The organism is Dyella dinghuensis, from assembly GCF_003977615.1.
GTDB lineage: Bacteria > Pseudomonadota > Gammaproteobacteria > Xanthomonadales > Rhodanobacteraceae > Dyella_B > Dyella_B dinghuensis.
Genome location: NZ_RYZR01000006.1, coordinates 1 through 461,373, shown reverse-complemented (window position 1 = coordinate 461,373; position 461,373 = coordinate 1). Strand labels below are relative to the sequence as shown.

At 59.0% G+C, this 461,373-nt stretch carries 396 protein-coding genes, 1 tRNA gene and 1 pseudogene (1 of these 398 only partly in view); 222 read left to right on the top strand and 176 right to left on the bottom strand.

Features of this window, described 5'->3' with window-relative positions; all coding sequences use genetic code 11:
- From gyrB to EKH79_RS13030, 6 genes are all read left to right on the top strand, one after another.
- Positions 1-1,448 carry the 3' portion of a DNA topoisomerase (ATP-hydrolyzing) subunit B gene (gene gyrB, locus EKH79_RS13055; RefSeq protein ID WP_126674250.1) on the top strand. It extends 967 nt beyond the left edge of the window, so the window shows 1,448 of its 2,415 coding nt (coding positions 968-2,415); the start codon falls outside the window, past its left edge; the stop codon is at positions 1,446-1,448.
- A gap of 296 nt (positions 1,449-1,744) precedes the next feature.
- Positions 1,745-3,034: a tetratricopeptide repeat protein gene (locus EKH79_RS13050; protein WP_233590302.1), complete on the top strand. Its 1,290-nt coding sequence runs from the start codon at positions 1,745-1,747 to the stop codon at positions 3,032-3,034.
- A gap of 212 nt (positions 3,035-3,246) precedes the next feature.
- Positions 3,247-3,906 carry an energy transducer TonB gene (locus tag EKH79_RS13045; protein WP_126674249.1) on the top strand — a complete coding sequence of 220 codons (660 nt, stop codon included), beginning with the start codon at positions 3,247-3,249 and terminating at the stop codon, positions 3,904-3,906.
- A 47-nt stretch (positions 3,907-3,953) separates the two neighbouring features.
- Positions 3,954-4,739, top strand: a complete 786-nt coding sequence (locus tag EKH79_RS13040; RefSeq protein ID WP_199754306.1) for a MotA/TolQ/ExbB proton channel family protein — start codon at positions 3,954-3,956, stop codon at positions 4,737-4,739.
- A gap of 11 nt (positions 4,740-4,750) precedes the next feature.
- Complete coding sequence (locus EKH79_RS13035) at positions 4,751-5,173, top strand: ExbD/TolR family protein (RefSeq protein WP_126674248.1); 423 nt, start codon at positions 4,751-4,753, stop codon at positions 5,171-5,173.
- A gap of 6 nt (positions 5,174-5,179) precedes the next feature.
- Positions 5,180-5,599, top strand: a complete 420-nt coding sequence (locus tag EKH79_RS13030) for an ExbD/TolR family protein (RefSeq protein ID WP_126674247.1) — start codon at positions 5,180-5,182, stop codon at positions 5,597-5,599.
- A gap of 137 nt (positions 5,600-5,736) precedes the next feature.
- On the opposite strand, the gene EKH79_RS13025 is transcribed toward EKH79_RS13030, so the two are convergent.
- From EKH79_RS13025 to EKH79_RS13010, 4 genes are all read right to left on the bottom strand, one after another.
- The gene (locus EKH79_RS13025) at positions 5,737-6,480 is read right to left on the bottom strand and encodes a pyridoxine 5'-phosphate synthase (protein ID WP_126674246.1); all 744 of its coding nucleotides are present in this window, start codon (positions 6,478-6,480) and stop codon (positions 5,737-5,739) included.
- Between the two features lie 42 nt (positions 6,481-6,522).
- Positions 6,523-7,167 carry a 4'-phosphopantetheinyl transferase family protein gene (locus EKH79_RS13020; RefSeq protein WP_126674245.1) on the bottom strand — a complete coding sequence of 215 codons (645 nt, stop codon included), beginning with the start codon at positions 7,165-7,167 and terminating at the stop codon, positions 6,523-6,525.
- 65 nt (positions 7,168-7,232) lie between these two features.
- Positions 7,233-9,173 (bottom strand): acetate--CoA ligase, encoded by a 1,941-nt coding sequence (acs, locus tag EKH79_RS13015; RefSeq protein ID WP_126674244.1) that lies wholly within the window; start codon positions 9,171-9,173, stop codon positions 7,233-7,235.
- A 128-nt stretch (positions 9,174-9,301) separates the two neighbouring features.
- Positions 9,302-9,526, bottom strand: coding sequence for a hypothetical protein (locus EKH79_RS13010; protein WP_126674243.1), 225 nt, complete (start codon positions 9,524-9,526; stop codon positions 9,302-9,304).
- A 139-nt stretch (positions 9,527-9,665) separates the two neighbouring features.
- Between EKH79_RS13010 and EKH79_RS13005 the strand changes: the two genes are divergently transcribed.
- Positions 9,666-11,870, top strand: a complete 2,205-nt coding sequence (locus tag EKH79_RS13005; protein ID WP_126674242.1) for a patatin-like phospholipase domain-containing protein — start codon at positions 9,666-9,668, stop codon at positions 11,868-11,870.
- A 41-nt stretch (positions 11,871-11,911) separates the two neighbouring features.
- Positions 11,912-12,994 (top strand): PA0069 family radical SAM protein, encoded by a 1,083-nt coding sequence (locus EKH79_RS13000; RefSeq protein WP_126674241.1) that lies wholly within the window; start codon positions 11,912-11,914, stop codon positions 12,992-12,994.
- A gap of 45 nt (positions 12,995-13,039) precedes the next feature.
- Here the strand turns inward: EKH79_RS13000 and EKH79_RS12995 are convergent, their stop codons facing one another.
- From EKH79_RS12995 to EKH79_RS12980, 4 genes are all read right to left on the bottom strand, one after another.
- The gene (locus EKH79_RS12995; protein WP_126674240.1) at positions 13,040-15,091 is read right to left on the bottom strand and encodes an alpha/beta hydrolase family protein; all 2,052 of its coding nucleotides are present in this window, start codon (positions 15,089-15,091) and stop codon (positions 13,040-13,042) included.
- A 96-nt stretch (positions 15,092-15,187) separates the two neighbouring features.
- Positions 15,188-16,651 (bottom strand): hypothetical protein, encoded by a 1,464-nt coding sequence (locus EKH79_RS12990; RefSeq protein ID WP_126674239.1) that lies wholly within the window; start codon positions 16,649-16,651, stop codon positions 15,188-15,190.
- A complete protein-coding gene (locus EKH79_RS12985) occupies positions 16,648-17,556 on the bottom strand; it encodes an ABC transporter ATP-binding protein (protein WP_126674238.1) in 909 nt (302 codons plus the stop codon). The genes EKH79_RS12990 and EKH79_RS12985 overlap by 4 nt, the downstream gene beginning before the upstream one ends.
- Positions 17,557-17,940 (bottom strand): GntR family transcriptional regulator, encoded by a 384-nt coding sequence (locus tag EKH79_RS12980; RefSeq protein WP_126674237.1) that lies wholly within the window; start codon positions 17,938-17,940, stop codon positions 17,557-17,559.
- Between the two features lie 92 nt (positions 17,941-18,032).
- On the opposite strand from EKH79_RS12980, the gene xth reads away from it, so the two are divergent.
- From xth to EKH79_RS12935, 9 genes are all read left to right on the top strand, one after another.
- On the top strand, positions 18,033-18,812 hold the full coding sequence (gene xth / locus EKH79_RS12975; RefSeq protein WP_126674236.1) for an exodeoxyribonuclease III: 780 nt from the start codon (positions 18,033-18,035) through the stop codon (positions 18,810-18,812).
- Positions 18,812-19,489, top strand: a complete 678-nt coding sequence (locus EKH79_RS12970) for a YecA/YgfB family protein (RefSeq protein WP_126674235.1) — start codon at positions 18,812-18,814, stop codon at positions 19,487-19,489. Before xth ends, EKH79_RS12970 begins: the two co-directional genes overlap by 1 nt.
- 117 nt (positions 19,490-19,606) lie before the next feature.
- Positions 19,607-20,440 carry a pirin family protein gene (locus EKH79_RS12965; RefSeq protein ID WP_126674234.1) on the top strand — a complete coding sequence of 278 codons (834 nt, stop codon included), beginning with the start codon at positions 19,607-19,609 and terminating at the stop codon, positions 20,438-20,440.
- A 256-nt stretch (positions 20,441-20,696) separates the two neighbouring features.
- Positions 20,697-21,155, top strand: coding sequence for an SPFH domain-containing protein (locus EKH79_RS12960; RefSeq protein WP_126674233.1), 459 nt, complete (start codon positions 20,697-20,699; stop codon positions 21,153-21,155).
- A gap of 155 nt (positions 21,156-21,310) precedes the next feature.
- On the top strand, positions 21,311-21,949 hold the full coding sequence (gene rsmG / locus EKH79_RS12955) for a 16S rRNA (guanine(527)-N(7))-methyltransferase RsmG (RefSeq protein ID WP_126674232.1): 639 nt from the start codon (positions 21,311-21,313) through the stop codon (positions 21,947-21,949).
- Between the two features lie 40 nt (positions 21,950-21,989).
- The gene (locus tag EKH79_RS12950; protein WP_126674231.1) at positions 21,990-22,841 is read left to right on the top strand and encodes a ParA family protein; all 852 of its coding nucleotides are present in this window, start codon (positions 21,990-21,992) and stop codon (positions 22,839-22,841) included.
- A 2-nt stretch (positions 22,842-22,843) separates the two neighbouring features.
- Complete coding sequence (locus tag EKH79_RS12945) at positions 22,844-23,713, top strand: ParB/RepB/Spo0J family partition protein (protein WP_199754304.1); 870 nt, start codon at positions 22,844-22,846, stop codon at positions 23,711-23,713.
- A gap of 168 nt (positions 23,714-23,881) precedes the next feature.
- Positions 23,882-24,604: a glycosyltransferase gene (locus EKH79_RS12940; protein WP_199754327.1), complete on the top strand. Its 723-nt coding sequence runs from the start codon at positions 23,882-23,884 to the stop codon at positions 24,602-24,604.
- Between the two features lie 90 nt (positions 24,605-24,694).
- Positions 24,695-25,063, top strand: a complete 369-nt coding sequence (locus EKH79_RS12935; RefSeq protein WP_126674229.1) for a DUF488 domain-containing protein — start codon at positions 24,695-24,697, stop codon at positions 25,061-25,063.
- Here the strand turns inward: EKH79_RS12935 and EKH79_RS12930 are convergent.
- Both EKH79_RS12930 and EKH79_RS12925 read right to left on the bottom strand, forming a co-directional pair.
- Positions 25,060-26,004: a patatin-like phospholipase family protein gene (locus EKH79_RS12930; RefSeq protein WP_126674228.1), complete on the bottom strand. Its 945-nt coding sequence runs from the start codon at positions 26,002-26,004 to the stop codon at positions 25,060-25,062. The genes EKH79_RS12935 and EKH79_RS12930 overlap by 4 nt on opposite strands.
- Before the next feature lie 37 nt (positions 26,005-26,041).
- Positions 26,042-27,013 carry a helix-turn-helix transcriptional regulator gene (locus tag EKH79_RS12925; protein ID WP_126674434.1) on the bottom strand — a complete coding sequence of 324 codons (972 nt, stop codon included), beginning with the start codon at positions 27,011-27,013 and terminating at the stop codon, positions 26,042-26,044.
- Positions 27,014-27,169: 156 nt separating this feature from the next.
- On the opposite strand from EKH79_RS12925, the gene EKH79_RS12920 reads away from it, so the two are divergent.
- On the top strand, positions 27,170-27,997 hold the full coding sequence (locus EKH79_RS12920) for a hypothetical protein (RefSeq protein ID WP_126674227.1): 828 nt from the start codon (positions 27,170-27,172) through the stop codon (positions 27,995-27,997).
- Between the two features lie 108 nt (positions 27,998-28,105).
- Entirely contained in the window at positions 28,106-28,918 is an 813-nt protein-coding gene (locus tag EKH79_RS12915) for a DUF481 domain-containing protein (RefSeq protein WP_126674226.1), read from the top strand.
- 69 nt (positions 28,919-28,987) lie between these two features.
- Here EKH79_RS12915 and hemC read toward each other — a convergent pair whose 3' ends face one another.
- Genes hemC through EKH79_RS12895 form a run of 4 tightly spaced genes read right to left on the bottom strand, consistent with a single transcriptional unit; the run spans position 28,988 to position 32,392 of the window.
- On the bottom strand, positions 28,988-29,905 hold the full coding sequence (hemC, locus tag EKH79_RS12910) for a hydroxymethylbilane synthase (protein ID WP_126674225.1): 918 nt from the start codon (positions 29,903-29,905) through the stop codon (positions 28,988-28,990).
- A gap of 43 nt (positions 29,906-29,948) precedes the next feature.
- Entirely contained in the window at positions 29,949-30,653 is a 705-nt protein-coding gene (locus tag EKH79_RS12905) for a LytR/AlgR family response regulator transcription factor (RefSeq protein ID WP_126674224.1), read from the bottom strand.
- A complete protein-coding gene (locus EKH79_RS12900; protein WP_126674223.1) occupies positions 30,634-31,695 on the bottom strand; it encodes a sensor histidine kinase in 1,062 nt (353 codons plus the stop codon). Before EKH79_RS12900 ends, EKH79_RS12905 begins: the two co-directional genes overlap by 20 nt.
- Before the next feature lie 31 nt (positions 31,696-31,726).
- Positions 31,727-32,392, bottom strand: a complete 666-nt coding sequence (locus tag EKH79_RS12895; protein WP_126674222.1) for an alpha/beta hydrolase — start codon at positions 32,390-32,392, stop codon at positions 31,727-31,729.
- Positions 32,393-32,580: 188 nt separating this feature from the next.
- Between EKH79_RS12895 and EKH79_RS12890 the strand changes: the two genes are divergently transcribed.
- On the top strand, positions 32,581-35,013 hold the full coding sequence (locus EKH79_RS12890) for a S9 family peptidase (RefSeq protein ID WP_126674221.1): 2,433 nt from the start codon (positions 32,581-32,583) through the stop codon (positions 35,011-35,013).
- A 126-nt stretch (positions 35,014-35,139) separates the two neighbouring features.
- The gene (locus tag EKH79_RS12885; RefSeq protein WP_126674220.1) at positions 35,140-35,673 is read left to right on the top strand and encodes a lipocalin family protein; all 534 of its coding nucleotides are present in this window, start codon (positions 35,140-35,142) and stop codon (positions 35,671-35,673) included.
- A gap of 15 nt (positions 35,674-35,688) precedes the next feature.
- Here EKH79_RS12885 and EKH79_RS12880 read toward each other — a convergent pair whose 3' ends face one another.
- The 5 genes from EKH79_RS12880 to EKH79_RS12860 all read right to left on the bottom strand — a co-directional run bounded on the left by EKH79_RS12880 (position 35,689) and on the right by EKH79_RS12860 (position 39,158).
- A complete protein-coding gene (locus tag EKH79_RS12880; protein ID WP_126674219.1) occupies positions 35,689-36,489 on the bottom strand; it encodes a siderophore-interacting protein in 801 nt (266 codons plus the stop codon).
- 52 nt (positions 36,490-36,541) lie between these two features.
- Entirely contained in the window at positions 36,542-37,048 is a 507-nt protein-coding gene (locus tag EKH79_RS12875; RefSeq protein ID WP_126674218.1) for a transcriptional repressor, read from the bottom strand.
- A complete protein-coding gene (locus EKH79_RS12870) occupies positions 37,038-37,706 on the bottom strand; it encodes a PadR family transcriptional regulator (RefSeq protein WP_233590301.1) in 669 nt (222 codons plus the stop codon). Before EKH79_RS12870 ends, EKH79_RS12875 begins: the two co-directional genes overlap by 11 nt.
- A 117-nt stretch (positions 37,707-37,823) precedes the next feature.
- Positions 37,824-38,234 (bottom strand): FosX/FosE/FosI family fosfomycin resistance hydrolase, encoded by a 411-nt coding sequence (fosX, locus tag EKH79_RS12865; protein ID WP_126674217.1) that lies wholly within the window; start codon positions 38,232-38,234, stop codon positions 37,824-37,826.
- Between the two features lie 24 nt (positions 38,235-38,258).
- Positions 38,259-39,158 (bottom strand): LysR family transcriptional regulator, encoded by a 900-nt coding sequence (locus EKH79_RS12860; protein ID WP_126674216.1) that lies wholly within the window; start codon positions 39,156-39,158, stop codon positions 38,259-38,261.
- A 117-nt stretch (positions 39,159-39,275) separates the two neighbouring features.
- Here EKH79_RS12860 and EKH79_RS12855 point away from each other — a divergent pair, with 117 nt between their 5' ends.
- Complete coding sequence (locus tag EKH79_RS12855; RefSeq protein ID WP_126674215.1) at positions 39,276-40,154, top strand: NmrA/HSCARG family protein; 879 nt, start codon at positions 39,276-39,278, stop codon at positions 40,152-40,154.
- Between the two features lie 594 nt (positions 40,155-40,748).
- Here EKH79_RS12855 and EKH79_RS12850 read toward each other — a convergent pair.
- Positions 40,749-41,369: a TetR/AcrR family transcriptional regulator gene (locus EKH79_RS12850; protein ID WP_126674214.1), complete on the bottom strand. Its 621-nt coding sequence runs from the start codon at positions 41,367-41,369 to the stop codon at positions 40,749-40,751.
- Between the two features lie 99 nt (positions 41,370-41,468).
- Here EKH79_RS12850 and EKH79_RS12845 point away from each other — a divergent pair, with 99 nt between their 5' ends.
- Positions 41,469-42,554 (top strand): MBL fold metallo-hydrolase, encoded by a 1,086-nt coding sequence (locus EKH79_RS12845; protein ID WP_126674213.1) that lies wholly within the window; start codon positions 41,469-41,471, stop codon positions 42,552-42,554.
- Between the two features lie 2 nt (positions 42,555-42,556).
- On the opposite strand, the gene EKH79_RS12840 is transcribed toward EKH79_RS12845, so the two are convergent.
- Positions 42,557-42,838 carry a hypothetical protein gene (locus tag EKH79_RS12840; protein ID WP_126674212.1) on the bottom strand — a complete coding sequence of 94 codons (282 nt, stop codon included), beginning with the start codon at positions 42,836-42,838 and terminating at the stop codon, positions 42,557-42,559.
- A gap of 503 nt (positions 42,839-43,341) precedes the next feature.
- Between EKH79_RS12840 and katG the strand changes: the two genes are divergently transcribed.
- The 3 genes from katG to EKH79_RS12825 all read left to right on the top strand — a co-directional run bounded on the left by katG (position 43,342) and on the right by EKH79_RS12825 (position 47,163).
- Positions 43,342-45,615, top strand: a complete 2,274-nt coding sequence (gene katG / locus EKH79_RS12835) for a catalase/peroxidase HPI (RefSeq protein ID WP_126674211.1) — start codon at positions 43,342-43,344, stop codon at positions 45,613-45,615.
- Between the two features lie 358 nt (positions 45,616-45,973).
- Positions 45,974-46,498, top strand: a complete 525-nt coding sequence (locus tag EKH79_RS12830; protein ID WP_126674210.1) for an RNA polymerase sigma factor — start codon at positions 45,974-45,976, stop codon at positions 46,496-46,498.
- Positions 46,495-47,163, top strand: a complete 669-nt coding sequence (locus EKH79_RS12825) for a hypothetical protein (protein ID WP_233590300.1) — start codon at positions 46,495-46,497, stop codon at positions 47,161-47,163. Before EKH79_RS12830 ends, EKH79_RS12825 begins: the two co-directional genes overlap by 4 nt.
- Positions 47,164-47,247: 84 nt before the next feature.
- On the opposite strand, the gene EKH79_RS12820 is transcribed toward EKH79_RS12825, so the two are convergent.
- Complete coding sequence (locus EKH79_RS12820) at positions 47,248-49,194, bottom strand: M61 family metallopeptidase (RefSeq protein ID WP_126674209.1); 1,947 nt, start codon at positions 49,192-49,194, stop codon at positions 47,248-47,250.
- A 239-nt stretch (positions 49,195-49,433) separates the two neighbouring features.
- Between EKH79_RS12820 and EKH79_RS12815 the strand changes: the two genes are divergently transcribed.
- The gene (locus tag EKH79_RS12815; RefSeq protein ID WP_126674208.1) at positions 49,434-50,465 is read left to right on the top strand and encodes an alpha/beta hydrolase family protein; all 1,032 of its coding nucleotides are present in this window, start codon (positions 49,434-49,436) and stop codon (positions 50,463-50,465) included.
- Between the two features lie 29 nt (positions 50,466-50,494).
- Here the strand turns inward: EKH79_RS12815 and EKH79_RS12810 are convergent, their stop codons facing one another.
- The 13 genes from EKH79_RS12810 to phnG all read right to left on the bottom strand — a co-directional run bounded on the left by EKH79_RS12810 (position 50,495) and on the right by phnG (position 64,008).
- Entirely contained in the window at positions 50,495-50,905 is a 411-nt protein-coding gene (locus EKH79_RS12810; protein WP_126674207.1) for a VOC family protein, read from the bottom strand.
- Between the two features lie 37 nt (positions 50,906-50,942).
- Positions 50,943-51,392 carry a helix-turn-helix transcriptional regulator gene (locus tag EKH79_RS12805; RefSeq protein WP_126674206.1) on the bottom strand — a complete coding sequence of 150 codons (450 nt, stop codon included), beginning with the start codon at positions 51,390-51,392 and terminating at the stop codon, positions 50,943-50,945.
- 79 nt (positions 51,393-51,471) lie between these two features.
- Positions 51,472-51,882 (bottom strand): DUF1801 domain-containing protein, encoded by a 411-nt coding sequence (locus tag EKH79_RS12800; RefSeq protein WP_126674205.1) that lies wholly within the window; start codon positions 51,880-51,882, stop codon positions 51,472-51,474.
- A 146-nt stretch (positions 51,883-52,028) separates the two neighbouring features.
- Positions 52,029-52,736, bottom strand: coding sequence for a hypothetical protein (locus EKH79_RS12795; RefSeq protein ID WP_233590299.1), 708 nt, complete (start codon positions 52,734-52,736; stop codon positions 52,029-52,031).
- A gap of 167 nt (positions 52,737-52,903) precedes the next feature.
- Entirely contained in the window at positions 52,904-54,937 is a 2,034-nt protein-coding gene (locus EKH79_RS12790; RefSeq protein ID WP_126674204.1) for a tetratricopeptide repeat-containing sulfotransferase family protein, read from the bottom strand.
- Between the two features lie 79 nt (positions 54,938-55,016).
- Complete coding sequence (locus EKH79_RS12785; RefSeq protein ID WP_126674203.1) at positions 55,017-57,680, bottom strand: TonB-dependent receptor; 2,664 nt, start codon at positions 57,678-57,680, stop codon at positions 55,017-55,019.
- 461 nt (positions 57,681-58,141) lie between these two features.
- Positions 58,142-59,284, bottom strand: coding sequence for an alpha-D-ribose 1-methylphosphonate 5-triphosphate diphosphatase (locus EKH79_RS12780; RefSeq protein WP_126674202.1), 1,143 nt, complete (start codon positions 59,282-59,284; stop codon positions 58,142-58,144).
- A 7-nt stretch (positions 59,285-59,291) separates the two neighbouring features.
- Positions 59,292-59,996, bottom strand: a complete 705-nt coding sequence (gene phnL, locus EKH79_RS12775) for a phosphonate C-P lyase system protein PhnL (RefSeq protein WP_126674201.1) — start codon at positions 59,994-59,996, stop codon at positions 59,292-59,294.
- Complete coding sequence (gene phnK, locus EKH79_RS12770) at positions 59,993-60,763, bottom strand: phosphonate C-P lyase system protein PhnK (protein ID WP_126674200.1); 771 nt, start codon at positions 60,761-60,763, stop codon at positions 59,993-59,995. The genes phnL and phnK overlap by 4 nt, the downstream gene beginning before the upstream one ends.
- Complete coding sequence (locus EKH79_RS12765; protein ID WP_126674199.1) at positions 60,760-61,593, bottom strand: alpha-D-ribose 1-methylphosphonate 5-phosphate C-P-lyase PhnJ; 834 nt, start codon at positions 61,591-61,593, stop codon at positions 60,760-60,762. Before EKH79_RS12765 ends, phnK begins: the two co-directional genes overlap by 4 nt.
- Before the next feature lie 199 nt (positions 61,594-61,792).
- The gene (locus EKH79_RS12760; protein WP_126674198.1) at positions 61,793-62,893 is read right to left on the bottom strand and encodes a carbon-phosphorus lyase complex subunit; all 1,101 of its coding nucleotides are present in this window, start codon (positions 62,891-62,893) and stop codon (positions 61,793-61,795) included.
- Positions 62,894-63,562 carry a phosphonate C-P lyase system protein PhnH gene (gene phnH, locus EKH79_RS12755; RefSeq protein WP_126674197.1) on the bottom strand — a complete coding sequence of 223 codons (669 nt, stop codon included), beginning with the start codon at positions 63,560-63,562 and terminating at the stop codon, positions 62,894-62,896.
- On the bottom strand, positions 63,562-64,008 hold the full coding sequence (gene phnG / locus EKH79_RS12750; RefSeq protein WP_126674196.1) for a phosphonate C-P lyase system protein PhnG: 447 nt from the start codon (positions 64,006-64,008) through the stop codon (positions 63,562-63,564). Before phnG ends, phnH begins: the two co-directional genes overlap by 1 nt.
- Positions 64,009-64,143: 135 nt before the next feature.
- Here phnG and phnF point away from each other — a divergent pair, with 135 nt between their 5' ends.
- The 4 genes from phnF to EKH79_RS12730 all read left to right on the top strand — a co-directional run bounded on the left by phnF (position 64,144) and on the right by EKH79_RS12730 (position 67,116).
- Complete coding sequence (gene phnF, locus EKH79_RS12745) at positions 64,144-64,875, top strand: phosphonate metabolism transcriptional regulator PhnF (RefSeq protein WP_126674195.1); 732 nt, start codon at positions 64,144-64,146, stop codon at positions 64,873-64,875.
- On the top strand, positions 64,875-65,531 hold the full coding sequence (locus tag EKH79_RS12740; protein WP_126674194.1) for a DUF1045 domain-containing protein: 657 nt from the start codon (positions 64,875-64,877) through the stop codon (positions 65,529-65,531). Before phnF ends, EKH79_RS12740 begins: the two co-directional genes overlap by 1 nt.
- Positions 65,528-66,073, top strand: a complete 546-nt coding sequence (gene phnN, locus EKH79_RS12735; protein WP_126674193.1) for a phosphonate metabolism protein/1,5-bisphosphokinase (PRPP-forming) PhnN — start codon at positions 65,528-65,530, stop codon at positions 66,071-66,073. Before EKH79_RS12740 ends, phnN begins: the two co-directional genes overlap by 4 nt.
- 332 nt (positions 66,074-66,405) lie before the next feature.
- Positions 66,406-67,116 carry a DUF899 family protein gene (locus EKH79_RS12730; RefSeq protein WP_126674192.1) on the top strand — a complete coding sequence of 237 codons (711 nt, stop codon included), beginning with the start codon at positions 66,406-66,408 and terminating at the stop codon, positions 67,114-67,116.
- A 19-nt stretch (positions 67,117-67,135) separates the two neighbouring features.
- Here the strand turns inward: EKH79_RS12730 and EKH79_RS12725 are convergent, their stop codons facing one another.
- Together EKH79_RS12725 and EKH79_RS12720 are read right to left on the bottom strand one after the other, a co-directional pair.
- Positions 67,136-68,428: a DUF5690 family protein gene (locus EKH79_RS12725; protein ID WP_233590298.1), complete on the bottom strand. Its 1,293-nt coding sequence runs from the start codon at positions 68,426-68,428 to the stop codon at positions 67,136-67,138.
- Positions 68,429-68,525: 97 nt separating this feature from the next.
- A complete protein-coding gene (locus tag EKH79_RS12720) occupies positions 68,526-69,164 on the bottom strand; it encodes a TetR/AcrR family transcriptional regulator C-terminal domain-containing protein (protein WP_267900447.1) in 639 nt (212 codons plus the stop codon).
- An 89-nt stretch (positions 69,165-69,253) separates the two neighbouring features.
- Here EKH79_RS12720 and EKH79_RS12715 point away from each other — a divergent pair, with 89 nt between their 5' ends.
- Positions 69,254-70,834 (top strand): FAD-dependent oxidoreductase, encoded by a 1,581-nt coding sequence (locus EKH79_RS12715; RefSeq protein WP_126674191.1) that lies wholly within the window; start codon positions 69,254-69,256, stop codon positions 70,832-70,834.
- Here EKH79_RS12715 and EKH79_RS12710 read toward each other — a convergent pair.
- The 3 genes from EKH79_RS12710 to EKH79_RS12700 form a co-directional block, all read right to left on the bottom strand.
- Positions 70,770-72,176, bottom strand: a complete 1,407-nt coding sequence (locus EKH79_RS12710; RefSeq protein WP_126674190.1) for an MFS transporter — start codon at positions 72,174-72,176, stop codon at positions 70,770-70,772. The two genes, EKH79_RS12715 and EKH79_RS12710, sit on opposite strands and share 65 nt — an antisense overlap.
- A gap of 148 nt (positions 72,177-72,324) precedes the next feature.
- The gene (locus tag EKH79_RS12705; protein ID WP_126674189.1) at positions 72,325-74,631 is read right to left on the bottom strand and encodes a S53 family peptidase; all 2,307 of its coding nucleotides are present in this window, start codon (positions 74,629-74,631) and stop codon (positions 72,325-72,327) included.
- 518 nt (positions 74,632-75,149) lie between these two features.
- Positions 75,150-75,830, bottom strand: a complete 681-nt coding sequence (locus EKH79_RS12700; RefSeq protein ID WP_126674188.1) for an aspartyl/asparaginyl beta-hydroxylase domain-containing protein — start codon at positions 75,828-75,830, stop codon at positions 75,150-75,152.
- A gap of 282 nt (positions 75,831-76,112) precedes the next feature.
- On the opposite strand from EKH79_RS12700, the gene EKH79_RS12695 reads away from it, so the two are divergent.
- Together EKH79_RS12695 and EKH79_RS19165 are read left to right on the top strand one after the other, a co-directional pair.
- A complete protein-coding gene (locus tag EKH79_RS12695; RefSeq protein WP_126674187.1) occupies positions 76,113-76,538 on the top strand; it encodes a hypothetical protein in 426 nt (141 codons plus the stop codon).
- A gap of 204 nt (positions 76,539-76,742) precedes the next feature.
- Positions 76,743-77,789, top strand: coding sequence for a sensor domain-containing diguanylate cyclase (locus tag EKH79_RS19165; RefSeq protein WP_126674186.1), 1,047 nt, complete (start codon positions 76,743-76,745; stop codon positions 77,787-77,789).
- Between the two features lie 27 nt (positions 77,790-77,816).
- On the opposite strand, the gene EKH79_RS12685 is transcribed toward EKH79_RS19165, so the two are convergent.
- Complete coding sequence (locus EKH79_RS12685) at positions 77,817-78,983, bottom strand: GGDEF domain-containing protein (protein ID WP_158621249.1); 1,167 nt, start codon at positions 78,981-78,983, stop codon at positions 77,817-77,819.
- Between the two features lie 605 nt (positions 78,984-79,588).
- On the opposite strand from EKH79_RS12685, the gene EKH79_RS12680 reads away from it, so the two are divergent.
- From EKH79_RS12680 to efeB, 3 genes are read left to right on the top strand one after another with little or no spacing between them, the layout of a single operon-like run.
- A complete protein-coding gene (locus EKH79_RS12680; protein WP_199754300.1) occupies positions 79,589-81,115 on the top strand; it encodes a carbohydrate porin in 1,527 nt (508 codons plus the stop codon).
- 26 nt (positions 81,116-81,141) lie between these two features.
- The gene (locus tag EKH79_RS12675; RefSeq protein WP_126674184.1) at positions 81,142-82,311 is read left to right on the top strand and encodes a YncE family protein; all 1,170 of its coding nucleotides are present in this window, start codon (positions 81,142-81,144) and stop codon (positions 82,309-82,311) included.
- On the top strand, positions 82,308-83,600 hold the full coding sequence (gene efeB, locus EKH79_RS12670; RefSeq protein ID WP_126674183.1) for an iron uptake transporter deferrochelatase/peroxidase subunit: 1,293 nt from the start codon (positions 82,308-82,310) through the stop codon (positions 83,598-83,600). Before EKH79_RS12675 ends, efeB begins: the two co-directional genes overlap by 4 nt.
- Before the next feature lie 30 nt (positions 83,601-83,630).
- Here efeB and EKH79_RS12665 read toward each other — a convergent pair whose 3' ends face one another.
- On the bottom strand, positions 83,631-85,508 hold the full coding sequence (locus tag EKH79_RS12665) for a potassium transporter Kup (RefSeq protein ID WP_126674182.1): 1,878 nt from the start codon (positions 85,506-85,508) through the stop codon (positions 83,631-83,633).
- A 145-nt stretch (positions 85,509-85,653) separates the two neighbouring features.
- Positions 85,654-86,466: a DoxX family membrane protein gene (locus EKH79_RS12660; RefSeq protein WP_126674181.1), complete on the bottom strand. Its 813-nt coding sequence runs from the start codon at positions 86,464-86,466 to the stop codon at positions 85,654-85,656.
- A gap of 243 nt (positions 86,467-86,709) precedes the next feature.
- Between EKH79_RS12660 and EKH79_RS12655 the strand changes: the two genes are divergently transcribed.
- The 8 genes from EKH79_RS12655 to EKH79_RS12625 all read left to right on the top strand — a co-directional run bounded on the left by EKH79_RS12655 (position 86,710) and on the right by EKH79_RS12625 (position 94,096).
- Positions 86,710-87,294: a hypothetical protein gene (locus tag EKH79_RS12655; protein ID WP_199754298.1), complete on the top strand. Its 585-nt coding sequence runs from the start codon at positions 86,710-86,712 to the stop codon at positions 87,292-87,294.
- Between the two features lie 130 nt (positions 87,295-87,424).
- The gene (locus EKH79_RS12650; RefSeq protein ID WP_126674180.1) at positions 87,425-88,459 is read left to right on the top strand and encodes an alpha/beta hydrolase; all 1,035 of its coding nucleotides are present in this window, start codon (positions 87,425-87,427) and stop codon (positions 88,457-88,459) included.
- A gap of 214 nt (positions 88,460-88,673) precedes the next feature.
- Positions 88,674-90,854, top strand: coding sequence for a sensor domain-containing diguanylate cyclase (locus EKH79_RS12645; protein ID WP_126674179.1), 2,181 nt, complete (start codon positions 88,674-88,676; stop codon positions 90,852-90,854).
- Positions 90,841-91,578 (top strand): EAL domain-containing protein, encoded by a 738-nt coding sequence (locus EKH79_RS12640; protein WP_126674178.1) that lies wholly within the window; start codon positions 90,841-90,843, stop codon positions 91,576-91,578. The genes EKH79_RS12645 and EKH79_RS12640 overlap by 14 nt, the downstream gene beginning before the upstream one ends.
- Before the next feature lie 109 nt (positions 91,579-91,687).
- Positions 91,688-91,837: a hypothetical protein gene (locus EKH79_RS18880; protein WP_158621248.1), complete on the top strand. Its 150-nt coding sequence runs from the start codon at positions 91,688-91,690 to the stop codon at positions 91,835-91,837.
- 125 nt (positions 91,838-91,962) lie between these two features.
- Positions 91,963-93,009: a sulfotransferase gene (locus tag EKH79_RS12635; RefSeq protein ID WP_126674177.1), complete on the top strand. Its 1,047-nt coding sequence runs from the start codon at positions 91,963-91,965 to the stop codon at positions 93,007-93,009.
- A gap of 231 nt (positions 93,010-93,240) precedes the next feature.
- Positions 93,241-93,462, top strand: a complete 222-nt coding sequence (locus tag EKH79_RS12630; protein WP_126674176.1) for a hypothetical protein — start codon at positions 93,241-93,243, stop codon at positions 93,460-93,462.
- Positions 93,463-93,568: 106 nt separating this feature from the next.
- Complete coding sequence (locus tag EKH79_RS12625; protein WP_126674175.1) at positions 93,569-94,096, top strand: SLOG cluster 4 domain-containing protein; 528 nt, start codon at positions 93,569-93,571, stop codon at positions 94,094-94,096.
- 117 nt (positions 94,097-94,213) lie between these two features.
- Here EKH79_RS12625 and EKH79_RS12620 read toward each other — a convergent pair whose 3' ends face one another.
- Positions 94,214-95,041 (bottom strand): alpha/beta fold hydrolase, encoded by an 828-nt coding sequence (locus tag EKH79_RS12620; protein ID WP_233590297.1) that lies wholly within the window; start codon positions 95,039-95,041, stop codon positions 94,214-94,216.
- A gap of 525 nt (positions 95,042-95,566) precedes the next feature.
- Here EKH79_RS12620 and EKH79_RS12615 point away from each other — a divergent pair.
- A complete protein-coding gene (locus EKH79_RS12615; protein ID WP_233590296.1) occupies positions 95,567-96,013 on the top strand; it encodes a hypothetical protein in 447 nt (148 codons plus the stop codon).
- Here the strand turns inward: EKH79_RS12615 and EKH79_RS12610 are convergent, their stop codons facing one another.
- A complete protein-coding gene (locus tag EKH79_RS12610) occupies positions 96,014-97,663 on the bottom strand; it encodes an MASE1 domain-containing protein (protein WP_126674173.1) in 1,650 nt (549 codons plus the stop codon).
- Positions 97,664-98,099: 436 nt separating this feature from the next.
- Here EKH79_RS12610 and EKH79_RS12605 point away from each other — a divergent pair, with 436 nt between their 5' ends.
- Positions 98,100-98,513, top strand: a complete 414-nt coding sequence (locus EKH79_RS12605) for a TIGR03067 domain-containing protein (RefSeq protein WP_126674172.1) — start codon at positions 98,100-98,102, stop codon at positions 98,511-98,513.
- 99 nt (positions 98,514-98,612) lie between these two features.
- Positions 98,613-99,179 (top strand): hypothetical protein, encoded by a 567-nt coding sequence (locus tag EKH79_RS12600; protein ID WP_126674171.1) that lies wholly within the window; start codon positions 98,613-98,615, stop codon positions 99,177-99,179.
- A gap of 126 nt (positions 99,180-99,305) precedes the next feature.
- On the opposite strand, the gene EKH79_RS12595 is transcribed toward EKH79_RS12600, so the two are convergent.
- The 5 genes from EKH79_RS12595 to EKH79_RS12575 form a co-directional block, all read right to left on the bottom strand.
- On the bottom strand, positions 99,306-99,689 hold the full coding sequence (locus EKH79_RS12595) for a nuclear transport factor 2 family protein (protein ID WP_126674170.1): 384 nt from the start codon (positions 99,687-99,689) through the stop codon (positions 99,306-99,308).
- Positions 99,690-100,708: 1,019 nt separating this feature from the next.
- Positions 100,709-102,109 carry an alkaline phosphatase family protein gene (locus EKH79_RS12590; protein ID WP_199754296.1) on the bottom strand — a complete coding sequence of 467 codons (1,401 nt, stop codon included), beginning with the start codon at positions 102,107-102,109 and terminating at the stop codon, positions 100,709-100,711.
- 50 nt (positions 102,110-102,159) lie between these two features.
- On the bottom strand, positions 102,160-103,683 hold the full coding sequence (locus EKH79_RS12585; protein ID WP_199754294.1) for an FAD-dependent monooxygenase: 1,524 nt from the start codon (positions 103,681-103,683) through the stop codon (positions 102,160-102,162).
- A gap of 5 nt (positions 103,684-103,688) precedes the next feature.
- Positions 103,689-105,200, bottom strand: a complete 1,512-nt coding sequence (locus EKH79_RS12580; protein WP_126674168.1) for a peptide MFS transporter — start codon at positions 105,198-105,200, stop codon at positions 103,689-103,691.
- Positions 105,201-105,203: 3 nt separating this feature from the next.
- Positions 105,204-106,199, bottom strand: a complete 996-nt coding sequence (locus tag EKH79_RS12575; RefSeq protein WP_126674167.1) for a helix-turn-helix transcriptional regulator — start codon at positions 106,197-106,199, stop codon at positions 105,204-105,206.
- Between the two features lie 84 nt (positions 106,200-106,283).
- Between EKH79_RS12575 and EKH79_RS12570 the strand changes: the two genes are divergently transcribed.
- Positions 106,284-106,877 carry a hypothetical protein gene (locus EKH79_RS12570; protein WP_199754292.1) on the top strand — a complete coding sequence of 198 codons (594 nt, stop codon included), beginning with the start codon at positions 106,284-106,286 and terminating at the stop codon, positions 106,875-106,877.
- A 76-nt stretch (positions 106,878-106,953) separates the two neighbouring features.
- Here the strand turns inward: EKH79_RS12570 and EKH79_RS12565 are convergent, their stop codons facing one another.
- Both EKH79_RS12565 and EKH79_RS18945 read right to left on the bottom strand, forming a co-directional pair.
- Positions 106,954-109,419 (bottom strand): GH92 family glycosyl hydrolase, encoded by a 2,466-nt coding sequence (locus EKH79_RS12565; protein WP_126674166.1) that lies wholly within the window; start codon positions 109,417-109,419, stop codon positions 106,954-106,956.
- Positions 109,420-110,483: 1,064 nt separating this feature from the next.
- Positions 110,484-110,999, bottom strand: coding sequence for a hypothetical protein (locus tag EKH79_RS18945; protein WP_199754290.1), 516 nt, complete (start codon positions 110,997-110,999; stop codon positions 110,484-110,486).
- A gap of 406 nt (positions 111,000-111,405) precedes the next feature.
- On the opposite strand from EKH79_RS18945, the gene EKH79_RS12555 reads away from it, so the two are divergent.
- Positions 111,406-119,115 (top strand): IPT/TIG domain-containing protein, encoded by a 7,710-nt coding sequence (locus EKH79_RS12555; protein ID WP_158621247.1) that lies wholly within the window; start codon positions 111,406-111,408, stop codon positions 119,113-119,115.
- 55 nt (positions 119,116-119,170) lie between these two features.
- Here EKH79_RS12555 and EKH79_RS12550 read toward each other — a convergent pair whose 3' ends face one another.
- Positions 119,171-120,244, bottom strand: coding sequence for a cytochrome-c peroxidase (locus tag EKH79_RS12550; protein ID WP_126674164.1), 1,074 nt, complete (start codon positions 120,242-120,244; stop codon positions 119,171-119,173).
- A gap of 794 nt (positions 120,245-121,038) precedes the next feature.
- Between EKH79_RS12550 and EKH79_RS12545 the strand changes: the two genes are divergently transcribed.
- Positions 121,039-126,453: an RHS repeat-associated core domain-containing protein gene (locus tag EKH79_RS12545; RefSeq protein WP_158621246.1), complete on the top strand. Its 5,415-nt coding sequence runs from the start codon at positions 121,039-121,041 to the stop codon at positions 126,451-126,453.
- Between the two features lie 1,187 nt (positions 126,454-127,640).
- Here EKH79_RS12545 and EKH79_RS12540 read toward each other — a convergent pair.
- From EKH79_RS12540 to EKH79_RS12525, 4 genes are all read right to left on the bottom strand, one after another.
- Complete coding sequence (locus tag EKH79_RS12540; protein WP_126674162.1) at positions 127,641-129,080, bottom strand: glycoside hydrolase family 125 protein; 1,440 nt, start codon at positions 129,078-129,080, stop codon at positions 127,641-127,643.
- 30 nt (positions 129,081-129,110) lie between these two features.
- Complete coding sequence (locus EKH79_RS12535) at positions 129,111-131,789, bottom strand: beta-mannosidase (protein WP_126674161.1); 2,679 nt, start codon at positions 131,787-131,789, stop codon at positions 129,111-129,113.
- Positions 131,790-132,074: 285 nt separating this feature from the next.
- Positions 132,075-134,168: a phosphocholine-specific phospholipase C gene (locus EKH79_RS12530; RefSeq protein ID WP_126674160.1), complete on the bottom strand. Its 2,094-nt coding sequence runs from the start codon at positions 134,166-134,168 to the stop codon at positions 132,075-132,077.
- A gap of 263 nt (positions 134,169-134,431) precedes the next feature.
- Positions 134,432-134,818, bottom strand: coding sequence for a hypothetical protein (locus tag EKH79_RS12525; protein WP_126674159.1), 387 nt, complete (start codon positions 134,816-134,818; stop codon positions 134,432-134,434).
- A 253-nt stretch (positions 134,819-135,071) separates the two neighbouring features.
- Between EKH79_RS12525 and EKH79_RS12520 the strand changes: the two genes are divergently transcribed.
- The 3 genes from EKH79_RS12520 (at position 135,072) to EKH79_RS12510 (ending at position 137,544) form a co-directional block, all read left to right on the top strand.
- Positions 135,072-135,824: a dienelactone hydrolase family protein gene (locus EKH79_RS12520; RefSeq protein WP_126674158.1), complete on the top strand. Its 753-nt coding sequence runs from the start codon at positions 135,072-135,074 to the stop codon at positions 135,822-135,824.
- Positions 135,825-135,920: 96 nt separating this feature from the next.
- Positions 135,921-136,697 (top strand): sulfite exporter TauE/SafE family protein, encoded by a 777-nt coding sequence (locus EKH79_RS12515; RefSeq protein WP_126674157.1) that lies wholly within the window; start codon positions 135,921-135,923, stop codon positions 136,695-136,697.
- Positions 136,698-136,869: 172 nt separating this feature from the next.
- Positions 136,870-137,544, top strand: coding sequence for a DUF4142 domain-containing protein (locus EKH79_RS12510; protein ID WP_158621245.1), 675 nt, complete (start codon positions 136,870-136,872; stop codon positions 137,542-137,544).
- A 60-nt stretch (positions 137,545-137,604) separates the two neighbouring features.
- On the opposite strand, the gene EKH79_RS12505 is transcribed toward EKH79_RS12510, so the two are convergent.
- Together EKH79_RS12505 and EKH79_RS12500 are read right to left on the bottom strand one after the other, a co-directional pair.
- Positions 137,605-138,906 (bottom strand): amino acid permease, encoded by a 1,302-nt coding sequence (locus EKH79_RS12505; RefSeq protein ID WP_126674155.1) that lies wholly within the window; start codon positions 138,904-138,906, stop codon positions 137,605-137,607.
- Positions 138,903-139,991: an aromatic ring-hydroxylating oxygenase subunit alpha gene (locus EKH79_RS12500; RefSeq protein WP_126674154.1), complete on the bottom strand. Its 1,089-nt coding sequence runs from the start codon at positions 139,989-139,991 to the stop codon at positions 138,903-138,905. Before EKH79_RS12500 ends, EKH79_RS12505 begins: the two co-directional genes overlap by 4 nt.
- Positions 139,992-140,222: 231 nt before the next feature.
- Here EKH79_RS12500 and EKH79_RS12495 point away from each other — a divergent pair, with 231 nt between their 5' ends.
- Positions 140,223-140,597 (top strand): DUF427 domain-containing protein, encoded by a 375-nt coding sequence (locus EKH79_RS12495; protein ID WP_126674153.1) that lies wholly within the window; start codon positions 140,223-140,225, stop codon positions 140,595-140,597.
- 257 nt (positions 140,598-140,854) lie between these two features.
- Here EKH79_RS12495 and EKH79_RS12490 read toward each other — a convergent pair whose 3' ends face one another.
- The 3 genes from EKH79_RS12490 to EKH79_RS12480 all read right to left on the bottom strand — a co-directional run bounded on the left by EKH79_RS12490 (position 140,855) and on the right by EKH79_RS12480 (position 144,909).
- Positions 140,855-142,585 (bottom strand): glycosyltransferase family 39 protein, encoded by a 1,731-nt coding sequence (locus tag EKH79_RS12490; RefSeq protein WP_126674152.1) that lies wholly within the window; start codon positions 142,583-142,585, stop codon positions 140,855-140,857.
- Positions 142,586-142,775: 190 nt separating this feature from the next.
- Complete coding sequence (locus EKH79_RS12485) at positions 142,776-144,227, bottom strand: heavy metal sensor histidine kinase (protein WP_158621244.1); 1,452 nt, start codon at positions 144,225-144,227, stop codon at positions 142,776-142,778.
- Position 144,228: 1 nt separating this feature from the next.
- On the bottom strand, positions 144,229-144,909 hold the full coding sequence (locus EKH79_RS12480; RefSeq protein WP_126674150.1) for a response regulator: 681 nt from the start codon (positions 144,907-144,909) through the stop codon (positions 144,229-144,231).
- Positions 144,910-145,180: 271 nt separating this feature from the next.
- On the opposite strand from EKH79_RS12480, the gene EKH79_RS12475 reads away from it, so the two are divergent.
- The 5 genes from EKH79_RS12475 to EKH79_RS12455 all read left to right on the top strand — a co-directional run bounded on the left by EKH79_RS12475 (position 145,181) and on the right by EKH79_RS12455 (position 152,724).
- Positions 145,181-145,858: a response regulator transcription factor gene (locus tag EKH79_RS12475; RefSeq protein ID WP_126674149.1), complete on the top strand. Its 678-nt coding sequence runs from the start codon at positions 145,181-145,183 to the stop codon at positions 145,856-145,858.
- Positions 145,845-147,194, top strand: coding sequence for a sensor histidine kinase (locus EKH79_RS12470; RefSeq protein ID WP_126674148.1), 1,350 nt, complete (start codon positions 145,845-145,847; stop codon positions 147,192-147,194). The genes EKH79_RS12475 and EKH79_RS12470 overlap by 14 nt, the downstream gene beginning before the upstream one ends.
- A gap of 166 nt (positions 147,195-147,360) precedes the next feature.
- On the top strand, positions 147,361-150,255 hold the full coding sequence (locus tag EKH79_RS12465) for a TonB-dependent receptor (RefSeq protein ID WP_126674147.1): 2,895 nt from the start codon (positions 147,361-147,363) through the stop codon (positions 150,253-150,255).
- Between the two features lie 122 nt (positions 150,256-150,377).
- Positions 150,378-151,373 carry a YncE family protein gene (locus tag EKH79_RS12460; RefSeq protein WP_126674146.1) on the top strand — a complete coding sequence of 332 codons (996 nt, stop codon included), beginning with the start codon at positions 150,378-150,380 and terminating at the stop codon, positions 151,371-151,373.
- A gap of 28 nt (positions 151,374-151,401) precedes the next feature.
- Entirely contained in the window at positions 151,402-152,724 is a 1,323-nt protein-coding gene (locus tag EKH79_RS12455) for a histidine-type phosphatase (protein WP_158621243.1), read from the top strand.
- Positions 152,725-152,802: 78 nt separating this feature from the next.
- Here the strand turns inward: EKH79_RS12455 and EKH79_RS12450 are convergent, their stop codons facing one another.
- From EKH79_RS12450 to EKH79_RS12435, 4 genes are all read right to left on the bottom strand, one after another.
- Complete coding sequence (locus EKH79_RS12450; protein ID WP_126674144.1) at positions 152,803-153,354, bottom strand: TlpA family protein disulfide reductase; 552 nt, start codon at positions 153,352-153,354, stop codon at positions 152,803-152,805.
- Positions 153,355-153,433: 79 nt separating this feature from the next.
- Entirely contained in the window at positions 153,434-154,462 is a 1,029-nt protein-coding gene (locus EKH79_RS12445; RefSeq protein WP_126674143.1) for a transporter, read from the bottom strand.
- Between the two features lie 299 nt (positions 154,463-154,761).
- Positions 154,762-155,148 (bottom strand): DUF2946 domain-containing protein, encoded by a 387-nt coding sequence (locus tag EKH79_RS12440; protein ID WP_126674142.1) that lies wholly within the window; start codon positions 155,146-155,148, stop codon positions 154,762-154,764.
- Between the two features lie 104 nt (positions 155,149-155,252).
- Positions 155,253-156,362 carry a hypothetical protein gene (locus tag EKH79_RS12435; RefSeq protein WP_126674141.1) on the bottom strand — a complete coding sequence of 370 codons (1,110 nt, stop codon included), beginning with the start codon at positions 156,360-156,362 and terminating at the stop codon, positions 155,253-155,255.
- Between the two features lie 455 nt (positions 156,363-156,817).
- Between EKH79_RS12435 and EKH79_RS12430 the strand changes: the two genes are divergently transcribed.
- The 5 genes from EKH79_RS12430 to EKH79_RS12410 all read left to right on the top strand — a co-directional run bounded on the left by EKH79_RS12430 (position 156,818) and on the right by EKH79_RS12410 (position 161,541).
- On the top strand, positions 156,818-158,128 hold the full coding sequence (locus tag EKH79_RS12430; protein WP_126674140.1) for a hypothetical protein: 1,311 nt from the start codon (positions 156,818-156,820) through the stop codon (positions 158,126-158,128).
- A 143-nt stretch (positions 158,129-158,271) separates the two neighbouring features.
- On the top strand, positions 158,272-159,348 hold the full coding sequence (locus EKH79_RS12425; RefSeq protein WP_199754288.1) for an NAD(P)H-dependent flavin oxidoreductase: 1,077 nt from the start codon (positions 158,272-158,274) through the stop codon (positions 159,346-159,348).
- A gap of 137 nt (positions 159,349-159,485) precedes the next feature.
- Entirely contained in the window at positions 159,486-160,409 is a 924-nt protein-coding gene (locus EKH79_RS12420; protein WP_126674139.1) for a LysR family transcriptional regulator, read from the top strand.
- A gap of 155 nt (positions 160,410-160,564) precedes the next feature.
- The gene (locus tag EKH79_RS12415) at positions 160,565-161,275 is read left to right on the top strand and encodes an SDR family NAD(P)-dependent oxidoreductase (RefSeq protein ID WP_126674138.1); all 711 of its coding nucleotides are present in this window, start codon (positions 160,565-160,567) and stop codon (positions 161,273-161,275) included.
- A gap of 29 nt (positions 161,276-161,304) precedes the next feature.
- Complete coding sequence (locus EKH79_RS12410) at positions 161,305-161,541, top strand: tautomerase family protein (RefSeq protein WP_126674421.1); 237 nt, start codon at positions 161,305-161,307, stop codon at positions 161,539-161,541.
- A gap of 167 nt (positions 161,542-161,708) precedes the next feature.
- On the opposite strand, the gene EKH79_RS12405 is transcribed toward EKH79_RS12410, so the two are convergent.
- Complete coding sequence (locus EKH79_RS12405; RefSeq protein ID WP_126674137.1) at positions 161,709-163,088, bottom strand: M28 family metallopeptidase; 1,380 nt, start codon at positions 163,086-163,088, stop codon at positions 161,709-161,711.
- A gap of 631 nt (positions 163,089-163,719) precedes the next feature.
- Here EKH79_RS12405 and EKH79_RS12400 point away from each other — a divergent pair.
- Positions 163,720-165,735 carry an SPFH domain-containing protein gene (locus EKH79_RS12400; RefSeq protein WP_126674136.1) on the top strand — a complete coding sequence of 672 codons (2,016 nt, stop codon included), beginning with the start codon at positions 163,720-163,722 and terminating at the stop codon, positions 165,733-165,735.
- Positions 165,736-165,841: 106 nt separating this feature from the next.
- Here EKH79_RS12400 and EKH79_RS12395 read toward each other — a convergent pair whose 3' ends face one another.
- Both EKH79_RS12395 and EKH79_RS12390 read right to left on the bottom strand, forming a co-directional pair.
- Positions 165,842-166,768 (bottom strand): alpha/beta hydrolase, encoded by a 927-nt coding sequence (locus EKH79_RS12395; RefSeq protein ID WP_126674135.1) that lies wholly within the window; start codon positions 166,766-166,768, stop codon positions 165,842-165,844.
- 69 nt (positions 166,769-166,837) lie between these two features.
- A complete protein-coding gene (locus tag EKH79_RS12390; RefSeq protein WP_126674134.1) occupies positions 166,838-167,404 on the bottom strand; it encodes a hypothetical protein in 567 nt (188 codons plus the stop codon).
- A 214-nt stretch (positions 167,405-167,618) separates the two neighbouring features.
- Between EKH79_RS12390 and ompR the strand changes: the two genes are divergently transcribed.
- Complete coding sequence (ompR, locus tag EKH79_RS12385) at positions 167,619-168,335, top strand: osmolarity response regulator transcription factor OmpR (RefSeq protein ID WP_126674133.1); 717 nt, start codon at positions 167,619-167,621, stop codon at positions 168,333-168,335.
- Positions 168,332-169,615 (top strand): ATP-binding protein, encoded by a 1,284-nt coding sequence (locus EKH79_RS12380; protein ID WP_126674132.1) that lies wholly within the window; start codon positions 168,332-168,334, stop codon positions 169,613-169,615. The genes ompR and EKH79_RS12380 overlap by 4 nt, the downstream gene beginning before the upstream one ends.
- Positions 169,616-169,624: 9 nt before the next feature.
- On the opposite strand, the gene EKH79_RS12375 is transcribed toward EKH79_RS12380, so the two are convergent.
- The 5 genes from EKH79_RS12375 to EKH79_RS12355 form a co-directional block, all read right to left on the bottom strand.
- A complete protein-coding gene (locus tag EKH79_RS12375; RefSeq protein ID WP_126674131.1) occupies positions 169,625-169,951 on the bottom strand; it encodes a carboxymuconolactone decarboxylase family protein in 327 nt (108 codons plus the stop codon).
- 17 nt (positions 169,952-169,968) lie between these two features.
- Positions 169,969-170,955 carry an aldo/keto reductase gene (locus tag EKH79_RS12370; RefSeq protein WP_126674130.1) on the bottom strand — a complete coding sequence of 329 codons (987 nt, stop codon included), beginning with the start codon at positions 170,953-170,955 and terminating at the stop codon, positions 169,969-169,971.
- A gap of 177 nt (positions 170,956-171,132) precedes the next feature.
- Positions 171,133-172,023: a LysR family transcriptional regulator gene (locus EKH79_RS12365; RefSeq protein WP_126674129.1), complete on the bottom strand. Its 891-nt coding sequence runs from the start codon at positions 172,021-172,023 to the stop codon at positions 171,133-171,135.
- A 40-nt stretch (positions 172,024-172,063) separates the two neighbouring features.
- Positions 172,064-172,816 carry a hypothetical protein gene (locus EKH79_RS12360; RefSeq protein ID WP_126674128.1) on the bottom strand — a complete coding sequence of 251 codons (753 nt, stop codon included), beginning with the start codon at positions 172,814-172,816 and terminating at the stop codon, positions 172,064-172,066.
- A 143-nt stretch (positions 172,817-172,959) separates the two neighbouring features.
- Complete coding sequence (locus EKH79_RS12355; protein WP_126674127.1) at positions 172,960-173,595, bottom strand: CGNR zinc finger domain-containing protein; 636 nt, start codon at positions 173,593-173,595, stop codon at positions 172,960-172,962.
- 155 nt (positions 173,596-173,750) lie between these two features.
- Here EKH79_RS12355 and EKH79_RS12350 point away from each other — a divergent pair, with 155 nt between their 5' ends.
- The 4 genes from EKH79_RS12350 (at position 173,751) to EKH79_RS12335 (ending at position 178,282) form a co-directional block, all read left to right on the top strand.
- The gene (locus EKH79_RS12350) at positions 173,751-174,443 is read left to right on the top strand and encodes an alpha/beta fold hydrolase (RefSeq protein WP_126674126.1); all 693 of its coding nucleotides are present in this window, start codon (positions 173,751-173,753) and stop codon (positions 174,441-174,443) included.
- A gap of 63 nt (positions 174,444-174,506) precedes the next feature.
- On the top strand, positions 174,507-175,361 hold the full coding sequence (locus EKH79_RS12345) for an alpha/beta fold hydrolase (protein ID WP_126674125.1): 855 nt from the start codon (positions 174,507-174,509) through the stop codon (positions 175,359-175,361).
- 33 nt (positions 175,362-175,394) lie between these two features.
- Entirely contained in the window at positions 175,395-176,165 is a 771-nt protein-coding gene (locus EKH79_RS12340; protein WP_126674124.1) for an SDR family oxidoreductase, read from the top strand.
- A gap of 308 nt (positions 176,166-176,473) precedes the next feature.
- Positions 176,474-178,282, top strand: a complete 1,809-nt coding sequence (locus EKH79_RS12335) for a hybrid sensor histidine kinase/response regulator (RefSeq protein WP_158621242.1) — start codon at positions 176,474-176,476, stop codon at positions 178,280-178,282.
- Here the strand turns inward: EKH79_RS12335 and EKH79_RS12330 are convergent.
- Positions 178,276-178,971, bottom strand: a complete 696-nt coding sequence (locus tag EKH79_RS12330; protein ID WP_233590295.1) for a response regulator transcription factor — start codon at positions 178,969-178,971, stop codon at positions 178,276-178,278. The genes EKH79_RS12335 and EKH79_RS12330 overlap by 7 nt on opposite strands.
- 170 nt (positions 178,972-179,141) lie before the next feature.
- Positions 179,142-182,435, bottom strand: a complete 3,294-nt coding sequence (locus EKH79_RS12325) for a protease pro-enzyme activation domain-containing protein (protein ID WP_126674122.1) — start codon at positions 182,433-182,435, stop codon at positions 179,142-179,144.
- Between the two features lie 477 nt (positions 182,436-182,912).
- Here EKH79_RS12325 and dbpA point away from each other — a divergent pair, with 477 nt between their 5' ends.
- Positions 182,913-184,292 carry an ATP-dependent RNA helicase DbpA gene (dbpA, locus tag EKH79_RS12320; RefSeq protein WP_126674121.1) on the top strand — a complete coding sequence of 460 codons (1,380 nt, stop codon included), beginning with the start codon at positions 182,913-182,915 and terminating at the stop codon, positions 184,290-184,292.
- 555 nt (positions 184,293-184,847) lie between these two features.
- Here the strand turns inward: dbpA and EKH79_RS12310 are convergent.
- The 7 genes and pseudogenes from EKH79_RS12310 to EKH79_RS12275 form a co-directional block, all read right to left on the bottom strand.
- Positions 184,848-187,514 (bottom strand): protease pro-enzyme activation domain-containing protein, encoded by a 2,667-nt coding sequence (locus EKH79_RS12310; protein ID WP_158621241.1) that lies wholly within the window; start codon positions 187,512-187,514, stop codon positions 184,848-184,850.
- A gap of 268 nt (positions 187,515-187,782) precedes the next feature.
- Positions 187,783-187,942, bottom strand: a pseudogene (locus EKH79_RS19065) (IS30 family transposase); the annotation flags it as partial.
- Positions 187,936-188,100, bottom strand: a complete 165-nt coding sequence (locus EKH79_RS18940; protein ID WP_199754286.1) for a hypothetical protein — start codon at positions 188,098-188,100, stop codon at positions 187,936-187,938. The gene EKH79_RS18940 and the pseudogene EKH79_RS19065, both read right to left, overlap by 7 nt.
- Before the next feature lie 157 nt (positions 188,101-188,257).
- Positions 188,258-189,310: an alpha/beta fold hydrolase gene (locus EKH79_RS12290; protein ID WP_199754284.1), complete on the bottom strand. Its 1,053-nt coding sequence runs from the start codon at positions 189,308-189,310 to the stop codon at positions 188,258-188,260.
- Positions 189,311-189,675: 365 nt separating this feature from the next.
- Positions 189,676-190,065, bottom strand: coding sequence for a nuclear transport factor 2 family protein (locus tag EKH79_RS12285; protein ID WP_126674118.1), 390 nt, complete (start codon positions 190,063-190,065; stop codon positions 189,676-189,678).
- 98 nt (positions 190,066-190,163) lie between these two features.
- A complete protein-coding gene (locus EKH79_RS12280; RefSeq protein WP_126674117.1) occupies positions 190,164-190,799 on the bottom strand; it encodes a hypothetical protein in 636 nt (211 codons plus the stop codon).
- A 119-nt stretch (positions 190,800-190,918) separates the two neighbouring features.
- On the bottom strand, positions 190,919-191,836 hold the full coding sequence (locus EKH79_RS12275; protein WP_126674116.1) for a LysR family transcriptional regulator: 918 nt from the start codon (positions 191,834-191,836) through the stop codon (positions 190,919-190,921).
- Positions 191,837-192,013: 177 nt separating this feature from the next.
- Between EKH79_RS12275 and EKH79_RS12270 the strand changes: the two genes are divergently transcribed.
- From EKH79_RS12270 to EKH79_RS12235, 8 genes are all read left to right on the top strand, one after another.
- Entirely contained in the window at positions 192,014-192,712 is a 699-nt protein-coding gene (locus EKH79_RS12270) for a pirin family protein (RefSeq protein WP_126674115.1), read from the top strand.
- Between the two features lie 60 nt (positions 192,713-192,772).
- Positions 192,773-193,195, top strand: coding sequence for a DoxX family protein (locus EKH79_RS12265; RefSeq protein ID WP_126674114.1), 423 nt, complete (start codon positions 192,773-192,775; stop codon positions 193,193-193,195).
- A 156-nt stretch (positions 193,196-193,351) separates the two neighbouring features.
- On the top strand, positions 193,352-193,573 hold the full coding sequence (locus EKH79_RS12260; protein ID WP_126674113.1) for a TonB-dependent receptor: 222 nt from the start codon (positions 193,352-193,354) through the stop codon (positions 193,571-193,573).
- 396 nt (positions 193,574-193,969) lie between these two features.
- Positions 193,970-195,724, top strand: coding sequence for an aspartyl protease family protein (locus tag EKH79_RS12255; protein WP_126674112.1), 1,755 nt, complete (start codon positions 193,970-193,972; stop codon positions 195,722-195,724).
- Between the two features lie 136 nt (positions 195,725-195,860).
- Positions 195,861-196,484: an EF-Tu C-terminal domain-related protein gene (locus EKH79_RS12250; protein ID WP_126674111.1), complete on the top strand. Its 624-nt coding sequence runs from the start codon at positions 195,861-195,863 to the stop codon at positions 196,482-196,484.
- Between the two features lie 58 nt (positions 196,485-196,542).
- Positions 196,543-197,529 carry a phytanoyl-CoA dioxygenase family protein gene (locus EKH79_RS12245; protein WP_126674110.1) on the top strand — a complete coding sequence of 329 codons (987 nt, stop codon included), beginning with the start codon at positions 196,543-196,545 and terminating at the stop codon, positions 197,527-197,529.
- A gap of 163 nt (positions 197,530-197,692) precedes the next feature.
- Positions 197,693-198,433 (top strand): DUF4124 domain-containing protein, encoded by a 741-nt coding sequence (locus tag EKH79_RS12240; protein ID WP_126674109.1) that lies wholly within the window; start codon positions 197,693-197,695, stop codon positions 198,431-198,433.
- A gap of 215 nt (positions 198,434-198,648) precedes the next feature.
- Complete coding sequence (locus EKH79_RS12235) at positions 198,649-199,056, top strand: YciI family protein (protein ID WP_325050613.1); 408 nt, start codon at positions 198,649-198,651, stop codon at positions 199,054-199,056.
- A 36-nt stretch (positions 199,057-199,092) separates the two neighbouring features.
- Here EKH79_RS12235 and EKH79_RS12230 read toward each other — a convergent pair whose 3' ends face one another.
- Positions 199,093-199,734: an NADPH-dependent F420 reductase gene (locus EKH79_RS12230; RefSeq protein ID WP_126674107.1), complete on the bottom strand. Its 642-nt coding sequence runs from the start codon at positions 199,732-199,734 to the stop codon at positions 199,093-199,095.
- Between the two features lie 111 nt (positions 199,735-199,845).
- On the opposite strand from EKH79_RS12230, the gene EKH79_RS12225 reads away from it, so the two are divergent.
- Entirely contained in the window at positions 199,846-200,775 is a 930-nt protein-coding gene (locus EKH79_RS12225) for a LysR family transcriptional regulator (protein WP_126674106.1), read from the top strand.
- Between the two features lie 50 nt (positions 200,776-200,825).
- On the opposite strand, the gene EKH79_RS12220 is transcribed toward EKH79_RS12225, so the two are convergent.
- Entirely contained in the window at positions 200,826-203,750 is a 2,925-nt protein-coding gene (locus EKH79_RS12220; protein ID WP_158621240.1) for a ligand-binding sensor domain-containing diguanylate cyclase, read from the bottom strand.
- Positions 203,751-204,108: 358 nt separating this feature from the next.
- On the opposite strand from EKH79_RS12220, the gene EKH79_RS12215 reads away from it, so the two are divergent.
- Together EKH79_RS12215 and EKH79_RS12210 are read left to right on the top strand one after the other, a co-directional pair.
- Positions 204,109-204,372 (top strand): hypothetical protein, encoded by a 264-nt coding sequence (locus EKH79_RS12215; protein WP_126674104.1) that lies wholly within the window; start codon positions 204,109-204,111, stop codon positions 204,370-204,372.
- A gap of 306 nt (positions 204,373-204,678) precedes the next feature.
- Positions 204,679-205,269 (top strand): DUF998 domain-containing protein, encoded by a 591-nt coding sequence (locus EKH79_RS12210; protein WP_158621239.1) that lies wholly within the window; start codon positions 204,679-204,681, stop codon positions 205,267-205,269.
- Positions 205,270-205,408: 139 nt separating this feature from the next.
- Here the strand turns inward: EKH79_RS12210 and EKH79_RS12205 are convergent, their stop codons facing one another.
- Entirely contained in the window at positions 205,409-206,182 is a 774-nt protein-coding gene (locus EKH79_RS12205) for an alpha/beta fold hydrolase (RefSeq protein ID WP_199754278.1), read from the bottom strand.
- 269 nt (positions 206,183-206,451) lie between these two features.
- Here EKH79_RS12205 and EKH79_RS12200 point away from each other — a divergent pair, with 269 nt between their 5' ends.
- Positions 206,452-207,942, top strand: coding sequence for an HD domain-containing phosphohydrolase (locus tag EKH79_RS12200; RefSeq protein WP_126674102.1), 1,491 nt, complete (start codon positions 206,452-206,454; stop codon positions 207,940-207,942).
- Between the two features lie 145 nt (positions 207,943-208,087).
- Here the strand turns inward: EKH79_RS12200 and EKH79_RS12195 are convergent, their stop codons facing one another.
- Together EKH79_RS12195 and EKH79_RS12190 are read right to left on the bottom strand one after the other, a co-directional pair.
- Positions 208,088-208,846, bottom strand: a complete 759-nt coding sequence (locus EKH79_RS12195) for an SDR family oxidoreductase (protein ID WP_126674101.1) — start codon at positions 208,844-208,846, stop codon at positions 208,088-208,090.
- Positions 208,847-208,867: 21 nt separating this feature from the next.
- Positions 208,868-209,269 carry a nuclear transport factor 2 family protein gene (locus EKH79_RS12190; RefSeq protein WP_126674100.1) on the bottom strand — a complete coding sequence of 134 codons (402 nt, stop codon included), beginning with the start codon at positions 209,267-209,269 and terminating at the stop codon, positions 208,868-208,870.
- Between the two features lie 230 nt (positions 209,270-209,499).
- Here EKH79_RS12190 and EKH79_RS12185 point away from each other — a divergent pair, with 230 nt between their 5' ends.
- The gene (locus EKH79_RS12185) at positions 209,500-210,096 is read left to right on the top strand and encodes a TetR/AcrR family transcriptional regulator (RefSeq protein ID WP_126674099.1); all 597 of its coding nucleotides are present in this window, start codon (positions 209,500-209,502) and stop codon (positions 210,094-210,096) included.
- 113 nt (positions 210,097-210,209) lie between these two features.
- Positions 210,210-210,851, top strand: coding sequence for a DUF6348 family protein (locus EKH79_RS12180; RefSeq protein ID WP_126674098.1), 642 nt, complete (start codon positions 210,210-210,212; stop codon positions 210,849-210,851).
- A gap of 43 nt (positions 210,852-210,894) precedes the next feature.
- Here EKH79_RS12180 and EKH79_RS12175 read toward each other — a convergent pair whose 3' ends face one another.
- The 4 genes from EKH79_RS12175 to EKH79_RS12160 all read right to left on the bottom strand — a co-directional run bounded on the left by EKH79_RS12175 (position 210,895) and on the right by EKH79_RS12160 (position 215,431).
- Positions 210,895-212,118, bottom strand: a complete 1,224-nt coding sequence (locus tag EKH79_RS12175) for an ABC transporter permease (protein ID WP_199754276.1) — start codon at positions 212,116-212,118, stop codon at positions 210,895-210,897.
- Positions 212,119-212,128: 10 nt separating this feature from the next.
- Positions 212,129-213,448, bottom strand: a complete 1,320-nt coding sequence (locus EKH79_RS12170) for an ABC transporter permease (RefSeq protein ID WP_126674096.1) — start codon at positions 213,446-213,448, stop codon at positions 212,129-212,131.
- 148 nt (positions 213,449-213,596) lie between these two features.
- Positions 213,597-214,349: a LytR/AlgR family response regulator transcription factor gene (locus EKH79_RS12165; protein ID WP_126674095.1), complete on the bottom strand. Its 753-nt coding sequence runs from the start codon at positions 214,347-214,349 to the stop codon at positions 213,597-213,599.
- Positions 214,346-215,431: a sensor histidine kinase gene (locus tag EKH79_RS12160; protein ID WP_126674094.1), complete on the bottom strand. Its 1,086-nt coding sequence runs from the start codon at positions 215,429-215,431 to the stop codon at positions 214,346-214,348. Before EKH79_RS12160 ends, EKH79_RS12165 begins: the two co-directional genes overlap by 4 nt.
- A gap of 280 nt (positions 215,432-215,711) precedes the next feature.
- Here EKH79_RS12160 and EKH79_RS12155 point away from each other — a divergent pair, with 280 nt between their 5' ends.
- The 3 genes from EKH79_RS12155 to EKH79_RS12145 all read left to right on the top strand — a co-directional run bounded on the left by EKH79_RS12155 (position 215,712) and on the right by EKH79_RS12145 (position 219,190).
- Complete coding sequence (locus EKH79_RS12155) at positions 215,712-216,233, top strand: nuclear transport factor 2 family protein (protein ID WP_233590294.1); 522 nt, start codon at positions 215,712-215,714, stop codon at positions 216,231-216,233.
- A gap of 224 nt (positions 216,234-216,457) precedes the next feature.
- Positions 216,458-218,662: a penicillin acylase family protein gene (locus EKH79_RS12150; RefSeq protein ID WP_126674093.1), complete on the top strand. Its 2,205-nt coding sequence runs from the start codon at positions 216,458-216,460 to the stop codon at positions 218,660-218,662.
- Positions 218,663-218,779: 117 nt separating this feature from the next.
- Entirely contained in the window at positions 218,780-219,190 is a 411-nt protein-coding gene (locus EKH79_RS12145; RefSeq protein ID WP_126674092.1) for a tetratricopeptide repeat protein, read from the top strand.
- Between the two features lie 225 nt (positions 219,191-219,415).
- Here the strand turns inward: EKH79_RS12145 and EKH79_RS12140 are convergent, their stop codons facing one another.
- The 4 genes from EKH79_RS12140 to EKH79_RS12125 all read right to left on the bottom strand — a co-directional run bounded on the left by EKH79_RS12140 (position 219,416) and on the right by EKH79_RS12125 (position 223,313).
- A complete protein-coding gene (locus EKH79_RS12140) occupies positions 219,416-221,011 on the bottom strand; it encodes a tetratricopeptide repeat-containing diguanylate cyclase (RefSeq protein ID WP_233590293.1) in 1,596 nt (531 codons plus the stop codon).
- Between the two features lie 210 nt (positions 221,012-221,221).
- Positions 221,222-221,521, bottom strand: a complete 300-nt coding sequence (locus EKH79_RS12135) for a hypothetical protein (protein WP_126674090.1) — start codon at positions 221,519-221,521, stop codon at positions 221,222-221,224.
- Between the two features lie 82 nt (positions 221,522-221,603).
- Positions 221,604-222,431, bottom strand: coding sequence for an SAM-dependent methyltransferase (locus EKH79_RS12130; RefSeq protein WP_126674089.1), 828 nt, complete (start codon positions 222,429-222,431; stop codon positions 221,604-221,606).
- A 267-nt stretch (positions 222,432-222,698) separates the two neighbouring features.
- Positions 222,699-223,313, bottom strand: coding sequence for a TetR/AcrR family transcriptional regulator (locus tag EKH79_RS12125; RefSeq protein ID WP_126674088.1), 615 nt, complete (start codon positions 223,311-223,313; stop codon positions 222,699-222,701).
- Positions 223,314-223,411: 98 nt separating this feature from the next.
- On the opposite strand from EKH79_RS12125, the gene EKH79_RS12120 reads away from it, so the two are divergent.
- Both EKH79_RS12120 and EKH79_RS12115 read left to right on the top strand, forming a co-directional pair.
- Complete coding sequence (locus tag EKH79_RS12120; protein WP_126674087.1) at positions 223,412-224,416, top strand: saccharopine dehydrogenase family protein; 1,005 nt, start codon at positions 223,412-223,414, stop codon at positions 224,414-224,416.
- A 37-nt stretch (positions 224,417-224,453) separates the two neighbouring features.
- Complete coding sequence (locus EKH79_RS12115; RefSeq protein ID WP_126674086.1) at positions 224,454-225,227, top strand: isocitrate lyase/PEP mutase family protein; 774 nt, start codon at positions 224,454-224,456, stop codon at positions 225,225-225,227.
- A 174-nt stretch (positions 225,228-225,401) separates the two neighbouring features.
- On the opposite strand, the gene EKH79_RS12110 is transcribed toward EKH79_RS12115, so the two are convergent.
- The 5 genes from EKH79_RS12110 to EKH79_RS12090 form a co-directional block, all read right to left on the bottom strand.
- Positions 225,402-225,956 (bottom strand): hypothetical protein, encoded by a 555-nt coding sequence (locus EKH79_RS12110; protein WP_158621238.1) that lies wholly within the window; start codon positions 225,954-225,956, stop codon positions 225,402-225,404.
- A gap of 20 nt (positions 225,957-225,976) precedes the next feature.
- On the bottom strand, positions 225,977-227,230 hold the full coding sequence (locus EKH79_RS12105; RefSeq protein ID WP_126674084.1) for a peptidoglycan-binding domain-containing protein: 1,254 nt from the start codon (positions 227,228-227,230) through the stop codon (positions 225,977-225,979).
- A gap of 32 nt (positions 227,231-227,262) precedes the next feature.
- Positions 227,263-227,775, bottom strand: a complete 513-nt coding sequence (locus tag EKH79_RS12100) for a hypothetical protein (protein ID WP_126674083.1) — start codon at positions 227,773-227,775, stop codon at positions 227,263-227,265.
- Positions 227,776-228,003: 228 nt separating this feature from the next.
- Positions 228,004-228,432, bottom strand: a complete 429-nt coding sequence (locus EKH79_RS12095; RefSeq protein WP_126674082.1) for a lysozyme inhibitor LprI family protein — start codon at positions 228,430-228,432, stop codon at positions 228,004-228,006.
- A 301-nt stretch (positions 228,433-228,733) separates the two neighbouring features.
- On the bottom strand, positions 228,734-229,027 hold the full coding sequence (locus EKH79_RS12090) for a GCG_CRPN prefix-to-repeats domain-containing protein (protein WP_199754274.1): 294 nt from the start codon (positions 229,025-229,027) through the stop codon (positions 228,734-228,736).
- 701 nt (positions 229,028-229,728) lie between these two features.
- On the opposite strand from EKH79_RS12090, the gene EKH79_RS12085 reads away from it, so the two are divergent.
- Positions 229,729-229,998: an XAC0095 family protein gene (locus tag EKH79_RS12085; protein WP_126674081.1), complete on the top strand. Its 270-nt coding sequence runs from the start codon at positions 229,729-229,731 to the stop codon at positions 229,996-229,998.
- 84 nt (positions 229,999-230,082) lie between these two features.
- Here the strand turns inward: EKH79_RS12085 and EKH79_RS12080 are convergent, their stop codons facing one another.
- Positions 230,083-230,895 (bottom strand): restriction endonuclease, encoded by an 813-nt coding sequence (locus EKH79_RS12080; protein WP_158621237.1) that lies wholly within the window; start codon positions 230,893-230,895, stop codon positions 230,083-230,085.
- Between the two features lie 292 nt (positions 230,896-231,187).
- Between EKH79_RS12080 and EKH79_RS12075 the strand changes: the two genes are divergently transcribed.
- From EKH79_RS12075 to EKH79_RS12050, 6 genes are read left to right on the top strand one after another with little or no spacing between them, the layout of a single operon-like run.
- On the top strand, positions 231,188-231,769 hold the full coding sequence (locus EKH79_RS12075) for a restriction endonuclease subunit S (RefSeq protein WP_425478499.1): 582 nt from the start codon (positions 231,188-231,190) through the stop codon (positions 231,767-231,769).
- On the top strand, positions 231,766-233,274 hold the full coding sequence (locus EKH79_RS12070; protein ID WP_126674078.1) for a type I restriction-modification system subunit M: 1,509 nt from the start codon (positions 231,766-231,768) through the stop codon (positions 233,272-233,274). The genes EKH79_RS12075 and EKH79_RS12070 overlap by 4 nt, the downstream gene beginning before the upstream one ends.
- On the top strand, positions 233,267-234,382 hold the full coding sequence (locus EKH79_RS12065) for a virulence RhuM family protein (RefSeq protein WP_126674077.1): 1,116 nt from the start codon (positions 233,267-233,269) through the stop codon (positions 234,380-234,382). The genes EKH79_RS12070 and EKH79_RS12065 overlap by 8 nt, the downstream gene beginning before the upstream one ends.
- Positions 234,372-235,556: a restriction endonuclease subunit S gene (locus EKH79_RS12060; RefSeq protein WP_158621236.1), complete on the top strand. Its 1,185-nt coding sequence runs from the start codon at positions 234,372-234,374 to the stop codon at positions 235,554-235,556. Before EKH79_RS12065 ends, EKH79_RS12060 begins: the two co-directional genes overlap by 11 nt.
- 2 nt (positions 235,557-235,558) lie before the next feature.
- On the top strand, positions 235,559-238,870 hold the full coding sequence (locus tag EKH79_RS12055) for a type I restriction endonuclease subunit R (RefSeq protein WP_126674075.1): 3,312 nt from the start codon (positions 235,559-235,561) through the stop codon (positions 238,868-238,870).
- A complete protein-coding gene (locus tag EKH79_RS12050) occupies positions 238,867-239,616 on the top strand; it encodes a M48 family metallopeptidase (protein WP_233590292.1) in 750 nt (249 codons plus the stop codon). The genes EKH79_RS12055 and EKH79_RS12050 overlap by 4 nt, the downstream gene beginning before the upstream one ends.
- Before the next feature lie 45 nt (positions 239,617-239,661).
- Here the strand turns inward: EKH79_RS12050 and EKH79_RS12045 are convergent, their stop codons facing one another.
- Positions 239,662-240,231: a TetR/AcrR family transcriptional regulator gene (locus EKH79_RS12045; protein WP_126674074.1), complete on the bottom strand. Its 570-nt coding sequence runs from the start codon at positions 240,229-240,231 to the stop codon at positions 239,662-239,664.
- A gap of 129 nt (positions 240,232-240,360) precedes the next feature.
- Here EKH79_RS12045 and EKH79_RS12040 point away from each other — a divergent pair, with 129 nt between their 5' ends.
- Entirely contained in the window at positions 240,361-240,900 is a 540-nt protein-coding gene (locus tag EKH79_RS12040) for a DUF308 domain-containing protein (RefSeq protein WP_126674073.1), read from the top strand.
- 45 nt (positions 240,901-240,945) lie between these two features.
- Here the strand turns inward: EKH79_RS12040 and EKH79_RS12035 are convergent, their stop codons facing one another.
- From EKH79_RS12035 to EKH79_RS12020, 4 genes are all read right to left on the bottom strand, one after another.
- A complete protein-coding gene (locus EKH79_RS12035) occupies positions 240,946-241,740 on the bottom strand; it encodes an alpha/beta fold hydrolase (protein ID WP_126674072.1) in 795 nt (264 codons plus the stop codon).
- Between the two features lie 158 nt (positions 241,741-241,898).
- Positions 241,899-242,264, bottom strand: a complete 366-nt coding sequence (locus tag EKH79_RS12030) for a DUF4260 domain-containing protein (protein WP_199754272.1) — start codon at positions 242,262-242,264, stop codon at positions 241,899-241,901.
- Positions 242,265-242,273: 9 nt separating this feature from the next.
- Positions 242,274-242,855, bottom strand: a complete 582-nt coding sequence (locus EKH79_RS12025) for a permease (protein WP_126674071.1) — start codon at positions 242,853-242,855, stop codon at positions 242,274-242,276.
- Positions 242,856-243,011: 156 nt separating this feature from the next.
- A complete protein-coding gene (locus EKH79_RS12020; RefSeq protein ID WP_126674070.1) occupies positions 243,012-243,581 on the bottom strand; it encodes a TetR/AcrR family transcriptional regulator in 570 nt (189 codons plus the stop codon).
- 739 nt (positions 243,582-244,320) lie between these two features.
- Between EKH79_RS12020 and EKH79_RS12015 the strand changes: the two genes are divergently transcribed.
- Positions 244,321-244,692, top strand: a complete 372-nt coding sequence (locus tag EKH79_RS12015; RefSeq protein WP_126674069.1) for a nuclear transport factor 2 family protein — start codon at positions 244,321-244,323, stop codon at positions 244,690-244,692.
- Between the two features lie 229 nt (positions 244,693-244,921).
- Here EKH79_RS12015 and rpoD read toward each other — a convergent pair whose 3' ends face one another.
- Complete coding sequence (gene rpoD, locus EKH79_RS12010; protein ID WP_126674068.1) at positions 244,922-246,778, bottom strand: RNA polymerase sigma factor RpoD; 1,857 nt, start codon at positions 246,776-246,778, stop codon at positions 244,922-244,924.
- A 165-nt stretch (positions 246,779-246,943) separates the two neighbouring features.
- Positions 246,944-247,384, bottom strand: coding sequence for a D-aminoacyl-tRNA deacylase (gene dtd / locus EKH79_RS12005; RefSeq protein ID WP_126674067.1), 441 nt, complete (start codon positions 247,382-247,384; stop codon positions 246,944-246,946).
- Between the two features lie 208 nt (positions 247,385-247,592).
- Here dtd and EKH79_RS12000 point away from each other — a divergent pair, with 208 nt between their 5' ends.
- Positions 247,593-248,471 carry an LpxL/LpxP family acyltransferase gene (locus tag EKH79_RS12000; protein ID WP_126674066.1) on the top strand — a complete coding sequence of 293 codons (879 nt, stop codon included), beginning with the start codon at positions 247,593-247,595 and terminating at the stop codon, positions 248,469-248,471.
- A 262-nt stretch (positions 248,472-248,733) separates the two neighbouring features.
- Here EKH79_RS12000 and EKH79_RS11995 read toward each other — a convergent pair whose 3' ends face one another.
- From EKH79_RS11995 to EKH79_RS11980, 4 genes are all read right to left on the bottom strand, one after another.
- On the bottom strand, positions 248,734-249,063 hold the full coding sequence (locus tag EKH79_RS11995) for a hypothetical protein (protein ID WP_126674065.1): 330 nt from the start codon (positions 249,061-249,063) through the stop codon (positions 248,734-248,736).
- A complete protein-coding gene (locus EKH79_RS11990; protein ID WP_126674064.1) occupies positions 249,060-250,790 on the bottom strand; it encodes an ArnT family glycosyltransferase in 1,731 nt (576 codons plus the stop codon). The genes EKH79_RS11995 and EKH79_RS11990 overlap by 4 nt, the downstream gene beginning before the upstream one ends.
- A gap of 65 nt (positions 250,791-250,855) precedes the next feature.
- Entirely contained in the window at positions 250,856-251,896 is a 1,041-nt protein-coding gene (locus EKH79_RS11985; RefSeq protein ID WP_126674063.1) for a CDP-glycerol glycerophosphotransferase family protein, read from the bottom strand.
- Positions 251,896-252,714: a glycosyltransferase family 2 protein gene (locus EKH79_RS11980; protein WP_126674062.1), complete on the bottom strand. Its 819-nt coding sequence runs from the start codon at positions 252,712-252,714 to the stop codon at positions 251,896-251,898. Before EKH79_RS11980 ends, EKH79_RS11985 begins: the two co-directional genes overlap by 1 nt.
- Before the next feature lie 255 nt (positions 252,715-252,969).
- Between EKH79_RS11980 and EKH79_RS11975 the strand changes: the two genes are divergently transcribed.
- Together EKH79_RS11975 and EKH79_RS11970 are read left to right on the top strand one after the other, a co-directional pair.
- On the top strand, positions 252,970-254,247 hold the full coding sequence (locus tag EKH79_RS11975) for an O-antigen ligase family protein (protein ID WP_126674061.1): 1,278 nt from the start codon (positions 252,970-252,972) through the stop codon (positions 254,245-254,247).
- Complete coding sequence (locus EKH79_RS11970) at positions 254,244-255,098, top strand: glycosyltransferase family 2 protein (RefSeq protein ID WP_126674060.1); 855 nt, start codon at positions 254,244-254,246, stop codon at positions 255,096-255,098. Before EKH79_RS11975 ends, EKH79_RS11970 begins: the two co-directional genes overlap by 4 nt.
- Positions 255,099-255,329: 231 nt before the next feature.
- Here the strand turns inward: EKH79_RS11970 and EKH79_RS11965 are convergent, their stop codons facing one another.
- The 6 genes from EKH79_RS11965 to def form a co-directional block, all read right to left on the bottom strand.
- Positions 255,330-256,367, bottom strand: a complete 1,038-nt coding sequence (locus EKH79_RS11965) for a glycosyltransferase family protein (RefSeq protein WP_126674059.1) — start codon at positions 256,365-256,367, stop codon at positions 255,330-255,332.
- Positions 256,364-257,386 (bottom strand): glycosyltransferase, encoded by a 1,023-nt coding sequence (locus EKH79_RS11960; RefSeq protein ID WP_158621235.1) that lies wholly within the window; start codon positions 257,384-257,386, stop codon positions 256,364-256,366. The genes EKH79_RS11965 and EKH79_RS11960 overlap by 4 nt, the downstream gene beginning before the upstream one ends.
- Before the next feature lie 28 nt (positions 257,387-257,414).
- Entirely contained in the window at positions 257,415-259,166 is a 1,752-nt protein-coding gene (locus EKH79_RS11955; RefSeq protein WP_126674057.1) for an ArnT family glycosyltransferase, read from the bottom strand.
- A 113-nt stretch (positions 259,167-259,279) separates the two neighbouring features.
- Positions 259,280-260,575 (bottom strand): 16S rRNA (cytosine(967)-C(5))-methyltransferase RsmB, encoded by a 1,296-nt coding sequence (rsmB, locus tag EKH79_RS11950; RefSeq protein ID WP_126674056.1) that lies wholly within the window; start codon positions 260,573-260,575, stop codon positions 259,280-259,282.
- The gene (fmt, locus tag EKH79_RS11945; protein ID WP_126674055.1) at positions 260,572-261,513 is read right to left on the bottom strand and encodes a methionyl-tRNA formyltransferase; all 942 of its coding nucleotides are present in this window, start codon (positions 261,511-261,513) and stop codon (positions 260,572-260,574) included. The genes rsmB and fmt overlap by 4 nt, the downstream gene beginning before the upstream one ends.
- A 32-nt stretch (positions 261,514-261,545) precedes the next feature.
- A complete protein-coding gene (gene def, locus EKH79_RS11940; protein WP_126674054.1) occupies positions 261,546-262,055 on the bottom strand; it encodes a peptide deformylase in 510 nt (169 codons plus the stop codon).
- Between the two features lie 189 nt (positions 262,056-262,244).
- On the opposite strand from def, the gene EKH79_RS11935 reads away from it, so the two are divergent.
- The 6 genes from EKH79_RS11935 to purD all read left to right on the top strand — a co-directional run bounded on the left by EKH79_RS11935 (position 262,245) and on the right by purD (position 270,741).
- Positions 262,245-263,393 (top strand): LysM peptidoglycan-binding domain-containing protein, encoded by a 1,149-nt coding sequence (locus EKH79_RS11935; protein WP_126674053.1) that lies wholly within the window; start codon positions 262,245-262,247, stop codon positions 263,391-263,393.
- Between the two features lie 79 nt (positions 263,394-263,472).
- Positions 263,473-264,618 (top strand): DNA-processing protein DprA, encoded by a 1,146-nt coding sequence (dprA, locus tag EKH79_RS11930; protein WP_126674052.1) that lies wholly within the window; start codon positions 263,473-263,475, stop codon positions 264,616-264,618.
- Positions 264,619-264,753: 135 nt separating this feature from the next.
- The gene (locus EKH79_RS11925) at positions 264,754-267,252 is read left to right on the top strand and encodes a DNA topoisomerase I (protein WP_126674051.1); all 2,499 of its coding nucleotides are present in this window, start codon (positions 264,754-264,756) and stop codon (positions 267,250-267,252) included.
- A complete protein-coding gene (tsaC, locus tag EKH79_RS11920; RefSeq protein WP_126674050.1) occupies positions 267,253-267,825 on the top strand; it encodes an L-threonylcarbamoyladenylate synthase type 1 TsaC in 573 nt (190 codons plus the stop codon).
- Between the two features lie 156 nt (positions 267,826-267,981).
- On the top strand, positions 267,982-269,364 hold the full coding sequence (locus EKH79_RS11915; RefSeq protein ID WP_126674049.1) for an AMP-binding protein: 1,383 nt from the start codon (positions 267,982-267,984) through the stop codon (positions 269,362-269,364).
- Positions 269,365-269,457: 93 nt separating this feature from the next.
- Positions 269,458-270,741, top strand: a complete 1,284-nt coding sequence (gene purD / locus EKH79_RS11910) for a phosphoribosylamine--glycine ligase (protein ID WP_126674048.1) — start codon at positions 269,458-269,460, stop codon at positions 270,739-270,741.
- 209 nt (positions 270,742-270,950) lie between these two features.
- Here purD and EKH79_RS11905 read toward each other — a convergent pair whose 3' ends face one another.
- The 9 genes from EKH79_RS11905 to EKH79_RS11865 all read right to left on the bottom strand — a co-directional run bounded on the left by EKH79_RS11905 (position 270,951) and on the right by EKH79_RS11865 (position 275,266).
- Complete coding sequence (locus tag EKH79_RS11905) at positions 270,951-271,394, bottom strand: GFA family protein (protein ID WP_126674047.1); 444 nt, start codon at positions 271,392-271,394, stop codon at positions 270,951-270,953.
- Positions 271,395-271,424: 30 nt separating this feature from the next.
- Positions 271,425-271,787 (bottom strand): DUF2784 domain-containing protein, encoded by a 363-nt coding sequence (locus tag EKH79_RS11900; RefSeq protein ID WP_126674046.1) that lies wholly within the window; start codon positions 271,785-271,787, stop codon positions 271,425-271,427.
- Positions 271,788-271,854: 67 nt separating this feature from the next.
- Entirely contained in the window at positions 271,855-272,280 is a 426-nt protein-coding gene (locus tag EKH79_RS11895) for a VOC family protein (RefSeq protein WP_325050606.1), read from the bottom strand.
- Positions 272,281-272,341: 61 nt separating this feature from the next.
- Positions 272,342-272,860, bottom strand: a complete 519-nt coding sequence (locus tag EKH79_RS11890) for a GNAT family N-acetyltransferase (RefSeq protein WP_126674045.1) — start codon at positions 272,858-272,860, stop codon at positions 272,342-272,344.
- A gap of 68 nt (positions 272,861-272,928) precedes the next feature.
- Positions 272,929-273,297, bottom strand: coding sequence for a VOC family protein (locus tag EKH79_RS11885; RefSeq protein ID WP_126674044.1), 369 nt, complete (start codon positions 273,295-273,297; stop codon positions 272,929-272,931).
- A gap of 130 nt (positions 273,298-273,427) precedes the next feature.
- On the bottom strand, positions 273,428-273,871 hold the full coding sequence (locus EKH79_RS11880) for a hypothetical protein (RefSeq protein ID WP_126674043.1): 444 nt from the start codon (positions 273,869-273,871) through the stop codon (positions 273,428-273,430).
- 88 nt (positions 273,872-273,959) lie between these two features.
- A complete protein-coding gene (locus EKH79_RS11875) occupies positions 273,960-274,367 on the bottom strand; it encodes a GFA family protein (RefSeq protein WP_126674042.1) in 408 nt (135 codons plus the stop codon).
- Positions 274,368-274,416: 49 nt separating this feature from the next.
- Positions 274,417-274,929, bottom strand: coding sequence for an OsmC family protein (locus tag EKH79_RS11870; RefSeq protein ID WP_126674041.1), 513 nt, complete (start codon positions 274,927-274,929; stop codon positions 274,417-274,419).
- A gap of 73 nt (positions 274,930-275,002) precedes the next feature.
- A complete protein-coding gene (locus EKH79_RS11865; protein ID WP_126674040.1) occupies positions 275,003-275,266 on the bottom strand; it encodes a hypothetical protein in 264 nt (87 codons plus the stop codon).
- Positions 275,267-275,730: 464 nt separating this feature from the next.
- On the opposite strand from EKH79_RS11865, the gene EKH79_RS11860 reads away from it, so the two are divergent.
- Together EKH79_RS11860 and EKH79_RS11855 are read left to right on the top strand one after the other, a co-directional pair.
- A complete protein-coding gene (locus EKH79_RS11860) occupies positions 275,731-276,726 on the top strand; it encodes an integron integrase (protein ID WP_126674039.1) in 996 nt (331 codons plus the stop codon).
- Between the two features lie 76 nt (positions 276,727-276,802).
- A complete protein-coding gene (locus tag EKH79_RS11855) occupies positions 276,803-278,677 on the top strand; it encodes an MFS transporter (RefSeq protein ID WP_126674038.1) in 1,875 nt (624 codons plus the stop codon).
- A 13-nt stretch (positions 278,678-278,690) separates the two neighbouring features.
- On the opposite strand, the gene EKH79_RS11850 is transcribed toward EKH79_RS11855, so the two are convergent.
- The 8 genes from EKH79_RS11850 to EKH79_RS11815 all read right to left on the bottom strand — a co-directional run bounded on the left by EKH79_RS11850 (position 278,691) and on the right by EKH79_RS11815 (position 283,786).
- On the bottom strand, positions 278,691-279,560 hold the full coding sequence (locus EKH79_RS11850; RefSeq protein ID WP_126674037.1) for a regulatory signaling modulator protein AmpE: 870 nt from the start codon (positions 279,558-279,560) through the stop codon (positions 278,691-278,693).
- A gap of 70 nt (positions 279,561-279,630) precedes the next feature.
- The gene (nudC, locus tag EKH79_RS11845; protein ID WP_126674036.1) at positions 279,631-280,596 is read right to left on the bottom strand and encodes an NAD(+) diphosphatase; all 966 of its coding nucleotides are present in this window, start codon (positions 280,594-280,596) and stop codon (positions 279,631-279,633) included.
- Positions 280,597-280,612: 16 nt separating this feature from the next.
- Positions 280,613-280,981: an iron-sulfur cluster insertion protein ErpA gene (erpA, locus tag EKH79_RS11840; protein ID WP_126674035.1), complete on the bottom strand. Its 369-nt coding sequence runs from the start codon at positions 280,979-280,981 to the stop codon at positions 280,613-280,615.
- A 104-nt stretch (positions 280,982-281,085) separates the two neighbouring features.
- Positions 281,086-281,511, bottom strand: coding sequence for a bactofilin family protein (locus tag EKH79_RS11835; protein WP_126674034.1), 426 nt, complete (start codon positions 281,509-281,511; stop codon positions 281,086-281,088).
- A complete protein-coding gene (locus tag EKH79_RS11830) occupies positions 281,498-282,262 on the bottom strand; it encodes a DUF6776 family protein (RefSeq protein WP_126674033.1) in 765 nt (254 codons plus the stop codon). The genes EKH79_RS11835 and EKH79_RS11830 overlap by 14 nt, the downstream gene beginning before the upstream one ends.
- A 120-nt stretch (positions 282,263-282,382) precedes the next feature.
- Complete coding sequence (bfr, locus tag EKH79_RS11825) at positions 282,383-282,853, bottom strand: bacterioferritin (protein ID WP_126674032.1); 471 nt, start codon at positions 282,851-282,853, stop codon at positions 282,383-282,385.
- Between the two features lie 123 nt (positions 282,854-282,976).
- Positions 282,977-283,177 (bottom strand): (2Fe-2S)-binding protein, encoded by a 201-nt coding sequence (locus EKH79_RS11820; RefSeq protein ID WP_199754268.1) that lies wholly within the window; start codon positions 283,175-283,177, stop codon positions 282,977-282,979.
- Positions 283,178-283,243: 66 nt separating this feature from the next.
- Complete coding sequence (locus EKH79_RS11815) at positions 283,244-283,786, bottom strand: RNA pyrophosphohydrolase (protein WP_126674030.1); 543 nt, start codon at positions 283,784-283,786, stop codon at positions 283,244-283,246.
- A 187-nt stretch (positions 283,787-283,973) separates the two neighbouring features.
- Between EKH79_RS11815 and EKH79_RS11810 the strand changes: the two genes are divergently transcribed.
- The 35 genes from EKH79_RS11810 to glmU all read left to right on the top strand — a co-directional run bounded on the left by EKH79_RS11810 (position 283,974) and on the right by glmU (position 333,110).
- Positions 283,974-284,050 (top strand) — tRNA-Met (locus EKH79_RS11810).
- A gap of 610 nt (positions 284,051-284,660) precedes the next feature.
- Positions 284,661-286,544 carry an AI-2E family transporter gene (locus EKH79_RS11805; protein WP_126674029.1) on the top strand — a complete coding sequence of 628 codons (1,884 nt, stop codon included), beginning with the start codon at positions 284,661-284,663 and terminating at the stop codon, positions 286,542-286,544.
- Between the two features lie 235 nt (positions 286,545-286,779).
- Positions 286,780-287,439: an STN domain-containing protein gene (locus tag EKH79_RS11800; protein ID WP_148109002.1), complete on the top strand. Its 660-nt coding sequence runs from the start codon at positions 286,780-286,782 to the stop codon at positions 287,437-287,439.
- A gap of 12 nt (positions 287,440-287,451) precedes the next feature.
- Positions 287,452-287,997 (top strand): RNA polymerase sigma factor, encoded by a 546-nt coding sequence (locus tag EKH79_RS11795; RefSeq protein ID WP_126674027.1) that lies wholly within the window; start codon positions 287,452-287,454, stop codon positions 287,995-287,997.
- Positions 287,998-288,001: 4 nt separating this feature from the next.
- Positions 288,002-289,009 carry a FecR family protein gene (locus EKH79_RS11790; protein ID WP_126674026.1) on the top strand — a complete coding sequence of 336 codons (1,008 nt, stop codon included), beginning with the start codon at positions 288,002-288,004 and terminating at the stop codon, positions 289,007-289,009.
- A 482-nt stretch (positions 289,010-289,491) separates the two neighbouring features.
- Positions 289,492-291,108 (top strand): ShlB/FhaC/HecB family hemolysin secretion/activation protein, encoded by a 1,617-nt coding sequence (locus EKH79_RS11785; protein WP_126674025.1) that lies wholly within the window; start codon positions 289,492-289,494, stop codon positions 291,106-291,108.
- Positions 291,109-291,119: 11 nt separating this feature from the next.
- A complete protein-coding gene (locus tag EKH79_RS11780) occupies positions 291,120-292,991 on the top strand; it encodes a DUF2341 domain-containing protein (RefSeq protein WP_126674024.1) in 1,872 nt (623 codons plus the stop codon).
- The gene (locus EKH79_RS11775; RefSeq protein WP_126674023.1) at positions 292,978-293,382 is read left to right on the top strand and encodes an ExbD/TolR family protein; all 405 of its coding nucleotides are present in this window, start codon (positions 292,978-292,980) and stop codon (positions 293,380-293,382) included. Before EKH79_RS11780 ends, EKH79_RS11775 begins: the two co-directional genes overlap by 14 nt.
- Before the next feature lie 17 nt (positions 293,383-293,399).
- Positions 293,400-294,074: an energy transducer TonB family protein gene (locus tag EKH79_RS11770; protein WP_126674022.1), complete on the top strand. Its 675-nt coding sequence runs from the start codon at positions 293,400-293,402 to the stop codon at positions 294,072-294,074.
- A gap of 54 nt (positions 294,075-294,128) precedes the next feature.
- Positions 294,129-295,886 (top strand): putative porin, encoded by a 1,758-nt coding sequence (locus EKH79_RS11765; RefSeq protein ID WP_126674021.1) that lies wholly within the window; start codon positions 294,129-294,131, stop codon positions 295,884-295,886.
- Between the two features lie 10 nt (positions 295,887-295,896).
- The gene (locus EKH79_RS11760) at positions 295,897-296,523 is read left to right on the top strand and encodes a hypothetical protein (RefSeq protein WP_126674020.1); all 627 of its coding nucleotides are present in this window, start codon (positions 295,897-295,899) and stop codon (positions 296,521-296,523) included.
- An 84-nt stretch (positions 296,524-296,607) separates the two neighbouring features.
- Positions 296,608-297,219 (top strand): OmpH/Skp family outer membrane protein, encoded by a 612-nt coding sequence (locus EKH79_RS11755; RefSeq protein ID WP_126674019.1) that lies wholly within the window; start codon positions 296,608-296,610, stop codon positions 297,217-297,219.
- Between the two features lie 32 nt (positions 297,220-297,251).
- Positions 297,252-297,626, top strand: a complete 375-nt coding sequence (locus EKH79_RS11750; protein WP_126674018.1) for a hypothetical protein — start codon at positions 297,252-297,254, stop codon at positions 297,624-297,626.
- Between the two features lie 182 nt (positions 297,627-297,808).
- Positions 297,809-310,396: a filamentous haemagglutinin family protein gene (locus EKH79_RS11745; RefSeq protein WP_126674017.1), complete on the top strand. Its 12,588-nt coding sequence runs from the start codon at positions 297,809-297,811 to the stop codon at positions 310,394-310,396.
- Positions 310,397-310,455: 59 nt separating this feature from the next.
- Complete coding sequence (locus tag EKH79_RS11740) at positions 310,456-310,878, top strand: hypothetical protein (protein WP_126674016.1); 423 nt, start codon at positions 310,456-310,458, stop codon at positions 310,876-310,878.
- Between the two features lie 579 nt (positions 310,879-311,457).
- Entirely contained in the window at positions 311,458-312,885 is a 1,428-nt protein-coding gene (locus EKH79_RS11735; RefSeq protein ID WP_126674015.1) for a substrate-binding domain-containing protein, read from the top strand.
- A 1,003-nt stretch (positions 312,886-313,888) separates the two neighbouring features.
- Positions 313,889-314,896: a beta-propeller fold lactonase family protein gene (locus tag EKH79_RS11730; RefSeq protein WP_158621234.1), complete on the top strand. Its 1,008-nt coding sequence runs from the start codon at positions 313,889-313,891 to the stop codon at positions 314,894-314,896.
- A gap of 882 nt (positions 314,897-315,778) precedes the next feature.
- Positions 315,779-316,372 carry an HAD family hydrolase gene (locus EKH79_RS11725; protein WP_126674013.1) on the top strand — a complete coding sequence of 198 codons (594 nt, stop codon included), beginning with the start codon at positions 315,779-315,781 and terminating at the stop codon, positions 316,370-316,372.
- A gap of 209 nt (positions 316,373-316,581) precedes the next feature.
- On the top strand, positions 316,582-317,655 hold the full coding sequence (gene tal / locus EKH79_RS11720) for a transaldolase (protein WP_126674012.1): 1,074 nt from the start codon (positions 316,582-316,584) through the stop codon (positions 317,653-317,655).
- Positions 317,652-319,967 carry a glucose-6-phosphate isomerase gene (gene pgi, locus EKH79_RS11715; protein WP_126674011.1) on the top strand — a complete coding sequence of 772 codons (2,316 nt, stop codon included), beginning with the start codon at positions 317,652-317,654 and terminating at the stop codon, positions 319,965-319,967. The genes tal and pgi overlap by 4 nt, the downstream gene beginning before the upstream one ends.
- A complete protein-coding gene (gene gnd, locus EKH79_RS11710; RefSeq protein ID WP_126674010.1) occupies positions 319,964-321,019 on the top strand; it encodes a phosphogluconate dehydrogenase (NAD(+)-dependent, decarboxylating) in 1,056 nt (351 codons plus the stop codon). The genes pgi and gnd overlap by 4 nt, the downstream gene beginning before the upstream one ends.
- Positions 321,020-321,022: 3 nt before the next feature.
- A complete protein-coding gene (zwf, locus tag EKH79_RS11705) occupies positions 321,023-322,459 on the top strand; it encodes a glucose-6-phosphate dehydrogenase (RefSeq protein ID WP_126674009.1) in 1,437 nt (478 codons plus the stop codon).
- Positions 322,460-322,518: 59 nt separating this feature from the next.
- Positions 322,519-322,881, top strand: coding sequence for a 6-carboxytetrahydropterin synthase QueD (gene queD / locus EKH79_RS11700; RefSeq protein ID WP_126674413.1), 363 nt, complete (start codon positions 322,519-322,521; stop codon positions 322,879-322,881).
- 154 nt (positions 322,882-323,035) lie between these two features.
- On the top strand, positions 323,036-323,428 hold the full coding sequence (locus EKH79_RS11695; protein WP_126674008.1) for a phasin family protein: 393 nt from the start codon (positions 323,036-323,038) through the stop codon (positions 323,426-323,428).
- 211 nt (positions 323,429-323,639) lie between these two features.
- Positions 323,640-324,005, top strand: a complete 366-nt coding sequence (locus tag EKH79_RS11690; protein WP_126674007.1) for an ATP synthase subunit I — start codon at positions 323,640-323,642, stop codon at positions 324,003-324,005.
- A 3-nt stretch (positions 324,006-324,008) separates the two neighbouring features.
- Positions 324,009-324,818 carry a F0F1 ATP synthase subunit A gene (atpB, locus tag EKH79_RS11685; protein ID WP_126674006.1) on the top strand — a complete coding sequence of 270 codons (810 nt, stop codon included), beginning with the start codon at positions 324,009-324,011 and terminating at the stop codon, positions 324,816-324,818.
- Between the two features lie 51 nt (positions 324,819-324,869).
- Complete coding sequence (gene atpE / locus EKH79_RS11680; RefSeq protein ID WP_126674005.1) at positions 324,870-325,157, top strand: F0F1 ATP synthase subunit C; 288 nt, start codon at positions 324,870-324,872, stop codon at positions 325,155-325,157.
- An 84-nt stretch (positions 325,158-325,241) separates the two neighbouring features.
- Positions 325,242-325,712, top strand: a complete 471-nt coding sequence (locus EKH79_RS11675) for a F0F1 ATP synthase subunit B (protein WP_126674004.1) — start codon at positions 325,242-325,244, stop codon at positions 325,710-325,712.
- A 3-nt stretch (positions 325,713-325,715) separates the two neighbouring features.
- Positions 325,716-326,252: a F0F1 ATP synthase subunit delta gene (locus EKH79_RS11670; protein WP_126674003.1), complete on the top strand. Its 537-nt coding sequence runs from the start codon at positions 325,716-325,718 to the stop codon at positions 326,250-326,252.
- A 58-nt stretch (positions 326,253-326,310) separates the two neighbouring features.
- On the top strand, positions 326,311-327,861 hold the full coding sequence (atpA, locus tag EKH79_RS11665) for a F0F1 ATP synthase subunit alpha (protein WP_126674002.1): 1,551 nt from the start codon (positions 326,311-326,313) through the stop codon (positions 327,859-327,861).
- A 94-nt stretch (positions 327,862-327,955) separates the two neighbouring features.
- On the top strand, positions 327,956-328,855 hold the full coding sequence (gene atpG, locus EKH79_RS11660) for a F0F1 ATP synthase subunit gamma (RefSeq protein ID WP_126674001.1): 900 nt from the start codon (positions 327,956-327,958) through the stop codon (positions 328,853-328,855).
- Between the two features lie 131 nt (positions 328,856-328,986).
- The gene (gene atpD, locus EKH79_RS11655) at positions 328,987-330,420 is read left to right on the top strand and encodes a F0F1 ATP synthase subunit beta (RefSeq protein WP_126674000.1); all 1,434 of its coding nucleotides are present in this window, start codon (positions 328,987-328,989) and stop codon (positions 330,418-330,420) included.
- 94 nt (positions 330,421-330,514) lie between these two features.
- Positions 330,515-330,937: a F0F1 ATP synthase subunit epsilon gene (locus tag EKH79_RS11650; protein ID WP_126673999.1), complete on the top strand. Its 423-nt coding sequence runs from the start codon at positions 330,515-330,517 to the stop codon at positions 330,935-330,937.
- Between the two features lie 91 nt (positions 330,938-331,028).
- The gene (locus tag EKH79_RS11645; RefSeq protein ID WP_126673998.1) at positions 331,029-331,562 is read left to right on the top strand and encodes a hypothetical protein; all 534 of its coding nucleotides are present in this window, start codon (positions 331,029-331,031) and stop codon (positions 331,560-331,562) included.
- A 177-nt stretch (positions 331,563-331,739) separates the two neighbouring features.
- Positions 331,740-333,110 (top strand): bifunctional UDP-N-acetylglucosamine diphosphorylase/glucosamine-1-phosphate N-acetyltransferase GlmU, encoded by a 1,371-nt coding sequence (glmU, locus tag EKH79_RS11640; RefSeq protein ID WP_126673997.1) that lies wholly within the window; start codon positions 331,740-331,742, stop codon positions 333,108-333,110.
- 18 nt (positions 333,111-333,128) lie between these two features.
- On the opposite strand, the gene EKH79_RS11635 is transcribed toward glmU, so the two are convergent.
- Positions 333,129-334,124, bottom strand: coding sequence for a chorismate transformation FkbO/Hyg5 family protein (locus EKH79_RS11635; protein ID WP_126673996.1), 996 nt, complete (start codon positions 334,122-334,124; stop codon positions 333,129-333,131).
- 358 nt (positions 334,125-334,482) lie between these two features.
- Here EKH79_RS11635 and EKH79_RS11630 point away from each other — a divergent pair, with 358 nt between their 5' ends.
- The 4 genes from EKH79_RS11630 to EKH79_RS11615 all read left to right on the top strand — a co-directional run bounded on the left by EKH79_RS11630 (position 334,483) and on the right by EKH79_RS11615 (position 336,519).
- Entirely contained in the window at positions 334,483-334,752 is a 270-nt protein-coding gene (locus tag EKH79_RS11630) for a phosphopantetheine-binding protein (protein WP_126673995.1), read from the top strand.
- A 68-nt stretch (positions 334,753-334,820) separates the two neighbouring features.
- Positions 334,821-335,135: an ApeI family dehydratase gene (locus EKH79_RS11625; protein WP_126673994.1), complete on the top strand. Its 315-nt coding sequence runs from the start codon at positions 334,821-334,823 to the stop codon at positions 335,133-335,135.
- The gene (locus EKH79_RS11620; protein ID WP_126673993.1) at positions 335,132-336,082 is read left to right on the top strand and encodes a lysophospholipid acyltransferase family protein; all 951 of its coding nucleotides are present in this window, start codon (positions 335,132-335,134) and stop codon (positions 336,080-336,082) included. The genes EKH79_RS11625 and EKH79_RS11620 overlap by 4 nt, the downstream gene beginning before the upstream one ends.
- Before the next feature lie 2 nt (positions 336,083-336,084).
- Positions 336,085-336,519, top strand: coding sequence for a hotdog family protein (locus tag EKH79_RS11615; protein WP_126673992.1), 435 nt, complete (start codon positions 336,085-336,087; stop codon positions 336,517-336,519).
- A 13-nt stretch (positions 336,520-336,532) separates the two neighbouring features.
- Here the strand turns inward: EKH79_RS11615 and EKH79_RS11610 are convergent, their stop codons facing one another.
- From EKH79_RS11610 to EKH79_RS11600, 3 genes are read right to left on the bottom strand one after another with little or no spacing between them, the layout of a single operon-like run.
- Positions 336,533-337,288: a glycosyltransferase family 2 protein gene (locus tag EKH79_RS11610; RefSeq protein ID WP_126674412.1), complete on the bottom strand. Its 756-nt coding sequence runs from the start codon at positions 337,286-337,288 to the stop codon at positions 336,533-336,535.
- A 5-nt stretch (positions 337,289-337,293) separates the two neighbouring features.
- Entirely contained in the window at positions 337,294-338,085 is a 792-nt protein-coding gene (locus EKH79_RS11605; RefSeq protein ID WP_126673991.1) for a beta-ketoacyl synthase chain length factor, read from the bottom strand.
- The gene (locus EKH79_RS11600; RefSeq protein ID WP_126673990.1) at positions 338,082-339,296 is read right to left on the bottom strand and encodes a beta-ketoacyl-[acyl-carrier-protein] synthase family protein; all 1,215 of its coding nucleotides are present in this window, start codon (positions 339,294-339,296) and stop codon (positions 338,082-338,084) included. Before EKH79_RS11600 ends, EKH79_RS11605 begins: the two co-directional genes overlap by 4 nt.
- A 164-nt stretch (positions 339,297-339,460) precedes the next feature.
- Between EKH79_RS11600 and hemF the strand changes: the two genes are divergently transcribed.
- Positions 339,461-340,369: an oxygen-dependent coproporphyrinogen oxidase gene (gene hemF, locus EKH79_RS11595; RefSeq protein WP_126673989.1), complete on the top strand. Its 909-nt coding sequence runs from the start codon at positions 339,461-339,463 to the stop codon at positions 340,367-340,369.
- A 9-nt stretch (positions 340,370-340,378) separates the two neighbouring features.
- Here the strand turns inward: hemF and EKH79_RS11590 are convergent, their stop codons facing one another.
- Positions 340,379-341,020 (bottom strand): DUF4097 family beta strand repeat-containing protein, encoded by a 642-nt coding sequence (locus tag EKH79_RS11590; protein ID WP_126673988.1) that lies wholly within the window; start codon positions 341,018-341,020, stop codon positions 340,379-340,381.
- Between the two features lie 148 nt (positions 341,021-341,168).
- On the opposite strand from EKH79_RS11590, the gene gpmA reads away from it, so the two are divergent.
- Positions 341,169-341,912 (top strand): 2,3-diphosphoglycerate-dependent phosphoglycerate mutase, encoded by a 744-nt coding sequence (gene gpmA, locus EKH79_RS11585; protein ID WP_126673987.1) that lies wholly within the window; start codon positions 341,169-341,171, stop codon positions 341,910-341,912.
- An 89-nt stretch (positions 341,913-342,001) separates the two neighbouring features.
- Positions 342,002-342,550, top strand: coding sequence for a CcdC protein domain-containing protein (locus EKH79_RS11580; protein ID WP_126673986.1), 549 nt, complete (start codon positions 342,002-342,004; stop codon positions 342,548-342,550).
- On the opposite strand, the gene glnK is transcribed toward EKH79_RS11580, so the two are convergent.
- Positions 342,547-342,885 (bottom strand): P-II family nitrogen regulator, encoded by a 339-nt coding sequence (glnK, locus tag EKH79_RS11575; RefSeq protein ID WP_126673985.1) that lies wholly within the window; start codon positions 342,883-342,885, stop codon positions 342,547-342,549. The genes EKH79_RS11580 and glnK overlap by 4 nt on opposite strands.
- A gap of 175 nt (positions 342,886-343,060) precedes the next feature.
- On the opposite strand from glnK, the gene EKH79_RS11570 reads away from it, so the two are divergent.
- From EKH79_RS11570 to EKH79_RS11560, 3 genes are all read left to right on the top strand, one after another.
- Positions 343,061-343,318, top strand: a complete 258-nt coding sequence (locus EKH79_RS11570) for an accessory factor UbiK family protein (protein ID WP_126673984.1) — start codon at positions 343,061-343,063, stop codon at positions 343,316-343,318.
- A gap of 142 nt (positions 343,319-343,460) precedes the next feature.
- Positions 343,461-344,975 carry a YifB family Mg chelatase-like AAA ATPase gene (locus EKH79_RS11565; RefSeq protein ID WP_126673983.1) on the top strand — a complete coding sequence of 505 codons (1,515 nt, stop codon included), beginning with the start codon at positions 343,461-343,463 and terminating at the stop codon, positions 344,973-344,975.
- A gap of 60 nt (positions 344,976-345,035) precedes the next feature.
- Positions 345,036-346,832, top strand: a complete 1,797-nt coding sequence (locus EKH79_RS11560) for a cation:proton antiporter (protein WP_126673982.1) — start codon at positions 345,036-345,038, stop codon at positions 346,830-346,832.
- A gap of 164 nt (positions 346,833-346,996) precedes the next feature.
- On the opposite strand, the gene aceA is transcribed toward EKH79_RS11560, so the two are convergent.
- Together aceA and aceB are read right to left on the bottom strand one after the other, a co-directional pair.
- Complete coding sequence (gene aceA / locus EKH79_RS11555; RefSeq protein WP_126673981.1) at positions 346,997-348,292, bottom strand: isocitrate lyase; 1,296 nt, start codon at positions 348,290-348,292, stop codon at positions 346,997-346,999.
- 37 nt (positions 348,293-348,329) lie between these two features.
- On the bottom strand, positions 348,330-349,925 hold the full coding sequence (aceB, locus tag EKH79_RS11550) for a malate synthase A (RefSeq protein WP_126673980.1): 1,596 nt from the start codon (positions 349,923-349,925) through the stop codon (positions 348,330-348,332).
- Between the two features lie 123 nt (positions 349,926-350,048).
- Here aceB and EKH79_RS11545 point away from each other — a divergent pair, with 123 nt between their 5' ends.
- A complete protein-coding gene (locus EKH79_RS11545; protein WP_126673979.1) occupies positions 350,049-351,092 on the top strand; it encodes a LysR family transcriptional regulator in 1,044 nt (347 codons plus the stop codon).
- Positions 351,093-351,098: 6 nt separating this feature from the next.
- Here the strand turns inward: EKH79_RS11545 and EKH79_RS11540 are convergent, their stop codons facing one another.
- From EKH79_RS11540 to EKH79_RS11505, 8 genes are all read right to left on the bottom strand, one after another.
- Positions 351,099-351,692 carry a 1-acyl-sn-glycerol-3-phosphate acyltransferase gene (locus tag EKH79_RS11540; RefSeq protein WP_126673978.1) on the bottom strand — a complete coding sequence of 198 codons (594 nt, stop codon included), beginning with the start codon at positions 351,690-351,692 and terminating at the stop codon, positions 351,099-351,101.
- Positions 351,689-352,111 (bottom strand): alternative ribosome rescue aminoacyl-tRNA hydrolase ArfB, encoded by a 423-nt coding sequence (arfB, locus tag EKH79_RS11535; RefSeq protein WP_126673977.1) that lies wholly within the window; start codon positions 352,109-352,111, stop codon positions 351,689-351,691. Before arfB ends, EKH79_RS11540 begins: the two co-directional genes overlap by 4 nt.
- Before the next feature lie 10 nt (positions 352,112-352,121).
- Positions 352,122-352,844 carry a pseudouridine synthase gene (locus EKH79_RS11530; protein WP_126673976.1) on the bottom strand — a complete coding sequence of 241 codons (723 nt, stop codon included), beginning with the start codon at positions 352,842-352,844 and terminating at the stop codon, positions 352,122-352,124.
- 135 nt (positions 352,845-352,979) lie between these two features.
- On the bottom strand, positions 352,980-354,617 hold the full coding sequence (ubiB, locus tag EKH79_RS11525; protein ID WP_233590316.1) for a ubiquinone biosynthesis regulatory protein kinase UbiB: 1,638 nt from the start codon (positions 354,615-354,617) through the stop codon (positions 352,980-352,982).
- A 5-nt stretch (positions 354,618-354,622) separates the two neighbouring features.
- A complete protein-coding gene (locus EKH79_RS11520) occupies positions 354,623-355,273 on the bottom strand; it encodes a ubiquinone biosynthesis accessory factor UbiJ (RefSeq protein ID WP_126673974.1) in 651 nt (216 codons plus the stop codon).
- Positions 355,274-355,321: 48 nt separating this feature from the next.
- Positions 355,322-355,792 (bottom strand): tRNA (cytidine(34)-2'-O)-methyltransferase, encoded by a 471-nt coding sequence (locus tag EKH79_RS11515; RefSeq protein ID WP_126673973.1) that lies wholly within the window; start codon positions 355,790-355,792, stop codon positions 355,322-355,324.
- Positions 355,793-355,832: 40 nt separating this feature from the next.
- Entirely contained in the window at positions 355,833-356,063 is a 231-nt protein-coding gene (locus EKH79_RS11510; protein WP_126673972.1) for a hypothetical protein, read from the bottom strand.
- 31 nt (positions 356,064-356,094) lie between these two features.
- Positions 356,095-356,274 (bottom strand): hypothetical protein, encoded by a 180-nt coding sequence (locus tag EKH79_RS11505; protein WP_126673971.1) that lies wholly within the window; start codon positions 356,272-356,274, stop codon positions 356,095-356,097.
- A 295-nt stretch (positions 356,275-356,569) separates the two neighbouring features.
- Here EKH79_RS11505 and EKH79_RS11500 point away from each other — a divergent pair, with 295 nt between their 5' ends.
- Complete coding sequence (locus EKH79_RS11500) at positions 356,570-357,001, top strand: DUF4156 domain-containing protein (protein ID WP_126673970.1); 432 nt, start codon at positions 356,570-356,572, stop codon at positions 356,999-357,001.
- 15 nt (positions 357,002-357,016) lie between these two features.
- Here EKH79_RS11500 and EKH79_RS11495 read toward each other — a convergent pair whose 3' ends face one another.
- On the bottom strand, positions 357,017-357,631 hold the full coding sequence (locus EKH79_RS11495) for a TetR/AcrR family transcriptional regulator (RefSeq protein ID WP_126673969.1): 615 nt from the start codon (positions 357,629-357,631) through the stop codon (positions 357,017-357,019).
- Between the two features lie 569 nt (positions 357,632-358,200).
- Here EKH79_RS11495 and EKH79_RS11490 point away from each other — a divergent pair.
- From EKH79_RS11490 to EKH79_RS11465, 6 genes are all read left to right on the top strand, one after another.
- Positions 358,201-359,256, top strand: coding sequence for a LacI family DNA-binding transcriptional regulator (locus EKH79_RS11490; RefSeq protein ID WP_126673968.1), 1,056 nt, complete (start codon positions 358,201-358,203; stop codon positions 359,254-359,256).
- A gap of 36 nt (positions 359,257-359,292) precedes the next feature.
- Positions 359,293-362,316: a TonB-dependent receptor gene (locus EKH79_RS11485; protein WP_126673967.1), complete on the top strand. Its 3,024-nt coding sequence runs from the start codon at positions 359,293-359,295 to the stop codon at positions 362,314-362,316.
- Positions 362,317-362,550: 234 nt separating this feature from the next.
- Positions 362,551-364,026 carry a glucoamylase family protein gene (locus EKH79_RS11480; RefSeq protein ID WP_126673966.1) on the top strand — a complete coding sequence of 492 codons (1,476 nt, stop codon included), beginning with the start codon at positions 362,551-362,553 and terminating at the stop codon, positions 364,024-364,026.
- Between the two features lie 59 nt (positions 364,027-364,085).
- The gene (locus EKH79_RS11475) at positions 364,086-365,345 is read left to right on the top strand and encodes a sugar ABC transporter substrate-binding protein (RefSeq protein WP_425478504.1); all 1,260 of its coding nucleotides are present in this window, start codon (positions 364,086-364,088) and stop codon (positions 365,343-365,345) included.
- Between the two features lie 38 nt (positions 365,346-365,383).
- Complete coding sequence (locus EKH79_RS11470) at positions 365,384-366,220, top strand: carbohydrate ABC transporter permease (protein ID WP_126674410.1); 837 nt, start codon at positions 365,384-365,386, stop codon at positions 366,218-366,220.
- Positions 366,220-367,038 (top strand): carbohydrate ABC transporter permease, encoded by an 819-nt coding sequence (locus tag EKH79_RS11465; RefSeq protein WP_199754320.1) that lies wholly within the window; start codon positions 366,220-366,222, stop codon positions 367,036-367,038. Before EKH79_RS11470 ends, EKH79_RS11465 begins: the two co-directional genes overlap by 1 nt.
- A gap of 54 nt (positions 367,039-367,092) precedes the next feature.
- On the opposite strand, the gene EKH79_RS11460 is transcribed toward EKH79_RS11465, so the two are convergent.
- Positions 367,093-368,181, bottom strand: coding sequence for an ABC transporter ATP-binding protein (locus EKH79_RS11460; RefSeq protein ID WP_126673964.1), 1,089 nt, complete (start codon positions 368,179-368,181; stop codon positions 367,093-367,095).
- Between the two features lie 143 nt (positions 368,182-368,324).
- Here EKH79_RS11460 and EKH79_RS11455 point away from each other — a divergent pair, with 143 nt between their 5' ends.
- Positions 368,325-369,677 (top strand): GH1 family beta-glucosidase, encoded by a 1,353-nt coding sequence (locus tag EKH79_RS11455; protein WP_126673963.1) that lies wholly within the window; start codon positions 368,325-368,327, stop codon positions 369,675-369,677.
- Here EKH79_RS11455 and thrC read toward each other — a convergent pair whose 3' ends face one another.
- The 4 genes from thrC to EKH79_RS11435 all read right to left on the bottom strand — a co-directional run bounded on the left by thrC (position 369,678) and on the right by EKH79_RS11435 (position 375,663).
- Complete coding sequence (gene thrC / locus EKH79_RS11450) at positions 369,678-371,012, bottom strand: threonine synthase (RefSeq protein WP_126673962.1); 1,335 nt, start codon at positions 371,010-371,012, stop codon at positions 369,678-369,680.
- The gene (locus EKH79_RS11445; RefSeq protein ID WP_126673961.1) at positions 371,009-371,998 is read right to left on the bottom strand and encodes a homoserine kinase; all 990 of its coding nucleotides are present in this window, start codon (positions 371,996-371,998) and stop codon (positions 371,009-371,011) included. The genes thrC and EKH79_RS11445 overlap by 4 nt, the downstream gene beginning before the upstream one ends.
- A complete protein-coding gene (locus EKH79_RS11440) occupies positions 371,995-373,140 on the bottom strand; it encodes a homoserine dehydrogenase family protein (RefSeq protein WP_126673960.1) in 1,146 nt (381 codons plus the stop codon). Before EKH79_RS11440 ends, EKH79_RS11445 begins: the two co-directional genes overlap by 4 nt.
- 489 nt (positions 373,141-373,629) lie before the next feature.
- Complete coding sequence (locus EKH79_RS11435) at positions 373,630-375,663, bottom strand: bifunctional 2',3'-cyclic-nucleotide 2'-phosphodiesterase/3'-nucleotidase (RefSeq protein ID WP_126673959.1); 2,034 nt, start codon at positions 375,661-375,663, stop codon at positions 373,630-373,632.
- Between the two features lie 172 nt (positions 375,664-375,835).
- Between EKH79_RS11435 and EKH79_RS11430 the strand changes: the two genes are divergently transcribed.
- Positions 375,836-377,548 carry an LTA synthase family protein gene (locus EKH79_RS11430; protein ID WP_126673958.1) on the top strand — a complete coding sequence of 571 codons (1,713 nt, stop codon included), beginning with the start codon at positions 375,836-375,838 and terminating at the stop codon, positions 377,546-377,548.
- A 59-nt stretch (positions 377,549-377,607) separates the two neighbouring features.
- Here the strand turns inward: EKH79_RS11430 and nagA are convergent, their stop codons facing one another.
- The 4 genes from nagA to EKH79_RS11410 form a co-directional block, all read right to left on the bottom strand.
- Positions 377,608-378,768 carry an N-acetylglucosamine-6-phosphate deacetylase gene (gene nagA, locus EKH79_RS11425; protein WP_126673957.1) on the bottom strand — a complete coding sequence of 387 codons (1,161 nt, stop codon included), beginning with the start codon at positions 378,766-378,768 and terminating at the stop codon, positions 377,608-377,610.
- Positions 378,768-379,802, bottom strand: coding sequence for an SIS domain-containing protein (locus EKH79_RS11420; RefSeq protein WP_126673956.1), 1,035 nt, complete (start codon positions 379,800-379,802; stop codon positions 378,768-378,770). The genes nagA and EKH79_RS11420 overlap by 1 nt, the downstream gene beginning before the upstream one ends.
- 133 nt (positions 379,803-379,935) lie before the next feature.
- Positions 379,936-380,964, bottom strand: coding sequence for a LacI family DNA-binding transcriptional regulator (locus EKH79_RS11415; RefSeq protein WP_126673955.1), 1,029 nt, complete (start codon positions 380,962-380,964; stop codon positions 379,936-379,938).
- A gap of 104 nt (positions 380,965-381,068) precedes the next feature.
- Complete coding sequence (locus EKH79_RS11410; protein ID WP_126673954.1) at positions 381,069-382,355, bottom strand: sugar MFS transporter; 1,287 nt, start codon at positions 382,353-382,355, stop codon at positions 381,069-381,071.
- A 418-nt stretch (positions 382,356-382,773) separates the two neighbouring features.
- On the opposite strand from EKH79_RS11410, the gene glk reads away from it, so the two are divergent.
- The 8 genes from glk (at position 382,774) to EKH79_RS11365 (ending at position 397,433) form a co-directional block, all read left to right on the top strand.
- Positions 382,774-383,805 carry a glucokinase gene (gene glk / locus EKH79_RS11405; RefSeq protein WP_126673953.1) on the top strand — a complete coding sequence of 344 codons (1,032 nt, stop codon included), beginning with the start codon at positions 382,774-382,776 and terminating at the stop codon, positions 383,803-383,805.
- 130 nt (positions 383,806-383,935) lie between these two features.
- On the top strand, positions 383,936-386,740 hold the full coding sequence (locus EKH79_RS11400; protein WP_126673952.1) for a TonB-dependent receptor: 2,805 nt from the start codon (positions 383,936-383,938) through the stop codon (positions 386,738-386,740).
- A gap of 151 nt (positions 386,741-386,891) precedes the next feature.
- On the top strand, positions 386,892-388,727 hold the full coding sequence (locus tag EKH79_RS11395) for a glycoside hydrolase family 9 protein (RefSeq protein WP_126673951.1): 1,836 nt from the start codon (positions 386,892-386,894) through the stop codon (positions 388,725-388,727).
- A 23-nt stretch (positions 388,728-388,750) separates the two neighbouring features.
- Positions 388,751-391,060, top strand: a complete 2,310-nt coding sequence (locus EKH79_RS11390; protein ID WP_126673950.1) for a beta-N-acetylhexosaminidase — start codon at positions 388,751-388,753, stop codon at positions 391,058-391,060.
- 162 nt (positions 391,061-391,222) lie between these two features.
- Positions 391,223-392,470, top strand: a complete 1,248-nt coding sequence (locus tag EKH79_RS11380) for a sterol desaturase family protein (protein WP_325050604.1) — start codon at positions 391,223-391,225, stop codon at positions 392,468-392,470.
- 120 nt (positions 392,471-392,590) lie between these two features.
- Positions 392,591-394,132, top strand: a complete 1,542-nt coding sequence (locus EKH79_RS11375) for an amino acid permease (RefSeq protein WP_126673948.1) — start codon at positions 392,591-392,593, stop codon at positions 394,130-394,132.
- A 167-nt stretch (positions 394,133-394,299) separates the two neighbouring features.
- Entirely contained in the window at positions 394,300-396,216 is a 1,917-nt protein-coding gene (locus EKH79_RS11370) for a M61 family metallopeptidase (protein ID WP_126673947.1), read from the top strand.
- A gap of 179 nt (positions 396,217-396,395) precedes the next feature.
- Entirely contained in the window at positions 396,396-397,433 is a 1,038-nt protein-coding gene (locus EKH79_RS11365; RefSeq protein WP_126673946.1) for an HDOD domain-containing protein, read from the top strand.
- 800 nt (positions 397,434-398,233) lie between these two features.
- Here EKH79_RS11365 and EKH79_RS11360 read toward each other — a convergent pair.
- The 5 genes from EKH79_RS11360 to EKH79_RS11340 all read right to left on the bottom strand — a co-directional run bounded on the left by EKH79_RS11360 (position 398,234) and on the right by EKH79_RS11340 (position 402,466).
- Entirely contained in the window at positions 398,234-399,517 is a 1,284-nt protein-coding gene (locus EKH79_RS11360) for an EAL and HDOD domain-containing protein (RefSeq protein WP_233590289.1), read from the bottom strand.
- Positions 399,518-399,595: 78 nt separating this feature from the next.
- Complete coding sequence (locus EKH79_RS11355; RefSeq protein ID WP_126673945.1) at positions 399,596-400,042, bottom strand: flagella synthesis protein FlgN; 447 nt, start codon at positions 400,040-400,042, stop codon at positions 399,596-399,598.
- Positions 400,043-400,046: 4 nt separating this feature from the next.
- Positions 400,047-400,355, bottom strand: a complete 309-nt coding sequence (gene flgM, locus EKH79_RS11350) for a flagellar biosynthesis anti-sigma factor FlgM (protein ID WP_126673944.1) — start codon at positions 400,353-400,355, stop codon at positions 400,047-400,049.
- A 105-nt stretch (positions 400,356-400,460) separates the two neighbouring features.
- The gene (gene flgA / locus EKH79_RS11345; protein WP_126673943.1) at positions 400,461-401,159 is read right to left on the bottom strand and encodes a flagellar basal body P-ring formation chaperone FlgA; all 699 of its coding nucleotides are present in this window, start codon (positions 401,157-401,159) and stop codon (positions 400,461-400,463) included.
- Positions 401,156-402,466, bottom strand: coding sequence for a methyl-accepting chemotaxis protein (locus EKH79_RS11340; RefSeq protein ID WP_126673942.1), 1,311 nt, complete (start codon positions 402,464-402,466; stop codon positions 401,156-401,158). The genes flgA and EKH79_RS11340 overlap by 4 nt, the downstream gene beginning before the upstream one ends.
- Positions 402,467-402,755: 289 nt before the next feature.
- Here EKH79_RS11340 and EKH79_RS11335 point away from each other — a divergent pair, with 289 nt between their 5' ends.
- The 14 genes from EKH79_RS11335 (at position 402,756) to EKH79_RS11270 (ending at position 415,874) form a co-directional block, all read left to right on the top strand.
- Positions 402,756-403,682, top strand: a complete 927-nt coding sequence (locus EKH79_RS11335) for a chemotaxis protein (protein ID WP_126673941.1) — start codon at positions 402,756-402,758, stop codon at positions 403,680-403,682.
- A 182-nt stretch (positions 403,683-403,864) separates the two neighbouring features.
- The gene (gene flgB, locus EKH79_RS11330; RefSeq protein ID WP_126673940.1) at positions 403,865-404,287 is read left to right on the top strand and encodes a flagellar basal body rod protein FlgB; all 423 of its coding nucleotides are present in this window, start codon (positions 403,865-403,867) and stop codon (positions 404,285-404,287) included.
- On the top strand, positions 404,287-404,718 hold the full coding sequence (gene flgC, locus EKH79_RS11325) for a flagellar basal body rod protein FlgC (protein ID WP_126673939.1): 432 nt from the start codon (positions 404,287-404,289) through the stop codon (positions 404,716-404,718). The genes flgB and flgC overlap by 1 nt, the downstream gene beginning before the upstream one ends.
- 14 nt (positions 404,719-404,732) lie before the next feature.
- On the top strand, positions 404,733-405,422 hold the full coding sequence (locus tag EKH79_RS11320; RefSeq protein WP_126673938.1) for a flagellar hook assembly protein FlgD: 690 nt from the start codon (positions 404,733-404,735) through the stop codon (positions 405,420-405,422).
- A 43-nt stretch (positions 405,423-405,465) separates the two neighbouring features.
- The gene (locus tag EKH79_RS11315; RefSeq protein WP_126673937.1) at positions 405,466-406,689 is read left to right on the top strand and encodes a flagellar hook protein FlgE; all 1,224 of its coding nucleotides are present in this window, start codon (positions 405,466-405,468) and stop codon (positions 406,687-406,689) included.
- Between the two features lie 6 nt (positions 406,690-406,695).
- The gene (gene flgF, locus EKH79_RS11310; protein ID WP_126673936.1) at positions 406,696-407,439 is read left to right on the top strand and encodes a flagellar basal-body rod protein FlgF; all 744 of its coding nucleotides are present in this window, start codon (positions 406,696-406,698) and stop codon (positions 407,437-407,439) included.
- Positions 407,440-407,463: 24 nt separating this feature from the next.
- On the top strand, positions 407,464-408,249 hold the full coding sequence (flgG, locus tag EKH79_RS11305; protein ID WP_126673935.1) for a flagellar basal-body rod protein FlgG: 786 nt from the start codon (positions 407,464-407,466) through the stop codon (positions 408,247-408,249).
- 11 nt (positions 408,250-408,260) lie between these two features.
- Positions 408,261-408,959, top strand: coding sequence for a flagellar basal body L-ring protein FlgH (flgH, locus tag EKH79_RS11300; RefSeq protein ID WP_126673934.1), 699 nt, complete (start codon positions 408,261-408,263; stop codon positions 408,957-408,959).
- Between the two features lie 166 nt (positions 408,960-409,125).
- A complete protein-coding gene (locus tag EKH79_RS11295) occupies positions 409,126-410,238 on the top strand; it encodes a flagellar basal body P-ring protein FlgI (RefSeq protein WP_425478497.1) in 1,113 nt (370 codons plus the stop codon).
- Position 410,239: 1 nt separating this feature from the next.
- Complete coding sequence (gene flgJ / locus EKH79_RS11290) at positions 410,240-411,199, top strand: flagellar assembly peptidoglycan hydrolase FlgJ (protein ID WP_126673932.1); 960 nt, start codon at positions 410,240-410,242, stop codon at positions 411,197-411,199.
- A gap of 51 nt (positions 411,200-411,250) precedes the next feature.
- Entirely contained in the window at positions 411,251-413,146 is a 1,896-nt protein-coding gene (gene flgK, locus EKH79_RS11285; protein WP_126673931.1) for a flagellar hook-associated protein FlgK, read from the top strand.
- 5 nt (positions 413,147-413,151) lie between these two features.
- Positions 413,152-414,396 (top strand): flagellar hook-associated protein FlgL, encoded by a 1,245-nt coding sequence (gene flgL / locus EKH79_RS11280; RefSeq protein ID WP_233590288.1) that lies wholly within the window; start codon positions 413,152-413,154, stop codon positions 414,394-414,396.
- Positions 414,397-414,435: 39 nt separating this feature from the next.
- Positions 414,436-415,161: a class I SAM-dependent methyltransferase gene (locus EKH79_RS11275; RefSeq protein WP_199754266.1), complete on the top strand. Its 726-nt coding sequence runs from the start codon at positions 414,436-414,438 to the stop codon at positions 415,159-415,161.
- 152 nt (positions 415,162-415,313) lie between these two features.
- Positions 415,314-415,874 (top strand): HD domain-containing protein, encoded by a 561-nt coding sequence (locus tag EKH79_RS11270; protein ID WP_126673930.1) that lies wholly within the window; start codon positions 415,314-415,316, stop codon positions 415,872-415,874.
- A gap of 40 nt (positions 415,875-415,914) precedes the next feature.
- Here EKH79_RS11270 and EKH79_RS11265 read toward each other — a convergent pair whose 3' ends face one another.
- The 5 genes from EKH79_RS11265 to EKH79_RS11245 form a co-directional block, all read right to left on the bottom strand.
- Entirely contained in the window at positions 415,915-416,832 is a 918-nt protein-coding gene (locus EKH79_RS11265; RefSeq protein ID WP_126673929.1) for a DUF5996 family protein, read from the bottom strand.
- Positions 416,833-416,936: 104 nt separating this feature from the next.
- Complete coding sequence (locus EKH79_RS11260) at positions 416,937-417,182, bottom strand: hypothetical protein (protein ID WP_126673928.1); 246 nt, start codon at positions 417,180-417,182, stop codon at positions 416,937-416,939.
- Between the two features lie 296 nt (positions 417,183-417,478).
- The gene (locus EKH79_RS11255) at positions 417,479-418,117 is read right to left on the bottom strand and encodes a hypothetical protein (protein WP_126673927.1); all 639 of its coding nucleotides are present in this window, start codon (positions 418,115-418,117) and stop codon (positions 417,479-417,481) included.
- Positions 418,118-418,131: 14 nt separating this feature from the next.
- On the bottom strand, positions 418,132-418,554 hold the full coding sequence (locus EKH79_RS11250; protein WP_126673926.1) for a hypothetical protein: 423 nt from the start codon (positions 418,552-418,554) through the stop codon (positions 418,132-418,134).
- A 464-nt stretch (positions 418,555-419,018) separates the two neighbouring features.
- On the bottom strand, positions 419,019-420,830 hold the full coding sequence (locus EKH79_RS11245; RefSeq protein WP_126673925.1) for a tetratricopeptide repeat protein: 1,812 nt from the start codon (positions 420,828-420,830) through the stop codon (positions 419,019-419,021).
- Between the two features lie 332 nt (positions 420,831-421,162).
- Between EKH79_RS11245 and EKH79_RS11240 the strand changes: the two genes are divergently transcribed.
- Positions 421,163-423,001: a tetratricopeptide repeat protein gene (locus EKH79_RS11240; RefSeq protein WP_126673924.1), complete on the top strand. Its 1,839-nt coding sequence runs from the start codon at positions 421,163-421,165 to the stop codon at positions 422,999-423,001.
- Positions 423,002-423,056: 55 nt separating this feature from the next.
- On the opposite strand, the gene EKH79_RS11235 is transcribed toward EKH79_RS11240, so the two are convergent.
- A complete protein-coding gene (locus EKH79_RS11235; protein ID WP_126673923.1) occupies positions 423,057-423,251 on the bottom strand; it encodes a hypothetical protein in 195 nt (64 codons plus the stop codon).
- A complete protein-coding gene (locus EKH79_RS11230) occupies positions 423,236-428,236 on the bottom strand; it encodes a glycosyltransferase family 92 protein (protein ID WP_126673922.1) in 5,001 nt (1,666 codons plus the stop codon). The genes EKH79_RS11235 and EKH79_RS11230 overlap by 16 nt, the downstream gene beginning before the upstream one ends.
- Before the next feature lie 699 nt (positions 428,237-428,935).
- Here EKH79_RS11230 and EKH79_RS11225 point away from each other — a divergent pair.
- The 32 genes from EKH79_RS11225 (at position 428,936) to EKH79_RS11070 (ending at position 459,443) form a co-directional block, all read left to right on the top strand.
- A complete protein-coding gene (locus tag EKH79_RS11225) occupies positions 428,936-430,180 on the top strand; it encodes a flagellin N-terminal helical domain-containing protein (protein ID WP_126673921.1) in 1,245 nt (414 codons plus the stop codon).
- Positions 430,181-430,372: 192 nt separating this feature from the next.
- Complete coding sequence (gene fliD / locus EKH79_RS11220; protein WP_233590287.1) at positions 430,373-431,860, top strand: flagellar filament capping protein FliD; 1,488 nt, start codon at positions 430,373-430,375, stop codon at positions 431,858-431,860.
- Between the two features lie 28 nt (positions 431,861-431,888).
- Positions 431,889-432,320, top strand: coding sequence for a flagellar export chaperone FliS (gene fliS / locus EKH79_RS11215; protein ID WP_126673919.1), 432 nt, complete (start codon positions 431,889-431,891; stop codon positions 432,318-432,320).
- Positions 432,317-432,628 (top strand): flagellar protein FliT, encoded by a 312-nt coding sequence (fliT, locus tag EKH79_RS11210; RefSeq protein ID WP_126673918.1) that lies wholly within the window; start codon positions 432,317-432,319, stop codon positions 432,626-432,628. The genes fliS and fliT overlap by 4 nt, the downstream gene beginning before the upstream one ends.
- Before the next feature lie 111 nt (positions 432,629-432,739).
- The gene (locus EKH79_RS11205) at positions 432,740-433,327 is read left to right on the top strand and encodes a PilZ domain-containing protein (protein WP_158621233.1); all 588 of its coding nucleotides are present in this window, start codon (positions 432,740-432,742) and stop codon (positions 433,325-433,327) included.
- Between the two features lie 366 nt (positions 433,328-433,693).
- A complete protein-coding gene (locus EKH79_RS11200) occupies positions 433,694-435,154 on the top strand; it encodes a sigma-54 dependent transcriptional regulator (protein WP_126673916.1) in 1,461 nt (486 codons plus the stop codon).
- 37 nt (positions 435,155-435,191) lie between these two features.
- The gene (gene fliE, locus EKH79_RS11195; RefSeq protein WP_126673915.1) at positions 435,192-435,545 is read left to right on the top strand and encodes a flagellar hook-basal body complex protein FliE; all 354 of its coding nucleotides are present in this window, start codon (positions 435,192-435,194) and stop codon (positions 435,543-435,545) included.
- 61 nt (positions 435,546-435,606) lie between these two features.
- Positions 435,607-437,310, top strand: a complete 1,704-nt coding sequence (gene fliF, locus EKH79_RS11190) for a flagellar basal-body MS-ring/collar protein FliF (RefSeq protein WP_126673914.1) — start codon at positions 435,607-435,609, stop codon at positions 437,308-437,310.
- A complete protein-coding gene (gene fliG, locus EKH79_RS11185) occupies positions 437,300-438,307 on the top strand; it encodes a flagellar motor switch protein FliG (RefSeq protein WP_126673913.1) in 1,008 nt (335 codons plus the stop codon). Before fliF ends, fliG begins: the two co-directional genes overlap by 11 nt.
- Positions 438,307-438,942, top strand: a complete 636-nt coding sequence (locus EKH79_RS11180) for a FliH/SctL family protein (protein ID WP_126673912.1) — start codon at positions 438,307-438,309, stop codon at positions 438,940-438,942. Before fliG ends, EKH79_RS11180 begins: the two co-directional genes overlap by 1 nt.
- A complete protein-coding gene (gene fliI / locus EKH79_RS11175; RefSeq protein ID WP_126673911.1) occupies positions 438,939-440,306 on the top strand; it encodes a flagellar protein export ATPase FliI in 1,368 nt (455 codons plus the stop codon). The genes EKH79_RS11180 and fliI overlap by 4 nt, the downstream gene beginning before the upstream one ends.
- On the top strand, positions 440,303-440,737 hold the full coding sequence (gene fliJ, locus EKH79_RS11170) for a flagellar export protein FliJ (RefSeq protein ID WP_126673910.1): 435 nt from the start codon (positions 440,303-440,305) through the stop codon (positions 440,735-440,737). Before fliI ends, fliJ begins: the two co-directional genes overlap by 4 nt.
- 79 nt (positions 440,738-440,816) lie before the next feature.
- On the top strand, positions 440,817-442,136 hold the full coding sequence (locus tag EKH79_RS11165) for a flagellar hook-length control protein FliK (protein WP_158621232.1): 1,320 nt from the start codon (positions 440,817-440,819) through the stop codon (positions 442,134-442,136).
- A gap of 393 nt (positions 442,137-442,529) precedes the next feature.
- The gene (locus EKH79_RS11160; protein ID WP_126673908.1) at positions 442,530-443,033 is read left to right on the top strand and encodes a flagellar basal body-associated FliL family protein; all 504 of its coding nucleotides are present in this window, start codon (positions 442,530-442,532) and stop codon (positions 443,031-443,033) included.
- Between the two features lie 13 nt (positions 443,034-443,046).
- A complete protein-coding gene (fliM, locus tag EKH79_RS11155) occupies positions 443,047-444,060 on the top strand; it encodes a flagellar motor switch protein FliM (protein ID WP_126673907.1) in 1,014 nt (337 codons plus the stop codon).
- Positions 444,057-444,413: a flagellar motor switch protein FliN gene (fliN, locus tag EKH79_RS11150; protein ID WP_126673906.1), complete on the top strand. Its 357-nt coding sequence runs from the start codon at positions 444,057-444,059 to the stop codon at positions 444,411-444,413. The genes fliM and fliN overlap by 4 nt, the downstream gene beginning before the upstream one ends.
- Positions 444,410-444,796 (top strand): flagellar biosynthetic protein FliO, encoded by a 387-nt coding sequence (fliO, locus tag EKH79_RS11145; RefSeq protein WP_126673905.1) that lies wholly within the window; start codon positions 444,410-444,412, stop codon positions 444,794-444,796. Before fliN ends, fliO begins: the two co-directional genes overlap by 4 nt.
- Positions 444,793-445,611 (top strand): flagellar type III secretion system pore protein FliP, encoded by an 819-nt coding sequence (gene fliP, locus EKH79_RS11140; RefSeq protein ID WP_233590286.1) that lies wholly within the window; start codon positions 444,793-444,795, stop codon positions 445,609-445,611. The genes fliO and fliP overlap by 4 nt, the downstream gene beginning before the upstream one ends.
- Before the next feature lie 148 nt (positions 445,612-445,759).
- On the top strand, positions 445,760-446,029 hold the full coding sequence (gene fliQ, locus EKH79_RS11135; RefSeq protein ID WP_126673904.1) for a flagellar biosynthesis protein FliQ: 270 nt from the start codon (positions 445,760-445,762) through the stop codon (positions 446,027-446,029).
- Positions 446,026-446,793, top strand: coding sequence for a flagellar biosynthetic protein FliR (gene fliR, locus EKH79_RS11130; RefSeq protein ID WP_233590285.1), 768 nt, complete (start codon positions 446,026-446,028; stop codon positions 446,791-446,793). Before fliQ ends, fliR begins: the two co-directional genes overlap by 4 nt.
- A 198-nt stretch (positions 446,794-446,991) precedes the next feature.
- Complete coding sequence (flhB, locus tag EKH79_RS11125; protein WP_126673903.1) at positions 446,992-448,134, top strand: flagellar biosynthesis protein FlhB; 1,143 nt, start codon at positions 446,992-446,994, stop codon at positions 448,132-448,134.
- An 18-nt stretch (positions 448,135-448,152) separates the two neighbouring features.
- Complete coding sequence (flhA, locus tag EKH79_RS11120; protein ID WP_126673902.1) at positions 448,153-450,243, top strand: flagellar biosynthesis protein FlhA; 2,091 nt, start codon at positions 448,153-448,155, stop codon at positions 450,241-450,243.
- A 238-nt stretch (positions 450,244-450,481) separates the two neighbouring features.
- Positions 450,482-451,858 carry a flagellar biosynthesis GTPase FlhF gene (flhF, locus tag EKH79_RS11115; RefSeq protein WP_126673901.1) on the top strand — a complete coding sequence of 459 codons (1,377 nt, stop codon included), beginning with the start codon at positions 450,482-450,484 and terminating at the stop codon, positions 451,856-451,858.
- Between the two features lie 8 nt (positions 451,859-451,866).
- Positions 451,867-452,799: a MinD/ParA family ATP-binding protein gene (locus tag EKH79_RS11110; protein ID WP_325050603.1), complete on the top strand. Its 933-nt coding sequence runs from the start codon at positions 451,867-451,869 to the stop codon at positions 452,797-452,799.
- A 1-nt stretch (position 452,800) separates the two neighbouring features.
- The gene (locus tag EKH79_RS11105; RefSeq protein WP_126673899.1) at positions 452,801-453,538 is read left to right on the top strand and encodes an RNA polymerase sigma factor FliA; all 738 of its coding nucleotides are present in this window, start codon (positions 452,801-452,803) and stop codon (positions 453,536-453,538) included.
- 225 nt (positions 453,539-453,763) lie between these two features.
- Positions 453,764-454,171 (top strand): chemotaxis response regulator CheY, encoded by a 408-nt coding sequence (gene cheY / locus EKH79_RS11100; RefSeq protein ID WP_126674404.1) that lies wholly within the window; start codon positions 453,764-453,766, stop codon positions 454,169-454,171.
- Entirely contained in the window at positions 454,168-454,812 is a 645-nt protein-coding gene (locus tag EKH79_RS11095) for a protein phosphatase CheZ (RefSeq protein WP_126673898.1), read from the top strand. The genes cheY and EKH79_RS11095 overlap by 4 nt, the downstream gene beginning before the upstream one ends.
- Positions 454,813-454,825: 13 nt before the next feature.
- A complete protein-coding gene (locus EKH79_RS11090; protein WP_126673897.1) occupies positions 454,826-456,730 on the top strand; it encodes a chemotaxis protein CheA in 1,905 nt (634 codons plus the stop codon).
- A 1-nt stretch (position 456,731) separates the two neighbouring features.
- Positions 456,732-457,472: a flagellar motor protein gene (locus tag EKH79_RS11085; protein ID WP_126673896.1), complete on the top strand. Its 741-nt coding sequence runs from the start codon at positions 456,732-456,734 to the stop codon at positions 457,470-457,472.
- Complete coding sequence (gene motD, locus EKH79_RS11080) at positions 457,469-458,566, top strand: flagellar motor protein MotD (protein WP_126673895.1); 1,098 nt, start codon at positions 457,469-457,471, stop codon at positions 458,564-458,566. Before EKH79_RS11085 ends, motD begins: the two co-directional genes overlap by 4 nt.
- 9 nt (positions 458,567-458,575) lie before the next feature.
- Entirely contained in the window at positions 458,576-459,052 is a 477-nt protein-coding gene (locus EKH79_RS11075) for a chemotaxis protein CheW (RefSeq protein ID WP_126673894.1), read from the top strand.
- Positions 459,042-459,443, top strand: coding sequence for a DUF2802 domain-containing protein (locus EKH79_RS11070; protein WP_158621231.1), 402 nt, complete (start codon positions 459,042-459,044; stop codon positions 459,441-459,443). The genes EKH79_RS11075 and EKH79_RS11070 overlap by 11 nt, the downstream gene beginning before the upstream one ends.
- 7 nt (positions 459,444-459,450) lie before the next feature.
- Here EKH79_RS11070 and EKH79_RS11065 read toward each other — a convergent pair whose 3' ends face one another.
- Together EKH79_RS11065 and fliK are read right to left on the bottom strand one after the other, a co-directional pair.
- Entirely contained in the window at positions 459,451-459,717 is a 267-nt protein-coding gene (locus EKH79_RS11065) for a flagellar biosynthesis protein (protein ID WP_126673892.1), read from the bottom strand.
- A complete protein-coding gene (gene fliK, locus EKH79_RS11060) occupies positions 459,714-460,850 on the bottom strand; it encodes a flagellar hook-length control protein FliK (protein ID WP_126673891.1) in 1,137 nt (378 codons plus the stop codon). The genes EKH79_RS11065 and fliK overlap by 4 nt, the downstream gene beginning before the upstream one ends.
- Between the last annotated feature and the right edge of the window lie 523 nt (positions 460,851-461,373).

Genomic DNA, 461,373 nt, shown 5'->3' with positions numbered 1-461,373 from the left:
TCTCGGTGAAGGTGCCCGATCCGAAGTTCTCCTCGCAGACCAAAGACAAGCTCGTCTCGTCCGAAGTGAAAACGGTAGTCGAGCAGGTCGTCTACGAAAAGCTCGGCGAGTTCCTGCTGGAACATCCGATTGAAGCCCGCGCGATCGCGTCGAAGGTTGTCGACGCCGCGCGCGCCCGCGAAGCGGCCCGCAAAGCCCGTGAAATGACACGCCGCAAGGGCGCGCTCGACATCGCCGGTTTGCCGGGCAAACTGGCCGATTGCCAGGAAAAAGATCCGTCGCTGTGCGAACTGTTCCTGGTCGAGGGTGACTCCGCAGGTGGTTCGGCCAAGCAGGGCCGCAACCGCAAGACGCAGGCGGTGCTGCCGTTGAAGGGCAAGATTCTCAACGTGGAGAAGGCACGCTTCGACAAGATGCTTTCGTCGGCGGAAGTCGGCACGCTCATCACCGCCTTGGGCACCGGTATCGGCAAAGAGGATTACAACCCGGACAAGCTGCGCTATCACCGCATCATCATCATGACCGACGCGGACGTGGATGGCTCGCACATCCGCACGCTGCTACTCACGTTCTTCTACCGTCAGATGCCGGAGCTGATCGAGCGCGGCCATGTGTACATCGGCTTGCCGCCGCTCTACAAACTCAAGCAGGGCAAGCAAGAGCTTTATCTCAAGGACGATGCAGCGCTCAACGCATATCTGATTTCCAGCGCCGTCGACAACGCAGAACTGACATACACACCGGCCGCGCCGGCCATCAGCGGTGAAGCGCTGGAAAAACTGCTGCGCGATTACCAGACGGCGATGGATCAGATCGAACGCCTGGGTCACCGCTTCGATGCGAATGTGCTGACCGCGATGCTCGAACATCCGCCGATCGAAGCGCGCCATTGGCAAGACGCAGGCGCCATGCAGACCTGGCTCGACGGCCTCGCGCTGAACCTTGCAAGCAGCGGTCTTGGCAAGCCGCGTTATCGACTTGCCTTGCGTCCGGCGCATGGCGAGCAGCCGGCGGCCGTTGAAGTGATCCGCGACCAGCACGGTTTGAATCACACCTGGTTGTTACCGCAGCCGTTCTTCAGCAGCTCCGAATTCCGCCCGATTCTCAACATCAGCCAACAGTTGGCGGGGATGATTCAGAGCGATGCCGTCGTACGTCGCGGCAACGCATCGCGCGGTGTCGTGCGATTCGCCGATGTGCGCACCTGGTTGCTCGATGAAGCCAAGAAGGGCCGCACCATTCAGCGCTTCAAGGGCTTGGGTGAAATGAATCCGGAACAGTTGTGGGAAACCACCGTGAATCCGGATACTCGTCGCATGCTGCAGGTCGGTGTCGAAGACGCGATCGCTGCCGATCAGATGTTCTCGATGCTGATGGGTGAGGCGGTCGAACCGCGTCGCGACTTCATCGAAGCCAACGCTCTTAAAGTCGCCAACCTGGACATCTGAATTAAAGCACTGCGTGGAACGTGTTTTCCGCGCAGTGCGCAACCGCTTGCATTAATGCATTAGCACACACATACACGACCGTTTTCCCGAAAGCGGTACATAAAGAAACGCATTACGTACCGAGTCTGCGAAAAAAATGCGGACGAGTATGGTGAAAATGTCATAAGCCTTTGATTTGGCTATGCCTTTTATGTCGCAGTGCGACTTGTTATCGAAGCACTCACCAGCTACTCTCAGTGATCCCCCGCACTACTTTGTGCGTTTACACCGACTCCTTTTTCACTTTGAGGAACGCCATGAAACACGCTTCCCTGAAGATGCTTGCCGGCGCAGCATTTGCGTTGATTGTGGCGAGCACTCCTGCGCTAGCGAGCAGCGACTCGTCAAAAGACCAGCAAGCGGCGCCGCTCTATCCCAATGCGACGCGCACTTCACCGAAGCCTGATCTGACTGACTCGAAAGACCAGAAGGCGCTGAAAGACGGCCTCGATGCGGCTAACGCCGGTGACGTGGCCAAGGCGACACAACTTCTTCAACCCGTCGTTGATACGAGCAAGAGCAAGTACGCGCAAGCCAAGGCACTTGAAGGTCTTGCCGTAGTGCATGCGAAGAACAAAGATTTGAAGCCGGCCATTGAGATGCTGCAGCGTGCTGTCGCTTTGAACTCGTTGCCGAATGACGACTACTTCTTGCTGCAGTTGCAGCTCGCCAACTACTACTTAGTTGATCAGCAATTCCAGCCCGCGATCGACACGCTGGAAAAATGGCGCACCGATGGCCGCGCCGATACGGCAGAATCCCACGGCTGGGAAGGCGAAGCGTATCTGGAATTGAAGCAATATCCGCAGGCGATCACGCAGCTCAAGCAAGCGCAGTCGATGACGGATAAGCCCGACCCGAACTGGAACGAAGCGTTGCTGCAGGCCTACAACGATTCCGGCCAAAAAGATCTCGCTGCGCAAGTTGCGCAGAAGCAGATGGCAGCCAACGCCAGCGATCCGGTCGCCTTCGAGAACAGCGTGAACCTGCTCGTGCAGACGCAGAAATACGACGAAGCACAGCAGCTGCTCGAGAAGGGTCGTTCGCAGGGCTTGCTCAAAGATCAGCAAGAGTACGTCATGCTGGCCAAGCTCTACATGATCCATGGTCAGAGCGCGGACGATCCGAAGGCCGATTCCGATAAAGCGACCGCCGTGCTGCAGGAAGGCATGAGCAAAGGCGTCGTGCCATCGAACTCGGAGAACAACGAGTTGCTGGGCGATGCGGCATTCAACGGCGGCGATTTCGCCGCTGCAGAAGCCGCATACAAGAAAGCGCTGCCCGATGCGAAGACTGGCGACGTCTATGTGAAGGCCGGTCTTGCGATGCTCGAACAGAACGACTTTGCCGGCGCCAAGACGACTATCCAGCAAGGCATCGACAAAGGTGTGCAGCACAAGGGCAGGGCTTACATGGACCTCGCCAATGCGAACATCGGCCTCAAGAACAAGGTGGCTGCTGTCGATGCTGTGATGGACGCTCAGAAGGATCCGGAAACGGCAGCGCAGGCGAAAGCGTGGCTGCAGAAAGCCGGTGTTGGTAATTAATTGAAGGACGCGTGACGTTCGTGTGTTCACTTGGCCTTATGGACGTCCATAAGACCGCCATGGAAACGCTATACAAACGCCATGTGCTGTTGTACCGTTGGACTTTTCCCGCATTGTCCAGTGGCAAATGTCACCCTTTTGGGAACGGCTTTGCCGCTGGTTGCTGCGACCACGTCTATTCCGATTGACTAGCTCCTGATTGAAAGCGACAGATGGCCTCAAGTAACGAAGATACCGGCGTCAAGCCGTTCAGTTGGGGGCGCACATGGGCGCTGGCTGTTGCCATCGCGCTGCATGCGTTTGCTTTCCTGATACTGATCGCGCCTATGGCGCCACCTAAATCGGTGGAAGTTCAGAAAGACAAGATCGTGCAGGTGAACTTCCAAGAACCGCCACCACCACCACCACCACCACCGCCGCCGCCACCGGAACCGCCGAAGCAGCCGCCGCCGAAGATCGTCCAACAGGTGATCCCGCCGCCGACTCCGCCTCCGCCGGCTCCGCCACCGGCAGTGGAAGAGCAATCGACCAATGCTGTGGCATCGCCACCGCCTGCGCCGCCGGCACCGCCGGCGCCGCCGGCTGATATCGCAGCGGGTCAGGACATCAGCTACAACAGCCGCATGCAGCCGAAGTATCCGCCACAGGCTATCCGCCAGCGGCACGAAGGCACGGTAACGCTGTTGATCCTGGTGGCTGTCGATGGCACGCCAAAGGACATCAAGGTCGATCAGTCCAGTGGTTTCCGCGAGCTTGATCGCGCGGCAATTGAAGCGGCACAAAAGTGGCGTTTCAATCCGGAAATGAAAAAAGGTCAAAAGGTTGAAGGTTACGTACGCGTACCCGTCAACTTCAATCTCAATCAGCTGTAATACCTATTACAGTTACAGTTCACGCCTGACTTCCAAGGGTAGCGTTTATGTTCCAACAGACTCCTGCTCCGTCCGATGCCGCTCCCTCGCTGGGTGGCAACGCCAACGCGATGGCCATGCAACAAATGGGTTTCCACGACCTGCTCAAGAATTTCGATCCCCTGGGCTGGATTGTTTTCGTGGTTCTCGTTGTTATGTCCTTTGCTTCCTGGTACTTCATCATTGCCAACGCCATTCGTAACTCGATGGTGCGTGGTCGCGCCGATGGCGTGATCAACGGCTTCTGGTCCAACAACTCCACGCAGGATGCCATCCGCGAGCTGGAAGCCCAGCCCAAGGGTGAACCATTCTCGAAGATTGCTCTGGATGCAGCGTCCGCCGTTGCTCACCATCAGCAAGCTGCTGCTGCCGCTGCTGGCGGTGGTCGCCTTGCCGAATCGCTGAGCCGCTCGGAATTCATCGACCGCGCTCTGCGTCAGGCCGTCGCTCGCGAAAGCCTGCGTCTGGAAGGCGGCATGACCCTGCTTGCAACGGTCGGTTCGTCCGCACCGTTCATCGGTCTGCTTGGTACGGTGTGGGGCATCTATCACGCCCTGATCCGCATCGCCGCATCCGGTAACGCTTCGATGGAAGCGGTGGCCGGTCCGGTGGGTGAAGCTCTGATCATGACCGCCTTCGGTCTGTTCACCGCTATCCCGGCCGTGCTTGCCTACAACTTCTTTACCCGCTCGAACCGCCTCACGTACGCCCGCTTCGACGAATTCGCGCACGACCTGCACGACTTCTTCGCTACCGGCGCGCGCGTTGAAGGCACCGCTCCGACGCAGAAGTGAGGGATTGACCCATGGCGATGAGCTCCGGAAACGAATCCGGCTCGCCGATGTCGGAAATCAACGTCACACCGCTGGTTGACGTGATGCTGGTGCTGTTGATCATCTTCATGATCACAGCACCACTGATGTCGCACCGGATTACGGTGAAGCTGCCGACGGCTAATCCGAAAACAACGGATCAGCCCACGCCGGTTCCGCCGATCGATCTGGCCATCAAGGACGATGGCAGCATGTTCCTCAACGATGACCAGAACGCCATCTCCGATGTCGAACTGAAGTCGAAGTTCGCGGTGTACGCGGCGATGTCGCCGCAACCCGAGCTACAGATCCGTGCCGCTAAGGACACGGAGTTCAAGACTGTTCGTAAGGTCCTCGGTGATGCGAAGGATTCGGGAATGGTCCATGTCGGTTTCATGACGACCGGCAAGGAGTGACGAGCCATGGCATTTAGTACCGGAAGTGGCAAAGGCCCGATGGCGGACATCAACGTCACGCCACTGGTCGACGTGATGTTGGTGCTGTTGATCATCTTCATGATCACGGCACCGATCATGACCCACAAAATCAAGATCGATCTGCCTCAGCCCAATCCGAATGTGATTCCGCCGACCAATCCGCCGGATCCCATTCACCTGAAGATCGATCAGTCTGGCGCTTACTACTGGAATGACACTCCGGTGGATGAGTCCGCGTTGAAGGAGCAGATCCACGTGATTTCGCTCAAGTCGGATGCAGAGCAAAACGAACTGCAGATTGACGCGGCGGACGCAGTGCCTTATCAGGACGTGGCGCGAGTTCTGGCTGATGCCAAGAGCTACGGCCTGACAAAGATCAGCTTTATGGATAGTAGTAGTCAGTAATTCCTGCGATTGAACCTGAGCAATTCAATTGCAGCTAGCGCTACCCGCAAAAACCCCCGCGAAAGCGGGGGTTTTTGTTTGTACGTTTTGATGTCCGATTTCGCCGCTTGAGCGAATAGCCGTCTATACGGCCAGTCTTATCGAAGTATCTGAAGATATTTGCGCACGGTTGTACTGAGCCCTTCGTAAAGCGCCTCACCGATCAGCGCATGACCGATCGACACTTCGGCAAGACCGGGAATGGCAACGCGGAACGTTCCAAGATTCGCCTGACTCAAATCGTGCCCAGCATTAACGGCCAGACCGGCCTGTTGCGCGCGGCGCGCCGTGTCGACGCACAATGCCAGCTGTTCACCAGCGTCGCCTTCCTCAAAGGCCTGAGCATAAGGACCGGTATAAATTTCAACGCGTTCTACGCCAATCGCGATAGCGTGTTCAAAACCTTGCGCGCCCGGATCAACAAAAAGGCTCACACGGCAGCCCAGATCACGTAGTTCCGCAACCAGTGGCCGCAACTGGTCGGTATCGTTCGCCAGGTCAAAGCCGTGGTCGGACGTTATTTGCCCATCGCTGTCCGGCACCAGAGTGACCTGCGTGGGCCGCACTTCGCGAGCTAGCGCAATCAAACCCGGATACGCACCGCGTGCCGGGGCAAACGGATTGCCCTCTATGTTGTATTCCACGCGGCCGCGCAACAATGCCGCCAAGGTACGCACATCGTCGGGACGTACATGACGCATGTCCGGACGCGGATGAACGGTGATGCCGCCGCAACCCGCTTCGATGCACGTGATAGCGGCGCGAGACATATCGGGTTCGTCGCCACCGCGGGAGTTGCGCAGCACGGCGATCTTGTTGAGATTGACGCTGAGCAGGGTCATGGATGAAAGAAAAACTATCGTGGACCGCACACAGTGCGCCGATCAGCGCGCCTCGGCAAGTGTCCACACGGCGATGGTGCGTGAAGGACCGCGCCAGGCCAGACTGGCCACATGCTGTGCATCGGTGTCCAGCGCGTGCAATTGCCACTGCGCTGCGTCCTCCCCGTCCAGCCATAGCACTTGCGCCGGCGCTGGCGGAACGGAAATACAAAATCGCTGCAAGCCGAAGGCGATACCCCGACCCAGTGCCTTGACGACGGCTTCTTTACCCGTCCATAACTGCACAAACGCACGCTCGCGCTGCGAATCATCCAATGCCGTCAACGCGGCGGTTTCCCTGGGATGAAAAAAACGTTCCGCAATGTCCAGAGCACGCGGCCGCGCATGAAAACGTTCTATATCGATACCGGGCATGATGCCGCGCGCGATAGCAATGAGAGCTTTGCCTCCACTGTGCGACCAGTTGAATTGCAACAGCGAATTCCATGGCGTGGCGAGTTCGGGCCGTCCGTGCTCGTCGTCGTGCAGGATCACGTCCTCTGCCGGCAAACCGAGATAAACACCCAGCAGCGCCTTTAATGGTTCGCGTCGCAGTTCTCTCCGATAGTCGAGCAGCCAAACGTGGATGACGTCGTTGTCCAAACAAGCGGCAATGCCGGCGACATCCTGGCCAAGAGTTGTTCGCATGAATGCATGCTGCCGGATCGCCGCTGCCCAATACAAGCGCAGCGACGGTGCTCGTGTATCGATGATCAGCGAATCAGCCGTTCATCCACCAGGTTCTTCACGACGCCAGGATCGGCAAGCGTGGAAATATCGCCGAGTTGATCGGGCTGGTTCTCGCCGATCTTGCGCAAGATGCGGCGCATGATCTTGCCCGATCGCGTCTTCGGCAAGCCTGGCGCCCACTGAATGTAGTCCGGCGTGGCGATCGGACCGATTTCCTTGCGCACCCAAGCCACCAACTCTTTGCGCAACTCCTCGCTGCCCTGCTCGCCCGCCACCAGGGTGACATAGGCATAAATGCCTTGACCCTTGATCTCGTGCGGACAGCCAACGACCGCGGCTTCGGCCACTTTCGGATGCGATACCAGCGCGCTTTCAACCTCCGCCGTACCGATGCGGTGACCCGACACATTGATCACGTCATCGACGCGACCGGTGATCCAGTAGTAGCCGTCTTCGTCACGGCGCACACCGTCACCGGTGAAATAGTTGCCGGGATACGCTTTGAAATACGTATCGATAAAGCGTTCGTGATCGCCATACACGGTACGCATCTGGCCAGGCCAGGAATCGGTAATCAGCAGATTGCCTTCGCAGGCGCCTTCGAGCACCGCGCCGCCGGCATCGACTACCGCGGGTTTCACGCCAAAGAACGGTAACGTTGCGGAGCCGGGTTTGGTAGCAATCGCGCCGGCGAGCGGCGTGATCAGAATGCCGCCGGTTTCCGTCTGCCACCACGTATCGACGATCGGGCAGCGGTTGTCGCCCACCACGCGGTAGTACCACTCCCACGCTTCCGGATTGATCGGCTCACCCACCGAACCCAGCAATCGCAAACTGGCGCGCGAGCATTTCTTGACCGGGCCCTCGCCTTCACGCATCAGCGCGCGGATGGCGGTCGGCGCGGTGTAGAACAACGACACCTTGTGCTTGTCTACGACCTGCCAAAAGCGGCTGAAATCCGGGTAATTCGGCACCCCATCGAACATCACCGTGGTTGCGCCGTTGGCGAGCGGACCATAGACGACATAACTGTGTCCGGTGACCCAGCCCACGTCGGCGGTGCACCAATAAACGTCGTCCTCGCGCAGATCGAACACAAGCTCGTGCGTAAGGCTCGCGTACACCAGATAACCGCCAGACGTATGCAAAACACCCTTCGGTTTGCCCGTAGAGCCGGAGGTGTAAAGGATGAACAGGGGATGTTCCGCCTCCAGTGGCTCGGCGGGACAATCTGCGGATTGGCCTTCCATCAACACGTGGTAGTAGCGATCCCGCGGCGACTGCATCGGCACTGCCGCGCCCGTGCGGCGCACGACAACGACCGTTTCGACACTGTTCGTACCAGGCCGCTCAAGCGCGGCATCGACGTTCGCCTTCAGCGGAATCTTCTTGCCGCCACGTACGCCTTCATCGGCAGTCACAACAAGTTTCGCTGTGGAGTCGGCAATGCGGCCGGCCAGCGAGTCCGGTGAGAAGCCGCCAAAGACGACCGAATGAATCGCACCGATGCGCGCGCACGCGAGCATGGCGATCGCGGCCTCGGGAATCATCGGCATGTAGATCGCAACGCGATCGCCCTTCACGACACCAAGGTGCTTCAGAGTGTTCGCGAACTTGCACACCTCGGCATGCAACTCCTTATACGTAATACGGCGCGAATCGGCAGGATCGTCACCTTCGAAAATGATCGCCGTCTTGTCGCCGCGTGTCGCCAGATGCCGATCGAGGCAGTTGGCTGAAACATTGAGCTTGCCGTCGTCGTACCAGCGAATGTGCAGGTTCTTCGGATCGAAGGAGACGTCGCGAATCTTCGTGGGCTTGGTAGCCCATTCCAGCCTCTCGGCCATGCGGCCCCAGAAACCCTCGGGATCTTTTACCGACTCCGCATAAAGACGCTCATAGTCCTCTTTGCGCACACGCGCCTTCGCTGCAAATGCAGGATCGACCGGATAGACCTTTGACATGCTTGCCTCCTGCTCACCGGTCCACCGGGAGCGCAATCAGTTGGACACTCCATGACACCTACGCGCCAGTGTCACCCGTTCGAGTGTAGCGTTTAGGTGGCTAAACCGCCAAAAGTTGCATTGCAGCATTATTGTTGTTCTGACGACTTCGACCGAGCCACTTGTTCACGGATCAGATCGGGGTGTAGCTCGGGTTGCGCGTTAGCGTCGATGCGCGCTTGCGCAAATGCCAACGCCGTTGCCATGGCGCCGACAACGCCAAAGAACAACCAGAGTGCCATCGCGCCGGGTCCATGTCGAGTAAAGCAGAGCAACCATGAAAACAGCGTCGCGAGCAGTAATAACCAGCGCATAACAGTCCCCACCGCATGGCATCGTCAAGGACGCCATCATAGCGCTGCAAGGCGTCGCGAATTGGGACACCGTCCCAGCGCCCGAGACGGTGTACGCCTAAGATGGGCCATCGATCAGGGACGTTGGAGAGGCGGGACGATGGTTGACCACAACGCGCCCAAACCGCTGGCTACCGGACTGCGTATGGCCTGGCTCAATGCCACCGACTGGGTGGCCATTGCGCTGGATCACTGCAAGCCCATCCGCGTCTCATTGCTGATTCTGGCCTTCTCCACCATCGTCATTACGAATGTGGATCAGGCTGCAGAATTATTTCTGATCGCGATGTGGGCGGACCCCAGCGAAATCCGCTATGTGTCCTTGCTGATCACCAGCGCGCTGGCCGGCCTTGCCGTCTGGTACGCGGCATACAACGCGTATCGATTGACCTATCCACGGTGGCCCGCGCTGCAGGACCCGCGCGCGGCGCCATTGCGCCGTTGGTTGCCGCGCGTATTGGGCATCATCGTTCCACTGCTGGTGTTGTTCGGCTATGTGGCTGCGTTGCGCGGCACGCCACACGCGACGTGCACAACGGCCGCACAGTGTCATCGCCGCGATTGGCGAACCGCAGGGTTGTTGATCGAAGCGGCCGCGCTGATCGTGTTTTTCATCGGTCCGCAGCAATTGAAGGCGCGGCTGTTCGGTCCGCGCAAAGCTGCCGCACAAAGCCATGTCGCCGAGCAGCGCGTTCAATCCATCACGGTGCTTGGAACCTTGCCGTTGAGCATCTTTCTCGCGGTGTTGATCTTGAACGTGCTGATCACGGCGCTGGTCGTTGTGCAACCACGCCAATTCGATGGAATGGGTTCGCTTGCCGTGCTGCTTATTGCGGGTAGCTTCTTCTGCATGAGCGGTGGTTTTTTGTGCATGCTTGCCGACCGGCGCGGCATTCCATTGCTCACGCTGCTGGCGCTTATATCGATCAGCTTGCATGCGCTGCATCTCAACGACAATCACCGTGTCCGTCAGTATCCCGCGATGAGCACGCATCAACGTCCCGACGTGCCGCCCGCTGAAAACAGGCCCGATTTCGATGCCTACGCGCAAGCATGGCTACGCAGCCGATGCACGCCGCAACGTGCCTGTCCGGTCATTGTCGTTTCGACCGAAGGTGGCGGTCTTCGCAGCGCCGCATGGACGGCGATGGTGCTGAGTCGCTTCACAGCGCTCGTCGATCAAATCGCTCCGCCCAACAGTGGCGAACCGCTGTTCGAGCGCTATTTCTTCGCAGCAAGTGGTGTTTCGGGCGGAAGCCTGGGGCTGGCAACGTACGTCGCTGCGTTGCAGACACCGCCTCACACCGGACTGTCTGCGGAAAACCTCAGCGACCAGACCTTAAATCACGACTTCCTTGCGCCGATGATGGCGAACGCGTGGTTCGTCGACTTCACGCAGCGATGGCTACCCGGCGCACTGTTCGATGATCGCGGCCGGGCGCTCACGCGAGGCTTGGAACAGGCAGCCGAAGAACAGGGTATGTCGGCGTTCGCACAACCCTTCTCAGCGTTGTACGAACAAGTAGACGGCAGCGTGAAAACCGATGTGCCAGCGCTGTTCTTCAACAGCACGACGGTCGGCGAGGGGTGGCGATTTGTGCAGGATCCATTTCGGCCTTACACGACAAGTCCCTGGACAACTGCCTTCGATGGTTCGCAATGGCTCGATCCGCGCATTCCTTTGAGCGAAGTGGTTCTTAACAGCGCGCGTTTTACGTATCTGAGTCCAGCGGGAACGCTACAAACCGCGAAACAGCCGCCGCCCGCGCCAGCATCATTGCAACTCGTAGATGGCGGCTATTTCGAAAATTCGGGCACTACTACATTGCTTGAAGTGATACAGCTGCTCAGGAAAACTGCAGCGAAACAAGGACAGCCGCTTCAGATTATCGTGCTGCACATCAGCAACGATCCCACGCTTCACGACTTTGTCGATGCACATAATTCCAGCAACCCGCTGCCGCTTTATTCGGCAACGTGTCCACGCGTGCAAAGCCCCACGGAACGCAAAAGCTACGGTGAAATCACCGCACCCGCCGTGGCGTTGCTCGACACACGCGACGCGCGTGGCGAATATGCACGTGCACGATTGCTCGCCTCGTTACACATCAACGCGGACAACCCGGGAAGCGGCGACGTGCTGTGGCATATGCGATTGTGCCCCGGAAATTATCCGCTGCCCTTGGGCTGGACAATCTCCCCGCCGGTTTTCGACGAGATGCATCGCCAGCTGGAGCAAAACTATCCGCTTGCATCGATGGCGAAGTGGCTCGCCCAACAATTGAGTGACGCCGATCAACCGTGAGTGTCGCGGTGGTTGAGACACATTGAGCGCATGCTTTATCGATGACGGATGTTCCCCATGCCATCAAAGGCCGCGGCGCCGCTTCCAATCCGGAGGGGCGTTTCGAAACGATTCGGCATCATGCTGAAGACGATGGCTGGCAGCATGCGCTGCTGGATGAAGAACGGCCGCGTCCGAAAACGGAAGTTACCGAAGAGCGCGCACGCAGTGTCATCACGCATAACGATTCGCCGGACATCCATTTCGCCCAGGCGATGAATCCGTATCGGGGTTGTGAGCACGGGTGCATATATTGCTTCGCGCGACCTACGCACAGTTATCTCAATCTTTCGCCGGGCTTGGATTTCGAAACCAAACTGCGTGCGAAAACGAATCTCGCAGAAGTGTTGCGCGCGGATCTCGCGAAGCCGAGTTACGTTGTCAGTCCGATTAACATAGGTAGCAGCACCGACCCCTATCAGCCGATCGAAAAGCGCTGGCGACTGACGCGCGCGGCGCTGGAAGTGCTCGCCGAATGTCATCACCCTTGCACGATTGTGACGAAGAACGCGTTGGTCGAACGTGACCTGGATATTCTCGCGCCGATGGCGCGCGAACATCTCGTGCAAGTGCTCGTGTCGGTGAATTCGCTCGACAATCGTCTTGCGGCAAAACTCGAACCGAGAGCGACTGCGCCGCATCGGCGTCTACAAACGATCAAGACATTGGCTGACGCCGGTGTGCCCGTGGGTGTGCTGGTCGCACCGATCATTCCGTCGCTCAATGATCGCGATATGGAAGCGGTGCTTGAACAAGCGGCCGACGCGGGCGCTCGTTGCGCAGGTTATACCGTGTTGCGGTTACCGTACGAGCTGAAAGCGTTGTTTCGCGAATGGCTCGCTCTTCACGCACCACAGCGCGCCGCACATGTCATGAGCCTTGTGCAGCAAATGAACGATGGTCGCGATTACGACAGCGATTTCAGCACGCGCATGCGAGGACAGGGCGTCTTTGCCGACCTTTTGCGACGCCGTTTCGAAGTTGCATGTCGTCGTCACGGTTTTGCACGGGCGCGTGAATTGAAGCTCAACGTTTCGCGATTTGTGCCGCCGCGAAAGCCTTCGCCGCAGGGGCAACTGTTTTAATGTGCCCCTGTCTGCTGCGCAGCGGACAGAGGCACACCTTCGCGTTTATGCCGACGGCGGCAGGTATTTCTCAAACCAGTTCAACGCACGCTGCAACACATCGCGTTGGTTCACCGGGTTGTAGAAGTGGTGGCCTTCATTCGGATACACCACCAACGACGTCGGTACGCCCAGCGCACGTAACGCGTGCCAGTATTCGAACGATTGCGGCGCCGGGCATTCCGCATCGCGCTCACCCACGACAATCAGCGTGGGCGTCTTCACGTTCTTGATGAAGTTGATCGCGGAACTCTTCGCGTAAACCGCTGGATCGTCGTACACGGATGCGCCGAAGAACGGAATCATCCACTGATCGATCAGGTTCTGGCCGTAATAGCTCTGCCAGTTCGCAATGCCTGCACCTGCCACGACCGCGCGGAAACGTTGCGTCTGCGTCGGTGCGAACATGCTCATGAAGCCGCCGTAGCTCCAGCCCGTCAGGCCAAGGCGGTGATCGTCTACGGGCACCATCTTTTCCACCGCATCCACACCGGCGAGCGTGTCACGCAGATCGCCATAGCCGAAATCCTTGCGGTTAGCCTGCACAAAGGCTTCGCCTTCGCCGTAGCTGCCGCGCGGATTGGTCTGGAATACGAAATAACCGAGCGTGGAGAATGGAACGGCGGTGTAACCCACCTGCGGCCAATAAGGCACCTGCGCTGCAGAGGGGCCGCCGTGGATGCTGACGATCATCGGATAGTGTTTGTGCGGATCGTAGTTGGCGGGATAAATCAGCCAGCCTTGCACGTGATGACCGTCATTCGTCCATTCGACGGATTCGGCTTTGCCCCAGCTGGGTTTCAGCGATGCGTTGATGGAGGTCACCGCCGGCGGCGCGTCGGTGCCAACCGGACCCGCATGCACTTCCGGCGCAGCTTCATAGGACGACTCATCAAACGCGACGTAGCGGTAATCAGAGGAAAACGACAGTGCGAGCAACGCGGAGCCATCACCGGTAAAACCTGCAACGGTGTAGAGCACACGCTGTTGCTGCGCTTGATCACCCTGCACGGAATACTCAGCGAGTTGAATCTTGCCACTGCTGACCTGATCGACCAGCATGGATTGCGGCGAGCTCCATGTGAACCACGCTGGCGTCACCTTGATGCCGCTGGTCATATTCACGGGCGCGCCACCTTGAGCGGAAACACTGTAGATGTCGCCGCCGGTAGAACCCTGATCGCTCATCAGGCCGCCGATAAACGCAATGCGCGAACCATCCGGCGACCAGCGCGGCAATGCGATCTGCAATCCGTGCAGCGGACCGCTTACCGTATTCGGATCGACCACCGTGGTGCGCGAGGCGCCAGCCTGTGCAGGCTGCACGTAAAGTTGAGCGATCCACCAATTGTTGTCGCCCGGTGCCGGTGCGGCCACGTAAGCAATGCGCTGACTGTCGGGCGCCCAGCTGAATTCATAGACGTAACTGTCTGCCGGTGTAACCTGCTGCGCGTTGCCGCCGGCGGCCGCGAGTGTCGCAACGCGCTGCACTTCAATACCTTCCACGCCGATTTCGCCCGTCAGCGGCTTCGCAGCGGCCAATGCACTAGCCCGGCGCGTTGCGCCTTCCACATACAGAAACGCCAGCGTCTTGCCGTCGGGCGACCAGCGCAATGCATTCACGTAACCGCTCAGATGTGACAGACGCGCGGGCTTGTCCGAGCCCTGTGTGTCGAGCACATAGATATCGGCCTGTTTGCCGCCGACGCCATTGAGCGTGCTATCGCAATTGGAAAGAAATGCCAGGTGGCGCGAATCGGGCGCCCATGTGGGAGTGGTTTCACTGCACGCGCCAGGCTTGGTAGCGAGGCCGATGCTGCGTGCATTCTTGCCATCTGCATCGGCAAGCATCATGGCAGGCTTGCCATTCGTATCCACCACCCACACCAAATGCTTTCCATCCGGAGAAAGCGCGACGCTATCGATTTGTCGCACCTTGCCAAGATCCGTCAGCACGGCGTTGATGCGCGGATCGGTCGTGGTGTGGGTATCGGCGATGGCGACCGAGCCGACGCTTAAGGTCAACAACGGCAGAAGAACTCGAACGGTTTTAAGCATGGCGGCGTATTCCGCAAACACGGGGGATAAGCCAATACGCTAGCAGTTCGGGCCGCTCATGCCCATGTGCACAACAGCATCCGCCGATAGCGTGGCTCAGTTGGCCAGGAAAGGGTGCGGACGTGCTTGCAGACCGCGCCAGCCGCGCAGGCCCAGCCCGATCAAAAAGGCCAGCAAGGCAAACCAGATCGCGATGATCGATACCGCCATGATCGCGCCGTAAGTTCTGGAAATATCGAGAATGGATGACGCAGCGGTGCCACAGCCAACCAAGGCAAAGCTGACACCGGCAACAAGACCAGTAACCCACTGTGCTGGCGGCCGGCCGCCAAAAATAGCGAAGGCAAACGCTGGCGTAAAAGCGACCGCAACGATCTCGGCCAGCGCGGCAATCGCAAGATCCAGAGCGCTTGCTTGTTTGACGAATAACGTCGCCACAAGAAGCGCGATAAGCAGCGCTTGCCAGAAAAGTGTCGGCAGCAGACTGGCGCGCAGCAAATACTTTTTCACCTCCCGGCGATCACTCAGCCTTGGCAGCAGTGCGAGGAAGGGTAACTCGGCATTGGTTCGGCTCCATCGTTGCTGCAGCAGCACGATGGTCGTCAAACTGAGCACCATGCTGCCAAACCCGGCGATCCAGACGACAGCACTGAACGCAATGGCATGAAAAAGTGCAGGCGTGATTCCCGGTGCGCGTAGATACACCAGCCCCATCATCAGGATGATGGGAGCAAGCACAAGCATCCATTGACGCGATGCGCTTTGCCATGTTTTCGGCAGCATCCACCCACCAAGCCCAACGCGTAGACTGCGAACCGGATTTTGAGGGCCGGTATCGCGCAAGTTCGCAATCGCCAGCATCCATTGCGGCTGCGATCGGATTTGACGACTGTTTCCGGACATCGTCGTCCAGTCATTCCAATTCATGAAACCCGTGCGGTTACCCGTGCGCGATCGCAGCACGAGCGGTTTGTTGAAGCCTTCGCCATACGGATCGATCGAGCGAACCTGACGCCGCCAGCACAACGCAGAAATAAGCGCTAATACCGATGCGACCAGCCACAACAGAAGAACGGTGGGTTTTCCCGGGTAGTGCAGTTGGATATGCACGAGGCCCAGAAAGCTCGGCGAGAAGCCCGCGACGATGAGAAACACACGCGGCAACAAACCGAACGTCAATCCAAAAAGCAGACCAACGGTCTGGATGGTCAACACCGTCACGAAGTCGGCGCCTGCCAGCGCCAGTGCGATCGACGGCACCGCAATCCACAAGGCGCTGTAAAGCATCATTCCGAGAACGATGGTCGACTGACTGCGTGGTATGCGTAATTGGCGTGTGTCGATCGCCATCAATAGAAACGGTGCTACGAAAAGCAGCCCGACGAAAAATTCGCCATAGCCAGCGATGACGGCCCCAATTAGTGCAGTCTTCGGCAAGGTTTGAGTCAATTGCAGCGCTACAGAAATAACCAGCATCAGGCTTAAAACAAGCATCGTGATCCAGCGTGTGCTGCTTACCGTCGCGCGTAAAGGCACCATCACGAGCGTTGCCGCGTTCATTCGGCGATCTCCACAAAAAGATCTTCCAGACCGAGTGCGTCGATGCGCGCACCTGGCAACGTGGATGCTTCAGGCCACTGCCCGTTTGCGTCGCGCGCGACAATCAGGCTCAAACTTCCGTCTTCATTGCGGCGGCGACTCAAGCTTTGCGAGGGTGCCGCGGCCGATATCTTTGCGGGAAGCCACAGTCGCGCATAACGTTCCTTCGTGTCGTCGACGCCACAGCGCAGCAATATCTTGCCCTCGTGCAGGAACGCCACTTCCGATGCAACACGCTCCAGATCCGACACGATGTGCGTGGAGAACAATACGGTCGTGCCTGCTTCGCCCGCACGTAACGCCAACTCGCGCAACAATTCGCGGCGTGCCACCGGATCGAGCGCTGCGGCCGGTTCGTCCAACACCAGCAGTTCGGGTTGCGAGGCGAGCGCGCGAATCAGATCCACGCGTTGGCGTTCGCCCGGCGACAACTTGGCGAGCAATCGATTCGGTTGAATCTTCCAGCGCTCCAACGTCGACTTGGCGAATGCGCTGTCCCAGCGCGGATAGAAACGGCCGACGAAATCGAGCATCTGCTGCGCAGTGAGCCATGCGAGTGCGTCGGGTTGTTGCGGCACATAGGCGATGCGCGATTTCGTGTCATCGCTGAGCTTCAACGCCGGTTCGCCGAACACGAATGCGGTGCCGGATATCGGCTGCAACAGACCGAGCATCGCGCGGATCAAGGTGGATTTGCCGGCGCCATTGCGCCCGATCAATCCGAGTACGCTGCCGGGCGCGATGGTGAGATCTACGCCGTTCAAGGCGTTGCTGCCTTCGTAGCAGTGCGCCAATCCCTGCGCGACAAGCGGGGACACCGGTTCGTGCGTGGTTTCCATGTGTACGGCGTTGAATACGGCGTTCATTCAATCCCCCAGCAGTTTGGCCAGCCGGCGCAGCACCGCGTCGGCGGGCAGTTCCAGTTCGTTGGCGTGACGCGCCAATGCCTGCAGTTGCGGCTCCAGCAGTGCCATGCGCTGGCTTTCGCTCTGCACCGCCTTGCGCGTGGCGGCAACCGCCATACCCTTGCCGCGCAGGCGTTCGAGAAGACCTTCGGCCTCCGCCATGCCGTAGGCGCGGGAGACCGTCATCGGGTTGATCGCGTGAAAACCGGCGACATCGCGCACGGACGGCAGCACTTCGCCGGCCAGCAGCTGGCCGCTGGCGATCAGGCGGCGGAGCTGGTCCACGATCTGCCGGTAGATCGGTTCCGGCGCGTTAGGCTGAATCGTGAGGAGTGAGGCATCCATGTGTATTAATACAACAATACACTTGGCGTGAAGTCAAGCATGACCGCTGGCCTGGTTCCGGGACGGTCATGTCGATCCCTTACAATAGGCCCATGAAAATCGCCTCATGGAACGTGAACTCGCTGAAGGTGCGCATCCCGCATCTGACGCAGTGGCTGAGCGACGCCCAGCCCGATGTGGTGGCGTTGCAGGAAACCAAGCTGGAAGATCCGAAGTTTCCGGTCGACGAGATCGCCGCCGCCGGGTATCACGCGGTCTATGCCGGACAGAAAACCTACAACGGCGTGGCGATACTCGCGCGCAACGACAAGCAGCTGACGTTCGAGGATGTCGTCACCGACATTCCCGGCCTGGACGATCCGCAGCGGCGCATTCTCGCGGCAACCGTCGGCGGCGTGCGCATCGTCGATCTCTACGTCGTCAACGGCAAAGCCGTCGGCGATGAAAAATACACGTACAAGTTGCATTGGCTCGAGCGCGTGCACGATTTTCTCGCGCAGGAAATCAAGCGCCATCCCAAACTCGTCGTGCTGGGCGATTTCAACATCGCGCCGGACGATCGCGACGTTTACGACCCCGTCGCATGGGGCGAAGACGTGCTCTGCTCGCCGCCTGAACGCGCCGCGCTGAAAGCCATCACAGATCTGGGCCTGCACGACAGCTTCCGGCTTTTTGAAGCGGACGCAGGCCACTACAGTTGGTGGGACTACCGGCAGGGGGCATTCCGGCGCAACATGGGGTTGCGTATCGACTTGATCCTGCTGAGCGATGCCCTGAAATCTTCGGCCAAGGCCGTTGCCATCGACCGCGAACCGCGCCGCTGGGAACGACCTTCCGACCACACCCCGGTCACGGTGGACCTGGATATCTGATGACGACAAGCAAGACCGATTGGCCCAGCTCGCTGGACGACAAAGAGCTCGACGAGCTCGACACCTACCTCAGGGCTCATGCCCAGGACAGCCACCTGCTGCTCGACGGCGTGCATGGGCTGCTCTCGGCGCTGGCGGTCGGGCCTATACGGGTACTGCCCGAAGAATGGCTGCCTGAAGTGCTGCACGAACCCTTCGATGACGAAGACGAAGGCAACCGCGTGCTGGCCCTGCTTGCCAAGCTCAACGATTCGATCAGCGCCGAGCTTGATGTCGATGCCTACGAGCCGATTCTCGGCGAAGTCGAAACCGAGGCCGGTCCGGTGCTGTCGGCCGCGGGCTGGTGCGAAGGTTTCAGCCGCGGCATCGACCTGCGCGCTGGCCTGTGGGAAAAGCGCCTGGCCGACGATCCGCCGCTGATGGAAATACTCGGCCCGGTGATGGCGCTCGCCGTCGACGAAGGCATCCTCAGCGCCGAAGCCGAATTCGAAAAGCTCAGCGACGACGAATACGACGATTGCCTCGCGCAATTGCCGGCCGTCCTCGCTGCCGTGGGTCAGTACTGGTATCAGCATCCGGCCACGCAAGCGGAGCTTGATGCGTTGAACCACGCTACGGAAAACGAAGCCAACCACGTGCCGCCGCCGCGTCATCGCAGCGGACACTGGGTGCATTGAACGACAAGGCTGCCCTCGCGGCAGCCTTTCCGGAAACAGTCTGTTCGTAAGGAAACGCTTGGGTGCGCACGCTTGCGCGCCCATCATGGGCGACAGTTCTCTCTACCGGAGCAAGCCATGACTGAGCGCAGCATTCTTCGCCGGATTCGCGGCACCGACACCTCCGACGGTGCGGGCGTCAAACTCAAGCGCATCATCGGCCAGCCAGGTCTGGACATGCTCGACCCGTTCCTGCTGCTGGACGAATTCCGTTCCGACCAGGCGGGCGATTACATCGCCGGCTTCCCGGAGCATCCGCATCGCGGCTTCGAGACGGTCACCTACATGCTCGCCGGCCACATGCAGCACGGCGACAACCAGGGCAACCGCGGCGACCTCGTTTCCGGCAGCGTCCAATGGATGACCGCCGGCCGCGGCATCGTGCACTCGGAAATGCCGCAGCAGGAAAACGGCCTGATGTGGGGTTTCCAGCTGTGGGTGAATCTGCCCGCCAAGGACAAGATGACCGACCCGCGCTACCAGGACATCGATCCGGCACGCATTCCGGTGGTGCATCCGGCCGAAGGGGTGACGGTGAAGGTCATCGCCGGGGCACTGGGTGACGCTGAGGGTCCGGTTTCCGGCGTCGCGACCGCGCCGGTGTACCTCGACATCGCGGTCGAACCGGGTGCAGGCGTGGACATTCCATTGCCCGAAGGTCATCACGCCTTTGCCTACGTCTTCGACGGAACCGACGCGCAAGTCGCTGGCGAAAAACTCTCGCGCAGCGAACTGGCCGTGCTTTCGAAGGGCGACAGCGTGCGCATCGCCGGACGCGAAACCCCAGCCCGTGTGCTTTTGGTGGCCGGCAAACCCCTACAGGAGCCGGTTGCCCGCTACGGCCCGTTCGTCATGAACACACCCGAGCAGATCCACGAAGCGATCGCCGACTTCCGCGCCGGCAAGTTCTAAGCGACCCGCCCACCACCCGCTTCGGCTAACTCCTCGCCCTGCCGATAGAAATACCGGTGGGGCGATCTGTTTTGGACGCCGCGTATGGCACGGCTGATGCTTCCGATTTGTCAGCCACTCGTTAACGAACAGTGGTTGAAAAGCGCCATGTTTCGTCGTTAAATTAAGATTAATCCAAACAGGTTCATGGGGCTGTACAATAAAGCCTCGTAAAAATTTCAGAAAACGTTCATAACTAATTGTTTCTAAACAAACCATGACCATTCTCGCCACCACTCTTCTCTTCGCAGTCCTCGCCTTGATGGCGGCTGCCGTGAAGCGTGTGCCGGCCGGTCAAGTTCACAGTCTGTATCGTCGCGGCAAGCCGGTGCGCCTTCTTCAACCGGGCACCCATGTCGTCATGCCGCTGGTCGATCGCGTTGGACATCGTATTGATCTGGGCGGCCGCACGCTGAGTTTCGATGCCTCCATGGCTGAAACGAAGCCGATGCACGGCACCGTTTACTGGCAGGTGCTCGAACCCGAGCGCGCCGACGCGGTGATCGAACACGCCGACCAGCTCATCCGCAGCTCCGTCGTCGACGCGCTGCACGCCGAGCCGGAAACCACCCAGGACGAACGCCGCGAAGTTGCCGCCCGTCTGAAGTCCAATCTCAACAAACACCTGCGCGCGCGCGGTGTGATGGTGACCCGCGTCGAGCTGGAAGCCGCCTGATTACAAGAAGAACTGGCCAGGTGCCTTAGTAGAAGCACCGGTCCAGGGGAAACCTGAAAGTATCGACCCGCTCCGGCGGGTCTTCTTTTGTCCGGCGCTGGCGCAGCATGCAGCCGATCCGGATACTGATCGACCACGCACGCCACGGACACCCGATGACCACGCGCAACGCCCTGCAAACCAAGCTCGAACAGGGCATCCACGCGCTGGGCCTGACGCTGCCGGCGAACGCGGTGCCGCGCCTGCTCGATTACCTGGCGCTGCTCGAGCGCTGGAACGCCACGTACAACCTCACCGCCATTCGCGATCCTGAGGACATGGTCACGCGCCATTTGCTCGATGCGCTCGCCATCCTGCCCTACGTGCAGGGCGAGACCCTCGCGGATCTGGGCACTGGCCCCGGCCTGCCGGGCATTCCGCTCGCCATCGCCGCGCCGGGGCGGCAGGTGTTGCTGGTCGATTCCAACGGCAAAAAGGTGCGTTTCCTGCGCGAAGCGATCCGTTCGCTGAAGCTTGAAGGCGTTCGCGCCGAGCAATCGCGTGTGGAAGAGGTCGAAGGCCAGTTCGATTGCATCACCGCGCGCGCTTTCGCCAGCCTGGCCGACATGCTCGGCTGGGGCGGCCATCTGCTGGCACCGCAGGGCATCTGGCTGGCGATGAAGGGAAAGTCGCCCGATGACGAACTTCCAGGCGTGCCCGCGGCATTCCAGGTCCGCGCGATTCACGCGCTCGCCGTCCCGGGACTGGAAGCGGCCGAGCGACATCTCGTCGTGCTGGGACGGGCGGGCTGCTAATCTAGCCGTCCTTTCGAACACTCACGGTACCGGACGAGACATGGCCCGTATCATCGCTGTCGCCAACCAGAAAGGTGGCGTCGGCAAAACCACAACCGCTGTCAATCTTGCTGCGGCGCTCGCTGCAGCGAAGCGCAAAGTGCTGCTGGTCGATCTCGACCCGCAGGGCAACGCGACCATGGCATCGGGCGTGAACAAACACGAAGCGACACCGAGTGGCTGTGAAGTGCTGCTGGGCGAAGCGCCGATCGAAGAAGCCATCGTCGCTACCGAAGCGCATTACGACTTGCTGCCCGGCAACGGCGACCTCACCGCTGCAGAACTCAAACTGATGGACGCGCTCGCGCGCGAAAATCGTTTGAAGGAACAACTGCAGAAAGTGGCGGGCAAGTACGACACCATTCTGGTCGACTGTCCGCCGACCTTGCATCTGCTCACCGTCAATGCACTCACCGCGGCGACGAGCTTGCTGATTCCGGTGCAGTGCGAATACTTCGCGCTGGAAGGTCTTTCCAGTTTGCTCGATACGGTGAAAGCGGTGCGCCAGCATCTGAATCCGCAACTGGAAATCGAAGGCTTGCTGCGCACCATGTACGACGTGCGCAACAACCTCGGCAACGAAGTGTCGGCGCAGCTCACGCAGCATTTCGGCGACAAGGTGCTGCGCTCGATCATTCCGCGCAATGTGCGTCTGGCCGAAGCACCGAGCCACGGTCAACCGATTCACCTTTACGACCGCAGCTCGCGCGGCGCCATCGCCTACATCGGTCTTGCCGGTGAAATCATTCGCCGCGAACGCGGTTCGCAAGCCGCGGTCGCCGCGCTGCATTCCATGCACGGCGATGCACCCGAGGAAACGCTGGAAGCCTCGGCTCATTTGGATCAGGAATAAACATGTCGGCTCCTAAAAAGCGTGGATTGGGACGCGGGCTCGATGCCCTGCTCGGCGGCGGCGATGCCGGCACTCCGTCGGTGATCGAACAGGAAGGCGAGCTGCGCAACCTGCCCATCCAGCACATTCAGCCCGGCAAATATCAGCCGCGCCGTCACTGGAACGACGAAGCGCTGGACGAACTGGCCGCGTCGATTCGCGCACAGGGTTTGATTCAACCGGTCGTCGTTCGCGCGATCGGCAAGAACAGCTACGAGCTGATTGCCGGTGAACGCCGCTGGCGCGCAGCTCAGCGCGCGCAGCTCAGCGAGATTCCCGCGCTCGTCAAAGATGTTCCGGAAGTCGCCGTCCCGGCGATGGCGTTGATCGAAAACATCCAGCGCCAGGATCTCACACCGCTGGAAGAAGCGGACGCCATCAAGCGCCTGATCGACGATTTCGATCTCACGCATCAACAGGCCGCCGATGCGGTGGGCCGCTCGCGTGCGGCAGTGTCCAACATGCTGCGCCTGATCGATCTGCCCGCTTCGATCAAGCGCCTGCTCGACGACGGCAAGCTGGAAATGGGCCATGCCCGCTGCCTGCTCACGCTGCCCGAACGCGATGCCGAAGCGCTCGCGCTGGAAGCGGCGCGCAACAACTGGAGCGTGCGCGAGCTGGAAGACGCTGCCCGCAAAGCGCAGACGGCGCCAAAGGGCAAAGCCAAGAGCGCTCCGGCACGCGACCCGAATGTGGACGCGCTGGAACGCGAGCTGGGCGAACGTTTCGCGACCAAGGTCGAAGTGGCCCATGGCCGCGGCGGCCGCGGCAAGCTGGTGATCCATTACCACAGCAATGATGAGCTGGAAGGGATTCTCGGCAAGATGCGTTAAGCACTGACTCCCTCTCCCGGTGGGAGAGGGGCTGGGGTGAGGGTGCGCTCGGAGCGCGGCATGAAGTCTTATCCAAAACCTGGATAACGCGCGCTGCCCGAACCCTCACCCCAACCCCTCTCCCACAGGGAGAGGGGCTTTAACATTCCGATTTGGCGTTACAAGGTTCTGTCCATGCCGCAACTTTCCGTCGTTGTGCCCGTCTTCAATGAACGCGACAATATCCCCCCGCTGCTCGCCGAAATCGCTTCGGCTTTACGCGGCAAGGTGGATTTCGAAATCGTCTACGTCGACGACGATTCCAGCGACGACAGCCGTGCGGTGCTGAACGCGCAGAAGGCCAGCTATCCCGAATTGCGCGTGCTGCATCACGTCACCCGCAGCGGCCAGAGCACGGCCGTGTGGAACGGCGTGCGCGCCGCGCGTTCGCCGTGGATCGCCACGCTGGACGGCGACGGTCAGAACGATCCGGCCGATATTCCCAAGCTGCTTGCCGCACGCGATGGGGCCGATGCGGAAACCAAACTCTTCGCGGGCTGGCGTACCACGCGCCGCGACAGCTTCAACAAACGCATTTCCTCGAAGATCGCCAACGCGGTGCGCTCACGCATGCTTCAGGACAACACGCCCGACACCGGCTGCGGCCTGAAGCTGTTCGAGCGCGACATTTTCCTGCGCCTGCCATACTTCGATCACATGCATCGTTACCTGCCGGCGCTGGTCAAGCGCGCGGGTTATCGCAGCCAGAGTGTGCCGGTCGGCCATCGCCCGCGCACGGCGGGCACCTCCAAGTACGGCATGCTCGATCGCCTTTGGGTCGGCGTGGCCGATCTGCGCGGCGTGTCGTGGCTGATGCGCCGGGCCAAAGTCACGCGCGTCGAAGAACTCTGAACAGCATCAGGCCGTCAACATCACGCCGCCTTCGTTTTCGCGGCGTATGCTTTGAGGTCAGTTCGTCAGTTTTCGTGAGGAGGGATGCTCGTGAGCATCGCCGTCAAGCGCGTTTACGAACCGGCCACCAAAACGGATGGCTATCGCGTACTGGTCGATCGCCTGTGGCCGCGTGGCATAAAGAAAGAAGACGCCGCACTCGATGTGTGGGCCAAGGATCTCGCTCCTTCCACCGCGCTGCGCGAGTGGTTTGGCCACGATCCGGCACGCTGGGAAGGCTTTCGTCACCGCTACGCCAGCGAACTCGATTCACGCGCGAGCTTCTGGAAACCGCTCGCCGTGCAGGCCGAACGTCATCGCGTCACACTGGTCTACGGTGCGCGCGATGAAGAGCACAACCAGGCCGTTGCGCTGAAGATGTATCTCGATTCGCATATCAAGGCCAAAGCGCTGCGCTAACGCGGTGTACGTTGCCACGCTTCCACGGCCGCGCGCGTTCGTTCGCGGCCGAGTTCGATCAATTCGCGCGCGCGATAAAACTCGTAGACGCTCGATACGTTGCGCGCCATCTGCACCAGCAAATCCGGTTGATACGCGGCCAGACGCAAGCGCGAGAGATTGGCCTGCATCAGATCCATCGATTGATTGAGCAACGCGATGGCGCCCGGTTCGTTAGGTTTCTCCGGATCGTTTTTCGAATCGCCGTTGCCCGGCCGCAGTTTTTCCAGCAGGCGGCCGATGCCGCGCGACCGCGGTTTTTCCGGCGCACGAATTTCTATCGGTGATGCATTTTCAGCGGGACCGTCGATGCTGACCGCCACCAGATAATCCGCATGATCGCGAATCAGCGGCGTGACAGGCACCGGGTTGAGAAGCGCGCCATCCACCAGCACGCGTCCGTCGATCGTGTGCGGGCGAAAAAGCGTAGGAATGGCGATGGATGCGCGAACCGCTTCGAATAGCGAGCCGCGCGACAGCCACACTTCGCGTTCGCGCTCGATATCGGTCGCCACCGCGGTGAACGGTATCGGCAATTCTTCGATGGTGATGTCGCCGATGAGATCGAGCAGCGTGCCGAAAATCTTCTCGCCCTTGATCAGGCCGCCGCCTGAAAACGAGAACGACCAATCCACCAGTTTCAGCACATCGAACTTATCGAGCGAACACACCCACTCGCGATAAACCTCCAGCTTGCCCATCGCGTGAATGCCACCGATCAGTGCGCCCATCGAACAGCCGGCGATGGCGACGATCTGGAAACCTTGCGCTTCCAACTCTTCAATCGCACCAATGTGAGCAAGACCTTTTGCACCGCCTGCACCGAGCGCCAGCGCAATGGTCGGTCTGCGCGTGGTTCCTTCGGGAATGGCGATGTCGGCAACAGATTCGGTAGGTGGCATCGCTGGCATCGTAACGCACAATCGCAGATCGCTTTATTTATTGATAACCGCCAAGCGCCAGCTGCAGCATGATCTTCATCTCTTCACGCAACGGCAACGGCGCAACAATCTCGGCGTCCGGGCCGTACTTGAGCACATCCATCAATAATTCGCGTGAATTGGAATAGGGCACCTGCAATTCATAACGCCCGTCCGGCATCCAGCTGCCTTTTTGCTGAGAATGCCAATGTTCGTCGGCAACCCAGCGCGCAGCATGCGCAGAGAAACGAATGGTGGCCCATGCCTTGGGTTTGCCGGCGAAAATGCCGTAACTGGAAGCGAGTGCGTCGTTGAGATCCTGCTCGGGTACATCAGTCGAGGCGGCTTCGAGTGTTTGCGGATCGACAATGCGATCCACCGCGAAACTGCGCAACGCCTCGCGATCGTGATCCCACGCGTCGAGATACCAGTTGTCGCGATAGTGCGTGAGCCGTTGCGGCGACACCGTGCGGCGGCTTTCGTTGTTCGTGGTGCGTGCGCGATAAAGAAAACGCAGTTGCTTGCGATCGAGCACCGCACCGGCGGTGATGCGAAACGCCTGCTGATCGAGTTTGCGTTCGCCCCACGGAATCACGCGAATGCGTTCCACCGGCAACGCTTTGCCGCTGGCACGATCGGACAGCAGGTTTTCAATGCGTGCCTTGAACGGTGCGAGTGCGCCGGCCAGGACACCGGGCCCGCTGCGTCCGATCAATTCGTTCAACGCGAGTAATGCGGCGAGTTCATCCGACGTCAGCCACAGCCCCGGCAATTCGAAGCGTTGACCTTCAGCCGCTTCGTAGCGGAATGCAGCGTGTTCGCCGCCGGCGCTTTCGATCGGCGCGCCCAACGCGTCGCGCAGAAATGCGATATCGCGATACAGCGTCGCCCGCGAGCACTCAAGCTCGTCCATCAGTCTGGGCAGCGGCACCGGGTAATGGGCCGACTTCAACAGACGGTGCAGGGTAAGAATGCGCTCGTAGCGGTCCATGTCGACGTTCAGCAACCCGTTCTGTGTAGCATGGGTATGGTACGTGACGCCCGCAAGCATGCGTACGGACTTTCCCCGGTCCTTATGGATATATCCCCAAAAATATCGCAATCGGTGAGTGGCGACCTGGAACTCCCGCCCGTCGGGTTGGCGCCCATGCTTCTGGAGGTCCTGGCCCTTTGTGGCTACGGGCTATGGATGTTGCTCGGCCTGGCGCTGGCACTGGGCATCTACAGCACCGGCCGCGGCGAAGCCTTGGTACCGCTCACTTTAGGCTGTCTTTTCGTAAGCGCTGGTCTGCTATTGGCCTGCTTGCGGCTGCGCGTGATGCCCGAGTGGCACGGGTGGCAGGTCGGTCACTCGCTGCGCCCCACCCGCGAGGCCTTGCTGGCGCTGGCCACTTATCTCCCCATGCTGGGTCTGGCCGGCATGGTGCGCGGGAATGAAGGCTTCTGGGCCACCCGGCTGATCAGTGTGGCGCTCGTGCTCTGCAGTATGGCTTGCCTGATCAGCAGCGCCTACGGCTATCGCGCACGCCGCATGGCGCAGGCCGGGGTGACCATGCAGATTCCGCTTAGCCGCGTGCTGTCCGCCTGCTATGGCGGCGGCTTGTGGTTGTGGGTGTGCGTCATCTTCCAGGCCAACCTCACCGGGGCCGACGTCGAGCCGCTGCCCTGGGCGATTGGCCTGCTCATGCTGGCTCTGCTGCTGGGGCTGGCGGATGGACTGGGTTGGCAGCAGTCGCTGCGCAAACCCACGCCGGGCGAGCGCTTGCGGCATACGGAAGACCTGCAGGGGCGCCGGTTCCTCGCGGCCGCATTGATCTGTGCGGTGCCCTGCCTGAGCTTGCTGGCCGTGCCCTTGCTGCCGTGGGGCCGCTGGCTGGCGCTTCTGGCCGCCATGGCGTACGTAGCCGGCAAAACCATCGAGCTGAAGCTCTATGACGTCGCCATCACGCGCTTGATCGACCCCGATGCCCGCTAAGGCGCTCCATTGGCCCTGAACGGCGCCCGTTCATATTCACCGCATATTCAAGCCCTGCCGCTAAAGTGGCGCGCTCAACAGCTTTTTAACAATAGGACTCCCCCAGCGATGAAAAAGATTCTGATGACCGGTCTGGCGCTTGCCACCCTGGCCACGTTCGCTGCCCAGGCCCAGGACACCAGCTCCGGCACCCAGACAAGCACGGGCAACTGGACTGGTTCGGGCGAAATTGGTTTTGCCTCCACCACCGGCAACTCGCGCTCCCAGAACCTGAACGTCAAGCTGAACCTGAACCAGGAAACGGATCAGTGGAAGAACAACTTCTTCTTTGATGCGTTGCGTTCGAAGGGTCAGGTGAACGTCGTCGACGAACAGGGCGCGACGGTGAAGGAATTCGAGACCACCGCGAACCGTTACGACGCAGGTACCTCGTTCGGCTACAAGCTCGATCCGCGCAGCTACATCGTGACCGCAGCGCGCTACGACCATGACGACTTCGGCGCCAACTACTGGCAAGGCACCGTGTCCGTTGGCTACGGCTACATCGCGCTGAAGAACGACCGCACGCAGCTCTCGTTCGAAATCGGTCCGGGTTACACCGAATACCAGCCGGCGACCGGTACCGTGACAGTCAACGGCGTCGCCGTGCCGTACACCGAAGGACGCCAGAGCGAAGTCGTGGCGCGCGGACTGGTGAACTACAAGTTCCGCATCACCGACAACACCGCGTTCGAAGACACGTTCCTCACGGAAGCGGGCAGCAAGAACACCTATCTGCAGAACGACGCAGGCCTCGCCGTCAGCATGACCAAGAAGCTGGCGATCAAGGTCGGTTTCCAGGTGCGTCACAACACCGAAGCGCTGCCGGGCATTCGCAAGACCGACACGCTGGCGACCACCAATCTTTCTTACAGCCTCTGATCCGACGACGTTCGTTTTGTCGGAACACAAACCCCTTCGTGCAAACGGAGGGGTTTTTTTATAGGCGCATCAGGATGTCAGAAACGCCGCCGCACCCTGTGCAAACAGCGATTGCGCGACGTCGTTGCCCAACTTCACCGCGTCATCGGTGTTGCCCGCTGCTTGCGCAATCACCAGCCGGCCGCTTGATACATCGCCAACCAGGCCGAGCAAGTGCAAACCGTGTTCGGTGAGGGTGCACCACGCGCCGACGGGTACGGTGCAACTGCCCCCTAGTGCCTGATTCATCGCACGCTCGGCCGTCACGGCAATGCGCGTATCGGCATCGTCGAGCACGGCCAAGGCTTCCAGCACATCGGGTTGATCGATACGTGCTTCGATGGCGATGGCAGCCTGCCCTGGTGCGGGCAACCACGCGGGCGCAGCGAGGCGACTGCGAATGCGATCGTGCAGTCCAAGCCGTTCCAGTCCCGCGCAGGCAAGCACGATCGCGTGGTAATGGCCGGCATCGAGTTTCTGCAAACGCGTACCGACGTTGCCGCGCAGGTCGAGCAATTCGAGATCCGGCCGCACCGCACGCAATTGCGCCTGACGACGCAGCGATGACGTGCCCACACGCGCACCTTGTGGCAACGCGGCGAGATCCGCGTAATCGTTGCTGACGAATGCGTCGGCCGCATCGGCGCGTGGCAGGATCGCAGGTAACGCAAATCCGTGTTCGAGTTCGGACGGCACGTCTTTCAGCGAGTGAACGGCCAGGTCGGCGCGGCCTTCCAGCATCGCCACTTCCAGTTCCTTCAGGAACAGACCCTTGCCGCCGATCGTGGCCAGCGGCTGATCGAGAATCTCGTCGCCACGCGTGGTCAGTGGCACTAGTTCAACATGCAGGCCGGGATGCGCCGCACGCAGCAACCCTGCGACATGTTCGGCTTGCCACAGCGCCAGCGCGCTCTTGCGGGTGGCGATGCGCAGGGTGGTGGGGGTCATGACAGTTCCGGGGGCAGCGATAGCCGCTATTGTCGCGCACCCGTCAACCCATGCGTAGCAGCTTGCGCAGCGTGGGCAAATTGCGGCGGCTCACTTCGGGGCTGAATTCGGTGCCTGCCAGTCGCGCCAGCACGCGGCCATCGTCCATCGTCTTCAAACCCACCAGCCGATGTGCGGGCACCAAACAATTGCGATGCAGGCGAATAAGTTGCTCGGGATAGGTTTCTTCCAGCTGGCGCAGGGAATCGTCCAGCAACAGCTGATCGGTCCGGCGATGCGCCACCACGTATTTCTCTTCCGCGATCAGGCAGATCACGTCGTCCAATGCCATACGCACGGGCTCACCGTGGACACGCGCATGCAACCAGCCCGTCGGTTCGCGTTGATGCGAGTCCAGACGTTGTTGCGCGCGCTTGAGCGCATCGCGAAGACGTTCGACACGTACGGGCTTCAACAAATAGTCCACGGCGCCGAGATCGAATGCATGCAAGGCATGCGCTTCATACGCCGTGCAGAACACGATCACCGGACGCGAACGATTGGCCAGACGCGCGGCGAGCGCCTTGCCATCCAGGCCCGGCATGTTGATATCGAGCAACAGCAAATCCGGATGCACCTCGGCCAACACGGCAAGCGCTGCTTCGCCATCGCCGACGCTGCCGACTACATCCACATCGCCACATTCCTGCAGTAGCGATGCAAGTCGCGCGCGGGCCAGCGGTTCGTCGTCAACGATCAGCACGCGCATGACGCACCTCCACGGGCAGGCGCAGACTGACGATGAAACGGCCGTCTTGTGGACCGGCCGTCACATCCGCGCGCGGGCCATAGTGATACGCGACACGCTGGCGCACATTGTTCAAACCGTGGCCGCTGCCGCCGGTGGTGGGCTTATCGGCGAGTGGATTGTTGATCTCGATCAGCATCATGTCGCCATCGCGCTTGCCGCGCAGAATCACTTCGCCACCTTCCACCAACGGTTGAATGCCGTGGCGCACGGCGTTTTCGACCAGCGGTTGCAGCAGCAGTACGGGGCACGATGTTTCGAGCGGCAGATCGTCCCATTCGCGTCGAATGCGCAAACGCTCGCCCAGGCGAAGTTGCTCGATGGCGAGATAGCGATCGACCAGCTGCAACTCTTCACCCAGCGTATCGCTGTGCGTGTCCTGTTGACCGAGCGCGGCGCGAAACAGTTCGGAAAGATTTTCCACCGTGCGTTCTGCTGCCACCGGATCGACACGCACCAGCGCCGCCACGGTATTCATGCTGTTGAACAGGAAATGCGGACGAATGCGAGCCTGCAGGGCTTCCACGCGCGCGTGCGCGACCGCGGCCAATCGCGCCTGCCATTCGGCCAGCACGTAGAAGTAACGCAACATCGCTGCGCCAAGCAACGCGGCGATCACCGCGTTATCGCGCACGAACGCCATCGATGCGGGGACGATCAACTCCCAATTCAGCATGCGATCCATCCACAGCGCGAGCAGGCTGGCGAGCGTCACGATCGCCACCATCGCCAGCCACACGCCGGCATACGGCAACAAACCAGGCAGGCGAAGCAACCATGGGCGCAGCTTGCACAACGCCACGCCCACAACCATCGCAATCCATTCCACGAACACCATGCCGACGCTGTATCCGCGCCAGCCGCGCGTGCTTTCCGGTGCGAGCCACGCCAGCGTTACGCACAGCGCGCCGACCACCAGTAACGCCGATATCACCGGCAGGCTACAGAAGTCCGGCAACGGACTGTGCGACGACGCGGACGGCTTGGCAGTGGAGGGCGGCATGAGCGCAGTATGCCCGCTGCCGATTAAGGTTTCAGCGCAGCCGCTCGCCGATCCACTGCTTCAGATCGGCAATCTCCTGCGGACTCACCGAGTGCGGCATTACATACGTATGCCACGCCACTCGATAACCCAGCGCTTCCAGTGCGGCACGCGAATCGGCACCGCGTTGCAGAATCACCACCGGATCGACCGTGCCATGACCCCAGAAAATGGGAATGTCGGCATTCGCCGCACTGCGTTCGGCCGCCAGCGATGGCGCGAGCGGCAGGTACGTGGAAAGCGCGATGATGCCGGCCAGCTTCTGCGGATAACGCAGACCACCGGCCAGCGCAATCGCACCACCTTGCGAAAAACCGGCCAGCAAAATGCGTTCGGACGGAATGCCACGCGCATGCTCGCGCGCAATCAAAGCATCCAGATGCCCGATCGATGCGCGGATACCTTTTTCGTCCTGCTGCGCCATCAAATCGAAACCGTAGACGTCGTACCAGGCACGCATCGCCATGCCGTTGTTGATCGTCACCGGTTGCACAGGCGCGTGTGGAAACACGAAACGCACGGCCGGCCATTGCGGTGACACCAATTCCGGCACGATCGGGGCGAAGTCGTTGCCGTCGGCGCCCAGGCCATGCAGCCAGATGATGCTCCATGCAGGATGGGCACCCGTTTCTTTCTCGACAGTGGGAAGTACGCTCATTGGGCATCAACACAAGGAACCGAAACGGCATCGTAGCAGCCGTTCGCCGATGACTTCGCCGCCACGGTGCAAGAAAGGCATTGGCAGGACCGCCGTATCAGCCGGCGCCTTGCAGCCACCACGACTGATGGCGCTTGCGAGCCCGGCGCGCTTGGCTATGCTGCGTGATTTCGACTCTGGAGCACCCCATGCGCCGACTGCTGCTCGCCGGCCTCGCAGCCCTTACCGTCCTGCCCGCCGCGGCTGTCACGCCGCCCGCCTCGGGGTCGCTCGATCTGGAAACCATCATGGCCAATCCCGACTGGGTGGGCCATGCAGTGGAAGATCCGTACTGGAGCGCGGACGGCCGCAGCATCTACTACAGCCTCAAGCGCGATGGCAGCCCGGTGCACGGTCTGTATCGCGTGGACCCGGCGAGTGGGCAGAGCACCAAGCTCGATGCCGCCGCGATGGCCTCGGCGGAAGGTCCGTCGGTCTACGACCGCGCGCATCAGCACGCCGCGTTCATTCTGCATGGCGATGTGTTTCTCGTGGATCTCGCCACCGGCCGCCGTATGCAGGTGACGCGTAGTCCGCAACCGGAATCGTCGCCGCAGTTTTCGGCCGACGGACGTGCGCTGCAATATCGCGAAGGCAATAACTGGTTCGTCTATGACATGGCCAGTGGCGTGACATCGCCTGCCGCCGTGCTGAAGTTCGCGGACGATCCGGATGCGAAGAAGCCCGATGAACTGGGCCAGCAGCAGCTCGATCTTTTCAAGGCGTTGCGCGAGAACAAGTCCGACAAGGATGCCGTGAATGCCAACAAGGCAGCGCTCGATGCGGCCGATGCGTCGCGTGCGCCGCGTCCGTTCTGGCTAGGCGACAAGAACCAAGCGCTCGACACGGAACTCTCTCCCGACGGCCGCTGGTTGTTGATCGTCACGCAAGCGGCGCATCACGACGATGGCAAGGCGCCGGAAGTCGTCCACTACGTCACCGAATCCGGTTACACGGAAAACGAAGACGCACGCACCTATGTCGGCCGAAACGATCCTGCACCGCAGTCGTTGCTGTTGCTCGATCTTGTTGCGCACAAGCAATCCACCGTTGCCACCGACAACCTTCCCGGAATCAAAGACGACCCGTTGAAAGCCATTCGCGCAGAGACGGTCGCTGCGCTGGAAAAAGCAGGCAAGGATGACGACGCCAAAGCGCTCAAAGCACCGGACGTGCGTCCGGTAACAATGTACCTGGACGATGGTACCGGCGGCGGCATCGTGTGGAGCGAAGACGGCCGCAATGTGGCGGTAGAACTTCGCTCCATCGACAACAAGGATCGCTGGATCGCCAGCATCGATTTCAACCGCCATGCGTTCGTACCGCAAAACCGTCTGCATGACGACGGCTGGATCAACTGGAACTTCAATGATTTCGGTTGGTTCAAGGACGGCCGCACGCTGTGGTATCTGAGTGAACAGACGGGTTATTCGCAGCTGTACGTGAAACCGGTGGATGGTTCGGCCAAGGCACTCACCACCGGCAAGTTCGAAGTGAGCCATCCACAGCTTTCCACCGACGGCAAATCGTTCTACGTGCGCACCAATCAGACGGCGCCGTACAGCTATGACGTCTATCGCGTGCCGTCGAATGGCGGTGCACTGACGCGCGTTACGCAATACGGCGGCATGGAACAATTCGTGTTGTCGCCCGACGACAGCCAGCTCGCCGTACTGCATTCGTCTGCCTACGTGTTGCCGCAGCTGTCGGTGCAAAGCGCACAAGGCAGTGCGCCGCATGAACTGACCAACACCATGAAGCCGGAGTTCACCGCACACGCGTGGATTGCACCGAAGATCGTTGAAGTACCGTCATCGCACGGTGCCGGTGTCATCTACGGCAAGTACTACGGGCCGGCGAACGAGACCGATGCTTCGTCTTCGCGCCCCGCAGTGATCTTCGTGCACGGCGCCGGCTATCTGCAGGATGTGAGCGAAGCGACCACGTACTACCAGCACGAACAGCTGTTCAACAACCTGCTCGTGCAACAAGGGTATGTCGTCATCGATGTCGACTACCGCGCGTCGGAAGGTTATGGCCGCGATTGGCGCACCGCGATCTATCGCAAGATGGGTCATCCAGAACTGGAAGACTTGCTCGATGCCAAGGCATGGCTGGTGAAGAACCACGGCGTGGATCCCAAGCGCGTGGGCATCTATGGCGGCAGCTACGGTGGCTTCATGACCGAGATGGCGTTGTTGCGCGCGCCCGGTGAATTCGCTGCTGGCGCTGCGCAACGTCCACCAGCCGACTGGGTGACGTATAACCACGGCTACACCGCGGATATTCTCAACGATCCGCAGCTCGATCCCGACGCGTACAAAACCAGCTCGCCGATCGAATACGCCGACAACTTGCGCGATCCGCTTTTGATCAATCACGGTTTGATCGACGACAACGTGATGGCGAGCGATTCCATCCGTCTGTATCAGCGCTTCGTCGAACTGCACAAGAAGAACTTCTGGATCTCGCTGTATCCGCTTGAGCGGCACGAATTCGAGCACGCCGATTCGTGGTACGACGAATATCGCCGCATCGACGAATTGTTCCAGACATGGGTTAAACCCAACCCCGCACCTTAACCGCGACAGACGCCCTCCCCACCACAAAGGGGAGGGCATTCACTCTTCACTTCAAAGTGACATGCAACGCACGTCACCGCGACACCCGCACCGCGACGCTACGTGAAAGACATTGGAGGCACGCTTATGTTGCCCATGATGTTTCTCACCAAGCTGGTCGCTGTCGTACCCGAAGCCAGCATCTCGCTTCCCAATCGCCCCGTTCCCGCACTCGATCTCAATCGCTATGTGGGCAAGTGGCATGAGATCGCGCACTTGCCGATGTTCTTTCAGCGTCAGTGCGTGGACACGATTTCAGCGACGTATTCAAAGAATCCCGATGGCACGATTTACGTGCACAACGCCTGCCGCACGGACAGTGGTGCGATGGACGATTCGGAAGGTGTCGCACGCTGCGTCGACGGTGAACCGGGTGCGCTGAAGGTGCGCTTCGTACCGGACTGGCTGGCGTGGATGCCGTGGGTGTGGGCGGATTATTGGGTGATCGATCTGGATGCCGATTACCAATGGGCCGTCATCGGCGGCCCAAGCCGCCGGTATCTGTGGATACTTTCACGTACCGCCACCATGAGCCGTGCGCGCTTCAACGAATTAGTGGAACGCGCGCGCCAGCGTGGTTATCGGGTCGACAAGCTGATCATGGCGGCGCCATTGCTGTGATGTGCGGATGACGACTCAATCTTCGTCGCCATCGTCATCGCCATCCGCTTGCCAGTAGCCGGTTGCGCGAATCCAATCCTTCGGCACGCCACGTTTGTCGGCCAGATACTGGCGCATGCTGCGTGCACGGCGTGATTCGGCAGCGATCCAGTAAAACGTATCGCCAGGAGGAAGCGACAGTTCTTCCAGCGCCTGTTCCAGCAAACGGCTTTCCGTTGCGGCAACGCCATTGCGCTCCAGCCAGGTCACATGAAAATCGGCCTGCGATCCCAGCGGCTGGCGATCGGCTTTCTCCGGAATTTCCACCAGCACCGTCAAGTGCGTGCCCGTGTGCGCTTCGTCCAACCGGCGACCGATCGCAGGCAATGCGGTTTCATCGCCGATCAGCACGTAGTGATCGAAATCATTCGCGGTGACGAAGGACCCGCGCGGACCACCGATAGCGATGTGCTCGCCGGGTTTCGCACGTTCCGCCCATGTCGATGCAGGGCCGTCGCCGTGAACGACGAAATCGATGGTCAGTTCGTTGGATTGGGCATCGTAATCGCGCGGCGTGTAATCGCGTGCCGGTGAGGGTGGTACACCGACCGGAAACTCCGGCCCATTCGGGCCCAGTTTCGGCAGCACCATTTCACCCTGCGTATTGGGGAGAAACAGCTTGATGTGATCGTCTGGCGCAGCGCTAAGGAAACCGTGCAGTTCCGCGCCGCCGAAGACGATGCGTTGCATGTGCGGGGTGATGCGCGTCGTGCGCAGCACTTCGATCATGCGAAGCATCACCGCATGACGAATCTTGTGGTGTTCGTGCCTGGTCATGGTTGAACCTTAAGACATGGAAGTGGCGACATAGGAGAGTCGACATGGGGATTTAGGCCAGACGACGCCGGCGTGGCAGCAAGCGATAGCCCAGGTGTCCGGCCATTTCCTGCAATACGGCCAGCGTGCGATGGGGATCGTTGGCGAAATGTTCTGACGCGGTGTGTGCGGTGTTGTTGTCTTCGGCCAGACCAAGTTGTTCAAGCGTTTTCAGGAATGCCCGTACCTGCGCCAGCATGCTACGAAGATCGTTGGCGCTGGGTGTTGCGTCGGCCAGCGCCATGTCGCGCAAATGCCAGCGCGTGCGTCCATGCGGTTGTACATGTGCGTCCACCAGCCCGCGCTGTTCCAGTTCGCGTAAAAATCGATACACCGTACCGATGCTGGTTTGCGGGTGATGCGCTTGCGCCGCTTGCAATAAAGGCACGGCATCGCGTGCCTCGTGTTGTTCGAGCAAGGCAATCAAAATAGCGTTGCGCGACGACGTCAGAACGAGTCCTTGCGCCTTGCAGCGTTGCTGCAAGGCGATCAAGGCGTCATCGGTCGTTTCAGTTTTCATCCGTGCGGCCCGTCGCGATATCCGCGGCGGCGCGTTCAAGAATGGCGGCAATACGCTGCGCTTCGGCCTTGTTCCAGTCGGCACCCCGCATGAGCACAGCGTGCTTGAGCGAGTGCATCGCCTTGCGCACCGACATGGGCAGCGACAGCTTTGCAATCAGGCGTGCGCTGTGGCGATTGCGCTCGGTCATCGCGTCCACTGCGCCACGGTTTTCTTGAAGATATGCGCGGCCTTCGTCGGTGATCGCATACAGCTTGCGATTGCCCTGCTCGTTCTCCACCGCCGCGTAGCCCATTTCTTCCAGCATGGTCAGCGTGGGATAGATGGCGCCGGGGCTGGGCGAGTAGTGACCGTGGAACATCTCTTCGATCGTACGGATCAATTCGTAACCGTGGCGCGGCTGCTGTTCGATCAGTGCGAGCAGCAACAATTTCAGATCGCCGTGGCCCAGCATGCGTCCGCCACCGCGGCGTCCGCCGCCTTGCAAACCGTCCCAGTCGCCGAACCCATCGCCACCTTCGTGATGATGGCCATGGCGTCCGCGCCGCCCATGGAATTCGTAAGCCTCGCGGCCGTAGCCGCCTTCATCGTCCCAGCCCATGCCGCGGCCGCCGTGGTGGCGGTGCATAAACCGGTGAAACAGGAAATGCCTGTGCATTGATATAACTCCGATATATCGAAACGTTGGACAAAACGATATATCGAAATTGTATCGATAGCAACAGGGGTGGCCGGTAAGCCGATTTCGAGAAGCCGTAGTAGGCCTCACAAGTCTTTAATATTCAGTGCCATAGCGCGCAAGACGCTCGTCAAGCGTACCCGTATGCAATTCGTAGAGATGGTTATCGAAATCGTAGAAATAAAGCGAAGTGCCTTCCCCTGGCACTCTCGGCCTCGGCGGCTGGATGTCCACACCGAGGCTGCGAAGTCTCTGCTCGAACACGGGCAAATCGGTCTCCGCCACCTTGAACGCCAGATGCCGATACGTTCGTTCGGCCGGAGGCGTGCCTTCCATGGCGGCTATCCACACGCCGCCCAGCACAAAGAATTTTTCCCGCGACAGCGAAAAGTTTTTGGGCTTGCTGTCGTAGACCTCTCTCGCACCCAGGCCTTCGCACAAAAACATCGCCATCCGTTCCAGATCGCGAACGAGGAACGTGATGTGACTGATACCTTCGATGCCCATGAATGCTTTCTCGATGTGTTGATATCACTTCGTCGGCGTGAACGTTCGTCCGGGAAAAGCTTGCTCGATCACATCGAGGAACGCTCTGACTTTTGCACCGACCAGTCGGCGCGAATTGCGCAGCGCCCAAATTTCCACCGGTGGATGCGTATCGGTTCCCCAATGCGCCAAACGCCCTTGTTTGATGTCTTCTTCGACCAATAGTTTCGGTAGCAAAGCTGCGCCTGCACCAGCGAGCACCGCATCGCGAATCATCATCAACGATGAAAGCCGCAATACAGGCTCCGGTTTGATGCGTCTTTCATCACCGGTATTTGTATGGAATTGCCATACAAGATCAGGTGAAGTTTTTGGTGTAAGTACGGCTTTGACCGAAGGTGTCTCTTCGTCGTCTCCGGATGGCGGCGGCATGGCAACATCCCGGTGCGCAACAAGCAGGCGTTGATCGTCGAGGATGCGCCGACCGACAAGTCGTTCGTCGCGCGACGGATCGACACGTATCACCAGATCGAAGCCATCCTCCACGGGATCCACCATTCGATCGTCGGCGATAACTTCGAGTTGCACGTCGGGATACGCCAACGCAAAACGTGCACTCACGCGGCCCAGTGCGACATGCGCAAGCACGAGCGGCGCACTCACGCGAAGCCGTCCGCGCGGCGTCGATGCACCCAGCGTCACCGCTTCCTCCGCTTCGGCAATGTCCGACAGAGGTCCATGCGTTCGTTCGTGCAGGGCTCGTCCCTCGTCCGTCAGGCGAAGGCTTTGCGAGCCGCGTTCAATCAATCGCACGCCCAGGCTTTGTTCCAGCTCCGACACCCGCCGCGACAGCGTGGCTTTGGATCGTCCGGAGATGCGGCTGGCACGCCCAAAGCCGCCGTGGGTGGCCACCAGCGCGAAATCGGTAAGCGCCTGCAGGTCCATAAAGGTGTTCCGAATATGAGACGAGGTGTCCAATTATTGGCATCTTCTCGCCAAAAGTGAAACTACCTACTGTGTGTCCACGCCGTCCTTCAACGTCACACAACGAGGAATTTCACTATGAGCATCTTGGTCACCGGTAGCACGGGAACAATTGGTTCCCAGGTCCTGAATCAGCTGAGCGGTTCGGGCGTCGATATTCGCGGCCTCACCCGTTCGCCGAACAAGGCACAGTTTCCGGCCGGCGTCACCGCCGTCGCTGGCGATCTCGCCGACGTCGATTCCTTTCGCGCTGCGCTGGAGGGCGTCAGCACGCTTTTCCTGCTCGTGCCGAATGTCGCGGATGAGTTGACCCAGGCCATGCAGGCGCTGACGGTCGCTCGCGAGGCCGGCGTCAAAGGCATCGTCTATCTTTCCGTCTACAACGGTGACACCTACGCCGACGTGCCGCACTTCGCGAGCAAGAACACCGTGGAACGCATGATCGAAGCACTCGACCTGCCCGCCACGGTGCTGCGCCCGGCTTACTTCATCCAGAACGATTTGCGCCAGAAAGATCCGCTGTTGAACGCCGGCATGTACGGCATGCCCGTTGGCGACAAGGGCATCTCCATGGTCGACATTCGCGACATCGGCGAAGCCGCGGCATTGGAACTGCTGCGCCGTGAGCGCGCACCGGCATCGCTTCCGCGCGAAACGTACGCGCTGGTTGGACCGGATGTGTTGTCAGGCACCGATGTCGCCAACATCTGGAGCGATGCACTCGCGCGAAAGATTCACTACGCGGGCAATGACACGGCGGTTCTCGAGAAACGCATGAAGACCATGATGCCGGCATGGCACGCACTCGATCTTCGTTTGATGCTTGATCGCTATCAAACCGAAGGCGCGGCTGCGACATCCGAAGACATCGCACGACTCACACATCTGCTTGGTCACGCGCCGCGCTCGTATCGCAACTTCGCGGACGATGCCGCCGCACAATGGTTGAGTCGTTGATCGTTCGACGTGCACTTGCCATGTGCGATGTTTGCAAAGCTCAAGAAGTGCGGATCGGAGTGTCTTTCCGCAAGACACTCCGACCAGTTTCTGGCAAAGAGACGTTCAAAATGTCAGCTTTGGGTCGAAGGCGGATATCGTCACTTCTAGATTGACGCTATCCATGATTCACAGATGTGTTAGCGAGAATCAGCCGCCCACTTTTGCAAACCACAATGCAAACATTTCCGGGTGCTTGTATTGAAACCATGTCCCTTGAGCACAAAAAAATACTTTTCACACCTTGGGCATCGGAAATATATGATCACTAAGCGCGTGTACCCAAATGCTATGAACCAACCCCACACGAAATAAATACTAGCCGCTTCAAGACGAAGGCGTGAGACTACGAACGCGCCGACGGGACCGAGAACAAAAAATACGCCCCACGATGCATACGTCCATGCACGTAATTCCCGCCAATATTTTGTGTACATGGACCCCTAGAATCACCACGCCTCGACCGGCAGTAATAATACCGATTATGTCCGCTTTGGGTCGAAAGCAGACGCCGTCCTGCCGAGACGAAATATCCCCGCGGGTTGAGCAGACAGCTTAGACAGCGTAGTAAGCCAAAAACATATCCACCGCCGACTCAGCCACATGCTTTTGTGCAGCAATGTCCAACGGTGGCTGCGCCAGCGTGATCTGCGGCCAGAATGCAAAACTTTTAATCAGCCCCTGTAATTGATGTGAGGCAAAGACCGGATCGTTGGTCTTCAAGCGACCAGCCGCGGCCGCGCCGCGTATCCACACAGTCAAACCTTCTTCGCGCTCGCTCATGCGCGCAACCATGTCGAGCGCGCGTTCGGGCGAATGGATGCCGGCGGCAATAGCAACACGCGCCAACGATACGAACGCTTCGTCATTGAGCAGACGAAACTTTTGCGCGATCAGTTCCAGCAATTGATCGCGCAAGGGACGGTCGGCGCGATAGGCAAGTTCCTCGCCGCCGGCGATCGCTTCCCACAAGTGATGCAGGATCTCGGCGAACAAGACTTCCTTGCTGGGAAAGTGGTTGTAGACGGTGCGCTTGGACACCCCGGCACGCGCGGCGATGCGATCCATGCTGGTGGTTTCGTAGCCAGCAGTGCGGAATTCGTCGATGGCGGCGTTGATGATCGCCTGGCGTTTGCGGTCGGTCAGGCGCTGGGAAGAGGTAGGCAGGCTAGGCATGGCCTCATTTTACACCGATTAGTTTACTTTTTCTGGATCATAAACTACACTGTGCAGTGTAGGTACTCGGCGCCCCCGGCCTGATTACAGGAATCCACCATGTTTACGCGCAACGCCAAACCCGCTCGTCCCCAGATCGACAAGTACGAGGCATCCCCGCAACGCCGCGACAGCCGTTTCCACAATCCGGCGCAGCGGCCGTCGCAGCCGGCGGGCAAAACGCTGCGCATCATCTGGAATGCGCTGTTCAATAAACCCGCCGGTACGCAACCGAACAGTCCGCTGCCGGTGCAGGCGCTCACTCGCGCGCAGCTCGACGCGGCGCCGGACCGCAGCCTTTACCGGCTCGGCCATTCCACCATGCTGATCAAACTGCGCGGTGCGTATTGGCTCACCGACCCGGTCTTTGCCGAACGCGCGTCGCCGTTCCAGTGGATGGGCCCCAAGCGCTTTCATCAACCGCCGATCGCTTTGCACGACTTGCCGCCGATTCGTGGCGTCATCCTCTCGCACGATCACTACGATCATCTCGATCGGCAAAGCATTCAGCACCTGGCTGCGACGACCGGTGTTTTTCTGACGCCGCTGGGCGTCGGTGATCGCCTGATCGAGTGGGGCGTGGATGCGGCGAAAGTGCATCAGCTCGATTGGTGGGAAAGCATCGAGATCGACGGTCTGCGCATGACGGCCGCACCAGCCCAGCATTTCTCCGGACGTACGCCGTTCGACGGCAACACCACGCTATGGGCGTCGTGGGCGATCTTCGATAACGAGCTGCGCGTGTTCTTCAGCGGCGACACCGGCTACTTCGAAGGTTTCAAAACCATCGGCGAACGCCTTGGGCCTTTCGATATCACACTGATGGAAACCGGTGCGTACGATGCGCAATGGCCTTACGTGCATATGCAGCCGGAACAGACCGTGCAGGCGCATGTGGATCTGCGCGGCCGCTGGTTGATGCCGGTGCACAACGGCACCTTCGATCTGGCCATGCATCGCTGGCAGGAACCGTTCGAACGCGTCGTTGCGTTGGCTGTCGAGCGCAATATTCCTCTCGCTACCCCGCGCATGGGCGAGCGTCTGGACCTGTCGGCACCGCATACGGGCGAACGCTGGTGGCGTAACGTCGATGAGCGCGTTGGCGACAAGGTCGATCGGCGTGTCGAACGTTTGCTGCCTCGCTAAGGTCAGTTGCTGTTAGAAGCGCTTTCTTCGTCTCCACGACGATCCAGCATGTTTTGCTTATAAGCGTTTGCGCGTGTCAAAAGCGCGATGGCTTCCTGGAAGATCATCGGAACGGGATGAGGCAAATCGCCCTGTGATTGCGACGCTTCAAAATCGCCCTTCGCGCCAGCAAGAAGCGCATCGATGAGACCGGGCTCCTGCTGATCCATGCGTTGCAGCAGGCTAAGCAGGATGTAAGAGCACGCCTGAGCTTTGGCATCCGTTCGATCGAAGTCGCGTTGCATGAGCTACTCCTTCATGGAAACAGGTGAGTCCTAAAAAATTTTAGGTCTTCTTTTGATGTCGATGGTGGACATCGTTCTGCAACAATCCCGCCTGAGGCGCTTGTTGCATCTTTCTTGCGCGTAACTTCGCACCTGACGCTCATTGCGTTTTTAAGGACGTCACCAAGACGTTCGCGGGCGATACAAGCCGTTTGGGTTACGCAAAGCATCTGGCAATCCAGCATTCGCGCCTTTATTGCATCGCGCAATAAGAAACGAATACAGATTCGTTCGATAGCTATCGACGCTAACTATCAACTCCATTGAAAAAATAGATTTGAACTCTCCTCGCGCGAAGCAGAGTCTCTCAATGCTACGCATCATGAATGCGCATCGGTGTCTTCGAACGCCGGTGCATCGTGGATTGATCACATCTTTTTCACGGAGTCCTAAAGCACGCTGTTTGGACATCCTGAGCCATTTACCAGCCTGCAGGCTGCAGCCAATGAAGGGAGAGAAGACGCATGTCCACCGAAGCCCTACCGAAAAGTGAAGCCAAATGTCCGTTCAAACACACCGCCGGTGGCGGTACGACGAACCGCCATTGGTGGCCGAAACAGCTGCGGCTGGATCTGCTCAGTCAACACTCCCACAAGTCCAATCCGCTGGATAAAAGCTTCAACTACGCCGAAGCGTTCAAGAGCCTGGACTACACGGCGCTGAAGAAAGACATCTCCGCGCTGATGACCGATTCGCAGGAATGGTGGCCGGCCGATTTCGGCCATTACGGCCCGCTTTTCATTCGCATGGCCTGGCATGCCGCTGGCACCTATCGCATCGGCGACGGCCGCGGTGGTGCAGGTCGCGGACAGCAGCGCTTTGCACCGCTCAACAGCTGGCCGGATAACGTCAGCCTGGACAAGGCGCGCCGCCTGTTGTGGCCGATCAAGCAGAAATACGGGCAGAAGATTTCCTGGGCAGATCTGCTGGTGCTTACCGGCAACGTCGCGCTGGAAACCATGGGCTTCAAGACCTTCGGTTTCGGTGGCGGCCGCGAAGATACCTGGGAACCGGATCTGGATGTCTATTGGGGTAACGAGAAAACCTGGCTGGGTGGTGACGTTCGCTACGGTAAAGGCGCGCAAGGCGACGAAGAAGGCGTGATCGTGGCCGATGAAGAACTGCACGGCCATGAGAAAGATCGCACCGAAGGCGGCCGCAATCTGGAAAATCCGCTCGGCGCCGTGCAGATGGGTTTGATCTATGTGAATCCGGAAGGTCCCGACGGCAATCCCGATCCGCTCGCCGCCGCGCACGATATCCGCGAAACCTTCGCACGCATGGCGATGAATGACGAAGAGACTGTCGCGCTTATCGCCGGTGGCCACAGCTTCGGCAAGACACACGGTGCAGGCCCTGCCGACAATGTCGGCCGCGAACCGGAAGGCGCCGATCTGGCCGAACAAGGCTTTGGTTGGGCCAACAAGTTCCGCTCCGGTAAAGGCGCCGACACCATCACCAGTGGTCTGGAAGTGACCTGGACTGCGACGCCGACCAAATGGGGCAACGGTTTCTTCGAGAATCTGTTCGGTCACGAGTGGGAACTCACCAAGAGTCCCGCAGGCGCCAACCAATGGGTCGCCAAAGACTCCAAGGAAACCATTCCGCTCGCGCACGATTCGTCGAAAAAGCAGCGGCCCACGATGCTCACCACTGACTTGTCGCTGCGTTTCGATCCGGCGTACGAAAAGATATCCCGCCGTTTCCTGGAACATCCCGACCAATTGGCCGACGCGTTTGCGCGCGCATGGTTCAAGCTCACGCATCGCGACATGGGTCCGCGTGTGCGCTATCTCGGTCCGGAAGTACCCGCGGAAGAACTGATCTGGCAAGACCCGCTTCCCGCCGTCACGCATCCCGTGATTGACGAGAACGACATCGCGGCGCTCAAGAGCAAGATTCTGTCTTCCGGACTTTCCGTGTCGCAGCTTGTATCCACGGCGTGGGCGTCGGCATCTACGTTCCGCGGTTCGGATAAACGCGGCGGCGCCAACGGCGCGCGTATTCGCCTCGCGCCGCAAAAAGATTGGGAAGCCAATCAACCGGCGCAGCTGGCGAAAGTGCTGTCCACGCTCGAAGGTATTCAAAAAGACTTCAACGGCAAGCAAAGCGACAAGAAGAGTGTGTCGCTCGCTGACCTGATCGTGCTCGGCGGTTGCGCGGCGGTCGAACAAGCTGCGAAGAACGGCGGCCATGCGGTGAAAGTGCCGTTTACGCCGGGACGTGCCGATGCATCGCAGGATCAAACCGATGTGGAATCGTTCGCACCGCTGGAGCCGGTCGCCGACGGCTTCCGCAACTTCCAGAAGAAAGAGTACGCCGTACCGTCCGAAGCGCTGCTGATCGACAAAGCACAATTGCTGACGCTGACAGCACCGGAAATGACCGCACTGATCGGCGGCCTGCGCGTGCTGAACACCAACGTGGGTCAGACCAACCACGGCGTGTTCACCAAACATCCCGAAGCACTCACGAACGATTTCTTCGCCAACCTGCTCGATATGGGCACGGAGTGGAAGGAATCGTCGAAGTCCAGGGGCTTGTTTGAAGGGCACGATCGCAAGACGGGTGCGCACAAGTGGACGGGCACACGCGTCGATCTCGTGTTCGGCTCGAACTCGGTGCTGCGCTCGTTGGCCGAAGTGTATGCAAGCACCGACGCGAAGGAAAAATTCATCCACGACTTTGTCGTGGCATGGAGCAAGGTGATGAACCTGGATCGCTTCGATTTGAAGTGAGTTTGTAGAACGCCTTAGGAAGGTATTTGGAGTGACATGTAGGCCGTCGCATGAATCGGATGTTTTGTTTCATGCGATGGCACGGTGACAGTCAATCGCCTTCGGCCGTAAATCAGCGATGGTTATCCCAACGGGTAACCATCGTTTTTTTTGCCCATAGCGCCATTGCTGGCGTAGCCCCCGGCAGGCCCGAACTTTGCCAATGCGCCGATCAAAGCTGGGGCGCTACCTAACATATGCCCCACAAATCACGCCGTGAGACCCCTGGCTCCCCTAGGGGCAGGACGGGGCGTGGGGACTGTGATTTTTTCCCGCGTTCTGCGAATCATGGAGGGAGCCGAAGACCACGCGAGCGAACATGCGCCACCGCCCGGACCAAGGACGCTTCCAAACTCTGCTACGCGAGCACGAGGGCATCGTGTTCAAGGTGGCCGGTTTGTATACGCAGCATGCCGAGGACCGGCGCGACCTGGCGCAGGAAATAGGTCTGCAGGCGTGGCGTTCGTTCGCCCTTTTCGACCCTGCGAAGGCGAAGTTTTCCACCTGGCTTTACCGGGTGGCATTGAATGTGGCGATCTCGCAGTTGCGCAGGGGAAAGGGTGACCTGACCGGAAAAGTGGAGCCGCTCGAACAGCATCACCTGGACCATATCGGCACCGAACCCGCGCCGGAACAGGACGAGCGATTGACCGTCCTCTACACCTTCATCGGTCAGCTCGGTGCACTCGATCGTGCGCTGATCCTGCTGTACCTCGAAGACAAATCCTATGCAGAGATTGCCCAGATTCTGGGCATTACGGAAACCAACGTGGCCACCAAGATCGGCCGCATCAAGCAGACGTTGCGTGGACAAATGGTCGGCGCAGCGACGGCGGGAGCATGACGATGGAACTGGATGAGATGAAGCAGGCCTGGCAGGAACTTAGCGTGCGACTGGATCGCCAGCACGCGATGAACTTGCAGATTTTCCGCGGCGGCCAGTCGGACCGTTTGCGTCGCGGACTGCGGCCGCTGGTATGGGGGCAGGCGGCACAGATGGCGCTCGGCATCGCCATCATGCTGTGGGGTATCCGTTTTTGGTCGACGCATGCGCATGTGTGGCAAGCGATGGCGTGCGGCATTGCGGTCCAGGCTTTCGGCACGTTGGAGATCATTTTCCCCGCGCGTGTGCTATCCCTCGTTCAAGCCATCGACTACACCGCTCCCGTGCTGGAGATCCAGCGCCGTGTCGCGCGACTGCGCGCGTGGCGAGTGAAGGTAGAGGCACCGGTATTCGCTGTGCTGGGCAGCATCATCTGGATACCGGTGATGCTCATGTTCATTCAATACGGCATGGATCGTGCCGGTGTCGATCTGTGGAGCAGGCTGACGGGCACGCTGCCCTGGCTGCTGCTGTGCGCTGCTGCGTCGCTGGCAGTGGTTGCTATCGCCTATGCGGTGGTGCGCTGGCTGGGGTATCGCCGCTGGCTGGAAGACAGCTTCGCAAGTAGCGCGGTGAAACGCGCCGAGATCATGCTCGAAGAGATTGTGCGTTTCGAACGCGAATGAAGCGGGAAAATATCTTTGCTTCACGTCCAGGCGATGTCCGCTTTGCGTCGAAAGCGGACATGCCGTTACTAACGTTGATGCCGCTTACTTCCGCGCTGCGCCGATTTCGCTCAAGTAGTCGGGCGTTCCCTCGATGCGCACCAGGTGCGGATATTGCAAGCCGTCGTGATAATCCACGGGCACCGTGCGAAAACCGCCCTGATACTTCAGCAGCAGCTGGATCGGTGCGCTGCTGCCCTTGGCGGCCGCAATCGCACTCTTCAGCACATCGCTCGAATAATCCTGGCCGTTTACCGCAACCACCGTCGCGCCGGTGCTGACGCCCGCCTTGAACGCCGGTCCGTTCCAGCGTACGTCGTTGACTTCACCCTTGTCCGTCATCGTCAGGCCGATCGACCAGGCGAAGTTGTACAAGTGGCGCGACGATTGCGGGCGATCGTTGTATTGCTTCTCGTACTCGCTTTCCTTATCGGTATAAACGAGTTTCCAGCCGGTTGCCTCGAAATCGCTCGCGAACGGCGGATTGAGTTCATCGACGTGTGCATGAAGGAAAGTCGCCCAGTCGTAGGGTGCGACGCCGTTCAATGCGGAAACCACATCATCGAATGTGTACGTCTTGGTGACATAGCTGCCGTTGTCCACACCGAAGAACGCATGCGCGAAATCGTCCAGCGATTTGTGGTCGTGTGTGAGCGAGCGAATTTTCGCGTCGACCGCGAACCACATCATCTGGCCGCCGCTGTAGTAATCCTCGCTCATCTGCCAGCTGCGGTACGGCAAGCTTGAACGGCGCGCGGCCGTTGCGTCATTGGTGGTGTCTTCGAGCGTACGCCACTGGAAGCCGACGCGATTGCGCTCATAGTTGGCCACGTCCATGGCGACGGCGTCGCGGAATTGCTCCGCGTTCCACATGCCGGAGCGCGCGGTCAGCACGAAGCCCCAGTATTGCGTCTGTCCTTCGTACACCCACAGTAACGAATCGCCCATCGGAACATTGAAGTTGGGCGTCCACAAATCGGCGGGACGACGGAACTTGCCGTTCCACGAATGAGTGTATTCGTGCGCCAGCAAATCGCGATCCGGTGCGGCGTCGCTCCATGCGGTGAAGTAGTCGGCGCCCAGACCGTTCTCGCTGGACTGGTGGTGCTCCGTACCGTTTCCACCCAATTGATCGGAGAGCGAGAAGAGGAAATCGTAATGATCGTAGTGATGCGAGCCGAACAACTTCACGGCCTGCGTCACGAGCGCGCGATGCACCTTCAGCTGCTCCGGCGTCATCTCCAGATACTTCGGCGCGTCTGCGACGATATCCAGATGCACCGGCGCGTCACCGCCCGGATTCAGATCGACACGCTTGAAGTACCGGCCCGCGTAGATCGGCGAATCGACCAGGTTATTGAGCGTCACCGGTTTGAACGTGACAACGTCGCCCGATTGCGAAGCCGTCTCCAGCGCTGTGCCGAGCTGCCAGCCGTGCGCCAACGTCACGCTCGGTGCAAACGTAATGTCGCGCGAAAAATAACCGGCCGGATAGAGCACCATCTTGCTCCACTCCAGATCCATCATGCGGTCGGTGATTTCGAATCCTTCGTTATCGGTGCGGCCAGACAGGTACTGGAACGACACATCGATGCTCGACACGCCATCCGGCACGTCGAGATGAAACGCGTACACGTTGTATTCGTCGCGCTTCCACGCAATGCGTTTACCATTCGCGGTAATTTGCAGCCCGGCAAGCATGCTGATTGGACCGGTCGGCGAGTGATCGCCGGGAATCCACTGCGGATACAGCAGCGTGAGCGCGCCGGCTTTCACCGGAATGGTTTCATGGGCGCGAAAAATGCCCTGCACGGTGTCGCTGGCATCGACTTGCAGCGATACGGTGCCGAGGTAGGGCGTGTCCTGCGGCGGCGGCACGCTGTCCGAGCGCGTTTGCTGCGCCGTGGCGCCGGCGGCCGCGAGGGCCATCGCGATGGTCAAGGCGAGGCGCGAAAAATTGCGACGCGTGGCAACGGCAGGGACACGAGACATGATGAAGAACTCCGGCGAGCGAAAGAATGATTCTGCAACTTAGCACCGCGCCTACCTGCTGGGGATAGCGACTGATGGCATCTTGCCGTGGCGGCGCGTGACTTGCTCACGATGGTATCCGTTTTGCTTCGATAGCAAACGTCCAATTCCAGCGCCTTCCCATAGAACCAATCCGTTATCCAGCAGACCCGTTGTAGTGGCATAGTCATCCTTCATCCCGCAGAGAAGCGACCGCATCCATGCCCAGGAATCGATACCTGCTTCGGCTAGCCCTGATTTTCGCGGTGTTGCTGTTGGTGCATACGGGTGCCCAGGCGCATCAAGGCGCAAGCAACGTGGGATTTCAGAAGCTGGAAATCCCGAACGGGAACGAGCCGCCTCTGGATCTTGGCGTCTGGTATCCCACCGATGCGCCCGTCGTTAGCGGCGGGACGGAGCCGTTCGAGCAAGGTATCGCGGCGTCAGGCGCGCCGGTGAAGGGACGCAATCTTCCGCTTGTCGTCATCTCTCACGGTGGCGGCGGATCGTTCGTCAGCCACTACGACACGGCCGTTGCGCTTGCGCGCGCGGGTTTTGTCGTGGCTGCGATCAGTCATCGCGGCGACAGCGGCGCCGATCAGAGCCAGGTGCTCAAACTTTGGCGCCGTCCTGCGCAGCTGCAGCGCGCCATCACCTACATGCTTCAAGCATGGCCCGACCATGCGCGGCTGAATCCGCAAAAGATCGGCGCATTCGGTTTTTCCAACGGTGGATTCACAGTGCTGGTTGCAGCCGGTGGCGTGCCGGATCTTGGCAAAACTGGCGATTATTGCCACGCCAATCCAACCCATGATCTATGCCAGGCGATAAAGAACGGCGGCGCTTCTGCGGCGACGATATTCAACGATGTGCCACCGCATGCATGGATCGCCGATCCTCGAATAAAAGCCATTGTGGTGGCCGCCCCGGCTTTCGGTTATGCGTTCGACAAAGCGGGTCTTGAGAACGTACGTGTTCCGGTACAGCTATGGGGCGCCGCGAATGATCAACATCAGCCAAGGCCCTGGTTCGAAGACGTCGTGCGCAACGCGTTACCGACACCGCCCGAATATCACCTGGTGCCCGGCGCCGGGCACTATGATTTTCTGCCGCCGTGCAGTGCGCATCTTGCTTCGATCGTTCCGTCGATCTGCGTCGATCCCGCGGGGTTCGATCGCGCCGCATTCCATAGGATGTTCAATGCGGAAGTGGTCACGTTTTTCCAGGAAACCTTAAACGCTGCACATCGTTAGTTGGGCCATGGCACAGACAAGGCATTGACTCAGCGCAGCTGCTGAATGCGGATCATGTTGCCGGCCGGATCGCGAACAGCGCAGTCGCGAACGCCGTAAGGCTGGTCGGTCGGTTCCTGGACGATATCGGCGCCGCGAGCCTGCAACCGCTCGAACGCGCCCGCAAGGTCTCTGGTCGCCAGCAGAACGATGCCGAAGGTGCCCTTGGCCATCATCTCGGCAATCGTGCGGCGTTCGTCGTCGGTGATACCGGGGCTGGCTTCCGGCGGATACAGCACGATCGACGTGCCCGGCTGACCTGCCGGGCCGACCGTGATCCAGCGCTTTCCGCCGTATCCGACATCGTTGCGGACTTCAAAGCCCAGCGTGTCGCGATAGAAACTCAGTGCAGCATCGGGATCGTTCTGTGCGAGGAAACTCGAATGAATAGTGATATCCATGGCGGCCTTTCTCAGTGGTTGGTGATGTCCATGGCGATCAGTTTAATTCTGGCTCCGAAGCGATTGCTTCTTGATTCCTGATCGGTCGCATCACCTGCTTGGCCATGCACGAGGGAATACCCACTACCGCGTCCGCCTGCTGCCGCCGATAAGCGCTGGGCGACACACCGACCAGCTCGGTAAACCGGGTACTGAAGGTGCCCAGCGATGAACAACCGACAGCGAAGCAAACGTCGGTAACGCTCAGGTCGCCACGACGCAGAAGCGCCATCGCACGCTCGATGCGCCGCGTCATCAAATAGCTATACGGGGACTCGCCGTAGGCAAGCCGGAACTGTCGGCTGAGGTGCCCGGCCGACATGTGCGCACCGTGGGCCAGTGCTTCGACATCCAGCGGCTGCGCGTAGTCACGATCGATCTGATCGCGAACGCGACGCAACCGTGCGAGATCGCGCAGATGCTGCGCCGTGGTGCGTTTGCTGCTCATGCGGATGATCCTGTCACGTCGCACCGCCGCGCTCAAGCTCGACAATGTGACGTATCTGAAGCAGCACTTCACACCAGATTTATTTCTTTTTACTTTTCGCCGGAGTGCCCGCAGGCGCCTTCTTTTTCGATTTGCTCTGGTTGTATTCAATAGCGGCACGAATGAGGTTTTTCAGGGCGCGCTTATTGACCTTGTCGCCTTCTAAAAAATCGATCGCCCGCCACACACCGCCTTCCAGGCCGGCATTGAAAAGTTTGTCGGGGTCTGGAAGTTTCGCGCCATGGGAAAAAGTGATCTTCACTTTTTCCTTGTGGGCGTTGGCGACAGCGATCATGCCATCGCGATACCACACCGGACTTCCGCGGTATTTCCACTCCTCGATGATCGCCGGATCGGCATCGAGAATGGTTTTGCGCAGGTCTGCAAACGTCTTGCCGCGCCAGTCGGTGAGTTGCTCAATCAGCTGGTCGATGCGTTCCGATGGTTCCATGGCGGGCCTCGAATTCGGATGCCGTTTCGTGCGGCGGCTGGAGGACCTTATGTAAACCCAGCGCGCACCGAATGTCACGCCGCTTATTCCAGGCGGCGTCTTCACGTTTTCCGACATCTGTAGCGATCAGCAACGGCCGCGAGCCATCACATGCTCTGCGCGGCGGAGCCGTCCGACCATTTGGCGACAGGAATCATCAACACATTGACGGGCTCGGGCTGGCCATGGAACTGCGGATTCAACATGACGGGCGATCCATCCTGATCGGCGCCCCAATTCACGTTCGTGGCCGTGTAAAACATCAAATGCGGCATCCAGTGGCCGAACTGGTCGTCGAGATAAGCTTGCTTGGACATCATGTACGACATGGCACCCGGTTGCAGTGCCGGCATTTGTTTGGCCGCAAACGCCGTCATGTCCTTTTTGATTTCGTCTTTGGATTGCCCGGCGAGCACCAGCGCTGTTCTTTTGTACGTGATGGGCAGGATGGATTTGACGGCCTCCGCATTGAAGCAAATCGGCCCGCGCAGTTTTGGATTCCAGAATTGCGGCGCGTCGAAGGGAGACATCCAGCCGCGCTCGACCGCACACACGAATCCATTCGTGCCTTTGACCGCAGTGACATAGCCATGCGCCTGGAGGACAAGCACCGTTGCATGATCGGAAATCGAGGGTGGCGCCGCGCTTTTCGCCAGCGCGATTTCCGCGGCTTGATCGGCCATCAGATATTGGGCTAGCGGCGCCATGCTTGGGTAACTATGCGGTTGTTGAGCCGACGCGGTCGTCGCGACAGTCATGACGCCGAGCGCGCCTGACGCAACCAGACAGCTGAAAAAACTGGCGTTCATTTTCATCGGTTTGCTCCCTTGTTTCGCTCCCGGACGAGACGTTCGAGGCGTGCATGATTGGCTGGGCGGCGCCCAACGACAGGCTATCCCTGTGAGCGACGAACGGGAGAGCGACAAATCGACAGACGCTTTGGGACGGTCGCCCCATTCAAGGGGTAGCGAGTCCGGTCGGTTCAGGGGCGTGCCGCTGGGGTATCCATTCGATAACGCACCAGCGCGTCACCAAGCATGTCCTTGAGCGGGTCGAGGTAAGACTCGAACTTCGCCCATTGATCCAGGCCGTCGCGGAAAATCGGACGACGTACCTGTTCGGAACTTGCCGTGCGCACGCTGCGCTCGGTCTTGTGGAATTCCAGACACGCCGGTTCGAACGCCAGGTCGCAGAAATCCAGAATGCGCCGCACGTTGCTTTCCAGGTCTTCGACGACATCTTCGTGGTAAACGCGCAACACACGCCCGGGCAGCACCTCGTCCCAATGCTGCATCACATCGAGATACGTGCGGTAGTAACGCGCAATATCCTCAATGCTGTACGTGAACTCCTGCCCGGTAGCAAAGAGCTGCTTGAGATTGCTGAAGCAGCATGCCATCGGTTCGCGGCGCGCATCGATGATCTTTGCATTGGGCAGCATCAAATGAATCAGACCGATATGCCGGAAATTGTTCGGCATCTTGTCGATGAAGTAAGGTTTTCCGCTGCGGTAGATGCGCGTATCGCGAAGATATTTTTCACCGAGCCGACGAAAGTCTTCCGGCTTCATGTCCGCGAGCACAGCTGGATAGCGCGGATCGTCGAGGTCCGGATCGCGCCCCTGCAGATCGACCACGATACGCGGAATGTCGGCCAGTTCCTGCGTTCCCTCGACTAGCGAATGCGAAGCGAGAATTTGCTCCAGCAGCGTGGAACCCGCGCGCGGCAGTCCCACGATGAAGATCGGATCCGGGCTTGGATCGCCGACATTCGCTCGGTTCACGAAGAATTCGCGCGTGCAGACCTCGATCTGTTTGCGCGTATTGGTCTCCAAGATCTCCGGGCGGTAGCGGCTTTCGGAGCGCTTGAGCGAATTGCCTTGTTCGTAATAGCGCCATGACTCGGCGTAGTCGCTGCGATCCTCGAACGCTTTGCCCAAGGCGAAACACAAGTGATAGCGATCGACTAGCGGTGTCGCCGGCGATGCTTCCTCCGCGCGCATGGAGGCGATTTCTTCATCTGTGAAGCGATATGTCTTGAGGTTCGCGAGACTCCAGTAGGCATCGCCGAAGTTGGGTCGCGCAGCAATGGCAGCGCGATACGCGTCAACCGCATCCGCCTGCCGTCCCTGCGTTTTTAGCGAATGGGCCAGCGACAAATGCAGATCGGCCGCTTGCGGCGCTTCCCGCAGGAGTTCCTGATAGAGCGCGATCGCGCGATCGTGTTCGCCAAGGCCCACGCTCGTACTCGCATACAGCACACGGTAATCGGGATGACGAGGATCGGCGGCAAGCAGCTTTTCCACCTCCTCGCGCGCACGTTGGTACTGATGCCGTTCGAACAGTACGCTCGCATAATCGAAGCGCGCAGGATGGTAATTGGGTGCGATCTTCAACACCGCTTCAAGCAGAATCTCTGCATCGTCGAGTACATCGCGCGCCAGACCGATGCGTGCAAGCAGTCGCATACCTTCCACATCATTGCCGACCCTCAGAAGATAAGGGCGAATGGTGCTTTCGGCTCTATCAAGTTCACCATCGGCGAACGAGCTGGTCGCGCTCACAACTTCCGGTGCAAGACGCTTGAGCGTCGCAACGTGCGAAGCCGCCGTCGCCGCATTGGCATTGTCGCCGGTCATGCGATATAGGCCTTCGAGAAGATTCCAGCTCGAAGGAAGCGCGGGATTGATGTTGACGGCACGCAGCAAGGCGTCGATGGCGCGCGGTGCGTCGCGCATGACGACGTAGCAGTGGCCACGTTCCTCATGCAGCCGACTGAAATTCGGATGACTATGTTCGAGATGTGCAAGCGTTTTCAGCGCATCGTCGATTTTTCCAAGATAGCGCTGGCTTCTTGCTGCCAGATAAAGCGCGTCGCGATTGTCCGGCACGTCGCTGGCTAACGCATGTGCAGCCTGCAAGGCCTGCGCGTGCTGGCCGTCGTTTTGCAGCTGGCGTATACGCTGAAGGTCCTGCTCCACCGATGCGGGAACGGAATCGACTGCCGAGGCATTCATGGATGATCAACAACCTTAAAAAAAGAGGGTGGGCTTGCGCCCACCCGAATTCTACTGGCTTGTCTGCGGAGACAGCAGGTTAGAACTTGAAGCCGAGTTTCAGGCCGATAACGCGCGGGTGAATCGGCACTTCCGACTCGATGAACTGGGCCGAGGACGTAAACACGCTGGCGTGGCTGTTGCCCAAATTGGTGCCGTACAGCGAGAAGTTCCAGCTGTCCTTGGCCACGCCGATCGACGCGTCGTAGGTGGTGTACGCGCCCTGGAGGTAACGCAGTTCCACCGTGGTGATGTCCGTGACGCCTTCGCCGTTCGGATAGGTTGCCGGCTGGTTGTACATCGAACCGGTGTAGCTGGCACCGATCTGCCAGAAGGCGTTGTAGTTGCCCAGCAGCGTCCAGTCGTAACGAAGACGCAGATTGGCCTGCGAACGCGGCGAGAACGCCGGCACGCTGCCCACTTCACCGAACGGATTGGCGAACGACGTCACCGCACCGGCAGCACCGGTTTCGACGATACATTCGTTAAAGCCAGCCGATCCTGGAATGTTGTTGACCAGGCAGGGCGAGTTCGTCTGTCGGGAATGATTGAGCGAACCGGAGCTGATGACCGACAGGTTATCGGTAATCTTCGCCTGGAATTGCAGCTCCAGACCCTGCACCTTGTAGTTCGGACCATTGACCGCGAAGGTGGTGTTACCCAGCACCAACGGGTTGAAGAACTGCATTTGCACGTTGTCCCACCGCATGTCATACAGTGAGCCGTTGAGCAGCACGCGGTCGTCGAAGAACGTGGTCTTGAAGCCGAGTTCGTTGTTGGTCAGCGTGTCGGGCGCGTAGCTGATCGGCTTCTTGTACTGCGCTTCGCCATCGAGCTTCGCCACGTCCGACGACGTACGGTTGAAGCCGCCCGGACGGAAGCCTTGCGAGAAGGTGTAATACACCATCGTGTTCGGCGAGATGTGCCACAACAGATTCGCGCGGCTCTTAAAGCCGTGATAGGTCTGGTGGTAGTTCATCACCGTGTCGTTGCCGACATAGGTGCCGTTGGGAACGTTCACCTGCGCGCTGGTGGTGTAGAACTCCGTACCGGTCTGCCATTCGGAGTAGTGGTAATAACGCGTGCCGGCGGTTGCGGTCAGCACGTCCGGGATGATGTCGTAGGACATCGAACCAAACGCTGCTTCCTGCTTGTAACCGCGCTGTTCGACTTCACCGAAGGCCGTGTTGTCTGGCATCACCACGCCCGGTGACGACTCGGCATTGGCGACACATGGATAACCACCGGCAAGCGCACTGGCGAGGTTCCCCGGCGTACAAGACGGAATGGTCTTGTAGTTGAAGTCCATGTGATCGTCGATGTTGAAATCTTCGTAGTACAAGCCGCCGATAACGCGGAAGCGATAATCTTCCGGCGTGCTCAGGCGCAGCTCATGGCTCTGATGCGTGCTGTTTACGTGGTCGTTCCAATAGCCAGTCGGCGAATAACAGATCGGCTTGCCGGTGCTGGCAAGACCTGCCGACGTGCCGGTGCACTGGTAATACATGCCACCGGCGCTACGCGAATAGTTGGTGTAATCCTGCTGCTCGCTGATGTGGCGATTGGTGTAACCGCCGGTGTACACCAGCGAGAGGTCGCCGATCTGGCCGTTCAACGTCCAGGCGGTGTTGGTGAAATGGTCGTCGTTCCACGCCGGCACGAAGGCGGTGATCTGATCGGTGCCGAGCTTCTGGCCATCCGTTCCGATCGGATACGTCGAGGACTGACCGTTCGCATCGAGGTTCTGGTAGCTCTCGGCGATCAGGAAGTTCCAGTCGTCGTTGATCTTCCACAGTGCGGACAGACGCGCACCCTGATAATCGACCGGATTCCAGTCGTTCTTCGCGACGGAATAATTGTTGCTCACCGAGGTGCCACCGGCAGCGACGTAAGGTGCCATGGCGCCGCCACCATCGGTGGGCTCACGCGTGAACGTGCTCGGCACGTTGTCGATGTAGCCGCCCTGGTGATCGTTGTAGATCACACCACGCACGGCGAGCGTGCCGGGGATGATCGGGAAGTTCAGCACCGCGTTGGTCGAATTGTTCGGGCCACCGCCATCGGTGGCGCTGACACCGGCTTCGACACTGCCGCTGACCTTGTCCAGATTGGGCTTGTTGGTGATGTAGCGAACGGCACCCGCTTCGGCACCGCCGCCGAACAGCGTACCCTGCGGACCTTCGAGCACTTCGAGGCGCTCCATGTCGACCATGTAGATGTCGAGGTTGCGCGCCGGGAACTGCATCGACTGATCGTCGAGATACACAGCGACGTTCGGGAACGGAGCAATCGATGCGCTCGACTGGTTGCCGAGGAAGCCGGTACTCAGGCCACGCATGTAGATGTTGCCCTGGCCGGGACCGTTCTCGGCAAGCGTCACGTTCGGCAGATACTTGATGAGATCGTTGGCCGTCTGGATGTTCAACTGCTGCAACGTCGTACCGGTGAATGCCTGGATCGTGATCGGCACGTCCTGAATGTCTTCGAGCGTGTGCTGCGCCGTCACCGTAATCGCACCGAGCGTAGAAGCGCCCGCTGATGACGGCTGACCGTTCGAATCCGGCTGCGCCGACGGACCCGTTTGATTTGTTTGAGTCGTTTGAGGTGCTGGTACAGAGGCCGGTTGCGTCGTGCCATCGGCGTACGACACGCGAGTGACCGCAAGCGCGGCCAGCACCGCGCAAGTGATTGGATTGATCTTCAAGTCTATCTCCCCAAGGGTGTGTTACCGGACGCGGCCGGCATGGATGCCTGATACGGCTATGACACACAGGCTAGGGAGCTGCGATGAAACGCAGATGACGTTGATTAGTCAACTTTCTTAAATGTCTACGTCCATGCGAAAGAAGTTTTAATCATATAGACGTCTAAAAAAGACGACTCAGCAGGACCACATGACAACGTGATGTAAGGGAAAGTGAAATGTCATGACGTTTAGCGCACATGTTTGTGTACTTGTGTAAAGCACCGAGTCTGCGCGCAACATTGGGATAAAACGTCGGAAGAAAGATGCTTCCAACCATCGCGGAAGAATGGTTCGGCATGGGTAGTAAACAGCATGAGTAGTAAACAGAAGGTCGCCTCAAAAAGAGGTGAATGCGTGGCGCAAAAGAAAAAACCCGCTCGCAAATCATTGCGATGCGGGCTTCTCAACGTGCCATGCAATCAGAACGAGCGTTGCCCATTCACCCATACATTGCGCACGATCGGCAAACCGCCAACGTCACGCATGCGCACGACGTCCGCACGCAAACCGGCCTTCAGCGTCCCGCGGTCTTCGAACCCGAGCGCCCTGGCAGGATTGCGGCTCACCGTTGCCATCGCCCGCGGCATCGACCAACCCGCCAGCGTGTGCAACATGAAGGCGCCATGCAGCAGGCTCGCCGGTACGTAGTCGGACGACAACATGTCCAGACGATCTGTGCGCGCAAGATCCAACGCGGCCACGTTGCCCGAATGCGAACCGCCGCGGACGACATTCGGCGCACCCATCACGGTAGTGAGGCCGTGTGCATGGGCGGCATCGGCTGCCTCTTGCGTGGTAGGGAATTCGGAAATCGTCACACCCAGGCGCCGCGCATGACCGACCTGCTGCACATCGGTATCATCGTGGCTGGCGAGAATGATATTGCGGCCCCGCGCCATCGATAGCACGATGCTCTCGTGCTTGCTGCTATATGCCGCTTGCTGTTCGGTTCGGCGCTTCAGGACATCGGCAAATTCGTCTTCCGTCCAGCTGATATGGCTCTTGCTGTAGTACTTGCGGTATTGCGCGAGATCGCGGAACTGGCGTTGACCAGGGGTGTGATCCATCAGCGAAATCAGGCGCACGCTGGGGTGATGCATCAGCGGTTCCAGCGCCTCGATCAATCGCGGGTAGGCCAGTTCGCAGCGAAGGTGAATCCAGTGATCGGCGCGCAACGCTCCGGTTTCCTGACCCTGGAGGATGGCGTCATACGTGCTCTTGAGCGTTTCGACGCGCACACTGTCTTCTTCGAGATCACCGACCGACAAAGCATCGAACACGGTGGTAATGCCTGCGGCCACGACCTGCGCATCGTGCGTCAACACCGCAGGAATCGACGGCCAGAGCACGCCTGCGCGCGGCATCAGATGCTTTTCAAGATTGTCGGTATGCAGTTCGACCAGCCCGGGCACAACGTAATCGCCTTCACAGTCGATGGCGCCGGGTGCCTGGGTCGAACCTTCCTCGACCAGCCGGATGATGCCGTTACGGGCAATCAAAGTGCCGTGCAAAATGCAGTCGTCGAGCACGATGCGCGCATTGGTCAGAGCTAAATCATTCATAGGGGTCTCAGGCGGCTTCCAGGGCTTGCATCGGGAACAGACGCGTCGCCACGCGATCGCGCATGTCCTCATCGTGAAAGATACCGAGCACGGCTGAACCGGCAGCGCGCGCCTCGGAGAGAAGTTCGGCGACGACGGCACGATTGTCTGCATCGAGCGACGCCGTCGGTTCGTCCAGCAGAAGAATAGGGCGCGGCATGATCAGCCCGCGTGCAATGTTCACGCGCTGCTGTTCGCCGCCGGAAAACGTACCCGGTGGCAGATGCCACAGACGCTCCGGAACATTCAGCCGGCGCAGCAAGTTGCCGGCGCGTTCGCGCGCCTGCTCCAGGCTGACGCCACCCATTTGTAGCAATGGCTCAGCCACGATATCCAGCGTCGGGACGCGTGGAATCACACGCAGAAACTGGCTGACATAGCCCAATGTGCGGCGACGAACATCCAGTACTTCATGCGGCGTCGCCTTGGCCAGATCGAGCCAGCGCTCGGCATGCCGTACGTGCACCGCGCCAAAGCTCGGGCGATAGTTGGCGTAGACCACGCGCAGCAACGTGCTCTTGCCGGCGCCGGAAGGACCCGATAGCACGACGCATTCGCCCGCGTGCAAACGCAGATTCATGCCGCTCAATACATTCAGGCGCGCACCATGCTGATGGTGCAGTTCAAACGACTTGCCAAGGTCGCGCAATTCGAGCATCAAAGTGGCTGTCATGTCGTCAACACCGAAGAAACGAGCAACTGCGTGTACGGATGTTGGGGGTCATCGAGAATCTGATCCGTCAGGCCGGTTTCCACCACGCGGCCACCTTGCATCACCATCGTGCGCGCTGCGAGCAACCGCGCGACCGCGAGATCGTGCGTGACCATCACGGCGGCAAGTCCCAGCTCGTTGACCAGCCGGCGCAACAAATCGAGGATGCGTGCCTGTACTGAGACATCCAGGCCCGCCGTGGGTTCATCCATGAATACCAATCGCGGTTGCGTGACCAGCGTGCGCGCAATCTGCAGACGTTGTTGCATGCCGCCGGAAAAGGCGGTGGGAGGATCGTCGATGCGTGACGGATCGATCTCCACGCGTTCCAGCCAGTTCCGCGCGATACCGCGCAGCTGGCTGTAATTGCGCATGCCCAGCGCCATGAGCCGCTCGGCGACATTCGCGCCTGCGCTGACATTCAAGCGAAGGCCATCGCGCGGATTCTGCGTGACGAAGCCCCATTCTTCGCGAGCGAGACGACGACGGTCTGCTTCATTAAGCATGCCGATATCGAGCCAGCTTCCGTTCTTCTGGCAGTAGCGAACGCTGCCCGATGTGGGGGCGAGTTGAGCGGCGACGGTATTGAGCAAGGTCGACTTGCCCGACCCGGATTCACCCACGATGCACAACAACTCACCGGGATGCAGATCGAAACTGACGTCCTCGCAGCCGATGCGGTGACCATAATGACGGCTCAAGCCGCGAACTTGCAGCAGGGCGCTCATGCTTGAGCCTCCGCACGACGGCCGCTGCAGAAATCGGTGTCGGAACACACGAACATGCGCGAACCGCGATCGTCGACGACCACTTCATCGAGATAGCTCTCGCGCGATCCGCACAGTTCGCAGTGATGTTCCCAGCGCTGAATCTCGAACGGGTGATCCTCGAACGCCAAACTCTCCACGCTTGTGTAAGGCGGAATCGCGTACAGGCGCTTTTCGCGGCCCGCGCCGAACAACATTAATGCGGGCGATTGATCCATCTTCGGGTTATCGAATTTCGGAATGGGCGAGGGCGAGGTGAGATACCTGCCGTCGACCAGAACCGGATAGTCATAACTGGTGGCAATGTGCCCGTATTGGGCAATGTCTTCGTACAGCTTCACGTGCATCAATCCGTAATCGGCCAGAGCGTGCAGCGTGCGCGTCTCGGCTTCGCGTGGTTCCAGTGTGCGTAGCGGTTCCGGCTCGGGAACCTGAAACACAAGAATCTGATCTTCGCGCAACGATGTTTCAGGAATGCGGTGCCGCGTTTGAATCAGGGTGGCATCGACGGTGTGTTCGGTCGTCGCGACACCGGCAACCCGCGCAAAAAAGCGGCGGATATTCACGGCATTCGTGGTGTCGTCGGCACCTTGGTCAATCACTTTCAGTACATCGTCAGGACCGAGCAAGGCGGCTGTGACCTGGATGCCGCCCGTGCCCCAGCCGTAAGGCAAGGGCATTTCGCGGCTGCCGAAGGGCACCTGATAACCGGGAATGGCGACTGCTTTGAGCAACGCACGCCGCAGCATCCGCTTGGTGTCTTCATCGAGGAAAGCGAAGTTGTAGGTCATGGCGAAGACATCACTCCCTCTCCCCTCCGGGGAGAGGGTTGGGGTGAGGGGCCGGTGTGCCGAAGAGCCGCGCTTTTGCATGTGGCCGGAACAGAAAGTTTTTTATTGAAGTGGAGCGTTTGGCCAGCGCGGCCCCTCACCCCAGCCCTCTCCCCGGAGGGGAGAGGGGGCAGAGCTGCGTGCAGTGTGGACGTTGCGGTCATGCCTGACCTCCGGCCGCGCTCAAGGGCTGCTCGTCGTCACGCGCGGCATGTTGCGCAGCCAAGATGCGCAGCAACGACAATTCCGCCTGAAAGTCTACGTAGTGCGGCAACTTCAAATGCTGCACGAAACCGGACGCTTCCACGCTGTCCGAATGCGACAACACGAATTCCTGATTTTGGGCCGGTGCGTAGTTCGCCTCGGCCAGTTCGTCGCAACGCAGCGCGCGATCGACCAGCGCCATCGACATCGCCTTGCGTTCGCCTTCGCCCATCGCCAGACCATAGCCGCGCGTGAATTGCGGCGGCACGCCGTTGCCGCCGTGGAACTGATTGATCATCTGACACTCGGTAAGCGTGATCGACCCGATTTCGATGGCGAAGCCCAATTCTTCGGGGCACACCACCACGTCCACCTCGCCCATGCGGATTTCGCCCGCAAAAGGATGGCTTTCGGCGTACCCGCGCTGCGTGGAATACGCCATACCCAGCAGAAACCCTTCATCGCCGCGGGAAAGGTTCTGCAAACGCGTTGCGCGATCGGCGGGAAACATCAATGGTTCGCGCGTGAGATCGGTCGGCTCCGGATCGCTGCCCGGCTCGATGCGCTCGATCAACGCCTCCGCATCCAGCAGGTCGAGTACGCGCGGCATATTCGCGGGAAGCGGTGCTTCCGCAGGTTCGACGGTCGTCGCTTGCGTCGTATCGAAATCGAGCAATCGCTGCGTGTAATCATAGGTCGGGCCGAGGACCTGACCGCCGGGAACATCCTTGAACGTGCCCGATACACGGCGACGCACGCGCATCGCCGATGTGTTCAGCGGTTGTGTGTAGCCAAAACGTGGCAACGTCGTGCGATAAGCGCGCAGGAGGAAGATCGCTTCGAGCATGTCGCCTGCGGCCTGCCGTATCGCCAGCGCCGCAAGCTCCTCGTCGTACAACGAACCTTCCTGCATCACGCGCGCCACGCCCAGCCGCAGCTGTTCGCGAATCTGCGTCAGCCCCAGCTCCGGAACGGTGGTGTTGCCACGGCGCGCCTCGGCCAACAATTCCAGCGAACGAGCGATTGCCTGCTCGCCGCCTTTCACGGCAACGTACATTCAGCTCTCCAGCAAACGGGTCGTGCGCGGCAACGCAACGACGTGTTGTGCAGCGACGAAATACAGGTCGATTCCGAGCGGCAGCTGTGCGGCCAATGCGGCGCGTTGTTGCCAGAAATCGTGGGGCAAACCATCGATAGCAACGGTTTCGGTGTCGCGGATTCCCGGCCCCGCGAACCGGCTCCCTCCCCTGCTTGCAGGGGAGGGTTGGGGTGGGGTTGCACGCGCTTGCGTCGAGGCCAGCGTGAGCGACCCCCTCCCAGCCTCCCCCTGCGCGCAGGGGGAGGCGCCAAGCGCGGTGACTTGAACGATCAGGCTGGCGGAGCGATCCGGATAACGCATATCGCCACGCGCAAACGCATCCAGCGGTGGCATCGAAAGCGGATCGGTAATAAGTGCGAAGTCGGCATCCAGCGGTTGTTCTGCGAGTTTTACGCCAGCATGAAAACGGACGTGGCGAACCACGTTGTCGTCGGGTTGCTGCAGCCATACGGAAGTCGTCGCATCGCAAAGCGTCAACAGGATGGCCATCGCAGCGGGCGCAATCGGCGCGGGCGACGGCGGCAACACCGGCAGTAAACGCGGTACTGCCGGGCGCGCCATCGCCTGCAGCAACTCGCGGAAGGTGCGCTGGCTGTCAAAGACGGGATTGGCAAAGGCAGCCAGCATCACTCGCCCCGCACCACGGTGAAGAATTCCACCTTGCTGGCCGCCGCCTTGCGGCTTTCGGTATCGCGTCGCTCGTCCAGCGCCCGCCGCAAAGGTTCGATTACGTGCGAGCGCACTTGCGAAGCCAGCGCCGGGTTTTGCATCAGCGCATCGGCAACGGCCGCCAATTCGGCGTGCCGCGTCTGCGTACCACGCACCCAGGCGTGGCCGATGTGATCGCCGACCTGCACGCTGCAGCGGGTCACGGTGATTTCGCCGAAATTGAACTGCGGCCCCGTCCCGCCGACCCGGCCGCGCAACATATAGAGGCCGGTCTGTGCCGGACGCAGCCACGCGGCGTCCGCGGGCGGCGCGAAGGCATCCATCGCCGCGGCCAGTTCGGCCGGATCGGCCTGCGCCAGCAGCGACATCCACTGCGCGCGCGCCAAGTTGGGGGAGGTGTCCATGGTGTGTTCCTAGGCTTGTCACAAATGTCTAGTTATCTAGACAGACCCGGCCGAGTGGAAAGGCCGGGTGGAAAGCATTTCAGCAGGCCAGCGTGCCGCTGCCATGACGGTGAATAGACAGGCTGAGGAAGTGGTATGAACGAGATCGAACGCGGACGGGGCGTGGCGCTGTGGAACCAGATCAGCGGCATCCTCGCGGCCGACATCCTCAAGGGCCAGCTGCGCCAGGGCGAACAACTGCCTTCGGCGCAGGAGCTGGCTGCGCGTTTCAATGTGAACCGCCATACGGTACGCCGGGCCATCGCCGCGCTGGAACAGCGCAACCTGGTGCGCACGGAGCAAGGCCGCGGCACCTTCGTGCAGGAGCACACGCTGGATTACCCCATCAGCCGCCGCACGCGCTTCACGCAGAACATGCGCAATCTCAACGTCGAGGCGGATATTGAAGTCATCGAGGACGTACGCGAGGTCCCGCCACCGCAGGTAGCCCAATCCCTGGGCCTGGATCGCCACGAATACACCTATCGCATCGAAACCCTGAGCCGCGCCGACGGACACATCGTGGATTACAGCACCGCTTACTTTCCGGCGGCGCGCTTTTCCGGCTTGCCCGCCGTGTATCGGCGCGTGCTGTCGGTCACGCGCACACTCAGCGAATTTGGCGTGACCGACTACGAACGCAAACACACGCGCGTATCGGCGCGCCTGCCCGATGCCAATACGTCGCGATTGATGAAGCAACCGGCGAATCGTCCGGTGCTGTACGTACAATCGATCAACGCCGATACGCGCGGCATACCGGTGCAATATGGCATCACGCGCTTCTCCGGCGATTGGGTGCAACTCGTTCTGATGGCGGACAACTGATGCGCTATGCGGTGTATTTCTGCCCGGCTGCGGAGAGCGCCCTGGGCATGTTTGGGCGCGAGTGGTTCGCCACAACATCGATACCGGACATAACGGAGCAACGATTTCAGGCGTTGATGGCGGATGTGCGGCGTTACGGCTGGCACGCGACGCTCGGCGCGCCGTTTGAGCTCGCCGGGCACGCAGATGAAAAAACCTTGCATGAAAAAGTTGTCGAGGTAGCGCAATCTTCCGCACCATTCGATTTGCTTTTGCGCATGGATGTGCTGAGTGGTTTTCTCGCACTGCGTCCCGACGCAGATGAAACACGTGTCAATGTCTTGGCCGAACGCTGCGTACGCGATCTCAACCCCTTGCGCGCACCGATTTCGAAAGCAGCATGGGATCGTCGTGCGGATGGCCTTGATGACGTCGAACGCTCGTTATTCAAGGAATTCGGCTACCCCTACGTGCTGGAGCGTTTCCGGTTCCACATGACCTTATCGGCGCCAGCGACCGAGGACGAAGAACAAACGTTGCGCGATTACCTGCTGCCAAGAATGGCCGAACACCTCATCGCCCACATCGATGCGTTGACGATCTGCCGTGAAAAAGAACCCGGCGCCAATTTCGAACCGATTGCGCGGATTGCACTTGGTCCAGGGCGTATCGCATGAGTGACGGGCGTCTGTTTTACGTGATGGGGCCATCCGGCGCAGGCAAAGACAGCGTGCTGACCTGGGTGCGCGAACACGGCGTCGCTTTCGGCGTGCTATGCGCGCATCGATACATCACCAGGCCCGCACATGCTGGCGGTGAAAATCATGTTGCATTGAGCGAGGCGGAATTTCAGTCGCGCGAACAACGCGGCCTGTTTGCGTTGACATGGCAGGCACACGGTCTGCACTACGGTATCGGCAATGAAGTGGCGCATTGGCTGGCGCGTGGCGCGAATGTTTTGGTGAACGGTTCGCGTGATGCGTTCCGTCGAGCGTGCGAACGGTTTCCGACGCTGCAGCCGGTGTTGATCACGGCGAGTCCGGAATGCATCGCGCAACGTCTGATGGCGCGTGGACGCGAATCGCCAGCCGACATCGAGGCGCGCGTTGCGCGTATTGCGGCGTATCCGGTGCCGTCCGGCAGCATGGTGATTTGCAACGACGGTTGCCTGGCGGATGCCGGCGCTACGTTGCTGCAGGCAATTCGGTCGGGACATTGAGACGCAACGGCATGACGCGGGCGATCTAAAGGCTCTTTCGAAGCGTTTCCTCATGACTGAGAAGTCTCAACGGTGCATGGATTTGCTCCCTGCCCTGCTTGCAGGGAAGGGCCGGGGCGGGGTTGCTCAGGCGTGCCGCAAGCGTGACGGCTTCACCCCACCCCAACCCTCCCCTACTGCACGTAGGGGAGGGAGCAGGCGCCGAATCGTTGAGACGGGTCGTTCTTCGGGAAACCTTTAAATAAGCGATTAGAAAACCCTCTCCCACGGTGTCGATTCCCCGTTGCGGCGTTCGTCGTTGAGGTAACCAGCCTCTTCATCGGAGATCGACCATGGCCCATGCCGACAAACTCATCCCCGCCGCCGAACTGGTGAAACGCAACGACGTACGCCTCCCCAACGAAAGCGCCGACTATCGTCGTGCGCGCGACGAACTTCTCCGTGAAGAAATAGAGCTGCGCCGCCACATCGAACGTGTCGCCGAGCAACGCCGAGCGTTGCCGCCGGGCGGCGAGGTCATCGGTGACTATCGCTTCGAAGGCGAAAAGGGATTGGCCGATTTCGCGGCTTTATTCGGCGACAAGCAGACGCTCGTCCTGTACTGCTACATGTTCGGCGCAAAGCGCGAACGTCCATGCCCCATGTGCACGGCGATGCTCAGTTCGTGGGAGGGGGAAGCACGCGACATGCAACAACGCGTCGCGATGGCCGTCGTTGCCGGTGCGCCCATCGATCGCCTCGTCGCTTTCAAGAAGGAACGCCACTGGCGCTACCTGCCTTTGTATTCCGACCGCAATGGCAACTTCCTCCGCGATTACGGCGGTATCGACAAAGACGGCAACGACATACCGGCGTTCCATGTATTCACGCGCCGCGACGGGACGATCCGTCACTTCTGGAGTATGGAGATGGGCGAAGCCACGGCAGATCCCGGTCAGGATCCGCGTGGTGCACCCGATCCGATGCCGATGTGGAGCGTGTTTGACATGACGCCGGAAGGACGCGGCACGAACTGGTATCCGAAACTCGACTATCCCGATTGATCGTTGCCGCACCAACGCATCAGGCGGCAGCGGGAACGGCAGACGGCGCTTTCGCGCGCCGCGCCTTGTCGTGGAAATACAGCGCGGAAACCAGGGTGATCAGCATGCCGATGCCGGACAACGTCATCACCGTTTCGGCGTAAAACGACGCCCACGACAAATGCATGCCGCCGAATTCCTTCACCAGGATCACCACCACACTGCCCATGTAACCGCTGCTGTCGGCGATGTACATGATGAAGCCGACGTTGCCCGTCACGCGAAACGTGGCGAGCATACGTTCGAAGAAAGTGGCGTTGTAAGGCACGTACGCGAGATACAAACCGAAACCGCTCAGACCGATCCAGCCCACCGGATCGAGCAATCCGCGGCCATGCATCCATGTCGACAACACCGCGATGGCGAAGCCGCCAAAAATCAGCACGTGATTGAGCATCAGCGCTTTGAGGTTGTCACGCACGAACATCGTCAGCGCGGTCAGAATCAACACGGCGATAGCAATCGGCACTTCCGTTTCGGTGAATACGGACGCATCGCCACCGCGGCCAAGATCGCTCCAGATCTCCGCGGCAAAGTTGTCGCGAAAATCGCGTGTGACAGTGAGCGCAACGTACGCCATCACGATCATCGCAATGCCCGGTAGAAAGCGCGCGAGAAATGCACGGCGTGTGGCAGCATCCATCGGCACACGTGTATTGCGTGCAGCGATGTCTGCAGCATCCGGTGCAGGCAGATGTTCCAGAATCCATGTAGCTAGACACAACGGCGCAATGAACAGCATGCCGGTGGCGAACGGCATCCAGAACTCGCTGACATGCCAACGCACCATCAACCATGTGCCCACGGTTTTCACCACGCCGGAGCCGACGATAAAGCTGGCGCACATCAAGGCGCCCATCATCTCCGTACCGCGGCGTCCTTCCAGATAACCGAAGATCACGCCCCAGACCATGCCCAGGGGTAATCCGTTGAGAAACAGAAACGGGATATTCCACGGTGCAGGGATCAGCGCAAAACCAAGCAACGCCAGCCACGAAAAACCAATCAGGCCTGCGAGTGTGCGTGCGCGACGTTGACGCTGTATCTCCGCAATCCAGGTGATGCCGCGCACCTTGCTCAGCATGTAACCGATCACCTGCGCAATCACCAGCCACACTTTGTAATCAATGCCCGCGACGTGCATGCCTTCGAAGGACGCCGCGGTGAACGGTTTGCGAAAGGCGTACATCGACGCATAGGCCAGAAATGCTGCAGAACCAGCCAGAAGATTGATCGCCATGGGATGGCGGCGAAGATCCGATAGAAACGACACGAAACACACCCGCAGCAGCCGATTCGGCAGTGCGGGCAGGTTGATGCGTGCAAGTTACAGCGCTGTGGCGATCGCTAGTCGCGCCGATACAACTGGTCTAGACCGCGAATTCATCCTCGAATCCCGCGGTGATGACGCGAACGGCACGTTCGAAGCGTTCGTCATAGTTATCGAACACATCTGGGCCGATGCTGCGCGACAGCGGATAGCGCTCGGCATCGACCATTTCCTCGCGCGCCGAGAGCGCATAGCGCGGATCGCGCTCGCCCTTGGGCGACAACACCGCTTGCTGTTCGATGGTGAAGCCGATGACGTAGCTATACACCGTCCCCAGGCACATCACGGCATCGGAAGGCGCAATTCCGTTGCTTTGAAACATTTCCAGCGCGTGTTCCATTGAGGCGTAGACACGGGTATCTGTCAGGCGGGAGCCGGAAACCATCCGCGCGCCGTCGCGGTAGCGCAGCAGGGTGTTGCGCAGGCCATGGGCGTAGGCCAGCACCCATCCCTGCCACGTCGCGGGTTGCGGATGAGTCTCCAGCGTCCGGGTCGATTCGACCAATACGTAGCTGGCCATTTCGTCCACCAGGTCCTGCTTGTTCTTGAAGCGCCAGTACAGCGTGGGCGCCCGGACACCCATTTCGGCGGCAATCGCCCGCAGCGTCAGGCCTTCCAGGCCGCTTTCGTCCAGCAATTTCAGGCCCGCACGTACCACTGGCTCCCGACCTACCCGCATCCCGGTGTCTCCGCTCGTTCTCTAACGTTGTAAGAGGTCTCTAATCGTGTTATAGAATACTCCCTAACAACGTTAGAGAGGTGATTCCCATGACCCACCCCACATCCATAGACGTCCTGATCATCGGCGCCGGCCCCACCGGCCTGGTCCTGGCCTGCGAACTGGCGCGCCGAAACGTGGCCTTTCGACTGATCGATGCATTGCCGCAGCCATCCGCCGCCTCGCGCGGCAAGGGTCTGCAACCCCGATCGCTGGAGGTGCTGGACGATCTGGGCGTGGTGGATCGCATCGTCGCCGCTGGCCGTTTTCACATGCCGATGCGCTTTCACGACGCCGACGGCAGCGTCAAAGATCATGACCTTTACGAAGGACATCAGCCCACACCCGATGCGCCTTATGGCTCACCGCTGATGATTCCGCAGTGGCGTATCGAGAACATCCTGCGCGAGCGGCTGACCGAATGGGGCGCACGCGTGGAATTCGCGACGTCGCTGGAAAATCTCGTGCAGGATGAAACCGGCGTTACAGCGACGTTGATGCGCAACGGTGTGGCAGAAACCGTGCGAGCAAACTGGCTGGTTGCGTGCGATGGCGGCCGAAGTAAAACGCGCGGTCTATTGGGCGTCGCCTTTATCGGCGAAACGCTCGAGACGCATCGCATGTTCGTAGGCGACGTCAAGGCGACCGGCATCGATCGCGATTTCTGGCATGCGTGGCGCAGTGAGGAAGGTGTCGTTGCGTTGGCGCCGCTGCCGGGCACGGACATGTTTCAGTTTCAGGCATCGCTGAGCCCGGACGCGCCGACTGAACCATCGCTGCAGATCTTCCAGGACATACTCGACACGCGAACGAAAGCGACCGACATCCGCTTGCACGACGCCACGTGGATGTCGTTCTGGCGCGCGAACGTCCGCATAGTCGACCGTTACCGTGTCGGCCGTGCCTTCCTCGCTGGCGACGCAGCGCACGTGCATTCGCCCGCAGGCGGGCAGGGTATGAACACCGGCATCCAGGACGCGTACAACCTCGGATGGAAACTGGCCGCGGTCATTGCGGGCGCGGATGTGTCGCTGCTAGATACCTACGAAGAAGAGCGCTTGCCCGTCGCTGCGTGGGTGCTGGGTATATCCAACGACTTGCTGGCGAAGGCAGTGCAGTCCAGGCATATCGCCGGACCGCGCGGTACGGAAACGTTACAGCTGGGAATCCACTATCGTCCGCATCGGCTTGCACAGGAGCAGCGCGCGAATCCCGGCAAGATCCAGGCCGGCGACCGTGCGCCGGACGCACCGGATTTGCGGACGAACAATCAAACGTGCCGCCTGTTTGACCTGATTCGAGGTACGCATCTCACCGTGCTCGCATTTGGAGACGGTTGGGATCGCGTGATCGCGGACATCGAGGCTCATCATGGAGAAACGGTAAAAAGTTTCGTCATCGGTGAATCCGAGGAAGGCGACGTGCGATCCGTATGGCATGACCAGGCACAGCACGCCATGCGCCACTACGACATTCACAACGACACGTTGATGATCATTCGTCCGGACGGATATATCGGCATGGTGACCGAAGAGAAAACGCCACAGGCCGCGCTTGCCTATCTCGCTACAACGACCGCTGCCGATCGGATGAGTGCGACGCGGTCTTATGCGAGGGCGATATATAAATAAACGCAAGCATTGCAGCGACGAGCAGCAGCACAACGGAAATCAGGGCGGAGCGATGCAGGCCGCCCACAACGAGATCATTGCGATCGCCTGCCAGCGCACCAAACAACGCGACACCCACGGCACCGGCAGCTTGACGAGCTGCATTGAGCACGCCGGATGCCGTGCCGGCCGCATGCTTCTCCACCGCCGACAACACCGTGGTCGTCATTGCCGGAACACCGAGTCCCATACCGGCGGGAAGCAGCGCGAACGCCGGCAACATCAACAAATACGGACTCGTTGCACCCAGCAGCAGAAAGAGTGCAAATCCGGCGCCATCGATCAGCGCACCAAGGACCATGGGCAAGCGCGCACCTGTGCGGCCCACTAGCCAACCGCTGAAAATATTCACGCCGAAAAACGTGGCGGTGAGCGGAAGGTACGCGAGTCCGGTGCGCAACGCGCTGTAGCCGTGCACGCGCTGAAGATACAGGCTCAGCAGGAACACGATGCCGTAATACGTCATGTTGACGACGACACCGTAGATCACGGCGATGCTGAAACCGGGCGCCTTGAAAAAGCGCAGCGGCAACATCGGCGCCGTGCTGCGCGATTCGGCCAGCAGGAACAACGGCGTCGCGATCAGCACGGTAGCGATACAGGCGAGCACCAAAGGATGCGTCCAACCGAGCGGATGAAGTTCGATCACCGCCGTCGTCAGACCCGTTAACGCGAGAATCGCGAGCAATTGTCCGCGCAGATCGAAACGTCCCTGTCGGGGTTTAAGTTCCGCTTCGGGCACACGCAACGCAAGCCATATGCCGACTGCACAAACGGGCACGTTAACGAAGAAAATACTGCGCCACGTCGTCATGCTCATCAGCAAGCCGCCGACAATCGGGCCCGCCGCAATCGAAATGCTTCCGGCGGCGGTCCACCAGCCGACGGCGCGTGCGCGCAAAGCGTGCTCGTGTGCCGTGGCATGACTCAACAACGCCAGCGAGCATGGCAGCATCGCTGCCGCACCAAGACCCTGCAGCGCACGTCCGGCAATCAGCATCACTGCGTTCGCCGCGCAACCGCAAAGCACGGAGGAAAGCGCAAATAGCAGCATACCGCCGATAAAGACCTTGCGTGCGCCGACCCGGTCGCCAAGATAACCAAGGCTGAGCAAGAACACTGCAAACGCCAGCGCGTAAGCGTCGACCACCCATTGCAAGCCTGCGACGCCGGTGTGCAAATCGCTAGCAATGCGCGGCAGCGCAACGTTGACGATGGTGACGTCCAGTTGCACTAAGGCAAAGCCGAAGCTGCTTGCCGTCGTGACGCGCGCGATGCCGCGCGCTAAAGATCGCTGGTCCATGCAGGCTTGTCGATGAGGGGAGGTGAAAGCTTATGACATGCCAGGCATGGATATTTCGTTGATGGACGTAATATCCGATCGTTGCGACCGGTATGAAAGTCCCCTGGCAGGGTCAGCTGCCAGGGGATAGAACGCAAAACTCCGGCGATTACGGCAGGCCCATGAACTTCTTCCAGGCCGAGTAAAGATTGTTGGCATTTACCGAACCCAAGCCATTGGCAAAACTCCAGCCGGGCGTGGAGGAAAATGCTGCCGTATTGCTGTTGTATTTCGTTGCACTGGTCGAGGTCAGTCCCACCAGCGTCGGACCGTAGGCTTCAAGATAGTTCTGTATGGTTCCATAGAAGTAGCAATCCGGCGTGACTTGCGCGAACGCTGCCACCTGGATGCACTGTGTGGAATTGCCACCAGACGTAATGTTGTAAAACACGCACTTGCTGGTTCCCTTGGTGCCGTTGTCGGAATCGCACTGCGCGAGCGTCGAAGGTGTTGATCCCGTTGCGCCGCCGTACTCATTGCGTGCAAGCTCGTACAGCGTCGGCGCGGCGTTGCCCTGATTGGGCGACCATGCTCCAGCGGCGTACAGACCTTGGTCGAGCACGGCCTGGACACCCGCAAACATCGGTGAAGACAGCGATGTGCCGGCGACCAATTCAACTGGCGACGCAAAGTTAGGTGTGCACGGATACAGACCCGTGCAGAGAATCACCCACGAATACCCGCCATACGAACCACCGAACAGCGAAACGTCCGGCAAGTCACGCGACAAGTCCTTCGGTGCACCATGCACGACGCGTTGCCAAGCGGGTTTTGCATCAATGGCTGATGGGCCGCCACTACCGCTTTCAGAGGTCACGTAATAACCGTTCGGATCGTAGATCAACGCGGTCTTGCAGAACTGCAACGCCGAGAGACCCACCAGCTTCTGTGCCGCTACCGTATTGCCGCACGAGGTATTCCAGGTGATCTCCGGCACATACGATTTCGCCGTACCGTACACCGCATTCGGCGTGCTGTTGAAGTACTTGCTCGTGGTGCCGTCGAGAATATCGGCGGTATCCGACCCACCCACGCCCGTATCGTTTGGCGATGTGGCCAACGAGTTGGCATCGATGCCGGCATCGTTGATGACGAAGCCGTTGAAGCTCGGATTTGAACCCGAGTCACCCGTCGATACGAATACCGAAATACCTTCGGCATCGGCCTGCGCCCACATCAGGTCGATAGCAGTTTTGCTTGGGGTATCGGTAAAGCCTTCGCCATAGCCGTAACTGGCGCTGATCACATTCGGCCTGCCCGCGGCATTCGTGTTGTTGATCAAATTATCCGCGGCGGTGAAAACGCCGCCAAAGAAGTTCGACGAGTCCGAGTCGGCGCACGTCGCAACCCAGATCGCAGCACCTGGTGCCATGGCTGTGGAGTATTCGGCATCCAAAATCGTCTCGATGCTTTCACCATCGGGGTTGGCGCCACCCGGATCGGTACAGTTGCCCGTACTCGGCGTCAACTGCGGCTGGAATTGATTGAACGTGCCGCCGTAACTGCCAAGACCAAACTGGCTGACGAAGTTAGGCCAGTCCGAAGGATCCATATCCTGATCCTCGACCACCGCAATGGTAATGCCCGCGCCGGTGAAGCCGCTCGTATACAGCGAGCTTGTGTTGTAAATCGTTTGCATATCGTACGGGACGAATCCGCGTACCCCGCCACTGAAGTTCACCGCCGGATTGCCCGGCGTACCTGCCTTGCTGCTTGCCGGCTGCTGGATCTTGAAGTTATTCGACGATTTGTTGAATTGCGCCACCTGAGGCGGTACATGCAACGGTTGCGGCCGGAAGTCGTTAAGGCCGGCGACGCCGACAATCACACTGCGCAGCGCCGCAGGGACGCTGATATCGCCAGCATTGGCGATGTGACTGACATGATTGACGATGTAGTGATTTTCCTGCGTGCGGAACGCCTGCTTGACCTGTCCAGCTGTACCGCTGAAATCGATCTGCATCTTGTTCGGATACACACCGTTTACAGTGAATCCTTGCGATTGCAGCCACGTCTTCACCGCGTTGATGTCTGCATCGGCCACGCCGAAGGTTGTGCCGAATTCTTCGGGTGTTATCCATTGATGAAACTTGGACGAGGACGGATCGTGCAGTGCGTCAGTGAGTGATGCCAATGCCGCTGTGCGCAGCGCACTACGTTGAAGAATCAATTGCATATGATTCATCGGAGTGGAATCCGCGACTGCGCCGCTGATCACCGATGAGCCGATAAGCGATAAATGGGTATTGCCTAGCGTGGATACCACGCGGTTGTCGACGGTTTGCGTTACTCGGGGCGCTTCGGTGGTATTGACACCCGTCAGCGCGGAACTTGCACTTGAAGCCAGGGCAATCGACGGTAGCGCGGCAAGTGCTGCGGCGATCGATAAACCTCTCATCACATGCTCGGTTTTCACGTTTCTCTCCCTATGGATGAAAAAAGCGAGTCCCCCTGTGATGGATTGATTGGCCAACTGAACTTCGTATCGTCGTGCTGCTACCTCCCTACATGTAAGTACTTGAAAATCACCGAACTGCCGCACAGGCTCGACGCAGCCACTCGCGGCACGATTTCGTTGATTCGATTGGGCTCCCACTTCTCCCCGTTTGTGTCCCGGGGACGTCGATGTTGCGCCCGGTTTGGCCGGCTAGTCCAGTGCTTTTCGCAAAAAAATACTGTTACATCCTGCTTACACATCATGAAGATGACCGCGACAATTGGCCGTCTAAATGAAAGAGTCTTCACAAGGCTTGCACGCATTCAGCAAAAAGCGTGCGCGACATCGCACATTTGTGCGTCATCATTGAAGAAAGCGGTGCATGGCACGAAAGCCGAATGATTAACGGCTAGCGCTTTTTTAATAGAAACGGAGCATCCGGATACAGCACACTCAGGAATTGGCAGCCTGATGCGGAACGGTCGCCGCTGCGACGATCAGGCGACACCACGAACGCGCGCCACCATACCCACCGATGCAATCAGTGCGCGCGAAAGCACGCGTAAGTCGAATGGCATATGAGGGCGGCGCACATCGAGCAACAGCACGAGCCGCATCTGATCGCTGTTGTTCCACACCTCGTGCGGATAGGTGTCATCCCACAGTAGCTGCTGACCATTGCCGACGCGATGTTCCACATCGTTGAGTGCAAGTACGGCTGCTGGCCGTCCTTGCGCGTCGAAAGGAACCGAGAGGCCGAGCTGATAACGCAATACACCGCGGAACGGACCACGATGTCGTGGAATGTGTTTTCCAGGCGCCAGAAACGACAGTGAAGCGGAAAGCACGTCAGGTGTCGAAGACACCAACTCGGCAAGCTTCGGGCATGCCGCCATGTTCTTCTCCACTTCGGCACCGTAGACCTTCAGGATGAAGAGTCGCCAATCCTTGCCGTCGTTCGCCGAAATCTCCGCCTGCGCCGGCATGATTTCGTGGAAACGCGGTATTGACTGCACACGTTCGGGAAGCGACAGCGCCTCGTCGCGAATCTCGGACCATGCCGAAACAAACCGCGCTGCACCTGGAAAGTAAGCGGTGGTCTCCAATACCGGGGGCGTATCGATGCGCGCATCGTAGAGGCGGCGTACCGCGTTGGCTAACAGGTCGTACAGGCTCATGCGTGGTGATGCTCGCTCGCTGTTTGTACAAGAAGCCGTTACCCCGGCATTTTCAGTGTAGCGCCCGGCGCCGGAGCGCGTCATATCTCTCGCCGCAGGGGAGCAGACCGTTCAAAGGTTCCATCAAAGAGACAAAACGATCGCCCAGTAGTGCCGTTGACCGGCAGAAAGCCAGCCAGTCAGGCGTCCGCAAAAGATTGCGTTTATGATGATCGGACATGGGGCGTGGTTGCGCTGCATAACGCGTCACGCAGTGAACATGGAATGCATCGGGAGAATGGCATGGGAAGCAAAACCGCAGTCTTCGCCGTATTGCTGGTCGGCCTTGCATCAACCGCACAGGCTTGTGCTCAGAACGCAAGCGTCCCGTCAGCAAAGGCGGGCGATTCACAAAGCACATCGCCATCGTCAGTTCGTCAACCACTGAATCTGAAGCTCGCCCCGCAGGCGGCCAGTAGCGATGCTGGCTCATGGAAGGATGAACGGGCGTTTGCAACGCAACCCAGTCCGTTTGCAGGCATGTTCCAGAAACAGGCTCAGAACGGCGACCCGCGTCGCGTGCCGATGTATCTGCTGATGCCCTTCGCGAAAGTGACGCCTTCAGCGTCCAACCCCACTTTTGCGCCGCAAGCGACGAATCCGAACGACCAACCCAACGTGGTGAAAGATGTCGGTGCGCTGGTGAGGACACTCCAGGCCGGTGGATGACGCCGTTCCAGCGTTCGCCGCCTGGGTAACGACATCGCGACGCCGCGCCGGGCCGTCGCTGACCGGCATTCAGGGACGAGCGACGTCTCTTCACTTCGTCAGCACGCAGCGCGTTTAATATCTCCGCCGGCGGCCAGCGCGGCCCGTTTGTTGCATGCAACAAACGCACTTAAACACATTCAGAAACGGCCGATACGGATCGCTATGAGGCAAACAACCCAAACCCTATCTCTCGACCTGATGGGTGCTATCGCCGCGACGGTGACGCGCGCCAAGACCCTGGAAGAATTGGTGCGGCCGTTGCTCGAACTGCTGCAAGCGGTGACCGGCCTTGAATCGACCTACCTTACAACGATCGACGAAAGCGCCGGTGTTCAACACGTCCTGTTCGCGCGCAATACGCAGCGCATGCAAATTCCCGAAGGCCTGGACGTGCCGTGGGAAGGAACGCTATGCAAACGCGCGCTCGATGACGGCAAGTTTTACTCCGATGACGTTGCCAATTGCTGGGGCGACTGCGAGGCCGCACGCGCCTTGGGCATCGTCACCTATGCCAGCACACCTGTGCATAGTGAAGGCGGTGCACTCTATGGAACGCTGTGCGCGGCCAGCGGCCAAAGCAGGCCGCTCACGGAAAGCACCGAAGGTGTCTTGCGCCTTTTTGCGCAACTCATTGGCCAGCAGGTCGAACGCGAACATCTCGTCGATGCATTGAGCAAGGCAAACAGTTCGCTCGCCGTCAGTGCCCTCACCGATGCGACGACGCGCTTGCCGAATCGCCGCGCACTGATGGAGGACATGCATAATCGCCTGATGACTTACCACGACGAAGACTATGCATTGGTCGTCGCCTTCATCGATCTGGACAAATTCAAATCGATCAACGATCGCTACGGACACGATGTGGGCGACCGCTTTTTGGAGGCCGTTGGTGGGCGTTTGCAGGGCGTCTTGCGCGGAAGCGATCTCGCCGCACGCCTGGGCGGCGACGAATTTGTCGTCGTGGCGACGGCAAAGCGTGCAACGGCCGACGCTACAGCCACGGCCCTGAATGCACGATTGGTGCAGGCAACCCAAGGCCATTACGTATTGGGCGAAGAGGTCATCGATTACGCGGGCCCCAGCATCGGTGTCGTTGTCGCCAAACAAGGCTGCACGGATGCACAAGCGCTTCTGGCCGAAGCCGATGCGGCTATGTATGGCGTCAAGCGGGCACGCAAAGAGAAGGAACGGCTGGCGAGCGCGCATTGAAACGCGTGACGCTCACCTTGTCGGCGACTACTGCGCCGCAATCATCACGCAATTGCGGCCAGCGCGTTTAGCGTCGTAAAGCGCTACGTCGGCTCGTCGCCGCGCCGCCATCATGTCCGGTTCGTGCGCTTCGGCAATGGCGGCGCCGATGGAAACGGTAAGCGCATACGCCTGTCCCGCAATGTGGAACGAGGTTCGTTCGATCGCCGAACGAATGCGTTCGGCAAGCGCCAACAGATCGGGCGCCTTGACGGAAGGAGACAGTACGAGAAATTCCTCGCCACCCACACGCCCAACCATGTCTCCCCCGCGCAGCATGCAACGGATGTTCGCGACGAGTTCGAGCAGCACCCGATCGCCGTCGTCATGACCGAAGCGATCGTTGATGCTCTTGAAGTGATCGGCATCGATAAGCAGCACGCCAATCGACTCCTGCTTGGCGCGCGCCTGTTCGAGCAACACTTGCGAGGCTTCCAACAACCCGAGCCGATTGATGACGCCCGTGAGCGGGTCGATGCGCGCCAGCTCGTAAAGCTCGCGCTGAAGGATCTCGTTGTAAAGCAGCAGAAAGCCGACGCTTGCCAGCAATGGCTGGATGCCAAGCATCAGCACATAGATCACATTCACCGGCGATGGCGTACTGATGCCTTGCGGCGGCGTCGAGAGAATCAGCAGTGAACCGTTGCGCCAAATCAACAACGCGATAGAAAGGAAGTACGTCCAAAGCAACAGGCACTGCGCGCGCGTTTCGCGCTTACGGCACCCACCCCAGAGTGCCTGGATGTTCAGTCCCGTATTGCAGGCGATGATGATCGAGCCGAACATCACACGCAGTAGATAGTTGGGATGCGCCGTGCTCAACCACGTCACGCCCAGCCATCCCGCGACACCCAGCAGCAGCGCCGTGCGCCAGCGCAACGGCCGCTTCAACAGCATGCGCAGTGCGACGACCGTCAGCGCCTGACCGGCGAGATTGCAGGTATTGCCCACCAACAGCAGTACGTGCGGAGGAACCCATTGGGACCCTGCAAGAAGAAACGCTGCGACCGCTTCCAGCAGCAACGCCGCGGCACGAAGGCGCAGCCCATTCAATGCATGTGGGCTGCCATCGTGAGTGCCGTACCAAAGCATCAGCGCAAGCACGAGGGCCTGGCCGCCATTGATAAACGACAGTGTCTCGACGTTTAGCTGCATCGTGAGGTCCTGGTGATGGGTAGCGCCGCCGATACGTGCGCGTAGACACCGACGTTGATGCCGGTACCGATGCATGCACGCACAGGCGTCGTCATGCGCCCATTACCACGTGGATTTAATGCACATCGCGTGGCGTGGCCGTCAACATGGTTTTCTTACTCTCCTCGTTTGCCAGTACGTTGCGGACGATTTGGCAGATCGTTCGATGCGGCTGTTCATGTCTGCCAAGTTGAACGGAAATGAGGCAAAGAGCGTGCCATCGATTTTTCAGCTGCAGATGCGCTTTCAGCGCGACGACGCGCGCGCAGCAAGTTCTCACGATGTGTGAAGGGCAATAAGCGACACGTTTTGCCATCGCTGTCGAAACACGCAGAAATCGCGCGCTAAACGCGTGCTGCGAGCCTTGTCCGGACGCAGCACTGTGCATTCTCTGAACGCGTAACTGTCTTCAAGCTGGCGTCAAAGAAAAACCCTTTCGGCCGCAGCGAATGGTGCAATCCGTGACCCTGAATAACGTTGTTAATGAGAATGATTCGTACTAAGCTTATCTTGGTCGGCGCGCCCCGCAAGGCGCCCGGCAAACATCCAGGGCTGCAACAAGGTGCATGATGCCGAACCGATTTATCCGGCTGCAGGAGCGCGGAAAAAGCCCTGCCGGGCCATATAACGCCGTCCGTTACCGTAGAAAAATCGTAGGCGTTGCCGCGTTGCTGGCTTGCGCTTCGGCATTTGCGGCGCCCCCGCCGATCTCGGTTCCGATCAGCTCCGAGGAAGGCGCCAACGGTCAGCCGGCGGATTTCGCCAGCTTTCTGTCCAACCTCAAGCGCAGCAACTTCATGCTCGGCGACATGTTTGGCTTGCGCAGCAAGCTCAGCAAATACGGCATTTCGCTGGCTATTCAGGAAACCAGCGAGGTGCTGGGCAACGTCACGGGTGGTACGCGCAAGGGCGCACAATATGACGGTCTGACGCAGATGGTCATGCAGTTGGACACCAACCGTGGCTTCGGCTGGTACGGCGGCCTGTTCAATATCAGCGCCCTGCAGATTCACGGGCAGAACCTCAGCGCCGACAATCTCGGCACGTTGCAAACGGCTAGCGGCATCGAAGCCGATCGCGCAACGCGTCTGTGGGAAATGTGGTACGACCAGAAATTTCTCGAGGAAGACCGGCTCGACATCAAGGTCGGACAACAAAGCGTCGACCAGGAATTCATCGTCAGTCAGAACGCGTCGTACTTCGTCAATACGATGTTCGGCTGGCCGGCGTTGCCGTCATACAACATGCCTGGCGGCGGACCGGCGTATCCGCTGTCTGCGCTCGGTGTGCGCTTTCGTTATCGCCCCATCGATTCGATCAACTTGCTGCTGGGCGTGTACAACGGCAGTCCGGTGAGCAATAACACCGGCGATCCGCAGCAACAGAACGCATCGGGCACCAGTTTTCCACTGGGTGGCGGGCGTTTGATCATGGCGGAAATGCAGTACCTCTATCCGGCGCTGGGCAGCATGGTGTATCCCGGTGAATCGACGCCGTTGGCGCGCACCTATCGCATCGGTGCGTGGTACGACACGGAGAGCTTCAACGACGTGCGCTACGACGCGAACGGTTTGCCACTAGCCAGTCCGCAGAGCAACGGTGTTCCCGGTCAGCATCGCGGCAATTTCTCGTTGTATGCGGTGGCCGATCAGATGCTGTGGCGCAATGCGCACGATCCGAACAACACGCTCAATGCATTCGCTCGCGTGATGGGTACACCGCAAAACAATCGCAATCTCATCCGCGACAGCATGAATGCGGGTCTCGTGTATCACGAACCGTTCCGTAATCGTCCGGACGACACGTTCGGCGTGGGCATCGGTTACGTGCACGTCACTACCGGCATTCAAGGTTACGACCGCGACGTCGCGACGTACGCAGAACTGACCGATCCGTACAGCTACAACCCGATTCAGGGCTCGGAAACCTACGTCGAAGCGACGTACCAGTATCAGGTGCGCCCATGGTGGCAGTTGCAACCGGATCTGCAGTACGTCTTCAATCCCGGCGCGGGCGTTGCCGATCCCAGCGAGCCGACACATCGCATTCGCAACGAGCTCGTGCTCGGCTTGCGTACCAACATTTTGTTTTGAGGTATGTCGTGATGGATGTTTGCACAATGACAAAACCAAAGCCTGCCAAGACGCAGCGACGCGCGCGCCACGGTGCACTTTGGCTGGGTCTGTGGCTGACCGGCATGGTGGGCATCGCACAGGCGGATGCACCCAAAGGCATGCTCGAATCCATTCATCGCCATGTCACGCTAACGTCTTCGGTCACCGATAACGGCGATCTGAATCCGTACGCCGTTGTCGTTGCGCCCGTATCGGCAGGTACCATCCAGAAAGACGATGTGCTGGTCGACAACTTCAACAATCTGTCGAATCTCCAAGGAACCGGCACCACCATCATCGATTACCGTCCGTCGACCAAGCAGACGATGCTATTCGCCAAGCTGCCGGCGAAGTTGCCCGAATGTCCCGGCGGCGTGGGTCTGACCACTGCGATGACCATGCTGAAAACCGGCTGGATCATCGTGGGCAGCACGCCAAGCACCGACGGCACCACGGCGACCAAAGGCGATGGCTGCCTGATCGTGCTCGATCCCACCGGCAAGATGGTCGCTGCATGGTCCGGCCCGACGATCAACGATCCGTGGGGCGATATGGGTGTCGTCGACAACGGCAACACGGCAACGCTGTTCGTCAGCATGGCCGGCTTCGGCTTGCCGGGTCCGGATGTCATCGACAAGGCGACCGGATTCCCGGTAATCGTCCACAAGGCGACGGTGCTGCGGCTCAACATACAAATTCCCGATGGCAAACCGCCCGTGTTGTTGAATCAAACCGTCATTGGCGAAGGTTTTTCAGCACGCGCGGATCGCGACAACTTCCTGTTGGGCCCTACAGGTCTCGCATTGGGACCGGACAACACGCTGTATGTGACGGATGGTTTGGACAACATCATCACCGCGATTCCGAATGCCGCGTCGCGCACCGACAGTGCAGGTACCGGCAAAGTCGTCACGCAAGGCGGATTGCTGAGCTGGCCGCTGGCGATGGTCTACACGCCGGCCGGTCACTTGCTCGTGTGCAACGGCAAGGACGGTCAGCTGGTGGAAGTCGATCCAGCAGCCGGCAAACAGGTTTACAGCCAGTGGATCGATTCCGATCAGGCGCAGTCGCCGCCGGGCAACGGCGATCTGTTCGGTATTGCGCTGACGCCGGATGGTCAGGGTTTCTATTACGTCGAAGACGACATGAACACGCTGGTGCGAGGTGGAAAATGAGCCACGCCGACGATCCGGATCTACTAAGCCGACGACGTTTTCTCGCTTCAGCTGCTACGGCGGCCACTGTCGCCGCCACGTCAGCCGTGGCGGCGCCTCGCGTTTTGGCGAAGTCCTCCAGCACGACGACGAATGCCGATGCCGACACCGTTCCATTCTGGGGCGAACATCAGGCGGGCATTACCACACCGCAACAAGGTCACGTCTATTTCGCCGCGTTCGATCTGACGACAGACAAGCGCGACGACGTGATCGCATTGCTGCGTCGTTGGACGGACGCATCCGCACATCTCACGCAGGGACAAACCGCCGTGCCGTTGACCGACGACATGGCTAATCCGCCCACCGATTCCGGTGAGGCGATCGGCCTCACGCCGAGTCGCCTCACCATCACGTTCGGATTTGGTCCCGGCATGTTCGTGACCAAGGATGGCGTGGATCGTTACGGCATTCAGAAGCATCGCCCCGAAGCACTGGCGGATCTTCCACGCTTCAACGGTGATCAGCTCGTTCCAGAACGCACCGGTGGCGATCTGTGCATTCAGGCGTGCGCGAATGATCCGCAGGTTGCGTTTCACGCAGTGCGGCAACTTTCGCGCCTCGCGTACGATTCCGCGAAATTGCGCTGGGCGCAACCGGGATTCATGGCGGCGCAAAAAGACAAGGGAACGCCGCGCAATCTGATGGGTTTCAAAGACGGCAGCATGAACCCGCCGATCAACAGCGCCACGATGATGGATCAATACATCTGGGCGGGTAACGATGCCGGATGGATGAATCGCGGCAGCTATCTCGTTGCCCGCCCGATTCGCATTGCGCTGGAACATTGGGATCGCATGAAGCTTGGCTTCCAGGAACAGGTGATGGGCCGGCACAAGGACACCGGTGCACCACTTGGCAGCAAGCACGAAATGGATGGACTCAATCTCGACGCCAACGATGCCGACGGCAATCCCGTCATTCCCGAAAACTCACATGTGCGTTTGGGCGCGCCCGCTGTCAACGATGGCGCGCAGGTGTTGCGCCGTTCCTATTCCTACGACAACGGTTTGAGTTTTACGGCGGAACGCTGGCCACCGTGGCGTCAGGCGATGGAGTTCGATGCCGGTCTGCTGTTCCTGTGCTACCAGCGCGATCCGCGCACGGGTTTCATCAAGATCTTCGAGAACATGTCCAAGTTCGACATGCTCAATCAGTTCGTCACGCACGTGGGCGGCGGAGTGTTCGCATGCCCGCCCGGTGCGAAAGAAGGCGGCTACGTCGGCCAGTCGCTATTCGAGCTGGCCTGATACCTCTCCTGCGAACCGGAGAGGTATCGATCAGATGGAAACCTGACGTCCGATATCCACCACCTGGTTGGCAGGAATGCGCAGGTAGTCGGTCACGCGCGCACTGTTGCGCAAGAACATGGTGAAGGGCACGCGGATCCATCGCGGCAAGCCGTGATGGTCGTCGCGCGGCACGATCTTTTCCATACCGATGAAATACGAGAGCCTGGTTGGATCGATCGGACAACCGTGCGTTTGAATCTGTGCCATCAGCGCAGGCATATCGGGCCGTTCCATAAATCCAAACGTTGCGGTGATCGACCAGAAGTTGGGTGCGACTTCCGCCAGTGCCACGCGATTTTTCGCAGCGACCCACGGCGTCGATGCAATATCCAGCGTCACCGCCAGCACGTTTTGCTGCAGTGCTTTGCTGTGCTTCACATACCACTGCATCACAGGTGGCGTAACAGCCTTGGCGCGCGTCAGAAAGACAGCGGTGCCCGGCACGCGTGCGATGCCGGCATGCGGCAAGTCTTCAAGAAAGGCATCGACAGGAATCGGATCTTCGCCAAGCCGCTTCGCGACGGCCATGGCGCCACGGTGCCAGATGTACATAACCGAGTACACGCAGGCCGCAAGCAGCAACGGCACGTAGCCGCCATCCAGAAGCTTCATCATGTTCGATGCAAAGAACGATGCATCGACGATGAAGAACGCGCCTGCGACGAGGCCGCTGGCAAGAAGACTCCACTTCCAGATTTCGCGCATGGCGATGAACAACAACGCGGTAGTCATCAACATCGTCGCCGATACGGCGATGCCATAAGCCGCCGCCAGGTTGTCGGACTTGCGGAATCCAAGCGCCAATCCGATCGTCACCAGCATCAGCAGCCAATTGACTGCGCCGACATAAATCTGCCCGTACCCTTCTTCCGAAGTTTGCGACACCTTCAGGCGCGGCATCCAGCCGAGTTGGATCGCCTGGCGTGTCATCGAAAAAGCGCCGGTGATGATCGACTGGCTCGCGATGATCGTCGCAATCGTCGACAGGATGATCAACGGCAGCGCAAGCGGTGCAGGGCAAAGCCGATAGAAAATGTTGCCCTCCGTTGGCGCGCCTGCAAGCACGATCGCACCCTGGCCGGCGTAATTCAGCACAAGACTTGGGAAAACCAGCGTCGACCACGCCAGTTTGATCGGACCCGCGCCGAAATGGCCCATATCCGCATAAAGCGCCTCGGCACCCGTCACGCAAAGAAACACGCCGCCGAGCACCAGGAAGCCAGCCGCGCCGCTGTGCAGCAGATAGTGGAATGCGTAATACGGGTTAAGCGCCCACAAGATGGCCGGGTGTTTGAAAACGCCCCACAGGCCAAGCACCGCCATCGTCAAAAACCATAACGCCATGATGGGGCCAAACGCGCGGCCGATTCGGGCAGTACCAGCCGGCTGAAGCGTAAACAGCGCAAACAGAATGACAACCGCCAACGGCAACACGTAGTGATGCAGCGATGGCGCAACGATATTCAAACCTTCCAGCGCAGAAAGCACCGAGATCGCCGGCGTAATCGCACCGTCTCCATAAATCAGCGCCGCGCCAAACAGACCCGCAGCAACGATCAGCGGACGCTTGTGCCGCTTCACGCCGAGCAACGCCATCAATGCAAGAATGCCGCCTTCGCCGTCGTTGTCGATGCGCATGGCGAAGTTGGCGTACTTGATCGTCGTGACGATGATCAACGTCCAGATCAGCAGCGAGATAACGCCATAGATGGTCGGCGCGTTGTCGCCGCCCGTCATATCCAGAACCGTCTTGAACGTATATAGCGGGCTCGTGCCGATATCGCCGAATACGACGCCCAGCGCGCCTACGCTGGCTGCAAACAAAGCGGGTTTCTTCCAGGGTTCGGAAGGATTTACCGTGGTCATGGTGCAAACGGCCCGTCGGGTAGGTGACGGGTTGCCAGTCTACATACCTTAGATGACATGGATGTCGCTTATTTGTATTCAATGCCATCCACATCGCGTATAAGGAAAGGGCCGCATTCGCGGCCCTTTCGTGTGCCTTGCGGCATCAGGTTGCCCATTCGGGAAGCCGGTTGCGCGAACGGCTGAAGGAAAACCAGGGTGCCTTCCGGTACGAATCGGCGACGATCCATGCGCCTGTGGTAATCACCGTCGACATCAACAATGCCGTCCATACAAATCGTTGCGACGGTGTGTTTATCGCCATGGGAATCCACACGAAGGCGGTGAAGACGCCCATCATCAGAGTTTCGAGTGCAGCAGCCAGTCGCGGCAAAATGTTGAAGAAGATCGCGATGCCCGCAGCGATGTGGGCAGCTCCGGTGAAGTACGCCCAGCCATAGTGAAACGGCAACCACGATGGCACCAGACCGGCCGTGTCTTTCGCGTAGACAAAATGTTCGATGCCGATAAAGGGCACAGCTACCGCGAATAACATCTGCGCGACGCGAACAGCCTTTGCGCGGCACAAAGCAGGAAAATAGGGCCTGTCGGCTGGTGTCGCCAACGACGCATACAGAATCCACGCGCCAGCAAACAGCACGACGATCTCACCGCACGCTCCCCAATTTCCTTCCTGTGTCGGCGACGCTATCAAGTGAGGTACGTGCAACACCATTACCCACAGGAATGTGTAAATCGTCAATGCGAATGCCGCAGGCACGGCCGTCCGTTTGATCAACACACCCACACCCATCACACACATGAGTGCCCCACACAGACAGGCGATTATCGTGCGGCCCGGAATGTCTGGCGGAACGGGCTGCCAGACCAGCGCAAAGTCACCAGCGAAAAGTCCAAGCAAACCCAGTGCGATCATTGTCAAGGCAAACGCCAGATGACCCATACCCATGATGCGCATACCCAACGCTCCTGTTGCAATCGTTGAAAGGGACAAACTTCGTGGATGTACAGCGTGTGGTGATGCTGCTTATCGTCTCGCCGCCTGCCAGCCATTCAGGCGACAAAGCCTGGGATCTGCAAGAGCCAATTAAACGCCCGAAACCGATACCAAACGCTAATCGGCCGTCCATGAAAATACATGACACGCTTTGACATGTTTTGTGCGCCATGCTCGTTTCAACACCAACGACGGAGCATCGCCATGAAAACCCTGCATGCCGTATTGATCGCCGCAGCGCTTGTGTCTTGCATATCTGCCGTGCCGGTTCGCGCTTCCCAGGACGCACCGAAGCCGGTGCAATCGGCACCCAACCTCACGCATCTACACGATTTTGATTTTCTCGTGGGCGATTGGCACGTCCAGCACCGCCAATTGAAGGCGCGCCTGGCCGGCAGCCACGAGTGGGTGGAATTCGACGGCACGTGCAGCATGCACAAATTGATGAACGGCTACTCTAACGTCGACGACAACGTCATCAACAAGCCCAGCGGAAGCTATAAGGGTGTCGGGTTGCGTTCCTACGATCCGGTATCCGGCCAGTGGGCCATCTGGTGGCTGGATAGCCGCGAACCGTTCGCCGATCTCGATCCGCCCGTCAAAGGCAACTTCGTCAACGGTGTGGGAACGTTCTACGCGAACGACACCCTCAACGGCAAACCCATCCGCGTGCGTTTCACGTGGTCGCATATCACCGCCGACTCCGCACAATGGGAACAGGCTTACTCGCCCGATGGCGGACAGACCTGGGAAACGAACTGGGTGATGCACTTCACGCGTGTGCGATGACTTAAACGTCTTGGCATCAGGCGGCTGTCTAACTAGTTAAGATATAAAAGGAGTCGAGGATACGTTGCTGAGGGCAATGCCATCCCGGCTCCTGAACCAAGACTAGTGACATGCCACTAACGAGGTGCCCATGACGGTCGTTGGCTCAGCGCGATACCGCTTATTGCGAGTGCTGGCTGTCTTGCTGATCACGATAGTCATCGCTGCCGCCGCGCTATTCGTTGCCTTCAAGTGCAGTCCATGGCCCTCGGTATTGCTGATTCGCCGTGAATTTTCGCGCAGCGGCATCGAAAGCGATGCGGCACTAAGCCATCGCGTACCGCCGGGCATCCGCACGCAGGCCGCTATCCAATACGATCCCAGCGATCCCAGCGCGCTGCTTGATATCTATCGCCCTGCTGCGCTCGACGGTCGTGCGTTGCCGGTCGTTTTCTGGATACATGGAGGCGGCTACATCGCGGGCAGCCGCACGGAAATGGCGAATTACGCGCGCATTCTCGCTGCGGGCGGTTATGCGGTGGTTGCGGTGGATTATCCGCTGGCGCCGGAGCATCCGTATCCGGTGCCGGTCGTTGCACTCAATCGTGCATTGACGTTTCTTTCCGATAACGCGACACGACTGAAGCTGGATCGCAATCAATTCGTTCTTGCGGGCGATTCGGCGGGTGCGCAACTTGCGGCGCAGGTCGCATTGCTTGTTTCATCGCCGGACTATGCAAAGGCGACAGGCATGCATCCTGGCATCGCACGCTCGCAACTCTTGGGAACGGTGTTGTTCTGTGGTCCCTATGATGGGCGCGCGATCGTGTCGGAGGCATCATCGTCATGGCTCGCTCGCGCCTTTGTATGGTCTTACCTCGGTTCGCCAAATCCGCCAGTGTCTACATTGGATGTTTTTTCCGTCGCATCACATGTCACACCTGAATTCCCTGCAAGCTTTATCAGTGTCGGCAACGTCGATGCATTGGCAGCACAGTCTTATGCACTGGCCGATGCGCTGCGGCATCAGGGCGTGCATGTGGAAACGCTGTTTTATCCAGCGTCGTACAAGCCGCCGCTGGATCACGAATATCAATTCGATTTGACCCTGCCGGAGTCGAACGACGCGTTGAAGCAAACGCAAGCCTTTCTTCTAGAGCTGACCACGCACAAGAACAGCCCATAGAAAGGACTGCTGTGATTGACCCAGCCATCCGGCACGAATACATCACACAGCAGCCCAGCCCCGAAAGCTGAACCGGGTTTGTTAAGCGAGCCCTTCCGCAACCTGTCCGAGCACGGCACCGCCCCTCCATCCCGGCCCATGGCAGAAGTCTTGCTTAGCTAACAAGACTGCACGGCAGCCACGACTGCCAAAAAAGGGAATCCGGGATTCAACAATGCGATTGAAGCGCGCGCCAGCAATGGTTTGGCAGCTAGTGGGCCTGTTCGCCTTGAGCGGGGTCCTTTCGCTGTATTCCATTATGTTGGCCCGCTACACACACACGCCAGCGTGCTTGTGGCTCACCAACGGCGCCATGATCGGGGTGCTGATTCAAAGGCCGCTGCGGGAAACCTGGCCTTTGCTGATAGCCGGTTTTCTGGGCTACTTCGCCGCCAGGGAGTTTGTGGGAGACCTCCCGTTCATGCCGTCCCTGGCACTGGCTTTGTGCAATCTCCTAGAGACGCTAATGGTCACTTTGGCCATCAGGCGTCACTTTCCCGTCATTACCCAGGAAACACGTTTTACCGATCTGGCACGCGTTGCCCTGATCAGTGCCGCGGGCGCCTGCCTTCTATCGGCCTTCACGGTCGCCGCGATCACGCATGTCTGGCCGAATCTGGCGTTCTGGATCAGCTTCAATACGATTTTCCGGGCGCACCTGTTGGGCATGATCATCGCGGCGACCACATCCATCGTGGTCGTGACGCGAGGAAGGCGGCTGGTCAATTCATCCAGCACGCCCTTGTCGCTCGTCTTGCATCTGTTGTTGCTGACGGCGATATCGGTTGTGGCATTTGCCGTGTCGCGATACCCCTTGCTGTTCATGATCTACCCGCCCTTGCTGTTGCTGATCTTCCGCCATCGCTTTGCAGGCTTGGTAATCGGCATTGCGATTGTCGCGTTGATTACCAGCACCGTGACCGCGCTCGACATCGGGCCGTTCAACCTCGTGCACGACGCAACACCTGCATTGAAGGTGGTGATGGCGCAGGTCTTTATCGGTGTCACATGCCTCATCGCGTTGCCGGTGTCGCTGGCGTTGGTGGAGCAGGATCGGTTGCAGCTACGTGTTCGCGACAGTGAAATTCGTTATCGCATGCTCGCCGACAACAGCGGCGATCTGGTCATGCGCATCCGTCCCAATGGCGATCGTCGCTATGTATCGCCATCCGTGAAGGAGCTGCTGGGCTGGGACGTCGAGGAATTCATGGCGCCGCGCCCCGATCTGATTCACCCCGACGATCGCCAGCGCATTGCCGATGTGGTCGCCACCTTGCGCCGGCTGGGCGGTGCAACGACCGCAACCTATCGCTTGCAACATCGTGCCGGCCACTATCTTTGGATCGAAGCGTTCGCACGACTCGTCGAAAGCCCGGAAGGCGACGGTTCGACAGAAATCATCTACACCGGTAGAGACGTCACGCAACGCGTACAGATACAGCAGGCGCTGACAGAGAGCCAGGCGCAGCTTCGCACTATTACCGACAACGTGCCGGCCGTTATTGCTCGTATCGATATGTCCGAGCGTTACACGTACATCAATCGTTTCGTCGAGCAGGTGTCCGGTGAAGCACCCACGGAAATGATCGGAAAAACGGTCAAGGAAATCCGTGGCGCCGTGCTTTACGATCAGCTCAAGGAATATCTGGACCGCGCATACGCAGGCGAATCCGTCTGGTTCGAATATGAAGCCACCTATCGGAACAGGTTGCTGCACTTTCAGACGCATTATGTGCCCGATAAGGATTCCAAAGGGCATGTGCGCGGCGTGTACGCGCTGACGACCGAAATCACGCACATCAAAAATGTGGAACGCGAGCTGCTTCGGCTCGCCCATCAAGATGCACTGACCGGCCTGGCCAATCGCCGCTACTTCAACGAGCAATCGGCCTCGCTGTTAAGGCAGACATGCCAGCGCCGGGCGCCCACGCTGCTGGCCGTGCTCGACGTCGACAATTTCAAAGCCATCAACGATACCTATGGCCACGCCGCCGGGGATCTCGTATTGGCTGAAGTAGGCCGTTGTCTGCAAGGCTTCATGCACGAAGGCGCAGTCGTGGCGCGCATCGGTGGCGACGAGTTTGTCGTCCTGTGCGATCACGTCGGGACAGAGGTTGCCGCCGAAACGTTTGTGCGCACATTGTGGGAAAAGTTACACGTCGCCGTACGCACCGGCGGCCACTGCATCGACGTGCACATCAGTATGGGTGCTGTCTTCTTCAAAGGATCGGCAACCCAGGACGCATTGATGAAACTCGCGGACGAAGCACTCTATCTGGCCAAGGAGGCCGGCAGAAACACCTATCGATTTGTGACCGGCGGCCTGTTTATGGGTGAGAAAAATGGGAACATGTGAGCGCTGCCGCGACGGAAGTGTTTTCCAGCGGGCCATTACCATGGCGTTTCAGCCGATCATTAACGTCATCGACAAGACGACGTTTGCGCACGAGGCACTTGTGCGCGGTCAGGACGGCGCATCGGCCAGCGACATTCTTTCCACGGTCGACGACGTAAACCGCTTTGCATTCGACCAGCTGTGCCGCATTACGGCGCTCGAATGGGCGGGCCGGTTGAAACCGCCGGCGCTGCTGTCCATCAACTTCATGCCCAATGCGGTGTACGACGCCTATCACTGCCTGCTGGGCACGGTGGCGGCAGCAAAACGTGTCGATTGGCCGCTCTCGCGCATCATTTTCGAAGTCAACGAACAGGAAGCCGTCGCCGATCTCGATCGCTTGCTCGTGGTTTTGAAAGCGTATCGCGCACAAGGCATTCTCACCGCCATCGATGATTTCGGCGCGGCGTACTCAGGGTTGAATCTGTTGGCGGATTTCCAACCGGATCTGCTGAAGCTCGATCTCGCGCTGATCAAAGGTATTTCGCTCGACAAGAACCGGCGCGCCATCATCCGTCATACAGTAAGCATGTGCGACGAGCTTGGGATAAAAATTATCGCCGAAGGCGTAGAAACCGCGGACGACTCCCTTGCGCTGCACGATCTCGGCATTCCACTGCAGCAAGGTTATCTTTTCGCCCGACCGCAGGTGGAAGCGTTACCGCTGCCACATTTCAACGCGTAATCCACGGTTCTTGGCGTTGGAAATAGGAGTAAGCTTCCGCTTCGCAATCGGCTGCCGATAGCGCGACTATCTGCAAAGGCCGATAGGCTAGCCAGGAGCAGGGGACGCCATGAAAGTGACGCTCATGAAGGTATTGAGCACCGTCGGCAAGGCGCTCATGTTTGTCTTGGTCGCCATCTGCGTAATTCTTATTTTCGCCGAACGCATGCACGAAACATTTTTCGATCCGGTTCTCAACTTCATACGGTCATTGATCTAGGCACCCTTGAATAGCGTTCGCTGGCGGCGTTCGAAAAACAAAACGAGAAAACCGTACGGTCATGACGACCCATCGCAGCGGATGACGAACACTTCACGGGGATTCGCGACAATGGGCGCATTGTCATGACAACACAGTCCCAGGCGCCTCTCTTCATCGTCAGCACGGGCCGCTCCGGTTCGACGATGCTTTCTGATCTGCTCTCGCAGCATCCGGATGTGCTGAGTCTCTCGGAGTTGTTCAACGCGCTTCATCCGTTGGGCTTCCAGAACGATCCCGTCGACGGCCCGGCGTTCTGGTCGATGTTGAGCGAACCGCGTCCTCGCCATACGGCATGGCTTCGCCTGATGGAGCGCGGTCTTGCCATCGACGAGTTTCGGTATCCACTCGCGTCCGCGTTGCGCTTCCGCGAGACGGGCATTCCGCCGTTGTTGGCGATGACACTGCCGCCGCTGACGGAAGATCCCGACGGACTCCACGACGAATTGGGCGTCTTCGTGCAATCGTTGCCGGAAGATCATATCCACCGGCAGTACCTCAACGTCTTCCAGTGGTTGTGCGCACGTCTGGGACGTCGCGTCTGGTGCGAGCGTTCAGGCGCCTCGCTCGGTCTGGTTCACCCGTTGTCCCACTTCTTTCCGGCGGCCAAATTCATCCACGTCTTTCGCGACGGCCGAGAGTTTGCCGTCTCGGCGAGCCGGTTTGCGCCGATGCGGATGGGAATGATCGGCGCGATGTTCAAGCAACGGTTCGGCTCGGCACCGTATCTCTCGCCGACGTATCAGGCGCCCGCGGATCTCCCGCAGGCCTGGCGAGGGCTGGTACCCGAGAGCTTCGACGTTGATGTGTTCCAGCGCTTCGAATTACCGATCGCACCGATCGGCATGGCGTGGTCCGAGATGATCACCGTGGGCCTGAAACTGCTGGAAAACGTTCCCGCCGAACGGGTTCTCCACGTGCGTTACGAATCGATGCTCGATGCGCCTTACACCGAGCTTCGGCGCGTCGTTCGTTTCATGGATCCCGGTTTGGACGATCCTGCGTGGCTTGCGCAGGCCGCTTCGCGCGTGCGGAAGAATCCGCCGAAATGGGTGAATTTGCCTGCCGATGAGCGTGCGCGCCTCGAATCGGCTTGCGCGCCTGGGATGGCATTGCTTCATCATCTCGTGTGAATCATTCGAGTGAATGCAACGCGCCTCGAACAGATCGCTGATCGCAATAACTAGCGATGCACTCATTGAACGCAAGCCAACGCGAAGGGATGCCGGTTCACCCGCCCTTTGAGCACACTACGAAACAATGGTGTGTACAACCGTTGTCGGAGCCTCCCAGCATCAAGGGATCCGAGTTGTCGCCGATATGGCCAGTGACAGAGATGTCGCTGATGAATACGCATCACGCTGATGACGATGAGCAACGAAACGCTATCTATCTGGATCGTCCTTCAATATCCGCCGGAGCATCCCGACTGCTTCGTCGCGCAGCGTTTCCAGGTCGAAAAGCCCACGGGTGAAAAGCTGATCGCGCACTCCCTGGAAGAACTGCGCAAAAGGATGCCGCCTGGGCTTACCGTTTGTCCGCGCATGCCCAGTGACGATCATCGCCTTGTCGAAACCTGGTTTTGATTCAAAGCGGACATCGCGTAAAGGCTTCTGCCTTCAATAGGGCGCGATCCATCGAGCGAAAAAACTTATCATCAAGGACGTGAGCTGCGCTGCCATAAGGACAGACATGATCAGTACCATTCGCCGACCTCAAGTGTGCGTGTTGGGAAGTGCAGAACCAGGATCGAAGGCCTACGATCTCGCGGGACAGGCCGGGGAGCTACTCGCTCGTTTAGGAATTACCGTCATCAGCGGATGCGGAAGCCCAGCGACCCGTATCGCGGCGCAACGTGCTCAGGCTGCTGGTGGAATAGTCGTCAGTGTCATCACGGACGCGGATATGCCGGGACCAGACTGGCCCGCAACCGTTGTCATACCGTGCGGAATGGGCGATGCAAGAAATCTGATCATGGCACTCGCCGGTGATGCGTGCATTGTCATCGGAGGCCGCGCCGGCACCATCTCGGAAGTCTGTCTTGCGTGGTTGCATCGCCGGCCGTTGTTACCGCTCGTGGGCTGCGGCGGCTGGTCTGATGGATTGGTCCAGAATCCGCCAGACGAACGGCAAAATTCACCTATCCTGCCGTGGGGCTCGATGGAAGCTCTTGAGAGCCAACTCGACACGCTAGGTTTGCTCAGGTCCGAGCGTCGATAATTTCATCTGTCTCATGTCGACGGTCTGCGACATGCGCACAACGTCCTTATGCATTCGCATAACGAAGTTGGCCATGAGACGTTCGACGCCTTCCCTGGCGTCTCCGTTTGGCCGTCGCTATGCCTTGATGAATGCAAGAATGTCGGCGTTCAAAACGTCGGGGTGCGTTGTAAGCATCCCATGCGGATAACCCGGATAAATTTTGAGCGTCGCATTCTTTAGCAACTTTGCCGACAACACGCCCGCATCTTTATAGGGAACGATTTGATCATCGTCACCGTGCAGGACGAGCGCCGGTTGTGAGATCTGTTTGAGGTCATCCGTGAAATCGGTCTCGGAGAAGGCTTTGATGCAGTCGTAGTGAGCCTTTGCACCACCCATCATGCCTTGCCGCCACCAATTCTGGATGATGCCCTGGGAGACCTTCGCGTTAGCGCGGTTAAAGCCGTAGAACGGTCCGGTTGGGACATCGAGAAAGAACTGCGCCCGGTTATCGAGCGACGCCTTTCTCAATCCATCGAATACCTCGATAGGCAACCCATCCGGGTTGTTTGCGGTCTTCAACATAATGGGTGGAACTGCACTCACGAGCACCAGCTTCGCCGTCCGCTTCTGGCCGTGACGTGCGACGTAGCGCGCCACTTCGCCACCGCCGGTGGAATGGCCAATATGTACGGCATCATGCAGATCCAGCGCCTCCGTCAACGCGGCAAGATCAGCGGCATAGTGATCCATATCATGGCCATCGGCTGTTTGACTCGAGCGGCCGTGACCACGGCGATCGTGCGCAATGACACGAAAGCCGTGTTGCAAGAAGAACATCATCTGCGCATCCCAGTCATCCGCCGAAAGAGGCCACCCGTGGCTGAAGACGATCGGCTGACCCGAGCCCCAATCCTTATAAAAGATTTCGACGCCATCCTTCGTTGTAATGGTGTTCTTCATAGGTGAGTCTCCAATACCAGGTTTAAGTGAATTGGCCGGTGCGGCAGTGGAGGCGTCGGCCGTTGAGAGAAATGGCATGGCCAGTGGCACGGCCATCGCGGCGCTGCCTCCGATATGGATCTACGACATCGAACATCGATGCCATCATGCGCTTTGCTCGTTACAACGGACTGCAGAATCTAAAGGATGTGTTTCTCAAGGCGCATCGCGACGCTCATTGCAAACAGCCTTTGAAAAATTCGTGAAAATGATCTGGCCATCGGGCGCAGATGACGAAAATGGGGGCGGTTGTTATCGCCGGATAGGGGCCCGCTATCGGCCTGAGCCCCCATGGCTCGTATATCCGTTAACCCCTTCCTTGACGTGGCGTCAAGGATTTGTGAGGGCGATCGTCTATTTCCGGCATGGAATAGCCAGAGGGTGAATAGGGCGTGATTTTGCGCCCGTTGGCACAGGCACATGCGTGTTTTGCTGCTAAATTTATCTAGGCAATAGTGCCAACGAATTTTGAGAGAAGGGGGCAGTATGCGATTGAAAATGACCCTGCGCGGAGGGCTCTGCTGTGCCCTGATAGCGTTTACCGGTTCTGCGTTTGCACAGACCGCCGCACCGGCACAAGCCTCTGCCTTGGGGCAGGCATGGCCGAATGTGGCAGACCAAAGCCAGAGTCCGAACTGGCATGCGTATGTGTTTTTTCTCAACGGTGTTGAGTACGTGCAAATCAACGACACCAACGGTACCGTTCATGCCGCCATCGGCACGACGGGTGGCGCCACCATCGTTTTGCCAGTAGGTGTGGACTCTCAGAACGTCAATACGTCTTCGTCGAGCACCTCAACGAGCACGACGACGACGGTTTACAGTGATAGCCAGATTCAAATCACTGCCACACCGCAATCGAACGGCACGACGCAGTTCATGGCAGCAGGTTGCTCGGCGTCCGCGCAATGCTCGGGCGGACGGGGCGGTTAATTAACCTGCCCACAGACGCAAGGGAGAGGGAGCCTTGTGCTCCCTTTCTTTTTCCGCATCCACCAAGAGGGCAGTGATGCGAATTTGTTGATTCATCGGCTTGACGTGCAACTCGCCATTGAACAGGCGCACACTGTCCCGCATGGCATGCAGATCTAAACCGGTGGCACCCAACTTTGAAGCCAATTGCTTTTGCTGGCCTTCCAAATTGAAAGCGCTGACCGTTGCGCCATCTTCGACAAAGCCTTCCACGCGCAGAACGATGATGCGCTGCCCATCAATCTCTGCACCTCTCAATAGCAATTGGATGCGAGAGCAACGCAGATTACCGCCGATATAAACAACCGATTCGCATGCCAGGCGATAAATCGTGGTGTGCAGACTAGCTCCCACGCCACTCAACCCACGGCCTTTGATGCGAGAGCTGTAGGCGATGCCGAGTTCATCGAGAGCACGGCCGATGTTTTCTCTTAAAGCGGCCGGCAGACCACTCCTGCGCCACGCAATCGGGTGCATGGCATCGGCCAGTTGATAGACCTTCTCCTGGGCACTCACCGCCTGCTTGGTGTACAACTGACTTTCATTGACAGGAAGCATCATGCGGAAGCGATTCAGAAGGCGGTTCTGACTGAGTTGCATCTCCCCGCACACTTGCTCCAGCGTTTCCGAGGCTTGGCGCAAACGCAATTCACTGACTGCCACACTTTGCTTGGCCAAACGCATAGCTTGCCGCGCATTGGCCTTTTCTTGTGCGTCGGCTTCATTCATCGCCGAGATGCGCGCACCCATGGCAATGAGGCAGGTAATGGCAAAAGCGATGATGGCTTGAACCTGGACCACTTCGCTATCAGGCGTATTCCCCGTCCAGGTGAACAACAAACTGATACTTGCCACCGTCAACGTTCCACCCAGCACGCTGGCGCGCCAACCGTGCTTCAACGTCAGCCAGGCGACCGGGGCAAACATAAAGAGTGCCCATATGGGTTTGTTTTCACCCGTCGTGTGCGCGGTCAACCAGGACAAGATGAGCAGCGAAGGGATGAGGACCAAACCTGCATCAAATGCCAAAGAGCTCTTCAGGAAACCACGCAGAGAGCTGGAGAGAAGGCCTTGGCGGTAGCTGAGCTTGACCATGATCACCCAGGGGACGATGGTCAGGACCGCTACGTAAGTGCCAACGAAAAATGAGCTCAGCAGAAGCGGCGTGAGGTCATACCCACGATTGGGAATAACGACCAGGGTTCCGAAGTTGTAAAGCGACCAAACCGCCGCGCAAGAAAATGCGCACAGGATGAGGGTCTGGAAATTGACCAGACGCTTCGTGGGGAAAAGCGAAAGTTTTTCTTTGCAGGCCCAGACCACGGGCATAGCAAATCCTGTCAGCGGCGGCAGGATCGTAAGCGACCAGGCGAGCCCGAATTGGGGGCCGCAACGCAGAACCAAAGGAACCATCGTCGCGGTATCGGCGACTGCCAAGGCCAGCCAGTACCGATAAGGAAGCAAAAGCAGGAAAGAAAGACGCAAGCCGGCGCCGAGCGCCCAGTGAGCGTCGGAAAGGGGGCGAATCATTGCGTAGAGGGCAACGTATACGGCGACAACGGCCAATTGCTCAGCCCATCGCGGTAATACCCAGCCTTGAATCTTCCCCATTCCCACTCCCCCGTGGAATGAAATCCATCGCACGGCCTGTTATCGGCCAAGCATTCAATACTCTTAAACCCTAGTCCTGCTTAGCATTTCCGCTCGCGATTTTAACGGTGCCGGGCACCCTTTGCGTGAAGGGCGTCTACACAAACTGCGTCACAAAATAAGCGCGAATCGGCGGGTCATGGGGTCGAAAGTGGACTCCATGACCAGTCGCCGGCCGCAATGCCTGCGACCCCGTGCATTCTCGCTAATTCCACCACTCTTTTGCATAGGCCATCGGCGCTTTCGATAGAAGATTCGTACTTATCGCGCCTTTTATTCTTCAGCGTCATAGGGAGCATAGAAACGACATACTTGAACCCTATGACGTTAACTCTTTCCTTTGCCTTCGATCCAAAGCAGACATGCACGGTTGCCGCCACGTGAGTAAGGACAAAAGATGCACCTGCCATTCAACGACACGCCATTGGACGAGTCAGAGAACGATTTAGCCGCATTGCAAGGCATCTGGGAACAAGTTGCCCATGAGGCCGATGGCGAGATCAATCCACCCGATGAGCATGGGGCTCCCGGCGCACTGACCACCTTTAGCGGTCGTCGTTTTGCGGTTCGGACGGTTCAGGGCGAGTTGCTTCTGGAAGGCACGTTTACGTTGAATGCGTCCATTCGGCCCAAAGCAATCGATTGGGTCGATTCGATGGGGGCCGACAAGGGCAAGTTATTGCCGGCCAGCTACCAGTTGGAAGGAGATCGGTTTGTCTTTATCGCAGGCGATGAAGGGTGCGCCCGGCCCACGACCTTCCGGACCACATTGGGTCAGACCATGCGAACGTTCGAGCGAAGGCGGCGTTAGGCGAGGTGCCGGTTTTTCACCCCTAACCGCCCACGTCGTGCAGGAGGGGATTGGCGAGGTAATATAGCAACGCTCACTGTCCAGACCGGGCTGCCTGTTATGACTATTTCAAGCATTAGCAGTACGCAGTCCCAGCCCGTCAGTGGTGTCGTCGCACCCCGTTATAACCATCACAAAAAAGAGCTTAACGCGCCGACAACGGCGGCTCTCGTCGTCCAGCCGGGTACGTCGCCCACAGATGCGAGTTCGTTAGCGTCGGCTATTGCAGGTGCGATGGCGCAACTCGGACTAACCCCCGCACGCGGCACGACTGCCTCCAGTAGCGAAAATGCAACGAGCGCCAAGCAGTTCGCACCGCTGTCGCAGCCGCCGCAGGCGTCGCAGCAGGTACAGCAGTACAAGAACGTTGCGTCGACATACTCCAATCTGGCTCAGTCACTGAGTTCCAGTTCGGGCAGCGCGTCGGCCGCGGCAAGCGGTACGGGTAGTTTGACGACGGTCTTCGAAAATCTTTGGTCGTCACTCGGTTCGTCATCCGAAACATCGGCCGACGCCACAGGCAGCACTATCCCAAGCTTGCCGCTGTTTCTGCAAACGCTGGCACGTAACTTTAGCGAAAGCGGTGTCTCTGGCTTGCGCGGTGTATTTGTCGACACCGTGGCTTGATCGCGCCGGGCACTCGTTCTCTTCAAATTAAAAAGAATGTCGGCATGCCGATGTCGCAAATTTCCAATGAACGATGCATCTCGCACACGGCGCATGCGAGTGGTTCGATCTCGGTTCGCGTCTTGATTACGCCTCTAGTTCGACCCATTGAGAACGCCAAGCGGGTGCAGCGAATGGATCGGCAAAATATTGGACTTCGTGCGCGACCTTTCCGTCCCTGAATTCCATGATGCTCACGGTGTACGCGGGCTTACCTTGATAGGTGATCACATACTCGCTAACCCAAAGATTGCCCTCGCCTACGATACGTCGAATCTTAAATCCCGAGGGCTTACCTGGATGATGGCTGCGCAGCGCCTGCAGGTTGTACCGACCATGGATGATTTCGCCTGACTGCGGATACTCGCATATGGCATCGTCGTGATAGATCTCATGTTCGGTAACCTGATCACCCGCAGCGGATGCAGCCCAATGCCGATCGATAGCCATCCGAATGTTTTGCACGTCCATCACTGGCCTCCATTGTGAGTGCGCGTGCTTACCGCACTAACGCCTGGCACACGCGTAACGCCCGATTGAAGCGTCATGCGACACGCGCATCTGCTCGGGCGGATAGTTAGGTTGCGCTTAGCCAAGCGGGCATACAAGTATCCGCAACAATGCAACTTCCTCGTGAAGCATCGCATCGGTTTCTTGTTAGAGGGAAACATCGACGTTAGCGGCACCGGCACAGTACCGTTGGCCTCCACCGGGGATACCTTCAAACAATGCGCAAACAGTCGCCCACAAGGGCACGTTGACCAAATAAGACATGCGCATCGGCCCGGACAAGCGCCTGGTTTCCCGCTGACAAAGTGCCGTCCTAAGCAGGCTTTTCATGCGGCGCGGCGCCGTAGATCGCCTCAAGCATCCCAATCCCCGATTTCTTCCCGGATTCCCGGCAACTACAGCCAACCGGAAGCTCATTGGCACGACTTATGTATGAAAAGGATAAAGAAGACGCGGTAGCGCAGTACAAAGCAGGGGGTACGTCATGGGGAAAAAAGCTTCATCACACGCGTGTCTGCACCACTGGTTCAAGGGGCATGAAATAGCAAAGCAACTCGGTGATGCGCAGGTTCGAACCTTTCGTCTGATTTATGGGACGGGCTTTGCGCCGGCATTCTGTGCTTCGCAAATTTTGTGCGAGATGTTGGCAATGCTCGATAAATCGTCGCTGGATAAACTTTTGATGGATAGCAAAAGCGGTCAACTGGAAAACAAGATCGCTCATGCGCTGGCGCAGCAAGGTTTGTGCGATAACGAATCGTCGACGGGATCGGATATTCCGCAGCCGATCTAATCATCACCATCCGCAACGAAAGTCATCCGATGAATCACCGCTTCATCTGCACTTGCAAGTAAGCATCGTTATCGGTCAATCAGCAGGCAACTTCGGAAAGCGAGCCGCTGGTCGGAATCTTTAACCAAACCGTCTGTACGTTCGAAGACCCGGCGATTTTCGCCGGGTCTCTTTTTCAGAAAGCTGACTACTGCAGCATTTGCAAAAGCGGTGCTTGCTTTGCCGCAGGTAACGATACGCCGAGCAGTTTGGCAATGGTCGGTGCGACCGAGAGATTCGTTATAGGGCCAAGATCCGTGCCGGGTCGAATATGTGCTCCGTATGCGATGAAGAGCGCTTGCATGTCAGGGTCGCTATTGAGATAGCCGTGACTGCCACGCGCCGGTGTAATGTCTTCGACCAAAGGTTCATCCGTGCCGCCCATGAAAGCGTAGTCGGGCTTGGCGACGACATAGAGGTCAGGTCCTTGGCGTGTCGTCTGGCGTGAAGCGATACCAAATGCCTGCGCTTCCTCATTGGTGTAAGCACCGGCGACACCGGGAACCGTTGCGAAGTACTTTTTAAGTTTTGGTACCAGCGTCGGGCGCAGGGATGGGTTGTTGATATACAGCGATGTTTCGCCACCCTCGGGCAGGAACCAGACATCACCCGCATAACTGCCGTTTTTCTTATGCAACAACCCCATCTGAACAAGCGCCACATTCGGGTGGATGATATGCGTGTAGTTCGCAAAGCCATGGTCCGACGCGATGATGAACGTGATGCGGTTGAGCAGGCCCGCTGCGCGTGCGGCGTCGATAAGCCTTGCAAGGCACGTGTCGGCGTACGCATAAGCAGCATATGCAGCAGGCGTCAGAGTGCCGTATTTGTGCTGCAAGGTATCGGTTTGCAGCAGATGGAATAGCAGCAAATTGGGCGTGTGTTTCGTGAGGATGTCGATGGCCGCGTCGGTCCATATTTCGTCGGTCCATGCCGGACTGCTTTTATGGAAATTCGCCAGCTCATCATGCGTGACCAAACCTTGATCGATCAGGTCCTTCGCAATCGGGCCATCGGCATCGGGTACTTCGGCGAATGCCCAGCGCACATTCTTTGCATCCGAGATGGCCACCCAATCCACTTGGCCCGTGGACATGCCTTGTTCCACCGCCGCGTCGTAGAGCGTGCGCGCATGCACGAGTTCGTTCTTGGGCACCCATGGGTCGACCTCCAGCGTTGCTCCGTTCGACGGCGTGATGTAGCCGTTGGCCATCACATGATGCTCGCTCGCATTCACACCCGTGATAAGCGTCGTGTGATTCGGCCACGTAATCGTAGGATTGATGGGTTTCATGCCATCAGCATGTGCGCCATTGGTTTCCAGCATGCGCAACGTTGGCATGGGTAGACGCGGATCATCCAGCGCGCGTGCCGGAAAGCCATCGATAGTGATAAGCACCACAATTGGTCCGTGCGTGGCGGCCGTGCCATCGTTCACCGCGTTGTTCGCTACCGTCGGCGCAACTGCCGTGTTCACGTGCTGTGTGCCGACGTTCGCGCAACCCGCCAACATGACCCATGCAAACGCCAAACCACATACCTTACGCATGACATCCCCTGAGAGCTTTGTGTAGGAAGAAAGAAAAAGACCGCTTGATTTCACCGGCTGGATATTCTCAAGCCACGAGATCGGAAGTATTGATCCAGCGACTCCGGCGTGCCGGATGTGTCGGCGAACGCGATGTATGTATCGGGTCTAAGCAAATACAGCGCGTTCTTCGCGAGCCCGGAGGATTCGAAATCCGGCTGCCACGCGAAGACGTGCAGCGGCAGATCGTGCTCCGTACACCACGTGGTTAACGCGGGGCTCGCCTCGCCGTAAACATGAACCTGCCAGCGCATCTGCGACAAGCTTGCAAAATTGTTCGTATCGCTGCCGACCCAGGGCAGGCGATCTCCGCCGTGAACCTGGCCGGCAGTTCCGACACTCAGCGGACAGCCCCGATAATTGAGCATGATCTGCGACACGGTGCGAAAGATAAAATCACGCGATGCATCAAAGCGCGCAAGCACAGGAACGACGAGCGGTGCGATGCGCGTACGCACGACATTGGCGATGGGACCATCGGCGGTTGCGAACGTGAACACACGATCGGTCGTCGCCACCAGGCGACGCGCAAAACCAATCCGCTCGGCTTCGTAGCTGTCGAGTAACGCTTCAGGCGCCTGCTCCGTCAGTACGGCCGCAAGCTTCCATGCCAGATTGATCGCATCGCCAATACCGGTATTCATGCCCTGACCACCCGCCGGGCTATGAATGTGTGCCGCGTCACCGAGCAGAAACGCACGGCCGTGTCGGAAATGTTCGCTAACGCGATGATGCACGCGGTACGTAGAAAACCAGTGCACGGTCTTGACGTTCACTTTTAGGTGTTGAATGGCACGGTCGCTCACATCCTCGAACTTCAGCGACTCCGGATGTTCCGCCCGCTCGTCGCGCACCGTACCAATCAGCCGTGCGCGGCCTTCACCGGCCATCGGAAAAATGCCGAGGAAATCGGCTTCGTCAAGATCGATATGCAACTCGCCATTGAAAGCTGGTCCCGTCGCTTCCACGTCGGCGACGTAAAAGACCTGCCGATAAGTACCGCCTGGAAAACCGGTGCCGAGTGTTTCGCGTACCAGCGAACGCGCACCGTCGCAGCCAGCGATATACGCAGCTTCCCAATCGGTTTCCGTACCATCCGGTCCGCGCAAGCGCGCAGTGACGCGGCCACCCTCATCCGTAAAACGCGTTAGCTCCGTGCTTCGTGCGACGGTCACGCCGAGTCTTTCCAGCCGGTCGATCAACAGTCGCTCGTGCTTGTCCTGCGGAAAAATATTCAAAAACGGATACGGTGTGAGATCGGAGCCAACCGTCTCAAAGCCGACGCGCGCGGCTTTTTCACCCTTCACCCACAAATTGACCGCCGGCACCTTGTGTCCACCATCGAGCAACGCATCGGTGAGGTCGAGCTGTTGGTAAAGTTCGAGCGTTCGCGCTTGAACGGCCACCGCGCGCGACGTCGTTCCCGGTTCCGACGTCTTGTCGACGATATGAATCTTCACGCCAAGCTTGGTGAGCCATAGAGCCAGAACAAGACCGGTCGGGCCTGCACCAATAATCAAAACGTCGGTACGCATGATGATTACCTCGTCGCCTGATCAGGCAGATGGCTTTCAGAATGATGCTGTGCGGCGTCATGTGCGATAGACAAACGCTTCAGCAAAGGTAGCAACGCCGATCCTGCGAGGGCTCCCGCCAGTGCAAGAAAGCCCAGATGATTGAAAAGTTTGGTGTACAGGGCGAGACCCGCGCCGATATCCACGTCACTCTGCGGAGCACTGGCGAAGTTGGCGATGACGCCACCAAGATATTGAGCGATACCCGCCGCAACGAAGAACGCGCCCATCATGAAGCCCGCCATGCGCGCAGGGACGTAGCGCGAGATCATGGCGAGCCCCAACGCCGCGACCAGCAGTTCGCCCAGGGAATAAAACCCGTATCCGCAGATCATGAACCAGGACGAGACCTTGCCGTTCACTGCGGCATGGTTGCTCCATCCAAAAATAAAGAAGCCTGTCGCAACGGCCAGAAAACCAAGCACAAATTTCGCAGCAACGGGTAGATCACCTCGATGCTTGGCGAGTTGCCGATAGATCCACGCAAGGGGCGGCGAAAGCACGATGATCCACAACGCGCCGACTGCCTGATATTGCGCCGGCGACCACGTAAAGACATGCCTGCCGAACAGTGTCTGGTTCCAGTCGACGTGGCGCAGTGCAAACAAAGTGAGCGAGGTCCCTATTTGCTGATAGAAGATGAAAAACAGCAGTGCCTCGGCAACGAGCACTAATGCAGCGATCAGTCCAGCACGTTCCGAGCGCGACCCGTTCGCAATCATGTAGCCGAATATACCCAGCGTGACGATGCCGCCCATCCGCACACACGCAAGCGCCACAGTGTTGTTTTGCAGGACGAACGCGATGGCCCATGCACTCAGCAGACTTCCAACAAGTACGGCCAGGAACCGATGCCATCGCAGCGCATGCGTATCCGGCATCGAGCCCATACCTGTCAGTGACCGTTTCATAACGGCATAACTGAGCAGACCGACAATCACACTGGCAAAGCACACCGCAAACGCGACATTCCAACCCCACCGATCCTTGATCCACGGTGTCAATAACACGGCAAAGGCAGCCGCGATATTGTTCGTCATGTAATAGAGCGTGAAGACGCTGTCGATTTTCGCGTCGGCACCTGCATAGACGCAGCGCACGATATTGGAGGCATTCGGTTTGAACAGGCCGCTGCCGACAATGATCAAGCCGAGTGCCAGATACATGTTCCGAAAGGTAGCACCGGACAGCGTGAGCAAAAGGTAACCGAGTGCAAGCACGCCCGCGCCCAATGTGACGCAGCGCCTCGCGCCGAGTACGCGATCGCCGATCCAGCCGCCAACCGCGGGGGCAGCGAACAGCAAGGCGCCAAATGTTCCCCAAGAAACGTTGGCATCGGCATCGTGCATGCCAAACCGCTGGATCATGAATAGAACCATCAGCGATGCGGTGCCGTAATAGCCGACGCGTTCCCAAAACTCGAATAGCAAGATCGTGAGGAAAGGGCGCGTCCGCGTGGAGTGCGATGTGGGGTTCATGCGTCAACGCCCACGCTTGGAGGCTTGGCCCACATGAAGTTTTGCAATACGTTCGGCAGTCTGCGCGAGCTCCGAACGCAAGTGCGGCGGTCCTAGTACGACGACTTGATCGCCGAGCCGAAGCAATTCACGTACACCGAAATCGATCGATTCAATCGGCAATCGACAGCGCACCCAGCCATTTCGATCCGGCTTGCTGGCGGTCTTTGCTGCTTCGCTGGTTACGTAAGGGCCTAGCAAACTCAGTCGTTTCAAGCCTACGGGCGAGAGCCACACATCGGCGTAATCGTGATAGACGTTCGCTTCGTATTCGCGCACGCTATTTTCCCAGTGCGCGACCAGATCGAATTGCTTTGGCCGTACGAATGTTTCGTCGCAAATTTCGGCGTCGTAAATGTTAGCCGCGCGATACGTGGTGCAGACCGAGCGACTATTCTGCGCGAGGAGATACCAGATACCACTCTTCAGCACGAGCCCCAGCGGTGCCACCTTGCGCACGCGCGTATCGACTTCCCCCGAGGGGTGATAACGCATCTTCAGCATGCGTTCGCCCCAAACAGCGTGCGCAATGACCGGCAGCGCGGGCAATTGATCGACACTGTGAAACCATGCGCCCGTATCGAGATGAAAGCGGGCGGCGATGCGTTCGGCGCTCGGCTGTATGTTGGACGGAAGCGCCGCCAACAACTTCAATCGCGCCGTGGAAAGCACATCGGCCAAACCCATTTGCGCGGCGGGACCAGGAAGACCAGCAAGAAACAACGTTTCCGCTTCGGACTGATTGAGGCCTGTGAGCATCGTGCGATAGCCGTCCTGCAACTGGAATCCGCCGTTGCGGCCGCGATCGGCATACACGGGAATGCCCGCAGCGCTCAGCTGATCGATATCGCGATGAATGGTACGAACCGTCACTTCCAGTTCTTCCGCCAACTGGCTCGCGCTCATGCGGCCGCGCGTCTGCAGCAGCATCAGGATCGACAGAAGACGGCTGGCCAGCATTTCTGACCCCGCAAAAATACATGACACCAGGTGACATATTTAGCGCGACATGATGGGAAGCACAACCGGACGGAGGACCTATTCATGAAATGCTTCCGCAACATGCTCACCGCGGCCAGTATCGCTTTTGCCATTGGAGCTGCAGCCCCCGCTTTCGCTTCGCAGGACTATCCCAAGGCACCGGCGCCCACACCGAACCTTTCCGGACTGCACGCTTTCGACTTCTACTTCGGTAACTGGCGCGCACATCACCGCAAGCTGGCGGAGCGTCTGATGGGCAGCCACGACTGGATTGAATTCGATGGCACCATCAACGTACGCCCACTGATGAACGGCTGGGCCAATGTCGACGAGAGCATTTTCGTCATACCGAATGGCGGTTCGTATCATGGTGTGACCTTGCGTTCCTACGATGGCGTAACCGGCTTGTGGAATATCTGGTGGCTGGATGGACGTGAACCGTCGGCACCGCTCGATCCGGCGGTAAAGGGCCGCTTCGTCAACGGCATCGGTTTGTTCTATGCCGATGACACGCTACGCGGCAAACCCGTCAAAGTGCGTTTCACCTGGTCGCACATCACTGCAACGACGGCGCGTTGGGAACAGGCGTTCTCCGGCGACGGCGGGAAAACCTGGGAGACGAACTGGGTGACCGATTTCACCAAGATCGGCTCATAACATCGCCACATACAAGAAAGCCCGATGCGACCGCGAATCGCATCGGGCTTCGCCATATCACCCGTGAGGGGAGTGATTAAGTCGCATCGAGCGAAATGACTTCGCTGGCCGGCGCATCAAATGAAGGCGGCCGATCGTTCGGCGATGCGCCGAATTGCATATTGGGCTTGTCGGACATCTGAAACTCCAGCGTACCGCCCGCCGCAAGTTCGGCATGGCTGATCCAGCTGCGCGTCCACGGTTTGCCGTTCCACGTCACGGATTGGATATAGGGACGCGCCGGCCCGTTGTCGATCGTGCGAATGATCAACTTGCGGTCGTTCGCAAGCGACACTTCCGCATGATCGAGGAGCGGGCTGCCGAACACATAATTCGTGCTGACTGGATCGACGGAATACAAACCCAGCGCGCTCATCACGTACCACGCGCTCATCTGGCCGCAATCTTCATTACCCGCCAGGCCATCGGGATCCGGCGGATACATCGTTTCCGTCAACATGCGCACGCGTGCCTGCGTTTTGTAATGCGCACCGGTGTACGCATACAGGTAAGCGACGTGATGGCTCGGTTCGTTGCCGTGTGCATATTGGCCGACCATGCCGGCGATATCCGGCGGTGCATCCGGCGGGAGTTTCGAGCTGGTGGTGAACAGCTCATCCAGTTTGCGTTCGAAAACGTCCTGCCCACCGAACATACTCATGTAAGCATACAAATCATGCTGATTGAGAAAGGTGGCTTCCCATGAATTGGATTCGGTGAAATCGCGCCACTGGCTGGAATGACCCATGCCATGCGGATCGAACGGCTCCAGCCATTGACCGTCCGAGCCACGCGGCCGCATGAAATTCATCTTCTTATCGAACACGTTGCGATAATTGCGTGAGCGACGGCGCAAGGCTTCGGCGTCATCTTTCGCGCCGGCCGCTGCTGCCATGTGCGAGACGGCCCAATCGTCATACGCATATTCAAGCGTCTTGCTGACGGCTTCGCCTTCCTTGTCGCTGGGGATGTAACCCATCTTGCGGTAGTAGGGCAGGCCGCGATAATCGTCGTCCATCGCGCGCTTGCGATAGATCGGCCACGCTTTGGCGTAATCGATGCCGGTGAAGCCTTTGGCTTGCGCTTCGGCGATCAGCACGGCGGAGTGGTAGCCGATCATGCAACCGGTTTCCACACCTTGCAGCGGCCACACCGGCGGACCATCCGGACTTTCTTCCGCCATGCGCACCAGGCAGTTGACGAAATCGGGCACGCGATCAGCCTGATACAACGTGAGCAGCGGCGCCTGTGCGCGGTAGATATCCCACAGCGAATACGTGCTGTAGTTGTTTTGACCCTGCGGCAGCTGGTGGATCTTCAAATCCATCCCGCGATAGCGGCCATCCGCATCGCTGAAAAGCGTCGGCGCCAACATCGTGTGATAGAGCGAAGTGTAAAACACGCGCAGATCGCGTTTGGACGATGTTTGCACGCGAATGCGGCTGAGTTCGCGCTCCCACGTATCGGCGGCCGTTTGTTGGAGTCCGTCGAAATCCCAGCCGGGAATATCGGCGTCGAGATTGCGCATGGCGCCGTCGATATCTACGCCGGAAATGCCTACCTTCACCATTACCGGTGATTTTGCGACATCGTCGATATGCAGCGCCGCTTTCAGATGCGTGCCCTTTACCTCGCCGGTACCACTAGGTGCTGCCACATCTTCCGAATAGAGCGTGGCTTGCGAGAACGGTCGCGACACCTTCATCGCGAAATAGATGTAACGCCCATCCGCCCACTGATGCACGCGCCGAGTACCGACCAGGGTGTCGTTGCCGACCACGCGCAACTCGGCATCGGTGACTTTGCACGGGACTTTGTAGTCGTCATGGAAACCGTGCGCGAAATCGACCAGCAGATGTCCGTTACCTTCACCGTGGAAGGTATAACGATGCAGACCCGCGCGCAGACCAGCGGTGAGTTCCGCGCGAATGTTGTGATCGGTCAGATGCACGCTGTAATAACCAGGCCGCGCATGTTCAGACGCGCGGTCGTAACGAGAGCGATAGCCCTTGCCCGGATGCGCGTGATTGTTCACCGTCAATTGCGGCCCAGAGCCTGCTGCGCCATCGAACTGCGAGTGATAGTTCGCATCCGGCAAACCGCGCTCGCCCGGTTGCAACAGCACAGGTCCCTGCGCGGGCATCACCAGCACATCGAGCATGTCCGCCGCACCCGTGCCGCTGAGATGCGTGTGCGAGAAACCCATGATCGAACCATCGGCCTGGTGATAACCCGACGACGCATCCCAACCGGCATCATTCGTATCGGGACTCAACTGCACCATGCCGAACGGCATCGACGCACCCGGATACGTGTGGCCATGTCCGCCGGTACCAATAAAGACGTCGACGTATTGCGATACGCCATGCGATTGCATCGCCGCAGCAAGAGCGCGCTTCTTCGTTCCGACGGTCTCGCCCAATTCGGCAGCGACGCCGGGCAACGCGGTACTCAACAATGCAACTGCACCCATGCCTTGCAGAAACTGACGGCGTGACACCATGCGGGCTCTCCCGAATTACAAATTTGTCGTTGGACGAAGCAGAAGCGCTAACGACAAATCACCGGGACAGGCGTTCCACCCCGATCACCCGCAAAGCGCACTCAACCGCTGTGACGAATCGGGCGTTCCCCCATCCGCCAGCCATACGACTGTAAACGAAAAATTTGTCTCGATCCAAATTTTTCTGCGTCAGCCGTAACTAACTAATAGACATGCATTTTTATGAAAATGCGCTGCGCCGCAGCAAGTGCGCAATTTTGTGCGAAATTGTCCGTGTTGCGTAACTGTGTCGCTTTTTCCGTAATCGTGTCGTAACTACTTAACCCTGCCGCCAAACGGAAGGGTCGCGTCTCCTCTGTCCTGCAAGGAATTACGAACCGGCAGCAATTGTCGATGAACTGATAGCCAAGCAAGCAGGAACGGTGACCGGACGTCGCTCACTTGAGTGATTTAACCCATTCCATTGCGTCGTCTGCGGCTCTACGCAAAAGGTGAGCCAGCGGGCAAATGTCTTCTGGATCCCGATCGCCGAGAAGTCTTTCAGCGATCTTTTGATGTACTGAGTCGAGCTTGCGCGCTTGTTCGGATATCTGCGCAGCACGCACTTGTCGCGTTCGCTGCCGGTACGAATGACCAGCCCTAATGTTTTTCTAGCTTTGCCACCTGCCGGATATGCATCTTTACTAGATCAATTGCTCCACGGTCGCGGTCATCCAGTGCTTTACCATAGAGAGCTAGATCACATCTTAAGGGAAGCGTGAACTCTTGGTCGTCGGAGGAAGACGTGCGGATATAGACCCTTTCGGGTCACTCGATTGATGGAAGGTAGTCGGCTAACGCAGTGGCACCTTCTGCGATGTCAGATCAGGACCGGCATTCACGGGCGCGCGCAGGATGATTCATCTGAATGATGTCTAGCATGTACTCATCAGGAGCAATCTCAGAGCGGCGGGTGCTGAGTACACGCCGCATACAAGTCGCAAGACGCTATTTACGCTATAGCCTTTCAAAGAAAGACTAAGGTGAAGAACGAGCACAATTATTGGCCAGATTTTTAATGCTCGTTACATTGTCGCCACACGTACGGTGGCGCCCGTTGGCTTTAAGGCACTTTTCACGCCGTCTGTTTGCGATGGCTCGGTCACAACTAGCACGACGATGCCTTTAAGTGCATCGGCTTTCGCAGTTTTGGAAAGTTCAGTGATGAAGGCAGTGGTTTGTTGCACATCAGGACCACCAAGTATGAGCATGCCGCCAGGCATCAGGATTGGGCCGATACTATGATCGATGGAATCCAATTCATTTTTTCGGCGATCTGTTGCACCTACGCCGTCACCCCTAGGGATGACGTAAATGTAAGGATGTTGACTGACTCCATCAGCGTGCCGCTTGCCTTGCTCAGCCAGATAGTTACCCCAAGTACTTTCATCGGCAGCAGCGGTTGGTCGTGCGGGGGCTGCCGTTGTGGAGGGCGAGGATGGTACATCAGACTTGCCGGAACTACCGGGCGCCTGGTGGCCACATCCGCTTAAAACTAGGCCAAGCAAGCACGCGCCTATCCACGCTCCTGTGCGACTCATGCGTATCCCTCTCCTGTATGTGTGCGCAACCAGACACTTTTTAGCCTTCGGAAGAAGGCGCAGGGCACTCCCTACCAGAGGCACGATAATGTAATCCCTTGGGGGGGTCTTCCGTCTAGGGGAATTTGGGTAACATGCTGGCGATCTGTGATTTCGTCAACAAATGACGGATAGCAGTGTTCTATAGTGCAGAAGCTTGGGGAAGACCCTGCTGTGGGGTAAGTCGCGTATAAACGAGCTGGTCAATTCCGATGAATTGATTCAAAGGGACGTGCGTATGGAATCGCAGGATAAGCGCGTAGTTGTCGCGGACAGGGCTGATTCGAGCGTTCTCGGGCTCGAAAAAAAATCCCGCTATCTTCGGGAATATTCGTGTTGTGGGACACGCTGGCTGCAATGGGCGGCAATGTTGCTCTTTTTCCTGAGCATCGCTCACGCGAGCACACCATCGGCGCCCGACAACACCTATGTTTATGACGGTAACGGCCGTCTTGTGGCTGTCACTCGTGCGGATGGCACTAGCGCACAGTACGTGTATGACGCGATGGGCAACCTGGTGCAAGTCACCACGGTGCCAGCAAGCCAGCTCACAATATTCGGCTTCGACCCGGTGCACGGGGCAGTAGGCGCCAGCGTAACGATTTATGGGCAGGGATTCAGTGCGACGGCAGTCAACGATGCCGTGACGTTCAATGGCACCGCGGCAACAGTCACATCGGCCACCGCCAATCAATTGGTTGTCTCGGTGCCCACCGGCGCGACGACTGGATTGATCAGCGTCACGACGGGTGGCAATACCACTAACAGTTCGTCATCGTTTGTGGTCGATGGCACAGGCATTCCGCCGACCATCATCCAGGCGACACCGGCGGTTGTTTCGACGGGCGGCACGGTCACTGTTACCGGAGCGCAGTTGGATCCGGTGGCGGGTCAAACATCGGTGCAGATGGGTGGCCGCGATATTTCTCCGTCGTCCGTCACCGCCAGCCAAATCCAGTTCACTGTACCGTCGACTGCCAACAGCGGGTTCGTGACGGCAGAGACGGCTTACGGCCAAGCCGTGAGCCCTGTGCCAATCTTCGTATTGCCCAGCAGTATCAGTGCGGCCAATTTGGTCAGCAGTGGCGTGGGTCAGCTCAACGGGGCTCCGGTCAATCTCAATATTGGATCCGCCGGGCAAGATGGCGCCGTCGTATTCAGCGTCACCTCGAACAATTGGATAAGTTTGCAGCTCAGCAGCATTACCACTACGGCCAGCTCCATCAGCTACACGATTTACGGACCGAGTAATGCGGTGATTCAGCAGGGGTCCGTTTCGACGACGTCGCCCAGCATTCACTTGCCGTATTTGGCGATTGGCACATACATGGCGATATTCCAGCCCAATACAGCCGGGGCGGAGCTATCGGTAGGTGTTGAAGCTAACGCGACGGTGTCAGCTGCCGCACCGCTTAGCGTCGCGGCAGCGTTCCCATGGGAAAGCAAGCGCTTGGTGTTCCAGGCGACGCAGGGCCAGAATCTGGAATTGACGTTGAATAACGTCAACGTGCCGGGAGCGACGTACAACCAGTTTTACGTCACTGTCTACAACGCTGCCGGAAGTTCGCTTGCTGGTTTCTATTGCTATCAAAGCAATCCTGGTAGCAGTTGCATGCAGCATCTGTGGTACCTGCCAGCAGGTACTTACAACTTGGTCGTATCGCCGACGTACGGTGGCACGTTGCAATTCAACACTCTGATACAGCCGGATATTGCAGGGCCGCTGATTGCTAAGAACGGCAGTGCGAATCTCGTTCTTACTGCCGGTGAGGTCGAGCGCTTTACGTTCAACGCGAATCAGGGCGATACAGTAGCGCTCCAGGCTTCGAGTGTGACGACCACGCCGACTGGTCAGAGCGTGTATTTCTACGTATACCGCCCGGATGCTGGTGCGATTACGTCGAGCACGCCGGTTTATACGAGCTTCAGTTCGAGTGGAGCGCAGCTCGTCAATTTGTCCAATCTGCCGGTGACGGGAACCTATACCGTCATTGCTGTACCCAATTACGGATTGCCGGCCAGTGCACAACTCAGCTACGTCGCTGGCGTAACCGGGTCCCTCACGGCGAATGGCGCATCGCAAAGCTATAGCGGCAATGCGGGTGGCGAGGCGGTGTACCTGTCGTTCAACGCAACGCAGGGCCAAAATCTTGAGTTGACGTTGAACAACATCAGCATCACAGGTACCGGTACGTACGTGTACGTAAATGTTTACAACGCCAGCAATTCCAATATCGCCAGTTACTACTGTTACCAGTCCAATCCAGGTGCAAGTTGCTCCAAGTCGCTGTGGAACTTGCCAGCGGGTGCGTATCAAGTAGTGGTTTCGCCGGCGGTCGCCACCGATGTCATGCACTTCAGCACATTGCTGGAATCGGATACAGCCGGCGGAGCGCTTACTGCCGGCACGCCGGCGGCGATCAATCTGGCTGCCGGTCAAGCGGAACGCTTCACCTTCAGTGGCACTCTCGGTACGACAGTGGCGCTGCAACTGTCGGGTGTTTCGACGACACCTGCAGGCCAGTATGTGTACATCAACGTGTATCGTCCGGACGCCGGACAGATCTCTACCAGCAATTACTACACGTATACATACTCCGGCAGCGGTCCGGCCACGCTGAATTTGTCAAACTTGCCAGCGAGTGGCACGTATACAGTGGTGGCTTACACCAGTTACGGTTTGCCCGCGACGGCGGCATTGACACTAGCCAATGGCGATACCGGTACGTTGACGGCCAACGGTGCATCGCAGAGCTACACAGCGAGCGTATCTGGCCAGAATGTGTATATGTCGTTCACCGCCACACAAGGCCAAAACCTTGAGCTGACGATGAACAACATCAGCATCACGGGCGGTGGTTCGTATTACAACGTCAATGTCTACAACGCCACTGGCGGCAATGTCGGCAGTAGCAATTGCTACGCCTCCTATCCGGGCGCGAGCTGTACCTTGTCGCTATGGAATCTAGCGGCCGGCGCGTATTCGATCGTCGCTTCGCCCGTGAACAGCACCGATACCATTCATTTCAACACACTGCTCGAAACCGATGTGGTCGGCGGCGCGCTGACAGCGAATACGGCCGCCACCGTCAATCTGGCGGCAGGGCAGGCGGAGCGCTTCACGTTCAGCGGTAGCGTGGGCGGTACCGTAGGGTTGGAGCTCACGGGTGTGACGACCACACCAGCAGGGCAGTATGTGTACATCAAGGTGTATCGACCCGACGCAGGTCAGATCACCACGAGCGACTACTACACGTACACGTCGACTACCGGTGGTCCGACGACGTTGAATCTATCGAACCTGCCTGTAAGTGGTACGTATACGGTAGTCGCGTACACCGGCTACGGGTTGCCCGCGACGGCAAGCTTGACGCTCGCCAGCGGCGACACCGGAACATTGACGGCTAATGGCGCATCGCAAAGTTACTCCGCCAATGAAGCCGGCGAGAATGCGTATCTGTCGTTCACCGCCACACAAGGCCAAAACCTTGAGCTGACGATGAACAACATCAGCATCACGGGAACGGGCACGTATTACAGCGTCAATGTCTACAACGCGACTGGTGGCAATGTCACCTACCAGACCTGTTACATAAGCAATCCAGGGACGAGCTGTACGCTGTCGTTGTGGAATTTGCCCGCGGGTACATATTCGGTCGTTGCGACGCCCGAAAATCCCGGCGATGAGATCCATTTCAGCGCCTTGCTCGAATCGGATGTCGCCGGAGGGGCGCTTACCGTTGGCACCGCGGCATCTGTCAATTTGGCGGCGGGCCAGGCAGAACGCTTCACCTTTAGCGGCACACTGGGTGGCACGGTTGCACTGCAATTGAATGGTGTAACCACGACACCGACCGGGCAATACGTGTACATCAAGGTGTATCGACCCGACGTGGGTCAGATCACCACGAGCGATTACTACACGTACACCTACACGGGCAGCGGTCCGGCGACATTGAATCTGTCGAACCTACCCGCCAGCGGCACCTACACGGTGGTGGCGTATACGGCGTATGGATTGCCTGCGACCGGAACACTGACATTGTTCAACGGTGACACGGGCACCTTGCCGACGACCGGCACATCGCAGGCATTCGTGGCCAATACGGCTGGCGAAAATGCCTATATGTCGTTCACCGCCACGCAAGGTCAGAACCTTGAGTTGACGATGAACAACATCGTCATCGCGGGTACGGGTACGTATTACTCCGTGAACGTTTCCAACGGCACAGGCAATAGCGTCGGCAGCCAAACGTGCTACACATCCAACCCCGGCACGAGTTGCACGCTTTCGCTCTGGAATCTACCGGCGGGTACATATTCGGTCGTGGTCAGTCCGGAATATGGCGGCGACAAACTGAGCTTCAGTGCGATTCTTGAGCCTGACCTCGTCGGCCCGGCATTGACGACGGGCACGCCGGCGAATATCACCCTGGGTGCGGGCCAGACGGAGCGCGTGACATTCACGGGCACCGTGGGCGGATCGGTGTCGTTGCAACTTTCCGGAGTGACGACCACCCCTGCCGGCCAGTACGTATACGTCAAGGTGTATCGACCGGACGTGGGTCAGATCACCACGGGTAACTATTACACCTACACGTACAGCACGGGCAGCACAGCGACACTTAATCTGACCAACCTGCCTGCAGCCGGTACATATACGGCGGTGATCTACAACAACTACGGATTGCCGGCCACGGCGAGCGTGACAGAGCTTTCGAGCGTTGCCGGTGCGCCGCCGACGTACGGAACGGCGACCTTGCCCGTCAATGGCGCCTCGCAAAGCGAACAATCTGCGGCCGCGGGCCAGAATGTCACCATGACGTTCAACGCAACCCAAGGTCAAAACCTCGAACTCACGTTGAATAACGTGACAGTAACGGGAGGCACGTATTTCAGTGTCGCGGTCACCAACGCCAGTGGTACCGCTGTCGGCAGTTTCACGTGCTACCCGACTAATCCGGGGGCAAGCTGTACCAGCTCGCTATGGAATCTGATTGCAGGCACCTACACCGTGGTTGCGACGGCGAACAGCGGCGTAACGCTGAAATTCAATGCGCTGCTTGAATCGGATATTTCGGGTGGAGCACTGACTGCCGGTACACCCGCGAATATCAATTTGGCCGCGGGCCAGGTAGAGCGCTTTACGTTCAATGGCACGCTGGGCGGCACAGTGGCGTTGCAGCTTAATAGTGTGACCACTACACCGACCGGTCAGTACATGTACGTCACGGTATATCGACCAGACGCGGGTTCGATCACCGGCAGCAATTACTATACGTACACCTACACCGGTAGCGGGCCGGCGACGTTGAATTTGCCGAACCTGCCGGTAAGCGGCACGTACACCGTCATTGCGTATGATCTTTACGGCTTACCCGCCACTGGAACGCTCACGCTCGCAAATGGCAGCACAGGCACGCAGCCGACCAACGGCACGTCGGAAAGTTATGCGGCGAACGAAACCGGCCAGAACGTCTATATGTCGTTCACTGCCACGCAAGGGCAAAACCTGGAGCTGACGCTGAACAACGCCAGTGTGACCGGCGGCACTTACAACCAGTTCTATGTCGAGGTTTACAGCGCGTCCGGCAACAACGTCGTCAACTTCTACTGCAACGCATCGAACCCAGGGACAAGCTGTACACAATCACTCTGGAATTTGGCCGCAGGCACTTACACGGTGACAGCGGTCCCCAACTACGGTGGCGTCATCAAGTTCAGCGCGCTGCTTGAGCCGGATGTATCGGGCGGTGCGCTCACAGCCGGTACGGCGGCGAACATCAATCTCGCAGCGGGTCAGGCGGAACGCTTCACTTTCAGTGGCTCCGTCGGCGGCACGGTGGCTTTGCAATTGAACGCGGTGACGACCACGCCGACCGGCCAGTCCGTATACGTCAACGTGTATCGACCTGATGGCGGGCTGATTACAACCAGCGACTACTACACATACACCTCTACCGGCAGTGGGCCGGCGACGTTGAATCTGTCGAACTTGCCTGCAAGCGGCACGTACACCGTCGTTGCATACACCAGTTACGGCATACCGGCGACGGGGACGTTGACGCTAGCCACTGGCGCCACCGGTACGCAAGCGGTCAACGGCACATCGCAGAGCTTCGCCGCGACGGAGGCCGATCAGAACGTGTATCTGTCGTTCAGCGCCACGCAAGGCCAGAACGTGGAGCTGACGTTGAACAACGCCAGCGTAACCGGCGGCACCTACAACCAGTTTTATGTGGAGGTCTATGCTGCCTCCGGCGGCAACGTCGTCAATTTCTACTGCAATGCGTCCAACCCGGGTGCAGACTGTACGCAGTCGCTGTGGAATTTGGCCGCAGGTAAATACACCGTCATTGCGGTACCGATCTACGGCGGCGTAATCAAGTTCAATGCGTTGGTCGAATCGGATGTGTCGGGCGGCGCGTTGACGGCAGGTACTGCGGCAAATATCAATCTTGCGGCAGGCCAGGCGGAACGCTTCACCTTCAGCGGCACGGCCGGCGGCACGCTGGCGTTGCAGCTGACGGGCGTCACTACGACGCCTGCGGGGCAGAACGTGTACATCAATGTTTATCGCCCCGATGTCGGGCTGATGAACAGCAGCAACTACTACACGTATACCTATACCGGTACGGGCCCGGCGACGTTGAACCTGACGAATCTTCCGGTAAGCGGCACGTATACGGTGGTCGCTTATACCTCGTACGGATTACCGGCGACGGGAACGTTGACACTGGCGACTGGCAATATCGGCACGTTGACCGTCAATGGCACGGCGCAAAGTTACACCGCGACCGAAGCCGGTCAAAACATCTACATGTCGTTTACCGCCACGCAGGGTCAGAACCTTGAGCTGACGTTGAACAACACCAACGTGACGGGTGCGACGTATAACCAGTTCTACGTCCAGATCTACAACGCCGCAGGTGGCAACGTCGCCAATTTCTGGTGTTATGCCTCCAACCCGAACGGAACCTGCAATCAATCGCTATGGAATTTGGCGGCGGGCAAATACACGGTCATCGCTGAACCGAACTATGGTGGCGTTATCCAACTCACTGCACTACTGGACGCGGATGCATCCGGTGGTGCACTGACTGCGGGGACGCCGGTGAACGTCGATCTCGCGATAGGTCAGCCGAAACGCTTCACCTTCAGCGGTACCGTTGGCGGGACCGTAGCGTTGCAGCTAAATGGTGTGACGACCACACCGACGGGTCAGTATGTATATGTCGATGTCTATCGACCTGACGCAGGTTTAATCACCACCAGCAACTACTACACGTATGCATACTCAGGCAGTGGCCCGGCAACATTGAATCTGTCGAACTTGCCAGTGAGCGGCACTTATACTGTGGTGGTATATGCCAGCTACGATTTCCCGGCCACGGCAACGCTGACGTTGGCGAGCGGCGATACAGGCACGTTGGCAGCCAACGGTACATCTCAAAGCTATACCGCCAACGAGACTGGCGAGGACGTATACATGTCGTTCACGGCAACACAAGGCCAGAACCTCGAGCTGGCGATGAACAACATCGTCATCGCGGGTACGGGTTCGTATTTCAGTGTGAATGTCTACAACGCTGCGGGAGGCAGCGTCGGAAATACATACTGCTATACATCCAACGGTCCGAGCTGCGCACTGTCGCTATGGAATCTTCCCGCCGGAAATTATTCGATAGTGATCAGCCCGGAATTGGCGGGCGACAAGCTGAGCTTCAATGCCATGCTCAATCCGGATATCGTCGGCGGCGCGTTAGTGGAAGGGACCCCCACGTCGTTCACGCTGGCAGCGGGCCAGGTGGAACGCCTGACCTTTAACGGTACGCTAGGCGCAAACGCGACATTGCAGCTGACGGGTGCGACGACCCCGAGCGGCACGAACGTGTATGTGAACATCTATCGACCGGATACCGGCTTGATCACCACCAGCGGGTATTACAGCTACACCTATTCCTCGGGCAGTCCGGCTGCGTTTACGTTGTATAACTTGCCGGCGACCGGCACGTACACGGCCGTGGTGTACAACAGCTATGGACTGCCCATGACTGGCCAGATCACTTGGCAATGATCAACGGTTGAGGTGCGCAAGGATCGGTCCATGCGCACCTCAATGCTTTATCGCACTACTGCTTGGAAGCGCTATTGTTCGGCGCAGACGATTCGCTCAATGACAAGGCTTTTAGGAACGCGATGATCTGCAAACGCTCACGTACAGTCAGCGACAGCTGTTGCCCACTCGACAAGCCGCGCCAGTAAATTTCCTGATCGACGGCATCTTCCAGCGTGGCCACGCTTCCATCATGCATATAGGGCCCTGTATCGGCCACGTAACGCAGCGAGGGGGTACGGAACAAGCCGATGTCGGTGGGCTGATGTGTCACGACAAAACGGCCTAACGATGCAACATTGGCGTGCGTGCCAATCTCGCGGCCCACATCAGCGACATCGATATGCTCGATTGACAGGCGGCGCAAAAGATCGGGCAATTGCGCAGCGACGTTCTGCAGGCCCGTACCTGTCGAATGGAAGCCGTTATCGCTGAAACGTGCGGGTGTTCCTTTAAGTTTGTGGCACTGTACGCATCCGGCTTTGCCGGTAAACAGATCCATGCCTTGCAGTGCATCTTGCGAAAGCAAATGCGTGTCGTGAGTGGCCTGATAACGATCGAACGGCGTCTGTGGTTTGGGTAACGAGCGTACGTAGATAGCCAGTGCAGTGCCCAGCTGCTGACGTGTCGGGCTGTCCGAATCCGAAGTACCGAAGGCAGCCGCAAAGGCTTTGCGATAGCTTGGCGTTTGTAGACGTTCCGTCAGTGCGTGGTCGTCCGGCAGCGCCAGTTCCACCGGATGTAAAAAGGGGTCCAGCACGGCGTCCTCCAGGCGTTCTCGTCGGCCCTCCCAGAACAGCGGCTCGCCGTCGCTCAACGCCAGCAGGCTTGGAGTGTTGCGCGTGCCCGTCAGCCCGAAGGCGCCCTTCGATACCGTGCGTCCGTCGCTATAAGCGTGGTCGGGCTGATGACAGCTTGAACAAGACGTTTTTCCATCCGCGCTTAGGGATGGGTCGAAAAACAGCTGCCGCCCGAGTGCCAGCTGAGCGGACGCGCTTGGCGTGGCATGCCGGAATACGAGGGCGCCGCCGGCGACCGCCACGCCCAGTATGCCGACCGCGCAGGCCCAGGCGAGTGTCCGGTCAGTCATCGGAAAGCCCTCGTCCGCACCCGCATAAACGGCCGTTCTGCAATACAAATCGCATTTTGTCCTACCCCCTCAATCCATACTCGACAAACACTTGCAGGTATACCGGTTTACCGAAAGAATAGCCTCTGTGGCGGTACTGTTAGCACGGAGGCGCTACACATTCGTGCATTGCTTCACGCTATAGGGACGAGTCATGAGGAAGCGCGTTTGTCGGTACAGGTCGTGCGGGAGCACGGCAGGCACGCATAGCCATTTTTTGCATCGGCGCACATCGCGCGCCGTGCTGACGCAATGTCCCTTTTTTTCCTGTTTGCTTCTGTATCCAAGTACAGGGGATAGCTGCACATTGCGCAAGACATAACACCGGAAATTCGTCGCTTCGACACGGCAAGCGATGTAAGTGAGTGTGGGTCCAGATGTAAGTCGCAGGGGTTGGATTTCAGATAGCAGTCGGGTTAGACCGCGCGTTGCACTGTCGCGATCGTTGCGAAAGCGCGCTACGACTCAATACGTCAAGGGGAAGACCGATGTTAGGGATCAAGGACCGTATCCGTGGCTTTTCGGTGGGATTTGCTGTCGTGGCGTCCGTAGGGCTTATGGCCGGCATGCTCACCCGAGCGCAAACGTCGCCACAAGTGGTCGCGACAGGATCGCTATCCAACGGCACACTTGACGCGCTGCGACAACGAAGTGCCTACGGTGTTCAACTTCCGGATGGGCGTTGGCTGCAACTTGAAAACCAACAAGTTGTTCTAGTCGATTCCAGCAACAAAGGGGTCGTACGAAGCTTTCCCATGCCGGCCATCCGCATTGGCGCTAGCGCTGTGGTGTTGCCCGATGGCAAGGTGTTGATCTGGGGCGGTGCCGATACATTCGGTCAATTGCTGACAGATGGCGAATGGTTCGATCCGACGACCGGACAATTTACGGGTGCTACACCGAAAGGGTTGACACCGATCGCCGGTCAAACGATGACTGTGCTGACGGACGGCGATATTTTGGTGGCTGGTGGCATTCACGTTGGCAATAGCAGCACCGAATCGCTGGCTCTATGGCATCCGGCAAGTGGAAGTACCGCAACCGTTGCGACGGCGTTGCCTGCGCGCATTGCACAGGTGGCAACGCTATTGGCTGACGGTACGGTCGCCTTGACGGGTGGCACCGACATTAATGGCACCCCAGTCGATGGCACGCAATTGTTCGATCCCGCAGCCGATACGCTGACGCAAGTCACCACGGCGGCGTCCGATTCAGCACATTTGACGATCAACGAGTCGACACCTGGCGCAAATAGCAGCAACAACGCCGCATCCACGCCTGTAAGCCTGCGATTCAGCACGCCAGTCGATCCACGCAGTGTGTCGGCAGCCACCGTATCGCTGGTCGGTCCGGCCGGCCCGGTGGGCGCCACCGTTACCGGCGTACAAAACGGTCGCCTCGCATTTCTTATCCCGTCCAGCGAACTGTTGACTGGTTCGTCTTACACCATCGTGATCTCGGGTGTGCGGAGCACAACGGGCCAGATATTGCCGTTCACCTCGATTGGGTTTCGCACGGCATCGCTGACCGCAACCGGCACCGCATCCGCAACATCTGCAACTAGTAACGTGGCACCCCTTTCGAAAGGGGCAACGGCCAACGCGTCGCAAAGTACAGCGAACGCCATAGCAAGCGCCACCACAAACGTCAAGGCCACGCAGAATACGGTGATCTTCCGCAGCACCGGTATCGATACGCAGGGAAGGCCCTTGGCAGTGGTGTCGTGCAACAACGGCAAGACGGTTATTCACATGTGCCGCACCGTGAGTTACATCAAAGACGGCGCGTGGTACCCGGGTCAGGACAATGCTGGCACGCCGGGTAATGGTCACTGGCGACTCAATGTGCGCGATATCACCGGCGTTGAAGTCGCCCAACAGGTGCTTGCGCGCCACGCCATCGTCAAGCGCGGGGGCGTCATGGTTGCGCGTGCTGGCGCAACATCGGCAGTCACCGGTGTCGTGAAGCTCATCGATGGTCAAGCGGCGGCGCATGTGCAGGTCACGCTCGCCTCGGTCAGCACGTTCACCGATGGGCAAGGGCATTTCACACTCAGTGGCGTACCCACCGGTCGCCAGACCTTGTTCGTCGATGGCACGACGGCCAATCGCGCGGGTTACGAATTCGGCCAGTTCCAGGTTGGTGTCGATGTATTGCGCGGAGGGGTTACGGAACTGCCGTATCGCATGTATCTGCCGCGCATTCTCGATCGCGACAAGATCGAATTGTCCTCGCCCACGACGCAGGACATGGTGATTACGCATCCGGATATTCCCGGTCTGGAAGTTCATATTCCTGCCGGTACGGTGATTCGTGATCACAAGGGCAAGATCGTTACCGAATTGGCCATCGTGCCGACGCCTGTCGATCGCGCAACGTTTCCGGTACCGGAAAATTTCCCCGTGTTCTTCAACATCGAACCGGCTGGAGCGACAGTGCAGAACCTTGATCCGCACAAGCCGCAAGGGATCAAGCTTACCTATCCCAACTATGGTCATGTTGCGGCAGGTACGGGCGCAAACTTTATCGCTTACGATGTTACCGATGGCTGGAAAACGTACGGCAAGGGTGCCATTACCGCCGATGCGACGCAGCTTGCGCCGGAAGATGCAGTACATCTTGATGTCATCGCACCGGCCAGTTGGACCGTGGGCAACGGGCACCCGGGCGATCCGCAGGCAGCAAAACCCGATGGCCAGTGCTGCGGCGATCCGGTCGACTTGAATTCCGGCACGCTGGTGGAAACGCAAACCGATGCCGTCATCAACGACGTCATTCCGATCGCTCTGACGCGCAGCTGGCACGGTCTCAACTCGTTCGAGGTCACCAACTCGAGCTATTCGCAGGATACGCGTTCGTTTGGCGGCTGGCGTTCGAACTATGACATGTACATCTACGCGCCCACCGGCAGCTGGACCGATCCCAACATGGGCATCCGCATGTCGGATGGTTATGTCATTTCACCATTCTCGGCTGTTACACCACAGAGCGGCATGCAGCAGACCTGGCAATACTCCGGCACGTCGCCGATGTTTGCGGGTGCAATTCTGCAGGCACCGCTCGGTACGTCGCTCTGCAACAATCCGGACGGCTCGGAGTGTTATTACCTGCAAACACGCGACGGTACGCAGTATTGGTTCGACGATTACTCGGGCCTGTATCAGATCCGTGATCGCTTCGGCAACAGCGTGATGATCTATCGGAGCGGTGGCCTGGTGCAGCAGGTAACATCGCCGAATGGCCGCTTTCTGACCTTCCAGTACGACACCAACAACAACGTCAAGAGCGTTACCGACAACTCAGGACGCACCTGGACGTATACCTATCATAGCGACACCGTGCCATTAGGTGGTTGGACGCTTAATGCCTCCACGCCACCGTCGAGCAATCCGCCGGCCAATACGGCGATGTATTTTCTGGACAAGGTGACATATCCGGATACGACCTATACCAGCTTTACCTATAACGAAAATTTCTCGGCGCCGGCTACGGGCTCGGGTGGCAGCGGTCAGATCACCAGCACATCCTGTCCGTACTATCCCGTGCCCGGTACACTCCTGACGATGATTGATCGCAACGGCAACACTGCGATGAGCAACACCTACTGCAGTGCTTATGTCACGAAACAAACGCTGGCCGATGGCGCCGCTTACCAGTTCGGCTACCAGCTCGACAGCAACAATAATACGTTACAAACCAATGTAACCGATCCACTCGGAAACATTAGAGACGTCGCGTGGGACTCCAACTCCGGTTATCCCTCGTCGGACACTGCAGCTTATGGCACATCCATTGCGCAAACGACTACCTACACGCGTAATACATCCGGTCAAGTTCAGTCGATGACAGATGCGCTCGGGCGCACGACCGCCTTTCAGTACGATGCCGACGGAAACGTGAAGGAAGTGACTTATCTATCGGGAACATCGAGTGCTGTAACCGATTACTTCACTTGGACGTCTGATTACAGCCAGTTGGCGAGCTATACCGACGCATTAAACGCAACCACAAACTTCACGTATACCTCAGGCTGTCTCACCGCAATAACTGATCCGTTAGGGCATACCACTACGATCAGCTGCAACAGCGAGGGTCTGCCAGCTCAGGTCACCGATGCACTCGGTCATGTATCAACCTTGAACTACAATGGTACAGATCTTCGAACTGTCACCGATGCTCTCAACCGCACGGTAACATTCGCTGTCGATCCGTTGGGTCGTATGACATCGGTAACCGACCCGATCGGAAATATCAACGTAAAGCAGTACGACACGAATGATCGGATCACGCAGGTTACTGACGCGCAAAACCAGACGACTAAGATTGCGTACGACAACAATGGCAACCCGACAAATGTTACGTTGCCTAATACGGGTGTTATCAGGGCGACTTACGACAAACGCAACCGCCGCATTACGCGCTCTGACGCTTTGAATCAAAATGAGTCGTGGAAATATGACGGCATGGGCGATGTAACCAGCTATACCGACCGCAAAGGCCAAGTCACGGCCTATGCCGAGCCCGATGCGGTGGGACGCTTTACCAAAGCCACTTTCGCCGATGGAAGCACCGTTGCCGCCACAACCTATGACGCAGGCAACCGCCTGTTGCAAATTACGGATTCGATCAGTGGAACGACCACGCGGTCCTACGATGGGTTGGATCGCCTTACTGGTGAGATCACCTCTCAAGGCAGCGTCGTTTATCAGTACTACGCCAATGGACTGCGGCAAAGCATGACAGCCGGTAGTCAGGCACCAGTGAACTACTTCTATGACAGCGCCAACCGGTTGACGAGTCTGACACAAGGCACCGAAGCGGTAAGCTTCACTTACGATAACGCGAATCGTCGCGCTACCCTCACGCTTCCAAATGGCATCGTCGCGACGTACGGTTACGACGCAGGAAACCAGTTCACCGGAATTACCTACACTACGTCGGGGAACGGGGTAGTGGGTAATTTAGGTTATAGCTACGACAATGCGGGTCGTCGTGTGAGTGCAACCGGGTCCCTGGCCTCAAATCTGATGCCAGAGCCCACAACCGCGAATAGCACATTCGATCTCAACAACCGTCAGCTCACGTTCAATACGCATAATTTGACATACGACGCGGATGGAAACCTGACAGGGGACGGCATCAACACATACGTGTGGAATGCGCGTAACCAGCTCACCCAGATACAGCAGAGTGGTACCACCACTGCGAGTTTCAGCTACGACTCCATGGGGCGGCGTACCACCAAAACGATCGGTGGTGTGACAACCAGTCTTTTATACGATGGGCTGAATCCCGTGCAGGAGACACAAGCTGGCGTCGTCAATCCGATATTGACGGGACTTAGAATCGATGAGCGTTTTGCTCGCAACGAGGGCAGCACGCGCACCTATTTCTTGACAGATGCTTTAGGTAGCACTGTGGCTTTGACGAACACAAGTGCTTCGATTATTCAACAGTATCAATACGACCCCTACGGCAACGCGTCGGCAACCGCTTCCACGACAAATCCATACCTCTTCACTGGACGAGAATCCGATACTACGGGCTTGTACTACTACCGAGCGCGCTATTACAGCTCGACGATGGCGGGCTTCATTAGCGAAGACCCACTTAGATTTGGTGGCGGACAAACGAATTTCTATGCTTATGCGAATCGGGATCCAATATCAAATCGTGATCCAACGGGACAATTAGTTCCGGAGGCAATAGTCGGGGGTCTTGTGGGCGCCGCATGGGGGGCACTGGATGGATGGATGCACAACGAATCTGCTGCTCAAATTGAGCAGGACGCATTGCTCGGCGCCGCGACGGGCATTTTCGCTGGCCTTACCGACGGTGCAAGTTTGTTCGAAGGAAAACTCGTTGGGGAGGGTGCGCTTTCTGCTCTCAGGAAAGTCGGGGGTATGTTGACTCGGGGGGCAATTAACGCAGCTGGCGAAGCAGGGCGCCAATGTATAGTCACTCACAAGAGGGATTGGGGCGACGTGGGTCGGGCTGGAGCTGGTAGTGTCGCCGGAGACTTTGCGGAAGACTTTGCTTCCGCCATGAGTGGTCTAGGTGAAGCAGCGAATGACTTTGATAAAGCTGCCAGTTCCGCATTAGGTGGAATCTTTGGTGGAGGAGTCGCTACGGCAGGTGGTGGGCCGCCGAAAGAGGGTGGTAATGAATAATCCGATGACGTATTTCGGGTGCACAGTTCTTTTACAAGTGATGGCAATCGCGGGAGGGCTTTTCTTCCGAAGGCGCGTGCGCGCCACGCGATATCGCTTTCCGGCACTATTCGCGTTCGTAACCTCGTTGCTCCCCGTGTTGCTGACATTTATTAGTTACTTTGTATTGAGGGATGAAGAGTCCGTAAGCGCGCAGGATTTGCTTACCACCGTAGTCTGTTTGTCATTTGTCGCTTGCGCTGTTTATTACCTAACTTATCGGTTAGATGTGGTAGACGATTGTATTTACATACGCACAATAGTTGGGAAAAGGCGCTTGCCGCTTCAGTCGATAGCACGTGCATCAATACAAGTGAGAACCAATGCGGCGAGCTGGCTGGAACTCAAATTTTCTGATGGTAAGAAAGTTCAGATCAGTGGGTTAATGGAAGCTTTCAGTCTACTTTGCGTAACAGTAGCCACTAGCTTAGAGGCACAGGGAAGTGAGTTGCTGACCCTCGATGGAAGAGGAAAAGTTCTACCCTTTCCTTATTCAAGGTAGAGTCAATAAGAGCGTTGCGAAAGCCACGCTTCCTTTCGCACGATCACCAACAATCTCCATCTGCTTACAGATGTGGCCGGCATTCATGACAACGTTATGCTGTCAGGCTCGCCCACCCCCTCTGACGAATCCAGCACGCCTGACATGACCGACGTAGCGCGAGTTATTTAGGTTGCCGCCCGACCGATCTATCGGTCGCAACCAATTTAGAACGTTGATCACGGTTACGCTCGATCATCCGGTACGCACACAAAGGCGCGCCCCCAACGAAATCGTATTTAATATTGCTTTACCGCTGCAAATATCGTGCGCTGTAGGACCGCTCTGGTTTGTGTGGTGGCTTCCTTTGTCCGCGGTAAGCACTGGAAGTGCAGGCGAGATGTTGGGGGGGTGTTTATGCTTACCGCTGGCGGACCATGAGGTCGTTGAGCCAGGTTGGAGAGGATTTTCGCCCAGGAAATATTTTAAACACCCCTTTTGATATTTAACGCTATCGTTGTAATAAAAATTTTAGCTAATCATGTCGTTGGCCAGCAGACTTAGCGCTCAGACGAAGACATCCTTTAAATGAAGTGATGTGGTTATGAGGCGCGACAAGAATAAGTAACGTTGACAACGTAAGAAATTATCGAAAGCCGATATCGACCTACGCCCTCAGCAACTCGGGATGCTCGCGATGAATGTCGATAATCAATTCGCCGAATAACGTGTTCGCCCATGCAAACCAGCTGCGGGTGAAATGGGTGGGGTCGTCCTGGTCGAAGGATTCATGCATGAAGCCGGTGCCTGCGTCGGTATTGCGCAGCCATGTCAGGCATTGGTGAATCTGTTTGGGATCGCGGGTGGTCTGTGCGTACATCATGATCGACATCGGCCAGATCATGCGTGGACCTTCATGCGGGCCGCCGATGCCTTCGGCGGCGCGTCCTTGGTAGAAGTAAGGATTCAACGAGCTCCATACCAGTTCACGCGTGTGTTGATAGGTTGGGTCGTCGAGAGTGCAGCAGCCAAGGTAAGGTAACCCGAGCAGGCTGGGCACGTTCGCATCGTCCATGAAAAGCTTGTTGCCGAAGCCGTCGATCTCGTAAGCCCAATAGTCGCGACCTTGTGCATCGCGCATGCGTCCATCGCGCTGCACGGCTTGCTCCACTTCGTTTGCAAGCGCTTCGCATTCGGCCGCAAACGATGCATCGTGATGAATGCTGCGGCTCATCTGCGCCAATTGCCGCAAGCTAAGCACGGCAAACAGGTTGGCGGGAACGAATAGCGGATACACACAGGCATCGTCGGAGGGGCGGAACATCGAATGGATCATGCCATTCGGTTTCGTCGGATTGCCGTAGCCGGCCTGAAACTGCGTTTCCGTCGGATTATCCGACAGGCGCTGATAGTGATACGGGCCGTGATCGTGTTTGCGTTGCTGTTCGCGGAACGTCTTCAGGACCAGGTGCATGGCTTCGCGCCAGTCATCGTCGAAAGGCACGGTATCCGCGGTGGCCTGCCAGTAGCCGTGCGCAAGGCGAATGGGATAGCACAGCGAATCGATCTCCCATTTGCGTTCGCCGACACCGGGTTTCATGTCCGTGCTGTCCTGACGCGCCCAGATAAGCGGCGGCGCATGCGGATCGGCCATGAAGGCGTTCGCATAAGGATCGATGCGAATGCAGCGTGCCTGGCGTTGAATCAGGCCGCGAAAAAGACGCTGCAATCCGGCATCGCCTTTCGCCAGTGGAATATAGGGGACGACCTGCGCGGACGAATCGCGCAACCACATCGCGTCGATATCGCCCGTGATGACAAACGTGTCGGGCTTGCCGTTGAAGGTGCCGAGTTCAACGGTTGTGTCCAGGGTATTCGGATAGCAGTTCTCGAACATCCATGCGAGTTTCGGGTCGCCAATCGCTGCCTTGACGGTGGACAGCTGGCGCTCCACGGCGTCACTCACGAATTTACGCTTGGCGACGGGCGGTCTTTTGCTGACGTACGCCTGGGGCGCGGCTTTCAACGTGGTGGAAAGCACGCCGCTCATGACGCCGGTAGCGGCTGCAGAGCCCATCCATTTCAAGAATTCCCGGCGCGTGGACATCTGAACAAAACTCCTGGATTGCGCTGCTGATCAATGAGCGGTGACGGCCATGACATCGGCCAGATCCTGTACGTGCAACGCATGTTGCAAGGCGTCGAGGGAAAGCTTGCTGTGCACCGTCAAGGTGACGCTCTGACCGGGCAGCAGATCGAATGCATTGTCCGAAAGCGCAACATCCTCCTCGCCAAAGGACACCCATACGTCGCGGGCAAGCTTGCCGGCGGTCAGTGTAAGCGTGTAGCCGTCCGGTGCAGGTGCGAACGTGCTCTGTATATTGGGCGGGGGCAGTTGAAGATTCTTGGCTTCATCGAAGAACACCAGATTCTGCGAGATGACAGTGTCGCCGTCCATCAGATCGAACACGGCAAACGTCGTGTGTGGGTCGGCACCTTTCAGAAGCTCGGCGTCCGTATATGTGGCGACCTTGCTGCTCGATAGCGAGGGCAACGTCATGGCGGCTTCGTGTTGGTCGAGTACCCTGCCGGAGAAATCCATGACGCGAACACGCCAATGCTGGTTGACCGGTGTGGTGCGATCCGAAACGATGGATACCGTCGTTGCAGCGTTGTTGCGTAGCGCCGCAATCATCAACGGCGCGTAGAAACGACGCGCGTGAAACTGCAAGGCTTTCCAGCGGCCGAAATAATCGACGCTCGCCCACGACGCACCAGGCCATACATCGTTGAGCTGCCAGTACATCGAACCCATCGCTTGGGGACGCGAAGCACGCAAGTGTTCCGCCGCAAGCTGGATACCTTGAGCCTGCATCACCTGGCTCAGATACACAAATGAAGCGAAATCCTTCGGGTCGCCGTAGCTACGCGTGATGTAAAGCATCAGACGCTTGTTGCCATTGCCGCTGTCGAACTTCTGGTGTGCACGCATCACCGGCGACTCCGGTTGCATGTCACCCGATTCGGCGAATGCCCGGATGGTACGCAGTTCCGGAAACGACTGCAGCCCGTATTCGGACTGGAAGCGCGGCGTGACATTCAGGTATTCGGTGAGAGGTTTTGCCTCACCGGACCAGACGTTCCAGTAGTGATAGTCGCCATTGTCGAGCACATTGGCGGCACCGTCGTAATCCGTACTTGGCGAACTGGCCCAATAAGGCACCGCGTCGTCGTATTGCGTGACAACATTGCGCAGCACGTTGCTGAAGAGATTCACCATCCCGGTGACGAGGCTTTCGCGCTCGTCGGGGGAGATCGATGTCTTGAATTTCTCGCGATCGCCCCACGATTCCCAGCCGGTCTGCACTTCGTTGTTGCCACACCACAGAACGATGCTGGGGTGATCGCGCAGGCGCGTGACCTGTTCGATCGCCTCCTGCCGCACATTATCGAAGTAGGCATCGGTACGTGGAGGAATCGCCCCACCGAACATGAAGTCCTGCCAGACCATGATGCCCAGGTGATCGGCCATCTCGTAGAACTGATCGGGCAGGTAATAGCCACCGCCCCACACGCGCACCATGTTCATGTTCGCATCGCGCGCGGACTGCAGGACGCGCAGCATTTGTGCATCCGTGGTTCGCGTGGGAATGCTGTCGAATGGAATCATGTCCGCACCCTTCGCGAACACGGGAATGCCGTTGATCACGAATGCAAAGCTCTTGCCCCATGCATCTTTGTCGCGCCGTAACTCAATGCTGCGCAACCCCGTCGCGTGCTGCGCGTTGTAGATCTCGCCATCCGCATCCACGACGCGCACCTTGAACGTATACATGTCCTGCGCGCCATAACCTGCGGGATACCAGCGCTTGGGGTGCGAAATGTAGACGGGCAGGCTCACGTGATTGTCGCCGGCGTCGGCATTGAAGTCGGTTTCGACGTGTGCTGCCGTTTGTCCACTCGGGTCCAGAGCATCGATAACGACGTGAACTTGCTTGCTAGTATCGCTCTGAATCTCGACATCCGCGCTGACATGCGCCGCTTCGCCAGTGACGTACTTCTGGTCGACATGAAAATCGGTCACACGCATGGCGTTCCAGCTATCCAGATGCACGGGCTGCCAGATACCCTCGGTGACAATGCGCGGACCCCAGTCCCAGCCGTACTGATAGTTTGCCTTGCGAACGTAATTGGCCGTCTGCTTGCCTTTGGGTTCGTCGCCAAATGCCGAATCGAATTCTCCTGGCAACGCATAAGGCTGTTTGAGCAGCCAAGGCAGTAGACGCTTGATTGGCGAATAAAGCCGCACTTCGAGCGTGTTCTTGCCTTCGTGCAACGCTTGTTTCACGGGTAGCCGCCAGCGGCGGAACATGTTGTCTGTCGACGTCAGCTTGGTGCCGTTGAGGTAGACATCCGCAAACGTATCAAGTCCATCGAACACTAGGTCGATGTGATCGCGCTGGAGCGTTGCGCGATCGACCGTGAAAGTCGTCTCGTATTGCCAATCGGAAAGTCCGACCCACTGCACCTTCGCTTCGTTATCGCGATAGCCCGGATCGGGCAACAACTTCGCCGAAAGCAGGTCGGACTGCACCATGCCGGGTACCGTTGCCGTATGCCAATGCGCTGCGTCGCGATGCGCCTTCGCGTTGCCATCATTTTGCGCCAGACGAAAACGCCAGCCGCTATCGAGCGATTGCGACGTTGTCTGCGCGTCGGTGGCATGGGCAAGCGGCAAGGAGATAACCGCGCCGATGACGAGGATAACGAGGCGCTGTGTCGCGCCCGAACGGTTCAGGCTGATTCGTTCGATCATGTTGTTTGGTCGCACCGGACTTGCTGGGTCAATCTCGTACGTACCGCGATATTGGGACGATCGCGGCCGTATCCCCACTGCACAGGCATCGATCGCAGGCGACGGAATGCGTAAAAACCGCCTATTTAGATCGATCCATAAGGCGACAGTAGCAGTTGTAGCGGGATAGGCGCATGCCGCAGCGCAATAGGCTACGGACGGTCGCGCTCATGGGGGACCTGCTTGAGCGAGCAGGTCTCAGCCCCCGGGCCGTTCGTGGCCCCAAGGGTCGTCCTAAGCGGGCTCTCAATACGCCTGGAATTTGCGCCAGCGAGCTTGTCCGATGGCGGGATCGCTCACGCTGGGTTGTCCGGTTTCCACATGACCAGCCAACCGCTGCTCGAAACCTGTTTCTGCATTGCTGCGTACGACCAAGTCGTACCAACCGTAGCTATCGCTCAGATGCCACAGTTTTTCAACGTGCTGTCCGGCGGAAAGCATGTACGAGATGGACTCGCCGTTGTAGAGATTCTCGACCGAGATGTTGCAGATGGCGTGGCCTTCGTTCGCCAGCACCAGCATGATGCCGCCGCTATCGATGTCGTAGCGGCTGGTGATATTCAACGACGTTTGCGCAGACACGACACTACCCTTGAAATGCCGCATGAAGCCGTTGGGACCGTACACGCTGAAGTCGTACGCGCCTTGCGTCGGCCATGAAGCAGAAAGCGATTTGCCAGCTTCGACCGTGTAGTACCACGGGCCATTTGTCGCGGTCGCGGAGCGGACATGAAAGCACGCACCCTTATGCCCCGCGTTGTAAAAGTCGATCAGCACATTGCCGTTCTCGGCCGAGCGGCCGATTGCGTGCAAGGTATAAGGCACGGCACGCGCGGGCCTTAAGCCGGCCTCTTGTTGCGGCAGACTTTGTGTGGCGGGAGGCGTGGGAACGTAATCGGGATGACGTTGATCATCCGGCGGAACATACGCGCTGGTGCTCGGCAACGACGGTTGCGCACCGTCCGGCTTCGAGAAGTCAAATGCGGATGTGAGATCGCCCGCAACGGCATGACGCCACGCGGTGATATTGGATTCCTGCAGATTCGGATAGCTCGACGAGAACCTGCGCTCGATAAAACGAATCAGCGACGTGTGATCGAACACCTCCGAGCAAACCCAGCCGCCCTTGCTCCACGGCGACACTACGATCATCGGCACGCGCGGACCCATACCGTACGGGCCGCTCTGATATTCCGAGCTGCCCGGAAAGATTTCATTCTCGATCGATACCGTCGACTGGCCTTGCGCGCTCGATGGCGGAACGCACGGCGGCACCATGTGATCGAAGAAGCCGTCGTTCTCATCGAAGGTGATGAACAGCGCCGTCTTGCTGAAGACTTCAGGATTGCTGGTCAACGCATCCAGTACCTGCGAGACATACCAGGCGCCGTAATTGGCGGGCCAATTGGGATGTTCCGTGAACGCTTCCGGTGAGACGATCCACGACACCTGCGGAAGCGTATTGCCTTGCACGTCGCTGCGCAGCATGTCGAATAACGTGCCGCTTGCCGAAATATTCGTGCCGGTACGTGCTCCTTGATACAACGGACTGCCGGGCAGCGCATTGCGATATTGATAGAAGTACAGCAACGAGTTGTCGCCGTAATTACCGATGTAGGCGTCGTCCGTCCAGCCCCAGTAACCGGAGGCATTGAGGCCGGTGCCGATATCCTGATAAATCTTCCACGACACGCCCGCACTCTGCAGCACTTCCGGATACGTGGACCATGAATAGCCTGCTTCCGCGTTGTCGATCACCGGACCACCGCCGGCACCGTCATTGCCCACCCAACCCGTCCACATGTAATAGCGATTGGGATCCGTCGGTCCCAGCACCGAGCAGTGATACGCATCGCAGATCGTGAACGCATCGGCCAGCGCGTAATGGAACGGAATGTCCTCGCGCGTGAGATAGGCCATTGTGGTGGCGCCTTTGTTCGGCACCCACTGATCGTAATTGCCCTGATTCCAGGCGCCGTGCGTACTGGTCCAGTCGTGTGCCAGATCTTCCAGGAACTGCAGGCCCATATCGGGCGCCGTCGGATGGAACGGCAGCACGTATGCATTCGAACCATCCGGCTGATACCACACCGAATTACCCGTCGAGAGATTCACCGGGCGCGGATCGCCGAATCCGCGGACACCGCGCAGCGATCCGAAGTAGTGATCGAAGGAGCGGTTCTCCTGCATAAGGATCACGATATGTTCGACATCTTCGATGGTACCCGTGCGCCGGTTGGCGGGAATTTCCAGGGCACGCGTGATGCTCGCAGGCAGCATGCTCGCAGCGGCGGTGCTACCAAGAAGCTGCAGAAATCTCCGGCGATCCATCGATGTCATGACGATCCCTATACACGGTGAAAGTGACTGACGAATCTAGATTCGTCACGTTTCAAGCGTGAGTCATTTGGACGTCCGTTTGGTGTTGTGCGCGGCGCATCACAATTAAACAAATGAAATTTTTGTCAACGAACTTCGTGCGCTGCCCGGTGTATCACCAATGACACATGGATGCGTTGCATGCCCGTGCGTAACCGTATCGAAAGAAAAGGGACTTGTGCCATTGCACAAGTCCCTTGTTTCAACCACGCAAAGCGATTGCTTTAGTGCACGACGTTACCGCGACCATCGCGCATCTCATTGCCATGGAATCCGCCTTGCGGATGCGGCGCGGGGTGATCGCCGTGATTCGGGAACGGGCCGTGGTAACCGGCGCGTGCGTCGAAACGATTATCGACGTGACCCTGGAAGTGTGCGGGGCCGTGATACCAGGGTCCGGCACCCACGAACACGCCGCCTACGAACCATTCCGGTCCGTAATAGCCGTATGGCGCGCACGAGTAAGGTGCATAGTCATAGTAACCATACGGGCATGCGGGCGCCGCTCCAATGTTTACGCCAATGGCAACCTGCGCATCGGCGCGTGGCGACATTGCGGCAAACGACAAAGCAGCTGCAGCGGTCAATGCAAGACTCGTCACAATCTTCATACGTAGTCCCTCATGGTCGGGAACATCATCCTCAGGCCGCGAACCTGAAATGAGCGTGACGGGGCGTGTGGCGGTTCATGTGTGGTTAGGGACAGGAAACGCGGCATTAGCAAACGACGCGGCGTATCGCCATACATCTTCTGCTAATAAAAGATGGCAACTGCATGCAACGAAAGAACTTTTCGTTGTATGAGGATACCCTCATGTATCTATAATGGGCGTCTAACCGATCCAACCCCTGGAGGCTCGTTTCATGTCCCGCGTCGATATCACCATTAAAACCCGCGATGGAAGCTGTCCCGCTTCGCTATTTACGCCGAACGGCAAGACCGGTTCGTGGCCAGGCGTCATCTTTTTCATGGATGGCCTGGGCATTCGTCCCACGCTGGATGAGATGGCACAGAAGCTGGCCGATCATGGTTATGCCGTCCTGTTACCGGACCTCTATTACCGCTCCGGTAAGTATGAGCCGATGGTTCCGGCGGAAGTTTTCGCCGATCCAGCCAAGAAAGACACGTTGATGAAGTTCATCGGCAGTCTCGATCGTGACAAGAAGATTTCCGATACAGAAGCGTTCGTCCAATTCATGGGCTCGCGCGACGAGGTGAAGGGAAGCCAACTCGGTTGCACGGGTTATTGCATGGGCGGCAATGTCGCGTTGATGGCGGCTGGTGCGTATCCCGAGCGCTTCGCTGCCATCGCGTCCTTTCACGGTGGCGGTTTGGCTTCAGACCAACCGGATAGCCCGCATCGCTTCATGAAAGGCGTGAAGGGACGCGTGTACGTCGCCGGCGCCATTGAGGATGCCCACTTCACGGATGAGCAGAAAGCGCTGCTCGACAAGACGCTCACCGAGGATGGCGTGCGCCACGAAGTTGTCACCTACGCCGGTGCGCATCACGGCTTTGCCGTGCCGGACCATCCCGCCTTCAATGCAGGTGCGGCCGAGCATCACTGGCACGCTCTGACGAAACTTCTTGATGAGACGTTGACGCGCGCCGCCTAAGCAGCGAGCCGCTTTCGGGCGGACACCACAGGCGGAGACCAGCGATGGCCTCCGCCGCGGTAACACAACCGCCAACAAGTGCGGCAGACTGTACAGATGCCGCACTTCAGCGTTCTACAACTCGCGTTGCTGGCTGTCGTCGGTGTCGTCGTCGGCGCGTTGAACGCCATCGCGGGTGCGGGGTCGCTGATTACCTTTCCGGTGCTGATTGCATTCGGCTTGAATCCCTTCGTTGCCAACGTCAGCAATTGCATCGGCGTCACCGCTGGCAACATCTCCGCGACAATCGCCTTTCGCCGCGAGTTGGAAGGTCAATGGCCCAAGATTCGCCGCATGTTGCTGCCCGCGGCAGCAGGCTCGGTCGTCGGAGCCGTCATTCTTCTCGCGCTGCCAAGTAGCGTATTCAACTTTATTGCACCGTTGCTAGTCGCCATCGGCTCCGTTCTCACGCTGCTGCAGCCATGGCTGGTCAAGCGGATCACCGCCAAGCGCGCGCAGTCGTCCCAACGCGGACAAGGTTTCGCGTTTCAAGTCTTCATCTTTCTGATTGCGCTTTACGGCGGTTACTTCGGCAGCGGCATTGGTTTGCTGTTCTTCGCCGTACTCAGCCTGTGGTTTATCGATAGCTCGACGCATCAGCTTGATGGCGTCAAATCCGTTTTGCAGGCTTTGTCGAACGGTTGTGCGGGACTGCTGTTCTGTTTCATCGCGCCTGTCTCATGGCCGGCGACAATTGTGTTGCTGATAAGCGGACTGATAGGCGGCCCCATCGGCGTCGTACTGGCGCGCCGCATTCCTGCCAAGCCGCTACGCATGGGCATCGGCATTTGCGGTTTGATCGCCGCAGTGTTGATTGCCGTTCGTACCTTTTGAAGCGCGTCGCACGATCAGCGAGATGGCGCGAGCGGCAAACCGTTCATCTACCGTGAGTAAACTTCCGGGACGATCTGCACCGATGCCTCAGACCACGCCCTGCACGCGGCGCGGTCGTAACGATCACGCAGACATCACATTGGCTTCACGACATGCGTACGGAGGTTTGATCATGTCCAAGCGACACGGTTACAAGACACTTGCCGCGGCACTGCTTTTCGCAGCAAGTGGTTTCGCACTGGCCTATGCCGATACCTCTACCAGCAACGGCAAACTCAGCGATAGCGATAGCACCTTTCTGCAGCAGGCTGCTCAGAATGGCGTCGCAGTCACGCAACTCGGCCAGATGGCGTTGAACAAGTCGTCCGATCCGAAGGTTAAACAACTCGCGCAGCAGCTTGTCGACGACCAGAACAAGACAAACGATCAGCTGAAATCGCTCGCACAGGCAAAGCAGGTAACGCTTCCCACCGATGCCACGTCGGACGCGCAAAAACAAAACAAGAAGCTGCAGGGGGAATCCGGCAGCGCGTTTGATGAAGCATGGTCGAAAGCCGTCGTGAGCGATCACCAGAAAGCCGTGAAGACATTCACGCAGGAAGGAAAGGACGCGAAGGATGCGGACGTGAAGAAATTCGCGCAGGGCGCATTGCCCGGCATGAACGAGCATCTGAAGTCTGCGCAAGCCATCGCCGCCATACCGGCAGCGCGCGACGACGCCATGTCCACGGCGATGAAGGCATCGACTTCCAGTCCCATGGAGGCCATGCCCGCAGCCATGCCTACTGCATCAGGCGCAAACGACACACCAGCCGAAGCGGGTGCTGCAGCGGACATCAAGCATTGATGCTTAGCGCAGCGGAGGAATGCAATGCACGCACTCCTCCGCTGCCAATGCAACGCGCGACTATGGTGCGCGCGGCAGTTGCCGCAGCATGGCGCGGCGTTGCCAGACGTAGATCGGTAGTCCCGCAAGCAGCAAGACGGCGCCCCACATCAACGGTTGCGCGCCTGTCCCGATCAACGCCCATACGCTGAAAATCAGCGCGCCAACGGCCACCGCACGACGCCACCAGCGCGCCTTCGTATCGATGCGCCACCACGCGAGCACCGTAATCAGATACGGAAGCAAGGTCGTGGCTGTCGATAACAGGATGGAAAACGTAAACAACGCCACGAGCGAACGCGTGTAGTTGGCAGCAATCAGCGTGCTGGCAAGCACGCTGCTGACGAGCAAGCCGATCCATGGCGTCCCGCGCGAATCCAGGCGCGCAAACACCTTGGGAAACAAGCCATCTTGTGCCGCTGCCAGACTGGTCTGCGCCTGCAGCAGCACCCAACCGTTCAACGCGCCGAAGCACGAGATCGTGGCGACCACGCCGATGGCTGTGCCTGCTGCGTCACCCCACACATGTCGTGCTGCTTTCGCCATCGGCGCCGCAGAAGCTTGCAGGACATCCGCCGGAAGCATGCCGATAACCACGGTGCAGGCGAGCATGGTGGCAACGCCCGCAATGATCATGCCGATCACTGTCGCGCGTGGCACGGTCCGTTGCGGGTTCTCCACCACATCCGTCGGCACCGTTGCCGTTTCCAATCCGAGGAAGGCCCACAACGTCAGTGCTGCTACCGAAGTCGTGGCGCTGATGATCGGTGCGTGTGTCGGATTGAAAGGTTCATAAGCACTCACGTGCACCCATGCCAGACCGAGAATGCCGAACACGACGAGCGGCACCAGCTTGAGTAACGTTGTGACGATGGCGGTGCGACCGGCCTCGCGCACGCCCGACAGGCTGATCGCCGAGCATATCCACAATGCGCCCAATGCACAGAGCGCACCACGCAACGGCGTCGCTGTCGCGGCAGGCCACACAGCACCAAGGCTACCGGCGAAAGCCACCGCAATCGCCGCGTTCGCGGACCACACGCAAACCCAATAACTCCACCCGACGAGAAAACCCACGCCGTCGCCGAACGCGTGGCGTGCATAAGCATAAGCGCCGCCATGATTGCGAATGATCTGCGCCAGCCACGCGTAAATCAGCGCGAGCATCAACGCGCCTCCAAGGCTCAATCCCCAACCCAGCAAGCTGGCCGCGCCGTAAGGCGCCAGCGCGGCGGGCAACACAAACACGCCCGACCCGATGATGTTGCCGATGACCAGCGCAATCAGCATCCATTGCCCGAGCCCCCGTTGGTTGCCGCTCATACGTCGGCCAGCGATTCACGATAGGCGCGACGAACGATCTCATGGAAGTGATGCACCGCATTCTCGCGCAACGGATTCAAACGGCCGGCCTCATACGAACCGGAAGCGAGACCACGCTGCACGTCCTCGCATATCGTCACGTCTTCATCCTGCACTTCATCGCTGAATTCGTAATCTTTCGCGCGGCGTGCGTGGGCCTCGTCGCTATCGTCGGGTGCATAGTAAAAATCGAATTCCACGCGGCAACGATCGACACCCAAAGGCAGCACGCGATTGGTTTGCAGGCGGCCGGGAAGAATATTGAGCATCGCATTCGGATACAGGAAGTAGTACAGCGCCTCGCCGCTGCCGTACAGATCCGCGCCGCTTTCCAACGGGCTGTACTGATAGGAATACCACTCCGCGGTTTCCGTGATGTAGCTGCGATAGTCGAGCAGACTGTTCAAACCAGGATGAATATGGGGGACGTGATAGCCTTCCAGATAGTTATCGACGTAAACCTTCCAGTTGCACGCGACCTCGTAGCTGGCACGATGATGAAACTGATAATCGTGCAACGAGCGATGCGGACCCAAGCGCGCGTCGATGCCCGCCACAAAATGTTCGAACGCGAGTGCATCGCCGATGGCGACGAACACCAGACCCTGCCAAACGTGTACACGCACTTCCGGCAACCGGATGTCGGAGGGATTGAAATCAGGCGTGCGGCCCATTTCCGGCGCGCCGCGCAGCACGCCATCCAATCCGTAGGTCCAGCCGTGATAGCGGCAACGCAACGACGTCGCGCCACGTCCGTCGCAACTGGCAATCGGCCCCGCGCGATGCCTGCATACGTTGTGGAATGCGCGAATGGTCGACGCATCGCTTCGCACAACCAGCAATGGCAAGCCCGCAATCTCCGTAACGACGTGATCGCCCACGCCGGAAAGCTGCGATTGATGACAAACCAGCTGCCAGCTGCGCGAAAAAATGACCTTGGCGTCCAACGCAGGCATACGTGCATCAGTGTAAAACCGTGCGGGCAACGTCAATGCGTAGTCGAGCTCTTGCGGCGCCAGCGCAGCGGTGGAAAGTAATTCAGTCATATCGTCGATCAACCCAGGCAATAAGCTGGAGTATTCATCGAACGATGGTGGCTGAACAGGGGGTGGTTTTATTCAAGCATTCCACGGCTTGTGCACCGCAGCCATTGCAGTGCGTCATATCGATTCGGATGCATTGAAAACGGCTTCTTTGACGCCATTCACAACGCAAGGACGTGCGTACTCAGGTATTTCGACGCAGGAACGACACCACGCGAGGTAACCACGATCAACATGAGCAGCAGAGAACGCCGGATTCCCGGACCCGATCATCCGATCACGATCGAGCGCAATGCAAAGCGAATCGTCATTCGTGCCGGAGGTGTCGTCATCGCCGATAGCAGCAACGCACTGACCTTGCGCGAGGCGAACTATCCGCCGGTGCAATACATTCCACGCAGTGACGTGCAGATGTCGCAGCTGGAGCGTACCGATCACGCCACTTACTGTCCGTATAAGGGCGAGTGTTCGTATTACAGCATTCCTGCGGCAGGCGAACGCGGGGTCAACGCGGTGTGGACGTACGAGCAGCCCTATGACGCCGTCGCCGAGATCGCGGGACACCTCGCGTTTTATCCAAACCGTGTCGATTCGATATCCGAGTCTTGAGATTCAAACGCGACGCCTAAGAATCTGTTCAAAACCCTTCCAGAATAGCCTCGAATCTCAACTGCGCAGTGATTTGCTCCCTCCCCTGCAAGCAGGGGAGGGCCGGGGTGGGGTAGCTTGAGCTTGCCGCAGGCGTGACGACTTCACCCCACCCCAACCCTCCCCTACTTCACGTAGGGGAGGGAGCGGGTATCGAGTCGCTGAGATTCGAGGTTACTCACCCAATATTTTGATCGAGCTCCGCCGACAGCTTTGCGTCAATCCACTTGCACGGAGTGCTCATCACGATTGCGAGCGTTGACGGGCAACTTTCTGCCAATGGCAACAAGCGACGACGTTTTCCCAAGCACGTAATAGGGGACGCCACGTTCATTCAACGCGGGCATGTCCTCGACAGGGACCAGCGCTACGGCGTCGTCGCTGTTTTTCCAGAGTTTCTCAAATTGCGCGGTGTCAGCGACATAACCCGACGGATTTGACGACAAAGCCGGCGATATGTCGTCGTCGGCGTGGGCGACCACGATAACGAAGTGATTCAGATAGAACGGTAGGCCGCGCAGGTTACGCTGGTAAGTGAAAATTTTCGTGTTCGCGTCGACGGAAGGTCGCAGCAAATCGGCTGCCTGTTTGGCCGAATTGTAGTCGGCGTCGGCCGTATACGACTGCAGCGCCCATTGCCAGCCGGCGAGACTTGCCAGTGCAATGACCCAAACAATCAAGTGACGGCGCCCCGTATGCGCCAATGCGACGCTCGCAACAGTGGCGATAAGAATAGGCAGCAATGCCGCGGCCAGTGTATGCAAGCCATGGCTGATGAGTTCGCTCTTCGCGCTCGGGTTTATAAATGGTGCGGCGAATTGCGCGAAGGCATAGAGGCACAGCAGCAAGGTCGCCAGCAGCCACATTCGGACAATAAGCTCGCGCGTCGTCATGCGGACGAAAAAGATCGCGATCAGCAACGCCAGCGCGGGGAACAACGGAAGAATGTAAAACGGAAGTTTCGAGTGTGAAATCGTGAAGAACGTAAAAACAACGCCGATCCACGACAGAAGAAATACTTGAGCAGGTTCGCGGTTGATGATTGATGCGAAAGCTGTTCTTTTTAACGGTGTGAAAAAGCACCAGGGAATCAGGCCGATCAGGACGACGGGAAGGTAAAACCAGATCGGCTTGTTGCGGTTGTCCTCGTTGGTGAGAAATCGCGTGACATGCTGCCTGACAAAAAAGTAATCGAAGAATTCAGGATGCTGGCGGCACATCCACACAAACCACGGCGCAGAAACGAGCAACAGAACGACGGCGCCCGTCAGGGGCGATACGCGACGAAGGATGGCGAAATCGCGTTGCCAGCATGCATAAACGACGATCGCGGCACCGGGCAATACAACGCCAATCAACCCCTTCGACAACACGGCGAGCCCGAGCGCCACCCACATGCCCAAGGTCAAAGCGAAGCGATAGCGAATGGCAGACGCATCGAACTGCGCGACGAGAAACAAGGCGATGGCTACGGTCAGGAAAGCCGCAACGCCTATATCGAGCGTGTTGATGTGAGATCCCAGCGTAAAAAGAAGGGAACTTCCCAGAATGAGCGCGGCGCTCGTTCCGACTTCACGATTGAACAGGCGAGAGCCGGCCCAGTGAACGGCGGCCATGCTCATCAGGCCGGTCAATGCACACCAAAGGCGCGCGCCTAGCGGGGTCGCACCAAAAAACGAATACGCTAGGGCAGTTGCCCAGTAATGCAGCGGCGGTTTGTCGAAGAAATTGAAACCGTCCAGGCGTGGTGTCAGCCAGTCGCCGCTAACCCACATTTCCCGAGCCACTTCGGCATAGCGGCCTTCGTCCGGCTCACTGAGTGAGCGAGAGGAAAGGGCAAAAAACCACGCGACGATCCACAACGCATAACCGGCTACGGAACCAATGCGTCTCTCGACGCTGGCGATGGAAAACCAGCCCCACCAACCGCGAATCTTCTCTACATTCATTTTGCACGCGTGGATTAAATATCGCGTCGTACGCTAGAGAAACATCCATGACGAAATTCGCTCGGTTGGATTACATTTTTGTCATGAAGCGTCACGCGCGCTTTTATTGCTGCACGTTGCTTGATGGAGTGCACAGGCGAACTGCCGCGACAGGCTCACTAACGTAAGAAGTCGACGCAGATGCCGATCGTTACCTGGTGTGGTAATGAACATCCATCGCAGGAAACGTCAGCGTAACGACAGTTCCCTTTCCTGGAGTGCTTGAAATATCTGCGACACCGCCGTGTAACGTCATCACCGTTTTGACGATGGAAAGACCAAGGCCCGTTCCTTGCCCGGACTCGCGGCTCCGCGACGCATCGGCCTGATAGAAGCGGTCGAAAATATAGGGAAGATGTTCGGGCTCGATACCATCTCCCTGATCTTGCACGACAATGCTTGCAGCACCGTCAGGCAGTTGAGAAAGAACGATCGAGACCACTGAGCCAGGCTTCGAATGCCGTATCGCATTGGCCAGAAGGTTGGTGACGGCCTGCCGAAAGAGCGCTGGATCGGCGTAAAGCTGAGCATCGCCGCGCTGAATAAGACCTACGTCGCGATCGAGGCAGGTTGGTTCCAATTGCGCAATGATCCAGCCGCACAACTCGGCCGCATCGAGCGCCTCTCTGCGCAACGCCAGCTCGGCGCTTTCCGCGCGTGCGACAAAAAGAAGATTCTCCACCAGTCCATTCAGCCGGCGGCATTCATCCAGATTGGAAAGCAATGCTCGCCGGTATTCATCGTCGCTGCGCTCGCGCAGCAGGCAAACCTCAAGTTCACCCGTCATGTTATTGAGCGGTGTCCTGAGTTCGTGCGCCAGATCGGATGAGAAACGGGAAAGGCGGTTGAACGCTTCTTCTAGCCGCGTCAGCATGGCGTTGAACACAGTAACGACTTCGCGAAGCTCGGGCGGCCAGGATGTTGTGGATGGAATACGTTCCGACAGCCGCGTGGGCGTAATGGTTTGCGCCGCACGAACGATCTGCCGCAACGGCCGCAAACCAAGCGCCGTAATCCATCGACCGGCAAACAGGAGTAAGGATGCCAGCAGCAGGAAGGAAAACCACAGCGCCTGGCGAAAATGCATCAGAAGCTTGTCATCGCCGGTAATACCGACGGCGAGTTGCATGTAAAGCGGTTGTGCGGAAGAGCCGGACTCCATACGCATCGTCGCGAGTGCGAAGACATCGCGGTCATTGTCGTCAGGATCGAATACGACTTGTCGCCGTACGTCGTTAAGGGTGAGTGAACCTGTAACGGGTGCAGGAAAAAGCGTTGCGGCGAGCTTGCTCTGCATGTCCGGCGTTTCAGCCAGCACATGCCCACTGGCGTCATACAGACGCGCAAGGTATTGGCGGGGTCTGCTCTCGGCCGTTTCCTCGAAGATTTCCTTGGCCAATATCCGGGGGTCGCCCTGGGCTTCCCGCAGATCGGTCTGCTGTTCGGCGAATTTCGCCTGCAGGAAGCGCAGATGATTTTCCTGCAAACGTTCCGATATCTGCCAATAGGCAAACGATGCAAACAGGGCGATGGCGATGAGTACGACTGCGGTGTACAGCAGTGTCAGTCGCGCACCGAGCGAGAGCGAATATCGCCCGGGCACGTTATTCGTCCGGCGCGTCGAGCATGTAGCCGACACCGCGCACGGTATGGAGCATGGGCTTTGAAAATCCCGTGTCCAGTTTGATGCGCAGTCGGCCGACCAGCACGTCGACGACATTGGTTTGCGTATCGAAACAGGCGCCCCACACGCTTTCCGCAATCAACGTGCGGCTCAGCACGCGGCCGGGCTGGCGAGCCAGCAACAGGAGCAGCGAATATTCCTTCGGCGTCAGCGACAGTACGCGTCCGTCGCGCTCGACGTGATGCCTGAGGAGGTCGAAATTCAGGCCGCCCACCTGCAACATTTTCGTCTCGCTTGCATGCGGACCGCGCCGAGCGAGATTCTTGATGCGGGCGACCAATTCGGCGAATGCAAAAGGCTTGACGAGATAATCGTCGCCACCCAGTTCAAACCCGCGCACGCGATCCTCGACGTGATCGCGTGCGGTCAGGAAGATGACCTGCGTAAGAATGGATTCCTTGCGCAATGTCTGCAGCACCGACCAGCCATCACGGCCCGGCAGCATCACGTCCAGAACGCACACGTCGAAAACGTGTTCGCGCAATAAAGCCAGGGCCGCGTTGCCGTCTTTGGCGACATCCACGGTGAAGCCCTGCTCATGGAGACCCTGAAACAGGTAGCGGCGCGTTTTGACCTCATCCTCGGCAACGAGAATACGCATACGTTCAGAACGCCATACACAGAGTCTGGAGTATCCGAATCGTAACTTTCGGTTGGCTTAGCGCCACAAATTCGCAGAAATTTCCGAACGCGGCCTCATGATCCTTTAACAATCGCCTCATCCGGCGCTGTTGCCGGCGTTTATGACGGCATTTGTAAAGTCCGTTGTCATCAGTTTGCAGTCTTGGCGGCGTGACACTTCTCCGCTACGGCCGCGCGCGCGGCCAGCCAAATGCATGGCCCGTGGCGGCATGGGCCATGGCGGGGGATCTATGAAAATCCTGGTGGTAGAAGACGACCACGAGACGGCGAGCTACCTGAAAGCCAGTCTTTCGGGTGCCGAACACTTTGTCGACTGCGCGCCCGACGGGTCATCCGGCTGGCGCATGGCGAGCAGCGGGGAGTACGACCTGCTCGTCGTCGATCGCATGCTGCCGCACACGGATGGCATTTCGCTCATTCGGAACCTGCGAGCGGAAGGCAAACGCATGCCGGTGCTGATGCTCTCGGCGCTGGGTGAAGCCGATTACCGGGTGGAGGGTCTGGATGCCGGTGCGGATGATTATCTCGGTAAGCCGTTCGCGGTGAACGAGCTGAAGGCGCGTGTCGGGGCGCTCGCACGCAGGCCGCCGTTGGCCGAGGCGCGGACGCGCTGGAGCGTTGCCGATTTACATATGGATCTGATCAGCCGCGAGGTGATGCGCGGTCCGCACGTCATCGAATTGCAACCGCGCGAATTTCGTCTGCTCGAATACCTGATGATGCAAGCGGGCAAAGTGGTGACGCGTTCCATGCTGCTGGAACACGTATGGGAGTTTCATTTCGATCCGCAGACGAGCATCGTCGAGACGCACATCAGCCGATTGCGCGGAAAGATCGATCGAGGCTACGACGTGCCGTTGCTTCACACCATTCGCGGCTCGGGATATTGCCTGCGTGCGCCCGGCTAATTTCATACAGACGGCAACATTTCGCGTCGCCGTGTTGCAGGCGCTGCTGTTTGCAGTAGTGGTGGCAGCGCTGTTCGGGCTGGTCTGGAAAGAGATTCACACTTACGTCGCCGATCAACTTCGCGTAGCGGTCGAAGTGGAAACGGCCAGCCTGCGCGAAGCGGCACAGGCCGGCATGCTTGAGCCGCAAATTCGCCAGCGCCTGGCGGTGATTCCGGTAGGACCGGACTACTACCTGCTTTCCGACGCGAATGGGCAGCGTGTGGTTGGCAATCTTGTCTTCAAGCCGCAAGTGCCCGGCTGGCAGCGTGTGCCCTTCCATGGCGCGCACGGACGGCACAAGGGCCATGCCAATCAGGTCGATCTCTACGTCACGCCGCTCAGTGACGGGAGATGGCTGACGGTGGGGCGCGACAATCGCGATATCGGCGAGCTCGACGAAAACCTCACGCGCTACTTCTTCTTCAGCGTGGGCGTGGCGATGTTGTTTGCGCTGCTCTCGGGCGGCATCGCCGGGCACTTCTTCATGAAAACGGTGGATCGCCTCACCGCGCGTGCCGAACGCATTGTTACGGGCGAGGAGCCCGGCCCGCTGCAGCTCGACCGGGGCGGTGTCGAGTTTGTGCGGCTCGCAGGGCGGCTCGACCGCATTCTCGAGCGCGTTCACACCCTGATGGAAAACATGCGTCAGGTTTCCAGCGATATTGCACACGATCTGCGAACACCGCTGACGCGATTGAGACAGCGACTGGAATCCGCATCGGCGCCCGGAAGAGACGCGGACTTTCAGCGCCTATCGATCGAACGTTCCATCGTGGACGTGGACGACGTGCTGGCGACATTCAGCGCATTGCTGCGCATCTCGCGGATTCAGGCGCGCGAGCGGCAGGCAGGCTTCGCGCCGGTCGATCTTTCCGAACTGTTTGCCTCGATGGCGGAAGTTTACGGGCCGGTTGCCGAAGACACGGGCCATATTGTCACGGCCGATGTGCAAGCGGGCGTGGGCTTCAAGGGCGATCGCACGTTATTGACGCAAATGCTTTCGAACCTGATCGAAAACGCGATTCATCACACGCCGGCCGGTACGCACATCAATCTATCGCTCAATGCATTGCCGGACGGCGTCGTCGGATGCGTCGAAGACACAGGCCCCGGCATTCCTGCCGACGAGCACAAACGCGTATTTCATCGCTTCGTGCGCTTGGACAGCAGCAGAACGTCGCCGGGCAGCGGTTTAGGGCTTTCCCTCGTCGCAGCCATTGCTGAGTTGCACCGCATTCCTGTGACCCTGAGAGATCGCGAACCGGGCCTTTCCGTGATGATGCGTTTTGCGTAAAGGGTGATGCGGTTCGCCGATCGAGCGCACTAAACCATAAGCTTACCGATCCGTATGGCCGCTGCATTCTCGCTGTCATGCCATATGCCTAGTTTTCCTCGAACGCGCGCGGGCCATTAACGCATCGCGCCACCGAATAACTTCACTTGATTCGAGGGTTCCGGAAATGTCACTCGCAAGAGCCTGCAGGTTGGGACTGGGTCTGGTTGTGCTTTCCGTACCGCTGCTCGCGGCCGCGGCCGATCCGGTGGCACTGACTGGACATGTCGAGGTTGCCACGGGGCATCAGCCGATCGCAGGTGCGCGCGTGGAGATTCGCGAAACGAAGAGCGCCACGGTGACAGACAAAAACGGCGATTACACGCTGCCGGATGTCGCGCCGGGCGTTTACACCGTCGTGCTGACGATAAAAGGTCAGCGCCCTTTGCAACGTAAAGTGATCGTCGAGGCCGATACGCCCACTGTTCAAAACTTTGCGCTGGGCACCGACGTGAAATCGCTCGATCAGGTCAACGTGACGGCGGCCGTGACCGCAGATGCCGAGGCACGCGCCATCCAGCAACAAGCACCGAACATGGTCTTCGTGCAGCCCGCCGCAGCGATCGAGCGCCTGCCCGACGTGAATGCGGGCGAAGCTGTACGCCGTTTGCCGGGTATCTCACTGGAAACCGATACGGGTGAAGGCCGCTTCGTCAACATTCGCGGCCTGGATGCCGATCTCAACAGCACCACATTCGACGGCGTGCGCATGATGCCGAGCAACGTTTCCACGCCCACGGGCGGTGGTCGTGCCGTGGCGTTCGATTCGATTCCCGCCGGACTCGTGGGTGCGATTACTGTCACCAACACCAACCTTCCCGAGCAGGATGCCGAAGCGCTGGGCGGCACCATTGAAATCAGCTCCAAGCAGATGCCGAAGGATCGCGATCAATTCATCGATTTGCAGCTTGGAACGGGCCTGGAAAATCTGCGCGACACACCGGTCAAAGACTATGAAATGACCGGCGGCTTCCGCTTCGGTCCGAGTGCCAATTACAAGCCTTTCAGCTTTATCGGAACTGCAGAGTATTACCAGGACCGCCGCGGTATCGACGACCTGGAAGTGGGCTACGTCGATCAGCAAGGCCAGGGCATCCCCGATAAGGCCCTGGGCGATCTCAATCAGCGCTATTACAACTATCAGCGTACGCGCCACGGTTACGGTTTCGAGCTGGATTTCCAACCGAACGAAAATAACAAGTGGTACGCGCGTTATTACGACGCCGGATATACCGAATCGAAGAACGTGCAAAAGCTCTATCTGGAGTTTGCCGGTGCGCCGGTCGTGAATCCGAACAACCCGAACGGGCTCATCGACGAAGCGACGTATCAGAAGGCGACCACTCTCGAGAAAGAGATGATCGACTCGCGCGTCGCGGCGGTGGGTGGACAGAACAACTTCGGAAGTTGGAAGACGGACTATCACCTTGCGCTGTCGATCGGCTCCTATAACAAGCCCTTCGACTACGGCACCACGTTCCAGAACAACACACCCAATCCGAACAATCCGGATGGATCGGGTCAGGCGATCGTTGCTTACGACAACATCAGCAATCCCAACTATCCGACGTACTCCGTCGTGCAGGGTTCGAACCCTGCCAGCCCAGCCGGTTACGCGTTGACCGATTTCAGCAACGGTACCGAACACGACCACGACATGGAGTACAGCGCGGTCGACAACGTCACCATCCCGACAAACTGGTTTACGCAGAACGACGATGAGTACGTGAAGTTTGGCATCAGCGCGCGCCTGCGTGTGCGCAACAACAGCCAGATGAACTACGACTACAATCCGCCGGCGATTCCGATGTCGCAAGTGAGTGCCGGTCAACCAGTCACGTATTACGACGGCTCCTATAACAACGGTCCCAACATCAACACGCAGTCCGTCGTCAATCAGTTCAACAGCAACCCTGCATTGTTCCCGGAAAACACAGCGAGCGACTTCCTCGCCGACCTGCAATCGTACGGTCATGACAGCGAGGACATCTACGCCGGCTACTTCGAGTATGAATTTCAGCCGATCGAGAAGTTGAGCCTGCTTGGCGGCGCGCGTTACGAGGAAACGAATGCGCAGTACGAAGGCCTCAGCATCATTACCAACAACGGCAATCTTGTCAGCTACTCGCCAAACATCTTCAACAGGAATTACGGCAACTTCTTCCCGACCTTGCAGGCGCGTTACGAAATCGATCCAGACTTCCTGCTTCGCGCGGTCTATTCGAAAACGATCGCTCGTCCTGGATTCCAGCAGGTAACGCCGTCGACACAGATCGACGATGTGAATGACACGGTCACCCAGGGCAATCCGGCGCTCCGGCCTACCTATAGCAACAACTTCGATCTCTCCATGGAGTATTACCTGCCGGAAGGCGGTCTGGCCTACGCAGGATTGTTCGACAAGCAGCTGACCAATTACATCGTGCAGACCGGAAACATCGAGACGATCACCAATCCGACTGGTGCATTGGATGTGTTTGCGCCGGGTACGCAGGTGACCTTTAGCGGTTTTGAAAACATTTCATCTGCGTTTGCGCGTGGGTTGCAGCTCGTCTACGTCGATCGTTTCCGCTGGCTGCCTGGGTTGCTGAGTGGATTAGGCGTCAACACCAACTACACATATGTCGATTCGCGCATCCAGATCCATCCGGGCCTTTATTCATTGCTGCCTTCGACCTCGCGTGACACAGCGAACCTGACGTTGACCTATGACTACATGGGTCTGCGCCTCGACGTCGGCGCCTACTACGAAAGCAAGAATCTCTTCACCGTCGGCGGTCCGCTTTACACCAATGCCGATGGCACGCCGTCGAACATTTTTGCGGACCAGTGGTCCTCGGCCCGCACGTCGCTGGACTTCGGTTCCAGCTACGCGATCAACGAATCGATGTCGGTCTACTTTGCGGTGAAAAACCTGACGAACACCAAGTTGCGATTCACTGAAACCGAAGCAAACAACCGTCCCATCCAGCGCGAATTTTACGATCAGACCTTCACCGCAGGTGTTCGCCTCCATTTCTGATCTGCCTTGTATCACGGTGCTCTGAACGATGACGTGTTGCGTTTGCAACGACTCGGTCAGAGCGCCTCCGGGCACGCGTACGCTCGCTATCACATGAAAATAATCGAAAAGGAAGACGCACCATGAAGCGAATTCTCGTCACCGTCATGACGCTTGCCGTCGCCGCAGCATGCACAGCCGCTGCATCGTCAACGAACTATGCTGTTCTGGATCGCCACGTACTTGGCGGCGCGGGCAAGTGGGACTATCTGACGCTCGATGGCGCCGCACAGCGCCTTTATATTGCGCGTGGCAATCGCGTGATGGTGATGGATACCCAGACAGGCAAACTCGTCGGCGAAGTAGCAGGCGTAAACGGCGCACATCGTGTCGTTGTGCTGCCCGATCAGCATCAGGGCTACGTCACCAGCGGCCACGACAACAGCGTGCTGCCCTTCGATCTGATGACGCTCAAGCCGCTTCCCGCCATTGCCCTCAGCGGCAAGGGTCCGGATGGGATGCTCTTCGATCAGGCTACCGCGAAGCTTTGGACTTTCAACGGTCACAGCAACAGTGCGAGTCTGATTGATCCGGTCTCCAAGAAGGAAACCGGCACTGTCGCGCTGCCAGGCAAACCGGAATTTGCGGTGACGGACGACAACGGTCGCATCTACGTCAATCTCGAAGACAAGTCGCAGATCGCCGAAATCGACGCAAAAGCAGGCAAGGTACTGGCAACGTGGCCGCTGGCGCCGTGCGATGGTCCGACCGGCTTGGCTATCGATGTGACACACAAGCGGCTCTTCTCGGTATGCGCCAATCAGAAAATGGTGGTGCTGGATGCGACGGACGGTCATCAGGTATCGGTACAAACCATCGGTAGCGATCCGGATGCGGCGGGTTACGATGCGGGAACGTCGAACGTCTTCAGTTCCAATGCGGATGGCACGTTGACGATCGTGCATCAGGATGATGCTGATCATTATTCGGTCGTCGCCAACCTCGCCACGGCTGCGAATGCACGAACGCTGGCGGTGGACTCCGGCACGCATCGCGTCTATCTGGCGGCGCCGGATGTCACGGCAGGCGCCAAGGCACCGCAGGGTACGTTTGGCGTGCTGGTCGTCGGTACGCATTGAAGCAGGCGAGTTGCGGAGGTCCATGCTCATGATGATGTTTCGGCAGTGGGGTGCTCGCGCGCTTTACGTCGTGGTGATCGCGGCGTTTGGCGTATTTGGGAACGCAGCTGTAGGCGCTCCGGCAGATGGCGATCTTCAGATGGTGATCGTGCTCAGTCGTCACGGCGTGCGGTCTCCCACCGCCAAGCCGGGCGCGCAGGATGTCTATTCATCCAAGCCGTGGCCGAAGTGGTCCGTAGAGCCGGGTTATCTCACGCCGCATGGCAAGCAATTGATGACGATGATGGGTGGCTGGTATCGCGCCTACTACGCGGACGCTGGGTTGTTGCCCGCGAATGGATGTCTCAATCCGGCGTCGATCTATGTGACGGCTGACGACGAAGAACGCACGCTGGAATCGGCGCACGGTCTTGTGGACGGGTTCGATGCCCATTGCGCACTGGATGTTCATGCCGCCCCGAAGCGCGGCTCTGATGCGCTTTTCTCGCACGATTTTTCAAACGCGAGCGACGCGGATCGAGAGCTGGCCGTTGCCGCAGTTCTCGGTCGCACCGGCAACGATCCTGCGCATTTGGCAGCAGCCAACGCAGGATTGCTGGCCGACATGCAAAGCGTGTTGCTCGGTTGTGCACCGGGTAGTTGCACGGCGGCACAAACGAACGGCAAAAAAGTGTTGATGGATCAGGATTCGTCCATCGCAGCTGCAAGCGGCGACGGCTTGATCAGCATCAAGTCGCCGTTGCACAACGCGTCGACGTTCGCGGAGAATTTCTTCCTCGAATACGTCGAAGGTATGCCTATGTCTGACGTGGCGTGGGGAAACATCACGCCTATCAAGCTTGGGCAACTGCTCGCTCTACATTCCAGCTACAGCGATGTCAGCGAGCGCACACCGGCGGTGGCAAAAGCTTATGCTGGAAATCTGGCGACGCGCATTGCGGCAACGCTTCAACAAAGTACGCAGTCAAAGCCCGTAACAGGCGCGATCGGCAAACCGGGCGCGAAGTTCATGTTCCTGGTTGGACACGATACGAATATCGAAACCCTGGCTGGCTTGCTCGATCTGCACTGGATGCTGCCGGAGCAGCCGGTCGATCCAACTTTCACAGGCGGTGCGCTGGTGTTCGAGCTGCGTCGTGTTGCCAAGACACGCCAATATACGGTGCGCGCGTATTACGTCAGCCAAAGTCTGGAGCAGATGCGTCAAAGCACGCCGTTGGATCTGCAACATTCGCCGGAACAAGCGCCCGTTTTTATTCCGGGCTGCAGTCGATCAACGCCGGGATACGATTGTCCGCTTGATCGTTTTGTCGATCTGGTAAGCCGCATAACATCCAAGAGCAGCAACTGATCGGCACCGACTTTGCAAGGCGGCTCGTACCCGCAGGCGGGGTTGCTCGCTGGCACGAGCCGCACCTCAACCCAACTCTCAAGGCGAATAGTTGGTCGCCGTTTCGTGCTGTTGGCTCAGCAACGGTGTGATCACTTTATCGAGCTGTTCCTGCGTCCACTCCGGCTCTTTGTCTTTCCAGCCGTTATCGACCAGTCGGCCTTCGCGATCGATCGTGAAACTCACGGGAAGATGCCAGATGCGGCCATAACCGGGCACGTGCGGATCGCCCAGCAATCCCACTGGAAAGCTCAGGTTGTTCGCAACGCTGCGCACCTGATCGAGTTGATCCGGCGTATCGAGACTGAAGCCGAGTACGACAAGACCGTCTTTCGCGTGCTGCTGTGCGTATTGCGAAAGCAGCGGCAATTCTTCGCGGCACGGATCGCACCATGTCGCCCAGAACGTGACGATGACGACTTTGCCGCGCAGATCCTTCAGGTCGATGTGCTTGCCATCCAGCGTAGTCATCGTGATCGGCGGGGCGGGCTGCCCGACAGCGAGATCGTTGGCGTACAGCGACGTGCTGGCAAGTGTTATCGCCAGAGCCGCAAGCAAGTATCGCAATGTGTGGCTGGTCTTTCTGGACATCGTGAAAAGCTCTATGAGTTTTTGAACGACGCTGCCGCATGTGCGGCAGCGCCCATTGTAACGCGTCGATCCTGGCGGGTCAGAGTTTCATGCTCACGCCCACTGTTCCGGTCCAGCCCGGAAACAGCTGATATCCCTGCAAATGGCTGTAGATCGGCACCTGGACGAAGGCATAAACCTGTAAATTTTTGCTTACGCTGCCGCTGATGCCGGGGCTGAGATACGCCACGGTACCCTCGGTATCGGGCCTGTCGGCCAGAAAGCCCTGGTCTGCCATTTTGTGCAGCCAGTTGATCTGAAGCTGCGGCACCCAGTTGGCGTGCGCTTCGTAACGCACGCCAAAACTGACGGTGGCGAGATTGCCCGGACGATAATCGGCACCTGGCGTATCCAGATTCTCTTTCACAGCAGCCTGGAATTGCCCGTTCACGAACGCGTCGAAATTCTGGCTGACGGGCTGGAAGTAGTAGCCGCCAACGATGAGATCGGTGCTGCCCGTGCCAGCCTGCAGGCTGGTGTCCAGCGATTGGCCGAGATTGGGCCCGGTGTTGAATGTCACCGGATGGCCAACCAGATTTCCGTCCTCCGCCTGACCGCCGTAGTTACCCGTCGGAAGCTTCACGCCGAATTGCACGCCCAGATTGTGCGTTGGCAAAAACCCCTGATAACTGGCGATGATTTTCGCATCGCCAATACCTGAAACATGCGCGCCGCTGATCTGATCGGATGCCGTTTCGACGGGCGTGTAGGGCGCAAGCTGTGTGCCGTATGTTTCGTGGTCGCGCGTGACATAGGGCACTAGAAGCGTCACACCCCAATCCGGGTTGAAACGATACGTCGCCGATACGTTGATGTAACGATTGATGGTGCCCTTCTCGATTTCACCACCACCGAGCGAGGCATCGGAGGGCTGATTGACCACCTGTTGCGGTGTCGCCCTGCTGCTGCCGCTACGCAACTGATTCTGATTGATGAAGGTGTAATCGATATTGATGCGCCAGCCGGATGCCGAGGAATAACCGGTTGCGGCATCCGTGCTCAACGTACAACCGCACGTTGCGCATGCCTGCGCAGCTTGCGGAAGCAGCCCAATGGCAGACAAACCCATGACGGCTGCGATGGTGCGGATGGAGCGAGACGAATCTTTACAGCATCGGGACGACGAACATCCCGCAGAGCACTTGCATCGTGTAACGAACGGGTCCAACGAATTCATGGCGCGCATGAACACAAACTCCAGAATTGGCGGCGCTCCATTGATAGGGATCGCACGCCAAGCGCATAGGGCGGCTTATCACGGAGCACGCGCGCCGTGGCTCAATGACCATGCGCGGCGAGAACTCGCACCGATAGATACCGAGATAAAAACGACGAACAGTCGCGACGAATGCGTCGCGAGTCTATGCGTCAGGCTGTCAGCGTGACGGCCGGTGGTCCGCGCGGATCTGCGCTTAGCTGCGGCGTATCAGACCTGTCGACAGGAAGTGCAACTACCGGCGCGGCAACATTCGGCGCTGCTGGTACGACATGGATGATGACGCTTGCGGTAAGAAGCGGCGTGTGGCTCAGCAGAACGCAATAACCGCAACGTTCCATCGGATCGGCGGGTGCGCTGGGCGAATCCGGATGCTGCGCCGACGCGTGATGATCGTGCTGAGGGCAGGGCGCATCCATGCCGGGCATCGCGACCGTCATCGGCATTACCCGCGAAATCGCGGGCATCACGACAATAAGCGCCATGGCCAGCATCGCCAGCCACGCAACATACACGCGTGAAGTCTTCAGACGAACCACAACCTTTCCCGACCATGCGGGGACACCCGCAACGGGGATCTTACCAGCTCGTCAGATGGTGAGCGTGGTCAATGTGGCAATAAGTCCGCTGGAAAACGGCCGTCTCACTCGGATATGGCGAGCACGCAGGCATCGCCGCCGTAACTGCAGCAGCCGAGTGGGAAGGTCGAGAGACTGCCTGAGGCGAGAAGAGGCCCAAGCAGTCCTTCCAGATAGCCGATGAAGAATTGGCAGCTGGAACGACCGCCTTCCTTGCACAACGGGCTGTTGCGGATGCGCAGCTGTCCGCCCACGTATTCGACGTCTGCCAGCGCGCGTAGAGCAGGGATGCCGATGCGCTCCATCGCGTCTTCGAGGCTGAGTTTCGCGCTGGGTTTGTAATCGCGTTCAAACACCCACGTACCCGTGCGCTGACCCGCCAACAGCAGCGACGATTCGCGCGCACCCGGCGCCACCGAGCTTTCCAGCGAATGCAGACAATGGAAAATCTGCGGATAGCCGTTCAACAGCTTCGGCACGACCTTTTCCACGGCATCTTCGTCCGGACCGAGCGGAACCACTTCGACATACGGATCGGCAACCACCGCCGCCGCTGCCGGCGCCGCCGCGCGCGGTGTGTAGAAGACGAATTCCGGTTCGGGTTCTTCCTCTTGCGGTGCGGGTGCCCCCACGACGACGGGGGCCACTTCCGGCTTCACCCTTTCAGGCACAGAAGGAAGAACAGGCGTGTCGGCAAAAAGTTTTGCCACCGGGGCCACACGTGGTGCGGGAGACGCCACGGATGCAACCACGGCCTGCGCCATTTCTGGCGCAATCACCGCGACAGCCGCAGCCGCGCCAACGGCCGCAACGGCAGCCTGTTTGGGCACTGCAGCCGCTGCCGCCACGGCAACTGTTTCGACGACAGGTACCGGCGCCGGCGCAACCGGCGGTCGCGCAAAGGTGCGCGCTGCTGCGTAGTGCGGCTTCGCTGTGCCGTCCTCGAACGGATACGTGTGGAAGCTGAGCAGACGCTCATTCGCATCCAGCGCCGCTTCGAGTGCACGCTGTTTGCGCTCCGGTCCGCGCACGACCATGGTCAGCAACACGCCATTGACGTCCTGCGTCAGACGTTGACGTTGCAAGGTAAATCCACTCGCGACGACGGACCTGCCGACGTCGATAAGAAGGCCCTCTCGTGTTTCCGAGAGACCCTGAATTTCCAGCTCGATCATCAGGCCCCCCTGTCTTCGATGCTGGTGAGATAAGTTGTCTTCACTACGATGAACATTCTAGAGGAGAAAAACTGTGATGGGCTTCTTACCTTAGGAAACTCGTGCGCAATCTTTAGGATTTAGGGCATGATTCGTGCTTAAAAAAAGTGCGCGATGCGTCACTCATGACGCGGATGTGAGAGCACGATCACCATGCATCCCGACACGCGCGGCCTCTGCGACGACAACTCGACCGCCATCCGCTTATAAGCCGCCGAGTGCTACTTGTCCTCAAACTGACGATCGGTGTCTGTGATCGCGGCCACCGTTCCATTCGCGTCATGGATAACGTCACCGCGAATGTGAGGATGGAGTGATGCGCGTTGCTAGTCGTCATGACGACTTGCGAATCTTTTAGGCAACGGTATTCCCGTTGAAGTGTTCTCGAAGAGAAGGATTGGCGCTGGTTCCAGCCGATGTCGACGCCATCGCCGAATGCGCGGTCGCTCATTCCTAAGTCTTTGAACATCAAGGGCCAGGCGTCGGATGCGAGCTGTATTCACCTACAGGACATCCAGCGCAAGGGACACTTCGCGGTCTTGGAAGAAGGATTGGCTGTGCCGCACCGTTACGCCCACGAACCCTTCCGCTGGCGCACTGGCTGGCGCGTATCCCTCGGTTATGCGGCCATGCTGCTGATGGCATGCATGAATCCTGCACAAGCCATGCGTGCGAGCAGCAACGTGCTGCAAGGACAGGCCTCCGGCGAATTGTCCATCCAGGTCAACGATGATCGCCTGACGCTACAGGTAACGAAGGTGCCGCAGGTTTACATCTACGGCACCATCGATGCGAATGCGCCCGGTCGTCTCGAAGCCATGGTGAAGTCGGGCAAGATTCCGAATGGCTCGGATATCTATTTGAATTCCACCGGCGGCGACATCAACGCAGGCATCGCGCTTGGCAGATTGTTCCGATCCGGTTCGATGGTGACGCATCTCGGTACGCCAAGACCGAAACTTCGCTCTGCATCATCCACCGTCAAAACGGCGATCTGCTCGGATGCATGCGCATACGCCTATCTGGGCGGCGTTTACCGCTGGGCACCGGCGGGTAGCGATCGCATCGGATTTCCCATGCATTACATCGCCGATCCCAAATCCGGCGACGCCAGTCAGACAGCGCAGGCACCAGACCCGGTAGCGACCTATTTGCAGGACATGGGCATCAATTCCAAGATGCTGGCGCAATCGTCATCGACGACCGGTAACGGCGAAGTCTGGTTGAGCGCCGATCAGATGTTGGCAACGGGACTGGCCAACAACGGCCGTCTTTTTCTTAGCGCGACGTATCGGCTCGAATCGGGCGCACCTTTCCTGGAACTCAAACAGACCGATCGCAACGGCGAGCATCGCATCACCATGCTCTGCAAGCGAGGGAACATCGATCTTGCTGCCTACAGCACTATCGGTGCCGTGCAGGCAAGACAAGTCGTTTCACACGGTGTCCGTTCTTACTTCGAGCTCAATCAGAAGGAACTGATGCCGGCACAGACCACGACGTTAACGCTCGACAACGACACCGTTGTTCTCAACCGCACGTATCCGGCCAACCAGCTGACGAGCATCGTCCGCGCACAAGCGCTCGGTGCCTGGGTGGCGGATCGCAACAGTGCCTTCCGCTACGGTTTTGCGTACGAAGTCACCGGCGTGAAGGAATCGCTGCAACGGTTCTACGACAATTGCTGGATCTACGCGCCGTGGGCGGATAACAAAGAAACGCCGTAAAGATGCGCAGCGTGCGTCTTTTACGCGTCATCGACATTGTTTCGCGAATCGGAAGACTGAATCCCGTACGATAGGTCTTCGCTCGTGCGAGCTGCACGCCTAAAGTGACTCCAGCTCGCACAAGGCAGCAGGAGATAAAGCGTATGACGATGAACCACTCCCGTCGTTTGCTCGATCAGCTTGGCATCACGGTTCCCATCATCCAGGCGCCGATGGCAGGCCTATCCTCGCCCGCCATGGCGGCAGCCGTCAGTGAAAGCGGCGGCCTGGGTTCGCTTGGTGTCGGCGCGATGAATGCCGCCAAAGCACGCGAAGCGATTCATCAGTTTCGCAAAGAAAGCAACGGGCCGCTCAACGTCAACGTATTCGTTCACCAGCCTGCACGCGCAAATGCACAGAAAGAGGCGGCCTGGATCGAACGTTTGCGTCCACAGTTCGAGCGCGCCGGTGCCGCACCACCCAGTGCGTTGCACGAGATTTACACCTCGTTCCTCAGCGATAGCGACATGCTCGCCATGCTCGTTGAGGAAAAGCCCAAGGCAGTGAGCTTTCACTTTGGCTTGCCGCCTCGGCCACAGATTGAAGCGCTGCATCGCGCAGGTATTGTGTTACTCGCCACCGCGACCAATCTGGACGAAGCGAAGGCCATCAAGGCCGCAGATATCGATGCCATCGTCGCGCAGGGTTATGAAGCAGGCGGTCATCGCGGCATGTTCGATCCTGACGTGGAAGACAGCCGGTTCGGAACGCTCGCGTTGACGCGCGTGCTGGTACAGCAAGTCGATCTTCCCGTGATTGCGGCGGGTGGCATCATGGATGGTGCTGGTATCGCTGCAGCGTTGTCACTCGGCGCAAGCGCTGTGCAAATGGGCACCGCATTCATCGCGACCGATGAATCGCTCGCCGATGCAGGTTATCGAGAGCGGCTTTTCAGCGACGCGGCGTATCACACGATCATGACGCGCGCGATTTCCGGGCGCCCCGCACGTAGCCTCGCCAACGACTTCACGCGACTGGGCACCACGGTGTCTGACGAAAGCATCCCCGACTATCCCACCGCATATGATGCAGGCAAAGCGCTCAACGCCGCAGGCAAAGCGGCGGGACAGACAGGCTACGGTGCCCAATGGGCAGGCCAGGGCGCGCCGCTCGCACGCGCCATGCCAACGCGCGCACTGATGCAGGTGCTGAAAAGCGAGCTGGAGCAGGCGCTCTCATAAGCCGGCGACCGGAACTCACCGCGCAAGACAGGACAGGCCGGGACACTTGGATCCCGGCCTTTATTTTGCAATGGCGAATCGAAGGATCAGAATAAGCCGGTTCACATCGACGTCTGATTGCTGATGGAGCACGCGTAATGGATCGCCTTGACGCCATGAAAGTCTTTGTCGCTGCGCTCGACGAAGGCAGCCTTGCTGGCGCCAGCCGCAAAACCGGTCGCTCGGCGGCCGCCGTGAGCCGCGCCATCGCATTCCTCGAAGCGCATGTCGGCGTACCGCTGCTCCATCGAACCACGCGATCCATCAAGCTGAGCGAAGCAGGCGAACGTTACGCGCTGGCGTGTCGCAAGGTGTTGCAGGACCTGGAGGAAGCCGATAGGCAGGCAGCCGGCGAACGATCCGTGCCGCGCGGCACGTTGACCATTACGGCGCCGGTCGTCGCAGGCGTTGAATTTCTGCGCGCGATTGTCGACGACTTCATGGAAGAGTACCCGACGGTCACGATCCGTCTGTACTTGCTCGACAGACCCGTCAACCTGATCGATGAAGGCATCGATCTCGCACTGCGCATCTCGCACCTCGCCGATTCGACACTCGTCGCACATCAGATCGGCGATGTTCGGCGCGTTGTTGTAGCGTCGCCACGCTATCTGTCGAAGCATCCGCGCATCAACGAGCCAGCGGATCTGGGCAAGCACCAGATCATCGCCATGACGCACTTCGGATTGGACTCGTGGAGTTTTCCTCCGGTGGTGGGTTCGTCCGTACCACGCGCCGTTTCGTTTACGCCGCGCCTGGTCGTCAACAGCGTTCGCGCTGCGGCGTCGTCGGCAGTGGATGCTCATGGCGTCACGCGTCTGTTTTCGTATCACATCGCGACGGAAATCAAGGAAGGATTGCTGCGCGTGATCCTTGCCGATGCGGAGCACGCTCCCATCCCCGTGCATCTTGTCTCGCCGTATGGCCGCCTAGCGGTGCCGAAAGTGCGCGCTTTTGTCGACTTCGCCCTCCCGCGTCTGCGCGCGCAATTTGCGTGTTTCACGAAAGACGCATCGAAATAGTTTCTGAGGGGATTCTGCCGCCACGCGGAAGAATGTCTGCCGAACAATAGGGATTCGCTTCGGCGCTTCACAAGCCTAGATTACGGGCTGTCGACGCCGCAGCCATATGCGGCATCGCTAAGAAAATCCCCTTCCCTATTCGAGTGAGAAACATCATGAACAGCCCACGTAAAGTTGTCGTTGTCACCGGCGCTTCGCAAGGTATCGGTGCGGGTCTCGTCAAGGCCTTCCGCGATCGCGACTACCGCGTCATTGCCAACTCGCGTTCCATCAAGCCGTCGAGCGATCCCGATGTCGTGACGGTTGCCGGTGATATCGGCGACCGTGGCGTCGCCGAGCGTATCGTGAAGGAAGCGATGGACCGTTTTGGCCGTATCGATACGCTGGTCAACAATGCGGGCAGCTTTATGGCCAAGCCGTTTACCGCGTTCACGGTGGACGACTATGTCAAGACATTGGCCACCAACCTCGATGGTTTCTTCCACATCACACAAGCTGCCATCGCCGAGATGGAAAAGCATGGCAGTGGCCACGTCGTGAACATCACCACTACGCTTACCGAACAGGCGAATTCCAACGTTCCGTCCGTGCTGGCGTCGCTGACCAAGGGCGGCCTCAACTCCGCGACAAAATCACTGGCCATCGAATATGCCAAGCGTGGCATTCGCGTCAACGCGGTGTCGCCCGGCATCATCAAGACGCCGATGCACGCGGTGGAAACGCATGCGACGCTTGCGGGTCTGCATCCGGTCAATCGCATGGGTGAAATCAGCGACATCGTGCAGGCCGTGCTTTATCTCGAATCGGCCGGCTTTGTGACGGGAGAAATCCTGCATGTCGATGGCGGCCAAAGCGCCGGTCACTGATCAGGTCACCTGCAGCAAGGAGAACGATGATGCCTGTCGTCACCATTCAGATTACGCGTGAAGGTTCCGGCCCCGGTCGCGATGCCGCGACCAAGGAAGAGAAAGCAGCACTGATCAAAGGAGCCAGCCAGTTGCTGTTGGACGTGCTCAACAAACCGGTCAATTCCACCTTTGTCGTTATCGAGGAAGTCGACACCGACAACTGGGGCTGGGAAGGGATGAGCATCACCGAATATCGAAAGCTCCAACGCGACGGAAAGAAGTAAGCAGATCGGTTGCGCGGGTTACCGCGCAACCGTCCTTTATCAAGGCATCGCCGACCAGATCGTCATGTGGTAGATCGGCATAGCACGCAGCGCTGTCGAACTTGTCGTCGTGCGTATGCTGGTTGAGCCCGCGTGACATTGGCCGCAAAGATAACGCTTAGTCGACTTTAGTGACCGGCGGTTGCAGGTAAACGTGCAAAGCTTCCGGTGACTCCTGGAAATACGACCGGACTTTCATAACCATCGCTGGAAATGGATGACACACCGAAGAACCAGTCATCGATGACGACATCCTTGATGAGGGATTGCGTCGTATCGCCAACATCCCGGCTGTATTGCCATTGCGCAGCCGTCGTATCGCGCCAATGGATACGATAGCCCGCGGCGCCTGAAACCTTCTTCCAATGAACCGTCGTATCAGTAGCAACCGCGCCTTCAATAGACACCTCCGTGGGCGGAGCGGGCGCACAGCTTAACTGCGCCATCGTCAGAATATTGAGCGCCGTGACGCGAGCGAGATAACGGAAGTCGATGTTGTCCAGCGTGTCGCCGTAGTGCACGCCGTTTTCGACGCGAACGTCCTGATGCTGATGGGTGTAGTCCTCGTGACTTTCCGTAATGCGCACGGCGGGGAAGCCCGCCTCCAGCATGGGTACCTGATCGCCACCACGGCCGAAACGATCGGTACGGTAAACCATGCGAACATGAAAGTCGGGTAAGTAAGTATCTGCAATCGTTGCCATCGTGCGCGCGAGATTTCGCGAAGGCGAATCGACTTCGCCGCCGTGATAACTGCGCAGCTTCGCCTGCGCCGCCGTCTCCGTGCTGCGCGTTCCTTCGGAAAACACGCGCACCGCCGTGCTGTCGGTCACGCCATTCATGCCGCGGCTGTTTCCGATAATGTCGTTGTTGAGCTGCGCTTCGACCTGCCAGTTGTGTGCCACGGCGTAGTCGGCAAGCAATTTGCCGCCGTAGAGTCCTTGTTCTTCGCCGGAAAGCACGGCAAAAACCAGCGTGGCGTGATTGGGTTGCTTCGATAGCAGTCTTGCCGCTTCGATGACGGCCGCGACACCCGAGCCATCATCGTCGGCACCGGGCGCATCGCTGTGACTGTTCATCACGTCGGTCACACGCGAATCGAGATGGCCGCTGATGATAATCACACGATCCGGGTCGGTGTCGCCGCGTTTGATCGCAAGCACATCCATGATTTCGACGGGTGTCTTGATGCGCTCGCCCGTCACCATCTGGGTGGGCGTTTCCACATCGAGACAGCCGTTGCAATCGTGGGAGATGGCATCGAAACGCGACTTGACCCAGCGACGCGCGGCTCCGATGCCGCGTGTATCCGAAGTCGTATCAGACATCGTGTGTCGCGTGCCGAAGCCGACAAGCTTCGTGATGGTGGCGCGCAACTCCGCTTGATCGGGTGCCGATGCCAACGCAAGCAACGCCGGTTGATCGTGCGCAGCAACGATCGTTTCATCAGCGTGTATGCCGGAGGTAAAGCTGGCGAGTGCCAACAGCGGTAACAGCGTCCGGCGCATAAGTTGTCTCACCTGAAGGACCAACCGCAAGCTTATACAGTGACTTAGACGCGTGGTACAGATATGGAAACAGGAATGAATCGCATAACGCTTTGCCATCGCAAGCTTATTCGATAGGGCACGAATAGCGACTGTTATAACGTCACCCACACTCCCAAAAAGCGGGAGTAAAATACGCGCACCCAAGGTCAAACGACCCGCAAACATGATTCGCATCTTTCAGTGTCCTGCTCGTTACGGCGCGCCGCGAAAGACAGCCACGAACAAGCGTCCCGTCTAGCAGGGACAAACTCCCAACATTCTTCCCACGTTTGAGTCCATGAGGGCTTTGCGAGCGTCCGCGCTCGGGGTCATTGTCATGCGCATCTTCAACGAAGTGTTGTTTACATCATGCGGCGAAGCGCGGTCGTCGGGATTCTGCGCACGTCTGGATAGCAACGCGCCAGGCAGCTAGCGCCGCACACCGACAGAACGAACCGAATACGTATCGGCCGCGATCGCCGGTTGAGGGTGGTCTGCGTCCAAAAAACCGTGAACCCGTAAGTGTCGTTTTTATGACTTAACTCACTTCGACGTTTTATCTCGGCCCTGACTTTCGGTCAGGCACTCTTTCCATCAGGGACAGAAAGACATGATCATTCTCATTGCAGTAGGCGCAAGTATCGTTGCGTTGTTGTTGCTGACCTATATTTCCAACGCCATCGTTTATATCCCTAACGATCGTGTCGGCATTGTGGAAAGGCTGTGGGGTGCGCCGTCATTGACCCATGGCCTGATCGCGGTGAATGGCGAAGTAGGCTTCCAGCCGCAGGTCGTTCGCGGCGGCATTCACTACTTCTTCCCGTTCCAATACCGCGTGCACAAAGTCGATCTCGTGACGATTCCGCAGGGAGAGATCGGTTACATCTTCGCGCGTGACGGTCGTGAGCTTGTGGATGGCCAGGCACTCGGCGCTTCTGTCGATGCGGGCATCGAAGACGTTTCGGCGTTCCTCAAGGCCGGTGGCCAGAAGGGTCCGCAACGCGCGATCGTTCGCGAAGGTACGCATGCGATCAACGTTGCGCAGTTCGTCATCATCACGGCTGCACGCGTGCATGGCTTGTTGTTATCGGATGAGGAAAAAGACACGATCGATCATATGGGTCAGGTTTTGCGCGACCGGAATGGCTTCACCCCTGTGGTGATTGGCGGTGTCGCATCGCGAGTGCTTCAGGCCGACAAGACCGATCAAGTGGACGACAACGCCAGCGATGTCCTTGGCGTGGTGACGATTCACGACGGCCCGGTACTCGCACCGGATGAAATCGTCGCGCCACGCGTCGGTGAAAATCCGGTCGACAAGGCCACGTTCCACAACAACTTCCAGAACATCAACGCATTCCTGCGTGCCGGTGGCCGTCGCGGCCGTCAGCATCAGGTACTGGTGGAAGGTACGTACTACATCAACCGTTTGTTTGCGACGGTGGAGTTCATTCGCAAAACAGTCGTGCCGGTAGGCAGTGTCGGCGTCGTGGTTTCGTATTTCGGCAGCGTGGGCGCCGACCGCTCGGGTGATGGCTATTCGCATGGCGAACTCGTCGACAACGGTTGTCGTGGTGTGTGGAAAGAGCCGCTGTTACCCGGCAAGTACGCGTTCAATACCTACGCGGGCAAGATCATGCTGGTCCCGACGACTAACTTCATACTGAAATGGTCGAAGGAGGTTACCAATTCGCACAAGTATGACGAGAACCTCTCCGAGGTCGCCTTGATCACCAAGGATGCGTTCGAGCCGCTGATGCCGTTATCGGTGGTGGTGCATATCGACTACCGCAAGGCGCCGCTGGTCGTGCAGCGTTTTGGCGACATCAAGCGCCTGGTCGATCAGACGCTCGATCCGATGGTGTCGGCGTACTTCAAGAACACGGGACAGACCAAGACGTTGATCGAACTGCTGCAGGAACGCTCGACGATCCAGGAAAAAGCGAGCGTGGACATGCAGGGACGCTTTGCCGCCTACAACCTTGAGCTGCAGGAGGTGTTGATTGGTACGCCGCATGGCAATACGGGTGATGCATCGGGTCAGCGCATCGACACGATCCTCAACCAGCTGCGCGATCGCCAGGTCGCCAAGGAGCAGATGGAAACCTACGACCAGCAGCAACAGGCGGCCGTGAAAGAACGGACATTGCGTGAAGCGCAGGCGACGACACAAATCCAGACCGAACTGACCAAGTCCGAAATCAACGTCAAGATCAAGACGAACGAAGGTGATGCAGCCATCGCGGCGGCGTCGAAAGATGCGCAGGTGATCAACATCAACGCCGAAGCCGAACGCAAACGCCAGATCGCGGTCGGCGAAGGTAAGGCTGCGGCAACCGAATCCGTGGGTAAGGCTGAAGCCAATGCGATCCGGGCAAAGGCCGAGGCGCTGACGGGCGAGGGTGCTCGCATGCAGATTATCAACGATCTCGGCAAGCAGTTCGCCGATGCCTTGCGTGAAGGTCAGATTGCCATCGTTCCGAAGATTGCATTGGGTGCGGACGGCGGCAACGCGCTTTCCACGCTGGCGCAACTGGCCAACGCCTTTATGGCCGAGAAGCTTGATTCGGGTGCACCTGTACTCGCTGCTCCAGCGGCCACAAGTGGTGACACGAATCGTGTGTAACGAGGATTAGGGAGGAGGTATTCGCAGGGACGTGGTTCGCAAGGGCGTGACTCACAGGGAGGTGAGTCACAAGGAAGTGACGCCGCGCCCTTCGGGGCGCGGTTTTCTATTTCTGCGAAAGTGCACTGGCGACGGCGGGACTCAAGCCGCGCATGAATGCTTCGACATTGTCCGTGTAATCGGATGCGGTACCGAGTTGTTCATTGATCTGTTCGTGAGTCAGGTCTTCCGGCAGCACCTTTGCCTGCGAACCGAATGCTCCGGACTTCGCCACGAAGTTTTGAGCTTGCGGACAGGAGTCCTGGCGGCGCGTCGAGCACACCGCCAGGAACGGCACGATGCGCCCATGCAACTGCTGTAACGGCGAGACGGCGACCCAGCCCGACGGATCGCTGCCGAACGCGCGGCTGTAAAGCGGCAGATGACGACCCTGCATGGTCTGCACGACATCCAGTGCTGCACTATCCAGCGAGACCGTGCCAAGCCATGGCGCCGCGCCATTCTGTTGCGCAATAGCGGTGTCGGCGGTGATCAGCGAGACCAGATGCGCGCCCGCCGAATGACCCATCACAATGAATTGCGACGGATCGCCTCCCCACTCCCTGGCGTGCTGTTGCGCGTAAGCCAGTGCGCGCGCCACATCGTTTGCCTGCGTCAGCGGCGAGGCGTCCGGCAGCATGCGGTAGTCGACGGAGATGAAGATAAATCCGCGTGGCACCCAGCGTGCAGCCTTATTCTCTACGACACCGCGCGCCGATTTGTCGCCAAACGCCCACGCGCCGCCATGCACCATGAAGATCACCGGCGCGTGAGCAGCTTCAGCCGGTGCATAAACATCGAAGCGCTGGCGCGGATCGGAGCCATAGCTGACGTTGTCGATGACACGCGTTCCGGACGGTATCGCCGGTTGAAGCGATACCAGGCGGCGTGCAAACAACGTCGGCTGTTGCGGTGCCGTTTGCGCACTGACGCCTAGCGAACCAAGCACAGCCAGCATGCTGCAAGCAAAGACGGTAAGGCCAACGCGTTTCATCAGAGTCTCCCGAGCGCCCGTTTCACCGCGCCGCGAAAGCCGGCGGCAGCGCGCAAATCCATCATCGCATCATTGGCCGCAAGACACCGATTGACCGCTGGCATTGGTGCACGAACCGGAGTGCGTGAAGCCCTGGCCTTTGGTGTAAGTGGTTTGACCATCATAGGTAACACCCGTGGCGGCATTGGTGGCTGTCGTATCGTGCGTAGTCACGCCATTGGCTGTTGTGGTGCTGGCGTCGTACGTACCGCGAGGGCCGCCGGCGTTGGTTTGCGAGCTGCCGGAGACAGCGCCGCTGGAACTGCGCGAATAGGCACCGCTGCTGCTGTAGCTGCCGCCGGCCGCCGTCGTTCCGCTGAAATGGTGGCTGCTGGATGCCGCGCCGTCCGGGTTGCTCGTAAAGCTGTTGTGGCCGTTGTAGCTGGCGCCGTTGGTGCCCTGGTAATAGTGGGCGCCTTGATGCGTGATAGTTCCGTTGTTGTTGCGGGTATATCCGCCGCCTGCGTATCTGCCCCACGCACCGGAACCGGCGGTGCCGTGGAAATGTGTCTGGGCGCTGGCCGGATTTACGGCGGCGACAGCGGTCAGGCAGATCAGGGCAAGCGACGCACTGCGCAAAGTCGATGACATGAACATGAGGCGCTCCTACTGAGTGGAAGAGGGGTCCAAAGACGGACCGCAACGTTGGCCGTTGCGTCAAACGCATCTTCCACGCCGGTTCGCGCCAAGGTGTTTCCATATCCGCTCAAATGTGAGCCTTTGTTGCCGGAACGGGATCCGGAAACATTTGCTTACACATGCGAAAAAACAGTGCTTGTCCGGCACCGGCCGGCCGGGAGATAGTCAGGCCATGGAAACGACCCATATCCTTGTCGTCGACGACGACCTGCGCCTGCGCGACCTGATCGAGCGCTACCTCACCCAGCAGGGTTTTCACGTCTATGGCGCGCCTCACGCGGCCGCCATGCGGCGTGAGCTGGCCGCGCATCACGTCGATCTCATCGTGCTCGATCTGATGCTGCCCGATGCCGACGGATTGCAGCTGTGCCGCGAGCTTCGCGCCGAAGGCGTGGATACGCCGATCATCATGCTCACCGCGAAAGGCGACGATGTCGATCGCATCGTCGGCCTGGAAATCGGCGCGGACGATTACCTGGGCAAGCCATGCAATCCGCGCGAACTGGTCGCGCGCATCCGCGCTGTGCTGCGCCGCCGGCCACGCGCGCCGGTCGGTGCGCCGCAACTCGAACAGGCGCCGGTCACGTTCGGTCGCTTCACCTTCGATTTCGCCACGCGTCAGCTGCTCGATGACAACACGCCGATCAAACTCACCAGCGGAGAATTCGCCGTACTCGCCGCGTTGATCACGCATCCGTTCGAAACGTTGAGCCGCGAGCGCTTGATCGCTATCGCGCGCGGCCGCGATCACGAAGCCTTCGATCGCAGTATCGATGTGATGGTGTCACGGCTGCGGCGCTACATCGAAGACGATCCGCGCCAACCGCGCTGGCTGCAAACAGTGTGGGGCGAAGGTTATGTGTTCGTGCTGCATGGGGGTACGGCATGAAGCGCGCACCGTCGACCTTCTCGCTGATCCTTGGCTTGCTCGTGCTGGCGCTTCTGCTTGCGTTGACGCTCGCCTCCATTCTGTCGACGCGTGTCTCGCTGCGGGCCGGCAGCGATACGTATGGGCATCTCGTCGTTGCCGCAGCACTGACGGCCGACGAGCTATCCGTGCACAAAGATGCCGAATCGATGCAGACGCTGGACCAATTGAGCGGCGCCGGTCTGCGCTTCTCTACCACGCCGCCACCCAAGCCGACCATTCGCCTCTCGCCGTTGCTGATGGATATCGGTTACACCGCGGGCAATATTCTTGGCGATCCCTCGCGCGTTGTCGTCACGCAGGACCCCAATCCGCAGATCTGGATACGCAGCGCGCACGATCCGCAGACGTGGATCGTCATGCGCGCATTGAGCTATCGCCGTCAGGTTATCGCTTCCAGCATCCTGGTGATGCTGCTTGCCGGTTTGATTGCGCTGGCGATTGCCTCCTACGCAGCGCGGCTGCTGACACGTCCGCTTGAACGCCTTGCCTCGCACGCGCAAGCGCTTCTTGCGGGAGAGCCGGTCTTGCAGACGCAGTTGACCGGCAGTCCGCTGGAAGTGCGCGAACTTGCGGTAGCGATTGGTCAGGCCGGCGAGCGCTTGCGTCACGCATCGCGCGAGCGCGAACTGATGCTTGCAGGCATCTCGCACGATTTGCGCACGCCGCTGGCGCGTCTGCGCTTGGCACTGGAATTGGGCGATGCGAACGATCCGCAGCGGCGCGAAGCCATGGTTGCGGATCTCGAAGAGCTCGACAACGCACTCGAACAGTGTCTTGCCTTCGTGCGCGATGGCCGCGACGAACCGCGCCGTGATATCGACATCGTTACCTTGATCGGACAGCTGCTCGCATTGCGCACGAATCCGGACGACTGGCAATGGCGCGGACCGCCGGTATTGACCGCGACCGTGCGGCCAAGCCTTCTCCGCCGCGCCATCGGCAACCTGATGGACAACGCGGAACGTTACGGTGCTGCACCGTTCGAAGTCGTCGTGAGCACGGATCACGCATCGTGGTCGATGAGTGTGATCGACCATGGTCCCGGCGTATCGGCGGAACTGCAGCAAAGACTGGGACGTCCGTTTGAACGCGGCGATCAGGCACGCGGCGGCGTCGGTTCGGGGCTCGGCTTGAGCATCGTCGCGCGCGCGGCGGAACTGCATGGCGGTGCATTGACCTGGCAAAACGGAACGCCGGACGGTTTCGTCGCGACCATCCGGATTCCTGTATCGCCCTAGAGTCGCCCTTTAGACGCCGGTCTCCTCAAAAACACGACGCGCGATGGTCAACGCCGTACTCGCCGTAGGCCAGCCCGAGTAAAAGGCGAGGTGGGTGATCACCTCGATCAATTCATCCCGCGTGATGCCGTTCTCGAGTGCCTTCTTCAGATGGAACGGCAGCTCGTTGACGCGATAGAGCGAGATCAGGCTGGCAACGGTAATCAGACTGCGATCGCGCGGTGATAGCCCCGGCCTTTGCCATACATCACCGAACAGAACGTTGTCGGTGATGTCGGCCAGGGCGGGCGCTACATCGCCAAATGCCTTGTGCGCCGTAGAGGGTTTGTCGGTCATGACGTCGGCTCCGTGGCTTAGCGGTCGACCAGCTGCTGCATGCGTTCCGTATAGCGTTCGCCTTGCACCGTCACGGCGGAGAGCACATCGTTGATATCGTGCAGATCGCTTGCCGTCAGTTCGATATTCGCTGCGCCGAGGTTTTCCTCCAGTCGCGACAGCTTCGTGGTTCCCGGAATCGGCACGATCCACGGCTTCTGTGCAAGCAGCCACGCCAGCGCGATTTGTGCGCGCGTCACATGCTTCTGCTCGGCGATGCGGCCGATGACGTCGACCAGCGATTGATTGGCCTTCATCGCATCCGCAGCGAAACGCGGCGCGTTGTGGCGGAAGTCGTCATGCCCGAATTTCGTATCGGCGTTGATAGCGCCCGTGAGGAAGCCGCGGCCCAGCGGGCTGAAGGGAACGAAGCCAATGCCGAGTTCTTCGAGCGTCGGCAGTATTTCTTCCTCGGGCTCGCGCCACCACAGCGAATATTCGCTCTGCAGCGCCGTGACCGGTTGAACCGCATGCGCGCGCCGAATCGTGCGCACGCCGGCTTCGGACAAGCCGAAATATTTGACCTTGCCTTCCTTGATCAGATCCTTGACGGCACCGGCCACGTCTTCAATCGGTACGTTCGGATCGACGCGGTGTTGATACAACAGGTCGATGTGATCCGTCTTCAGGCGCTTGAGTGCTGCGTCCGTCACTTCACGAATGTGCGCCGGGCTGCTGTCCAGCCCCGCTTGTTTGCCGGCTTCGAGTTTGAAGCCGAACTTCGTGGCGATCACCAGATCTTTGCGGAACGGTGCGAGTGCTTCGCCAAGAAGCTCTTCGTTCGTGTATGGGCCATAGACCTCGGCGGTGTCGAAGAACGTGACGCCGCTGTCTATCGCGGCATGAAGCAGCGAGATCGCTTCCTTCTTCTCCGTGGCGGGGCCGTACGCAAAGCTCAAGCCCATGCAGCCCAAACCGATGGCCGATACTTCCAGTCCGCTCTTTCCAAGTTTGCGCATCTTCATGAGGTTCGCCTTCACAATGATTTGAACAGGGATACGGTGGCTGCCTTCGCGAGGCACCCGATGTCCCACGGGGAATGCACACCTTAGCGCTATGGAAGCTGTGAATTAAGTAGGATAAAGCGCATGAACCTATGACTAGGATTCATGAATGCAGGTCGGGATGGACCGAGAAAACCTTCAGCCGCGATATTTCAGTGCTTCGACCAGCACATTCAGCGCAGGCGAATTCTGCCGGCGATTCGGATAGTAGAGATGATAGCCAGGGAAGCTGGGACACCAGGCTTCGAGCACTCTCTTGAGGCGCCCTTTCGCGACATGCGTCTGCACGACGTCTTCCGGTATCCACGCCAGCCCCATGCCGGCCAACACGGCCTTTTCAATTTGCGAGTTGTTGCCTAGAACCAGTTGCCCATCCACGCGCACTTTCAGCTCGCGTCCCTGTCGCTCGAATTCCCAGGCATGAAGACCGCCATGGGTCGGTAAACGCAGATTGATGCAATTGTGCACCATCAAATCCTGCGGCTTTTTCGGAACTGGATGCTTGGCGAAATAAGCAGGCGATCCGACGACGGCCATGCGCGCATCCGGCCCGATGCGCACCGCAATCATGTCCTTCGCCACCTGTTCGCCCAGACGAATACCGGCGTCATAGCGTTGCGCAACGATATCGATCAAGCCGTAATCGATGACGACTTCCACCTTGATGTCCGGATACGCAGGAAGAAGTTTCTCCAGTGCGGGCCGCAGAATGGTGTCGGCCGCATGTTCGGCAGTCGTAATGCGAATCGTGCCGGCCGGCTTTTCGCGCAATTCACCCAGGGCAGTCAGTTCGGCTTCGATCTCCTCTAGACGCGGGCCGACACTGCGCAGCAGACGTTCACCCGCCTCGGTAGGCGAAACGCTTCGCGTCGTGCGCGTCAGCAATCGCACGCCAAGGCGGCTTTCAAGTTTTCGAATCGTATGACTTAGCGCCGACTGAGATATGCCGAGTTTCGCTGACGCACGCGTAAAGCTGCGCTCGCGCGCCACCGACAGAAACGCGATCAGGTCATAGAGATCTTTGCGCATGGTGCGTGATTGGCGTCATGAGGCGATCATTATGTGGTGATCAATCACTATCCGTGTTCGCATCCATATGCATATGCATATCCATCCCCGCCCACACCTCGCTGGGATTTTTCGAGTTGGGATAGACATGCGTCATCCAGCCGAACACGACAGGAAGCCACAGGCCACCCGCTGCTTTGCAGGCCTCTTCGGTATGTATGCTGCCTTGTGGGCCGAATTTAGCTTGGGGACCATATTGTTCCGAGATAGGCAGGCTGCGTGGACCGCCGCAGAAATCCACATGCCGGTGCCAGGTTGCGATGCTTAGTGGCGCTACGGCGTTCAACTGTTCGGGTGTGGCGTTCTGCGGTGCTGTGTACATCACGCCAACCGCTTGCATGCCTTCGGGTGTGCGTTTGTAAAGAATCGATCCGGGCTGATCGTAGTTGACGTGTTCCCGTTCCTGCCGGCCGTAGCGGTAGTTGCTGTAATGCACTTCCTCGCCCATCTTTCCGCTTGGGTGAAACGGTTTGTATCCATCTTTGAGAGCAGTATCGACGTCGGCGTAGCGCACGAGTACGCGCTTGGCGGCCGCAACAATGTCACCGGCGCGCTGTTCATCGCCTGCTTGAGCCGTACCCTTCAACGACATCTGCATGTGATTGCCCATCTTCATCGATGGCACCTGCGTGTCGTCGGTCTTGGCGCCGTAGTTGTGGAGCAGCGATTCCCAAATCGGGAACTGTTGCGCCATCGCCGGGGTGAGGGAAACGAGCAAAAGGAAGCCGAGCGTGGCGGCGATACGTTTCGTCATGAAATCACCCGGTGTGCTGAATTCAAAACAGGGGACATCATCCAACGAGAGAGCTGTTGTTGCGGGCATGCTCTCATGACCGCTGATTTATTTCAGCGGATGTCCGGTACAAATCGGCAAGAACGCCAGATCACGCAACACGCTTAAGCGTTGCTCGGCAACTCCGCCTTCGCACGCAGCCTATGCGCCGCTTGCTTCGCGCGATTGCCGCACATGGACATGCTGCACCACCGGCGCGCATGCCCGCGTGTGTGATCGGCGAACAACAAGGTGCAGACTGGCCCTTCGCAAGCTTTCACGTATGAAAAATCTTCCCGGCAAACCAGATCGGCCAACGATTCGGCGATCGGAATCAGCAAGGTTTCGGGCGACGCCCAGCGGCGCGATTTCAGCAAGCGAAAACCCGAAGTCTCTTCATTCTCCTGAGCGACAATTTCGTTGAACGCTCCATCGCGCCGGAGCAGTTCGTTGAGTGGCTCCAGCTCGGCTAGATCGGGCGCTTTCAGCGAATGCCCTTTGTGGGACCGCACGAAGGTCCGAAACCACTCGCGCAAGCTGCGCGCCTGAGCCGCCAGGCGATCGATTTCCCCCGGAATCGCCCGTGCCCGGATCGAATCCAGAACGTCGTCCGGCACCAGCTTGGCCTGGCGCAGCCAGCCCAGCAGCCCCTCGCCGTCCTCAAGCCAGTCGACAGGGGTATCCACCGGCGTCGCTATGGAATTCAAGAAATCCAGGCCAACGGAGTCGGCAATGAAAAGGGCGGGCATCGGCTGCGGCATGGGGTTTCTCCTTGGGCTGAAGGTAACCGCCTCAAATGGTCTTGACAAGTTATTTTTGATGAGAGTAACCTCCAAATCGAAGTTGAGGCGGTTACTGCGGTTTCAAGTCCCGATCGCCTCGGACCGCTGGCTTTTCATCCAATGGGAGAGGCGATATGGGCAAAAAATCCGCTACCGTCGTGTTGGCTCACGGGGCATGGGCCGACACATCGAGCTGGGGCAAGGTCGTAGTTCTGCTCCAGTCAGATGGCATCAATGCAGTTACATTCCGGCTGCCGCTAACGTCGCTGGCCGACGATGTGACGGCCCTGGACAAGGTGCTCGCGCTGGTCGACGGTCCGGTCGTGCTGGTGGGTCACGCTTACGCTGGCGCGGTGATTGCCGCCACGCACAGCGCCAAGGTTCGGGCGCTGGTCTATATCGCGGGCTTGGCGCCGGATCAGGGCGAGACCGTGGCCGACGTGTTCAACCGCTACGAACACGACGAGAAGGCACCCAAGCTCGCGCCCGGCGATGACGGCCTGATGTGGCTCGCACCGGAAGCGTTCGGCATCGCATTTGCGCAGCACGCGTCGCCGGAAGAGCAGAAAGCACTCGCGGCGAAACAGCTGCCCATTTCACCCGCGGCGATCACCGTTCCGGTGGAGCGTCCGCTCTGGAAAGACGTGCCTGCCTGGTACCTGCTGGCGCAGCACGATCACATGATTCCGGAGAAGACGCAGCGCTTCATGGCTGAGCGCATGAACGCGCATATCAGCGCCTATCCGGTCGATCACCTTCCCAGCGTCACCGCGCCCGAACTTGTCGCGACCGTGATCGTCGACGCAGTGCGGTTCGTCGACGGCTGACCGGAATCACCTCATCTGACTATTCCACATTACGTAAACGCATCATTTCCTGGAGAAATCATCATGTCCGCTATTCATTACCGCACTGCCAACGTCGACGGCCTGAACGTCTACTATCGTGAAGCAGGTTCGGCCGGCAAACCGAAATTGCTGCTGCTGCATGGCTATCCCAGCTCGGGTCACATGTTCCGCGATCTCATTCCGCTGCTGAGCGATCGCTTCCACATCATCGCGCCCGATCTGCCGGGATTCGGTCAATCGGACATGCCGTCGCGCGATAAATTCAGCTACACGTTCGACAACATTGCCAATGTCATCGATCGCTTCACGGAAGTGGTGGGGTTCGATCGCTTCGCGGTCTACGTTTTCGATTACGGCGCACCGACTGGGTTCCGCCTTGCAGTAAAACATCCGGAACGCATCACCGCGATCATTTCCCAAAACGGAAATGCGTACGAAGAAGGATTGAGTGAAGGATGGAATCCCATTCAGACGTATTGGAAAAATCCGACGGCAGAAAACCGCGCGGCATTGCGCGATTTCCTCGCGCCAGAAGCGACGCGTTGGCAGTACACGCACAGCGTGCCTGACGAATCGCTGATTTCGCCGGACGGCATCGCACTGGACAACTACTACCTTGCCCGCAAAGGCGCCGACGAAATTCAATTGGATCTGCTGCTGGACTATAAGAGCAACGTCGCGCTGTACCCGACTTTCCAGGCGTATTTCCGCAAGCACCATCCGCGTTTCCTCGCGGTGTGGGGAAAGAACGATCCGTTCTTCCTGCCGCCAGGTGCCGAAGCGTTCAAGCGCGATATTCCGGATGCGCAAATTCGCTTCTTTGACACCGGTCACTTCGCATTGGAAACACACGCGAAAGAAATCGCCGAAACCATCCGCGCGTTTCTTGCTGCCTAAGATCGTTGTCACAACACGCATCGGGAGAGTGTCATGTCACAGTCAACGGCCATCGTTACGGGCGCAAGTCAGGGCATCGGCCGCGCCACCGCGATTCGTCTATCGAAGGATTTCAAAGCGGTTGTGCTCGTTGCGAGGAATCGGGAGCACTTGCTGGAGACGGCTGCCGCGGTCGAAGCCAACGGAGCGAAAGCGCTGATTCTCGATCTGGATCTGGCGGACAAAGCGGCAGCGAAGATGGTCGTCGAAAAAACCCTGGTAGCGTTTGGTCGTATCGATGCGTTGTTGAATATTGCGGGTGCCGTCCCGCAGATCGATCTGTTCGACATGACCGACGAACAATGGGACGGTGGTATGGCGCTAAAGCTGCACGGCGCCAGACGCCTGACCATTGAAGCATGGCCGGCGCTGAAGGAGGCGAAAGGGTCGGTTGTCATGATGTCCGGCAATTCCGCCATCTTCCCGAAAGCGCCGTATGCGGCAGTCGGAACGATCAATGCCGCGATCGCAGCGCTGGCAAAAGCCTTTTCCGATCGCGGCATCACCGACGGCGTGCAGGTGAATAGCGTGTTGCCGGGGCCGGTCATGACAGGGCGCCGTCGTTCATATCTTCAACACTGGGCGCCCCTGCACAACATGACGCCTGAAGAAGCAATGGAACACTTCCCACAAGAAGCAGGTATTGCGCGCTACGGCGAACCGGAAGAAATCGCGGAACTCATGGCGTTTCTCGTATCGCCCGGCGCGCGTTGGATGACGGGCGCCATGCTTCGCATGGATGGCGGCGAAGTCAAATCGGTTTGATCGCCGTCGGCCGGGCAATCTTAAGAGCGTCATTGCTCGGCGCGTGTCTTTCATGAGTCGTCAAAAGGCAATCCGCCGTCGGCACGCCTTCCGTGATTCCCACTTGACCTTGGATAGTCACAATTCTCCTAAGATTTGAACGCCAGGCCGGCAGTGACACGCAGCCCTCATCCGCGGACGCTGATGTAGTATGCAAATGAGCCGGGGTGTGGGCGTGTGTACTGCGTGGCCATGGTTCGTACCGGCACCGGAACAGGATGGTAAGGGGGCCTCGCACAAGTGAGGCAGTGAGCGGGGGAACGGTTTTGGTGAAGCGCGCTTTGGCGTGGTTCGCGAAAGTACCGGTCGGGGATCCGGTCGATCGCAGCAACGCATTTTTCATGCAGTTCTTTTTTGCGTTCTACGGTTGCATGCAGCCGTTGAATAAGCTCTACATTCTCGCGCACGCAAATTTGCATCTGCTGATGTACTCCCACAGTCACGAGCTGCGTGGGACAAGCATCCCATTCTTCGTCGACCTTGCGACGGACGCGGCCATGTCCGCGTCGGCGTGGATTGGTTTCTATCTCATTCGCCGCGGGCTGTTCAAACAAGCTGTCAAGCAATTCCTGACCGTCGTCATCGTTTCGGCGGTGCTGTACTTCGGGGTGACGGGCGTTGTCGACACGAGAAACGACTCGATTTTCTTCGTGGCGATGATCATCGCCGGGCTAATGCTAGGGCGGCGCGCACTGTGGTACGTATACGGCGGCACACTGCTCGCCTATTTCACGGGCATGACGGTGGAGACGCTCTTTCCGCCACCGTTGCCGCAGTTTCTGGTTGGCCTGTATGCGGGGCTTCCGGGAACCATGTTTACCTATGCCGCAGTCGCCTTTGTGCTGGATCGCAGCGTGCAATCGCTGCGCAAGAGCTACGATCAGGTCAACAGCCAACACAAGCAGCTGCAACGCGAGATCGCCGAGCGCGAGCTGGTCCAGGAGCAGCTGTTGCATGCGCAGAAGATGGACGCGGTGGGTAGGCTCGCTAGCGGCATCGCGCACGATATTCACAATGTATTGGGTGTGATTCTCGGTTTCGCGCGTACGCGTCAACGGCTGGAAGAGCCCAACGATGATATCGAGCCCGTCGCGCAAGAGCTGGCCGATGCGCTCGAAGGCACCGAGCTTGCCGCTCGCCGGGGCGCCGCCGTGTGCCGGAAGCTGCTCAACTTCAGCCGGCGTAGCGTAACCATGACGGAGACGTTCGACGTTGCCGAAACGCTGCGCGAATTGCTGCCGCTACTACGGCAGTTGCTGCCGCCGAATGTTCACCTGGACGTCAACGCATCGGATCTCTTGTTACCTATCCATTTCGATCGGAACCAGTTCGAGCTTGCGCTTCTCAATCTGGTGACCAATGCACGCGATGCCATGCCAGACGGTGGTTTCTGTGTCGTTAGCGCTGCGAAATATGGCGAAAACCAGGTGGAAATAACGATACGGGACAGCGGTATCGGTATGTCCGATGAAACAGTCCGACGCGTTTTCGAACCGTTCTTCACGACCAAACCAATCGGCGTCGGTACAGGACTCGGATTGAGCGTGGTGTATGACCTGATCAGTCGCGCCGGTGGCACCATTGCGATCGAGAGCACGCCCGGTTTGGGTACCTGCGTGCGGATACATTTGCCCAAGTCCGAGGCGGTCGCGGAAGACGCGCTGCAGCCAAGTGCGCAATCGGTGCGTGTGTGGTTGATCGACGACGACGACGATCTGCGCATGTTGTTGAGGGCTGCGCTGGAGCAGGGAGGCTGCGTCGTGGAGGAAGCGGCCAATGGTGCGCAGGCGATGCGGCAGCTCACTGAATCGAAGTTGGCTCCTGCGGTACTGATCTGCGATCACCGCATGCCCGACATGGATGGCTCGACGTTGCTCGCCCATATCCGCGAGCGTTATCCATCAGTGCCGGCGATTCTGATTTCTTCGTACATAGAAGGCGACAACTCTTCCGGCCAGACCGGCCATGCGCTCAACGAGCGATTGCCCAAGCCCTTTGCGCCGGAAACTCTGTTGGCACATGTGCATCACGTGGCGCGGCGTAATGCATTGCAAGGTAAATCGGCCGACCTTCAGTGAGAAACCAGCACGTAGCCCTGACCCGGTACCGCGTTCAACGGGAAGGGCATACCCAACACGCGCATCACTTTCTTGCGAATGCGATGTACCAGGGTATCCAGTCGATGCGGGTCGTAGTTGTGCACGTTCGAGGTGACGGCTTGAATCAGCGCCTCGCGTGAGACGACGCGATTGGGTGCCTCGATCAACGGGGCGAGCAGGCGGCTTTCGAGCTGGCTCAGCGCGACGGGTTGACCGGTCGGCGATAGCAGGCACCAGCCGTCGGCGCCCAAGCGCCAGCTGTGATCGTTTTGCGAGGGCGAAGAAAGCTGCAGGCGCCGGGCGAGGCTATAGAGCGTGGCAGCCAGCACATCGATGTCCACTGGCTTGGAGAGATAGGCGTCGGCGCCTTCCGATAGTCCACGCACCTGATGATGCCTTTCTGCGCGTGCGGTAAGCATCACGATACCGATGCCTGCAATACCTGCCCGTAGATTACGTGCGACCTCGAAACCGTCGAGGTCGGGCAGACCGAGGTCCAGCACGACGATGTCGGGAACCTGCTGCCGAAGCTTGGCCTCCAATTCCGATGCGCGGCCAATGGCTTCCACCCGGAAACCAAATTGCTGCAAATGGGGAACGAGGACACGATCGCGCAGCAGATCATCGTCTTCGAGAATCAGCACTTTCAGAGGTGATTGCGAACTCACATTCGTATCGGATCAAGTCCGTTCGTCTTAAAGGCGGCCCATCACTTGGTCTTCACGGATGGCAACGGGTTCGATCATAGGGCAGCGAATTGGGAGCCGCCAGTCGATAGCGAAAAGCAAAGAAGCCGGGCATCGCTGCCCGGCTTCCTTAGGTTCTTGCGATGGTTGTCTTAATGGCTGGCCAGTGCCGGTGGTTTTGCGGCGCCACCGTTGGCAGACCCCTGTAGCCAGTTGCCCTGGATCTGCGTGCCGGCCGGTACGACGAATGGCGTACCGTCGGATGCGGCCACACGCAGCGCCTGGAAGCCGCCGCTACCGTTGCTTTGCCAGTCGTAGACATCGCCAGCGGTACCCACCCACAAGAGGTCGGCCAAGCCGTCGCCGTCATAGTCGGCAATGCTCGCCAGCGTATAGCCGGCCGTATAGCTGAAGGTCTTCTGCGATGTAACGTTGAAGCCATTCATCATCCAGATTTGCACCTGATGGGTAGACGTATTGACCCACACCAGATCGGTCACGCCAGTACCGGTGAAGTCGCCCGCGCCAGACAAGGTATAGCCTTGCGGACGGCTGGCATTGAGCACGTGCATGACGTAACTGCCCTGCTGGTTGTTGATCCAGCCGTAGACGCTGGTGTCAGTGGGACTCGTCCACACCAGATCGCCGTAACCATCGCCATTGAGATCGGCCAAGGTGGGCACATAACCGCTCGGCACCGAGGTCGGAGCCGTTGTCGATGCCAGCGTTGCGCCCAGGGTGCTCAGATCCGTACCCAATTTCCACCAGCCGTATTGCGACGTGCTCGCGTTGAACCACAGCAATTGTGGCGCGCCGCTGTTGTCGATCACTTCCGAGCCCATTAGCTTCCAGCCTGCGGAATACGAGGGTCCAACCTCATAAGGGTAGTAACCGCCGGCGTCGTCGGATATCCACACATACAACTTGTTGTCCGGGCCAGTCCAAGCCAGGTGCGCCGAGGTCAGGCCAAAGCTATCGAGGACGGGGAAGAAGTCGGCAACGGCACCAATGGTGTACCCCGCACCTACCGACAGCGTGCTCTGAACCCTGACGACGCTGCCTTTCATGGCCAGCGAAGTGAATGTGCCTTTGACCGGATCGACAAGGGCGATATCGCTGAAACCGTCGTTGCTGAAGAAGTCGTTGATACTGCCATCCGACGCCGTAAGGAAATCGTACGGTGCCACATACGGCGTGGTGCGATGGAACGGCTGCTCGAACTTCGTCACCGCATTCACGAGATTCGTCACGTTGACCGAGCCAAGGCCGGTGGCCATGTTGTAGCCGACGCTGGCGGACCAGGCTGGTACCGTCGTCGTCTGATTCTCGCCGGCTGTGGCATAGATCACGCCGAACGACTCATCCCCGTCAATGCTGTTCGAGCCGAGGTAGCAATTGGGCGTACCCGAAAAACATGGCTCGTCAATGTTGCCTACGGTAACGTTGTTGAATACGCAATCGCCGCCGATGCTTGCACCGTTGGACGAATTACAGCTTGTCAGCATGGCGGTGTTAGGCGAAGCATTCGTGCCGTATTGCTTGATGGCAAGGTTGTACAACGCCGGGAGGATATTGCCGCTGGTGCCACCCGAAGCCTGATTGATCAACGCCTGCACACCCGCCATGGACGGAGCGGCGAACGACGTGCCACCGGCCGAGTTGTAGAACACGTCATCGGAGTTCGTGTAGTCGCACGTCGTGCCTTGTTCGGTCGTGTCGGACATGCAGTAGACCAGCGCATGGCCATACAGACCGTTCGCCGCGAACAGCGAGATGTCCGGCAACGTACGCGACGCAAAGTTGGTCTGTCCATACACACCTTCCTGCCATTCCGGCTGCGGGAAAACGCCGCTGGCACCGCCGCCGCCGCCGGCGACATCCAGATAGTCGCTGCCTGGACCGGTTGCGTCGTTGCACGCCGTGATGCCACTGGTGTAGCCCATCAACTTATCGAGCTGGCTGCTGGCGCAAGAGTCGTTCCATGTCTGTTCCGGTATGTAGCTGATTGCCGATGCGTCGAGCGCGAGATTGGACGACAACCAGTACTGGCCGTTGCTGCCGAAATCGTTGAAATCCGTACCACCTACCGCAACGTCATACGGCGACGAGGCCAGAATGTTGACCTGTGCACCACCGGATGCCGCAAACAGCGCATCTTGATCGCAAGCGGCAGAGCCAGCATCACCGGTCGACACGAAGACCGTGGTGCCTTCCGCTTCCGCATCCGACCACAGAATGGATGCAAAGGTATCGCCACCCGACGCACCCTCGCATTCGCCGTAACTGAGGCTCCAGATAGCTCCCGGCGACGAACTGGTTAGGTAGTCGGCAGCGAGCAAGGCGCCAAACGTGGCGGTGTTGTCCGCGCACGATGCCACCACAATGTTCGCGTCGGGAGCGGCTGCGCCGGCCCACTCGGCATCCAGTGCCGCTTCGCTCTCATCGCCGTTGACACCCGGATCGGCACAGCCGCCGGGATGCTCGAGGGTCACCGTACCCTTGGCGTTCGCGGGAAGAAATGCGTTGCGGAATGTCGCGACGTCGGCAAGGTTAATGTCGGTACGTTCAAGCACCACAATGGTCTGGCCTGCGCCACGCGTACCCTGACTCCACAAGGGATTGACGTTGTAGATGGTGTTGAAGTCAGCCGGCACCACATCGTAGGTGGTCTGCGTTTCCTTCGTGCCGCCCGGTACCGTGAATTGCGGTGTCGGTTGGTGGGTGCCTGTCGCAGTGGCCTTGGCTACGGTCTTCCACTGACCACTTGCCTTGTCCTTGTTTACAACGCCCACATCGATGTGTTGCGGTTTGGGAAAGAAGTTGTGCAGACGGACGCCTTGAACGACGGGAGCCAACGCCGCCGGAACCTGCACGGGGCTAGCGTTGGCGAAATGCTGCTCACCATTGATTTGATAACTGTGCATTGACGCGTTGAACGCGCCATTCAACGCGGCCGCATCGCCCGAAAAATGAACAACGAGCCCATCCAAACTGACGCTTTTCACCTGCAGTCCATGCGATTGCAGCCACTTCGATACCTGAGTGACATCGGATTGCTCCGGGCCGTACATCGTGCCGATCTGCGACGCTGTCAGCCAATGATGGAAGTACGGTGAACTTGGATTGCTCTGCTCGCTGAGCAATTGATCGAAGGCCTGCTGCTTCGCCGGACTGCGCTTGAGAACAAGCTTAAGGTCCGCGAATGCTTGCGTGCCGGGAAGCGCGCCTTTGTCGTAGGCGGCGACTGCATAAGATGAGCGCGTGTTGGTGAGTGTTGTTTTTTGATTGTCATCGACGGAATGGGTGATTCTCGCCTTGTCTTGCGGAACGGCTGGTAAGTAACCCGGGCCCTGTGTCGTGGTGTTGGCGCTTGCTGCGATTGGAACCGCAATGCCCAGGGCCAAACCCGCGACCGCGAACCACGGCTGATATTTTTGAGTCAGCATGTAAATTCCCCGCGTTCTAGAAAGTTCGCCACGCGCCTAACGAACAGCACCCGAGACCCTTACCCAGGGGTTCGCTCTCTCGTGGCATGCATAGCCGCCCTCTCCGACAGCTCGCTCACGAATATAGGTGTGAGTACTGAAATTCGCACGCAACAGAAATCTCCTCGTCTCGCGTCCGAATCACCCGTGCTCACGCGATCTCTCCGCTTACGCCTTCCAAACGCTCCATTAGATGGCTTAGATGCAACGCAAATGCAGCAATACGCGCGCGTCTAGCGCGTTTTTTTCATATGCGGCGTTGGTGCCGGGGCGCGCTTCGGCGTCATGCTGGCGCCTCAGGGAGGGTTTTCAGCGCGTGTAATTCAGCGCATTTCCTGTCTTTGCCCAACGCCACTTTCGCCGCGTTGTGCGACGTGCCGAGCCTCAGATTAGCCTGCTTTTAAGGCAATGATTGAGGCGAACGTGCGATCATGGCGTATGACTGCCTTTGCCACACTCCCCTTGAAACCCGAACTGCTGGCCAGTGTCGAAACACTCGGCTACAGCACAATGACGCCCATCCAGGCGCAAAGCCTACCGGCCATGTTGGAAGGGCGCGATGTCATTGCCCAAGCGCAGACGGGCAGCGGTAAAACCGCTGCGTTCGGGCTGAGTCTGCTGCAATCGTTGAACGTGGAAACGATCCGCTTGCAGGCGCTCGTGCTGTGCCCAACGCGCGAATTGGCCGATCAGGTGAGCAAGGCCATCCGCAAACTCGCGGCGAACATCCCCAACGTCAAACTGCTCACCTTGTGCGGCGGCATGCCGTTGGGTCCGCAGCTGGCGTCGCTGTCGCACGATCCACACATCGTGGTCGGTACGCCCGGTCGCGTGCAGGAACATTTGAAGCGCGGAAGCCTGCACGGCGGCGGCATCAAGGTGCTGGTGCTGGACGAGGCCGACCGCATGCTGGACATGGGTTTCAGCGAAGCCATCGATGACATCATCGGGCGCATCGCTAAGCATCATCAGACGCTGTTGTTTTCGGCGACCTATCCGGATGACATCAGGGCAGTGAGCGCACGCGTACAGCGCAACCCGGTCGAAATCACCATCGAAGCGCCGGCCGAAACAAAACCTGCGATCGAGCAGCAGTTCATCGACGTGGATCCGGCCCGCAAACTCGACGCGCTTTCGCAACTGCTTACCGGCGAACGCGGCCAGCACGCGCTGGTGTTCTGCAACATGCGACGCGACGTCGATGCCGTGGCGCAAGAATTGGACAGCCGCGGCTTTTCCGCACTGGCCTTGCATGGCGATATGGAACAACGCGACCGCGATGAAGTGCTGGTGCAATTCGCAAACCGCAGTTGCGCCGTTCTGGTGGCGACCGATGTCGCAGCACGCGGCCTGGACATCACCGCATTGCCGTTGGTGATCAGCTACGACGTCGCCCACGATCCGGAAACGCACACCCATCGCATCGGCCGCACCGGTCGCGCCGGGCAAACCGGTCTGGCGATAACGCTATGCACGCCACGCGAAAAACCCAAGGCGGACAACATCGAACAGATGCTCGGCAGATCACTGTCGTGGCATCCATTGAAACTGATTGCGCCGCGTAGCAAGACATTGAATTTGGCGCCGATGAAAACCCTGGTGATCGACGCCGGACGTCAGGACAAGCTTCGCCCCGGCGACATCCTCGGTGCATTGACCGGCGACGCGGGCCTCAAGGCGGACGACGTCGGCAAAATCGATGTTTTCGCCACGCGCGCGTACGTCGCCATCACTCGATCGGCTGCAAACAAAGCGCTGGAACGTCTACGTGCAGGCAAGATCAAAGGACGCAATTTTCGTGTGCGTCCATTGAGCTGATCTTGCCAGCCGGGCGTTTGGCTTAAGCTTTTAAGCGACGCGACGCGCAATTACCGGCGCGGTCGTTTTTTCTCGACCTTCGGCTTCTCGGGTGCTTGCCCCGAATGCGCGGCATCGCGCTGAAAACGGTTTGTCGATTTGAAATCTTTGGCTTGCTCGACCGCAGAAGTAATCTTCGTGCCGGAATAAACCGAATGAATGGTCGATGCCGACAAGGGTTTTGGAGTGTCGTTCATTCGGGTGTCTACATAGCTAGGCGGTACCGCCCACCATACTCTCAAATTGCCCATCACGCTGGGCGGCCATTCCGGCCTGCTACCCAACCGTTTCAAGCGCCTGCCGTTCTACCCTGCAAGCGATAGTTGGCACCCGCTTTGGGTCGCAAACATGCATCTAATCCAATCACTTCCAACGACGTTTAACACTGACTTCTAAACTGAAGCGTGGACTGCACCATGCAGATTCAGTAGTCGATAGCGTCCGCATGTCGTTCTGAATGCAGCATCAAGGCACCAGCCCCGCACATCTGTGCGGGGCTATGCGTGTATATGGAGCTTATTGCCAGGGCGGTGACGCCGCACCATTAAAGAGTGCGCCAACAACCCACCAGCCGTTGGGATAACTCCAGTAGTCCCCCGATTGGTAAGTGTTCTGGAGTGCCGGGTATTCGGGGGCGTTACCGGTGACGTCATCGGTGGCAATGTTTTGCAAGCCACCCGTGCTCAGGTACATGTAATCGGGGTCGAAGTTGTAAACAGCAGTGTTGTTGACACCGTTACCTGCAATCAGGTAACCGGCGGAGCCGACATGAGTGTCTACGACGTTCGGACCAAAGATCGGGGTCACCTGGATGCCCGTTTGATTACCATTGGTGTCGAAGGAGCGCGACCAGAGCATCCCTTGGCCCTGTGTGCCATACATGCCCGGTATGTACACCCGCACACCGATATTCTGTCCTTGGTAGCCGCCGCCGATTGACATGATCTGGCTATTCGCAGGCAAATAGGACGTCAGGTCGTACGCGTTGAAGCCGGTGCCGTTGCTGCTGCCGTTGCTATCCCACATGTATAGATCGTTCGCTGCACTTGTCCACAGAATGCTGAGTCGATTAGACGAGGTGTAATAGCCGATGCTGATCGGGTAATAGCCGCACGCAACGGGAATGATTTTGGAGCCGATGCGTGTGGCCCCCTGCATCGTCCAGTAGGCGAATTCGCATGCGGAAGGATTGAGCCACAGCAAATCGTCATCGCCATCGCCATTTACATCGCCGGCGCCGATAAGTTGCCATTGACTTGGGTAGGTGCCGATATAAGTGGACGTCCATCCGCCATGTTGATTGTTAGTCCACATGTACAAGTCACGATTGGCGCTTGTGAAGACGAGATCGGCAAAACCATCATTGTTGAAATCACCCACGGCGCCGACGAAGTAACCGGGCGTGATGTTGTAGGTACTCAGCGCATCGCGCGTAACACCGCCGCCATCCAGGTTGCTGGACTCTGTTGCAGTCATGCTCCAAAGGCCGATCTGGCTCAACCAAGGGTTAAACCACAAGATGTCGGACGTGCCATCGCCGTTGAAGTCACCCGGTGTATGCATGCTCCCCGGAATCGGTGTAGTCACCTGTAGCGCAGGCAAGGTACCGAACGATACAAGCGGAGAATTGGAGCTGGAAATGCTCACAGTAGCCAGATTGGCGAACCCATTAACGATTACGCTGCCCCAGCCACTGGTGTAGTCCCATCCGACAACGGCGGAATAACCATCATTATTGCCAGCGGTAATGTCATGAAAGGCGGTGGCGTAACCAAGCTTCGACAATTGCGCAACCTTGTAGATCACCGGCGTCGCAAAACCCAGATTGGTACCGTCGGCCTGCAGCACGTGCGCCCACATGCCCACCGCAAGTGGCGCAGAGAGGCTGGTGCCGCCCCAAGCCTGATTCGGTTGGCCATCCACGGTGATCAGCGCACCGGTGATCGGGCTGCCATCAAACGCAATGTCAGGCACACCACGATAAGTCTGATTGGTAATGCCCGTTACACCTTGCTGCCAGATCGGAATCGGTTCGAAAGTGCTGGGGCTGCCACCGGTGGCGCCGTCGCCTAGGTTGTTGTCATTCCATACGTTTTCGATTTGCCATGTGGTCGCGGGGCTAGTGAGCAAGGAGGTGCCACCGACCGAGGTCACGTAAGGAGAGCTGGCCGGCCACGATGGCGTGTTCGTGCCGTTGTTACATTCATCGGCTCCTGTATCGCCAGCCGACACAAAAAAAGTCTGTCCCTGTGCCACGGCCTGCTTGAAAGAACTGTCACCGGTTGCTGCTTCTCCGTCCGACTGTGCATCGGTTTCGCACTCACCCATCGAATAATCGATCGCCTTCAGCAGGTTATCCGACACCACTTGAGCGATAGCGACTTGCAAGTCGCTGTCATTGTGCGAATTGGCGACGTAGAAGTAATACTGTTTCACGCCGGTGAAAGCGATAATGTTCTGGCTATCCAAATCCCATTCGGAATCATCGCTGTTGCTGCCGCCACCATTGCCAACGGCAGTGTCGCCCCTCAGCGTGACCGTGACACCAGGATCCGCCGTTTGCAGGTCGCTCAACACGTTCGTCATCGGCCCCGTGGAGATAGAGCCCACCGAAACCGACGTCACTGGGGCCATTCCGCTGGCGCCATAAATTACCGGGAAGTCGGAGGGCTGATGTGCAAACCCATCACCTTCTGGCAGGGATTGCGGTGCCATGGCATGTGCGGCGAACGGATCATAAGGACGTGTCATCGCGTGAGAAATGTGCACGTTCTGCAGGCCAAGCACGGCGTGAACGACATCTTGCAAGTTCGCGGGAATCTGCACCGCGCTGCTATTGGCGTACGCGTCGCGTCCATCGTGCGTTTTGACATGCGTGAACGAGGTGCTAAAAGCGGACTGCGCCGTGTCGGCACGACCATCGGCTTCCACCAAGGCATTGCCGGCGGCGATCTTTACATTGCTGAAGCCGGCCTTGGTCAGGTAATCGGCCACGACTTGCGCCTGTTGCTTCGTGGGCGCGTACAACATCTGGAACTGCCCGGAAGTCAGCGGCCGGAAACCGGGTTTGGCGATGTACTGATCGAGCTGTTGCTCGTTGCGCAGCTTCAACGCGACGACCACATGCATGGGCTGCGAAAAATCCAGCGGACCCACCGCCTTGTCGCCATTGCGCAAAGTCACTGCCGGATGCAGTGACACCATCGCGCTACTGACGGTAGTTACAGGATTACTTGCCGCCCTAGCGGAGATGCTTATCGAAGTGCCTAGTAACGCAAGCCCCACGGCTACCATAAGTCTTTCAGTGCGCAAATTGCTCAGCATTTGTATCCCCCTGGATTTAGACCTACTCGAAGTGCATTTCTGTCTTTTAGAAAAGCACTCTGCTCCCTTATTGCTTCAATACTGCCACGCTATCCTTACGGAAAGCCGTCCGAATTTGAGGCCGGATTTAACCGGTCGTTGCAACAGATTGATGAAATCGTACGGCCGGTATTTGAAAGTTTAAGGTTTTTCCAAGCCGCTCGTTAAACTGCCTCGCTACCGCGTTGAGCTTAGCTTGAAAGTACACCGACAGGTCGATGCCTTTGGGGGAAATATTGCCTTAAAATGCACGCTTTGGACGGCTGTTTGTGCGGCGATGGGGTCGGTGACATCCAGCGCGATCGCGCGCAGTCGCCACCAGGCGATGACCAGCCTGCAACACCGCTTCCGAAAGCGCGCGGCCGATACCGCGCGAACTGCCTGTGATGAGCCATCGTTGCGACATGGAACCTCCTTTCGTCTGGATATCTTGGCGATTCGCGCTGCGCTTAAGCCGGATGACACGCGAAACAGGTGAAAGGCTGTGCTTCATCGGTGGTTCGGCCGCCGATGAAACGGCCGAACCATCAGCCACCCGTGGCGGCGTAGTTCTTCGAATCCTTTCAGAGATGATCCGCGTCGATCACAGCCTGCGTGAACGCCTGCGGTGCTTCTTCCGGCAAGTTATGACCGATGCCGCCGGTAATCAGCCGAAACTGATACTTGCCGGTGAATTGCTTAGCATAGGCCTCCGGCTGCGGATGCGGAGCGCCGTTGGCGTCGCCTTCCATAGTGATCGTGGGCACGGAAATCTTCGGAGCTTGGGCCAACCGTTTCTCAATGCTGGCGTATTTCGCCTCGCCATTGGCCAGATCCAACCGCCAGCGATAGTTGTGAATCGTGATGGCGACGTGATCCGGGTTCTCAAACGCCGCCGCGCTGCGTTCGTAAGTGGTGTCGTCGAAGTTCCACTTCGGCGAAGCGAGCTGCCAGATCAACTTGGCGAAGTCGTGGTGGTTTTTCTCGTAACCGACGCGGCCACGCTCGGTGGTGAAGTAATACTGATACCACCACTGATATTCCGCTTTCGGGGGCAACGGATTCTTGCCGGAATCCTGACTGCCAATAAGGTAACCGCTCACGCTCACCAACGCTTTCACGCGCTCCGGCCACAATGCCGCGACTATGTCGGCCGAGCGTGCGCCCCAATCGAATCCACCGAATACCGCGCGCTTGATGTGCAGCGCGTCCATGAAGGCGATCACATCCTCCGCCAGCGCCGCGGGTTCGGCATTTCGCATCGTGCTGTCGGAAAGGAAACGGGTTTCGCCGTAGCCGCGCGCATACGGAACCAGCACGCGATAGCCTTTCGCCGCCAGCGCAGGCGCGACATCCTGATAGCTGTGGATGTCGTAGGGCCATCCATGCAGAAGAATCACGACCGGGCCGTCGGCCGGGCCCATCTCAGCGTAAGCGACGTCCAGTACACCGGCATGGATATGCTTTAGCGGACCCCAGGGATCACGCGATGCAGACGCCGGCATCGCCGCCTGGGCGGACTGCGGTTGTGCAGATTGCGCATGTGCAATGTTCAATGTGCCGCCCTGGGCGGCCAGGATCGCCACGACGGCTGCACCCAGAAAAGTGCTGCCACTGCGTTTCATCTTCTTGAGCATGGGTTTCTCCTATGAGTAAACGATTCTGATCGATGGGCGAAGGGTCGTTCGACCTGCATAGGAAACCAAGAAGAGGTGTCTCGAATATGTCTCGAGCCCCAAGAGAAAGTACCGCAATGTGTCACGGTGGTGGCCGGATACATTTCGGTACAAAAGCCTTTTCCGGGATAACTTCAAAGCGCCATCCGGGAGTGCAAACGGATACCGGATGGCGTTGAAGTGGGCGTGTTTTGAATAGTCCGGAGCAGTCCAATGAAGTTTATGACGCGCCACAAAAGCGCTGACTACTCATCGTCGACGAGGCAAGACCTATGGCTCGCAGGAACTGGCCGCCATGGGTCGAAGCAGGCAGGCTGTTATGGCAATCACTGCCTTGATTGCAGCATCTCTGCCATGCGTTGCTGGATGAGATTAATCGCCTTCAGCGGCCTGATCATGACCTTGAATTCGACAATGTGTCCGGTGTCATCCCACTTGATGAGATCGACGCCATTGACGAGTATTCCATCAATGTCCGTCTCGAACTCAAGCATCGCGTCCGACGGACCCACAATCTCGCGCACATAGCGGAAGGTCGGATTGAAGAACACGGTGAACGCTGCACTCAGATACGCAGCAGCCAGCGCCTTGCCACGTTGCGGCGCGTGGACGACTGGCGAGTAGAAAACCGCATCGTGCGCGAGCAAAGCGTCAAGGCCGGAGGAGTCTTGCGTGCGAACCAAACGATGCCAGGTCTCAAGCGCGTGTTCGTTCATGTCGTGTCTCCCATTACTTCTACAGACATACGCAAGTTGTACTAAAAACGAACACCTTCGCTATTGAGGAATTCCAACAAGGAGCTGCCCTGATTCTATCAATGTACCGAAGACGACTTCGCCGATTCATTCCTTAATCCAACGATGTGAATCGAACTTACCGTCGGGACACTTTCAACGGGTAAATCAAAGTAGATCGCTATAGTGCTCAGTCTGCCCGCAAAATATTCGGCATGAACTTCCTGAGCGGTAGAACCGATTTGATGAAAGCCCAGGGACGACAGATCGGCCTCGACCTTTGAGAGCTGTAGACCACCCGACGAGTCGACGCAGGAAAAATCCACAACAGACGTCGACCCATGCCAATCGACGGAGCGCCCTTGGAGAACCTGCCATGAGTACGTGATATGGCCAGCCCCATACGAGGTTGGCACTTCCAGAACTTCAACGCGGATTGATAGTGGTGTCGTCGCATTGCCTTCATAGGTAGCAATCGTATCCCCGGGTGCAACATCGACCACGTGTTGCATCTTGATGTTTGCTAACTTTTCCACGTCTGGAACCGTAACGTAACTGCCTTTCGCAATGAGAGGCAAAAGACCTTGCCACATATCTCCCAGGCAGGATTTTGGCAATTTAGGCGGGGAGCTTTTAGGCGAGGATGCGACAGTCTGAGCGGCGAAACCATTCGTCGTAGTCAGCATGGTTGCGAAAAGCAAAAGTAGCGAATTCATGCGTCCTTTTTTGACCAAACACCTCCGTCTATCTAGGCGAACTGTATATGCGCCCCGGGGATGGGCGCTGGCATATCGCGCGTGAAAATATCCCAAGCCACTCACCTTAAGAGTAGCCACTAAATCGAGCGGTTCATCTCATCAAATCCGGCCACTAGCGCATCCAGTAGATGACGTACGGCAGAAACCATACCTCGTCGGGAAGGAAAGATCGCATGCACAAGTCCCGGCGTCGTAGCGAAATCGGCAAGAAGCTGTCGTAACCGACCAGCCTTGATATCTGCATCGACAAATTCCCGTGGCAGTAACGCAACGCCTGTGCCTTGTATCGCCGCAACGCGCAAGCTATCCAAGTCATCCGTCGCCAGTCGCGGTTGATGGGCCCACGATGTCGCCATGCCTTTGCTGTCCACCAAGTGCCAGACGAATCGTTCGCTGTTGCTGGACATGGCGAGGGTGGGCCAGTCGCGTAAGGATTCGATGGAAGTCGGCGCAGGATGGCGTGCGATCAATGCCGGGCTGGCAACCAGAATCTGCGCCGATACGCCGAGCTGCCGGAACGCGAGGTCGGTGTTTTCCAGTGGCGGGACTCTGACGCGAATAGCGAAGTCGAGGCCTTCTTCAATCACATCGACGCGGCGATTGGTGGCGTCGAGAAGTACCTGCACGTTTGGGTTGTCCTGCACATAGCGGGCGATGATGGCGGCGACGCCGGAGCTGAGCAGCGCAACCGGGCAGCTCATGCGGACGGTGCCCTGCGGTGTGGTTCGCGTTTGATCGACGATGTCTTTGGCGGCGACCGATTCGGCGACGACGGCGGCGCAATGTTGGTAGAACTGTCGGCCGGTTTCGGTGAGCGAGAGCGTTCGGCTGGTTCGATTGAGCAGGCGCACGCCAAGTTCTTCTTCCAGCGTGCGAATGCGCCGGCTGAGCTTCGACGTCTGCACGCCAAGGCTGCGCGCCGCCGCCGTAAAGCTCCCGTGCTCGACGACTTCCGCGAAAAGCCGCAGGTTGTTGAGGTCCGTGATCGGGTTCATCGGCAGGCCCTGATGCGTGCCTATCGTTCTACCAGCAGCAATGATCCTTTGCAAACTAGGAGATATGCCTAGGATCGTTGCTTATTTAGCATTCTCTCCAGGCCCACATCACCGCCGAATCTGGCGACCTGATGGGGAGCCATCCCACGCCGGGATGGCGGGCTGGAGGGCATCAAGATGCTTACGCACCGCCGCCGGGAATCCTTGAGCAACGCCGACTTCGGCTGGTTGCGCGCGAAGCATCACATCACGGTGTTCGATGGCGGCAATCCGGACCACGAACCCGTCGGGAATCTGATGGTGTGGAACGACGACGAAATCGCTGTTGGCGGCGGGTTCCCGTTTCATGGCCATCAGGACATGGAAATCATCACCTACGTCCGGCAGGGCGTGCTCGGTCACCGAGACACGCTGGGATCGGATGGGTTGATTCATGCCGGCGACGTGCAGGTGATGAGTGCCGGCACCGGCATACGTCACGCCGAGTTCAACAAGGGCGACGTGCCGCTGAAGCTTTACCAGATCTGGTTGCAGCCGCGCACGGTTGGCGGCGCGCCGCAGTGGAACACGAGACAGTTTCCGAAAGCCGATCGCTCTGGCCGCTTTGTCGTGCTTGCCAGCGGTTTTCCCGATGACGAAGGCGCGCTTCCTGTCCGCGCCGATGCACGCGTGCTTGCCGCCACGTTGAAGGCGAGCGAACAGATCCATCACGTGTTGGCGCCGTCGCATTCGGCCTATCTCGTGGTGGCATCGGGACGCGTCGCCGTGAATGGCGAGCCTATGAATGCTTACGACGGCGTTGCGATCACGCATGCAACGAACGTCGAGATCGTTGCGTTTGAAGATTCCGAGCTGGTGATGGTGGACGCCGGCTGAGCCCTTTTCTTCGTCTCCACCTCAGTTATTTCATCTAGACAATCTTGTCAGGAGGTTTTTATGGAACGCTACAAATTTCTTCCGTTACTGGGTCGCGTCTTGCTGGGTCTGCCATTCCTCATGAGTGGTCTGGGCAAACTGGGCGCTTACGCGGCGACTGTGGGTTACATCGCATCCGTCGGTCTGCCCGCGCCGCCGCTCGCCTTCATCACGTCAGTGGTTATTGAGATTGGTGGCAGTCTGCTGTTGTTGTCGGGTTTTCGCACTCGCTTTGCATCCGTGGTGTTGGGGGTGTTCTCCATTGCTACGGCCGTTTTCTTCCACCACAACTTTGCCGATCAGAACCAGATGATTCACTTCCTTAAGGACGTGATGATCACCGGCGGCCTTCTGCAGATCGCTTACTTCGGCGCAGGTGCGTTCAGCGTGGACAACCGCATCGCACACACAGGCACGGGCAAGGTGTCCGTCAGCAATGCTTGAAAGTGCGGGTGCATCGAGGCGGTTGCTTGCCCACCAGGGTAGGTAACCGCCTCGTTTTTATGGCTTCAAAAAATGGCCAAAATTAGAGACGGTGACGAGCCGCACGTGAGGTCGAACAGGAGTACGCTGTAGCGAGTACCGCCAAAGGAAATGGTCATGACAAGTGTTTCCGGCAAGACAAAAAATGGATTTACCTACGAAGGCGATTACGAACACGCAAACTCCGATCGCGTCACCTGGACTGCGACATACAGGCAAAGCGGTCATTTCTACGGAATGCGGCATGGGCGTATCGATCAACTCATGGGTGTTTCCATTTCAGACGTCGACGATGCCGTAAAAGACGATATTGAAGCGACGTGGACGCAACCCAGGTAAACAGTGCGATCGCTGCAACAGGGGCTTGCAAAACGAAGGCTGGAACGACTTCTTGAACCGTGCGTCGCCGACGTCACGAGACTTCTCGTCCACTCGCCAAGGCGCGAGCATTTCTTCGACGGGATTTGCCTGAGTGGTGAGCGCTGCGGCACCTCTCGCCCCGCCCAAATCAGGCGTTAAACACCGATTATCGGCCCAAAGCGATTCTATGCGGCCCCATGTTCAGCGGGACATGCGACCTTTGCGGTCTATCGCTTTACGCATTAAGTGCGGTATTAATCTTGGCGCCGCTAGGGGGCATTTTGCTGGCGCAGCGGCCGGGGGGATTGCCGGTCGGCGCCATATACGTCGTTGCCAAAAGCCAAGTAAGGCAAAAAGGGGGCATGGGTAATGAGGATGTTGCGTTTTTGCGTCGCGGGTATCGTCGCGTTGTTGCTTTCAAGCCACGCGTGGGCTGACGGTTGCCATTTGGCGGATTACGGCACGCTACCGGTAGAAATGATCGACGGACAACCCACGACGGTCGTGAAGATCAACGGCACGGATACGCGTTTTATACTCGATACCGGCGCCTTCTTTAACATGATGTCGCGCGCCGACGCAGCGTCGCTCGGACTTAAGCTAAGACCGCTTCCCGATGATGTACGTATTGGCGGTATCGGCGGCGATACCAGGGCGCAATACACGACCGTCAAACAATTCGGCATTCTTGGTACGACAATTGGCAATGTCGACTTTATCGTCGGCGGTAGCGACACAGGATACGGATTGATCGGCGCCAATCTGCTTGATTTCGCCGATCTGGAAATCGATCTGGCGCATGGAAAACTGACGCTATTCAAGCCAGATCATTGCAAAAAAGCGTCAATGGCGTACTGGGTGAAAGACGGTAATTACGAAGTCGCCGATATCGAATCATCCGATCAAGGATCCGATCGCCAAACCGCTCTGGCCGTAACGATCAACGGCAAGAAGCTGCGCGCCATTCTGGATACGGGTGCATCTATGACTCTCTTGAGCCGCGATGCTGCCGAACGAATCGGCATCGATCTGAAAGGACCGCAGGCAAAGCCTGGTTTGAGTAGCATGGGCATAGGTTCAAAGGCGCTGAAAGCGTGGACAGTAAACATCGACTCCTTCTCGGTCGGCACGGAAACCATTCAGCACAGCCAGATGGTCGTACTGGATGGGGATATCGGAGGGAGCCATGTCGACATGCTGCTTGGTGCGGACTTTATTCTTGCCCACCACATGTTCATCGCAAACAGTCAGGACAAAGTTTATTTCACCTATAACGGCGGACGCGTTTTTTCATTAGCCAAAGCCCCTGCCGATAGCGACAGTGCGAGCACCAGCGGCAAAGAAGCGCCGCTTCAGAATGCTGCCGATTACGCGCTGCGCGGCGAAGCGCATCTATCTCGAGGCGAGCCCAACGCAGCCGTCGCGGATTTGGACGAAGCGATTCGCATGGCGCCCGACCAGCCTGGGTACTATCTTGCGCGCGCACGTGCGCATATCGCCGAAAAACAGCTCGATGCCGCGTCGGCCGATCTGGACAAGTCCGTCAGTCTCGATCCGAAGAACATCGATGCGTTGTTATTGCGTGCCAATGTGCGGTTCTCGCACAAAGACATTTCGGGAGCGACGGCAGACGTCAACGCCGCAAGTGTATTGGCCCCCGCGGGATCTTCGCAGACTCGTTCGATTGCCAGCTTTTACATCGCACTCGATCAGCCGGCGGCAGCATTGCCCTTGCTCGACGCGTGGATTCACGTACACAACAATGACGTTCAACTCGGCGCCGCACTCAACGAACGTTGCTGGGCACGCAGTTTGAGCAACCAAATGCTCGACGACGCCTTGAGCGACTGCCGCAAAGCCATCCGGCGCGACGGCGAAAATCCCGCATACCTGGACAGCCTAGGCATGGTGCAGCTACGCCTGGGCCACTATCCCGAATCGATTAGCGCTTACGAGCAGGCTCTTCCCAACAACAAGGGCTCGGTTTGGTCGCACTACGGTCTTGGTTTGGCAAAAATCCGTAGCGGTCAGAAGGACGCCGGTAATGCCGATCTCGCTGCGGCGCGGGCGATCAATCCGGATATCGATGCACGCGCTGCGAAATTTGGTTTGACGACAGCGGGTCCGTGAAGCGGCTGTTTGCGCGTTTCTATTCAGATGGTGATGTCTGCTTTCGACCCAGGCCGGTCATGCCATGGCCGCTCTGACGTGAAGCGAAAACGTTTCGGATAATTTCCTACTTCAATTACCTTTCGGATGAGGCCTCATGGACGCGAGCAAGACGAATCGTTTTTGGCATGCTGCATCCGTCGTGCTAGGGATGGCGTGCATTCCGTTCGTTGCCATTTGGTTTTGGCATAACCTGGCGATGGTTCACGAGCCGCTTCACCCCGTGCCGCCCGATCACATCATTCCCATGCAGGTCGGCCGCCATGGCAACTACACCGCTTATGTTACGCCACTGCAAAATAAGCTCTGGAGTCCATGGATAATATTCACCGGTGCAGGCGTGGGGATTGCTTTCTCCATCGCGCTTACTCTGGCGAATAGAGGGCGGATACGTGTGCTCGCTCGCGTGCAAATGATCGCTACGAAAGACGGTGGCCGCTCAGAACCCGTGGTGAGCGGATATCGATCAATCAGTACCTTTCATGGAGCCCGTGGTCTGGTGTCATGTAGCAGTCAGTTTGAATTGGAAGAAAATCGATGGGTATACCCGGGTGATAACACGGAGGTCATCGTTTCATTCATGAACGGAACGGAGATCGCCGACGTTATTCAAGCCGGCCGAAAGTGGACCATTCACGAGCGCGGAAAACTCGTCGGCTACGGTGAAGTGATCACACTCCTGACAATGGAGACCTTCGACGCAAGTCCGCGTGGTTGGTAACGCCGCAAAAACGAAATTGCATGCGTTGCCGTTATCTCTGGCGTAGTGAGGAGCAAGGATGATCGAGACGGGGACCAGTCTTGGTATCGATGAGCTGCATACTTACTGGGCCTGCCAATGTGCGCCAGGAACTGCTTCGCCGCTACCGCAGGATGTCGTGAAGACGTTGCTCGCTGGTTTGCGTCTCAACGTGCTGGAAACCCTGCGCTATTTGCATCAGGAGAAACCGAGTTACGCGCAATTCGAAGCCTGGGTGTCGGAGCGCAATGGCGGCGAACTGAAAGACGTCTCGTTGCATCGCTTGCGTCGTGCACTAGGAGGCGAGACCGTCGGCGCCGAAGTCGGCAATCTCGAGCATATCGAAGGTCTGACCGCGGATGACCTTGCGCATTGGCACGAGCACGGCTACGTCATCCTGCGTAACGCGATCAGCGCGAAAGCAGCGGAAACGGCAGAGATGGCCATCTACGATTTTCTGGGAATGGACCGCGACGACCCGGCGTCCTGGTATCGCGAATCGCTGGGCCATTCCATCTGGGTACCGCTGCTGCGGCATCCGGCGCTGGCGGCCAATCGTCGCGCGCCGCGTATTCATAAGGCCCATGCCCAACTGTGGAGGCGCGAGGATCTTTGGGTAACTGTCGACCAAGGTGGATTCAATCCGCCGGAGCGCGAAAACTGGCCATTTCCCGGACCGCATTTGCACTGGGACGCCACGCTTGCCGAACCACACTGCTTTGATGCTCAAGGCATCCTGTATCTCGCCGACGTCGATGAAGACCAGGGAGCATTCAGCTGTGTGCCGGGCTTTCATCGCACGCTGAAGCAGTGGCTGAAAAGCGTTCCCGCAGGCGTGAAAGTGCACGATCATGCGCGGCGCAGCTTGACGATGAAGCCGATTGCCGCAAAGCGCGGCGACATGATTATCTGGCATCACCTGCTACCGCACGGCAGCAGCCCGAACCATGCGCAGCGACCACGCGTCGTGCAATATATGTCGCTGCGGCCCACGCGCTTTGCCTATACCGAGGAATGGAAGTCTTGAAGGCGGTAGCTTCGCTAGACGCCACCCAAAGCGGACTTAAGCGGGCACAGATCCTGTCGCCGACCTTTTCCTAATCACTTACGCATTCTTTCGGTGTCCACGTTGTCAACGGGGCGTTCTCATCAGTACAGTGGGGTTACGCTGAACTCAAGGAGGGGGGGAGATGCGCCGGTACCTATTTGTGATTTTGAGCCTGTTGACGATGACGGCTCACGGGCAATCGATTTACAAATGCAAACAGCACGATGGGACCACGGCCTATCAGGACAGTCCATGTCCTGGGGCGCCGAATGCTGCGCCCATGACGGTGGCCAGTCCAGACGCCGCCATGCCAGTGGCCCGCTCATACGGAAACACGTCATCGCCTGGCACGGCCAGTGGCCGGTTGACTCCGGAGCAGGTAAGAGCATCAATCGATGAATCTCTACGGACGCATCACGTCGACTACGCGACGGCGCTTGCCAAGCGATATGGGCAGATGGACTACTTATCGCAACGCGAAATCCAAGGCCCATCCGCTCCAATCGGCTCAACCCCATCGCAGGGCGCGGCCCAGGCACAAGGTGCCGATCTGTCGCCCGAACAACGTGAGCAGCTGAAACAAAAGTTGGAAGTGTTGCAAGCCGCCTTGCAGACGATGGCCGCGAAAAATGCCACTCCTGCACCAGCAGGCGTATCGCCCGATGCCCATCAGGTGCCTTGGGCCATGGTATTCATCACCAATGCCGACGGATCATTTTCCCCGCGTGGCCCCATCCGTTACAGCGGTGTCTCGTATAACGGACCTGATTCGAAGTTCACGCATCAGGCGCTTTTCGGCGGTGTCGATCTCACTTCGATGCAGGGGCATGACGTGTGGGCCCATTTTGAAGGCCGCGTTCTTGTCATCGACAAGTTTCAATAACGGTTTCGGGTGAATGTGTACGAAGGCCTCGGGCGATCCCGGGGCCTTTTTCTTTCCTAATATTCGTAAGCGCGAGTCAATGCTGTGGCCTTTTGCCTCAATCGCGGGAAAATTCGCGGGGCGCTGTCGATTCCCGAAAATCCCGTTCGTCGTTCCAATGCGGGGCCGATAGCCCCGGGAATCTTGAAGACGAATAAGTCGCGCCAACGGGAGAAATCATCATCGACACGACATCGCTATCGGAATATTTCGTCCTTTCCCGCGGGCAGTGGGACAAAGACAAATCGCCCGAGGAAATACAGCAGGCGATTGACGACTTCTACGTCTGGCACGATCGACTGGTCGGCGAAGGAGTCATGAAAACAGGACAGCGGCTCGCACGCGAGGCAAAAGTTGTTTCAAGCGGCGGCGTGCTGGACGGGCCATTTGCCGAAGGTAAAGAGGTTATCGGTGGCTACTGGTTCTTCCTGGCGGGCAGCCTTGCCGAAGCGGCAGCGCTTGCCGCGCAGAATCCTTGCCTTGCTTGCGGTTTGTCATACGAAGTTCGGCCCGTTGAAAAGGAACGGGCCAGCGCATTCAAGTTGAGCAGTGAAACGCCCAACAGTCTTGTCGAAAGAGAGTGACTCACGGCGAAAGTCATGGCGTGTAGCCGCGCGGTCTCAGCCAAATTTGACAAGGTTGTGGATGGATAGCGGGCCGCCAGGGATTTCCGTCAAGCGACCCCCTGCAACGAGTGGTCCCACATCGATGCCGAAGAAACCCAGCGATTCAATGAGCAACGCCACTTCGCGTTTGGCTTGTGCATCGTCGCCAGCGAAGAACAACGCCCGCTGGCCGCCTTCCGCGTGAGGATCGTTCGATACCCACAGCGCCGGCAGATGATTGAACGCCTTTACGACGCGCGCACCCGGAACCAGATCAGCGAACACTTCACTCGACGTACGTCCCTTCAAATCCGCGGCCTGGAATGTGGGCGGCTCGATAGGGTTGTTGGCGTCGATAACAATGCGGCCACGCAAATCCAGTCCGGTCAATGCGTCGCTCAATTTCGACCAGTTCACCGCAACGAGAACGATGTCGGCCTTCGCGGCTTCCTCGCGTGACACGGCTCGAATGGACGGACCCAGTTCACGGGTTAATGCATGCAAGGACGCCGGTCCGCGGCTGTTGGCGATGACGGCGGGGATGCCCTGTCGGGCAAGTGCCCGGGCGAACGCGGAGCCGATCTGGCCAGCCCCGATAATGCCGATGCTGCGAGAGCCAGAATGGTCAGAATGAGACGTGGAAGTAGCGGTATTCATGAGGAAATCTCCAAAAGGCGCGATTGCCATGGCGCCACTATGGAATTTCACATCCTCTACCGGTAGTCTCAAATCATTGAAATCATTTTCAACTTAAATTTGAAGGTGATCATGGAAACGCTCGCCAACCTGGAGGCCTTTGTTCGAAGTGCCGAGTTGGGCGGCTTTTCCGCGGCGGCCCGGTACATCGGACTGACGCCGGCGGCGATCAGTCGCAACGTTGCACTGCTGGAACGAAACCTCGGCGTGCGTTTGTTTCATCGCAATACGCGCAAACTCATCCTGACCGAAGCGGGCGAGCGCCTGCTTCTATCCATTCGCGGCAATCTGGATGCGCTGCAGTCTGCGATGACCGAAGCAAGCGCCGGCCAGGAAGCGCCCGCCGGAACGTTGAAGGTGAGCGTTCCCATGTCGTTCGGGACGCGCTATCTGCTTCCTCTGTTGCCCGCGTTTCTGCATCGCTATCCCGACGTGAAAATCGATTGGCAGTTCGATAGCCGCCAGGTCGATCTCATCGCCGATGGATTCGATGCCGCCGTGGGTGGCGGTTTCGAGCTTTCGCCGGGTGTGGTGTCGCGTGCGTTGGCGCCAGCGCATATCGTCGCTGTCGCATCGCCGTCCTATCTGAAGGGAAAAAAGAAACTCGCCTCGCCGGAGGATCTCGGCGAATGCACAGGCATCGTGATGCGTTGGGGTACCACCGGCCGCATCCGCACGTGGACCATGCGCAATGCACGCGGCGATGAAACTCCCGCACCGCTCAAGGCGGATGTGATCCTCAATGATCCAGGTGTCATGACCGAGGCGGCCGTGCAGGGCTTAGGCGTGGCCATGCTCGCCATGCCCGATGTTCTGCCGCATCTCGAAAGCGGTGCGTTGATACGACTGCTGCCACGTTGGTATGTCGATGCCGGATCGATTTCGATCTATTACTCCTCGCGCATGTCGCTACCGGTCAAGACGCGCGTGTTTATCGATCATGTCGTGGCGGAGTTTGAACGGCAACGCTACGCCGAGCGCTTCGCGGGAAGCTTGGGCTAAGTACTTTCTGACAATGTGCTGCGCTTTTGCGATACCGGCTTGCGTGGACGTCAAGCCGTTTCCCAATGCTCGCCAGCGAGCACGACGCGGTTACGCCCTGCAGTCTTGGCTACATACAGTGCGGCATCGGCACGCCGGATCACGTCGAAACCGCTGTGGTCTTGCGGCCGTAGCCAGGTGACGCCAATCGAGCACGTCACGTCCAGATCCACGCCGTCGCCCGCAAACGGGCTCTGCGCAATGTATTGGCGTAGTGCTTCGAAGGGCGCGGGATCTTCGGGCGTTGCGCCAGGTATGACGATCAGGATTTCCTCGCCACCGTAGCGGCCCAACGCGGCACCCTTCGGCAGCGCGTCGCGCAAGCGCGTGGCGGATTCGATCAACACTGCGTCACCTGCCAGATGACCATAGTGATCGTTGATGCGCTTGAAGTTGTCGAGGTCGATCAGCGCTACGGCCAGCGGCTGTTGGTGTTCCTGCGCGGTCGTCATCGTTGCGGCCAGAATTTCCAGTATGCGGGAGCGATTTGGCAAACCGGTCAGCGAGTCGTGCGTGGCCTGTTGCCACATCGCGGCGCGTGCTTCTTCCAAGGCTTGTTTGTCCACTTCCAATTCGTGTGTGCGCAATGCCACCAGGCGTTCGAGTGCGCGAGCACGCTTACGCAGATGTCGCGTGCGTAGTTGACCTGCCATCACGATGCCAAATACGAACAACAGCAGGCCAGCAAGTACTGCCGGTGTTCGCTGCCACCACGGTGGCACGATACGCAGTGGCAATTGCACAACAGGTGAAAGTTCGCGGCTATCCGGGTCATAGACCGCCACTTCAAAAACGTAGTCACCGGATGGCAGCGGAGGATAATCGACCTGTGGCCGATCCGAGTTCACCCAATCGCGCTCAAGCCCATGTAGCCGATAGCGATATTGCAAATTGCTGCGTGTCGGCGCGCCGAGTGTGGCAAGACGCAGTGTCAGCGGCTGTTCGGGTGTGTAGTCGAAACGATAGGAAGACGCCGGGGCTTGCGCGACACCGCCCTGGCTTAATTCGGTGACGACCACCTCCAGCGGGTTGACCGGGACTAGCGCATCCGGATGCAGGATGTGGGAGACGCCGTTGCTGGTGCCGATCCAAATCGTGCCATCGTTGTCTTCGAAGAACGCGTTCTCGCCGATGTCTTCCCAGATCAATCCATCGTCCTGCGTCAGGCGGCGCCAGCGTTGACCGTTGAAGAGTTCCACGCCATCGGTGCCCCCGATCCACAGCCAGCCGCGATGATCGTGACGGATAAAATAAATGCGCGTGTCATCGAGCAGTTTGTCGGCGAGGTGTTGCATCGATATCGCGTCACCGGCGTTTACGCGGCCATGCCATAGACCGGCAAAATTGCCGGACAAGTAGATATCTCCGTTAGATAGCACATCGAGGTGCGTGAAATTCTGGTTGGAAGGTGCGCCGGTGATACGAATACGCGCCCACTGGCCGTGATCGAAACGGAACAAGCCCGCCTCACCGGCGAACCACAGCCGACCTCGCTCGTCTTCCTTTGCATCGGTCAACACACTATCGGGAACTACGTGTTCGCCAGCGCGTTGCAAGGTGCGTCCGTCGTAGACGTAAAGTCCACGCTCGGTGCAAAGCCATGCCAGCCCATGGCTATCGACCAGCATGTTGTGAATGTAAGCGGGTGATTGCGCGACTTGTTCGGTGCTGCCCAGGTGAGCGCTATAACGCAACAACTCGCCCGAATAATACGCAGCCAGCATGTCGCCATTGGGCAGCGCGCTCAATGCCGTGGTCTCTTGAGCCAGCGGCGGCGCTTTCAACGGCCACGGCGTAAGCCGCGATGCGCCGGGCGCAAGAACGCTGCCGCCCAACTCATCGCCGATCCACAATGCACCATTTGCGGCGCGCGCGATCGCCCAGCTCGGACTGCTGTCCAAACCTTGTGCGGCCTGCCAGCCGTGCATCTGACCATAGCCGCGCCATTGCAATACGCCGCGGCCGTAAGTCCCGATCCACAGCACATGGGTGTGGTCGTACAGCAGCGCATCGATACCGATATCCGGCAGTCCGTTGCTGGTGTCGAAGACGTGCCAGTTCTGACCACCCCAGCGAGCGAGGCCGTTATTGGCTCGAGTAAGCACACGCCCTTGATCGTCTTCGACCATGTCCAGATAGGCCGTCACTACGCGGGCGCCCTGCAGATCATGGCTCACGAACACAGTGCTGCCAGGCGATAGCGCGCGGATGTAGCGGGGGCTGCGCGCCCAGAGCGTGCCATCGCGCGTGCGGAGGTAGGACGTCCACGTATCTGCGGGGATACCTTCACCTTCCCGCCAGACATGCAGCTTGTCGCCAACCAGCTGACACAGCGATTTGTTGCAGCCGAACCAAAGCGTGCGGCCGTCGGCGAACGCACTGGTGACATCCATCAGTTCCGGCGTGCTTTGCATGGCTGCTGCGTCGAAGCGTGGGCGCGTGCGCCATTGCGTTCCCGTGCGTTCGATCAGCCACAGCCGATGCTGGCTCACCGCGTACAAACGGCCGTCCAAATCGGTAAGCGTTGCGCCCGGGTCGATCGATAGCGGGGGTGACTGCGCATCAACGGCTGCAAAGCGCTGGCCATCGCCCACGTAAAGCCCGGTCGGTGTTCCCACCCACAGGCGACCTTCCGAGTCCTGATGCATGGCGGCGATAAAGTTGCCACGCAGACCGCTGGCTGGATCGATGCGCTGAAAGACGTGGCCGTCATAGCGGAACAGTCCGTTTTCCGTGCAGGTGTATACGAAGCCGCGGCGGTCCTGCAGCAGACAGTTGTCTTCCAGACTGCTCAGACCCTGGGATTGAGTGAAGGTCGCAAGGCTGATGGCTTGGCCATGGGCGTGCGTCGCCACGCCCAGCATGGCGAACCATGCGACGATAGCTGCACCTATTTCACGCAGACAGCGCCGAGTCCGTAATGACCCGCGCATCATGCGACCTGATCCTGCTTTCAACGCCCCCAAGCCCCCGTTCCACGCTCTCCCATCGAGCATCCCTTCTGGCAGATCCGCGCACGTTGCTCAGACCCAAGCCGAACCATACCGCAGGTTAGCGTTTCAACGCCGATCCTTCACGCCAGCCACCTCCGAGTGATGAACCGGGCATCTATGCTTGTTTATCGGCAGATATGGCTTCGCATTAAGTTACGTGATGGGCGTGCGCTATCCACCGTAGAATCAACCACAGACCCGCCAAAGCTCGAACCCGATGCGTTACTTGTCACTTCTACTTCTCGGTCCCTGGCTCATCGTCCTGGCGTGGGCTTATTGGGCAACGGGAAAGACGTTTCGTGTGAACTGGCAGCGCAAGGCCTATGACATGGTGATCGTCGTCGTTGCTTTAGTTGCCGCACTCGCAAGCGCGTTATTGGCTTACGACGACATCGCGATTCAAAGTGCCGGAAACTTCGGGCGAGAAAGCGGAGGCATCTGGAAGCAGGTCATGCCGGCTCTCTACGGTTACGGTGCTTTCGCCGCTGTAATGGTGGTGGGAATAGCGGTGCGAATCTTTCTTCGAAGACGCAAGCAAAATGTCATCGCACCGAACAAAGTTTGAAGCAAGCCACCTATTGCGGGACTCTTGGTGATTAGCACCAAGTAAAGATGAAGCTGCGTCGGACCGCGGATGGAAGGACGCTCATGGTCCAGATGCAGCCGGTGTTGGAAGCGTTGCCCGAGGGATCGATTCCGCCTTGAATTGAAGCGGTATTGGCGAGCATGACGCTTCCCGCTTTCGATGCAAAACGGGTGCACGGGCAGTCGGCAATACAAATCCATTGTGTTCCAGGCCAAATGCCCTATTCAGCGACGTCATCGCTGTTGTTAGCATGGCCTATTCAAAGGGCAATTACAGAGCATGTTTATGCGCCAGCTTTTGCTTCGCCAGGGTATGGTGTTGCCGCTACTTGGAATGCTTATACCGATGATGGCCGGTTTATTTGCGCCGGGATATTCGTCGATTCAGCAGCACATGAGCGAACTGGAACTCTTGTCTCCAGAAATATCGTTGGCTTGCCGCCTGGGCGCCATCATCAGTGGCCTGTCCATTGTTGGATTTGCTGTAGCCGTAATTTTATCCCCGCGCCCGCGCATGCCATTTACAGCTGTGACCGCAGCAATTTTTGGCCTAAGCATGGTTTCAAACGGCATATTCACAATGGGTAGCCCTTTGCACGGCATGTACGCAATCGGTCTATCGATCATTGTTGTTCCGGCTTTTTTCGCCGCAGAATTAAATAGAAAAAATCATGTTTCACTCATTGCGAGCTGTCTTGCCCTGATTTACATGTGGGCACTGATGACAGGAATGGATCCAAAACCGATTCATGGCCTGACGCAACGTATCGCTACCATCCCGATGTTTGGATGGTTTAACTACGCGAGTTTCATTCTGATACGAGAACAGACATCTCGTGTTTCTGTAGGCGGCGCGTTGAACTCGGCAAAAGCTTAATTTTTGCGTCTATTCCAGGCACCGTGATGTGGGCGAAATCGAAAGACGTCCTGCTTCCGAATCAAAACGGAAGTTAGGCCTACTTTTTCACAGAAAAAGAGAAGGCCCCTTACGGAGCCTTCAGTGGCGCTACGAACGCTTAGTTCGAGGCAGTCTCTACATGCTTCGCGGCTTGTTCGATCAGCGCCGCGACGACTTTCGGGTTCGACACATAGATCGCGTGGCTGCCTTTGGTGTTCATGACCGTCGCGTTTGCACGCTTGGCCATGGCACGTTGTGCTTCCACCGGAATCATGTGATCGCCATCGACGACGAGATAGAAGCTCGGTTTGGATTTCCATGCTGGCGTTGAGATCGTTCCGGCGAGTGCTGCGACATTCCACGGCACCTGCGAGTCAGCCATGAATTGCGCTTTCTTCGGCGGCAGATCGCCGGCAAATGCCGCGGCGAACTTGGCGTTGTCCAACATCAACCAGCCGTTGTCCGGCGGCAGGATCGGTGGAACCGGCGCGCCGGGAACGGGGTGCGAGATCAAGGCCTGTACGGATTCGCCGGCATCCGGCGCAAACGCCGTGATGTACACGAGCGCCTTGACGTTGTCGGCATTGCCCGCTTCGGTGATGACTGCGCCGCCGTAGGAGTGACCCACCAGCACGACCGGGCCGCTCTGTTTGTCGAGCACGCGACGCGTAAAGGCGACGTCATCGGCCAACGAGCTGGTCGGATTCTGGACAATGCTGACGTCATAGCCATCGTGTTTGAGGATGTCGTAGACGCTCTCCCAACCCGAGCCGTCTACGAAGCCTCCGTGGACCAACACAACCGAAGGACGTGCACCGGCGGCATGAGCCCCGCCAGTCGTCAAGATCGCGCCGGCGACCATGCCAGCCACTAGATACTTACTCAGATTCATAGATGAAGCTCCTACGGCGCGATAAGTTGCATGCGGTCAACGGCGCCGTTTCGCTGTCCGCATCGGCCCATGAGAGCTGCCGTGTCAGTGCTCGGGGGAGTGGGGCATCGGGACGTGCGGGCAAAACCGTGCATCCCGGAGCGGTTGAGTGGGACTAGCTTGCGGTGCCGGGGCGTTCGTCTTGCATCGGTCAAATGTCCGATGCCGGGGACTGGGGCGATCCTCATAGACTTTTCAGTTCCGTCTTATGGGCCTATAAGCTGCTTTGAATGAGCACAACTTCCGAAGTGCCTCTCTTCGATGCGATTCGAGCCATTGCCTTTGTTGGCGATCTGGCGATGGGTCAGCCGACCGATCATTCCTGGCGCACGGCGTGGATCGCCAGCCGGCTCGCACAAAAAAGTGAGCGGTATGAAGATCTGTGTACCGAAACGTTCCTCGTTGCGTTACTGCGATGGTCCGGATGCACGGCGAACGCGCACGAGTTCGCGCAAACATTTGGCGATGACGTGGCCCAGCGCAAGTCGCTGCTGGCTATGCAATCTCCCGAGACCGGTTTCAAGTCCGGGACACACGCGCAAGGTGCGGCCTTCTTCTCGTTATCGAAAATCCATTGCGAAATCGCCGGCGACATCGCAGGTCTTCTCGGTCTCAGCAAAGAAGTGCAGTTCGCATTGCGACATCTTTTTGAGAGCTTCGATGGCAGCGGTGCGCCGGAAGGTCTCTCCGGAAGCGCCGTTCCATCGTCCGTCTACTTCGCATGCATCGCGAGCGATCTGGAAATTTTCAATCGTCTGTATGGCTTGGAGCGTGCCTGTGAATTGGTGCGTCAACGAGCCGGCAAACAGTATCCGGGACACATGGTCGAATCGGCCGTCACACAGGCGCCATCATGGTTTCTCCAACTCGAAAACGTAAAAATGACAGACGATGTCGACGGCGTCTGCAACGATGGATTTGAACAAACGGCGCCGCTGGAAATCCTCGCCGACGTTATCGACCTGAAGATGCCGTGGATGACAGGGCATTCCCGATTGGCGGCGGCCTTTGCAAAAACCGCGGCCCAGCAACTTGGCTTGGCCAAGTCCACGCAAGATCGCCTGTATCGCGCGGGGCTTATTCACGGCATTGGCAGGGCAGCGGTGCCGAACATGATTTGGGATATGCCATGTGCGCTGCCCGAGTCCGCCTGGGAGCGTGTGCGCCTGGTGCCATATTGGACCGGCCGCACCGGCAGACTTCTTCGTTCGCTTGAAAACGAAGTTAATCTCGCGTCACTGGCGTATGAGCGGTCAGACGGTTCGGGCTATTACCGGGGACTGACGGCGGATGACATTCCGCTCGAAGCGCGCGTGTTGGCGGCGGCGGTTGCCAAGGCTGCGCTTTCCCGACCGCGGCCCTGGCGTGGTGCGCTGACATCGGATGAAGTGCGGCAGCTCATGGGTGAAGAGTCGCGAAAGGGGCGCTTGTGCACTATTGCTGTCGGAGCGCTGTTTCCTTTGGATGCAGGACGACTTTCATTTCAACCTCATCCGGTGAGCACCAACACCAATCTCCTTACCGAGCGCGAAAAGGATGTGCTGCGTTGCATAAGCCTGGGCGCAAGCAACAAGGCTGTCGCACTCAAACTATCGATCAGTCCCAGTACCGTTCGGACACATGTCGAAAGCGTCTTCCGGAAGCTTGGGTGCACAACGCGTGCGGCGGCGACGTTGAAAGCCGTGCAGCTCGGACTTCTTGACTCGGTGGAATTCCAATAAGCATCTGGCGTGGCACGTCACTGCAACGCTACGACGTTCCCTGTTCTCAGCTTAAACCTTTCGCAAGCCTCCACAGAACGGCAATTGCTAATGCGTGAGCGCCTTCCCTGGCGCTGCGCGTATTCGCACGTCGGCAACCGCTCGCTTACGCGCCACCAAAGATTGCGAGTGCCTGCTCGTTAAAGCCGTTGACGAAGCCGTGCTCGTTCGGGCCAACGTTGTTGCGGAATGGCTTAGCGCCATCGACAAGGATCTCATCCGCATCGGTGCCTAGCACCGCCATCGTTTCGCTAATGAACTGATCCAGCGGCATGGCTTGCTCGGCTTCCTGGCTGTTCATGAGTTCCGTGCGCACCCACGGCGGGGCAATCTCAAGGACGCGAACGTTAGTGTTACGCAGCATGAAGCGCTGCGACAATACATAGGAATGAAGCGCAGCCTTGGTCGAGGAATAGATACCGGTTACGGCCAGGGGTACGAAAGCAAGTACCGAACTTGTATACGCCACTACCGCGTGTTTCTTGCCCTTCAAATGCTCGATCAGTGCCGATGTCATGCGGATCGGGCCCAGCACGTTCGTTGCCATCGTCGATGTCAACAACGCGTCGTCGATCTTTCCGGCAACGCTATCCGGTTGCATGATGCCTGCGTTGTTGATGAGCACATTGAGTTCGGGATAGTCGGCGATCAACTTTGCCGCAACGCTCTCGATGTTGGCCGGATCGGTAATGTCCAGTTCGACCGCTTCCATACCGGGATTGGCCGCAATCACCGCATTGAGATGACTGCGCCGGCGGCCGGCGATGATGACCTTGTTGCCGAGCTTGTGCAGCGCTTCGGCCAGTCCGCGGCCGATACCCGAACCACCGCCGGTAATGAAGATAGTGTTGCCAGTGAGTTTCATGAGCGTTCTCCTAGGATGAGATCAAGAGGGAAAGCGATTGCCGAACATCGGCAATCCGCTTTTGGATTCGGTTTGCGTGGCTTCGTCTTGCAACACATCCCAGTGCTCGGCGAGCTTGCCGTTTTCGATACGCACGACATCCGCGGCGATCCATGCGGCCGGGCGCCCGTGACCGGAGAACCGTCCATGCACGATGACGTAATCGCCTTCGGCCATGATCAAGCCGTGCTCGTAACGCAAGCTGCTGGGAATACTGCGAATCAAATTGAACAAACCATCGCGGCCCGGTTCGATGTGTGCGCTGTGCTGGATGTACGTGTCGGACCAGAAACGCTCGGCGGCTGCGTAGTCGCGCTTGTTGAACAGCGTGTCGAACGCCTCGATGACAAGAGCCTTGTTCTGTTCGGGCGATGTCTTTGACATGGTCGTTTCCTCTTCGATGGCTGATGGCTCAGGTGACGGGGCGCCGCGAGCCTGGATTCGTCGATGTGGCCCTCAACGCCGAACGTTCGGTTGCGCGGTGCTGGGCTCGAAAGACAATGGTGATCGCCATCGACATGGTGTAGACTGGCACCACCGCAGAAAAATGTCAATGGCGATCACCATTGTATTTTGCGATGAACCGTCGATCGGGATGGGCCAGGAGTAGCGATATGGGCGTTTCCAAGCAGCAAGCCATTGAAAACAAAAAGGCAATCGTCACGGCAGCGGAAAAGCTTTTCCGCGAGCGGGGCGAGGCCGCGGTAGGGCTGGCGGAGCTGACCAAGGCCGCCGGCTTCACCCAGGGCGGCTTTTACAACCACTTCAAATCGAAGGACGACCTGGTTTCCGCCGTCATGGAGAAGGCGTTGGAGGATGGCGCGGTCCAGCTCGTCGGCGGTATCGAGGCGTCGAAGGCAAAGGCGAGCGACCCCCTGAAGGAATACATGGATTGGTACCTCTCCGCCGACCACCTCACCAACATCGAAACGGGATGTCCCTTGATCGCATACGCCGGCGATGTTCGCCGGCTTGGCAAGGAAGCGCGGCAGCGCTATGCGCAAGGACTGGAATGGAATTTCGATCAGATGATGAGCGTGATGGACGGCGAGAATGCGCAAGAGAAAAGAAAAAAAGTCATCGCGCTGTTCAGTCAGATGGTCGGATCGCTGGTACTTTCACGCGCCGTCGTCGAGGCTGATCCCGCCCTCGCCGATGAAATTCTGAAGGATGGGCGTGAGGCGCTGCAGCAGGCCTTTTCATCGGACTAAAGAAAATCCGAGACATGTAAGTTGGGTCGCGTAGCCAAGAACCTTTAACATTGACTGGCTCGACTCCAACCAGCGGGTTGGCCATCGCGGCTCGCCGCTTAGGAGTTATTCCGATGAACGACAACGCCCTGCAAACCGACTTGCTCCGCCTGTTCGAGCGCCACGATGTGGAGCTTGAAGTGGATGAAGATTGGTTGGTCACCGATGGCGATTTTCCTGCTGTGCGTGCCAGCTGGCATGAGGGTGCGGCAGGTACGCCGGGCCGGTTGGATGTCGACGTGGTGATCAGCGAAGAGCGCCACATCGAGGAAAGCTTTGCCGGCAGCGGAGGCGGTAACGCCGGTATGCGCGATGCGCTTGCCGCATTCCAGCGCAATGTCTTGTATGTGCTGTTGGCCGCATGCTGGTACGTCACCGACGATCGGCGCATTCAGCTGCAAAGCTGGGAATTGGGCATGCGGTCCTGGGACGTATTTGTCGGCCCACTGGCGCTCAGCCGCGATGATGTCGCTGCGCCCGAAGGTTTGTTGCCGGCTTTGCACGACGCCTTGCGCAATGAATCATTGAGCGGCGAATTGCACTGGATCCGGCTGTTCCATCGCCGTGCCGATGACGGTTCGGTCGTTGCGGAGGCGTTGCTGGATAACCAGCCATGGGCCGGTGGTGATCGCTTGCTGGCTCAATTGAATTGGCCGTCAACAGAGCAGGGATATAGCGCGCGTTGCTTTATAGCGCTGGATATTCGCGATTACTGACGACACTACGCAAACGCACCTGATTCAAACCGAGCGGCCTGACTCAAACCGAGCGGGTCGCTTCCACCGGCGGCAACTGCGACGCCCGCCATGCGGGAACGAACACAGCCGATTGCCCAAGCAGCACCACCACAATCATTCCCGCAACGATGTAGTTCAACGACAGCCGTTGCATCTCAAATTGATCGACGAGTAGCGCATTCAGCGCAACGGCCAACAGTGCGCCGATCGCGACCCCACCTGCGCTCAGCAACAGATTTTCCGTGCAGAAGTAACTGAGAATATCGTGCTTGGTTGCGCCCAAAGCCCTGCGCACACCGATGTGCTTGCGGCGCTGACTTACCCAGAAGCTGGTCAACCCCACAATTCCGGCCGCCGTGGTGCCAAGCAGCACCACGCAGATAATCCCCATCAGCAGTGCGATGCCACGATCGGTGCGATAGGCGTCGGCCCTGATCGTTGCGTACGGCTTGATATCCTTGTCGCCGATCACGCGCAGCGGATTGGCAGCAATAAGGGCCTGTGGCGCATCACGCAGCACCGATGTCAATTCGCCCGGTCGTGCACGCACTACGTACGAAGTGCTGCCATCGAGCAAGCGGAATGGAACCAGCAAGGAACGCTCGTCCCAGGCTTGCGAGAACGTGCCGGTGGACGTCTGCATATGTTCCACGACGCCCACGATGGTGCTGGGTGGCGCGCTACCGACGCAGATCTGTCGGCCTACCGCTGTGCCATCCGGAAATAACTTGTCTGCCAACGCCTTGGTGACGATCACCACGCGTGGCAGCAAAGTATCGCGCGCGGCCATCGCAGCGATTTCGTCGGCGCGGAAATTGCGCCCGGCTATCAGCTTCAAACCGAGCGTCGCCAGCGCATGATCATCGGCAAAATAAATCGCAGACGGCGACGTCGCGGTTTGCTGATCCATCGTATAGCGTACGCCTTTGGACCAACCGTCCACTCCCAGCGGATAACCATTGGTTGCATACGCGTCCATCAAGCCGGGCACGCGACGCAATGTTTCAAGGTCGGATGCCATCAAGGCCTGTACCTGTTGCATCGAAGGTCGGCCGATCCATTGATTCTGAATGACCAATACGTCGGCTTCGTCCAAGCCACTGGGTCGCGACAGGCGCGTTACGCGCTGATGAATGATCGACAGTGCATTGCAGACGATGGCGAGCGTCAACGCGATCTGCAACACGATCAAAATCGTGCCAGCCTTGTGATGACGCAGCGCGGAGAGAATCGGCCTGATCTGCATGTCGTGCACCTTATTGGGATTTCAGCTGCAGCGATGGCTGTACGTGTGCCGCGCGCCACGCCGGATAAAGCGCCGCAATCACGGTTGCAAGCATGGCGACGAAGACCGTCAACAAAACCAAAGCGGGCGTAAGACGGGCGAGCTTCGCAATCGCCGGATCGAACAACAGATCGGTGCCCAGCATGCCCAATGCGGTAAGCGACAATCCGAGCAGGCCACCCGCCATCCCCACGGCTGCAGCTTCGGCAACGAATTGCCGATAGATCGCACCGCGCGACGCACCCAATGCGCGACGCACGCCGATTTCGCCCGCACGACGCATGATCTTGGCCAGCAACAGCCCAACGGTGTTGACCAGGCAAACCAGCAGAAAGCCAGCTGCCACCAATAATGAAACCTTGGTCTCTGGTGGTACTGCGCCTTCGTGATCGAGCCAGTCCGTCAACGTGAAAAGCTTTGTATCGGCGCGCCAATGAAAGCGCCCGCTACGTTGTTGTTCCGCTACGTAGCCGCTCAGAAACTGGTTGTATCGCTGTACGGCGGACGCGTCCGGCAATTCAACCCAGAACGACGCCCACACGCATTCCGATCTCAACCAACCATCCCATCCGGGCGCCAAAGAGTGGATGGAGCCGGCGCAGCTGTTGTTGCCGTTGCTTCCGGTCTGCGTCGCTATAGCGCGCGTAAACGACAGGTAGAAATCCGGCGCGTCGCCGAAGCCCGTACTGTTGTTGACGTCGTAGAAGCGCGGTTGCGGGTTCCAATCGTCGATGACACCAACAACACGATAGTCGTGCCCGTCCACATTCAGCGCACGTCCGACACTGTTGACGCCGCCATACACCTGCTGATTGAGACGCTGGCTGATCACGATGACATTGGCTTGCGATTGGTCGTCATCGTCGGACCAACCGTTGCCATACAGAAACGTTGCCTCGAACATTGGAAAGAAGTCGGCATACGCTGCGTAGCCGTTGGCGGCAAAGGGGCGATGCGTGCCATCCTGAGGAATAACATTTTCCAGCACCGGATAAATCGCTGTCTGACGCTTCGCCACGCGCGCATGCATCAGCGCCATCGCGTCGCGATAGGTCAGCGCATCGGGCAGATGATTGTGCGTCGAACCGTTCTGCGGTCCGAGATTGTCGATCTGCGGCACAAACAATTGCGCCGACTTGTCCGGCAGGGGATTGCCCGACACAGCGCGAAACACGGCATACGTCGTCATCGATGCGGCCACGCCGACACCCATGATCACGACCATCAACATCGTGAGTCCCGGACTGCGCCGAAAACTGCGCAACGCGAGCTGCATGTAATAAGCGAACATGGCACCGACCGCTCCTGGTGGGGCCGGATGCCATCGAAAGCACGCGGCCGTTGCGACACAGGCTGCCGATGCACGAATGCCTTCGCATGCGTTTTGTGACGATGCCGCGCCAATCTGTGGCGAGCGGCTGTTGATGCAGGGTAAGCGGTCAGCGCAAACCCAGGGCGAGACGCGCGGCCTGCCGGAAACGACGACTCAGATCGAGCCGCGTTCCATCATGCAACACCACTTCCGCGTGCCCCTGGAACATCGTGTGCACTTCGCGGATGCGGTCCATATTCACCACGATGCTGCGATGGATGCGCAGGAAATGATTGGGATCCAACGATTCGTAGAGATGACGCAGCGTTTCGCGATGCAAGTACGTATTGCCGCCGACGTGAATGCGGACATAGTTGTCGTCCGCACGAATCCAGTCGATATCGGCGACCGGAATCACCATGCTCTTTTCCGCCGCTTGCACGCTGATGCGCCGCGCATACCCATGATTGCCCTCGACAGACGAACGGCCACGATCGCTTTGCAAGCCGCGCCAGTGTTTCTTCACGCGATCCATGGCCTGATCGAACCGCGCCTGGTCGATGGGTTTCAACACATAGTCGATGGCATTGGCATCGAACGCTTCCAGCGCATGCTCGGCGAACGCCGTGGTGAATACCACCATGGGCAACGATTCGGCGGCACGGTCTTCACGCAGCAGGCTGAAGCCATCGCCGCCAGGCATCTGGATATCGAGAAACACCAGGTCCGGCGATAACGCTGTAATAGCCAGGGCGGCCTCGCGCACGTTGCCACATTCGCCCACCACGTCGACATCCGAATGCGATGCCAACGCCTGACGCAATGCGACGCGTGCAAGCACTTCGTCGTCGATCAGCATGGTGCGCAGGCGCCATGTCATGACCGGCACTCCACGAACGGCAGCCGAAGTTCAACGCGTGTACCGCCATGTTCACGCTGCGAAAGATTCATCGTCGCTTTATCGCCGAACATGGCCTTGAGGCGCTCGCGCGTGTTGCTGAGGCCGACGCCTTCTACTGCACCGTCGGCCGGAAGCCCGAGCCCATCGTCCTCCACGCGCAGGTGCAGCTGATCGTCTACACGCCGCGCCGAAATACGCAGTTCGCCACCGTCGGTTTTGGCGAGCAAGCCGTGGCGTAAGGCATTCTCCACCAGCGGCTGCAGCACAAGGCTGGGGACCATGGCGCGGCCGGTATCGCCCATGTCGACATGTGTCACCAATCGATCCTGGAAACGCACTTGCTGGATACCGAGGTAGGACTCCAGAAACTGCATTTCGCGTGACAGCGGAATCTGTTGGGCATGACGCTCTTCCAGCGTCAACCGCAGAAAATCGCTCAGCCGGGCAATCATCAATTTAGCTTGAGGCGGGTCAGCAATGGTGAGTGCGGAAATCGCATTGAGCGTGTTGAACAGAAAATGCGGCTGAAGCTGCATGCGCAGCGCCTGCAACTGCGATTGCGCAAGTTGATTTTCCAGTTGCGCGTTGCGCACTCGCTCGTCCTGCAGCGAACGCCACGAGGCGATACCACGCAACACGACCAGCATCAGCCAATACGTCAGCAGTGCGAGATGAAAATTGTAGACGGCCTCGTTACGGTACAGATCGGTAAGTGTGTAGACATGCCCCTTCGGATTGGGTCCGCACAGCCAGAAGAACACCTGCAACAGCATCGTGCTCTGGAATGCGGCAACGATGATGCTGCATGTGATGTGCACGCTCCAGAACCGGCGCCAGCTTTGTGCCGCCGCGCGCCCAAGCCAGCTCACCAGCGGGGTCAGTGCCATCCACAGGTAGAAGTCGATCAGGTTCCACGACAACGCGCGCTGCCATGCAATCGGATGTCCCTCGCTGAGGCCGCCCAGCACGTTGCTGGCGGTATACGACAAGGCGATCACGGTCCAGAACGCGAGCGCGAGGCTCGCTACTTTCAGTCGATGCATGCCGGTTGCATTCGCCATTTTCGTCTCGCGGTGCGCAGCGTTCGATGGATGCGGGATCGCTGCTTGCCAATCGCCGTGTGGATTCGATATTCGCACCTAGTGTGCGAACAATTCATGCACTAGGGAAGCACGACTTAGTTCACGGTGACGCCACACAGGGCTCTCCATGGCCTCCTTGCCGCCCGCCCTCGCAATTCGACCGCTTGCCCCACGCTTGCGGCGCCCGTCACAAACTGCGTGCCGCCCTTTGATGAATGCGGGACGCTCGCACACATCATCCACGTCGGAAGGAATGCACATGACTATCCTCGCCCATCGTCGCTCGTTGTTGTCCCTCACCATCGCGGTGGCAGCTACGCTGGCATGCCTTGTTTTCACCCCGGCTGCCAGCGATCTGCGTGCACAGGGAACCGGCGCAACGGCGGATGAAACGCAGCACACCGAAGCCGGCGTCATCGCGGTGGACGAACATTGGAGCGTGGCCGAGATGTCCGGCGACACCCATTGGCTGGATCAGATGCTATTGCCCGAATATCGCTCGGTGAATAACGATGGCACCGTTCACGCGAAGGCAGCGATCCTCGCCGGCGCGGCCAAGCGCAAGGGTACCGACGTAGCCAAAGCCAAGCAGGATTTTGCGGACTATCAGAAGCAGCATCCATCTGGCACCGCCGTTGCGTTGCATGGCGACACCGCCATCATCACGTTCTACGACCCAACGCTTGGACCGCAGAAAGGTGTCAAATCCTCAGATATCTTCGTCTATCTCGACGGGCAGTGGCATGCCATGTATTCGCAACACACTTCTCAGCGAGGCTAATGCGAAGCGTGCACTGAGACGGCGCTTATCGGCATGCAGTGAGGTTTGCGCATTCCAGCTGAGGTCTCCGCCTCGGCCCAAGCAGGGCCTTATGCCGGTTGCGTAGGCCGGTTGTCAGCTTACCTGCGCCGGGAACATTCGCTAGCATCAACCGCTAATAATCGGACGGCGGTGAAGCGATGCGATATTTCCCGGTTGGCGAACGCTCTTTGCGAAACGGCGTCATGCATGCTGCATCACGATGTCGTCCGCTGAAACGCGTACTTCTCATCGCTATGTTGTTGGCATTCGGCCTGGTTGCAACAGCGTGGGCGGAGACACCCGAGTCGGCACGTTGGCAGCGTGAAGCGCAGGCCGTCACCATTACACGCGACGATTGGGGCATTGCCCATGTGCACGGCAAGACCGATGCCGATGCGGTGTTCGGCATGGCCTACGCGCAAGCCGAAGACGACTTCAATCGTGTCGAGACGAACTATCTCAACGCCATGGGCCGTCTCGCGGAAGCCGAAGGCGAATCGGCGATCTGGCGCGATCTGCGCATGAAATTGTTTATCGATCCCGCCGAGCTGCAGCGACAGTACGCCGCCAGTCCGGGTTGGCTGCAAGCGCTGATGAATGCATGGGCCGACGGTTTGAACGATTACCTCGCCACGCATCCGGATGTCCATCCACGCGTGATCAAACACTTCGAACCGTGGATGGCACTGAGTTTCAGCGAAGGCAGCATCGGTGGCGATATCGAGCGTGCGGCACTCGATCCTTTGGCCGCGTTTTATGGGCATGACGCCGAAACCGCAGTGAGCGTAACGACGCCATCAAGCTGGGCCGAGCCGTCGGGTTCCAATGGCATCGCTATCGCGCCTAAGCTCACGGTAGACGGTCACGCGTTGCTGCTGATCAACCCGCACACATCCTTCTACTTTCGCTCGGAACTGCAGATGTCGAGCGACGCCGGTCTCGACGCGTATGGCGCGGTGACCTGGGGGCAGTTCTTTGTCTACCAGGGTTTCAATCCGCACATCGGGTGGATGCATACATCAACCACCGCCGATGCCGTGGACGAATTTGCCGAAACCATCGTGCACAAGGACGGTAAGCTGTTCTATCGCTACGGCGGCGCGTTGCGGCCGGTGAGCGTGCGCCAGATCAGCGTTCTGTATCGCAAAGCCGATGGCACGATGGCCGAACGTCGGTTCACCGCTTATGCGACCCATCATGGTCCGATCGTGCGCGAGCAGGATGGCAAGTGGATCGCGATGGCGCTGATGAACAAGCCACTGCAAGCCCTGGAACAAAGCTGGCTGCGCACCAAAGCCAGCGACTATGCCAGCTACATGAAGGTGGCCGCGCTGCAGGCCAATTCATCGAACAACACGATCTTCGCGGACGATAAAGGCGAGATCGCTTATCTGCATCCGCAATTCATTCCGCGCCGTGACAATCGTTTCGATTACACCAAGCCCGTTGATGGCAGCGATCCGGCGACCGATTGGAAAGGTCTGACTCCGCTCAACGAACTGCCGCATCTGCTCAATCCACCCAACGGCTGGATCATGAACACGAACAACTGGCCCTACTCGGCGGCGGGTCCTTATAGTCCCAAGCGTGAGGATTATCCGCGCTACATGGATACCGTCGGCGAAAATCCGCGCGGCATTCACGCCACCATGCTGCTGACCAATCAGCGCGACTTCACGCTTGCATCGCTGATCACCAACGCATTCGACTCGTATCTGCCGGAGTTCGCGCGTCAGATTCCGATTCTGGTTGCCGACTACGATGCGTTGCCTGCGGCTGATCCGCTCAAGCAAAAACTCGCGGGTCAGATTGCCATGCTGCGCCATTGGAATTACCGCTGGGGCATCACCTCCATGCCCACCACACTGGCGGTGTTCTGGGGCGATATTCTGTGGAACGAAATGGACAAGGCCGATAACGCCGAAGGCGTGTCGGTTTACGATCTCATGGCGCAGAAAGCCGGTGCGAAAGTGCGGCTGGATGCCTTGTCCGAAGCATCCGATCGACTGGTGAAAGATTTCGGCAACTGGGGCGTGCCCTGGGGCGATGTCAATCGCTATCAGCGCATTAACGGCGACATCGTGCAACGCTTCGACGACACCAAGCCGAGCATCCCCGTGCCATTCACCTCATCGCGCTGGGGTTCGCTTGCATCGTTCGGCGCACATCGCTGGCCCGGTACCAGCAAGTACTACGGAACCAGCGGCAACAGCTTTGTCGCCGTGGTGGAGTTCGGCAATAAAGTTCACGCACGCGCCATCACCGCCGGCGGCGAAAGCGGCCATCCCGATTCTGCGCACTTTAACGACGAAGCCGAGCGTTACACGACTGGCAACTTGCGTGAGGTTTATTTCTGGCCGGAAGAGCTGAAGGGACACGTCGAACGCTTCTATCATCCCGGCGAGTGATTTAGGGGCAGTGAGAGATTACGTTCACCGCTGGCTTGTGTCATCGATGCGCTTGGGCTGTCTACTTTCGCCTCAGAACGAGCATGCCATACGAAGTCAATGAGAAGGTGGGATCGAATGGAGTTGAAGGCGGAAGTCTGGGAGCGCGTTATGGAGTTCGCATCGCTCCTCGCGAACGAAGATCAGATCGAAAAATACTGGGCTCATTACAATGCGCTTAAGGACTACTGCGAAACACAGAGTCTCGGTGGTCATGATCATCCCTTCTTGTGGGAGAGTCTTGGGGACTTCACGACAGACGATAACGCGGCAATACCACTGTATCTACGAGCTTTGGATGCAGCGAACGCTGACGACGCGCGTGAATATCGTGTCTCGATACGATTCGCATTGGCCGAGCGTTATAGACGGACGGGTCAGGAAGAGGCGGCTACTCAATACGCGATTGCGGCAGACGACGAGGCGCGGGATCTCGACGATTTGGAGCTGCGGCGAGAGATAAGCAGGTTTCTACTGTCGCGGAAGTGAAGTGTTCGCTTCCGCCCCAAATTGGACGCTATCGAATGGACACAAGCGCGTCATAATCTTCTCGACATTCAGATCTCACGACGCTGCGCGATCAATGATCCGTCTCAGCAGTCGCCTGATAGAACACATCCAACCATTTGCCATTCCGCTTCATTCACAACGACGAAGCGTAACTTTCGATCCGGAAGGCTTTTCATGATCAAGTCCCGCTGCCTTCACGAGCAGCTACGGCGCGTAAGTGTCTTGCGCGCCGACTAAATTATTGCTGCCCGTATCGACGAAGACGCGGTTGCGCCCCGCGCGCTTGGCTCGATAGAGCGCCGCATCGGCTTCGGCGCATAACTGCTGCAGTTCATAACCGCAGGTCTCCGTGGAGACGAGGCCAATGCTGGCGGAATACGATACGACGCGCCCGTCAACGTCAATCGGTGATGCGTCGATGGCCTTGCGGATGCGATGAGCGATCAACGAACCATCATCGCGTGAGCACTCCTGCAGCAAAATGCCAAACTCTTCGCCACCCAATCGACCGAACAAGTCGGTGGGGCGCAGCTGTTGCTTGCAGATAGCGACCGTATGTTTCAGTACGGCGTCGCCGATAGCATGCCCATGCGTATCGTTGATTTGTTTGAAGTGATCCAGGTCGATGGATATCAGGCAGGCAGCGCCGCGCTTTTTCTCCAGCAGGGACAGGGCCCGATTGGCTTCGCCGATGAAGTGCTGATGATTGAAAACGCCGGTGAGCCCATCCAGGCAAGAGAGTTCTTTGAAGCGAAGCTGCGAACGCTTGAGCCGGAACAGCCAGAAGATAATCGACGCCAGGGCTACGAGCAGTAGCGTGATATAGAGCCGTCCCGTCTCGACCGCTTTGGTCGCCAATGCTTGTTTTAACTGCAGGATATTGTTTTGCCTGCTCAGCTTTTCCGTTTCGAGATTTTGGGCGAGCATGTGTTGCTGAGCGACGTCGTAGGCCAATGTCCTGGCGCTGACGTCGTTGAGGTAACCGATGTTTTGCGCGGCGTAGTGTTCGTAATAGTTCAGCGCTGCCGCGGAATTGCCTTGCTTTTTCTCGATGCTGTAGAGCACCTGATAGGCATCTCTCAGCGTTTCGCTAACGTCGTCTGGATCGCTGGCTGCCAACGCGGCGAGCGCGGCTTTGCGTGCGTTGTCGCTGTCGCCCAATTTCCAATAGGCCTGGGCCAGCTCCACTTGGGACGCAAGCGTGTTGGAGTAATACTGATCGGCGTGAATATCCGGGGCTATCCGCTGAAGCAACGCTAGCGCTTTGTCCGGTTGATCTTCGTCCAGATAAAGGCTTCCCTTCACCAGCAAGATGGTGTCGGTAAATATCGGTTCGCGCGCCGTCTGGCACGCATCGATGCCGCTTTGGAGTTCTGCGCTGGAAGATGTCAGCTTGTGGCTGGCATAGAGAACATTCAGAAGTCGGGTCGCGGGCTGGCATACGCTTTGTCCAGGCGGAAGCGACTGCGCAATGTCACGGATGTAATGGGCCGCGAGATCGTACTGCCCGGCAGAGCCAAGCAATTGCGAGACATACGACAGCACCATAAAGCGCGCCAGTTTGTCCTGCATGTCTGGAACATGGGTCATCAGCCGGTTGGCTAACTCAAATGCTTCGACGTAGTGCTTGCTCTCACCCAGATCGCCCACGAGTACGGCGGACGCTTTCGCTGCGAGAGCGGGATCACCGGAGTGATCGATGACGTCCCGCAGCATGGGATCGGCGTTGGCGTAATCGTTCTGGAAGGAGGCCTGCCATGCATCCAGGTAGCGCAAATACCAGCGCTCGCGCGCAGACATGCCGGACGCTTGCTGGTGAAGTCGCTTGAGAAGGGTCAGAAATAGCGAGTGATCGGTGGTGCGGACGCTTTCGGTTTGTTCAAGCAGCGCTGCGAAAGGCAATGGTTGTGCGACACCAACGGCGGGCCAAATGAAAACGCAAAAGGCCATGGCCGCGAAAGCAGACCATGGCCGAAAGCGGTTCCAACACCGCGGCATAACGAGCTGTGCCTATTTACCGGGCGACGGTTCGCTTGGCGTCGGCTTCGGTGGCTGGGACGGAGCGTCCTGGCCATCGTCGTGATCCGGACCTTCTTCCTCATGCCCACCGGTGTGAGGATTGTGGTCGACCTTCATGGGCTTATTACCAAGCTCGGTCGATAGCCGGGAGCTATCTTCGAACTTGACGGCGGCCTTCAAGGCCTCCGATGCGCCGGCTTCTTCCAAGGTATGCGCAAGCTCTTCTGCCGGCGCGTGACGCAGGTTGGCGTTCTTGCCAATCGTTTCCAGCCATTCAATCGTGTCTGTCATGGGCTTCCCCTAGATTCCCTATCACGTTCAAGCATCAGGCTGATGCAGTTTAAAAGCCAGTGTTAATGCCTTGTCTTTACCTTCATACGATAGCGCCCGCCTTGTCCAGTTCTTCCAATTGCGCACGCATGGCGAGATTCGGCTTCAGCGGTGAAGCGGGCGGCAGCACCACCGTTTCCTCGGGCGTCAATACGGCCTCGGGTAAATCTCGCAAGGCAATGCGACGGATCCGCGGCTGTTCGATCGGCAGCGTCGCACCGCGATAGATGATGACTTCATGATCCAGCGGGTAGTCCTGGCTAAGCACATCCACCAGCAGCTGCCGGCATGCCGGCCCGGTCCGAAAGCGCGTCAGCGACCAATCGCCAACCAGACCGACTTGCCACAACACAAGGTAGCCGGTGTTATCGATGCGCCGTTCGTAGAAAAGTAGCTGGCTGGCCTCGAAGTGCTGGCAGCCGAATCGGCCGGGGTCGATACCCACGTCCGCATAAAGGCAATCTTCGGCCGAAATGCCCGGCTCCATATGTGCGTCGAAGCCCTCTGCGCGCGCCGTTTCGATGGCGTTGCGCGGCGACCAGGCAAAGATGCCCGGGTGGCCGTAAAACACGCCGCAGACACGCTTGCCGGCCCGCACCTCGGTCATCATCAGCTCGACCCATTCCCGATAGGTCTTCATCCGCGACTTGCCTTCGGCGTAGTAGGGCTGAAGGCTGCGCACATCCGGGTGCATGCGTTTCAACCACAGTTCCACGATGCCATCGGAAAGCGCCGCGAATACCACGTCCGCTTGTTCGATATGGCTACGCGCCAGCGGCGTAAGGTGAGAACCCAGGGTCATACCCAGGCCGACACAGGCCAGGCTGCCGCGGCGGGGATTGTCTTGTGGCGATAAAGAGGTCGTATTCATCGAAGAATCGTAAGGCAAGTTCCGTGCCCGGACCATGCTGAAGATTTGACCGGCGAAACAGAGGGCGTCGCCTAAAAAAGGGCATGTAAACCAATAACAAAGATAGCGGGGCCTTGTTTCAAACTATGCCGCCCTATCTGCCGAGCGACGAATAACGTCCATTTTCGACCTGCCGCGGACTTTAGAAGGCTATACGGAGGACGCGAAGGCTGCGCGTATTTCATTCAAGTGGATCGGCCCGATGCGGTCGTGCATGCGAATGCACATTTACGCGATTGAACGCGCAGCCGTGACCAACGCATCTTTCGCGCTCAGCAGAATCTGAGTCGCATCATCGGTTGCCAGCAGCTCCGAGCTGACGAACGCGCCGTTGATCAACAAAGCGAGTTGCGCGGCGAGTATCTCGGGGTGTTTTACATCCAAGCGTTTCGCGATCGCACTCAAGCGTGAGCGAAGCCCATGCATGTGCGAGCGGGCGACTTGTCTTGCAGGATGATCCTGTTCGGGGAATTCCGCAGCGACGTTGATTTGCGGACAACCGCGATAGTTCGAACGCGACAGCCGCGCACCGATCCAGCGCATGTGCGCCGTCAATTCGCCGGCCGGATCATCGGCGTGCTTGGCTGCAACGTCGTCCCACGTCGTCCAGAAATCGACGTCCTCGCGCTCCAGGAACGCGACGATGAGATCGTCCTTTGTGCGGAAGTGTCGATACAGGCTGGTCTTCGCCACACCCGCTTGCTCAACCACCAGGTCGACACCTACGGCGCGCACGCCTTGCCGATAGAAGAGGGTCGATGCGCATTCAAGGATCCGCTCGCGTACGTCCGTCGATTCGGGGCCGTGGGCCTTTCGTTTTTGGGTGGGCAGTTGGGTCGTCATGGTGATGGGCGCGGATCAACCTGGGTGTTGACACGGTACAGACCTTTCTGTAGCGTTACAAGAACAGACAGGTCTGTAGCGTCTTAGGGAGAGTCAAAATGACCAGCAGCAGCAAGCCATTAGCGGTGTACGGCGCGACGGGACATACGGGGGCTTTCGTTGTCGCCGAGGCGCGGCGCCGTAGATTGCCGGTCGTCGCGGTGGGCCGCGATATATCGAGCGTTCCGGCGGGCGTGACCGCCCGAACCGCAGCGATCGATGACCCCGCAGCACTGGATCGGGCGTTCGCCGATTGCGCCGTGGTGATCAACTGCGCCGGCCCATTTCTGGATACGGCCGCACCCATCGTGGAGGCTGCCCTGCGCGCAGGATGTGCCTATCTTGATGTCACCGCGGAACAAGCCAGCGCACTTTCGACATTCGAACAGTTTGACGAGCGAGCCCGCGCCGCAGGCGTCGCCGTCATTCCCGCTGCCGGTTTTTATGGTGGCCTTGCCGATCTACTCGCCAGTGCGTTGATCGGTTCGCGTTCCGTGGATGAGGTAACCATTGCCGTCGCACTCGATCATTGGTGGCCGACCAAAGGAACCCGAAACACCGGCGAACGCAATCGTGCACCGCGCGTTGTCATCAAGAATGGGAATCTTGTGCCTATGGCAACACCCGCGACGAAAACCGATTGGACCTTCGAATCGCCGCACGGCGTGCAAGCCATGGAAGAAACGCCGCTAAGCGAAATCATCACCATCTCGCGCCATTTGCACGTATGCAACGTAAGCGCCTATCTCAACATTGCGTCTCTCGACGAACTGCGTGACGACGCGACACCCGTACCTGCGGCAATCGATATCGATGGACGATCCGCACAGCAATTCGTCATGGAAGTCGTCGCACGCGATGGTGCGCATTCGAGTCGCGCGGTTGCACGTGGACAAGACATCTACGCCGTGACAGCCCCGCTTGTCGTCGAAGCTGCTGCGCGCATACTGCAACCCTCTTTCCATCGAAGCGGCGCACTTGCCCTGGGCGAAGCATTCGATCCGGAAAATTTCCTCCGTTCCTTCAAGCCCGAACACATGACATTCGGGCTCAACATCATCTGATGCAGCAAACTCAATACATTCCTCAAGGAGACATGTCATGCAACAGAAAGAACGCGCAGCGCTATTCGCCTCTATCCATGTAAAAGGCAACCCCTTCGTGCTGTACAACGCATGGGATGCAGGCAGCGCCAAGACCATTCAGGACGCAGGCGCACCCGTCATCGGCACGAGCAGTTGGGCTGTCGCCGCGGCGCAAGGTTATGGTGATGGCGAGGCGATACCTTTTGCATTCGTCGAACAGATCGTCGCGCGCATCACTGCAACCGTCGACATTCCAGTGAGTGTGGATGTCGAAGGCGGTTATAGCGACGATCCGAACGTATGCGCTGCCAATGTTGCGCGACTCATCGATCTCGGCGTAGTCGGCATCAACTTCGAAGATCGCGTCGTACACGGCAATGGCTTGCACAGCATTGACGCACAGAGCGCACGCATCGCGGCGATCCGAGCCATGGCCGATGCGCGCGGCGTGCCGCTGTTCATCAATGCACGCACCGACGTATACCTCGGCACTGGCGTCAAACCACCGGAAGGGATCGACGAAACGAAAGCACGCGCAGCTGCATATGCAAAGGCGGGCGCATCCGGATTCTTCATCCCTGGTCTGGTCGACTTTGCAGCCATTCGGGAATTGTGCGCCAGCATCACGCTACCCTTGAACGTCATGGCAATGCAGGGACTTCCCAATACTCGCGAACTCGCAGATGCAGGCGTCGCGCGTATCAGTCATGGACCTGGTCCTTACTTGCTGGCCATGGACGCCATACGCAATACCGCGAAAGATAGTCATGAAGAACGACACGCGGCGTGAACTCATGTCAGTGTGGCCAAGTGGTCTAGCGGCGAGATTGTTGTCAATTCGATGAGTCCATACATTTGCGGAGTCCAGGCTGGGCTTCGCAAATGCATTTGCATGACGGCACTTGCGCTAACCGATCACTCGCAGGCGTATCGATCTACGGCGAATGCTGTTCGGCGATCAAGGCTAGTCGAGCTTTACCCATTTTTTCCCGATTAGCGCACATAGGCCATCCGCATCAGGGCATGGTGCGAGTTTGCCGTTGGTTTCGGCGGCATTGATCAGGCTTACCCATTGGATTTGCTGATTAGCCCGCTGCGCAGTTTGATGTGCGCTCCAGGAAAAGTAAGCGGTGAGTGCAATGACTGCCAAGCCACCCGTCAGCAGACCGACAAACCCCTTCCAAGCCGTCGCGATATGCGCGCGATCGGCCGCAGCAACGCGCCGTTCCAATTGGTCGATAGATCTGTTGAGTTGACCAACGCCGTTGCCTAGCTGTTTCAAAAGCACCTCAACCACCGCGTTCGCGCCTGCAGCGATCGTTCGCGACGCAGTCTGTTGCAACTGGTCACTGACTCGCGTTGCTGTTTGATCCGCGATGTTAGCTAGACTCGACGCCGCGTGGTTCATGTGTTGCGTTGACAGATTCGACTCTTTGATCAGCCGATCGCCCATCTGGTTCAGGCCCGCGGCGAACATATTGATCTTCACGATCAGGGCTTCAAATTCCTGCCGATCCATTGCCACTGTCTTCTCCCTCGTTACCGAACTGGCCCGTGTTGCACCTGTGGCTGTGCCTGCATCTGCATCTGCATCTGCATTTGTGCGAAAGCCTCCATCTGCGTCTGCATCTGGTTTGCCTGTGCGCCCATCAGCAAAGAAGCTTGCCCCTCGGGCGACTGCGCATACGCCTGGCCGACGGCGTTCATACCGGCTATGTCGCCTTTTCCTGCTGCGCTGCAGATGGCCTCGAACATGTCGTGCAGAGAGCTTTCTTTGGTAATGCTCCATGCATCGGGTGCATTGACGGCATTCGGGACTTGGCTCTTTTCCAAGAGACTCGTTTCGGAGCTCAGCGCGCTGGCTGTCTCTTTGCCGACAACGCCATCCACCCTCAATCCATGGTCATGCTGAAAGGATTTAATGGCCGCGGTCGTAGATGGGCCGAAATCCCTGTCTACCGCCAAAGGATTGCCCTCGGTGTCTTTGTAGCCAAGATCGTGCAGTTCTTGTTGCACGACACTCACGGTATCGCCATGTTGGCCTTCGCGCAGCAGTCTATCGCTCTTTGTCAAAGGCCTCAGTTCACCGACTACTTCGGCACGATTATCGTGCTGTAAAACTCCTTCAGCATAGGCGTCCCCGACACGACGAGTGCGCCTTTCATGATGCGCGACTGATTGCTCAATCGCGTTCGGATCGACCGCTGCGACGGCTTTCCAAGCATCCTCCGGGGCCAGACCACTTTTGATGTTGGCCTGATAAGAGGCCCGCATTTGGTTCAATGCTTCCTCTTGCTGCGCCAGTGTGATGCTCGAATGGTTCGGAGGCGGGTAATGGCTTTGCCCAACGTTTCCTGGGTCACCGAATGACGCCCATTCTTTGGCGAGGGCGGTCTGCGCCTTTTCCAGCGTAGATCCCTGCGCGCCGGTTATATAACCCTTGATTTGAGGTCTTTTACCAGTGATTAGGTATTCACTGAATATTTTGTCTTGAACAGCTTGTGAAAATTTCTCATTCGGATCAATTCCGAGATTGTTCACTGCCTCATTTACGACGTCAGGGGTGGCTTGATAATAGCCAACCGCAAATAGCCGTTTTGGGTCGTCAGCCTTTAGGGATTGTAGTGCTTGAATCTCACCAACTGTAAGCGATGAAATGCCGGGGTCATTGCCCTGTGCATTCATGTGCGCGTGCCCTGAATCATCCTTCCAGGTGCCGCGATTCCATGAATCGTAGCCGTCTTTCGCAGACTCACCTTGATGCACCAAGTCATACAGTGGATTTCTACTCACGACACTCTCCTTTTGTCGCTATTGCGAGTCGCTTAGTCGGACGCTTTTGTATAAAAACCCCATCCCGTCACCATGAGATTAGGGGCGTCACGGTAATCACCGTAAGTGCCGACTTTCAGAATCAATTTCGAATTCCCGCTGTGGAACTGCATCAGGCAATATCCGTCCCCGCTACATGAATTCAATTCAGGCAATGAGTCGCATATCTTGCACGCTGGACTATTCGGATTCGTTGAACACACTTCTTCATAGTCGCCACCTACGACATTCTCTTTGCATTGATCGCAAACCAAGGGGCGCCAACCTTTTGCCGTGACGAGTCCTTTGACATCCTGATACGCGTTATTTTTCGCTTGTAGGTTCTTTATCAGATCGGCTTCATCTGGCGATAGTGATGCGATTGGAACAGAGCCGTTATATACGGGTTTTTCGCTCGCTGGTTGAGAGGACGGGCTATCATCACTTTGAGGGGCAAGTGCTGCGCAAGCGGCACACGCAAGCGTCGTGCAAAATAGGAAGCTCAGAAAAATCGACCACGACTTCACGATGCATGCTCCTTATAAAAATCTCTGGGCCCTTGCGGCATAGGATGCATTTTGAATGCTCTACCGCTCATTTGTTGGGTGCGGCACTGGCTCGGCTCGTACGGTTCTGCCGACTCCAACGGTCGGCGAAGTTCGTGCGAGTTCGATGGGTATGGAGCTTTAAAAATCGCCGCGTTCCTCACTTCCACTGTGTAGAAGCCCGCTGATGCGCGGGTTGGAGCTACGAATTCAAAGGATGTCCAGCATCGCCTCCAGGTCTGTGGCTTGCTCAGCGGTCTTCATAAGCTTGCAAGATTCGGCATCACCAACGGGCCTATCCAGCCCATCCGGCCCCGCGGAACAATTCGTGTCCCGGTATTTCATCCAGATATTTTCATCGGCCTTAAGCTTCGCTTGACCCTCGGGTGATAGCTTTGCTATCAGTGCGACGTATGCCTTGTTTAAGCGCCTATCCTGATAAGCCAACTCGGCATTCGTGCAAGCCACCATGGCGTACATGGAAGTACCGGCTTTACGAATGCATTCGTCGTAGGACGGCCGGTAATGGTAGAGATAGGACAATACCGCATCGATATTAGGCGGCGGCTTGGTGCCTTGCGCACATGCAATCGGCGCGGCGATCAAAAGCCCAACGAACAATCCAATCTGTTTGTGCATGCCAGCTGCTTCCTATTGTCTATGCCCCATCGAAATCGACTCTCTCAGCTGCGTATTCGCCGAGTCTGTTCAATGTCTTTTTACGCAATCGACTGATAGAAATGGAACCGGATTATTCCGCATCTTTATGCAATGCTTTTCTCGCAGCTCTGCGAAGGAAGGGCAACTGCCAATCCCTGACGAGCTCGCTCTGATCCCTGTCGTAGATCCACATCGGATTGAAGTTCGCGTGCTGACGAGAACGAAACCGTTCAACCGACAGGCACGACGCGATCAACCTCTCGCCGTGCCTACCGACGTATCAATAAACCCATGCGCGATAACCCCAGTGCGGGTGAACGGGTGTGTCGCGGCAATGACCATGCGGTCCGATCCAGTAACCCGGAGGGCACACGCGGGCCGGACCGACCGCAACAACGGGGTAACCGACGGGATAGCCAATCGGGCGCACCACGACCACAGCCGGCCCGCGGCAGAAACCCCACCCGTCGCGCCACCGGCCCGGGCCGCAGCCTTGGGCCGCGTAAGCGGACACCGTTACCAAAAGACCCACTGCCACGGCGGCAGCCTTCGATGCAAAACGTAGCTTGGACATGATTTTCTCCTGTTCGGAACGCTGTTTTGTGCGTTGCAACAGAGTCTGGTCGTGTCCGGGTCGGAAAGAAAATACTGTTTTGCTATACGGCCATAACCGGCGGTTATGCCACCCGGTTTTTCGTGGTTCGTTCTGCCTGGAAGGCCGTGCTTTTATTGGGTGGCGCGACGCAGTCATCGCGCGTGCGATGTAAGCGTCAACAAAAATGCGTGACACGCACACCGTTCGTTTTCGACAACTCCGTGCGAACAGAAAACGATCACGCGAGTGCGCGTAGCCAAAGCACATCAGCTTTATCGTCAACACCAATCCGCGTCCCCTGACAGATGACGGCACCGCATGTATGCCATGGTGTTGTCGTCGGGCGTGCCCATCCCCGTTTGATGAACACGACACGCCCGACATGAGTGAAGTAGCGCGGATCGCGTGGGGTTAGGAGCCCAAACGATCCGCTGGCCACAACCAACTAATAGAGAGTTGATCATGGTTACGCTCGATCATACGGCACACACGCCAACGCGTGTCCCCGCCAAGCCGATTTTCACCCTGCTTCACCGCCGCTCATACTGGACGGCGTCGGGCCACAGCGGGCAAACGTAAAAACGGAATCAGTTATTTCCGCTAACACGTGCAGGATTTTTCCTGCAGCCCTTCACGCCACGCGCAATACGTGGCGTGACCTAAAGCCATGGAATACGCCCATGAATCAGAAACCCCACGAGCTTTTCAGCCCGGCAAGTTACGTCTTGTCGCGTGATCATTACGATGAACTATGCACCATCCGCGATAAGCTGCTGCTAATGGCACAACTCGCCGGCACCGCCACATCCAACGGTGACCACGACACCATACTTTTCATCCGCCGCAGTTTGATCGGACAACTGTTTGGTGATCTGAGCTTTCAGATCGATGATGTGTTGGAAGATGTTGCTCAAGCCGTAACGTGCGTGGACCATGCACAAGCGCATTGATCCATGTTGATTGTCGTGACAAAGGACGGTTTCTAGAACCTCTTCTTTGTCGGTCTCAACTACCTCGATCCTTCTATCAACCCATTACAGCGAGTTTAGGTAGTAGAAAGAGTGCAAATGGAATTTTGGTGGATTGGATAGACTGATGCCACAATCTTCTGGCCCTGATATGTCACTCAACTGGGCATAGCGAAGCATGTCGAAAAAGCGATTGGCATCGACAAGGCTGATGGGCGTACGTATTTCAGTGCTGCGTTTAGCGGCGCGGATTGCGCCTCTACTGAAGCTCGACGATGAAACGAATACCCCACACGTATAGCCTTCTAACGTCAATGCCCCTAGAAAGGCTCGTATCTGTTCAACTTGTACTGCGCCTTTCTGTCTTTTGACTTGCACACCTATGCGGCGCCCGGCGCTGTCCTGTAGTACAGCGTCGATGCCGCCATCGTTTGAATAGGCCGTGGCGACGGCCTGGCATCCAAAATCACGGAAAACACTGGCGACAGTCAATTCAAAGAGTCTCGGGTGCATTGAGGCTCTCGCATCAAACTTTCGTCGCAAGTAACGGCGCACTTCTTGAAGAGGCGTATCTATGTTGCTGAGATCTAACTCTTGCAGAACAGACATTGACGTAAGCGTTACCACCCATAGCTGACCTCCCGTCGCTGGTAGCACTGCTCTGTCTTCCGCAATCCACCAGCCGCATTCTGGACAAATGTGCAAGCAAACTTTTCTATCGGAAATGTTCCCGCAGAGGATCGCATCGGGATCATCCGGCGGGAATCCGTAAATCTCGGGATCAATTATCTGCTGCTGCTGTGTGGCCGCGAACTCAGGAAAAGGAATTTCCCATAAGTTGGGATCATAGTGATCGTCAGTCCAGGCGCCGCAGTGCATGCAGTTGACCGTGTCTTCATCGCTCAGACGTGGCCTCCACCAGGGGAGCTCAAATGTCGTCTCGGCGGAAGAGATGGTCGACTGGACGTGTTGTCTTATCGTTCCCATCGCAATGCCCTCATTTGTTGAGATGACCTCTTTCCAGCCAGTTAGGGTGGCAATGATGGATTATCGGAACCCTGAGTGATCAGGACGGTAAGCATCATTTGAAATGATGCAAAAAAGGCATTGACAGAATTCGTACTCATCCTATATATGTTGCATCATGAGAAATGATGCACCAATAAAGCCCTTGGGTGAACTGGCAGATATCCGGCTCGGATACCCGTTCCGGGGTGGCATTTCGGAAGTCCCGGGTGGAGCCGTCCGGGTCATCCAAACGCGAGACCTGAGTCGGGACGGCCTAAAGCCGCAGAGTGACTGGCTAACCACGCAGATGGAGGGGCGCAAGCAGCCCGATTGGCTGCTTGACCAAGACGTGCTTTTCGCCGCCCGCGGCACCCATACGTATGCCGCATTGGTGACCTTGCCGCCGGCACAAACGGTGTGCTCCCCCCACCTTTACGTCATCCGGGTTAGAGCTCCGCAACAGCTGCTGCCGGCGTTTTTGGCCTGGCAGCTAAATCAGGCACCCATACAGCGTTACCTACGCCAATGGGCCGAAGGCAGTCACCAACTGAGCATTCGTCGCACGGTGCTCGAGGGAGCACTCGTCCGAATTCCACCGCTCGAACAACAACGTACTGCGATCAAACTGCAGCGCGCGGCTTTGGCCGAACGCGACGCCCTGCAAGCCCTTATTACGAACAGAGAAATGGAGCTGGCGATGCTCGCTGAGCACCTGCTCGCCAATAACTACGGAAGCCATCCATGAGCAAGACCGACATTTCCCAGGACACCATCAACGGCGCCATCTGGAGCGCCTGCGACACCTTTCGTGGCACTGTAGACCCGAGCATCTATAAGGACTACGTCTTGACCATGCTATTCCTGAAATACGTTTCTGACGTATGGCAGGACCACTACGATGACTACAAGAAACAATACGGCGACCATCCGGAATTGATCGAAGACATGCTCAAGAACGAGCGCTTCGTGCTGCCGCCCAAAGCCAACTTCTACGCCCTATATGAAGCGCGTCATCAGCCCGGCAATGGCGAACGCATCGATAAGGCGTTGCACGCGATCGAAGATGCCAACCTCGGCAAGTTGCGCGACGTGTTCCAGGACATCAGCTTCAACTCCAACAAACTGGGTGATGAGCAGCAGAAGAACGACATCCTGCGCCACTTACTGGAAGACTTCGCGAAGCCCGAACTCAATCTGCGCCCTAGTCGCATCGGTCAGTTGGACATCATCGGCAACGCCTACGAATTTCTGATCAAAAACTTCGCTTCGACCAGCGGCAAAAAGGCCGGCGAGTTCTATACCCCACCCGAAGTCTCTTCGTTAATGGCGCGACTGATGGCGCCCAAAGCGGGGGATGACATCTGCGATCCCACCTGTGGTTCCGGTTCACTGTTGATGAAATGCGGTCGCCTGATTCGCGAGCAAACCGGTGCGCGCAAATACGCATTGTTTGGTCAGGAAGCCATCGGCAGCACGTGGGCGCTGGCAAAGATGAACATGTTTCTGCACGGTGAGGACAACCACCGGATCGAGTGGGGCGATACGCTGCGCAATCCGAAACTGTTGGAGGGTGCTGGCCTTAAGCATTTCGACATCGTTGTCGCTAATCCGCCGTTCTCGCTTGAAAAGTGGGGTCATGAAAATGCGGATAACGACCCTCATGCGCGCTATCGCCGCGGCGTGCCGCCGCGCACCAAGGGCGATTACGCTTTCATCCTGCACATGGTCGAAACCATGAAGCCCAAGAGTGGCCGCATGGCGGTCGTGGTGCCGCATGGTGTGTTGTTTCGTGGTGCAGCGGAAGGGCGCATACGTAAGCACCTGATCGACGAGAATCTGTTGGACGTGGTGATCGGTTTGCCGGAAAAACTGTTTTACGGCACTGGTATCCCGGCAGCGATCTTGGTGTTCCGCAAGAAGAAGGCTGACGAAAAGGTGTTGTTCATCGACGCCAGCCGTGACTACCAAGATGGCAAGAACCAGAACTTCCTGCGCGAATCCGATCTGCAGCGCATTCTTGACACTGTGGCGGCGCGCAAGTCGGTGGACAAGTACGCCTTCCTCGCCACGCGCGAGCAGATCGCCGAAAACGACTACAACCTCAACATTCCGCGTTATGTCGACACCTTCGAAGAGGAGGCAGAAATCGATCTCGTGGCCGTGCGCAAAGAACGCGAGGAATTGAAAAAGGAATTGGCCAAGCTGGAAACCCAGATGTCGGCGTATCTTAAGGAGCTGGGCTATGAATAAGCGCAGCGCCAAAGGCACGTCCGTTGACCAGAAGAAGGCGTTGGCAAACGTGGATGCGTCAGCTGCCTTCGGACCGTCCAATCCCTCGCCCCAAGCAGGCCCAGAATTTCTGCTTTACCAGACCGAAGACGGCCAGACCCGCATTGAAGTGCGCATAGTCGACGAAACGGTCTGGATGGCCCAGACGCGCATGGCGGAGTTGTTTCAGGTCACCGTGAAAACGGTCAACGAACATCTCCAAAACATCTATGACGAGGCCGAATTAGAACCTGAACGAACTATCCGGAAATTCCGGATAGTTCAACAGGAAGGCGAGCGCGAGGTTCGCCGCCACATTGACCACTACAACCTCGATGCCATCCTCGCCGTTGGCTACCGGGTGAAATCCACGCGCGGCACGCAATTCCGGCGCTGGGCCACCGCGCAGTTAAGGGACTATCTCGTCCAAGGCTTCACCCTGGACGATGAGCGCTTCAAAGCCAACGGCGGCAGCGTGTATTTCGATCGGCTGCTCGCGCGCATCCGCGACATTCGCAGCTCGGAGAAAGTGTTCTGGCGCAAAGTGCTCGACATTTACGCCACGAGTATCGACTACGACCCGCGCACCGATGTCTCAAAACAGTTTTTCGCCATCGTGCAGAACAAAATGCATTGGGCGGTCCATGGGCAAACGGCAGCCGAACTCATCGCATCCCGTGCTGATGCCGACAAGCCAAACATGGGCCTTACGAGTTGGACAGGCGAACATCCTCGCAAGACGGATGTGGGCGTCGCCAAGAATTACTTGAACACCCAAGAGCTGAATGCGCTCAATCGCATTGTCACGCTGTATCTGGAATTTGCCGAAGTGCAAGCCGAGCGCCGTCGTCCAATGACCATGCACGATTGGGTAGCCAAATTGGATGACTTCTTGCGTATTTCCGACTACGACATTTTGAACCATGCAGGCAAGGTAAGCGCGGAGCTTGCGCAACATGTCGCACAGACTGAATTCGATAGGTTCCGCAAAGTGATCGATGCCCAGCCCGGCACGGTGGAACGTGATTTCCATGCTGCGCTGGAGGATTTGGAGAAGAAAGGGCGTAAGAGAGGCAAACATGCTTCCTAAAGGCTGGCGCGCTACGCGGATCAGTGAGCTAGCTGAAGTTGTACGTGGCGCATCCCCACGGCCAGCAGGCGATCCTCGCTATTTCGATGGCGACTATCTTCCTTGGATAACCGTTGCCGAAGTCACTGCTAATACGCAGATGTGCTTAACCGGAACGAAGGCCAAGCTAACTGAAGCTGGCTCCAAATATACGCGAATAGTCGAGGCAGGAACTCTAATCCTTACAAATAGTGGGGCCACGTTAGGCGTGCCGAAGATCACCAAAATTCGAGCAGGCGCAAACGACGGAATTGCTATGTTGCTCAACTTACGAGGTGCATCTAAGGAATTTCTTTACTACTTCCTTCAAAGCAAGACTGACTACTTGCGTGAGGTAGTCGCTCCTGGCAATGGCCAGCCAAACTTGAATACAGAACTTATTGCCGCGATTCCGGTGATAGTTCCCACAGTTTATGAGCAAGAAAAAATTGTGGAGATGATGATGGTATGGGACTTTGCTATCGCCACCATCGACCGTCTGCTAGCTAACAGCCGCAAACAGAAACAGGCACTTATGCGAAGTCTGTTTTCAGATTCGCACCGAAAGAAGCAAGGTTTGCCGCCGCTGCCCCGTGAACATGCTTCCGAGATGTTTGCCCCCAATTCCGTGCGTCGCAATGATGGCTTGGAACTCCTGTCCGTGATGCAGGGCGAAGGCATTGTTCCGCGCAGCTCCCTAGATCGCAAAGTTGTGATGCCGGACGGTTCCACTGACAGCTACAAGCTTGTCGAGCCGGGTGATTTCGTCATCAGCCTGCGCTCGTTCGAGGGCGGTCTAGAGTACTCGAAATACACTGGATTGGTCAGTCCAGCGTACACCGTACTCAAGCCTAGGAAGATAGTCGATGATGACTTCTACAGGCATTACTTCAAATCACGCGATTTCATCGGTCGACTTGCTGTAGCTGTGATTGGCATCCGCGATGGTAAGCAGATTAGTTATGATGACTTCGCCTTCCTGCGCCTCCCTGCACCGGACATCAATGTGCAGAGGCGCATCGCAAAGGCACTGAATCTTGCCGAAGATGTCATCATCAAGCATGCTGCAGAACTAGAAAAGCTTCGCACCGAAAAAGCAGCGCTAATGCAGCAACTGCTGACCGGCAAGCGCCGAGTCAAGCTGGATTCGGAGTAAGCATGGACCACCACGCCCCCGATACCCGAGAACAGTTCAGTGCCCACATTCCGGCTCTGCACTTGCTTCACCAACTCGGTTGGAATTACATCAACCCTATCGATGCCCAGGCATGGCGCGATGGCAATCGCGAAGTACTGTTGCGCCCACGCTTGATCGAAGCGTTAAAAACACGCCGCTTCGACTATAAGGGTGAAAACCATCTGCTCTCGCCCAGTGCCATCGACCAGATCATCCGCGAACTCACCGCGTTGCCGCTGGGTGAGGGGCTGCTGGCTGCTAACGAAAAGCTCTACACCAAACTGGCTTTCGGCATCACCGTTACGGAATTCATGCCCGACGGTAAGAAGCATCAGGCCACCATTCCAATCATTGATTGGCGCGAACCAGCCAACAACCTGTGGGACGTCACTGACGAGCTGGAAGTGTTGTCCGCCCACGGCACCCACACGCGCCGGCCGGACATCGTGTGCTACGTCAACGGCCTGCCGCTTGTGGTGATCGAGGCGAAGCGTCCGGTATCCCATGCGGCCGGTAACACTCACGGCCTAAACCCGATGGTGGCCGAGGGCATCAGTCAGCACTTGCGCAATCAGCGGCAAGATGAAATCCCGCAGCTGTTTGCTTATGCGCAACTACTGCTATCCATCAGCCACACCGATGGCCGCTACGGCACTATCAATACGCCAGCCAAGTTCTGGGCACGCTGGCGCGAAGAGCAGTTCACTTCGGAAGATATCGCTGCGCTGAAGAACAAAAAGCTTAGTGTTACATCGCGTGATGCCCTGCTGCGCGACAAGCCCAACGATGTGCGCAACGCCTGCATCGAGCTGTGGTCCAAACCGATGCTGCCCAGTGGGCAGGATGATTTGCTTACTGGCTTGCTAACTCCCGCGCGGCTGCTTGAATTTTTGCGTGGTTTTGTTTTGTTCGACCGCAAGGCCGGCAAGCTGGTGGCGCGCTACCAGCAATTCTTCGGCATCCGCGCGTTGTTGGCGCGCATCCGCCTCAAGCGCTCAGATGGTGGGCGTGAAGGTGGCGTGCTCTGGCATACCACTGGCTCGGGCAAAAGTTTCACGATGGTGTTTCTGACCAAGGCGTTGTTGCTGGACGATTCCGTGAAAGAATGTCGCGTTCTGGTGGTTACCGATCGCGTGGACTTGGAAAAGCAGTTGTCGCGTAACTTCGCCACTAGCGGGGCATTCGGCTCGGCTATCGCGACCAAGAAGGAAGGCGAGCGCAGCAAGGCCACCACCGGTCGTGACCTGGCGAAACGCATCGGCAGCGGCACGGAGCGCATTACCTTCTCGCTGGTGCAAAAGTTCACCACAGCGTCGCGCTTGCCAGAATGCCGCAACGATTCGGCGGATTTGATCGTACTGGTGGATGAAGGTCACCGCAGCCACGGCGGCGAAACGCACGAGCGCATGCGCAAGGCGTTGCCGAAGGCATCATATATTGCTTTCACTGGTACACCGTTGTTGAAGGCGGAAAAGACCGCCAACAAATTCGGTCCGATCGTTCACGCCTACACGATGCAGCGCGCAGTGGAAGACGGCACTGTCGCGCCCTTGTTGTATGAGCAGCGTGTGCCGGAATTGGATATCAACCAGGCCGCGGTGAATCGTTGGTTCGACAAGATTACCGCTGGCCTGACCGAGCGCCAGGCCAGCGATCTGAAAAAGAAGTACGCCAGCCGACAGGCCGTTTATGACGCAGCTAACCGTATCGAGCTGATTGCCTGGGACATTGCTAATCACTTCGATCGCAACTTCAAGCAGCTGGACGCCGGCTTGAAGGGGCAATTAGCCACCAGCAGCAAGCTGGACGCGATTCGCTACAAACTCGCGTTGGACGAAACCCATTTGGTGAGCAGTGCCGTCATCATGTCGCCGCCGGATACTCGAGAAGGTAACAGCGACGTCGATGAAGACACGCTTCCGGAGGTGCAGAAGTGGTGGAAGCAGAACATCATTGACAAGAAGGTGGATCCAGAGCAGTACGAAAAGGACACCATCGATGATTTTGGTGGCGACGGTGAACCGGACTTACTGATCGTGGTGGACAAGCTGCTCACCGGTTTCGACGAGCCGCGCAACGCGGTGCTTTACATCGACAAGCCGCTGGAGGGACACAACCTCATCCAGGCGGTGGCTCGTGTGAACCGACTGCATGATGCCAAGCGCTTCGGACTATTGGTGGACTATCGCGGCATTCTGGAAAAGCTCGATACCGCCATCCGCGATTATCAGGATCTAGCCCAACGCACGTTGGGCGGCTTCGATGTGAATGACCTCGACGGCTTGTACGCCAGCTTCAGCACTGAATACAAACGCTTACCCGGGCTTCACAAAAAACTATGGTCGTTCTTCAAGGACGTAGTCAACAAGCACGACCGCGAACAGTTCCGTCAGGTATTGACGCCGCGCTTCGCGGCCGATGAAGAAGGCAATGAGTACGATCAGCGACAGAAGCTACGCGACGACTTCTATGCGGCACTTACCGAATTCGGCTTGTGCCTGCAAACCGCGCTGTCCTCGCGTAGCTTTTTTGAGGACAAGAGTTTTTCCGAGGCGACCATTGCCGGTTATAAGCGTGATCTAAAGTTTTTCTCAGAGCTGCGTCATGAAGCTCGGCTGGCGGCGTTGGAGACGGTGGACTACTCCACTTACGAGGAGCAAATCCGCAAGCTAGTGGACAAGCAGGTGATTGGAAGCCAAGTGCGCGACCCAGCTGGCTTGTATCAGGTGGATAAGCTCGGGCAGCCAGAAGATCCAGAAACTTGGTCAGAAGAAAAAGCGCGCAATGAGGCGGACATTATCCGTACGCGCATCCGCAAGACCATCGAGCAGGACTTAGCCGACGACCCGTATGCGCAAAAGGTGTTTGGCGAGTTATTGCGTCAGGCCATCGCCGAGGCCGAGGCGATGTTTGACCACCCAGTCAAGCAGTACGCGCTGTTTAAGGACTTCGAGGACAAGCTAGCCTCTGGCGACACGCCGGGAATACCCGAAGACTTCGACGATAACCGTCAAGCTAAGGCTTACTACGGCATTCTGCGTTTGAACATCGGCGACGAGGCTTTTGATTCCCTGGCGCTGGAGCAGCGCGATCAATACGTCCAACTGGCTAGGAAAATCGATCATGTCGTACGCGATGCCATTGCCGAGAACTCGCTCAATCCGCAGAGCATCGAAGCCGCCATCCGCAAGCAATTACTGCCAACGCTGTTTAATGTACTTGGCCTCGACAAAGCACGCGAAGCGGTAGAACAAGTGGTGCAGGTGGTTCGCACCGGGATGAGTCGCTCTTGAGTGCTGTTCCCGTCGCCATCCAGCGGATGGTCTTGCCCTATGGCGATACTCGCATTGCCTTCGACGTGCGCAGGCAGCCAGGTCGCCGTCGCCAAAGCGTAGCTGTGCACGTTGAGCCGAATGGGTGCGTACTTGTTGATGCTCCTGTTACTGCCAATGATGCAGAAATTCGGACGGCCTTGAGTAAGCGATTGCGTTGGGTCCACGATAGGCTTCAGGAAATCCATGAACGCCGCAAGCACGTGTTGGTACGTGAATACGTCAGCGGAGAATCGGTGTATTACCTTGGTCGCCGTTACCGGTTAAAAGTACTTCCGAACACAGAAGAGCCGGCCGTTCGTCTCCGCGGTGGCTACCTACAAGTGGCCGTTGGCAGCCGCAACCCGGATGCCGTGCGTTTTGCGCTAGAAGACTGGTATCGGGAACAGGCTCGACGTGTCCTTGGCGAACGTCTGCTGGAGGTGTGCCAGCAATTGCCGTGGGTCAGAAAGCAGCTCCCATCCACTGCACTGCGCACGATGTACGCGCGCTGGGGCAGTTGCTCACCGCAAGGTCGCTTGACCCTGAATCCTGCCTTGGTTCGCGCACCCCGTGAGTGCATCGACTATGTGCTCATACACGAGCTTTGCCACCTCAAGCGACACGACCATAGCCGCCACTTCTACCGCCTGCTGGATGCTTATGTTCCAAGCTGGCAGCGTATTAAGCATCGGCTGGATGGATTAGCTGAAAAAATTGCGCTTTGAACCATAGATTGGCCAATTCATGCAAAGCACGACGAGATTGTGCAGCTACCTCGCCAAGAGCCGCTTGAACTCCAAGTCCACGATATCGGCGAACGTCGTAGGTGTCGCGTAGGCGCGAGCAACTAGCATCGATCCGTAGACCATCGCCATGAAGGCTTCGGCTTCTTGTCGAACGGAATGGCGCAATTGAAAGACGCCGAGCTGCGAGCCGGTGCTCAAGACGGTCTCAAGCCAATTGGTCAGCGCGCGAAAATGTGCGCGCACGGCGTCGGCCAACTCGCTGGGTAGTGTCGGCATCTCGGCCGCGAGCATCCCCGCGACACAAAAAGGCGCCGACGCGTCAGCGATGCATTTTTCCCAATAGCCGGTGTAGGTGAGAAGTTGTTGCTGGGGATCGACGCCCGCGTCAGCGAGCGCTCGTGCGTGTTGTTCGATTTGCGCGCGTGACTCGTCCACGACGGCCCGCGCCAGGTCGGCCTTGGCCGGAAAGTGGTGGTGAATGCTCGCCTTGCGCACCTGGACCTGATCGGCGACGTCGGCATAGCTGAATCCGTTGTAGCCCCGCGTCTGGATGAGGTAACGGGCTGAATCGATGAGCTTCTGCTGTGTCGTCATGCGGCCATCCTACCACTAGGTAGGCATATCGGAGACGCCCAGCGAGTCAGGCTGACGGCTCAAATTCAGCGTTGACGTATTATCTACCTACTAGTAGGATGGCGCTTCATTCGACTAGGAGCGCTCATCATGACGTGGTTACAGCAGTTCTATTTTCTTCGGGCCGGCGTAGCCGCAGCATGGATCTCGCTGGTCGTCATCACGGCGCCCGCGTCATTGCCGCTCGCAGGCGCATTGCTGGTGCTCTATCCGGCGTGGGACGCCTTCGCGAACTGGCTGGATGCACAGAAAAGCGGCGGCCTTGCGCTCAACAAAGGCCAAACGTTCAACCTGATCGTCAGTGCCATCACCGCCATTTGTATGGGCGTTGCTGTGGGTCTGCACGGCAATGCGGGTGGCGTTCTGGTGTTTGGCAGCTGGGCGCTTCTCGCCGGTATCTTTCAGTTGGCCGTGGGCATCTCGCGCCGAAAACTCGGCGGGCAGGCCTTCATGATGATCAGTGGTGCGCAGTCGGCGCTCGCGGGTGTCATCTTTATCTACCAATCCTTCCGTGTCGCGCCCGGTCTTGTTCAGTTGACTGGCTATGCAGGGTTTGGCGCCTTTTACTTCTTGGCTGCAGCTTTGTGGCTGACCTTCAAAAAAAGACGCGCGGCACACGCTGTGTCGTGATGCTCGTCTTTTGAATACGCAGATTCGGTGTGCAATCCGCAGACGTCAGGGGGACGACGGCTCGAGGAAATTCGCAAGATGCTCAGCGATAAGTTGGGGTCTTTCGAGGATCGTCATATGCGAGGTGTCCGGCAGCACGGTCATGCGCGATCCGGCGATCTGCTCGTGCATCACGCGGGCGCTGGCCGGTGGACAACTCGGATCGAGCTCGCCGACCAGGATTTGCGTGGGGCAGCTGATCTCGCGCAGCCGATCGGTCAAGTTCATACCGGAAATCATCTCCCACATGGCGGCGTGGACTTGTGGATCGCGAGCAAACAGGGCTTTGCGAACCCGATCGAGGATGTCAGGCCGGGTCTTGATCGTTTCAGGCGTAAACCAACGCTCGGTGTTGGCTTTCAATACGCCCGTCATGCCCTCGCGTCGTGCGGTCTCGGCGCGATCACGCATAGCCTCGCGGACCACGTCCGGAAAGGCGGAAGCCGTACTGACTAGAACGAGGGTGTGGAGTAGTTCGGGATAAGCCAGTGCGAATGTCTGCGCGATCATGCCGCCCACCGAAATGCCGACGATTTGCGCGCGCTCGGCGCCGCTGGATCGGACGATGTCGGCGAGCAGGCCCGCGGAGCGATCAAATGTCCAATCGTGGATCGCTCCTGGGGTGTCGCCGTGACCTGGAAGGTCGTACGCGATCACGTCGTGGCGATCTTGCAACGCCTCGATTTGGCGATCCCAAAAGGTGAGATCCAGCCCAACCGGATGGATCAGGATCACCGGCCTTGTGCTCCGAGGGCCGGTCCGGATCATATTCACGTGTTTTGCGGAGATGAATTCGCTCATAGGAGTAGTGCCCGACGTAATTGGGATCGATCAGACGAGTGATGCGGTGCATGGCGTGCTGTTACGCCGAGACGAACTCGCGAACGAATCAAGATGGGACGGTCACAGCACCTACTCTTTAAAGCCCAGATGGGTATCGCCGAAACCCGACGAATACTTCAGGCCAAGCCAAGCATTCGGTCAAACCCGATATGCGCGACCCAGATAAGCGCGAAGCTGCAAGGCAGCGGCGATGCCATGGCTAATCCACATAGCGCCAACACACCAGGTGAAACGTAACTGTGGCCGATGTTATAGACGGCAGCACCTACCGAACGATTAATCAGGTAGCCCAGCATGCTGAGATCGGGAACCAAGAACAGCAATGCGAACATTCCCCAGTGACCAGAGAGCTTCGCGTAAACAACGATCGCGCCAACCATGATGAGAAGTGCTTCCCATCGCAAAAGGGTTTTGACTTTGCCTGTGGTGGCGCCGACGCGAAGCGGTGTCATCGCATTCAATGTCTGAGTCGTGGCGTTCATGAGCGCTCGCTAAGCTGCCGTGAAATCCATCCACAGGATTAGCACGCCGAAGATGGCGATGAGAGCGGCAGATATCGAGGCGGCACGCTGTCCTTTTCCTGCTGCTGTCGCCGCGCGATTCGCTGCACGCCAATACAGCCAGGCTCCTCCAAGAACCAACGCAAGTTCTATAACGGCCGATACCGACGGGTGTCGCCACAGCCCAAAGCCAAACGTCGGAAAGTTGCCGATATTGCCGGGCAGGATAGGAAGGTCTGCGCGGTGAACGAATAAGTCCAAGAACCAATGCGATGCGGCAACGAGTCCAATGACGATGCCCGAGCGTCGTCCCCAGAATAGGCCGCAGAGGCAACCCAGCACTATCGACAATATCGCCATGCCGGCGAACGAATGGGTGTAGTCGGCGTGGATGATCAACGCTCCGTATCCGCCATGTGCATCGTCGGCCTTTTGTACCGTCTCGATGCCTGCCATAAAGAGCGGCACGAACACGATATCCAGCCAAACGGTTGCCAGCATCAGCGCCCAAAGAGGCGTTGTGGTCTCGCGACTTTTGACGGCGGCAGCAAAGCCAAAATGACCGGCGATCATGACCGGCCTCCGCGTTTCCGCGGCTTCGACCACGGCACGCGCGCGTCGACCAAACCAACGACGACCACGAACAACAGTACGCCCAGGATGAACTGCACGTCGGTCTCCTCATGCCGTATCAACGTGCTTGAAGCCTAATAGCGTTAGCCTTCGACGTCAAACCTTAGAAGACCGGGTTACGCCGCGCAATATGACCGACACGCCGTTCTCGAACGCAGCGTCCAGTCCACCGCCGAGGCGAAACGCATTCGCGTTTTCCATCGCGATGAACCCATTTACGAACGGCACAAGCACCCGCGCCGCAGCGAACGCATGATCCTTGCCGGCCAACGCCGCGAGCGATGGCAGCAACGGAGCCACAGCTGCAGCCCGTGCCAACGTACCCTCTTCAGTGGGAACGGAACGAATATCAAAGAGCAGCGAATAGCCGTTCGGGTTGCTCCTCGCGAAGCGTCGAATCGCGTGCGCTTGACCTGTCAAAGTCGCCTTGGGGTCGTCATCGATCACCAATTTACTGAGCTTTCGGGTAAGTTCCGCGCACAAATGAAGCTCCACGGCACTTAGGAGGCTAGCGCGATCTTTGAAACGTCCGTAGAGCGACGGCGCGCGGATACCCACCGATTCGGCGACATCATTCATTGAAAATCCGTCTCGCCCTTCGCGTTCAATCAGACGGCGTGCGGCCTTGACGATTTGCGCTTCGGTGGTTTTAGGATGTGCGGGCATGGCGCGAAAAGGTTAACTCAAACGCGCACTGGGAGCTTTGAACGCGCCATTAAGGAAAAAGGGCAGAGTGCTTTCCCAAATTGGAAATTCACTCTGACCTCTTTTGAAGAGCATCAGAAAGCGTTGTTGTGGTGGGCCCACCAGGATTCGAACCTGGAACCAAGGGATTCGCGTGTTCCGAAGGTTTCCCTTCAGCGCGGACTATCTCTTCACCCTCCGACGTGTCGGGTGGGGTGCGGGACGCTCGAGCCTGTTATGAAGGACGCTGAAGTCCTCAGGTAGTCTCTGCACCTTCCAGCGGTGTACCACTGGCTTGGCTCAGGGTTGCCATCGATCCGCGCGAACGCGTCGCTAAGGTTTCCCTGAATTCATCCCGTTCCCGTTCACGCATTACTGCATGACGGCACCTTTTTGATGAGTCCCCTGCTCTAACCGTTGAGCTATAGGCCCTTTTGTACGTTTTGCTCAGGCCTCGACCGAATGGGCGATATCCGAGCAACGCCTATGATAAAGCAATGAATTCGAATTTGTGCTGCGTGAGGTGCGGGGGCGCACGGGGAGGCAGGCAGCGTAATTTTGTTCCCGCTTACGTAAACACGTTGGGCGATTTACAGCATCGAAGCGGTGCGGCGCAGGGTGTCTAGCGTCGAGGCGAATTGGCTGTGTCTGGCGGCACATTCTTTCGTCATGGTTCTGGGACTAGGCTCGAGATCCCCATCCCCATATGTGGAGTATTTGCATGAGCACTGAAGCGATTGCCAAGCGCTTGGTTGAGTTGTGTCGCGAGGGTAAGTACGAGCAGGCGCAGCGCGAGTTGTATGCGAATGATGCGGTGAGTATCGAGCCGGAGGGTTTGCCGCCGGGCATGGCGCCCAGCGTGAAGGGGCTGGAGGCGATCTATGAGAAGACGCGCCACTTCCAAGGGACGATCGAGGAGCTTCACGCGAATCACGTGAGTGATCCGGTGGTGGCGGGTAATTGGTTTAGTTGCGAGATGACGCTGGATCTGACGATGAAGGGTGTTGGGCGTAGGGTGATGACGGAAATCTGCGTTTATCACGTGAAGGATGGGAAGGTGGATCGGGAGCAGTTTTTTTACGATGTGCATTGAGTGCGTCGAGGAGTTCGCGCGTGTTGAACAGTGATTTTCGTGCGCGCTGATTTTTGCTCCCTCCCCTACGTGCAGTAGGGGAGGGGGTTAGAGACGAGGGTCGGGGTGCTCTCTGCATGGTTTGTCGCGAGGTTGGCCCCTCACCCCGGCCCTCTCCCCGGAGGGGAGAGGGGTAAATAAAAAAGCCCCGCGTTGGCGGGGCTTTTTTTGTGGTGCGATGTGCGTTCGATCAGTCGATGTCCAGGAACGAGCGCAGTTGTTCGGAGCGGCTGGGGTGGCGCAGTTTGCGCAATGCCTTGGCTTCGATCTGGCGGATGCGTTCGCGGGTGACGTCGAACTGCTTACCGACTTCTTCCAACGTGTGATCGGTGTTCATGTCGATGCCGAAGCGCATGCGCAGTACTTTCGCTTCGCGCGGCGTGAGGCCGGCGAGAACGTCGCGCACGGTTTCGACCAGACCTGTTTCCGTCGCCGAATCGATCGGCGAGCTGGCGTTGGTGTCTTCGATGAAATCGCCCAAGTGCGAATCTTCGTCGTCGCCGATTGGGGTTTCCATCGAGATCGGCTCTTTGGCGATCTTCAGCACTTTGCGGATCTTGTCTTCCGGCATGTCCATTTCTTTGGACAGTTCTTCCGGCGTCGGCTCGCGGCCAAACTGCTGCAGCATCTGACGGGAGATGCGGTTGAGCTTGTTGATCGTTTCGATCATGTGCACCGGAATACGGATGGTGCGTGCCTGGTCGGCGATCGAACGCGTGATGGCCTGACGAATCCACCACGTGGCGTACGTGGAGAACTTGTAGCCGCGACGGTATTCGAACTTGTCCACGGCTTTCATCAAGCCGATGTTGCCTTCCTGGATGAGATCGAGGAATTGCAGGCCGCGGTTGGTGTACTTCTTGGCGATGGAGATCACCAGACGCAGGTTGGCCTCCACCATTTCTTTCTTGGCGCGGCGTGCTTTCGCCTCACCGACCGACATGCTGCGGTTGATTTCCTTGATGTCGGTCAGCGGCAGGAACAGTTTCTTTTCGATCGAGGCGAGCTTTTCCTGCTCGGCGTCGATGTGCTCGCGGTGGGTCTTGATGTTCGGCGACCACTTCTGGCGCTTGCGGCCCAGCTCTTCGGCCCACTCGAGGTTGCCCTCGTTGCTGGGGAAGGCTTTGAGGAATTCGGCCTTGGGCATCTTCACGTGCTTGACGAAGATTTCCATCAGCACGCGCTCGTGATGACGGATGTCGCCCACAACTTCGCGCAGCTTGCGCACGAAGCTGTCGATCAGCGCGGACGGCAGCTTGAGCTTGAGGAATTCCTCCGCCATCTGGTCGCGCAGCTTGGTGACTTTCTTGTCGTTGATGTCGGTCGCCTTGGGGGCGGCCTTCTGGAATTTGCCGTAGTAGTCGCGCAGCAGTTCCATGCGGCGCTTCACTTCTTCCGGATCGGGGCCGGTGGGGCCGGCTTCTTCATCGTCGCCGGAGGCTTCGACGTCGTCTTCTTCGTCTTCGACATCGGCATCGGCAGCCATCACTTCGGCTTCGGCCAGGGCGGCGTCGGCAGCCTGCTCGAGGTCGGCGAAGCCGGCCAGGATTTCGCTGAGGCGGCGCTTGCCGTCCAGATGCTGGTCGTACTCTTCCAGCAGCAGCTCGATGGTCAGCGGGAAGCTGGCCAGCGCGGTCTGCACCTGGGTGAGGCCTTCTTCGATGCGCTTGGCGATGGCGATTTCGCCTTCGCGGGTCAGCAGTTCGACCGTACCCATTTCGCGCATGTACATGCGCACGGGGTCGGTGGTGCGGCCCACTTCGGCGTCGACGGCGGAAAGCAGCGCGACGGCTTCTTCGGCGGCGGTTTCATCGTCCGAGGCGGCACCGGGGGCGTTGTCGGCCAGTGGGTCGGCATCGGGGGCAGCGTCGTGCACGTCAATGCCGACACCCTTGAGCACCGCCATAATGTCTTCGATCTGCTCCGGATCGACGATGTCGTCGGGGAGGTGATCGTTGATTTCGGCGTACGTCAGATAGCCCTGCTCCAAACCCTTGGAGATGAGCGCTTTAATTTCCGACTGTTGCTCGTGGGCTTTGCTATTCATACCGTCCGCCGCGGGAGTGGAACTGACCAGTATAGCTAGATGCTGCTTTTTTGACCAGTTTCAAGTGAAAAAATTCAGGGGCACGAACACGCAAAAATCGCGCCAAAACACGGGTTTCGGCGTATTTTCTGATGAGTTCGAGCGATTCATTCGCACGCTGCTGGCTTAACGCGTTTCGAGCCAGAACGTTACAGGGCCATCGTTGACCAGATGTACTTCCATATGGGCTCCGAAGCGTCCGATTTCCACTGTTGGATGCGATTTTTTTGCGAGCTCGACCAAGCGTTCGAACCATTGTCGGCCGTGCTCGGGCGGCGCCGCGCTGGTGAAGCTGGGGCGCATGCCTGAACGTGTGTCCGCCGCCAGGGTGAATTGGCTGACCAGCAGCAGGCCACCGCCGGTATCCGTGAGGGAACGGTTCATCTTTCCGGCGTCGTCGCTGAAGACGCGGTAACCGAGCAGGCGTTCCAGCATCCGTTTGGTTTGCGTCTCGCCGTCGTCGGGCTGCACCGCAACCAAGGCCAACAGGCCCGGGCCGATGGCGCCCACGGTTTCGTTCTCGACATCGACGCGCGCGGAGAGAACGCGCTGGATCAGGGCGATCATGCAGGGTTCGCGTGGTGGAGCTGAGGCAACTGTGCAAGGGAACGGACGACGGGTAAAGAGGCTGGCGTGAAGTCTTACGTTAGACAACGGCAGAAGCGGGCAACGCTTGAGTGGTGGGCGGGTTGTCCGGCGCACAGAAGATGCTCGCCAGTCCGGGGCGGCCCCTTTACCCTTACGCGTCCTTCCTCAACCGGCCGCGCCATCGTTCATGCGTCCTGATATCTACATCGTCTATCTGCTGCTGCGCCTGTTTGGCCTGTTGCCACTGCGTGTGCTGCAAGGCGTCGGTGCAGGGTTTGGATTGCTGGCGCTGCGGCGTGGTGGACGGATGGCGCGCTATACGGCGGTCAATCTGCAGATTACGCGGCCCGAACTCGATGCGTCGGCACGCGCGGCGTTGTTGCGCGAGGCGATGGCCGAAGGCGGCAAGTCGATTACCGAGATCGTGAAGATCTGGGGCGCTGGCGCCGAGCGTGCGCTGGGTTTGATACGCGAGGTTCGTGGCGAAGCGTTGTTCGACGCGGCGTTGGCGTCGGGCAAGGGCGTCATCATCGCCGCGCCGCATTTGGGCTGTTGGGAGCTGCTCAACTATTGGCTGTGCCGCAAGACGCCGATGGCGATTCTTTATCGTCCGCCGCGCATTGCTGCGGTGGAAGCGTTGCTACGGAAAGTGCGCGGCAAGCTGGCGCCGGAACAGGTGCGCGCCGAAGGTGCGGGTGTGCGCACGCTGTACAAGCGGCTGGCTGGCGGCGGGACAGTGGGCATTTTGCCGGATCAGAAACCGCGCGAAGGCGAGGGTGAGTTCGCACCATTCTTCGGTCGTGAAGCGATGACGATGGTGTTGTTGCCGCGCTTGGCGGCGCGCACGGGTGCCACGGTGTTGTTTTCGTTTGCCGAACGGTTGCCGCGTGGCGAGGGGTATCGCATTCACTTTTTGCCGGCGCCGGAAGGTTTGGCTGATGCCGATTTGCCGGTCGCATGTACGGCGCTGAATCGTGGTGTGGAGAACTGCGTGAATATCGCTTTTGCGCAGTATCAGTGGCATTACAAGCGGTATTCGGCGGATAACAGGCCTAGTCCGTATTGAGTCGGGTCTCTATTTGAGCTGTGCCTTGTTGTTGAACGGCCGCGCAGACCCGAGGAGCGCTACAGCACCTCGCCGTCATTCCGGCGTAGGCCGGAATCCAGGCTTAATAAATCGTGCGAAGCACTCGAAATTGATTTTCGGGCCTTTCAGATGCACGTCGACACTGGATCCCGGCCTGCGCCGGGATGACGTTTAGGGAGGGTTTTGCGTTTTTGGGAATGTATGTGAATGCCTAACCCTCAAGCGGCGGGTAAGCCCTACATCAACCTTCACCTTTCGACTCAACCCTGCGCAAAAACACCGTCATCTCTTTCTCCGCCTGCTTATCACCACGCTCTCGCGCAACAGCAACACCTTGCCGCCAAGCCTCGGCAGCACCCGCCGCATCATTCCCCGCAAGACACGCTTTGCCCAGCAACTTCCAGGCAGCCGAATAGTTCGAATCAAACTGCACCGCACGGCGAAATTCATCCGCCGCAGCAACATGATCGCCGCGCTCCAGCAACGCATTCCCCAACGAAAACCGCAACAACGCACCATCGCGCGGGCCGCCGCATTGCGCGCGCAGGCCGGCGATCAGTGCGTCATTCACGGTTGTGAGCCGTACTGGGAGTCGGTAGCCGCGGGGAAAACCTGCGGCGGTTGCGGTGGTTCGGTGGGCGTGTGGCCCGTGCGTAAATTCGCCAGCGTCTGCGCCGACCACACCACGACCCACGACGAACGGAACGGCTGGATCAGCAGCGCATAACGCTGTGCCGAGGCTTCCACTTTTTCGGGATGCGTCACGACCAGGCCATCCGGATGCGCTTCGGCGAATGCCTGCAGCGCGTGACCGTCGCGAAGCTCCGTAATGGGCTGCGTCAGTCGTCCCGCAAAATGAAATTCGCCTTCGTAATTGCCTTCGATGGCAATCGGATGGTGCGTCGATTCCGCATTCGCAAGTAGCGCCGAAGTGGGGCTCAAATCGTAGCGATGCCACACCGTCAGCGTGAACAACGTATTGAGCGCCAGCACGCCGAACAAACCGGCAATCGACAATCGACGCGTCTCGCCGCGCATCGGAAGCAGCAGCAAGCAGCCCATCAACAGGAACGCAATACTGAAAGTGCGGCTGTAAGCGGAGACGCCATCGAACCACAAACCGTGTAGATGACGGTCCGCAACCAGATACGGCATCGCAAACAAAAAGCCCGCGAACGCGATGCTGCCCAGGCCGATCAGCCATGTGCCGAGCCAGTAATTTTCAGCAAACGCATTGTTGCGCTCGCGTAGCACCGCCATGGCGCCGGCCAGGAGCAACATCGCGCCGCTCATTTCCGGCAGCAGGTAGTACCACTGCTTGCCGCTGACGATCGAAAACACGATAAACGTCGGCACCAGCCAGCACAGTGCGAAGCGCACACCCGCATCTAGTGGCTTGCGCAGCGTCGCCAGCGCAACCCACGCACGCGGCCATGCGCTGAATGGAAATAGCAGCAGTGGCAGCGAAATGAAGTACCAGCCGAACCAACGCGGATGACTCTGCAGCTTCTGATCGGTCTGCACGCCATTCACCACGCGCCCAGCGGTCTGCGTGAAGAACAAGCGATGACGATACGCATCGCCGCCGCTGAAACCCGCGGGAATCGCCCACGCCAGCAGCATGGCCAAGCCAAGCAGAATCGACAAACCGCCACGCGTGTACCAGCGGCTGCGGTTATCGCGCGCCCACTCGTTCCACAACGGGCCCAGCAGCCACGGGAACACGATGTGCAACAGCATCACCGGGCCCTTCGTCAGCAGGCCCGCACCTATCAGCAATCCGAACAGCAGCCAGCGCGGTTCGGCGCGACCGGTTTTCGGTGTCAGGCAAAGCAGCGCGCCCAGCACGCAGTCGACGAGCAACACCTCGTACATGATCTGCAAGCCGAAGAAGAACGCATACGCCAGCGCCATCGCCATCCACGGCACCACGCCGGCGGCCCACGGGCGCCCCGGGAACAGGCGTCGTGCCAGCACCCACAGCAATACCATCTGCACCACGCCGAACATCACTTCCAGCATGCGCGGCCAACCATCGCCGACGCCGAACACGAACCAGCCCGCGTGAATCAGCCAGAACAGCAGCGGCACTTTTTCGCTATAGGGCTCGCCGTTGATGTACGGCACCAGCCAGTGATGCCCTTGCCACATCTCCCACGCCACGGCGAGCGTGCGGGTGGAGTACAGCGGCATCGGACCGTGAGAGAAGATCGCCAGCAAAACGACGACAGTCCATAGCGGCAGCCATGGCCACAGTCCGCGCAAATCTTTGGAACGGCGAATGTTATTGGTCGACACGAGTTGTCAGGCCATCCGTCTGTGGTGGTCGTGATTCTAACGAGCTACGAGCGTGAACTGGCTGTCTAAGCCGGTCCCCAGTAGCCAATGCGCCGGCGCAATTTGAGCTTACGCCAAAAATTCAAAGGCTTGGATTTGCGATTGCGGCCGCCCGCAGCAATAAACGCATCGATCGCCTCCAGCACGCGTTCGCTGGAATGGCCATCGTGATAGGGGTGAATGGCCTCGCCAAAGGCCTTGATCGCCTGCATCAGCTCCGGCGGGCGCGACAACGCGCGTTCAATCGCCGGTTCGAATTGGGAGGGATCGTCGATGTCGATCAGCTGCGGACCGGGCGCGCGATTCTTGAAGGTCACCACCGGCTTGCCCGTAAGCAGAAATTCGCTCAACGCGGACGAGGTGTCCGAGCACATCATGTCGACCTGCGGGAACAGTTCGAGGATGTTGTCGTTCTCGGCGAAGGTGAGGTATTCGTTCTGCAGCGCCTTGAACTTCGCGCGCGTTTCCGGATTCATCTTTGGGTGAAACGAAACGATCCAGTGCCAACGGCCGTCGCGCGAGAGGCGCTTTACTTCCTCGTACAGTGTTTCCGCGGCACTCCATGAAGGCGAGAACGTGGAGTGGTAAAGAATGACCGGCGGTTTGCGCACGGGCGGAAGCGGACCGGCGATTTCTTTCAGGAACGGATCGAGCTTGGGCCAACCCGTTTCGATCACCGAGAAATGGCCGAGTTTTTTTGCCAGCGCGCTGAACTGTTCGGTATCGCGCGGTCCGGTAGTGCAGTACAGATCGAAGAAGCCGCGGATATAGATATGTCGCGGTTTTCCTGCGTTGAAGCCGTGGAACGTTTCCACTTTCACGCCGGGGAAAAAGTGCGGCAAGTGATTGCTTGACGTAATGACCGCGATTGGATTCCAGCGGCGCACTTCAGCCACCGTCAACAAACGCTCGCCCTCGACCAGATCTTCTGCACCGGGGCCGTCGAAGAACCACGCGGTTTCGTCGCCGCGTGCGCGGATCGCTTCCTGGATCGGGCGCAGGATGGCGAGCGCGTAGCGTTCGGAGCCGTACAGAAGATAGTGTTTTTTTAGCGCGGGCTTTGGCATCAGTGATCGAGTCCGCTACGGGTCAAAGCTTCCGCGGCCGTCTCGCGAGAAGCAGGATTTTGCAGCATTTCGTAGTAACGCATGCGCTTGTAAACAGCATAGTTCGCGGCCGTCTGCGAGATGGCGTAACCTCGCCAGCCGTCGAGAAAGCCCAGCCGCAACAGATAATCCTTGATAAACGCGAGCATGAAGACGAAGGGCGTCTGCCACATGCGCGCGGACTTTTTCTTCTCCAGCCAGTCACGGCACTTCAGTTCCGAATACAGCAACACCTTGAGCTGCTTCTCGACCAGGCTGGGGTTGTTGTCGTGCAGGAACGGCGCGTTGAACGTGACGGACGCACCCTGAAACTGCAGCGACTCGTGCACGCGCACGTCGCTCCAGCGCGCGCGGTCACGGTGATAGAAGCGCGCCATCTTTTCGCCAACCGCCGGGCGATACCAGCGCATCGGCTTGCCCATGTAGATGAGATGCCGGCGCAGAATCGCCGCCGCGGCATCGCCTTCCATCAGCGCGGGAAGCCGCTGTTGCAGTTCGTCGATCAATGCGTCGGTGAGGAATTCGTCCGCATCCAGGGCGAGAATCCACGGATGACTGCACTGTGTTGCAGCGAAGTTACGTTGCGGACCGAAACCCAGCCAGGTCTGATGCACCACGCGCGCACCATGTGCCTGGGCGATGGCGACGGTGTCGTCCGTGCTGCCGCTGTCGACCACCAGCTTTTCAGCCGCAAACGGCACGCTGTCGAGGCAGCGCGCGATTTTCTGCGCCTCATTGCGCGTGATCACGACAAGGGTGAGCGGGAGAGTGGGGGCCATGACCGCATTCTAGCGGAATGCCCGTTTAACGCCGTGGATCGCAACCTCTTGCATGGTAGTCGGGGTAAAGTGGACGACGGAATCACCGCGCAGGTGCACGAGCGCCGGTTCATTGCGTTTCAGGTGTGTTTGGGCAAGATGCGCGGGAAATTTCGGGCTGGGCCAATGGATGCCGCACGAAACGGGATCGCCTTGTCTGCCGTACACAAGGCGCGATGACGTGGTGCCGTTGCTATCAGGAAGTTTTGTACCAGCATGCCAATGACAAAGGCCAACAATTCCGTTACTCCCGGGCAGCGTTTCCATCTGCAGGCCGATTTGCCCAGATGGGTCTACGGCTGGCTGCTGCTGGGTATGTGGTGGTTGCTGGTGGGTCTGGCCGCAAGCCCGGTCGGCGACAAAGTCTGGAATCCCGGAAAGCCCTATCACGACAGCCTGATCGTGCTGTTCATCGCGCCTGCGCTGTGGTGGGTGTGGAAGCGGCGTGGTGAATTCGGGCGGCGTCTGCTCGGCGACATCGATGGACGGCTGCTGCTGGTATTTCTCGCGTGGGCCAGCCTCTCGTCGATCTGGGCCAATTACGGTCACGTCGGCGACATGTTTTTCAATGCCGTCTACATCGTGCTGTTCGTCATCGTCTGGGCCGCGGTGGTGGCGGGCAATCCACTCTGGTTCCGGCGGCTGCTTTTCTGGGCGGCGATAGGTTTGTCAATCGTGGCGCTTGGCGCGATGACGATTTTTCCGTCGCGCGTGCTGCACACGCTCAGCTGGCAAACGGAAGGTCGCGTCGTTGCGTTTGGTGCGCTGGACAATCCCAATCTCGCCGCGTTTGCTTATGGCGCGGCGATCATGTGGCTGACGCAGATCGCTGTGCGCACACGGTGGATGCACGTGCTGCAAACCCTCGCGCTGGTGGTGATGGTCATCTTCGTCATCATGACCGACTGCCGCTCGGCATGGCTGGCCATTTTGGTGGCGCAAGGTTGCATGTTGCTGGCGGCGCGGCATGGGCACGTGAAGCTGCGAGCCCTCGTTATTCTTGCGCTATCGCTTATTGCCGTGGCGTTTGGCGGCTGGCAGTACGTGAAAGAGCGCGGCATGTCCTACCGCCCACAAATCTTCAAGCAAGCCTGGGGCTGGATCGAGCAGCATCCGTGGCGCGGGCTTGGTGAAGGCAGTCACTACACGATTCAAGTCGCCGATCAGCTCTGGACGCACAGCCACAATGTTTTCACGCACACCGCGATAATGGTGGGCATTCCGGGTATGTTGGTGTTTGTGGCGCTGTGGTTGATCGTAGGCTGGCGCGCATGGCTGTTTCGGCATATCTCCACCGGCCGCTGTTTGTTGGCGGTGTGGGTGTTTGCCACTGTAGCGTTCCAGTTCGATGCGCCGGAGTTGATGCAAAAGCCGAGCGTGGAATGGTTTCTTGGCTGGTTGCCGTTGGCGATGAGCATGGGTTTGGCGTGGCGCGTTCGTGATAGCAAGTGTCGCGATAGCCAGCGCCGCGGCAGAACGGAGATGCCTGCATGACCGTTGCGGCGAAACCGCAAAAGGTAACGTTGATCGTCATCACCTATAACTGGCCGGCCGCGCTGGCGCAGGTGTTGAACAGTGTTGCCCGGCAAACGCGATTGCCGGATGAAGTGATCGTGGCCGACGACGGTTCCGCCGATGACACGCGGCAGCTGGTCAAATCGATGGCGGCAGTGTTCCCGGTACCGATTCGGCACATCTGGCAGGAAGACCTCGGTTTTCGTGCTGCGCGGTGCCGCAATCTGGGTATCGCTGCGAGCAGGGGCGATTACATCGTGCTGATCGATGGCGACATGATCCTGCACCCGTCTTTCATCGCCGATCATCTGATGCTCGCCGAGCCCGGCTATTTCCTGCAGGGCGGGCGATTCAAGACCACGCCCCGTGAAACAGCGCGCTTGCTCGCGGGTGGCCGTCCTGTGTTTGCGCCGTGGGCCGATGTCGACTTTCACGTTTTCGACGGTATTCGGCGCATCTATTCCTTCCGCGCGCCTGCCCTTGCTCGATGGAAGGCGAAGGGCAAGAACGGCGGCCGAGTGATGAGCTGCAACATGAGCTTCTGGCGCAGCGATCTGCTACGCGTCAACGGCTTCGATGAGCGCATGGAAGGATATGGCGCTGAAGATCGCGAGCTGGTCGCGCGTTTGGAAAATGCCGGGCTGCGTCGCCGTCAATTGAAATGGTGCGCGTTGGCGGCGCATTTGGAGCATAAGACGCGCGCGCAAGTCGATGTCAACGACCTGAGCTTGCCGAACAATCGGATTTATCACGCGACGATCGAGCAGAAAATTACACGTTGCGAACTCGGTATCGACAAGCATTTGTCTGATCCGGTGATTGCGTCTTGATTTAAATCGGTGTGGTTTAAATCCGCCTGTTCTTCAAGACATCACGCGTTTTGCTTGTTGGGGTGCGGGCAGCCAGACGCTATCCGACCGGGATAAAGCCCAGAAACGTCATTCCGGCGCAGGCCGGAATCCAGTCTAAATACGTCGTGCGGAGCACACATCATTGATTGATGATGTCCGGCACTTCTTGCAGCGTAACGCCACTGGATTCCGGCCTGCGCCGGAATGACGTCACAAGACTTTGTTATGTATGGGCAAGATCTCAGTCAGGGCGTTGCCTACGCGCCGAGCAAACTCAGCGTGGTTTCGCGCGAACCAATCGCGTGCACGATGACCTCTGTCGCGCAGCTCTTCGTCACTCATCTGCATAGCGTCTTCGATCGCGCGTTCCATCGCCGCTTCATCGAAATGCCACGTAACGGTATGCCCCATCGTGCCAGCTTCACGACACGCGACGAGCAGGCCGCGTTCAGCCGAAACAAGCTCATTCATCGGCGGCGCATCGACGGTGATCACAACAGCGCCTACGCCCATGCCTTCTACGACGTAATGCCCCCAACCTTCCGCTTCCGAGGGGCACAGGTGGAAAGCATGTGCATTCTGAAATTCCCGTAATGCCTCGGGCGCAATGTATTCGACGCAATGACGGATATTGGCTTGCGCAGGTCCTGGCGTCGCGCACACCGGATTTTGCAGAACGGTCAGCTGCGGCCACTCCGGATGTTTGCGCCATAACGCCAGCAATCGCTCAGTGCCCTTGATGCGGCTGCCACCTGCCAGATGAAAGAAACGGCGCGTACGTGGCACCTGCGGGTCATAGTTGTCATCGCTGTCGAAACCGACAAACGATGTTGTGCATCCCATGTCCTCAAAAAGCTTTTGCGCGTAGCGCGTCTTGGCCCAGACATGATCCATGCGGCGCAAGTGGCGAGCATCCTTGGAATCGAACCATTCCGGATTCGGCAACGCAATGTTGTAGCGCGCCAAGGGAAGATGCAGCGGCCACAGGTGTTCGAACATGATGTTGACGTCGTACGGCGCCCGCCCGCGCATCCGCGCCCATGCATGTCGCCAGTGACTGAAAAAGACGCGCCGTCCGCGCCCATAACGCCAGCGCAGTTGTTCGTCTTTTTCACCAAGCGAAGTGACATGCACGTCGCAACCGTTTGCTTTCAGTGCATCGGTCAGCAATTGGGCGTCGCGTGTCAATCCAAGTCCGTTGTCACGGACGACCAGATTGACGCGAAGCGGCGCGCGAGTATTCGTCATGCAGCATCGCGCTTGGTGGATGCCGATGCCGCAGCGGCGGCGATCGCTTCGAGAAAGTGCTGGCGGAACGATCGATCGTTCGCTTCATACCATTCACGCGCAGCATGACCGAGCGATGCCTGCTCCTCTCGCGACATGCTTATGCAGCGCTCGATCGCGCCGCGCATGGCATCGAGATCGAAGTCGTAAAGTGTCGCCAGTTCCTGCGTGCCTGCGTCATGCGCATGCACGACGACACCGCGGGCAGGCGTAACCAATTCATTCATCGGCTCGGCGTCGGTAGTGATGGTTACGCAACCCGTGCTCAGGCTCTCAATCAGCGAATGACCGAAACCTTCGGTCTGCGATGGGCAAAGATGGAACGTGCTGGCGTTGTGCAGCCGGCGCAATTCTTCCTCGGGCAAATAGTCGCGAATCAGATTCACGTTCGCAGGCATCGCGGGCAGTTCGATATGTTTGCGCCGCCATACCGCCGTCAACGACGGCCATTCCGGATGCTGCGCCCAAAGCTCAAGCAAGGGCATCGTGCCTTTGTTGCCACTGCGACCAGGCCCATGGAAGAACGTCGGTTGCCGCACGACATCCGGGTCCAGATAGTCGTTGCCGGTAAAACCGATAAACACGGTGCGGCATCCAAGCGAGCTGAAGATGCGCTCCGCGTGCCGGGTTTTCGCAAAGATCAGGTCGATCTGCGTCAACTCGCGCAGCCATTCTTCGCGGAACCATTCCGGATTGGGAATCAGTATGTTGACGTGCGCCTGATCGAACGATTCCGGCCGCACATGTTCAAGCATGATGTTGATGTCGTAGCGTGCATTGAACGTTCCGCTGAACCAGCCGCGCACCAGACGACGAATCCGTGCATACAGGCGCCGCAGGCGATTGCTGAGACGGCTGCGATGACCCAGGCCGGTAATCGTGACGTCGTGGCCGCCCTCACGCAGCAACGTGGCGAGCAGGTGCATGTCGCGGCTGAGGCCGGCACCGTTGTCGCGTGCAATGAGGTTGATGTTGCTCATGGTCTGCCGTGTGCGTTCTGTGAATGGATCAATCACCGGTCTCGTCATCATCGGCATTTGCCGCCGGGACGCAACCGGGTATGACGGCATCGGCCTTGAACAGCCACCAATTGCGCCGGTTGGCATGACCCACATCGATGGCCTTGCTGCGGTCGACGCAATGACCCATCGCGGGTTCCTGCACGAACAGCCAGCGCGTCGCGGGTGCCGCAACTTGCCATTGCGTCGCCTGCGTAAACTGCTGCGATGTCGGTGCGCTGAAACCGAAATCGATAGCTGGCCGATCGAGCATCAGCAGGTTCTGCTCTTTCCAGTCGACCAGCCCGATTTCGTCGTGATCGCCCAGGTGCGCACGCACGTTGGCCATCAAGCCCGCCGACGAACTGCTGTCATTGAGCAAGGGATAAGCCCAAAGGCCCCACACCACCCACAAGGCCAGCATGCCGCCAGCCAGCGCCCAATGCGCGCGGCGCAAGCGGAAGAATGCGAGCAAGATCCATTGCGCGGCGCCGATGACGATGCACATCCACCAAAGACAGTTTTGGGGGCCGTCGAATCCGCGGGTGTAGGCAAGTTTTGCCGCAAACGCCGGATGCGTCGTCAACGCATACATACCAAGCGCCAGCAGTGCGGTACCCATCGCGGCAACGAACAGCGCACAAAGCAGGCGCAGCCAACGCGCGTTGAGCATCTCTTCAAGATAAGGCGCCGTGATCAGCGCAAGCATCGGCACGATCGGAAGAATGTAAACATCGCGCTTGCCGGCCGATGCACTGAAGAAAACGAGCACTAGTACCATCCAGCCCAACGGCAGGAAAATGCGTGCGTCCTTTGCCTTCAGCGCGCGCCACCAGCTCGGAAGGCTGCCCGGATACGTCAGCGACAGCGGCAGCCACGCGTAGACCATAATCGGCAGGTAGTAAACCGGCGATTGGATGTGATGCCATGCGTGCGCGTAACGTCCCGCCGTCTGATGGAAGAGGATGTTGTTGACGTACGCGGCGTAGATCGGGTTATCGGCGTGAGCATGAGCGATCAGCAACATCGGCACCAGCCACAAAGCGATCGCGATCAACGTGGCAACAAGACCCAGCGGCCAGCGCCACCATGCGCCTGCTCCCATGGTTGCAACGCCGTTCCAGCCGCGAAGCGTTGCCCATACGTACGGCAGCAGCATGAATAGCGCGAGAAAACCCACGCCTTTCGTGATAACGCCGAGACCCGCGCAGAAACATCCGAACCAGAACAGTTTCCAGTTTGGTCCGCAAAGCAGATGTCGCAGCAGGCCCCAATTGGCAGCGGTGATGAAAAACACCACCAGTGGATCGATCTGTGCACGCTTGGCCTGGAACACGAACTGGATGCACATCAGCACGGCCATCGCCGCGTACATGCCCGTTTTGCGATTCCACAACCGTCGTCCCAGGTCATACACCAGCAACAGCGTGCCGAGTGCGGATAACAGCGATGGCAGTAAAAACGCGACGCGCCAGTTACGTACGATTTCGAAGCTCGCCGCTTCCAACCACATCAGCATCGGCGGTTTGTCGGCGTAGAGTTCGGTTCCGCGATGCAGGAACAGCCAATCGCCGCTTTCGACCATCTGCTTGGCCGCAAGCGTGAAACGCGGTTCGTCCGACGGCCACGGATCGCGCAGGCCGATGCCAATGCCGAGCATCACGATCGCGAACAGCATCAACAGCCAGAACTGGCGGCGTTCGGAGACTAACTCCCTCTCCGCTTTGGGGAGAGGGTTGGGGTGAGGGGCCGTGCTAGCCATAAATACCATTACTTCGCGACGGTGTTTTAAAAAAGCTGATTGAAGGCGATGAGGCTCATCGCAAGATTGACCCCTCACCCCGGCCCTCTCCCCGGAGGGAAGAGGGAGTGGAGCTAGCGGCGCTCAAGCACGGCATAGTACATGCCATCGAGATCGCCATCGCCGGGCAGGATCTGCCAGCCGGTTGCGGCGGCTTGTCCAGCAGGCAGCGTCGACGGCACAACATCGACGTCGTTGCGATCAGCCAGAAAATTTCTGACAACAACGTCATTTTCCGCGCGCAACAACGAGCATGTGATGTAAATGAGCCGGCCGCCTGGTGCGAGCAACGGCCATAGCGCAGCGAGAATGCGCTGCTGTTGTGCGGCCAGCGCGTCGATATCGCTTGCTCGCCGATGCAGGCGAACGTCCGGGCGCCGGCGCATGACGCCCGTGGCGGAACATGGCGCATCGATAAGAATCCGGTCGAACGGTTTGCCATCCCACCAGCTTTGAGGGTTGCCCGCATCGCCGATTTGCACATCGGCCTGCAGTCCAAGGCGATCCAGATTCTGGCGGATGCGCTTGGTGCGCCCGGCATCGAATTCGAGCGCGGTCAGCGCGATGTCGGCGCGTTCAAGCAGATGGCAGGCTTTGCCACCCGGGGCCGCACACGCGTCGAGCACACGCTGGCCGTTGCGCACATCGGCAAGATCGGCAGCAACTTGCGCAGCGCCATCCTGCACGGCGAAGAGCCCTTCCGAAAAGCCCGGCATGCGTGTGACATCGGTGCTGTGGGGCAACACGATGCCATCGCGCAACCATGCGTGCGCCTGAACGTCGTAACCGTCGGCGCGCAGTTTTTCAAGGAGCGCATCGCGTGCAATGCGGCGGCTATTCGCGCGCAACATTAGTGGCGGTTCGCGATTGCTGTCGGCAAAGATATCGTCGGCATGTGCCGGCCAATCGGCACTTATCGCCGCGACCAGCCATGGCGGCATCGCGTAACGGGTTTGCGGTTGCGCATCGAGCTGCGTCAGCAAGGTTTCGCGTTCGCGTTGCCAGCGGCGAAGTACCGCGTTAACCAATCCGGACAAGCGCGGGCGATTGAGTGCACGGCTTGCTTCTACCGTAGCGGCGACAGCGGCGTAATCCTGCAACTGCAGGACTTCCAGCTGCACCAGCCCAAGCACCAGCAATGCGTGAATTTCGGGTTCTTTGCGGCGCAGGGGCTTATCGAGCAAATGATCCAGCGCTGCATCGAAACGCAGCCACCAGCGTGCGCCGTCACTGAGCAACGCCATAAGCAGTGCGCGATCGCGCGGATCGTGCAACTTGGGTGCGCGCTGCTCCATGGCATCGCGCAACGAGGCGCCGCGCAAGGCGATATCGGCCAGCGCCTGCGCTGCGAGGGCGCGGGTGTCGTTCATCGTGCGCTGCGCAGTTCGGGGCGTGCGTTGAGATAATCAGCCGCCGTGATGCGCTTGCCACCTGCGCGCTGCAGCGCTGTAACGCGCAACACGCCTTCGCCGCAGGCGATGTCGATGCCGTCGCGTTGGGCTGCGATCACGCTGCCTGGCGTGTGTTGATGCGTCTGTTCCGTGGCGCGTGCTGCCCAGATACGCACGTTTTCACCAGCGATCTCGCCTTCCGCGACGGGCCATGGATCGAAGGCGCGCACTTGAAGTTCCAGCGCCATGGCTGCGCGCGTGAAATCGAGTCGTGCTTCGGCCTTGTCGAGTTTGTGCGCGTACATCACGCCGTCGTCGGATTGTGGATGTGCTTGCAGCATTTCGCCGACGATCACGCGACGCAAACCCTCCGTAAGCACATCGGCGCCGAGCAAGGAAAGCCGATCGTGCAACGAGCCGCCAGTGTCGTCGCGAGTGATGGGTGTGCGGCGTTCGAGCAAAACGGGGCCGGTGTCGAGACCGGCTTCCATTTGCATGAGATCGACGCCGCTTTCGTTGTCGCCTGCAAGAATGGCGCGCTGAATCGGTGCAGCACCGCGCCAGCGCGGCAGCAGGCTTGCATGGACGTTCCAGCAACCCAGCCGCGGAATCGCCAGCACTTTGCGCGAGAGGATCAATCCGTAGGCAACCACCACCATTAAGTCAGGCTGGTAGGCGGCGAGCGTTTCGCGCGCTTCGACGGTCTTTAGCGTTTCAGGTTGCTCGACCGGAATGTTGGCGGCGAGAGCAGCCTGCTTGACCGGACTTGGCGTGAGCTTGCGTCCGCGGCCAGCGGGACGATCCGGTTGTGTGTAGACCGCGACAACCTCTGCGCCACTTGCGCGACAGGCTTCAAGGCATGGGACGGAAAACTCCGGTGTACCGGCAAAAACGATACGAACGCGGGGAGAGTCCATGGATGGACTCGGATGTGAGGAGCGAGGAAAGCTCAACCGTTTGCCGCCTGCTTGCGCTGCTTTTCCATGCGCTTGAGCAGAATCGAGCGCTTCAGCGGCGACAGATAGTCGACGAAGACTTTGCCGGCGAGGTGATCCATTTCGTGCTGGATGCACACGGCCAACGGCCCTTCCACTTCCAGCTCGAAGGTTTTGCCGTCGACATCCTGCGCGCGCACTTTGACTTTCAATGCACGCGTAACGTCGGCATAGATGCCGGGGAAGGACAGGCAACCTTCTTGATAGACCTGCGATCCGTCCTTCTCCAGGATCTCGGCATTGATCAAGGCGAGCGGCTCGTTGCGGCCTTCGCTCATGTCCGCGACCAGCACGCGCTGGTGCACGTTGACCTGCGTGGCGGCCAGGCCTACACCGTTGGCTTCGTACATCGTCTCGAACATGTCATCGACGAACTGCTTCAATGAAGCGTCGAATACGGTGACGGGTTCGGCCTTGGTGCGAAGCCGGGGGTCGGGAAACTCAAGAATGGTCAAAATGGACATGAAGGACCTGCCTTGGGCGCTGAAATTGCGGGCGAATTGGTAAAAGCCTGCCCTTGCGCCCCCTAGAATATGGTTATTGTACGTGTTTCAACGTATTGTCGGCAGACGAATTTGCCAACTGGCACGTGTTGCTTGGGTTAACGGTTCGGTTACACTCGCCCAAGCGTTGGGGGAGGGGGAATCCCGGTTATGATTAGAAAGTCCATTGGGCTGCTGGCCGGCATGCTGGTCACGGTGGCCGTCTACGCTGCAGGCACTCAGCTGCGCGCCGACCATCCCGACAGCTATACCGTGCGCCGCGGCGACACTTTGTGGGGCATCTCTGCCCGCTTCCTGTCCAAGCCCTGGCTATGGCCGGAGATCTGGCAGGCCAACCCTCAGATTCACAACCCGCACCTGATTTATCCGGGTGACGTGCTCGATCTTTCCTTTATCAACGGTGGTCCGGGGCTGCGTCTCGAGCCCGCGATTCATCGCGAAGGCGATGCGATCCCGGCCATTCCGGTCGACCAGCTGTTGCCATACCTCAAGGATTCGCGTGTCGTGGATCCGGATGAGGTGAAGAACGCCCCGTACGTGATGGGCTTCGAAGAAGGCGACATCACCGGCACGTCGGGCCGCAACCTCTATGTGCGCAACATCCAGGCGCAGCCGGGCCAGCGTTGGGCGGTCGTGCGTCCGACGCACGTTTTCCGCACCTATGGCGGTTCGGAAGAGCAGGAAAGTGACGAGATGGCCGCCAACCTGGTGGACAGCGACGTCGCCACGACGCACACGCCGTGGTCAGAAGAGTGGGCGACGGATCTGGGTCGCAGCACTCCCAACCATGCTTTCCGTGGCCATACGCTGGGCATGGAAGTAACGGTCATCGGCACCGCCGAAGTGCTGCGTGGCGGCGATCCCGCGACGCTGCTACTGCTGAGCTCGACCCTCGAAATTCGCGCTGGCGATCGTCTGATGCCCATCGACGACCACCCGTACGATCCCTACTACTACCCGCATCCGCCGAAGACATTGCCGGCCGATGGGCGCGTAATCGCCTATTCGCAGGAGCGTCTCACTCAGGTCGGTCCGAACGACGTCGTCGTCCTCTCGGTGGGTTCGAAGGATGGCGTCGACAACGGCATGACCTTCTCGCTGTGGCAGCCGGGCGAAGAAGTGCCTGATGACGTCGCACATGACAGCTTCAGCCGTTACAACCACAAGTTCGTGACGCTGCCCGATGAATTCGTCGGACACATGATGATCTTCCGCACGTTTGATCACGTGAGCTACGGCCTGGTGATGGATGGCCTCAAGCCCGTGAAGATCGGTGCAAGGATGAAGATGCCGGAATAATTTCCGGCGTGATTCACCCACAGCACGGCGCGGTGATCCCGCGCCGTTGTTGTTTCCGGGCCTCGCGTAGACTCGCGGCATGAACGAGCACGCTTTATTGCGCGACTGGTTGATAGCCTTGCGCACACCAGGATTGGGATCGGTTGGCCTGCGCGAGCGGCTTGCCGCGACGCAGGGCAGCATCGGCGAAGCACTTGCGCACTTGCGGCGCCATGCGTCCGCGCTCGATGCGCGAGCGCCAGCGTGGCTTGAGCAGCCGGACGAAGCGCGCATCGCCGCCGATCTTGCATGGCTGGCGGAGCCGGGCCATCGCTTGCTTCGTTTTACCGACGTCGACTTCCCGCCGCAGCTGGAAACCATCGCGCAACCACCCGCCGCGCTATTCGTGAGCGGCGATGCCAGCCTTTTGCTACGGCCGCAGGTCGCCATGGTGGGCGCGCGCAGTGCGAGCGTAGCGGGCAAGGCAAATGCGCGTGCGTTTGCGCGAACGCTTGCGACGGCTGGCTTCGTCGTTACCAGCGGCCTGGCTGACGGCATCGACGGTGCTGCACACGAGGCTGCGCTCGAAGCCGGGCAACCGACCGTTGCCGTGATCGGCACGGGCCCCGATCTGGTCTATCCGCGCAAACATCGCGACTTGTCCTCGCGGGTTGAATCGCACGGCGCACTGGTCAGCGAATTTCCACCCGGTACGGCCGCCCGTACCGACCACTTTCCGCGGCGCAATCGCATCATTTCGGGGTTGTCGCTGGGTACGCTGGTGGTCGAGGCAGGCCTGCAATCGGGCTCGCTGATTACCGCCCGATTGGCCGGCGAGCAGGGACGGGAGGTATTCGCCGTGCCCGGTTCCATCCATAATCCCCTCGCTCGCGGTTGCCACCGGCTCATTCGGGAAGGTGCGCGGCTGGTGGAAAGCGCGTCGGAGATCGTCGAATCCCTCATTCCTGCTGCAAGGGCGCTCGGTGTTGAACTGGCCCAGCGGCTGGAGCAGTCGCCCGCAGATCGCCAGGAACGCGGCCAGACGGCGATAGGCGGCTGGCGAGTCGATCCGGAGTATCAGCGCCTGCTGGACGTGCTCGGACACGAGCAGGTGGCGCTGGACGAGCTGGCAGCACGAACCGGGCAGACCGCCGCCGTTCTGTCATCCATGCTGCTCATGCTGGAGCTGGAAGGCCGCGTCGAGGGTCTCCCTGGCGGGCGCTACCAGCGTCTTCCCGGGGGTTGAGCCAAGCGCGAAAGGCGCTCCAGACCGCGGTTTCACGCGCGCCAGCTTGACAGCCGTCAAGCCGGCGTGCTTCCAACTATATATAGGCAGTCGTGTCCATACGGCTGCGGATGGACCCCTGGAACCCCAAGCCACATGGCAAAAAATCTGCTCATCGTCGAATCGCCTGCCAAGGCCAAGACGATTAACAAATACCTCGGCAAGGACTTTCAGGTCCTGGCCTCCTACGGTCACGTGCGTGATCTGAAACCGAAAGAAGGTGCGGTCGACACCGAGCACGACTTCGCGATGAAGTACGAGGTGATCGAGCGCAACGAGAAACACGTCGACGCTATCGCCAAGGCTGCCAAGATCGCCGACGACATCTATCTGGCGACCGACTTGGACCGCGAAGGCGAAGCGATCAGCTGGCACATCAGCGAGATCTTGAAAGAGCGCGGCATTTCCAAAGGCAAACAGATGCACCGCGTGGTGTTCTCTGAAATCACGCCCAAGGCAATCAAGGCCGCCGTGGCAGCACCGCGTGAGCTTTCGCACGACATGGTCGATGCGCAGCAGGCGCGTCGTGCGCTCGATTACCTGGTGGGCTTCAATCTGTCGCCGGTGTTGTGGCGCAAAGTGCAACGTGGTCTTTCCGCCGGGCGCGTGCAAAGCCCCGCGCTGCGCATGATCGTGGAACGCGAAGAAGAGATCGAAGCATTCGTCGCGCGCGAGTACTGGACGGTCGAAGCACAGCTCCGCCACGCCGACGGCGATTTCAGCGCGCGCCTGACCAAACTGAACGGCAAGAAATTCGAGCAGTTCGATCTCACCAACGAAGCGGATGCAACGGCTGCACGCGATGCACTGAAAGAAGCCGCGCACGGCCGCCTCACGGTTAGCGAGGTCACCAGCAAGGAACGCAAGCGCCGCCCGGCGCCGCCGTTCACGACATCCACGCTGCAACAGGAAGCCGCACGCAAGCTCGGCTTCGGTACCAGCCGCACGATGAAGGTCGCGCAGGGCTTGTACGAAGGTGTGAGTCTGGGCAGCGAAGGCAACGTCGGTCTCATCACCTATATGCGTACCGACTCCACCGCCTTGTCCAACGACGCGTTGGACGAATTGCGCCAGCTCATCGCCCGCGATTTCGGCAACAAGGCCTTGCCGGATCAGGTGCAGGTCTACCGCACCAAATCCAAGAATGCGCAGGAAGCGCATGAAGCGATTCGTCCCACCTCGGCCATGCGCACGCCGCGCGAAGTTGCGGCGTTCCTCAACGATGAGCAGCGCAAGCTGTACGAGTTGATCTGGAAGCGCACCGTCGCATGCCAGATGATCCACGCGACGATGAACACCGTGTCCGTGGACTTCGACGTCAAGCACGTCAAAGGCGGCGACGCAGCATTCCGCGCCACCGGCACCACGGTGGTCGATCCAGGCTTCCTGGCGGTATACGAAGAAGGCCGCGATCAAAAGACTGCCGAGGACGATGACGAAGGCCGCCGTCTGCCACGTCTGACGAAAGGCGAAGACGTGCCGCTGCAAGATATCGCCGCCGACCAGCATTTCACCGAGCCGCCGCCGCGTTTTTCCGAAGCGAGCCTGGTGAAGGCGTTGGAGGAGTACGGCATCGGTCGTCCCTCGACGTACGCCAGCATCATCCAGGTGCTGCAGAATCGCGAATACGTATTGCTCGATAGCCGTCGCTTCAAACCGACGGATGTCGGCCGCGCGGTCAGCAACTTCCTTACCCAACATTTCACGCAATACGTCGATTACGACTTCACCGCCAAGCTTGAAGACGAGCTCGATGCGGTCAGTCGTGGCGAGGAAGCGTGGGTACCGTTGATGGAACGCTTCTGGCAGCCGTTCAAGCAGCAGGTCGATGAAAAGACCGAGACGGTCGATCGCAGCGAAGCGACCGGTGCACGCGAACTGGGCGCCGATCCCAAATCCGGCAAGCCGCTGTCCGTACGTCTTGGCCGTTATGGACCGTATGCGCAGATCGGCGACAAAGACGTCGACGAGAAGCTGCAGTTCGCGTCGCTGCGTCCGGGCCAGAGCATGCACACGATCACGCTGGAAGAGGCGATCGAGCTGTTCAAGCTGCCACGCAAACTTGGTCAATCGGAAAGCGGCGAAGAAGTCAGCGTAGGTGTCGGCCGCTTTGGTCCGTTCGTGAAGCAGGGTAGTGTGTATGCCTCGCTGAAACCGGAAGACGATCCGTACACCATCGAGCTGCCGCGCGCACTGCAGATCGTGCAGGAAAAACTTGAGCTGCTCGCCAACCGCATCATCAAGGATTTCGGCAACGGCGTGCAGGTGCTCAACGGCCGCTATGGCCCGTACATCACCGACGGCGAGAAGAACGCACGCATTCCGAAAGATCAGGAACCGAAAGATCTGACCGAGCAGCAATGCGCCGAGTTGCTGGCCGCCGCGCCGGTGAAGAAAGGTCGTTTCGGCAAGAAGAAGGCAGCAGCCAAAAAAGGCGAGCCGGCAGCCAAGAAGGCCTCGACGAAAAAAGCCGCAGCAAAGAAAACGGTCGCCAAGACGGCAACCAAGAAAGCAGCCACCAAAAAATCGGCAACCAAAAAGACTGCCACCAAGAAAGCTGCCGCCAAGAAATCGACTGCAAAGACCGGAGCCTGAGTGCCGCGGCACTACACGCTCGCCGAACTCGACGCCGCCGCTGCTTCACTTCGAAGTGGCGGCGTGATCGCCTATCCCACCGAGGCCGTGTTCGGTCTGGGCTGCGACCCGCACAATCGGCAAGCGTTTGATCGCATCTTCACGCTCAAGCAGCGGCCGCCGACGCAAGGCGTCTTGCTGATCGCTGCGGACTTCACCCAGGCACAACGCTACATCGACATGACAAAGTTGCCTGCCGGTGTATTGGCTCAAGTACGAGCCAGCTGGCCGGGGCCCTTTACATGGATCTTTCCGCGCAGCGCAGACGTACCGGATTGGGTGGCGGGCGCGCACGCCGGCATCGCCCTGCGCGTGACTGCGCACGCACCCGCCGCTGGTTTATGCCGTGCTTTTGGCGGTGCGCTGGTTTCCACCAGCGCCAATCCACACGGCGAACCACCGGCCCGCGACCTGGTAACCGTGGCCGATTATTTCGGCGATGGACTGGATGGGATTGTCGATGCGCCACTCGGCGGCGCAGCCCAGCCGACGACGATCCGCGACGCACTGACTGGCGCTATTATCCGAACCTGAATCCTGCAGTACATATCCGGGGGTGCGGTGGGGGCCGATTCAGCCCAGACCGTGAGGATAGGGGGCGAGCAGGACGCCATCCCAGCCAATGGAAACCGTCGGCCATACCGGCCGGCTTGGGATGCGTCGTATCGGTAAAGTGATCAGGAGCACGGCGTGGCGATTGTCTACGACACCTTTCAACGCGATGAAGCGGAGCGATTGCTGCCTCTGTTGAAGGTGGACGATCCGCAGCGTGTCGTAGCCATGCACGATGGCGATGCCATCACGGCAGCGCAGTTTCTGGCGCACGTGCAACACATTGCTGCACAACTTCCGGATGCCAGCGCTGCGGTGAATTTGTGCGAAGACCGCTACGCGTTCATGGTGGCGTTTTGCGCCATCGCATTACGTGGGCAAGCCAATCTGCTGCCACCGTCGCGTGCGCCGCATGCGGTGGACGAAGTGATGGCGGCGCATCCGGGTTGCCACGCTGTCGGTGATCGTTCGATGGATCCGGCTCCGCATCGCTATCTCGTATTACCGCCGTTGACGGTCGATGCGACGGCCGCAACGCAGACCGAGTGGCCGTCCATTCCGGCGATGCAAACGGTGGCAATCGGTTACACATCCGGCTCCACCGGTACACCACGTCCCAACACCAAGAGCTGGCACAGTTTCAACGCCAGCACCGCAGGCAATCTGCGCATGCTGCAGCAGGTGGTCGGTGAACGCTTTGCTGTCGTGGCGACCGTGCCGCCGCAACATATCTACGGCATCGAAATGTCGGTGTTGTTGCCGCTGCTTGGCGACGTCCAGGTTCATTCGGGACGGCCATTCTTCCCCTCCGACATCGCCAGCGCGCTCGAACAGATGCCCGAGCCGCGCGTGCTCGTCACCACGCCCGTACATCTGCGCGCGTTGGTGGAATCGCGTGTTCACCTGCCGAAACTCGCCGCGATGTTGTCGGCCACCGCGCCGATGCCGGCAGAGCTGGCGGCGCAGGCCGAAAAGTGCTTCGACGCGCCCCTGCTGGAGGTCTTCGGTTCCACCGAAACCTGTGCCTTCGCAACGCGACGCGTCACCATCGACAGCCAGTGGTCGCTCTACCACGGCGTGCATCTGCATCCGCAGCCCGATGGCACCCAGATCGAAGCGCCGCAGCTGGATGCACCGGTCACGCTCGCCGACATCGTGACCTTGCACGACGATGGCCGCCGCTTCGAGTTGCGCGGCCGCCACGCCGATCTGCTGGAGATTGCCGGTAAGCGCGCGTCGCTCGGCGACCTCACCCGCCGCCTGCTCGCCATTCCCGGTGTGAACGATGGGGTGGTGTTCCAGCTGGACGAGGCCGACGCCATCGGTATCCGCCGTATCGCGGCGCTCGTCGTCGCGCCAGCGCTGAGCGAACACGCGATTCTGGACGCGCTGCGCGCATCGATCGATCCGGTGTTCCTGCCGCGCCCCTTGCGCCGGGTCGACACGCTCCCACGCAATGAAACCGGCAAGCTGCCGCGCGCCGCCTTGCTCGATCTGCTCGCCCGCCATACGGCCGTTTAAGCGTTTTGGCAGGCCGCGGCGCCGAACGCCGCCCCCGCACCCGTTACAATGGCGAGCTGGCGCCCCCGCGCAGGCAGTCACGGAGTCCCTTGCATGAAAGTCATGGTTATCGGCAACGGCGGTCGCGAGCACGCGCTGGCGTGGAAGCTCAAGCAATCGCCGCGCGTCAGCGAAGTGATCGTCGCGCCCGGCAACGCCGGTACCGCGCACGAACGCGGCTTGCGCAATGTCGATGTCGCAGCCGGTGATGTCGAGGGACTGCTGAAACTGGCCAAGGCCGAGAAAGTCGATCTCACCGTCGTGGGCCCGGAAGTGCCGCTGGTGGCGGGCGTCGTCGACAAATTCCGCGCCGCCGGCCTGCGCATCTTCGGGCCGCGCGCCATTGCCGCGCAGCTGGAAGGCTCCAAGGCCTTCGCCAAGGATTTCCTGCTTCGCCACAACATTCCGACCGCGCGCTACGCCGTATTCACCGAGCTGAGCAAAGCGTTGGCCTATGTGCGCGAACACGGCGCACCCATCGTCATCAAGGCCGATGGCCTGGCCGCAGGCAAAGGTGTAGTGGTAGCGCTGACCTTGCCCGACGCCGAGCTTGCCCTGCACGACATGCTCGGCGGGCACGCCTTCGGCGATGCGTCCTCGCGCGTCGTCATCGAAGAATTTCTCGATGGCGAAGAAGCCAGCTATATCGTCATGAGCGATGGCAATCACGCATTGCCGATGGCGAGCAGCCAGGATCACAAACGCCGCGACGAAAACGACCTCGGGCCCAACACCGGGGGCATGGGTGCGTACTCACCCGCGCCGGTGGTCACGCCGGAAGTCGAAAAGCGCATCCTCAAGGAAGTGATCGAGCCCACGTTGCACGGCATGGCGATGGAAGGTGCGCCCTTTATCGGCTTCCTCTACGCGGGTTTGATGATCGACAAACACGGTGCGCCCAAGGTCATCGAATTCAACGTGCGCTTCGGCGATCCGGAAACCCAACCGATCATGATGCGGCTGAAATCCGATCTGGTGGAACTGATCGAAGCCGCGCTAGACGGCGAGCTACATCACACGCATGCACAGTGGGACGCGCGCCCGTCCATCGGCGTCGTGATCGCAGCAAGCGGCTATCCGGCCAAGGTGAAGACGGGCGATCTGATCGACGGCCTGGATCAGGATTTTGGGCGCGACGTGAAAGTGTTTCACGCCGGCACAGCGCTCGACGTCCACGGTCGCGCCATGACGGCAGGCGGCCGCGTACTTACGGTATGTGCGCTAGGCAAAGACATCGCGGCGGCACGCGAAAACGCCTATGACGCCGTGAAGAAAGTTCACTTCGACGGCGCATTCTGCCGACGCGATATCGCGCATCGTGCTCTGCGTCGAAAATAGTAAAAACGCGGACGTACCCTACGCTTATTGCTCGGTGGCTCCAGCAAAGTCAGCAGGCCATTCAAGCTAACGCAACCCCCCATACCACCCAACCGTCATCCCAGCGAAGGCGGGGATCCAGTGTCTCCGGTATAGCAGGTGCGCGAACGTTCCAGCCCTTGCTGGAATGACAAACAAAAACGTAGGTTGCCTCAACCGCAAACTGCGCCCTAAGCGTGAATTGCGCCGCCACCCTCAACGAAAACAACATCCGCAATCCAATTGCGCTTCCGCCGGGCCAATCGGTCATCACACGCTTCACCATCAAGCGTCACAGACGACCGCCGAAGCATCGAAGCCTCAACGTTTTCAAACGTGTTGACGTTCACCACCGCATAAAGCCGATCATCAATCAGGCTGGTCACCAACGGCACGACACCGCATCGCGTGCAAATCCGAAACTCCGCTGTCTCCGTTTCGAAGGCGTAGCCGGAAACGTGCGACACATCTCTGACCGCTACTTTCAATGAGCCCATAGGGCAAGCCGTCCAAACGGCGCCATGTCTCGTGCAGAACGTGCACGTACAAGCACGCGCCGGAATCTCCGAGGGCTCCGGTTTCCAATCCAACACAAAAGAAATATTGCCGCAGTGGCAGCGCCCGGAAATCAACATGACATCAAAAATCCCGATTCAATTGCACGATTAAATACGGCGGCGCACAAGCAACCATGCATAGACGGATACATTCACCACAGTCACCCCGGCAGCCAGCACAAACTGAATATTTCGGGTCAACCCTTCCGGATAAATCGTCGCCAGAAGATAGTGCTGAATGAAATCACCCGGATAACCCGCCTGACCCGCGCGATGGCGAAGATAGTTTTCAAGCGCCGTCAGCGGACAAAGCCTTCCACTCGTCTCGACGTAGAAACCCCACGCCGCAGCGGGAATCTGAAGCAGCAAAATCCAACGCCACTTCAACGCCAGCACCGCGCCACAGGTGCAAAACAAGATAAAGGCAAAGTGGAATACCAGTACGGCGTCGGCTGCCAGCAAGAATGGCATTACGATTTGTCCGCATCGTTGGGCTTCTGCAGTTCGATCATGCGACCTTCAACGGCAGCCATCGAACTCACATTCCCGGAGGCGGCTGCCAAAGTTCGACCTTGTTGTCCTCTGGGTCCATCACCCAACCGAACTTCCCGTAGTCGGAATCGTCTGTCTTCTCCAGAACGTTACAACCTTCGTCCCGAAGCGACTGAAGCAACGCATCCAAATTGTCGACACGATAGTTGACCATGAAGGTCGACTTGCTTGGTGCGAAGTGCCCGTTATCAGCGGCACCGATGGACCACGCGGTCGTCCCGTTTGTTGGATTGCCCGATTCATCCGCCCACGAAAATGCCGCGCCTCCCCACGATTGCACATCGATGCCAAGGTGCTGCTTGTACCAGGCGCGCAATGCGACGGGATCCTTCGCGTTGAAAAAGATTCCTCCGATACCTGTGACTCTTTTCATGTGTGCACTCCGAAGCTCGGTGAAGTTGAGGTGTGCCATGTTCGCAACGCCCAGGCAAGATTAGACCGGCCCGCGACGCAGCTTCCGTTCGAATAAATGATCAGGCGACAGAGCAAATACGCAAAATATAGTGCTCCTCACCATAAAATATGCCATCAACATGCATCGCGTCTGGCTCCACACCATAACTTTCAAAGCCAACCGATTCATAGAGTGCTTTTGCAGCCACGTTTGTGGCATTCACACCCAGCTTGATCTGGCGAACGCCGTTAACGGATTGGCAGTGATCGATGGCGGCCTTTAACAAGGCGCCGCCAAATCCGCGGCGGCGATAGGGAGGGGCTACATACATGCCCGCAAGTTCAATGCAATGCCGCAGTTTCTCCCGCTGAGGGTGAACAACCGCCAAGAATCCCGCAAGTTCTGCCTGGTCGAAAACACCAAACATGCAGATAGAGCCATCTTTCGCCGGGACTAATCGGGCAGACACCTCTTCGATGGATCGGCCGGCTTCGTCACCGTGGCTCGCGCTAAAAGCAGTCGGACTTTCCTGAAGCGCAAGAAGCCGAAGGCTTTGATAAGCCCGAGCGTCCGCAGGGCTGAGTTGCCTGATTTCCATTGAACGCACACCTGTCGGCTAACGTCAGAGTAAAGCGGCACGCGTAGCGTGTCCGCCGGAGTGAATGGTCAAGTCTCGGATTCGTGGCAAACCATTTCGATGTTATGCCCGTCCGGACCAATGACGAAAGCTGCATAGTATCTACCGCTATAGTTCGGACGCAGACCAGGTGGACCATTGTCCTTGGCGCCTGCCTCCAGGGCCGCACGATAGAAAGCGTCAACTTGCTGGCGATTCTCGGCCACGAATGCCAAGTGTAGATGCGCAGGCTTTTCCGCAGCTCGGCGGATGCACAAGGAAGACTTGCCGTCAGCACTAAGCTCAACACCGAGCGGCCCCTCCGAGACGACGACTAGGCCGATCGGTTCGAGCGCCTTGAGGAAGAATGCTTTGCTCGCCGCATAGTCGCTGGTTCCAAATACGACATGGTCAAACATAAGTTTTCCTGAAAGGTGTGGCGTGGCGAGGTCTAACAACTGAGTTAGGCGGCGACGGCTGCAGTGCGCATGAGCTTACCGCAGCCGACCCGCAGCGTCCGCTCAATCGCGTAGTTAGGCCAATACCTGGTCAGTTCCTCCAGCTGAAAACGATGTTCAAGTGATTCTTGTCTCGACGTATGCGAAATGGTCGCCATTCAAAAATGAAATCCTTAATGGCGAATCCAACGGTCAAGACGGCAATTGCTAAGAGGCTCCAGATCCAGGGATTCATTTGCACTGGCCGGTTGATTGCACTGCCAAAGATGATGATTCCCGCAGTTACACCCATCACTCCAACGGTGGACTCCACGCACATACACAAGACTTCTTGTCGTGTCCCGGACTGCGTGTCCTGTTTTCGCTTAAACAGGAGCCAAAGATCACGGAACAACCCTTGAAGGAGCAACAGTACGGACGATGCAAGCAGAAGCGATCCAATGCCAATATCGGCGGGCAGCCATTCTCTCATCAGCCAAATGGCAGCCCCTGCCAATGGAATAAGTATGACTTCGATTTTTTCAGCAGTGGTCATGTCGAATATTTGACCTAACGCCTGAGTTAAGTAGCGGCGTAGCCGTCTGTCCCGAACGACTAATTAGGTGGCAGCCGCAAGTGAATAATTAGGGTAGCTGAGGATAGTGTGGAATGGCTTGGTTAAGGCAAACCCACGGCTGCGCACTGGCCGTCCAAATGTCCAGCAACGGCTGAAACTCCGAAGCGTTATCCAGTGTGGGAAAGCGAACGGACATGAATCCTGGATTGGCATCTCCGCGCGTGAACAATGGCGAGCCGCATTCACGGCAGAAGCTGCGAGTCGCGACAGCGCCACTGCCCGCATGAACCGAGTACGTTTTAGGCGCACCAGTGATCTCTATGCCTGAGTCCGCGACGATGAAGCCGGACGCGAACGGGGCTCCACTGGAACGCTGACAATCCAGGCAGTGGCAATTGAGCATCGCGACGGGCGAGCGTGAACACACATAACGAATCGCTCCACATGCGCACCCGCCGGAAAATGGAGTAGTCATATCGAAACTTCCTTTGCTGCCTGATGTTTGAGCGAGTAGTTACGCATCGCTATTCGATTTGCGCGTATTCGATCTGAACGCCCGAGCGCAGTGTTTGGCCGACGACGCAATAGCCTTCAGCGGCACGCAACAGGCGAGTGATTTCGGACGGACCACCCTTGCGCAGGCTGATCTTCGTGCGCACACGGAACGCTTGAAAGCCAACTGGTGCAGAGCCCATTCCCAGCGAGCCCCTCAGATCGACGTCACCCTCAACCCGCACGTCCAGCGAGGCAATCTCGATGCCCATGGCGTTCGCGACCATTCGCACGGTCAACTCGTGACAGGAACAGAGCGCAGCGCATAACAGGTCACCAGGAGTCGCCGCGTCATGCGGACCGCCATGGCCTCGATGTGTCGCCACCGAAATGGGACTTGCTGCACCTTGTGCAGAGACACTGACGTGAAATGGATCTTGTAAGTCATGGCCCGCAGAGCTGGCGCGGTCGACCACCAGGGCGGCGGATGGATCGGTCTCGTAGCGGGCTCTCAGTGGTGCCTGTAGTTCCCTAACATTCGTCATGGGATTGCCTATCTGAGGTGCATAACGCCTGAGTTGAGCGGCGCGCGGATAGCGCGTCCGCTTGGATGAACTGTTAGGAACTTTGATCAAACAGTTGTTTACGCGCCGATTGCCATTCCAACCAGCATCGCTCTGCAACAATATCTGGATAGCCGCGTGCCTTCTCACCTTCAGCTGCCACGCTATAAGGTAGTGCTATGCAACTTGCATTGTCTCGAATGGCCACGACTTCTTGTTCGGTGAGCGGTGAGCCCTTGGTTTGCTCAGCCTTATATAGCAATGTGACTAAGGCTGGAACAAATACGAGGCACAAAGGGTCTTCCTGATCGTTGCTCATATTCCTTCCTAACGCCTGAGTTAAGTGGCGCGCGGATAGCGCGTCCGCTTGAATGAATAGTTAGGTACTTGCAACACAGGTGCAATCACTTTGCTGTGCTCTGGACTGTTGTGGGATTCGGTTGCGGGTAATCGCCGACCAAGCCCACGATAGTAGTCACAGTGACAACAGGGAGCAGAAAGACTACGAAAGCCACGGTGTACCGAACCCAAGGACGCCAACGCCTACCGAGAAAGAATGCGGCAACACCCAGAGCTAACGACATAAAACAGAGCACTATCATTTACGCCCCCGGTGACCTAACTCTAATTCGACCCCAAAAGTGAGGTGTTGCACGAAGTATGCAGGCAATTACCGGGTGCTCACAAGCGATCAACTCTTACCTAAAATCAAGCTATTGCACCGGTTTCCGCGGCTGGCTGTTGCGCCAGGATAACTTTGTTATCCGTCATTTTTGAGGGTGTATGAGTTATGCGGGCGGTGGTGAGGGTGTAACGGGGACGGGTGCGCCGCGTTTGATGGATCAGGTAAGGGCGAGGATGCGACTTAAGCATTACAGCTTGCGCACTGAGCGGGCCTACATTGCCTGGATTCGGCGCTTTATTTTTGCGAACGAGAAGCGCCATCCACGTGATATGGGTGCGATGGAGGTGGAGCGCTTTCTTAGCTCGCTGGCGGTTGAAGGGCAGGTCGCAGCGGGAACTCAAAATCAGGCGTTGTCGGCTCTTCTGTTTCTATATCGAGAGGTGCTTGGTGTCGAGTTGCCGTGGATGGAAACCATGGTGCGGGCCAAACGGCCGCAACGCGTGCCGGTGGTGCTTTCGCGCGACGAAGTAACGCGTCTGTTGACGCTGATGGAGGGCACTCGCGCATTGATGGCATCGCTACTGTATGGCTCCGGGTTGCGCTTGATGGAATGTGTGCGGTTACGTGTAAAGGATGTGGATTTTGCGCGTCATGAAATATGTGTGCGAGATGGGAAGGGTGGCAAGGATCGGCATGTGCCGTTGCCTACACGATTGAACGGAGCACTCTCGCAGCAAGTTGAGCGCGTACGTGTCATCCATGAACAAGATGTCTCCGCAGGACATGGCGCGGTCTGGCTGCCCTATGCGCTGGCGCGCAAGTATTCATCTGCATCGCGCGAGTTGGGTTGGCAATACGTGTTTCCGGCAACGGGACTTTCGCGCGATCCGCGTGGTTCGGAGTGGCGGCGTCACCACGTGGACGAATCGTCGCTCCAAAGGGCGGTCCGCGCGGCGCGTCTACGGGCGGGCATTGTTAAGCCGGCGACTTGTCATACGCTGAGGCATTCCTTCGCAACACACTTGCTTGAATCGGGTCACGATATCCGGACGATCCAGGAACTGCTGGGGCATAAGGATGTGACGACGACGCAGATCTATACCCACGTGTTGAACCGCGGTGGTTTGGGGGTGTTGAGTCCGCTTGACCAATGACGGGCGAGAGGTCTACGAGCAGCTGGAGAATCCGTTTTCACGCTACGCTATTCAAAACCCGCCGCCAAGGAAACGCATGAGCCAGTTCGCCCTGCTAGGTAGTCGCCGCTTTGCGCCGTTCTTCTGGACGCAGGCGCTGGGTGCGTTCAATGACAGCGCGTTTCGCAATGCGATGGTGATGCTGGCGGCGTTTCAGATGGGCCTGTCCGATCACGAAGTCAGTCTGTACACCAACCTCGCGCCGGCGCTTTTCATTCTGCCGTTCTTTCTGTTTTCTGCCACGGCGGGTCAGCTGGCGGAGAAGTTCGAGAAGACGCGCATCATTCGGTACGTGAAGCTGTTTGAGATCGCCGCCATGGCGCTGGCGGCGTATGGATTCATCGGGCACCACTTGCCGTTGTTGCTGGTGGTCTTGTTCATGATGGGGATGCACTCGACGGTATTTGGTCCGATCAAATACGCGATTCTTCCGCAGGCGTTGAAGACCACGGAACTGGTGGGCGGCAACGGTCTGGTGGAAATGGGTACGCAGATGGCGATACTTATCGGCATGGTGGTCGGTAATACGCTGATGCTGATCGCAGGCGTGGGGCCGCATTTTTCTGCTGCGTTGACGATTGGCGTGGCGGTGATTGGTTACGGTGCGAGTCGTTTCATCCCACCTGCGCCTGCCACTGCGCCGGACTTGAAGTTCAACTGGAATCCTTTCACTGAAACGGCGCGCGTGCTGCGGATTACCCGCGAAGATCGTGCGGTGTTCAACGCCGTGTTGGGCATTTCGTGGTTCTGGTTTTTTGGAACGATTCTGGTTGCGCAGCTGCCGCTGTACACACGCGACAATCTTGGTGGTGATGGCACGGTCAATACGTTGGTGCTGACGTTGTTCTCCATCGGCACGGGCGTTGGCGCGCTGATGTGCGAAAAGATGTCGGGCAAGCGTGTCGAGATTGGGCTGGTGCCGCTGGGCGCGTTTGGGTTGACGGCATTCGGGATCGATCTGTTTTTTGCGCGTTCGGGCTCGGCGGTGACGCGTGGGCTCGATTGGTTGGCGTTTCTGCATGGGGCAGGCAGCTGGCGAATTGTGCTGGACCTCACCCTGATCGGCATGTTTGCGGGCTTCTACGTCGTGCCGCTGTTTGCTTTCGTGCAGTCGCGCACGCCGCGTGATCGTGTGTCGCGTGTCATTGCTGGTAACAACATTCTCAATGCGTTGTTGATCGTCATCGCATCGTGCTTTGGGTTGGCGTTGAATTCCATTGGCTTCAACGCGCCGAAGATTTTCCTCGTGGCGTCGCTGCTCAACGTCGTCGTCGCGGTTTATATCTTCACGCTGGTGCCCGAATTCCTGATGCGGTTCATCACATGGGTGCTGGTGAATACGCTGTATCGCATTCGCGTGGATGGCATGAAGAATTTGCCGGAAGAAGGGCCGGCGTTGCTGGTGTGCAATCACGTGAGCTTTATGGATCCGCTGATCCTGATGGCGAATCTGCGTCGCCCTGCGCGCTTCGTGATGTATTACAAGATTTTCAACATTCCGGTGCTGCGCTTTGTGTTCAAGACCGCGAAGGCGATTCCCATTGCGGGGAAGAAAGAAGATCCCGCCGTTATGCACAAGGCTTTTGAAGAGGTGGATGCCGCGCTTGCCGATGGCGAGTTGGTGTGTATTTTCCCGGAAGGCGGTTTGACGAAGGACGGCAGCATTCAGACGTTTCGTCCGGGCGTGGAGAAGATTCTCGAACGTCGTCCTGTGCCGGTCGTGCCGATGGCGTTGCGCGGACTATGGGGTAGCGTGTGGAGCCGGCGCGATTCGATGATGAGGCGCACGCGCTTGCCGCGTCGTTTCCGCGCACATGTGGAATTGGTGGTGGATGTGCCCAAAGCCGCAAGCGACGTGACGGCAGCGTCGCTTGAGCAGCGAGTTCAGGAGTTGCGCGGAGACATGGCCTGATCGGAAAGCGGCGTCAGGATATCCAACCGCCGATCACGATCAACGCCACGACCGTCATCCATGTCAGCAGTGCGCGCAGCAGTGCATCGCGCAGGCGGCGCAGTTCGTGCAGGGGATCGGTGCGGTCTTCGGTATAGCCATCGCCGCCTTCCACATCCGTGAGAACGTCAGCGCGGGCAGCGGCGCCGAGGAAGCCCGGTTCGGAGAGATACCAGCTGTTCGGCGCGGCTTGTTGATGCCACCGTTTCCATGCGCCGATCACTGCGTCCCAGTGGCCGACCAGTGCCAGCGTAAACACCATCAATTGCGCGGGCGCCCAATCCAGACCGTTGGCGAGATAGCGCGCGAACGTGCGTGCGCCGGGATCGAGTGCCAGCGAGCTGTCGTGGCCGAGTTGTCGTGCCAGTCGATAGAGCAGTGCGCCGGACGGACCAAGCAGGAAAAACCAGAACAGCACACCGAAGCGGCGGCGCAACGCGGCATACGCCGTTGCTTCGCCGAGGTCTGCGGTTTGCCACGGAATATGTTCGCAGTCATCGCATAGCGCCTGCGCGGCGGCTTCGCGGCTGTTTTGATCGGGTGCTTTGAAAATCGCTTCGAGGTCCGCTTCGAACGCATGCGGTCCGAAGGAGAACAGCAACACGGCCAGCGCGAAGATCAGCAGCAACAGCGCGCCGAGCGGCAATGTGTGCAGCAGCCATATCACTAGCGCGCAGACGACCACCGGTACCAGCACGATGATCAGTATGCGGGCACCCCCGGCGGTATCGGCCAGTTGATCCACCCAACGCCGGAAGCCTGCATCGCCGCGCCAGTGCGCGAGCTGAGGCTGCAGGTGCAGCAGTCCGAGGGCGATGAGCGCAGCGAGCAACCGTATGGCCATGTAAACGGACTCCGATGGATGGCGCCATTGTATGCGAGTGACGGGAACCCGTTAACGCTGTGGCGGCGAGCTACCGGCGTCGCGAGCGTGCGATCAGCGCGTCGAGGTCCAGGCCGGCGCGCTCCCGCAACCAGTGCGAGAGCAGCTGATATGACACGGAAAGTTTGGGCGGTGTCGCCAGACTGCCGTCGGCCAGCCCGTCGACGATCTGCTGAGGCGTAAACCAGCGTGCGTCTTCGAGTTCGCCGTCGCGCAGATGGATGTCGGGCGATATCGCCGTCGCGGTAAATCCGATCATCAACGACGCCGGCATCGGCCACGGTTGCGAGGAGTGATAGTGCACATCGCCGACGATCACGCCGGATTCTTCGGCGACTTCGCGGCGTACGGCATCTTCCAGCGCTTCGCCGGGTTCGATGAAACCGGCGAGTGTCGAGTAACGGCCCGGCGGCCACACCGCCTGGCGTCCCAGGAGGCAAGCGCCTTCGTATTCGACGATCACGATGATGGCGGCATCGGTCCGCGGAAAGTGCAGGCGGCCGCACGCCGGATTCGTGCAGTGCATGCGATGACCGGACGAAACGGATTGCACGGGCGAGCCGCAGTAGGCGCAACAACGTGTCTCGCGTTGCCAGTGGGCGAGACCCTTGGCGTAGGCGAAGAAACTGGCGTCGTCGGCAGGGAGTAGAAGGCCTGCTTCGCGCAATCCCATGCGTCGCGCATCGAGTGCCGACTCCAGCGCGGCGACGTCATGCGTGTCGTCGAGCAGCAGCATGAAGTACGGCTTGTCGTTGGCGATGCCGAGCAAGCTGCATGACGCGCGCGGCAGCAGGTGTTCGCGCTCGTCGGCGTTCAACCAGCGCAGGCGCTCTTCGTCGCGCCGCATAAACGCGTCGCCGGCGAGATCGATCAGGATGTAGCGTGCATCTGGCGAACGCGCCTTCGCGGCGACCCAATCGCTGTCATCGCGGTGTTCGGAAACGCGATCGAGTAACAGGCTGAGTCCGGCGAAAGTGTTGGGGTTCGTCGAAGCCATCCGTGTCTGTGGCCGCTCAGGTGGAGAACGAGGAGCCGCAGCCGCAGGTGGTCTTGGCGTTGGGATTGCGGATGACGAATTGCGAACCGCTCAGGCTTTCGGTGTAGTCGATCTCTGCGCCCGTGAGGTATTGCAGCGAGAGCGGATCGACCAGCAGCGTGACGCCTTCGCGATCCAGCGCAAAATCGTCTTCCGCGCGGGTGTCGTCAAAGGTGAACCCGTACTGGAAGCCCGAGCAGCCACCGCCAGAGATGTACACGCGCAGCTTCAACTCAGGATTGCCTTCTTCCTGAATCAGTTCATGAACCTTGCGAGCGGCCGCCTCGGTGAAGATCAGCGGGGCGCCGGCTTGGCGGTAATCGGGGATGGCGAGGATGGTTTCCATGTAACGCATATGAGGCCGCAGCGGGGCGGACTCAATGATACCTGAAGCCCCGGGTCCCATCAGCCCGGGGCCGAATGCCGCGAACGGCGTCAAACGGCCTGGATTCAGGCGGTCACGGCGTCCGAGCGCACTTCCGGTGCGGGCAGCTCGCGCTGGATATGGTCTTCGCCCTGATGCGCCATGCGGCCGTTGACCTGCGCACCGGCGGCCATTTCCAGCGAGTTGTAGCGGACATCGCCGATCACGCGCGCCTGCGTCGCCAGTTCCAGGCGCTCGCTGACGTAGATGTCGCCGTTGACCTGGCCGTTGATCATCGCGTGCGGCACGCGCACTTCGCCTTGCACCTGGCCTTGCTCGCTCAGCGTGAACACGGCGCTGTTGCCTTCGCCGATCACGGCGCCTTCGATGCGGCCGTCGAGATGCAGCGTGCCGGTAAAGCGGACATCGCCGCGGATGATCGTGCCGCTGGAGATCAAGCTGGTCTCGGCGTTGCGGGAAGGTGCGTTGTCATTGCGTTTACGGCTGAGCATCGGTGGTGTCCCCCTGATTCGTGGTGACTGGGCTGGATAGGGCGTCGTTCCATGCCACGGCGCGGCTGACGGGGTCGCCATTTTCCGGCTGGACTGTGACATGCAGTCGTGTGGGCCGGAAGTCGGCAGGCAGCGCAATCGTGGTGTGGAGTTGCTGGAAATAGCGGAAGCGGAATGGAATGCCGTCTTTCTCGGCCGCATCGCCGAGTGTGGCCCAATCCAGCTGCACTACTTTGTTATCGCGCAGGCCTTCGACGGTGACGGAGGTAGTGCCGGTGGTATCGTCGTCGCGCTTGATGTTCTGGGTGAGACTGACGGTGAGATTCCACGCCTGCGAATGCGGCACGGCCTGCAGGGACACTTCCTGCACCTTCAGGCCTTCGCGTTGCGCATCGCCGCCGACGAGCCGGGAATAGAAACTCAAATCCGCGCGCAGGCCGCTGATTTCTTCATCGCGCTCGGAGATGGTTTGACGCAGCGCCTTGGTCGCGATGTCGTTTACCTGCTGCGAGCGCTGCAGATTGGCGACCTGTTGCTTGAGATCTTCGTTCTGCGCGGTGAGCGTGCCGAGCGCGCGCCGATCCGAAATCCGCGGCACGACGCCTTTCCATGCGCCGATAAGCAAGCCGACGATCAGCGCCGCCAGCAACACGCTGCCCAACCACGCTGCACCGAGCCACAGCATCCTGCGACGCTGACTGGCAGCGTCGTGCGGGCGTACGACGTAGCGCGGCGGTGGGCGGGAAGCCATGCACGGTCTTTCCGGGAAAAGGGAGGGATATAGCCCGCCCGTGACGAAAACGTCAAGGAAAGAGACCGTAACTTGTGGGGGCGTTCGCGTTGGTGCGCTGCGATGCCGCAGCGCTTAACTTTAACTTTCCATTTTCGACTGCAGATAACGCTCTGCGCCGATGTCTTTCACGAGGCTCAGCTGCGTCTCCAGCCAATCGATGTGTTCTTCTTCATCGTGCAGGATGGTGCGGAACATATCGCGGCTGACGTAATCGCTGACGGTTTCGCTATAGCCGATCGCAGCGCGCAGATCTTTCGCGGCTGCCAATTCGAGATCGAGATCGCCCTGAATGCACTCGAGCACGTTTTCGCCAATGCGCAGTTTGCCCAGATGCTGCAAGTTGGGCAGGCCTTCGAGGAAAAGAATGCGCTCGATCAGGCGATCGGCGTGCTTCATTTCCTCGATCGATTCCTTGTACTCATGCTCGGCCAGTTCTTCGTAGCCCCAGTTCTTGAACATGCGGAAGTGCAAGAAATACTGGTTGATCGCCGTCAATTCGTTGTAGAGCACCTTGTTGAGGAACTCGATGACCTTCGCGTCACCCTTCATGGTGGCTCTCCGTCTGTTGGCGAAGTCTGAACTATACGGATTCTGCGTGAGAGTGGGTGCAATACGAATACGTCGCACACGCAAAAACGCCACCGCGAAGGGTGGCGTTCGGTGTCGGCAAAATCAGGCCGCGACCAGGATGGGTAGGTCGAATGTGACCTTGGCGACGGCATCATCCAATGTCGTGCGCGCTTCGGATTCGCAGCAACCACAGCAATCCGAGCAACCCGTGCGGGCCTGCAATTCGGCAAAGCTACGCACGCCGTCGGCAGCAGCGCGGCGGATGTCGTGGTCGGTGACGGCATTGCAAAGACAGATGTACATGGCACGTATTGTCAGTGCGAATGCGAATGATTGTCAACAAGTGTTCGGTTGAGCCGAACCGGGCGTTCAGGCGGCGGCGCGCTTGTTGCGGCCGGTGCCGCGTCCCTGGGGCTGGGGGCCCAGCTCGATGCTCAGCATGTTTTCCACCAGCGGCGCGAAATGGCGCAGTGCCCGGTGATAAACATCTCGTTTGAAATTAACGACATGCGCGGCGGGATACCAGAAATCCACCCAGCGCCAGAGGTCGAATTCCGGCTTCTCGCACGCGTTCAGGCACAAGGCGTCTTCGCCGCTCACCAGCTTCAACAGGAACCAGACCTGCTTCTGGCCGATGCAGGTAGGGTGCTGGTGATGGCGGATATAGCGGCTTGGCAGCTTGTAGCGCAGCCAGCCGCGAGTGCTGGCCAGCACCTCGACATGTTCGGCGCATAGCCCGGTTTCTTCCTGCAGCTCCCGGTACATGGCCTCCAGCGGGGTTTCGTCGCTGCGCATGCCGCCCTGGGGGAACTGCCAGCCGTCGCGATGGACGCGGCGCGCCCAGAACAGCCGGCCGTCTGCATTCAGCAGAACGATGCCAACATTCGGACGGTAGCCATCAACGTCAATCATCCAGCCTCCTCGGGTCTCTTCAGCGCGGCCTACCTTGGCGTAAGCGCTTACGACCTGGGATCGATTCAACCACAGCCTACAAAGTGGGGGCAAGCCAACCACTTGAACAGTAACGGCCACGTGATTAAACTGCCGGGCCCCGCCTGAATCCTGCCCGATCCGAGCCTTTCGGACGGCGCACCCCAATGGCTATGTAGCTCAGCCGGTTAGAGCACAGCACTCATAATGCTGGGGTCGGTGGTTCGAGTCCACCCATAGCCACCACACTCGTCAGAGTCCTTGATAGGACTGAGTTTTCTAGCATTCCTGCACCGTTTTGGCCCAGCGCCACAGCAAGTGCCACAGGACTTGCTCGAAATTCGGCGACAAGTTTTCACTTCGCGTATCGTCAACCCTGGTCGCTTGCAGCGACTTTGTTGGAAAGTGGCGATCACCCCAAGCTTGCGCATGACGGACGCCGAGAGGCCGCTCGTCGTCAATCGTTGTGGGAGTCGCATATTGGCGTGCTGATACGTCACGTGGGCAAGTACGGTGTATCGATGACGCAAGAAGAACGGGGGGCGCTCTCGCGGCGGCTGATATGTCTGCGACGATTGAGCATGCCGCGAGCTGGTAGCCGCCGTAGACGAACTCTCGCAAAGAAAGCTTGCTCGTAGACTCATCGAGTCACAAGGCTTTGAGCGTTCCCTAATGTCCGCTTTCGACGCATAGCAGGCATTGCGGAAAAAGCAGTCCGATATGTTTTCTGATCCAATCGGTGGCGTCCACGGAGCAGGGTACGCTTGATTCATATCCAGGGATGAACCCGTTTAATGTAAACGCCGCTTGCGCGACAAGCTCTTGCGGAATAGCCACCTCAGCCGACATTTTCATCATGCCCTTCACGTCAGATACGCAGCCGACCGCATCTGCAAGTCAACGATCATTGATCGTCATCGCTACCGGGGTTGTGCTTGCACTGTTGTATTTCGGCAAAGACGTGCTGGTTCCCATCATCCTGGCTTTGATATTGGCATTGCTGATGGCGCCTTTCGTGCGCCTGCTGCAGAAGATGAGGTTGGGTCATACGTACGCTGTCGTGATAGCCGCGCTGTTGCTGGCGACGGTTGCAACGGGACTTATGGCGGTCATCGGTTCCCAGATTGTGCATCTGGCAGAAAGTCTTCCCCAGTACGAGAAGACTATTCACGCCAAACTCCAGATGCTGCATGACCTGACGACGGCACGTCTGGAGGCGATGCGGGGCGAAGCCGGCAACGTCATGAATGGATTGAGTGCCGAAAGCGGCGGGGGCCAGACACAGGGTGTGCCGGTCGCACCGTCATACACGGGTACGATGGATGTTTCGGTTTTGTCCAGTCCCTGGAATGCAGTAAGGGGCGTGCTGTCCTCGCTGTGGAGCCCGCTGGAAACAGCAGGCATTGTGCTGGTCGTACTCGTGTTTGTTTTGCTCGAATATGAATCGTTGCGCGATCGTTTTATCCGCGTCATAGGCGGCACTGATTTGCGCGCAACGACTGCAGCCATCAATGATGCGGGCGAGCGCCTTTCCCGCTTTTTCGTCTCGCAGTTTTCGGTGAATTTCGGTGTGGGCCTCGCGATATGGCTGGGACTAGCCGCCATCGGACTTCCCAATGCGCTGCTTTGGGGTGCGCTTACAGCGGTGCTGCGCTTCGTGCCTTACGTAGGCGTGTGGCTGGCTGCACTTCTAGCTGCGTTGCTTGCGGCGGCTGTTACGCCGGGTTGGTCGCTTCTGTTCATGACGTTGGGTCTGTTCGTCATCGTTGAAGCGTTGGTGAGTCAGCTACTGGAGCCTCAGTTGTACGGTCATGCGACCGGGTTGTCGCCTCTGGCCGTTGTCGTGGCTGCCATCTTCTGGAGCTGGCTTTGGGGACCCATGGGATTGGTGTTGTCCACTCCGCTGACACTTTGCCTGGTGGTGATGGGGCGGCATGTTCGAGCGTTCACGTTATTGGGGATTCTGCTTGGAGACACACCGGCCTTGACGTTGCCGCAGCGGTTTTATCAGCGCGCGCTTTCCGGTGACGCCGATGAAGTCATTGCATCCGCTCGCACTTTTCTAAGACAAAGGTCGTTAGCCAAATACTGCGATGTTGTCTTGTTGCCGGCACTGCAGCTTGCGCAGATGGACCTTGCGCAGAAAACGATAGGTCCGGAACAACTGCTCAAGGCGAGAACAACAGTTGTCAAAGTCATCGAGTCGCTTGGAAGAGAAGCCCCGGTGCAACCGCGGTGGCGCCGCCATACTTCCGTTCTCGATGACGACCTGGCGCATTACCTTCGGCAGCAACGTGAGCATGTCGCGGGACGCTGGCAGGGGCCGCTTGCCGTTGCCCCCGGATCGGTCGTGCTATGCATGGGCAGCGGCAGTCATTACGACGACGTGGCGACGGAAATACTCGTTCGCGTTCTTCGCGACCTTCGCATCGATGCACGTCACGTCACGATGAAGGATGTCGATGAGTTTGAGGGGGAGAGTCATCCGGAAGCGACGCCCGATGCCATTTCGATGATACATGTCGTCAACGCTTCCGGCGCCGGCAAGTGGGAATCCAGTGATGCGGTAGCAGGGGACATGCGGCGTCGAACGCGATATGCGGATGCCACCATCATCGCTGTGCTGCTTCCCAACCTCCTGGAAACCGTGGAACTTCCGGAGTCAGGTGAGCATATCGATCGAATCGCAAGGTCCTTCGAGGAAGCGGCGCAATACACAATCGAAAAGTTTATGAAATAACGGGGGCTGCTCGTCCGCTTTCGAGCCAAACCAGACGCCGGACAACTCGATAGCGGCACGATCGGGTAATGCTAATTCGGTGTTAGTTACATCGCCGTCACATTGCTGACCTAACCTCGGGGTTTTCTGCGGAGGCCCTTTGGCATGCCGTCCCTACAGCTGGAGTGCTCCTAAAGGCACGAGGATCGTTCGACTCGCCTCGGTGATGGTTTGCCTGGGAGCGCTACTGTGGGGTATGTCGCTGCCGGCATTTGCCCAGGACGCCCCCGGCGCCCATCGCAAACCGGATGGAACTTTGACGTTCGACATCGGGCCGCAATCGCTCAGGACAGCGTTGCGGGCATACGGTGAAGTGACCGGCCAGGCGGTACTCGTCGATGATGCGCTCACGGCGGAGCGCCAGTCTCCAGGTGTGCAAGGGGATTTCGGCAAAGTCGACGCATTGCAACGGTTGTTGGCGGGCACGGGTCTCGTCGCGAGCTATTCGACGGATCAGGCGTTTACGTTAAAGCTGGCGACGAGGGTTGAATCGGGTGAATCCGATTCGGGTGAATCGCCCCAGGATTCGGCGGTCGGGGAGCAAGAGGTTGTGACGCAAAACTATGCCGGCACTATTCAACGATCCATTGAATCGGCACTTTGCCGCTTCGACCAAACCACGCCAGGCAATTACCGTCTCGCATTGCAAGTGTGGATCGCGCCGTCCGGCAGGATCGAACAGACGCATGTGCTTAGCGACGACGATGCACGCGCCGCAGCGGTCAGCGAGGCGTTGAACCAGGTGATGCTGGATCCGCCGCCGGCCGCCATGCCGCAACCGCTGACGTTGCTGCTATTGCCGCGTAAACCGGCCGACGTTGCTCGTTGCGGCGCGCTCGCGCAACGCCATCACTGAGAACCGGCGGCAATGAATACCACCTCTTTGTCGCTGGCGCGCTTGTTCATGGAGCGACGGCAGGAATTGCGCCGGCGATTGAAGTATCGGCTGGGTTCGGAAGAGTTGGCCAACGACGCCTTGCAGGAAACCTATCTGCGCATCGAGCGCATGAGCGACACCGATAGCGTGTCGACCAATCCGCTGGGCTATCTGTTTCGCATGGCTGTCAACGCGGCGGCCGACCAGCGGCAGGCCGACTCGCGTTACCTCACCGGCAACGAAGTGGAAGAGCTGTTGAACACCGGCGCCGATTCGCTCGATCCGGCGCGGGTGTTCCATGCCAGGTTCGAAGTTCAGGCGTTGACCGACGCGCTGGGCGAATTGACCGCGCGCCAGCGCGCCATTCTGATCGCGGCCAGGGTCGACGATACCCCGCTGCAAGAGATCGCCGATCATTACGAGATTTCGGTACGCATGGTAGGCAAGGAACTGAAGAAAGCGCTCGAGCACTGTGCGCAGCGTCTCGATCGGAAATTTGTACAACGGTTCGGTCCCGGTGCAGGAAAGGAGTCTTAGAGGTATGCGGACTCTCGATCCAACGCCCCATCACCATGCCGCGCTGCACAAAGAAGCGCAGCATTGGTTGCTGCGCTTTACGTCGGGATCGGCGACCGCCTACGACGCGCGCGCGTTCAAGTTGTGGTGCGAGCAGAGCCCGGCGCATGTGCAGGCGTTCGCGGAAACGCGGCGCATGTGGGAGAACCTGGGGCCTGCTGCCGCGGCATTCACCGCGCGCGAGCAAGCAAGCGTCGCGCCCGCTGCGTCACCGGCAACCGACGTACCGCGCATGCAGCCGAGGCGCATGAGCCGCCGCGCGTTTCTTGGGGGCGCCGTCGCAGCTTCTGCGGCATTCATGATGTTGCGTCCTCCTATGCGCTTGTGGCCGTCGCTCTCGGATATCGCGGCCGACTACCGCACCGCGACCGGCGAGCAGCGCGATGTCGAACTCGGCCCGGATCTCGTCCTGCATATGAACACGCAGACGAGCGTCAATCTGCGCAAAACCGATGGACGGATTACCGGCCTGGATCTGCTTGCCGGCGAAATCCAGGTGCGGGACACCTCGCCGCACCATCTGCCGTTTACCGTCTTCGCCGGAGGCGGGCGTATTGAAGTGGGCGAGCAGACGCGCTGCAATATTCGTTGCTTCGGATCGAATATCCAGGTCACCGGGCTGGACGGTTCCAGCACGCTGGAATATCAGGGACGCGACACGGTCCTGCACACGGCGCAGCGCGCCAATTACGGCGACGGTCTCATCAGCGCGATCGTTCCCGCGGATGTCGAAGCGACCATGGCTTGGCGCCGGCGCGTCCTCATTTTCGATGGCCGTCCGCTGGCCGAGGTCATCGCGGAAATCAACCGCTATCGTCCTGGCGACATCATTCTTACGAATCAGCAGCTGGCGGCGCGCAAAGTGCAGGCGCGCATTTCGCTCAACCAGCTTGGCGACATCGCGGCGCTGATCCATGACGCTTACGGTGCGAAGGTCACCGATCTGCCTGGCGGCATCATGATCCTCAGCTGAGGATCGGTATGTAACAACGCATGTGACATTTCCATGTCGACGCGAGCCGATATCTCGCGTGAAGGCCTCATCAAATTAAATTTTCGTGACATGGTTCAGTCGCGCACATAGACGGCGGTCTATCCCTGCGAGGAGTAGCGGATGGCAAGGACGCCTTCATTAAAGCCTTTGCGTCATGCGTTCTCGTCAGGCGTTCGCGTGCGGGGATCTGTTGGCTTGAGCGAATGGACGGCTAAAGGCCGTTCATCAAGGGATATGTGTCGCGTGATCATGCAAATGAGAAGTGGATCACATCGATGGCGTGGAGAACGCAGCGCGGAGCGGTGCCGTTTCACACGGCTTTACGCAGGCGCGCATACGGGCCGCGTTCGTGTTGTAAAGCAGACACCTGCCTGTCGTGATTCGGTTACGAAGCCGGCGTTAGTTTCAATCGCTCCAGGGGAACGGCGTGCCGGCTTGGCGGCACGCCAGCGGAGCGGCGAATGAGCAGGGAAAATGGACCGGGTGCTCGCCTGTCGCACAGGCGCCGTTTGCCGATCGCCATCGGCATGTGGCTGATGCTGCCGGCATGGTTGCATGCGCAAGCGGCACCGGCTCCCGCTCCTGCTCAGGCACCGGTGAATTTCCAGGTGAACGAATACCTCGTGCGCGGCAATACGCTGCTCGATCCGGCGACGATCGAAGACAGTGTGGAACCGTATCTGGGTCCGGGCCGCAGCATGAACGATGTGCATGCGGCGCGCGATGCGTTGCAGAAGCTGTATCAATCCAGCGGTTATCAGTCCGTGGTGGTCGAAGTGCCGCCACAGCAGGTAAAGAACGGCGTCATCTTGCTGCAGGTGGTGGAAAACAGCATCGGTCGTGTGCGCGTCGTCGGCGCCAAATACCATTCGCCGGAAGCGATTCGCGATGCAGTGCCATCGCTGACCGAAGGCAATGTGCCGAATTTCACGCAGGTCCAGCAGCAGTTGACGGACGTCAACCGTCAACCGGACCGGCAGGTGATTCCGCAGCTCAGTCCCGGCGCGATGCCGCAGACGATGGACGTGACGCTGAAGGTGGACGACACCAATCCATGGCACGGCAGCGTCGAACTCAACAACGATCACAGCGCCGATACGCCCGACCTTCGCCTGATCACCAATGTGCGCTACGACAATCTGTGGCAAATGGGTCAGACCATTTCCGCTTCGTACATCGTGGCGCCGGAAGATCCGCGTGCAACCGAAGTGTATGCGCTTTCCTATCTCGCGCCGGTAAGTACGAACTGGAGCCTGCTCGGTTCGGCGTACAAATCCAACAGCAACGCCAACACGTTGGGTGGCACCACGGTGCTGGGCAAAGGCAACTCGGTGAGTCTGCAGGCCACCGATCAATTGCCTGTGCTGGGCGATTACTCGCAATCGGTGTCCATCGGCATCGCCCGCAAGCATTTCGACCAGAACATCACACTGGGCGGCCAAACCACCGAGGCACCGCTCAGCTATGTACCGCTGACCGCTTCTTATACGGGTCAAACGATCACCGATAAATCCACGACCAGTTTTACGCTGGCGGGCAACTTCGGCTGGCGTGGTCTTGGCAGCAGCAATACGGCGTTCGACAACCAGCGCTACAACGCGCGCGACAACTTTGCGTATCTGCACCTGGATCTCAACAACACGCGCAACCTCGGTGCGGGCTACGCCTTGGCGACGCGCCTGAGTGCGCAGGCCACGGATTCGCCGCTGGTATCCAGCGAACAATTCGCCGCCGGCGGCGCGAGCAGCGTGCGCGGTTATCTGTCGGCGGAAGACACCGCCGACAACGGTGCTGTGGCATCGGCGGAAGTACGCACGCCGTCGATTCACTCATGGCTCGGCTCGTTCGCGGACGACTGGCGTTTCCATGTCTTCGTCGACGGTGCGCGCCTGATGTTGATCGATCCGCTACCGGACCAGCACGGACGCTTCACGTTGCTCAGCACCGGCGTCGGTACGCAATTCACCGTGTTCCATGACATCAACGGCAACATCGAATACGCCTATCCCTTGCGAAACGGCGTGGAAACCAGGGCGCATGACGGGCATCTGCTCTTCAGCGTGAAGGCCGGTCTTTGAGGTGGCGTGACATGACTACTACGAAACATCCGGATAGGGGTTCGACCATGCGGTATTTCATCTATGTATGCGCGCTGTGCCTTTTGCTGCTGCCGCGATGGAGCGCCGCAAGCGAGACGTCCTGGTGGAACGACGACTGGTCTTACCGCAAGCCGATCACGCTGGACACCACCAGCAAAGGCGCCAGTATGTCGCAAGCGACCGGACGCATTCCGCTGCTGATCCGCCTTCATCCGGGCAATTTCCAGTTCGACGGCGTAGCCAACACGGGCGCGGATTTGCGCTTCATCAGCAGCGACGGCAAGACGCCGCTCAACTATCAGATCGAAAACTTCGATCCGGTGCTGGGCGTCGCGCAGGTATGGCTCGACGTGACCGATCTTCCGGCAAACGCCCAGCAAACCGTGTGGATGTATTACGGCAACACGAAGGCGCCGGCGATGAGCAGCGGTCCGGCGACGTTCGATGCCGACTACACGCTGGTGTATCACTTCGACGATCAGACCGGCGCGCCGCCGAAGGACGCGACCGCTTACGGCAACAATGCGATGAACGGTGCGCTGCGCATTGTCGACGGCGGTATCGCCGGCAAAGCGGCGCGCTTCGACGGTTCGACCGTGGTGACGTTGCCAGCCGGTTCGTCGCTCGACATCAAACAGGACGGCGGTTTTACCTTCAGCGCGTGGATCAAGCTGGATGCGTTGCCGACAACGGCCACCTTGATCTACGGCCATCGCCAGGACGGCAAGGCATTGCTGATCGGTATCGACGGCGGTGCGCCCTTCGTCGAAATCGATGGCGACAAGCCGCAACGCAGCGCAGCGGGCCAACCGTTGAAAGCAGGCCAGTGGACGCATGTCGCGGTTACTGCCACCGGCGGTCAGATCGTGCTGTATGTGAACGGCAACGCGTACGCCAATCTGTCGGCATCGCTGCCTGCGTTGAGTGGCAGCGCCACACTCGGTGGTGACGTCGCCAGCACTACGCCGGCCGCCGTTCCTTACGCATCGTTTGTCGGGATGATGGACGAAGTGCGTCTGTCGCGCGTCGCACGTTCGCCAACGTTGATCGCAGCCGATGCATCCTCGCAAGGCGCCGAGTCGAAATTGATCGCCTATGGCGAAGACGAGAAAAAATCCGGTTTCGGTTTCGGCTACTTCGGCATCATCGTCAAATCCGTCACCGTGGATGCTTGGGTGGTCATCGCCCTGTTGATGATCATGGCGCTGATTTCCTGGGTGGTGATGTGGCAGCGCGGCACCTATGTGTCGGCGGTCAGCAATGCGAACGATCGCTTCATGCATCGCTATCGCGAGCTGGGCGGCAATCTGCTTGGTCTGTCCGGCAACGAGGCATCGCCGGCGGCGAAAAAAGAACTGGCGGATTCGTCGCTGTACCGGCTGTATGAAACCGGCGCCAAGGAAGTATGGCGCCGCCGCGATGCACACGGTCATCTGGTGATTGCATCGGAATCCATCGAAGCCATTCGTGCAGTGATGGACTCCACGCTCGTACGCGAAAACCAGGCGCTCTCGCGCTCGATGGTGATGCTGACGATCGCCATTTCGGGTGGTCCGTTCCTCGGCCTGCTCGGCACCGTGGTGGGCGTCATGATCACCTTCGCTGCGATTGCGGCGGCGGGCGACGTCAATATCAACGCGATCGCGCCGGGCATTTCCGCTGCGTTGCTCGCCACGGTTGCGGGCTTGTTCGTCGCGATTCCCGCCTTGTTCGGCTACAACTACCTGTTGACGCGCAACAAAGCAGTCACTGCGAACATGCAGGTGTTCGTCGACGAATTCGTTACCCGCCTGGCCGAGCTGCATCGATCCGCCGATCAGTCTACGCTCGATGCGCGCGAGGTGCGTCATGCGGGTCAATGACGAAGACAAACCTTATGACGACATCAACATCACGCCGATGCTGGATCTGGCGTATGTGCTGCTGGTGATCTTCATCATCATGACCACGGCAGCGGTGCAGGGCATCAAGGTCAATCTGCCCAAAGCCAGTGCGTCGGTCAGCATGGCCAAGCCGCAGACCAAAGCCATCACCATTTCGGATACGGGGCAAATCTATCTGGACGCCTTTCCGGTAACGATCGGCGAACTGGAGCAACGCCTGCGCGAACAGAAAGCGTTGACGCCCGATTTTCCGGTGATCGTGAAGGGCGACTCCAACGTGCAATACCAGAAAGTGATCGACATTCTCGATCTGCTGCGTCGTCTCGATCTCACGCAAGTCGGTCTGGTGACCGGCAAGCAGCCTGGCTGACGGGGCGGAGCATCGCGATGGCCGAGCGGGACGACACAGAACGCACTGGTTGGCGCCGATGGCGCGGACGTCTCTTCGCCGCCGTCGCAGCGCTCGCCGTGGTGTACCTGATTTGGATGATGGCGGGCCATCACGTTGGCGTGCGCCGTTCGGCACCGCGCATCGCGACGATCACTCCGTTGCCGCCACCACCGCCTCCGCCGAAGGAAAAGCCGCCGGAACAGAAGAAGGTCGAAGAGACCAAGCAGGACATTCCCAAACCTGCCGAACCGCTGAAGCCGGTCGAAGCGCCCAAGCAAGCGCCGGACCTTGCCAAGCAAATCACCATCAATGGCCCGGCGCAGGCGGGCAACGATTCGTTCAACATCGGTGCCGGCGCAGGCGGCGGCATGGTGGGCAGCGGCGGTAACGGCATCGGCGGTTCGACATACGAACAGTATCTGAGTTACGCGCTGCAAGAAGCCATTCAACACGACGATCGCACGCGCCGGCTGGTGTTCGAAGTGCACGTGAATCTGTGGCTGTCGCCGGACGGCGGCGTTGCGCGCGTGGAGCTGGTCAATTCCAGCGGCGTGGCCAGTACGGACCACGCGCTTGTCGATGTACTGCGCGGCGTTCGCATCGATACGCCGCCACCCCCGAATTTAAGCATGCCGGTGCGCATCGCGATGCGCGGCTTCCGGCCTGGCTGAGTCCGTATACCGAATATCCATATCGCCCTTGGCAAGACCGTATTGGAGAGTGTGATGACGTTTCGAATCGCATCAGGAAATGCCCGGCGTCCGCAGAAGCGGGCGCTGTGCATGATTGTCGGCTTGTTGTTGTGTGGCCACGCCCTCTCCGCATTTGCGCAGGATGCGGCGCCATCGCCGAATGCCACCATCAACCTGATTCGGTTGATGGTGAAAAAAGGATTGATCTCGCAATCGGAAGCCGATGGCTTGTTGAAGCAGGCCAACGACGAAGCGGCGCAGGCGCGCAGTGCGGCGCCGCCCGCTGCGGTTCCGCCAAGCGATGGCGCGCAACCCGGTGATGTGCGCGCGGTGTATGTTCCGCAGAACGTGCGCAATGAAATACGCGATCAGGTAAAACAGGAAGTGATCGCGCAGGCCAAGAGCGAACATTGGGCCGAGCCCAATGCATTGCCGGACTGGCTTGACCGCATCAGCTGGTACGGCGATCTGCATGTGCGCGACGAATCGTGGCTGTACAGCCGCAACAACGCGACGGATTTCATCGACTACGCCACGCTCAACCGCACCGGCCCGTACGACATCAACTCCATTACATCGGGGGCGCTGCCGCCGATTCTCAATTCGACGCAAAACCGCACGAACATGCTGCGCCTGCAGGCGCACATCGGCATGAACGTGAAGCTGGGCGATACGATCACCGCCGGCGTGGCGCTTGCTTCAGGCGATGACGACAATCCGGTGTCGACCACGCAAACCCTCGGTGGCGGCCTAGTAAAGAAAGATATCTGGTTGAATCTCGCGTACGTGAAGTGGCAACCGTCGCAATACTATTCGCTGACGGCGGGCCGCATGACCGATCCGTTCCTGGTCACCGACCTGATCTATGCGCCCGAGCTGAATTTCGATGGCATCGCCGGACAAGGCCATTTGCCGATTACCGATGACCTGTCGTCCTTCGCGACGGTTGGTGCATTTCCGATTCAGTACGTCGACAACGAAGCGCCGACGAACTCCTACAGCAGCGACAAGAACGCCGGTGGCGACAAGTGGATGACCGCCGCGCAATTCGGTCTGAGCTGGAAGTTCGCCGACGATGCGCAGTGGCGGGTTGCGTTGGCGTACTACTACTTCAATCGCATGCAGGGTCAGCTTTCCTCACCGTGCGAGCTGTATACCGGCATCAACTACTGCAGCACCGACTACGAAGCACCCGATTACATGCAATGGGGCAATACGGTATTCCTGCTGCGCGATATCGTTCCCAATCCTTCTTCGCCGGATAACTACGCGCAGCCGCAGTTCGTCGGCCTTGCGTACAACTATCACATCGCCGATTTGACCAATAAGGTCGATTTCAAGATCGGCGAAACGCCGATGGAAATTCAGGCCGAATACGAACGCAACATGGCCTATCACATGCGTGAGGCGTTCGATCGCTACCCGGACGACCTGGGTATTCCGGTCAACAACTATCAGGGCGGTCCCACTGCGGATACCACCGGTCCATACAAGAGTGGTCCGGTGGGTTGGCTGGTGCGCGGCGTTGTCGGCAATCCACATCCCAGCGCGCTCAATGAATGGAATATCGCACTCGGCTACAAGTATCTGCAGCCCGATGCGACGCTCGACGGCCTGACCGATCAGAACTTCCATCTTGGCGGAACGAACGCGAAGGGCTTCATCCTGACCGCCGACTATGGCATCGCACCGGGCACCTGGTTGTCGGCGCGTTACTACGGTGCCAAACAGGTCTATGGGCCGCCTTTCACCCTCGACGTTGTGCAGTTCGAAATAAGCACCAAGTTCTGAGGATGGACAGATGAAACCTTTAGCGATTGGTTTAGGTGTCCTGTGCTTGGCGTTGGCCGCCCCGTGTGTTCGCGCGCAAACACTGGAGGAACAACTGCGTTCGCAGCTGGTCGATGCGCGCAGCCAGCTTCAAGATTTGCAAGGACAGCAAGCGCAATGGGACGCGCAAAAAGCCCAACTTCAACAGGAGCGTGACGACGCGCGCAAAGCGCTCGACGCGGCCAAGGCCGAGTTGAACAAAAACAAGTCCGGTTCAACCCAGGATGCGTCGGCATTGAGCGCCGAACGCGCCGCGCGAGCGCAGGACGAAACACAGATACAGGCTTTGCAAAAAGCCGTGGCGAGCGCCAATGCGCAATCGCAGGCACAACTGGTGCACGGCAACGACCTTGGCGCGCAGCTCGCGCAAACCCAGAATCAGGTCACGACATGCACGGCCAGGAACAAGCAGCTCTACCAGATCGGCAACGAGATTCTCGACGCGTATAGCCACATGACGATAGGCACCGTCATCGCGAGCCGCGAACCCTTTGCGGCATCCGAACGCGTAAAGCTGGAAAACGCCGCGCAAGCGTATGGCGATCGCCTCTACGAGCAGCGCTACGACCCGCGCGCGACCAGCGTGAAAAAACCGTGACGACGAAATCGCTGGCGGCGGTCATGCAAAGTACTTGGATTGGTGCCAGTGTTGTCGTTCGCCATTCATCCAGAAGGAACCGCCATGCGCATTGACCGCACTTTGATGGCTATCGCAATCGCAACCCTGGCAGGCGCGCCGTCCGCTTTGTTGCATGCGCAGACCAACAGCAACATGCCCTTGAACGGCCCGGCCGTTGCCGGCGTTTGTCTCTTGTCGCGCGAAGCCATTTTTGCCCATGCCAAAGTCGGCATGGCCGCATCGGCCCGCCTGAAGCAGTTGGCCGAACAAGCGCAGAGCGAGATAGACACCGAACGCAAACCTATCGACGCCGACGTGCAGACTTATCGCGCGCAGGCCGCTTCGCTGACGGCCGACCAGCGCCAAACGCGCGAACAGGCACTCGCGCAGCGCGTGCAGCAGGTGCAGGCAGATCAAGCGCTGCGTACGCGGGAACTGGAAGCGACCCGCGCCAAGGCGCTGGATCAGATCGCGCAATATGCGCAGCCGGTCATCGTCAGCGCTTACGAGAGCAAGAATTGCGGCTTGTTGCTCGACCGCAGCGTCGTGCTGGGCGGCAACATGGCCAACGATCTGACGGCTGCGGTGGTGCAAGGCCTGGACGCCAAGGTCACCACCATGTCGTTCAACCTGGAAACGCTGCCTGCCTCCAGTGCGCCCGGTACAACCCCTTAGAGAAGTCGATCTGCAGGAGGAGTAAACATGCCATGCGCGGATGGATGCTACTGAGCATTGTCTTCTCCATGACATCTGCGCCGATTGCGGCGCAGACGTCGATACCGGCCGCCGCGGGTTCGCCTGACGCGACGGCTTCATGCGTGGATGTCAGCGTGAACGATCATCCGGCGCTTTCTTATGCGTGCCTCAATCAACGCCTTGCTGCATCGGCGGGCGTGTCCAATGCATCATCCATGCAACTGGACGCCGTTGCGCACGAGCCCGGCAATCGGCAGGTCGGACAATTCAATTTTTCCGCCTTGAGCATCCGCATGGGCAATGCGCTGGGGAAATCCGCGGTGCCGCAGCGGCCGCCGCCAGCGCCGCCGCTTCCGTTGTTCGGCGTGCCCGCTCCCGCGCACTGATCCGCGCCGCGACACCGGTTTTGTCAAACGCCGTGACGATCATTTGCAAGTGAGACGTTAAGCCGCCGCGACAGTGCAAATTAAATTTTGATGACATGGTTCAGTCGGTGGCGAACACGACGGTCTATCCAGCCGAGGGCATCGATAAAACGGTGCCATAGCAACGCCAGGGGAAACGTTTCGTGATCACACCGGGCAATTCAGGTCAGTATTCCCGTTCCGTCAAACGCGCTATCGGCGCGAGACATCCCCTGGCCTTTGCCATCGCATCCGTGCTGGCGCTCACCGCGATTACGGCACGCGCCGCACCGCCCCCGCTGAGTCAGGCGTGGCTGGCGCAACAGCACAATCAAGCAGTTTCACAACAGAATTCCACCGGCTCGCCGTCGACGAGCGGTATTGCTCCGCAATCGCCCGCGCAACTGCTGCAAAACCAAAACGTACAGCAGTCGATCGCCAACTTGAATCGCGCCGCACAGGCGGTCGCCGCACAAATGGCGTCGCAGCAGGCGGCACAACAAGCTGCTCAGCAACAACCATCGCCCGTGCCCAATGGCCTCACCCCGGGCGGACTGGTTGTTGCGCCTGGTGTGGGAAGCGATCCATCGCTATGGCAAAACGCCAACCTGCCTACGCAAACCACGTCGAACGGACAGACCACTGTTCAGGTCAAGCAGACCGCGCAGAAGGCAATCCTCACCTGGAGCAGCTTCAACGTCGGCACCAACACGGAGCTGTATTTCAATCAAAGCGGCGGCAACCAGACCAACGGCAGCAACAACAACTGGATTGTGCTGAACCGCGTGATCGATCCCAGCGGTGTGCCCAGTCAGATCTTCGGCCAGATCAAGGCCGAAGGCACGGTGTATCTGCTCAATCACAACGGCATTCTGTTCGGTGCCGGCAGCCAGGTGAATACGCAGTCGCTGATCGCCAGTTCGCTGGATCTGTTCAGCAGCGACATCGCCACCAGCAATAGCGACTTCCTCAATGGCGGCATCAACGCCGTCCAGAACAACGTACCGTTCCTGGCCAATGGCATTTTCACCGACGGCAAGAATCACGATGTCGTGGTGCAGGATGGCGCCTCCATCACCGGCGGCACGCAAGGCTTCGTGTTGCTGGCTGCGCCCAACGTCGCCAATGCCGGCAGCATCGTGGATGACCAGGGGCAGGTGATCCTCGCAGCGGGTGTGGCATTCACCAATGCAAACGGCACGTCGACCACCCAACCACTGTCAGTAGTGAATGCGCTGGGTGCCACTTCCAACTACCCCGGCGGCACGGCGACCAATACCGGTTTGCTGCAATCGCGCCGCGGCGAAGTGGAAATGGACGGCTACAACGTCACCCAAAACGGTGTGGCGCTGGCGTCGACCAGCATCAACTACGCCGGCAGCATCGTGTTGAATGCGCAGGATCAGTGGAATGGCAGCGAGTACGTACGTGGCGGCACCCTGACGCTCGGTCCCAACTCCATCACCACCGTACTGCCGGAACAAGACGGCTCGACCACCACGTCTACCGCTGCAGCCACTGCGGCATTCGAGCAAAGCGACAGCAAGCTAACGCTCAGCGGCCAGACCGTCACTTTCCAATCCGGCTCGTTGCTGGAAGCGCCCAGCGCCAATCTCGTCATCAATGCGTATCCGGCGACCTCGGCTTACTCCGGCGACGATTACGCCAATCCGCAAACGGGCCGCCTCTATATCGACAACGGTACGGTCATCGATGTCTCGGGTCTCGCTGACGTCGAGCTGCCCATGTCGGCCTTGCTGGTCACCATTCCATTGGTGGGCCAGAACGAATTGGCCAATTCGCCGCTACTGCGCAACAGCTTCCTGTATCACACCGCCGACCTTACGGTAGACAGCACGCAGAGCGGCACGACCGCGAACGGACTCGCGTGGGTAGGCAGTCCGATCCTCAATGTTTCCGGCTATGTCGACGATGTGCCGCGCACCGTCAATCAGCTGATGACCAATGGCGGCACGATCAGCCTCGACGGTGCGCAGGTCATCGTGCGCAGCGGCGCCGAGCTCAATCTCGACGGTGGCTACGTCGCGTACCAGCCGGGCTGGATTACCACGCCCAATGTGCTGGCCTCGAACGGTCAGATCTACAACATCGCCGATGCCAATCCCAACCTGACGTATGTCGGCTTCGCCGGCGATTACGAAGTGGTCGACAATCGCTGGGGCATCACCACCAACTACAGCAATCCGCTGCTGGCCGGCACCACGCGCTGGGACAACGGCTTTGCCGTGGGTGGCAATGCCGGCACGCTCAACATCGCGACCGGCGACGCTCTGGTGCTGGACGGCCAGATAAGTGCGCAGGCGTTTGCCGGCCGTAACCAGGTGGCGCAGGGTGCTCAGCCCAGCGGCGGAACATTGGATGTCAGCGCGTTCAGTACGCAGACGGCATCGGGTTCGCTCGCCTCGCTCAGCTACTTGCTGCAGCCGTCGGTGACGTCGCTCGATCAGCTCGATCCAGGCTTCCAGGCCGCGACACCGTGGTCGAACGTACTCGCCAACGAAGATCCCGCCGGCACCAACCCGTATGACCTGGCGCGGTGGTTGCCGATCTCGGCCAATCTGGTGCAGCAAGGAGGCTTCAGCACGCTCGATCTGAATTTCAATGCGCCGGATGCTTTCGGTGGATTGGGCCACGGCGAAATTCTGGAACCGGCCGGCACCGTGCTTGCGGTGCAGCCCGGTGGTTCCATCCAGTTCGCGGCAAATGCCATCAACGTTCTCGGTGAACTCAGCGCACCCTCCGGTGCCATCACCTTGACCGCATCCGGCGGCCCCATCACCGACCCGGCCAGTGCTACCGGCGCGACGCTGCCGCAGGACATCACCATCGGCAGCGGCGCTGTGCTGAGCACAGCCGGCCTATGGGTCAACGACGCTGGCACGAACGCCACCAATTACATTGGCGAGCGCTACATCAATGGCGGCAGCATCAGCCTGATCGATGAGCAGTACGCGTTTGCAAGCGGCGGCGCCGGCGGAGCGCCGACGGATGAAACGGGTTCCATCGTGCTGCAGTCCGGCAGCTTGCTTGACGTATCCAGCGGCGGTTACGTCAACAGCAATGGTCAGCTGCAATTGACCAACGGCGTACCGGATGGTTCGGGCGGCAATATCAGCCTGATCGATTACGCAAATCAGGGCGACAACACATTCATAACCGCCCCCTCGTCGCTGGGGCAGGGCAAGCTGGTGCTGGATGGCAGCTTGCGTGCGTATGGCTTCAGCGGCGGCGGTACGCTTGCCTTGCAAGCGATCGATATTCAGATTGGCGGCAACACTAGCAATCTTGCGATGAGCAACGGACTGTACCTGTCGCCGTCCTTCTTCGCGGGCCAGGGTTTCGACAACTACGCGCTTACTTCCATCACCGACGCCACCATCGCTCCGGGCGCAGTGGTGCAGATCAGCCGCGACAATCTGCTGCCGAATGTCCCCGCGCTGCTGGCCGCACCAACGGGCACGAACATCTATGGCGAAAGTCCGCTAACCGATAGCGCTTATGTCAGTGTGGGGCAGCTGGCGCCCTACCTGCAGTACATCTCCCGCGGTACGAACGGTCCAGGTTTTTCACTGAGTGCGGGCCAATACTTGGGCTGGAGTACAGGCGCGGGCCAACCCGGCCCGGTGTATCCCGATGTCACGGGCTCGGTGACGCTAAATGCGGGCGCTGTGATTTCCGCAGGCGCAGGCGCGAGCATTGCGTTGGCGGGTACGCAATCGACCATCGTGAACGGCACCATCGATGCGCCTGGCGGCAGCATCGACCTCAGCACGACACCTCTGACCGCCATGCCGTTCAACAGCCTGCCGGAGGTGTGGCTGGGGCCACAGGCGGATATCAATGCCGCCGGTGTATCCCTGATCAATCCCTTGGCGGCGGCTGTGCCGAGCGATGGCACGGGCCTGGGCCTGGTTGCACGCTATACGCCTCGCGCCGGCGCGGTACTGGACGGCGGTAGCGTCAGCCTGACTTCCAACGAAGGCTATGTCGTTACTCAGCAGGGCAGTGTGATCGATGTGTCGGGTAGCTCCGACGTTTACGACCTGCCCAGCGCCAATGGTGCATCCAATGGTGCCCAGACCGGTTATGTACCCACGCCGGTGTGGAGCGATGCCGGTTCGATCGTGCTGGATGCCGCCGCGGGCCTCTATGCAGACGGCAGCTTGCGGGCGCAGGGAGGCAGTTCGCAAGCCGAAGGCGGAAGCTTGCAGATTACCGGCATGCAGGCGCCGAACAACTTCTACGTCCCCACGTCGACTGCCATCGTATTGCAGCAATCCGGGCTGCTGGTGCCCGGTTCCGGTCTGCAACCAGGCGGCATTGCGCCGCCGGCCGCAGCGACGGGCGTGCTGTATTTCGCACTGGATCGGTTGAATGACTCGGGCATCACCAGCCTGACTCTCGGCCCCGATGCTTCCATCGCCAACAGCGCTGGCTACAAGAGTGTGCCGGTCGGTTTTGCCGGTGACGTGGATCTTTCACTGGGCAAGAGTTTCGAGGTGTATGCGCCGACACTTACGGCGTTGCCGGCGGGCAGCAAGGATCTGTCCGGTGTCAGCACCACCGCCTACAACGTGGGCGATGGCACGGTGCAGATCAACGCGCCCTATGTGGAAATGACGGGCAATCTCGCGGGCACTGGGGCGTCGTTCGCGGGCAGTCCGGTCGCCGGCAGCGGCACGTTGGATATCGATGCCGGTTTCATGGATATCGGCGGCCAGCTCAATTTGCAGGGCTGGGCGAACACCAGTCTTACCGCCAGCGATGCCATCCGTTTCTACGAGCCCACGGCGACGGGCAACCTCTACAACAGCACCGGCGGCGTCATTCCGGGCCTGTTATTCAGTACCGGAAACATCACGCTGCAGGCGGCGGAGCTTTACCCGGTTACCAACTACGCGTTCGCGGTCGACGCCAATGCTTCCGGTCTGAGCAACGCACAAGGGCAGGCGCTCAGCACGACGCTGACCATCCTGGGCAACGGTGTTGCGAGCATGCCGCTGTCCGCCGGCGGCAGCTTGCTGCTGGATGCAAGCAACATCGTGCAAAACGGTACGGTCTGGGTACCGTCCGGCAATCTTCTGATCGGCGTAAAGGATACGACGGCCACGTCGACGAGCTTCGGCCTTGCAGCGATCGGCATCAATCTGAATCTGGTCCGCACACAAAACGTCACGCTCGGTGCCGGCAGTCTCACCTCGGTGTCGCTCGACGGCGAAACGGTGCCTTACGGAAGCACAACCGACGGTCAGCAGTGGAACTATGCCGGCGATCCGCTTTATGCCGTTTCACCGCTGACTGCGCCGCCCGCCAAGTCGATCACCATCACCGGTAACGATGTATCGCTCAACAGCGGCGCGACCATCGATATCAGCGGCGGCGGCACGTTGCAGGCGTCGGAATGGGTGCCGGGCACGGGCGGCAGCGTCAACGTGCTGACCCAATACGAAACCAGTTACGCCAATGGCAGCACCGGCACGCAGGTGCCGCAATACACCGATGGACGCGCGATCTACGCCATCCTGCCCGGTTACAACGCGCCGGTCGGTGCGCAGGATGCGGCGATGACCAATGCCGCGGGCGCGGGTGCCGGGCCGGCCGTGGGCGAATCGGTTTATCTGTCCGGCATCGCCGGCTTGCCCGCTGGTTACTACACCTTGTTGCCTGCCGGATACGCAACCTTGCCCGGCGCCTACCGCGTGGTGCAGGACACCAGTTCGCAGAACGCCGTGCTGGGCCAGAACGCGGTGCTGCCCGATGGCACGCTCGCGATCACAGGCTATTTCGGCAACGCACTGGACGGTGCGCATCAATCCACCAACACCACTTTCCTGGTGCAGTCGTCATCGGTGTGGCAGCAGTATTCGCAATACACCTTCACCAACGCTGACAGTTACTTCACCGCGCAGGCCGCGAGCAACGGTACGGTTGCGCCATCGCTGCCCGCCGACGGCGGTCATCTGATACTGAGCGCGACCCAGCAATTGCAGCTGGGCGCCACGTTGGACAACGCGCCCGCCAGCGATGGGCGTCCTGGCATGGTGGACATCGCGTCGCAGGCGATCCAGGTGGTGGGCGCCGATTCAACGCCGATGGCTGGCTACGTGCAGCTTTCCGCCGACCAATTGACCGCGTTGGGTGCAGGCAGCTTGCTGCTGGGTGGCACGCGTCAGCTCACCAGCAACGGCTATCAGATCGACAGCAGTGCCGACAGCGTCGTGCTGTCCAACGACAGCGCCGATCCGCTGCAAGGGCAGGAGATTCTGCTGGTCGCCAACGGCAGCGGCGATGGCATCTCGCTGCAGTCCGGCAGCTATATCGCAGCCACTGGCAGCGGCGTCGCCAACACCACGCCGTTGCTGTTCGGCAGCAATGCAAACGCCACCAGCGGCACTGCTGCTGTCAGCGGCAGTGGCGCGCTGTTGCGCGTGTCGCAGGACGGCATTGCCCAAGTCACTCGCTACGATGTTTCCGGTAGCACGTCAGGCAATCTCACGGTCGATGCCGGCGCCACCGTGCAGGGTGGCAATTCGCTGACCATGGATACCACCGGCGTCACCAGCGTCGATCCGAACGCGATATTCACTGCGCAGAACATCCAGGCTACCGCGAATCAGATCAGCTTTATCGGCAGCGGCGCGTCGGCGGCGGGCATCGGTGGCCTGGTGATCGGTCCCGGCACCTTGAGCCTGTTCAACAACGCCAGCCAGGTCACGCTGAGCAGCCGCGGCGCCATCGATTTCCTGGGCAATGTCAGCATCGATCTGCCGCAAACGCTGGATCTCAATGCAAACGCCTATGAGAGCGACGGCGGCACAGTCAGCATTAAGGCGGCAACGCTCGGCCTGGGTAACGCCATCGGCGGCGGCAGCGCCACGGCGGCGGCAGGCTCGGGCCAGTTGACGCTCGATGCGAACGAACTGGACTTCACCGTCGGCAACAGCGTCACGCAGGGTTTTGGCAACATCACCGCCAACGTCAGCCAGGGTATGACCGGCCAAGACATTGGCGGCGTGAATTTCGGCGCCGCCAATGTCAGTTTCAACACGCCGATCATCTTGGCCGCAAGCGGTGGCGATACTGCGTTGACGACCACCGGCAGTTTTGCCATCAACGCTGCCAATGGCACAGCGCTGGCCGATAACAACATGGGTGGCACGCTGTCGCTCAGCGGCGGCTCGCTCAGCGTGGGCACGCAAGTGGATGCGCTGGCGGGCAAGCTCAGCCTTACCGCCACCAGCGGAGACGTCACGCTTGGCAGCGGCGCCAACGTCGATGCCGCTGGCGTCAACAAGACCTTCTACGACGTCACTACGTATGCGCCGGGTGGCGATCTTGCGCTTGTTTCGAACCAGGGTTCGGTGATCGTGGATACCGGCGCCGTGGTGAACTTTGCGGGTGCGCCGCTGGGCGGTACGGCGGGCAACCTGACTATTTTTGCGAACAATCTAGCGACACTGAATGGCAGCTTCGAAGGTGGCGCGGCCAGCGGTTACAAGGGTGGCTATTTCACTTTGAGCAGCGGCGGCGCGCTGAATCTGGATCAACTGGCGCAGTTGATCCACAACGCGGGCGCCAATGGCGGTATCGCCATCGCCAGCGGCGCCGGCAACCTGGTGCTCTCCGCCGGGCAAAGCCTGGTGGCGCAGGATGTGTATCTCACTGCCAACGGCGGTGGCGGTGCGGTCGATCCCAACAACGGTGTGGTGGATATCGAAGGCACGATCAATGTTTCCGGCAATGCGGCGGGAGAAATCGAGCTGTACGGTCGTAACGGCGTTACCGTCAACGGCAGCCTGCTGGCCACCAGCAGCGTGCCGGATCAGATGGGCGGCATCGTGCAGATCGGCACCATCGGCACAGCGGATGGCACGCTCAACCCGACATACGGTTACGAGAATGTGCAGCCCGGCAGCGCCGGCAGCATCGTGTTCGGACCGAATGCCGTCATCAATGTCACCGGTGGTTCGCCTGGTGTGGGCGGCATCGTCAGTCTGCGCGCACCGTTGCTGACCAATGGCGATGTGCCGATTACGTTCGCCAACAATGCATCGATCGTTGGCGCCAACAACGTCACCATCGTGCCGTATGCAGTGTGGAGCACGGATGATCCGAACACGAATGCCGCGCAGCACTTCGATGGCCTGATCGATCCCGCCGGTTGGTACAGCGCAGGCCCCGGCGGCACACCGCAAATGGTCGCCGGTACCTGGTACGACGCAGCGGGTAACACGCTCACGGCACCCACTTCAGCCGCCATGCTGCAGACCTATCTCAGCAACGATTACTTCGTGCCGACGTCGGCCAACGCCGCGCATCAGGATTTCTACGGTTATGTCGGCGGCAACACCGCCGATCCTGGCACGTTGATGAGCTACGTGGAGCAGCCGGGTTACATTTTCGGCAATCGCTATGCGGGCATCGCCAATCTGCAGATCAGTCCGGGCATCGAGCTGATCAATCCGGATGCCAGCATCAACGGCGGCGATATCTCGGTGCTTACCAACTGGAACCTCGGTGCCGGCGTGACGGCTGCCGATGGCACGATCCAGTTGGCGTATCGCTACGGCGCCAATCCTTCCATCTCCGCATCGGGTACGGCGCCGACGCTGACATTGCGCGCGCTGCAAAACGTGGATGTCGACGCCAGCATCACCGACGGTTTCTATCAGCAGAACAGCGGTGCGGCGATTGCGGCGCCTGTTCTTCAGCAGTCGGGGAGCGGCGGAGACAATCCGCTGTATGACGCGGATTTGGCGTTGTACAACAACACGATCAATTTCCTGGAAAACGACAATCTTGCGGATCAGAACGGCGCGGGTCCCTGGTACTTATGGAACGGCGGACTGACGTTTTTCTGGGATCCAAACACGGGCGGCATAGGAACCAGTCCTACCGATATCACCGCGCTTAGCGGTCCCAACAGCGCCTATCCCAACAGCCCCAATTTCTATCAGCCGATCAATGCTCCGTTGGCAGGTCAATCCAACGCGTACTACGCGAACTACCAAACGTACATTCAGACCGTGGGCGCGGGTCAAGCGGGAACCTGGTCGAACGACTACAACCAGGGCGATTGGGCTGCGTTCCTTCCCTATAACCTGACGAGCCTGCCCTGGCCGCAGATCAGTGCTTATCCAACCTACGCTGCGTATGTGAGTGCGTATCAGCAATGGTTGACGAGCAACTTCACTTCCGCGAACGACAATCCTTTCAGCATGCCGCTTTCGCAGCTGCAGACACCGGCGCCTATCTTGTCGCCGCTGCAGTCGGAAGCAAGCGGCAACTACACGCAGTATTCGGGGGATTACGGCACCTATATCACGGGCTTTGACGCGTACTACAACTATGTCTTCAACAACCTGGGCAATACCGGCGGCTACGGTCCGGAGTTCTTCTACGCACCGTTTGCGCCGGTAAGTGCGGCAGCGGTCACGCCGCAGGTAGCGAACAATTCGCCATCCAATATGCCAAGCCTCGGCAATCCGGCGTCGCTGGCTTCGGCGACGCTACTGGGTGGTTCGAGCAGCAGTTACCAACTGGTGGCGGGCGCGAATTTCGCCAGCGCAAATCCGCTTGCCGTGGTCGCGAACACCAGCGCAGGCAACGTCAATCTCGATGGTCATTTCGCCGCTCAATACACGGCCAACGGCGGCAACGGCGAAACGCTGGAATTCCCCACCGTGGTGCGCACGGGCACCGGTTCCATCGATATCGTGGCGGCGGGCGATATCGACTGGCAGGATTCGACCGCACCCGCAGCGATCTACACCGCCGGCGCACCGGCAGCGGGCACCACGGCGGGCACCGGAGTGACGCCGGAAGTTTTTCCCTCATTCGATGGCCCGTTGCCGGATCTGCTGGTCAATGGCCTGGTGACTCCCGCCAACGCGGGCAATGTGTTGCTGAGCGCTGGCGGCAACATCAACGCCATCGAACAGGTTTACGACACGACCGGCAACATCACCGGTACGCCAGGTACGCTGGTCAGCCAGTTCTGGTGGCCTTGGCTGGAAACCGGCAATAACGTCAACAGCGTCAACGGTACGCTGGTCACTACCGGCACGTCGATCAACTTCGCCAACTTCGATCAGGGCGTGATGAGTGTTGGCGGCAATGTCACTGTCAACGCCGGCGGCAATATCAGCAACCTGTCGGTTTCCTTGCCGACGACCTGGTACGCCAACGCAACGAATACCTCCATCACCACCGTCGGCGGCGGCAATCTCAACGTCAACGCGGGCGGCGACATTCTCAGCGGCAGTTATTTCGTCGCAAAAGGAACCGGCAGTCTTTCGGCCGACGGTTCGATCGGCTCCGATTTCACGTACGTGTTGCCGAGCGGTAGCGTTTCCGCCACCGGCGCTTCACTCAGTGGCGCTACCATGCCCGCTTCTACGTTGCTTGCGCTGCAGGATGCGCAGTGGAACGTGCAGGCTCGCGATGGCGTGAATATCGGAGCGATTCTCGATCCGTCCTATATCGATCCGGCCGGCATCGTCTCGGACGAGCAAAGCTATAGCACCAGCTCGGCGGTCAAGGCGACGACGGTCTCGGGTGACGTGACACTGGGCAGCCTGACCTGGGAAACGCAGCTGTTCAATGCGCAAACGCCCAATGATCTTGGCGTACTGCCCTCGACGCTCGATTTCGCCGCGCTCAACGGAAACATCAATGTGCTTACAGCGGGTGGCTTGTATCCGTCCGCCACCGGCAATTTAAATTTGATCGCCGGCAATTCGGTTTACTTCGCGCAGGAAAACTATTCTTTGGATGGCACTTTCCAAGGCGCGACCGATGGCTTTGGTCTGATCGACGCGAATGCCTCGGTGCTGCCTTCGCCCTTGCAGCCGCAGGGCTCGGCCAATAGCACGCTCTACCCTTATATATCGTCGATTCTGTACCTGGATAACTTGCCTACAGCCAACGGAAATGGTGACGAGAGTTTGTTGCATCAGGCAGGACTGCATGATGACGACACGACGCCGGCGCGCATCTATGCGCTCAACGGCAGCATCATCGACGGTACGCAGGCGCCCAACGGTATCCAGATGGATGAAATGCTGATCGAACCGGATAAGCCGGCGTTGATTTATGCGGGCAACAGCATCGTCGATCTTTCGTTTATCGGCCAGCAAACGCATGCATCGGATATCACGCGAATCGCAGCCGGCGGCAGCATCTACGATACTGAATACACCGGCAGTGGGCCGCTGAGTCTTTTCGCGCCTACTGCGCTGAATTACCAGCTGGTACCCGTGATCGAGCTCAGCGGTGTGGGTACGTTGGATGTGCAAGCGGGTCGCAATATCGGCCCGTTCACCAGTCAGACCGATCTGCTCAACGCCAATAGCAATGAGGGTTCGCCGACCGGCATCGAAACCGTTGGCAATGCGCTCAATCTCTATCTGCCTCACGATGGCGCCAACATCGACGTGTCGTTCGGTGTTGCGCCTGGTATCGACACCAGCAATTTCCTCACTCAGTACCTGAGCAATCCCAGCGACGTGGACGGCTTCGGCAGCTTGCTGCCGGATCTGGTCACTTTCATGGAGCAACAGCAAGACGGGCAAGTCGTCGACACCGGTTTCGCGCAAGATCAGCGCAACATTGTGCTGACTACTCAGCAAGCCGAAAGTGCCTTCCAGCAATTGCCCAGCTATGTGCAGCAACAGTTCGTGCAGCAGGAGTTCTTCAAGCTGCTGGCGCAGGTCGGCGCGGACTACAACGAGCCCAGCAGTTCTTACTATCACCAGTACGCGCGCGGTTACGCCGCCATAAGCAGCCTGTTCCCCGCTTCGTTCGGTTATACCGACAACGGTACAGGTGCAGGCGGCCTCAATGGCGAAGCGAAAACGGTGGATACGGGCGATCTGGATATCCGCAGCTCCACGATCCAGACCCAGCAGGGCGGCAATATCAATATTTTGGGTCCTGGCGGCCAGGCGTTGATCGGCAGCGTCGATGCACCGCCGGTGATCACCAACTCCGAAGGTCAGATCGTTGCCGGTCCCAACAGCATGGGCGTGCTTACGCTCGAGCAGGGCAGCGTGAACATATTCACCGATCGCAGTCTGCTGCTTGCGCAAAGCCGCATCTTTACCGAGCAGGGCGGCAATATGGTGATCTGGAGTTCCAACGGCGATATCAATGCCGGGCAGGGTGCGAAAACCGTGGAAGTGATACCGCCGCCCACCTATCTATGCGATCTCGATGCGTACTGTCTGATCAATGCGCTTGGCGAAGTCAGTGGCGCCGGCATAGCAACCTTGCAGACGATTCCGGGCGCAGCGCCGGGCGACGTCTACCTGGTCGCGCCGCGCGGCACGGTGGATGCGGGCGATGCAGGCATTCGCGTTTCCGGCAACCTTGTGGTGGCCGCCGCGCAAGTATTGAACGCCGTGAATATTCAGGTGCAGGGCAGCAAGGTTGGCGTGCCGGTGACGCAGACAGTAAACGTCGGTGCGCTGACTGCGGCTGGCGCCGCCGCCGGCGCCGTCACCAAGGTGGCGCAGGACATCATGAATCAACAGCAGAACGATGCGCTTAGCAAATTGCCATCGATCATCTCGGTGCAGGTGCTCGGTTTCGGAGACAGCAGCTCAAGCATCATCGGTAGCGGCAGCGGCTACGACCCGAACAGCCCTGTGCAAGTGCTCGGCGCGGGACATCTCAGCGAAGCACGCAAGCAAGCGCTGACCGAGAGCGAACGTCAACGGCTTTCCGAATAGTGGTAGCCGTCGTCTCCCCCAGGAATCGGTATCGAGGGAGACGATGCGCTCTCTTCGTCATGGATCGGCTCGACAGCAATGGATTGAGGCAATTCATATTGAATCAGGGGGCGCTCGTTGAAACGCTCATCCAGCTTTCCGATTTCCGCCAGTACGACATGGCCGAATCGATGCTGGCCGCTTGCGAAGAGAAGCAGTTGCGTCAATTGCTGACTGTTTCGGATCGCGCATTCAGTCCGCGCCTGACGTATTCGCTGGAAAAGCAGTGGCAGCGCAGTCAGGACGTTGCATACAAGGCGAAGAAATCGTCGTTCGTTGTGCTTGTCGGTATTTTGAACACATGGTGCGCCGAAGGTCGGCGTAGCGCCATTCGCTGCGTCCTGGGCGAAATGCAGGAGCCCGATCTCGCGGCATTGGTGCAGCAAAACAATCTGGATCGCGAGGTTTACTCCATGTTGTACGAGTACATGGTGCGGCAATAGACGAATGCACGAACGAGATATCCAGGAAATGCGCGTGCTGTCGATGGAATGTAAAAGATCTACCGATCGGTTGTGCCGCAAGCCTGGCGTCAAGTCGCGGACAAACGGTTGTTCGTCACGATAAATACAGTCACGGCAATGCCACATTCGCAGACATTCGAAAAATACGCTTAATTTGTCCGGACAATTAAATAAGAATATTGGAAGCAGCTATATTCGTATCGATGTAAATAAAAACATAGGGCAATAATTTCTTCCTATTTCGAGCGTGAGTTTTTTCATCGCCGAGCTAATTTTTAGACGAATAAAAATAATGAAATATCCCCCTATATTGTAGGAATAGATTTGACTACAAAGCGTGAAAAACAGCAAAAAACAGCAGCAATTGACGCAATATGCGAACTGGAGCACACAACGTTTTCTATTACATAAAATATGAAATTTGTAATTCGCATAATCGCTTGCCATGTAATCCAAATGGCATATTGATGGACACCAATACTTAATTGCATCGTCATTGCGCGGGCGTAGAAAGACTTGGCCTCTAATTCGGAGGTATATGCGCTATGGGGATAAACCATGAGTTACGGATTTAAATTCAGCACTCGCACCAAGCTGATGGCCGGTGCTCTCGCATTGTTGCTGGCCGGCGTTTCACACGCACAGACCACGCAAATCGGTGGTGGCGCGACGCTGCCGTCGGTTGCCTATGTCGGCAGCAATGCCGCCACAACAACCAATCTGCAATATTTCGGCACCGCCACGGGTACCGGCATCGCTTCGGGCTCGCTGTTCGGCGTGTATGAGGCGCAGACCAACTATCCCCCGGTGTCCTACTGCCTCACCGGCAGTGGCGCGGGCAAGGACGTCCTGGCTGGTGGCACCATCTCGGGCAACACCTACAACGTACAAAATGCGTGCGCGAAGAATACCAATGGCGTCGTCACTGGTTTCGGTGCCGATTCTGCGGGATTGGTAGCCCTTAACGAACAACGCACGGATCTGACCCAGCCGACCTTTGCCGCTGCGGATTCGCCGTTGTCCGCTTCCGATTTGACCAACTATCAGACCAATCACGGTTCCACGTCGTGGCCGACGCAGTTCCCGGTCATTGCAGGTGCGATTGCGATCGCCTTCAACCTGACGGACAACACGGGCGCTCAGGTCACTTCCTCGGAAGCCAACTTCACCGACTCGCAGATCTGCCAAATTTTCTCCCGCCAAGTGACCACCTGGGATCAAGTGTCCAGTGCGTTCACCCTGCCTGCAGGACGCTCGATTCCTGCCAACCCGATCAATGTACAGTTCCGCTCCGATGGCAGCGGCACCAGCTTCAGCTTCAGTAACCACTTGGCAACGGTTTGCGGCACGATCGGTGGCACGGTCTTCGAAACCAGCCAGAACTTCGTCGGCGCCAGCCCGGCGGTAACTTCCAACTTCTTCACCTCGGCCCCGTCGGGTTGGACCGGTGCCAGCGGCAACGCAGCGGTAGCCGCGAACATCAAAGCGACGGCAAACAGCGTCGGCTATGTGGAAACGGCCAACGCCATCGCTTCGGGTGTCGGCCTGCAGTTCGCCGACGTCAATGGCACGAGCCCTGTGACCAACTTCGGTACGGCGCTCAGCCTTGTCCCCGCTGACTACGTCATCAACAACGTGATCAACAGCACCAATGCCAGCAACGGTCAGGCTCAACTCCAGGCCATCACCAGCCCGCCGAGCACGTCGTGCATCGTGTTGGTGAAGCCTAGCGTATACGCCCAGCCGACCCGCGGCGGTTTCGTGCCGTCGGGCAGCTATCCGATCGTTGCGGTGTCCTACTTCCTGGGCAACGCACAGGGTAACGAGTCGAAGGATCTGACCAACACGCAGAACCTGGTGGATGCACCGTACAACTCCACCATCACGGGCAGCGTAACCACGGTCGGATCGGGCAAAGGCCTGGCCTTCCTGACGCTCGGCTCCGGCGCATTCAGCTCCACCGCTCCGGGCGCTTGCTTGCACTAAGACTTGCGTTTCATCTTGCAGGAATCAGGAGAGGAGAGAGCGATGGCTCTCTCCTCTTTTCACCGGCGGAAACGTAAAACGCTGCAAGCGTAAAAGTCATCTCGGCAATACTCAAACGAACATCGCCGCTGCGTGGGCGCGACATGCCGTGAGAATGGCAGATCGGACTTTGGGCTCGGGCGCACTTATCGCCACTGACGCCGACAGCTGTATCAACGACTGAATGCTAGGTTTCATTCTGCCGTAAGCAGAATAGGAGGGGATGCAGCCCCTCCTTCTTTTTGCGCACACGCAAGTCGTCAATGGTGACTCGTGGCGAGAAAGGTGCACTTCGCTATCTTTCGATGGATCGCGACACGTGTTTGCTATGTGGCGGCACCGAGGTCACGAAATCGACACCTTCATTGTCATCGTCCTATCGAAGCTGTGTCACGCGATCGGTATGAGAAATGCGGCGAGCTAAGTCGGGAGTTGCGCGCAACAGGTGCATCAAACATCCAATCGGGTTATCTCAACGACCTGTGGTGGAGTTTTGATGAAGGCCGAGCAGCATTCGCGTGTCATGAGCACGTGACGTCAATCACTTGTGACGGCCTGCATGTCAGTTCGATGTATGCGGTGATGACATCTTCGTTGAGTGCGCCACGCGTACAAGCGATGAGTTTTCTGTGCGTCGCATTGCATAAAAATCCGCAATGACAAAAATGTGGCAAATCACGAAAAAACCCGTTTTTTTAAGTCACACGCGCTTCATGGCATGAGCGCACATTTAGCAGGTGCCGACCTGTGATAGGGGCGAGGTTCGCAAGCATTGGCACGAAGTGATCTTACGTATTGCGGTTGTAAAAGTTGAGCGACGACATGCGCGCCAATGAGATGTTTCGCGTTCCATTCCTCGTCTGATGGGCGCACGACAGAGTCGTAACAGGTTCGAATGCCGACGCACGGAATGATTTCATATCGGGCACATCTTACCGCCCATGATCTTCGACGGAGGTTTCCCATGATGATTGATCAACTGAAATTTGAGGCGCGTACCACGAAGCGTCGTTGGATTGTCGGCGCAACCCGTTGCGCACTGCCCTTGCTGTTGGCCGGTGTCGCACTGCCGGCCGTTGCGCAAAACAAGAACGCGTATGTGGCCAATGAAGACAGCAACACGGTTTCCGTGATCAGCGCGGCCAACGCTGTCGCCACGACGATACCGGTGGGCGACATTCCGACGGCCGTAGCGGTCAGCCCGAATGGCAAAGAAGTGTATGTGGCCAATTCGGGCGACAACAACGTAACTGTAATTGATGCGGCCACTAATACCGTGTCGGCGACGGTACCGGTACAGAATACTCCCGCGGCTATTGCGATCTCTCCCAATGGCGCCTATGCATACGTAGGAAATACGGAATCCGGCAGCATTTCCGTGATCAATACAGCCACCAACGCCGTCGCCGCAACGGTAGCCGTCGGCAACAACCCTGCCGCCATCGCCGTCAGCCCGGATGGTTCTCATGTGTACGTGGCGAATGAACAAGACAGCACGGTGTCCGTTATCAATGCAGCCACCAACACCGTGAGCGCCACGGTAGCGGTAGGTACCAATCCATTTGGCATTGCGGTAGGACCGTTTGGTCAGCAGGTGTATGTCGCCAACTTTGGTTCCAACAACGTTTCTGTGATCAACACGCAAAGCAACACCGTAACGGCAACCTATGCGGCCGGCAACGGCGCCAACGCGGTAGCGGTCGGCGCGCTGGGTGCCCGCATCTTCGTAGCCAACTTCAACGACAACACCGTTTCCATTCTCAACGCAGTCAACGGCAAGTTGCTCGCGACAGTGCCGGTGGGCAGCTCACCTCAATCCGAAGCGGTGAGCTCTGATGGCACGCGTCTGTATACCGCCAACATCGACTCCGGCAACGTCTCCGTTATCAACACGCTCAACGACCAGGTAACGGCCACGGTTGACGTGGGTCTCTCTCCTGCAGCAGTGGCAACCCAGTCCGGCTGCCCGTAATGATGAAGCGGGTAGCGTGGCTCTTTCGCACGCGCCGCCTTGTTCAAGTGATGAAATTAGACGGCCATCTCCTGCGAGATGGCCGTTTCTTTGTGCATGGCAAGACGATGACTTGACGCGATTGGGCCGTTCACCATCGTCTTGAGTTCGGTCGTCGAATTCAAAAATGCCGATGCTTGGCCAGCTTGAGAGGCGTCTCAACGCACAATGGCAAATGGGTTATCCATAGCCCCGATCCGATTGACAAGACGCTCTCCCACAATCAGTCCCGTTATCCCGCAGGTATCGAATCAAGGCGACTCGGCGAAATACAGGGAAACTTAAATTCGTACCTGCCCGAACTGGCAACGTTCCCCATGCGCCGGTGGGCAAGCGATGTGGCTTGTTTGGCGCGGCAACAATTTGTCATTTCTGGCTCAGAGTCTTGAGCCGAGTCATGCGTCATTAATATACCAATGGGTATAGTTATCGCATGTCGAGAGACATCAGTCCCACCGCCTAGCCGGGCTCCCCTCCCCGCGAAGCAATGAAAGATGGATGACCCAAAGCCCGCAGGCTCCCCCCTGCGGGCTTTTTATCGATGGCGGCATCAGGTCGCGGGCTGACCAACCAGCTGATGGCAAACGGAAGGCACGGTTGGGGGTAACTTTGGGCGTAAGCGTAAAGATCGAATAGGCAAAAGACGCTCTAAAACAACGTACTACAGACGTTATTCTGGCGGACCCATAGCCGCCATCTCTTGTTTCCCCGGCGACGCCGTTTCAGCGCCTTTTTCGTGCTGCGATGCGCTGTACGTTTTTCAGCACCGACGCAAGGCGCATTGCCTCTTGCGGCACATCCCGGTATCACTTTGCGTTCCCCGACAAAGGAAATGGCCGCGGCATGAATCTCGCCCTGTTCGATTTCGACGGAACGATTACAACGCGGGAAATGTTCCCGGACTTCATGCGGTTCGCTGTATCCAAGCGCCGATTGCTCGTCGGCAGCGCGTTTTTTGCACCGATGGTGCTCGGTTACAAGCTGGGCATCGTCTCCGGCTCGACCATACGCCGTCACCTCATCAACTTTGGTTTTAGCGGTGTGCATGCCGATCGTTTTGAAAAAATCGGCAAGCAATTCAGCGACGATGTCTTGCCCGATGCGCTTCGGCCCATGGCGTTGGAACGAATCCGTTGGCACAAAGCCCAGGGCGATGTGGTGGTGGTTGTGTCCGGTGCGCTGGATGTCTATCTGAGGCATTGGTGCCGCACGCACGACGTGGATTTGATCTGTTCCAGTCTTGAGGTTGAGAATGGGCGTCTCACCGGCCGCTTTCGCGGCGCCCAATGTGTCGGTGCGGAGAAATCCAGGCGTGTGCGCGAAACATGCAAACTTGATGATTTTCCGGTGGTTTACGCCTATGGCGATACTACGGAAGACTTCGATTTGCTCAGCATCGCCCACAAAAAATATTACCGCTGGCAGGAGGTCGCCTAACGCGTCGCCCTCGCAAGCTATGCGCCCCGAAAATCACCTCACGCTTAGTCCCAACGGTCATCAGATGATTACATCTGACTTGATAGGCTGGCCGATGGTGATACCTAAGCAAGCAGCCCCTACACCTCGACATTTTCGCGAGCCCGCAAACGGCCATGCGTACCCCAGGCATGGCCGGCTCGCTCACCACCAAGTTAAGGAGTTCTGCAATGGAAAACCCGACCCGCACGCTCAATGGGCTCGGCCAGAGCCTCTGGTTGGACAACATCACACGCACCATTCTCGGTGATGGCACCTTGGTCGGTTACCGCGATCAGAAAACGGTAACGGGCCTTACTTCCAACCCCACGATCTTCGCGCAGGCCATCAAAACCGGTAAGGAGTACGACGCGTCGATTCGTCAGGCGGGCCATACGGATCCAGAGCAGGTGTTCTTCAAGTTGGCGATCGACGATTTGCGTCGCGCGGCAGAGATTTTCGAACCGGTGTATCAACGCACGAACGGCGTGGATGGCTGGGTGTCGCTAGAAGTGTCGCCGCTGCTGGCCGATGACACCACTGCGACGATCGAGCAGGCTGTCGCGCTGCATAAAGAAGCGGGCGCGCACAACCTCTTCATCAAAGTGCCGGGAACACCAGCGGGCGTGGGAGCGATCGAGGAACTGATTTTCCGAGGTGTATCGATCAACGTGACGCTGCTGTTTTCGCCCGAGCAATATCAAGCCGCCGCGGACGCATGGTTACGCGGTCTGGAACGCCGTCATGCAGCCGGTATGGATTTGAACGTCACGTCGGTCGCGTCGGTTTTCATCAGTCGCTGGGATGTGAAAGTTGCCGATAAAGTGCCTGACGAATTGCACAACAAGTTGGGCTTTGCAGTGTGCGGCCAGATCTATGCGAAGTACCGCAAGCTGCTTGATTCGCCGCGTTTGCAGCGCTTGATGAACGCAGGTGCGCGACCGCAGCGACTGCTGTGGGCAAGCACTGGCACGAAAGATCCAAAAGCCAGCGATGTGCTCTACATCGAAAACTTGATCGCGCCGCTGACCGTCAACACCATGCCGGAAAAAACGCTGCATGCCTTCGCCGATCATGGCAAAGCCGAACGCTTGATGACGCTGGGCGATCCCAGCATTGCCGCCACGCTGGCGCGTTTCGAGGCCGCAGGCATTCAAGTCGAGCCAACGGGGCAGGTGCTGCAGAAAGAGGGCGCCGATTCGTTCGTGAAGTCGTGGCACGAGTTGCTCGATACCGTCAGTGCACGCATGGGAGCTGCCGCATGAGTGCACTGCGCGAGAAGAAGGCGTGGCGTGCACTGGAAAAACATCAGCCCGACGTAGCAAAGCATCATCTGCGCGATCTGTTCGCGGATGATCCGGGCCGCACCGAACGCTACAAGGCAGAAGCCGCAGGTTGGCATCTGGATTACGCCAGGCATCGCATCACGGACGAAACGCTCAAGCATCTTTTCGCGCTGGCGCGCGAATGCGGTCTGGAAGCGCGCCGCGATGCGATGTTTGCGGGCGAGAAGGTCAACACGACCGAACAGCGCGCAGCGTTGCATGTGGCCCTGCGTGCGCCGGCGCGCGAGGTGATCAAGGTCGATGGCGAAAATGTCGTGCCGGAAGTTCACGCCGTGCTCAAACGCATGGCCGCCTTCGCGAATGAGATTCGCGAAGGCAAGTGGCTTGGTTTCACCGGTCGCCCGATTCGCAACATCGTCAACGTGGGTATTGGCGGCTCCGATCTTGGGCCGGTGATGGCGTTTGAAGCCTTGCGCCATTTCAGCGACCGCAAGCTTCAGCTGCGCTTCGTCTCCAATGTCGACTACACCGACTTCGCGGAAGCCGTGCACGACTTTCGTCCGGACGAAACGCTCTTCATCATCGCGTCCAAGACGTTCACGACGCTGGAAACGATGACCAATGCGCACAGTGCGCGCGACTGGCTGATGGCTGCGGCTGGCGGCGACAAGAAAGCCGTTGCGAAGCACTTCGTCGCGCTTTCCACCAACGAAAAAGCGGTGGAAGATTTCGGCATCTCCACCGATCACATGTACGGTTTCTGGGATTGGGTCGGCGGCCGTTACTCGATGGATTCGGCGATCGGACTTTCGACGATGATCGCGATTGGCCCGAACGCGTTCCGCGACATGCTCGCGGGTTTTCACGCGATGGACGAGCACTTCCGCACGACGCCGCTGGAAAAGAACTTGCCCGTGATCATGGGATTGCTGGGCGTCTGGTACAACGATTTCTTCGGCGCCGAGACGGTTGCGGTGCTTCCGTACGAGCAATATCTGAAGCGCTTCCCGGCATATCTCCAGCAGTTGACGATGGAGTCGAACGGCAAGCACGTCACCGTGGAAGGCGCGACCGTCGATTACAACACCGGGCCGATCTACTGGGGCGAGCCGGGCACGAATGGGCAGCATTCGTTCTATCAGCTGATTCACCAGGGCACCCGGTTGATTCCATGCGACTTCATCGGTTTTGCGAAGTCGTTGAACCCGTACGGCCGCCATCATGACCTGCTGATCGCCAACGTCATTGCGCAGGCCGAGGCGCTGGCTTTCGGCAAGACGCTGCAGCAAGTGAAGGATGAAGGCATCAACGACGAGCTGGCGCCGCATCGCGTATTCGAAGGCAACCGTCCGTCGACATTGTTGCTGACCGATCGCCTGTCACCCACTGCGCTTGGCAGCCTGATCGCACTCTACGAGCATCTCGTCTTCACACAGGCGACGATCTGGAACATCAATCCGTTCGATCAGTGGGGCGTCGAGCTTGGCAAGCAATTGGCGTTGCGCGTGGTGGATGAAATCGAATCGCCGCGCAAATCGCTCAGTCACGACAGCGCGACCAATGCCACCATCAGCTGGTATCGCAAGGCGCGCAGCAAATCCTCGCCTACGCTCGACGTTGCGCAATCCAAACCGCCACAAAGCGTGCTGGTTCTCGATATCGGCGGCACGCACGTCAAGGCGATGGTCAGTGGCAATCCGAAAGAACTGAAGATCAAGTCCAGCCGCACGCTGACACCGGAAACCATGCTCAAGCAACTGCGTCCGCTGATTCGCAGCTGGAAGTACGATGCGGTGAGCATTGGCTATCCCGGGCCGTTGCTGCACGAATGCATTGCGCAGGATCCGCACAATCTCGGCAAGGGCTGGGTTGGCTTCAACTTCGAAAACGCGTTCGGTCGCCCGGTCAAGTTGATCAACGATGCCGCGATGCAGGCGCTGGGTAGTTACGAAGGCGGCCGCATGCTCTTCCTCGGGCTCGGTACCGGATTGGGCACCGCGTTTATTGTCGATGGCATCGTCGAGCCGATGGAGCTGGCGCATCTGCCGTATAAGAAAACGACATTCGAAGATTACGTCGGTGAGCGCGGACTGAAACGTCTTGGCAAGAAGAAGTGGCAAGCGCACGTGCTCGATGTGATCAAGCAGATGCAGGCAGCTCTGGAACCCGATTATGTTGTAATCGGCGGCGGCAACGTGCACGAACTGGATACGTTGCCCAAAGATGTGCGTCGCGGCGACAACAACAACGCGTTCGCCGGTGGATTCCGTTTATGGGAGAACAAAGCATGAGCGCAGGTGATACGCAAAAGGGCAGGCTGCAGCTTGGCTTTGTCGGATTGGGCCGCATGGGTTTGAACATGGTGCGGCGCATGCAGGAAGCGGGTGTCGATTGCGTGGTGTTCGATACCCATATCGACGCACGCAAGGAGGCCGCGAGCCACGGCGCGACGGCCGCCGATTCGATTCAGGATCTCGTCGCGAAGCTCAGTGCGCCGCGCGCCGTCTGGTTGATGTTGCCGACGGCCGTGGTCGATGCCGTGCTCGATCAACTGACGCCGCTGCTCTCTGCGGGCGACACCGTCATCGATGGCGGTAACTCGCATTACGTCGAAGACCTTCGCCGCGCGGAAGCGTTGGGCAAGCACAAGCTCATGTACGTCGACGTGGGCGTGAGCGGTGGGGTATGGGGCCGCGAGCGCGGTTATTGCCAGATGATTGGCGGTCCTGAAATCGCCTATAAACGTCTTGAACCTGCGTTTGCGGCATTGGCGCCTGGCATCGAAGCCGCACCGCGCAGCGAAAGTCGCACCGGCGATCCTACGCCGGCGGAAAAAGGCTATCTGTATTGCGGGCCGAACGGTGCGGGCCATTTCGTGAAGATGGTGCACAACGGTATCGAGTACGGTTTGATGGCCGCGTATGCCGAAGGTTTGAACGTGTTGCAGAACGCAAACGCAGGCAAGCAACAACGCACGGCAGATGCCGAGACAGCGCCGCTCGAACATCCTGAGCGCTATCAATACGACTTTCCGATCGGCGATGTGGTCGAGCTGTGGCGCCGTGGCAGCGTCATCGGTTCATGGCTGCTCGACCTCACCGCGATCGAAATGAGCCGCGATGCGACTTTGAAGGAATACACCGGTCGCGTGTCCGATTCCGGTGAAGGCCGGTGGACAGCACAGGCGGCGATCGACGAGGGCGTGCCGGTTCCGATTCTCACCGCTGCGTTGTTTGGACGTTTCACCTCGCAAGGCAACGATCTCTACGCGAATAAGGTCATGTCCGCGATGCGCCATGCATTCGGCGGTCACCAGGAAGTCAAACCCGACAAAAAAGGCTAAGCCATGCCTGCCATGACGCTTGTGATCCTCGGAGCCAGTGGCGATCTCACACAGCGCTTGCTGATGCCAGCGCTGTATCGCCTGCACACACTGGGTCTGACGCGCGATTTGCGTATCGTCGGTTATGCGAAGGAGCGCTGGAGCCGCGAGCATTTCGAGAAGCACATCCAGAAAGCGTTGCAGGCGTTTGCGCCCGATTACAAAACGTCGGACTGGAACCGCTTTCGTCATCAACTGGACTATGTTGGCGGCGAACTGGAAGCCGATCAGCTTGGGCAATTGAAAAGCAAATTGGCGCCGGCAAGCTTGTTTTACCTCGCGCTGCCGCCGCAGTTGTTCGGTACGGCCGCCAAGGCATTGGGTCAGGCGGGTTTTGCCAAGAGTCCACGCAACGGCTGGCGACGGCTGGTGGTGGAAAAACCGTTCGGTACGGATCTCGCCTCTGCACAGGCACTTCGCCAGGAAATGCACGAGTACTGGGAAGAAGAGCAGATCATGCGTATCGATCACTTCCTCGGCAAGGAAACCACGCAGAACCTGATTGTGTTCCGGATGGCGAATCGTTTTATCGAGCCGGTCTGGAATGCGCAGCACATCGCGCAAGTGCAGATCACTTTCGCCGAAACGCTGGGTGTCGAAAAGCGCGCCGCGTATTACGACAAAGCGGGCGCGTTGCGCGACATGCTGCAGAATCATCTGATGCAGCTTTTCAGCCTCACGGCGATCGCGCCACTGGCCGAGGTGAATGCGGAAATACTGCGCGATCACAAAGTGGAAGTGCTGCGCTCGGTGGTGCCGATCACGCCGGCAACCGTTGATGCCCATGCCGTGCGCGGGCAATACCGTGCGGGCGCGATTGGGCGAAAGAAAGTCGTCGGTTATCGCAGTGAGCCTGGCATTCCACGTTCGTCCTGCACGGAAACATTTGCGGCACTGCGTCTGGAGATCGACAACTGGCGCTGGTGCGGCGTGCCGTTCTATCTGCGCAGTGGCAAGCGGCTTGCCAGCAACTACTCGGAAATTGCCGTGCAATTTCGCGACGTGCCGGGTGGGTTGGCCAAAGCGGTGAGTGCGCAAAACAACTGGATGATTTTTCGCATTCAACCCGTCGAGCAGTTGGATTTGGTGGTGACCGCGAAGCGACCGGGTCTTGAGCTTGCCGGCCGCCAGGTTGTTCTCACTGCACCGTACGAGATGCCGCATGACCGCGGATTTTCCGCGTACGAGCAATTGATAATGGATGCGATCGAAGGCTTCCGCGGACATTTCCTTCGTTTCGACGAAGTGGAGTGCGCATGGAAGATCCTGGCACCCGTACTCGATGCATGGCAGACCGGTGCGCCTGACTTCTATGCCGCAGGCTCCGAGGGACCGTCGACGCAAAAGCGTTTGCTTGATCCGGGGCAGACATGGCGTTCGATTGCGCGTAACGGCACCTGATTCGTGCGTCAGAACCAGCTGCCGGGCGGTGTGCGGGTTTGGCCGGTTACAATAGCGGCATGCATATCTTCAAGATTTTCCAGATCGAAGCCGCTCATCGCCTGCCCAACGTGCCTGAAGGGCATAAGTGCGCGCGGCTGCACGGTCACTCGTTCCGCATCGAAATCCACCTGCTTGGCGAGCCTGATCCCAAGCTCGGCTGGGTGATGGATTTCGCCGACGTCAAAACGGCCTTCGCGCCGCTCTACGACCAGCTCGACCATCACTACCTCAACGATATCGAGGGCTTGGAGAACCCGACCAGCGAGATGCTCGCCCGCTGGATCTGGACGCGCCTGGAACCACGGCTGCCCGGTTTGGACAAGGTGGTGGTCCACGAGACCTGTACGTCCGGCGCCAGCTGCACACGCGCCAGTTTTTGACGCGCCGCAGAATTCACAAATCTGTCTCTAAGTAAACGTATTCATTGAAATTTTTGTGACAGCTTGTCGTCTTCACAAAAAATATATTGCAACGCACCAAATTGGCTGTTAGGCTTTGTCCTACCTAATTCATCCCCACCGAGGGACCAAAGCCATGACGCAGCAACTCAACACCCAGGCCTTCGCTTTCGCCAAGCAGCTGTCCGACAACGCTTTCAAGGCACACGCCCTGACCATCAAGGGTCTGGAGCAGGTTGCCGAACTGCAGCTCGCTGCATGGGAAAAGCAGGTCCAGGCCACGGCCGACTTCTTCACCCAGGCTGCCGAAGTGCGCGACGCCGATGCGCTGCGCGGTCTGTGGGAAAAGGGTACTGCCGCCAGCCGCGAACAGGCTGAGCACGCGGTCTCGGTGACCAAGGAAATCGTTGCGGTGACCCAGAAGACGGCCGAGTCCCTCAATGCCCTTCTGCAGGAACAGCAGCGCGCTGCCAAAGACGCCGTCGCGGCGCCGGTGGAAGCCATCAAGAAGGCTGCTTCCATCAAGTAATGCTTTAGCTTCACGGCGTATCGCGACTCCCCTTGCGATACGCCCACTTAGGCCGGGCTCAGCGCCCGGCCTTTTTCTATGCGCGCGTGCGTGAGTCGACGTGCCGCAGTTTTCGCGGCTTGCTGGGCCAAAAGTCACGCTGATATACTTTTAAAGATTGGATCGTGACCCGTGGCGTGTTGAATGCTGCGATGAACCGCGGGAACCTCACGTGCTCAACAGTATTGCTTCCGGTCGACGTCTAGCGCTGCGATTGCTGCTTTGGCAGTTAGTCGTGGCCATGGTTGTGGGCCTCGCTTTTTCGGTTCGTGGGTTCCGATGGGCGATAGCGGGAGCGGCGGGGGCAGCGGTGGTAGCGGTGGGAAATGCGCTGCTTTCGATGAGGTTGTTCAGCCAGGTGAGCGGTGCGGGTATGGCACTGGGTCGCTTGCTGACGGGCATGCTCCTTAAGTGGATGGTGATCGTCGGGGGGCTGATCACGATCATGTTTCAATTCAAGTTGCCGCCGCTAGCCGCTATTACTGGGTTGGTGGCTGCTTACGCGGTCAATCTGCTGGCATTTAGATTCAAGGGTTAAACGATGGCAAGCGAGCCGCAGGGCGGTCTTACCGAATACATCACGCACCATTTGCAGCACTTCAAGCCGCTGCGCATGAGCCCCGAAGGCTTTTGGTCGGTGCATATCGACTCGCTGACCGTCTCGCTGGTGCTGGGCATCGTGTTCTGTTTGTGGTTCTGGGCGATGGCGCGCAAGGCCACTTCGGGCGTGCCGGGCAAAGGCCAGGCGTTTGTCGAAATCATTCTTGAATTTGTGGACGGCCAGGTAAAGGACGTCTTCCACGGCGACCGGAGCTTTCTCGGCCCGTTGGCGCTGACCGTGTTCATCTGGGTGTTCCTGATGAACGCGATGGACTTGCTGCCCGTCGACCTGCTGCCCTGGATCACCCATCAGTTCGGTATTGGCCATTTCCGCTCGGTGCCGACTGCCGACCTTAACCTCACCTTTGCCATGTCGATCACCGTGCTGTTGCTGGTGATCTTCTACAGCTTCAAGGCCAAGGGTTTTGGCGGCTATACGCATGAGCTGTTCACGGCGCCGTTCGGCGCTCATCCGGCCCTCTGGATCCCCAATTTTCTGTTGAACATCGTCGAACTGCTCTCCAAGCCGGTGAGCCTGTCGATGCGACTGTTCGGCAACATGTACGCGGGCGAGCTCGTATTCATGCTGATCGCCGGTTTGTTCAGTGCCGGCAGCTGGTGGCTCTATGGCATGGGTGTGATCGGTTACACGATCTGGGGCATCTTCCACATCCTGATCATTTCAATCCAGGCCTTCATTTTCATGGTGCTCACCATCGTGTATATCTCGATGGCTCACGATCACCACTAATTCATTCACCTTTGTACGCACAACCGCTTTCTTTTTCTTGAGGAGAACACCGTGGAATTAGCTGCTCACCTTGCCCAAGTCCAGGGCTTCACTGCGATCGCGCTCGGCCTGATCATCGGTTTCGGTGCGCTCGGCGCCTGTATCGGCATCGGCATCATGGGTTCGAAGTTCCTCGAAGCCGCTGCTCGCCAGCCTGAGCTGGTTCCGCTGTTGCAGGGTCGCATGTTCCTGCTCGCCGGCCTGATCGACGCGGCGTTCCTGATCGGCGTGGCGCTCGCGATGTTCTTCGCGTTCACCAACCCGCTGCTCAACGCTGTGAAGGCTGCAGTAGGCGGCTAAGCCGCTTCGGGCAGTTTCAGTCTGGGTGCGGTCGTGAACAGCGATCGCACTTCTTAGCAATCGATATGAACAGGTAACGCAGCGATGGAATTCAACGCCACCTTGATTGGCGAAATGATCGCATTCGCCATCCTGATCTGGTTCTGCGTGCACTTCATTTGGCCCCATATCACCAAGGCCATCGAAGAGCGCCAGATAAAGATCGCAGAGGGTCTTGATGCGGCCGAGCGTGCTCGTGCAGAACTCCGGGACGCCGACAACAAGGTGGCGGCCGAGATCAAGCAGGCGCGTGCGCAGGCTACCGAAATCATCGATCGGGCTCATCAGCAGGCCAACCAGATCATGGATAAGGCACGTGCTGATGCCGTGGTCGAAGCGAATCGTCAGAAGGCTGCGGCCCAGGACGATATCGCCTCGATGGCGCAGCGTGCTCGCGAAGAACTTCGCGAACGCGTCGGCGCACTGGCCGTGCAAGGCGCATCGAAGATCGTGCAGCGCGAGATCGATCCGTCTGCGCACAAGGCATTGCTCGACCAGCTCGCAGCAGAGATCTAATCGATGGCAGCTCAGGCAATCACGCTCGCTCGCCCCTACGCCCGCGCCGCTTTCGAGCTGGCGCAGGCGGAAGGTGCTCTCGGCGCCTGGTCACAGGCTTTGGCTTTCGCTGCGGACGTAGCGAAAGATTCTCGCGTTGCCGCACTCAGCACGGACCCGCGCGTCAAACCCGAACAGCTCGTTGCACTGCATCTGCCCGAAGGCACGAAGGCAGACAGCGCGTTCGGCAACTTTCTCGCGCAGCTCGCTGAAAGGCGTCGCCTGACCTTGCTGCCGGAAATCGGCGCGCTGTATGAGACCTACAAGCGTGAATCGGAGTCGCAGCTGCTGGTGAAGGTCACCAGTGCGATGGCTCTGGATACCGCGCAGACCGAGCAGCTGAAGGCTTCGCTCAAGCGCCGCTTCAAGCGCGACATCGAACTGCAGACGCAGGTCGACCCGTCGCTGCTGGGTGGTGTCGTGATCGATACCGGCAGCGAAGTGATCGATGGCTCCGCACGCGGTCGCCTTGAGCGCTTGGCTAGCGCCCTCACGCACTAAACAGATTTCAAAAATCACCGGGTGCCGCTGGTGCGGCGCAAACCCAAGGATAACGACCATGTCCAGTTCCACCCTGAACCCGTCCGAGATCAGCGAACTGATCAAGAACCGCATCGAGCAGTTCAAACTCGGCGCGGAAGCCCGCAATGAGGGCACGATCATCAGCGTGTCCGACGGCATCGTGCGCATCCACGGCCTGGCCGATGTGATGCAGGGCGAAATGATCGAACTGCCGGGCAACGCGTTTGCGCTGGCGCTGAACCTGGAGCGCGACTCGGTCGGCGCCGTGGTGCTGGGTGAATACCAGCATCTGCGCGAAGGCGACACCGCCAAGACCACCGGCCGTATTCTCGAAGTGCCGGTCGGTCCGGAAATGCTCGGTCGCGTGGTCGATTCGCTCGGTAACCCGATCGACGGCAAGGGCCCGATTGCCACCAAGCTCACGTCGCCGATCGAAAAGGTTGCGCCGGGCGTGATCTGGCGTAAGTCGGTCGATCAGCCGGTGCAGACCGGTTACAAGTCCGTCGACTCGATGATTCCGATCGGCCGCGGTCAGCGCGAGCTGATCATCGGCGACCGTCAGACCGGCAAGACCGCGCTGGCCATCGACGCGATCATCAATCAGAAAGATTCCGGCATTAAGTGCGTTTACGTCGCGATCGGCCAGAAGCGTTCGTCGATCGCCAACGTCGTGCGCAAGCTCGAAGAGAACGGCGCACTGGCCAACACCATCGTCGTCGTCGCTTCGGCGTCCGAGTCGGCAGCGCTGCAGTACATCGCGCCGTACTCCGGTTGCGCGATGGGTGAATACTTCCGTGACCGCGGCGAAGACGCACTGATCATCTATGACGATCTGTCTAAGCAGGCCGTCGCTTATCGTCAGATCTCGCTGCTGCTGAAGCGCCCTCCGGGCCGCGAAGCGTATCCGGGTGACGTGTTCTATTTGCACTCGCGTCTGCTCGAGCGCGCTGCTCGCGTGTCCGAAGAGTACGTCGAGAAGTTCACCAACGGCGAAGTGAAGGGCAAGACCGGTTCGCTTACCGCGCTGCCGATCATCGAAACGCAGGCCGGCGACGTGTCCGCGTTCGTGCCGACCAACGTGATTTCGATCACCGACGGTCAGATCTTCCTGGAAACCGACCTGTTCAACGCCGGTATCCGTCCCGCTGTGAACGCCGGTATCTCGGTGTCGCGCGTGGGTGGTGCAGCGCAGACCAAGATCGTGAAGAAGCTGTCCGGCGGCGTGAAGCTGTCGCTCGCGCAGTACCGCGAACTGGCGGCATTCGCGCAGTTCGCTTCGGACCTCGATCCGGCCACGCGTGCGCAGCTCGACCGCGGTCAGCGCGTCACCGAGCTGATGAAGCAGAAGCAGTACGCGCCGCTCTCCATCGCCGAATTGGCACTCTCCGTGTACGCCGCTGAAAAGGGCTACCTGGACGATCTGCCGGTGAACAAAGTGCTGCCGTTCGAAAAAGGCCTGCACGACTTCTTCCACCAGAACTACAACGACCTGATGAAGAAGATCGTTGCGACTGGTGACTGGAACAACGACATCGAGGGCACCTTCAAGGCCGGCCTCGACGAGTTCAAGAAGACGGGCAGCTGGTAAGCAATAAAGGGTGTGCAGTTGTGCGATACGCATGACTGCACCGCATCTCGGTCGAAGGACCGAATCGGCATAGACCCAACAGGTTGAGGCAAACGTGGCAAGCGGACGCGAAATTAAAACCAAGATCAAGAGCACGCAGAACATGCGCAAAGTGACGCGCGCGCTCGAAATGGTCTCGGCCTCCAAGATTCGCAAAGCGCAGGACCTGATGAAGGCCTCGCGCCCCTATGCGCGTGCGATGCGCAAGGTCATTGCACACGTCGCGCAGGCGAGCACCGAGTTCAACCATCCGTTCCTGGTCGAGCGCAAGGAAATCGCGCGCGTCGGCTATGTGGTGGTGACGACCGACCGCGGTCTCTGCGGCGGTCTGAACTCCAACCTGTTCCGTCGCCTGTTGCCCGCGATTCGCGAATGGCAGGACAAGGGTGTGCAGGTCGACGTCGTGGCGATCGGTCAGAAGGCCGTACAGTTCTTCCGCCGCATCAACGGTGTGAATCTGATCGGCAGCACGTCGCATCTTGGCGACCGCCCGAAGGTCGAGCAGCTGATCGGCGTCATCAAGGTCGTGCTGGACTCCTTCAGCGAAGGCAAGCTGGATCGCGTGTTCCTCGCGTACAACGACTTCGTCAACACGATGACGCAAAAGCCCACCGTCGACGCACTGCTGCCGCTCCCGGCTGTGGCTGCGGAATTGGAAGCGCAGCACATCCCAGGTGTTGAACTCGAGCAGTCGCACGATTGGGATTACATCTACGAACCCGATCCGGCTTCTGTGCTGGAGCACGTGCTGGCGCGCTATATCGAGTCGGTGGTGTATCAGTCCGTGCTGGAAAATCTCGCCAGCGAACATGCCGCGCGCATGGTGGCGATGAAGTCGGCGTCGGACAATGCCACCAAGGTCATCAGCGAACTGACACTGAGCTACAACAAGGCACGTCAGGCTGCGATCACGCAGGAAATCTCGGAAATCGTCGGTGGTGCGGCGGCTGTATGAGTGCGGTCATCCATGACCGCGAAGATCAAAAAGCTGCCATCCATGGCAGCACTATTTAAAAAGAGCGACGCCCAGGCGGCGCTTTGGCAGTAAAACCAGACACTTTTAAAAGATCCATCCGGAGCACATCCATGAGTCAGGGCAAAGTTGTACAGATCATCGGCGCGGTTATCGACGTCGAGTTCGCACGCGACCAGGTGCCGCAGGTGTATGACGCACTGAAGATCGACGGCACCCACATCACGCTGGAAGTCCAGCAGGTGCTGGGCGACGGCGTCGTGCGTACGATCGCCCTCGGTTCCACCGACGGTCTGAAGCGCGGCCTCGTTGCGCGCAACACCGGCGAAGGCATCAAGGTGCCGGTCGGCAAGGGAACCCTTGGCCGCATCATGGACGTGCTCGGCAATCCGATCGACGAAGTCGGCCCGATCGATGCGAACGACCATTGGGTCATCCACCGCGAAGCGCCGTCCTATGACGACCAGGCGATGGCCAACGAACTGCTCGAAACCGGCATCAAGGTGATCGACCTGATCTGCCCGTTCGCCAAGGGCGGCAAGGTCGGCCTGTTCGGCGGCGCCGGCGTGGGCAAGACCGTGAACATGCTCGAACTCATCAACAACATCGCGACCCAGCACTCGGGTCTGTCGGTGTTCGCCGGCGTGGGTGAGCGTACCCGTGAAGGCAACGACTTCTATCACGAGATGCAGGACGCCGGCGTCGTGAAGGTGGACAACCTGCCGGAGTCGAAAGTGGCGATGGTGTACGGCCAGATGAATGAGCCGCCGGGTAACCGTCTGCGCGTGGCGCTGACTGGCCTGACCATGGCCGAATACTTCCGCGACGAAAAGGACGAACACGGCAAGGGCCGCGACGTGCTGTTCTTCGTGGACAACATCTACCGCTACACGCTGGCCGGTACCGAAGTGTCCGCGCTGCTCGGCCGTATGCCGTCGGCCGTGGGTTACCAGCCGACGCTCGCCGAAGAAATGGGCGTGCTGCAGGAACGCATTACCTCGACCAAGACCGGTTCGATCACCTCGATCCAGGCCGTGTACGTGCCCGCGGATGACTTGACCGACCCGTCGCCGGCGACCACCTTCGCCCACTTGGACGCGACCGTGGTGCTGTCCCGTAACATCGCCTCGCTGGGTATTTATCCCGCCGTGGATCCGCTCGATTCCACCAGCCGCCAGCTCGACCCGAACGTGGTCGGCCCGGAGCACTACGACGTTGCCCGTCGCGTGCAGGGCATGCTGCAGCGTTACAAGGAATTGAAGGACATCATCGCGATTCTCGGCATGGACGAACTGTCCGAGGAAGACAAGCAGGTGGTGTACCGCGCACGTAAGTGCGAGCGCTTCTTCTCGCAGCCGTTCCACGTGGCCGAAGTGTTCACCGGTTCGCCCGGCAAGTACGTGTCGCTGAAGGAAACCATCCGCGGCTTCAAGATGATCGTCGATGGCGATGTGGACCATGTGCCGGAACAGGCGTTCTACATGGTCGGCGGCATCGACGAAGCGATCAAGAAAGCCGAAGAGATGGGCGCCAAGAAGGCTGCCTGATCGACCGTCGCATCCGGGATCGCCTGCAAGCAGGTCGATCCCGGAAAGACAGAAAATCCTTTCCATTCGATACGTCGAATGAAGTGAGAAAGTTATGACCACCATTCGTTGCGACATCGTCAGTGCCGAAGCCGAAATCTTTCACGGCGAAGCAGTGATGGTCGTCGCCACCGGCGAGCTGGGCGAGTTGGGTATCACGCCTCGCCACGCGCCGCTGATCACGCGCCTCAAGCCTGGCCACGTCGACGTGGTGCTGGAGGGCGGCGAGCGTCAGCAGTTCTACATCTCCGGCGGCATTCTCGAAGTGCAGCCGCAGGTCGTCACGGTATTGGCCGACACGGCCGTGCGCGCCGCCGATCTGGATGAAGCAGCCGCACAGCGCGCCAAGAAAGAGGCCGAAGACGCGCTGGCCAATCGCACCGACGCGATGGAAGTGTCCGAAGCACAGACGAAGCTGGCGCAGGCTCTGGCTCAGCTGCAGGCGCTGGAGCGTCTGCGCAAGAACCTCAAGCACTGATCGTTCGCTCCGCTTGTCTGCGAAACGCCGGCCTTGCGTCGGCGTTTTCGTTTGCGCCACCATGATTGTCACCACAGGGGAGGGATTCCGCATGCGTTGGCGAAACGGATGTCTGGTGGCCATCATGGGCTTCACGCTTTGCGCGTGTCACACGACCATCAAGTCGGCGCCCGAAGCGACGCCGCAGGGCAGTGCGTCGTGGCATGTGGTCGATACGCCCAGTACGCCGCGCTACGACCTCGCTGTCGATCAGGTCGCATCGGGTGCCGGCGTTATCTCGCGGGTGTCGCCCATTTACCCCGCTCAGGAACTTCCGAAGTGCCCACCTTCGGTAGATGTGCAGGCACAGTTGATCATCGATGAATCCGGGCGCGTCACCGACGTACGCGTCGACGATGAAGTGCGGGCCGATCCATCCCGGCATCATTACATCGACGCGGTGCGCGTCGCCGCAACGCAATGGGAGTTCAGTCCGCTGCAGATCGATAAATGGACCCATGATGCGGATGGAACCCGGCATTTGCAGAGTCACGAGTTGAAGCCCTTCAGCCTTATGTATGCCTTCCATTTCGAATGCCGCGATGGGCAGACCAATACGTCGGTAGATAAAACATCCGCGCCGTGATGGGGTGCGGCTCGCGCGGATGTGGTCTGCAAAGCCGTCGCGAACCGGCCGTCCACGGACATCCGGCTGGCCGTTAAATGACACCGCCGTGGCATTGCCCACGTACATGGCGCCGTCAGGTTTCGCGCACATAACCGACTGCTAAGCTTGCAACTGTCACCCCGATGGATCCAGGCAATGAAGAACCAGCCGCTCCACGTCATTGTTCTCGCGGCAGGCGAGGGCAAGCGCATGAAATCCAGGAAGGCCAAGGTGTTGATGCCGTTGGCCGGACGTCCCCTCCTGGAACACGTGTTGACCACGGCGCGCGCGCTTCAGCCGAGCGCTATCCACGTGGTCTATGGGCATGCTGGCGATCAGGTGCTTGCGGCGTTCGACGGGCAGGCGGATTTGCAATGGGTGTTGCAGGCGGATCGGCTGGGAACCGGGCACGCCGTATCGCAAGCGCTGAATCAGGTGCCGGACGATGCCACGGTGCTGGTTTTGTACGGCGACGTGCCGATGACGCGCGCCCACACGCTCAAGCGTCTGATGGATGTCGACGGCGCTCTCTCCTTGCTCACCACGCGCGTCCCCGATCCGCATGGTTATGGCCGTGTTCTGCGCGACGGCAATGGACTGGTACGCGCGGTGATCGAAGAGAAGGACGCCGACGACACCCAGCGCACCATCAACGTCATCAACACGGGCATCGTCGCCGCCGAAGCCCAATCGCTTAAGCGCTGGACCAGCCAACTCAATCGCAACAATGCGCAAGGCGAGTACTACCTCACCGACATCTTTGCGATGGCAGCGGGCGAAAACCATGCTGCGCAAAGCGTGGAATGCGAAGACGCCACGGAAGCGGCCGGTGCGAACAATCCCTGGCAGCTTGCTGAGCTGGAATCGGCTTATCGCCGACGTGAAGCGCAAAATTTGACGATGGCGGGTGTGCGTCTTGTCGACCCGACGCGCATTGATGTGCGCGGCACGGTTGAAGCCGGCTTTGATGTCGATATCGATATCGACGTGATTCTCGAGGGGCACGTGCAATTGGGCGACGGGGTTCGCATTGGCCCGTTCTGCCGCATTCGCGATGCAAAACTTGCAGCCGGCACCGTCGTACAGGCGCATTGCGACATCGACGGCGTCGTGACGCAAGGTCCCTGCATCATCGGTCCCTTTGCACGTTTGCGGCCGGGAACGGAATTGGCATCAGGTGTGCACGTAGGCAACTTCGTCGAAACCAAGAAAGCGATCATTGGCGAAAACAGCAAGGCCAATCACCTTTCGTACCTCGGCGATACGGTGATCGGCCGCAACGTTAACGTCGGTGCAGGCACGATTACGTGCAACTACGATGGCATCAACAAGTTTGTGACGTATATCGAAGACGGCGTATTTATTGGTTCCAATACAGCGCTGGTGGCACCCGTTACTGTGGGTGCGCAAGCGACCATTGGCGCCGGTTCCGTCATTACGAAAGATGCGTCGGCGGGCGAACTCACCGTGGCGCGTGCACGTCAGACGACGCTGCACGGCTGGAAAAGGCCTGAAAAGAAGACGTAAACCAAACAGGTGGCGCTGTTAGCTAAAGCGCCACCCGTCGATTTCCACCAGTAATTCGCGGCGGCACACATCGCCGTGCATCAGCAGCACCGGTACGCCCGGCAGTCGGCGCTGCAGGATCTCCCACACGCGCGTGGCGTCGGTAGCGTGACGCACATAGGCTTTCAGCGGCGAATGCGTGTCGAAACCCGCGGGCATGTCGGCGCTTGCAAGCAGTGCTTCAAGATTGGTGAGCGTTTCGTTGAGCTGTGCTTCGACATCGCCCTCATGCGTTGACGCGTGTCCCACCACGGCAGCGGTGCCTGAAATCGCCAAGGCGTCTTGAGCCGGCATCAACATGGCGCGCGCAAAACCTGGCGATGTACGTCCGTATTGGCGCGGATAGCGCCAGGCGCTGGTCTGTCGCGGATTTTCAACAGCTGTGCCGGTATCGATGCCTGCCAGCAGGTAGACCTGCAGCAGGTGCTTGTCATGGTGATGACCGATGGCGGTGGCTGCCGGAAAACCTTCTGCGAAGAAATCGTCCAGGCCTGCCGCACGGCCGTCGCAAAATTGCTTGTAGCGCTCTGCATCGTCTTCGCCATCGTTGATGTTGGCGATGTAATTCCAGATGCGCAGCACGCACCGCTCGCTGCGTGTGCTCATGAATTGACGAAGCGCTGCGTACGCCTGTCGAGCCGCACCTTCCATGCCGCCGGCATCGCGCTCGTCCACTTCGATGGCGGCGAACAACCAGCCGCCGCCCGACGACCAGCGCACGGCATCGTGGTGGCCGTAGCTGATTTCCGCATCCACCTGCCATAGCTCGATCGGAGCGGGTGCGTCGAAGCTTTCCAGGGCGACGCGAAACCAGCGCGGATCGCCGTCATGGCCACGCGCGCCTGCGCCGAAACCAAAGACGGCCAACGTGCCCGGTTCGTCCAGGGCCGTGCCTGGATCGGCCATGCGATACGTGACGCGCGGACTACGCGGCAGGCCGGGCTGGACCTGCAGGTTTTCGCTTCGTTGAACCATGCTAGAGCCTGCTTATGATCTCTGCGTAGCCCGCGTTGTTATGCTGCGGCTGGCAGGTGGTAGTGCGGGGCGCAGCGCTTGACTGGCTGTCAAGCCAAGCCACGCACTGCCGCATGACGGCCGCAGCATAACAACCCGAAGGGCCGGGCCTGTTTGCCAGCCGTGCTGCGTCCTCACTCAGTTGTGTATCGACATACACGCCTTCGCTCCTCCTTGCCCGGCTGGCAAACAGGTGCGGCGCGGGCCACGCAGAGATCATAAGCAGGCTCTCAGACCGGGAAGAACAAGACCCCTATGTTACACTGGCCGGCCACCCCAGCCGGGGGTGGGCGAGTGCATCCGGAGTATCGAAACACGCATGGTCACGCAGACCGCAGCCGAACACGAACTGGCTGTCCTGATAGTGGACGCCCTGAACCTGGAAACGGTCGATCCTTCGCAGATCGAGCCGAACGCACCGCTGTTCGGGGGCGACCTGGGTCTGGACTCCATCGATGCGTTGGAAATCGCGTTGGCCGTATCCAAGCGTTACGGTCTGCAACTGCGTTCGGACCATCCGGACAACCAGCGCATTTTCAGCAGCTTGCACGCGCTCTCCGAATACGTTGAACGGGAGCGGACCGTCTGATCTTGCGTTAAGGCCTCTGACAGGTCGAATCCGCATGATCGAACTCGCTTCCTCACTGGCGTATTCCTGTGGATCAACGCAACACCAGCAACGCGCGTTACCGCACGGCGCTATGCGTACCGCCGGAGCACCCGTGCCTGCCCGGACACTTTCCAGGCCATCCGCTGGTACCCGGTGTCGTGCTGCTTGAACACGTTGCCCGCGCGCTGCGCGACTGGCGCAACCTGCGTTTGGCGCGTGTGCTTGAGGTGAAATTTTTGGCGCCGTTGCATCCAGGCGAACAGGCTGAGCTGGAACTGGACGACGTCGCCGGGCGTATCCGTTTTGCCATCCAGCGTGAACAGCGCGTGTTGGCGCGCGGTGTGATCGAGGGCGCGTCATGACGGCGCACTGGCAAGATCAACGCGAAGGTGGCGACCGCTTTTCCATTGGCGTTGTGATCAACGTGGCGCTGCGTTGCGGACGACGCGTTTTCCAGATCTTCCTTTACCCGATGTCGCTGTACTACTTCCTTCGCCGTGGCGAGGAACGTCGTGCGTCACGCGAATACCTCACCCGCGCATTCGGCCGCCCGGCTACCTGGTGGGAAGTGCTCAAGCACGTGCATAGCTTCGCCGTGACATTGTCCGACCGCATCTTCCTGCTTGCCCATGGCGAACGGGAATTCGAGATCGATGTAACGGGCGTCGAGCTGTTGCAGGAACGTCTTGCGCAAGGGCGCGGCGTGTTGCTGGTCGGTTCGCATCAGGGCAGTTTTGAAGTGTTGCGCACGCTCAGCGCACGCTGCCCGGAAGTGCCATTGCGCGTGCTGCTCGACAAGCAAAAGACACCCGCGATGACCGAGCTGTTCGAATCGCTGGCACCCGAAGTCGGTGAGGCGGTGATCGATGTGTCGCAGGGCGGCGCGGCGATCACGCTCGCCGTTGCGGAAGCGTGCAGCAACGGCGGCATGGTCGCGTTGCTGGCCGACCGTGGGCGTTCGCATGAAGTGCTGCGCAGCGTGAATTTTCTCGGCGAGCCCGCGCCGTTTCCGATTGGACCGTGGCTGCTTGCCAGCACGTTACAGGTGCCGGTGATACTTTGCTTCGGCATCTACCGCGGCGGTTCCCGTTACGCACTCACGTTCGAGCCTTTTGCCGATCGCATCGAGATTCCACGCGATGCGCGCAATCAGGCACTCGACGAGGTGCTAAGTCGTTACGCCGAACGCCTGGAATATTACGCGCGCGCCTATCCGTATAACTGGTTCAACTTCTACGACTTCTGGCGGCAGGACACCGATCGCGAAGCTGTGTCATTGCCCCGCGCCGACACCTTGCGAGAGGTCTGACGGTGCTCACGCAAAAGGAGTGGGCGGCTTATATTCCGCATGCGGGAGATATGGCGCTGATCGATGCGGTGCACGCGTGGGATGACACCAGCATCCACGCTGTCAGTGATCGGCATACGCAGAACGATCATCCGCTACGCGGTGCGTCAGGGCTGCACGCCGTGCATCTGGCCGAATACGGTGCCCAGGCGACTGCGGTGCACGGCGCACTTCGGGCGATATCGCGCGCGCAGGCAAAAATGCGTCCCGGTCGACTGGTAAGTCTGCGCGACCTGCGTCTGATGGTCGAATACGTCGACCTGTCGAAAGGTCGCCTCGATGTGCACGCAGAATGCTTGTCCGCTGACGAAAGCGGCGCGCAATACAGGTTTAGCGTAGAACAGGGCGGACAGCTACTCGCATCAGGCCGCGCGGCGGTGATGCACACAGACGCTTGATGCAAGGCGTGCGCTACGCAGCGTGACGCGAAAACGTATCGTCGATAACCAACGGTTCCGCCCGCGAACGACGATAACTGGCGCGCCACTGGCCGTAATGAAACATGCGGCCGACGGTGTACACCGTGATTCGCATAACGTCGCGGATCGGGCTGAAGTGACTCAGACGGAACGAGCCTTCATAACGCGAAGCGATCGGCACCGAGACGATTCCCAACCCCTTCTCGCGCGAGCCAGCGATAAGCATCGCCGCTTCGAACACGAAATTCTGTGCATCAAGCTCCACCAGTTCCAGGGCGCTGCGCGGATACCAGCGTTGACCGCTTTGCGTATCCGCCACCGGTTGCGCGCACGCCCATGAGATGCCCCAGTCGGCGAGGGCGTTCGCGCGGCGGCGGCTCTTGGGTTGCTGCTCGCGATGAAGCAGGCGCGCGCCGATGACGATGTGATCGGGGAAACGTTTGCCGACATCGACGAGCCGTGGAATATCTTCGGCCAGATGCTGACCGTCGCCATCCATCGTCACGACGGCGTCGAATCCCTGGGCCAGCGCTTCGCGAAAACCTGTGCGCAACGCTTCGCCTTTGCCGCGACGGTGCGTGTGGCGCAGCAAGGTCACCGGCAATGTGCCGACGATATCGGGTGTGCGATCGTCCGAGCCGTCGTCGATCACGATGACCGGAACGCCCAGCGTGAGCGCCGATTTCACCACCGTGCCAATCGCCTTTTCTTCATTGAGGCAGGGAATCAGCACACACCACCGTGTCATCTCATTCACGCAGTGACCTCCATCTGTGCACGCAGCCCCAGCTTTTCGGAAGCTGCCAAAACACATTGACCGACGCCGCGAGCCAACATCGCCAGAAGCGGCAGACACGCTGCCGAAGGGTTGTCGCGCATCCATGCCTTGCAAGGCTGGGGAAGTTGCGTCTCGCCGGATGTTTCCGGAATCAACGAGAGATGCAGTGGTAACGCGGCACCATCGGAAAAAGGTGACAACACCAATGCGCAGCCAAAGGCGATGCGGCAGTCGATCAGTTCGCCCAGCGGGCCCATGCCGGCGGTGTCGCTGCAGACCAGTAGGACGGGACGATTGTCTGCACACACCTGTGCGGCCGCTTCCAACAGCGCGGCGCCAAAACTGGCATGCCCCGCACAGACAGCAGTCGACGGTGCGCGGCAGTCCGTGGCAATGGTCCAATAACCCGCTGACGCATTGTGGACGGAATTGTGGAAGCGTGTGGGCGAAAGTTCGGTCGGCGCATTGGCCAGTACGCGGCACATGTAATCCGTTGTAGCTTGATCGCCATAAGCCGATGCGAAGACACATGCGAGACTGTCGGCGTTGCGGTTGCTCATCGCTACTGCTTGCGAGGCTGCTTCGATGGCCACGAGCACGCTTTCGGGTGCACGGCGGCGTTCATTGATCGACAGTGTTGCTGTTGGCGGCCGCGCGACGGGTTCTGCAAGTGCGTGTCCGTCGAGTAATCGGCGAAGCGCATCGAAATCGGTCAATTGCGGCGACCATAGGCCAATACCTTCGACTTGAACGCGCAGTTCGGTCATGGGCTTGCTCCCGCGCGCACATGGCCAAAGGCGAGACACGCATTGCTACCGCCAAAACCGAAGGAATGACTCAGCGCGATGCGTGCAGGACGATCTTCATTTTCCCACGCAAAATGCGCTGTGCATGCGGGGTCGGGCGAGATCGCGCCTGCATTGCCGGGAACAAACCCTTCGCGCAACGCGAGCAGCGTGATAACGGCTTCGACAATACCGGCAGCACCCAGTGTGTGACCGGTAAGTGCTTTGGTGGAGCTGATTCGTGTGCTGGTCGGAAAAAGCCGAGCGACCAACGCCGCTTCCATCGCATCGTTTTTCTGGCTCGCGGTGCCGTGCAGATTGATGTAACCCACCTGCGTGACATCGATCTGTGCGCGATCCAGTGCATCGCGCAGCGCAAGTTCCGCGCCGCGGCCATTCGGATCGGGTGTAGACATATGGTGCGCATCGCTGGATTCGCCGCATGCAAGCAATCGCAGCGAAGCCTTTGGATTTGCATCGATGCGTTCAAGCAACGCAAATCCGGCTGCTTCGCCAATGGAAATGCCGCGACGCGTGGCGTCGAACGGTCGGCAGGGATCGGGCGACACCAGTTCCAGCGAGTTGAATCCGAACAGCACGCTGTCGCACAAGGAATCGACACCACCCACTACGGCCGCGTCAACGATGCCCAGTCGCATCAGCCGCTCGGCGCTGGCGAAGACCTTGGCGCTGGATGAGCACGCCGTGGAAATCGTCAGGCACGGTCCTTCGATACCCAATGCCGCCGCGACGAAAGCCGTCAGCGAGTGCGGCGTGTGAATCGCCGGGCGGTGCAGATCGGCCGGTATTCGACCGGCAGCATCCACGCGTCGATAGCCTTCCTCCGTGGCGCGAATGCTGGCGGTAGATGTGCCCAAGAACAGCGCGACGCGTGCTGAACCATAGCGCTCGCGCGCCGCTTGAACCTGCGTGAAGAAGTCGTCCTGATTCAGGCCCAGCCAGGCGAGGCGGTTGTTGCGGCAATCCCACTGGGCGTAGTCGTCGGGTACGGCGGCAGTTTCGAGGCCGGGGACGCGGCCGATCCAGCACGGCAGCGGCGCATCGCCAAAATCGTTGATGCGCAGCCCGCTGCGCTGCTGGTCGAGCGCATGCAGGTGAGCGTCTAGGCCGAGGCCAAGCGCGGACGTGGCGGTGTACGCCGTTACCGCGAGAGGGAGGGTTGTCACACTCATGTCATGAGCCTAGCGACCGCTCCATGGCTTGCCTAGAAGGGCTCATTCGGCCTTCTAGCTGGCGTTCATGCAGCCGCAGCCGATGCCGCAGGTCGCCGCGATGCATCGGTTTGCGAGCGCCGCCTTGCTAAGCTTTCCCAACGCCACGTTGACGGACAGGATGAATGAACAGCAGCGAGCAAGTTGAACGATCCGAAAATGTCTTGCGCACGCTGCAGGATCGCATCTGCCAGGCGGTCGAACAGATCGATGGCAAAGCCACTTTTGTGGAAGATGCGTGGGCGCGCCCGGGTGGCGGCGGCGGACGCACGCGCGTACTGCGTGATGGCGATGTGTTCGAACAGGCCGGCGTGAATTTTTCGCTGGTGCATGGCGACAAGCTGCCGCCTAGCGCCACCGCGCATCGCCCCGAATTGGCCGGTGGCAGTTTTGTCGCGACGGGTGTGTCGCTGGTGTTGCATCCGCGCAATCCGTATGTGCCGACCACGCACGCCAACGTGCGCTATTTCGAAGCGAGCAAGCCGGGTGTGGAATCGGTGTGGTGGTTCGGCGGCGGTTTCGATCTCACGCCGTTCTATCCGTTCGATGAAGACGTCAAACATTGGCATGCGGTCGCGCGTGATCTGTGCGCGCCCTACGGCGACGATGTTTATCCGCGTTACAAGAAATGGTGTGACGAGTATTTCTATCTGAAGCACCGCGCTGAGACGCGCGGCGTGGGTGGCTTGTTCTACGACGATCTCGACGAAGGCGGCTTTGATCGCTGCCTGGCTTTCACGCAAGCCGTCGGGCAGGGTTTTCTCGATGCTTATCTGCCCATTGTCGAACGTCGCAAAGACATGCCTTATGGCGAGCGCGAGCGCGAATTTCAGCTGTATCGCCGCGGTCGTTACGTCGAATTCAATCTTGTCTACGACCGCGGCACGTTGTTCGGTTTGCAATCGGGCGGACGCACGGAGTCGATCCTGATGAGTCTGCCGCCGCGCGTGCGTTTCGAATACGCCTTTCAACCGGAAGAAGGTTCACCCGAAGCGCGGCTTGCCGATTACCTCAAGCCGCGCGACTGGGTGTGATGGGGAAGATCAGGGCGTCGCGCCGCTGAAATGTTTTGGCGTGGCGCCACGCACGGCGCCGATCTGTGCGGAGTCGCTGACTTCAAGCACCACGTCGCGGCGGAACTCCAGCGTACCATTCACCACCGCGTGCGGGCCGATGATGATTTCCGGATCGCGATTGGGCCAGTTCCGTCCATGCACTTCCCTGACGACGAGTCCGCCGTCTATGCGAGAACCTTCGCCGATGGTGACGTCGCCGTTGCTTGTCGCCACGCCGCCGCCGATGTGCGCATGATTGAGCGTGATCGTTCCATTCACGTTGGCTAAGTTGCCGCCGACTTCGGCGCGCGAATCGAGCGAGATGTCGCCATTCGTGCTTTCCACTTCACCGGTGACGCGGCTGCCCGTGCGCAGCGTGAGGCTGCCGTTGACCGTGTGCAGGGACGAGGCTTGTGCGTTATCGCCAAGGTGAATGGAGCCATTGACGGTGCTGGCGCCTTGTACAACGGCGTTGGCGCCGACTTGAATGCCGCCGTTGACGCTGTGGAGGTCCCCGGCATGCTGGCCGGCATCCACGCTGATTTCTCCATTGACCTTCTCGATATCCTGGGCCGCCACGGCCAGTGGCAGGGATAGAGCGAGGGCGAGGGCGGGGACGAGAAGACGCATGAGACGAGCTCCAGATGGGGTTATCGCCTTTGATGCCAGAACTCACCCAGACGTTTACCGTGACTCCTGGCAGGGTCCGCGCGATTGACGGAGGTGCTGGCGGGCCTCACCATTTCGCACTTGCCCCGCACTCGATCGAATTCACGCCATGCATAAGCTTGTACTGATCCGCCACGGCCAATCCCAGTGGAACCTCGAAAACCGCTTCAGCGGCTGGGCCGACGTCGATATCACCGAGCAGGGTGCCGCCGAGGCGCGCGAAGCGGGCGAGCTGCTGCGTCAGGCGGGTTATCACTTCGACGTGGCGCATACCTCGGTGCTCAAGCGCGCGGTGCGCACGCTGTGGCACGTGCAGGATGCAATGGATCTGATGTGGATTCCGGTCGTGACGGAGTGGCGCCTGAATGAGCGTCATTACGGTGCGCTCACCGGCCTCAACAAGGCGGAAACCGCCGCCAAGTACGGCGAGGACCAGGTGAAGGTCTGGCGCCGCAGCTACGACATTCCGCCGCCGGCCTTGGAGCGCGACAAGAATCCATCCCTGCGCGATCCGCGCTACGCCGATCTCGATCCTGCGCTGATTCCCGACACCGAATGCCTGAAGGACACCGTCGCCCGCGTCACGCCGTATTGGAGCGACATGCTGGCGCCCGCGATTCGTAACGGTGAACGCGTACTGCTGGTGGCGCATGGCAACTCCATCCGCGCGCTGGTGAAATACCTCGACGGCATTTCCGACGACGATATCGTGGAGCTGAATATCCCCAACGGCGTGCCGCTGGTGTACGAATTCGACGATAACCTCAAGCCGCTACGCCACTACTACCTGGGCGACGCCGACGCGATCGCGGCAAAGATGGCCGCCGTGGCGAACCAGGGCAAAGCCAAATAACGTCGATCGAAAATGCATGACGGACGTCAGTCGCCTGTCATGCGTGCGGTTGCTAAGCTGGCCCTATCTTCCGGATGCAAGGTAAGGCTATGGCGCCGCATTTCATCGCTCCGTTGATCATCATTCCCATTATCTTGCTGCGCGTATGGACTCGCGTGCGCAGCCAGTTTGGTCTGCAGCCGATTCGGCGCAAAAACATGATTACCCGCGTCGTGGTGTTCGGCATTCTCGGGGCATTGGCGATCTTTTACGGGATCGCGGTACGCAATACCGATCTGCTTTTGGGGTTTGGCGGCGGCGTGGTGCTGGGCGTGGCGCTCGGGTTGGTGGGTCTGAACCTCACGCGCTTTGAGCTCGATCCGGTGAAGGGCGACTGCTACGTACCCAACCCCTACATCGGTGCACTGCTGACGATCCTGTTTCTGGGGCGCCTCGTCTGGCGTTTCGCGATGGTCTCGCCCCAGTTGATGGACTCAACGGGCGCCGCGCAGCCCGTGCACGGCCCGGGCATCGGTCAGAGCCCGCTGACGCTGGGCATTTATGGCCTGATCGTCGGTTACTACGTCTGCTATTTCGCCGGGCTGCTGATCCACCATCAGCGCATCGTGCGCGAGCGGCCCGGGCAGGCGGAAGCTTAAAGCGCGTCGTGATCCAGCTCGCCGGTGCGGATGCGGATCACCTGCTCCAGACTGCTGACGAAAATTTTGCCGTCGCCGATCTTGCCGGTGCGGGCCGACTGGGTGATGGCCTCGACCACGCGGTCAAGCTGGTCGTCCGCCACGGCCACCTCGATCTTGATCTTGGGTAGGAAATCCACGACATACTCGGCGCCGCGATAGAGCTCGGTATGGCCTTTCTGCCGGCCGAAACCCTTCACTTCGGTCACGGTGATACCCTGCACACCGACCTCAGCAAGCGCTTCGCGGACATCGTCCAGCTTGAAGGGCTTAATGACTGCCACCACCAATTTCATGAGATTTCCTTCTACCGGACCGGTCACGCGCTGCGCAGCATACATTCTGCTCCTACCTGAAAGCAGCCTGTCCCACCGTGTAGGAGAATGCCTACACATTCTGATGGATCAAGCCGATGGCGCACATTTTTGACTTCTACTTAGACTCATCCCCGACGAGTTCGAGGTGCCTACCATGACGGGCAGGCAGGATATCGATCAAATTGCCCAACGACTTGTCTCGTTGGTACCGCCAGGGCTGGCAGACGCGCATAAGGATTTGCGCGCCAATTTTCGCGATATCCTGGCGCAGGGAATGCGCCATCTCGAGCTAGTTACCCGGGAGGAGTTCGACGTTCAGACCCAAGTCCTGGCGCGTACCCGCGCCCGGGTCGAAGAACTCGAAAAGCGCGTGGCGGAGCTGGAAGCCGGCGTGTCACCTTCAGGTACATAGCCAGTTCCGGTAGCCGCCCCCGATTTGTCACCATCACCCCAAGGAATCGGGGGCGGCCGTTTTCTTCCGCCTCTGACAGATGGAGTCGCCTGATGGACCTGCCTCACAGCGACTCCCCGCTCGTCTTCGTATACTCCGGCGCATGAGTCTTGCCGTCACGCTAAGCCGTGCCCAGGAAGGGGTCGCTGCACCACAGGTGATGGTGGAAGTACATCTTTCCGGCGGCCTCCCAAGTACCAACATCGTCGGACTGCCTGAAGCGGCGGTGCGCGAAGCGCGCGATCGTGTCCGCGTGGCGATTCAGAACGCCGCGTTCGAATACCCCAATCGCAGAGTCACGGTGAATCTGGCGCCCGCCGAATTGCCCAAAGATGGCGGTCGCTTCGATCTCGCCATCGCGCTGGGCATTCTTGCCGCCGGTCATCAGGTGCCGCGCGAAAAACTCGACGATTGCGAATTTCTTGGCGAACTGGCGCTCTCCGGTCAGCTGCGTGCGGTCTCAGGCGTGTTGCCGGCGTTGATTCGCGCACGTGCGCGTGGGCGCCGCGTCGTGGTACCGCGCGCAAATGCCGAAGAAGCCGCGCTGATTCCTGAAGTCGATGTGTTGGTTGCCGACTCGCTGGCAGAAGTCTGTGGTTGGTTGCGCGGTGCGCAGGAGTTGTTGCCGCCCGCTGCATCGCTCGCGCTGAGCCATGACGATAACGGTCCGGATCTGGCCGATGTGCGTGGCCAGTTGCAGGCACGCCGAGCATTGGAGATTGCCGCTGTCGGCGGTCACCATGTGTTGCTGATGGGACCGCCGGGCACTGGCAAGACCATGCTGGCCGAACGCCTGCCGGGCATCCTGCCGCCCATGTCCGAATCCGAGGCGCTGGAAACCTGCGCGGTCATGTCGGTGGCGGGTCATATCGTCGATCCCGCGCGCTGGCGTCGTCGTCCGTTCCGTGCGCCGCACCACACCGCGTCGGCGGTGGCGTTGGTCGGCGGCGGCACGCAGCCACGGCCGGGCGAAATTTCGCTCGCACACAACGGCGTGTTGTTCCTCGATGAATTTCCCGAATTCACGCGGCACGTGCTCGAAGTGCTGCGCGAACCGATGGAGTCCGGAACCATCCTCATTTCGCGCGCTGCCCGTCAGCTGAGTTTCCCGGCGCAGTTCCAGCTCATTGCGGCGATGAATCCTTGCCCTTGCGGCTACGCAGGCGATGCACGCCAGCGTTGCCGTTGCACACCCGATCAGGTGCAACGCTATCGTTCGCGTATTTCCGGTCCGCTGATGGACCGCATCGATCTGTGTGTCGAAGTACCGGGTGTACCGCTCTCCGAACTCGGCGTGCCGCCCACGGATAAGGACGAAGATTCCGCCACCGTGCGTCGCCGTGTGATGCGCGCACGCCAGCACGCGCTGGCACGCGCAGGCAGGCCCAACGCCGAAATCAGTACGCGTGAACTGGAGCGAGACTGCGCACTGGGTCCAGCCGAACGGCGCTGGTTCGATGCGGCGCTGGAACGCCTCGGGCTGTCAGCCCGCGCCTACCATCGCACCTTGCGTGTCGCGCGCACCATTGCCGACATCGACAACGGCGCCGCGGCGCTCGACCGCACGCATCTTGCCGAAGCCCTCCAATATCGGCGCCTTTCGCTGATTTCCGACTAGACGAAGTCGGTCACCTATGTTGCGATACAGATATCGGCGGCTGCCGTTGAGGGTGCGTGCATGAGCATCGAACTCGGCCTGATGCTGACCGGCATGCTGGCCATCGGCTTCTTCGCACAATGGCTGGCCTGGCGCGTGAAGCTGCCCGCCATCCTGTTTCTGTTGCTGGCCGGCATTCTGCTAGGGCCCGTCTTTCACGTACTCGATCCGGACAAGCTGCTCGGGCCGCTGCTGTTCCCGGTGGTCTCGCTTTCCGTGGCGCTGATTCTGTTTGAAGGCAGCCTCACGCTGCGCTTCCAGGAGCTGCGCGGCATTGGACATGTGGTGCGAGGACTAGTGAGTTACGGCGCGATCGTCGCGTTGCTGCTGCTTGCCGCTGCGGCGCATTATCTCGCAGGCATGAGCTGGGATATCGCGCTGTTGTTTGGCGCGTTGACATGCGTGACGGGGCCGACCGTCATTGTTCCGATGCTTCGTACGCTGCGGCCCAACGCGCGCATTGCCAACACGTTGCGCTGGGAAGGCATCGTGATCGATCCGCTTGGCGCGCTGTTCGCGGTACTGATTTACGAAGCCATCGTGTCGCGGCATCAGGGCCACGCAATTGGCGTGTTTCTCACTACCGTGATTGCCGGCGTCGTTATCGGTGGCGTTGCCGCCATCGTGCTGGGCCTTCTGCTGCGCCGTCAGCTGATTCCGGAATATCTGCAGAATTTCGGCGCGCTGGCCATCGTGCTTCTATCGTTCACGCTCTCCAACGAGATCGCGCATGATTCGGGATTGCTCACAGTCACCATCATGGGTATCGCGCTCGCCAACATGCGCGACGTACACATCGACGACATTCTCGATTTCAAGGAACACCTCACCGTGCTCCTTGTGTCGATGCTTTTCATCCTGCTGGCTGCACGACTGAGCTGGCCGCTGCCACCCGGCATGCTGTGGGCCGGTATCGCCATTTTCCTCGCCGCACAATTTGTCGTGCGCCCCATCACGGTGATGGTTTCCAGCGCCGGTAGCGGCATGACGTGGCGCGAGCGGGCGTTGATTTCCTGGGTGGCGCCGCGGGGCATCGTTGCAGCGTCGGTCTCGGCGCTCTTTGCGCTGCGGCTGGAACGTCTGGGTGTGGCAGGTAGCGATGTGCTGGTGCCGCTCGTGTTCATCTTGATCATCGGCACGGTCGTTTTGCAGAGCGCAACATCACGCCCTCTCGCGCGCTGGTTAAAGGTTGCCGAACCCGAGCCGCATGGCGTGTTGATCTTCGGCTCCGATGCGGTGGCTCGCGCCATCGGCAGTGCACTGAACGAAGCGGGTTTTCATGTGCTGCTGTCCGACGATGACTGGGATGGCATTCGCCGCGCCCGCATGGAAGGGCTGACGACGTTTTATGGCAGCCCGGCCTCAGCGCATGCTGAGCGCAATCTGGATCTGACAGGTATCGGATTGATGCTTGGACTATCGACGCACCGCGAACGCAATTCGCTGGCGTGTCTGCACTATCAGCAGGAATTCGGTCGCGACAAGGTTTACCGCTTGCGTAATCTCGCGCCGCAGGAAACAAGCAACCGCTCGGCGCTGGCCGATCGATTATCCGTGCCGGTGTTGTTCGAAGACACCATGACGCACGCGCGCTTTGCGGAATTGCTGGCGCGTGGCTGGCGCCTCAAATCCACCGGACTCACACCGACATTCGACTGGCCGCACTTCATCGAGCAGTACGGTTCCTCATCGATATTGCTGTTCGGTGTGGAAGAAAAGCAGATGTTGCGTGTCGCTTTGGCTAAGCGCGAATTAGAGCCGCGCCCCGGTTGGACGGTGATTGTGCTGGTTCCGCCGGAAGCACCGACGCCGCCGTGACGCCTAGTTTTACCTCACCGTCATTCCGGCGTAGGCCGGAATCCAGTAGCGAGAACTGTCGGAAGTACGGACACGTACATAGCCTTTCGTCACTGGATTCCGGCCTACGCCGGAATGACGGTGAGAGGGAACAAACCCTCACGGATACGTGAGGGTATAAGTCATCAAGCAGCAGAAGCCTGATGGAATTGCGCTTCTTCCGTCGAGCCTTTCAACGCCGTGGTTGACGACTGCCCCTGCTGAATAGCCTGCGTCACCGCATCGAAGTAACCGGTGCCAACTTCGCGCTGATGCTTCACGGCAGTGAAGCCGCGATCGGCCGCCGCGAATTCCCGCTCCTGCAGTTCAACAAACGCACTCATCTGACGACGTGCATAACCATGCGCCAGATCGAACATGCCGTAGTTGAGACTGTGGAAGCCCGCCAACGTGATGAACTGGAATTTGTAGCCCATCGCGCCCAGTTCTTTCTGGAATGTCGCGATGGTCGCATCGTCCAGATTTTTCTTCCAGTTGAAGCTCGGCGAGCAATTGTACGCAAGCATTTTGCCCGGAAACTTCGCATGAATCGCTTCCGCAAACTTGCGCGCCTCTTCCAGATTCGGCTTGCTGGTTTCGCACCAGATCAGATCGGCGTAAGGCGCGTAGGCCAAGCCTCGACTGATGGCTTGATCGAGGCCGGCGCGAACGCGGAAGAAGCCCTCCGGCGTGCGCTCTCCGGTGACGAACGGCTTGTCGTTGTCGTCGATATCGGACGTCAGCAAATCAGCCGCGTCCGCATCGGTGCGTGCGATGACCAGTGTCGGAACGCCAAGCACATCGGCTGCCAGGCGAGCGGCGTTGAGTTTGTCGACGGCTTCGCGCGTCGGCACCAACACTTTCCCGCCCATGTGGCCGCACTTTTTCACCGACGCGAGCTGATCTTCAAAGTGCACACCTGAGGCGCCCGCTTCGATCATCGCTTTCATCAGCTCGAACGCATTCAACACGCCGCCGAAACCGGCCTCAGCATCGGCAACGATCGGCACCATCCAGTCGGTATCGTCCTTGCCTTCCGCGTGATGCAGCTGATCCGCGCGCAGCAGGGTGTTGTTGATGCGCTTGACGACCAGCGGCACGGAATTGGCCGGATACAGCGATTGATCCGGATACATTTCGCCCGCGACATTCGCATCCGCGGCGACCTGCCAGCCACTGAGATAGATCGCCTGCAAACCGGCTTTCACCTGCTGCATGGCCTGGTTACCGGTCAGTGCGCCGAGCGCATTGACGAAATCTTCTTTGTGCAGCGATTTCCACAAGCGTTCGGCGCCACGGCGCGCAAGCGTGTGTTCGACACCCACAGTGCCGCGAAGGCGCACCACATCGTCAGCACTGTAATTGCGCTGGATGCCAGCCCAGCGAGCGTTGTTCTTCCAGTCGAGCGACATCTGTTCGGTGGTAGGCAGTGTGTTTTTCATGATGATTGACTCCTTGGAATACGCTGGATGCACGCGCTCAGGCGAGCTTTTCGTAAGCGGGAAGGGTGAGGAAGTCGCTGAGCTGTTCGGCATGCGTTAGCGAGGCAAGCAGGTGCGCTGCATCGTCGGCGCGCTTGGCGCCAGGCAATGTGCTTTCGCGTAGACGATGTGTGTGCGTGGCGAGTGCGTGATCGAACAGTGCGATATCGATCGGCGCGTGATCGGTAAATTCCAGACTGCCGTGATGCACCCATTGCCATAACTGCGCACGTGCGATTTCGGCGGTGGCGGCGTCTTCCATCAAGTTGTGAATCGGCACGCAACCCAATCCTTCGAGCCACGCTGCTGTGTAACGCAGCGCAACTTCGACGTTGTTGTCGAAGCCGGAGCGGCTGATCGTTCCGCCGCATGGCGAGATCAACGTATCGCGATCTGCAACGACATCTTCGCGTTTGATGTGCAATTGATTCGACGATGGCATGTGACGGTCGAAAATATCTTTCGCTACCGCGACCAATGCAGGATGCGCCACCCATGTGCCGTCATGTCCGGCTTGCACTTCGCGCAACTTGTCGGCACGAACTTTCGCCATCGCGGCTTCATTCGCTGCATCGTCGCCCTTGATCGGAATCTGCGCGGCCATGCCGCCCATCGCAAACGCGCCTCGGCGATGGCAGGTTTGGATCAGCAGCTCCGAATACGTCTTGAGGAACGGCACTGTCATCACGACCTGGCCGCGATCCGGCAGCAAACGATCGCGATGACGCCGCAGTGTCTTCAGGTACGAAAAAATGTAATCCCAGCGGCCGCAGTTCAGGCCGACGACGCGGTTGCGCAATGCATGCAGAATTTCGTGCATCTGGAACACCGCGGGCAGTGTCTCGATCAGCACCGTCGCTTTTATCGTGCCGATCGGCAGGCCGAGATCGTCTTCGGCCAGCGCGAGCACGTCATCCCACAATACGGCTTCTTCCATCGCTTCGAGCTTGGGCAGGTAGAAGTACGGACCCAGATCGCGTGCGTGCAGCGCGTGCGCGTTATGGAAGGCATACAGGCCGAAGTCGACCAGGGCGCCCGCCATCGTTTCGCCATCGACCGACACATGACGTTCGGGCAGGTGCCAGCCGCGCGGGCGTACGACCAGCACGGCGGGATTGGCGTCCACGCGATAGTCCTTGCCGTCAGGCGAGCGGTATTCCAGCGTGCCGCTCACCGCGTCGCGCAGATTGACCTGACCGTCCAGCTGATTGGCAAAGCTGGGTGCAGACGAATCCTCGAAGTCCGCCATGAACACCTTCGCACCCGAGTTCAGCGCGTTGATGATCATCTTCCGCTCGACCGGCCCGGTGATTTCCACGCGACGGTCCTGCAGGGCGGCGGGAATGGTGGCAACGTTCCAATCGGATTCGCGAATGGCCTTGGTGTCGGCCCGGAAGTCCGGTAACGCGCCGGCGTCATAGCGGGCCTGCCGCTGGGCTCGGGCCTTCAGCAATTGCTGGCGGCGCGGCTCGGCATAACGGTGCAGCCGGGCCAGGAAGGCCAGGGCCTCCGGGGTCAGGATGTCCTCGTAACCACGGGTCTCCGCATGAATCTGGGCGGGCGTGCTGACGAACTTTTCGCTGGGTACTGCCATGTGCTTCTCCACCTAGGGCTTGGGGAAGAAGCTAGTTACGAACATCCATTTTGACAAAACAAATATGTCAATCTTTAGTATTATCTTTATCAATACATACGCTAACGTATTGAGTCAGCTGCCATGAAAGATCCCGTCCGAAAGCCAAACGTGGCCAAAAAGGCGCCCGCCGCGACCAAGCGGAAACGGGTGGGCAAGGACACGCCTGCGCCCGGCGACGCCAGCCGCTACTACTACAAGGGCAACCGCCTGAAGCAGATACGTGCTTTCGTGGCCACGGTGAAGCTCGGAACGCTCAGTCGGGCCGCCGAATCGCTCTATCTCTCCCAGCCATCGATCAGCCTGCAGTTGCAGGCGCTGGAGCGCGAACTGGGCGTGGAACTGCTGCAGCGCAGCCGGCGCCGCATCAATCTGACGGATGCGGGCGAGGCGCTGTATGCCCTCGCGCGCCCCTTGATCGAGGGATGGGAAAACCTCGATCGCGACTTCCAGACCAAGATCAAAGGCCTGCAGGCGGGAAAGCTGACCATCGCGGCGGGCAGCTCGACCATCCAGTATTTGCTACCCGAGCTGGTGCGCCGCTATCGCGAACGCTTTCCTGCCGTGCAGTTGCAGCTCGCCAACGTCACCGGCAAGGACGGCATGGCGTTGCTGCGTGCAGACAGTGCGGATTTCGCGGTGGGTTCGATGCTCGATGTGCCGAACGACATCGCGTGGGCACCGGTCTATCACTACGACCCGATGCTGATCATGCCGCTGGATCATCCGCTGGCGCACAAGGAAAACGTTACGCTGCAGGATCTATCGCCTTACGGGCTCATTCTTCCGCCGCAACGTCTGTCGACGTATCGGCTCGTCGATCTGGTGTTTCAACAGAACCAGGTGCCTTACCACGTCGCGATTGAAGTCGGTGGTTGGGAAGTGATCAAGGAATACGTGGCGATGGGTCTTGGCATTTCCATCGTCACGGGCATTTGTATTTCCGACGCGGATCGTGCGCGACTGGCTGTGCGCAACATGCGGCAATACTTTCCGCAACGCAGCTACGGCGTGGTGATGCGCAAGGGAAAATTCCTCAGCGCCGAAGCGCGCGCGTTTATCGATCTGATTCGCCCGGGTTTGCTGACTCATCGCGATTACGACGAATCAGGCCATTCCGAGCGTTAAGCGCCGTTATTCCGTATTGCGATGCTTGCCGCGATACGGACGAAATAGCGCGCGTATCGAAGCCATATCGGCTTCCGGGTCATCGCTGGCGTGGATGAGTGGCCCAAGCGTAAACGTCTTGGTCGGATAATCGATAAACACGGGCTGGATCGGCACCCTCGCTTCGTTGGCGATGCGAAGAAAACCCGATTTCCACTGCTGCACTTTTTTGCGCGTGCCTTCCGGTGTAATGCCCAACCACATCTTCTCGTGCGTGTGGAAACGCTCGACCATCTGGCCGACGACATTCAGCGCAGCGCTGCGATTGATGGGAATCAGGCCAATGGGACGCAGGATGATGCCCAACGGTCCATCCAGCACTTCGCGCTTGATCATGACGTTGATGTTGATGCCGAGTCCAATCTTCATCATCAATCCCCACACGCCATCCCAGTAGGAGGAGTGGGGTGCGCCGATGATGATCACCTTGGGCACATCGGGCAGTTCGCCGAGCAATCGCCAGCCCGACAAACGCAGAAGGCTGCGCATTAGCCATGGCCAGAAGCGGCTGTTGAGTAGGGGCGCCTGGGGTGGAATGGGCGGCAGAACGGGTTCGCTCACTCGTGGCTCCAGGACCGCGATCGGTTTTGTTTGATTTTCGCACGCTGCTGCTTGCCTTCGAGGCGGCGCAACTTCGATGCACGCGTGGGTTTCGTCGCAACGCGCTTCTTGGGTGCGACCAGTGCGCCGCGCACGATCTCGACCAGACGTTCGCGTGCATCTTCGCGATTGCGGCCCTGATCTCTGAAGCGGCGTGCTTGAATCACCAGCACGCCCTCGTCGGTCAGTCGACGATCGCTTCGCGCCAGCAGTCGCTCGCGAACATCGTCCGGCAACGATGGCGAATGCGCCACGTCGAAGCGCAATTCGACGGCGCTTTCAGTGCGATTGACATGCTGGCCACCGGGGCCGTCGGCACGCAGAAAGCGCACGACCAGCTCCGATTCCGGCAGGACGATGGATCGACTCACGGGTAGCATGCCGCGCAGTTTAGCTGGTTGGCATGCTTATTTCGTCGGCCGGCAGCGACCAGCCAAAGCGTGAGAGCAGCCCGGTGAAGGCCTCATCCAGCGGTGCTTCCAGCGCCATCGGCCGTCCGTCTACCGGGTGCCGAAAACGCAGGCGCCATGCATGCAATAGCATGCGATGGCAGCTGAAATATTGCTTGTAGAGACGATTGTGATCGCCGCGTCCATGCTGGCAATCGCCGATCACCGGATGGTGGATATGCGCCATGTGCTTGCGGATCTGCCGAAACCGCCCGCTCTGCGGTTCGGCCAGCACGAGTGCGTAACGTTGTTGCGGGTAACGACCCAGCGCAATGGGTACTTCGATGGTGGCCAGTCGACGGTAGTCGGTGCGTGCATCGCGCCGCGGGCCGGTCTCGCGTGAGCCGGGTAATGGGTAATCGATGATGCCTTCCGTCGGTTCCGGCCAGCCACGTACGACGGCGAGATACTGCTTGTGCACGTCACGGCCCATGAACTGTTCGCCTAGTGCTGCGGCGACCTCGCTGGAGCGGGCGATCAGCAACACGCCGCTTGTCGCACGATCAAGACGATGTGCGAGATACACCGTGCCGCCAACCTGCTCACGCAATACGTCGATGAGAAATGTTTCGGCGTTGCCGACCATTTTCGAGCGATGCACAGCCAAGCCTGCAGGCTTGTTGACCGCAATGAGTGCATCGTCCTGATAAAGAATTTCAAGCATCGATAAATCGCCGAAGCGCCACTGACTCCCTCCCCTGCACGCAGGGGAGGGTTGGGGTGGGGTAAAGCAATCTTGCGAAAGAGCCTTGACCCCCTCCCAACCTCCCCCTGCTTTGCAGGGGGAGGGGCGAAAGCATCATCGGTGCCACCAGCCCCACGCAAACGAGAGCAAGCCCGCTGTGCCGACGCCAATCGGTACCCAGATGCTGTGCTGCGTTCCGAACGTAAACATCAGCGTAGCGCTCATGATCAGCGTGGCACCGAGCAAGCCGCCACCGATCATGCCGAGTATCCGGCGCACGAGATGACGTTGGTGACCCAATTCTTCCGCGTCGGCAAGAAGACGTTGCTCGCCGATAGCGACTTGCCGCAACGCATCGCGTACCAATTCCGGCAATAACGGCGCATTGTGGAACCATTCCGGCACGCGCTTGCGAATTTCGCGAAAGGTACGCAGCGGGCTGTAGCGCTCGCGCAAAATGCGTTTAAGCACGGGATGCGCCACCGCCCAGATATCGATGTCCGGGTCGAGCATGCGACCCACACCTTCGATATTGAGTAGCGTCTTCTGCAGCAGAATCAGTTGCGGCTGCAAGGTGAGCTCGAATCGGCGTGCGGTCTGAAATAGTTTCACAACCAGTTCGGCGAGCGAGATCTGCGAGAGCGGACGCGTGAAATAAGGTTCGCAAACGGTGCGTACTGCTGCTTCCAGTTCGTCGAGGCGAACGCTCGGCGGCATCCAGCCCGCATCGATGTGCAGCTTGGCAATGCGTGCGTAGTCGCGTTCGAACAGCGCGATGAAATTCTGCGCGAGCCAATATTGATCGGCTTCCGGCAACGAACCCATGATGCCGAAATCCAGCGCGATGAAGCGCGGCTCGCTCACGCGCGTCGGATCGACCCAGATGTTGCCCGGGTGCGCATCGGCATGGAAAAAGTTGTCGCGGAACACCTGTTCGTAGAACAGACGCACACCCTTGGCGGCGAGCACCTTGCGATCGATTCCTGCTGCGTCGATGGCAGCGATGTCATCGCAACTCACACCAGACACGCGCTCCAGTGTGAGCACGCGCGCGGCGGTCAGTTCCCAGTGCACTTCCGGCACGTACATGTCGACGCCGCTTATGAAGTTGCGGCGTAGCAGACTGGCATTCGCACCTTCGCGCTGCAGATCCAGCTCGTGCTCGAGCATTTTCTCCACTTCGCTGACCACATCGAGCGGGCGAATCTTGTCCGCATTGGGGTGCCAGCGTTGTGCCAGTTCGCCGAGCGAACGAATCAGCCGAACATCGCGGTCGATGCGTTCGTCGATGCGCGGGCGCAGCACTTTTACGACGACGGCGCGGCCGTCATAAAGCGTGGCCGCATGCACCTGCGCGATCGAAGCCGACGCCAGCGGAACGTTATCGAAGCTCGCATAAAGCTGCTCGATCGGCTGTTTCAGCTCGCGCTGTACGATCTCGCGCGCTTGCTCACCCGGAAACGGCGGCACCTGATCCTGCAGAAGCGCCAGTTCATCGGCGATGTCCTCCGGCACCAGATCGCGCCGTGTGGACAGCACCTGGCCGGCCTTGACGAAGATCGGGCCCAGTTCGTTCAGCGCCATGCGCAGTCGCGCACCGCGGGAAAGTGGGCGCACGTCAACGATGGGCCGGCCCAGAAATGGACGAACGAGTTTCAGCGGACGAAAGAGATGCGTCGCATCGACGACTTCATCCAGCCGATAGCGCAACAGCACCACGGCAATGCGTAGCAGTCCCGGCACAGCTCGCAGCGGCGTCACGGAGTCGATCCTTTGCGTGCGCGCTCCAGGCGGGCCAGTCGCGCATCCAGACGCTCGGTGCGTTCGCGCAGTGCGTCGACTTCATCGAGGAAGCCTTCCACTTCGCCGGGCGCGAGCGCGATGCGTGCCTCGTCGCGCAACCATGCGGCGCCATCCTGCGTGAGATGCGAGGAGGTTTCGCGCGCGTGCGCCAATCCTTCGCGCACGGCTTTGGCCAGCGGCACGCCAATCACGTCGCCGAAGGTGCGTGCGAAGGCTTCTTCAAAATCGGGCGCGAAACCGCTCGCCAGTTTTTCCAGGCGGCGGGCGAGATCGGCGTCACCCGCAATTTCCACCTTGCCCGGCGCCATGCTGTCGCCGTGGCGGCGGAAGATCATCGACAGCAGACTGCCGGGCGTTGCCGCCACGCGCAGATCGCTGGTTTCCGGCGCGGGGCCGACTTTCAGTCGACTATCCGCAACGGTGATCGCCAGCGCCAGATCCGCGCCACGCAGATGCAATTGCACCGAGCGCCCATTCAGGGCGGCCAGTTTGGACTGGGTATCCGGATCGAGTGACAGGGCGTGATTGAGCGCAGTTTCCAGCGCGCGGCCTGCCAATTTGCGCAAGGGCTGCGGGAGCAATGACGTAGAAGAGGCGGCATTCATACCCGGATTGTAGCCGCCCGGGCCTTGCGCCTGTCGTGATCGTCGCGATCAGAGCGCCACGGCACCCGGGAATCCAAGCTGACGCCATGCTTCATACACCGCCACCGCCACGCTGTTGGACAGGTTGAGACTGCGGCTGTCCGCGCACATCGGCAGTCGCAAACGCTGCTCCGGCGGCAATCCCTGGAGCACCGCGTCGGGCAGGCCCGCCGTTTCGCAACCGAACAGCAGCGCATCGCCATCGGCGAAGCGTGCGTCGGCATGCATGGTGCGGCCGCGCGTGGAGAAGGCGAAGACGCGCGGATGATTCAACGCCGCAAGGCAGGTATCGAGATCGTCATGTACCGCGACGCGCGCGTATTCGTGGTAATCCAGGCCGGCGCGTCGCAGACGTGTATCGTCAAGCTCAAAGCCCAAGGGGCGGATCAGGTGAAGTCCGGCGCCGGTGTTGGCGCACAGTCGGATCACGTTGCCGGTGTTGGGCGGAATTTCGGGGCGAAACAGGATGACATGTAGCATGCCGCCATTATCAGACGGCGGGGCTGATCGTGTCTCGCGATCAACCCGCCGTGCGCAGACAAATCGTGTTGCTGACCGGCAGCATGCAGGCCGAGGGTGCCGAGGCCAGCAGCGTGCTGACGGGGTTGCTGAGCGTCATCTTCGTGGCCAGTTCCACCGGTGCGGGCTTGCTTGCCACCATCGCCGTGAGAATCAGGCCGCAGACCACCATGCATGCCACGAACAGCGTATGCAGAATGAAGTTTTCAAACCTGGTTTCGGTGAGTTTCATATCCCTAATCTCCGAATGAATGAGTCAGTACTCACGCTGACGGCGCGTGTGTCACCGTGGCGCTGGTGTGAGCATTGGATGCCAATTGGACCGGTGCGGGTTTAATCGTGACCATCGATGCCAGGAACAGTCCGCAAATCACCATGCACACGACGAACAGGCCGTTCAGAAGTGCCGTTTCCAATTTGAATTTGCTGTCGGTCAGTTTCATATCCGTATCTCCGAGTGATGGACCGGGAAGAGGTCTCGCCTTTTACGGTGCAATCCGCGTGCCAGTGCGGAGATGCTCATCAAGTCATTGATAGATATGTATTAATGGATGAGGCTGACCGGCACTCAGGTTGTCCGCGGACACCGGACATCGGCCGCCGGACAGTGTCCGGACAGGCAGCGGACGACAAATCGTCCGCGCGGTAAGCCTGCGTTCGGCGATTGGCGACAGCAACGCGTTACGATGCGACGCAGACGCAACAACGTTCGATTTCATCGCCTACATGGAGCTACTCATGCGCAAGACCCTGCTGCTGCTCGCACCTATCGTGCTGCTCGGCGGTTGTACCTGGGGCATCAACCCCACACCGGGCTCGGCAAACGTTCGTACTGTGTGGACCGGCGACGTTTCCGGTTGCCGCGATCTGGGCAAGATCACCGTGTCGGTGACCGATCATGTCGGACCGTATGATCGCAATGACATCAAAGTGCGCGACGAACTGCAGGTGCAGGCACGCAATAGCGCCGTCGACATGAGGGCCGACACGATCAAGCCGCTGACCGATCCGGTCGACGGTTCGCAGCCTTGGGAAGCCTATTTCTGCGGTAATCAGGTCGCGAATCAGCCGCCTCCGCCGCCGATCCAGGGTGCGTCTGCGCAGCAACCGCAGGCAGCGCCACCCCCGCCGCAACAGGGTGGCGGGTTCCAGACGTATCCCACGCACTAACCGCTGGATTTCCGGTCATTCGCTGAACACGTCATGCAGATACAGCTGCATGGCGTGTTGCAATTGCGACAGCGCTTTCTGACGGCCGGGCATGCCGGGCTCGGCTTGAATCGCCACCGCGGCTTTCATCATCTGCTGCACGGTAACGGCCACGGCATACATGTCTTCCGTCGAACGATGCGGTGCGCGACGCGTCAGCAACGCCTGCAATTCGGCACGAAGACGGCGGCGAATGGACATGCCATCGGCCGCAGGCACCGGACCCGATTCCACCAGCATCACAAAGGCCGGATGCCTTCTGCGGAAGGTAATCAAAAACGCGCTCAGGCGAGCGGCCAGCTCGTTGGTATCCAGATCGTCCGAACGTTCGGCGAGCTTTGCCACTTCGCCGAACAGCGCTTGCGCGTAGTCTTCGATCAGCGCGTGCGCCAACGCTTCCTTGGTGGGGAAGAACTGATACAGCGAACCAATCGCCGCGCCCGCACGCGCCGCGATTTCAGTCATGGTCGCGCCTTCGTAGCCCTTTTCGACAAAGCACGCGGCGGCCGCTTCCCGCAGCGCAGCGACGCGCTCGTAACCGCGCTGACGTTGCGGCAAGCGACGTGCTTCAGTGGGCTTTTGCGGGGGCATGTAATGACTGCGCCTGTTCTCATCCATCGGCAGGCGCCTATCGTACCGTTCGCATCCCACTTGCACCTATAGGCCAGTGTGTACGAAGGCGCATCGTGCCTAGATCTGTGGAGTATTCGAATGCATGCGTGCAACAAGCACGACGGTTGTGCGCGTTGCGATGTGCCTGGATTTTCGCATCAAGCCGTTGAAAGCTTTTGTCGACTTACGCCATGCGGCTTGTGGGGATGAGTTCGCGCGCAAGCAGGCAACAGCATGCTTGTTTTGCGTCTTCGTTTGACCTCACACCCGACCGACGAGCTTTTCACGCCCTCTTGCCAGACAAATTCGTTTGCTTCATCCGGCGAAGCGCATCGCTTCTGCTGCACTGCCGTGTCGGTTTGCACTTAACAACATAAGCAGCCGGACGCTGCGGAATCATCGACGGGCACGCAAAGTGTCGCGACAGGTTATTGCAGTGCAGCGAAAACGGTGCTCAGGGGTCCCTTTACAAGCTTCCATGAAAACGTTTACGTTTGCGCCGCAGCTGGGGTTCAGGGCGGTACCACCACTCAATGCAGGAAGCTCAGATGGCTACGAAAAACACCACCATCCGGGATGTCGCGCGCGAGGCAAAAGTCTCCGTCGCATCGGTATCCCGCGTGCTGAACGGTACCGGCGGCGTCACGCCCGAAACCCAACGCATCGTGCGCGAAGTGGCCGCACGCCTGCACTACGTCCCGGACAATGCCGCCCGCAGCCTGATCACCGGACGCACCCACACCATCGGTGCCGTGTTGCCGGATCTCTATGGCGAGTTCTTCTCGGAACTCATCCGCGGCATCGATCTGGCCGCGCGTGCACGTGGCCTGCATCTGCTGGTATCCAGTTCACACGACGGCGTGGATGCAGCGGCTGCTGCGGTTCGCGCCATGCGTGGCCGCGTAGACGGCATGCTGATTCTTTCCGAGCACGTCGACGAAAAATTTCTCGAGGAAAATCTGCCTGCCAGTCTGCCGGCAGTGTTGCTCGACAGCCCGGTCAAAAGTACACGTTTCCCTGTGCTCAACATCGACAGCCGCGCTGGCGCGCTGGCGATGGTGCAGCACCTCATCGAGAAGGGCCGCCAAAACGTCGCCTTCATCGCTGGTCCAAAAAGCAACTTCGACGCGCAGCAACGCGATAAGGGTTATCGCGCGGCGATGGCCAAACACGCGCCCGATGCGCCGCTCAATATCGTGGCCGGCGACTTCAGCGAAGAATCGGGCTATCGCGCGGGACGCGAATTGCTCGCGCAGAAAAAACGCCCCAATGCCGTCTTCGCCGCCAACGACATGATGGCCGTGGGTTGCCTCTACGCATTCAAAGAAGCCGGTGTCGATGTTCCGGGGGACATCGCACTGGCCGGCTTCGACGACATTCTCATTGCTCGATACGTCACGCCGCCGCTCAGCACGGTGCAGGTGCGTATCGCGGATCTCGGCCGCATTGCGCTGGAGCGTCTTGCGGCCTTGCTGGACCCGACCGACACGACGCCGGCATCGGTGCAGACGCTGGGATGCGACATCGTCGTACGCGAAACCTGCGGGGGTAATGCGAGTGCGGCCCCTGCGCCGCGCAAGCCGAAACGACCGCCGAGTACATAACGACATCCACAGTGAAATTGTCTGGGAGGGGAGAGCATGAACGCTGTATCGAATTACAAGAAACTACTGCTGGCGCGGCTTATCGCAGCTGCAGTGATCGCTACCGTCGCATCGCCGGTGGTGTCTTACGCGCAAAGCGCTGATGCCAACCTGCGCGGTATGGCGGCACCCAGTTCCACCATCACGGCAACCAACACCGCCACCGGTTACACACGCGTCACCAAAGCCGGTGCAGACGGTACGTATGCACTGGTCAGCCTGCCGCCGGGTACCTACAAAGTCGACGCCGGTCCGGGTACCGAGCAGACGGTTACGTTGACGGTGGCTTCCACCGCGACACTCAATCTTGCTGCGAAAGCGGCGCCGACGGGTAATGCCGTCAGCGCGCAGAATCTTGGTGCTGTCACCGTCAATGCCAATACGCTAACCGAAGTGACGACGTCGGAAGTCGGCAACACCGTGTCGCAGCGGCAGATCGCGACCGTTCCGCAGATCACGCGTAACTTCCTCGAATTCGCGGACACTGTGCCGGGCATGGTGTTCACCGTGCAGCAAAACGGACAGGCCAGTTTGCAGTCGGGTGGCCAGGCGCCCACGGCGATTAATGTCTACATCGACGGCGTGGGACAAAAGAATTATGTGCTACCCGGCGGCATCACTGGGCAAAGCAACAGTCAGGGTAATCCGTTTCCGCAGTTGGCAATTGGCGAATACAAAGTCATTACGTCCAACTACAAGGCCGAGTACGACCAGATTTCCAGTGCGGCCGTAACGGCGGAAACCAAGTCTGGTACCAACGAATTCCATGGTGAGTTATTCGGGGACTGGACCGATACCTGGATGCGTGCCGAAACACCTTCCGAAATCGCCGCCGACAAGAAGACTCCCTCGCACGATAAGGAATACGGCTTCTCGTTCGGCGGTCCGATTATTCAAGACAAGGCGCACTTCTTCATAGCCTATGAGGGCAAGGAATACGACACGCCGATCACGGTTGTGCCAGGTTCCGTTAACCAGCAGGCACAGGTCGTTGCTCAACTACCGCCCAGCGCGCTGGCGCAACTCGGGCCGACAGGCCTGCCGTTCAAAGAAGATCTCTACTTTGCCAAACTCGACTGGGAGCCAAGCAATCGAGATCGCATCGAATTTAGCGGTAAATATCGCGATGAGTCGGCGATCAGCGGTCCCGGAACCGGGCAGGCTGCATCCACGGCGGTGAACGTGGTCAATTACGACCGGCGCTTCGACATTCGCTGGGATCACAGCAGCGACAGTTGGTTCAATCGCCTACAGGCGACCTACGAAAACGCGTTCTACAAACCAACGCCGGTCCAGTTCGGCAATGGATATGTTTACACCACCATCCCATCTGAAAACCAACAGACAATTCTGGACGTCGGCCCTGCCACACCGCTAGCCGGGCAAGACAAAGGTCAGAAAGGTCCGTCGATTTCAGACGACCTTACGTTCAACGATTTTGAATGGCATGGCGATCACGTCATCAAGATGGGTGTCAGCTACAAAGTTGTGACACTGACTGCGCAGGATGCTTTTAACTACAACCCTCAGTTCTACTACTACGTAACACCCGCAGGGACAGAGCCGGACCCGTATCAAGTTGTATTTCCCTCACAACTGCCGGGGACCAACCCGATGGTCCGCACATCAGACAGGCAGCTCGGCACGTACATTCAGGACGACTGGACCGTCGATGACCATTTGACCTTGAATCTAGGCCTTCGTTGGGACTATGAGTGGACACCCTCCTATCTCAATTGGGTGACGCCGCAGGCGGTGATCAACGCGCTTAACGCGCCTAACCCGTGGCCCGGAGCCGCGCCTGGTCAAACTTATGCGCAGTCACTTGCATTGGGTGGCGTCAACGTCGGGAACTACATAAGCACAGGCAACAATCGTCATCCGCAAGATAACCAGTTCATGCCGCGCTTTGGGTTCTCTTATGACATCAACGGCGACCAGGCGCACGTTATCCATGGCGGCGCAGGGCGTTCGTACGATCGCAATCTTTACGAGTTGTTGCAGCTCGAACAGACCAAGATTGCGCTTGGTCAGCCGACACTGGGTTTTGAAACGCCGTATTCGACGTGCAATCCCGGCCCCACATGTATTCCGTGGAATCCCGCCTACTACGGCGGTTTAAGTGTTTTGCAGGGCCTGCTCGCCGCCAGTAGTACGGGTCGCGAAGTTGACATGGTCACCAATAATCTGAAGACACCATATTCAGACCAGGTGAGCCTAGGCATGCGCAATCAGATCGGTGAGTGGAATACCGACGTCACCGTCGCACGCGTCAACAGCTTCAATGGCTTGGTATACCAACTCGGCAATCGCTATCCCAATGGCGCGTTCTGGGAAAACGGCAGTCAGCCATGGGGAGACGGCATTCCGGGGTGGGGCAACCTCATCATTGCCAACAACGGTCTCGAAACAAAGACTACGCAGTTGTTGATTTCTGCAGAAAAGCCGTACACGCCAGAATCGCATTGGGGTGTCACGATTGCGTACACGTACTCGCATGCGTTGCAAAACAACGATAGTCAGGACGTCACGGACCAGTATGCGTTTGACGAAGAAACCATCGGCGATTATCCGTTCATTGGTTCTGCGGTAGCGCGGCATCGGTTGGTAAGTACCGCGTCGCTGGATGGTCCATGGGGCTTGCTGTTCGGCGCGAAGCTGACCCTCTCCACGCCGATTCCCGGCTTGGGACTTGCGTGCTTCAACGACACCAGTACGCCGAGCGGATGTCTTCCTTACTCCGCGACACCACCCGGGTCCCATTTCCTGATCGGTGGTCCGATTTGGGGTTACCGTTCGATCGATTTCCAGGTAACGAAGAACTTCAAGATCTACGGCAACTTTGATGGTTACGTGCGTATGGATCTGCTGAACGCATTCAACTGGAACAACTACAGCGACTACAACACCAATTACGGTGCCAACGGAGTACTTAACAGCACACCCGTGACCTACAACACCATCGGCAACATTTTGGGTACGCCGCGTGAGGTGAAGGTAACGCTCGGCATCAAATTCTGATGTTTGAAAACGAACAGGGCTCGCCTCGTGCGAGCTTTGTCCTCTGATAGGCAAGCAACGTTTCATCCCCTCGCCGGTTGCTCATGACCGGAGCGGAGAAGGAGCAAGACTGCAAGGATGTCGTTCTGCCCCGGATAAGGGCGCGCTGTGTGTTTCGCGGACCGCAGCGCGCCCCGGTGCAAAACCGAACCATCGAATCGAACCGCTATTTCCCTACTTCAAGTCGTCCCCACGATGGTCACTCACGTTTTTCGACATGCATTCACAAGCGTCCTGATTGCTGCGTTGGTCGTCGGCGGTAGCTGGTCGTCGCCAGTACGCGCGCGCACCCAGAACGAAAGTTTCAACACATTGCCTGCAAACCAGCAGGCGATGGTGGCGGATCTGGAAAAGCGCACATTCCATTGGTTCTGGGATAGCGCCAATCCGTCCAATGGTTTGATTCCCGATCATTGGCCGGGAGGCACCGATGACGATCGGTTTTCGAGCATCGCATCCGTGGGCTTTGGGTTGACGGCGTATGGCATCGGTGCGGAGCGCGGTTACATCACGCGCGATCAAGCGATCGATCGCACGCTGACCACCTTGCGCTTCTTCGCCAACGCAGAAGAGGACGATAGCGAGGACAATGCGTCGGGCTATCACGGCTTTTTCTACCACTTCCTCAACGCGCAGACCGGCAAGCGGTTTGTGCGTGCAACCGAGTTGTCCAGTGTCGATACCACGTTGCTGCTGGGCGGCGTGTTGTTTGCGCAGTCCTACTACGACCGCGATACGCCGAAAGAGAAAGAAATCCGCGCGCTGGGTGATGCGATCTACCGGCGTGTCGATTGGACATGGATGCAACCGCGTGCGCCACTCATCAGCATGGGCTGGACGCCTGGCGGAAAGTTCATTCCTTCGGACTGGCAGGGCTATGACGAAGGCATGCTGGTCTACGTCCTGGCAATGGGCTCGCCCACTCACGCAATCGGTGGCGACGGATGGAACGCGTGGACGGCAACCTATCCGCGCGACTGGGGCAGCTTTCAGGGTCAAACCTTCCTGAACTTCGCGCCGTTGTTCGGCCATCAATTCAGCGAGTCGTGGGTCGATTTTCGCGGCATTCGCGACGCATGGAGCCGCGCACACGGCCTGGATTATTTCGAGAATAGCCGTCGCGCCACCTATGCGCAGCGCGCGTATGCCATCGCCAATCCCGCGCACTGGAAAGACTACGGCGCAAACATCTGGGGTTTGACGGCGTGTAACGGTCCGGGCGATTTCACCTTCAAGACCGCCGACGGCAAAACGCGGGAGTTTTTCGGCTATTCGGCACGCGGCGCCGGACTCGACTATATTTCAGACGACGGCACCATCGCGCCCGCAGCGGCCGGTGGCTCCATCGCGTTTGCACCGGAAATCGTGATTCCTGCCCTGCAGGCGATGAAGGAGCAGTATGGCGATTACGTCTACGACAAGTACGGATTTGTTGACGCCTTCGACCCAAGTTTCGACGGCGCTGCCAAGCCGGAACATGGCCGTTACGTCCCCGGCAAGGGCTGGTTCGAAACCATGCAGATTGGTATCGACCAGGGGCCGATCGTGCTGATGATCGAGAACTGGCGCAGCGGACTGGTGTGGCGCGTGATGCGCAAGAATCCCTATATCCGTAAGGGTCTTGAGCGCGCCGGTTTCACGGGTGGATGGTTGAGCCAGGCGACGAACTAGCCATGCGCCAACGCCGCCTGCGAGATGGCCTCATCATGATGTCGCTCTGGGCGTTGGCTATGGCGTGTGTGATGGCGTCGTTGCTGATGGGCTGTACGCATCGCGTTGATCCCAACACGTTGACGTTCTGGACGTTCGGGCGCGAAGGCGAAGCGATCACGCAATTGCTGCCGCAATTCGAACGCGAGAACCCGAACATCCACGTCGTACTGCAGCAGCTGCCATTATCTGCAGCGCATCAGAAGCTGCTCACGGCATTCGCCGGCGATTCCATTCCGGATATGACGCAACTCGGCAACACATGGATGCCCGAGTTCGTCACGTTGAATGCCTTGGAACCGTTGCAAACGCGTGTCGCTCAGTCGGCGGTTGTGAAACCGAGCGACTACTTCACCAGCATCTGGAATACGAATGTTTACGATGGCCGTCTGTACGGCGTGCCGTGGTACGTCGATACGCGTCTGCTCTTCTATCGCAACGACCTTCTGAAACAAGCCGGTTTCGATACGCCGCCTCATGACTGGGCGCAGTGGCGCCGCATGCTTGCCGCGACGAGTCATCCGGATCGTGGCGTCTACGGCATTCTTCTGCCGACCAACGAATACGAGCAACTCATGTCGCTGGCGTTGCAGCAGCCCGATCCGTTGTTGCGCGATGGCGGTCGCTACGGCAACTTCGAAAGTCAGGGCTTCAAGCGCGCATTGGCGTTTTACGTGGATACCTTCCGATTGCACGAAGCACCCGACATTACAAACGTCGAAGCCGGCAATCCGTGGTCGGAATTCGGGAGCGGTGTGTACGACTTTTACTTCTCCGGCCCCTGGAACATCGGTGAATTTCGCAAACGTCTTCCTGCGTCGGAACAGGACGACTGGAACACTGCGCCATTGCCCGGACCCGATGGTCCCGGTGCATCGGTGGCAGGTGGCTCCAGTCTTGTCGTTTTCCGCAACTCCACGCACAAGGACGCGGCGTGGAAATTGATCGAATACCTCTCGCGTCCTGCGGTGCAGGAGCAACTCTACGCACTGCTAGGCGATATGCCGCCGCGCCGCAGCTCCTGGGAAGGCGGCAATCTGCACGACGATCCCAAGGCGTCCGCTTTTCGCGAACAACTCGAAGACGTCAAACCGACGCCGCCCGTTCCCGAGTGGGAGCGCATTGCCAACGAGATGCAACTGGTGGCGGCCGAGGCTGCTGCAGGTGAGTTGACGGTCGATCAGGCGGCTGTAGAGATGGATCGGCGCACCGATCGCATTCTCGAAAAGCGCCGCTGGATTCTCGATCACAATCAGGTTGCGATAGGAGGGCGCCGGTGATTCGTCATGGCGCTGCATGGCTGTTTCTTGCGCCGGCGATGGTGATCCTTGGCGTGTTCTTTCTACTTCCCGTTATTGCCGCGTTGTTTCTCAGCCTCACCGACTACGATCTGTATGCGCTGGCCGATATCCACAACTTGCGATTCATCGCGTTGAATAACTACATCGAGTTGCTGCACAGACCACTTTTCTGGTCCGCACTCGGGCACACGCTTTACTTCGTGGCGGTAGGTGTGCCTTTGTCCATGCTCGTCTCGCTGGGCGCCGCGTTGCTGCTCAATTCGCCGCTCGCACGCTGCAAACCTTTTTTTCGCACGGCATTGTTTGCCCCTGTGGTCACTACCGTGGTCGCGGTCGCCGTGGTCTGGCGTTACCTCTTTAACACCAAGTACGGATTGATCAACGTCGCGCTCAGTTGGGTCGGTATCCATCCGGTCGATTGGCTAGGCGATCCGCATTGGGCGATGCCAGCGATCATTCTTTTCGCGGTGTGGAAGAACTTCGGTTACAACATGATCATCTTTCTCGCGGGTTTGCAGGCGATCCCCGTCGAACTGTATGAGGCGGCGCGCATCGACGGCGCATCGTTCTGGCAGCAGTTCCGTCACATCACGCTGCCCATGCTGGGACCGACCTTGCTGATGGTTGGCATCCTCACTGTATCGGGTTATTTCCAGTTGTTTGCAGAACCGTACGTGATGACGGAAGGCGGCCCGCTGGAAAGTACGACGAGCGTGCTCTACATGATGTACGACGAAGGTTTCAAATGGTGGAACATGGGTTCCGCCTCGGCGATTGCGTTTCTGCTGTTCATCATCATGTTCGTCGTGACGGTTCTTATGCTGCGCCTTGGCCGCCGTGGAGAGGAGGCGTGATGCCGCGCATGGCCAAGGTCATCATTAACGGACTGCTGATCGGCGGCACGATCGTTGCGTTGTTTCCGTTGCTATGGATGCTCTCGGTGTCCTTCATGCAGCCCAGCGCGGCCAGTGCACTGCCGCCGCCGTTACTGCCTGCGCACGCTACTTTCTACAACTACGAGCTGCTCTTCCTGCGTGCGGGTGTAGGCAGTTACTTGCTCAACAGCTTGTTTGTATCAACGGCGATTACCGTGCTGTCGCTGGCCATCAATCTGATGGCCGGTTACGCGTTCGCCAAACTGCGCTTTGCCGGTCGACAACAGTTGTTCAAGACAGTCATCGGGATGCTTGTCATTCCAGCACAGGTCGCCATGTTGCCGTTGTTCCTGATGCTGAAGTACATCGGACTGGTGAACAATTATGGTGGTGTGATCGTGCCCGCCATGTCCACGGCGTTTGGCATTTTCCTGGTTCGCCAGTACGCGCGCGGTATACCCGATGAATTGATGGAGGCCGCGCGCATCGATGGCGCAGGGGAATTCCGCATCTTCGTGCAGATCGTGCTGCCGTTACTTAAGCCGATCATGGTGACCCTGGCGATCTTCACCTTTCTCACCGCGTGGAACGATTTCATGTGGCCGCTAATTGTGCTGACAGGGCAGGGGCATTACACCTTGCCGCTGGGCCTCGCATCGCTGGCGCGCGAACATGCAACCGATACCGAGTTGATGATGGCCGGCTCCGTCGTCACGGTGCTGCCTGTGCTCGTGCTTTTCCTGGCGTTGCAGCGCTATTACCTGGAAGGGCTGCTTATCGGCAGTGTGAAGGGATAGGTACAGATCATGACGATTCGCGCTCTTCGCACGACACCCAGAACGCAACCGTTATCAGATGATGCGTGCGCCGCCTTCAGGATCGAAGAAGTGAATGCGGTCGGAGTCAATGTGAAAAGACAGCTGGCTGCCGGGCGTGACATGTTGCGACGGTGCAACGCGCGAAACGAGTGCCTGATCGCCGAAACGCAGATTGAGAAATACCTCATTGCCAATCGGCTCCACCACTTCGACATCGGCACTCAAGGCCGTCGCATGCGATGTGGGTTGGAGGTCTTCGGGGCGGACACCCACGACGATCTGCCGGCCAAGCCACTGCGCCAGCGTCGTCGGGTTCGTATCCAGGGTGCCAAGCGGCACGGTGCCGTTCGGCATCACCAAGTGCCAGCCATCTTGCTGTTGCAGCGTACCGCGCAACAGGTTCATCGCTGGCGATCCAAGAAATCCCGCCACAAAGAGATTGGCCGGTTTATCGTAAAGATTCATCGGGGTGTCGATCTGCTGAATCTTGCCGCCATCCAGCACCACGATGCGCTGCCCCAGTGTCATGGCCTCGACCTGATCGTGCGTCACATAAATCGTCGTGGTGCCGAGTTGCCGGTGCAGCCGGGCAATCTCCACGCGCATAGACAAGCGCAGCTTCGCATCGAGATTGGACAGCGGCTCGTCGAGCAGAAACACCTTCGGTTCGCGCACCAGCGCACGTCCCAACGCGACGCGCTGACGTTGTCCGCCGGAAAGTGCGGCCGGTACGGCATCGAGCCGATTCTCCAGCTCCAGCAGACGCGCGGCATCGCGCACGCGTCGCTCAATGTCATCCGGCTTCTTGCCGCGCAAGCGCAAACCGAAGCCGAGATTCTCGGCAACAGTCATGTGCGGATACAGCGCGTAATTCTGAAACACCATCGCGATGTCGCGATCTTTCGGCGCAACATCGTTCACCACCTGGCCGCCGATGCTCAGCGTGCCGGACGAAATCGTTTCGAGCCCGGCGATCATACGCAACAACGTCGTCTTGCCGCAGCCGGAAGGCCCCACCAATACCAGCAGCTCACCTTCGGCAATATCGAAGCTGGCATCGTCCACTGCCACATGACCGTTAGGGTAGATCTTGCGCACTCGGTTAAGGCGGACGGTGGCCATCGAAATGCATCGCTCCATGGAATTAATCGCGTCGTGCAACATGCAAAGCATGCTGAAGTACTGCGTTGGGCAACAGTATCAGGTTATTCTCGTTACACACTGTGTTACATCAAGCCGCACTGCGGCATCGAGAGTTTCGCATCATGAGCCGCAGCTATCGTTTCCCCGCGGATTTCGTCTGGGGTGCCGCCACCTCCGCGTACCAGATCGAAGGTTCGCCGCTGGCCGATGGCGCGGGGCCAAGTATCTGGCAGCGTTTCGCACACACGCCCGGCATGATGGCTAATGGCGACACGGGTGACGTCGCCTGCGATCACTACCACCGTTACAAAGACGATGTGCAGCTGATGCGCGCGCTCGGGTTGAAGAGCTATCGCTTCAGTCTCGCCTGGGGGCGTGTATTGCCTGAAGGCACAGGGCGCATCAATCAAAAGGGCTTGGATTTCTATTCGCGTCTGGTCGATGAGTTGCTGGAAAACGGCATTGAGCCGAATGCCACGCTGTTCCATTGGGATTTGCCGGCGGCACTCGACGATCGCGGTGGCTGGTTGAATCGCGATAGCGCCGATTGGTTTGCCGAATACGCCAGCGTTGTCTTCAAGGCACTCGATGGCCGGGTAAAGCTGTGGTCGACGATCAACGAGCCGTGGGTGGTGACCGATGGCGGTTACCTGCACGGTGTGCTGGCCCCGGGGCATCGCAACAAATACGAAGCACCGATTGCCGCGCACAACATCATGCGTGCCAGCGGCGCGGGTATTCAGGCTTATCGCGCGGTCGGAAAACATCAGATCGGTGTCGTCTTCAATATCGAGCCGAAATATCCCGCATCCGATAATCCGAAGGATCTTGCCGCTACGCGGCGCGCGCAGGCATACATGAACGAACAGTTCGCCGACCCTGCGCTGCTTGGGTCTTATCCGCCGGAGCTGAAGGACATTTTCGAGGATGCGTGGCCCGACTTTCCGTCGGACGATTTCTCGCTCACGAAACAGCCGGTCGACTTCGTCGGCATCAACTACTACACGCGCTCGGTTGTGCGGCATGACAGGCGCGCGTACCCGCAGATCGGCAAGCGGGTGTATCAGCGCAACACCACGCATACCGAAACCAGCTGGGAAGTCTACGAAAAGGGCCTGAAAGACACGCTCGTGTGGTTCAAGGATCGCTATGGCGACGTACCGATCTACGTGACCGAAAACGGCGCAGCGTTTTACGATCCGCCTGTGGCCGAAAGCGACATAGTGCAGGATCCTTTACGCATCGATTACCTGCGCAAGCACTTGCGTGCTTTGCATGAGAGCATCGAGGCGGGCGTGAACGTAAAGGGCTATTACGCGTGGTCGCTGCTGGACAACCTGGAGTGGTCGCTAGGCTTTTCCAAACGATTCGGTTTGTACCACGTCGATTTTGCCACGCAGAAACGCACGCCAAAGGCCTCGGCAAAGTTCTACGCAAACGTCATCCAGACGCATGGTGCGTCGCTGGGTGACTGATCAGGTTACGGTAGCGCTCTGCGCCGTACGTTCGAGCAACCACTGACGCAGCGCATGGTCCTCGGCAGATAGCGTTTCTGCACTGGCTGGGCGTTGCAACATCGCTGCGAGTGACGACGGTACGTCGACTGAGTGACCTACCAGCGGCTCGACCACGTTTTCGAATTTGGCGGGATGCGCGGTCGCAACGACGGCCCAGGTTTGTTCGTCACCCGCTGCACGCAACTCATCCACCACATGCATGGCCGTTGCCGTGTGCGGGCAGAACACCTCGTCATGCTCATGCGCATGCATCGCAATGGTGGTGCAGATAGTGCGATCGTCCACGCTTTGTGCAATGAGTTGCGCGCGCAGCGTATCGGGTTGCGGGAATGTCCATTGCAGCCGTTCGAAGTTGCTTGGTGCGCCCACGTCCATGGCGTTGGCAAGCGTTGCGACGGCATGCCGGGGTGAATAGTTCGCACCCGCAAAGAAATCGGGCAGCGTCGCGTTGGCATTGCACGCCAAGCGTATGTGGCCAATCGGCAGGCCCATCTGCCGCGTCCAAACAGCCGCGAGCGCGTTGCCCAGATTGCCCGTCGGCACGACAAAATTCAGCGGTTCACGATGCTCTCTCCACCAGGCCAGCGACGCATGGGCGTAGTAACTCATCTGCGGCAACAGGCGTCCGAGACTGATGCTGTTGGCTGAAGACAATGCCGTTTGGGATTGCAGGCCCGTATCGTTCAAGGCGGCCTTCACCATGCGCTGGCAGTCGTCGAAACGTCCCTGCACACGTAACGCGCGCACGTTGTCGCCGAAGCATTCGAGTTGATGCGCCTGCCGTGGCGAAACGCGGCCATCGGGATAAAGGATCGCCACTTCCACGCCGGGCTGCTGGTGAAATGCGGCGCCAACGGCTGCGCCGGTATCGCCGGAGGTGGCTACCAGGATCGTCAATGGTTGGTCGTTGCCATCACGCAAGCGTCGCAGGCACGCGGCAAGAAAACGTGCGCCAACGTCCTTGAATGCGGCGGTCGGTCCGTGGAAAAGTTCGAGCACGGATGTCTTGGGATGGCGTTGCAAAGGGCGCAACGGAGTGACGAATGTCAGTGCCTCAGCACAGATCGCGGGTAGTTCGCGGGCGAGTTTGTCGCCGGCAAAAAACGGTGCGAGCAACGTCGCTGCGGTATTGGCCAGCGTTCCTTCTGGATCGAAACTGTCCGGATGCAGCGTCGGCAAATGATCGGGCACGTAAAGACCGCCGTCCGGTGCAAGGCCTGCTGCAATCGCTTCGCTTAGCGTCGCGGCGGGGCTTGCGCCACGCGTGCTCGGATACCGTAACGGCACACTCATGCCTGTCGCTCTCCCTCGATGCATGGAATCAACTGTGCGGCCGGCCCTTCGACAGGCGCGACGAGCGTATCGCTATCCAGTCCCACTTCGTTGAACGCGCTGCGCATCGCGTGCGCTGCGGCTTCGGCATCGGCGTGATGTTCGAACCAGCCGAAGACGCTGGGACCGCCGCCGGAAATGCTGGCACCCAATGCGTTGTGGTCCATCGCGGCTTGTTTCACGCGCGCAAAGTTCGGTACGAGCGGTGCGCGGCGCGGTTCCACCAGCACGTCTTTCAAACCTTCGCGTACCAGCTCCGCATCGTTTTGCCAGCAACCGGCGAGCACCAGTGCGAGATTGGCCGATTGCGCGACGAACTCGCTCAACGCGTAATCGCCGGCCAGCGCAGCGCGTGCCTTGCGTGTTTCGAGCACGACATGTGGATGCACCAGTGCGCAATGCCACGTCGGAGGAACGGGGATACGCAACAGCCGGTCGCGCGTCGCAAGCACCAAGCCGCCGAGCAGCATCGGGCCGACGTTATCGCCGTGACGTCCGCCGCTTGCCACGGCTTCGCCTTCCAGCGCGAAGCCATACAGCGATTCGCGCGACAACGGGCGTTCCAGCAAGGCATTCGCTGCCACCAAGGCAGCAACGCAGGAGGCCGCCGAACCACCCATGCCCGAACCGAGCGCAATGCCTTTGTGCAACGTAAGTTCGAAGCCGTGTTGCAAACCGAGCGCCTTGCGCAGTGCCATCAACGCAGCGCCGGCCGTGTTCTGGGCGGCATCCATCGGCAGCACTTCGACGCAACCCTTGATGGCGGCGATGCGCACGGTGGGAGTATCGATGCGATGCACTTCCACCTGATCCGATGCGCCCGCGACGCAGTGCCCGAGAATGTCGAAGCCCACACCGACGTTACCCACGCTGGCATAGGCGACGGCACAAGCAGATAGAAGGCGTTGCGGGGGCATCGTGACCTTTACAGCGAGCGGAGCATTCATGCGCGTACCTCCAGCGATTCGGCAATGCGCAGCAGATCGGCGAAAGCCCCAGCCGCCGTCACTTCCGGGCCGGCGCCGGGGCCTTGCACAAGCAGCGGATTATCGCGGTAACGCTGTGTACGGAATTGCACGATGTTATCCGTAAGGCGCGTGTGCGCGAACGGGTGAGCGGCGGGCAGCACATGCAACTGGACCTTGGCGTGGCCTTCACGGTCCAGGCTGGCGACGTGCCGCAGCACGCCCTGTTCGGTTTGCGCCTTGGCCAGCCAGCCGGCCATGGGGACGTCCATATCTTCCAATCGTTCCATGAATGCCTCCCGCGAGAGGCTCGCCAGCTCCGCCGGCACGAGGCTTTTCACGGCGACGTCCTGCAGGGAAAGAGGCCATCCGGCTTCGCGCGCAAGAATCACCAGCTTGCGCGCGACGTCGATGCCGGAGAGATCATCGCGTGGATCAGGCTCGGTGTAGCCCAGTGCATGTGCTTCACGCACGAGCGAGGAGAACGAACGTTTCCCGTCGTACTGGCAACACAGCCACGCCAGCGTGCCGGAGAACATGCCTTCCACCGACAGCAGCTGATCGCCGGTATCGAGCAGGTCGCGCAGGGTTTGCACCACCGGCAATCCTGCGCACACCGTCGCTTCATAACGAAAACGCCCACCGTGATTGCTGGCTGCGCGAATGGCCTGCCAGCGCGACAGCGGGCCGCTGCTCGCCAGCTTGTTTGGCGTCACGACGTGAAGTCCCGACGCGAGCCATTCGGCGTAGTGCGACGCCACCGCATCGTTCGCGCTGCAATCGATCAGCATCGCGTGATGGCGGTCTTCGCCGCGAATGTAAGCGGCAAATTCATCCAGGTCGGTTGGGCGCCATGTTTGGGCACCATCGTGGCGCGCGTTGAGATCCGGATCATCGCAATCGAGCCACATGCGCCGGCTCGCGGCCACGCCGCGGAGTTTGAGCTCCAGGCCGGTTTCGCGCGCAAGGCGTTCCTGCGCATGACGCAACTGGTTCAGCAGCACGCTGCCGACTCGTCCCGGGCCGATCAACCCCACCGCCAACGTTCGGCGACGCGAACTGGCAGCCTGCAGCGGTGGCAGTCGGTGAGGGTGTTCGGCGATGAGTGATGCACAGCTGTCCATGGTGGCCTCCGTGTGAGGCCCCGTTCTCGCTGGCGGTTCGGGGATATGCCGGCCCGCCTCATCTGAGGGCGGGGCCGTTGCGTATAAAACCTTAGTCGCGCACGTTTACCCACCCAGAGCCGATAGTTCCGGTTCCGGTGGTGGTGGTAATCGTGGTGGTCGTTGTCGTCAAAACGGCAGCGCGCCCGGTGTTGACCGGGGCAAAAAACATGCGTGCTGGCGCGTTACGTGGCGACATGGCTCCGAAGATAGTTGCGATTCCGAGCCAGCGTCAACTGTTCGCTAATGAAACATTGGCATGTCGCTGTTACATCCACCGTCGGTATCTGAACCGGCGGCAGGGGTGCCCCCGCGGCGCTTTATTCGGTCGTCTTGGTGCCGATATCGGGGGATGGCGTGCCGTTTCGGACATGCGGCCATGCTCCGAGGGAGGGCGCGCGGGATGGTATCAGTGCGTCGCTTCCCTCGGAACGGCGTTGCATTACTGCGTCATTGCGAAAGATCGATCGAATAAACCGCGGTGCCATCACCGTTGTCGCGCAGTTGATGGATGTCGTGCAGACCATCGTCTTCGGCGATGGATTGTTTGCCGCTGGCGGATGTGAACACCACCGCGCCATGTGTCTTCAGTCGCGCGAAATGCCACGACGCGTGCGGCAGGTCTTTGGCGTCGAGTGTTGGATGCGCCTTCAACCAATCGGCAAGAATTTCACGCGTGCCATCCGGCGCGGCAAGCACAACGTTGCTGCCATCCAGACCCGGGAAGTGACCACCGCCATTGGCGCGGTAATTGTTCGTCACCACGATGAATGTCTGCGTGGGCGATAGTGGCTTGCCTTGATACGTCAGTTTCACGATGCGCTGACCGACCGGCTTGGACACATCGATGACGTAGGCAATGCCGCCCTGAATCTGATCGAAGTTGTAGCCGACGTATTTGACGTTGATGAGCTGCTGTTCCCCGCTCGCATGCGGATCGATCTGGTTGAAGCGTTCGGCGGATTGTTCCAGCCACGCTTTCACGCCCTGGCCGTCCAGTTTCACCGCGCTAAGCGTGTTCGGATAGAAGTACAAATCGGCTGCGCTGCGTAGCGTAAGCGCGCCGGGCATCACATCGGTGTAATCATCCGGGCCGCCGAATCCGGTGCGGAACGCTGCGGCGGAGGCCAACACCGGTGTGTTGGCGAGTTCGGGATGTGTCGCGGGAAGTTCTTTCCTGGTGTAGTCGATTTGCGCCGCGTTGATGGGTGCCAGCGCGCTCATGTCGCCTTCGTCGGCAAAGTAACTGCTCATGCGCAGCTTGCTCTGACCGATCGGCGTGTTTACATAGTTGATCGCCTGCTGCTGCACGTTGCCGACAACCTGCCCGATCTGCGGATCAGCCGGCGCGCAATTCGATGCAGAAATCGTCGGCTTGCCACCCACCATCATCGGCGGACAGATCGGCCACACCTGGCTGAAGGTTTTCGTCTTGTCGATCACCCAATGATCCTGCTGGCGCACCAGCGCAAGACGAATGACACCGAGGTCCTTGCCGAAGAAGCCACCCATCACGGCGGGAACGCCACGCACGTAGCCGCGCTGATCGTCCACGTCCTGCATGTGCGCAAAGCGCGGCCCGGGGAAGTCGACGTGTTCGTGACCCATCAGCAATACATCGATGCCTGGCACGCCTGCGAGATACCAGCCGCCGTTTTCCATATCGGGCGTGTATGGCGAATTGTTCATGCCGCCATGCAGAATCGCGATAACCAGATCCGGATGCTGCGCCTGAATCTCCGGCATGTATTTCTGTGCGGCTTCCACGACACCGGTGACGGTGACTTTGCCCTGCAGATTCTGCTTGTCCCACTGCATGATCGGCGGCGGCGTGAAACCGATGATGGCGATACGCAGCGGCACGCTCAGCTGACTTCCATCCGGCGTGAATGCCGCGATCTTGCGTTCGATGATCGTCCACGGTTTGAAGATCGGTTTGCCGTCGCGCATGCTGTCGACGTTCGCCAATACCAGCGGGTAACGCGGGCCGGCGCACGGTTGCGTGGTGCCGCCATCGACGTTCATCGGCGTACCCGTCACCTGCGACAGGAACGGCAAGCCGTAATTGAATTCGTGGTTGCCGATGGTGCCGCCATCGTAGCCAATGGCGTCCATCGACTGATAGACCGCAAGTTCTTGCCCGCAACCGATCTTCTGTACTTGCGCCTGGTAATCGGCCAGCACGCTGCCCTGAATGGTGTCGCCCGCGTCGAACAGCAGGCTATTGGTGAACTGGGTACGCGCCTTGCGTATCAGGGTGACCGTGCGTTCGAAGCCCAGCGTCGGATCGGCTTTCTGCTTGTAGTAGTCGTAGCTCAGCAGATTCGAATGGATATCCGTCGTCTCCAGCACCGCCACGTCCGCCCGCAAACCTTCCGGCAGTTTCGGCGCTTGGGCGGTTGCATGCGGCTGTGGCTGGCTGGCGCAACCGGCAAGCAGGACGGCGGAAAGCAGGGCAGTCAGGCGGCGGGAACGTTGGTGCATAGGGCTTCCGTGGCGGGGCGTTAAGAGCATGAACCTAGCAGATATAGGTGACTGTTCGAAGGTTGAGGACCCCTTTTTGACGATAAAAAGGCTCTAAAATGACGCGTCCTTGACACTCACAAGAACGGTGCGCCGCCCCTCGACACGGTGGACGCATCAGAGGAATCCCTCAATGCCGTTGAATCCGTTTCGCATCTCGCGAGACCGCACAACTATGCTTTGCGCGTGGGCATTCTTTGCCATCTGCGCATGGTTTACCGCGTGGCAGGAACCGCAACTGGAGCAGCGCCTGTTTGTGCTCGCGCTGATGTTCTGCGTGCTGGGCGCAGCGCTCTTTGTCTTCGCGCGCCTCGCGTTCGCGCTGGTGTTCAGTAGTGGATTGTTTTTGCTGTTGCGCGCGATCACCGTGCTCAAGCAGGAATACCTCGAATCGCCGCTGATGCCGGCCGACTTTGTGTACTACATACACTCCAGTTTGTTCGAGACCTTGCGGCGTTATCCCAATATTTACAGCGTCGGCATCTGCGTCGGCATCGCCGTGCCGATCGTGCTGTGGCTTGCATGGCACTACGATCGCCGTCTGTTTGCGAAACTGCGTCTGCTGCCGCAAGCAGCGCTGCGTGTGAGTGGCATCGCGATTTGCGTGTTGGCATTCTGGGCGTGCCTGCTTCCCGCCGGCCCGTTTGCGCAAGTGCATGCGCGCGGTGCTTGGGAAAAGATGTCCGACGATGCGGCGTTGACCAATTTCTTCGTCAACCTGCGCGACTCCAGCGTGCATCTGCCCGCCATGGCTTCCGACGCCGACGCCGCACGCGACTGGCAGTCGACGAATACGACCACGCCGGGCACGACCGACGCCAGCCAATACCCGGACATTGTGCAGGTACTGGAAGAAAGTACCTTCGACCCGGCGCCATACATGCATTGCACCGTGCCGGAATGTCACCTGGACATGTTCAAGCCCGATGCAATGACACGCGGAACTGGCGTGATGCGCGTGCATACCTTTGGCGGTGGCACCTGGGTCAGCGAATTTGCCGCGTTGACTGGCATGCCGCAGGACATCTTCGGACCCGGCGGCATGTATGCGCCATACGTGCTCGCGCCGCGTGTGCGCGACTCGCTGCCGCTGCAGTTGAAACGACTGGGTTACACCACGGTTGCGATCTATCCGACCAACGGTGTTTTCCTCAACGGTCACGATGCCTACAAGGCTTATGGCGTCGATCACTTTTACGGTGCGCACGAACTGGGGCTGGACGACTGGGACGAAACCGACGCACAGATGTTCACGGCGGCCAAGCGTGTCTACGATCAGTTGAAGAAGCCGGGGCAACCGATCTTCATCATGGTCCTGACGATCAATCAGCACGGGCCGCACGACGATCCAATGTCGACGCTGCCCAAACAGTTCCAGAATCTGTTGCAGGGTTTGCCCGATGCAACCGCGTTGAACTTCGATACCTATCTGCAACGCCTGCATGATTCAGACGTGGCGATGAAGGGCCTCGAGCACGATTTCCTCGATCGCGCGCAACCGACGGTGCTGGTGCATTTCGGCGATCACCAACCTTCGTTCGATGACCTGATGCGCACGTTGCCGCGTACGTTGCCATCCGAGCTGGTGCCATATCAGGACTATCTGACGTATTACATGATCAAGAGCAATGTGCCGGGTGCGGCGTTGCCGAAGTATCCGATGCTCGATATTGCGCACCTGCCGGGGATGGTTCTGAAAGCGTCAGGCTTGCCGATGGATCCTTATTTCACCGCGCTGACGTCGTTGCGCGAGCGCTGCAATGGGCTGTATGCCGATTGTGCGAACAAGGATCTGGTGAAGTCGTATTACGCGTGGATCTTCAATCGGCTGCGCGTCTATCAGTAACGATGCGTAGGTTGGGTTAGCGCAACGCAACCCAACCTACGAACGCGGCATTCGAACGATCAAACGACGGGATAGGCGACGCCGTCGACCCAGGTTTCGCGCACGGTGAACGAATCGTCCATCACCGCAAAGTCGGCGTGATAACCGGCGGCGATGCGTCCATGCGTGCGGTCGAGGCCGATCCACGCGGCCGGATAACTGCTGGCCATGCGCGACGCTTCGGCCAGCGGCAGGCCAAGCATCTCCACCGCGTTGCGCACGGCGCCTGCCATATCGAGGCCGGAGCCAGCCAGTACGCCCGCTTCGCTTTGGCAAATGCCATCGCGCATGACGATGGTTTGTCCGTTGAGTACATAGATGGGATTGTCGCTGCCGACGGGCGGCATCGCATCCGTCACGAGTACGCATTTGCCCTGCGCCTTCGCCGCGATGGCGACACGCAGCGTGGCAGGGTGGACGTGATGACCGTCGACAATCAGTCCGCACCAGCTGTACGGATCATCCAGGGCAGCACCCACGACGCCAGGATCGCGGCTGGCTAGCGGCGTCATCGCGTTGTAGAGATGCGTAAAGCCACAAACACCGGCATCGAGAGCGGCGCGCGTGGTCGCGTAGTCAGCGCCCGTATGTCCGGCGACAACCACGACGCCCGCTTCGCTCAATCGCGCGATGATGGCTGGCGATACCTGATCGGGTGCAAGCGTCAGCATCACCACGCCCTTATGCGGCGCGGTGAGCACTTCGACGTCGCTCGCGTCCGGCAAGCGGAAAAGATCGGCGTTATGAATACCCTTGCGCGCAGTCGCCAGGAACGGCCCTTCGACATGAATGCCCAGAATGCCGGGGACGCGTTGTTCGATCGCTTCATCCACGGCGGTAAGCGCGGCGTGCATCTGCTCGGCCGTGTCGGTGATCAATGTCGGCAACATGCCGGTCGTGCCGTACTTGCGGTGCGCCTGGGCGATGCCACGTAGCGTGTCGACTGTCGGGGCGTCGTTGAACAGCAGGCCGCCGCCGCCGTTGACCTGCACGTCGATGAAGCCCGGCAGCAGCAAATGACCTTGCAGATCGTGCTTCTGCGCATCGCCAATACGCGCATCGTCATGGGCCACGATGGCCACGATGCGCTTGCCGCGCACCAACACCACCTGGCCTTCGCGCGGACCGTGATCGCCTACGAGGCGGCCATTGACCAAAGCAATCAGCGGATTCGGCGGCATTACACAGTCTCCGTAACCTTGCGCAGATGTGGCGGCACATCCGGATCGTAACCCCGCGCGAGTGACACTGCGCTGGCGGCGCGGTAAAAGCTCTGCACGGCGAGCAAGGGTGTGACGATGGCCTCGACGCCGCTGGGAAGCGGCAGCGCATCAGGACCTTCCGCACCGGGCGCGGCTACCCATACGCGCACGCCGCGCGCGCGGAATTCGGCAGCGACGGCCAAGGTGTTTTCCAGCGTGCCATCGTCCTGTGCGAGGAACAGCACGGGGAAATTCGCGCCGACCAAGGCCATCGGGCCATGCTTCACTTCGGCCGCGCTGAATGCTTCGGCATGCAGGCCGCAGGTTTCTTTCAACTTGAGCGCCGCTTCGAGTGCTGCGCCAAAACCGTAGCCGCGACCGACGACATAAAGATTCTGCACATCGACTAATCCGCGCTCGAGTGCACCCCAGTCGCTATTCCATCCGCGACGAAGATCATCAGGCAGCCGCGCAACGGCGGCATGCAGTTTGTCGTCGTTCGTCCAGTACGCGGTCAATTGAAGAACGGCCGCGAGCGTGGCGAGATAGCTCTTCGTCGCAGCAACGCTTTGCTCGGGACCGGCGCGGAGCGGAATAACCGTATCGGCCAGTCCGGCGAGTGGCGAATCTTCGACGTTGACCATCGCCACCACATAAGCGCCCGCATCTTTCGCCGCTTGCGCGCTGCGCAGCAGGTCGGGGCTTTTGCCCGATTGCGAGATCGCGATGAACAGTGCGCCGTCCACTTTCAGATCGGTGTTGTAGATCGACGAAATGGATGGCGACGCCGATGCGGTGACCAAACCAAGACGCGTTTCGAACACGTATTTCGCATACACCGCAGCGTGATCGGAACTGCCGCGCGCGCAGGTCACGATGAAGCTGGGCGGTTGGGTGCGCAAACGTTCGCCGAGGGATTTGAGTATCGACGCGTTTTGCGCCAGCTGGCGTTCAACCGCTTCGGCGCTTTCCTGCGCCTCGTTGTACATCAGGGTGTCGCGAGCGGATTTCATGGGGACTCCGGAAAAGAAATGAAACGCAGCATGTCGCGCTGCGCATCGGAAGCCGACGCACAACGCCATACGCTGCGTGAAATGACGAATAGGGAATGCATGCGGCGGCGCATCGCGCGCGTCGCATGCAACATCAGGTTTGACGTGGTGGCGCGGTCGAGCCGCGTACGACCAGCTCGGGCATGAAGCCTTCGTTGGTCGGCTCCGCGTTCTGGTTTTGCAAGCCGCTCATCAAGCGCAATGCGGCGTGACGACCGATCTCGCTGGTCGACTGCCGCGCGGTGGTGAGCGCAGGCCACGCTTGTTTGGAAAACGGACTGTCCTCGAAACCGGCGATGGACAGGTCCCACGGTACGTCCAGTCCCGCCGAGCGCGCCGCCGCCAATACGCCCGCGGCAATTTCGTCGTTGCAACCGAAGATCGCGGTGGGCGGTTCCTTCAAGGCGAGCAATTTGCGTGCACCGCGAAAGCCGTCGTCGAAGGCGTACCGTCCGGGCAGGATCAGTTTGCGATTGATCGCGATGCCGTAGTCCTTCAACGCATCCGCGTAGCCCTGATAACGCTCCGGGCTCGAACGGTGATGCGGTTCGCCCCACAAAAAGCCGATGCGCGTGTGACCGAGTTGAATCAGATGCTCGGTAATCGCGTAGGCCGCATCGTGGTCGTCCACATAGACGCACGGCATGCCGTCTTTCGGATCTTCGCGCGAGGCGATGATGCGAACGAACGCCACATCGTGTGCTTTCAGCGTTGCCAGCAGCGCCGATTGCTCCGACATCGGCGGCGCTAGAATCAAGCCGGCCAGACGTGCGCGCTGTACCAGCGAGACCAGTTCCTCCGCCAGTTTCGGTGCCGTCGAGTCGCACGGGTAAATCTGCAGACCGAAGCCACGCTCGCGGCATGCGGACAGCACGCCGTTCTGCATATCGATCACGTAGTGCGCGTTCGGGTTGTCGTACACCAGCCCGATCGCATACGAGTGCGTGCTGCTGCGCAGGCTGCGGGCCGACGGGTCCGGCCGATAGCCGAGCTGCTCGATCGCCCGCTCCACTTTCTCGCGGGTTTCCGTACGTACCGCCGCTTCGTGGTTGATAACGCGAGAGACCGTCTTGAGCGAGACGCCGGCGTGCTTGGCGACATCCTTGATGGTTGGACTGTGCAAACAGGAATCCTCCCGGGTGTCGGGTGGGCATCGTAGCCCAGTCGCCGGGTCGAGTGGTGGTCAACAGGTAAGAGTCACCGGCGCCTGACATCGCAATTATGCCTTCAGACCGCGTGGTTGCCCACGCTATGCCCACGTACGCCGTAGTAAAGGATGTAGAGATAGCACGGGACTATGACAACCAGGAATGCTAGCTGGAAGTCGATGTGCTCCTTCAGATGCACGAACACCTGGGGAAGCAGCGCACCACCGACGATGCCCATGATCAGCAGCGCCGAGCCCAGCTCGGTATGGCTACCCAGGCCCTTGATCGCCAGCGGGAAGATCGCCGGCCACATCATGGCGTTAGCGAAGCCCAGCGCAGCGACGAACGCTACCGACGTATAGCCGTGCGTGACATAGGCGCCGAAAGCGAAGATCACGCCCATGACGGCCGATACCGCCAGATAACGCTGCTGCGAAATGAAGCGCGGAATAATCAACAAGCCAACCACGTACCCGGTCAGCATCGCGAGCATGGTGTACGTCGTGAAGTGCGAGGTCACCTTCAACGGCAAGCCAAAACCCTGGCCGTAGGTGTTGATCGCATCGCCCGCCATCACCTCGACGCCGACATACAGGAACAGGCAAAGCACACCGAGCCACAGATGCGGGAAGCTGAAAATGCCGCCCGATGTATGGCCAATCGCGCGTTCGCTGTTGGCGCCGGAGGGTTTGATCTCCGGCAGCGACGACCACACGATCCAGATTGCCAGCACCACGAGAATGGCCGCCATCGCCATATAAGGAACGAAAACGCGCGCGGCGAAATCGTTCAGAAGTGCGTCACGTGCAGGACCTATAGCGGTTTTTGCGACTTGATCCTGAAACGAATCGATGCCCGTCATGATCAATATGCCGAAGGCGATCGGTGCCAGCGCACCAGCCACCTTGTTGCATATGCCCATGAAGGCAATGCGCTGCGCGGCGCTATCGATGGGGCCCAGAATGCTGATGTACGGATTGGATGCGGTTTGCAGCAGCGACAAGCCCGCACCGATCGTAAACAGACCCGTGAGTGCACCGTAGTAAACGCGCATGCGCACGAACTCGCCGAACACTGCGGCGCCAATGGCCATGATGAAAAGGCCTAGCGCCATGCCTTTTTTCATGCCCGTGCGTTTCAACACGACACCTGCGGGCAGCGCGAGAACAAAGTAGGAAACGTAGAACGCGAACGGAACGAGGAATGCATTGATGTCGTCAAGCGTAAATGCCACTTTGACGAACGAGATCAGCGGCCCATTGAGCCAGGTGACAAATCCGAAAATAAAAAACAGCACGCCGATGATGATCATCGGCAAAAGTGTCGACGTGCGTGGCGCGCCGGCGGTATAGGTGGTGGACGACATGAAGATTCCCCGTGACAGACCCGATGTCGATGACGCTCGAACGACATCACCGTAGCAAGCTTTATTGTCCCTGAGACACAACGTTGTCAATCGACAGGACAGAATGCGCGCCGACAACGTGCGCCATTATTGACCCATTTGAAACCTTTTTGTGGTGCGTCGCAGCACTTTGAAGGGAGGGTCTTTGGTCATGGGTGGTCGTCACTAAACATCAATTTAATCATTAATTTATACATTCTGGCCTGCAGCCTCAAAAAACTGCCTTTCGCACTGCGTCAAACATGTCTTGAAGATGTTCTTTACACCCTGTTGACAGCGTTGTCATTCCTGACCAGACTCCGTCACCAGCATCGTGCCGTGGGAGTAACGCCCACGTAGTCGTAGGGGCAGGCACGAGATATCAACGCAAGGAGGGGGCGTGGCTCAGGCTGTCATACGTGGCAATGCGCAATCGGTGCCGTCACCGGAACTGGCCTTTTTGGCCGCCGATGTCGGTGGCACGCATGCGCGCATCGGTCTCGTCAGTCCCCGTCCGGATGGCCATCGGCCCGTCACGGTGCTCGAATACCGCCGCTATGCCTGCGCCGAATGGCCCAGCCTCACTGCGGTACTGAAAGATTTCGTTTCCCAGCTCAGCCCCGGCATGCATGTCGATCATTGCGCTGTGGCCAGTGCGGGCTATGTGCTGGGCGATGCCATCGTCAACGACAACCTGCCGTGGCCGGTGTCGATTCGCGACATTCGCGAAACGCTCGGTATCTCCACGCTCGCGGTCATCAACGATTTCGAGGCTGTGGCGTACGCCACGCAGTTCATGACGCACGCCGACACCACGCCGGTGATCGAAACCAGTGCGCCGCAAATGGTTGGCCCCGTGTTGGTCATGGGCCCAGGCACCGGCTTGGGTTCGGCCGTGCTGTTGCCGGGCAAGCCGCACGCCACCGTGCTGCCCACTGAAGCCGGACAGGTTGCGCTGGCGCCGGGCAACGAACTGGAAATCGACATTCTGCGTTTCCTGGCGCGCGATCGTGCGTACGTATCGTTCGAACACGCGCTCTCAGGTCCCGGCCTGGTCAATCTTTACAACGCGATTTGCTCGTTGCGCGGCGTGAGGGCGTCGCTGCAACTGCCTGCGGACATTACGCGCAGTGCAGTTGAGCAATCCGATGCCGCAGCCACCGAGGCCTTGAACGTGTTCTGCGGTTTGCTTGGCAGTTTCGTCGGCGATCTTGTGCTGCTTTATGGCGCACGCGGCGGTGCATACCTCGCTGGCGGCATCTTGCCGCAGATCCGCGATTTGCTGCTTTCAAGCACGTTTGCAGAGCGCTTTTTCAACAAGGGCGTCATGCGTCCTTACTTGCAACAAGTACCTGTACGACTGATGGAGCACGGCCAGCTCGGGGTCATCGGCGCTGCTGGCCTGTATTTGGACAGTCAGCATGCTCAGTGATGGGCGCGCCGAGTCAAGTTTGGAAAACGCCGTTTTTTGAATTGAACCGGGCGCAAGCCCAATCGCCACACAGCACGGGCATGCCGCGAACATTTTCCGTTGCTGAAAACGCCTCTGAGGGGAGGAAGTCATGTCACATCGTAAGACACTACTAGCCGCGAGTATCTTCGCCGGACTATGTTTTGCCGGCACCTTGTACGCGCAAGACACAACGCAGACGACGTCTGCACCAGCAGCTGTACCTGCAAGTCAGCAGTCCGAGCAACAGGCCGAAAAGGCCAATGCCAAGCAGCTGTCCACGGTCACTGTTGTCGGTATCCGCGCCAGCTTGCAGCAGTCGATGGATACCAAGCGCAATGCCGATGCGATCGTCGATGCCATTACGGCGACCGATATCGGCAAGTTCCCGGCCACCAACGTTGCCGAAGCACTGGCACAGGTGCCGGGCGTCACGCTCGATCACTTGTTCGGTGCCACACAGCGCGTCAGCATCGACGGCATCGACCCGAGCTTGAACTTGTCGTACCTCGATGGTCACCCGGTTGCGCAAGCACTGTGGTTGTACGGCGATAGCCCGAACCGCGGCTTCAACTATTCGTTGCTGCCAGCGGAAATTCTCGGTCAGCTCGAAATCTTCAAGACGCCCGAAGCGCGCCTGCCGGAAGGCAGTCTCGGCGGCACCGTCTTCATGCACACCGTGCAGCCGTTGGATGTCCCTTCGAACACGCTCAGCGGTACGTTCGGAGCGAACTACAACGACATGACGGACAAGAACCGTCCGAACGGTTCGGTGTTCTATAGCTGGCACAACGATTCGAAGACCTTCGGTGTCGACGTTTCTGCGCAGCACTACGAGCAGGACACTTCACGCCAAGGCCAGGAAATCTTCAGCTACACGCCGGTGTCGGCCATTTCGGCCGTGAACCCGTTGATCGCTGCCGAAGTGGCCTCCGGTCAGCTGAAAAACAGCGACCAGATGCCGACCGAAATCAACTCGGCCAACTTCGAGCAGATCGAAAAGCGCAATAGCATCTTCGTCAACATTCAGTACAAGCCGAACGAGCATTTCGATAGCACGCTCAGCTTGATGTACATGAATGACAGCCTCAACAACATCAACACCTCGCTCTATCCGATCGCCGGTTTCAACTATGCGGGTATTACCCACCTGACAGCGAACGGCAATGGCGTCGTGACCTCCGGTACGCAGGTCGGTACGCCTTGCTTTGAGGCAACGTCGTGCACCAGTACGGCCGATACGTTCGAGGATAACGACGCGCGTGCGTCCTACATCCGGACCAAGGGTGTCGACTGGCGCGGTACTTACTACGGTGACGGCTGGCGCTTGGGTGGCCAGATCGGTGTGAGCACGTCGAACAACGTGATCAGCCAGGCGTTCAAGGAAATCTACTACGGCGGTGGCTTCAACTGGAGCATCCCGAACGGATTCAACTTCACCAATCTCGCCACGGCCAACAATCCCAATTACTGGGCCGACAACGATTTCGGCGGAAACATTGGCTACAAGCCGTACCATGCGCGTGATTCTTACGCGCAGATCGATTTCAGCAAGGATTTCGACGGCTTCATCAATGAACTGTTGGTTGGCGCGCGCTACGCCTCGCACTGGGAAAGCCAGAGCCTGTTGATCTACCGCGGCGTGCCGAACATGACGCTGAACCAGATCGGTTATGGCGGCCTGACCAACCTGCAGGGCGCTTCGTCGATTGGCCTCGGTGGCAGTTCCGTGTCGCATGTGCAGACCTGCGGTTACAACTGCATCTTCAATGCGGTGCTGAACAACGGCCCGCTGTCGGCGAACGATCCGGTCGACTATTGGGATAACACGTTCAACGTGCAGCAGCAGAACACGGCCGTGTACGGACAGGCCAACTTCGGCACGGACAATCTGCATGGCAACCTCGGCTTGCGTTGGGTGAAAACCCAGACCAACTCCTATGGTTATTACGTTCCCAGCAGCTGCCAGGTGGCCGGTGCTGATGGACTCGTACCCTGGGATTGCAACTTCACCAACGGCACGGGCTACATTGGTGTGCAGACCACGCGTTACAACTGGCTGCCGGCATTCAATATCGCCTACAACCTGACCCCGGATTTCATCCTGCGTGGTGCAGCGTCGGAGACAGTCGCTTACGCGCCGTATAACGAATTGGCACCGTTCTTCGAAGCCAATGACACGGTGCTCACAGCGACCGCCGGCAATCCGGGCATCAAGCCTTATCGTTCGATCAACGGCGATGTTTCTGCCGAGTGGTACTTCAACGATCAGTCGGTCATTGCGTTCTCCGGCTTCTATAAGAACGTGTTGAACTACGTCACTCAGGAGACCACTCCTGAGACGCATGAAAACGGTTCGTGGGGCACGCTCTATCCGGGCCCGACCGGTGCGCAGCTGGTCGCCAACGGCATGTGTACGGTTGCCGGCGTATGTACCTACCAGGTCACCGCACCGGTTAACGGCGGCCGTGCCAAAGTCAAGGGCGCTGCCATTAGTTACCAGCAGGCGTTCGGCGACAGCGGTTTCGGTCTTCGTGCGAACTACACGTACTCCGACTCGCGCACGGTCGAGACGATCCAGGGTGCCAACTGGTTGCCGTACAACTCGAAGAACTCGTATACGTTGGCTCCTTACTTCGAGCAAGGTCCGTATAGCGCAAGCGTTTCCTACAACTACCGCAGCAAGTACCTTGCCGGCGGCTACGTAGCAGGTGCGACGAGTGCTTATACCGCTAGCTACAAAGAACTTGATGCATCGGCTGCCTACGCGTTCAACAAGAACTTCTCCGTGTCGTTCGACATGCTGAATCTGTTGAACTCGGTGTACAAGCAGTATGACGGCATCAACAACACGATGCTTCTCAACGAGTACGTGAGCGGTCGCGAGTTCATGCTCGAGGCACACTTCAAGTTCTGATGCTTATGTAAATCGAAGGTCTTTCTTCTTCCCCGCCAAGGACCTGGTGCTTTCTTGCCAGGTCCCTTTTTTTTGGGAAGTTGAATGCTTGAGAAGGGAGCCGCGATGCGTACCACAGGTATCACGGTATCCGCTGTCTGGGAGGTTGTGCATGAAGCTCGCCGTGCGCTGTATCGCCGTTGGTCTTGCGATGTATGGACTTCACGCGCAGGCCACGGAGCCCAGACTGCTGGTTGACCAGGTGGGTTATGAACTCACCGCTTCGAAACAGGCTGTCGTCTCGTCCGACGCAACCGAATCGCTGCACCAATTCCAGGTCATCGATGCAAGCGACGGCAAGCCGGTATTGACCGGCACGCTGCAGGACAGCGGCCCCGTGGCGAAATGGGGCGATCAACATTACTGGCAGGCCGACTTCTCCGCGCTCAAGACGCCGGGGCGCTATTACCTGCAAGTGCTCGATCACGGAACCTGTGTGCGTTCCGACGAATTTCTCGTGCAGGACAACGTGCTGGAGCGCAACACCTTCTCCAACGTCGTCTATTACTTCAAAGGTCAGCGCGCGAGTGGCTTGCTCGACGAGGCCGATCGTCACCTGCCGCGACCCGACGGCAAACCCGGCGCGTTGGACATTCACGGTGGCTGGTACGACGCCACCGGTGACTACGGTATCCACCTGTCGCATCAAAACCTCACGTCCTATTTCAATACGCAACAGGTACCGCTCGTCGTGTGGAGTCTGCTGCGCAGCTGGCAGCAGCTGGATGCGCGGCACGATCAGAATTTCAGCCAGTATCTAAGACGTCTGCTGGACGAAGGCCTGTTCGGCGCAGATTTCCTTGTGCGCGACAAGCGGACGGATGGTTCCTTCTATCAATCCATCGACGGCCCGGGCATTGGCAAGCTGCCGCAGGACCGCGTGATCGGGGATCCCAATTGGCGCACGCAGATCAAGACGAGCGCCAACGACACGACGCAGAAAGTGGAAAAACCTGCGCGCGGTCCGCATGCCTATGAAGCGAGCTTTCGTGCAGGTGGCGGCATGGCCATTGCGGCGCTCGCACTTGCCAGCACCATGGATGCCGATGGCGAGTTCAAGCGGCAGGATTATCTGCGCACGGCCGAAGATGCGTATCGTTTTCTCGATGCGCACAATAAGGAACTGATCAACGACGGCGTGGAAAATATCGTCGACGATTACTGCGCGTTGCTGGCGGCAACCGAGCTTTATCGCGCGACACACGATGACGTGTGGCGCAAAGCGGCCGATCAACGTGCCGGCAACCTCATGGCGCGCCTGACCACCCACGACGGTCAGCAGGATTACTGGCGTGCCGATGCCGGAACGCGGCCGTTCTTTCATCCCACCGATGCGGGGCTGCCGGTCGTGGCGTTGCTGGAGTACGCCACCATCGCGACTCCCGTACAGCAGAAGGCTGTTCGCGACACGGTGCGTCGTTCACTCGCGTATGAGCTGCATGTCACGGGCGACGTAAATAACCCATTCGGTTATGCACGACAGCTCGTGCGCATGGGTAACGGCGCGGTACGCACCGCCTTCTTCTTCCCGCACGATTCGGAAGCTGCGCCCTGGTGGCAAGGCGAAAATGCACGCCTGGCGTCGCTTGCCGCCGCGGCACGCATGGCAGCATCCTTTTTCGCCGATGATCCCGGCTTCCGCAACCAGCTCGAAAACTACGCCTGGAACCAGCTGCACTGGATCCTCGGCCGCAACCCCTACGACACCAGCATGTTGATGGGCAGCGGTCAGCGCAACGCGCAGTACATGTTCTTCAAGTCGTATGAATACACCAGCGCACCGGGTGCCATCATCAACGGCATCACCGCGGGTCTTGATGATGAAGACGGTATCGCTTTCAATCTCGGGTATGCGCAAACCGGTCGCGACGACGATTGGCGCTGGACCGAACAGTGGTTGCCGCATGACGCGTGGTATCTGTACGCCGTCAGCCTTCCGCACGACTGAAACACCTCTATACGGATAAAACTATGAGACTGGCAGGCGTCATCTTTTTTTTCGCGCTGTGCGGCCTCGTGCAAGCGTCACCCGTATCCATTATCCCGTTGCCGGCGCAGCTGCAAACCGCGGAAGGCTCATTCACGGTCGATGACAACACACCTATCGTCATTCCATCCGGAGACGCAGCGGCGCGTCAGTCTGCGCAATATCTTGTCGACACACTGGCGCGCACCCGCGGCCTGCATTTGAAGATCGTCGAAGGCGGGTCTGCTGCGAACGCCATTGCCTTTGTGCGCAATCCGGCATCGCCTGTGACACAAGCCGAGGGTTATAAGCTGGATGTCACCTCGCACGGCATAACCATCGACGCGCGTGATGATGCCGGACTCTTCTACGGTGGCATTACCCTTTGGCAATTGCTGACGCCGGATGCGCAGAAGGGTGCCGTACAAGTGCAGGCACTCCACATCAGCGACTGGCCGCGTTTTGCGTGGCGCGGTGTCATGCTCGATTCCGCGCGACATTTTCAATCCGCTTCCGACGTAAAGCTGCTGATCGATCAAATGGCGCAGCACAAGCTCAACGTGCTGCATTGGCATCTTACGGATGACCAAGGCTGGCGTATCGAGATCAAGCGTTATCCCGAACTCACGCACATCGGCGCGTGGCGAACACCGCCGGATGCCGGTCACGATGGCGAGCCGCTGCGTTACGGCGGTTTTTATACGCAGGACGAAATTCGCGATGTCGTTGCCTATGCAACCGCGCGACACATTACGGTGGTACCGGAAATCGACATGCCCGGCCACGCACAGGCTGCCGTCGCGTCGTATCCGCAGATCGGCGTAACCGGGAAACGGCCACCCGTATCCGTCGATTGGGGCGTCAATCCGTATCTTTACAACGTCGACGATGCGACATTCCAGTTCGTCGACAACGTGCTCGACGAAGTGATGGCGTTGTTCCCGTCGCACTACATCCACGTCGGTGGCGACGAGGCCGTCAAGGATCAATGGAAGGCATCGCCGGCGATACAGGCCAAGATTCGTGCGCTGCATCTGAAGGATGAAGATGCATTGCAGGGCTGGTTTATCGGCCGTGTCGGCAGCTATCTCGCGGCGCATGGCCGCCGGATGATCGGTTGGGATGAAATTCTCGATGGCGGTGTGCCAGCCGATGCCACTGTGATGTCGTGGCGCGGTACAGATGGTGCGATCAAGGCGGCGAAGATGGGGCACGACGTAGTCATGTCGCCGTCGCCCGATCTTTATCTGGACGGCGTGCAAAGCGATCTGCCCGATGAAACGGCAGGACGCGTTCCCGTGCGCGATCTTGCCAGCATCTATGCTTTCAATCCGATACCGGCGCAGTTGAGTGCGACACAAGCCAAACATGTGCTCGGCGCACAAGCTAATATCTGGACCGAGCATATTCCGACCATGCAGCATGTCGAACATGCGGCACTCCCGCGTATCGATGCGTTGAGCGAAGTAGTCTGGTCGCCAGCTTCGGCCCGCAATTGGAAAAATTTCGTGGCGCGATTACCCGCGCAATTCGAGCGCTACGCGGATCAGCAGGTCGACCAGGCGGACAGTGCGTTTGCGCCAAACATCCATCTCGACGCCAACAAAGCGCTCAAGATGCATCGTGCGACGGTCACGATTTCGAATCAGGCTGGCTACGGCGCCATTCACTACACCGAAGACGGAAGCACGCCGGATATTCACGCGCCGCTTTATCGCGGTCCCTTTGTCGTCAACGTCCCGGCGACGATCAAAGCCAAAACATTTGCCGAGGATGGGAGCGTGCTCGCTGCGGAACGTGTTCGTGTGCTCGATCACGATAGCTTGCTGACACGGCTTGGCGTCGAACTTCCTAATTGCCCCGGCAGCGATTTCCGTTTGCGCATTCAACCGATGCCCGATGCAACCAGCATGGCGCCGGTGTATGCCGTGAACGTTTTCGATTCGTGCGAGCAATTTCCGGCGGCGCCGCTTGATGGGGTGAATGCGATCCATGCGGATGTCGTACGGCTGGAGCGCAACTATGCGCTCGCACACGATCAGAAGCTGGTCGTGTCACGTCCGCACACCACGCCCTATGGCGAGCTGGTGGTGCATCTGGATCGATGCGATGGCCCGACGCTTGCCACGATGCCGTTGCCCAATCCGGCCGTCAGCGCGCGGAAATTCTCACTGGATGCATCGCTGCCCCAAACGCAGGGGGAGCACACGTTGTGTCTGGCCTTTACCGCACCCATTGACGGCCCGCTCTATGCGCTGGGAAGCATCTCGCTGAAAACAGCCGGGGAAGGCCGCGGATCACTAGCGAGCCGTTAACGTTTCAAACGCGGACGCCCGCCAAAGGCGGTTTTTGCGCTGCTTTATCCTTGCCCCGGCTATATATACTGATCGCGTAGCCATGGCTGGTCGGCCGTTCGGGTGAGCGGGCGCCACGGCGGGAAGAGGGCAACGCTTGCGATGATCACGCCGGAACAAATCATGGCCTGGGCGATTCCGGGCTTCTTCGTCCTGATCGGTATCGAACTGCTGGTCGCGAAGTGGCGTGGCCGCGATGTCTATCACGTCAATGATGCGATCAACAGCCTCGGCCTTGGCGTGGTGTCGCAGATCGTCGGCATCTTCACCAAGCTCTTCACCATCGGCATCTACGCCTGGTGCGCAAGTCATCTGGCGCAATGGACACTGCCGGCCAACAGCGTGTGGGTCTGGATCAGCGGTGTGTTGCTGTACGACTTGCTCTATTACTGGCTGCATCGCTTTGGACACGAAGTGAACGTGTTGTGGGCAGCGCACGTGGTGCATCATCAGAGTGAGAGTTACAACCTCACCACGGCTTTGCGTCAGACCGGCAGTGGCTTTCTGCTCGGCTGGTTGTTCTATCTGCCGATGGCGTTGCTGGGTTATCCCACCGAAGTCTTCGCGGTGGTGGCGCTGATCGATCTGCTCTATCAGTTCTGGGTGCACACCGAAGTGATCGATCGTCTCGGCTGGTTCGATCGCGTGTTCTGTTCGCCGTCCAATCATCGCGCGCATCATGCGGTGAACGATCGATACCTGGATCGAAACTACGGCGGCATCCTGATCATCTGGGATCGCCTATTCGGCAGCTTCGTCGAAGAAAACGACGAAGACCCGCCGATCTACGGCACGCGTGCGCCGCTGCAAAGCTGGAACCCGCTGTGGGCGAACGCCGAAGTGTATTGGGCGATGCTGAAAGACAGCTGGCATGCGCGCAACTGGCTCGACAAGTTGCGTGTATGGTTCAAGCCACCGGGCTGGCGGCCTGTTGACGTCGCGGCGCGTTTTCCCAAGTCTGATTTCGATATTGGACATGCGCGTTACAACCCGGCACTACCAGGCACGTGGAAAACGTATTGCATCGTGCAGTTCGTGGTGATGCTGGTGATGGGTGTGCATTTCCTCGGCGCTGCGCCGAAACTGGAACTCTCGCAAGCGGCGCTCTATGCGGCGTATCTCACGTTCGGTTTGTGGACACTAGGCGTGGTGATGGAAGGGCGCAGCGCAGGCGTATGGCTCGAGCTGCTGCGTACCGCGGGCACGGCGGTTGTCGTGGGAATGAGCGGGCAATGGTTTGGTGTTGCGCATCTGGACCCTCGCGCGGTGATCCTTATCGCTTCGGTATTCGGCCTTAGTGCGCTGGCGCTGCTATGCGTGGCCGGTTACGAACGGCGGCATACGGACGCGAGAACGCCGGCGCTCGGTTGATGCATCGGCATCGTCTTGGCTGCAATGCAGCATGCGGCCTACCCAAAGAAAAGACGATGGCCTTGAAGTAAGGCGTCCACCTTTCGCTATCATCGGCCTTTGCCTTGGGGAGAGACGCCGATGAGTTTTCTGAGCCGGATGCTGCGCCACAAATCCGTCGAGCTGTTGCAGGCGGAAGCGGGCCAGCGTGGCGACTTCCGTCGCGTGCTGGGCCTCTGGCAACTCACGGCGATCGGCATCGGCGGCATCATCGGCGTAGGTATCTTCGTTCTGGCCGGGCAACAGGCGGCGATGAATGCCGGTCCCGCTGTGGCGTTGAGCTTCATCATCGCCGGCTTCGGTAGCGCATGCGCCGCACTTTGCTACGCGGAATTTGCCGGGCTGATTCCGGTGACAGGCAGCGCCTATACCTACGGCTATGCAGTGCTGGGCGAATTCGTGGCGTGGATTATCGGCTGGGATCTGCTGCTCGAATATGCGCTGGTCGTTGCCGTGGTCGCGATAGGCTGGTCCGGTTACGTGCAGGTGTTGCTTGGCTCGGCAGGCGTCCATCTGCCGGAGTGGGCGCAGCAAAGCATGAGCGCGCAAACGATGGAGTATTACCTGCAACAGTTATTCGGAATGCACGGTACACAAGCCATTGCAGGGCCGAGCGACGGTCATCGCTTCAACGTGATCGCCGCCGGTATTTCGCTGCTCGTCGCCGCGTTGCTGACCATTCGCACGGAGTGGGGTGCGCGTTTCAACACAGTCGTGGTGGCCATCAAGGTGATTGGCGTGCTGCTGGTCGTGGGGGTCGGTGTTTTCTATATCCATGCGGAAAACTGGCATCCCTTCATTCCTGCGCGCACGGTCGATGCACAAGGCGTGGGACATTTCGGGTGGGCCGGTGTGCTCACGGGCGCCAGCGTGGTGTTCTTTGCCGTGTTCGGTTACGACACGCTCACCACGGCGGCGGAAGAAGCGAAGCATCCGCAACGCGATTTGCCACGCGCAGTGTTGCTGTCGCTCGCTGTCGCCATGGTGCTCTACATTGCGGTGTCGCTGGTGCTGACGGGCATTACGCACTACAGCCATCTCGGTGGCGATGCGTCGGTTTCCGACGCATTCGAGTCGATCGGATTGCACTGGCTGAGCGTAACCATCGCCGCGGCCGCTGTTATCGGCGTAACCAGTGTGCTCTTCGCTTTCATGCTCGGTGCGGCACGCATCTGGTTTGCGCTGGCGCGCGATGGACTATTGCCGGCGTGGTACGCGCATATCCATCCGCGTTTCGGGACACCGGCAAGGCCCACGGTTATTCTCGGCGTGTTCACTGCACTCGTCGCCGGGTTATTGCCGATTGGCGAAGTCGCCGAGCTGGTCAACATCGGTACGCTCAGCGCTTTCATCATCATCTGCACGGCCGTGCTGGTGCTGCGTGTACGCAAACCGCACGTTGCACGGAGTTTTCGCGCACCCGCCTTGGCTGTGGTCGCCCCACTCGGCGTGCTGTTTTCCCTGCTGCTGATTTTCGGCGTGCCGTGGTCCGATACCGATGGCTGGCATCGCATCGGCGGCCTGCCGTGGATCACCTTCGAGCGCTTCATCATCTGGATGGCGCTGGGCTGCCTGATCTATTTCGGATACGGAATCCGCCATAGCCGTTTAGAAAAGCCCTAGCGTCAACCCTCTTTCACGTGACCTCTGGCAGGGGAGGGGGACTGGGGCGTTGGCTCTACCATGGGTAGGTGCCGCGCCACATGGGCGGCCAGTCATCCCTAGCTGTTTTCGTGGGTAATCCGCGAAAACAGTGCTTGCCTCGGAGTCATCTAGTGAAGTTTCGTTCCATGCGTTTGAGCCTTCTCGCTGCAGCTGTTTTTGGCGCCATCACCCTGTCCTCTGCAGCAATCGCCCAGTCGGAAACCGGTGATGTAACGCCCCCTGTCGATCAACCGTATGCTGGGATGCTGACGGTCAATGTGGATTTGAGCGATGCCGGCAAGCGCATCTTCCGCTCACGCGAAACCATCCCGGTGAAACCCGGCGCGCTAACACTGTTTTACCCCAAGTGGATTCCCGGCGAGCATGCACCCTCCGGTCCGGTGCAGAACGTATCTGGCCTGATCATTCGCGCGAACGGTAAACAGTTGCCGTGGCACCGCGATCTGCGCGACATGTTCACGTTGCATCTGGACGTGCCGGAAGGTGTAAGTCAGCTCGACCTGGAATTCGAATTCCTGTCGCCAGGCGATGGTGAAGGCAGCAACTTCGGCGCCAGTGCGTCGGCCACTCCGGATCTGGTCGACATGGAATTCAATCAGGTTGCCTTCTATCCCGCCGGTTATTACACGCGGCAGATTCAGATCCAGCCTACGGTCGAATTGCCCGAAGGCTGGAAATTCGGCTCGGCGCTGCAAGTGGATAATCAGTCGGGCAACACGATTCACTTCAAACCAGTGAGCTTCAACAACTTCGTCGACTCGCCGCTGATTGCGGGTGCGAACTTCAATCGCGTCGATCTTACGCCGAGCGGCGGTACGTCCGTGCATCTGAATGTCGTGGGCGATTCGGCGAAAGACGTCAAGCTCACCGACAAGCAGCTCCAGCAGCAACGCGATGTCGTGAAGCAAACCAACTTGTTGTTCGGTGCGAATCACTACAATCATTACGACTTCCTGCTCACGCTTTCCGATCACACCGGACATTTCGGTCTCGAGCACCACCAGTCCAGCGACGATCGCCTGCCTGCCGATTTCTTCACTGACGACGACATGCACCTGCTCGCCGCCAGCCTGATGCCGCATGAATTCGTGCATTCGTGGAACGGGAAATTCCGTCGCCCGGCGGATCTGTGGACGCCCAACTTCAACGTACCCATGCAGGACGACCTGCTGTGGGTCTACGAAGGTCTGACCGATTACTGGTGTGGCGTGCTTACCGCGCGCGCGGGACTTTGGACGCCGGATCAATACCGCGACTCCATCGCCAACATCGCAGCGGACATGAGCTATCGCACCGGCCGCGCATGGCGTTCGCTGCAAGATACTGCCGATGCTGCACCGCTCACGTATTACGGCTCCGACAGCTGGCTCAACTGGGTGCGCGATACGGACTTCTATCCGGAAGGTCAGCTGTTGTGGCTGGACGTCGATACGAAGATTCGCGAACTCAGCGGCGGCAAACATTCGCTCGATGACTTCGCGCACGCGTTCTACGGCATGGACAACGGCAGCTACGTCACCAAGACGTACACTTTCGACGATGTCGTGAACACGCTCAATCAGGTGCAACCGTTCGACTGGAAGACATTCCTGCGCGATCGTCTCGACTACACCGGCGGCGAGCTGCCCGAACACGGTATCGAACGCGGCGGCTGGAAACTGGTGTTCACCGACACGCAAGGGCAAGCGGAAAAAGCCTATGAGGGTGTTCGTCACGCGGCGAATCTGTCGTACTCGATCGGTCTGGTCGTCAATCAGAGCGGTCGCATCGCCGATGTGCAATGGAACGGGCCTGCGTTCCAGGCAGGCTTGGTGCCAGGCTTGTCCATCGTCGCCGTCAACGGCCGCGATTTCTCGATCGACAGCTTGAAGGATGCGATCGACGCGGCCAAGATCTCGCAAGCTCCCATCCAGTTGCTGGTCAAGAACGTGGACGTCTACAGCACCGTGAATATCGACTACCACGGCGGCTCACGCTACCCGCATCTGGTACGTGGCGATGGCAAGGATGTGATCGGCGCGATTGTCGCTCCCAGAAAGTAAGGTTGGCGTAGGTATCGCAAAACGGCCGCCTTTGGGCGGCCGTTTTGTTTTGTGCCCGATGACCGGCAAGTCAAGAATCCGCCATTTATGCCGATACCCAATACGGGCAGGTGCCACCGCGATTCCTTTAGCGGAATGTGCGGGAAATGTGAGCCAATTGGGGTCGGTCGAGGGTAACTATGCTGGCATTCTGGAAGCGACTATTCGGGCGCGATGAGCCAAAAGAGCGGCCACGTCTCGGCGTGGTGCTTGCATGGCCCGAACCGCTGTCGCCCGAAGAATTGCCTGCCGCGCCGGATAGCGCCGACATCCAGGACGCGTTCTATCGCATGCTGCTTGGCATGCCCGATTCCGACGTCGCCGAGATGCGGCCGCAGGAACAGCTGCTGCTCAAGCGGTTTGAAGAGTTGTGTGGTGGCGAACGTTTCGACATCACCACGTTGCCACGATTGCCCGAGGTGCTGCCGCAGTTGTTGCGCCTGCTCAAGAGCGAAGATTCCGACGGCATCAAGGTCGCCAAACTGATCAGCCGGGATCCGGTCCTGGTGGGCGAAGTGATGCGGGTCAGCCGCAGTGCCCATTACCGCACGGCCAGGCCGATCAGCAGTCTGCAGCATGCCGTCGTGCTGCTCGGCCATGATGGTCTGCGTCGCGTGGTCACCATGCACGTCATGAAGCCGATACTTAAAGGCAGTGCCGGCACGGTTGGCCACACGGCCGGTCAGCAGCTTTGGGATCATGCGGAACGTTGTGCGCAGGCATGTACGTATTTGGCGAAGGGGTACAACGATCCCTTTGAAGCCTATCTGGCTGGCGTGGTCAGCAATGCTGGTGTCGGCGCGATGGTTCGCGTGCTCGATCAGGAGGCGCCATCGACGCTCGACGTATTCAGTCGTGAATTTCTAGCCAGTTTCGTGCGGATATCCAATCACCTTACGTTGCGGGCGGCGAAGCACTGGGAGCTACCGTTGCCGGTTGTCGATGCCTTGCGTGAGCAGCTTGAGTTGCGCGTGAAGCCCCCTGTAAGCGAGTTGGGTAACGCACTTGCTGCGGCTGATCATGTGTCGATGGTGCAGATGCTTGAGGACAATCATGTGATCGAGCGGGGGATGACTGCTTCGCGTGGGCGTGTTGATAAGTTGCCGGATGCGTTGGTGGATCGGGCGTTGCAGGATTTGAGGAGGGGGTTTCGGCAGCGGGAGGCTTATGCGGGGTGATGCGCGGTTTTCGCGTTGCGGCTGAACGCGTGTCATTGACCGTCTTGCGACAACGTTTATCTCGTCATTCCTGCTCACCGCCTCACCGTCATCCCAGCGAAGGCTGGAGGCGCTTTACAACAGCGGAGCTGGTCATCCAGTGTCGTTATCGTTTAGCTGTGCGTTGTCGCTAGTTTGCCGCTTACGCAGCGGGCGTTTCGACTGCCTGCCGGCAGCCGAGTCACTTTTCTTTGCTGGCCCAAAGAAAAGTAACCCAAAGAAATGGCCTTAAAAGCTTTTGTTGTTGACGTAAATAAGCATGGCAGATCGCCTCCAGCCAGATATCTCGCGTGCCCGCTTCCGCGGGGCGGCTAAACCGCGACTATTAAGCGGTGAGGGCCGAAAGCGAGTCGCTCCGCAAGACGGGTGGCCGCATGCTCTAAGCCCTCAGGACCACACCGCGTTGCGGTGTAGCGGCGCGGCGTATTTGAAACGTAACGGCTCATGTGGGCACCGCCCTCCCGGGTTTCTATCCAGCCATTGCTGTGAGCCTCTCAGGCCATTTCTTTGGGTTACTTTTCTTTGGGCCCGCAAAGAAAAGTGACTCGGGCCTCGGCAGAGGCACGAAACGCCCGCTGCGTAAGCGGCAACCTGGCGATATCGCACAGATGAAAACCAAGGTCACTGAATGACCAGCTTCGCTGTTGTCGAGCGCTTCCGGCCTTCGCCGGAATGACGAGCGTTGGAGACTGAGGGAGTAAGGAGAGTGCGCGCGCGAGTCGCTGATCCACGTTGCGCAGATCAGCGAATAAACAACTGACTCAGTGCGCGCGCTGCTCAGAAAACGAATAAACCTGATCCGCCCACTGCGTCGCCTCAAAATACGCCCCCGCCATCTTGCGAATACTCTGCGGCGGCATCTGATTAGTGCGCATATCCCCCGATTCCCAGGCATAAATCTGCCCAAGGATCGGCGCAAACGGACCGCGATCCTCCACCAGCGCCTCGCGAATCTCCGGCGCCAGCGGCAAATGGCTCAACACGAATTCCATCGGCGCGCACAGCAAGGTATCGAGCAGCGACAGCAGGCCGGCCATGAACGCCATGTCCTGCTGCTCGGTCGACATACCCTGCGCGAGCTTCTCGCACATGTGCGCACGAATCAGTGCAGCGCGTAGAAGTTCCGGCGGACGATCGTCCATGCCGCTCAGCGTCATCGTGTGAATCCAGTTGCGCATGCGCGCGAGACCGAAAAAGATCGCGGCCTGCTGGATGGATTTGAGCTGACGGGGAAGTGCGAAGTACGCCGAGTTCACGCAACCCAGCAATTTGTAACTGAGCACGGCGTCATCGCGAATGATTTCGCCCAGCTCCACCGGACCTGCACTGCTTTCCTGCAACGCTTTCATCAGGCGCAACAGACTCAGGCGATTGGGCGTAAGCACAGGTACTTCAATCTGCTGAGGCACCAGCAGATAGCGCCCCTGAATCGCCTGGAACGGCAGGTTCTTGCAGCGCGCGTAGGTCAGATGATCGTCGACGTTGCCTGCGATAACGCCAAGTCCGCGATCGTAGAGTTGGTTGCAGCGGCTTTCCAGCGTCGCGGCATCCATGGTCTTTGCGTCGATGCGCACGTAGCGGGCAAGACGCAAGAGCGGTTCAAGCGGACCATGCGGTTCGCTCGATGCGGGATCGATCGATCCCAGATCCAGCATCATCGGGCAATTGCGCAGCGCGAGCTGCTGAAGACGCTGCACGAGTGCGACGTCGCGAACCTGGAATGGATCCATGATCACGCCCAGACGCGGCGTGTGCGCAAGGATATCGGTCTGCTCAAGCAGCAACGAACGCGACAGGCGCATGAACGCGCGGTTGCCGCGAACCAGGCGCGTGATCGCGCCATCGGTAATACCGGAAACAATGCCGCCAAGCAGTGTGGTGTCGGCGTCGGTACCCGCGCCCTGGCGATAGAACACCAGCTCGTAGGCAAAAAGTTCTTCGTCGCGATCCAGCATCGGGCTGCGCACGACCGGCAGCAGCATGTCGCTCAGCGTCGTCGGTGCGTTCAGAGGAGCGGTAGTCGTCGCGGGTGCTGTCATCGTCATGGACCGGTTCCGTGCGGGTCGTGCGTTACCGTGTGCGGGAAAACGCGCCCACTCACGAGGGGATTGCGATACAGACTTTTAAACTTGTGCGAGCGGAACCGAACGATGTGCGCTGCGAACCGCACCGTTTTGACCGTACGTGCCGACTTGCGAATCGCTGCCCGTCAGCACGGACAGCGCACGTCGCACTTGTGTCAATCGTTGATTGACCAGAGCGCCATTGCGCTGATTTTTGTCGCGGCAGACGGCGAGTGACTTCAGCAGATCGCGCCAGATGGAGTCGGTTTGCTGCGCGGCTTCAGTGCTCGTGTTGCTCAGATGCAACCGTTCGACGTCCAGCTGTTCGAGCCTGCGCAACAACATCTGCTTGGCCTCGCCCGAGCGGTTGAGCGCTTTGGCGTCGGCGGCTTCGAGTGCTTCGCGCTCTTCGTCCAGGACGTTGATGAGCTGCGTGGCAGTCGCGCTCATTTCATCCAGGACGGTGCGCAAGGCGGCACCGAGTTCGGCCTGCAGATTCGGACTCATGTCATCACTTGCCGCTGATCTGGCTTTCCATGGAGGTCAGTTTGTCGGCAATGGCGTTGGGGTCCACCTTGTAGGTGCCCGCAGCCAGCGACTGTTTGATGGCTTCGACCTTGGCGGTGTCGACCGGACTGTCCGCGCTGCTGGCTTGCTGCAGGGCGCGGGCGGAATCGGTCAACTTCACGCTGTCGTTGGACTGCGTGGCAGCCGTGTTCGACGCAGACGTGGTTGCGTTGGTCTGATTGGCGTTGCTGTCCGCGTTCGTGGTGGCGAGCGGCAGCTGCGGCAATCCGTTGGACGAAATTGTGTTGTTCATAGTGCTTAGGATTCCCGTGTGCGGATGAGTCCTGAAAGGGATATCGGCCTTCCCGGGGGAAACTTTAGTGCCGACGATCACATTCTGTACGTTTGGTTGAAAGTGTTAAGGAAGGGCCTGAACCTCGCCGGCCCCCAGCACTATGCCATTGATTATCTTGCCTGAAGTGTCGTTCCGGACACGCAGGTGCGAACCGGTATCCCCGGCGTCCAGGGCCATTGCGGCGGTGCGGACCTCGATCCCGTCGACCTGGGCGATCAAGGAAACCTCTTCGCCGGAATGGACGGTTTCCCGCCCAGCCAGGTCGCCTGGTTCCAGCACCACCCCGCCGATCAGCGGATGGGCCACGGCATGACCGGTGATCTGGTCGACGCTTTCCACATAGCCGTAACCCATGCGCGTGATGTCGCGTTCTTCGACATGCACGTCGGCCGGACCGATCATGTCGCCGCGCGCCAGCGGCCGGCTGGTGACCAGCACCTGACGGAACACCTGCATCTGCACGGGAACCTGGATGGTCCAACCGGGCGTGCCGGTGCAGCTGATCGCCACCGCAACACGCGAAGGCGTTCCCTGGCGATTCGGCAAATGTGTTTGCAACGGTTTCGAGCACGCCGCGAGACGAAGACGCTCGCTCAGCTTCGTCGGCACGATCACCACCCGGCTGCCTGCATCGGCATATTGCGCGCGCACCGCCTGTTCAGCGGCGCTGCGCAATTGCTCCGGCGTGGTGCCATCTGCAAACGCACTCGTGGCCGAAGCCACGAGCGCAAAGAGCAGGGCGGTGGTCGTCACACGATTCATGGCAAGTCGTCGGCGAGCATCGCGGCGAGTTGGTTGTTGATGGTGTCGCGCTCGTTTTCCAGCTTGCCGGACAACTGCGTCGCCAGATCGAATTCGCCGTTGTTGAGCAGTTCGACGAAAGCGCTGCCGTGTTCGTGCAAGCGCGCCGCCGACTCGCGCAACGTTGCGCACGAAGGATGGTTGGTGTGGCGCGCCATCAGGCGATCGAGGCTGCGCTGCAGTACATCGGTATCGAACCAGCGGCGATCCAGCGCAGTCGGTTCCTGCAAAGCCAGTTCGATGCTTTGACGAAGGCCCAATACCGATTCGCGTACCGTGAGGCTAAGACTCGCAATATCGTTGCCGCTTTCGCCTTCCAGCCAGCTCAGGCACAGGCGATGCGCCAAGGCCGCGGCGCGTCCCAATGCTTCGCCGTGGCGACGGGCTTCATAGGCGCGGCGCTGCAAGGCGCCGAGCGTCGCTTTCATCGTCGTCGCGCGAACGTGCAATCCATCCTGCGATTCGCGCAAGGCACGCAGGCGATCGCTGGCGTTCTGCAAGGATTCGCCACCTTGCTGCATGCTGCGTTCGGTATCGCCGATGCCGGTTTGTGCACGCTCCAGGCGCTGCAAACCTTGCTGCACGTTGCCGCTCATGTGCAATGAGAAGGCGCCGATGGCACCGGTGACGGTTTCAATTTCCGCCGTGGCTTGCGTGGTTTTCTCGGCGAGCTGCTTCACCTCGTCCGCCACCACCGCAAAACCGCGGCCTGCTTCGCCCGCGCGCGCCGCTTCGATCGCGGCGTTCAGGGCGACGAGATTGGTTTGATGTGCAATGTCCTGCACGCTGGTCGTCAGCGCGCGGATCTGCGCAATCTGTTCGGTCAGCTGGCTCTGGTTCTGATGCATGGACGACAGCGCGCTGCGCAACAGGCGCAGCTGGCCGTTCAGTTCGCTCACGCTGGCGGCGCTCTGGCTGCCGGCCTTGGTCGCCTGATCGATGCCGCCTTGCGCCTGCTGCAGGATTGTCGACATCCCGGCGCTGTTGTCCGTCAACTGACCGACGCCGTCGCGGCTTTCGCCAATCGACTGCTCCAGCGCACTCTGTTCACGGTGAAGCGTCTGCGCGTGGCTCAGCACCAGGCTTTGCTGCTCCAGCGACTGCAGCGCAACGGCGGCGGGCGCGCGGGGTTCCAGGCGCGCGAATAGCGGCGCCAACAGCTTGGCGACCTCCGGATACCGGCGGCTCAGCGAAGCCAGCTCGGCGTTGTTTCCGGCGAGGGCGGCTTGGGTCAAGGCGGCCACGTGCTGGCTGCGGATCAGACTCATAGGCGGAGCAATTCCATTCGTTGGTTCCCTGAAATCGTCGGGAAGCGTCGGAACTTGAGGATGCAAGGCGTGTGCCATGGTCCGGACGGGCCTCAGTTCCCTCGCTCGTCATTCCGGCGCAGGCCGGAATCCAGTGGCGAAAGAGCCCCATCCATGCCCGGCACCTACATACGTTGTCGTTACTGGATTCCGGCCTGCGCCGGAATGACGAGCAAAAAGCAGAGGTCTCAAGTCGATGGGATGCCACGCCGATAGTGAAAGACCAACAGTTGTAAGCACGAGGAACACCATGACGGGTACGGCATTACTGGACAGCGTGGAAAGCCATACCCGGCTGGCCGGTCACAACCGTGTCGCCATGCTGTTGTTCCGGCTGGGTGAAAAGCAGCTGTTCGGCATCAACGTCTTCAAAGTGCGCGAAGTGTTGCGCAAGCCACCGCTCGAGCGCCTTCCCGGCATGCACGAACTGATGGCCGGAAGTTTCGACTATCGCGGCAAAACCATCCCGGTGATCGATCTGGCCGCCGCGATGGGTTATCCACCGCAGGCCAACGCCGAATCCGCCCATCTGCTGGTGACCGAATTCAGCTGCACCGTGCAGGGTTTCCTGGTGGCCGATTTCCAGCGCATCGCCCATTTCACGGGCGACACGCTCGAGGCGCCGTCCAGCGCCCTGGGCTTTGGCGGTCGTGTCAGCGCCGTCAGCCGTATCGACGGTCAATTGATGGCGGTCGTGGATGTGGAACAGATCCTCGCCAGCATTGAAGGCAGCGCCAAAGAAGTCTCGCACCATATTCAGCAGCAGGCCGAGCACCAGCATCTATCGCTGCTGCGCGTGATGGTGGTGGACGATTCGGTCATCGCGCGGCAGCGCATCACCGGTCTGTTCGAGCAGATGCAGGTGGAATGCGTGGTCTGCCAGGACGGCCGCGAAGCGCTGGAGCGGCTGCAGGCGATGCTCGAAAGCGGCGAACAGATGGTGTCGCTGGTGGTGTCGGATATCGAAATGCCACGTATGGACGGCTATGCGTTGACGCGCGCCATCCGCGAGACGCCTGCGCTGCGCAAACTCAAGGTGCTGTTGCACAGCTCTTTAAGTGGTGTGTTCAACGAAGCGCTGGTGCGCGACGTCGGCGCGGATCGCTTCATCGCAAAATTCCAGCCCGATCTTTTGGCGAAAACGGTGATGGAGTTGATGGCGCCGTCAACAAATTGACGGGCGACTCCCGGCAGGAGAGCCGTCGGGAATCCGTCCTTGCCGCGTCGGTATAACGTCGCGGCACATTGCGCTGCACACGCATGTGCGGCGTCAAATGGCCGCGCCATGCGGTTTTTCCCGCGTGGCATACAACTTGCTCATGACCCACTGCAAGCATTCAACGTTGCGGGGAATTCATCATGGGTATCGGCATCATTGGTTCAGCACTTGAGGACGTTTTCGGACTGAGCAGCCAGGCTCTCGGCCTTTGGCAGCAGCGTTCGGAAACCATTGCGTCCAACATCGCCAACGCAGACACGCCCAACTACAAGGCGCGTGATGTCGATTTTCGTGAAGCCCTGCAGAAGGCGAGTGGCGAGTCGTCCAATCTTCAGCTCGCTACACCCAGCGAAGGACAGATCGATTCCAGCACCACCACGTCGACCGATGATCTGAAGTATCGCGTGCCGACGCAGCCGAGCATGGACGGCAACACCGTCGATGCACAGGCCGAGCAATCCGCCTTCGCCAGCAACATGGTGCATTACCAGGCGAGCCTCAGCTTCATCAATAGCTCGATTCAGACGCTGCGCCTGGCCATCAATGGTGGAGGGCAAAGCTGATGTCATTGATGAAGATCTTCGACACGGCCGGTTCCGGCATGTCGGCCGAATCGCTGCGACTCAACACCGTCGCCAGCAACCTCGCCAACGCCGACAGCGTCAGCAGCAGTCCCGACGCCGCATACAAGGCGAAAGAACTGATGTTTGCGCCGACGCAGGATAGCGACGGCGGTATCGGCACGCAGAACACGAACGGCGTGAACAACGGCGTGCGCATGGTCGGCGTGACGGAAAGCCAGTCGCCGGTGGAGTCGCATTACGAGCCGGGCAATCCGATGGCGGACGAGAACGGCTACGTCTACGGCAGCAACGTCAATCCCATCGATGAACTGGTGAACATGATTTCCGCATCACGTTCGTATCAGAACAACGTCGAAGTCATGAACACCACCAAGCAGCTGATGATCAAGACGATCGATCTTGGCAGCTAATCCGGAGCTCTTTTATGTCAGCCGTAGGTAGCAGCACCAACACATCTTCCGTCAGCGGGCTCAGCCTTACCGGCAGCACGGTGACGAGCGCGCCGTCCTCGGGCGCGACCATGACGCAATCGGATTTCCTGCAACTGCTCACCACGCAGCTGCAGGACCAGGATCCGACACAACCGATGGACAACTCGCAGATGGCCGCGGAACTCGCGCAGTTTGCAACCTTGTCCACCGATCAGAACATCGACAGCACGCTGAACACCATGAACAGCAACATGACCAGCAACGCGCAGACCTCGCAGGTGCTCAATGCATCCAATCTGGTCGGCAAGCAGGTGCTGGTGCCGTCGAGCACGCTCGATTACACGGGCACTGCGGTGAATGGCGCCGTGAATGTTTCGACCGCCGGCGACGTCGTGGTGAACATCACTGATAGCAGCGGCAACCTCGTCAACTCCATCGACCTGGGCGACCAGCAAGCAGGCCTCGCGCAGTTCAGCTGGAACGGTACGGATAGCAACGGCAATGCCGTCGCCAATGGCGTTTACAACATTTCGGCCAACAACGGCGGTGGCACGGCCGCATTGGATACCTATGCATCCGGCGCGGTGACAGGTGTCGGCTACGGCGGCAGCAGCACGGGTACGTATGTGCAAGTAGCGGGCGTCGGTGGCGTACCGCTGAGTCAAGTGGCACAGATCAACTGACGTCGGCGACATCGACCGACATCGCACTCCTGAGGAATAACGCATGGCTCTCAATCAAGCACTCAGCGGCATCAATGCAGCCGAAGACCAACTGAATGTCATCTCCAACAACATCGCCAACGCAGGCACGGTCGGCTTCAAGGGATCGACCGCGCAGTTCGCCGAAGTGTATGCCGTCACCGGCCTCAATCTGAGTTCGTCGACCGTGGGTAGCGGTGCCGAGCTGACGGATGTCGAACAGCAATTCACGCAGGGCGACCTGGAAACCACCAACGGCAGCCTGGACATGGCGATCAGCGGCAACGGTTTCTTCGTCGTCAACAACGGCAGCGGCAATCAGTACACCCGCGACGGCGCGTTCCAGGAGAACGCCAACGGTTTTGTGACCACCGCCAGCGGTGCGTATTTGCAAGTCTATCCGCCGACCACGGCGGGTGGCTTCAATACCAGCACGCTCACCAACCTTCAGCTCAACACGGCACAGAGCGCGGCGACGCCGACCAGCACGATCAACGCAAACTCGAATCTCGATGCTGAAGACACGGTACCTACCGATCCGTTCAGCACCACCGACACGAACAGCTACAACAACGCATCGACGTTCAGCGTGTACGACTCGCAGGGCGGTACGCACAGCGCGACGGTTTACTACGTCAAGACCGGCAACAACACCTGGAACGCCAATCTCTATATCGATGGCAACAGCGCAGGTACCGCCACGATGACGTTCAACAGCGCCGGTGCGCTGGTGACGCCCGCCAATGGCGACCTCAGCTTCACGCCGACGCAGCCGACCAACGGCGCCACGTTCCCCAGTCCGATGACGATGAACGTCACCAACACGACGCAGTTCGGTACGGCGTATGCGCCGGGCACGTTCAATCAGAACGGCTTCGCAGCAGGTGTGTTGCAAAACGTTGAAATCGGAACAGACGGCATCGTCACGGCAATCTATTCCAACAACCAGACCACGCAGCTCGGTCAGATTGCTGTTGCCAACTTCTCCAACCAGCAGGGTTTGCAGCAGGTCGGCAACAACGACTGGGTGGCGACGCAATCGTCGGGCCAAGCCGTCATGGGTACGGCCAGCACGGGTCAGTTCGGCGATATCGAACAGGGTCAGCTGGAAACGTCCAACACGTCCGACACCACCGCGCAGCTGGTGAACATGATCCAGGCACAGCAGGACTACGAAGCCAATTCGCAGATGCTGGGCACGGTCAGTTCGCTCGACCAGGCGCTGTTCTCCGCGGTCGATCGCAGCTGATAAGCCATGGACCGTTCCGTCTACATCGCCATGACCGGTGCCACGCAGACGATGCGTGCGCAGGACGCCGTCAGCCACAACCTGGCCAACGCATCCACCGTCGGTTTCAAAAGCGAGCTCAGCGCTTTCCAGAGCGTGCCCGTGCTCGGCCCCGGTGCGAATACGCGCATCAACGCCGTGGCACAGGGCATTGGGCAGGACGAAACGCAAGGTGCGATCCAGCACACCGGCAGTCCATTGGATGTTGCAGTGAACGGACCGGGCTGGATCGCGGTGCAATCACCGGATGGCGGCGAAGCGTACACGCGTGCCGGCAATTTGCAGATCGATGCAGACGGCAATCTGCTCGATTCGCGCGGCAATCCGGTGATGGGCGATGGCGGTCCGCTCACCATTCCCCAAAGCTCGCAAATCACCATCGGTAAAGACGGCACGATTTCCACCGTGCCGATGGGTCAGGGCCCCAGCACGATTGCCGCGGTCGGAAAACTCAAGCTGGTCAATCCCGATCCCACGCAGATGTCCGAGGGCGCCGATGGCCTGATGCACATGAACGATGGCAGCGATGCCGATGCGGACGACACCGTTACGGTGACATCCGGCGCGCTCGAGGCCAGCAACGTCAATCCATCGTCCGAGCTGGTGAAGATGATTTCGCTGTCTCGCCAATACGAAATGCAAGTGCGTTCGATCAAGACCGCTGAAGACGATGCGGACGACAGCACCAAACTTCTGCAGACCGCTAGCTAACGCGTAAACGAACGGAGCAAAGCCATGTTTTCTTCACTCTGGATTGCCAAGACCGGCCTCGATGCGCAGCAGACGCAGATGGACGTGATCTCCAACAACCTGGCCAACGCCAGCACCACGGGTTTCAAAGCGTCGCGTGCGTCGTTCCAGGACCTGATGTATCAGAACGAAGGCCAGCCCGGCAGCCAGACCACCGAGCAGACGCAATCGCCGTCGGGCTTGTTGCTTGGCACCGGTGTGAAAGTGGTCGGCAGCGAAAAACTGTTTACGCAAGGTGCGGTGACGCAAACCGGCAACTCGCTCGATCTCGCCGTGAACGGCAACGGTTTTCTGCAGGTAAGTTTGCCCGACGGCACCGTGGCCTACACGCGCGACGGTTCGCTGCATGAAGATTCCACCGGTCAGCTCGTGACAGCGGATGGTTATCCGCTGGTTCCATCGATCACGCTGCCGGCCAACGTCAACAACGTCACCATTGGCACCGACGGCACCGTCAGCGTGACCAGCAACGGCTCCACCACGCCCACGACGGTCGGCACGATCCAGCTTGCCAACTTCATCAATCCGGCGGGCATGCAGGCCATGGGACAGAACCTTTACCTGGAGACCGAATCCAGCGGCGCAGCCCAGACCGGACAACCCGGTATCAACGGCATGGGCACGATTGCGCAGGGCTCGCTGGAATCCTCCAACACCAACACGGTGGAAGAGATGGTCAACATGATCGAAGCCCAACGAACCTACGAGATGAACTCCAAGTCGATCAGTGCCGTCGACGACATGTTGCAGTTCGTCATCAACAAGACCTGAGTAGTAACGTCATGGCTATATCAACTCTGTACGTACGTATTGCAGGCGCATCGTTGCTGCTGGCGGTGCTTGCAGGTTGCGGCAGCATCGGTGAGCGTCAGAAGCAGGAAGACGCCGAGTGGGCCGCGACCGCGCCGGTCGAGCAACAGAAAGCGCCGCCGCCGGATGGTTCGATTTATCACGACATGCAGAACCTGGAACTGTTCAACGATCCGCGCGCGCATCGTGTCGGCGACATTCTGACCATTAACCTGGTCGAGGCAATGCAGGCCAGCAAGAAGTCCGAAACGACCACCGCCAAGACCGACAAGAACACGATCAACGCGCCGGAAGTGCTGGGTCATACGCTGAGCGTGAAGGGCGGCAACACGGCCGATTCCAATTTGAACTCCGCCAACAGTTTCGATGGCGCGGGTAGCAGCACGCAGAGCAATCAGCTGACGGGTGAGTTCACCGTCACCGTGTCGCAGCGGCTTTCCAACGGCAATCTGATGGTGCGTGGCGAGAAGTGGCTGACGATCAATCAAGGTCAGGAGTTGATTCGTCTTTCCGGGATTGTGCGTCCTGAAGATATCGAGCAGGACAATTCGGTCGATTCCACGCGTGTGGCGGATGCGCGTATTACCTATACCGGTCGTGGCGTACTCAACAGTGCCAACCAGCAAGGCTGGCTGGCACGGTTCTTTAATTCGAAGTGGATGCCTTACTGATTTGAACTCCCTCTCCCCGCCGGGGAGAGGGTTGGGGTGAGGGGACAACCTCGCGAACCACTCCATTTTCCGAGTACAATGTATGCAGCTTTTTCATCGCAAAAAAAATGAGTTGGGAGGCAAGACTGGCCCCTCACCCCAACCCTCTCCCCGGCGGGGAGAGGGAGTGAATGTTGCGGCCATCGTTGCATTGCTTGTGTCGCTCTGCGGTTTCATCCCCAACACCGCACACGCCGACAAAATCCGCGACCTCGTGCAAGTCGCCGGCGTGCGCAGCAATCAACTCGTCGGTTACGGCCTGGTCGTCGGTCTCGATGGCACCGGCGACCAAACCACGCAGGCGCCGTTCACCACACAAAGCCTGGAGAACATGCTCAAGCAGTTTGGTGTGTCGTTGCCGGCTACCGGTACTGCGCCGCAGCTGAAAGACGTCGCCGCCGTGACCATCACGGCCAGTCTCCCGCCTTTTGCAAAGCCAGGTCAGGCGATCGACGTGACCGTGGCTTCGATCGGTAACGCGAAGAGCTTGCGCGGTGGTGAATTGTTGATGACGCCACTTCGCGGCGCAGATGGCAGCGTGTATGCCGTGGCGCAGGGCAGTGTCGTGGTCGGCGGCGTCAGTGCATCGGGCAAGAGCGGATCGAGCGTGCAGATCAATATTTCTGCCAGCGGCCGCATTCCCAACGGCGCATCGGTCGAACGCACGGTCGCCTCGTCGTTCTCCAATCCGGGCGATCTCGTGTTGAATCTCAACACGGCCGATTACACGACCGCCAGCCACATTGCCGATGCGATCAATCATCTTTACGGCGCCGGTACCGCACATCCGCTGGATGGCGGTTCGGTGTCGGTGCGTGGCCCGGCTGATCCCAGCGAAAAAGTCGCATGGCTTGGTGCGATCGAATCGATGGATGTCGATCCGGGCGATGCGCCCGCGCGCGTGATCGTCAATTCGCGCACCGGTACTGTCGTGATCGGTTCGGATGTGCGCGTGAGCGCTGCGGCGGTCGCGCACGGTTCGATCCAGGTCACCATCAGCGAACAACCGCAAGTCAGCCAGCCGGCACCTTTCAGCAATGGTCAGACGACGGTGGTGCCGAATAGCGCTGTGTCGATCAACCAGACCGGCGGGCACATGTTCAAGTTCGGCCCGGGCGTGAGTCTGGATTCCATTGTGCGCGCCGTGAATCAAGTCGGTGCGACGCCGACGGATCTGATCTCCATTCTCGAAGCGCTGAAACAAGCCGGTGCCTTGCACGCGGATCTGGTGGTGATCTGACATGGCCGATATCGGCAACGCCGCTGCCAAAAGCTTAAGTACCTGGACAGACTTGTCCGGGTTCAGCGCGTTGCGTCATCAGGCCGAGGCCGATCAGGGCGGCACGCTGCCCGCTGTCGCCAAGCAGTTCGAAGCGATGTTTACGCAAATGCTTTTGAAATCGATGCGCGATGCCAATTTCGGCGATCCGCTCTTTGAAAGTCAGGCTGGCGATCAATGGCAAGACATGTACGACCAGCAGTTGTCGCTCAATCTCTCGCAACACGGTAAAGGCTTAGGCATTGCCGATTTGCTGGTTCGTCAGCTCGGCGGTCATAACAGCAATCAGGCTGGCGATGGCAAGACGGCCGGCGTCGATCCCAGCACCACGGGTCTTGTCGATAACTGGAAGCAGCGCCTGTATCGCATTGCCGACGACGCACGTTCCGCCGGCCGCTCAGCGATGGCATCGATTCCAGCCGATGCAGAAGCCTTCGTGCGCGAACTCGCGCCGCAGGCAACCGTCGTGGCGAAGGAACTGGGTCTTTCCTTGCGTACCGTGCTGGCGCAGGCCGCGCTGGAAACGCAGTGGGGCAAGCACATGCCCACGCATTCGGACGGCTCCAGCAGCTTTAATCTCTTTGGCATCAAGGCCGGCGGCGGTTGGGGCGGTTCACGCGTGAATGTGCCCACGGTGGAATACGAAGGCGGTATTGCCGTGCGCAAGCAGGCGCAGTTCCGCTCCTACAAATCCACCGCGGACTCCCTGGCCGACTATGCCGACCTGATCGGCAAAGACCCCCGTTACTCGCGCGCCCTGGGCCGCGGCGACGATGTGCTGGGCTACGCCAAGGCCTTGATCGAAGGCGGTTACGCCACCGACCCCGACTACGCGGGCAAGGTCGCGGCCATCGCCAACAGTTCCATGATGCGCGACGCCTTGGACGCGCTCAAGAAAACCACTTTCCTGCCGACACCGTGAGCGTACCCATGAGGATCGTGCGCACTCGGCTTTGCTATTGAGGATGGCTCCATGTCCAGCTTGCTCAACATAGGCATTTCCGGTTTGAATGCCGCTCAGGTTGCGCTGGCCACGGTCAGCAACAACATTGCCAACGCCAGCACCAGCGGCTACAGCGAAGAACGCGTCGATCAGGTCGAAACCATCGGCGGCGAAAGCAACAGCCAATACACCATCGGCAGCGGTGTCGATGTGGTCGCTGTGCAGCGCGCCTACAGCCAATTCCTGACGACTGCCCTGTGGAGCAGCAACAGCAATCTTCAGGCTGCCACCACCACCAGCAATTTGACCAGCACGCTCAACAGCGCGTTCAGTGGCAGCGGCAATCTGCAGACTGCGCTCGATAATCTATACAGTGGCTTCAGCAGCGTCGCGAACTCACCCAGTTCCTCTTCAGTGCGGCAATCGGTGTTGGGCGATGCATCATCGCTGACCAGCGTCTACAACACGCTCGGACAACAGCTCAGCCAGCAGTCGTCGCAGGTCAATCAGCAGATCGGCGATACCGTCACCAGCATCAACGGTCTGACGTCGCAGATCGCGACATTGAACCAGCAGATCCTGGCGTCGGGCAGCAATAGCAATCCAAACAGTTTGCTCGACCAGCGAGACCAGCTAATTCAGCAGCTGGCCGGATTCACAGGCATTTCGACGGCGACTGACAGCAACGGCTCGATCGCCGTGTATACAAGCTCGGGCGATACCCTGGTCAGCGGCGCACAGTCGTATGCGTTGGCCTCAGGTCCCAATCAATACGATCCGGGCAGCACCGACGTCTTCGACACATCAGGCAACGACATCACGTCGCAGTTGTCGGGCGGAAGCCTCGGTGCATTGGTCAGTTATCGCAACACGGTGTTGGAGCCTGCGCAGAACGCATTGGGTCAATCGGCGATCGCATTGGCATCCAGCGTCAACGCACAGCAGGCCGATGGCCTGAATCTCAACGGGCAACAAGGGCAGGCGATTTTCAGCGTTGGCTCACCCGACGTGCTGCCTTCCAGCACCAATGCCGGTAGCGCGAGTGTCAGCGCTTCGATCAGCGATGTCTCGCAGCTCACCACATCCGATTACATTCTTCGCTACACCGGTTCGGGCACGGGTACCAATGGTTGGAGTCTGAGCACCACCACCGGACAAAGCGTGGCGTTGACGGCTAACTCCAATGGCTCGTTGTCGGCCGATGGCCTGACACTCAACGTGTCAGGCACCGCACAAACCGGCGACAGCTACGAGATCGAACCGACGCGCAACGCATCAACGTCGTTGACGGTAAGCATGACCGATCCCAATGGCATCGCTGCAGCCGCAGCGCTGGCCGGCACCGCGGCGACGGCAAACACCGGCACGGCGACGGTGAGTTCGGTAAGCGTCACCAACTCCAGCAACGCCAATCTGCTCTCCGGCGCGACTGTCACCTTTGGTGCGGGTGGCGCATACACGATTACCGATGGCGCCGGAAACACCACGACCGGCACGTATACCTCTGGCCAACCGATCACTGCAGACGGCTGGAGTCTTAGCTTGAGCGGTACGCCCGCGAGCGGCGATAGCTTCACGGTTGCCGCGAATACCAACGGCCTCAACAGCAACGCCAATGCGTTGGCGCTGGCAGGGCTCGCCGATAGCGGCGTGTTGGACGGCGGCAAAACCTCGGTGGTGGACAGCTACTCGAACCTCACCACACAAGTGGGCGACGCGGGTAGTCTGGCCACCAGCGACCTGACGACGCAGACCAATCTCTACAACGAGGCCGCGAGCAATCAGCAAAGCCTCGCTGGCGTGAACCTCAACACCGAGGCGGCCAGCCTCGTGCAATACCAGCAGGCCTACCAGGCTTCGGCCCAGGTGATTTCGACGGCACAGCAGCTGTTCACCAGCCTGATCACTGCAATAGAGGACGGCTAATAATCATGATCAGCATCTCCACCAGCTGGATGTATCAGCAACAGGTCAACACCATGCTCAGTCAGCAGGACGCGCTGTCGCAGACCGAGAACGAGGTGAGTACCGGCAATGCCATCAACGTGCCGTCCGACAATCCGATCGGCGCCGCGCAGATCGTGGGTTTGAATCACATCCTGGCCGAGAACACCGAATACACCAACAACATCACCAGCGCCAACACGCGTCTGTCCACGGAGTCGAGCACGCTCAGCAGCGTTAGCAATCTGCTCAACAGCGTGAATGATCTGGGTTTGAGTTCGATCAACGGCGCGTTGTCGAGCAGCGATCTCAGCAACATCGCCACCGAGCTTACGCAGTACCGCAATCAGCTCGTGCAGTATTCCAACACCACCGATGCCAACGGCAATGCGCTGTTTGCCGGTACCAGTACTACCACCACGCCTTTTGTGATGAACAGCAGCACCGGCCAGGTCACCTACGCCGGTAACAATCAACAATCGTTTGTGTCGATCGGGCAGGGGCTGCAGGTCGCCAATGGCGATTCCGGTAGTTCGCTCTTCATGAATCTGCCAGCCGGCAACGGCACCTTCGTTGCGAGTGCGGGTACCAGCAACACGGGAACGCTAGTCGTAGGTGCCAACAGCGTGACGGATACTGCCGCTTACCAAGCTGCTACAGCGTCCGGTCCGTTGAACGACACGATTACTTTCGGCACCAACGGTACGTATAGCGTGACGGATGCCGCCGGCAACCCCGTCACCGACAGCAGCGGCAATCCGATCACCGGCACGTACACGGCTGGCGGCAGCATCAGCTTCGACGGCATGTCTCTCGCCTTGAGCGGCACGCCTGCTGCGGGCGATACGGTCAACATCCAATCCGATACGTCATCGAACACGCAAGACGTATTCACCACGCTCAACAACATGATCAACGCTTTGCAGGGCGGCCAAACCGGCGCTGCGCTCACCAACACCATGAACCAGCAGCTGGAAGCGCTCGGCCAGGCCATGAGCAGCGTATCCAGTACCACGGTAGCCGTCGGCAGCCGCCTGGATACATTGCAACAGCAGCAGAGCAGCTATTCCGACCTGGGCGTGACGTATCAAACAGCACTAACGGATGTGCAGAACGTCGACATCACCACCGCCATCAGCAACCTATCGTTGCAATCGACGGCGCTGCAGGCATCGCAGCAAGTGTTCGCGAAAGTGCAGGGCACCAGCCTGTTCAATTACCTGCAAGGCTGATCCAGAACACACACGCATCGAAAGATAAGAAGGTCCACCATGCTGCGCCAGATCGTCAAAGACTACGAGGTGATCGATCCGATCATCGGTTCCACGCTGCTTCCCGGCGGCGAATCCGCTTCACCGAAAGAGTTGATCTTCCACATCCTGAAAGACAACGCCGCCAAGGTCGAAGTGCTCGACATCGGTTTTGGCAAAGGCGGCCTGGGTGAGATGCTCAAGGCCAATGCCGCCACGACGCATTGGTCGGTGGATGGCGTGGATGGTTTCGAGGGCAGTTGCAACAACCCGGAAATGTTCGCGCGCGAGATCTATCGCAACGTGTGGCACGGCATGGCGCAAAGCATTCCCTCCGATCGCCTGGCCAAGTACGACATCATCTGCCTGCTGGACGTGATCGAGCATCTCACCGCCGAAACCGCGAAGTGGTTGCTGCGCACACTGCTTACCAGCATGGGCGAACATTCATTTCTGTTCATCAGCACGCCGCTGTGGTTCTACCCGCAACACAGCCAGCAGAGCGGCGATCTGGAAGAACATCTCATCGGCGTGCCCGCCACATCGATGATGGCGTTGATACCGATGATGTACGCCGTGAACCATCCGCTGATTGGCGGTTTCGTACTCGGCAAGCGCAGCCTCGAATTCGTCGAATTCTTCCAGCCGACCACCGACAAGAGTTTTTCGTTTCAGCGAGGCTCGTTGCTGGCAAGTGCCGTGAATTGCCAGACGGTGCCGGGCAGGTTCATTACGCTGAAGCAATAAGCGATGGATCGGGCGCGCTAGACAAGGCCGCCCGGTCGTCTAGACATCCGCGCACTAGCCGACATCCAAGGCTCATTAACTATCCGTCTTCAACCGGTCAACAGACGATGCAACCATCGTCTGCCAGACACGGTTCGCTACGGAGCACGCTAATGACCCACGCCAAACACGTCGACCAATTGCTGGACTTGCTGTCGGCGCAAGGAAAAGAAGCGTATTTCGGCGAACCCGTCTCCGTGCTCGAACATTGCTTGCAATGCGCGCATTTCGCTGAGCAGTCTCAAGCCAGTCCGGCGACGATAGCCGCCGCGTTATTGCACGACATCGGTCATGTGTTGCACGGCTTGCCCGAAGACATCGCGCAACACGGCGTAGACGGCGCACACGAAAACGTTGCGGCGGCGTATCTGGCGCAATGGTTTGGCGAAGACGTTACCGAAACGGTGCGCCTGCACGTCTCGGCCAAGCGTTACCTCTGCGCAACTGATCCGACCTATCTCGCACGGTTGTCACCATCGTCCGTCGAAAGCCTGCACATCCAGGGCGGCCCGATGAGTGACGAAGAAGTCGCAGCATTCGAAGCGCTGCCGAATGCCAGCGTCGCAGTGCAACTCCGCCGCTGGGACGATGAAGCCAAGATCCCAACATTGGATGTGCCGGGACTGGAGCACTATCGCCCTGTTCTTCTTCAGGCATCCACAGGGCGACCCTAGAAACGACTCTGCCCTTTTTGGCCAATCAATGAAAAAGGCGCTAAATCGGCTTTCCAGTCCCCATGAGACTGCGTTCCCATCCTGCACACTTTGCACCGGCCTCGTAGGCGGATTGGAAAAACGTCAACAGATCGCCGTCGGGATTTTTCGACTTACGCAAGTCGTCGTAATCGAAAACGAACTCTCTCTGGTTTGAATCCCATCGCGAGCCCGGCGGGCTGATTCGTGCGTTTTCGATTCCCGCAGGTTGCGGATGCGTGAAGGAATAGAACGCCGCGTGGGGATAAGCGGCTGTGCCGGACCACCATCCCATCTCGATAAGTTCCGCATTCATCGCATTACGCCGGATGTAGTCGGCATTCGCACCGGGTGAGGCGGGCTTGCCGTTGTAAAGCGTACAGCGGATGTCCATCGTTCCCCACATAAGACCTATAGGCTGCGTTTTAGCCAGGAATCTTCCTTGGAAGGTTTGCAACACACGCTGTGTGCTTAGAAGGATTCGCCACCAATGGTTGACCCATGCCAGTTCATAGGCGCGTGGCTCTTTGTCCTGATTAAAAGGAATGGGGTTGGATACTTCTTGTGGGTTCAAGTTAATGGAAACGTCGACACCCGCCGCATGGAGAAGATCAAAAAGAGACGCCACAAACTCCGCGACAGACATCGAGGCCAATTTAAAGTTGCCCGCAAAGCCTGCGCTGGTAATGCACTCGACCTTGTGCGAGATCAAATCGACACGAACTTCATACGCGCCACCAGCGTACGGAATTGGACCTGTTGTCAAACCTTGCGCATTCACGCATAGAACCACTCCGGCCCATTGCGGCTGAAAGGGTTCTTGCAGCTTTAACTTGCCGATGGCCTGCAGGCCCATCTGAAGAAAATACTGAGTAGCCGCAAAATCTGCATAAGGAAGCGGCGGCCATGGATCGGCAAAGGTATTGCTCGGGATTGGCATGGCAGTATCCCCATCGATAGGGCGAAAGGCCAATTGAAAATGATGGAAAAGGACTTCCGGGCGCAATGCTTCGATAGCCCCGCTTGATAGGTGTCAGTGGCGGCTTAGGGTTGTCCCCCTTGTTCCTGCCAAGTCTTGAACTTCGCACACATCTCAGGCGTCCATCGCGCTTCGCCGCTGGACTTTGGCGGCATGCTACCGCTGGATACGGTTTCATATATGGCTTTTGCGTGCTTGAACACGCTGTCCCGGTCGCTAAGGTCCATCGCCCTTTTCATGTGATCGACGTCCATATCGGTGAACATGGGACGGATGTCTTTGGCAAAGCTGAGTGTCGCTGGTGCAGACATGTTTGTTCTCCGGTCAGAGTCAAAAGTCGTGCAGCTTTGGGGTGAGGTATGTCCGCTCCGGTCGGAGGCGGATTCCGGCCACTTTAGAGACTTGGACATGATGAATATGTTTTCTATACGGAAATTACTCATCAAAAACAAAGAAGGTCAGAACCCCTTTCGACTAGTCAATTTGGCGGTCGCTGGTAGCTATGCAAAGTGGAAAAGGGCTCTGACCCCTTTTTCCGGCGATATTCCTCATTGCGCGCGATCGAATTGAGCGACCAACGGGTAACAAAATCCGTTTGTGTCTTGTTCTAAATCTTGCCGTCGAACATTGCCAACATCATGATGATTAGGTCCGCGTCACCCACGAAATCGCCCACGGGCTTATTTCGGTCGTGATCCCTTGAAATCCTGACGCCGCCCCATTCCACCACCGCACCATCTTTTCCCCTGTCCCACGCAATTTTCCCTCCGTGGGAATACGAATTGCGTAACACCTTGGCCAGTGGCCATAGTCCATCACTACACTTTTTCCAACCAGGCGGCGAAGATTCGAACAGCTCGACAAACACCGGCCATATAGAACGCTGCAACCACTGCCGATGCTGGTCGGACCAAATACTCTGTGCAATTGGGTTGCGACCCCAGTGAATGGCAATGTGCGCGTAGGTGGGAGATCGCCTTTCTAGCGCAAGGTGAACAGGGCCGAAAACGGGAATACGAATCGTATAGTCCAGTCCTTTGCAACTCAGACCAACGTAGTCACCTTCCTTTACATTCGCGTCCCTGAGCTTGCTGATAGCCAAGCTCATAGCGCATACGCACATGCAAATGTGCATAAATCCATCAAAAGCGGGATGATCTGGGAAAATCATATAGTTTTCATCTCCCGGTCGATCGTCACCACCGATTTCGAGTGCACCACTTACTTCGCGAAAATTGAGAGACATAGGCCACATTCAACTTAATGATGAAGTGCGGCAATACCAGCTACGGCAGACGCAATAGCAGCCACTGCCGAAATAATCGCTACAAGAAGGCCTATTCGCCCAAGTTTGAGTCCGAGCTCACCAATTTTCATGCTTGCGACGCCGATATTCTCACTTTCTTTCGACGTTTCAATCTGCGTCTGAACCTGAGCTTCTGAAAGCATTGCATCGAGTACAACGCGGACTAGCTCACGTATGAAAGAAATATCGCTATCGTGAAAGAGCCCGGGGTTATCCAAAATTAAATAAGTCTCCGCAAGTGTGCTCACGTCCGGACGCTCCTCCCTTAAAACCTCCATTAGGCGCTCACCATAGCTGTGCTGACGAAAGCCACGCAGCTTGTCATGAATCTTCCCCTTCAAAGCAAGAGCCTTCCCTCCCGGTTGTTTCAGAAGCATGCGCGGACTCCCTTATGTATTTCGAGTTTTCATGTTGAGCGTGTTCCTCAAGGACTGCAAGATATGCCTCAAAGGCAAACACCCGCACTTGGCGGGCGTTTGAAAGATGCGAATCAACGACAATCACTGATTCTGAAAAGAAGGCACACCAAACCTAAGTGTGCACCGGCGGATGCGTATGCCTGTATATGGCATAGGCGATACCGCCGACGCCCGTCAATGTGGCAGGAAAATACAGCGCGAAAAAAGGGGTCCGGAGAAAAGGGGGCGGAGGTAGTTAAATACGCCTCAGTGCAGCAACAGGGGTGATCAAGGCGAGACCCGCGAGACAAGAGGGACGCGTTAGCCATTTGCTTAACTACCTCCGTCCCCTTTTTTCCCTCCGTCCCTTTTTTCGCGCCTCCGTCACCTATTCGGCTTACCAGCTTTGAATGTTTTGAGACGCCCACGCCTCACTTAGTACATCACTTCAATACAGGACTCGTTTGAATCCGCTTCAACCAGTTCTCGAATATGCTGCGCCGTTCCTTGCGACCATCGGGCGGTGTAACGGAAATCGCGACATCTTCTGCATCGTTCGCCTCGTCAAGCCGGCCCTGTTTCGCCAGCGCCATTGCAAGCAGCTGTTGCGACATAGGGTCGAGGTTATCGATGCCTATCGCTTCGCGGGCGCTTTTTTCGGCTTGAATTGCATCGCCTTGCAGAAGTTCTAATTCTCCGCGCAATGTGAGGTAAAAACGGTACATAATCTTGTCATCGTGTAGCTTCGGGGAATCCTCTATCTGGTCCAGATAGAACGCTGCATGGTCCAGTCTGTTCTCATTGATCGCCAGAAACGCCGCGTTAAGCATGCAGTTTTCGCACGGCACTTTATCGGCTACGACCTTATTGATGACGCTCCAAGCTTTGTCGTTGTAGCCGAGATCGATATAGCTTCCGATAAGCCCGTCTTCGACTTCGATCGAGTCCGGGTATTGGGAGAAAGCCCACTGCCATAGATTCAATGGCGTTGACCAAAGCGGAATCGTCACACGCACATTCATGGCACCAACGGCAAGCCATAACGCCGCTGCTATAACGCCCGATAGAGAAGCGATGCGTTGCAGCTTGGCCGGAATCGGGATCGACCGCAATGTTGCGGGAAGCCACGCACACGCCATCGCGAGGGCGAGCATGGCGTAACGCTCGTGGTACAGGCTTTGATCGAAACCTATCGGCAGAATATGGACAACAGGCAATAACGCAACCGTGACTGCCATGATCAAGCCACCGACGTATAACCGGCGCAGCATGCATAGAATGCCGGACGCGAGAATGCATAACGTCAAGGCGATGTTGAAAATCGACGATGGGGTAACGCCTAGAAATAGAGCGATCGGCAGCGGATGCACTGGGCTCATTCCGTCCATCGGCCAGAAGAGCATGTGCCAATAACGCAGATATAGAAAGCTCACTTCTTGCAGATGTGCAAAGGGAGGAAAGCCTTCACCGTTGTGTGTGGGCACTAACGTGCCCAATGCCATGTTTCGCAACGCTAAGTAAAAAATACCCGCAGCAAGCACAGATGCATAAACAACCCAATGAAGCCTCAGTTGTTGTCTGAGCTGTGCAGCCGTTCCCTTGCATCGGGCGACATCGGGGCTGAACCAGTCGGAGAGCAGCATGAGCAAGGGAAAAGTTATTGCCGTTTCTTTCGAGCATGCCGCCAGAAAAAAGCAAAAGGCGACGGACGGTGCGCGCACCCACATCCGCTTTAACCCGGCATTCAATACAAGCCCGAGCAATATGAAAAGTGTGACGGCCAGGTCGAATTGACAACCGATCCACGTGATGGGTTCGATCAATAACGGATGGAGTCCATACAGCAACATGGGCAAGATCGCTATGTGCCATTGTTGTGCGCTCGATGTTTTGTCGGCACTCAAGATTTTCGCGTAGACACCTACCAGTACCATGTTGATCACGTGCAGCGCTATCGACACGCCATGCATTGGGCCTGGTCTCACATCGAAGATGCGGACCTCCAGCGTAAAGAGCGCGACAACGAGCGGCCGAAAGTAGGAGGTCCAGTTGTTGAAGCCATGCACGACGTAGCGCGACCAGTCGTTGCCATGGCTCAACCATGCGACCTGACGAAAATCGAGCAGATCGTCCCAGACGAAACTCGCGCGCAGATTCGGCCAATAAACAAAGGTCACCAAAAGCGCCGCGCCTAAAGCCAGCAGGAAGAAGCTGAATATGCTGCCACGGCTGGTGGCACCCTCATTAATATTCAAAGCAGTCACCCCTGTCGAACGTCGATCCTATTCGACCATCATACTGACAAACGTCGATCACCAGGGCTGACCGATGGTTTTGGAAGCGCAGTCCCAATGAGGAAAGGAGTAACCCATTACGGTTCCTCGATGGCCCATCTCGTCTTTGTGTTTGTTTGCATACGGCAGGTGCCACGAGTGTCGTGGTCGAAGCAACTATGGCGACAGATACTTAGCCGCTTTGCTTGCTCCCGCATCACATATCGGTAAATAGGCGGGTTCCAGCTGCGTTTCCGATCGAGCCTTCGGGCTAAGATACTCTGGCGTCGCACGCCAATAAGGGGGCCTTCACTTTGAACGTTTCAGCGTTTACCGCAACAAGTGATAGAAAGCCAGTCCTATATTTAGCGGCGCTGTCCGTCATCGCTATCGTCACCGTCACGTATTGGCCTGTCCTTCATGCCGGTTTTGTCTGGGATGACGTGATCGACTTCCAGAATAAGGCGTGGCTCACCCAGGGTAACGCGTGGGAACACTTTATCTGGAAAGATTTCAACAACTGGGTCAATTACTTTCGGCCACTTGTCATTGGTCTGTTTACGATCCAGCTACGGCTGTTTGGCGTGCAGCCTGGACCGATGCACGCGGTATCGCTTGTCATCCATCTGATCAATACCCTGCTTGTGGGTGTGTTGGCCTGGCGCCTGTCCGTCGACAAATGGCCTGAACACAGACGATGGCTGGTATTGGCGATACCCATGTTGGTCTATGGACTGCATCCTGTCCTGATCGAGCCAGTGGCGTGGATCGGATGCCAGTTCGATCTTGTCGCCACGTTCTTCATGCTGCTTGGGTTGACGCTGAATATCACGGTCAGGCGAGCGTGGGCTCGCGCCTTCTGCGTGGCTCTCTGCTTTTTTCTCGCTGCGTGTTCCAAGGAATCTGGCGCCGTCTTCCCGTTGATGCTCGTGGTCTTTGATTGGGTTGTGCTCGACGTTCCCCGTAATGTCCCTATGCACTCGCAACTAAAGGCATTGCTGAGGAAAAACGCGCTTACTTATGTGGGGGTATTTGCTGCAGGTATTGCATATCTCGCTTTGCGCCATTGGGCATTAGGTGGTCTGGCACTCCAGGGAAACCAAGACGCATCGCCGGCTTTTGCGCGTTTGCAGGAGACGAGCTATCTATATCTGCGCTACTGGCAGATGATTCTTTGGCCGAACAGCGGCATGAGTCCGGTGCATCCCGTGCCTTTGCAGCAATTCGTTGTCGTCAATGCGCATTCCATCTTGGAGGTTGCGGCAACATTAGGAATCGCTTTGGTTGGTGTCGTATGCGCCTTGAGGCGCCTCGTGATCGGCAGCGTTGTACTTATCGTCACGTTTTCGTTGCTTCCTGTTTTGCATATCGTTGCAGCGAATCTTGACTCCAGCCTTTATCACGAGCGCTATGCCATGACCGGGCTGGCTATGGTGTGTGTGCTATTTCCGCTCGTTCTGCGCCAGTTGCCGAAAATCAAAAATATCGCTCGTGTCATCTCCCTGGCTGCAAATGTCGTACTTCTATTCTGGTTGGCAATGTCGATCATGAGCATTCGTATGACATTGCCGCTTTGGTCAAACGAAGCAAGTTTGTGGCAATGGGCGTTGCATGACCATCCGGACGACGCTGTTGCCAATGCCGAATTGATATCCGTTTACTCCGGCGCGGGTGACAGGGCCAGAGCGTGGCCGCTCATCGACAGTGTCGTTGCTAAAAACTTGCAATGCACGTATTGCATGCTCAATGCGGCAGTGCTTGCCATCAATGAGCGCGACGCGCAACGTGCCGCGTTCTTCCTCGACAAAGTCCAGAACGCTCCAGACTTGCACGGCTTGAAGATGACGTATATCGCATATCTGGATGAGCGCGGCGCACTGTTGTTGCTTCAGAACAATCCGCCGGCCGCAGAAAGTGCGACCCGCGAGGCGATATCGCTGGACAATCTTTATCCGGAGCCTCAATTGATACTCGCCGCCGCGCTGGCAAGGGAAGGGAGAGTTGCCGAGGCTAGAGAGATCGGTGACGCCGCGCTACAGCTTATTCCGCCCCAGCAGCGTGAGCAAAAGCAGCGCATGCTGGAAAGGTTGTATGCCTATGGCGCCCATGTTTCCTCGAATCAGCAGTCAACCCAGTCAGGCGCACATCCGTGAGTTGAGGCGGGTGACGGCGACGATGTGTGAGTCGGGGATCACACATCGTCGTTATTCAGTGAAGCACTTCTTCCCACGACGTCCGATAACTGGTCCGGGAAAACGAGCGAGGCGTGCGCGAGAGGCTTCGTGTCTTGCGCACGATAATCTCATTCGACGCCGGCTTCTGCCGCAACCACAGACAAAGCAATCCCGGAAATTCCGACGCCGCGGGTTCGATGGTGTAACGGCGGTTTAGTTTGGAAGCCATGCCGACCTCCAATCGATGAGCTTTTCTTCGGTGAGCATCCAGTCGCGGCTTACCGAGTCGCGCAACGCGTCGCCCATCTTTGCAGTGGCGTCGAGATCCTCGATGTGCATGCGGATGGCGTTGGTCCATTCCTTGTAGCGATTCTTTACGCGCGTCACGGGCAGATCGTTCTGGTAGCACACGATGTCGGTGGCGATCACCGGGAAGCCGCACGCGCCGTATTCGAGCAGGCGCAGGTTGCTCTTGCATTCGTTGAAGGCATTTTCTTCAAGTGGTGCAAGGGCGAGGTCGAGGTTCAGCGATGCGAGTTTGCGCGGGTATTCTTCGATGGGTACGCCGGAATGGAATTCATGGACATACGGACGTAGTTTGTCGGGGCACATGCCGAGGAAGACCCATTCCACTTCGTCGGCGAGGTCGCGCACGACATCGGCGATCAATTCGAGATCGCCGCGGTGGCTTGAGCCACCACCCCAACCAACGCGGGGTTTGCGACCAGTGCGGCGCTGGCTTTTCGGCAGGTCGCCCCACCAATCCGTCGGCAGCCGGTTGAGCACGACGCGGATGTCGGAGTGGAAACCCTTGAATTGTTCGGCCAACGCATCGGTCGACACCACAAAACGATCGACAGTGGATAGTGAGCGCCGCAGTGACTTCACGATGTCTTTCGGCATCAATCCATGGAAGTGGCTCTTCACCGGAATCTGATGGATCAGGTCGTCCAGCTCGAAGACCTTGAAGGCCTTTGTGAAATCGCGATAACTCTCCAGCAACTTCACCTGTGCATCCGTAACCTGACGTTGCAGCACCAGCGACGTGGGCTGGAAACGTTCCATCGCGACGGGCGATAGGTGCACGCCAGCGATCATGCCCTCGACCAGGCCGTTGCGTTGCATGGAAGAAAACGGCTGCACGATGCGGTAGTGTCCGCAGCCATGCGAATCGGCGGCGACACAAAACATGCGTGGCAGCAACGGTTGGCTGAAGGGCTGCCAGCCTTTGCCGCGATTCGGGTCGAGTTCAAAACCGACGCCATCGAGACTGAGGTTCATGCTGTAAGCCGGATCGCGCGCAAGCTGCCCCAGCCATTTGCGGTACATCGCGCCTTGTTCGCCCTGGAAGCGTTTCTGCTTGGCTTCCTGTGCGGTCTTGTCGACCTTGCTCTGACTGACACTGCCCACGTGCATCAGCCGCGCGTAAGGTGTCCACACGGTGAGATAGCCGGCCTTGTGTACTTTGAGACACAAGTCGACGTCGTTGTAGGACACCTTGAAGTCTTGTTCGTCGAGTCCGCCCACCTGGTCGTAGACCGATTTGCGAATCATCAAGCAGGCCGCGGTGACTGCGGTGTAATTCTGATCCACGCGCAGACGGTGCATGTAACCATCCGATTCCATCGGCTGACCGATGAAAGGATGATCGGCCGGCCCGCGCAGACCCAGCACCACACCGCCGTGCTGAATGCGTCCGTCCGGGTAATGCAGCTTGGCGCCGACGATGCCCACTTCCGGACGTTGCGCGTGGTTGAGTAGCGCTTCGATCCAGTCGCCGTGCAGTACGGCGGTGTCGTTGTTGAGCAGAATCAAATATTCGCCGCGCGCTTGTTTCGCGGCAAAGTTATTGATGGCCGAGTAGTTGAACGGATGCGGATAGCGCAACAGGCGCAGCTGATGGCTGTTGAGGCGTTCGATGCCATCCAGATACGCGCGTGCCGCCGGTTCTTCGGTGTTGTTGTCGACGATCAGCAACTCGTAATTCAGATAAGTCGTTTTCGACAGCAGACTGTCGAGCAACCCGTTGAGAATGGGGAGCTGGTCCTTGGTCGGTACGATGATGGAGACGAGCGGTTTCCGCTCATGCTGGTACACCACGCGATTGAAGCCGGGCAGCGCACCCGGTTCCATCGTATGCGGCACGCCCATGCGTTGCAGATGCTGGGAGACGATGGCGGCGCTATTTGTCTTTGCCGTATCCGACGCCAACCAGTGCACGTAGGGCAGTGCAGCGCGATACATCACTTCGCCAATATGCCCGATCGCTTGCAGTCCGTCGGTTTCCAGCAGGCGGAAGAGCAGGTCGTAGCCGGCCAGGTCGCCGTAGTTTTCGCTCAGGCCGCCCAGTGCAAGGCAGCGTTCCCGGTTGAAGGCCAGTGCGCGGCCTGCGTAGGGGTAACTGCGCAGCATGTCGAGATTGATATCGGGTTTGAAGATCGGACTTTCGAACGTGCCGCGCGTATGCGTGTCTTCGTCGAAATAGATTGCGCGCAGATGGGATTGGGTGGCGATGCGTTCGGCAAGTAACAACAAAGTGGCCGGATGCAATATGTCGCCTGCATAGGCGAGCTGGATCCAATCCGCGTTGCTGGTGGCAATGGCCTTGTTCAAACGCTCCTGCAATCGATCTTCGCCGGAGATGACGCTCAGCTGATGATGCGGGTAATGCTGCGCAACGATGCTTTCCTGCGTAAACGACACGGCTTCCGCTTCATCAGCCGCATCGATCAGCATCACATGGATGCGCGGCGCGCCCGATTGCTCGATGCGTTGCATCGCCTGTGCAATGGCGATCTCGCTGAGTTGATGTTGTGCCTGCCAGTGCTTGTATTGATCCGATGGTGGCGGTGGAACCAGCCATGCCGGCAGCACTTTGAGGTGACGGTCGGTGCGGTTCCAGCAGTCGCCTTCGTAAATCTCACGCGCAAACGATTCATTGATGTTGCGGCCGTGCCCGATCCACTCAGCGGAAGCATCGATCAACAGTCGCTTGCACAGCCACGTTACGCGCTCCAGCGGCGAGGTGATGCCAAGCAGGTTCTCGAACCCGCTTTCATAGGCGATCTGCCACAGGCCGACGTAAACGGGAATCTGCTTCTCGATCGGTTGGCGTGCGCGCCATTCGCCAGCGTGGAAACTCAGTCCGCCATCGGCATCGACGTAGATGTTTGCGGGTAGTGCGTCCAGCCATTCGGCCGGAATCTTGTCGTCTTCGTCAGCTTGTGCATAGACCAGCGCACCCCATTTGCGCAGCAGTGCGATCATGCGATCAGTACGGCGTTCGTGGATGGCTCGGCGAACCTCGACCAGCAAGGAACGTCCTTGCGGATACACACGAGGCGTCAGTACCTGTTCGAAGCCGGTGGTGTTCCAGTACTGATCGTCCAGTAGTTTGTGCGGCACGACCTGGATGGCGTCGCCGTCCAGAACGTAATCGGTAATGGTGTCGAGCGCAGGAACGCGGTTGTCCACGTAGCTTTGGGCAAGTACGTCGGCGCGCAAGGGCGAAGGAACGCCTTCACGCCGCGCGACCAGCAACAGGCCCGGTGCATATTGACCAAGCGTGCCGGCTTCCTGATGCCTTTGCCATTGCGTGGCTTCGTTGCCGGCATCGCGCAGTAGCGGGCGTTGCGCGATCAGTTCGTCGGCGCGCAGTTCCGGTGCCGTGGTGAGCGCCCGATCGGAGACAAGCAATTCGGGAAGCCGCGCGTCGGGAAACGCGAGTTGCGTGTCGATCTGCGTCAGTTCGGATGCGCGCAACGCTGCTTCGAGCTGACTACGAGTGAGTAATGCGCGATTGTCCGGTTCGGCGAGACGGTTGCTGGTCGATACCAGCAACACACCGGTTGGCTTCAATGCGGTTGCAGCTACGGCGATGGTTTCGCGCAATGCGTCGCCGCGCGGCCATGCTTCGGCATAGTCGTGATCGAAGTTGACGCAAACGACATCGTAGTCCGGGCGCAGCTCAAGTTCGCGCACGCTCGCCTGAAAAACGCGGGCTTTGGGCTGTTCGCGCAAACGCGCTGCGGCCACGCGTGCCCAATGCGGGGCGAATTCGATGGCATCGACGCTGCAGCCTCGTTCGATCCACGCCTGTGTGAGCACGCCGCCGCCGCAACCGATTTCCAGCACGCGGCTCTCGGTGGCCATTCCGTCAAAGATATGCAGCGGATTGGCGCGGCGCGGGGACAAATGCAGTGCACTGGTACGGCTGTGGATTTCCTTGAGCAATGCCGCCGAATACAGACTGGTATCGGTGGTTTGATGCATAAGGTCAAACAGACGCGTTGCCGTCGTGTGGATCGCTTTATGCGCTGGGCGCTCGCGCAGTGGCGAGTGATGGACGCCTTCGTCATTGCGCACAAACGTATCCAGCGACCACTTTGGCGGCAACACGCCAAGCTGTGCGATGACGCGCAACACGGTGTCGTCATGAACCTCGTTGAGGATCGTTTCGTGATGCAGGAACTCGATCCAGTCACGCTCGCCGAGGCCGTCGGCCATGCCTTTGCCGAACTTGAACCGGCATTCGTCTTCCGACTTGCTCCAATAGTGATTGATGCGCAGGTGTTCCACCGACACTTTGTCGGTGAATGAGCCGGTGATCGGTTGCTTGGTCTCGTCGACCGCGCGTGCATCATCGGCGTACAGCATGTAGTGCGGGTTGGCGACGCTGCGTACCTTGGACGGCTGGACAATGCTCTTGATGTGCGAGTTTTCCGAGCGATAGCTGCCGTCCGGCAAACGCAGATTCTTGTAAGGCAGTCCCGCATTGAGCTGCCCGCGGCGCATGAAGTTTTCGAGCACGCCGCCTTTGGGTTTGTGCTTGTGGCCGCCCGAACCGAACATCACCCAGTTGATGCCGATGCCGGGATATTCGGCGTAGTCGGCCAGCACATCGGGCAGCAGTTTGGCCTTGGGCGAGAACAGGAATTCGTCAATGTCGATAAAGGCGAGCCAGTCGGTCTCGCTGCCGTGGGTTTTCAGGCAATGCTCGTAGACGTGGAGCTGGGCGTGCTGTTGTGGCCACTCGTGCAGGACCACCGCGCCCGATTCGATATGTGTCTGCAGCGCGTCGAGATAACGATCGGAGCTGTTGTTGTTGTAGAGGTAGAACCGCTCTACGCCCATCAACTGATGGAATTCGACCCATTCGCGTATATACGCAGCTTCGTCCTTGAAGATCGCACAGATCGCAAGCACACAACGCATTTGTCTTCCTCGTCTTTATCGATGTGGCGCGGGTGCGGGCGTCGGAATTCCGACGCTTGCCGGCGTCCGCGCCGGATATACGAGGTAAGGAGCAATGTTGGTGCCAACGCGTTTGGCTTCTTCCGGTGTGGAACAAGGGGAGGTTGGAGGGGGTAGCTCTCCTTATATATATGCAGGGCTTGACCCCACCCCGACCCTCCCCTGCTGCACGCAGGGGAGGGGGAAGTGCGTGCGTGTTCGAGCTACGCGATTGGCTCCTCCCCCTGTGGAACAGGGGGAGGTTGGGAGGGGGTGGCTCTTCTTATATATGCGCGGGGCTTGACACCCCACCCCGACCCTTCCCTGCTGCACGCAGGGGAGGGGGAAGTGCGTGTGTGTTCGAGTTACGCGATTGGCTCCTCCCCCTGTGGAACAGGGGGAGGTTGGGAGGGGGTGGCTCTTCTTATATATGTGCAGGGCTTGACCCCACCCCGGCTCTCCCCTGCTGGACGGAGGGGAGGGAGATATGCGCGGCTCATCGGGCGCTTCTCGAAAACCTTTAGGGCTTTTTGCGCAAAAAAAGCTTGAAATAACAACAAAAAGATGGCTAGCGCTGCTTAAGTATTCTTTTGCCACGCCGAAAAAGTTTCTGAGGCGGATGGCACAGCAAGCACAGTCCCCGCCGGCTTGAGTACAACTTACCGGTTTTAGGAGACTTCCATGTCACTCGTTCTCAATACCAACATTTCTTCGCTGCAAGCTCAGAACAACCTGACCACTTCGTCCAGCCAGCTGAGCACCGCGACCGAAGACCTTTCCTCGGGTCTGAAGATCAACAGTGCAGCCGACAATGCTGCCGGCTATGCGATCGTTCAGAACTTCCAGACCCAGATCGGTGGCTTGAACCAGGCTAGCGAAAACGCCACCGATGCCATCAACCTGTCGCAGACCGCAGGTTCGGCACTGAGCCAGATCACTTCCAACCTGCAGTCGATCCGCGATTTGGCCGTGCAGTCGGCCAACGGCACGTATCAGGCATCGGATCGTTCTGCGATCAACACCACGGTTCAGCAGTACCTCTCGCAGATCAACACCATTGCCAACCAGACCAGCTTCAACGGCATCAACGTGTTGAACGGTACGTCCAACGGCCTGTCGTTCCAGGTCGGTGCCAACGTCGGCCAGGCCATCGATGTGCAGCTGGGCCAGGGCGCTACCACCGGCCAGCTGGGTCAGATCTCGGAAGTTTCCACCGGCGACATCAGCGGTGCGTTCCTGGATTCCACCGGCGGCACGGGTGCAGCAGTCAGCCTCAGCGGTCTGGCGCTCACCGGCGCCGATGGTTCCTCGTACACCTTCACCGGTGGCACGGCGACGAGTGCACAGGACGTGGTCGATGCAATCAACGCAGCAGGCGTCAATGGTGTTAGCGCAGCAGTGAATGCCAGCGGCGGTATCAACATCTACTCCACGGGCGAACTGGCCGTTAACGGCGCATCGGTGACCGGCGCGTCGGCAGCTGCCGCAGCATCGGGTAGCTTTGCCAACCTCACGTCGGGTGCGGTGTCCTTCGGCGCCAGCGGCGTCGGCACGGGCGCTACCGCTTTGACGGGTGGTGCTTACACGGCAGGCGCAGTGGTCGAAGCCTCCGGTTCGCTGGCAGGCGGCGACGTTTTGACGGTGGATGATGCCAACCAGCTGATCTCGCGCGTCGATGCAGCCCTGACCACGGTCAGCAACTTGTCCAGCACCTTCGGTGCCGTGCAAGACCGCTTCCAGTCGGATATCTCGACGATCAGCGCACAGCAAACCAACCTGACGTCCTCGCAATCGTCGATTCAGGACACGGACTTTGCCGCAGAAACCGCGGTACTCAGTCAGGCGCAGGTGTTGCAACAGGCGGGTATCTCGGTGCTGGCAACCGCCAACTCCGAACCGCAGAACATCCTCAAGTTGCTGCAGTAACAGGTACCACCGGCCATGGCATCGCGCCATGGCCGGGATTTTGCTTAGTAGGGTTCTGGCGGCGTGTTTGCCGCCAGAAAACTTACGCGAGCGGCGGGTAAAGCGTTGGCTTGAGCGCGAGCGTTTTACCGGCAGCTTGACGGCATGCGGCACGACCGCGGTGTACGGCAAGATGACTTTGCGAGGTCTGACATGAGCAGCATTTCCAGTGTTGGCGGTTCGGCAAGCGCGCTTTCCAGCGCGATTACGGGCTCGTCCAGCTCATCCACCGGCTCCTCGAGCAGCAGCGGCTCCGAAATTGCGAACATTTCCGGCACCGGCATTCTGAGCACGCTGGGCCTGGGTTCGGGCCTGGACGTCAGCTCGATCATTACCGCGCTGGTGAATGCGGCCGAAGCCGCTCCGCAGGCGGACATCACCAATCAGACCAACTCCGACGACAACCAGGTCGCCGGTCTGACTGCGTTGAGCACAGCGCTTACCGGCCTGCAGTCGGCGCTTTCCGAACTTACCTCCAGCAGCACTTATCAAACGTACACCGCAGCGTTTTCCGCCAATAGCACCTCGGCGAGCGGTGTCGGTACGGCAACTACGCTTCCGGATGCCACGCCCGGCAGTTATTCCATCGATGTCACGCAGTTGGCTACCGCGCAGACCAGCGTCAGCAGTGCCTACAGCAGCGGAACGGCCGTCGGTGCCGGCACGCTGGATATCACCGTGGGCAAGAACACGCTGGATCTGTCGGTCTCCGCATCGGACAGCCTGGAAACCATCGCTAGCAACATCAACAACGCCAGCAACAATCCGGGCGTCACCGCCAACGTGATCGCCGGTGCCAACGGCGATCAGCTGGTATTTACGTCGCAGCAAACCGGCACCGCCAACGCGTTCACCGTCAGCACCAGCAGCGATAGCAGCAGCGGGCTCACAGCGCTGGCGAGCCAGCTCAATTCACCGGGTACCGGCGCGGCGAACAATGCCGAACTCACGGTGGATGGCATTCCGGTCACCAGCGCCACCAATAACGTGAGCGGCGCGTTGACCGGCGTCACCATGAGTTTGACCTCGACCGGCACCTCGACCCTGACGGTCGCGCAAAGCACCGCGCCGATAAGCTCGGCGGTCAACGATTTCGTGACGGCTTACAACAACTACAACACCGACGTCGGCGAGCTGGCCAGCTACAACTCCAGCACCGGCCAGGCCGGCGTTCTGCTTGGCGATCCGACACTTGATGCCATCCAGACGCAGCTTTCCCATGTGATGAGCAGCACTGTCCAGGGCAACAGCATCGGCAGCCTGGCGTCGCTGGGCATTACGCGCAATTCCGACGGCAGCCTGTCGCTCAATAGCGAAACGCTCGACAACGCGTTGAGCAGCGATCCGTCCACGGTGCAGAACCTGTTCGCCAGCGCCAATGGCATCGGCACACAGTTGAACAGCCTGGTCACCAACTACAACAGCAGCTCCGGCATCCTCGATACCCGCATCAACGATCTGCAGACGGACGTCAAGAACCTATCGACCCAGCAGACGGCGCTGAACACGCGCATGGCGACGTATCAGGAGCAGCTCGTCAAGCAATACTCGAATCTGGATACGCTGATGACGTCGCTCGACAACACCAGCTCGTATCTCACCGATCTCGAAAAGCAAAGCACCAGCAGTAGCAGCAGCTAATGAAAGAAGGGAGAAGGGATCAAGCACCATGAGCTACGCGACGATGCGAAATCCTGGCGCGCTGTACCGCCAGACCCGGGCACAGGGCAGTGTCGAAGGGGCCGACCGGCACCAGTTGGTTGCCATGTTGCTGGACGGATTGGTCGACCGGATCAGCCAGGCCCGTGGTCACATCATGCATAAGGACATTGCCGCCAAGGGTGTTGCCTTCGCCAAGGCGATCGGCATTCTGAGCGAGCTGCGCCGCAGCCTGAACCACGATGTCGAACCCGTTCTCACCGGCCGGCTGGATGCGCTTTACGACTACATCAGCCGCCGCTTGATCCATGCCCAGCTCAACGACGATCTGCGCGCACTGGACGAAAGCGAACGCCTGATCAGCCCGATTCGCCAGGCGTGGCACGCCATCCGCGGCGAGTTCCTGGCGGAGCAGGGCAAGCTTCAGGCCGTCAAATCATGAATGAAGCGGCGCGCATCGACCTGCAGCGCGTTCTGCAGATCACCATCGACATGCTCGATGCGGCTGCAGGCAGCAACTGGGATCGCGTCAGCCAGCTCGATGCCGAACGGAGCCGCCATTTGCGCAAGCAAGGGGCCGGATCGTTGACGGAGAGCGAGCATCAGATCATTGCGACGGTCGTCAAGCACAACCAGACCTTGAAGGCACATGCCGATGTCGCCCGCACTGCGCTGAAGCAGCAACTGGATCGGCAACCGTACAATCGTCGCGCCCTTCAGACATACATACGCTCATCGTCATCGCGTTGAGTGCGGGCATCAGGTCAATGGGACGCAACTTCAGCGGCATGCGACGCGTTATAAATGCTTTGACGACGCGTACGCCGCGATGGGCCCATTGGCAGCGCGAGGAGCATGCCCATGTCTATTGATGAAATCTGGAAGGAATTTTCCGAAAGGATGACGTATCAGGGCAATCCGCACATCGCTGTGGATGCGTTTCATTTTGTGCCCGAGGACATTGCACGGCTCAACGAACGCAACCTGCATGTGTTGCGAACACTTGCCTCGCTCGATGAGAAAAAGCCTGAAAACACGGGCGATAATGACGATCCGATGATGCTGGAATTGCAGCGCATGGACAGCAAGCTCAACGTTTTGCTGGATATCGTCGATCGCTTGCTGGTGCCTGCGACGCTGTTGCCGGAACGTCAGCCGGTGCGCTTCAACGCCGTGGGCATCGTTGTGCAGGAAAGCGTCATTCCCGCGTCAGACACGCTGTGCATACGTATGCACTTCGATGCGTGCCGTGCATTGCCGCTCGAACTTCCCGCGCGATTTGGACGTTCAACAAACGACGGAAGCACTTTCGTTTACTTTTGTGAATTGAGCGAATTGGTCGAAGATGGGTTGGAACGTTTCGTTTTTTGTCACCATCGGCGCAGAGTGGCAGAGGCGCGGATGACCGGAGTGACGGAAACGGTTCCATCCCCGAAACACAGAATGTGATGTCGATCACCCTTTCGCATATTCGGATATGTCGAAAACTAGGCGTGGCATGGGTTTGACGCGTGAAGGGCATGTCAAAACCGCTCACCTCGATTCTCCATAAGATCGATATAAGTCCTTGATGTAAACGGTTTCTTCCGAACGCCTTGCGGCTTCACTTCTGTGAATCCGCGCACGCGCGGTGCGCGAATTACGTCACGCAAGGCACGCTGACCAAAATTGTCAGCAAATTTTTTGGCGCACCTCTTGCTGCATGAACACACGTGTCACGGCGGAAAGCCGACACGCAGCGGACAACACGCGTTGGGAAGGAACTCGTGATTGTTCTTCGGGTAGTCAGCAGTAAACGCAGCAGGACTCGTGCTCATGCCAAACAGCAACGTTCTCATCATTGAATCTGACGGAACACGCGCCGATATCGTTGCATCGGCCATGCAGTTCATGGGGTATTTTCCGCAGCGATGGAATGCTTCGACACCGATTGATACGAGCGCAGGGGATTGGCGCGCTGTCTACATTGGTGGCATCGACGACGCAGCGCTTTGCGATGAAGCCGTTGCGGCAATGGACACGCAGCTCGATCAGCTGCTCGTCATGGTCGGTGCCGATTCGCCGCAGCTCGGCCGCCTGACCAAGGTCGGCTCGTCGCACGCTGCGCAAATTGAAGTTCTGGATTTCCCGTTGCGCTACGAGCGTCTGGCCGAAGCCGTACGCCGCGCACCGTCGACGACGACGATCAAGACCGCTGCGCCGCTGAAGCTGGTCGGTAGCTCCGCCGCGATGGGTCGCGTCAACGCATTAATACGTCAGGTGGCACCGTTCGATTCCAGCGTGCTCGTGCTGGGCGAATCGGGCACCGGCAAGGAAATGGTGGCGCGCGCCATCCACGATTGCTCCCCGCGCCGCGACAAGCCGTTCGTCGCCATCAACTGCGGCGCCATTCCCGCCGAATTGCTGGAAAGCGAACTGTTCGGTCACGAGAAGGGCGCATTCACCGGCGCGATCAGCACCCGCAAGGGCCGCTTCGAGATGGCTGAGGGCGGCACGCTGTTCCTGGACGAAATCGGCGACATGAGTCTGCCGATGCAGGTGAAGCTGTTGCGCGTGCTGCAGGAACGCATGTATGAGCGCGTCGGCAGCAACCGCACCCAGCGTTGCGACGTACGCATCATCGCTGCCACGCACCGCAATCTGGAAGTCGCCACCGCCGAAGGCCGGTTCCGCGAAGACCTTTTTTATCGCCTGAGCGTGTTCCCGCTCGAGATGCCCGCATTGCGCGAGCACCTGGACGACATGCCCGAGCTGATCTCCGAATTCAACCAGCGTCTGCAGCGTCGTGGCCTGAGCACCGTGCGTTTTAGCGGTAGCGCGATGCAGGCCCTGCGTCAGCACACCTGGCCGGGCAACGTGCGCGAGCTGTCGAATCTGGTGGAGCGTCTTGCCATTCTTTATCCGAACAGCGAAGTGCGCGCCAACGATCTGCCGGAAAAATACCGCGGCGTGCAGCCGATCGACGAAGCGGGCAGCAGCATCCTGCGCGCCATGCTCGACGCCCCGGCCAAGCCGACCAACACGCAGTCGCGTGTGAATCTGGAAGCCGAAGTGTTGTTGCCGGAAGGCGGCGTCGATCTGAAAGACCACCTTGCCGATATCGAAGTGGGACTGATCCGTCAGGCGCTCGACATCACCGACGGTGTCGTCGCGCATGCCGCGAAGCTCTTGCACATGCAGCGCACCACCCTGGTGGAAAAGCTGCGCAAGTACGGGCTGCAGTCGTGCGCTCGCGCCGCGGATGCCGCCGCGCAGAGTGGCACGGCCGTTGCATAAAGCACCTCAGTAGCCGATTTCGCGTTGGAAAACCGACATGAGTCAGATAGACGTCAACAGTGTGCTTTCGCAGCTTCGCGCCATGAGTGCACAAGCAGCCGGTACCGCATCTGTCGCTTCCGTAGCATCCACGGCGCTTGCGCCGTCGGCAGCGGGCGCTGCACCGAATGTGGATTTCGGCTCCTTGTTCAAACAGTCGATCGGTGCGATTGCCGGACAGCAGAACGAAGCGCAGTCACAAGTGAATGCGTTCGAGCGCGGCGATCCGGGTTCGGACATCGTCAAAACCTCGATCGCCGGGCAGAAGGCCGATCTGGCGTTTCGCGGATTGGTGGAAGTGCGCAACAAGCTGGTCGATGCGTACACCAACATCATGAACATGCCCGTCTAACGATTCGCAGAACCCTCCCTGTACGACCCCGTCGCACACCCACCAAGGTTGAATAGTTTTCATGGCCGAAAACAACCTAACGCCTGCCGGCAACGCATCGCGTCTTGATCCACTGAAAGACGTCATGCGCAATCCGATGACGCGCCTGCTGCTGTTGCTGGTCGGCGTCTCGGTGGCCGTGGCCTTGGGTGTCGGCATTGTGTTGTGGTCGCGCGGTCCGAACTACGCGCTGTTGTATGCAGGTCTGGATCCGAAAGATGCCGCCGCGGTGACGCAGGCGCTGCAGACCAGCAACACGCCTTTCAAGCTGGGCGCCGATGGCGCGTCCATTTCCGTGCCGGCCGATGTGCTCGCCGACACGCGTCTGAAACTTGCCAGCCAGGGTTTGCCGCAGGGCAGTACCGCAGGCGCCACGCTGCCGCAGAGCGATTCGCCGTTCGGCATGAGCGATCTGGCGGAAAACACGCGCTACCAGGAAATGCTGGAAACCGATCTGGGCAACACGATTGCCGGTTTGCAGTTCGTGCGTGCCGCGCGCGTGCATCTGGCGTTACCAAAGCCGTCCGCATTCATTCGCGACAATCATCCGGCCAGCGCATCGGTGCTGTTGACGCTTTATCCGGGCCGTCAGCTCGATAGCAGCCAGGTCGCTGCCATCGTGCATCTGGTCTCGGCCAGCGTGCCGGATCTCGACCCTTCGCAGGTGTCGGTGATCGATCAGCAAGGTACACTACTCACCAACTCCGATCCTGATAGCGCCGATGCCGTGGGCGATACACGCCTGCGTCTGGCCACGCGCATGGAAAATCTCTACGCGCAGCGCATCGAAGATTTGCTCACGCCACTCGTCGGCAGCGGCCGCGTGCGTGCGCAGGTGGATGTCGATCTCGATTTCAGCCAGACCGAAAAAGCCAGCGAGAGCTACGACAACGCCAATCCCGCGCTGCGCAGCGAACAGACCAGCAGCGAAACCAAACATGACGGCGGTGCCGGCGAAATCGCTGGCGCGCTAAGCAATCAGCCGCCGAACACGGTGGCGCAACCGACTGCCGCGAAACCGAATGCAGGCGCAGCGGCAACGCCCGCCGCAGGCGCACCGGGTGCGAGCGCTACAAATACGCAAGCGTCGACACCTTCCGATACATCATCCAGCGCCACGCGCAATTACGAAATCGGCCGCACGGTCAGTCATGTCAGCGATCCGGCAGGGCGTCTCGTTCGCCTGACGGTTGCCGTAGTCGTCGACGACAAAATGGCGGCCGATGGCAAGGGCAAGAGCATTCCGCTCACGCCGCAGGACATCCAGCATCTGACCGATCTCACCAAGAACGCCGTGGGTTTCAATGCACAGCGCGGCGACAGTGTCAGTGTCGTCAACCAGGCCTTCTCCGCGGTGCCCGCCGAAGACGACACACCGGTGACTGAACCGTTCTGGCAGCGTCCCGGCATGCTCGATCTGATCAAGCAGGGCGTCGGCATTCTCATTGCCTTGCTGATTGCCTTCGGCCTGCTGCGTCCGATGCTCAAGGGCCTGATGCGCGCGCCGCAACCGATGACTGCACTGGCGGGTCCCATTCCGACCGTGTCCGTGCGCATCAACGATGACATAAATGACGATCGCGAAGACGAAGTTCATATCAAAGCGCCGCAAATTCAGAACATGGCTTACGAGCAGAAGATCGGTCTGGCGCGCAAGCTGGTGCAGGAAAATCCGAAGCAGGTTGCGCAGGTCGTCATGAATTGGGTGGGCGACGATGGCAGCTGAGCAACTTCTCAGCGGCGCACAGCGCGCCGCCATCCTGCTGCTGACGCTTGGCGAACAAGACGCCGCCGAGGTGCTCAAGCATCTCAGCGCACGCGACGTGCAGGCGGTCGGTACGGCGATGGCGACGCTCAACAACGTGTCGCGCGATCAGGTCGAAGGCGTACTCAATGCGCTGAACACCGACATCGGCCGCCAGACCGCGCTCGGCGTCGGTACCGAAGAATACATTCGCAAGATGCTGGTCAACGCACTCGGCGAAACCAAGGCCGGCAGCCTGATCGACCGCATCCTGCTCGGCCGCTCCACCAAGGGCCTTGAGTCGCTCAAGTGGATGGAAAGCCGCGCTATTGCCGAGATGATCGGCATGGAACATCCGCAGATCATTGCGCTGGTACTCGCGCATCTCGAACCCGATCAGGCGGCCGAAGTGATCGGCTATCTGCCGTCACGTACGCGCAGCGACGCAGTCATGCGCATCGCCAATCTCGATGGCGTGCAGCCGCAGGCGCTGAACGAACTCGATGAAATCATGGAGCGTCAGTTCTCCGGCACCTCGTCCAAGCTGAAGTCGGCAACGGTCGGTGGCCTGAAGGCTGCTGCCGATATTCTCAATGCGATGGATTCGTCGCGCGAAGCCGAGCTGATGGGTGCCATCCGTACACAGGACGCCACGCTCGGCGGCAAGATCGAAGATTTGATGTTCGTGTTCGACGATCTGTCGGAAATCGACGATCGCAGCATGCAGACGCTGCTGCGCGAAGTGCCGTCGACGCGCCTGGTCATCGCACTGAAAGGCTGCGAGCCGGCCGTGCGCGAAAAGATTTTCGCCAACATGTCCAAGCGCGCCGCTGATATGCTGCGCGACGATCTGGAAGTCAAAGGTCCCGTCAAACTCAGCGACGTCGACGCAGCGCAGAAAGAAGTGCTCGGCATTGCACGCAAACTTGCCGATGCCGGGCAAATCAATCTCACCGCCAACGGCGATGAGTTCGTCTGATGGCGAGCGTCCTCAGCCGCGACAAGATTCCGCTGTTCGACAAGTGGGAGCCGCCGACCGTCGGCGACCGTCCGGCTGTTGCCGCGCCCGAACCAGCGCCCGGCCCCACGGTTTACGAACTGGAAGAAATCGAACGTCAGGCACGCGAAGAAGGGTATGCCGCAGGTCTGGCGGAAGGCCGTGCTGCGGCCAAGTCGCAGCTGGATGAGCGTCTCGCACGACTCGAAGCGATCTTTGTCGCTGCTGCGCGTCCCCTGACGACGTTTGACGATGCCACCGAACGCGAACTTGCGCTGCTGGCCACCGTGATGGCCGAACGTGTCGTGGGCCGCGAACTGCAGATGGACCCGTCGCTGATTGCCGTGGCGATACGCAAGGCCGCCGATGCGTTGCCTTCCGCCACACGTGAATTGCGCGTGTGGGTAAACCCGCACGATATGGATCTGCTGCGCGAACTCGGTGCGGAAGAACCGCATTGGCGCTTCGGCTCCGATCCCAAACTTCAACGCGGCGATTGCGTGCTCGAAAGCGCACGCTCACGTCTGGACTCGCGCGTAACCACTCGCCTTGCCGCCGTGATCGACGCCGTACTTGGCGACGATCTGGACGAAAGCGATGCGGAGGCCGCTGCGTGAACAACGACAGCGCCTTGCAGGCACGTCACCAACGCTGGCGTCAGCAGTTGGCACGACGTGCGCAACGCGCGCAGTCCTCACATATGTTGACGGTGGAAGGGCGTCTGCGCCGCGTCGTGGGATTGACGCTGGAAGCGGAAGGCTGCGAAGCGCCGCTCGGTTCACGCTGCCTGGTCGATGCAGCCGATGGCACGGAACTGGATACGGAAGTCGTCGGTTTCGCCGACGAGCGATTGCTGCTGATGCCCGTTACCGAAATGCATGGCGTGCTGCCGAATGCGCGCGTGCGTCCTTGCGCACGCGTCGGCGGTTTGCCGGTCGGCGAGGCCTTGCTCGGCCGCGTCGTCGGTGCCGATGGCGTGCCGCTCGACGGTGAAGGTCCGTTGCGCGCCGACGCGCATGCCGTACTCAAACGCGAGCCGATCAATCCGATGGCGCGCAAACCGATCGATGCGCCGCTCGATACGGGTGTGCGCGCGATCAATGCATTGCTGACGGTTGGCCGCGGCCAGCGTCTCGGTTTGTTCGCTGGCTCCGGCGTGGGTAAATCCACGTTGATGGGCATGATGACGCGCTATACCGACGCCGATGTCGTGGTGGTCGGCCTGATCGGCGAACGTGGCCGCGAAGTAAAAGAATTCGTCGAGCAGACGCTCGGCCACGAAGGCCGCCATCGCGCGGTCATCATCGCCGCACCTGCCGACGCACCGCCGCTGAAACGCTTGCGCGGCGCGCAGTACGCCACGGCGGTTGCCGAATGGTTTCGCGATCGCGGTCAGCGCGTGCTGTTGCTGATGGATTCGCTAACGCGCTATGCGCAGGCGCAGCGTGAAATTGCGCTGGCCATTGGCGAGCCGCCCGCGACAAAAGGTTATCCGCCGTCGGTGTTTGCCATGCTGCCCGCACTGGTCGAGCGCGCCGGCAACGATGCCGAAGGCCGCGGTTCGATCACCGCGTTCTACACGGTGCTGACCGAAGGCGACGATCATCGCCACGATCCCATCGCCGATGCCGCGCGCGCGATCCTGGATGGCCACATCGTGCTGTCGCGCGATCTGGCCGAAGCCGGTCACTATCCCTCCATCGACATCGAAGCATCCATCAGCCGTGTGATGCCCGCTGTCGTGTCGAAGGAGCGCATGCGCGCCGCGCAGAAGTTTCGTCAGATGTATTCCGCCTACCGGCAACGGCAAGACCTTATTGCCGTCGGCGCGTATCAGAAAGGTTCGGACACGCAGGTCGATCAGGCGATTGCCATGTGGCCGCGGCTGGTCCGATTTCTGCAGCAGGAAGTCGACGAGCCCGTGGAACTGCGTGCCGCGCAGGATCAACTCGCGCTCATTGCCGCGGAGATTGGTGGATGACATCGCGTTCCGAACGCCTTCAACCTGCGGTCGACCAGGCACAGCGCCGCAAGAAAGACGCGATGCAGCGCCTGGCTGAGCATCAGCAGAAACTTGCGCACGCCGAAGAGCAGTGGGAAGAACTCAAACGCTATCGCCGCGACTACAGCATGGGCACCGGCGGTTTGTCGGTGAGCGCGCTGTTGAACCGTCAACAATTTGTCGAACGCATCGATCAGGCCATCGTGCAGCAGGGCAAGCTGGTCGAGCGTCTTCAGCGCAGCCTGAATGCCGCGCGTGAGCGCTGGCTAAGCGCGAATGCGCGCGAAAACGCGCTCGATAGCGTGGTTGAGCGCCTGCGCAAGCAGGAGAACCAGCGCGAGCAGCGCCTGGAGCAGGCCGAAGTCGACGAACGTATGCAGCACCGCAAACGCGGGTTCGGTGTGCCATGAACCTCTTTATCCGACTGGCTTGCTTCTTGCTGCTTGCAGCCATCAGCGGATGGCTTTCATCCGAGACGAGTATCAAGGCATGAGCGCCACACCGTTACCCATCCAGCCGGCTACGCCGCAAATCAACGCGCCGTCGCCGTCGCCGCAGCGAAACAGCCAGCGCGACAACGATGCGTCGTTTGATGCGCGTCTGAATGATGCACAGCGGCAGCGGGCGTCGTCGGATGACGATTCGTCAGCGGCGAAGACGGCGGATTCCGCTCACGACACGTCTAGCGGCCAGAGCCGCCAGTCATCCCAAGCCAATGCTTCGGCGAACGGCAAGTCTGCGGCGAGTGCCGCCTCGGACACATCGTCTTCATCAAGCGACGACGACAGCAATACGTCCGGCGTCGCATCGCTGGCGAACTCCGTGTTGAGCCTTATCGACCAGGCCACGGGCGACACCGCGGGCGAGAGTACGGGCGCAGCAGGAACAAAATCCGCTGCCGGAAAATCTGCTGTGCCGTCGAACAACAACGGCCAGCTACCACATACGCCGCCGCAGACTGCGGCTGTCGCGCCGCTGCCACCGCCACCGGTTCCGCAGCCCGCTGCGGCAACCAAAGGCAACGCAACGCCGGCCAACGCGAGTGCGACAAATAGCGTTGGCGCAGCCACTTCACCGACCGCTTTGCAGAGTGCCCTGGGTACAACAACAGGCGGCAGTACGGATGCCGATGACGACGACGCAGGCGACACGGATACGGCAAGCACGGGTAGCTTCGGCAACGCGGTTGTCCAGGCGGTGGCAGATAGCGTGCAGACGCTGGCGGCTACGGCGATGACGGCAGGCCATGCCGCATTGGGTGCGGTCAACGCGGCGCCTTCGACCAATACAACGGCGAATACGCCTGATCTTGCATCGCTGCGAGGGGCATTCGACGCCACGGCCGTTGCCACGCAACCGGCTTCCAGCACGTCTACGACACACAGTCTCTCCAACAGCGCGCCCGTCGGTTCGTCCGGTTTCGCGAAAGAGCTGGGCCATCAGGTCACGTGGTTGTCCGGTCAGGAAGTGAAGCAGGCGCAGATTCGCTTGAATCCCGAAAATCTCGGGCCGCTCAATGTGAAGGTGAGCGTGGAGCATGGCCGCGTCGATGTGGCATTTACGACGCAGCATCCCGCGACGACGGCGGCCGTCCAACAAGGCCTGGATCAGCTGAATCAGATGCTGAGCGGGCAAGGTTTGTCGCTTGGTCATACGACCGTCGGGCAGCATGGGCAACAGCAGCAGTTTGACGGGTCGCAGCAGCAGGGGTCTTCACAAACGTCCGGCAGTGCGGGTGACGCGAACGATGACACTGCCACGTCAGTGCTCCAACGTGTGGCGGTCGGTCTAGTCGACGCGTTTGCCTAACGCGTGCTCGTCATTGACCAGCTTCGCTGTTGAAAGGCACATCGGCGCAGGCCGGAATCCAGTGACCTCAGAGTCCAGACGTGCCTCACACGACATGCTCTTTCGCCACTGGATTCCGGCCTGCGCCGGAATGACGGTGAGGGGATTTGCGCGCAGCGCTAGCTCGTAAACACCGCACATCACCAAAAAACATCCCCGACGGAATCGCCACACCCCACGCGCGCCTGCCAACCGTCACGCGTCAATAAAACGCCGTCCTCGTCTCACACGCCCCGCGAAACCGCGCTCTTATGCGGTTCCCGACGATGGCACGCCGCTTGCTAAAAGTCCTTCAGAAAAGCCCGTTTCATTGGAATCGTGGCGCCATGTCATTCACAGGAACTGAGGTCACTCATGGCTAACGCCGACATTGCAGAGGAAGTTGCACCTGCCGCCCCGCCTACGCAGAAGAAGGGCGGCAAGAAGTTGATGGTGATTGGATTGGTTGCCGTGCTGGCACTGGGCGGCGGCGGTTTCGCGTTGATGCATTCACACGGCGCAAAGGCATCCACCGCACCGGTCGAAGCGCCGAAAGCCGCGGAACTATTCCTGCCGCTTGAACCGGCCTTCGTGGTGAATTTCGCCGATCAGGATTCCACGCGTTATCTGCAGGTTGGTGTGACGGTGATGACGCGCGACCCGGATGCCATTCAGGCGTTGAAAGACAGCGATCCGGTGATTCGCAATGCACTGGTGATGTTGTTCAGCGCGCAAACCTACGCAGGCCTGAGCGACACCGCGGGCAAAGAAAAGCTTCAGGCGCAGGCACTCGCTGCCGTGCGCAAGATCGTCGCCGACAAGACCGGCAAGCCGGCCGATGTCGAGGCGCTGTACTTCACCAGTTTCGTGATGCAGTAACGGGGACGGCGCAATGAGCGACCTGCTTTCGCAAGAAGAAATCGACGCGCTGCTCAACGGCGTGGACGATGGCAAGATCGAAACCGAAAGCGATGTACCGCCGCCGCCTGGCACGGTGCTCGACTTCGATTTCACCCAGCAGGATCGCATCGTACGCGGCCGTCTGCCGACGCTTGAAATGATCAACGACCGCTTCGCACGTTTCTTCCGCACAGCGCTGTTCGGTGTATTGCGCAAGACCTGCGAAGTGTCCGTGCTCGGCGTGAAAATGATGAAGTTCAACGAGTACGTGCACGGCCTGGCCGTGCCGAGCAATCTGAATCTCATCCGCATGAAGCCGTTGCGTGGCACCGGGCTCGCGGTGATGGAGCCGCGCCTGGTCTTCAGCGTGATCGACAACTTCTTCGGTGGCGATGGCCGCTATCACGCACGCATCGAAGGCCGCGATTTCACACCAACCGAAAATCGTGTGATCCAGATCCTGCTCAAGGAAGTCTTCGCCTCGATGTCCGAGGCGTGGGCGCCGGTCATGGATATCCAATACGAATTCCTGAACTCGGAAATCAATCCGCAGTTCGCCAACATCGTCAGCCCGACCGAAACCGTCGTGGTCTCGCGCTTCCGCATCGAAATGGACGGCGGCGGCGGTGAGGTGCATCTCACGCTGCCTTATTCGATGGTCGAGCCGATTCGCACGATGCTCGATGCCGGTGTGCAAAGCGATCGCATGGAACGCGATGACCGATGGATCGCGTGCCTGCACGAAGAAGTGATGGATGCCGAAGTGGAGATCAGTTCGTTGTTGCTCGAAACGCAGATCAGCATCGGCGAATTCCTTTACTTGCGTATCGGCGACGTGATTCCGATCAGTCTGCCGGAAGTCACCACGGTGTTTGCCGAAGACATTCCGGTGTTCCGCGGTAAATACGGTCAATCCAACGGTCGTTACGCCATTCGCTACAAGTCCGCAGCGGGCCGCCGTGCCCCGCGTGTTTCTCTCGAACTCACTCAAGAAAAAGCCCAATGAGCACAGAATCCGCACTTACGAACGGCGTGGCGAAAACTGCCGAGCAACGTCTCGAGTTCGATACGTTGAACGAGGCTCGCGGCGAATCGGCCGATGTCAGCCTGGACATGATTCTCGATGTGCCGGTGACGCTAGCCATGGAAGTCGGCCGCACGCGCATCAGCATCCGCAACCTGCTGCAACTCAATCAGGGTTCGGTGGTGGAACTGGATCGTGCGGCGGGCGAACCGCTGGATGTCTTCGTCAACGGTACGCTCGTCGCACACGGCGAAGTGGTTGTCATCAACGAGAAGTTCGGTATCCGGCTGACCGACGTGATCAGCCCGGCCGAACGGGTGCGCAAACTGCGATGAACATTGCTGTAGCTGTGCTGGCGCGCGCGCCGATGGCGAGCGTGCCCGATATCGACGTGACCGGCGAATTGCTTCGCGTGGTGCTGAGTCTGGGCGGCATCATCGCCCTGATCTTCGCCGCGGGCTGGCTCACGCGGCGGTTGCAGTCGCGTCAATTTATCGGTGGCCGCCGCCTGCGCTGCGTAGAATCGATGTCGATCAGCGCGCGCGAACGTGTGCTGTTGATCGAGGCCGATGGCAAGCGCCTGCTGATCGGTGTCGGCACCGGCGGTGTGCGCGCATTGCATGTGTATGAGGGAACGGTGGCAGCAGAACAGGCGCCCACACCGGTAGCGATGCCGCCTTTTGCGGAATTGTTGAGCCGCTTGGGGCGCAAGTCATGAAGATGTTTCTGCGCCGCTTGTTCTTCGTGTTTCTGATCGCGCTGCTTCCGTTTGCCGCACATGCCGCCGACACCACCTCGACAACAACGTCGACGGCTTCCTCGCCCATTGCGCCGATCGCTCCCATTTCTTCGCCTTCGGCGGGCATTCCCGTATTGACCGTGCAAAACGCGGGCGCGGGCCAGAACTGGAGTCTCTCGCTGCAGGTGGTCGCACTGATGACAGTGCTTACCATGTTGCCGGCGGTGTTGCTGATGATGACGTCGTTCACGCGCATCATCATCGTGCTGAGCTTCTTGCGTCAGGCGCTTGCCACCCAATCCACGCCGCCCAATCAGGTGTTGCTGGGCCTGGCGCTGTTCCTCACGATGTTCGTGATGTCGCCGGTGCTCAATCGCGCGTATCAGGATGGCGTCAAGCCGTATATGGATCACACGATGAGCGCGGACCAGGCGATTCCCGCCGCCGCTGCGCCATTCAAGCGTTTCATGCTCGATCAGACGCGCGATGCCGATCTGCAGCTCTTTACGCGTCTGGCGAAAGATCAACCGTATGCGAGCAAGGAAGATGTACCGTTCCGCGTCGCGATGCCGGCTTTCGTAACCAGCGAATTGAAGACGGCGTTTCAGATGGGCTTTCTGTTGTTCGTTCCGTTCCTTGTCATTGATCTCGTCGTGGCGAGCGTGTTGATGTCGATGGGTATGGCGATGGTGTCGCCGACGATCATCTCGCTACCGTTCAAGATCATGTTGTTTGTGATGGTCGATGGCTGGTCGTTGCTGATTGGTACGCTCGCGGGGAGTTTCTACACATGAGCCGCATTTCCCTCACCGTCATTCCGGCGCAGGCCGGAATCCAGTGTCCTCAGTGTCCAACAATGTGGCTACGTCCGACACGCTTTCGCCACTGGATTCCGGCCTGCGCCGGAATGACGAGCAAAGAAACGTCGAGGGAGTTTTCCATATGACACCGGAATGGGTCATCAACTTCGGCCAGCACACGCTCTACATCGCGATGATGGTCGCCGCTCCGTTGCTGCTGACTGCGCTGTTGGTCGGTTTGCTGGTGGGCATCATCCAGGCCGCCACACAGATTCATGAAATGACCTTGAGCTTCATCCCGAAGCTGCTTGCGATGGCACTCGTCGGTCTGATCGTCGGGCCGTGGATGTTGCGCACGCTGGTGCAGTTCACGCACGACATCATTGTGGGGTTGCCGGGGGCGATCAAGTGACGATCGAAATGTCGGCGCTGATTTATTGGCTGTCCGGCATGCTCTGGGCGCTCGGTCGCGTAGGCGGATTTTTCATGGTGGCGCCGATCTTCAGCGCGACCGTCGTGCCTGCGCGCGTGCGTGTCGCCATCCTCGTCGTCATCACCATGGTGTTGTCGCCGCTGGCGCCGACACAGATGGATCTTTTCAGTGCGGGCGGCGCCGCGACGATGGTGTCGCAGATTCTGATCGGCGCAAGCATGGGTTTTGTCTTGCAGCTCGTCTTTCAGGCGATGTCTTACGGCGGCATTCTCATCGGACAGGCGATGGGCCTGGGTTATGCCGAACTGGTCAGCCCGATGACCAATACCAGCTCACCGGTGCTCGGTCAGTTCTATCTGGTATTGGTTTCGATGTTGTTCCTGGCGATGGATGGTCACCTGCAGGTGATCTCGCTGCTGGCAGATAGTTTTCGCAGCTTGCCGCCGGGTGCCACGGGCCTGGATACGAAGTCGTTGTTTGCGCTGGTTGCTGCGGGTGGCGATCTTTTCTCCGGCGCATTGCGTGTGGCGTTGCCTGCGATGACGGCGTTGCTGCTGGTGAACATCGGCTTTGCCGCAACCAGTCGCGCATCGCCATCGATGAATCTGTTTTCGGTCGGGTTTCCGATCAGCCTCTGCGCAGGTTTTATTGCGCTGTGGCTGGCGTTGCGTGGACTTGCCAGTGCTTATACGTCGCTGCAGACCGTAGGGTGGACGTTGATGCGGCATCTGGCGGGGATGTGATGATGCAACGCGTTGTTCCGCAACCCTGCTTAGCGAATCCCTCTCCCGTCGGGAGAGGGTGCCGGCAGGCGGGTGAGGGTGCGATCAGCGCGCATGATTGCAGTCTTGCGCGAGACATCATTGTCGCGCTTCGTGCGAACCCTCACCCCAACCCCTCTCCCAAAGGGAGAGGGGCTTCGTTCGGCTGGGGTATAGCTCATGGCTGACGGCGCCGAACACGAAGATAAAACCGAACGACCATCAGACAAACGACTTCAGGACGCGCGCGAAAAAGGCGACGTTCCCCGATCGCGCGATCTTTCCGGTGCGCTCGTGGTGCTCGCCGGTGCGTCGGTGCTGTTGGCAAACAGCTCACAGATGTACACGCATATGCACAACATTTATGCGTTCGGATTGAGCTACTCGCGCGACGCGTTGTTCAGCGATCGCCTTCCGGCGCGCGTGCTCTACCAAGTGCTGCGCGAAATGTTGGCCATTCTCACGCCCGTCTTTGCGGCCACGTTGATGGCAGCAGTCGGCGCAACCGTTGCCATTGGCGGCCTCAATTTCAGTTCCGAAGCGCTGATACCGAAGTTCGAGCGGCTCGATCCCATCGCCGGTTTTGGCAAGCTCTTTGCGCTCAATGGCCTGATCGAACTGGCGAAATCGCTACTCAAGGTGGTGTTTATCGGCTGTGCGATGGCGCTGCTGCTGCGTCATGACATCCCGGATGTGATGGCGACCGGCAGCGGATCGATCGGTGCTGGCATCGGCGAGTCGCTTACGCTGGTTGCGCATGCCGCGATGCTGTTCGCCGTGGTGCTGGGGGTGCTCGGTGGCGCGGATGCCGTATGGCAGCGTATCGATTACGGCCGCCGCAATCGCATGACCAAGCAGGAAGTGAAGGACGAGCACAAGGACATGGAAGGCAGTCCGCAGCTCAAGGGCCGCATCCGTTCGATGCAGATCCAGATCGCCCGCCGCCGCATGATCCAGGAAGTGCCCAAGGCCGATGTGATCGTCGTAAACCCGACGCACTTCGCCGTCGCGTTACGTTATGACGACGCGCGCATGCGTGCGCCGCGTGTCGTGGCGAAGGGCGTCGACGTAATTGCCCAGCAAATTCGGCTAGTTGCAGCCGCTCACAACGTTCCTCTTGTCGAAGCGCCGCCGTTGGCACGCGCTTTGTATGCAACGACTGAGCTAGGGCAGGAAATCCCGGCGGCGCTGTATGTAGCGGTCGCTCAGATCCTTGCCTATGTCTATCAGTTGAAGCAGGCAACGCAGTATGGCGGCCCGGCTCCGACGGTTCCGAAGCCGGATATCGATCCGGAACTTCAGGGACGCTACCGCGAACCGTAATTCTCAGGATTGAACCGCATGGCCACAGCAAGCGCTCTGGATACCTTCAAATCAGTAAGCCGGGGCGGTGCGGGCGCGCCTATCGCGATGCTGGTGGGGCTGGCGATGCTGATGTTGCCGATGCCGCCGTTCGTGCTGGATATCCTCTTCAGCTTCAACATCGCGCTGTCGCTGGTGATTCTGCTCGCGGTGGTCTACGTGATGCGTCCACTGGAATTCGCCGCGTTCCCGACGGTGGTGTTGATGGCCACGCTGTTGCGACTGGCGCTCAATATCGCTTCCACGCGCGTGGTGCTGCTGCACGGTCACGACGGCCCTGGCGCAGCGGGCAAGGTGATCGAAGCGTTCGGCGAGTTCGTCATCGGCGGCAACTTCGCCGTCGGTCTGGTGGTGTTCGCGATCTTGATGATCATCAACTTCGTGGTGATCACCAAGGGCGCCACGCGCGTGTCGGAAGTGACCGCTCGTTTTACGTTGGACTCGATGCCCGGCAAGCAGATGGCGATCGATGCCGATCTCAACGCGGGTCTGCTCACGCAGGAGCAAGCGCGCGAACGCCGCCAGGAAGTGCGCGAAGAAGCGGATTTCTACGGCTCGATGGACGGTGCGTCGAAATTCGTTCGCGGCGACGCTACCGCCGGTATCTTGATTCTGGTGATCAACATCGTCGGCGGCTTTTTCGTCGGCGTGTTGCAACACGGTTTGAGCGCCGGGGAAGCGGCGCGCACCTACACGCTGCTCACCATCGGCGACGGTCTGGTTGCACAGGTGCCGTCGCTGATGCTGTCGATCGCCACCGCGGTGATCGTTACGCGCGTGTCCAAGTCGCAGGACATGGGCAAGCAGATGGTCGGGCAGGTGTTCGCGCAGCCGCGCGCGCTGGCCGTCGCCGGTGTCGTGCTCGCGGTGATGGGCCTGATTCCGGGCATGCCGAACATCGCCTTCCTGTTGCTCGCCGCTACGTGCGGTGGCTCGGCGTGGATGATGGTTCGTCGCGACCAGGAAGCAAAAGAACGTGTGGCGCAGGCGTCGGCCGAAGCGTTGCCGGCGGCGGCGCCGACCGAACGCCTGGAACTGGGTTGGGAAGATGTCGCCAGCGTCGATCCGATTGGCCTGGAAGTGGGCTATCGCCTGATTCCGCTGGTCGACAAGAATCAGGGCGGCGAAGTGATGGCGCGCATCAAATCGGTGCGCCGCAAGTTGTCGCAGGAGTTGGGTTTCCTGGTGGCGCCGGTGCATATCCGCGACAACCTGGATCTTGGCCCCAACACCTATCGCATCTCGCTGATGGGCGTGCCGATGGGCGAGGCGGAGGTTTATACCGAGCGCCATCTGGCGATCAATCCGGGCCGCGTGCACGGCACCGTGCAAGGCGTCGCCACGCGCGATCCGGCGTTTGGGCTGGAAGCGGTGTGGATCGAAAACAACCAGCGCGATCACGCGCAGGGGCTGGGTTACACGGTGGTCGATCCTGCGACGGTGATCGCCACACATCTTTCGCACATCCTGCAAAACCACGCGCACGAATTGCTCGGTCACCAGGATGTGCAGCAGCTGCTGGACCGTCTCGCCCAGAGCGCGCCGAAACTGGTGGAAGACCTGGTTCCCAAGCGCCTGTCGCTGGGCGTGGTGGTCAAGGTGCTGCAAAACCTGCTGGCCGAGCGGGTGCCGATCCGCAACATGCGCACCATCGTCGAGTCTTTGGCGGAGCACGCGGGCCAGAGTCAGGATCCCGGCGCGCTCACCGCCCATGTCCGTGTCGCCCTGGGCCGCCAGATCGTCCAGGAAATTGCGGGTTTGGGCACGGAAATCCCCGTTCTGACGCTGGCGCCGGAGCTGGAACAGATCTTGCTCGGATCCCTCTCAAGCAGTGGTGCAGCAGGCGCCGCCGTGGAGCCGGGGCTTGCCGATCGCCTCCAACAGAGCGTCGCGGAAGCGGCGCGCAGGCAGGAGACGAGTGGCGAACCGGCCGTGATGTTGGTGCAACCACAACTGCGTCCGTGGCTTTCCCGCTTCACTCGCCACGTGGCCCAGAACCTGCATGTGTTGGCTTACAACGAAGTACCCGACAACCGTCGAGTGCGGTTGGTGCAGGCGATAGGGCGCTAACGGTTTTGAACAGTGAGGCGATGAGGAAAGCGATGAAGACGATCAAGCAAGCGTTGCTCCCTCTCCCCCATCTTCGATCAAGGATGGGGGAGAGGGCTGGGGTGAGGGGCCACTCTTGCGCTGAACGTCATTCGACGCGTACTCCGAATAACTCTTGCCACAAGAGTGGCCCCTCACCTCAATCCTCTCCCCGAAGGGGAGAGGAGGCGAACGCAGCAAGTCGTTCCTGGAGTGAAGCATGAAGATCAAACGGTTCCTGGCTTCCGATATGCGCCAGGCCATGCGTGACGTTCGCGCGGAGCAGGGCGCCGATGCGGTGATCCTTTCCACGCGCCGTCTCGAAGACGGCATCGAGATCATTGCCGCAGTGGATTACGACGAATCGCTGATGCGCGAAGCTGCGCGTCACGGTGCTCCGACTGCTGCGCCGGAAGCAACGGCTGCAGTTGCCGAAACGCCGAAGAAAGAAGCGCCGAAAAAAGAGCACATCAGGGAAAGCGCGAAAGAACGTCTGAAAGACATCGCGCGCGAACCCATCCGCGAATCGCGCGCCGTTGCTGTCGAAGCACGTTCGGCCGTTGCGGAAGTGCGCGCTGCCACACCGCCGCCGCCCCCGCCGCCGGTTCCGCCGAGCGATGTGTCGGTGCTGCAGCCGATCGTCGAACAAAGCGTGCTGGAAACCGCGCGCATGCGTAACGAACTCGGTGGCCTGCGTCAGCTGCTCGAACAACAACTTTCCAGTCTTGCGTGGAACGACATGGAGCGCCGCAGTCCGATGCGCGCCCGCGTCCTGCGCGACATGAGCCGACTTGGTATCGACACCGATGTCGCCCGTCAGCTCATCGACGAATTGCCGGAAGAAATCAATCTCGACCAGGCGCGCTATCTGCCGCTGGGTTTGCTGAGCCGCAGCTTGAAAGTCAGCGGCCGCCGTCTTGCCGAAGGTGCAGGCGTCACCGCGCTGGTAGGCCCCACGGGTGTCGGCAAAACCACAACGATTGCGAAGCTTGCTGCCTGCGCCGTGATGAATCATGGCCCGAGCAAGGTCGCGCTGGTCAGCACCGATCATTACCGCATCGGTGCCGCCGCACAGCTTGAACATTACGGCCGTCTGCTCGGTGTACGCGTGTATCCCGCGTACGACGCAGCCGGTCTTGCGCAGACACTCAATCTACTGCGCGATCATCACACCGTGCTGGTCGATACGGCTGGCGTGTCCGGCAATGACCCGCGTTTGCAACAGCAGATGGATGTACTGCGCGAGGCCGGTGCACACGGCACTGCCAAGCTTCGCGCCTGTCTGGTGCTTGCGGCGAACGCACAAGCCTCCGCGCTCGATGAATCGGTGCGCGCGTATCTGCCGCTGCAGTTGAGTGCGTGCATCGTCACCAAACTCGACGAAGCGCCGAGCCTGGGCGGTGTGCTTTCCGTGCTGATCCGCCACCGCATTCCGCTGGATTGCACGACCGACGGTCAGCGCGTTCCCGAAGACATCAGTGCCGCCGATGCGCGCACCCTCGTGTGCCGTGCCGCGCAGACGCAGCGCCGGCTGGGGCCGGGCAGTGACGATTTAGATATGGCCGATAAATTCGGCATGGTAGTGGCAGGACTATGAGCGAGGCGATGCAAGTGAACCAAGCAGCTGGCTTGCAGAATCTTTTTACTTCTCCGGCGCCGTCGCCACGGGAAGAGCGCGACATCTATCACCAGGCCGCGAGCCTGCGTCGAGTGTCGCAAAAGCGCCGCACCACACGCACGATTGCGGTGGCGGGCGGCAAGGGCGGCGTAGGCAAAACAACCGTGGCCGTGAACCTTGCGATGAGCATGGCGATGGCCGGAAAAGATGTGATGCTGCTCGATGCCGACATGGGCGTCGCCAACATCGACGTGCACCTTGGCCTTTCGCCGACGCGGCACATCGGTCATTTGCTGGAAGGCCACTGCACGCTGCAGGACCTGATTCTCACGGCACAGAACGGTTTGAAAGTCGTGCCGGGCGGTTCGGGCGTGCGCCGGCTGGCAAAGATGGGTAACGGCGAGCACGCTGCCGTGATCCGCGCCTTCGACGAACTGATCCAGCCGCCGGAACTTCTGATCGTCGACACGTCCGCGGGCGTGGCCGACAACGTGGCGATGTTCGCCGCCGCCGCCGATGACGTGGTCATCGTGGTCTGCGACGAACTGGCCTCGCTCACCGATGCCTACGCGCTGATCAAGATCCTTGCGCACGACTTCGGTGTCCGTCGTTTCCGCGTCGTGGCCAATATGGTTCGTCAGGCCAGCGATGCGAAAAAACTGTACGAAAAACTCGCTCGCGTATGCGGCCGCTTCCTCGATGTCGCGCTCGACTACATGGGCATGGTGCCGCACGACGAATGGTTGCGTCAGGCGATCCGCCGCCAGGGTGCGGTGGTCGATTTGTGGCCATCCAGCCGCGCGGCGTTGGGATTCAAGCAATTGGCAGGTGCGGTCGATACATGGGGAGAACCCGCGTACCCGGACCTCGGCCGCATTGCTTTTTTCAGTGGCCAAAGCGTACCGGCTGCGGGGTGGTGACATGAACGTGGCTTCGGAATATCTGCAGCTGCAACGCGAAGATGCGGACCAACTGGTGCGCAGGCACGCGCCGCTCGTACGGCGTATTGCCTACCACTTGATGGGACGGCTGCCGCCGAGCGTAGACGTAGGAGATCTGGTCCAGGCAGGCATGATCGGTTTGTTGGAAGCAGCGCGAAACTTTACGACGGATCGCGCTGCAAGTTTCGAAACGTATGCGGGTATCCGCATTCGTGGCGCCATGCTCGACGAATTGCGCCGCACCGATTGGACGCCCCGTTCGGTGCATCGCAAGGTTCGCGAAGTGGCCGAAGTGGTACGGCAGATCGAAAACGAAACCGGTGCGGACGCGGAAAGTGCCGAAGTGATGAAACGACTCGGCATCAGCGCCGAGGAATATCACCAGGTGCTCGCCGACGCGACCAGCGCACGGCTGCTCAGCTTGACTGCGCCCGATGACGGCGACGGCGGCGAAGGCAGCGCACTGGACGTGGTCGATCACGAATCGCTCGGCCCGTCGGACAACATTGAGCGCGATGGTTTGCGTGAAGCACTGGCTGAATCGATCAGCATGCTGCCCAAGCGCGAACAGTTGGTGATGTCGCTGTACTACGAGCAGGAATTGAACTTGAAGGAAATTGGCCTGGTGCTTGGCGTGACCGAATCGCGCGTGTGCCAGATCCATGGTCAAGCTTTGGTAAGGCTGCGCGCGCGCATGGGCGATTGGCGCGACAGCTGATGTATGCATGGGGGCGAGCGAGAGAACGATGAAACGACACATTGATCGCTGACCCCTCTCCCGACGGGAGAGGGTGCCGGCAGGCGGGTGAGGGTACGGCCATGCATCAACGCGATGTTCCATCGCACCCTCATCCGCCCTGCGGGCACCTTCTCCCGGAAGGAGAAGGAAAAAACGAACACCGTCTCACTCCTCCCCATTGTTCAGCTTTCCGGAGACAAGCGTTTGGACAAGAACATGAAAATTTTGGTGGTAGACGATTTCTCCACCATGCGGCGAATCGTTCGCAACCTGCTCGTCGAGCTCGGTTTCAGCAACCCGATGATTCAGGAAGCCGACGACGGTCATAACGCAATGACCATGCTGAAGGCCAGTCCCTTCGACATGGTCGTGACCGACTGGAACATGCCGAACATGACCGGCATCGAATTGCTTCAGGCGATTCGCGCCGAGCCCAAGCTGAAAGGCTTGCCGGTGCTGATGGTCACCGCCGAAAACAATCGCGAACAGATCATTGCCGCCGCACAAGCGGGCGTAAATGGTTACATCGTCAAGCCTTTCACCGCGGTCACGCTGAAAGAAAAGCTGGACAAGATCTTTGAGCGCCTGGCCGCCAGTGGAGCTTCCGCATGAACGCAACGACAACCGCTGTGGTTAGCGAAAATCTGCCGCCCGAAGTCGTGGCGTTGCTCAACAGCACCGATGGCGCTGCGTTCGAGCAGGCGCTGGATGTGATGGTGCGCCAGCGCGAACAGCATATGTTCCGCGCACTCGGTGTGCTGGCGCGTGACCTGCACGGCGCTGTGTGCCGTCTTGGCAGCGACCTCGCCAACGAAGGTCTGCCCGACAGCATGACCAATGCGCGCAACTATCTCGCCGAAGTGCTGGATATGAGCGCGAAAGCCGCGCATCGCAGTCTCGATTTCGTCGATCGCATGCGTCCGGAAGCCGAAGCGCTTTCCGCCAACGCCGTCGCAGTGCTCGATTTCAGCAAGGGCGACGCCGATCCGGCTGCCGTGCTTGCACGTCAGGCGCAAGTGTTCGCCAATACCTGTACCGATGGTCTCAACGACATGGTGCTGGTGCAGTCGTGGCAGGACCTTGCCGGTCAGCGCGTCAAGAAAGTCGTCAACTTCATCGAGAGCGTCGAATCGTCGCTGCTGGAACTGGTGCGCATTACCGGTGCACTGGCCGGCCGCGAAGCCCCGGTGGAAGTGGCCAAGGTCAACAGCCAGGACGAAGTCGATCGTCTGCTGAGCGAATTCGGATTCTGACTGGAAGGTATGGATGGATGCGAACCTGGACATCGAGCTACGCGATGCCTTCCTCGTCGAGGCGGGCGATCTGCTGCAAAAGCTCAATGAACAGCTGATCGAGCTGGAAAGTTCGCCGCACGACAGCGAACTGCTCAATGCCGTGTTTCGCGTCTTCCACACCGTCAAAGGCGGCGCGGGATTCCTGGCCGTCGACCCGATGGTGCAGTTGTGCCATTGCGCGGAAGAGTTGCTCAACGATGCACGCCATGCGCGCGTCGTGCTGGATGCAACGCATATGGACGCGTTGCTGGAAACGCTCGATCTGTTGAATATGATGATGGAGCAGCTGGCCAGCAGCTCGCCGATCGCACAGCCGCCGCAAGCGTTGCTCCATCGTTTGCACCCGCCGGCGCATGCTAAGGCTACGCAGCCGGTGAAAGCGATCGATCCGATCGAGGCCGAGTTCGAGGCGATTCTCGAACAGCAGCAGCGCGCGCAGTCGAAGGCCGAAGAACCCACACACATCGACGACAGCGAATTCGAAGCGCTGCTCGACAATCTTTACGGCGGCGGCGCACCGGGTGCTCCCGCGCCGGCATCGAAGAACAACCAGGAAATCAGCGAGGATGAATTCGAAGCCTTGCTGGACAACCTGCATGGCAAAGGTGCGGCGCCTGCGGGGATGGCAACAGCCGTAGCCGCTGCACCCGCGCCGGCACCTGCCGAACCCGCGCGCGCTGCAGTACCGGCCAAACCGCAAGCGGAAAATACGGTGCGCGTGGATACGGCACGACTGGATACGCTGGTCAGCCGCGCCGGCGAACTGGTGTTGCTGCGCAATCGCCTGCTGAGTCTGGCGGCGCGCAGCGAGCACGAAGCCTTGTCGAACATGGCCGGCGATCTGGATCGTGTTTCCGACGATTTGCAGAACGCGGTGCTCGGCATGCGCATGCAGCCGGTGGGCCGCTTGTTCCAGCGCTTTCCGCGTATCGTGCGCGATCTTGCGCGTCAGCTCGGCAAAGAGATCGAGCTAATCCAGGAAGGCGAAGATACCAATCTCGATCGCAGTCTCGTCGAGGCGCTTGCCGATCCGCTGATTCATCTTTTGCGCAACGCCGTCGATCACGGTCTGGAAGATCCGGCCGGTCGCGATCGCGCTGGCAAACCGCACAAAGGCAAGGTCAGGCTTTCCGCAAGCCAGCGTGGCGAGCGCATCGTGATCTCCGTGAGCGACGATGGTCGCGGCATGGATCCGGAAGTGCTCCGCCGCAAGGCCGTCGAAAAAGGCGTCATCGATGCGACACAGGCAGCACGTCTGTCCGAAGTCGAATGCTACGAATTGATTTTCCGTCCCGGCTTCAGCACCGCTGCGCAGATTTCCGATATCTCCGGCCGTGGCGTCGGCATGGACGTGGTAAAGACGCGCGTCGCTGAACTCGGCGGCACGCTGCAGGTGCATTCGCGCCTGGGACACGGCAGCACGCTGGAACTCACCGTACCGCTGACGCTGGCGATTCTGCGTGTACTGATGGTGCGCTCGGGCGATCGCCTGTTTGCGTTGCCGTTAGGCAATGTCAGCGAAGTGTTTGAGCTCAATCCGCAGCATGACCACATGCTCGACGGCCGACGTGTTGCCGCACATCGCGGCCGCGCGCTGGTGCTGGGCGATCTCGGTACATGGGCGGGCGTGAAAGAATCGAGCGGCACGCATATTGTCGTGTTGCACGTCGGGCACATGCATCTAGGTTGCCTCGTGGATGAAGTGCTGGGCCGTGAAGACGTGATGGTGAAACCGCTGGGCCCGTTGTTCGAAGGCATTCCGGGCGTTGCTGGTGCCACGGTCACCGGTGATGGCCGTCTCGCGTTGGTGCTCGATCTTGCTGCGCTGTCGCAGGAGGGTGGACCGCTGCTTCCGTCGTTAAGGGTGTCTGCCTGATATGGATATCGTAAGCATCATCGGCACGATCCTCGCCTTTGCGGTGTTGATCGTCGGCGCCATCCTCAAAGGTACGGACGTATCGGCACTGTGGAATCCGGCCGCATTCGTGATCGTGTTCATCGGCACCATTGCCGCGCTGCTTTTGCATACGCAAGGCAAGGTGCTCAAGCGTGCGCTGGGCATGCTGAAGATGGTGTATCAACCGCCGGTCATTCATCCGTCCGATCTCATCAGCCGCGTGATTGGCTGGAGCGAAATCTCGCGCCGCCAGGGTCTGCTCGGTCTCGAACCGCACATCGATGCGGAAAACGATCCCTTCGTCAAAAAGGGTTTGCAGCTGCTGGTCGACGGTAGCGAGCCGGAAGCGATTCGCGGCGTGCTCGAACTGGAAGTGGAAACGCGCGAGCAGCTCGATCTGTACGCGGCCAAAGTCTATGAGCAAGGCGGCATCTATTCGCCGACGATGGGCATTATCGGAGCGGTGCTTGGTCTGATGGCCGTGATGCGCGATCTCACCGATCCGGCCAAGCTCGGTCATGGTATTGCCGCTGCATTCGTCGCGACCATCTACGGCATCAGTCTCGCCAACCTGCTATTGCTGCCGATCGGTGCACGCTTGAAAGGGCTGATCAACAAGCAAACGCAAGTGCGCGAAATTCTCATCGAAGGTTTGATCTCTATTGCGCAGGGCGATAACCCACGGCAGATCGAAAACAAGCTGCAGGGTTATCTTGTATGAGACGGCGGCACAAGCACGAGGACCACGTTAATCACGAAGCGTGGGTGATTCCCTATGCGGACTTGCTGACGCTGCTGCTCGCGTTGTTTGTCGTGTTGTATGCCATGTCCAGCGTCAACACGACAAAGTATCGCGCGCTAGCGCAGGCGATTTCTTCGGCGTTCAATGGTTCGCGTTCAGTCATCACGCCGATCACTCCGAACTCGCCGCAATCGAGCACGCCGGTGCCGACCAACAAACCCGTACCGATTCCGCGTTCGCCGTTGCCACAGATCCTGTTGCCCGAACTCACCCAGCACATCACGCCGGCACCGCTCACGCCGTTGACGCCGAGCAAAGCCGACGAAAAGCTCAGCGAGGAACAGCAGAATCTTGAGCGCATTCGCAATGAAGTCGAGCATGCGCTGCAGCCCTTGATCGACAAGAATCTGGTCGTCGTGCGGCGTACGCCGAATTGGCTCGAGATCGAAATCCGCACGGACATTCTGTTCCCAAGCGGCGTGGCTACGCTGTCGCCCTCGGCAAATAACGTGCTCACCAATCTCGGCGACATTCTCGCGCCCTTCGCCAACCCGCTGCGCGTCGAGGGTTACACCGACGACGTGCCGATCGATACGAATACCTACCCGTCCAACTGGGAACTCTCCGCCGCACGCGCCGCGAGCGTGGCCAGATTGTTCTCCCAGCATGGTGTCGCACCGGAACGCCTGGGTATCGTAGGTTGGGGTCAGTACCGTCCCGCTGCGGATAACGAAAGCGAGGATGGCCGCAACAAGAATCGCCGCGTACTGGTGGTTGTGTTGAGCGACAAGGCCGGCCCGCGCCGCTTCTATACCAACAGCGATGCGATCAACCCGACCGCCGATACCGAAACCGATAGCAGCGACGACGAAACGGCTGCCACGTCCACCCCGGCCACCTCATCAGCGGCTGCAACACCGTCGAATGTGACGGCAGCTGCCATGTCAGCGGCTCCGGCGACCCCCGCTGGCACGATTCCTGCTCCGAAAATCATAGTGCCAGTGGCGACGATTGTGACGCCACCGGTCATCGATTCGACACCGCACATCGCCGCACCCGACAGCAAGGGATAACCGCAACGCATGAGTCTGGTTCCCAACATCGACGCGATTTCGCGTGAGCCTTGGCTGTCGTTTCAGCTGGACGGCCAGCATTACGCCGTGCTGCTCAGCCAGGTGAGCGAAGTGATTCGCGACAGCGAACCGACGCCGGTGCCCGGCGCTGCGGACGATCTTCTGGGTATTTGTCATTTGCGCGGCAACATCGTGCCGGTGATGGATGGCCGCCGCCGTCTTGGTCTCAACACGCATGCGCCAGTGGATGCGGCATCGACACGCATCGTGGTGTTTGCGCACGATGCGCATCGCATCGGTTTGCGCGTGGATGCCGTGGGCGATTTATTGCAGCCCGATGTCAAGGCGATCGAATTGCCGCCTGCACGTTCCGGTCGTGCCGATGATCCGGTTCAGGCCGTCATGGGCTGGCAAGGTGGTTTTGTAGCATTACTTGATGTACTACGCCTTTGCCGCCTCAAACAGGAGTTGCCGAATGTCGCTTGAAGCGATCGTCATTGCGCTCATCGTTCTTCAGATCACCACACTTTCGCTGCTGTGGGTTCAGCAGCGTCGTTTGAAGCGCGTGCTGGTGCTGAAAGAAAGCGAGGCCGGCGGCATTCCTGCGTTGATGATCGTCAATGCACTGAACAAGATCGATCACCGGCTGAACCAGCTGGAGCAAGGCACGCAGAAAGCCGATGCGCCGAAGCGTTCGGTCGAGATACGCGCGATCCAGATGACGGCGTCCGCGAATCAGCAAGCGGCGACGAGCAATTACGAACTCGCGCAGCTCATGGCGCGCGATGGCAGCGATCTGGATCAATTGATGCTGCGCTGTGGTTTATCGCGCAACGAGGCCGAGTTGATGTTGCGGCTGCACGCCAAGCGCGCGTGACCGCACGTCACGCCTTTTTCGAGGCGTCGTAGATACCTGCAAGCATGGCGGCCGCCGCGGCATAAAGCAGCGGCGGGACATTGGCATTCATGCGCAACGATGCAAGCACGGCGGCGATCTGTGGATCGCTGTGCAGCGGCAAGCCCAGCGCGTGGGCGTGCTTGAGAAGGTTGTCGATGTTGACGGTATTGAGCTGTGCGGACGAGGTGTCGCCGCCGCCCGACAGACGGAGCACGACTTTGCGCTGCGGTGATGGCAGAAGTGGCTGGCTCATACGGTCGCCTTCAGGAAAACGGCGCTGACGCTGTTGCCCGCTTGGGGAAGTCCGACCTGGCAGGTCAACTGGTCGAGGAACAATCCTGTCGCGCTCAGCCGCGTGCGGAAGTTTTCGAATTCGTTTTCCAGCCGGTCTGCGGTGTCGCGATGCTGCGCCCACAGCCGAACATTGAGTCGCAAACCGCGCAACTGCAATTCGCCGACGATCGGGCCAAGTGAAGGCAGATCCAGCGAGAAGCCGAACGTCCAGCTTTCGCCCTGTTCGGAATGCTGCTGTTTGAGTAGCAGTTGCAGCACGTCTGCGCCGTCGGTGTCCTGCACCGGGATTTCCACCGTCCAGTGTGCCGGTGTGGCCTGCAATTGCGCGACTTCCAGACGTGCCAGTGCGGCTTGCGCATCGGTGTAGAGACGCGGCAGAAAATCGGTCGCTTCGCTGGTTTGAGCCAGCTCCGGCGGCAGGAAAAAACGTCCTTGCGGTGTCACGCCGCGATAGAGCAACGGCGGATCGACTTCGACATCGCTACCTTCGCTCGCCAACGGTTGGCCTTTGAGAATCGCGACCAGACGCAACAGCGCGCCCTTCATATCGTCGTGCGCGGTCGTTACATCGGTGGCGGGAGCCTGCGCCAGTTGCGCTTCCAGGAACAAGCCACTGCGATTCACCGCCATACGCAAGCCTTCCGGGGTGGAGACTTCCTCCGGCGTGCTCATGCTGTGTTCGAGCAGGGCGAGTGCCGAGCGCAAGTCGGTCGGAAGCTGGCGCACGACGCTCCACTGCGACAGCGCGTTCACCGTCGTAAGCAACGGTGCGTAGCCATTCTGTTGCGGCAGCAGCTCGCGCAATGCCTGGTTGACGCCATTGTCCGGGTGAGTATCCACGCCGATCACTTCCAGCTGCGGCTGCGCGCCGAGGCTCAGCACGCGGACCTGAAATTGTTGCGGCAGTTGTTTGGAGCCGGGTGCTTCGGCCGCGACGGTAAGGCTGCCGATTTGCATCACCATCAAGCCTTCCTGGCTGAAACCCAGGGGACGCGCGGACAAGACGCTCCCGATGCGCCAGCCTTCTGAGCTGGCACCGGCGGCAGCACCGAGCCAGGTCAGTGCGGCGACGCTAGTTGGCTGGATGATCACGCTGGGCTCCTCGGTCCGGCGGCGCGCTGCATCGCGGGTTTGCGCAGGACTTGAGGATGGGTATCGGCGGGGGGCTTGTGAACTTTAGGGTTCTTCTTCAACTTTTTTGTGTGGCCTGCCGGATGTGCTATCCCGCCCCAATTCCGTCATCCCGCCTCACCGTCCATCCCATTCCTCACCGTCATTCCCCACCCCACCGTCATTCCGGCGAAGGCCGGAATCCAGTGACTGTATCGTCCCGTTGATGCCTTATCGCCAGGCTGCCGCCTGCGCGGCGGGCGTTTCGACTGCCTGCCGGCAGCCGAGTCACTTTTCTTTGTTGGCCCAAAGAAAAGTAACCCAAAGAAATGGTCTTTAGAGCTTTTGTTGTTGAGGTAAATAAGCATTGCAGCTTATCTCCAGCCAAATATTTTGCGTGCCCACTTCTGCGAAGCTGCTAAACCGCGACTATTAAGCGGCGAGGGCTTAAAGCGAGTCGCTCCGCAATACGGGTGGCCGCATGCTCTAAGCCCTCTGGGCCCCC

Bases quoted from the DNA above. Each gene is read 5' to 3' on its own strand.
- EKH79_RS13050 (WP_233590302.1), top strand. From the start codon at position 1,745: ATGAAACACGCTTCCCTGAAGATGCTTGCCGGCGCAGCATTTGCGTTG.
- EKH79_RS13045 (WP_126674249.1), top strand. From the start codon at position 3,247: ATGGCCTCAAGTAACGAAGATACCGGCGTCAAGCCGTTCAGTTGGGGG.
- EKH79_RS13040 (WP_199754306.1), top strand. From the start codon at position 3,954: ATGTTCCAACAGACTCCTGCTCCGTCCGATGCCGCTCCCTCGCTGGGT.
- EKH79_RS13035 (WP_126674248.1), top strand. From the start codon at position 4,751: ATGGCGATGAGCTCCGGAAACGAATCCGGCTCGCCGATGTCGGAAATC.
- EKH79_RS13030 (WP_126674247.1), top strand. From the start codon at position 5,180: ATGGCATTTAGTACCGGAAGTGGCAAAGGCCCGATGGCGGACATCAAC.
- EKH79_RS13025 (WP_126674246.1), bottom strand. From the start codon at position 6,480: ATGACCCTGCTCAGCGTCAATCTCAACAAGATCGCCGTGCTGCGCAAC.
- EKH79_RS13020 (WP_126674245.1), bottom strand. From the start codon at position 7,167: ATGCGAACAACTCTTGGCCAGGATGTCGCCGGCATTGCCGCTTGTTTG.
- acs (WP_126674244.1), bottom strand. From the start codon at position 9,173: ATGTCAAAGGTCTATCCGGTCGATCCTGCATTTGCAGCGAAGGCGCGT.
- EKH79_RS13010 (WP_126674243.1), bottom strand. From the start codon at position 9,526: ATGCGCTGGTTATTACTGCTCGCGACGCTGTTTTCATGGTTGCTCTGC.
- EKH79_RS13005 (WP_126674242.1), top strand. From the start codon at position 9,666: ATGGTTGACCACAACGCGCCCAAACCGCTGGCTACCGGACTGCGTATG.
- EKH79_RS13000 (WP_126674241.1), top strand. From the start codon at position 11,912: ATGACGGATGTTCCCCATGCCATCAAAGGCCGCGGCGCCGCTTCCAAT.
- EKH79_RS12995 (WP_126674240.1), bottom strand. From the start codon at position 15,091: ATGCTTAAAACCGTTCGAGTTCTTCTGCCGTTGTTGACCTTAAGCGTC.
- EKH79_RS12990 (WP_126674239.1), bottom strand. From the start codon at position 16,651: ATGAACGCGGCAACGCTCGTGATGGTGCCTTTACGCGCGACGGTAAGC.
- EKH79_RS12985 (WP_126674238.1), bottom strand. From the start codon at position 17,556: ATGAACGCCGTATTCAACGCCGTACACATGGAAACCACGCACGAACCG.
- EKH79_RS12980 (WP_126674237.1), bottom strand. From the start codon at position 17,940: ATGGATGCCTCACTCCTCACGATTCAGCCTAACGCGCCGGAACCGATC.
- xth (WP_126674236.1), top strand. From the start codon at position 18,033: ATGAAAATCGCCTCATGGAACGTGAACTCGCTGAAGGTGCGCATCCCG.
- EKH79_RS12970 (WP_126674235.1), top strand. From the start codon at position 18,812: ATGACGACAAGCAAGACCGATTGGCCCAGCTCGCTGGACGACAAAGAG.
- EKH79_RS12965 (WP_126674234.1), top strand. From the start codon at position 19,607: ATGACTGAGCGCAGCATTCTTCGCCGGATTCGCGGCACCGACACCTCC.
- EKH79_RS12960 (WP_126674233.1), top strand. From the start codon at position 20,697: ATGACCATTCTCGCCACCACTCTTCTCTTCGCAGTCCTCGCCTTGATG.
- rsmG (WP_126674232.1), top strand. From the start codon at position 21,311: ATGACCACGCGCAACGCCCTGCAAACCAAGCTCGAACAGGGCATCCAC.
- EKH79_RS12950 (WP_126674231.1), top strand. From the start codon at position 21,990: ATGGCCCGTATCATCGCTGTCGCCAACCAGAAAGGTGGCGTCGGCAAA.
- EKH79_RS12945 (WP_199754304.1), top strand. From the start codon at position 22,844: ATGTCGGCTCCTAAAAAGCGTGGATTGGGACGCGGGCTCGATGCCCTG.
- EKH79_RS12930 (WP_126674228.1), bottom strand. From the start codon at position 26,004: ATGCCACCTACCGAATCTGTTGCCGACATCGCCATTCCCGAAGGAACC.
- EKH79_RS12925 (WP_126674434.1), bottom strand. From the start codon at position 27,013: ATGGACCGCTACGAGCGCATTCTTACCCTGCACCGTCTGTTGAAGTCG.
- EKH79_RS12920 (WP_126674227.1), top strand. From the start codon at position 27,170: ATGCTTCTGGAGGTCCTGGCCCTTTGTGGCTACGGGCTATGGATGTTG.
- EKH79_RS12915 (WP_126674226.1), top strand. From the start codon at position 28,106: ATGAAAAAGATTCTGATGACCGGTCTGGCGCTTGCCACCCTGGCCACG.
- hemC (WP_126674225.1), bottom strand. From the start codon at position 29,905: ATGACCCCCACCACCCTGCGCATCGCCACCCGCAAGAGCGCGCTGGCG.
- EKH79_RS12905 (WP_126674224.1), bottom strand. From the start codon at position 30,653: ATGCGCGTGCTGATCGTTGACGACGAACCGCTGGCCCGCGCGCGACTT.
- EKH79_RS12900 (WP_126674223.1), bottom strand. From the start codon at position 31,695: ATGCCGCCCTCCACTGCCAAGCCGTCCGCGTCGTCGCACAGTCCGTTG.
- EKH79_RS12895 (WP_126674222.1), bottom strand. From the start codon at position 32,392: ATGAGCGTACTTCCCACTGTCGAGAAAGAAACGGGTGCCCATCCTGCA.
- EKH79_RS12890 (WP_126674221.1), top strand. From the start codon at position 32,581: ATGCGCCGACTGCTGCTCGCCGGCCTCGCAGCCCTTACCGTCCTGCCC.
- EKH79_RS12885 (WP_126674220.1), top strand. From the start codon at position 35,140: ATGTTGCCCATGATGTTTCTCACCAAGCTGGTCGCTGTCGTACCCGAA.
- EKH79_RS12880 (WP_126674219.1), bottom strand. From the start codon at position 36,489: ATGACCAGGCACGAACACCACAAGATTCGTCATGCGGTGATGCTTCGC.
- EKH79_RS12875 (WP_126674218.1), bottom strand. From the start codon at position 37,048: ATGAAAACTGAAACGACCGATGACGCCTTGATCGCCTTGCAGCAACGC.
- EKH79_RS12870 (WP_233590301.1), bottom strand. From the start codon at position 37,706: ATGCACAGGCATTTCCTGTTTCACCGGTTTATGCACCGCCACCACGGC.
- fosX (WP_126674217.1), bottom strand. From the start codon at position 38,234: ATGGGCATCGAAGGTATCAGTCACATCACGTTCCTCGTTCGCGATCTG.
- EKH79_RS12860 (WP_126674216.1), bottom strand. From the start codon at position 39,158: ATGGACCTGCAGGCGCTTACCGATTTCGCGCTGGTGGCCACCCACGGC.
- EKH79_RS12855 (WP_126674215.1), top strand. From the start codon at position 39,276: ATGAGCATCTTGGTCACCGGTAGCACGGGAACAATTGGTTCCCAGGTC.
- EKH79_RS12850 (WP_126674214.1), bottom strand. From the start codon at position 41,369: ATGCCTAGCCTGCCTACCTCTTCCCAGCGCCTGACCGACCGCAAACGC.
- EKH79_RS12845 (WP_126674213.1), top strand. From the start codon at position 41,469: ATGTTTACGCGCAACGCCAAACCCGCTCGTCCCCAGATCGACAAGTAC.
- EKH79_RS12840 (WP_126674212.1), bottom strand. From the start codon at position 42,838: ATGCAACGCGACTTCGATCGAACGGATGCCAAAGCTCAGGCGTGCTCT.
- katG (WP_126674211.1), top strand. From the start codon at position 43,342: ATGTCCACCGAAGCCCTACCGAAAAGTGAAGCCAAATGTCCGTTCAAA.
- EKH79_RS12830 (WP_126674210.1), top strand. From the start codon at position 45,974: ATGCGCCACCGCCCGGACCAAGGACGCTTCCAAACTCTGCTACGCGAG.
- EKH79_RS12825 (WP_233590300.1), top strand. From the start codon at position 46,495: ATGACGATGGAACTGGATGAGATGAAGCAGGCCTGGCAGGAACTTAGC.
- EKH79_RS12820 (WP_126674209.1), bottom strand. From the start codon at position 49,194: ATGTCTCGTGTCCCTGCCGTTGCCACGCGTCGCAATTTTTCGCGCCTC.
- EKH79_RS12815 (WP_126674208.1), top strand. From the start codon at position 49,434: ATGCCCAGGAATCGATACCTGCTTCGGCTAGCCCTGATTTTCGCGGTG.
- EKH79_RS12810 (WP_126674207.1), bottom strand. From the start codon at position 50,905: ATGGATATCACTATTCATTCGAGTTTCCTCGCACAGAACGATCCCGAT.
- EKH79_RS12805 (WP_126674206.1), bottom strand. From the start codon at position 51,392: ATGAGCAGCAAACGCACCACGGCGCAGCATCTGCGCGATCTCGCACGG.
- EKH79_RS12800 (WP_126674205.1), bottom strand. From the start codon at position 51,882: ATGGAACCATCGGAACGCATCGACCAGCTGATTGAGCAACTCACCGAC.
- EKH79_RS12795 (WP_233590299.1), bottom strand. From the start codon at position 52,736: ATGAAAATGAACGCCAGTTTTTTCAGCTGTCTGGTTGCGTCAGGCGCG.
- EKH79_RS12790 (WP_126674204.1), bottom strand. From the start codon at position 54,937: ATGAATGCCTCGGCAGTCGATTCCGTTCCCGCATCGGTGGAGCAGGAC.
- EKH79_RS12780 (WP_126674202.1), bottom strand. From the start codon at position 59,284: ATGAATGATTTAGCTCTGACCAATGCGCGCATCGTGCTCGACGACTGC.
- phnL (WP_126674201.1), bottom strand. From the start codon at position 59,996: ATGACAGCCACTTTGATGCTCGAATTGCGCGACCTTGGCAAGTCGTTT.
- phnK (WP_126674200.1), bottom strand. From the start codon at position 60,763: ATGAGCGCCCTGCTGCAAGTTCGCGGCTTGAGCCGTCATTATGGTCAC.
- EKH79_RS12765 (WP_126674199.1), bottom strand. From the start codon at position 61,593: ATGACCTACAACTTCGCTTTCCTCGATGAAGACACCAAGCGGATGCTG.
- EKH79_RS12760 (WP_126674198.1), bottom strand. From the start codon at position 62,893: ATGTACGTTGCCGTGAAAGGCGGCGAGCAGGCAATCGCTCGTTCGCTG.
- phnH (WP_126674197.1), bottom strand. From the start codon at position 63,562: ATGCTGGCTGCCTTTGCCAATCCCGTCTTTGACAGCCAGCGCACCTTC.
- phnG (WP_126674196.1), bottom strand. From the start codon at position 64,008: ATGGACACCTCCCCCAACTTGGCGCGCGCGCAGTGGATGTCGCTGCTG.
- phnF (WP_126674195.1), top strand. From the start codon at position 64,144: ATGAACGAGATCGAACGCGGACGGGGCGTGGCGCTGTGGAACCAGATC.
- EKH79_RS12740 (WP_126674194.1), top strand. From the start codon at position 64,875: ATGCGCTATGCGGTGTATTTCTGCCCGGCTGCGGAGAGCGCCCTGGGC.
- phnN (WP_126674193.1), top strand. From the start codon at position 65,528: ATGAGTGACGGGCGTCTGTTTTACGTGATGGGGCCATCCGGCGCAGGC.
- EKH79_RS12730 (WP_126674192.1), top strand. From the start codon at position 66,406: ATGGCCCATGCCGACAAACTCATCCCCGCCGCCGAACTGGTGAAACGC.
- EKH79_RS12720 (WP_267900447.1), bottom strand. From the start codon at position 69,164: ATGCGGGTAGGTCGGGAGCCAGTGGTACGTGCGGGCCTGAAATTGCTG.
- EKH79_RS12715 (WP_126674191.1), top strand. From the start codon at position 69,254: ATGACCCACCCCACATCCATAGACGTCCTGATCATCGGCGCCGGCCCC.
- EKH79_RS12710 (WP_126674190.1), bottom strand. From the start codon at position 72,176: ATGGACCAGCGATCTTTAGCGCGCGGCATCGCGCGCGTCACGACGGCA.
- EKH79_RS12700 (WP_126674188.1), bottom strand. From the start codon at position 75,830: ATGAGCCTGTACGACCTGTTAGCCAACGCGGTACGCCGCCTCTACGAT.
- EKH79_RS12695 (WP_126674187.1), top strand. From the start codon at position 76,113: ATGGGAAGCAAAACCGCAGTCTTCGCCGTATTGCTGGTCGGCCTTGCA.
- EKH79_RS19165 (WP_126674186.1), top strand. From the start codon at position 76,743: ATGAGGCAAACAACCCAAACCCTATCTCTCGACCTGATGGGTGCTATC.
- EKH79_RS12685 (WP_158621249.1), bottom strand. From the start codon at position 78,983: ATGCAGCTAAACGTCGAGACACTGTCGTTTATCAATGGCGGCCAGGCC.
- EKH79_RS12680 (WP_199754300.1), top strand. From the start codon at position 79,589: ATGATGCCGAACCGATTTATCCGGCTGCAGGAGCGCGGAAAAAGCCCT.
- EKH79_RS12675 (WP_126674184.1), top strand. From the start codon at position 81,142: ATGACAAAACCAAAGCCTGCCAAGACGCAGCGACGCGCGCGCCACGGT.
- efeB (WP_126674183.1), top strand. From the start codon at position 82,308: ATGAGCCACGCCGACGATCCGGATCTACTAAGCCGACGACGTTTTCTC.
- EKH79_RS12665 (WP_126674182.1), bottom strand. From the start codon at position 85,508: ATGACCACGGTAAATCCTTCCGAACCCTGGAAGAAACCCGCTTTGTTT.
- EKH79_RS12660 (WP_126674181.1), bottom strand. From the start codon at position 86,466: ATGCGCATCATGGGTATGGGTCATCTGGCGTTTGCCTTGACAATGATC.
- EKH79_RS12655 (WP_199754298.1), top strand. From the start codon at position 86,710: ATGAAAACCCTGCATGCCGTATTGATCGCCGCAGCGCTTGTGTCTTGC.
- EKH79_RS12650 (WP_126674180.1), top strand. From the start codon at position 87,425: ATGACGGTCGTTGGCTCAGCGCGATACCGCTTATTGCGAGTGCTGGCT.
- EKH79_RS12645 (WP_126674179.1), top strand. From the start codon at position 88,674: ATGCGATTGAAGCGCGCGCCAGCAATGGTTTGGCAGCTAGTGGGCCTG.
- EKH79_RS12640 (WP_126674178.1), top strand. From the start codon at position 90,841: ATGGGAACATGTGAGCGCTGCCGCGACGGAAGTGTTTTCCAGCGGGCC.
- EKH79_RS18880 (WP_158621248.1), top strand. From the start codon at position 91,688: ATGAAAGTGACGCTCATGAAGGTATTGAGCACCGTCGGCAAGGCGCTC.
- EKH79_RS12635 (WP_126674177.1), top strand. From the start codon at position 91,963: ATGACAACACAGTCCCAGGCGCCTCTCTTCATCGTCAGCACGGGCCGC.
- EKH79_RS12630 (WP_126674176.1), top strand. From the start codon at position 93,241: ATGACGATGAGCAACGAAACGCTATCTATCTGGATCGTCCTTCAATAT.
- EKH79_RS12625 (WP_126674175.1), top strand. From the start codon at position 93,569: ATGATCAGTACCATTCGCCGACCTCAAGTGTGCGTGTTGGGAAGTGCA.
- EKH79_RS12620 (WP_233590297.1), bottom strand. From the start codon at position 95,041: ATGAAGAACACCATTACAACGAAGGATGGCGTCGAAATCTTTTATAAG.
- EKH79_RS12615 (WP_233590296.1), top strand. From the start codon at position 95,567: ATGCGATTGAAAATGACCCTGCGCGGAGGGCTCTGCTGTGCCCTGATA.
- EKH79_RS12610 (WP_126674173.1), bottom strand. From the start codon at position 97,663: ATGGGGAAGATTCAAGGCTGGGTATTACCGCGATGGGCTGAGCAATTG.
- EKH79_RS12605 (WP_126674172.1), top strand. From the start codon at position 98,100: ATGCACCTGCCATTCAACGACACGCCATTGGACGAGTCAGAGAACGAT.
- EKH79_RS12600 (WP_126674171.1), top strand. From the start codon at position 98,613: ATGACTATTTCAAGCATTAGCAGTACGCAGTCCCAGCCCGTCAGTGGT.
- EKH79_RS12595 (WP_126674170.1), bottom strand. From the start codon at position 99,689: ATGGACGTGCAAAACATTCGGATGGCTATCGATCGGCATTGGGCTGCA.
- EKH79_RS12590 (WP_199754296.1), bottom strand. From the start codon at position 102,109: ATGCGTAAGGTATGTGGTTTGGCGTTTGCATGGGTCATGTTGGCGGGT.
- EKH79_RS12585 (WP_199754294.1), bottom strand. From the start codon at position 103,683: ATGCGTACCGACGTTTTGATTATTGGTGCAGGCCCGACCGGTCTTGTT.
- EKH79_RS12580 (WP_126674168.1), bottom strand. From the start codon at position 105,200: ATGAACCCCACATCGCACTCCACGCGGACGCGCCCTTTCCTCACGATC.
- EKH79_RS12575 (WP_126674167.1), bottom strand. From the start codon at position 106,199: ATGCTGGCCAGCCGTCTTCTGTCGATCCTGATGCTGCTGCAGACGCGC.
- EKH79_RS12570 (WP_199754292.1), top strand. From the start codon at position 106,284: ATGAAATGCTTCCGCAACATGCTCACCGCGGCCAGTATCGCTTTTGCC.
- EKH79_RS12565 (WP_126674166.1), bottom strand. From the start codon at position 109,419: ATGGTGTCACGCCGTCAGTTTCTGCAAGGCATGGGTGCAGTTGCATTG.
- EKH79_RS18945 (WP_199754290.1), bottom strand. From the start codon at position 110,999: ATGAGTCGCACAGGAGCGTGGATAGGCGCGTGCTTGCTTGGCCTAGTT.
- EKH79_RS12555 (WP_158621247.1), top strand. From the start codon at position 111,406: ATGTTGCTCTTTTTCCTGAGCATCGCTCACGCGAGCACACCATCGGCG.
- EKH79_RS12550 (WP_126674164.1), bottom strand. From the start codon at position 120,244: ATGACTGACCGGACACTCGCCTGGGCCTGCGCGGTCGGCATACTGGGC.
- EKH79_RS12545 (WP_158621246.1), top strand. From the start codon at position 121,039: ATGCCGGCCATCCGCATTGGCGCTAGCGCTGTGGTGTTGCCCGATGGC.
- EKH79_RS12540 (WP_126674162.1), bottom strand. From the start codon at position 129,080: ATGTCCACGCGCCGGGAATTCTTGAAATGGATGGGCTCTGCAGCCGCT.
- EKH79_RS12535 (WP_126674161.1), bottom strand. From the start codon at position 131,789: ATGATCGAACGAATCAGCCTGAACCGTTCGGGCGCGACACAGCGCCTC.
- EKH79_RS12530 (WP_126674160.1), bottom strand. From the start codon at position 134,168: ATGACATCGATGGATCGCCGGAGATTTCTGCAGCTTCTTGGTAGCACC.
- EKH79_RS12525 (WP_126674159.1), bottom strand. From the start codon at position 134,818: ATGAAGATTGTGACGAGTCTTGCATTGACCGCTGCAGCTGCTTTGTCG.
- EKH79_RS12520 (WP_126674158.1), top strand. From the start codon at position 135,072: ATGTCCCGCGTCGATATCACCATTAAAACCCGCGATGGAAGCTGTCCC.
- EKH79_RS12515 (WP_126674157.1), top strand. From the start codon at position 135,921: ATGCCGCACTTCAGCGTTCTACAACTCGCGTTGCTGGCTGTCGTCGGT.
- EKH79_RS12510 (WP_158621245.1), top strand. From the start codon at position 136,870: ATGTCCAAGCGACACGGTTACAAGACACTTGCCGCGGCACTGCTTTTC.
- EKH79_RS12505 (WP_126674155.1), bottom strand. From the start codon at position 138,906: ATGAGCGGCAACCAACGGGGGCTCGGGCAATGGATGCTGATTGCGCTG.
- EKH79_RS12500 (WP_126674154.1), bottom strand. From the start codon at position 139,991: ATGACTGAATTACTTTCCACCGCTGCGCTGGCGCCGCAAGAGCTCGAC.
- EKH79_RS12495 (WP_126674153.1), top strand. From the start codon at position 140,223: ATGAGCAGCAGAGAACGCCGGATTCCCGGACCCGATCATCCGATCACG.
- EKH79_RS12490 (WP_126674152.1), bottom strand. From the start codon at position 142,585: ATGAATGTAGAGAAGATTCGCGGTTGGTGGGGCTGGTTTTCCATCGCC.
- EKH79_RS12480 (WP_126674150.1), bottom strand. From the start codon at position 144,909: ATGCGTATTCTCGTTGCCGAGGATGAGGTCAAAACGCGCCGCTACCTG.
- EKH79_RS12475 (WP_126674149.1), top strand. From the start codon at position 145,181: ATGAAAATCCTGGTGGTAGAAGACGACCACGAGACGGCGAGCTACCTG.
- EKH79_RS12465 (WP_126674147.1), top strand. From the start codon at position 147,361: ATGTCACTCGCAAGAGCCTGCAGGTTGGGACTGGGTCTGGTTGTGCTT.
- EKH79_RS12460 (WP_126674146.1), top strand. From the start codon at position 150,378: ATGAAGCGAATTCTCGTCACCGTCATGACGCTTGCCGTCGCCGCAGCA.
- EKH79_RS12455 (WP_158621243.1), top strand. From the start codon at position 151,402: ATGATGATGTTTCGGCAGTGGGGTGCTCGCGCGCTTTACGTCGTGGTG.
- EKH79_RS12450 (WP_126674144.1), bottom strand. From the start codon at position 153,354: ATGTCCAGAAAGACCAGCCACACATTGCGATACTTGCTTGCGGCTCTG.
- EKH79_RS12445 (WP_126674143.1), bottom strand. From the start codon at position 154,462: ATGGGTTTGTCTGCCATTGGGCTGCTTCCGCAAGCTGCGCAGGCATGC.
- EKH79_RS12435 (WP_126674141.1), bottom strand. From the start codon at position 156,362: ATGATCGAGCTGGAAATTCAGGGTCTCTCGGAAACACGAGAGGGCCTT.
- EKH79_RS12430 (WP_126674140.1), top strand. From the start codon at position 156,818: ATGTCGACGCCATCGCCGAATGCGCGGTCGCTCATTCCTAAGTCTTTG.
- EKH79_RS12425 (WP_199754288.1), top strand. From the start codon at position 158,272: ATGACGATGAACCACTCCCGTCGTTTGCTCGATCAGCTTGGCATCACG.
- EKH79_RS12420 (WP_126674139.1), top strand. From the start codon at position 159,486: ATGGATCGCCTTGACGCCATGAAAGTCTTTGTCGCTGCGCTCGACGAA.
- EKH79_RS12415 (WP_126674138.1), top strand. From the start codon at position 160,565: ATGAACAGCCCACGTAAAGTTGTCGTTGTCACCGGCGCTTCGCAAGGT.
- EKH79_RS12410 (WP_126674421.1), top strand. From the start codon at position 161,305: ATGCCTGTCGTCACCATTCAGATTACGCGTGAAGGTTCCGGCCCCGGT.
- EKH79_RS12405 (WP_126674137.1), bottom strand. From the start codon at position 163,088: ATGCGCCGGACGCTGTTACCGCTGTTGGCACTCGCCAGCTTTACCTCC.
- EKH79_RS12400 (WP_126674136.1), top strand. From the start codon at position 163,720: ATGATCATTCTCATTGCAGTAGGCGCAAGTATCGTTGCGTTGTTGTTG.
- EKH79_RS12395 (WP_126674135.1), bottom strand. From the start codon at position 166,768: ATGAAACGCGTTGGCCTTACCGTCTTTGCTTGCAGCATGCTGGCTGTG.
- EKH79_RS12390 (WP_126674134.1), bottom strand. From the start codon at position 167,404: ATGTTCATGTCATCGACTTTGCGCAGTGCGTCGCTTGCCCTGATCTGC.
- ompR (WP_126674133.1), top strand. From the start codon at position 167,619: ATGGAAACGACCCATATCCTTGTCGTCGACGACGACCTGCGCCTGCGC.
- EKH79_RS12380 (WP_126674132.1), top strand. From the start codon at position 168,332: ATGAAGCGCGCACCGTCGACCTTCTCGCTGATCCTTGGCTTGCTCGTG.
- EKH79_RS12375 (WP_126674131.1), bottom strand. From the start codon at position 169,951: ATGACCGACAAACCCTCTACGGCGCACAAGGCATTTGGCGATGTAGCG.
- EKH79_RS12370 (WP_126674130.1), bottom strand. From the start codon at position 170,955: ATGAAGATGCGCAAACTTGGAAAGAGCGGACTGGAAGTATCGGCCATC.
- EKH79_RS12365 (WP_126674129.1), bottom strand. From the start codon at position 172,023: ATGCGCAAAGATCTCTATGACCTGATCGCGTTTCTGTCGGTGGCGCGC.
- EKH79_RS12360 (WP_126674128.1), bottom strand. From the start codon at position 172,816: ATGACGAAACGTATCGCCGCCACGCTCGGCTTCCTTTTGCTCGTTTCC.
- EKH79_RS12355 (WP_126674127.1), bottom strand. From the start codon at position 173,595: ATGCCGCAGCCGATGCCCGCCCTTTTCATTGCCGACTCCGTTGGCCTG.
- EKH79_RS12350 (WP_126674126.1), top strand. From the start codon at position 173,751: ATGGGCAAAAAATCCGCTACCGTCGTGTTGGCTCACGGGGCATGGGCC.
- EKH79_RS12345 (WP_126674125.1), top strand. From the start codon at position 174,507: ATGTCCGCTATTCATTACCGCACTGCCAACGTCGACGGCCTGAACGTC.
- EKH79_RS12340 (WP_126674124.1), top strand. From the start codon at position 175,395: ATGTCACAGTCAACGGCCATCGTTACGGGCGCAAGTCAGGGCATCGGC.
- EKH79_RS12325 (WP_126674122.1), bottom strand. From the start codon at position 182,435: ATGCTGACTCAAAAATATCAGCCGTGGTTCGCGGTCGCGGGTTTGGCC.
- dbpA (WP_126674121.1), top strand. From the start codon at position 182,913: ATGACTGCCTTTGCCACACTCCCCTTGAAACCCGAACTGCTGGCCAGT.
- EKH79_RS18940 (WP_199754286.1), bottom strand. From the start codon at position 188,100: ATGTCGCAACGATGGCTCATCACAGGCAGTTCGCGCGGTATCGGCCGC.
- EKH79_RS12290 (WP_199754284.1), bottom strand. From the start codon at position 189,310: ATGCTCAAGAAGATGAAACGCAGTGGCAGCACTTTTCTGGGTGCAGCC.
- EKH79_RS12285 (WP_126674118.1), bottom strand. From the start codon at position 190,065: ATGAACGAACACGCGCTTGAGACCTGGCATCGTTTGGTTCGCACGCAA.
- EKH79_RS12280 (WP_126674117.1), bottom strand. From the start codon at position 190,799: ATGAATTCGCTACTTTTGCTTTTCGCAACCATGCTGACTACGACGAAT.
- EKH79_RS12275 (WP_126674116.1), bottom strand. From the start codon at position 191,836: ATGAACCCGATCACGGACCTCAACAACCTGCGGCTTTTCGCGGAAGTC.
- EKH79_RS12270 (WP_126674115.1), top strand. From the start codon at position 192,014: ATGCTTACGCACCGCCGCCGGGAATCCTTGAGCAACGCCGACTTCGGC.
- EKH79_RS12265 (WP_126674114.1), top strand. From the start codon at position 192,773: ATGGAACGCTACAAATTTCTTCCGTTACTGGGTCGCGTCTTGCTGGGT.
- EKH79_RS12260 (WP_126674113.1), top strand. From the start codon at position 193,352: ATGACAAGTGTTTCCGGCAAGACAAAAAATGGATTTACCTACGAAGGC.
- EKH79_RS12255 (WP_126674112.1), top strand. From the start codon at position 193,970: ATGTTGCGTTTTTGCGTCGCGGGTATCGTCGCGTTGTTGCTTTCAAGC.
- EKH79_RS12250 (WP_126674111.1), top strand. From the start codon at position 195,861: ATGGACGCGAGCAAGACGAATCGTTTTTGGCATGCTGCATCCGTCGTG.
- EKH79_RS12245 (WP_126674110.1), top strand. From the start codon at position 196,543: ATGATCGAGACGGGGACCAGTCTTGGTATCGATGAGCTGCATACTTAC.
- EKH79_RS12240 (WP_126674109.1), top strand. From the start codon at position 197,693: ATGCGCCGGTACCTATTTGTGATTTTGAGCCTGTTGACGATGACGGCT.
- EKH79_RS12230 (WP_126674107.1), bottom strand. From the start codon at position 199,734: ATGAATACCGCTACTTCCACGTCTCATTCTGACCATTCTGGCTCTCGC.
- EKH79_RS12225 (WP_126674106.1), top strand. From the start codon at position 199,846: ATGGAAACGCTCGCCAACCTGGAGGCCTTTGTTCGAAGTGCCGAGTTG.
- EKH79_RS12220 (WP_158621240.1), bottom strand. From the start codon at position 203,750: ATGATGCGCGGGTCATTACGGACTCGGCGCTGTCTGCGTGAAATAGGT.
- EKH79_RS12210 (WP_158621239.1), top strand. From the start codon at position 204,679: ATGCGCCAGCTTTTGCTTCGCCAGGGTATGGTGTTGCCGCTACTTGGA.
- EKH79_RS12205 (WP_199754278.1), bottom strand. From the start codon at position 206,182: ATGAATCTGAGTAAGTATCTAGTGGCTGGCATGGTCGCCGGCGCGATC.
- EKH79_RS12200 (WP_126674102.1), top strand. From the start codon at position 206,452: ATGAGCACAACTTCCGAAGTGCCTCTCTTCGATGCGATTCGAGCCATT.
- EKH79_RS12195 (WP_126674101.1), bottom strand. From the start codon at position 208,846: ATGAAACTCACTGGCAACACTATCTTCATTACCGGCGGTGGTTCGGGT.
- EKH79_RS12190 (WP_126674100.1), bottom strand. From the start codon at position 209,269: ATGTCAAAGACATCGCCCGAACAGAACAAGGCTCTTGTCATCGAGGCG.
- EKH79_RS12185 (WP_126674099.1), top strand. From the start codon at position 209,500: ATGGGCGTTTCCAAGCAGCAAGCCATTGAAAACAAAAAGGCAATCGTC.
- EKH79_RS12180 (WP_126674098.1), top strand. From the start codon at position 210,210: ATGAACGACAACGCCCTGCAAACCGACTTGCTCCGCCTGTTCGAGCGC.
- EKH79_RS12175 (WP_199754276.1), bottom strand. From the start codon at position 212,118: ATGCAGATCAGGCCGATTCTCTCCGCGCTGCGTCATCACAAGGCTGGC.
- EKH79_RS12170 (WP_126674096.1), bottom strand. From the start codon at position 213,448: ATGTTCGCTTATTACATGCAGCTCGCGTTGCGCAGTTTTCGGCGCAGT.
- EKH79_RS12165 (WP_126674095.1), bottom strand. From the start codon at position 214,349: ATGACATGGCGCCTGCGCACCATGCTGATCGACGACGAAGTGCTTGCA.
- EKH79_RS12160 (WP_126674094.1), bottom strand. From the start codon at position 215,431: ATGGCGAATGCAACCGGCATGCATCGACTGAAAGTAGCGAGCCTCGCG.
- EKH79_RS12155 (WP_233590294.1), top strand. From the start codon at position 215,712: ATGACTATCCTCGCCCATCGTCGCTCGTTGTTGTCCCTCACCATCGCG.
- EKH79_RS12150 (WP_126674093.1), top strand. From the start codon at position 216,458: ATGCATGCTGCATCACGATGTCGTCCGCTGAAACGCGTACTTCTCATC.
- EKH79_RS12145 (WP_126674092.1), top strand. From the start codon at position 218,780: ATGGAGTTGAAGGCGGAAGTCTGGGAGCGCGTTATGGAGTTCGCATCG.
- EKH79_RS12140 (WP_233590293.1), bottom strand. From the start codon at position 221,011: ATGTCTGCGCGCGAGCGCTGGTATTTGCGCTACCTGGATGCATGGCAG.
- EKH79_RS12135 (WP_126674090.1), bottom strand. From the start codon at position 221,521: ATGACAGACACGATTGAATGGCTGGAAACGATTGGCAAGAACGCCAAC.
- EKH79_RS12130 (WP_126674089.1), bottom strand. From the start codon at position 222,431: ATGAATACGACCTCTTTATCGCCACAAGACAATCCCCGCCGCGGCAGC.
- EKH79_RS12125 (WP_126674088.1), bottom strand. From the start codon at position 223,313: ATGACGACCCAACTGCCCACCCAAAAACGAAAGGCCCACGGCCCCGAA.
- EKH79_RS12120 (WP_126674087.1), top strand. From the start codon at position 223,412: ATGACCAGCAGCAGCAAGCCATTAGCGGTGTACGGCGCGACGGGACAT.
- EKH79_RS12115 (WP_126674086.1), top strand. From the start codon at position 224,454: ATGCAACAGAAAGAACGCGCAGCGCTATTCGCCTCTATCCATGTAAAA.
- EKH79_RS12110 (WP_158621238.1), bottom strand. From the start codon at position 225,956: ATGGATCGGCAGGAATTTGAAGCCCTGATCGTGAAGATCAATATGTTC.
- EKH79_RS12095 (WP_126674082.1), bottom strand. From the start codon at position 228,432: ATGCACAAACAGATTGGATTGTTCGTTGGGCTTTTGATCGCCGCGCCG.
- EKH79_RS12090 (WP_199754274.1), bottom strand. From the start codon at position 229,027: ATGTCCAAGCTACGTTTTGCATCGAAGGCTGCCGCCGTGGCAGTGGGT.
- EKH79_RS12085 (WP_126674081.1), top strand. From the start codon at position 229,729: ATGAATCAGAAACCCCACGAGCTTTTCAGCCCGGCAAGTTACGTCTTG.
- EKH79_RS12080 (WP_158621237.1), bottom strand. From the start codon at position 230,895: ATGCACTGCGGCGCCTGGACTGACGATCACTATGATCCCAACTTATGG.
- EKH79_RS12070 (WP_126674078.1), top strand. From the start codon at position 231,766: ATGAGCAAGACCGACATTTCCCAGGACACCATCAACGGCGCCATCTGG.
- EKH79_RS12065 (WP_126674077.1), top strand. From the start codon at position 233,267: ATGAATAAGCGCAGCGCCAAAGGCACGTCCGTTGACCAGAAGAAGGCG.
- EKH79_RS12060 (WP_158621236.1), top strand. From the start codon at position 234,372: ATGCTTCCTAAAGGCTGGCGCGCTACGCGGATCAGTGAGCTAGCTGAA.
- EKH79_RS12055 (WP_126674075.1), top strand. From the start codon at position 235,559: ATGGACCACCACGCCCCCGATACCCGAGAACAGTTCAGTGCCCACATT.
- EKH79_RS12045 (WP_126674074.1), bottom strand. From the start codon at position 240,231: ATGACGACACAGCAGAAGCTCATCGATTCAGCCCGTTACCTCATCCAG.
- EKH79_RS12040 (WP_126674073.1), top strand. From the start codon at position 240,361: ATGACGTGGTTACAGCAGTTCTATTTTCTTCGGGCCGGCGTAGCCGCA.
- EKH79_RS12035 (WP_126674072.1), bottom strand. From the start codon at position 241,740: ATGAGCGAATTCATCTCCGCAAAACACGTGAATATGATCCGGACCGGC.
- EKH79_RS12030 (WP_199754272.1), bottom strand. From the start codon at position 242,264: ATGAACGCCACGACTCAGACATTGAATGCGATGACACCGCTTCGCGTC.
- EKH79_RS12025 (WP_126674071.1), bottom strand. From the start codon at position 242,855: ATGATCGCCGGTCATTTTGGCTTTGCTGCCGCCGTCAAAAGTCGCGAG.
- EKH79_RS12020 (WP_126674070.1), bottom strand. From the start codon at position 243,581: ATGCCCGCACATCCTAAAACCACCGAAGCGCAAATCGTCAAGGCCGCA.
- EKH79_RS12015 (WP_126674069.1), top strand. From the start codon at position 244,321: ATGAGCACTGAAGCGATTGCCAAGCGCTTGGTTGAGTTGTGTCGCGAG.
- rpoD (WP_126674068.1), bottom strand. From the start codon at position 246,778: ATGAATAGCAAAGCCCACGAGCAACAGTCGGAAATTAAAGCGCTCATC.
- dtd (WP_126674067.1), bottom strand. From the start codon at position 247,384: ATGATCGCCCTGATCCAGCGCGTTCTCTCCGCGCGCGTCGATGTCGAG.
- EKH79_RS12000 (WP_126674066.1), top strand. From the start codon at position 247,593: ATGCGTCCTGATATCTACATCGTCTATCTGCTGCTGCGCCTGTTTGGC.
- EKH79_RS11985 (WP_126674063.1), bottom strand. From the start codon at position 251,896: ATGCCAAAGCCCGCGCTAAAAAAACACTATCTTCTGTACGGCTCCGAA.
- EKH79_RS11980 (WP_126674062.1), bottom strand. From the start codon at position 252,714: ATGGCCCCCACTCTCCCGCTCACCCTTGTCGTGATCACGCGCAATGAG.
- EKH79_RS11975 (WP_126674061.1), top strand. From the start codon at position 252,970: ATGCCAATGACAAAGGCCAACAATTCCGTTACTCCCGGGCAGCGTTTC.
- EKH79_RS11970 (WP_126674060.1), top strand. From the start codon at position 254,244: ATGACCGTTGCGGCGAAACCGCAAAAGGTAACGTTGATCGTCATCACC.
- EKH79_RS11965 (WP_126674059.1), bottom strand. From the start codon at position 256,367: ATGACGAATACTCGCGCGCCGCTTCGCGTCAATCTGGTCGTCCGTGAC.
- EKH79_RS11960 (WP_158621235.1), bottom strand. From the start codon at position 257,386: ATGAGCAACATCAACCTCATTGCACGCGACAACGGTGCCGGCCTCAGC.
- EKH79_RS11955 (WP_126674057.1), bottom strand. From the start codon at position 259,166: ATGGCTAGCACGGCCCCTCACCCCAACCCTCTCCCCAAAGCGGAGAGG.
- rsmB (WP_126674056.1), bottom strand. From the start codon at position 260,575: ATGAACGACACCCGCGCCCTCGCAGCGCAGGCGCTGGCCGATATCGCC.
- fmt (WP_126674055.1), bottom strand. From the start codon at position 261,513: ATGGACTCTCCCCGCGTTCGTATCGTTTTTGCCGGTACACCGGAGTTT.
- def (WP_126674054.1), bottom strand. From the start codon at position 262,055: ATGTCCATTTTGACCATTCTTGAGTTTCCCGACCCCCGGCTTCGCACC.
- EKH79_RS11935 (WP_126674053.1), top strand. From the start codon at position 262,245: ATGATTAGAAAGTCCATTGGGCTGCTGGCCGGCATGCTGGTCACGGTG.
- dprA (WP_126674052.1), top strand. From the start codon at position 263,473: ATGAACGAGCACGCTTTATTGCGCGACTGGTTGATAGCCTTGCGCACA.
- EKH79_RS11925 (WP_126674051.1), top strand. From the start codon at position 264,754: ATGGCAAAAAATCTGCTCATCGTCGAATCGCCTGCCAAGGCCAAGACG.
- purD (WP_126674048.1), top strand. From the start codon at position 269,458: ATGAAAGTCATGGTTATCGGCAACGGCGGTCGCGAGCACGCGCTGGCG.
- EKH79_RS11905 (WP_126674047.1), bottom strand. From the start codon at position 271,394: ATGTTGATTTCCGGGCGCTGCCACTGCGGCAATATTTCTTTTGTGTTG.
- EKH79_RS11900 (WP_126674046.1), bottom strand. From the start codon at position 271,787: ATGCCATTCTTGCTGGCAGCCGACGCCGTACTGGTATTCCACTTTGCC.
- EKH79_RS11895 (WP_325050606.1), bottom strand. From the start codon at position 272,280: ATGGCACACCTCAACTTCACCGAGCTTCGGAGTGCACACATGAAAAGA.
- EKH79_RS11890 (WP_126674045.1), bottom strand. From the start codon at position 272,860: ATGGAAATCAGGCAACTCAGCCCTGCGGACGCTCGGGCTTATCAAAGC.
- EKH79_RS11885 (WP_126674044.1), bottom strand. From the start codon at position 273,297: ATGTTTGACCATGTCGTATTTGGAACCAGCGACTATGCGGCGAGCAAA.
- EKH79_RS11880 (WP_126674043.1), bottom strand. From the start codon at position 273,871: ATGACCACTGCTGAAAAAATCGAAGTCATACTTATTCCATTGGCAGGG.
- EKH79_RS11875 (WP_126674042.1), bottom strand. From the start codon at position 274,367: ATGACTACTCCATTTTCCGGCGGGTGCGCATGTGGAGCGATTCGTTAT.
- EKH79_RS11870 (WP_126674041.1), bottom strand. From the start codon at position 274,929: ATGACGAATGTTAGGGAACTACAGGCACCACTGAGAGCCCGCTACGAG.
- EKH79_RS11865 (WP_126674040.1), bottom strand. From the start codon at position 275,266: ATGAGCAACGATCAGGAAGACCCTTTGTGCCTCGTATTTGTTCCAGCC.
- EKH79_RS11860 (WP_126674039.1), top strand. From the start codon at position 275,731: ATGAGTTATGCGGGCGGTGGTGAGGGTGTAACGGGGACGGGTGCGCCG.
- EKH79_RS11855 (WP_126674038.1), top strand. From the start codon at position 276,803: ATGAGCCAGTTCGCCCTGCTAGGTAGTCGCCGCTTTGCGCCGTTCTTC.
- EKH79_RS11850 (WP_126674037.1), bottom strand. From the start codon at position 279,560: ATGGCCATACGGTTGCTCGCTGCGCTCATCGCCCTCGGACTGCTGCAC.
- nudC (WP_126674036.1), bottom strand. From the start codon at position 280,596: ATGGCTTCGACGAACCCCAACACTTTCGCCGGACTCAGCCTGTTACTC.
- erpA (WP_126674035.1), bottom strand. From the start codon at position 280,981: ATGGAAACCATCCTCGCCATCCCCGATTACCGCCAAGCCGGCGCCCCG.
- EKH79_RS11835 (WP_126674034.1), bottom strand. From the start codon at position 281,511: ATGCTCAGCCGTAAACGCAATGACAACGCACCTTCCCGCAACGCCGAG.
- EKH79_RS11830 (WP_126674033.1), bottom strand. From the start codon at position 282,262: ATGGCTTCCCGCCCACCGCCGCGCTACGTCGTACGCCCGCACGACGCT.
- bfr (WP_126674032.1), bottom strand. From the start codon at position 282,853: ATGAAGGGTGACGCGAAGGTCATCGAGTTCCTCAACAAGGTGCTCTAC.
- EKH79_RS11820 (WP_199754268.1), bottom strand. From the start codon at position 283,177: ATGTACATCTGTCTTTGCAATGCCGTCACCGACCACGACATCCGCCGC.
- EKH79_RS11815 (WP_126674030.1), bottom strand. From the start codon at position 283,786: ATGATTGACGTTGATGGCTACCGTCCGAATGTTGGCATCGTTCTGCTG.
- EKH79_RS11805 (WP_126674029.1), top strand. From the start codon at position 284,661: ATGCCCTTCACGTCAGATACGCAGCCGACCGCATCTGCAAGTCAACGA.
- EKH79_RS11800 (WP_148109002.1), top strand. From the start codon at position 286,780: ATGTCGCTGCCGGCATTTGCCCAGGACGCCCCCGGCGCCCATCGCAAA.
- EKH79_RS11795 (WP_126674027.1), top strand. From the start codon at position 287,452: ATGAATACCACCTCTTTGTCGCTGGCGCGCTTGTTCATGGAGCGACGG.
- EKH79_RS11790 (WP_126674026.1), top strand. From the start codon at position 288,002: ATGCGGACTCTCGATCCAACGCCCCATCACCATGCCGCGCTGCACAAA.
- EKH79_RS11785 (WP_126674025.1), top strand. From the start codon at position 289,492: ATGAGCAGGGAAAATGGACCGGGTGCTCGCCTGTCGCACAGGCGCCGT.
- EKH79_RS11780 (WP_126674024.1), top strand. From the start codon at position 291,120: ATGACTACTACGAAACATCCGGATAGGGGTTCGACCATGCGGTATTTC.
- EKH79_RS11775 (WP_126674023.1), top strand. From the start codon at position 292,978: ATGCGGGTCAATGACGAAGACAAACCTTATGACGACATCAACATCACG.
- EKH79_RS11770 (WP_126674022.1), top strand. From the start codon at position 293,400: ATGGCCGAGCGGGACGACACAGAACGCACTGGTTGGCGCCGATGGCGC.
- EKH79_RS11765 (WP_126674021.1), top strand. From the start codon at position 294,129: ATGACGTTTCGAATCGCATCAGGAAATGCCCGGCGTCCGCAGAAGCGG.
- EKH79_RS11760 (WP_126674020.1), top strand. From the start codon at position 295,897: ATGAAACCTTTAGCGATTGGTTTAGGTGTCCTGTGCTTGGCGTTGGCC.
- EKH79_RS11755 (WP_126674019.1), top strand. From the start codon at position 296,608: ATGCGCATTGACCGCACTTTGATGGCTATCGCAATCGCAACCCTGGCA.
- EKH79_RS11750 (WP_126674018.1), top strand. From the start codon at position 297,252: ATGCGCGGATGGATGCTACTGAGCATTGTCTTCTCCATGACATCTGCG.
- EKH79_RS11740 (WP_126674016.1), top strand. From the start codon at position 310,456: ATGGATCGGCTCGACAGCAATGGATTGAGGCAATTCATATTGAATCAG.
- EKH79_RS11735 (WP_126674015.1), top strand. From the start codon at position 311,458: ATGAGTTACGGATTTAAATTCAGCACTCGCACCAAGCTGATGGCCGGT.
- EKH79_RS11730 (WP_158621234.1), top strand. From the start codon at position 313,889: ATGATGATTGATCAACTGAAATTTGAGGCGCGTACCACGAAGCGTCGT.
- EKH79_RS11725 (WP_126674013.1), top strand. From the start codon at position 315,779: ATGAATCTCGCCCTGTTCGATTTCGACGGAACGATTACAACGCGGGAA.
- tal (WP_126674012.1), top strand. From the start codon at position 316,582: ATGGAAAACCCGACCCGCACGCTCAATGGGCTCGGCCAGAGCCTCTGG.
- pgi (WP_126674011.1), top strand. From the start codon at position 317,652: ATGAGTGCACTGCGCGAGAAGAAGGCGTGGCGTGCACTGGAAAAACAT.
- gnd (WP_126674010.1), top strand. From the start codon at position 319,964: ATGAGCGCAGGTGATACGCAAAAGGGCAGGCTGCAGCTTGGCTTTGTC.
- zwf (WP_126674009.1), top strand. From the start codon at position 321,023: ATGCCTGCCATGACGCTTGTGATCCTCGGAGCCAGTGGCGATCTCACA.
- queD (WP_126674413.1), top strand. From the start codon at position 322,519: ATGCATATCTTCAAGATTTTCCAGATCGAAGCCGCTCATCGCCTGCCC.
- EKH79_RS11695 (WP_126674008.1), top strand. From the start codon at position 323,036: ATGACGCAGCAACTCAACACCCAGGCCTTCGCTTTCGCCAAGCAGCTG.
- atpB (WP_126674006.1), top strand. From the start codon at position 324,009: ATGGCAAGCGAGCCGCAGGGCGGTCTTACCGAATACATCACGCACCAT.
- EKH79_RS11675 (WP_126674004.1), top strand. From the start codon at position 325,242: ATGGAATTCAACGCCACCTTGATTGGCGAAATGATCGCATTCGCCATC.
- EKH79_RS11670 (WP_126674003.1), top strand. From the start codon at position 325,716: ATGGCAGCTCAGGCAATCACGCTCGCTCGCCCCTACGCCCGCGCCGCT.
- atpA (WP_126674002.1), top strand. From the start codon at position 326,311: ATGTCCAGTTCCACCCTGAACCCGTCCGAGATCAGCGAACTGATCAAG.
- atpD (WP_126674000.1), top strand. From the start codon at position 328,987: ATGAGTCAGGGCAAAGTTGTACAGATCATCGGCGCGGTTATCGACGTC.
- EKH79_RS11650 (WP_126673999.1), top strand. From the start codon at position 330,515: ATGACCACCATTCGTTGCGACATCGTCAGTGCCGAAGCCGAAATCTTT.
- EKH79_RS11645 (WP_126673998.1), top strand. From the start codon at position 331,029: ATGCGTTGGCGAAACGGATGTCTGGTGGCCATCATGGGCTTCACGCTT.
- glmU (WP_126673997.1), top strand. From the start codon at position 331,740: ATGAAGAACCAGCCGCTCCACGTCATTGTTCTCGCGGCAGGCGAGGGC.
- EKH79_RS11635 (WP_126673996.1), bottom strand. From the start codon at position 334,124: ATGGTTCAACGAAGCGAAAACCTGCAGGTCCAGCCCGGCCTGCCGCGT.
- EKH79_RS11630 (WP_126673995.1), top strand. From the start codon at position 334,483: ATGGTCACGCAGACCGCAGCCGAACACGAACTGGCTGTCCTGATAGTG.
- EKH79_RS11620 (WP_126673993.1), top strand. From the start codon at position 335,132: ATGACGGCGCACTGGCAAGATCAACGCGAAGGTGGCGACCGCTTTTCC.
- EKH79_RS11610 (WP_126674412.1), bottom strand. From the start codon at position 337,288: ATGACACGGTGGTGTGTGCTGATTCCCTGCCTCAATGAAGAAAAGGCG.
- EKH79_RS11605 (WP_126673991.1), bottom strand. From the start codon at position 338,085: ATGACCGAACTGCGCGTTCAAGTCGAAGGTATTGGCCTATGGTCGCCG.
- EKH79_RS11600 (WP_126673990.1), bottom strand. From the start codon at position 339,296: ATGAGTGTGACAACCCTCCCTCTCGCGGTAACGGCGTACACCGCCACG.
- hemF (WP_126673989.1), top strand. From the start codon at position 339,461: ATGAACAGCAGCGAGCAAGTTGAACGATCCGAAAATGTCTTGCGCACG.
- EKH79_RS11590 (WP_126673988.1), bottom strand. From the start codon at position 341,020: ATGCGTCTTCTCGTCCCCGCCCTCGCCCTCGCTCTATCCCTGCCACTG.
- gpmA (WP_126673987.1), top strand. From the start codon at position 341,169: ATGCATAAGCTTGTACTGATCCGCCACGGCCAATCCCAGTGGAACCTC.
- EKH79_RS11580 (WP_126673986.1), top strand. From the start codon at position 342,002: ATGGCGCCGCATTTCATCGCTCCGTTGATCATCATTCCCATTATCTTG.
- glnK (WP_126673985.1), bottom strand. From the start codon at position 342,885: ATGAAATTGGTGGTGGCAGTCATTAAGCCCTTCAAGCTGGACGATGTC.
- EKH79_RS11570 (WP_126673984.1), top strand. From the start codon at position 343,061: ATGACGGGCAGGCAGGATATCGATCAAATTGCCCAACGACTTGTCTCG.
- EKH79_RS11565 (WP_126673983.1), top strand. From the start codon at position 343,461: ATGAGTCTTGCCGTCACGCTAAGCCGTGCCCAGGAAGGGGTCGCTGCA.
- EKH79_RS11560 (WP_126673982.1), top strand. From the start codon at position 345,036: ATGAGCATCGAACTCGGCCTGATGCTGACCGGCATGCTGGCCATCGGC.
- aceA (WP_126673981.1), bottom strand. From the start codon at position 348,292: ATGAAAAACACACTGCCTACCACCGAACAGATGTCGCTCGACTGGAAG.
- aceB (WP_126673980.1), bottom strand. From the start codon at position 349,925: ATGGCAGTACCCAGCGAAAAGTTCGTCAGCACGCCCGCCCAGATTCAT.
- EKH79_RS11545 (WP_126673979.1), top strand. From the start codon at position 350,049: ATGAAAGATCCCGTCCGAAAGCCAAACGTGGCCAAAAAGGCGCCCGCC.
- arfB (WP_126673977.1), bottom strand. From the start codon at position 352,111: ATGCTACCCGTGAGTCGATCCATCGTCCTGCCGGAATCGGAGCTGGTC.
- EKH79_RS11530 (WP_126673976.1), bottom strand. From the start codon at position 352,844: ATGCTTGAAATTCTTTATCAGGACGATGCACTCATTGCGGTCAACAAG.
- EKH79_RS11520 (WP_126673974.1), bottom strand. From the start codon at position 355,273: ATGAATGCCGCCTCTTCTACGTCATTGCTCCCGCAGCCCTTGCGCAAA.
- EKH79_RS11515 (WP_126673973.1), bottom strand. From the start codon at position 355,792: ATGCTACATGTCATCCTGTTTCGCCCCGAAATTCCGCCCAACACCGGC.
- EKH79_RS11510 (WP_126673972.1), bottom strand. From the start codon at position 356,063: ATGAAACTCACCGAAACCAGGTTTGAAAACTTCATTCTGCATACGCTG.
- EKH79_RS11505 (WP_126673971.1), bottom strand. From the start codon at position 356,274: ATGAAACTGACCGACAGCAAATTCAAATTGGAAACGGCACTTCTGAAC.
- EKH79_RS11500 (WP_126673970.1), top strand. From the start codon at position 356,570: ATGCGCAAGACCCTGCTGCTGCTCGCACCTATCGTGCTGCTCGGCGGT.
- EKH79_RS11495 (WP_126673969.1), bottom strand. From the start codon at position 357,631: ATGCCCCCGCAAAAGCCCACTGAAGCACGTCGCTTGCCGCAACGTCAG.
- EKH79_RS11490 (WP_126673968.1), top strand. From the start codon at position 358,201: ATGGCTACGAAAAACACCACCATCCGGGATGTCGCGCGCGAGGCAAAA.
- EKH79_RS11485 (WP_126673967.1), top strand. From the start codon at position 359,293: ATGAACGCTGTATCGAATTACAAGAAACTACTGCTGGCGCGGCTTATC.
- EKH79_RS11480 (WP_126673966.1), top strand. From the start codon at position 362,551: ATGGTCACTCACGTTTTTCGACATGCATTCACAAGCGTCCTGATTGCT.
- EKH79_RS11475 (WP_425478504.1), top strand. From the start codon at position 364,086: ATGGCGTGTGTGATGGCGTCGTTGCTGATGGGCTGTACGCATCGCGTT.
- EKH79_RS11470 (WP_126674410.1), top strand. From the start codon at position 365,384: ATGGTGATCCTTGGCGTGTTCTTTCTACTTCCCGTTATTGCCGCGTTG.
- EKH79_RS11465 (WP_199754320.1), top strand. From the start codon at position 366,220: ATGCCGCGCATGGCCAAGGTCATCATTAACGGACTGCTGATCGGCGGC.
- EKH79_RS11460 (WP_126673964.1), bottom strand. From the start codon at position 368,181: ATGGCCACCGTCCGCCTTAACCGAGTGCGCAAGATCTACCCTAACGGT.
- EKH79_RS11455 (WP_126673963.1), top strand. From the start codon at position 368,325: ATGAGCCGCAGCTATCGTTTCCCCGCGGATTTCGTCTGGGGTGCCGCC.
- thrC (WP_126673962.1), bottom strand. From the start codon at position 371,012: ATGAGTGTGCCGTTACGGTATCCGAGCACGCGTGGCGCAAGCCCCGCC.
- EKH79_RS11445 (WP_126673961.1), bottom strand. From the start codon at position 371,998: ATGAATGCTCCGCTCGCTGTAAAGGTCACGATGCCCCCGCAACGCCTT.
- EKH79_RS11440 (WP_126673960.1), bottom strand. From the start codon at position 373,140: ATGGACAGCTGTGCATCACTCATCGCCGAACACCCTCACCGACTGCCA.
- EKH79_RS11435 (WP_126673959.1), bottom strand. From the start codon at position 375,663: ATGCACCAACGTTCCCGCCGCCTGACTGCCCTGCTTTCCGCCGTCCTG.
- EKH79_RS11430 (WP_126673958.1), top strand. From the start codon at position 375,836: ATGCCGTTGAATCCGTTTCGCATCTCGCGAGACCGCACAACTATGCTT.
- nagA (WP_126673957.1), bottom strand. From the start codon at position 378,768: ATGCCGCCGAATCCGCTGATTGCTTTGGTCAATGGCCGCCTCGTAGGC.
- EKH79_RS11420 (WP_126673956.1), bottom strand. From the start codon at position 379,802: ATGAAATCCGCTCGCGACACCCTGATGTACAACGAGGCGCAGGAAAGC.
- EKH79_RS11410 (WP_126673954.1), bottom strand. From the start codon at position 382,355: ATGTCGTCCACCACCTATACCGCCGGCGCGCCACGCACGTCGACACTT.
- EKH79_RS11400 (WP_126673952.1), top strand. From the start codon at position 383,936: ATGTCACATCGTAAGACACTACTAGCCGCGAGTATCTTCGCCGGACTA.
- EKH79_RS11395 (WP_126673951.1), top strand. From the start codon at position 386,892: ATGAAGCTCGCCGTGCGCTGTATCGCCGTTGGTCTTGCGATGTATGGA.
- EKH79_RS11390 (WP_126673950.1), top strand. From the start codon at position 388,751: ATGAGACTGGCAGGCGTCATCTTTTTTTTCGCGCTGTGCGGCCTCGTG.
- EKH79_RS11380 (WP_325050604.1), top strand. From the start codon at position 391,223: ATGGCCTGGGCGATTCCGGGCTTCTTCGTCCTGATCGGTATCGAACTG.
- EKH79_RS11375 (WP_126673948.1), top strand. From the start codon at position 392,591: ATGAGTTTTCTGAGCCGGATGCTGCGCCACAAATCCGTCGAGCTGTTG.
- EKH79_RS11370 (WP_126673947.1), top strand. From the start codon at position 394,300: ATGCGTTTGAGCCTTCTCGCTGCAGCTGTTTTTGGCGCCATCACCCTG.
- EKH79_RS11365 (WP_126673946.1), top strand. From the start codon at position 396,396: ATGCTGGCATTCTGGAAGCGACTATTCGGGCGCGATGAGCCAAAAGAG.
- EKH79_RS11360 (WP_233590289.1), bottom strand. From the start codon at position 399,517: ATGACGATGACAGCACCCGCGACGACTACCGCTCCTCTGAACGCACCG.
- EKH79_RS11355 (WP_126673945.1), bottom strand. From the start codon at position 400,042: ATGAGTCCGAATCTGCAGGCCGAACTCGGTGCCGCCTTGCGCACCGTC.
- flgM (WP_126673944.1), bottom strand. From the start codon at position 400,355: ATGAACAACACAATTTCGTCCAACGGATTGCCGCAGCTGCCGCTCGCC.
- flgA (WP_126673943.1), bottom strand. From the start codon at position 401,159: ATGAATCGTGTGACGACCACCGCCCTGCTCTTTGCGCTCGTGGCTTCG.
- EKH79_RS11340 (WP_126673942.1), bottom strand. From the start codon at position 402,466: ATGAGTCTGATCCGCAGCCAGCACGTGGCCGCCTTGACCCAAGCCGCC.
- EKH79_RS11335 (WP_126673941.1), top strand. From the start codon at position 402,756: ATGACGGGTACGGCATTACTGGACAGCGTGGAAAGCCATACCCGGCTG.
- flgB (WP_126673940.1), top strand. From the start codon at position 403,865: ATGGGTATCGGCATCATTGGTTCAGCACTTGAGGACGTTTTCGGACTG.
- flgC (WP_126673939.1), top strand. From the start codon at position 404,287: ATGTCATTGATGAAGATCTTCGACACGGCCGGTTCCGGCATGTCGGCC.
- EKH79_RS11320 (WP_126673938.1), top strand. From the start codon at position 404,733: ATGTCAGCCGTAGGTAGCAGCACCAACACATCTTCCGTCAGCGGGCTC.
- EKH79_RS11315 (WP_126673937.1), top strand. From the start codon at position 405,466: ATGGCTCTCAATCAAGCACTCAGCGGCATCAATGCAGCCGAAGACCAA.
- flgF (WP_126673936.1), top strand. From the start codon at position 406,696: ATGGACCGTTCCGTCTACATCGCCATGACCGGTGCCACGCAGACGATG.
- flgG (WP_126673935.1), top strand. From the start codon at position 407,464: ATGTTTTCTTCACTCTGGATTGCCAAGACCGGCCTCGATGCGCAGCAG.
- flgH (WP_126673934.1), top strand. From the start codon at position 408,261: ATGGCTATATCAACTCTGTACGTACGTATTGCAGGCGCATCGTTGCTG.
- flgJ (WP_126673932.1), top strand. From the start codon at position 410,240: ATGGCCGATATCGGCAACGCCGCTGCCAAAAGCTTAAGTACCTGGACA.
- flgK (WP_126673931.1), top strand. From the start codon at position 411,251: ATGTCCAGCTTGCTCAACATAGGCATTTCCGGTTTGAATGCCGCTCAG.
- flgL (WP_233590288.1), top strand. From the start codon at position 413,152: ATGATCAGCATCTCCACCAGCTGGATGTATCAGCAACAGGTCAACACC.
- EKH79_RS11275 (WP_199754266.1), top strand. From the start codon at position 414,436: ATGCTGCGCCAGATCGTCAAAGACTACGAGGTGATCGATCCGATCATC.
- EKH79_RS11270 (WP_126673930.1), top strand. From the start codon at position 415,314: ATGACCCACGCCAAACACGTCGACCAATTGCTGGACTTGCTGTCGGCG.
- EKH79_RS11265 (WP_126673929.1), bottom strand. From the start codon at position 416,832: ATGCCAATCCCGAGCAATACCTTTGCCGATCCATGGCCGCCGCTTCCT.
- EKH79_RS11260 (WP_126673928.1), bottom strand. From the start codon at position 417,182: ATGTCTGCACCAGCGACACTCAGCTTTGCCAAAGACATCCGTCCCATG.
- EKH79_RS11255 (WP_126673927.1), bottom strand. From the start codon at position 418,117: ATGTCTCTCAATTTTCGCGAAGTAAGTGGTGCACTCGAAATCGGTGGT.
- EKH79_RS11250 (WP_126673926.1), bottom strand. From the start codon at position 418,554: ATGCTTCTGAAACAACCGGGAGGGAAGGCTCTTGCTTTGAAGGGGAAG.
- EKH79_RS11235 (WP_126673923.1), bottom strand. From the start codon at position 423,251: ATGGCTTCCAAACTAAACCGCCGTTACACCATCGAACCCGCGGCGTCG.
- EKH79_RS11230 (WP_126673922.1), bottom strand. From the start codon at position 428,236: ATGCGTTGTGTGCTTGCGATCTGTGCGATCTTCAAGGACGAAGCTGCG.
- EKH79_RS11225 (WP_126673921.1), top strand. From the start codon at position 428,936: ATGTCACTCGTTCTCAATACCAACATTTCTTCGCTGCAAGCTCAGAAC.
- fliD (WP_233590287.1), top strand. From the start codon at position 430,373: ATGAGCAGCATTTCCAGTGTTGGCGGTTCGGCAAGCGCGCTTTCCAGC.
- fliS (WP_126673919.1), top strand. From the start codon at position 431,889: ATGAGCTACGCGACGATGCGAAATCCTGGCGCGCTGTACCGCCAGACC.
- fliT (WP_126673918.1), top strand. From the start codon at position 432,317: ATGAATGAAGCGGCGCGCATCGACCTGCAGCGCGTTCTGCAGATCACC.
- EKH79_RS11205 (WP_158621233.1), top strand. From the start codon at position 432,740: ATGTCTATTGATGAAATCTGGAAGGAATTTTCCGAAAGGATGACGTAT.
- EKH79_RS11200 (WP_126673916.1), top strand. From the start codon at position 433,694: ATGCCAAACAGCAACGTTCTCATCATTGAATCTGACGGAACACGCGCC.
- fliE (WP_126673915.1), top strand. From the start codon at position 435,192: ATGAGTCAGATAGACGTCAACAGTGTGCTTTCGCAGCTTCGCGCCATG.
- fliF (WP_126673914.1), top strand. From the start codon at position 435,607: ATGGCCGAAAACAACCTAACGCCTGCCGGCAACGCATCGCGTCTTGAT.
- fliG (WP_126673913.1), top strand. From the start codon at position 437,300: ATGGCAGCTGAGCAACTTCTCAGCGGCGCACAGCGCGCCGCCATCCTG.
- EKH79_RS11180 (WP_126673912.1), top strand. From the start codon at position 438,307: ATGGCGAGCGTCCTCAGCCGCGACAAGATTCCGCTGTTCGACAAGTGG.
- fliJ (WP_126673910.1), top strand. From the start codon at position 440,303: ATGACATCGCGTTCCGAACGCCTTCAACCTGCGGTCGACCAGGCACAG.
- EKH79_RS11165 (WP_158621232.1), top strand. From the start codon at position 440,817: ATGAGCGCCACACCGTTACCCATCCAGCCGGCTACGCCGCAAATCAAC.
- EKH79_RS11160 (WP_126673908.1), top strand. From the start codon at position 442,530: ATGGCTAACGCCGACATTGCAGAGGAAGTTGCACCTGCCGCCCCGCCT.
- fliM (WP_126673907.1), top strand. From the start codon at position 443,047: ATGAGCGACCTGCTTTCGCAAGAAGAAATCGACGCGCTGCTCAACGGC.
- fliN (WP_126673906.1), top strand. From the start codon at position 444,057: ATGAGCACAGAATCCGCACTTACGAACGGCGTGGCGAAAACTGCCGAG.
- fliO (WP_126673905.1), top strand. From the start codon at position 444,410: ATGAACATTGCTGTAGCTGTGCTGGCGCGCGCGCCGATGGCGAGCGTG.
- fliP (WP_233590286.1), top strand. From the start codon at position 444,793: ATGAAGATGTTTCTGCGCCGCTTGTTCTTCGTGTTTCTGATCGCGCTG.
- fliQ (WP_126673904.1), top strand. From the start codon at position 445,760: ATGACACCGGAATGGGTCATCAACTTCGGCCAGCACACGCTCTACATC.
- flhB (WP_126673903.1), top strand. From the start codon at position 446,992: ATGGCTGACGGCGCCGAACACGAAGATAAAACCGAACGACCATCAGAC.
- flhA (WP_126673902.1), top strand. From the start codon at position 448,153: ATGGCCACAGCAAGCGCTCTGGATACCTTCAAATCAGTAAGCCGGGGC.
- flhF (WP_126673901.1), top strand. From the start codon at position 450,482: ATGAAGATCAAACGGTTCCTGGCTTCCGATATGCGCCAGGCCATGCGT.
- EKH79_RS11110 (WP_325050603.1), top strand. From the start codon at position 451,867: ATGCAAGTGAACCAAGCAGCTGGCTTGCAGAATCTTTTTACTTCTCCG.
- EKH79_RS11105 (WP_126673899.1), top strand. From the start codon at position 452,801: ATGAACGTGGCTTCGGAATATCTGCAGCTGCAACGCGAAGATGCGGAC.
- EKH79_RS11095 (WP_126673898.1), top strand. From the start codon at position 454,168: ATGAACGCAACGACAACCGCTGTGGTTAGCGAAAATCTGCCGCCCGAA.
- EKH79_RS11090 (WP_126673897.1), top strand. From the start codon at position 454,826: ATGGATGCGAACCTGGACATCGAGCTACGCGATGCCTTCCTCGTCGAG.
- EKH79_RS11085 (WP_126673896.1), top strand. From the start codon at position 456,732: ATGGATATCGTAAGCATCATCGGCACGATCCTCGCCTTTGCGGTGTTG.
- motD (WP_126673895.1), top strand. From the start codon at position 457,469: ATGAGACGGCGGCACAAGCACGAGGACCACGTTAATCACGAAGCGTGG.
- EKH79_RS11075 (WP_126673894.1), top strand. From the start codon at position 458,576: ATGAGTCTGGTTCCCAACATCGACGCGATTTCGCGTGAGCCTTGGCTG.
- EKH79_RS11070 (WP_158621231.1), top strand. From the start codon at position 459,042: ATGTCGCTTGAAGCGATCGTCATTGCGCTCATCGTTCTTCAGATCACC.
- EKH79_RS11065 (WP_126673892.1), bottom strand. From the start codon at position 459,717: ATGAGCCAGCCACTTCTGCCATCACCGCAGCGCAAAGTCGTGCTCCGT.